The following is a 461373-nucleotide window of genomic DNA, read 5'->3' as shown; positions in this document are numbered from 1 at the left end:
GAGTAGGAGAGACGTACGGATTTTTTGTTGATAATGATTTGTAAGTGTTTGTTTCTAAATCTCCTGAAGCACCAATAAAAACGCTTGCAAAATCGTTTACAATAGGATAAGAGATTTCTAAATCAGGATACACAAAGAAATTTGTATCGTTATTCTCTAAATCTAAAGAGACATACGTTTTTGCTCCTATTTTTATAGCTAAATCTTGTACTTTAAAATTATACGTTGGGTGAATACCTGCAGTAGCAAAACTATGTTTTAACTCGGTTTGAGTTTCGTAGTTTTTTTCGAATTTAGTACCTAAATAACTTAATGTTGTGTTTATATATAAATCATTTAACTGACGGTGAAAATTATTTAAAGGAAATTTAAATTTCGCATTTGCATCAATTAAAAACTCATTACTACTTAATGCATCTGTAAAAAATGAAATACTACCATTTGCTTCATCAAGATAAGAATCATCAAATTTAATGGTCCCAAAAACCTTAAAGTAAGTATAGGCTTGTTCTTCTTCAATATTGCTAATAGTAGCGTTAGTAAAAGGTATGTTTGTTGGTAAACCATACCAATTGTGCTTGTTTCGTTCAGCGCTTATGCCTGTTTTCCAATTTAAATAACGTTCTTGTTGTGCATAAAATAAGTTTAAACTCATATCGTAATATGTACTACTAAGAGCTGTGTTTTCAACAGGGTCTGCAGATAGAAGAAATTTTAAATGCGCTCCGAATTCACTATCGTAACTTTCGTTTCTTCTAACATAAGCTTCCAAAAAAGGAGTTATTTTATTACCGAAACCAACAGATAAGTAATTAGGGTATAATAGTTCTCTTTTACCTAAATCTACTTTTTTCATCACACCACTTTTTGGAATAAAAGTAGAGGCAACAGGGACTGAAAATATTTTGTATTCTAATTCTTTTTTCTGTGTTTCTTTTGTGTGTTTTATAATAGGTTTTTGCTTTATTTTAAAAGCATCGGTAATTTTAGGAACGTATGATGTAACTACATTAACTACCTCTGTTTTTATAATAGTGTCTTTTGCTTTTTCTGTGGTTTTCTTTTCTTGTGCATTTGCAATTGATATTGCAAATAAAACAAATAAACCTAAGTGTTTCTTCATTGATATAATCATTGAACTCTTTTTTGTATTTAACAAATTTTAGTTTTGGGTAGTTACCGATTCGTTTGTTTTTGCTTCTTTATTTTTTATAGAACGAAGCTCGTTTGTAGCTTCTTCTGTAACATCTTTGTATTGCGTAAAGTTTTTAATAATGTTTTCTAAGATGTAGGTTGCTTGGTAAGCATCTTTTAAAGCATAATAATTTTTAGCCATTATTATGTAACTTTTAACTCCCCAGTATTTGTAAGAAGAATAGTTGGCTATTAAATTTTGCACTGCTTTGTTAGATGCTTCATAGTCTTTATTTTCATTTAAAAAGAATGCATTATAGTACAAGCTTTCAGCTTTTAGTTCGCCAGTAGCTTTTTTACTAACTTCATTAAAAAACTCTTCAGCGGTTAAAAAGTCATTGGTTTTAAAAGCGGAACGCGCATAGATTATTTTTGCATCTTCTGCGACGTTTGTGTCTATTTTATCGGTTCCTAAAACCTTTTCGGCATAGGTAATAGCGTTGGCATATTCTTTTTTATTATAATACCCTTTCATTAAATTACTTTGTGCAAATATTATATTCTGCGGATAATTAGCTACGGTTTCTAATTGCTTTAAAAGTTGTATTCCTTTATCCCAATTTTCTTCTTCTAAATAGATATTAGAAAGTTTGGCTAATGATTCTTCAGAAAATTCACTTTTATTTTGATCTACAACATAGGTGTAGTGTGGTACTGCATTTTTAAATTGCTTGTTGTTATTATACGATTGCGCTAAATAGAAATGAGATTTTAAAGCATGTAATCCGTTAGGGAAAGTTAAAAGATATTTATTGAATCCTTCAATGGCTTTTGCGGTATCGTTTTCTAAAAACTTGTTTTCTGCAGATTGATAAGTAGCATTGTCTAATTCTGCATCTGTAACATTTATAAATTTTACGTTTTTAACCCAAGCAGCATATTCATCTACTTTACCAATATCAATATATACATTTTTAACATTGGTAACAGCCTGTTTTGCTTCTTTAGAGTTAGGGTGCTTCGCAACAACTTCTTTATATTTTTCTAAAGCTTTTTTATTTTGATTGCTGTTATAGTACAACAATCCTTGACGTAACAGCACATTAGGAATATAGTTGCTATTAGAATGTTCAGATAATAAACGATTGTACGTTTTTTGAGCTTTTACAGCATTGTTTGTTGCAGTATAGGTTGTAGCTAACTGAAACAAAGCATCATCTTGTAATTGAGAACCTACGTAATCGTTAACAAGCGTTTGTAAGTCTTTTATTTTTGAGTCATTTTGCCCCATAAATCCATAACTCATCGCAGTTTGGTATTGGGCGTAATCTGCACCTACACCGCCTTCATTAATTACTTTTTTATAAGAGTTAATTGCTTTTAAGTAGTTTTTAGAAGCATAAAAAGAATCACCTAATCTATTTGAAGCATCATCATTTAAATTATTTTCATCTAATTTTATCGCTAAAAATTGTTGAAAATGTTTTGCAGCATTTTCATAGTTTTTTTGTTTAAAATAAGTGTAAGCAATATTATAATCTAATTTTTTTGTATCTTCTAAATCTTTATTTGTAATTAATAAAAAACTGGTTAAGGCTTTGTCATAATTACCTAATAAGTACTCTGTTTCAGCTAACCAAAAATTCCCTTTATTATTAACTACGGTGTTTGCAGAAAGGGTTGCTTTGTAAAAATAAGGTTTAGCAGCTGCTAATTTATTTTCATTAAATAATTGAATACCTCTATACAACGATACTTCATTTGCAATGTTGTCGTTTTCTACAGACTTTACACTACTTAAATAATCTAAAGCGCCTTGGTAGTCTTGTTGATGTAAATAAGAGGTAATTAATAATTCGTTTATTTCAGATGCATTTGGTGAGTTTGGGTATTTTGCTAAAAAACCTTTTAAAACATCCGGAACACTCTCATACGGGTTTCCTTGTTCGTAACTCAATTTTGCATAACTTAACGAAGCACTTTCAGTTATTTTAAGATCAAATTCCATTTCGCTTGCATTTTTAAATGCATTTAAAGCTGCTGGTTTTTTTTGCAATTCTAAATAACATTCACCTAAATGATAGTAAGCATTCTGAGCAACTTTATTGTTACCGCCAATAATTTTATTAAAATTACCAATAGCCTCTTCATAGTTTTTTTGCTGATAATAAGCGTAACCTAAATAATAATAATCGGTATTAGTCCACTTACCATTTTTACCTTCATAGGCTGTTAAGTAAGGAATTGCCTGATCGTATTTTTTAAGATTAAAATAGCTCTCACCAATTATTTTAGAAACCTGAGAAATTTCTTTTTCATCTTTTGATTCTTTTAAAAGGTTTTCTCCAATTTTCACAGATTTATCAAAACGCCCAGCTTTAAAACTAATATCTAAAATATAGTAATTTGCTTTTGCTTGGTAAGTAGCATCGTTTGCTAGCTGACTTAAATTATCTTCGGCTTCACCAAAATTTTCTTGTTTGTAAGCAATATATCCGAAGTAATAACGCGCATCGTTACCATAAATAGGGTTTCCAAGTAATGTTTGAAAACGAGATTTAGCATCTTTTAAATAATTAGATACCAATAAAGCATAACCCATTTTATAATTTAACTCATCTCTTTCTGGTTGACTTAATAACTTGTCATTTACTTTTTGATACCATTTTAACGCGTGTGCAGCTTTTCTGTTAGCAAAATAATAGTTACCCACATTTATAAAAGCCTTCTCTTTTTTGTTATTATAAGGGTGGTTTTCTACAAATTCTAATACTTTATCATCTGCATTGTCTTGTGTTAATTTTATAGCACACATTGCATCATAATAATCGGCATCAGCTTTTCGATTTTCATGTTGATTAGCATTTCTAGAAACTTCACTAAACAGTTCTTGCGCAGCGGCGTAGGCTTTGTTGTTGTAAAGTTTTATAGCTTTGTGGTAATCAGATGTAATTTCTGAATTAATAGCAGACTCTTGTGCCGTTATGGTTATTGAAAAAGCGATTAAAAATAGTGAAAAACAACTTTTTTTTAAACAAATAAATCTCATATATCTTAGTTCTCTAAAAGGTATAACGTACCTTTTCTGTTTTTGTTGGTAAACAATGCATCAAAAATAAGAAATGTTATAGAATTAAGTAATAAAATTTTAGATTTGTAAAAACGAATCGATATATGGAAAGACCTGTTTTACATCTTGAAAATGCTGATATTTATCAGCAAGACAACTTAGTATTATCAAAAATTAACTTCAGATTAAATAAAGGTGATTTTTATTACTTGATAGGAAAAACAGGAAGCGGAAAAAGTAGCTTGTTAAAAACCTTGTATGGCGATTTGCGTTTACAAAGAGGTTTGGGTGAAATTGTAGGTTTCGATTTAAAGAAAATGAAAGAAAATGATATTCCTTTTTTAAGAAGAAAATTAGGAATTGTTTTTCAGGATTTTAAACTTTTAAATGATAGAAACGTTTTTGAAAACTTAGAATTCGTTTTAAAAGCTACTGGATGGAAGGATAAAACCGAAATGAAAGATAAAATATACGAGGTTTTAGATAAAGTAGGAATGAAAGAAAAATACTACAAAAAAACATTCGAACTTTCTGGAGGTGAACAACAACGAGTTGCAATTGCAAGGGCATTGTTAAATGATCCTGAGTTAATTTTAGCAGATGAACCTACGGGTAATTTAGATCCTAAAACATCGCTTGAAGTAATGAATTTATTAAATGAAATTCATAAAAGCGGAAAAACCATATTAATGGCTACGCACGATTATCAGTTAATTGTAAAGTTTAAGCAAAAAACTCTTAAGTGTGAAGGCGGAGAGTTGTTTGAAGTACAACAACAACAACAACAATAACAACAAACAGTTTAGTTTTAAATAAAAAACCCACTTCACGAATGAAGTGGGAAAATTGCTATGAAAAACTATGAAAAAGAAACACTACTAAATGCTTCCTTATAATTAAAGACGCTATCTTTTAAAGAACCTTACACGTTTGTCATAAAATTTAAAATTTTTTTAAAATAAAACCCTGAGTAGTTAAACTACTCAGGGTTTATATATTAAAGAGCTTAAAATTATTTTACAAATTTAAAGCAGAATTGTTGTTTTTAACAGCTTCTGCAGATGCAGTTAAGTGTACTTTTTCAGCATCAGATAAATTAATCTCAACGATACTTTCAATTCCGTTTTTACCTAAAACAACAGGAACTCCGATACATAAATCAGACAAGCCATATTCACCATCTAATAAAGTAGAACAAGGGAATATTTTTTTAGTATCACAAGCAATAGCTTGTACCATACCTGAAACAGCAGCACCTGGTGCATACCAAGCAGAAGTACCTAATAAACCAGTTAATGTAGCACCACCAACTTTAGTATCTTGCATAACTTGCTCTAATCTTTCTTCTGATAAAAATTCAGAAACAGGAACAGAGTTACGAGTAGCTAAACGCGTTAAAGGAACCATTCCTTTGTCAGAGTGACCTCCAATAACCATTCCGTCAACATCAGATATAGGCGCACCTAAAGCTTCCGCTAAACGGTACTTAAAACGAGCAGAATCTAAAGCCCCACCCATACCTATAATTCTGTTTTTAGGTAATCCAGTGGCTTTGTGTACTAAATAAGTCATTGTATCCATTGGGTTAGAAACCACAATGATAATAGTGTTAGGAGATTGTTCTACTAAGCTAGCCGCTACCGACTTTACAATACCAGAATTGATACCTAATAATTCGTCACGAGACATACCAGGTTTACGAGCAATACCAGAAGTAATTACACAAACGTCAGACCCTGCAGTTTTACTATAATCTCCTGTAGTACCTGTTATTTTTGTGTCAAAACCATTTAAAGAAGCTGTTTGCATTAAATCCATTGCTTTACCTTCAGCAAAACCTTCTTTAATATCTACTAATACAACTTCTGATGCGAAATTTTTAATAGCAATGTACTCTGCACAACTTGCACCTACAGCACCTGCTCCTACAACTGTTACTTTCATTTTTTTATATTTTTAATTGTGATGAATTAATTTAAGTTGCACAAAAATAACGATTTGACTATGGATATAAAAACAAAACCCCATTGAAATTTCAATGGGGTTTTGTAGGTGCTTAGTTGAGATTATTTTTTAGACATCATTTTTGTGTATTCTAAAATATATTCACTAAAATATCTCCATTTAATATCTTTTAAAGGATACTTTTTAACAAACTCTTCGCAATCTCCAAAAAGCTTTTCGTATCTAACATCTAATTCTCTTTTATGCATCCAGTAAATAACACCGTCTTTCTTAATGTAATATGACTTAGCAAGACCTCCTGCAACATTAAATCCAGCAAAACCAAGCTTTGTTGTTTCTTTAGCAAAAGGATCTCCAAAAACTTCTAAATACTTACTAAACGTTGGGTTGATTAGCTGCATCATATATTCTCTTTTTTTCTTTTTATTTTTTAAAGAAACTTCTTGGTTTTTAAAATATATATATCCTTGGTTAATAATTTCGTTATCTAAATCTGTTCTTTCCCATTGTCTTACATCATAAATGTGTCTAAAAGATTTAGAAAATTTTTCTATACCTCCAGGAAATAAATACATTTCTTTTATTTGGTCAGAAACAAATTTTAACTTTTTCCCTGTTTGTTCGTCTTTAATTTTTATGTAATAAATCTGACCTTTTTTTCTGTCGACATCTTTTTTGTACCCTTCTATTCTTTTTCCATCTTTTAAAACAACAACTGAAAGCTTTTTGCCTGAATAACTATTATATACTTTGTCAAAAAGATCTTTCCCTTCTAATTTGTCAGAAGTTTCATTTTGAGCATTTGTAATGATGCTGCAAATCATAATTAATAATAGTAAAATTTTTCTCTTCATAATTTTTGTGTGTGAATTAATTTCTGGTTCGAAAGTATAAAAATAAAAAAGAATCTTATTTATAAAATAAGATTCTTTTTTTGATGTTTATTTTATGAATAAAGATTATCTAAAGCTAAAAGCGATACCCGCGTTTACAGAATTATATTCTTGCATGGTATAACTTCCAAATATTTTAAAGAAACCTAAGCTTAAGCGAGTTCCTATAGTTGCGTTAAAGCCACTAGTGCTTGTGCTTAGTGATAACGGGTTTCTTCCTAAGTCTTCACGTACTGTAACTGAAGGTATGGTTGAAGACTCATAGTTGGCAACAAAGCTATCACCTTTTAAATCTAAATCAGTACTTCCTCCGTTGTATCCAACTCCTCCATAAAAATTAATAATAGGAAAATTAATAGAAGCAATTGCTTGAACAGTATACGAGTTTAATTTAAATTGAGTAATACCATTTCTAACCTCTATATTACCATCTACATCACCTATTGTGTAATCTACATTCATATTAGTATATGCAGCTAACAAAGAAACATGTAAAGGCAATTTATCTAAAGGTCCAAACCAACTTGTAATTTCTTTTTTTAATCCAATACCAAATAAACTACCTTTTACATCATCAGAACCAACTTCAGGAACATAACGAACCATTGCCTCTAGTTTAAAGGGAAGTCCTAAACCAACTTGTATAGAAGGTGCAGGAACAGCACTAGCAGGTAGGTCTTCTTTTACACCGTTTGGCATTGTAAAATCAGCAGAAACTGTTTGTCCGTTTACCGTAGTCTCATATCTTAAATCAGCAGGTGTAATATCTTCACTTCCTGCAACAGTAGGAGATGAGCTAACCCCGTTTGTAACGGTTGTGTTACTTGATAGGTTTAATTTAGCAATGTTAAAAATTTCATCTTTTGAAGGAATAAAAGAAATGTTAGCTCCTATTGTTATATCGAAACCAAATTTTTTATGAACCTTAGCGGTATGGTACCAACCATTATTCATGCTGTAAATAAATCCTTTCATGGCAGGGTTTAAATAAGCGTTCGTTAATTTTGCAGCATCTTCTTTTGCTAAAAGAATTGATTCTAATTCTTGTGCTTTTACGTTTAAGGCTAAAGTTAAAAGAGTTACTATAGATAAAATTATTTTTTTCATTTTACTAAGTTATTAATTAGTTTGAAGCAAATGTATGAAAAAAGCTCAATCTTTTAAGATTGAGCTTTTTATAGTTTTATAATAAAAAAATGTTATACATCGATATTTGCATATTTCGCATTACGTTCGATAAAATCTCTACGTGGAGGTACTTCATCTCCCATAAGCATAGAGAAAACTCTGTCTGCTTCTGTTGGGCTGTCAATAACAACTTTACGTAAAGTTCTAAATTCTGGGTTCATGGTTGTGTCCCATAATTGGTCTGCATTCATTTCTCCAAGACCTTTATAACGCTGTACGTTTACAGAGCCTCCCATGTTTTTAGCAATAACATCACGTTGGTTATCATCCCAAGCATATTCTCTTTTTTGTCCTTTTTTTACTAAATATAAAGGAGGTGTTGCAATATAAATATAACCTTGCTCTACCATTTCTCTCATATATCTAAAAAAGAAGGTTAATATTAAGGTAGCAATATGCGAACCATCTACATCGGCATCACACATAATAACTACTTTATGATAACGAATTTTAGATAAGTTTAAAGCTCTTGGGTCTTCTTCTGTTCCGATAGAAACTCCTAAAGCCGTAAACATGTTTTTGATTTCTTCGTTTTCAAAAACTTTATGTTGCATTGCTTTTTCAACATTTAAAATCTTTCCACGTAGTGGCAAAATAGCTTGAAAATTACGATCTCTACCTTGTTTTGCTGTTCCACCTGCCGAATCTCCCTCAACTAAGAAAATTTCACATTGTGCTGGATCTGTTTCAGAACAATCTGATAATTTACCAGGCAAACCACCAATACTCATTACGGTTTTACGCTGCACCATTTCACGTGCTTTACGTGCTGCATGACGAGCATTGGCTGCTAAAATTACTTTCTGAACAATGATTTTTGCATCATTAGGATTTTCCTCTAAGTAGTCCGTTAACATTTCTGAAACTGCTTGAGAAACAGCAGCGGATACTTCTCTGTTACCTAATTTTGTTTTTGTTTGTCCTTCAAATTGTGGTTCTGCTACTTTTACAGAAACAATGGCTGTTAATCCTTCACGGAAATCATCACCAGCAATTTCAAATTTTACATTTTTAAGTAATCCAGATTCGTCAGCATACTTTTTTAAAGTGTGTGTTAAACCTCTTCTAAAACCAGATAAGTGTGTTCCTCCTTCGTGCGTATTAATATTGTTTACATAAGAATGTAAGTTTTCTGAATACGAAGTGTTGTAAACCATGGCAACTTCTACAGGGATACCATTTTTTTCACCTTCCATAGAAATAATCTTGGCAGTTAACTGCTCACGAGTAGAATCTAAATATTTAATAAATTCAGGTAAACCTTCATCAGAATGAAATACTTCTGAAATAAAATTACCTTCATCATCTGTTGTTCTCTTATCCGTTAAGGTAATTGTAATCCCTTTGTTTAAGAATGATAACTCGCGCATACGAGTTGCCAATGTTTCGTAATTAAAGTCTGTAGTTTGCTTAAAGATTGATTTGTCTGGTAAAAAAGTTACAATCGTACCTGTAAAATCAGTTTCGCCTATTGTTTTAACAGGGTATAAGGCTTTTCCTTTAGAGTACTCTTGTTGCCAAATTTTACCTTCTTTATGAACTGTAGCTGTTAAAAGGTCTGAAAGTGCGTTTACACAACTTACACCAACACCATGCAATCCACCAGAAACCTTATAAGAATCTTTATCGAATTTACCACCAGCACCAATTTTTGTCATTACAACTTGTAATGCAGAAACGCCTTCTTTTTTGTGAATTCCTACAGGAATACCACGACCGTTATCTTTGGTTGTAATAGAGTTGTCTTCATTAATTGTAACATCAATTTTATCACAATAACCTCCCATTGCTTCATCAATAGAGTTGTCTACAACTTCGTAAACTAAGTGGTGTAAACCACGAATACCAACATCTCCAATATACATTGAAGGACGCATTCTTACATGCTCCATTCCTTCAAGCGCTTGAATACTGTCAGCTGAATAATTATGTTTTTTTTCTTCGCTCATGATAAGTGAATTAATTAAGTTTTAATTTTAATAAACAGTCTTTAGAAAGGAAAGTTTAACCTAACAAACTTACGTTTTTTTAAGGTAAATTAAAAGGTTTTAAGCGTTTGATGATGATTTTTTATGAGTTTAAGGAAGGTTGAAAAAAAGGGCTTAAAATGACTGTAAAGTGCTTTAGTGTTAGTTTTTGTTTTTTTTAAGGTTGAATAAAAATATGTTTAAACAGAAAACCTCGCAAAAGCGAGGTTTTTGAATTGTGATTTTCATAAAAAAGATCTTTTAGCGCAAATTAATGGTCTTTTGAGCAACAGAAAGTCCTTCTAAAGAAATAATTACTTTGTGAATGCCTGGTGTTATATTTTTTCTGTCCACCTCTATAAATGAAACAACATCTAATGGTTCATTTTTATAATCTATAGTTAATTTACTGCTATATGTATTAGCTGTACCTTTAGCACTTTTAATAATAACGATATTATTTTTAGAGTCTAAAACTTTTATGGAAATTCGTTTTTTTCCTTTATTAGCTATTTCATTTTTTAAAACATGAAAACTAATTTTAAAAGCATCTATTTTATTTTTATTTGTCGTTGTTGTAAACTTACTATTATTTCTTTTTCTCATAGTAAGCACTTCAACAATATTTAGTTTTAATAATTTAGCTTTATCAACTTTAGTAGCTAAAGAATTAATTTTAGTTGACAGTTTTTTCGTTAAATGCGTTTTTTTTGCAAGTGCTTTTTTGTCTTTTTTTAAGTCGCTATCTAATTCATCTACCGAATCTTTTAGGTTGATGATTTTATTAATTTCTAAAATTACTCTTTTAGATAATTTCTTGTTTTTTGCGCTTAATTTTTTGTAGTTGGCGGTTGTTTTTTCTAGCTTTTGTTCTAACTCTTTTTTTCTTCAATGGATTTTTTAAGTCTAGAGCTTACCATTTTGTAATCGTAGTTTTTATTAAAAGCATAGGAAAAGGAGAGTGCTGTTGCTATAAATAATAATACAAGTAAAATTTTCTTTTTAATTTTTTGTGTACTCATTTTCTTTAGGGGGATTAGTTTTTAGAAAATATGCCTAAATATAAATAACTAACAATTATAAAAAAAATAAATAGTTGATTTTCATTTATTTATAGTGATGGTAAATACTTTTTAAACTAAGAAAGAAGGATGTTATACGTTAATAACGTAAAAACCTCGCTTTTTTGCGAGGTTTTTTTGCTTTGTAATAATAAATTATCACGATAATCTAATTACTAAATCTTCAGAGTTAACCATTACTCCAGATTTTAAAACGATTTGTTTTATAGTTGTATCTTCTGTAGCTGTAATTGTAGTTTCCATTTTCATAGCTTCAATAATAAATAAAGGCTGGTTTTTAACCACTTTTTCACCTCCTTTTACTAAAATAGCAGATAACATTCCTTGTAATGGAGCGCCTATTTCTTTTGAATTACTTTTATCAGCTTTAGCGTTAATGATCTTATTTACTTTTATAGCTTCATCTTTTATTTGCACTGCTCTTCCTTGACCATTCACTTTAAAATACACGGTAACCATTCCATCTTCATTTGGTCTTCCAATAGAATCTAGAGTAATTAATAAAGTTTTTCCTTTATCTAATTCAACAACAATTTCTTCGCCTCTTTCCATTCCGTAAAAGAAATTCTTGGTTGGTAGGTTTAATAAACTGTCGTATTTTAAATGTTTATTAAAAGCATCCGTAAATACTTTTGGGTATAATTTATAAGATATGAAATCTGTAAAATCTATAGGCCTGCTTAAGTCGTTTTCAAATATTTTTTTAAAGTCATTATATTCTTTGTCGATATCTAAAGGCTCAATATGAGCATTAGGTCTGTCTGTATATGGTTTTTGATCTTTTAAAATTAATTTCTGAAGATCTTTAGGAAATCCGCCAACTGGTTGTCCTAAATCTCCTTTAAAGAAACTAACTACCGATTGCGGAAAAGAAATTGTATCACCACGTTCTAAAACATCCTGAACCGTTAAGTTATTACTTACTAAATACTGTGCCATGTCACCAACTACTTTAGAGCTTGGTGTAACTTTTACAATATCACCAAAAAGGTGATTTACATCGCCATACATTTTGGTAATTTCATGAAAACGATCTTCTAATCCTAATGCTTGTGCTTGTGGTTTTAGATTTGAGTACTGACCACCTGGAATTTCATGTTTAAAAACTTCACCAGAACCTGATTTTAAACCAGATTCAAACGGATAATAATACTCTCTTACTGTTTCCCAATAGTTAGAATATTCATTTAAAGAATCAATACTTAAATTACTTTCTCTATCGTTAAACTTCATCATTTCTACAACCGAATTAAAATTAGGTTGTGATGTTAATCCCGATAATCCGCCAAGGGCGACATCCACCACATCAACTCCGGCTTCAATAGCTTTTAAATAAGTAGCTGATTGAATAGATGATGTGTCGTGTGTGTGTAAATGAATAGGGATATTTACTTCTTGCTTTAATGCTGAAACCAACTCGAAAGCTGCATACGGTTTTAATAAACCAGCCATATCTTTAATTGCTAAAATATGTGCACCAGCATTTTCGATGTCTTTGGCTAAAGTGGTATAGTATTTAAGATTGTATTTTGTATTCTTCGGATTTAAAATGTCGCCTGTATAACAGATTGATCCTTCGGCTAAACCATTTGTTTTATTACGAACATGTTCAATACATGGGGCTATAGATTTCATCCAATTTAAAGAATCGAAAATTCTAAAAATATCCACCCCTTTTTCCCAAGATTGTTGCACAAAATTTTCAATTAAATTGTCAGGATACGCCGTGTATCCAACTCCGTTAGAACCTCTAATTAACATTTGAAGCAATACGTTTGGCATCGATTTACGTAACAATTGTAAGCGTTCCCACGGATTTTCTTGTAAAAAACGCATACAAACATCAAAAGTTGCGCCTCCCCAAACCTCCATACTAAAAATACCTGGGTTGTTTTTTGCGTAACCTTCTGCTACTTTTAACATATCAAAAGTTCGCATTCTGGTAGCTAATAAACTTTGATGTGCATCTCGCATCGTGGTATCTGTAAAATGAACCTTCTTTTCATTTTTTAACCACTGAGAAAATTTCTCAGGACCCAGTTCTGTTAATAAATCTTTTGTTCCTTTAGGGAAGCTAGCATTTGCATCAAACTTAGGAACAATAGGTTTTACGAATGTTTTTGTTGGATCTATTTTTTTAACGTCTGGATTCCCATTTACAATAACATCTCCTAAATAAGTAACTAATTTCGTAGCCCTATTTCTTGGAGCTTTAAAAATAAATAAATCAGGTGTTTCTTTGATGAAATTAACAGTTACTTCTCCTTTTCTAAAGGTTTCATGTTTTAGAATGTTGTCAAGGAAAGGCATGTTTGTTTTTACACCTCTAATTCTAAATTCGGCTAAAGCTCTACGAACTTTTCTACAAGCACCATCTAAAGTTCTACTATTTGCTGTAACTTTTACAAGCATCGAATCGAAAAATGGCGAAATAACTGCGCCTTGATAAACACTACCAGCGTCTAAGCGAATTCCGAATCCAGACGCACTTCTGTAAGTGGTAATTTCGCCGTAATCTGGTTTAAAATTGTTCTGCGGATCTTCGGTTGTAATTCTACATTGCAGGGCATAGCCATTTACTTTTACGGCTTCTTGGTTTGGTATTTTTATTTGTTGATCTGCTAGTTTATATCCACCAGCAATAAATAGTTGAGTTTTTATTAAATCTATATTTGTTACCACTTCGGTAACCGTGTGTTCTACCTGAACTCTTGGATTTACTTCAATAAAATAGATGGCGTCATCATCGTCAACCAAAAATTCTACAGTACCAATATTATTATAATCAACAGCTTTACAAATATCGATAGCATATTTATAAAGCGCATCTTTTATTTCTTGTTTTAAATCAAATGACGGCGCAAATTCAATTACTTTTTGATAGCGACGTTGCACAGAGCAATCGCGTTCGAAAAGATGTACTGTGTTTCCGAAATTATCAGCAACAATTTGAATTTCTATGTGTTTCGGATTTTCTACAAATTTCTCCAAAAAAACGGTGTCATCTCCAAATGCATTTAGTGCTTCACGCTTACTTTCGTTAAAAGCTCTTTTTAATTCGTCGGCTTTCCTAATAACACGCATTCCTCTTCCGCCACCACCAGAAGCAGCTTTTAACATAATTGGATAGCCAATTATTTCAGCTTCACTTAAAGCAACATCAATATTTATTAAAGGCTTTTCGTTACTTCTTATTACGGGAATGTTATTTGCAACAGCAACCTCTTTTGCTGTAATTTTATCCCCTAAAGATTTTAATACAGACACTTTGGGTCCAATAAAAATAATACCATTATCCTCACACTTCTGAGCAAGATCTGCATTTTCAGATAAAAAGCCATAACCAGGATGCACTGCATCGGCACCACTTTCTAATGCAACTCTAATAATTTCATCAATATTTAAATACGGTTTTAGCGGCGCATTATTTTCTCCTATTTGATAAGACTCATCTGCTTTATATCTGTGTAATGAATATCTATCTTCAAAGGTGTAAACACCTACTGTTTTAACATTGATTTCTGTACAGGCTCTAAAAATTCTGATAGCAATTTCTCCTCTGTTTGCGACAAGTACTTTTTTTATTTTCATTCTTATTATGATGTGTTTAGAAAGCGGTTAACGAACGTTCGCTATAAATGTAATAAATGCTGATGAGATTATCAATTAATTTTTGAATTAGAATATTATAGTTTGTTAACTATCAACTTAAAAACTGATTTTAGTACGCGTCGTCATGTACACTCATTATTGCTCTTCCCGATGGTTCGTTCATGTTTTTAAAAGCCTCATCCCATTCTAATGCAATTTTTGTGCTACAAGCAACACTTGGCTCTTGCGGAACACTTAGTGCAGCGGTATCACTAGGAAAATGGGCTTCGAAAATAGTTCTGTAATAAAACTCCTCTTTGTTTTGTGGCGTTTGTATCGGGAACCTAAATTTAGCATTTGCCAGTTGCTCATCTGTAACTTCTTTATCTACTACTTCCTTTAAAGTATCAATCCAATCATAACCTACACCGTCAGAAAATTGTTCTTTTTGTCGCCAAGCAACGCTTTCTGGCAACATATTTTCAAATGCCTTTCTAATCACCCATTTTTCCATACGTTCTCCGTTAATCATTTTGTCTTTCGGATTGATACGCATAGCAACATCTATAAATTCTTTATCTAAAAACGGCACACGACCTTCAATACCCCAAGCCATTAAACTTTTGTTAGCTCGTAAGCAATCGTACATGTGTAATTTATCTAATTTACGAACCGTTTCTTCATGAAATTCTTGTGCATTTGGAGCTTTGTGAAAATATAAATAGCCTCCAAAAATTTCATCGGCTCCTTCTCCAGATAATACCATTTTAACGCCCATCGATTTAATAACTCTCGCCATTAAATACATTGGTGTAGAAGATCGAATAGTAGTTATGTCGTACGTTTCGATGTTATAAATTACATCTTTAATAGCGTCTAATCCTTCTTGAATAGTGAACTTTATTTCATGGTGTACTGTACCAATATGATCGGCAACTTTTTGAGCTGCCGCTAAATCTGGTGAGCCTTCTAATCCAACAGAAAAAGAGTGTAATTGAGGATACCAAGCTTCCGATTTATCATCTGATTCTATTCTTTTTTGCGAATACTTTTTTGCAATTGCTGATATTACAGAAGAATCTAATCCGCCTGAAAGTAAAACACCATAAGGCACATCACTCATTAATTGTCTGTGTACAGCAGCTTCTAAAGCTTCTTTAACTTCTGCAATACTAGTTTCGTTTTCTTTTACAGCTTCGTACTCTGACCAGTCTCTTTTGTACCATTGTACAAATTTTCCGTCTTTACTCGACATATAATGCCCTGGAGGAAATAATTCAATTTTAGTACAAACACCTTCTAAAGCTTTTAATTCAGAAGCAACATAAAAAGTTCCGTTTTGATCCCAGCCAATATATAAAGGAATAATCCCCATATGATCACGAGCAATAAAATACTCATCTTTTTCCATATCGTACAAAGCGAAGCCGAAAATTCCGTTTAAATCATCAATAAAATCAACACCCTTTTCTTTATATAATGCTAAAATTACTTCACAATCAGAAGCTGTTTGAAACTCATAAGAACCTGTAAGGTTTTTAGCTAATTCTCTGTGGTTATAGATTTCTCCGTTTGCGGCTAAAATTAACTTTTTATCAGCACTAAATAACGGTTGTTGTCCAGAAGCGGGGTCAACAATTGCCAAACGCTCATGTGTCATGATAACTTTAGCATCACTATAAATTCCGCTCCAATCTGGCCCACGATGTCTAATTTTTTTAGACATTTCTAATAGCTGAGGTCTTAAACTCTCAGGAGACTCTTTTAAATCAAACGCACATACAATTCCACACATAATTTTATATTTTTATTCCTCAGTTAAATTGAGGTTTTTAGTTCTTATTTATATTGCAAATCACGGTATTTTGTTTTTTTTTATAAATAGTTTTGTTTGAAATGATTACATATGTAATTTATTTGTGTTGTTTTTTTAATTTTAATTAATAATTTTAACTACTTTGTTTTTTTTTAGATATAAAAACAACTGAGAGTAATTTTTTGGTTGCAATTTCATTGTGTTTTGGTAGTTGTTTTTTATAGGTTATAAATATATAAAGCAAATAAGATTTTAATTGAATTAGATGTGGTTGTTTGATAATTAATTAACTTTACGTTCTATTAATAAAAAAAAGTTTTATGAAAAAGTTATTGGGTTGTTGTTTTTTTTTGTGTGTAATTTATAGTTGTGGTAAGTCAGAAGATCAACAAGAAGATGTTCTTTTAACGTCAAATATAGAAGTTTATGAAGAAGGTTTAATAGACGATAGCTTAGTGTTGGCTGTTGAAAACGGAGCAGATAAATCTTATTTATTAGACAAAGCAGGAAATAAAATTAAAACTTGGGATTTCGATTTGAAATTAGGTAATGATTTAGAAATTATGTCTGATGGGAAGTTGTTGGGTATGTTTAAGGTTGATGATCCTGCTTTTTCATTTGGAGGTGGCGGCGGAATCATTAGAATTCTAAATATTGACGGAAGTGTTGATTGGGAATATAAATATGCAACAGAAAATCATTTAGCACACCATGATGTCGAAATGTTACCAAACGGGAATATTATTTTTCTTGCTTGGGAAAGAATAACGAAATCAGAAGCTAAACTAAATGGCGTTGAAACAGAGGGAGATATATTTCCAGAGGTGTTGGTTGAGGTAAATCCAAATACAAACACTATAGTATGGGAATGGCATAGTTTTGATCATATAATACAAGATAAATTGCCTAGTAGTACATTGACATATGGTGTGTTAAGTGAGAATCCTCAGAATATTAATATTAACTATTATTCTATAGATAATGGTGATATTATGCACGCTAACGGAATAGATTATGATGCCGAAAAAGACGTAATTTATATTAGTGTTAATTATTATGGAGAAGTATGGGTTGTCGATCATAGTACAACATTACTTGAAGCAAAAACGAGTTTGGGAGGTAATTATGGCAAAGGAGGTGATTTGTTGTATCGTTTTGGTAATCCTAAAGCTTATAACAGTGTTTTTGGTGAACGCATGTTTTCTAGAAATCATTTTCCTAATTTTTTAGAAAAAAATATACCAGGAGCAGGCAATGTTTTGGTTTATATGAATGGAAATGATGTAGGTCAGTCTACTGTTTATGAATTAAAAATGCCTGAAGTTTTTGAATTAAAAACCGAAGAAAGTAATGAACCAAATGTGGTTTGGAGCTTTACTGATTCGGAGTTATTTTATGGTAAAATTTCTGGAGCAACAAGATTGAAAAATGGTAACACATTAATTTGCGAAGGAGATTATGGTTTTTGGGAAATAACTCCAGAGAAGGAAGTTGCATGGAAGTATAATGGAGGTAAGGTTTCTTTTTGGAGAGGTTATCCATATACTTGGGATTCTCCAGAAATCAAAAGTTTAAAATTAAAAAAATAATTTTGCAGAATCAAAAATCTGTCATACATTTGTGTTATAATGATGAAACAAAACAACATATGGTGGTGGAACTCTCTTAATAGTTAAGTGAGAAGATACCTATATGTATATATTATAAAGGAAAGGCTTATCTCACGATAAGCCTTTTTTGTTTTTTTAAACAATAAAATTAATGTCTCCTCGAGCGCAGTCGAGAGGTTATAGACAAGAAAAGAGATTAAATTGGTCTCGACTGCGCTCGACCTGACAAGTTAATATGGAAAAAATAAAATTTAACACAATAACAAAAAGTAAAATTTCTGATACAATAACACCTGTAGGTTTGTATTTGCGTTTTAGAGATAAATATGCTAACACTTTATTATTAGAGAGTTCAGATTACCATAGTAAAGAAGAAAGTTTTTCTTTTATAGCTATCGAACCAGTGGTTACAATGAAGGTTGAGGATCATAATTTTACTGTTTCTAAACAAGGAAAAACAATTTCAGAAAGTAAAATAGATAAGAACTTTTACAGCTTGTTTGATGATTTTTCAAAGTCGATCGCTTTAGATTGCCTCCCAGCACTAAAATCATTTAACGGTTTATACGGATATTCAACCTATGATAGCGTTCAATATTTCGAAAACATACAGTTAAATGTAAAAGATGCGCCGTCTAAGATACCTGTAATGCAATACAGTTTTTACCGATTCATTATAGCAATCAATCATTTTAATGATGAAATGACGTTGATTGAAAATATTGAAGAAGGAACAGAGTCGAGAATTTCAGAAATAGAAACTATTATAGAAGCGCAGGCTTTTAATACGCAAAAATTTGAAATTAGCGGAGAAGAAACCTCAAATTGTACCAATGATGATTTTAAAGAATATGTAGTAAAAGCAAAAGCACACTGTAAGCGTGGCGATGTTTTTCAGTTGGTATTATCACGCCAGTTTCAACAAAAATTTAAAGGAGATGAATTTAATGTGTATCGAGCATTACGTTCTATAAATCCGTCGCCATATTTATTTTATTTCGATTATGGTTCTTTTAAATTAATGGGATCTTCACCTGAAGCTCAAATTAAAATAAATGAAGGAAAAGCCATTATAAATCCAATTGCCGGAACTTTTAGGCGTACAGGAGATATGGCAGAAGACATAAAACTAGGTAAGCAATTATCCGAAGATAAAAAAGAAACTGCAGAACATGTAATGTTGGTAGATTTGGCAAGAAATGATTTGAGTAAACATGCCGACAATGTAAAAGTTGAGGTATTTAAAGAAGTGCAATATTTTAGCCATGTAATTCATTTAGTATCCACAGTAAAAGGTAGTATTAAAGGAAATCCGATAGAAATTGTAGGAGATACTTTTCCTGCCGGAACTTTAAGTGGAGCACCAAAATACAAAGCGATGCAGTTAATCGACAAATATGAAAATCAATCTCGCGGATTTTATGGTGGGGCAGTCGGAATCATCGGTTTAGATGGTTCGGTAAATCTTGCCATCGCAATTCGCTCTTTTGTAAGTAAAAATAACGTACTATATTATCAGGCAGGTGCAGGAATTGTAATTCATTCCGACGAAGAAAAAGAATTGCAAGAAGTAAATAATAAATTAGCAGCATTAAAAAAAGCGTTGACTTTAGCAGAAAACATTTAGGGCGTTCGAGCGGGCTTTTCACTATATCTTTTTATTTTAAAAAGAAAATAAAAAGGATGCCGTTTCAATCCCTAACGCAAAAATAAATTTTAAGTTTTTACAACGAAGTAATCTCTTAATTAATAAACAAACAGATTGCCACAGCAAAAGAATAAATTTGCTTCGCAATGACAACTAGAAAAAAATGAAAATATTAATACTAGATAATTACGATTCGTTTACCTATAATTTGGTACACATGGTAGAAGATATTACTGGTAATTTACCAGATGTATATCGTAACGATGAAATTTCTGTTGAAGAAATTGACCGCTATGATGCCATTATTTTATCTCCAGGACCAGGAATTCCTGATGAAGCAGGTATTTTAAAAGAGGTCATAAAACAATATGCAGGTAAAAAACCTATTTTTGGAGTTTGTTTAGGTTTACAAGCAATTACAGAAGTTTTTGGAGGAAGTATAGAGAACATGGGAGAGGTTTTTCATGGAGTTGCCACAGAAATGGAAGTTGTTAATAAAGAGGCTGTTATTTTTAAAGGAATTGCACAAAAATTTCAAGCGGCAAGATATCATTCTTGGATTGCTTCAAATGAAAACTTCCCATCAGAAATTAATATTACAGCTGTAGATGAAGATGGCGGAATTCAAGCAATTGAACACAGTGTATTTAATATGTCGGCAGTACAATTTCATCCTGAGTCAATCTTAACAGAAGTTGGTGAGCAGATTGTTAGAAATTTCTTAGAGAATATTAAAAAATAAAATGTCTCCTTGAGCGGAGTCGAGAGGTTACTATTTAAATCTCGACTCCGCTCGATCTGACAAAAAAAAATACTGAAAAATTAATTCAGCATATAATGAAACAAATATTAAACGATTTATATCAACATAAAAGATTAACAAAATTACAAGCAAAACAAGTTTTGATTGATATTGCTTCGGGCAAATTCAATGAAGCGCATTTGGCTTCTTTTATGACCGTTTTTATGATGCGCCCTATTTCGGTTGACGAGCTTTCGGGTTTTAGAAATGCGTTGATAGAATTAGCCATAAAAGTAGATTTTTCTGAGTATAACACCATTGATATTGTTGGTACAGGTGGCGACGGAAAAGATACTTTTAATATTTCTACCTTAACGTCTTTTATTGTTGCTGGTACCGGACAAAAAGTGGCAAAACATGGTAATTATTCGGTGTCATCTCAATCAGGTTCGTCTGATATGTTAGAGAGTTTCGGATATGAATTTACCAATGATGAAGCTGTTTTAAAATCACAATTAGAGCAAGCTAATATTTGTTTTTTACACGCACCAAAATTTCACCCGGCAATGAAAGCGGTAAGCGCAACTAGAAAAGCATTAGCGTTAAAAACATTTTTTAACATGTTAGGGCCTTTAGTAAATCCTAGTTCACCTAAAAATCAATTATTAGGAACTTTTAATTTAGAAGTTGCCCGTTTGTATAATTATATCTTGCAAGAAGAAGGTACAAATTACGGTATTGTTCACGCCTTAGATGGTTATGATGAAATATCTTTAACAAGCGGTTTTAAATTGTTTACCAAAAATGGAGAACAATTAATTAATCCAGAAGATATAGGGCAGAAAAGGATAGAACAATCAGCTATATTTGGAGGAGAATCTGTTGCTGATGCCGCAAAAATATTCAAAAGTATAATTGAAGGAAACGGTACCGAGGCACAAAATAGTGTGGTGTTAACAAATGCAGCATTTGCCTTAAAAATTGTTGATGACAAGAAGAGTTTTCAAGAAGCTTACGAAGAAGCAAAAGATTCTTTATTAGGATTAAAAGCATATCAAACATTAAATAAACTAGTAAATATATAATGTCTACTCGAGCGCAGTCGAGAGGTTTTAGATCTCGACTGCGCTCGACCAGACAAATTTAAAATAGAAATGACAATACTCGATAAAATAATAGCGTTTAAAAAAACAGAAATAGCCAAGATTAAAGCAGAAGTTCCTGTAAGTAAATTGGTTGAAAGTCCGAATTTTAAAAACGCACCGTTTTCATTAAAAAAAGAGCTATTAAAAGTAGGTTCAACAGGTATAATAGCTGAATTTAAACGTCAATCTCCTTCAAAAGGAATCATTAACGATAAAGCTACTATCTTAGAAGTTACGGAAGGTTATTTAGATGCAAATGTAGCAGCACAATCAATTTTAACAGATACTTCTTTTTTTGGAGGAACCATGGCCGATTTATTGGAGGCTAGAACGGTAAACCAGTTACGACCAATTTTAAGGAAAGATTTTATTGTTGACGGATTTCAAATTGTTGAGGCTAAAGCAATCGGTGCAGATGTTATCTTATTAATTGCAGCTTGTTTAACAAAGCAAGAACTTAAAAATTACGGTCAGTTAGCAAACGATATAGGTTTAGAGGTTTTGTATGAAGTTCATACACAAGAGGAATTAGATAAGATTAACGATTTAGATAATAAGATTATCGGAATTAATAATCGTAATTTAAAAACTTTCGAGGTAGATTTAGAACATTCTATAAAACTGGCTAGTCAAATACCAAATACAGCAATTAAGGTTTCTGAAAGCGGAATTTCTGATCCAAGAATTATAACTGGATTAAAAGAACATGGTTTTCAAGGTTTTTTAATTGGTGAAACTTTTATGAAAACCGATAATCCGGGATTAGCTTGTAAGGAGTTCATTGATCAAATACGATAACTATGAAACTGAAAGTTTGTGGAATGAAATACATAGAAAATATCCAACAAGTTGCAGAGTTGCAACCTGATTATTTAGGGTTTATTTTCTATGAGAAATCAAAAAGAAATTTTGAAGGTATCATTCCTGATTTGCCAAAAGAAATAAAAAAAGCAGGTGTTTTTGTAAATGAAATTCCAGAAATAGTAGTTTCATTAGTAGAAGAGTATGGTTTAAATATGGTGCAGCTTCATGGCGATGAATCACCAGATTATTTACAAAAGTTAACAGCAGTTTTTAAAGAAAGTATTGCAGAAAAACATCAAAAGGCAAAATACAAAATGCCTGAGCTGGTGAAAGTTTTTGGAATTAAAGATGCGTTTGATTTTGATACTTTATATCCATATTTAGAAATGGTTGATTATTTTTTGTTTGATACAAAAGGAAGAGAACGAGGAGGAAACGGAATTACTTTTAATTGGCAGGTTTTAGAGAATTATCCTTTTGAAAAACCATTCTTTTTAAGTGGCGGAATTGGACTAGAAGAAACATCAGAAATTAAAAAATTACAAGCAACAAACTTACCTATTTATGCTTTAGATGTAAATAGTAAGTTTGAAAGTGCACCCGGAATTAAGAAAGTAAAAGAATTAAAAAAATTTAAAAATAACGTTTTTGCAAACTCGCAATAACAGAATAACAGAAAATATGAAATCAAAATTTCACCCAGATAAGAATGGATATTTTGGACAATTTGGAGGAGCTTTTATTCCTGAGTTATTACACCCAAATGTAAAAGAATTAAAAGATAATTACATTCAAATAATAGAATCTAAAGAGTTTCAAGAAGAATATAAGTCTTTGTTAAAAGATTATGTTGGTAGACCAACACCATTATATTTAGCAGAACGTTTATCTGAAAAATACGGTGCACATATTTATTTGAAAAGAGAAGACTTATGTCACACAGGAGCGCACAAGGTAAATAATACCATTGGGCAAGTTCTAATTGCTAAGAAATTAGGTAAAACCAAAATCATTGCGGAAACTGGTGCAGGACAGCATGGTGTTGCAACAGCAACAGTTTGTGCATTAATGGGCTTAGATTGTACTGTTTTTATGGGTGAAAAAGATATTGTTAGACAAGCACCAAATGTAGCAAGAATGAAAATGTTAGGAGCAAAAGTTATAGCAGCGACTTCTGGTTCAAAAACATTAAAAGACGCTACAAATGAAGCGATAAGATATTGGATTCAAAATCCAGAAACGTTTTATTTAATTGGTTCTGTAGTTGGCCCGCATCCACATCCTGATATGGTTGCTCGCTTACAGGCGGTAATTTCTGAAGAGATGAAATGGCAATTAAAAGAAAAGACAGGGAAAGAAAATCCGGATACTATTATTGCTTGCGTTGGTGGAGGTAGCAATGCCGCTGGAGCTTTTTATCATTATCTTGATGACGAAGATGTTGAACTAATTGCTGTTGAAGCTGCTGGTTTGGGTGTTAACTCTGGTGAAAGTGCTGCAACTTCTCAATTAGGAGAAGTAGGTGTAATTCACGGAAGTAAAACTATTTTAATGCAAGATGAATATGGCCAAATTGTGGAGCCGTATTCAATTTCAGCAGGATTAGATTATCCCGGAGTTGGTCCTTTACATGCTTATTTACATGAATCAAAACGAGCGAAATTTATGAACGCAACTGATAAAGAAGCGTTGGATGCAGCTTATGAATTGACAAAAATAGAAGGTATTATTCCTGCTTTAGAAACAGCACATGCTTTGGCTGTTTTACCTAAAATGGATTTGAAAAAAGACCAAGTTGTAGTTATTAATTTATCTGGAAGAGGAGATAAAGATTTAGAAACATATATCAAGTATTTAGAAGATTAAATTTTAAAATCGTCGTTACGAGAAGGAATAACGAAGTAATCTTTTTAGGAGATTACTTCACTACGTTCGCAATGACAGAATGAAGTATAAAACATGAATTCAATAAAAAAAGTTTTTCAAAATCAAAGTCAAAATTTATTATCTATTTTCTTCACGGCAGGTTTTCCGAAGTTAGATGACACTGCAAAAATTGTTGCTGATTTAAGTAATAGTGGTGTAGATTTTATAGAAGTAGGTTTGCCTTATTCAGATCCTTTAGCAGATGGTCCGACGATACAAAATAGTAGTTCGGTTGCGTTAAGTAACGGAATGAACCTTGATGTAGTTTTTGAGCAGTTATTAGCCATAAAGGATACAAATAAAACGCCATTAGTTTTAATGGGATATTTGAATCAGATTATAAAATATGGTGAAGATAAGTTTTGTGAAAAAGTAAAAGAAACAGGAATTGATACTGTAATTATTCCGGATTTACCAATGATTGAATATGAAAATCATTATCAGGAATTGTTTAAGAAATACGGAATAACAAACGTATTTTTAATTACGCCAAATACATCAGAAGAAAGAATTCGTAAAATAGATTCGTTAACAGAAGCTTTTATTTACGTAGTAGCATCGGCTTCAATTACTGGCGCAAAAGGGGAGATTTCATCACAGCAAATCGATTATTTTAATCGAATTAATGCCATGAAATTGCAAAGTAAATTAATTGTTGGTTTTGGTATTTCTGATAAGAAAACATTTACAACGGCTTGTAAATATATGAATGGAGCAATTATTGGTTCGGCCTTTGTTAAAGAACTAGATGCAAATGGAATTGCAGGAGTTGGGAATTTTATAAAATCAATTAAAAAATAATATATCTTATAAATATAAACCGCCTATTGTTTTTAATAGGCGGTTTGTTATTTTACAAAGATGTTAATCTTTTGTTGTTAGTTAATAGCAACAACTTCAAGATCAAAAATAAGTTCTTTACCAGCTAAAGGGTGATTACCATCAATGATAACACTCTCTTCTTTAACTTCAGTAATAACTAAGTTGAATTCTTGTCCGTCAGGAGATTTAGAGACAAGTCCCATACCTACTTGAGGAGCCATATCTTGAGGAAGATCAGTTTTATTTACTTCCTGAATCAAACTTTCGTTAACATCACCATATGCTTCCTCTTTAGCAATTGTAATGGTTTTCTTTTCGTTTAATTTCATATCAATTAAACCTTTTTCAAAACCAGGTATTAATCGTCCTTCTCCTAAAGTAAATTCTATAGGCTCTTTTCCTTCAGAACTATCAAAAATTTGTCCGTCAGATAATTTACCTGTGTAGTTTACTTTAACTGTGTTGTTTTCTTTTACTTGACTCATACTAATGATTGTTTAATTTAAAAAAATACTCCTTTACATAATTCTTATGCTGTAAGTATTTTAATATCTTATACTAGTAACCACTAAAACCAAGCCAAAGCTGAAAAAGCAGCATTTTTTTTAGTTATAAAATATATTATCTATAATAAGAGAGAACTAAAATATTATTATTTGCCTTACTAAACGCTGTAAGTGTTGTTTTTAGGGTTATTAATTCGTTGTAACTTCAATAACACCATTTGCGCCTCTAACACCGTAAATAGCTGTGTCAGTTCCTTTCAATACTTTTATACGTTTTATGTCAGCGGGTGAGATGTTTGCAAAAATCTCTTGTGCTACTTGCATCTTGTTTACAACAAATAAAGGTATTGTAGATCCATTAATAGAATTAGATCCTCTAACCGTAATTGTTTTATTAATTACGGTTACACCAGGAACTTGCCCATTTATATAATCATAAATGTCTTTGTATTGAAATGAAGACATTGAGTTTTGGACGATTACATTTGATGGTTTTTGAATTGTAACATTAGCGCGTTGGCTTTTTATTATAATTCGATTGTATTTTTTTCCATCATAATTTATAGTATTGATTCCATGAAGAGGAGAAAAGGCCGTCATTTTTTTTATATTTTTTTTGCTTGTGCCTTTAAATATTCCTTTAGAATCTGTTTTAGAAGTTTGTTTTACATCATCAAAGAGGACAACAGCGTTTGGAATAGGGTTGTTATTACTATCTTTAACGACAATAAATACATTTTTTTCTTGTTGAGAAAACACTGTGTTAGATAAAGATAGTGTTAAAATTAAAAGGAGATTGATAGTTTTCATGATTGTTTTTTTTATAAAGATATGGATTAATTTCTTTTTTTTTTGAAAATACTGTTAAAAAGTCTTAAATTTTTCTGATAATAATACGAATACTTTAATTTCGTTTACATAAAAATAATCGGATGTCTAAAAAAAATCTATTTCTACTCGCAATGCTATTTAGTTTTGGTGTTGCAATTTCTCAAAATTCTTTAATTCGAAAACCTGCTATTAGTAATGATGGTTCAAAAATGGCATTTAGTTATTATGGAGATATTTGGGTGTACAACTTAAATAGTAAGCAATCAAAAAGATTAACAATTCATAAAGGATATGAAAGTAATCCCGTGTGGAATATTGATGATACCGAAATCGCATTTTCATCAAACAGAAAAGGAAACGACAACGTGTTTACAACATCTCTTAACGGTGGTGTGCCAAAACAACTAACGTATTATCCAACGACGAATATTCCTACAGATTGGACATCAAAAGATGCCATTGTATTTACAACAGGAAGAGTTTATCGCGGTCCAGAATGGGATAAACAAATGTATACCGTAAATGAAAACGGCGGAACACCAGAGCGATTATTAACAGCTTACGGTGAGTTAGCTTCAGTTTCTCCTAACGGAAAATTAATAGCGTTTACCAAGGGTGCTTGTCGTATTGCTCGTGAAGACTATTCGGGTTCTGCACAAAGAGATATTTGGATTTATAACACAGATACCAAAAAATACAATCAAATTACCACAAGTAACAAAAACGACCATTCTCCTAAATGGGATGCTGCCGGAAACTTATATTATATAGGCGCAAAAAGCGGACGATATAATGTATATAAACAAGCTATTTCATCAAACGGAACGGCTAATGGAAACGCAACCCAATTAACATCAGAGAAAAAAGATGGAGTTAGAGAGTTTTCAGTGAGTAGTAACGGAGCATTTATTTACTTAAGTGGTGTAAATTTATTTAAGGTTGAAGATGGTTTGGCACAAAAAATAACCTTAAACCTTTCTTCGGATAATCGTTTTGAAGAAGAGATAACAAAAACAGTTACAAACGGAATTAGTAGTTACGCAGTTTCACCTAACGGAAAAAGTATTGCACTTGAAATTAACGGTGAAATTTTTGTAAAAGAAAACAATAAAGAAAAGAAACGTTCTAATAACGTAAGTAAGCATTTATTTAGAGATCGTAATCCGCAATGGATAAATGATAAAACAGTTGTTTTTTCTTCGGATAGAGGCGGGATTTATCAATTATATAGCGCAGTTTCTACAGATACATTAGTTGGTTTACATCGTAGTTTAAAAACAAAGGTGACGAAATTAACGAATCATAAAGAAGATGTAATGGAGTCGTTAGTATCTCCTGACGGAAAAAAAATAGCCTATCAAGTAGGTCGTGGAATTTTAATGATTGCTGATTTAAAAGATGGAAAGATTATTAAGGCCAAAGAATATTCAAATTCTTGGGCAGCTGCCGAAGGTGTTTCTTGGAGTCCGGATAGTAAATACATTGCGTATTCTCAATAAGATTTAAATTTTGATAGCGAAATATTCATTCAGTCGATTGCTGATAAATCTAAAAAAATGAATGTTTCTATGCATCCCCGAAGTGATGCAAATCCGGTTTGGAGTGCTGATGGTAAAAAATTAGCATTTTTATCAAACAGAAGCGGAATGAACTATGATGTTTGGATGGTTTGGTTAGATAAAACGGATTGGGAGAAATCGAAAATTGATCACGAAGAAGGAAGTTATTATCCAGCGGAAAAAGAAAAAAAGACAGATAAGTCTGATAAAAAGGATAAGAAAAAGAAGAAAAAAACAGTTGTTATTACAATAGATCAAGATAAAATTTACGATCGTTTAGTACAAGTAACTTCTTTACAGGATAATGAATACAGTCCAATGTTTAGTGCCGACAGTAAATTTATTTATTTTTCAGCAACAGATCCTGCAAGTAAAAAAAGAAGCACTTATAAAGTAAAGTGGGATGGAAGCAAGCCAAAAGCGATTAAAAGTGTAAGCGGTGCAAGAGGAATATCAGAAAATAAAGGGAAAGTTTATTTTACTTCAAGAGGAAGTTTAAATCAGTTAGATACCAAATCAGATAAAGTAACGAAGTTACCACATGCTGCAACCTACACAACAAACAGCAAGAAAGAATACGAGCAGGTTTTTGAAGAAGGTATTAGAGTGTTAACAGCTGGCTTTTACGATCCAGAATTTCACGGCTATGATTGGAGTAGCTTAGTAAAAAGATACAGACCTTGGGTTTTATCAGCAACAACACATCAAGATTATACATATATGTATAATTTATTGTTGGGGCAGTTAAATGCGAGTCACATGGGATATAGAGGCTCAGCTCCTAAAACCATAAACGACAAAGTAGGTTTACTAGGTTTAGATGTAGTAAATACGAAAGGCGGCGTAAAAGTGAATTATATTTTGGAAAATACGGTTGCTGATAAATCGAAAAGTACTTTAAAAGTAGGTGATGTTATTACTGCTGTAAATGGAAATGAAATAGCTAAAAACACTAACTTTTATCAGCTATTGAAAAATACACAAGGTAACGAAGTGTTATTGAGCTTAAAGAACGGAAAAGATGTTGTGTTAAGACCGCAACGCTCTATTAGAAGTCAGCAATATGAAGCTTGGATAACGTCTCGTAAAAAATTAGTTGACGAATACTCAAACGGGCAATTAGGGTACATTCATATTCAGGGAATGAATATGCCAAGTTTCGAGCGTTTTGAACGTGAGTTAAAAGCAAGTGGATACGGAAAAAAAGGAATTGTAATTGATGTACGTTATAACGGTGGTGGTTGGACAACCGACCGATTAATGGCTGTTTTAAATGTAGATCAGCATGCGTATACGGTGCCAAGAGGCGCTGCTAAAAGTTTAAAGAATAATAAGAGATTCAATAAAAATTACCCTTTTAACGAACGTGCAATTTTGTCGGTAAATACAAAGCCAGTGGTTGCTTTGTGTAATGAAAATAGTTATTCGAATGCTGAGATTTTTTCACATGCATTTAAAAACTTAGGTTTAGGTAAATTAGTAGGACAACCGACATTCGGAGCCGTAGTTTCTACAGGATCTGCAAGATTACAAAACGGATCTATTCGTATGCCGTTTAGAGCTTGGTTTGTGAAGAAATCAGGAAAGAATATGGAGAATGAAGCACCTGCAGTTCCAGATTATTTAGTGAAAAATGCTCCGGGTTGGAAAGAAAGAGGAGAAGACGCTCAATTACAAAAAGCAGTTGAGGTTTTATTACAAGATTTAAAGTAACTGTTCGTTATCTATTATAAATAATGTTGAAATAGCACTAAAAACAAAATGAAGCATAGAAATTATTTTCTATGCTTTTTTTATGATTATTTTTGCAATATGATGCAGCTTACAGAAAAAGACTTACTTGTAAAATTAAAAGCAAACTTTGGTTACGATAGCTTTCGGTTACAGCAACAAGCAATTATCGAAAATGTTTTAAACAATAAAGACACTTTGGTAATTATGCCAACTGGTGGAGGAAAATCGATATGTTTTCAATTACCAGCATTGTTTTTTGAAGGTATAACCGTAGTTGTTTCTCCGTTAATAGCCTTGATGAAAGATCAGGTAGATAGTTTAAAAGCAAACGGTATCGCAGCTACTTATTATAACAGTAGTCAATCATCCGAAGAACAACAGCAGGTTTTTGATTCGGTTATAAATAAAACTGTAAAGCTGTTGTATGTTGCTCCAGAAAGTTTATCGTTGCTTCAAAATATTTTAAATCCAAATTACGTTAGTTGTATTGCGATTGATGAAGCGCACTGTATTTCTGCTTGGGGTCATGATTTTAGACCGTCGTATAAACAATTATCGTTCTTAAAAAAAACATTACCAAATGTTCCTATTGTGGCGTTAACCGCAACAGCGGATAAAGCGACACAAGAAGATATTTTAGAGCAATTAGCAGTTCCGCATGCCACCAAATATGTAAGTTCTTTTAACAGAGAAAACATCAGTTTAGAGGTGCGTCCTGCAAACGATAGAGTTCAGCAGATTATTAAATTCATCAATAAAAAACCGAATGAAGCTGGTATTGTGTATTGTTTAAGTAGAAAGGCTACGGAACAATTAGCAAGCAAATTAAAGCAGCAAAATATTAATGCGAAAGCATATCATGCAGGATTAAATTTTGAGGAACGCGCCAAGAATCAAGAAGATTTTATTAAAGACGAAGTTCAAATTATTTGTGCAACGGTTGCATTTGGAATGGGAATCGATAAATCGAATGTGCGTTGGGTAATTCACTATAACATGCCCAAAAATATCGAAGGATATTATCAAGAAATAGGTCGTGCTGGGCGTGACGGATTACCAGCACAAGCATTACTTTTTCATAGTTATGCGGATGTAATTCAGCTACGTCAGTTTATTGCAAATACAAGTAATAAAGAAGTTCAGGAAGCAAAGTTAGATAGAATGAAGCAGTTTGCAGAAGCAACTGTGTGTAGACGAAAAATATTGTTGAGTTATTTTGGAGAACTGATTGAGAAAAATTGTGGTAATTGTGATGTTTGTAAAAATCCGATACAGTTTTTCGATGGAACAATTATAGCGCAAAAAGCTCTTTCTGCTATTTATCGTCTGCAAGAAAAAGAAGCTATGGGAACGGTTATTGATGTTTTACGTGGCGCAAAAAATGCGGCGGTTTTAGATAAAAATTATCAAAATTTAAAAACATACGGAATAGGAAATGATATTTCTTGGCAACACTGGCAACATTATATTATTCAATTAATAAATCAAGGATATTGCCAGATAGCGTTTCACTTAAATAATACGTTACACTTAACAGATTTTTCTAAAAAAGTACTTTTTGATAAAGAAAAAATTCAACTAACAACTCCAGTTGAAATTAAATCTACTGAAAAAGCTATCAAAGCAAAAGGTAAAAAAACATCTAAATCAGTCGTAAAAGATACTTTATTTGAACGTTTACGTAAACTACGATACAGAATTGCTCAGGAAGAAAATATTGCTGCATATTTAGTTTTTAGTGATGCTACTTTACGTGAGTTAGAAAATGAGCGTCCGCAAACAGATAATGCCTTTTTAGCAATTAGTGGAGTAGGGCAGCGTAAATTAGAAGTGTATGGTGGTGAATTTATGGAAGAGATTAAAACTTTTGTAAAAGAGAAAAAGAAAGGAAAAAAAGATACAACACTCGAAACTTATAATTTATACAAAGAAGGTTTTTCGATTGATGAAATAGCAGATAAGCGAAACTTAAAAGCACAAACTATATTTTCGCATTTATCTAAATTGTATTTAGAAGGTAAAGATGTGAGTTTAGATGAATTTATTGATGCGGCAACTATTAAGCTAATAGCAAATGCTAAAAAAGTATTAAAAAACGAACCCACTTTAAAGCCTTATTTCGAGTTTTTAGGAGAGAAGGTTCCATACGAACAAATACGAATTGGATTGACGATTTTACAGAAGAAGCGATAAGTCTTTTTAGTTGTGTTTTGTGTAAAGTAATTGTGAATATATCATGCAATTAAATTGTATCGAGAACTAATGAATAACTTCTCGATACAAAATTATCTTCCATTTGCATTCCAACAATTTCACTCGAAGTGACGGGTGTTTATCAGTTGTTTTTTGCTATAAAATAGTTAGATTATTTTATGTCAGTTCGAGTAATTTTAATGTAGTAAAACGGAATTGAAATGTATCGAGAACTAGTAAGTACCTTCTCGATACAAAATTATTTTCCATTTGTATTCTAATAATTTCACTCGAAGAGACAGGTGTTTATCAGTTGGTTTTTGCTATAAATAGTTTGGGTTATATTATGTCAGTTCGAGTAATTTTAATGCCGTGAAACAGAATTGAAATGTATCGAGAACTATTCAACATCTTCTCGACACAAAAAATGTTTTATATTCTAATAACTATATACATAATACACTTTAACTATTGTTCGTTTTTTAAGTCTTGCATTTCTATAATAATAGCATCTAACTTCGAAATAAGGCTGGCGTATACTATTTTTGTCGAAATAGCATAAACAATTCTTCCTATAATTGAAACCACAAGAGCAACTAGTAATCCGACGCCTATAATTTTTAAGAATGAAGTATCCGAAGAAATAAATTTAGATAAAAAACTTTTTTCTTTAATAGTAAAAGCAAGTGCAAAAATTGACAAAACAGCTAGCGGTATTGCAAATACAAATAGCTTTTTAGTAGCTTTCATTATTACATTTATAATGTTTTTGTATTTTTTTAAATAAGTTAGGTTGTCAGATGTAACATCAATAGTTTTAAATTTTTTCAATAAATTTTTATTAAAAAAATAGAGACATACAATTAAGAAAGCACCGTAAAACCCAATAATTGCTTCTGAAAATAGTGTCATACCAACAGCAACTATTACAGCCATAGGAATTAATCCTTTGTTATCAATTTCGTAAGCTCTTTTAATTTTAGAGATGACCGATTTTGATTTCTGATTGTATAAATTATTTATTTTTGGGGCAATTAAAGCTTCTTCCTTAATGAAGGCTTCATTCCATATTTTTTCAATTGATTTTTCCATCTAATATTACTTTTAATTGTTTTTTAATTCTGTTAATACGAACGGCGATATTATTTGAGCTCGTTCCAATAATTTCTGCAATTTCTTTGTGCGGATTTTCTTCTAAATGCAATAAAATTACCGCTCTGTCGACTTCAGATAATTTTTTAATAGCATCGTACAACAAGTTTAAACTTTCGTTTTGAAAAGCAGTGTTTTTCTCAGATTCTTCAGTAAGAATTTCAATAGTATTGTGCTTGCGTTTGTTCTTTTTAGAAAGCGTTAAGCAAATGTTTAAGGTAATCCGATAAATCCAAGTACTCCATTTAGATTTTTCTTGAAAAGCATCTCTACTTTTCCAGATTTGTAAACAGGCTTCTTGATAAAAATCTTCAAAATCCTCTTGAGAGTCCGTATAAGCTCTACATATTTTAATTATAATACCTTTATGAGGTACAATAGATGTTGTGTAAAAATCGTTACTCAAAATTGTGTTTTATTAATTAGTATTCGCTTGATTAAAAGTATTACAAGATAATTGATTAAATTTAAATATTTTATTTTCAATAATTATTGAAAGTTTAATAATTAGTTATATATTTGCCGTATGAATTTAGATGACGCAAAATTAAAATACATTCATACTTGGGGAAGTTTAGCTACAAGTTGGGGAATTAATAAGACAATGGCGCAAGTACACGCCTTATTGTTAGTGTCAACCAAACCAATGTCGGCAGATGCTATTATGGAAACTCTAAAAATATCTAGAGGAAACGTAAATATGAATGTAAGAGCATTGATAGATTGGGGAATTGTAAGCAAAGAGTTTGTAATAGGAGAGCGCAAGGAATTTTTTGTTGCTGATAAAGATATTTGGGAGTTGTTTAAGCAAGTTACCAAAGAACGCAAGAAAAGAGAGATTGAACCTGTTTTAAAAGTTTTAGATGAGTTACAAAACGATGTAAATGATAATTCAGAAGAAGCAATGGAATTTAAAAAAGTAATGAAAGATTTGTCTACCGTAACAAATACAGTTAATATTATTCTTGATAAAACAATTAAAGCTGATGAGCATTGGTTATTATCAAACTTTACCAAAATGATAAAAAAGTAAAAAAATTTAAAATAAAACTTTCAAATATTTCTGAAACTATGAAAATAAGTATCTCAATAATGACATGGATTAATAGAGTTTTAATGATTCCGTTTTTAATGCTCTTAATTTTATCAATTATAGAAAAAGACCTACTCTCTTTAGCGGCTATTTTAGCCTTTGTGATAGGAGTTTTTCAGGTGTTTTCATTCATATTTACCTTATTTTATTCGGGTAGTATTAACAAGTTTGAACGGAAATTAATGTTTATATATGGTATAGCAGTTGTACTTTATTTTGGTGCTTGTTTTTTTGTTGGTGAATATAATGGCAATAAAAATCATATTGTTTATTACATATTATGCGCTATACCAGTAATCTTATCAATTCATTGGACTTCTATTTTAGAAATGATAAAAAAAGAAATATGAGTCAGTTTACATACATAATATACCTATTATTATCAAGTACAATTGTTCTTTGGGTAGGAGAGGCTTGTTATAAAAACGGACAAGTATATATTCTAAATTATTTTCCTGATAGAATCAATTTTGGAAACGGTATAAATAATCTTTTAAGAATAGCTTATTATTTATTAAACATTGGTTTAATCGTTTGGAGTTTAAATACAATGAATCATATAAATAGTCTAGAAGAAGTAATACTAGAAATAACAAAGAGGTTGAGTTATATGATTCTTATAATTGCCTCATTCCATTTTATTAATATTTATACAGTTTATTTAATTCACAAACACTTTAAAAATCAATAACTATGAACACTTCATTAGAATTAGTCGCCTACATTATTTATTTACCAATAGCAATAGGATTAACAACGTTTGTATCATATCACCTTTTTAAAAACAGTAAAATATTTATGCTAGATATTTTTCATCAAAAGGTAGAAATTGCAATGGCTACAAATAAACTTTTTAAAATTGGTTTTTATTTATTGAATGTTGGTTTTGCGCTACGTATTTTAGAAATATATAGTTTATCTAGTTATAAAGATTTGGTAGAAACTTTAAGTGCTAAAATAGGAGGGTTCTCTATTTATTTAGGAGTTGTAATGATCTTTTTTATCCTCTTCTTTTTAAAAGGAAGAAAAGCAAGTAAACAAGCTGCTTTAGAAATTGAAAATAAATAACAATTAAAATAGATTCTTTTAACAGAAAAAAATCAGCTCAAGTATTTGAGCTGATTTTTTATTTTAAATTTGAAATAATTAAATTATAATGCAGCAATAATATCTAAAGGCTCTGCTCTTAATTTATAATCTTCTGTAATAAAACTATAGGTTATTTTTTTGTCGGTTCCAATAATATAGGTCGCAGCAATAGGTAACTCATTCGAATCATTTCCTTGGCTTTCTAATAAATCTATTCCGAATTTCTTATACAAAGTAGCTAATTCTTCTGGTAACTTATAAGTTAAACCTAAAGATCTTGCTAGTTCGTTATTCTTACTTGTTAAAATTTCGAAATCTAATTCGTTTTTCTCTTTAATAGTAAGTGTATTATCTGGTGTTTCAGGTGTAATAGCAACTAATGTTGCATTTTTCTCTTTAATTTGAGGCACTATATCTTGTAATGCTTTTAAAGCAAGATTACAATAAGGACACCAACCACCTCTATAAAAAGTAAGCACCACTTGTCCTTTTTTTAGAAGTTCTTCAAGAGATGTTGATTCTCCCTTTGCATTCGGTAAAGAAAAATCAGGAAAATGGTCCCCTTTTTTTGTTGCATTTTTTATAATATCGGTATCTTCTAGTTTTTTAATACCAGCTTGCATGATGTTTTTTGCTTCTTCTGGCATGTTTTTCGCACTATTATCTGCGTGCTCTTTTAATTGATCTGTAAGGTTCATGAATTTATTTTTTAAGTTGGTCTGTTTTTTATAGGAAACATTACAAATTATAGGAGAAAAGGAACCTAAAAAAATCAATAAAAAAACCTCATAAATTAATATGAGGTTTTATAGTTATTTGTAAACATTGTTTGCTTACATGTTTCTTCTGTATTGTCCACCAACTTTAAATAAAGCTTCAGTAATTTGGCCTAAAGAACAGAATTTGGTAGCTTCCATTAACTTATCAAATAAGTTTTCATTCTGAACCGCAGCTTCTTGTAAAATTGCCAATTGTTCTTGCACTTTTCCGTCGTTCGCTTTGTTTAAAATGCTTTTTGTTTTTATTTGATATTGCTTTTCTTCTTCCGTTGCACGGATAACTTCTGCAGGTTGTACTGTTGGAGAACCTTTAGAGCTTAAGAAAGTATTTACACCAATAATTGGGAATTCTCCTGTGTGTTTCAATGTTTCATAATACAAGCTTTCTTCTTGTATTTTAGAACGCTGATACATCGTTTCCATCGCTCCTAAAACACCACCACGTTCGGTAATTCTATCAAATTCTAATAATACAGCTTCTTCAACTAAATCGGTTAACTCTTCAATAATAAAAGCACCTTGAATAGGATTTTCATTTTTAGTTAAACCTAATTCTTTGTTGATAATTAACTGAATTGCCATTGCTCTACGTACCGATTCTTCAGTAGGTGTTGTAATTGCTTCATCATACGCATTGGTGTGTAATGAATTACAGTTGTCGTTAATAGCATATAAAGCTTGTAATGTTGTACGGATATCGTTAAAATCAATTTCCTGCGCATGTAAAGAACGACCAGAAGTTTGAATATGATATTTTAACATTTGTGCTCTTGAATTAGCACCATATTTATGTTTCATGGCTTTTGCCCAAATTTTACGAGCAACACGACCAATTACCGAATATTCTGCATCGATTCCGTTAGAGAAAAAGAACGATAAATTTGGTCCGAATTTGTTGATGTCCATACCACGAGATAAGTAGTATTCAACATAGGTAAATCCGTTTGATAATGTTAACGCTAACTGTGTAATTGGGTTGGCACCAGCTTCGGCAATATGATACCCAGAAATTGATACTGAATAAAAATTACGAACTTGTTCTTTAATAAAATATTCTTGTACATCTCCCATTAAACGCAAGGCAAATTCTGTAGAAAAAATACAAGTATTTTGTGCTTGATCTTCTTTTAAAATATCAGCCTGTACGGTACCACGAACTTGCGCTAAGGTTGTTTTTTTAATTTCTGCATATACATCCGCAGGTAAAATCATATCACCTGTTAAACCTAAAAGCATTAATCCTAACCCGTCATTTCCTTCAGGTAATTTACCTTGATAAACAGGTCTTTCTAAATCTTTTGAATCGTAAATTTCTTTGAATTTCGCTTCAACTTGTTTTTCTAACTTGTTTTCTTTGATGTATTTCTCACAATTCTGATCGATAGCAGCATTCATGAAAAAACCTAACAACATTGGTGCAGGCCCATTAATTGTTAAACTTACAGATGTTAAAGCATGCGTTAGTTCGAAACCAGAAAATAATTTTTTGGCATCATCTAAGCAGCATATAGAAACTCCTGCGTTACCAATTTTACCATAAATATCAGGTCTTACTCCTGGGTCATTACCGTATAAAGTAACAGAATCGAAAGCAGTAGATAAACGCTTTGCAGGCATTCCTAAACTTACGTAATGAAAACGTCTGTTCGTACGTTCTGGACCTCCTTCACCAGCAAACATTCTTGTTGGATCTTCACCTGTTCTTTTAAACGGATACAATCCTGCGGTATATGGAAACTCTCCAGGAACGTTTTCTTGTAAATTCCAACGTAATAAATCTCCCCAAGCTTGGTATTTTGGTAAGGCTACTTTCGGAACTTGTGTATGTGATAAAGTTTCACTGTGTGTATCTATATTTATAACTTTATCTCTTACTTTAAAGCTATAAACAGGGTCTTTATATTTTTTTACTTTATCAGCCCAGTTTAAAATAATTTCCCAGTTATGAGGATCGAGATTTAATTTTACTTTGTCGAATTGAGCTATTAGTAATTTCAAGAACTCTTTGTCATCTCGAGCGGAGTCGAGAGACAGAATCGCATCAGCATCTAATCCAATTTTAGAAATGGCAACATTCGAATTTGTAATAGATTCGATAGTTTGATAAATACCATATAATTTCTGAGCAACGATAACTTGACTATCCACTTTTTTGTCATAAGCTCTATTACTTTCTGATATTTCAGATAAATAACGAACTCTACTTGGCGGAATTACAAATATCTTTTCAGACATTTCTTTGGTAATTTCCATCTTCGATTTTAAATCAACTCCAGTTTTTTCAATTAATTTATCCATAATACGTTTGTATAGCGTATTCATTCCTGGATCATTAAATTGAGAAGCAATGGTTCCGAAAACCGGCATGTCATCCATATGAACATCCCAAAGGTTGTTGTTACGCATGTATTGTTTCTTCACATCACGGATGGCATCTAAAGCACCACGTTTATCAAATTTGTTAAGAGCCACTAAATCAGCAAAATCAAGCATGTCGATTTTCTCCAACTGCGTTGCTGCTCCAAATTCTGGAGTCATTACATATAATGATGTATCAGAATGTTCTATAATTTCGGTATCCGATTGCCCGATACCAGAAGTTTCTAAAATAATTAAATCAAACTCAGCAGCTTTTAAAACTTGTACTGCTTCGTTTACATATTTAGATAATGCTAAATTAGATTGACGTGTTGCTAACGAGCGCATGTATACACGATCGTTATTAATTGCATTCATACGAATACGGTCTCCTAATAAAGCACCTCCTGTTTTTCTTTTTGATGGGTCAACAGAAATTAAACCAATTGTTTTTTCTGGAAAATCAATTAAAAATCGACGAACTAACTCATCAACTAAAGATGATTTTCCTGCTCCACCAGTTCCGGTAATTCCTAAAACCGGCGTTTTAGAATTTTTATTTTTTTCATGAATTGCGGCTAAAGTTTCTTTTGCTACTTCAGGGAAGTTTTCTGCCGAAGAAATAATACGTGCAATGCTTCCGATTTCTTTATTGGCTAAATGATCAATTTCATCATTTAAAACATCACCAATTGCAAAATCAGAAGTTTTAACTAAATCGTTAATCATTCCTTGTAAACCAAGTTCACGACCGTCATCAGGAGAATAGATACGAGTAATTCCATAATCCATTAATTCCTTAATTTCTTCAGGAAGAATTACACCACCACCACCACCAAAAATTCTGATGTGGCTAGCTCCTTTTTCTTTTAATAAATCATACATGTATTTAAAATACTCATTGTGTCCTCCTTGGTAAGATGTAATCGCAATAGCATTTGCATCTTCCTGAATTGCACAATTAACTACTTCTTCAACACTTCTATCATGCCCAAGATGAATTACTTCTACTCCTGTAGATTGAATAATTCGACGCATAATATTTATGGCAGCATCATGGCCATCAAATAATGCAGCAGCAGTTACAATTCGTACTTTATGTATAGGTTTATAGGGTGCTATTTGTTCCATTCGTAAATTTTATAAAAAATTGATGGGGCAATTTACGAATTTCTTAAAAGATATAAGAATTGTTTAAGGATTATAAATAGTTAAGAAAAGCCCAAAACTTTCTTTTTTCGATGTAGTATAAATTGTTTTCGTTTAAATAAGCTTCGCGTTCAAAGCTTAAATTTTTGTAGGCTTTTAATTTGTCTTTATATTTTAAAAATTTAATAAACCATTCTATAAAATAGAATAGAAAAAAGAAGATGATAAGAAGCTCTCGCTGTTGCTCTAAATGTATTTTTTCGTGATTTACAAGTTCAGCATTATGCTTTAAATCTTTTCTTTTTAAAAAGATAAAAGGATATAAGGTTACCCCAACAAACCCTTTAGGTACCATGCGTTTAGAAACGAGAATCATCAATAATTATGAGAAATTTATAGGTAAAAATACTCATTTATATCGTAACTATTTATGAAGTAATCTTATTTAGAAGTGATTTTAGAATCGGGTTCCTATTATTTTTGTCCCAAACTACCGATAAAGTGGTACGTTGCGGTATGTTTTTCAGTTCAATAAATTTTACCTTCATATCATACCCGTGTTGTAAGGATTTTGGAACAATTGATAAGCCAAAATTATTTTCTACTAGTTTGTAAATAGATGCAGCATGAATTGTATTGTGCGTAACAAGGGGAGTGAAATTACTGTCATCGAAAATTTGCATTACTTTTTCAAAATAAGACGGACTGTATGAGGCATCAAAGAGAATGAAAGATTCATTTTTTAATTGATACAATCCTTTAAAGTTATTTTTATTTACAGGATGATTTTTAGGTAAAACCAAGCAAAAAGATTCTTTTAAAAGAGGTTTTATTGCAAGTCCTCTTGGTACACGATCTAGCCTTACAAAACCTACATCAATATCGTTAGAAAGTAAACTGTCTATCTGTTTTTTATTGTCCATTTCCTTTAACCCGAACTGAACATTGGGGTATTCTTTTTTAAACTCAACTAATAAATTAGGAATAATATTTTGCATTGCAGAACCAACATAACCAAAGTTTAAATGCCCGTCTTTTCCGTCTTGTAATAGTTTAGCATTCTCAAAAATATGGTTGAGGTTTTTTAAACTCTGAGTAAGTTCGGTTTTGATATATATACCTGCTTCGGTTAATGCTACCTTTCGATTATGACGAACAAATAATTGAATTTCTAAATCCTCTTCCATTTGTTTTATCTGTCTACTCAAACCTGGTTGAGAAATAAAGAGTCTTTCAGCAGCTTTTCGAAAGTGTAAATCTTCAGCAACAGCTAAAAAATAACGGATATGTCTTAATTCAATTTGATTACTCATAGTTATTAAATGATGATTATTTAAGTCTTATTGGTTATCAAAAATAAAAATAACTTTGTTAAAAAGATAATAGAAACCGATGTTTAAATACGGAATAGATAAATTAACTGTAAATAAGGTAATTGCAATTGCAGAAGGTACTTTAAAAGCGGTGATTACGAGCGATGCAATTAAGGCAGTAAATGAATGCAGAAGAAAGGTAGAGGTAATGGCAAACTCTAATGTTGCTACTTATGGTATTAATACAGGTTTTGGTCCTTTATGTGATGTGCAAATTACGCCTGCAGAGACAAGTAAATTACAAGAAAACTTATTAATTACACATGCTGTTGGTGTAGGGAATCCTATTGATAAAAAATTATCTAAAATTATGATGATTTGTAAAGTGCATGCACTTTGTCAAGGTTTTTCGGGTGTACGATTAGAGTTAATAGAACGTATTATTTATTTTATAGAAAATGATTTATTGCCAATTGTGCCAGAACAAGGATCGGTTGGAGCATCGGGAGATCTAGCGCCGTTATCGCACTTGTTTTTACCATTGTTAGGTGAAGGAGAATTTTGGCAAGAAGGTGAAATCATTCCAGCAAAGGAAGTCTTGAAAAAGCACAATTTAGCACCGTTAACTTTAATGGCTAAAGAAGGTTTAGGATTAATTAACGGAACGCAATTTATTTTAGCCCATGCTATTTTAGGGTTGAATAAAATGGAGTATGTATTAGATTTAGCAGATGTTGCCGGAGCAATGACATTAGAAGGTTATTCAGGAAATGTGTCGCCATTTAAAGATGAGTTACATCAAATTCGTCCGTTTAAAGGGAATTTAAAAGTAGCAGAACGCATGCGTATGTTATTAAAAGATTCTGAAAATGCTGACGATAATAGTTTCCCAAGAGTGCAAGATCCATATTCAATACGGTGTATTCCACAGGTACATGGAGCGTCTAGAAACGCGTACGCGCATTTGTTTGAATTAGCCGAAATAGAAATGAATTCGGTTACCGATAACCCAATTGTATTAAGTGAAACAGAGGCAATATCTGGAGGTAATTTTCATGGTCAGCCATTAGCGATGGCATTAGATTATACCTCAATTGCAGCATCAGAGTTAGGAAATATAGCAGACAGGCGTTGTTATTTATTATTAGAAGGAAAACACGGTTTGCCAAGATTGTTAACAGCAGCAGGTGGTTTAAATTCAGGGTTTATGATTCCGCAATACACTACCGCAGCTTTGGTTACAGAAAATAAATCGTTATGTTTTCCGCCTTCGGCAGATAGCGTTCCAACTTCATTAGGACAAGAAGATCATGTTTCTATGGGAAGTATTTCAGGAAGGAAGTTCAATCAGATTTTAGGAAATATTGATAAAATTTTGGCAATTGAATTAATGTATGCTGCACAAGCGATGGATTTTAGAAGACCCAATACGTTTTCTTCAATAATAGAAGAAAACTTTAAAATAATTAGAAATAAAGTAGATAAATTAGAAGAAGATCGTGTACTTAAAGATGATATTAATGCATTGATAAGTATGGTTAAAAATCAAGAATTTACAGTTCGTTAAAAAAAGAAATTATGATGTCATTTAAAAAACAAATAAAACAAGGTATTCCAAGCGAGTTACCAGAAATGCCAGTTTATGATTCTTCAATAAACAGAGCGCCAAAACGTAAAGATATTTTAACGGTTGAAGAAAAAAAATTGGCATTAAGAAATGCTTTGCGATATTTTGATAAAAAACATCACGAAGTTTTATTACCTGAATTTGCTAAGGAATTAGAAGATTATGGTAGAATTTACATGTACCGTTTTCGTCCTACTTATAAAATGTATGCGAGAGATATTAAAGAGTATCCAGGGAAATGTACTCAGGCAAAAGCAATCATGTTAATGATTCAGAATAATTTAGATTATGCAGTAGCGCAACACCCACATGAACTGATTACGTATGGTGGTAATGGAGCTGTTTTTTCTAACTGGGCACAGTATTTATTAACCATGCAATATTTGTCTAAAATGACAGATAAACAAACGTTAACTATGTATTCAGGACATCCGATGGGATTATTTCCATCACATAAAGATGCGCCAAGGGTGGTGGTTACGAACGGAATGATGATTCCGAATTACTCGAAACCAGATGATTTAGAAAAATTCAATGCGTTAGGCGTTTCTCAATATGGGCAAATGACTGCTGGTAGTTACATGTATATTGGCCCACAAGGAATTGTACACGGAACAACAATAACCGTTTTAAACGGATTTAGAAAAATAAATAAAGAGCCAAAAGGAAACTTATTTGTTACTGCAGGTTTAGGTGGAATGAGTGGAGCACAACCAAAAGCTGGTAACATTGCTGGTTGCATTACGGTTTGTGCTGAGGTAAATCCAAAAATTACGCAATTACGCTTAGATCAAGGTTGGATTGATGAAAAAATTACTGATTTAGACACATTAGTTGCTAGAGTAAAATTGGCAAAAGAAAGTCAAGAAACAGTATCAATCGCCTATTTAGGTAATATTGTTGATGTTTGGGAAAAGTTTGATGAAGCAAATGTTCATGTAGATTTAGGTTCAGATCAAACATCATTACATAATCCTTGGGCAGGAGGTTATTATCCAGCAGAGATTTCATTTGATGATGCCAATGAAATGATGGCAAATGAGCCTGAGTTGTTTAAAGAAAAAGTGCAAGAAACATTACGTCGTCATGCAAAAGCGATTAATAAACATACAGCTAAGGGAACTTATTTCTTTGATTACGGAAACGCTTTTTTACTAGAAGCAAGTAGAGCAGGAGCAGATGTAATGGCAGAAAATCCAACAATTGGAAGAGAGTTTAAATATCCATCTTATGTACAAGATATTATGGGACCAATGTGTTTCGATTATGGCTTTGGTCCTTTTCGTTGGGTTTGTGCCTCTGGGAAATCGGAAGATTTAGCAAAAACGGATGCAATTGCATGTAAAGTTTTAGAAACGATAAAAAAGAATTCACCAGAAGAGATTCAGCAACAAATGGCTGATAATATTCAGTGGATTAAAGGAGCGCAAAAGAATAAATTAGTAGTGGGTTCGCAAGCACGTATTTTATATGCTGATGCTGAAGGACGCACAAAAATTGCCGAAGCTTTTAACAAGGCTATTAAAAAAGGTAAAATAGGAAATGTAGTGTTAGGGCGTGATCATCATGATGTTTCTGGTACCGATTCACCTTATAGAGAAACCTCTAACATTTATGATGGTTCTCGTTATACGGCAGACATGGCCATACAAAACGTAATTGGCGATAGTTTTAGAGGTGCTACTTGGGTTTCTATTCATAATGGAGGTGGAGTAGGTTGGGGTGAAGTTATTAATGGAGGATTTGGCATGCTTCTTGATGGTTCTAAGAGTGCATCAAGGCGCTTAAAATCAATGCTTTTCTGGGATGTTAATAACGGAATAGCAAGGAGAAGTTGGGCTAGGAATGAAGAAGCTGTTTTTGCTATAAAACGAGCAATGAAAGCCGAAAATGACTTGCAGGTTACCCTTCCTAATTTAGTAGATGATGCATTATTAGATAATTTATAAATCCTAAGAAAATGAAGATATCAAAATTACTTTTTTTGCCAATCATCGCTTTAATTATTACGTCATGTAGTTCTGTTAAAGTAACAACAGATTATGATACGAAAGTAGATTTTAATCAATACAAAACTTTTGCTTTTTATAAAAAAGGAATCGATAAAGCCGCTATTTCAGACTTAGATAAAAAACGAATCATGCGTGCTGTTGAATCAGAATTAATGGCAAAAGGAATGACAAAATCAGCCACTCCAGATATTTTAGTGAGTCTGTTTACAAAGTCGCGTGAAAAAATCAATATAAACGATAATATGTACGGCGGATTTTATTATCCATATTATTACGGTATGAATCGTATGAGTGTTTCTCAGTATACAGAAGGAACCTTATTTGTTGATTTATTAGATGCGAAAAAGAAAGAGCTAGTTTGGCAAGGTGTTGGTACGGGAGCGTTAAAGACGAGTAATGTTGAAAAAAGAGAAGCTCGCGTTAAAGAATTTGTGAATGAAATAATGGCTAAATATCCGCCAGAAAAAGGAAGAAAATAAATAATTTTTCCATAAAAAATAAAGAGATACATTAAATCAACAGTTAATAAATGCTGATTTAATGTATCTTTTTTTGATATTTGTACTATGAGAAATGAAATTTTAAGGGCAACTCCTGATGAGTATTATATTAACGAAGACGGATATAGGGTTTTTAAAGAAACCTATCACTTAAGGCGAGGTTACTGTTGTAAAAGTGGTTGTAAACATTGCCCATATAGTTATGATAAAAAAACAGATAGCTTTCAATAAAAAATTTAAATAATGTGACAATTACAAATTAATTGTTTCTAAAAGATAGATTAAATCAAACAAACATGAAAAAAATTATAGCATTAGCATTTGTTGTTTTACTTACAGGATGCGCAGAATTACAGAAAGTTGTAAACCAATTACCACAAAGCGGCGCATTGTCACAGCAACAAATAGGAAACGGTTTACGCCAGGCATTAGATAACGGAATCGAAAATCAGGTTTCTAAACTAACAGCAAAAGATGGTTTTTATAGAAACAAACTAGTAAAAATTCTTTTACCAAAAGAATTACAAGCGGTAGATAAAGGGTTGCGTAAGATTGGTTTAAGTAATTTAGCAGATGAAGGTTTAAAAGCAATTAACAGAACAGCAGAAGATGCCGTTAAAACAGCAACGCCAATTTTTGTAAACGCAGTTAAAGAAATAAGTTTTAATGATGCTAAAAACATCTTATTAGGTGAGCAAAATGCAGCAACAACTTATTTAAAAGGAAAAACAAATACAGCTTTATACAATCAATTTAATCCGGTCATTAAAAATTCTTTTGCAAAAGTAGGTGCAGATAAAATTTGGTCGAACTTAATTAATAAATACAATAGTATCCCTTTTGTTAAGAAAGTGAATCCAGATTTAACAGATTATGTTACAGGAGAAGCTTTAAAAGGTGTTTTTACGATGATAGCTGTCGAAGAAAAAGGTATTCGTGAAAAAGCAGGTTTGCGTAATACAGCTTTATTACGCCAAGTATTTGCATTGCAAGATTAGTAAGTTATTTATCTTAAAAAAATCTAGTAAAAAAAGCCTCACAAATTTGTGAGGCTTTTTTTTAGAACAGTAAAAATATTTTTTTTTAAAGTAGGTTGTTTTTATGTGGTTGTAATTCAAATATTTATGTATATTTATGAACAGCATAACCAAATTTAAAATGTCAAGAATTAATCAACTACAAACATATAGGAAGCACCTAGAAGAAAGGTATCGTAAATTGGTTGAAAGAGCGAATGATTATAAGTATGAAGACGAATGTAAAAGTGATCGATCGGCTTTTAAAGCAATGCAAGTGTTAGAGAAGTTAAATAGAGTTAAGTATTTAGATAAAGATTCATCAAGTTATATTGTGTAATTCTTTAAAATAATCAAAAGACTTTAATAATCTGCTGCCGTACCACGAAAACATTTCTCCGTCAACTAAAATAACTTTAGCGTTATTACAGTGCTTTTTTAGTTCTTCAATATGTTTTTCTTTAAACGGATATGGTTCCGATGAAAGGAATATTAAATCAGGTTCACCATTTTTAACAAGCTCCTGTAGATCTATTTCTGGGTAACGCTCCTTATTGGTGTAAATATTATGAAACTTATTTAGCTCTAAAAGGTGGTTGATAAAGGTATTATTTCCTGCAACCATCCAAGGTTTTCTCCAAATAAAATAAGCTACTTTTTTAGCTGTTTTAGTTTTGGTGAATAATTGAAAATCATTCAATTTATTGTCTAATTCTTTCGTTATTATATTTGCTTGAGTTTCACAAGAAAGAATTTCTCCGTATTGAAGTATAAGTTCTTTTGAATCATCAAGTGTAAAAATATCTGAAACATGTGTTGGTGCAATTTTCTCACAAGCTTCTACGATTTCTTTGGTGTTCTCTTCTTTATTACAAAGAATAATATCAGGCTTTAAGGCCTTAATTTTATTAATATTTATGGTTTTTGTGCCACCAACAACTGTTTTGTTTTTTCTTAAAGAAGCTGGGTGAATACAAAATTTTGTAACACCCACTATAAATTCATCTAAGCCTAAATCAACCAATAATTCAGTTTGACTAGGAACTAAAGAAATTATTCTTTTTGGAGTTTCTGGCAATTCAAAAACTCTATTTATTTGGTCTTTGAACTCCATATTTTTAGTTTAAGATAGCACTCATTTGTAACTGTAATTCTGCTGCTTTTTTAGCAGCTTCACTTGCAAATTTTTCGTTGTTAGATGCGTAAATAATTCCGCGAGATGAGTTTATTAACAAGCCAATATTTTTGCTCATTCCGTATTTACAAACATCCTGTAGATTTCCGCCTTGTGCGCCAACACCAGGAACTAGTAAAAAACTATCAGGAACAATTTTTCTAATTTCTTTAAAGTATTCGGCTTTGGTGGCACCCACAACATACATTAAGTTTTCTGAGTTTTTCCAGTTTTTTGATACCTTTAAAACTTCTTTATATAATTCATTATTATTAACGCTTAGCGTCTGAAAATCGAATGCGCCTTGGTTAGATGTTAGTGCCAACATAATGGTATGTTTATCTTTAAAAGCTAAAAAAGGCTCTACAGAATCTTTTCCCATATAAGGAGCCACTGTAACTGAATCGAATGCTAAATCTTCAAAAAAAGCTTTTGCATACATCGTTGAGGTATTGCCAATATCACCACGTTTTGCATCCGCAATGGTAAAAATTTCAGGGTGCTTTTTGTTTAAGTATTTTATTGTTTTTTCTAAAGATTTCCAACCTTTAATTCCGTAAGCTTCATAAAAAGCAGTGTTCGGTTTATAGGCAACGCACAAATGATGAGTTGCATCAATAATTGCTTTGTTAAATGCAAAAATAGGATCTTCTTCTTTTAATAAATGTGGTGGTATTTTGGTTAAATCGACATCTAGACCGATGCATAAAAACGATTTTTTTCTTTTAATTTCGTTAACTAATTGTTGTGTAGTCATGTGTTGTTGTAAAAGTTACACAAAAGTACACTTTTTTAACACTTTCTTTTATCTTTGTTATATATGTTTCAATATATAATTAATAAAATTTTCTACGGATTCTTAACTTTATTTGGAGTCGTTACAGTTATTTTCTTTTTGTTTAATGTGTTGCCAGGTGATCCGGCAAGAATGATGTTAGACCAGCGAGAAGATACTGAACAGCTACAGAATATACGACAAAAGTATGGTTTTGATAAACCGGTATTTACACAGTATTTGTATTATTTAAACGATGTTTCGCCGTTGTCGTTACATAGCAGTAACACTGACGATTATACTTTTTTATCCGAAGGGAAATATACTGCTCAAAAATTATTTACGATAGGTAAAGTGAATCTGGTGATTAAATATCCGTACTTAAGACAATCATTTCAAAAAAACGGAAAGAATGTATCCGAAGTAATTGCAGAAACATTACCAAATACCGCAGTTTTAGCAATTTTTGCAATTGTAATAGCGTTGCTGTTAGGAATCGTTTTAGGAATTTTATCAGCCTTATATAAAGATACTTTTTTCGACAGAATTATAGCAGTAATAAGTACATTAGGTATGAGTGTGCCGTCTTTTTTCTCGGCAATTTTATTTGCTTGGTTTTTCGGATTTGTATTGCATGAATACACGGGTTTAGAAATGACAGGTAGTTTGTATGAAGTTGATGATTTCGGAGAAAGAATGCGTATTCAGTGGAAAAACTTGTTGTTGCCAGCAATTGTATTAGGTATTCGTCCGTTAGCGGTAGTAATACAATTAATGCGTAACTCGTTGTTAGAAACGATGAATCAAGATTATATAAGAACCGCCAAAGCAAAAGGATTAACCATGTATCAGGTAATTCGTAAACACGCGTTAAAAAATTCGTTAAATCCAGTAGTAACTGCAATTTCTGGTTGGTTTGCATCGATGTTAGCAGGAGCCGTTTTTGTGGAGTATATTTTTAACTGGAATGGCTTAGGTAAAGAAATAGTAAACTCGCTAAACACGTTAGATTTACCTGTAATTATGGGAAGTGTGTTAGTCGTGGCAACATTATTTATTTTGATAAATATATTGGTTGATGTTATTTACAGTTGGTTAGATCCGCGAATTAAATTAAACTAAAATGAGAATATTTTTATTTTTGATAGCACTTTTAACGCTCAATAGTTGTGCTGTTTTTCAGCCTAAGTCTTTTAATAAAGAAGCTTTAGATGAAAAATTGGTAACAACAGAAAGAGATTCTATTACATTAAGAACAGTTTTGACAAACAATAAAGGAGCGAAACAATTTGTGCAAATTTTTGCAACGTATTGTCCGGTAAGTCAAGATAGTTTTGATAATGTTGCTGCGTTGCAAAAAGAAAATCCATCAATTAAATATGTTTTTTTGTCAGTAGATCATTCTTATTTCGACTGGAAAAGAGGACTTGAAAATTTGAGTATAAAAGGTCAGCATTATTACATTCCGAAGAAGGGAAAAGGGAAGTTAGGAGCTTTTTTAAACTTAAAAACAATTCCGAGGTTTATGATTATTGATGAAAAAGGAGATATTAAACTTTTTAAATCATCAAAAGTGTCTAATAAAATTAAAAATAAGATTAAATAGTATGAAAAAAAGTATCGTATTCGTTTTTATAACAATGCTGTTAGTAAGTTGTTCTGTTGAAAACCCTACGGAGTTTTCTGAAAAAGCACTAAATGATGTTTTTACTTCTATAAATAACGAAGAAGTAAAGTTTAAAGAAATTTTAGAAAAAAATAAAGGTAAAAAAATAGTGATTGATGTTTGGGCTTCTTGGTGTAAAGATTGCCTTGAAAATTTACCAGATGTTAAAAAACAGCAAGAAGAAAATAGTGAAGTTGCTTATTTATACCTGTCGTTAGATAGAGATTTAGATTCTTGGAAAGAAGGAGTTAAAAGGTTGAAGTTAAAAGGGCAACATTATTTTATGAAATCTGGTTGGGAAGGTAGTTTCGGGAAGTTTTTGGCGCTAAGTTGGATTCCTCGTTATTTAGTGATTGACGAAGAAGGAAAAATAGCAGTTTTTAACAAAACAAAGATCACGGATAGTGTAATTATTAAGGAATTAAAAAAATAACGTATTTTTAGCTGTTAAATTTCACCAAAATTTTAAATAAAATTATGAAAAAAATTATTTATGTATTCGTTTTTGCTTTACTTGCATCATGTAATGGGAAGAAACCAGCTGCTTTTTCACAAGATGTTTTAAATGAGAAGTTTTTAACCTTAGATGAGGAATCAATCACGTTTAAAGAGATTTTAGCAAAACATAAAGGAAAAAAAATAATGTTCGAGCTTTGCGCGTCATGGTGTGCTGAGTGTATTTCTGGAATACCAGATATTAAAAAATTAAAAGCAGAAAATCCAGATGTTGTTTTTGTATTCTTATCAATAGATAAAACAGTCGAGCAATGGAAAAAAGGAAAAGAACGATTTTTTAATATAGAAGGTGATCATTACTTTTTACCAGCAGCGCTTAAAGGCGGTTATGCAAAAGGTTTAGGGATAAAAGATGTACCAAGTTATATGGTTGTAAATGAAAAAGGAATTACAGCTTTGGGGCATGTAGCAGAATCTATCGATCCGAGGATGAAAGCGGCATTAAGTAAATAATAAAAACATAAATTATATAGTAATTTTGAGAAAAAAAATAGTTGCAGGTAACTGGAAAATGAATAATAACCTTGATGAAACTAAAACGTTAATCAAGCAGATAAAAAAAGGAGTAAAAAAGCAAATAGGTGATGATACGCGAGTAATCATTGCACCTAGTTTTGTGAATTTGAATACCGCAATTAAAAGAACTAAAAAATCTGAAATTGAAGTAGCAGCACAAAACATGCATCAATCTAAAAATGGTGCTTATACAGGAGAAGTTTCTGCAGATATGTTAACTTCTTTAGGATTAAATTTAGTGATTCTTGGTCATTCTGAACGCAGAGAGTATTTTGGAGAAACAAATGAGCTTCTTGCTGAAAAAGTAACCACAGCGTTAGAAAATAATTTAGAAACAATTTTTTGTTTTGGAGAGGTTTTAGAAGATCGAAAATCAGAAAATCACTTTAAAGTTGTTGATAATCAGTTAAAAGAAGGATTGTTTCATTTAAAAAAACGCGATTTTTCTAAAATCATATTAGCTTATGAACCAGTTTGGGCAATAGGAACTGGAGAAACAGCATCGCCAGAGCAAGTACAAGAAATGCACGCTTTTATAAGAACAACTATAGCGAATGACTATGGAGGTGAAGTGGCTGAAAAAATTTCAATTTTATATGGTGGTAGTGTAAAGCCAGCAAATGCAAAAGAAATTTTTTCTAAACCAGATGTTGACGGAGGATTAATTGGAGGAGCAGCTTTAAAAGCTGATGATTTTGTAGCTATAATTAAATCAATTTAATGGATAATATTTATATAGAGTATATTTTTGAAGTATCACCTAAAGAACCAGCAACAGAAATTTTAATAGCTGAATTAGGTGAAGTTGGTTTTGAAAGTTTTGTAGAGAATGAAAACGGAGTTACCGCATACATTCAGAAAAACGATTGGAAAGAAAATTTATTAGAAAACGTTTTTATTTTGAAATCAGACGCATTTTCAATCAATTTTAAACACAACGAAATCGCACAAACAAATTGGAATGCCGAGTGGGAGAAAAATTTTAATCAAATTCAGGTTGACGACTTGGTAAGCATTAGAGCACCATTTCATGAAAACCCTAATTTAAAGTACGATATCGTTATAGAGCCAAAAATGAGTTTTGGTACAGGTCATCATGAAACAACACATATGATGGTACAACATTTAATTAATTTAGATGTAACCAACAAAAAAGTGTTAGATATGGGCTGTGGAACCGGAATTTTAGCAATTTTTGCTGAAATGAAAGGTGCTAATCCAATAGATGCTATAGACATTGATGCTTGGTGTTACGAGAATTCGTTAGAGAATGTTCAGAGAAACGGATGTGAAAATATTACCGTTTATGAAGGAGATTCTTCTCTCTTAACAAATAAAAAGTACGACATTATTATTGCAAATATTAATCGTAATATTTTGCTGAGTGATATGGAAATATATGCAAGTTGCTTAAATAAAAACGGCGTTTTATTGTTAAGTGGATTCTATAAAGAAGATATTTCTATTATAGATGCCGAGGTTTCTAAGCACGGTTTAACATTAAATAAAACAATTAACAGAAATAATTGGGTAGCTTTGCAGTATCAAAAATAGCGTAGATGAGTACAATAGAAAAAATACAAGAAGAGCTAGATGTCTTAATTCAGGAAACAAAAAAGCACGAAATTATTTTACATAATGATGATGTAAATACTTTCGATCATGTAATTGATAGTTTAGTAGATGTATGTGATCATACTTTAGAACAAGCAGAACAATGCTCTTTTTTAGTTCATTACAAAGGTAAATGTGCCGTAAAAACAGGCGAATATAAAGAGCTAGAGGCTATGTGTTCTAAATTATTACAATTAGGTTTATCTGTAGAGATCGTTTAGTATGGAAAATGTTTTTAGATACTATGAATTTTCTGATTTTATAAAAGACGAATCGGAAGCTTTTTCAGGAAATGAAATATGTTTTACGATATTAAATGAAGAACATTTTTTGATTTTCGAAAAAAATAAAGAAACCTATAACTTATATGTTTCTAAGTATAAATCAAAAAAAGAAGTTGGTTTAAAACCACCTGAAATATTAGAATTATTGATAAGTGATTACGATAAATCATTGCCTGAACATCGAATAATTTTAAGAAAATATGTAGATTAAAAAACCTCAAAAAAAACTTTTTTGAGGTTTTTTTGTTTTTGATGTGACTTTTAAAAAAAAGAGGTGTCTTAATTAATAACAGTATGTATAAAACAACTTTAATACGCTATAAGTATGGTGTTGAATTACATAAATTAAGAGTAGGGTAATTCCCTGTAAAGGTTTAAAAATAGTAGGAATTAGTTTTTTTATAAGTTGGTTTGATTAAAAAGTCTTAAACATTAGTTTAAGACTTTTTTTTAAACGTTAAAAAAAGCATAAAATTTTGTTTTTTTTTGTTATATTTGTTAGTGAATTACAGGTTGTTTTAAAAAAAAAAGGTTAGAGAGTGCTAAAATAAGTATTTATTTATTTTAGTTTTTTAAACCAAAAAGTATTATTTATCGTATATATTATAGTGCAATGCAAAGCACTGTTAGAGGTTATTATAATTTAAATTGCGTTTTTATGAAAAAAAATTACATTTATTCTTCGAAGAATGTAGTGCCTATGTTTTTTGTTTTTTTATTCGCTACTATATTTTCTTATGGTAGCCCTATAGATCCTATTAAAGTTACAAACGCTAATTGGTGGGAAGGGTATTTCGATAGGTTAATACCAAACACACCATCAGTAAATATTTCTTTAAGAAGTAATTCTTCGGCAATGTTTGCTGCACCTACTATAGATTTAAATAGTAATACTTCTGGTAATAATCACGATTTTCAAGTTCAGCCAGTGTATTTTTCTATTTACGGAACAAGTGTTTCTCCTATTGTAACATCAGATGGAAATGAAATTACTTCTGCGACTATAAGTTTAAGTGGAGTAGTTGATGAATTTGAATTGATATATATAAATAACGCAGAATTTACCGACGGGGCTGCAGGAGCCCCATATGAGTATAGATTTACTACCCCAAATGAAACACATACCCATACATATAGTGGTGTTCAATTAACATTAACGAGAACAAATAGTTCTTTTTCTGTCGTTAGATCTGGCGGAGGAAATATACCTAATAGTGTTTTTTTAGAATTATTAAATGATTTTAACTACGGGAATGATAATGATGGAGTAAATAATTCACCTGTATACACGGATGGTATAAGAACCATGGATGTTACGGTGACGGATACATCAGGTGATACAGCTAGTGCTCAAACAATAATCAGGGTATTTACAACATTGCCAACAGTTATAGATGATACAAGCTCGGTAGCCGCTAATAATACAGGTACTATTTCAGGTAATGTATTAACCAATGATTCAACAACGAATGCGCCATTACTAGTAGATGATATTAATTTATATCAATCTTCTGTAAGTGTTGCTTATACAACCCTTTATGGTACTATAACAATAGAGCCTGATGGTAGTTATGTATATGATGTTGATGAAACAAATACCACGGTTACTGGTTTAAAAGATACGGAAACAATACAAGATATTTTTTCATATACAGCAATTGATAATTTAGGGATTACAGATACAGGTATTCTTTCTATAGATATTAATGGAGTTACAGAGCCGCCAGTAGCTGAAGATAATTTTGATACTATTACCGTAGATGTTAACAATACAATTAACGGAAACGTTATTACAGATGATGGTCCTGATGGGGCAGATGCTATTGATAGAGGATTATCACAGTTAATTTGGGAAGATGAATTTATCGATGGTGAAATAGTTACTGGAAAATCTAAGACTATTAATGCTACAGATTTAGATTTTACAACAGAAGATATTAGTAGTATTGGTACAACAGATGATCAAAAGGTATTCACTACTGCTCAAAACGGTGGCCATACTGGGTATTTGTATTTCAATATAGATCCAGCAACAAATATACCTGGTGCAACTACAGATTTGGTTATCGATTTTGATAAACCAGTATTTAACTTGGGTTTTTTATTAGTAGATATTGATTATTCACAAGGAGATACCTGGCAAGATCAAATAACAATAGAAGGAACAACAGCCGCAGGTGCTGTTATCTCTTCTTTTAATTATATAACAACAGAAGATGTTATTGCTACAGGGAACCCTACTTTTTACGGAACAGGGTCAGCACCAACAACAGAAGCTACAGGAAATATAAATGTTTTCTTTACAGAACCAATAGAAAAATTAAGACTAAGTTATGGGTATGGACCAGCTGTAACAGCAGTTAATCCAGGATTTCAAATAGCAGGTGTTTCAGATATATATTGGCAAGATGAGGCATCTGTTTCTGTAATTACTTTAGAAGGTAATTTAGTTCCGCCAGGAGGCTTGGTTTATGCAGGAACCTATGGTACAATAACAATAAACCCTAATGGTACATATACGTACGTTTTAGATACAGGTAATCCTGCGGTTAGTAGTTTATTAGTAGGACAAACATTAACAGAAACGTTTAATTACTTAATATCAGATACATTTACATCAGATGATGCTAACTTGATTATAACAATTAATGGTAGTGCTTGTACAGTTTCTGCAGCTTCTAGTACAGAAACAGTATGTATAAACACAATTTTAACAAATATTACTCATAGTACAGCAGGTGCTACAGGTATTTCTAATAACGGTGTTTCGGGAGCAAATGGTTTACCAGCAGGAGTAAGTGCTTCATGGGCTTCCGATGAAATAACTATTAGCGGTACACCAACTGCATCAGGAACTTTTAACTATAGTATTGAGTTAACAGGTGGTTGTAATCCTGCGGTCAACGCCATAGGAACGATAACGGTAACACCAAACAATACAGCAGCCGCGGCAAGTACAACGCCAACGTTATGTATTGATACAGCATTAACAGATATTACGATTGCAACTAGTGGAGCTACAGGTATCGGAGCAGCAACAGATTTACCAGCAGGAGTAACCGCTTCTTGGTCATCAGATGTTATTACAATTACAGGAACTCCAACAGCATCAGGAATATTTAACTATAGCATTCCATTAACAGGAGGCTGTGGAACAGTAAACGCTACAGGAACGATAACGGTAACACCAAACAATACAGCAGCCGCGGCAAGTACAACGCCAACGTTATGTATTGATACAGCATTAACAGATATTACGATTGCAACTAGTGGAGCTACAGGTATCGGAGCAGCAACAGATTTACCAGCAGGAGTAACCGCTTCTTGGTCATCAGATGTTATTACAATAACAGGAACTCCAACAGCATCAGGAATATTTAACTATAGCATTCCATTAACAGGAGGCTGTGGAACAGTAAACGCTACAGGAACGATAACGGTAACACCAAACAATACAGCAGCCGCGGCAAGTACAACGCCAACGTTATGTATTGATACAGCATTAACAGATATTACGATTGCAACTAGTGGAGCTACAGGTATCGGAGCAGCAACAGATTTACCAGCAGGAGTAACCGCTTCTTGGTCATCAGATGTTATTACAATTACAGGAACTCCAACAGCATCAGGAATATTTAACTATAGTATTCCATTAACAGGAGGCTGTGGAACAGTAAACGCTACAGGAACGATAACGGTAACACCAAACAATACAGCAGCCGCGGCAAGTACAACGCCAACGTTATGTATTGATACAGCATTAACAGATATTACGATTGCAACTAGTGGAGCTACAGGTATCGGAGCAGCAACAGATTTACCAGCAGGAGTAACCGCTTCTTGGTCATCAGATGTTATTACAATTACAGGAACTCCAACAGCATCAGGAATATTTAACTATAGTATTCCATTAACAGGAGGCTGTGGAACAGTAAACGCTACAGGAACGATAACGGTAACACCAAACAATACAGCAGCCGCGGCAAGTACAGCGCCAACGTTATGTATTGATACAGCATTAACAGATATTACGATTGCAACTAGTGGAGCTACAGGTATCGGAGCAGCAACAGATTTACCAGCAGGAGTAACCGCTTCTTGGTCATCAGATGTTATTACAATAACAGGAACTCCAACAGCATCAGGAATATTTAACTATAGCATTCCATTAACAGGAGGCTGTGGAACAGTAAACGCTACAGGAACGATAACGGTAACATCAAACAATACAGCAGCCGCGGCAAGTACAACGCCAACGTTATGTATTGATACAGCATTAACAGATATTACGATTGCAACTAGTGGAGCTACAGGTATCGGAGCAGCAACAGATTTACCAGCAGGAGTAACCGCTTCTTGGTCATCAGATGTTATTACAATAACAGGAACTCCAACAGCATCAGGAATATTTAACTATAGCATTCCATTAACAGGAGGCTGTGGAACAGTAAACGCTACAGGAACGATAACGGTAACACCAAACAATACAGCAGCCGCGGCAAGTACAACGCCAACGTTATGTATTGATACAGCATTAACAGATATTACGATTGCAACTAGTGGAGCTACAGGTATCGGAGCAGCAACAGATTTACCAGCAGGAGTAACCGCTTCTTGGTCATCAGATGTTATTACAATTACAGGAACTCCAACAGCATCAGGAATATTTAACTATAGTATTCCATTAACAGGAGGCTGTGGAACAGTAAACGCTACAGGAACGATAACGGTAACACCAAACAATACAGCAGCCGCGGCAAGTACAGCGCCAACGTTATGTATTGATACAGCATTAACAGATATTACGATTGCAACTAGTGGAGCTACAGGTATCGGAGCAGCAACAGATTTACCAGCAGGAGTAACCGCTTCTTGGTCATCAGATGTTATTACAATAACAGGAACTCCAACAGCATCAGGAATATTTAACTATAGCATTCCATTAACAGGAGGCTGTGGAACAGTAAACGCTACAGGAACGATAACGGTAACACCAAACAATACAGCAGCCGCGGCAAGTACAACGCCAACGTTATGTATTGATACAGCATTAACAGATATTACGATTGCAACTAGTGGAGCTACAGGTATCGGAGCAGCAACAGATTTACCAGCAGGAGTAACCGCTTCTTGGTCATCAGATGTTATTACAATAACAGGAACTCCAACAGCATCAGGAATATTTAACTATAGCATTCCATTAACAGGAGGCTGTGGAACAGTAAACGCTACAGGAACGATAACGGTAACACCAAACAATACAGCAGCCGCGGCAAGTACAACGCCAACGTTATGTATTGATACAGCATTAACAGATATTACGATTGCAACTAGTGGAGCTACAGGTATCGGAGCAGCAACAGATTTACCAGCAGGAGTAACCGCTTCTTGGTCATCAGATGTTATTACAATAACAGGAACTCCAACAGCATCAGGAATATTTAACTATAGTATTCCATTAACAGGAGGCTGTGGAACAGTAAACGCTACAGGAACGATAACGGTAACACCAAACAATACAGCAGCCGCGGCAAGTACAGCGCCAACGTTATGTATTGATACAGCATTAACAGATATTACGATTGCAACTAGTGGAGCTACAGGTATCGGAGCAGCAACAGATTTACCAGCAGGAGTAACCGCTTCTTGGTCATCAGATGTTATTACAATAACAGGAACTCCAACAGCATCAGGAATATTTAACTATAGTATTCCATTAACAGGAGGCTGTGGAACAGTAAACGCTACAGGAACGATAACGGTAACACCAAACAATACAGCAGCCGCGGCAAGTACAGCGCCAACGTTATGTATTGATACAGCATTAACAGATATTACGATTGCAACTAGTGGAGCTACAGGTATCGGAGCAGCAACAGATTTACCAGCAGGAGTAACCGCTTCTTGGTCATCAGATGTTATTACAATAACAGGAACTCCAACAGCATCAGGAATATTTAACTATAGCATTCCATTAACAGGAGGCTGTGGAACAGTAAACGCTACAGGAACGATAACGGTAACACCAAACAATACAGCAGCCGCGGCAAGTACAACGCCAACGTTATGTATTGATACAGCATTAACAGATATTACGATTGCAACTAGTGGAGCTACAGGTATCGGAGCAGCAACAGATTTACCAGCAGGAGTAACCGCTTCTTGGTCATCAGATGTTATTACAATAACAGGAACTCCAACAGCATCAGGAATATTTAACTATAGCATTCCATTAACAGGAGGCTGTGGAACAGTAAACGCTACAGGAACGATAACGGTAACACCAAACAATACAGCAGCCGCGGCAAGTACAGCGCCAACGTTATGTATTGATACAGCATTAACAGATATTACGATTGCAACTAGTGGAGCTACAGGTATCGGAGCAGCAACAGATTTACCAGCAGGAGTAACCGCTTCTTGGTCATCAGATGTTATTACAATAACAGGAACTCCAACAGCATCAGGAATATTTAACTATAGCATTCCATTAACAGGAGGCTGTGGAACAGTAAACGCTACAGGAACGATAACGGTAACACCAAACAATACAGCAGCCGCGGCAAGTACAACGCCAACGTTATGTATTGATACAGCATTAACAGATATTACGATTGCAACTAGTGGAGCTACAGGTATCGGAGCAGCAACAGATTTACCAGCAGGAGTAACCGCTTCTTGGTCATCAGATGTTATTACAATAACAGGAACTCCAACAGCATCAGGAATATTTAACTATAGCATTCCATTAACAGGAGGCTGTGGAACAGTAAACGCTACAGGAACGATAACGGTAACACCAAACAATACAGCAGCCGCGGCAAGTACAACGCCAACGTTATGTATTGATACAGCATTAACAGATATTACGATTGCAACTAGTGGAGCTACAGGTATCGGAGCAGCAACAGATTTACCAGCAGGAGTAACCGCTTCTTGGTCATCAGATGTTATTACAATAACAGGAACTCCAACAGCATCAGGAATATTTAACTATAGTATTCCATTAACAGGAGGCTGTGGAACAGTAAACGCTACAGGAACGATAACGGTAACACCAAACAATACAGCAGCCGCGGCAAGTACAGCGCCAACGTTATGTATTGATACAGCATTAACAGATATTACGATTGCAACTAGTGGAGCTACAGGTATCGGAGCAGCAACAGATTTACCAGCAGGAGTAACCGCTTCTTGGTCATCAGATGTTATTACAATAACAGGAACTCCAACAGCATCAGGAATATTTAACTATAGTATTCCATTAACAGGAGGCTGTGGAACAGTAAACGCTACAGGAACGATAACGGTAACACCAAACAATACAGCAGCCGCGGCAAGTACAGCGCCAACGTTATGTATTGATACAGCATTAACAGATATTACGATTGCAACTAGTGGAGCTACAGGTATCGGAGCAGCAACAGATTTACCAGCAGGAGTAACCGCTTCTTGGTCATCAGATGTTATTACAATAACAGGAACTCCAACAGCATCAGGAATATTTAACTATAGCATTCCATTAACAGGAGGCTGTGGAACAGTAAACGCTACAGGAACGATAACGGTAACACCAAACAATACAGCAGCCGCGGCAAGTACAACGCCAACGTTATGTATTGATACAGCATTAACAGATATTACGATTGCAACTAGTGGAGCTACAGGTATCGGAGCAGCAACAGATTTACCAGCAGGAGTAACCGCTTCTTGGTCATCAGATGTTATTACAATAACAGGAACTCCAACAGCATCAGGAATATTTAACTATAGTATTCCATTAACAGGAGGCTGTGGAACAGTAAACGCTACAGGAACGATAACGGTAACACCAAACAATACAGCAGCCGCGGCAAGTACAACGCCAACGTTATGTATTGATACAGCATTAACAGATATTACGATTGCAACTAGTGGAGCTACAGGTATCGGAGCAGCAACAGATTTACCAGCAGGAGTAACCGCTTCTTGGTCATCAGATGTTATTACAATTACAGGAACTCCAACAGCATCAGGAATATTTAACTATAGTATTCCATTAACAGGAGGCTGTGGAACAGTAAACGCTACAGGAACGATAACGGTAACACCAAACAATACAGCAGCCGCGGCAAGTACAACGCCAACGTTATGTATTGATACAGCATTAACAGATATTACGATTGCAACTAGTGGAGCTACAGGTATCGGAGCAGCAACAGATTTACCAGCAGGAGTAACCGCTTCTTGGTCATCAGATGTTATTACAATTACAGGAACTCCAACAGCATCAGGAATATTTAACTATAGTATTCCATTAACAGGAGGCTGTGGAACAGTAAACGCTACAGGAACGATAACGGTAACACCAAACAATACAGCAGCCGCGGCAAGTACAGCGCCAACGTTATGTATTGATACAGCATTAACAGATATTACGATTGCAACTAGTGGAGCTACAGGTATCGGAGCAGCAACAGATTTACCAGCAGGAGTAACCGCTTCTTGGTCATCAGATGTTATTACAATAACAGGAACTCCAACAGCATCAGGAATATTTAACTATAGCATTCCATTAACAGGAGGCTGTGGAACAGTAAACGCTACAGGAACGATAACGGTAACACCAAACAATACAGCAGCCGCGGCAAGTACAACGCCAACGTTATGTATTGATACAGCATTAACAGATATTACGATTGCAACTAGTGGAGCTACAGGTATCGGAGCAGCAACAGATTTACCAGCAGGAGTAACCGCTTCTTGGTCATCAGATGTTATTACAATTGCAGGAACTCCAACAGCATCAGGAATATTTAACTATAGTATTCCATTAACAGGAGGCTGTGGAACAGTAAACGCTACAGGAACGATAACGGTAAATGCCTTAGACGATGCAAGTTTTAATTATAACGCAGCATCTTATTGTCAGACTGGAGTAGACCCAACACCAACTATTGGAGGATTAGCTGGTGGAACATTTACTAGCTCACCAGCAGGCTTAAATATAAAGCCCGGTAATGGTGGTATTGATTTAGATGTATCAACACCGGGTACATATACAGTGACTTATACCACATCAGGAGCTTGTCCTAATAGTTCGGACGTATCAGTAACTATTAATGATTTAGAACATTCTAGTTTTAATTATAGCACAGGAGCATATTGCGCAGATGCAACAGATCCAACACCTACAATAACGGGAGATACTGGAGGTAATTTTACAAGTACAGTAGGACTTATAATTAATGCTTCTTCAGGAGTAATTGATGTTAGTGCATCAACACCAGGAGCATATACCGTAACATATATTACAACAGGTCCTTGTCCCGATAGTTCAGATGTATCAGTAACAATTAATTCTGTTCCAAATGCTCCTGGTATAACAGGAGATAATCTTCTTTGTAATGGGGAAATGACTACTTTATCAACAACAGCGATTGGGACTATCGTTTGGAGTTCTGACACTCCTGGAGTCGCTTCAATTAACACTAGTACAGGAGAAGTTACTGCTGTTTCTGCAGGTACAACGAATATTACTTACACAGTAACAGACGGAAACGGTTGTTCTACTGAATCTTCATCATTTACAATTACAGTTAGTTGTATCGATGCGGTAGTAGATGATTTCACAGCAACCCCAGTAGATGGAGCAGCAGGAGGAACCTCAGGCGATGTCACCGCAAACGATACTTTAAACGGAGTAGCAGTTGTAGATTCAGAAATCAATATCACCTTAGATAACGATGACGGATCAGGAATCACAATAGATGGCAACGGAAACGTTGTTGTACCAGCAGGTACAGATTCAGGAAACTATACATTAACGTATACTATTTGTGAGATAGCAGTACCAAGTAACTGTGATACAACCACTGTAGATGTAATTGTAAACGGAACAATCGATGCGGTAGTAGATGATTTCACAGCAACCCCAGTAGATGGAGCAGCAGGAGGAACCTCAGGCGATGTCACCGCAAACGATACTTTAAACGGAGTAGCAGTTGTAGATTCAGAAATCAATATCACCTTAGATAACGATGACGGATCAGGAATCACAATAGATGGCAACGGAAACGTTGTTGTACCAGCAGGTACAGATTCAGGAAACTACACATTAACGTATACTATTTGTGAGATAGCAGTACCAAGTAACTGTGATACAACCACTGTAGATGTAATTGTAAACGGAACAATCGATGCGGTAGTAGATGATTTCACAGCAACCCCAGTAGATGGAGCAGCAGGAGGAACCTCAGGCGATGTCACCGCAAACGATACTTTAAACGGAGTAGCAGTTGTAGATTCAGAAATCAATATCACCTTAGATAACGATGACGGATCAGGAATCACAATAGATGGCAACGGAAACGTTGTTGTACCAGCAGGTACAGATTCAGGAAACTACACATTAACGTATACTATTTGTGAGATAGCAGTACCAAGTAACTGTGATACAACCACTGTAGATGTAATTGTAAACGGAACAATCGATGCGGTAGTAGATGATTTCACAGCAACCCCAGTAGATGGAGCAGCAGGAGGAACCTCAGGCGATGTCACCGCAAACGATACTTTAAACGGAGTAGCAGTTGTAGATTCAGAAATCAATATCACCTTAGATAACGATGACGGATCAGGAATCACAATAGATGGCAACGGAAACGTTGTTGTACCAGCAGGTACAGATTCAGGAAACTATACATTAACGTATACTATTTGTGAGATAGCAGTACCAAGTAACTGTGATACAACCACTGTAGATGTAATTGTAAACGGAACAATCGATGCGGTAGTAGATGATTTCACAGCAACCCCAGTAGATGGAGCAGCAGGAGGAACCTCAGGCGATGTCACCGCAAACGATACTTTAAACGGAGTAGCAGTTGTAGATTCAGAAATCAATATCACCTTAGATAACGATGACGGATCAGGAATCACAATAGATGGCAACGGAAACGTTGTTGTACCAGCAGGTACAGATTCAGGAAACTACACATTAACGTATACTATTTGTGAGATAGCAGTACCAAGTAACTGTGATACAACCACTGTAGATGTAATTGTAAACGGAACAATCGATGCGGTAGTAGATGATTTCACAGCAACCCCAGTAGATGGAGCAGCAGGAGGAACCTCAGGCGATGTCACCGCAAACGATACTTTAAACGGAGTAGCAGTTGTAGATTCAGAAATCAATATCACCTTAGATAACGATGACGGATCAGGAATCACAATAGATGGCAACGGAAACGTTGTTGTACCAGCAGGTACAGATTCAGGAAACTACACATTAACGTATACTATTTGTGAGATAGCAGTACCAAGTAACTGTGATACAACCACTGTAGATGTAATTGTAAACGGAACAATCGATGCGGTAGTAGATGATTTCACAGCAACCCCAGTAGATGGAGCAGCAGGAGGAACCTCAGGCGATGTCACCGCAAACGATACTTTAAACGGAGTAGCAGTTGTAGATTCAGAAATCAATATCACCTTAGATAACGATGACGGATCAGGAATCACAATAGATGGCAACGGAAACGTTGTTGTACCAGCAGGTACAGATTCAGGAAACTACACATTAACGTATACTATTTGTGAGATAGCAGTACCAAGTAACTGTGATACAACCACTGTAGATGTAATTGTAAACGGAACAATCGATGCGGTAGTAGATGATTTCACAGCAACCCCAGTAGATGGAGCAGCAGGAGGAACCTCAGGCGATGTCACCGCAAACGATACTTTAAACGGAGTAGCAGTTGTAGATTCAGAAATCAATATCACCTTAGATAACGATGACGGATCAGGAATCACAATAGATGGCAACGGAAACGTTGTTGTACCAGCAGGTACAGATTCAGGAAACTACACATTAACGTATACTATTTGTGAGATAGCAGTACCAAGTAACTGTGATACAACCACTGTAGATGTAATTGTAAACGGAACAATCGATGCGGTAGTAGATGATTTCACAGCAACCCCAGTAGATGGAGCAGCAGGAGGAACCTCAGGCGATGTCACCGCAAACGATACTTTAAACGGAGTAGCAGTTGTAGATTCAGAAATCAATATCACCTTAGATAACGATGACGGATCAGGAATCACAATAGATGGCAACGGAAACGTTGTTGTACCAGCAGGTACAGATTCAGGAAACTACACATTAACGTATACTATTTGTGAGATAGCAGTACCAAGTAACTGTGATACAACCACTGTAGATGTAATTGTAAACGGAACAATCGATGCGGTAGTAGATGATTTCACAGCAACCCCAGTAGATGGAGCAGCAGGAGGAACCTCAGGCGATGTCACCGCAAACGATACTTTAAACGGAGTAGCAGTTGTAGATTCAGAAATCAATATCACCTTAGATAACGATGACGGATCAGGAATCACAATAGATGGCAACGGAAACGTTGTTGTACCAGCAGGTACAGATTCAGGAAACTACACATTAACGTATACTATTTGTGAGATAGCAGTACCAAGTAACTGTGATACAACCACTGTAGATGTAATTGTAAACGGAACAATCGATGCGGTAGTAGATGATTTCACAGCAACCCCAGTAGATGGAGCAGCAGGAGGAACCTCAGGCGATGTCACCGCAAACGATACTTTAAACGGAGTAGCAGTTGTAGATTCAGAAATCAATATCACCTTAGATAACGATGACGGATCAGGAATCACAATAGATGGCAACGGAAACGTTGTTGTACCAGCAGGTACAGATTCAGGAAACTACACATTAACGTATACTATTTGTGAGATAGCAGTACCAAGTAACTGTGATACAACCACTGTAGATGTAATTGTAAACGGAACAATCGATGCGGTAGTAGATGATTTCACAGCAACCCCAGTAGATGGAGCAGCAGGAGGAACCTCAGGCGATGTCACCGCAAACGATACTTTAAACGGAGTAGCAGTTGTAGATTCAGAAATCAATATCACCTTAGATAACGATGACGGATCAGGAATCACAATAGATGGCAACGGAAACGTTGTTGTACCAGCAGGTACAGATTCAGGAAACTACACATTAACGTATACTATTTGTGAGATAGCAGTACCAAGTAACTGTGATACAACCACTGTAGATGTAATTGTAAACGGAACAATCGATGCGGTAGTAGATGATTTCACAGCAACCCCAGTAGATGGAGCAGCAGGAGGAACCTCAGGCGATGTCACCGCAAACGATACTTTAAACGGAGTAGCAGTTGTAGATTCAGAAATCAATATCACCTTAGATAACGATGACGGATCAGGAATCACAATAGATGGCAACGGAAACGTTGTTGTACCAGCAGGTACAGATTCAGGAAACTATACATTAACGTATACTATTTGTGAGATAGCAGTACCAAGTAACTGTGATACAACCACTGTAGATGTAATTGTGTTTTTAGACACTGATGGAGATGGAATTGTAGATGCAGATGATATAGATGATGACAACGATGGTATTCCAGATATAGCAGAAGGAAACGGCGATACAGACGGTGACGGAATTCCAGATAGTTTAGACTTAGACTCAGATAATGACGGGATTTTAGATGTTAATGAAGGTGGAAATGGAGACTTAGATACAAACGGAGACGGTGTAATCGATGCAAATGATGGGGCATCTGGAGCTGATTCAGATGGCGATGGTCAAGCAGACGCATCAGTAGATGCAGATGAAGAACCAGATACCGATGGAGATGGCGTACCAGATTATCAAGATTTAGATTCAGATAATGACGGAATCAACGATGTTATAGAAGATGATAATATCGATGCAAATAACGATGGAATTGCAGACGGAATAGATGCCGATGGCGATGGAATTGTAGACAGTGCAGATGCAGACGATGCTAACTTCGGAGAAGGAAACGGCGGAGAGCCAGATAATACGGACAGCGATGGCGATGGCGTACCAGACTATCAAGATTTAGATAGTGACGACGACGGAATCAATGATGTTGTAGAAGGCGGAAACGAAGAATCAGATGCTAATGGCGATGGAATCGTTGATGGAGCAGATACAGACGGCGACGGAATCTTAGACGAAGTAGATGAAGATGACGGAAACTTTGGAGATGCAGGAAATACAGATGTAAACGATACTGATCCAACTGATCCAACCGATGGCGGAAACGGAACAGTAGGCGATAGCGGAACCGATGCTGATGGCGATGGAATTGCAGATAGTGTAGATGGTGATGACGCGAACTTCGGAGATGCAATCGACACCGACGGTGATGGAATTGTAGATGCAGATGATGTAGATGATGACAACGATGGTATTCCAGATACAGCAGAAGGAAACGGCGATACAGACGGGGACGGAATTCCAGATAGTTTAGACTTAGACTCAGATAATGACGGGATTTTAGATGTTAATGAGGGAGGAAATGGAGATTTAGATACAAACGGAGACGGTGTAATCGATGCAAACGATGGCGCATCAGGAGCCGATACAAATGGCGATGGTCAAGCAGACGCATCAGTAGATGCAGATGAAGAACCAGATACCGATGGAGATGGCGTACCAGATTATCAAGATTTAGATTCAGATAATGACGGAATCAACGATGTTATAGAAGATGATAATATCGATGCAAATAACGATGGAATTGCAGACGGAATAGATGCCGATGGCGATGGAATTGTAGACAGTGCAGATGCAGACGATGCTAACTTCGGAGAAGGTAATGGAGGAGAACCTGATAATACCGACAGTGATGGCGATGGCGTACCAGACTATCAAGATTTAGATAGTGACGACGACGGAATCAATGATGTTGTAGAAGGCGGAAACGAAGAATCAGATGCTAATGGCGATGGAATCGTTGATGGAGCAGATACAGATGGCGACGGAATCTTAGACGAAGTAGATGAAGATGACGGAAACTTTGGAGACGCAGGAAATACAGATGTAAACGATACCGATCCAACTGATCCAACCGATGGCGGAAACGGAACAGTAGGTGATAGTGGAACCGATGCCGATGGCGATGGAATTGCAGATAGTGTAGATGGTGATGATGGTGTTTTTGGAGATGTAGAAGCATGTATAAAAATATTTAATGAATTTACACCTAATGGTGATGGAAATAATGATGTTTTTGTAATCGATTGTATAGAGAATTACCCTAACAATAGCTTAGAGATTTATAACAGATGGGGAAACACTGTTTATAAAGCTTCAGGTTACAATAATACTGATGTTTCATTCAAAGGAATATCTAACGGTAGGGTGACAATAAATGAAGAAGGTAAGTTACCTGTTGGAACTTATTTTTATGTGTTAGATCTTGGAGATGGTTCTGAACCTACATCTGGATGGTTATATATAAATAGATAAAATAATTAAATCATAAAATGAAATACTTTAAGTATGAATAGAATAAATTTTCATATAAAAATAACATTACTATTGTTATTAAGTTTATCAGGAGTTGTTTACTCACAGCAAGATCCGCAGTATACTCAATATATGTATAATACAATGAGTGTTAACCCTGCTTATGTAGGCTCTAGGGGGCATACAACAATAACTGCACTAGGTAGAACTCAGTGGGTTGGTTTAGATGGTGCGCCAGATACCCAAACATTAAGTTATGACACTCCTTTGGGATATAGTGGAGTAGGATTAGGGGTTAATTTAACAAATGACAGAATTGGGCCTTCAAATGAAATTTATTTAGATGCTAATGTTTCGTATACAATACGTACAGGTGATGAAGGAAATTTAGCATTTGGATTAAAGTTAGGGGCTAGACATTTAAGTATTGACTGGAGTAAAGGGCTTTCACAAAATCCAGATGCTCTTTTGTCTGATAATGTTAGTGAGTTTTTACCAACTATTGGAGCAGGTGTATATTTTCATAAACCAAAATGGTATGTTGGTTTAGCGGTTCCTAATTTATTAAGAACAGACCATTATGATGATACAGTAAATGGAGGAGATGTAGCTGAAGAACGTTTACATTTCTTTTTAATAACAGGTTATGTTTTTGATATAAATGAGGATTTAAAATTCAAACCAGCGGCCTTGGCAAAAATTGTAAAAGGAGCTCCTTTGTCTATAGATGTTTCTGCAAATTTCCTATTTCAAGAAAAGTTTACTGCAGGATTAGCATGGAGGTGGGATGATTCGTTAAGTGCTTTATTAGGTTTCCAAGCAAGTAGAAGTATGTATATAGGATTTGCATATGATTTAACGACTTCTAATTATAGTAATTATAATTCAGGGACTTATGAATTAATGCTACGTTACGAGATTTTTAAACAACAAACAATGAAGTCGCCAAGATTCTTCTAAATATAATAACAGATGAAAAAAACAATACTATTAGTATTCTTAATTACCAGCGTTGTTAGTTTTGGACAACGAAAATATGCAGCAGACAGATACTTTAAAGAGTTTGCTTATAAAAAATCTGCAGAGCTTTATGAAGTTTTGTATCAAAAAGGAGATACATCACAAGTAGTTGTAAGTAGGTTAGCTGATTCATATTATTATAATGCAGAGTTTGTGAAGGCAGAGGTGTGGTATGAAGAATTAATGCAGAATTTTGAAAATAAAGAAACAACAAAACACTTTTTTAGATATGCACAGGTATTAAAAAGTAACGGTAAAGTTTCTGAATCAGATAAATGGCTTCAAAAAATAAAAAAAATTGAAGCAACAGATAGTAGACCAATTGCATTAGATGAAAATCAAGATTATTTTGTAGAATACACGAATAAAGAAAAGATTTATATAAATGTTCATAATGTAGCTACAAACACAAAATATTCAGATTTCGGTGGTTTTATATTTGATAACAAATTATATTATGCCTCAACTAAACCTTTAAATATTAAAAAAGATGTTAAGTTATATGAATGGAATAATCAACCTTTCTTAAACATATATAGCTCTGAATTAAAAGATATAGATGCTGATAAAATCCTTGATATTTCTGAAGCAAAAAGGTTAAAAGAATTATCAACAAGTTATCACGAGTCAAACACTATTATCACTAAAAACGGTAAAACAATGTATTTTACTAGAGATAATTTTGACGGTGAAGAGCTAAAAGGAGATGATAATCGTACAACTCATTTAAAAATTTATAAAGCAACTAATGTTGATGGTGAATGGTCAAAAGTAAGAGAACTACCTTTTAATACAGATAATTATTCATACGGACATCCAGCATTAAGTCCTGATGAAAAGACATTATATTTTGTTTCTGATATGCCAAATGGATTTGGAGAAACAGATATTTATAAAGTAGCTATATTAGAAGATGATAAATACGGAGAACCTATCAATTTAGGAAAACAAATTAATACAGAAAGTAGAGAGATGTTTCCTTTTGTAGGTATTGATAATACTCTTTATTTTGCCTCAGATGGTCATATAGGGCTAGGAGCTTTAGATGTTTTTGAATCGAAAATAAAAAACAGTAAATTTTCAAGACCAATAAACTTAGGGGCACCCGTAAATGGCCCTTTAGATGATTTTTCTTTTGTAATAAATAATCAAAGAAGTAAAGGTTTTTTCTCGTCAAATAGAAAAGGTGGTAAAGGAGATGATGATATTTATAGCTTTTTAATTTATGACTGTAAAGAAGATATAGAAGGTGTTGTTACTAATTCTCGTACAGGTAATCCAATGTTTAATGTAGAGGTTAGATTGATTGATTCAGAAGGCAACCCTATTTCAAAACAGATAACAAAAGAAGATGGAAGGTATGTTTTTAAAAGAATAGATTGTGAGAATAATTTTACAGTAGTAGCTTCTAAAGTAGATTTTAAAGATACACAAAAACAAGTGCAAACAGTAGATGTAAATAATAAGTTAATTAATGTAAATTTAACACTGGAGTCTCTTATTGTAGAGGATCAAATAGTAATTAAACCTATTTATTTTGATTTTGACTTATCTAATATTAGAGAAGATGCAGAATATGAATTGGAGCATATAGTATCTGTGATGAAAAATCACCCCGAAATGGTTATAAAAATAGAATCACATACCGATAGTAGAGGAACTAAAGAGTATAATAAGCGTTTATCAACTAGTAGAGCTATTTCTACGAGAGATTATATTGTTTCTAGAGGTATTGCATCAAACAGAATTAAAAGTGCTTTAGGATTTGGAGAAAGTCAATTATTAAACGACTGTGATGATGCAAATCAAAGTAAATGTAGTAAAGAGGAGCATCAAAAAAATAGACGTTCTTATTTTTATATTTTAGATGGAGGAAAAAACGTAAAGGTCAATAATTAATGTGCTTTACATAGTCATAAAAAAACCTCGAAGTTATCTTCGAGGTTTTTTTATGACTGTATTTTACGCTATTTATTAAAAGCAAAAAAACCACATAAATTAATATGTGGTTTTTTTTGTGACCTCGGCTGGATTCAAACCAGCAACCTCTTGAGCCGTAATCAAGTGCGCTATTCAGTTGCGCCACGAGGCCGTTTTGCGGGTGCAAATATACAGATGTTTTTTAATTAAAAAAGCAAAAAAACATTTTTTTTTGCTTTTTATTTTTTAAAATTAATTAACCTCTTGCTTAAAATTATCTATTATTTCCTGAGCATGCTCAGAATCAGATTTGTAGATGAATAATTCACAAGAATCTCCAGTTGATCCAAAACCAGCTAATCTACCAGATTCTTTACTGTCTTTAATTAAAGTTGCTATGTTAGCTTCGTCAAGTAAAAAAGCTAGTCTGTTTGTTAAAATAGTGGTTCCTGTATATACTTTTATATGCTCTTTCATAATTATAAGTTTTTTAGTCTAGTGAGTTTATTGTTACAAAAGCACGCCATCCAATAATTGCTAATTGAAATTTAGTAGCTTTAGAAATGTCTAACTCTTTTTGTGTAAAAGAGGGTAGTATCATTTTATTTAACTTTGCTAAAAATTTAAAAAATTGTTTTTTCATTATAAGTTTGATTCTATATCAAAAATACTGAAAAATAATTTGTTAAACTGAGTGAAGTGAAAAAGGATTACTCCACTCAATTTAATAAATATGATGTTTACTTTTTACTTTCCATCATTTTCTTGGCGAGATCTGCTCCAATTAGCGATTGTAACAAGTTTCCGTCATTCCCGTTCTTACTCCCTTCAATATATGTAGATGGTAGCTGTAAATCTTTTATTTGGCCTGCTACTCCAACTGCTGTTTTGTATTCCCACTCAGCCTTTTCTTGCGGAGTTAAACCAGCGCTAACTAGTTTAGAATTTTCGTAATACATTGCATCAGCAGCAACTTTTTTACTTTTTGCTTTAAACTGTTCAACTTCGTATTGTTTTTTTCTTTGATTAAGTTAAAACCAGCAACTTTTGCTTCGGTTTCAGCTTCAATGGTTTGCTGAATTTGAATTTTCTCTAAACGAGCTCTTTCTTTTGCTTTTTCAGACTCTCCTTTTGCAACTTCTTTTTTAGCTCTATAATATTCGCGCTCTGCTTGTTGTTTTTCAAGTTGTGTTTGTGCAACTTCATTTTTTTGTAAATCTAAGCGTTCGTCAAAAGAAGCTTCCCAATCGATACCCGTTACTTGTGCTTGGTATATTTTTAAACCATATTGTTTTAAGGTATTAGAGTTGTCTCTAACAATATTACCATTGTCATTTCTTTTTATTCTGAACTTTTTTTGCTTACTAGATTTACCAACCTTTATTTTTCTGATGGTAGTGGTGTCACCTACAATTTCATTCATGTTTTCAGCTTCATAATATTGCTCTACTTGATACATTCCGTTTTCTAATTGATCTCTAAAATACCTGTCAAAATCAGATGCTTGACCAGAAATGTAATCTTGTGCATCCATTAGCTTACATGTATTTTTAATCGCTGCGTCAATATTCGGTAAAACTCTTCCGTATATTAATTTAGATTCACTCCTGTTTCTGTCGGCCATATTTAAAAATACTTCCTCGTCGTTAATGTTAACTCCTACAATTACAGAAGTGCTTATCTCCGCTTTAATAGCATCACTGAATTCCCATTTCTGAGCTTTTCGGTTATAAATTCCTTGATCACTTTTAGGTAATTCACTTTCATCATCAACAATAATATCTTTTATTGATGTTTCGTATGAAAGCGGAATAATTCTACCCCACCATTTAAGTTTTAAACCCTGTGTGGTAATCATTTTATCACCACCAGAAACAAATTGTACGGCATAGGCTGTACCGGCATCTGCGTAAAAAAACATTCCTGTAATAATACTCATAAGAGCACCAAGTATGGTTAGCTGAATGCTTCTTTGTAGGGTGAACCAGTTTAGTATTTTACTGTTTTTAAAAATTGAATTTAATACAATGGTAATTAACCCTGTAATAATTAATAATACTCCGATAAATGTTAGCATAATATATAGTTTGGTTTTAAAAGTTGATTAGTATAATAGTGTTATAATAGTTGCAATTTTTACTGCAATAGTAATTATTTTAGTAGTAATAGTTATCATGAATTTTAATGTTTTTAATAGGTTAATACTGATTGATTCCGGAATTGTTTTATCAATATATATCAAAGAGAATCATACTTCCAAAAACTTAAGTATAAATTAATCTGTTTGTGTTTTATTATTAATAAAAAAAAATACATTGTGTTTTAATATGAAACTAAAATTACTTGTTTTTTGTTTTATTTATTAATTTTTTAGGTTGTTTTGTGTTTTAATATGTAATAAACTAAAGAAGTTTTTTAAATGAATACTTAAAACTAAAGCAAAAAGTGTTTAAATAGCAGCTTTTTTTAGTTGTTTGATTATTGAAAACTAAATAAAAAGTGTTGTTTTAAAAATTAGGTGAAGGTATTTTTTGATGTATTTGAAGGTTGTAATTTTTGAAATCAAAGCAGTATCTTCGCAAAAAATAATAATATTACATGAGTGTTGTATATATAATAATAGGATTGATTTTGTTGGTTTTTGGAGGGGAGTTTTTAGTTCGTTCTTCTGTGGGATTATCTTTTAAATTGAATATCTCTAAAATGGTAATTGGTATGACGGTGGTTTCTTTTGCAACTTCAGCACCAGAACTATTAGTTAGTTTGCAGGCAGCTTTAGATGGTTCTCCGGCAATTGCCATAAACAATGTTATTGGATCTAATATTGCTAATATCGGAATGGTTTTAGGTATAACAGCGTTAATTGGTCCTATTGCAATAAGTAAAGATTTTTATAAAATAAATTGGCCAGTGATGATGTTGTTTTCTCTAGCTCTTTGGGGAATGTTGAGCTATAACAATGATTTAAATGCTATTGAAGGTGGTGTTTTATTGATTGGTTTAGCGTTGTTTTTAGTTTATTTAATAAAAAATGCAAAATCAGATCAAAGCAGTGAAGAGGTAGATGATGCACTGGCGGCGGTAAGTTATTTTAAAATAATCATTTGGTTGTTAATCGGTGGATTGGCATTGTATTTTGGTTCTGAGTTATTGGTAGATGGCGCAAAAACATTGGCAAGAAATCAAGGAATTAGTGAAGGGGTAATATCTGTAACGATGATTGCTATCGGAACTAGTGTTCCGGAATTAGCAGCTTCAGTAATAGCGGCAATAAGAGGTGAAAAGGCAATATCATTAGGGAACTTGTTAGGGTCTAATATTTTTAATATTGCTTCTGTATTGGGTTTAACTTCTATGATAACAACTATAAAAGTAACCGAGCCACAAATATTAAGTAAAGATATATTCTGGATGTTAGGTTTCGCTTTTGTTTTATTACCGATGGCTTATTTTTATAAAAAAAATGAAATAGGAAGAATCAAAGGTTTTGTGCTGCTAATAGGATATGTTTCTTTTATCTATTTAGCTTTTAAATAGAATTATAAAGCTGTTTTTTATTTTTGATAAAACTTTATCAATTGAGTGAGTAAAATTTATTACTTAACCTTTAGTTTAGAATAGTTTTCGATGTGGTTCTTTATCAGAAATTATTCAAATTAGAATACATAACAGATACTGTTTAATTATATAAAACAGAAAAGCCTTTAAATTAATTTAAAGGCTTTTTAGTTGTTGTTAGTGTGTGTTGTTATGGAAATTATTTATTTGAATTGTTCGCTTACTGGTTTTACTGTTTTAATAATTCTCGCTGCAATTTTATAAGGATCACCGTTAGAAGCAGGTCTTCTGTCTTCTAGCCATCCTTTCCAGCCTTTTTCTACCGTAATTATTGGTATACGTATTGATGCTCCTCTATCTGAAACACCAAAACTAAAGTCTGTTATAGAAGCTGTTTCGTGTAAACCTGTTAAACGTTCGTCATTGTAAGCTCCGTAAACAGCAATGTGTTCTTTAGTTACAGGTCTAAATGCTTCACAAATAGTTTCATATATTTCTTGAGAACCACAAGTTCTTAATACTTCATTAGAAAAATTGGCATGCATTCCAGAACCATTCCAGTCTCCTTTTACAGGTTTAGGGTGGTATTCTATGTAGTAACCATATTTTTCTGTTAATCTATCTAGTAAATATCTAGAGATCCAAATTTCATCACCCGCTTTTTTTGCTCCTTGTGCGAATAATTGGTATTCCCATTGTCCTGAAGCAACCTCTTGGTTAATTCCTTCAAAATTTAAACCTGCTTCAATACATAAATCAGCATGTTCTTCAACGAAATCTCTACCATGTGTATTTTTTCCGCCTACAGAACAATAATACATTCCTTGTGGTCCTGGGTAACCGCCTATAGGAAACCCTAAAGGTAGTTGAGTTGCGGTATCCATAATAAAATACTCTTGCTCAAATCCAAACCAAAAATCATTATCATTATCATCAATAGTAGCTCTTCCGTTAGTTTCGTGCGGCGTACCATCTGCATTCATAACTTCTGTCATAACTAAATAACCGTTAACTCTTGCAGGATCTGGATAAATTGCCACAGGAACCAGTAAGCAATCTGATGCTCCACCAGAAGCTTGTTTTGTAGAAGATCCATCAAAAGACCAATTTCCTATCTCTTCAATTGTTCCTTGAAAATTATCGTGTTCTTCAACTTTTGTTTTGCTTCTTAGGTTTTGTGTTGGTTTATAACCGTCTAACCAAATGTACTCTAACTTAATTTTTGCCATGATAATATCGGAATGTGTTTATAATCAAATTCAATGCAAAAATGAATATTTTATATTTAATATTAAAATTTACGGGGGTAAAACTTTAAAAATTAACTTTAATTTAATTTTGACCCTATTTTTTAGGGGGTATTATTTAAAATAGATTATATTTTGTATTTTTGATATCGAATTTTACACCATATATAATGTCAACTTTAAGATTTAGCGCTTTAAAAGAAACTTTACATAGAAAACCAGTTTTTATAGAAGAAAAAGGACGTCGCTCTGAATTGTTCGGGAAAAATGTTTTTAATGAGCAAGCCATGCGTCAGTATATGACTAGAGATGCTTATAAGAGTGTTAAGGACGCAATTGAATTTGGAAGTAAAATAGATAGAAAAGTTGCCGATCAAATAGCGGTCAGTATGAAAGATTGGGCGTTGTCTAAAGGAGCAACACATTATACACATTGGTTTCAGCCGTTAACGGGTGCTACAGCTGAAAAGCACGATGCTTTTTTTGACACCATTGAAGGAGGTGGTGCAATGGAGCGTTTTGATGGAGAGCAATTAGTGCAGCAAGAACCAGACGCGTCTAGTTTTCCGCATGGCGGAATTAGAAATACATTTGAGGCCCGTGGTTATACAGCTTGGGACCCAACATCGCCCGCATTTATATATGGTACAACATTATGTATTCCAACTGTTTTTGTAGCGTATACAGGTGAAGCTTTAGATAATAAAGCTCCCTTGCTTAGGGCTTTACAGGCTGTGGATATAGCTGCAACGGCGGTTTGTAAGTATTTCGATAAAAATGTATCTAAAGTAAATGCTACTTTGGGCTGGGAGCAAGAATATTTTTTAATAGATACAGCTTTAATGTCTGCGCGTCCTGATTTAATGATGACAGGTAGAACTTTGTTAGGACATTCACCTGCAAAAGGACAACAATTAGATGATCATTATTTCGGGTCTATTCCTGATAGAGTGATGAGTTTTATGCGTGATTTGGAGCAGGAATGTATGTTGTTAGGAATCCCTGTAAAAACACGCCATAATGAAGTTGCTCCGAACCAATTTGAATTAGCACCAATTTTCGAAGAAGCAAATTTAGCAGTAGATCATAATTCGTTATTAATGGATGTGATGGAAAAAGTATCGCAACGTCATCAATTTAAAGTACTATTTCACGAAAAACCATTTAAAGGAATTAATGGTTCGGGTAAGCATAATAATTGGTCTTTGGCAACAAATACCGGAATTAATTTATTGAGTCCTGGTAAAACACCAATGAAAAATTTACAATTTTTAACCTTTTTTGTAAACACTATAAAAGCAGTTCATGATTACGAAGAATTAATAAGGGCTTCAATTGCAAGTGCGAGTAATGATCATCGATTAGGGGCAAATGAAGCTCCGCCAGCAATTATATCTGTATTTATAGGTTCGCAATTGTCTGAAGTTTTAGATGAGTTAGAAAATGTTACAAAAGGAAAGCTGTCACCACAAGAAAAAACAGACTTGAAGTTAAATATCGTAGGTAAAATTCCTGAAATATTATTAGATAATACAGATAGAAATAGAACATCTCCTTTTGCTTTCACTGGAAATAAATTCGAACTACGAGCTGTTGGTTCTTGGTCTAATTGTGCTGGGCCAATGACAGTTTTAAATACGATTATAGCGAAACAGTTAAAAGAATTTAAAATAGAGGTTGATGACTTGATAGATACTAAAAAGTTGAAAAAAGATGAGGCTGTTTTTAATGTGCTGCGAGAGTATATTAAAGCTTCAAAGAAAATTAGGTTTGAAGGTGATGGTTATGGTGAAGCATGGGAAAAAGAAGCTTTAAGAAGAGGTTTAAGTAATAATAAAACGACTCCTCAAGCTTTGAAAGCTAAAGCTTCTAAAAAAGCAATAGCACTTTTTATAGAAATGAATGTGATGAATAAAGTAGAGGTAGCTGCTCGTCACGAAATTGAATTAGAAGAATATGCTAAGCGCATTCAAATAGAAAGTAGGGTTTTAGGAGATATTGCAAGAAACCATGTAATTCCTACTGCAATTCAATATCAAAATACATTGATAGAAAATGTAAAAGGGTTAAAGGAAATTTTCGGAAAAGGGTTTGAGCAATATGCTAAAGAACAGATTGATTTAATTAAAACAATATCGATTCATATAGCGGAAATTAACTCGAAAATTGAAAAAATGACCGAAGAACGCAAAAAATCAAACAAACTCATTGGTCAAGAAAATGCAGATAGTTATTGCGATAAAGTAAAACCTTTTTTTGCTGAGATTCGTTATCATTGCGATAAGCTAGAGCTTATGGTTGATGATAATTTATGGCCTTTAACAAAGTATAGAGAATTGTTATTTACGAAGTAAGAAAAACTCTTTTTTTACAAAAGGAATTCCTTTGCACAACAAGGGTGTTTTCACCCTTTTTTTAATTTTATAGAAAGTAGAAAAGAAAGCTACGCCCTTTATTTTACTTGTTTTTATTGCTTTTTTATAAAAAAAAAACTACTGTTTATTAGTTAGTTACCCTTTGTAATAGAAGTGAATCTATGATCAGAAAATAAGTATAGATAAGCTATTAAAACATTAGAATAATTATGCTATATCAAAATGATCATAAATGTCTGTAGCTCCAAGGCCTACAGTGAAAAAAATATTTTTGTTTCTAAGAGCAATTTTCATCAATTTTTTTATACCATTAAGGCCATCAGAATCAATCTCTTTAATTTTGTCGATGTTTATAATTGTTTTTTTATTTCTTGAAATATAGTTTTCAAAATGAGTAATAAAAGATTTAATCGTCGAACAATTAATTTACCTTTTAAGTGAGAAATTCCTTTTTTATTTGAGATTTGTAAAGCCATGATTATGTGTTTTAATTGTTAGTGTTTTGTAAATATCTGGTTTAAATAAACTTGTATGTGTTTCTTTAGCTTAACTACATTTTTATGTAGGTAAGTGGTAGAAGTTAATTGATAATTAAAAACTTGTAGATATGTTTCTGGTTTGTTTAGTTGTAAGGATATACAAGGAATTTATATTCATTTGGTTTGTTTGATATATTAGTGTAATAGTCTTTATCAACAGTTGTTTTAAGTTTAAGTATTGGGAATTTAAGAATGTATTTATTACCTAATACTTTAATAAGTCTTACTAATGTCGGTTTAGATTTCATAATTATGTTATTTATTCTGCAATGTAGTTTGTGACATTAATAATTATAATTTTTTTAGATAAACACAAATAAACTTTAGATGAAATGGGAAAAACTAAGGGTTAATTAAAGTAGGAAAACATAAAATAAGAAACAGCTAAATATATGCCTTAAATAAAAATTAATAGAATTTTAACTGCAGAATGAGAGATATAAAAAAGCGAACCTAAGTTCGCTTAGTTTTAGATACAGTAACCAGATGCATAATGGTATTGACAGCTAGTAGCATAGGTTTCTCCAAAAGATGAATTGTTTTGAGCCAGATTAGAAGTAGTCCAACAATGTAAGCTTATGTTATAACATCTTTGTAGGCTGCCAGGACGATTACTTCCATTAATTTTTTTGTTCTGATTTATTTAGAATAGCACCAAATTTTAATTTTTTTTCAACATAATGTAAGTCTTAAGTTGTTAAATTTAGTTAGAGAAGAAAAAATCGTAATAAAAATAAAGCGAAATTATAAATATTAAATTATAAAAACAGTAGATTTTCTGACGCTTTAAAGCTGAAAGAAGATCATAGACGTAATTGTACTAAGTAAAAATATTTTTATAAAGATTATTTATTTAAGTTATAAAAAATATGATAATTATATCCGCTATTTATAAATAAAAAAATAAAAGTCCCTTCGATAAATTTAAACTTAATAATACTCTAAAAGTTATGTATAGATTATATGGCTCTAACTAGGTAATTTCCCTGTAATATATGCTACTATTGCATTATTAACTGTTCCCTTGGTAGCGTTTACAACATATCCACTAAATGTGATAACGTATACATTTAAATTTTTATCTTCAATTAATTTAAAGTATCCAGATCCATTTGTAATTGTTCCTACTGATATATGTTTATTTAAATCTTTAGATGTAAATTTATAGACAGTTTCACCATTAGTAATAGTTACGGTGATTGTGTTTTCGCTTATTCTTTTTTCTGCTGAAAAGACTAATGTTGCCTGAGGTACAGTTGTATTGGTTTTACTAATAGATAAACTTAATGGATAAATTGATAGTTGTTTCATATTTATATAATTTAAAATGACCTACTCTATTTAAATTAGGTTTTTCGGATTCCACCTTTAATAAAAAAAAAGGATAATAGCTATTCAATTAAGCATTATATTTTTCTAATTACGTTATAAAATTGAGGAATTAGTGACTGTAATTTTGAGAGAATTTAATAAGGTTCAGGTTTTTAGGTACAAGTGTAGTAATACCTATCATTAAATAATAAATAGTTGAATGAAATTTACCACAAGATCTTCAAATTGAAGCTCATTTTTATTGTCAAAAATTTTAGAAAACGAATATTAAAATAATTGTAGGTATTCCAGTCAACCAAAGAATGAAAAGGCGTTTTATGCACAGTTGTCTGGAGTACTTAAATTAGAACTAAAATATGATTAAAAACAGTAATAAAAGAGATATGAAATTAAAAACAAACACAACAAAAGATTTAGGAAGATATCCTATAAATGTTTATAGACTTAACAGAATATCAAAATAATTGTAGTAAAAAGGAAAAGAAGCATTCCATCAAAGTAATGCTTCTTTTTAAATCAAATAACCAACTAAACTATATAAACGAAAAATCAAATTTTAAACTATGCATTAAATATAATTTAAGAAGATGGTTGAATTTTTAAAAATTAGATAAATGGTATTTAAGTGTCGATAAAAAAACAAAGAATAAGGATAAGCAAACAGTGGGTACTTCAGTCAACAAAGTAGAATTAAAACTGTAGAAACTATTATAAACAATATAACAGTTAGATAAGTATTAGAAGAATATTTTGAAGAAGAATTTCCAAAATGTAAAAAACTAAATGGAGACGATTATGTATTTGAATTCAATAACTTACTTCAGCTAAATTGCGTAAAGTATATTTAACAACAAGATATAAGGTAACTAAGTACTTTAATAAAGATCACATAAATGTTATTGAAGTATTTTCTTTAATTGTCGTAATTTTAAAATAAATTTAGAGTAACAATTGAAGGGGCTACAATCATAGTAAGACGAATAAAAAGTGTAGAATCATCTATTAGTCACAGAATACTTTTATTCAAATTAGATATTTATGGTAGGTTTATTTTTGCTAAAACCGCAAATAACCTTCTAAACTTAAAAAAAGATGAACCCGATAGTTTTAGAAAAGGAGAGAGAAAATATGGGGCAATGCATTTTACTCTTAGGTCTTTATTGGTTCATTTCAGAGGTTGCTTTAAAATACATTTAGAAAAAAAAACATTTTCTTTTATCATAACCGAATAATAGAGTTGAATTAACACAACAAACTGTAGGTTTTATAAGAAGAAAAACTCTTCGTAAAAGGGCTTGACTATGTTAGAAGTGCTAGTTTTTTAATTTGGATGGTACTAGAAGTAAGTAAATGTTTTTAGAAATAAAAAAGAAAATGAATCATTACTGATTCCCTTTAATACTCAAATATAAAGTCCCCCGAATTTATATAGAATTAAACATTAGATGAAAAGGTTAATAAAACTTACAAACTATAATAACTGTAGTTTATGGGGAACGAAAATTTATTAGCAGATATTAGAAACAAACTTTCTCCTACAAGCAACATAATAGCATTGGCACAGGAATTAATTAACGTCCCTAATAGAAAAAATAGGGAATAAATAATTAGCTATATGAAAGAAGGGGTTGCCACAAGCTAAAGGAAGTATTGAGCACGTAAGAGAATTTAAACTGTAGGTTTTCAGAACCTTTAAAAATAAAAAGTTCATTGACATAATTGTGGTAAGTGAAAAGAATATACTTATATCTTAAAAGAGAAAAAAACTTCAAAAATTTAAATAATATGTTTTTGTAATTGGCGTTATATTGTTTACAAGTACTTATGTTTTTACAAGACCATTTATTTTAAAAAATTTTAATTTTAGTGAAACAGGACAGATTGGAGATACAATTGGAGGAATAACAGCGTCAATAATAAATTTAATAGGAGCAGTATTAGTTTACATTTCTTTTAAAGAACAAATAAAAGCTAATGAAACATAATCCAGATTACTTGAGAATGAAATTGACAATCAAAAATATGATAGAAATTTTCAAATAGCACTTGATCTATTTAAATCCCTTAAAGAGGATTACAGAGAAATAAAGAAAGGTAAAATACAGGTAAAACAGCATTAATAGATTTTGTTAATGTAATATTTGAATACAAAGATTCGGAAGATTTTAAAGATAATAATTTTAATAAATCTCCCAATTTATTCTCAATGGAAATTTTTAATAGTAGAGTTTGACATAATTTATTCTCACCTTGAGCAATCAAAATTTAGAAAAGTTGAATACATTAATAAAAAACTATTATAAAATTCAACTTGAACCTCAAACTAATTTTATAAAGAAAATATTAGAAAAGTATGATTATGATTTAGAATTGATAAAAATAATTAATAATATAATTAAGGATTAACTAAAAAGCTATTACATACAAAATATTACTTAGCACAAAGCAACTCCCACAAGGTGTTGTTTTTTTATATCCAAGACTTGAGTAAATGAGTATTAATAAACCTGTAGGTTTTAAAACAAAAAAAGCTCCTGCGGGAGGAGCCATAAAAACAAAACTGGGGATTAATATTTTAAGGGGAAAATCAATGACTTATAAATTTTAATTTAATTATTTTTTTCAAAATTTAGAGGTAATTGTTAAAAAGGGATAAAATAACTTTTACACTATTGAGACACGGTTATTTATAATAAGTCACAAATAAAGAGGAAAAGAAAAGAAGCCGTCCTTTCTGATAAATCCCATTCAAGATAATTAATTCAAACTTAAACTATGCCATAAAGATAATTTAGTAAGAGAGGCTAGTTTTTGAATGTGAGATAAATAGTATTAAAGTATTGATTAAAAAAATTAAAAAGTAAGGATAAATAAACTGTAGTAAAATAATTTTAAATAAAGGTTTTAAGTATCAAATTATGATTCAAAGTATAGAGTGCAACAGTTCATATAGTATCAAAATTTAAAAAAATAGATTTTAATTGGTTTTCGAAATTCATATTCCGTCTAATTGGTATCGTATTTTAGTTTATCAAAAAACAACTTTCATAAAAGAGGAATTTACAAGAGAGCATCTATGGGAGTTGTTGAAAAAAATAACTATATAACAATTAAAAGAAAGTATTAAATAACAGTAGATTTTAAATAAAAAAATGACCCCTGGGGAGGAGTCATAAAAACAAAAAGGGGAAATAAATTTTATTGTCAAATAACCCTTCAAAAGAAAATTTAACTATAAAACGAAAATCAAATTTTAAACTACACAATAAAGATAATTTAAGGAGATTACTAATTTTTAAAAATTAGATTATTGGTGTTTAAGTATCGATGAAAAGAAAAATAGTATAGGTAAACAAACTTTAGATAAGAAGAATAAAAAAAGAAACCTTTACATCTCCTTTTAATATTCAAAGTATAAAGTCACCTGAATTTATATAAATTGATCAGGTTTTTAGACTAAATAGCTTGAAATTAAAAAACAAACTGTAGTTTGGTAAACTAAATTGATAATGATAATTAATATAAAGTTAATAAAGGCGCTTATGAATGAGTTAACAATGCTTCATTCATATTTCAAATAGGTAAGATGAACAAGGTTCAGGTTATTTAAACTAATCTAGGTGGTTTTTATCAGTTTAAAAGTAGAGTGATATATTTGTTTTCTTTATTTAAAAATGTAAATTTATGATGTGACATCACTTTATATTCCATGATTTTTTTAGAATACGCGTCTGTTATTAAGGCAAAATAACTTGGGTTTTTGTTTTTTTCTGATAAGAATCTTAAACTCTTTATTGGTAAAATCTATCATCATATCAAATATAATTACTTTCATACCATCTCTGACGGCTAAATATTTAGCTCTGTTCTTTTTGCTTCTCTAACAACCTAACTTATTATTCTAATTCTAAAAGATGCTGTGCTGGTGTTTGGAATATGCATTTGTGAATTGTAAAATTGATAATCAAAATCACCGTATTTTTTTAATCAAGTTCTAACTTTAGAGTTTACTTGAATACCACACTTATTTAATGCTTTGGTTTTAGTTAGTAGACCTTATTCAGACTTTTGTAGAATCTTTAGATTTAAACTATAAATCCTTTTTGGTAGGCTTTCTGTAGTTTGATTCCATTTTATAATGTTGAGTATAACAATATATCAGGATGGGACAGTAAATCAATAAAAAAAGCGAACGTTAAAAAACGTTCGCTTTTTTTATTGATTTAAAATATAGATAAACTAAATTTGCAGTAACAACAACACAACACATGGGTAACGAAGTATCTAAACGCTACGCACAGCGCGGAGTATCAGCATCTAAAGAAGATGTGCACAATGCAATTAAAAATATAGACAAAGGCTTGTTTCCAAAAGCTTTCTGTAAAATTGTTCCAGATTATTTAACAAATGATGATGATTATTGTTTAATTATGCATGCAGATGGTGCAGGAACAAAATCATCTTTGGCATATATGTATTGGAAAGAAACAGGAGACATTTCTGTTTGGAAAGGAATTGCACAAGATGCACTAATTATGAATATTGATGATTTATTATGTGTAGGCGCTACAGATAATATTATGTTATCATCAACTATTGGACGTAATAAAAGTAAAATTCCTGGAGAAGTTTTATCAGCAATTATTAATGGTACAGAAGAATTAATCGAAGATCTAAAAGGTTTCGGAGTAACTATTCATTCAACCGGAGGTGAAACTGCAGATGTTGGTGATTTGGTTCGTACAATTATTGTAGATTCTACTGTAACAGCACGTATGAAACGTACCGATGTTATTGATAATGCAAATATTAAAGCCGGAGATGTAATTGTTGGTTTAGAATCGTTTGGACAAGCAACTTACGAAACTGAATATAATGGAGGAATGGGATCTAACGGATTAACATCTGCCCGTCATGATGTTTTTGACAACTATTTAGCTGCTAAATATCCTGAGAGTTATGATGCAGCAGTTCCTGCAGATCTCGTGTATTCTGGTAACGCAAAATTAACTGATGAAGTAGAGGATTCGCCTATAGATGCAGGTAAATTGGTATTGTCGCCAACAAGAACGTATGCGCCAATTATTAAAGAAATTTTATCAAAATTTAATACAGATACTGTTCACGGAATGATTCATTGTTCTGGAGGCGCTCAAACTAAAATTTTGCATTTTGTTGATGAATTACATATTATAAAAGATAATATGTTTCCAATTCCGCCTTTATTTAAATTGATACAAGAACAATCTAAAACAGATTGGAAAGAAATGTATCAGGTATTTAATTGCGGGCATAGAATGGAATTATATGTATCACCAGAGGTAGCTGAAGATATTATTGCTATTTCTAAAAGCTATAATGTAAATGCGCAGATTGTTGGTAGAGTGGAAGCCTCTGAAACTAAAAAACTGACTATAAATAGTGAGTTTGGAACTTTTGAATATTAAACTAAAAAGTATTTCATATTTAAAAACCTCAGTTATTATGCTGAGGTTTTTTGTTTTAATTTAAAACAGAAGTATGTAGTTTTATTTCATTAAGTGTTTTCCATACTTTATGATTAAACTCTTTAGGCGAGAACTTAAATAGAATAACTGTTTTTTTTTCTTTTTTGCAATAATTGCTTTCTATTAAAACATTTAGAGTAATTAACTTATTGGTAGCAAAACGATCAAAAGTATTAATATATCCTTTGAAAAAAGTAGTTGATTTGACCTTTTTTATACTAGTTATTTTAGCAGACGCATACTTTTTATCAGCTGTAGCATTCATATCAACTTTATTTAAGCTATTAAAATATTTTACTAAATCGAGTGTTAGTTCTTCTTCGGTAATTTTTCTATTTACATTAATATTCCAAGCATATGTGTATGACCAAAAAAACGTGTGCTCTGGCTTTATCCAACCTTTAGGAGGGAATCTTATATCGCCTACACCAATATAATTCATATGTCTTGCGGGAAAACGAAGAACTTCTTGTCCCCAGGTAGAATCTAGTGCAATCAAATTAAATTCATCCTTTTGAGAAAATATAGTTGTAATGCTAAATAGTAGAGTAATAAGTGTAATAATTTTATTATTCATAGTATTAGTTTTTTTATTGAATATGATAACTGTTATAATGTATCGTATGTCTAAATTAACAACCAAATAATTCTACACTCATTTTACCATTTACTTGTTTTATGATAAATGATATTTTTTCTAAAGTACATCGTGGTTCAATAGTAAATTGAATGTATCCTTTTATTTGAAAGTTTTTAGTTGAGTTTAGTTTTATTTTCTGACGATATGTGGTGTTTTTTCTAACCCAATTAACTGTGCCGTTCGTAAACGGATGCTCATCATATTCTTCAACAGAAAGCGGTTTTTCAATAAGCTTACCTAATAAACTAAATTTATCAGTAGTGTTAAAAACTACTTTAAACTTTCCTTTAAATTCACGTTTAGCATTCGGAGATATAAAATGAGCATTATCAAATAATTCCATTGAGATTGATAAGTCATATTCATTATTTTGTAATTTTTTTGAAGCTAATTTTAATTTGTAAGGCTCAGAATTTTTTCTTTTTTGGCTATCAAAATAGTTTAAAGGAGTTTGTGTAGTTGTATATTGAGTTGCTACATTGTTGGCGACTATTAAATTTACTGGATTAACACTTTGTTTTTTACAGCTTATTGTAAGAATTAGACAACAACATATTATTGTATTTTTCATTTTATAGAGATTTAAAAATTACTATTGAATAGAAATTCACTATTATATTAAGAACATGATAAAAGTAAGGTTAGCAATTGCTAAGAGTGTCAAAAAAATGTAAAAGAAGTGTGAATGGTTGTAAAAAGTCATAAAAATGTATGTTATTTACCAGGATTATGAACAAGAACAAAATTTATATATATTGCGGCTTTGCTTTTTTTCTCCTTTTAGGATGGTTTTTTTCTACTACAAATAGTAGTAAAGATTTTACAGAAAGAGTAAAGGTTTCTTTGCGAGATGTAGGTAATCAATTATTGCTTTCTGATAAAGATTCAACATCTTTAGTTTTACCAATTATCGAATTAGAAAATAATAAGTATGAATTGTCTTTTCAAAAGAAGTTTTCTTTTGAGCCAGACAATTTAGTTACTTTTATAAATACTAGTTTTAGTAAAGTAAAATTACCAAATGATTATAGGGTAGAAGTATTGCGATGTTTAAATAGTGAAGTAAGTTATAGTTATCAAAACAGCGCTTTAAAAAAGAGTACAATAATACCTTGCAGAGAACGTGTTTTACCTAAAGGATGTTATGTTATTCAGGTAGTGTTTTTTGCGTATGAAATTTCTTTTTGGCATAGTAATTTCTTTTTAATTGGATTACTTCTTTTGGTAATCGTTTTTATAATTCATATACTATTTTCTGGAAAAAAGGAAGTTGTTAATACAAGCGAAAATATTAAAGAGTATACTAAAATAGGAAGCTTTCAGTTTTACCCAACACAAAATAAATTGGTAAAAAAAGCAACAGAAATAAGTCTTTCTAAAAAAGAATGTGAAATTCTTGCAATCTTTGTGGCAAGCCCAAATCAAATTATAAAACGAGAAGATCTTACTAAAAAAGTATGGGAAGATAACGGTGTTTTTGTGGGTAGAAGCTTAGATACGTATATATCTAAATTACGAAAAAAATTAAAAGAAGACAGTTCTATTAAATTAACCAATGTGCATGGTGTTGGTTATAAGTTAGAGGTTTTTTAGTTTTATTTTAAACATTTTAGCAGCAGAGGTATAACCACCTTCGGTGCCATCTACAAAATGAGAGTGTTTTGTTTTTCTATCTAATACATAGCATGACATAACAGAAGCATGGGTTATATGAATACCATATATAATTTTTTTATCTCTTTCTAGTTCGTCTAAATACTTTATAAAAGGTTTAATTTTGTCTTCATCAGCAATAAAAATAGTGTTTATCATACCGTCTAACATAAAAGTATGTGATAATTGACCAATTTGCTTTAAATATTGTTTCCCATCATCAGAAAGGTTCAAGTAAAATTTACCTATAAGAGTAGAAGTCCATTTTTTTAATAAATAGGCTAAACTTTTATCAGCTAAACTAATTTTCATTTCTTTCCATATTTTAGAAATATTAAAGTTTAACTTTAAATTAGTCGCCACTATAGGTTGTCTGTCTTTAAAAGAACCAAAACTTAAATCCATTTTAGCAAGCACGTTTCTGTAAACTTCTCTTTGATTAATTTCAGTTATAGAATCTAGTAGTAAACAGATAACCTTTTGTTTGTTTTGATTCGGTTTTATTTGTTTCCATCTACACTCCATGCCTTCTAAATTTAAAAGGTTTTCATTAAAACTGATAGCATTTTTTTCTTCGAAAGTTTTTTTAATATATTCTTCAGCTTTCTTTAAACTGTTTCCTAGTACAACCGGAATAGTTAGTTGATTTGTTAGTTGATGTTTTGCAATCTTTAAATTATGTTTTTCAGAAGTTAGTTTATTAACAGAAATATGACCAACCCTAAGTGTTAGGTTCGTATTTCTTTTAATATGAAGGCTATAGTTTTCTAAGATGATTAAAATAGGTTTTAAGATAGTTTTAGGTATAATAAAAGTAGCTCCGTCGCCGCCAAAAAAATAAGGTATTTCAATATTTTTTTTCTCTTTTCTAATGGTATTTAAAACAGAGATAATTGCTCCGGTAGCCGTTAAGTTTACCTGGTGGTGCTTTCCTTCGTTAACAGCTTTTGTAGAATTTTCAATATCAACCACTACCACATACCAGGTTTTTGGTATGTCAGAAAAACACGATTCATCAGTTAGAAGGTTAACAAGAGTATCTTCATATTTTTTTAAATTATTGTAGTATTTGATGTTTTCTGCCATTAGTACATATTATAGCTTTGTTTATATATTATTTTAGTATATTTTTTAAAAAAAAGAGATTATAAAAGGTGAATTTTATTTAAAGGTAGCTATTTTCTTATTGTTTGTTAAAAACAAAATCTACAGAAAATTCCTCATTAGATATTTTACATTTTAATTGCTGATTGTCTAAAAAATAGTAAATCTTTTTAGGAAACTCATTCTCTTTATTTTCACAGACAAAAGAAGTGTCAGTTTGTTGGGTAAACTTAAATAAAGTAGGTTTTTCGTTTACACCTTCAACTTTTAAATGTAAAGTGTCCTTAATAGTTACGATGCTCATTATTTCTTTAAAAATAGTATCCGATTCTTTTAAAGTAAAGCCAATCGCTGTTAAATCTTTGTTCCAAAAATCGAAGGTGCTTTTGCCCGGTTTTTCATTTACACGTTCCCATTTACCAACGAGCCAATTAGGTTGTGGTTTTTGTGCTTTTTTACAAGAAAATAATGCAATAGCAAAGAGTAAAAGGAAGTAGTTTTTCATAAATTTAGATTTTTATAAGGCGTTTATATAGTTGTATTGAATTAATTCTTCGGGAGATTTTAATAATCTACTCCAACCATCTTTTAGTAAATACAGGGTGTCGGAAATATCTAAAATATCTTTATATAAATGATCGGTAATAATAATTATTTTATGCTGTTTTTCAATCTCTAGTACTTCTTTTAGTTTTTTAATATAAAGCGGTGCTAAATGAGAAAAAGGTTCATCAAATAGTACAATTTTTGCATCAGATTTTAGAATGATGTACGTTTCTATCAATCTTTTTTCTCCTCCAGAAAACTTAGAGAAACGATGCTGTTTCTGAGATTCAAAAAGAGGGAAATCAGTTAAGAAATCAGTAAAAGAAGCATTGAAAAATTTAAAACCTTCTTGCAAAGAAATAGTATTAGGTATGATATGAAACTGTGGTAAATATTTAACAATCCCTTTTTTGTAAAGTGGCGTTAAAATAGGTTTGCTATCTATTCTAAGTAGTTTGCTTTTTGGTAGCAGTTCGCCAAAGATAATTCTTAATAAAGATGTTTTTCCGGATCCGTTGCTTCCTAAAATACCTGTAATTTTTCCTTTTTTGGCATTAAAGTAAATGGCTTTTAAAATTTCGGTAGCGCCAAAATTTAGTTCAATATTATCAATTTCTAAACAATCCATTTCATGCAAATGTTTAGTGTTATGGTAATAATAAGGTTGATGAAAAAAACGAAAGCATATAATTTAAGTTCAGTAATACCCATATTGTAATAAAAATATAGTTTTTCTTTTTTTCGATCATTAATAAAATTCTGATAAAACCAAACTAATAAAGAAGCTATAAATAAGGTAAGTACAGCCAATGGCATCATTTTGAACTTAAGTACCACAAAAAGAGTAAGCGCTAAGGGAAGGAAAAACTTAGTTTTATAAAAAAGAAAATAAAGCTGCAATGTTTTCATTATTGATGAATCAGTTTTAAATCAAATATAGTTAATTGAATTTTAAAAATAATTCCGATAAAAAACGTAAATTCGCAAACCAGAAAAGTTAGAAGATGTTAGATAAAATTAGAATTATAAAACAACGTTATGATGAGGTTTCGGATTTAATTATCCAACCAGATATTATAATGGATCAAAAGCGTTACGCTAAATTAAGCAAAGAATATAAAGATTTAGGTAAGGTTGTAGAAAAAGGTAATGAATATAAAAGTCTAACTGATTCAATTGAAGAGGCTAAGGAAATTATTGCAGATGGAAGTGATGCAGAAATGACTGAGATGGCTAAAATGGAAATGGATGAGGCAAAGAAGCGTATTCCGGTTTTAGAAGATGAAATTAAATTCATGTTAATACCTAAAGATCCAGAAGATGCCAAAAATGCCGTTGTAGAATTGAGAGCTGGTGCAGGTGGTGATGAAGCCAGTATTTTTGCTGGTGAATTATTTAGAATGTATACTAAATACTGTGAAGGTAGAGGGTGGAAAGTAAGTACAGTAGATTATTCTGAAGGAACTAACGGAGGATTTAAAGAAATTCAGTTTGAAGTTTCTGGAGATGATGTTTACGGAACGTTAAAGTTTGAAGCAGGTGTACACCGTGTGCAACGTGTGCCGCAAACAGAAACTCAGGGTCGCGTGCATACGTCGGCAGCTACTTGTATGGTTTTTCCTGAAGCAGAAGAGTTTGATGTAGAGATAAACCCAAAAGAAGTAAGAATCGATTTTTTCTGTTCTTCAGGTCCAGGAGGTCAGTCGGTAAACACAACTTATTCGGCAGTACGATTAACGCACATTCCTACTGGTTTAGTAGCGCAATGTCAAGATCAGAAATCGCAGCATAAAAATAAAGAAAAGGCTTTTAAAGTATTACGTTCTCGTTTATACGAAATGGAATTGGCTAAGAAAAATGCCGAGGATGCTTTAAAAAGAGGTACGATGGTTACTTCTGGAGATAGATCTGCTAAGATTAGAACGTATAACTTTCCACAAGGTCGTATGACAGACCACAGAATCGGATTGACATTATATGATTTATCGAATATTATAAATGGAGATATCCAAAAAATTATTGATGAGTTAATGATGGCAGAAAATACCTCTAAACTAAAAGAGTTAGGAGAATCTATTTAAGCATTTTCTGTTTAATACTATAAAGAATAAAAAAAGCAACCAAATTGGTTGCTTTTTTAGTATTGTAAAAAAAAGATATTTAATAGGTACTACTCAAATTCTTCGTCGAAATTAATCTCATCAAAAGAATCTTCATCGTCAGCATAATCTTCCATTGTTTGCTCTAGTTTAGAGCTGATTTTGACTAAATATAAAGTGTCGTCTGTTTTAACCTCTACAGCTTTAATAGTCTCGTTTTTGGCATTTTTAAACGAAATAATATCACTGTGATCGTATCCGTTAGGATATTCTTCAATTAACAAATCTAAAATACTAGCTGTTAGTTTTTCGTAGCTTACAATAACTCTTTTCATCCTTTTACATTTTTAATAGATAGGCAAAAATTAACGGAGCAACAATAGTAGCATCACTTTCTATAATAAACTTAGGCGTATCAATATCTAATTTACCCCAAGTAATTTTTTCATTTGGTACCGCACCAGAGTATGAACCATAACTTGTTGTAGAATCAGAAATCTGACAGAAATAACTCCAAAATGGTGTTTCTGGTTTTTCCATATCTTGGTACAGCATTGGCACAACACAAATTGGGAAATCACCAGCAATACCACCACCTATTTGGAAAAATCCAATTCCGTTTTCAGAATTATTTGTATACCAATCGGCAAGGAAAGTCATGTATTCTATACCCGATTTTACTGTACTTGCTTTTAACTCACCTTTTAAAACATAAGAAGCAAAAATATTCCCCATGGTAGAATCTTCCCAACCAGGACAAATAATTGGCAAGTTTTTTTCTGCAGCAGCATACATCCAAGAATCTTTAATGTCTATTTCGTAATATTCTTCTAAAACGCCAGATAACAATAATTTGTACATATATTCATGTGGCAAATAACGTTCACCTTTTGCTTCTGCATCTTTCCATATTTTTACAATATGCTCTTGAATTCTTCTAAAAGCTTCTTCTTCAGGGATACAAGTATCGGTAACACGGTTTAACCCTTTTTCTAATAAATCCCACTCATCTTGTGGCGTTAAATCGCGGTAGTTAGGTATGCGCTTGTAATGAGAATGTGCTACTAAATTCATTACATCCTCCTCTAAATTAGCACCGGTACACGAAATAATATGTACTTTATCTTGACGAATCATTTCTGCAAAAATCTTACCTAATTCAGCCGTGCTCATTGCACCCGCTAAAGAAACTAACATTTTAGAACCTTTTTCTAATTGTGTTTCGTACCCTTTGGCAGCATCTACTAAAGATGCTGCGTTAAAGTGTAAAAAGTATTTTTCTATAAAATTTGATATTGGTTTGTTCATTTTTATTTTTTTGTTCTCGATACGATTTTTCAGAAATTTTGTATCGAGATGTTTTTTATATTTTAAATTATTTTTTAGTAAGTTTTCTTACTTCAAATATATCTGTTCTTCTATCTTTTAAATTTCGTACGCTACCAAATTGATTTAAATCCTTTAGTAAATCTAAATCTACATCAGCAATTAAAATCATTTCAGTATTTGTGGTTGCTTCTGCTTTTATTCCGTTTGCAGGAAAAGAAAAATCGCAGGGTGTAAAAACCATAGATTGTGCGTACTGAATATCCATATTATTTACTTTTGGTAAATTACCAACACTACCTGCAATGGCAACATAACATTCGTTTTCTATTGCTCTGGCTTGCGCACAATGACGTACTCTTGAATATCCGTTTTGAGTATCTGTTAAAAACGGAACAAACAAAATATCCATTCCTTCTTCTGCTAAAATTCTACTTAATTCAGGAAACTCAGAATCATAACAAATTAAAACACCAATTTTACCACAATCTGTATCAAAAGTTTTTAGCTCATTTCCGCCTTGCATTCCCCAAACTTTAGCTTCATCTGGTGTAACATGTAATTTTTCATAGCGATCTGTAGAGCCATCTCTTTTGCATATATAACCAGCATTGTATAACAGTTCATCTTTAATTTCTGGCATACTACCAGTAATAATATTAATGTTATACGTAATTGCCAATTCAGAGAATTTCTGAACAATTTGCGGTGTATATTTAGCTAACTCTCTAATTGCTTCCGATTCTGGCAAGTGATTATTGTCAGCCATTAAAGGCGCATTAAAAAACTCGGGGAATAATGCAAAATCAGATCTGTAAGCAGAAACTGCGTCTACAAAATATTCTGCTTGCTGCATTAATTCTTCCAAATCTTTATACAAGCGCATTTGCCACTGAATTAATCCTAAACGAACAACCTTTTTCTTTGTTGCTGCTTTTTTAGATTTTTTTTCATAGTAAATATTATCCCATTCTAATAAAACGGCAAATTCACCCGAATTTTCATCGCCTTCTAAATATCCTTTTAAAATTTTTGAAGGATGAAAGTCATTCGAAATTTGAAAGTTTAAAACAGGATCTTGAATTTCTTTACGTTTTACGCTTTCTATATATTCTTTTGGTGATAAAGTTGCCGCGTATTTATGATAATTCGGAATTCTACCTCCAAACGCAATTCCTCTTAAATTTTGTTTTTCAGCCAATTCTTTTCTATAATCATAAAGTCTTCTGCCTAAACGCAAACCTCTATATTCCGATTTTATAAAAACATCTATTCCGTATAATACATCACCATTTTCATTATGAGTGTCAAATGTATAATTGCCAGTAATATCTTCGTAGGTATGCTGGTCATCGAAACTATCATAATCTAATTTGATAGAAAGTGCACAGCCTGCCAAATCTCCGTTTATTTTTATAACAACTTGCCCTTCAGGAAATTTGTTGATTAACGATTTAATTTGATCTTCTTTCCAATAAGAATCCGGCATACTTGAGTATGCCTGGATCATGGCTTCTTTTAACTGTTTATAATCAGTTAATGTTAAGTAATGAAGCTCAATATTTTCGATATTTTTTAACATCTTACAGAATTAAAAATCGTCATTATCATTGTCTTTAAACTTAGAAACAGTAGCACGATTCTCTTTTTTGTTGTCAATATCTTCCTCATCATCTGTATCGTTAGAAAATTTATAGCTTAACATTTTATAGTAAAGTTTAGCTGCTAAAAAGTCTGATGATTTTTCAGACGGATTAGGGCATAACTCAACAATATCAAAACCAACAACGTTTTTGGTTGTAAAAACTTTCTTTAAAAACTCTAATGTTTCATAGTAAAATAAACCACCCGGTTCTGGTGTTCCGGTTGATGGTAATAAAGAAGGATCGAAAGCATCTAAATCGAATGTGATAAAAACGTTATCTGTTAATTGATCAACAACATCGTCCATCCAATCTTCATTTACAGCCATATCGTGTGCAAAAAACACTTTGTCTTCATTTATTTCCTTTCGCTCAGAAACATCCATGCTTCTAATACCAACCTGAACTAAATTAGTATTCTGATTTGCTTCATAAACAGCACAAGCGTGGTTACAAGAAGAACCTTCGTATTCTTTTCTTAAATCGGCATGCGCATCAATATGTAAAACAGTTAAGTTGTTAAAACATTCATCAAAAGCTCTTATCGTTCCGATAGAAATAGAATGTTCACCACCAAAAAGGGTTACAAATTTTTTCTTATTGATAAACTTTTTAGTTGCTGCATGAACTGCTTCTACCATTGCTTCTGGCGATGATTTTTCTGTTACAGCATCCGCTAAATAAATACCTTGTTTATAAACTTCGGTATTTGTTTCGATATCATACAGCTCCATGTTTTCTGAAGCTTCTAAAAATGCATCAGGACCTTTATCAGCTCCTTTTTGCCAAGTACTAGTTCCGTCATAAGGAACTGGAATTAATACGATTTGTGCATTTTCTAGTTTTGCGTATTGATCTGGAATTCCTGCGTAATTTTTATTTTTCATTATACTATATTGTTAGTAACCAAGAATTGATAAGAATTCTTCGCTTTTTTGTTGGTCTTTAAATAATTTGGTAACAATGTTTCCTTCTTCGTTTTTTGATATCAGAACATGTTTTGGTGCTGGTATTAAGCAGTGTTGTAAGCCGCCAAAACCACCAATTGTTTCTTGGTAAGCTCCGGTATTAAAGAAACCAACATACAGCGGATTCTCTTTTTCATATATCGGTAAATAAATACCATTAACATGTTGCTCTGAGTTGTAATAGTCATCACTATCACAAGTTAAACCACCTAATAAAACACGTTCATATCTATGATTCCATTTATTAACAGGAAGCATAATAAAGCGTTTGTTAATAGCCCAAGAATCTGGTAATGTTGTAATGAAAGATGAGTTAATCATGTTCCATTTTTCACGATCGTTTTGCTTTTTTTGATACAATACTTCGTATACAGCACCGCCAGCTTCACCAACAGTAAAACTACCAAATTCAGTAAAAATATTAGGAACTTCTACTTCAGCTTCGTCACAAGCAGCTTTAATTTGATTGATAATTTCATCAACCATATATTCATAGTCATAATCAAAGGCTAATGAGTTTTTAATAGGGAAACCACCACCAATATTTAGGCTATTTAAAGTAGGACATACCTTTTTTAATTTTATATATACCGTTAAACATTTTAGTAATTCGTTCCAATAGTAAGCGTTATCTCTTATACCTGTGTTGATAAAAAAGTGAAGCATTTTTAGCTCTACTTGTGGGTTTTTAGCAATTTCACGCTCGTAAAAAGAAACAATATTTTTGTAACCAATGCCTAAACGGCTGGTGTAAAACTCGAATTTAGGTTCTTCTTCAGAAGCAATTCTAATACCAACTTTAAACTTACTTTTAGTTTCGTTTAATAAAAGATCTAGCTCCTCATAATTATCTATAATGGGAATACAGTTTTTATGCCCGCCATCAATTAAACTTACAATGTTAGTAATATATTTATCGCGTTTAAAACCATTACAAAGTACATAAGCATCGTTACTTAGCTTGCCAGATTTTTTAAGCGCCCTTACAATATCAATATCAAAAGCAGATGATGTTTCAATATGAATATCATTCTTTAAAGCTTCATCTAACACATATTTAAAGTGTGAGCTTTTAGTACAGTAGCTGTAGTTGTAGCTACCGTTATATTGGTGTTTTTTTATTGCTTTTGCAAACCAACTTTTAGCATTGTTAATGTTTTCGGATATTTTAGGTAAATAGGTAAACTTTAACGGCGCACCGTATTGTTTAACCAGCTCCATCATATCTATATCATGAAAAAATAAATTGTTTTTTTCTGTACGAAATTCCGCTTGTGGAAAATCGAAAGTTTGTGCTATTAAATCTTTATATTTAGTATTCATTTTGTTTTTTAATGTAACCCTGTAAATGTTGTGTACAGAGAAGTTGTTTAAAAAATAGATATAACGAAATCGTATATCTTTTTTAAAATAATGCGTAACAAATTATAGGCTATATTTTATAGCAGATTTGTTAAAAACTAAAATGTATATGAATATATCAGACTCTTAGAGCCAAACAGTCACCGCACTGATTGTCGAAATTCAGTGGTAAAGAGTAGTTATTTGAAAAAGAAGAAACCTTAATTTTTTCGCTGTGTTTCCAAAACACCAAACAGCTTTTTATCTTCTCATAAAAGTTGTTTACGAAATAAGTAGAACGATACATTAAACCTATCTAATAAGATGCAGTAAATGTAAACTATTTTTTAAAACAACAAATTTTTTTTTATTTTTTTTCGAAAAAAAATATACAAGAAGTATTTCTAGTTGCCTTAAAAATAAAAAACCCTGTAAACACAATGCTTACAGGGTTTTGTTGTGGAGACGCCGGGAATCGAACCCGGGTCCAAACAAGCAGCTCAAATGCTTTCTACATACTTATTTCTTTCTTAATTTTCGACTTATAACTGATTAAGAACAATCTGTTAAAAGCTTATCTTCTTTAGCTTCAAAAACCTGTCGAAGCAGCAAGTTTTCTATATTTACTTTTACGATATCCAAAAGTGAAGCGCCGTAAATCAAGGCTATCCGTGGACATAAAGCTTGCACACCTTGTGTGCCTAGGCCAATCCTACTATGATTCGGATTAAGCAGCTAAAGCGTAGTTATTCTCGCCGTTTAAAAAGTTGAAAAAAAGTTTAACGAGTGTATCTCTTCGCTCCTCGGTATGCTTACATTATCACTGGCCTCGCTGTCAAAACCAGTCGTCCCCATTATGTCAAATAATTAGTCAAAAACTATACCAATTATTTGGGCGTTCGGGCGGGCTTTTCGCAGTCGCTCTTTTCAAGGAGCTTCAACAAATGCTTCAATCCCTAACGCGGTCGGCAAAGATAATAAAAACAAGGTTGTACAAACCTATAAAAAAGAGTAAATTCGCAGGGCTTCAAAAAAATAAAATATAAGTATGAAATTTGCAATCATAAAAGAACGTAAAAACCCACCAGATAGGCGTGTCGTATTTTCACCACAAAAATTAAAAGAATTTAAACAACAATTTCCACAAGCTGAAATAGTTGTAGAAAGTTCTGATATTAGAATTTTCACAGATGAAGACTATCAGAAAGCTGGTTTTGAAGTGGTAAAAGACGTTTCAGATTGCGATGTTTTATTAGGAGTAAAAGAAGTTCCTGTAGAGAGCTTAATTCCTAATAAAAAATATTTTTATTTTAGTCATACCATCAAAAAACAACCATATAACCGTAAGTTGTTAAAAGAAATGTTGGCAAAAAACATTGAAATGTTTGACCATGAAACAATTGTTAAAGAAAACGGAGCGCGTTTAATCGGTTTTGGTCGTTACGCAGGTTTAGTTGGTGCTTATAACGGATTTAGAGCAATTGGTTTACGAGAAAATACGTTTACCTTACCTAAAGTAGAAACATTGGCAGATTTAAACGCTGTAAAAGATGCGTTAGATAAAATTAAACTTCCGAATTTTAAAATATTATTAACAGGAACAGGTAAAGTTGCATACGGAGCTAAAGAAATTTTAGATTATTTAGGTATAAAGCAAGTTTCTGATGCCTTGTATTTGACATCAACATTTACAGAACCGGTATATTGCATGGCAGATGTTATGGAATATGCAAAGCGTAAAGATGGTAAGGTAGGGGATAAGGCAGCTTTTTATAAAGATCCTACAGGTTATGAAAGTAATTTTATGCCATACGCAAAGGAAACAGATTTCTTTATTGCTGGTCATTTTTACGGAAACGAAGCACCTTATTTATATACAAGAGAAGATGCTAAATCAGCAGAATTTAAGATAAAATATGTGGCAGACATTTCGTGTGATGTTGATGGCCCAGTTGCATCGACAATAAAAGCATCTACAATTGCCGATCCCATTTATGGTTATGATCCGCAAACAGAAAAAGAAGTCGATTTTAAAAGTGCTGAAGCAATAACGGTAATGGCGGTAGATAATTTACCTTGTGAATTACCTAAAGATGCCAGTGAAGGTTTTGGTGAGATGTTTTTAAAACATGTTATTCCGTCGTTTTTTAATAATGATAAAGAGGGCGTTTTAGCAAGAGCAAAAATGACAACTAGCAAAGGGGAATTAGCAGCGAGATATTCGTATTTACAAGACTACGTAGACGGAAAAGAATAACTAAAAACCCCCTGCTTAACGGGGGTTTTAGTTTGTATAAAATTACGAGTAATAAAGGGGTTAATGACTTTCTTTTTAAAAATACTCATTTTTACATCTAACACTTTTAAAAAACATGATTTTAAGTTATACATATTTTGGAGTGTCTATTTTAGGAATTTTCCTATTTTTTTATCTATTAAAAAAACTTTTCAATTGGTTTCAATCTAAGTTAGATAAGTTAGATCGAAATTTCTTTTTTAGAAAAATCGAATTAGTTAATTTCTTTAAGTTTATAACACCAAGAAGAGAAAAACATATCTTAAAATTTGTAACAAAAACCTTAAGATATGCAATAAGTATTTTGTTTTTAATCTTTTATTTACCGCTTGTTTTTAGTTTTATACCAGAAACAGAAGCGTATGCAAAAAAAGCTTTTGAGTATTTATTAAAGCCAGTATACTTTATAGTTGAAGGTTTTTTAGATTTTATACCTGGCTTGTTCTTTATAATTGTAATTTTTTATGGTACCAAATACCTATTAAAGTTTTTAAAGTACTTAACGAGTGAGTTGGAGCGTGAGGCTGTAAAATTAGATGGTTTTCATGCAGATTGGGCCAAGCCAACTTTTAATTTATTAAGAGTGGTTATAATTGCTTTTGCTGTAATAATTTGTTGGCCATACATACCAGGTTCTCAGTCTGATGGCTTTAAAGGTGTTTCTATCTTTTTTGGAGTCTTATTCTCTTTGGGCTCAACAGCAGCAATATCTAATATCGTTGCCGGTATTGTAATTACTTATATGCGCCCTTTTAAAGTTGGTGATCGTGTAGAAATAGGAACTACTATTGGTGATGTTACCGAAAGAAGTTTATTGGTTACAAGAGTTAAAACAATTAAAAATATTGATGTTACCATTCCTAATTCATCAATTTTAGGGAATCATATCATCAATTTTAGTAAAAATGCCACAGAAGATGTTGGGGTGATTTTGCACACTTCTGTAACGATTGGTTACGATGTGCCTAGTGGAGAGGTAATAAAGGCTTTAGTTGAAGGAGCAAAAAATACTCCGATGGTTTTAGATAAACCTGTGCCTTTTGTGCTAGTGAAAAGTTTAGATGATTTTTATATCAATTACGAAATTAATTGTCATACTAAAAATCCAGAAAAAGCTGCTGTAATATATTCTCATTTACATGAAAGTATTAAAAATGAGTTACACAAAGCAGGTATCGAAATACTATCTCCGTATTACAATGCTGTTAGAGATGGAAATGTGTTAACTGTTCCGCCAGAAAATGTGCCCAAAGGATATGTAAAACCAGGTTTTAAGATTGATAATTAATTTTTTATCAATATAATTTTTAATACTATTAAATGATACCAGACCAACAATTTTTAATAGATACCGCCAAAATGCGAATGCCATTTGGTAAATATAAAGGAGTTTATTTAGTAGATATTCCTGAGTATTATATAGTGTGGTACAAAAACAAAGGTTTCCCTGACGGTAAGTTGGGTAAAATGATGGGATTGGTTTATGAGCTACAACTAAATGGTTTAGAAGATATTCTTAAGAAGATAAAAGCAAATTTTTAAAATTTAATTATTTTAGAAGATGAAACCAGCAGAAGAGTATATTCTAAAACAAGAAGAATCATTAAGGTCAATTTTGTTATACCTTCAGGTTTTAATAGAAGCGAATTTTAGTGAAGCAGAATTGTTGTATAAATGGAAACTTCCGTTTTATTATTTAAATAATAAGCCTTTGTGTTATTTTAATGCAACTAAAAAAGGATTTGTTGATGTTGGATTTTATGCTAAAACAAATCTTAAAAAATACAATGAATTTTTAGTGTCAGAGAAAAGAAAAGCAGTAAAATCTCTTCGGTATTACCGAGTAGAAGATATTAATGAAGAAATATTAGTTTGTGTTTTATTAGAGGCTTATAATATAAGGTTATTGTAATTTATTTTAACAGGTACTCTAGCACGACTTCTTTATCAATAATTAAATAAATCTCTTTACTGTTAGCGGGAGGTATAATACTAATAGTTGCTGTGTTTTTATTAAAGGTAACTTTAGGTTTTTTAGTATATTTAGAATTTCTAAATCCACAATAAATAGATTGATTGGATTTTACATTTTTAAGCGTAAGACTAACAGGTTTATTAGGTTTTCGGTATACAATGCCAGATGTTGGTGTAACTACTTCATAGTCGTTTTTAAGAAAGTAAGAAGAATATATCGGTTGATTAAAATACTCTTTTAAGCTCATTCGTTTTACACGTAATTGCCATAGTACACCTTCAGGAAAGTGAGTGAAGAAATATTTTTCTTTCGGTATGTTGTAGTAATAATTATTAAAGTTGCGTTGCCATTTTCCGTAAGTCACCGATCCTGCTGCCCAAGTAGCATCAATATACATCCATTTGTTATTTAGCTTTACAGCATTCCAAGCGTGATTTGTACGATTGTTTATTTTGCCGATATCGCTAGAGGAGTTTCTTACATGGCCTTTTATTACTTCATTTTCAATATTTAAAAGAGAACAAATTTTGCTAAATGTTTGTGCATAACCTTCACAAACAGCACTCCTACTAGAAAGTGTCTTAGTTACAATAGCTTCTTTTATAGCTTTAATTTTGGCTTGTTTTTCATTTTCCGTTCTATATCTAAAGCCAATTTTTTTTTGACTAGGATTATAAAACTCTTCTAAATCATACCTAATATTAAAAGCTAGCCACGAAAATACAGCTCTCACTTTTTCTTGATCAGAATTAAAATCAGCAGTAATTTTATTCGCTAATTTATCTGCTGTAATTAATTTAGGATACGTTTTTATTTTTTCATCAATAGAAGTGAAATCTTGAGCATATAATGACGAAAACGTTAAGAAAAAAAGAAAATAAAGTTGTTTCATAGATGTAGTTATAACAACTTTATTTATCAAAGATTGTGCCTATAAATTATTTGCTTTAAAGGTAAAAAAACTAAAAAATTAAATTGGCTATATTTAGCCTTTCAAATTAAATAACAAATAGAATTAAATAATCAGATGAGAAAAATAATATATATGTCTTCAGTGGTAACATTATCTATGTTATCATGTAAAACAGTACAAAATGATAGTAAAAAATCAACAGCTACCAAATCAGTAGTTTCATCAAAAACTGAAAAAAGTGTAATTAATATTGATTCATCTCTTGTTAAAAAACATTTATATACATTGGCTTCTGATGAAATGGCAGGTAGAAAACCTGGTACAGAAGGTATTGAAAAAGCAGCAAAATATATTGAAAATGAATTCGAAAAAATCGGATTGAAAAAATACAATTCACTACCAACTTTTCGTCAGAACTTTGAATATAAGGGGATTAAAATGTTCAATGTAATTGGCGTTTTAGAAGGTAAGAGTAAAAAAGACGAATATGTGGTAGTTTCTGCACATTACGATCATTTAGGTACAAAAAAAACAGGAGAAGGAGATTTAATTTTTAACGGAGCAAATGACGATGCATCTGGTGTGACGGGAGTTTTAGCGTTAGCAAAATATTTTAAAAATAAAGGACAAAACGAAAGAACAATCATTTTTGTTGCTTTTACAGCAGAAGAAATGGGTTTAATAGGTTCTACACATTTTGGTAAAGGGATTGATGCGAGTAAATTTGTTGCAGGAATTAATTTAGAAATGATAGGGAAAACGCCAAGTTTTGGACCAAACACAGCTTGGTTAACAGGTTTTGAACGCTCTGATTTTGGTAAAATTATTCAGAAAAACTTAGTGGGTACAGGATACCAATTATTTCCGGATCCATATAAAAAATTCAATTTATTTTTTAGATCAGATAATGCTTCTTTAGCTCGTTTAGGAGTGCCTTCACATACGTTCTCTACTACGCCAATTGATGTAGATAAAGATTATCATAAAGTTTCAGATGAAGCAGAAACTTTAAATATGACGGTAATTACACAAACGATACAGGCAGTAGCAAAAGGAACAGAAAGTATTATAAATGGTAAAGACACCCCTACAAGAGTAGTCCTTGAAAAGTAATTTTCAACCAAGTAAAACAAGAAAAGAGCCTTTATAAAGGCTCTTTTCTTGTTTTACGAAAAATTTAAAAATTATTAAAATCTTTCTTTTGTATCTTGATGTTGTGATTTATGTTAAAATATTATTAAAATTTTACTATATTCGCAATTGTTTAATCTAAACCCTTCAAAGTAAGATGAAAAAAAGAATATTAAGTTTGGCTATTGTTTTAGCAATGTTTTCTTGTTCTAGTAACGAAACATTAGAGATGCAAGAAGAGCAAAATGAACTGCTTTCAAAAAAAGAAATTAATTCAATTATTAATACCTCACTGCAAACTACTGGCGATTTTAATTGGACAACACAAAGCGCTCATACAATTTGGAGTGCTGTAAAACATGGAGAGAATATTTTAACCATTGGTTATGGAAACTCTAAAAATCAATTTGCAAGAACTACTGAGACAAGTAATATTAAAAATGATTTAATTCAACTTGTTCATAGCCTAGAAAAAACATCTGCAAAAGGAGTTAGTGAATTACATGTTGATGAGATTATTAATGTTATTGACATAAGAGTTACAAATAAAGAAACGATAGCAACATTATTAAAAGATAGTAGGGTGCGTTATATAGAGCCTGGAGGATATAATTTTTTAGATTCAGATAATCAAGCTCGATCAGAAGGCGGTTCAGGTTGTGGTTATGGAAGTACTACATTAAGTACAAATGATTACCGTACAGTATCGCCAGGAGCAAGAGTGCCTTGGTCTTTTGATGCACATAATATTCCTGCTGCATGGAACTATAGTACAGGTGCAGGAGTAACGGTTGCTATTATCGATTCAGGTTTGTCGCCTCAACAAAAATGGATGAATCAATATTTTAATGATGGAGATTCTTCAGGAAGAACTGTTCAGAAGTATGGAACATTTGTAGATTCTTGGTGGGCATGGTCTAATAGTTACGATGGTGTTAACGATAAATGTGGGCATGGAACTAAAATGGCAGCTGTAGCAACAGCACCAAGAAATAATGATAATTTACCAGTAGGTGTAGCATACAACTCTAATTTAGTAACATATAGAGCTGTAGAGAATGTTATTATTAATGATTATCATGAAAAAAGAGGAGTTGTAGAAGCATTAACAGCTTTAGCTAATAGAAGTGATGTAAAAGTAATTTCAATGTCTATAGGATCTCCTTTTAATATCGGTAATGTCTCTGATGCAATTAAATATGCACATAGTAAAGGGAAAATGATTTTAGCAGCAGGTGGTACTTCAACTTCATTTACAACTTGGTATGGTGTTATTTTTCCGGCAAGTATGTCAGAAACAGTTGCTGTTACTGGAGTTAAAGAAGGTGAGTATGATAAGTGTGATGTTTGTCATACAGGTTCTAAAATCGATTTTACTATTCAAATGCAAAGAACTAACGGTACAGATAATAAAATTCCGGTATTAAGTTATTATGACGGACAGGCTAATTACATCGGTGGTTCATCTGTTGCGACAGCAACAACAGCAGGAATTGCATCTTTAGTATGGTCTAAAAATCCATCTTGGTCTCGTGAACAAGTATTACAAAAAATGAAAGAAGCAGCAGATTTTTATCCAAATAAACACTCAGAATACGGATATGGGAATATTGATGCGCTAAAAGCTGTTCAATAAAAAAATCAACTAACTTACCTAAGAAAAACCTCGAATATTCGAGGTTTTTTGTATTTTTATAAAAACTGGATTATAGAAATTATAATATTATGAGACCATTAAAATATCTTTTTTTAATCTTTATCGTTGGATGTTCTTCTACCAATGTAGTATATGATTATGATAGTAAAACTGATTTTAAAGCATATAAAACATTTAATTTTTTTGAAGATGCAGGTGAAGGCTTAAATGAATTAGATGTTAAGAGAATTACGAACGAATTAACCAGCGGATTACAACAAAAAGGAATGAAATTATCTGAAGATCCAGATATGTACATAAACATCTTATCAAAAGAAAGTAAGAAAATTGATAGAAGTACCATTGGTATTGGTATGGGAGGTGGACGAAATGTAGGTTTTGGGATTTCTGGAGGAATACCTATTGGAAGCAAAAAAATAAATCAAAGGTTAATTATTGATTTTGTAAAGAGCGAAAACGATGAATTATTGTGGCAAGGAATATCAAACGGAGCAATAAAAGAACGAACAACGCCAGAGGAAAGGTTGATACATTATAAAAAGATAATTGAAAAAATATTGATGAATTATCCGCCTAAGAAATAGTATTGTAAATAGAAAAACCTCCAATTAAGGAGGTTTTTTTATGTCAAAAAAGTTGATTAAAATTGGTAACGAAGACCTAATCCGAAATCAGACTGAAAACCGTCGTAAAAATCACTAAAACCTACTTCTGGTCTAAAATCTAAAGAAATCATTAAAGGAATATCAAAGTTATATTCAATACCAATAACACCAGCTCCGAAAATAGCACTATTACTATTAGCAGAAGCAATTCCACCTCCAAAACCAGCATACCAATTAAATTGGTCTTCTAAAGCCCATACCCATTGGTATAACCCTGTAGCTTTAAAAGCATCTCCTTTTCTTAGGCCTAAATCAATTTCTAATCTATTATTGCTCCCTAAAGCTCTTTGGTATGAAATTTCACCTCCAAAACCATTATTTCCTCCAAAACGAACACCAATAGCATTTTTAGAAATGTCTTGAGCATTTGCAGAAAAAACGCCTATAAATAATATGGCGATAATAAAAAATGTTTTTTTCATAATTTTAAGTTTTAATTATTGTTAAAAGTAGTTTATTATAAATTGGAAGCAAAGTTACTTAATAACTAATCGTTTTCCTTTTGAATAACTACTAAATTCAGGCGCATACATACTTTGTATTGTTGTAATTCCGTTACTAAAATTCCCTGAGTTATTTACTCGTACATCATATTCGAAAATATAAACCCCTTTAGGTAAACGATCAAAAAAGAAATTTGTTGCAGCATCTTTTGTTGCTTCATAATACCCTAAGCCGTCTTGCCATTTGTATTGCGAAATCACATTTATTGGTTCTACACCAGAAGCTCTCATATCTTTCATATGGATAAATTCCATGTCTCTGTCGGAGCGAAGCTCAATTCTTACGGTAATTAAATCACCAACTTTTAAATCCGTTGTATCAGTAATCTCAACAAGTTCTTTACCTGCATCAGTATTTATCTTTTTAAATAGTTTTTTCTTTAATTTTAACGGAGTTTCAGCTGATGTAATTTTATCTAAATCTTCAAAATATTGCCAATACAATCCTCCCCAAGCAATACCGTTTCCTTTTTTAGAAATCGTTACTTCTGCCATAGTTGGTTTTATATCATTTTCATTCCATGAGGTTTTAAAATAACCTGTTTCAGCTTCAATTTTTACGTTTTTTAGCTTTGCAGGGTCAATTTTTTGATTTCCTATTTTAATAGCAACCATATCAGTAATTGAAAGCCAATCACTTCCTTGTAATAACAAGGCGTAAACAGCTTCTGTGGTTGCTTTGGTTGTTTGCCAACGATTGGTTTGCTTGTTTTTTAATAACCATATTTTTAGGTTATCAATTGTTTTGGTGTCATTTTCAATTTCAGAAAAAGCTTCAATTAATAAAGCTTGTGTTTCAATAGGAGCTTCGTGATTATAATATCCTGCAATGTTCGTTTTCCAGTACATACCTAATTCATCAGAAGTAATACTATTTTCTTTTAAAGATTCGATAATTTTAGATGAAACAGTTTTATTCCCTTCTCTAAATTGAATTAGAGCAATCTGACCTTTTGCATATAAATTATAGGTATTCCAATAAGTAGCAGTTTGATTTTTATAATATTTGATTGCGCTTTTAGTGGTGTTTGATAAAGCAATTTCAGGATAAAAACTACGCATGTATAAATACTGAATCGTAAAATAACTTAAATGATTTTTCTTTAGATATTCTTCATATTTAACAACGCCTTTTGTTTCTTTTATCTTATTAGCTTGCTTTAATAAATTTGTGTATTGTGCTACAATTTTTTCATCTAAAAAACGAATTGCTTTTTGAAGCATATCGGTTGTTGAAGTATCAAAATTATGTACGCCTAATTTTTTTAAATGACCAAATCCACTAACAACGTGTTGCGTTATATATGTATTGGCATAATCACTTCCTTTAAACCAAGGGAAACCTCCAGTATTCAATTGCATGTTTTTTAGTTTATGGATGCTTTTTTGCTGCTCGTTTTTCATTTTATTTAAATCGAACAATAGGGCAATACGCTTTTTTTGTTCGGTTTCAGATTGCGCATCTCGTAACCAAGGAGTTTCTTGAATAATCAGCGATTTTAATTGCTGATTTTTTTCTAAGTTACTTACTAAAGCATCCGAAGTTTTCCATTGTTTAAAAACTTCTTTAATTCTTGGGTTTGAATTAGCAATATGACTCGCCAATGTATTTGCATAATAACGCGCAAAAGTTTGTTCGCTACATTCATACGGATACTCCATTAAATATGGCAACGCTTGTACAGCATACCAAGTCGGATTAGATGTTACTTCTAACGTTAGTTTGTGGTGTTTTAAGCTTGTAGAGGTATTGTTTTTTAGTTTATCTAACGTAAATGTTTTTGTTTGATTAGAGCGTACCCACATTGGCAGTGTTTCAGTTACCAACATTCGATTAGATAAAACTGGTAAAACATTTTGTTCTCCGTCAGAAAAATCACCGGCTTTGGCTATAATTTTATATTGAACGCCTTGTACAGTATTTGGAATAGCCAAATTCCAAGAAACATTTGTATTTCCGTTTGTATCAACTTTAAAAGATTGATTTTTTGTTGCGTTTTCTAACAGATTAATCTCTTTACCTGTAATCGCATCCGTTAAAATTAATTGAGATATCCCTTGCAGGTTTTTATTTGACAGATTCGAAATTTTAGCACTCAACGTTATTTTGTCACCTTCTCTTAAAAATCGTGGAGCATTTGGTATAACCATTAACTCTTTTTGAGTAACCGTTGTTAATGTTTTTGTAGCCGATTGCGCTTTTTTAGTATGTGCTAATAATTGTAATTTCCATTTAGTTAACGCTTCGGGAGTTGTAAAACAAAAGGTAATATCTCCGTTTTTATCGGTTGTTAAATGCGGATAAAAGAAAGCTGTTTCTTGTAAGTTTTTACGAACTTGAATTCCTTTTAAGGCTATTTTTTCTTGGTTTTTTTGAATGTTTTCAGATGAGCTTACTTCTGATTCATCAGCTTCATTACTTTCAATATTGACTCCAGATACTTTTCCAGAAAGAGCCATACGAGCTGTTCCTGTAAATGCTTTTTTTGTACTCGTTCCATACCCCATAACAACAACTTCATCTAGAACACTATCATTAATCATCCATATATTTATAGATGAAAAATCACCAATAACTTTTTCAATAGTTTGCATACCAACAAAACTGAAAACTAAAACATCTCCTTTTTTAGCTTTGATTGTAAAATCGCCATCAAAATCTGTTTCAGTACCTTCTGTACTTCCTTTTATTATAATAGTTACGCCAGGTAAAGGACCAGACTCATCAGAGATAATACCTTTTATTGTTCCTGAGTATTTTCCCGAAGTTTTAATTTTATCTCTTTGGTTTAATTTTTTCAGGTATCTTTCATTTGTCCAACTATGATTATTTAAACTAAACCCAAACCAGTTAAATTTATCATATTGTTGAGGTTGATAACGGTTATTCGAATAACTACGGTTATAAATTCTAAAACTATTATTACCAAAACTTTGGCGAGCGTTTGCAGTATTTCCGTATGAATAATAATTGGAGGTTGTTATTGGGTTAAATTGCCAATTATGAGGTTTAAACTCATCTAAAGAAGCATCGTACATACTTGCTAAAACTTCGGCAGTTACTTTATTTTTTTGATCATTTTTAATGATGAAACTCCATTTTTCAGAAGTACCTGGTTTTAGTTTATTTCTAAAAGTAGTGGTTTCAATAGTAATAAGTTCTTCTTTTTTAGGAGCCGAAATAGTAATAACTCCGCTGCCAAAAGAATTATAGTTTACAAAGTAGTATTTAATTGCAAAGCCGCCAATATCTTCTTTATTTACAGGGATTTCAATTGATTTTACGTTATTATTTAAATGGACTAATTGAGTGTTTACAATTTTGTGATTTTTTTCAACCTGAACAATTACTGTAATATCTTTTGACGCAGAAGCAAGTTCTAAACAAACCATATCGTTTACCGAATAATTAGTTTTATCAGTGCTAATAAAAAATAAATTATTATCAGCAATTTTTTTCTCACGAGCACTAGTAACAGTAAAATTAACTTTGTCGGTTACTTGCTGTTTAAATTTATCTTGCGTAGTTAAAACGGCAATATATTTACCTGAAGTCCAACTTTTGATGTTTTTAAAAATAAGCTCTTTCGATTTTTTAGTGTCAAACTCTTTTTCAAAAACCAATTTCCCTTTCTTCCAAGAAGTTTCATTTTGTTCTTCTTTAGTATAAGCATCATGCGGAAATAATTTTCTAAACTCATCTTCTGGAATATCTTGATAATCGGGAGTATTCCAAGGTCTTTTTCGTAACGGATTTTTAGGAGCTTGTAACTTGTAAATTTTTACAGTTCCGTTAGCAGCGGCAAACTCGTTGTTTAAGTTTTCGGTGTTAACTTTTATTGTATGCTGTTTATCTTCTTTATCAATAATCGGATTGATATGTAAAGAAGCCGTTAATGCATGATAACCTACTTTTACGATTGTGGTAGCACTTCGGGTTTCTCCATTAATATCGGTAACATCAGCCGTAATTTCATAATTAAAAATTGGTAAATCTATTTTAGAAACATTCTCGTCTGGAAGTGCTTTAAATTTGATAGAAAAATTACCTGCTGCATCGGTGGTACTTTCTCCGTGTGTAATTTCTTGTGCTTCAGACGATGAATTTGGTCTGCGCCAATACCACCAATTAGGATATTGTACTTTTCTATGAACACGATACACTACTTTAGCATCAGTAATATTTGCTCCAGAAAAAGCTTTTGCAAATCCGTTTACGGTAACACTATTATTTAGTTTAAAAGTTTCGATAACTGGTTTAAAATCGGTTTCAAATTTTGGTAGCTTGTATTCTTCAACTGAGATTGAATGGTATCTACTATTAAGATAATAATTTTCATATTTACTTTCATCGGTTTTGTCACTTCCGTCAATTTCAAAAGAGTATTCACCAGTTAAACCGTTATTAGGTAATACTATTTCGCCAGATGTTGAGCCAAATTCATTTAATTTTAATTCAAGTTTTTTTACTTGTTGTCCGTTTACATCATTTAAATTGATTTCAATATATTCATTGGTAAAAGGTGTCTGTTTTTTTCCTTCCTTCTGAATGAAAATAGCTTTAAAATACACGGTTTGTCCAGGCCTGTAAATACTTCTGTCGGTAAAAATAAATGGAGTTATTTGTATTTCTTCATTTTCGCCAATAGTGTTTTTGTCATAATATTTATAAAAGTTACGATTCCCAAAAACAGCCGAATCATCTTTGTACTTAACAGTAATAGTTACGTTTAAGTGCTTGTAAGGAGTTGTAAAAGAAGTAAATCCATCTTTATCTGTAATTATTTTTTTATCAATAGTAACACTATTTCTGTAGTCTGATTTGTAGTTTTTTAAGTGAACAGAAGCATTTTTAATCGGTTTACCAGTATTTCTATCAACTACTTGGTACGTTTTTATATTATTATCTGTGCTTTCAATTAAAGCCAAATTACTTACCTGAATATTGGCAGTAGCAAACAAATTAGTTACATTTATAATCTTGTTTTCATGGGAAACGATTAAATAATTTCCTTGCGAAAGTTTAGGGACGATAATCTCGGTTGTGTGCGATAAATAATCAGCTTCGTTTCTTAACTTAGTATTCCAAGATGTTGCTATTGTTAGCTTTTTTATAAAATTTATGCGTTCCTCTTCCTTATAAATATTATTTAGTTTTTCAATTTGAGTTCTACTTATTTTATAAACTGAAAAATATAATTTATCAATATTATTGTAGGTTATTAATAAACGAGAAGCAGTATTTATTGGGCTGAATTTTTCTGATAAAATTGAAAGCGCTTTTGTTTTTATTTGCTGCTTTAAAGCTTCACATTTTTTAGCGCCAATACTTTTAGGAAACTGCGTAATTACACGATTACAAATGGTAAGTGCTTCTTTGTTTTTAAAACGAAAATTTTCATTTTTGGTGGCTTTGTAATTGCTTGCTTGTTGTTTGTAAATTTCAGCAATTTTGTAACTATACAATCCAGCTATTTCTTGTTTTTTATAGTTGTTTTCAGTTGATTTTAATGTTTTTAAAAACAGTTCTTGCTTATCATTAAAAGTAGCATGTTGATTCACAAAATTTAAGCGTTCTAAATCTACCGTAGCTAAAGCTTTTAAATTGTTGTTTTTTAAATGAAAACTTATGAGTTCTTGATAAATTTTCAACGCATTTAATTGAAGTGAAACAGTATCTTTTGAAGTTAAGTTGATAGTAGAAAAACTGACTATATCACTTATCAATTTAGGATTATCAATTTTAAATTGATACGCAGGTTTTGTAATATTTGTTTCAGAAGTTTTATAAAATTTTAGCGCATTATGTGCTAAGAAATCGAACAATGTAGGGCGGTATTCTTTTGAGTCTTTAGCGATATGTAAAATATCACTAAATTCAGAAATATCCGTTTGTTGTAATAACAATCCGTTTGCTAATGATTTCTGATAAAAATTGTGAATTTCTGCGAATAAAGTATCTAAATCCCAAGTTCTAAAATCGTTTTCATCAATTTTTTCGGATCTTTTGGTGCGTTGATAAAACTTCCACCTATTTTGATTAAAATATTGCCAATACAAATTAGCTAAAACATTTTCTAAAACGTTTTTTGTAGGGAAACTACTTTTATCAATATGTTTTTTAAATTGATTGATGATTTTTAATTGTGCATCTTCTTCTAAAGTTAACGAAAACTTACTTTTATAAAATAATGCTTTAATAATTTGTGGCGAATTCTTAGCGACTTCCGCTTTAGCGTAAATAATATTTACAATTTTTAAGGCAGATTTTGGTAGGTTGTCTTTTTCAAATTGCTCAACTTCATCCCAAAGGTTTTTATAATTTTCTTGGGCATGTATAACAGATGAAAATAAAATTAGTAGTAAAATAGATGTCAATTTTTTCATAGCGGAATTCGTTTATAAGATCAAAACACTTAAATTATCTTAAATATAACAACCAAAACTTTGTGAAATTAGTATTTGAATGCGTGAACATAACTTTTCAATGAGTTTCGATTTAAAGATACTTAAATTTTAACAGGGTTTTGTATTTTTGCTTTATACTAGAGATACCTAAAACATGAAAATTCATTTTATAGCCATCGGTGGAAGTGCAATGCACAATTTAGCAATTGCTTTACACCAAAAAGGATACCAAATTACAGGAAGCGACGATACAATTCACGATCCTTCTAAATCTCGTTTAGCAAAACGTGGATTATTACCAGAAAAATTTGGTTGGTTTCCAGGAAAAATCAATACCGATTTAGATGCTATAATTTTAGGAATGCATGCCAAGAAAGATAATGTTGAGTTGTTGAAAGCCCAAGAGTTAGGTGTTAAAATATATTCATATCCAGAATTTTTATACGAGCAATCTAAAGATAAAACACGTGTAGTAATTGGTGGTTCTCACGGAAAAACTACCATTACTTCAATGATTTTACATGTGTTGAATTATCATGAAAGAGAAGTTGATTACATGGTAGGAGCACAGTTAGATGGTTTTGATACGATGGTGCATTTAACTGAAAAAAATGAATTTATTGTTTTAGAAGGAGATGAGTATTTAAGTTCTCCGATAGATATGCGTCCTAAATTTCATTTATACAAGCCAAATATAGCGTTGTTAACAGGAATTGCTTGGGATCATATTAATGTATTTCCTACGTTTGATAATTATGTAGCGCAGTTTAAGATATTTACAGATTCGCTTACCAATGGCGGAATAATGGTATACAATGAAGAGGATACTATTTTAAAAGAGGTTGTAGAGAATTCGAACCATCCGATAAAAAAATATCCATACAAAACACCTACTTATTTTATAGATAACGGTATTACCTATTTAGATACTCCGGATGGAGATTTGCCTTTAGAAATTTTTGGTGATCATAATTTACAAAACTTAGCAGGAGCAAAGTGGATTTGTCAGCACATGGGTGTTGATGAAGATGATTTTTATGAAGCGATTGCTAGTTTTAAAGGAGCAAGTAAGCGATTAGAGAAAATTGCAGAAAATAAATCAACCGTAATTTTTAAAGATTTTGCGCATAGTCCTAGTAAAGTAGCAGCAACTACTACAGCAGTAAAAAAGCAATATTCAGAAAGAACAGTATTGGCGTGTTTAGAATTGCATACATACTCTAGTTTAAATGCTGAGTTTTTAGCAGAGTATAAAGGTGCTTTAGATAAAGCAGACAAAGCAGTAGTGTTTTATTCACCACACGCAGTAAAAATTAAGCAACTAGAAGAGGTTACAGAACAACAAATTGCAGGTGCTTTTAAACGTGATGATTTAATTATATATACGAATCCTGCTGAGTTTAAAGAGTACTTATTTAATCAGAATTTAGAAAATACTGCTTTATTACTAATGAGTTCTGGTAATTATGGAGGATTGGATTTTGATGAAGTTAAGAGGTTGGTTTAGAAACCTAACTTTCTCTTATACCAGTTGTAATCTGTTATTTTAGAGATGACAAATGTATAATAAGATCTACTAGAAAATGCTTTCATTAATATTGTAAACCTTTGTTTTACAGAAATAACTTGTTGAATTATTAAGGTATTTAGTCGTGTTTTAAAACCATTGTCTAAACTTATTAGAGTTTTTTTAGTAAATAACTGACTTTCTTTATTGGAAGTGAATTCAATATTTTTCGGAATAGATATTATTGAGCTATATAACTCTAAGCCTGAAATTAATTCTTTATTTAAATTTATATCTCCAATATTAGTTTTTGATTCTAATTTATTTCCTAGTAGAAAAATATCGTAAGCAGCTCTTAAATTTATTGTTTTTAATTGATAATTAAAGTCATTAATAAACTTAGAAAAAACTGTTAATTTAATCTGGTTTTTAAAAGATAAAAAAGATATATTATTAGTTCTTATTAGTGAGTTCTTTACAGTATTATAATTAAAAAATGCTGATTTTTCTTTACGGAGCATTTCTTTATGAACTTCAATTGCAGCAATTTTTTTTGGATGTGTTATTCTAGGTAAATGCCTATGGTCATTAAAAAGCTCTGAAACTTTATCTCTGTAACCATTTTTTTGAAGAATATTGAAAGCAGACATACATTTTTTTTCATCTATCAAAAAATCAATATCACCAACCATGCGTTCAGCAATGTCTTCATATAAACCTTCTAATAAATTACCGGTTCCTTTTAAGAAAATGGGAGTTATGTTCTTAGAAAGTAACAATTCATTTATTTCCTTTGCTTGTTGTATAATTTGTTGATTTCGTTCTCTATTTAAGTTTGTAATATGTTTCATATACGCAACTAAATCAGTTGGTAATAGATGTAAAAAATCAGCACGTTTTAAATTACAATACAATGCAGGAAACACATAATGAGAAGTACTTAATTTAACCACATCATCCCAATCGATATTTCCTGTTTTTAATAATTGCTCAACTAATTCACGATTGTGTTTTTCATGTGTAATTGTAAGGCATTTACCAACGAATAATAATGTTTCTTTATAAGTCATCATTAAAAATTTTAGTGACTGTATTTATCATTTTTGTATTATCAGAATAAGTAAGTTGGTAGCAAGGAATTTTTAGAAACCAATCTAAAAAAATACTTGCATTTTCTATTTTAGGTGAAAGCCATGAATCGGGTACTAATTGCTCTAAAGCATTTAGGTTAGAAATTTTAGAAATAGCTAAATCACTATCTTTTTTATATTTAATAAAAACCAATGCTTTACAAGGTAAGTTTTGCTTGTAATCATTGTTGTTAGGTACAATGTAGCGAACAATTTTATTCAATCTTTTAAAATGATATTCAGCAGAATTTTCTAGCTCAGGATATATTGGTAATAGTGTTTGTAAACTATTTTTTTTAATAGAAATTGCAGAAGGAAAACTATATATATGTTTATTTTTAGCAGCAACAGGAACAAAATCATCTGCTAAGCAAGTAAAACCGTTTGCTTGTAACAACGCTAAAGAAGTACTTTTTCCGTTGCCGGAATCGCCTAAAAAAAGCATTGAAGACGTACCATTACTAATTGCAGATGCATGAAAAACACCAAGCCATTCATCTTCTATTTTTTGATGCATGTGTTCTACTATTTTCATGGAAAATTTTCCCTGAAAAAAGTGAACATCTTTTAATAGCCAAGTTTCTATAACTTCATTATTTATAGAGAAAGAAATATGCTGGTCGTTACTATACACATGAAATGAATCTATTTTACCTTCAGGTTTACTAGTTTCTAAGTGTGCAAATTTTGGATGTACTAAAAATCGTTCATATTCGGTAGAATAGTGAACATGAATAATAACATCATTAATTTTATAATAAGATTGGTATTGAAATAGTTGAGGTTTTTTAACTAAATAATTATTGGGTTTTTCTTTTGACGGTGAAGTTAATAGTCTAGAAATATCATCTATAATAACAGATAGTTTATGGTTTGTGGTGCTGTTTTTATCAGATAAAGCAGTTATGATTTCTTCTTTAGTAACTTGATTGTTTAAAAGAGAAATAATCTCAGCAACAATAGGTTGTACTATTAAGTATTGGTTGCTGTTTTGAAGCCATAAGATAGTTTTGTTTTCTAGTGTTCGCTGTAAAATCATAGGTGATAAAAATAATAAAACCCCGAAACAATCGAGGTTTTATTGTTAAAAATAAAAAAGATGTTAAAAGTCATTTCCTGGAGCTCCAGGGCTTTGCGCTTGTGCTTTTTGAGGACTTAAAATAAGATAAGTTCCTAAAGCAGTTAAAGCTGCATACTTACCATAACCACCTATTTTTTTTAGAGCCTCTTTTCTAGAGATGTCTGTACTTTTATTTTGAATTTGTTTTTTCATGATAGTATTTTGTATTACTCTAAAATAATTTTCTTGCTAATTTTCCCTAAACTAGATCTTAATTCAACGATATAAACACCTACAGCTGTTTTAGGTAATTGAATTACGTGAGAACCTGTTGATTTAAGTTCAGTACTAATTACTTTTTTACCTAAAATTGAATATACATTTACAGAAGTTTTATCGGTTTGTAAACCAGCAACAGTTAAGGTATTGTTAGTAGATCTATAAATACTTACATTTTGTAACTCTTGTGTAGTAGGTATATTCTCTAATTTTTTAGAAGTAGTATGAATATAAAACTGTCCAGTTGATTTACTAGTGTTCTTTACAGTTATTTTATAATTACCCTGAGAAAGATTTGTAAAAGTATTTGCAATTCTATCTTCTAAATATACATCCATTCCTTCAGGAAGGTTTTTAGAGCTAACAGAAAATGTTAATTCCTTTCCAGCTTCAGTAGTTAACCCAATAGGTATTACCATTGTTTCTAAATTAGTATTTGGTAAGGTTTGAATAGCTAGTTTTTTACCTTTATTGTTTTCTAACAACTCAGTATATATAGTAAAATCTTCTTTTACACCACTAAATATTTTAGAATCATAGCCGTTATCAAAACCAGTAGTCTTGTTAGCTACGTAAAATACTTTAGTTGATTTTTTACTTGCATCATTTTCTACAAATAGCTCAAAAGAAGTTTTTGGAGTTTGTCTCATAAAAGTATCAGTATTTTGATGACTTCTATTACTTGTGCTATATAAAACAGTATTATTAGTACTGGCCTCAACAAAGAACCCTTGCGCAGGTGCAATTTCTATAGGACTAACAGCATTATATGTTACATATTGCGTTCCATCCCATAACCAAATTGTTTCCTCTGTAAGAACAGTTGTATTTGTGGTAGTAAAGGCAGCTGAATTTATATATGAAGTATAAGGATTACCTAATAAGTTAAAGTTATCTCTAGTTCCTTGATTAACAGGAAAGCTAACATTAGATGTGTTTATACTACCTGTGATAGATACATCACCAGGTACAGTTAATTTCATAGAGATTCCAACTCCTGAAGGAATAGCTCCTGTAGAAGCAGCAGTAGAATATATCCAACTTGGTCCGGTATTATTTAAGTATCCTCCAAGACCAATATTACTTCCTGTTCCGTTCGCAAAAGTATGGCTTGCAATAACGTCTTGTTGCGTTTCACCATTAACCGGTGCCGCAACTAAATACCAGTTAGTAGTAGGTAAGTTTCTTTTATAAGTAACAGGCCCTGTAACAGTGCTGTTTGGCTTAAAAGTAGCTCCTGAATTAATAGTTAATGAATTAAATGTTACCGCAACATTGGCTGTAGGGTAATTATTTAAACCACTAGGAATAATAATATCTGCATTTGTAGATGGTACTGTATTCGTATTCCAGTTTAATGCCGTAGCCCAATCGTTGCTTGTACTTCCTGTCCAAGTAACATTACTTGAGGTAATTGTTACAGAAACGTTAGAGCTATTAGGACAAGACCCAGTAGTTGTATATGTTATTGTATACGTATTGGCTGTAGAAGCTGAAACATCAATAGTACCAGTTGCAGCATTTATACTTAAACCAGCAGTAGAACTAAAAGTACCGCCACCTAAGCCTGTTATTGTTGGTGTTGGATCTGAATCGTTAGTAGTATAGTTTCCTGCTCCATAACTAAAACTTGCATCATCTATAGCATTAACGGTAATACTTGTTGTTTTTGTTGCTGAGCATAAACCAGGAGTTTCATAGCGTACCATATAGGTGTTAGGGGTGCTTGCCGAAAGATCAATTGTTCCTGTATTAGAATTAATACTTAAGCCAGCAGCTGATGAAAACGTACCTCCTGATACACCTGTAATAGTAGGTGTTGGGTCTGCCTCATCAGCACAATATGCAGAAGCGTTATAACTAAATGAAGCATCTTCTCTTGTTGTCGTTGTAATGGTTACTGTTCCACATGTACTAGGAGTAACACAACCTCCCTCTCCTCTAATATAATAGGTTGTTGTTCCGACAGGTGGTGTTACTATAGCTGAACTAGAAGTAGTTGTGGCAACAAGTGTACCACCACAAGAACCTGTATACACATGCCATTGTATAGCATCATTTAATGTACCTGATATTGAAATTAAAGCAGAATTTCCATCACAAATTATACCAGGAGCATAAGTTACTGATGGGATAGTTGGAGCTGTACACGTGCTAACTAAAACATTTGTAGTTGCCCCAACACTATTTAAGGTAGTGTTAGCATTAGCGTTTCCTGAATCAGCTAAAGTACCACCATTGGTAGCTAAAGTACCAATAGCAATACCATCTGTATCTAAATCACCACTTTGCACGGTATATCTAAATAATAAAGTACTAGACCCGCTACCACTTATATACGCTGCTTGATTTACAGTAGCGCCAATAGTAATTGCTATCTGAGGAGTACCACCTGTAGTAACAGCGGTTATATTTTCATTAAAGTTAACAGTGAAATCTAAATTTTGTCCAAGTGCATAAGTACCATTAGCAGGTACAGCTACACTACTAACTATAGGGCTTACTGCACTTGAAATTACAGTAGTTGCAGTATCAGTATCAGTATCAGTGCCGTCATTTATAACTACTGTGAATGTTGTAGTTTCTGAGGTACTTGTTCTGTTATCTGTTGGATCATAAGATAAAACTCTTAATTTAGCTTGTAAATCTGCAGGAGTAGTACTTGCAATAGCGTAAGGACCAGTACCAGTTAATCCTGTACCAGATAACACACCTTTTGCATTATCATCTAAAGTAATAGTTGCTGAAAGATTATCTCCATCGGCATCAGTTGTTGTTATAGCAGAAAAAGGTAATATTGTAGCATTATCATTTACTACTTGACCTGCTGATGTACCAGCGACTAATGGAGCAGTGTTTGATACTGCGGCTGTTATAATAATAGTATCTAATGACCATCCTCCAATAAAAGGAGAAGAAGGTGTTAATACTAATTCATCAATATCTAAGAAAGATCCTGTTGTTGGGTTTGTTAAATCAACATTAATTAGAGTATTGTGTCCTACATTAATAAGCTTTGTACCTACTTCTATCCCATTTTTTTTTCCTGATGCGGTAAATGATAAAGTTGAAGCTCCAGAATTATATTCGTATGCAAAATCAAAACTTGTAATGCCTATTTCTCCACCTGAATCGGTAGATAAAGTGGATGAATTTGTTGTTCCTGAAGAATCACCTCCAAAAAACAAAGAAGCCTCAGCTCCTCCAGCTGTAGAATTTGTTCCTGCTCCATTTCCTGATAAAGCAAAAGCAATAATTCTTGAATTTGAAGAAGTCATAGATACATCAAATCCGTTTAATAAAGGATTTGTACTTTGATCAGCACTTGGATTTAGTGCATTAACTATAACTGTAGTTGAGGTACCAAATTCCATTGTGCTTGGAGTCTGTGCATATAATTGCATTGATAAAGTAAAAAGTGGAATTAATAAAAGTTTTAAGTAATATTGTTTCATTTTTTATTATGTATTTGGTTAAGTATTTTAAATATAGTTAGAAAATATTTCTTAACATGAAGATTTTCAGCCTATTTAATAGGAGGTACTAATTAAGACTCTAATGAAATTCCATTAGAGTCTTAGTTAATATGGTAAAGTAATTTAATTTCTAGAAGGAAATATTCCTTGTAAAGCTATTATATAATTTACTGCTATATATGGTTGTCTGTTATCAAAGGCTTGGTTCCCACCGTTATTTAAAATAGTTAAACCAGCATTACCACTAATGGGTTGTCCGTTTACAATATTTCCCGCACTAGGAGGGCCAAAAGATTTCACTTTTGTAGCACTTAAACCATTACCATATTCTGCAGCAGCAGGTACATCTCCAGCTTGAGGTGTTTCGTTTACAGCATTTTCAGTGCTCAATAAAATGTGCTGATTGCCACTAGTAGTGTTAGTTGTTAAGTGGTTGTGAGATGGCATTTGTGCTACAGTTAGTGTTCTGGTTTCAGCACCTCCCCTTTGCCCCCATCTATAAGTAGATAACCCTGGTCCGCTTCTAGGTCCAAAAGGAACTCTACCACGTAAATCTGGTAAAGCAAAAGTTGATCTTCCATCTCCACCATAAGTAGTTCCTAACAACGAAAACAATGCCTGGTTTTGAGAGATAGATAATAATTGTCCATCACAAAAAGCCCATCCTCTAGGAGCAAAGTTCCCAGCAAATATTTTAACTTCACCTAGCATTGCTTCTTGCGCTTTACTTGTTGTAGTTGAAAGTAAGTAAATAAACAATAGCCCTAGAAATTTAATTTTTAGTTTCATAATCTGTAAAATTTAGTTTATTAATATTTTTTTCTCTAAAGACATTGATGTTAATCTCTTTACTATTAAAGTAAAAAAGAATATGTTGTGTACGTGTCTTCTGTACTCAAATTTAGGAATAGAGGTAATAGAAATAGTAAAAAATTCCTTAAGCGTATAAATTATAGGCATAAAGAATAATATAAAAGGTATAGGAAAAACGTTTTATTTAAAGAAAACATTTTACAAAGAAAAAAACTAATAAGCGTAATTAACTTTTACGCCAGAAGAATGGGGTTAATAATATTAATACAGTAAAAAGCTCTAAACGACCAATTAACATTAGGAAAGAGCAGAACCATTTTGCTCCGATAGATAAATGATTAAAATTATCAACGGGGCTTACAGTTCCTATTGCAGGTCCGATATTACCCAAAGACGATGCACATGCACCTAAGGCTGAATAAAAATCTAAACCAAAAAAAGTTAATACTACTGTACCTGATATAAAAATAAGCATGTATACAACAAAGAACGAAAGTATGTTAAATACAATGGTTTGTTTTACGGCTTTACCATCATAACGAACGGGAATAATAGCATTAGGATGTAATGATTTTTTAAATTCTAAAAAGCTGTTTTTAAGCATTACAATATGGCGAACAATTTTTACACCACCAGAAGTAGACCCTGCTGATCCTCCCAAGAAGAATAAAGAGAAGAACATTGCTGTTACAAAAAAGCTCCACATTGTAAAATCGGCAGTTACAAATCCGGTTGTAGTTACAACTGAAATTACAGAAAATAACGCATGTCTAACAGCACTTTCTACCTTTCCGAAAACCATTGGGTGATCGATAGAAGTTTGTAAAGCCGGATCTTGATAAAAAATAATCATAACCGCAATAATTGCAGATATGGTTAATGTACCAAATAAATAATATTTAAATTCTTCACTCTGAATTACTTTCCTGAATTTTCCTTTTAAAGCAAAATAAGTTAGTACAAAATTAGTACCTGCTACAAACATGAAAAATATAATAATATATTGAATTAAAGGAGAACCATTCCAATGAGCAACACTTGCGTTTTTAGTTGAGAATCCACCAGTACTAACCGTTGCCATAGCATGGTTAATGGCATCAAACCAATTCATACCTGCTACTTTTAAAAGTAAGAGTTCAACAATAGTAAGTAGTACATAAATTTGCCATAATCGTTTAGCAGTGTCTGTAATACGTGGGTGTAATTTATCTGCCGACGGTCCTGGAGCTTCCGCCATAAATAATTGCATTCCTCCAATACCTAATAAAGGCAATATTGCAATGGTTAGTACAATAATTCCCATACCACCAATCCAATGTGTTGCACTACGCCAAAAAAGAATTCCTTTAGGCATAGATTCTATATCTGTTAAGATAGATGAACCGGTTGTTGAATAACCAGATATTGTTTCAAAGAAAGCATTTGTAATACTAGGAATACTACCAGATAATAAATAAGGTAGCATACCTGTAATAGACAGCGTAAGCCATCCGAAGGTAACTATAAGATACCCTTCTTTTTTTTGAATTTTTTTATTATCAGGCTTGTTAAAAAAATAGAGAATTGAGCCAATCGCAATAGTAATAACACCCGCATTTAAAATTCCCCATTTACAATTTTCATCATAATAAAAGCTAAAAGGTAATGAAAGCCACATGAATAAACCGTTAAGAATAGCGGTTACACCTAAAAAACGATAAATTAATTTTAGATTAAGGTTTTCCATTATTTAAATAAATCTTCTACAACTGATATTGCCTCTGGTAAACAAAAAACGATAGCTTTATCTCCTCCTTTTAATTGAAAATCTCCAAAAGACATATGAGGTTTACCATCTCTAATTACACCTCCAAAAACTGCTTCTCTCGGAAAACGTAAATCTTTAATAGGCTTTTCTGTTACTTTAGCATTTGATGGTACTTCAAACTCAAAAACTTCGGCATCAATATTATGTAAATTAGCTAAAGCTAATATATCTCCTTTACGGATGTGACGAAAAATGCTACTAGCAGCAATTAATTTTTTATTAATAAGCGTATCTATACCTATAGTTTGCGATATGTTTATATAATCCATATTTTCAACTAAAGCGACTGTTTTTTTAACACCTTTAGATTTTGCAACTAAACAAGACATAATATTGGTTTCAGAGTCACCAGTAACGGCAACAAAAGCATCCATTTCTCGAATATTTTCACCTTCTAAAAGTTCTATATTTCTACCGTCACCATGAACAACTAACGTATCCATTAAATCTTCAGCAAGGCTTAATGCCTTTTCTCTTTTACGTTCTATTAATTTTACTTTAAAATTATCTTTACAAAGACTTCTTGCTGTTTTTCTACCAATACTACTACCGCCAAGAATCATAACATTTTTAATGTTAACATGTTCTTTTCCAATAATAGGATATAGTTTAGATATACTATAATTTGGTACTGAAAAATAAACTTGATCGTTCATTTTATAGGTAGTATCACCACGAGGAATAATAGTTTGTGCTATTCCTTCTCGCTTTATTGCAATGGTAATAAAATCGACTAAACTAAATTTTTCTTTAGCTTCCCTAACGGTTAGATCTAATATTTTTGATTTATAACCAAGGGCAGTTCCCATAATATTAAAGACACCATTTTCAAAGGCAACAGTATCATTAAAGGAGGATTGATTTAAAAGTAATTTTATTTCTTCAGCAGCTAAAGCTTCTGGAGAAATCATGAAATCTACTCCAAAATCTTTAAAATTGATACTATCATTTTTTAAAAACTCGGGGTTGTTTATTCTTGCAATTGTCTTTTTTACACCTAATGCTTTACCTATTACAGATATGGCGAAGTTGGTGTTTTGACTCTCGGTAACAGCCAATAATAAATCAGCAGAACCAATACCAATTTCTTTTAATAACTTAATAGAAGTTGCATCTCCTTTTTTGGTAATTACATCTAAATGATTATTGATATAATTCAGCTTTTCGCCGTCAAAATCAATCACAAAAGTATCTTGAGATTCGTAAGAAAGGAGTTTAGCCAAGTGAAAACCTACGCTTCCTGCTCCGGCTATTATAATTTTCATATGTAAGTTTGAAAAATGATAGAATGCAAAGATACTGTGCTTCTTTTGGTTGTGCAAAAAATGAATTATATTTATCTATAATTCTGATACTGTAATAGATGAAAAAGATATCAATTAAATCTTGGGCTTTAGATGATAGGCCTCGTGAAAAATTAATGCTAAAAGGTAAATCTGTTTTATCGGATGCAGAGTTGGTTGCTATTTTAATAGGCTCGGGTAATAGAGAAGAAAGTGCTGTTGCATTGTCTCAAAAAATATTAGCATCCGTAAATCATGATTTAAACACTTTAGCAAAATTATCTATTGAAGAATTAATGGAATTTAAAGGAATAGGGGAGGCAAAGGCAATTTCAATAATAACAGCCTTAGAGTTCGGGAAAAGAAGACAGTTTAAAGAAAGTAATACGGTTTCAAAAATAAAAAGCTCATTAGACGTCGCTACCATATTACAACCGTTTTTAGGAGATTTAGAACATGAAGAGTTTTGGGTGTTGTATTTAAATAATTCAAATAAAATATTAGCAAAACATCAATTAAGTAAAGGAGGTTTTACGGCAACTTTGGTAGATGTACGATTGTTATATCAAAAGGCATTAAAGTTATCAGCAGTAGGTATTATTGTATCTCATAATCATCCGTCAGGAAAATTAAGCCCTAGTAAATCAGATATTGAACTTACCAATAAAATTAAAGAAGCTGGAGCTACTTTAGATATAAAACTCTTAGACCATTTAATAATTACTGAAAAAACGTATTTTAGCTTTGCAGACGAAGGTATACTATAGTAGTTTGCACATATCTTTAATACTATGATACTTATTTATACTCATAAAATTACGCCTCGTGTTCGGTATGTTTTTAAGCATATTTTTACACGCATACTGCAAATTCCTATCGATTTTACAGGTAAAGTAGAAGAGTTTGTTGCGTATAATGGACCTAAGTTTTCGTATACAAACGTAGCTTTAGGAAAAGAGTTTTTTGTAAAAAGTAACGAATTATTGTTTCAGCAAGGAGTGAAAGATTTTGAAGTGATTTTTAAAAAATGGGATGATATTCCTTGCTTTTTTCCAACAGACGAACAATCAGAAATACCTTTTGATATTTTTGCTGCAAGCTTTTATTTGGTATCTAGATATGAAGAGTATTTACCACAAGTAAAAGATGAACATGGACGATTTACGGCAAAAAATAGTATTGCTTTTAAACATGGTTTTTTAGAAAAGCCAGTAGTTGATATTTGGGCATATAAATTTTTAGAAACTTTAAAAGTTAAGTTCCCCGATTATGAGCATTCTGTAAGAAAATATCAATACATCTCTACAGTTGATGTAGACAATGCTTTTGCATACAAGTATAAAAGTTTTGTTAGAACTGTAGGTGGGTTTTTAAAAGATGCATCACATTTAAAAATATTTACAATTTGGGATAGGTTAGCAGTTTTGTTTAATATAAAAAGAGATCCTTTTAATACTTTTAAATCAATAATAGAGTTAAAAAAAATATATGAAGTAAGAACTATTTTTTTCTTCCTAATAGGTGATTATACTACTTTTGATACCAATGTATCAGCATCAAAAAGAAAGTTTAAGCTCTTAATAAAAGACACGGTAGATTATGCTCGGGTAGGTTTACACCCATCATATTACACTATGAATAATAGTGATATGTTAAAGAAAGAAAAAGAACGGTTAGAAAACATTATAAATATGCCAATACGCCGTTCACGACAGCATTATTTACGATTATCTTTGCCTGAAACATATCAGAATTTAATCGATTTAGAGATAGAGGAAGATTATTCGATGGGATATGCAAGTCATACTGGTTTTAGGGCAGGAACCTGTACTCCTTTTTATTTTTACGATTTAGAATTTGAAATTCAAACACCTTTAAAAGTATTTCCGTTTGCTTTAATTGATACAACTTTAAATGATTACCTGAAGCTGACACCGAAACAGTCATTAGGTAAAATTAGAGATCTTAAAAACGAAGTAAAAGCTGTAAACGGACTTTTTATTACCGTTTTTCATAATGAAAGTTTAGGTAATTATCAACGATGGAAAGGTTGGAGGCGGGTATATAGTTCGATGCTTAAAATAGTTAGAAATTAATTAAAACCCTTTTTGGGCACTATATTAGTATGAATATAAAACATATTTTTTTTGATTTAGATCACACACTTTGGGATTTTGATAAAAATTCAAAATTAACCTTTAAACAAATTATTGAAGAGCAGGGTGTAAAATTGAACGTAGATGAATTTTTAAACATTTATTTACCTATTAATTTAAAATACTGGAAGCTATATAGAGATGAAAAAGTATCTAAATCAACTTTAAGATATGGTAGGTTAAAAGAAACTTTTGATGCTTTAAACTATAAAATATCAGACGATTTAATTAGTATCATTTCTGAAGATTATATTAAATACTTACCTAATTATAATCATTTGTTTGAAGGAACTGTGGAGGTTTTAGAGTATTTAAAACAAAAATATGAATTGCATATCATTACGAATGGTTTTGAAGAGGTTCAAAATTTAAAGATGCAAAAAGCAGGAATAGATACATATTTTAAAGAAGTTATTACTTCGGAAAGTGTGGGTGTTAAGAAACCAAACCCTAAAGTATTTGAGTTTGCCTTAATGAAAGCAGAAACAATAGCAAAAGAAGCTATAATGATAGGAGATAGTTATGAAGCAGATATTTTAGGTGCTTTAAATTGTGGTATGTTAGCGATTCATTTTACAAATGAAACTACACCTAAAAAAGGAGTGATAAATATTCAATCATTAATACAATTAAAACAATATTTATAAAATAATTTTTATATAATTTATAATAAACATGAATAAATTACTTTTTATTTTTTTGATGCTATCAGCATCAATCTTTGCTCAAAAAAACATTAACAATTATAAGTATGTAATTGTGCCTAAGAAATTTGATTTTGTTAAAAAAGAGGATCAATATCAAACAAGTTCATTAACTAAATTTTTGTTTAATAACGCAAATTTTAATGCGTTATCTTCAGAAGAAGAATTCCCATTAGGTTTAGCTAATGATAGATGTTTAGGGCTAGTAGCTTTTGTTAAAGATGATTCACGTTTATTCACTACTAAAATTGTGATAGAGTTAAAGGATTGTTTTAACAATATTATTTTTTCATCTAAAGAAGGGAGAAGTAAACAGAAAGATTATAAGAAAGCTTATCACGAATCTATACGTGATGCTTTTAAATCTATTGAAGCTTTAAACTATAGTTATACACCTCTTAAAGTAGAAAAGGCATCTTCGCCTATAGCGGTTTCAAAGATTAAAGTTATAGAACCTAAAATAGATGTAAAAAATAATATTAAAGAAACAAAAGCAACAAGTTTATATGCGCAATCAACCCCTAAAGGATTTCAATTGGTAAATACAAAACCAGAAGTTATTTTTCAAATATTAAAAACAAATGCTAAAGATGTTTTTATACTGAAGGATAAAAACGGAATTTTATACAAATATAATGGTATTTGGATTGCAGAATATTATAAAGAAAGTATAAAAGTTATTGAGAAATACGAAGTTAAATTTTAATTTCTATTTAAAATAATATTAAAAAAGAGCACTATTTTAGCGCTCTTTTTTAATAATTATATTTATCCTTCCAGCGTTGTTTTAATAATTCTCTAAATTGATTTTCTCTAGCATTATTACCAGGCTCATATAGTTTCGTGTTCTTAATCTCATCAGGTAAAAATTCTTGATTCACAAAGTTACCAGCATAATTATGTGAATATTGGTACTCTTTACCATAATCTAAATCTTTCATTAGTTTTGTAGGAGCATTTCTTAAGTGCAACGGAATTGATAAATCTCCTGTTGTTCTTACTAAGTTCTGAGCTTCGCCAATTGCCATATAAGAAGCATTACTTTTTGCAGAATTAGCTAAGTAAATAGCGCATTGACTTAATATAATCCTAGATTCAGGATAACCAATTACAGACACAGCCTGGAATGTATTATTGGCCATAATAAAGGCAGTAGGGTTTGCATTACCAATATCTTCTGAAGCAGCAATAAGAAGCCTACGGGCAATAAATTTCACATCTTCGCCACCTTCAATCATTCTAGCCAACCAATACACAGCACCGTTAGGATCGCTACCTCTTATCGATTTTATAAAAGCCGAAACAATATCGTAATGTTGGTCACCAGTTTTATCATAACGAACAGTATTTTTCTGAATTTTAGATAACACTAATTCATTTGTAATTTCAATCTCATCATCAGCGGCTACTAATAATTCAAAAATATTTAATAATTTACGAGCATCTCCTCCTGATACTTGCAATAAGGCATCGGTTTCTTTTAAAGTTATCTTTTTTTGTGATATAAGATCGTCTTCTTTCATAGCTCTGTTCAAAAGAGCTATTAAATCATTTTTATCAAAAGAATTTAAAATATATACTTGGCAGCGAGAGAGTAGGGCAGGTATCACTTCAAAACTAGGGTTTTCAGTTGTTGCGCCGACTAAAGTAACCCATCCTTTTTCTACGGCGGCTAAGAGTGAATCTTGCTGAGATTTACTAAAACGATGAATTTCATCAATAAATAGAATAGGATTTTTTTGTGTAAACAATCCACCACTTTTTTTAGCTTTTTCAATGACTTCTCTAACATCTTTCACGCCCGAACTTATTGCACTTAAGGTGTAAAAAGGACGGCCAGATTCATTGGCAATAATATTTGCTAATGTTGTTTTTCCGATACCAGGAGGTCCCCAAAGAATTAAAGAAGGAATGATGCCTTGTTTAATATGATTTGTTAAAATTCCGCTTTCGCCAACCAGGTGTTGTTGACTAATATAATCTGATAATTTTTGTGGACGTATTCTTTCTGCCAAAGGTTCATTCATGATGTAAAAATATAAAAGATTTATGACAGATGTTCCGAAATTGTTGTTTGGATTTATTTTTGTTATTTTCATACTGATGAAAACAGATACTCAATTAAAATTTTCTAACAACGTTTTTCTTATTCCGGTTATTTTTGTTTTCCTAATATGGTTTATTTATTGGGTAGAAATTACTTTCGGATTAAATTTTAATAAATATGGGGTAGCACCCAGAAAATTTTATGGTTTAAGAGGTGTTTTAGCATCTCCATTTATACATAGTGATACGAGTCACCTTTTTAATAACTCGGTGCCTTTATTTGTGCTTTCTAGTTGTCTTTTTTATTTTTATAATAAGGTAGCACTAAAAGTTTTAACTTTAGGAGCTTTATTAACAGGTCTTTTAACATGGATTATAGCCTCTAGTTCCTACCATATTGGCGCGAGTGGTATTGTATATTTATTGTTCAGTTTTATTTTTTTTAGCGGAATAATAAGAAAACACTATCGATTGGTAGCTGTTTCGTTAATTATAATTTTTCTCTACGGAAGTATGATTTGGTATGTATTACCAATTAAAGAAGGTATGTCTTGGGAAGGACATCTTTCTGGATTAATATCTGGCCTTATTTTAGCTGTTTTTTATAGAAATATAGGTATAGTAAAAGAGAAATATCAGTTTTCTAAAACTGATTTTGACGATTTGTTTGATGAAGAAGGTAATTATATGCCACCTGAAATTAACGAAGAGGTTGAATTAACTAAATTATCAGAAATACATTATAAGTATTTTTATAAAGAAGAATAAAAAAAACCTGCTATACAGCAGGTTTTTTATTTATATTATTGTCGTTGTCTTAGTGTTTCATATAGAAATACACCACAGGCAACTGAAACATTTAAAGATTCAATTTCACCAAGTAAAGGCAATTTGGCTTTGTAATCTACCATTTTTAAAACAGAAGAACTTACACCTTTGTGCTCAGAACCCATTATAATTGCCATTGGTTGATTTAAATCAACATCAAAAACAGAATCTTCTGTTTTTTCGCTAGCAGCAACCATTTTTATATCTGCCGCTTGTAATTGAAACATAGCATCTTTAATATGATCTACTTTACAGATAGGTATTTTAAAAGCTGCACCAGCTGATGTTTTTATAGTTTCAGCATTTACAGGAGCACTACCACTTTTTTGAATGATAATTCCGTTAACACCAGTACATTCAGCAGTTCTAATAATAGCACCAAAATTACGTACATCAGATACCTGATCTAACAGCAAGAATAAAGGCATTTTATCAGACTCTAAAGTAGTTTCAATTAATGTTTCTAAATCATTAAAATCTACTGGAGAAATTTTAGCAACAGCTCCTTGATGATTGCTGTGCTTAGACAATCTATCAAGTTTTTCTATAGGAACAACACTAGTTGATACTCTGTTTTTTCGTAATAACTTATCTAATTCAAAAAATAACTCGCCTCTAAGTCCTTTTTGTAGATATACTTTGTTAATTGATGCATCACTTTCAATAGCCTCAATAATTGCTCTAATACCAAAAATAGTAGTGTTTTCTTCCATGCTGCAAATGTAGTTGAATTTATTGTAAAAAAAAACCACCTCGTTAGAGGTGGTTCTTTCGCTTAAATATTTAAAATATTATAAAGTAAAAGCTATAGCTGCAGAACTTGTAAAACTATCTTGCGCTATTGTTGCGATAGTAGCCCCGTTGGCTTTAACGCTGTAACCATGACCTCCATCACCATAAGAATCATATACTTCTAGTGTATAATCTCCTTCAGGTAAACACCCAGCAGCAACAGAAATACCGTCTTCTAAATCAGCATATGCACCATAACCGAATGGAGTAGCACTTGCTATTACAGTTGCTCCTGTAGCATCTAAAATTCTCCAAGCAATTTCTTCAGGATAACCATCATCAAAAGTAATATCCATTGCAAGTTTTACAGTTCCTGCACCACAAAGTCTAGAAACATTGTAAGTAGCAACTTGACCAACTGCGTATTCATCTGAAGTTAATCTTAACATGATAGTTTGGTCTGTATCTAACCAAGTCCCATCAGTTATAGAAATTGAAATCATCCCTTTATTAGATCCTCCTGGAACTGTCACAGTAGAAGGTATAGAATAAAACCCTGCATCAGCAGTACTAGCTTCCAATACTTCTATATTAAACGTTTTATCGCTAGAAGATTTATTTGTAGTGTAGAAATAAAATTCTTGAGAAGCTTCTGTCCCTTCAGATACGTCAAAAGAAACATCAGTTTTTCCAAAAGAGATATATTTTAAATCAGATGTTTCAATTTGTTCTTCACAACTAGTAAAGGTTAAAAAAGAGATAGAAAGTAAAAATAAAAATAAATATTTTTTCATAATTATTGGTTTTCAAAAAATATAATTATAGAAAGCTTTCTGTAATTATAGAAAGCTTTCTAAATATATATTATTAGTTAATAAAAGGGTTATTTTGAACTTCTGAACGTGGAATAGGATAAGTTAATCTTTCATCTGTATGAGGAATAGATAATCCAGAAAGAAAAACATGATTAGTACCTCTAGTCATCATTTGCTTATTCCTTTTCATAGATAAATAACTCTTTCCTTCACCCCATAATTCTTTTCTTGTTTCTAAAATAACTTCATCTAATAATGCACTACCAGCTAATGCATCAACATAAGCATAATCAGCAGCATTAGTATATCTTTTTGATAATAATTGCTTTAAAGTACTTTTAGCATCACCATCCATACCTTCTTTAGCTGACATCTCAGCAGATAATAAATACATTTCAGCAACTCTCATGAATACATAATCATCTTCAATGTTCCTTTGTCCACCAATAACTCTAGCACCATTATAAAACTTGTTTCTAGGTTGTAAGTCGTTAGTAGGATCAAATTGAGTTTTTCTAATGTCGTTAGCATCTATAGAAGCATATAAAACATCATCCATTCCTTTTTTATCACCAGCCCATTGGTAACTGTATGTAAATACATCCATTTGACCCCACCATGAAACTAAATCTAAACCGTTAGCTAAAGTAACATCAAATCCCCAGATCCATCCTGGTGTACCAACGTTATTAAAACCTCCAGTAACTTCACTAGCATCCATAAGAGGATAACCTGCAATTACTTCATTAGCTAAGTTTTTAGCTTTAATGTTTGAAGCGCTATCGCCTTTAGCAGCATAAGTATATGCTAGTAATCCTTTTGCGACATCGGCATTTACAGCAGATTTTGAAGTTCTTGAAAAACCATCTAAAAGAGTAATAGCAGATGAAAGATCGCTAATAATTTGATCGAACACCTCACTCATTGGAGCTTGAGGTTCCACGTCTTTTACCTCTGTATATAAAGGTAATATAGCTTCAGAAGCATTATACTCTGCTTGATACAATTGAGATAAGTAAAAATATGCGTAAGCTCTTAAAGCTTTTGCTTGACCTAAAGAGTGTCTTGCAGATTCAGAGTCAGGAATTGCTGTATTACCTCCAAGAGAAGCAATGATTAAATTACTAGACTTAATAACTCTATAATAATATCTCCAAGGAATATAGTTATCATTGTTAGAGAAATCTAAGGTAGATTGTAAGTTAGCAAAATCACCATATCTATTATAGTTGTTTGCTGTTAAAGCTAAATCACCAGATAAAAAATCTGTGTATATATCATATCCTTTTTGACCAAAATCACTATGGTCAGTAGTACCTCCAGTAAAAGCATTTACCATCATAGAGTAAACACCATTAAGTGTAGATTCTAAAATTACAGGATTTAATGCACCAGAAGCACCTGCATCATCAACATTTATAAATTGAGTAGGGCTTTTGTCTAAGAGCTCATCACCACAACTAAATAATGTTGTAATTACAGTAAGAGCAAATACTGTTTTGATTAAATTACGTTTCATTTTTTAAATTTTTTAAATTAAATTTTTATACGAACACCTAATGTGAATGTAGATAATGGGTTGTATCTGTATCTTGCAGAAGATCCTACTAATGAAGTAGATGGGTTGTATCCTTCTCTAGCGCTTAATAAGAAAAGATTATCACCAGCTAACCATATGTTAACTCCAGAAACACCAGTGTTGTTTAGGAAGTTAGACGGTATAGTATAACCAATCCTTACATTATTTAATGCTAAATAATCAGATTTTGTTAAAAAACGAGTAGATTGACTAGTAACTCTGATATTTTGGTTACTATATAATCTTGGTACATTTGTTACATCTCCTGGGTTTTGCCATCTATCTCTGATGTCTATATGGTAGTTGTTACCACCTGCTTGATCATTACCCATAACGCTTGCGTAGTTACCATCATAACCATAACCACCTAAACTATAAGCGAATTGAGAGCTAATGTCAAAATCATGAATTTTAGCAGATAATCTAAATGCTCCTCTTACAGTAGGAATAGCAGATTTACCAACAAATTTATTTGAAGCTTCAGTATAGTCACTCGTAAGAGCTTGTTCTATTGTAGCGTCAGGGTTTAGTACTTTATATTCATATAGTTCTAAAATTTCTTCTCCAGAGTCAAACGCCCCGTTACTATTGGTATCTACATAGTTTGTTTCCCATAAAGGATTACCGTTAGAAGCATCTACACCTGCCCATACTGGCATGTAGTAATCAAATCTACTTCTTCCTTCAGTCCTACCAAAGTTACCGTCTATATCAATTATTTTATTTCTTCCTGCTGGTGTATCAAAAGGCATTTGAGTTATTTCATTTTCTAACATTTCACCATTAACAGATAAATCTAATTTAAAATTCTCTTTATTTATAATGTGACCAGTTAAATCAAATTCAAAACCTCTGTTTACAATTGATCCATCATTTTTAGTTAAAATAGCATCACCTGCTGAGATTGGAATACGAACATCAAAAAGTAAATCATCAGTATCTTTAATGTAGTAATCTAAAGAACCATCAATAATGTTATTAAATAGTCTAAATTCAGTACCTACTTGGTACATATTACTAGATTCCCATGTTAATTCTGGGTTTTCAATAGCTCCAAGAATTAAAGAAATATTACCATCTAAATTATCAATGTTATAATTGTTTTGTCCAGAATAGAAACCAGCACCACCTTGATCACCAGTTATACCGTAACTAGCTTTTAATTTTAAATAGTTTACAAAACTAGCATTACTCATGAAGTTTTCTTTACTCATAATCCATGATGCACCTGCAGACCAGAATGTACCCCATTTGTTTTTAGCAAAACGAGAAGAACCATCACGTCTAATAGTACCTGATAAGAAGTATTTATCATTATAACTATAATTTACTTGTGTAAAATAACTTTCTAAACCTGTCTCTTCAGTATATCCTTCTGGATTAGAACCCACGTTAACATAGTTAGTTGGGTTGTCTAAACCGTTAACTAAATTAACTACAGTGTTTTTACTTATAAAAGTACGATCTCTCTTCCATTCATTACTTTCATGTGCTAATAAAGCAGTTATGTTATGGTTTCCAAAACTTTTACTGTAGTTAAACATTTGTAAAAAGTTTTGTGTTAAAGCTTGACGTTGTTCTTTAAATAAACTACCACCTTGTCCTGCAGCAGAACCATAGAAAGGGTTGTTGATACTATCGTCAATAAAGCTATAATAGTTAGCTCCATATTTAGCAGTGAAAGATAAATCTTCTGTTAGGTTAAATTTAAAAGAGAAATTACCATTTATAGAATGACGCTTATTTTGACTTAAATCATAGTTAGCGTCAGCAATAGCATTTGTTAAACCTCCAAAACCTCTATTCTGACCATAATCATATTGATTACCTCCATAAAAAGGATCTTTAACGATAGCCCCATTAGCATCACGTAAAAATAAAGGATAAATAGAAGGTATATTATCTGTAAACCAAAAAATTGATCCAGAATCTTCAGATTGTCCGTTAGCAGTTTGCACTGCATAAGAGTAGTCCATATTAGCGTTAGCTTCGATCCATTTAGCAGGCTTATGCGTTACATTTAATCTTGTGCTGTAACGTTGAAAATCAGAATTCACCAAATATCCAACATCATCTAAATAACCAAATGAAGAGAAATATGTAGTTGAATCATTACCGCCACTCATACTTACGTTAGCTTCAGTTCTTATAGAAGATTGAAACCCATAATCTGACCAGTCTTCTGGAGTATATTTACGAGTAACACCAGGTCTAACTTTACCAGTAGTAGGGTCAATAAGTTCACTTACACTATTAACATTCCACATATTGTAGTCAGGGCTAATTCCAGCTCCTGAGAATAAATTAGCATTTGCATAAGCAGCCGGATCAGAACTTCCTAAGAAGTCTCCTGTGTTTCTTAATGATTCCCAAGAAAGTCCAATAAATTCATCTTGAGATTTTACAACTTCATACGCAGGTAATAACCTCATGTTAACACCTGTTTTAATATCAACAGAGATATTAGAAACTCCGTTTCTACCTTTTTTAGTTGTTATAACAATAACACCATTAGCACCTCTAGAACCATATATAGAAGTTGCAGTTGCATCTTTTAAAATAGTAGTTGATTCAATATCAGCAGGGTTAATATTACTTATACTGTTTACATAAGGTACACCATCAACAACATATAAAGGAGCACTACTACCATTAATAGTACCAAAACCTCTAATTCTAATTGTAGCAGCACTACCTGGTTGACCAGAACCGTTAACAACGGTAACACCTGCAACTTCACCTGCCAAAGCTTGTGAAACGTTAGATACAGATTTAGCTTCTAAGTATTCACTCTTAACAACTTTTGCTGTACCTGTAAACGCTTGTTTTGTAGAAGTACCGTAACCTGTAACAACAACTTCTTCTAGTAAATTGTCAGTTTCTAAAATTACATTAATAGTACTATTAGTACCAACAGATTTCTCTGCAGGTTTCATACCCACGAAAGTGTAAACTAATACATCTCCAACATTTGCTTTAATAGTATAATTACCATCAAAATCTGTTTCAGTACCTATTGTTGTACCTTTTTTAATTACTGTAACCCCAGGTAAAGGACCCGATTCATCAGAAACGGTACCTGAAATTGTTTTGTCTTGTGCAAAGGATATTTGCACAACCAACGCTAGCAAAAGCGTTAAAATTCCATTAAACTTTGTTCTCATTGTATAATTATTTGAATTAATTAGCTGCTAAAGTCCTAATTTTATCTTAAATAAACAATTTTTTAACACAATATGTTTGTTTTATTGGTAGTTGCAGGTGTTTTTTTTGAGATATTTTTGTTCTTATAGATAAAAAAACACCCAGTCCTTAATGAACTGGGTGCAATTATTGTAAAGAGATAATAGATGTATTTAGTTTACGTCCCACCAAAGTTTGGTGAATAAACCATCTGGGCCTTGAGCAGCGACAGCAGCATCATAATTAGCTTTATTCTGAGATACTTCTGCAGTAGGATAACCATGTCTTACAGGTATAGAAGTACCGTTTAAAGGATTAACTGCAGGTGATAAATTAGGGAAATCTAATCTTCTCCATTCAGCCCAAGCTTCATAAGGTTGGTAAAATAATGCTAACCATTTTTGTTCAGCTATCTGATTCATCGCTGAAGCAGCATTGTATGCAACATCTGCTTCTAATAAATAAGCATCTGCATCGGCAGAATCTACAGACCATTGCACCATAGATGCTTTTACAGCGTCTTCATAAAATGTTTGAGCACTTCCTGGAATCCAACCTAATAAAGCTGCTTCAGCTTTGTTAAATGAGATTTGAGAATAAGTAAACATTGGTAAATCTCTTTCACTATTCTTAATTAGATCATCGTTCATAAAAGATACATCAGCATTAGGAATAGTACCTGACTGAGACCATCCGTAAAGTAAACCAACAAAGGTTCCTGTAGATGCAGCTGGTTCACCAAATTTAGGTAAACGAGGATCGTTTAAACCTAACATTCTATCAACAAGAACATCACTTAAACATTCATCTGTTCTTCCTAAATCAATATAATCATCCTGGTAAGGATTGTCATATGCATCATTAGCAATAGAAGGGAACATAATATCTTCAGAATTAGATGATATAGCACCTGCCATAGCTTCGTTGAACTTTGTTGCAGCATAACCACCTGCAGCAGGATATACTTTTGCTAAACGAATAGCCATATTCATTTTTAAAGTGTTTCCAAATTTAGTCCATTTAGCCATGTCTCCACCAAATAAAATATCTCCTTGTGGTGCATCACCTGAATCCATTTGAGCTAACGCTTCATCTATTTTATTAAATAAATCCTTGTAAATATCCTCTTGTGAATCATATTTAGACTTTGAAGAAGATCTTCCTCCAAATGCATCGCTATAAGGTAGCATACCCCAACGGTCTGTTGCCCATTGAAAATAATAAGACCACATTAACTTAGCTACAGCTATTTGGTTGTTGTTAGAACCATACACTGCTGCTGCAACTTTTGTGCTTTCATTAGTGTTTAAATCTATTATTTGTAACAAGTTAGGAAATACTTTGTTGTAAAAATTTACAGTACCATCTACTCCTGCACCACTACCCACAACATTCCAGTTATAGTTTATAGTTTGGTATCTCGACTCTTCAGTGTACTGCGTTTGTGATAAATGCTGTACATATAAAGAAGGAGTTGCAGTTGAACTTAAACTTACAGTTCCTACTATTTTTGATTGTGCTCCTGTTAAAAGTGACGATGGAATCGCTACTACAGGATTATTTTTGTCTACACCTGTGTCACCAAAGTCGTAACTTTCACAACCTACTAATAAAACAGAGGCAGCTACAGTAGCTAACAAGCTTTTGAATTTTTTATTCATTTTCTTAATATTTTTAATTAAAATTTAACTTTTACGTTTATTCCGAAAGAACGGCTACTTGGTAACTGACCACCTTCTTCCCAACGTAATCCACCAGCAGAAGTGTTTTCTAGCTCAGAAGGATCCACTCCGTCTACGCTTGAATATATCAACCAAAGGTTATTAGCAAAAGCATTTAAAGAAATACTTTCGATAAATGAATCTTCAAATATCGTAGAAGGTAAATCATACCCTAAAGATACTTGTCTTAGCTTAACGTAAGATGCGTCATATAACCACTTTTCATGTAAAGCGAATAAACTACCGTAATAGGTTTGAGGTTCAACATAATAAGAAGCAGGTTGGCCAGTTGTAGAATCAACTCCGCTAACTAACACACCACCTGTGTTTGCGTTTGCTGAATCACCAAATATTACATTGTCATTAGTTGCGGAAGGATCTGCATCAGTTGGTGCAGGAACATTCGTTCCGCTAATGGCATCTCTTACTGGGTTACCAGCGGCGTTGTTACCTACAGTTGGTGCTAATAAACCAGAGTAGTTACCAAACATTTGAGTTACAGAGAAGAATTTACCACCACTTTGGAAATCAACATTAGCACTTAATGTAAAGTTTTTGTATTTAATTCTGTTAGATAAACCACCAGTAAAATCAGGAAGTAAGTTACCTAAATATTGGTTTTGTTCAAACTGAATTTCACCTTGATTATTTAATACCTGGTTACCAGCATCATCTCTAATTATTTTTCTACCATAGATAGCTCCATATTCTTCACCTACTCTAGATTCAATATTAATACCTCTCCAAGTAGTGTCTAAAATTTCATTTTCAATAGCTTCACCTGTATCAGGATCTACATATAACTCATCAGTAGTTTTTTCTAATGTAGCAAAGTTAACACCAATGTTCCATTCAAAATTTTCATTCCTAACAGGTGTTGCATTTAAAGCAATCTCAAGACCTTTACTAGTAAATTTACCAGAGTTTACAGCAGCTCCAAAATAACCAGATGCTGGAGATAGTGGCACATCAATAGCTAAGTTTTTGTCTTTTCTATTAAAGTAAGTAAAATCTACACCAAATCTATTTCTAAAAAATTGTAATTCAGTACCAACTTCAAATTCTGTTCTCACACCACCTTCAATAAAAGGATTAGCTTGATTTGAGTTGTTGTAGAAAGGAACAACACCATTATTGTTAGAACCTAACGTGTAAGTTTGTGTTGTACTTCCAAATCTTGGGAAATCAGGTGCTTCAGCATAACCAAGTCTTAATTTACCAAAAGAAAAAGCTTCTGATTCAATTAATTTGCTAAACAAGAAACTTCCAGAAACACCATAAGTTATTACTCTGTTATTTTCATTATCAGCATTAGAGTTCCAGTCACCTCTTATAGAACCGTCTAAATATAACATGTCTTTAAAACCTAAAGATGCTGTAGCAAATAAACCATTGTTTCTTGCTTGAGAATTGAAAGCAGTATAAGTTGGCCTATCTTTTGAAGATGCAATTGTAAAAATACCAGGTATTGTTAACCCACCAACAGATGTAGCAGTTGTTCTTCTTTCTTTATCAGTTCTAAGCTCAGTACCTAACGTTGCAGTTAAATCTAAATCTTCAGTTAAGTCTTTTTGATATGTTGCTGCAGCAAAAAATTCGAAAGACGTTAAAGTGTTTTCTTGTTCAGTAAATTCAGTTTGGTTTAAACCACCAAATCCAACTCTAGCATCACTTTTAAAAGTGTTAACAGTTCTTCTTAACTCTACATTTAAGTTTATGTCATCATTAACTTCATAATTTAAACCAAAGTTACCAAAAGTAGCATCTTTTACTTGGTTTTTAGTATTGTTCTCTACCTCGAAAAATGGAGAATCCCAATATAATGGACGAGGATCAGCATTACTTCTTAGGTTCCAAGAATACCATTGATCATTTTGGAAGTCATTTTTTCTTATTCTATCCATGTCTAATTGTCTTTGCCACCATTGGTTAAAACCAGAAGCAAGACCATTATAACCACCTGTAGGGTTGTTTACTGTAGTTCTATTTTGATAGTTAATATTAGTGTAAACATTTAATCTTTCACTAACATCAAAGTTAGCTTGAACACTAACTTGGTTAAGTTGTCTTTCAGAATTTGGTATAACTCCTTCAATATCAACATTTCTTACAGAAGCTTTTACATTATAACCATCTCCTCCTTTAGAAAAAGCAAGGTTGGTATTTCTTGTAACACCTGTGTTAAAGAAATCTTTAATGTTATTAGCGTTAGGAGACCATGCTCTTAACTCTCCAAATTCAGCACTATTAGGAATCCAGCTATCCCAGTGTCTAACTAATCTTCCATCTAATTTAGGGCCCCAAGAAGCATCTGCTGCATAATTAGGAATGTTTTGACCATTTAAGGTAGAGAACTCTTGAGAGTAACCTCCACCGTATTCATTCTGGTATTCAGGTAAAACATAAACGTTAGAAACCTGTATAGATTGATCTAAAACAATAGATGTTTTTCCGTTTTTAGCTTTTTTAGATGTAATTACAACTACACCATTTTTACCAATAGGACCATAAAGAGCTGTTGCAGCACTACCTTTTAATACACTTAAGTTTTCAATATCGTCCGTGTTAATATCAGATGAGCTAGAAACTTTTACTCCGTCTACCACGTATAATAAATCTGACTCACCTCTTAATCTTACTAAGGCGTTACCAAAACCAGTACTAGGAGCACCAAGTATTTGAACACCTGCAACTCTACCAGCGATAGAATTGTTAAGGTCAACCTCTCTTGTTTGAGTAAGTTGTTCTGCCTCTACAGTTTGTTGAGCAAAACCTAAACTTTTCTTTTCTCTTTTAATACCTAGGGCAGTAACAACAATCTCGTCAAGTACGTTGTTGTTTATCATTAATACATTAAGTTGATTAGAACTTCCAACTGTTTTTTCAGCAGTTTTCATTCCAACAAAACTAAAAACAAGTACTTCGCCTGTTTTAGCACTGATAGAATAATTACCATTGAAGTCTGATTCTACACCAACAGTAGTTCCTTTTTTAATTACGTTAACTCCAGGCAGAGGACCTGTTTCGTCAGAAACAACACCTGAAATTGTTCTTTCTTGCGCGAATGTTACTTGAACAAGTAGCGCTAAAAAGAAAGTTAAAATCCCATTAAATTTCGTTTTCATTTTATAATTGTTTGAATTAATTGTTCAAAAATCTTAAATAATTCTTAATTAAACAACATAAAAGTTAATTATTTCTTAATAAAACACATAAATTATTGTGTTCGTTGTAAGTGTGTTGGGTGTAGGGTATACTGAAGGTTTTTAATTTTTGCTTCTACTTGTAAGAATTTTTATTTTTTGCAGGGGGATCTGTTTTTTAAAAATAACTCATTGATATTTGAATAATTAGAAAATAATTGTACATTTGCACACTCTTTTAAAGAGAGTAATTTTTAGTACAAATTAAAAACAAGTAATAATAGTATGCCAACTATTCAACAATTAGTTCGTAAAGGAAGAACCAAAATAACTAAGAAGAGTAAATCGGCTGCTTTACAAGCTTGTCCTCAGAGACGTGGAGTTTGTACGCGTGTGTATACCACTACACCTAAGAAACCTAACTCAGCAATGAGAAAGGTAGCAAGGGTAAGATTAACAAATGGTAACGAAATTAACGCGTATATTCCAGGAGAAGGGCACAACTTGCAAGAGCACTCGATAGTATTAGTTAGAGGTGGAAGGGTAAAAGATTTGCCAGGAGTTAAGTATCACGTAGTACGTGGTGCATTAGATACTGCAGGAGTTGAGGGTAGAACCCAACGTAGATCTAAGTACGGTGCAAAACGCCCAAAGAAGTAAAAACAATCAATTAACTTTTTTAATGTAAAGACATGAGAAAAAGAAAAGCGAAAAAAAGGGTTCTTTTACCAGATCCAAGGTTTAACGACCAATTAGTAACACGTTTTGTAAACAACTTAATGTGGGATGGTAAAAAATCTGTAGCTTTTAAAGTATTTTACGATGCAATGGATATCGTAAACGAAAAAAAGACTGACGAAGAAAAATCAGCCTTAGAAATTTGGAAAGATGGTTTGTCAAATGTAATGCCACATGTAGAGGTTCGTTCTCGTCGTGTAGGTGGAGCAACATTCCAAATTCCAATGCAAATTCGCCCAGACCGTAAAGTGTCTATGGCTATTAAATGGATGATAACATATACGCGAAAGCGTAATGAGAAAACAATGGCACAGCGTTTAGCTGCTGAAATTTTAGCTGCGGCTAAGGAAGAAGGTGCTGCTGTTAAGAAGCGTACAGACACTCATAAGATGGCTGAAGCTAACAAAGCATTCTCACACTTTAGATTCTAAGAAATGGCTAGAGATTTAAAATTTACTAGAAACATTGGTATTGCTGCGCACATTGATGCTGGTAAAACCACTACGACAGAACGTGTATTATATTATACAGGTGTTAGTCATAAAATAGGTGAGGTGCATGATGGTGCCGCAACTATGGACTGGATGGAGCAAGAACAGGAAAGAGGTATTACAATTACTTCTGCTGCTACTACTTGTGAATGGAAATTCCCATTAAACAATGGTGAATCTACAGATGAAACAAAAGGATATCACTTTAATATTATTGATACTCCAGGTCACGTTGATTTTACAGTTGAAGTAAATCGTTCATTAAGAGTACTTGATGGATTAGTTTTCTTATTTAGTGCAGTTGATGGTGTTGAGCCTCAGTCTGAAACTAACTGGAGACTTGCTGATAACTATAAAGTGCCACGTATCGGTTTTGTTAACAAAATGGATCGTCAAGGATCTAACTTTATGGCAGTATGTCAGCAAGTTAAGGATATGTTAAAGTCAAACGCAGTGCCAATTGTTATGAACATTGGTGATGAAGATGAGTTTAAAGGTATTGTAGATTTAGTGAAGAACCGTGCTATTGTATGGCATGATGCTACACAAGGAGCTACATTTGATGTTATTGATATTCCAGAAGATTTAAAAGAAGAAGCTGCTGAATTAAGAGGTAAACTTATTGAAGAGGTTGCTGCTTATGATGAAAATCTTTTAGAGAAATTCATGGAAGATGAAGACTCTATTACTGAAGAAGAAGTGCATGCTGCGCTTCGTGCTGCAGTTATGGATATGTCTATCATTCCTATGATTTGTGGATCAGCGTTTAAAAATAAAGGAGTACAGTTCTTATTAGATGCTGTTTGTCGTTATTTACCTTCTCCAATGGATAAGGAAGCAATCGTTGGTACTAACCCAGATAATGGTGAAGAGATTTCTCGTAAGCCAGATGTAAAGGAGCCTTTCGCTGCTTTAGCATTTAAAATTGCTACTGATCCTTTCGTAGGACGTTTAGCATTCTTTAGAACATATTCTGGTCGTTTAGATGCAGGTTCTTATGTTTTAAACAACCGTTCAGGAAAAAAAGAACGTATCTCTCGTATCTACCAAATGCATGCTAACAAGCAAAACGCTATTCCTTTCATTGAGGCAGGAGATATCGGTGCAGCAGTAGGTTTTAAATCAATTAAAACAGGAGATACTTTGTCGGATGAAAAACATCCTATTGTTTTAGAATCTATGGACTTCCCAGATCCAGTAATTGGTATTGCGGTTGAGCCTAAAACTAAAGCAGATGTAGATAAATTAGGAATGTCTTTAGCAAAATTAGCAGAAGAGGATCCTACATTTACAGTAAGAACAGATGAAGCTTCAGGGCAAACTATTATCTCAGGAATGGGAGAGTTACACTTAGATATTATTGTTGATCGTTTAAAACGTGAATTCAAAGTAGAGGTGAACGAAGGTCAGCCACAGGTAGAATACAAAGAAGCAATTACAGCTGCAGCTGAACACAGAGAGGTTTTTAAGAAACAATCTGGTGGACGTGGTAAATTTGCTGATATAGCATTTACGATGGAGCCTGCTGATGAAGGTGTTCAAGGTTTAGTGTTCGAATCTGTAATTAAAGGAGGTAACGTTCCTAAAGAATTTGTTCCTTCTGTAGAGAAAGGTTTCAAAGAAGCTATGAAGAACGGTCCTTTAGCTGGATATGAAATGGATTCAATGAAAGTAACTTTAAGAGATGGATCTTTCCACCCTGTGGATTCTGACGCATTATCTTTCGAGTTAGCTGCAAAAATGGGTTATAAAGCTGCTGCTAAAGCTGCCAAAGCCAGAATTATGGAGCCATTAATGAAAGTTGAAGTATTAACTCCTGAAGAAAACATGGGAGATATTGTAGGAGATTTAAACAGAAGAAGAGGTCAGGTTAACGATATGAGTGATCGTGCTGGATCTAAAGTTGTAAAAGCATTAGTTCCATTATCTGAAATGTTCGGATATGTAACAGCTTTAAGAACAATGTCTTCTGGTAGAGCTACTTCTACTATGGAATTTTCTCACTACGCAGAAACTCCTTCTAATGTTTCAGAAGATGTTATTGCAAAATCTAAAGGTTAATAAGATATTAAGATGAGCCAAAAAATTAGAATTAAATTAAAATCTTACGATTACAACTTAGTAGATAAATCTGCTGAAAAAATCGTAAAGACAGTAAAGTCAACAGGAGCTGTAGTAAACGGTCCTATTCCTTTACCAACAAATAAAAAGATTTTTACAGTATTACGTTCACCACACGTAAACAAAAAATCTAGAGAACAATTTCAATTATCTGCTTACAAAAGATTATTAGACATTTATAGTTCTTCTTCGAAAACTATTGATGCTTTAATGAAACTTGAGTTACCAAGTGGAGTTGAAGTTGAGATTAAAGTATAAGTAATTAACTAACTTTCGGTTTAATTTTTTTAAACCGAAAGTTTTTTATACTTTTGCGCACCGGAATTAACGTTTCGTGGTGTAAAAATGCTGATTTGTTCAGTGTTTAACATGTCCTGAGGGTTTCGCGAAGGAAAAATGGTAAAAACAAATTCAGAGTGAAGATGTTTTTCGCTCTTTTTTTTGTGTGAAATTTAAAAGGAAAAAACTGAAACATTTGTTTCAAAAAATTTTTATTAATAGACGCGCTGGATAAATAAAATCTATCGTCTTAAAATTAACAAATATGTCTGGGTTAATAGGTAGAAAAGTAGGTATGACCAGCTTATTCGATGAGAACGGGAAAAACATTCCTTGTACTGTAATCGAAGCAGGGCCATGCGTGGTTACCCAAGTCAGAACCGAAGAGGTAGACGGCTATAGTGCGTTACAACTTGGTTTCGATGACAAAAAAGCAAAAAGCTCTAATAAAGCTTTAGATGGACACTTTAAAAAAGCTGGTACATCTGCTAAGAAAAAAGTCATTGAATTTCAAGGATTTGACGGAGAGTATAAATTAGGTGATTCAATTACTGTTGAGCACTTTGCTGAAGGAGAATTCGTAGATGTTTCTGGAGTTTCTAAAGGTAAAGGTTTTCAAGGTGTTGTTAAACGTCATGGGTTTGCCGGTGTTGGTCAAGCAACTCACGGTCAGCATAACCGTTTAAGGGCTCCTGGTTCGATTGGTGCTGCATCATATCCTGCAAGAGTATTCAAAGGAATGCGCATGGCAGGTCGTATGGGTGGAGACAAAGTAAAAGTTCAAAATTTAAAAGTATTAAAAGTGGTTGCTGATAAGAATCTTATCGTAGTTAAAGGAGCAATTCCTGGTCACAAGAATACTTTTGTAACTATCGAAAAATAATGAAAGTAGCAGTTTTAGATATTACAGGAAAAGATACCGGTAGAAAAGTTGAACTTTCTAACGAGGTATTTGGTATTGAACCAAACGATCACGCAATTTATTTAGATGTAAAGCAGTACTTGGCGAATCAAAGACAAGGAACTCACAAGTCTAAAGAAAGAGCAGAAATCGCTGGTAGTACAAGAAAGATTAAAAAGCAAAAAGGAACAGGTACCGCACGTGCTGGTTCAATCAAATCTGGAGTTTTCAGAGGGGGTGGACGTATGTTTGGACCAAGACCTAGAAACTACTCTTTTAAATTGAATAAAAACTTAAAGCGTTTAGCACGTAAGTCTGCTTTAAGTATTCAAGCAAAAGAAAGCAATTTAGTTGTTGTTGAAGATTTCAATTTTGAAACTCCAAAAACTAAAGAGTTTATCAATGTTTTAAAAGCTTTAGAGTTAGACTCTAAAAAATCTTTATTTGTATTAGGAGAAGAAAGTAACAATGTTTACTTATCATCTCGTAACATAAAAGGATCTAAAGTAGTAAACGCTACAGGAGTTAATACTTACAGTGTTTTAAACGCTAACAAAGTAGTTATTTCTGAAAGCTCTTTAGAAGGAATTCAAATTAACTTAAGTAAATAGGGAAAGATATGAGTATTTTAATTAAACCTATTATTACGGAAAAAGCAACTAAAGATAGCGAAGTATTTAATCGTTATGCATTTGTTGTGAATAGTAAGGCTAATAAATTGGAAATCAAAGGAGCTGTTGAGGCAACTTATGGTGTAGCAATTAAGTCTGTTAAGACCATGAACTACCCTATTCAAAGAAATACTAAGCACACAAAAAAAGGTTTAGTAACAGGGATAACTAGTGGATACAAGAAGGCAATCGTTCAGTTAGCTGAAGGAGAAACTATTGATTTTTATAACAATCTTTAAGAAAAGACAGAATGTCAGTTAGAAAATTAAAACCAATAACACCAGGTCAGCGTTTTAGAGTTGTAAATGGGTTCGACACCATAACAACTGATAAGCCGGAGAAAAGTTTACTTGCTCCGAAAAAACGATCTGGAGGTCGAAACAACCAGGGTAGAATGACAACACGTAATATCGGTGGTGGTCATAAACAAAAATACCGTATTATTGATTTCAAAAGAAACAAACAAGGTATCCCTGCAACAGTAAAAACTATAGAGTACGATCCAAATCGTACGGCATTTATTGCTTTACTTAGTTATGCTGATGGTGAAAAGCGTTATGTAATTGCACAAAACGGTTTAAAAGTAGGTCAGGTAATCGTTTCAGGTAAAGGATTAGCTCCAGAAGTGGGGAATGGTTTATACTTAAGCGAAATTCCTTTAGGAACAACTATTTCTTGTATTGAGTTACATCCAGGTCAAGGAGCTGTTATGGCTCGTTCTGCTGGTTCATTTGCTCAGTTAATGGCAAGAGATGGTAAATACGCTACAGTTAAGTTACCTTCAGGTGAAACAAGATTAATCTTGTTAACTTGTATGGCAACTATCGGAGTTGTATCTAATTCAGATCATCAATTACTAGTTTCTGGTAAAGCAGGTAGATCTAGATGGTTAGGTAAACGTCCAAGAACAAATGCTGTTCGTATGAATCCAGTTGATCACCCAATGGGTGGTGGTGAAGGACGTTCTTCAGGAGGACATCCAAGATCAAGAAACGGTATTCCAGCTAAAGGGTTTAAGACTAGATCTAAAACTAAAGCTAGTAATAAGTATATTTTAGAACGTAGAAAGAAATAAACCATGGCAAGATCATTAAAAAAAGGACCTTTCGTTCACTATAAGTTAGAGAAAAAAGTGTTAACTAACGTTGAAACTGAGAGTAAGTCAGTTATCAAAACTTGGTCAAGAGCAAGTATGATTACTCCAGATTTCGTTGGTCAAACAATTGCTGTTCATAACGGACGTCAGTTTGTACCAGTTTACGTTACTGAAAACATGGTAGGTCATAAATTAGGCGAATTTTCACCAACACGTTCTTTTAGAGGACACGCTGGTGCAAAAAATAAAGGTAAAAAATAGTAGGAAATTATGGGAAGTCGTAAACATAACATGGCAACACAGTTAAAAGAAGCAAGAAAGTCTAAAGCTTTCGCTAAAATAACTAATTGTCCTACATCACCAAGAAAAATGCGTTTGGTAGCAGATTTAGTAAGAGGAGTAGAGGTTGAAAAAGCTTTGCAAATCTTAAAGTTTAGTCCAAAAGAAGCATCAAGAAACTTAGAGAAATTGTTAATGTCTGCAATAGCAAACTGGCAAGCTAAGAATGAAGATGCTAGTATCGAAGATGCTGGGTTATTCGTTAAGTCTATTTTTGTAGATAGCGCAGGTATGTTAAAGAGATTAAGACCAGCTCCACAAGGGCGTGCACACAGAATTCGTAAGCGTTCTAATCACGTTACTTTAGAGCTAGGAGCTAAAAATAAAAGTAATTAATCAAAGTAGAAATGGGACAAAAAACAAATCCAATAGGAAATCGTTTAGGAATTATCAGAGGATGGGAATCTAACTGGTATGGTGGAAATGACTACGGAGATAAATTAGCTGAAGACTATAAAATAAGAGAGTATATTAATGCTCGTTTATTTAAAGCAAGTGTATCAAGAGTAATTATTGAGCGTACGCTTAAACTTGTAACCGTTACTATCACTACTGCACGTCCAGGTATCATTATTGGTAAAGGAGGTCAAGAGGTAGACAAGTTAAAAGAAGAGCTTAAGAAAATTACAGGAAAAGAAGTTCAAATTAATATTTTTGAGATTAAGCGTCCAGAATTAGATGCTACATTAGTAGCGGCTAGTATTGCTCGTCAAATTGAAAATAGAATTTCTTACAAGCGTGCTACAAAAATGGCTATTACTGCAGCAATGAGAATGAATTCAGAGGGGATTAAAGTCCAAATTTCTGGTCGTTTAAATGGAGCAGAAATGGCACGTTCTGAGCATTATAAAGAAGGAAGAATTCCTCTTTCTACTTTTAGAGCAGACATTGATTATGCACTTGTTGAGGCACATACACAATACGGAAGATTAGGTATTAAGGTATGGATCATGAAAGGTGAGGTTTATGGAAAACGTGAATTATCTCCATTAGTAGGATTATCTAAGCAAAAAGGTGGTGCTAATAAAGGTGGTGGAAACAAACGTCAACAACCTCGCAGAAGAAAATAATTTTTAAAATTAGAAATTAAAAATGTTACAGCCAAAAAGAGTAAAATACCGTAAGGTACAGAAGGCGAAAGGAAATATGAAAGGTAACTCTGGTAGAGGTGCTCAACTTTCTAACGGAATGTTTGGTATCAAATCATTAGATCAGAATTTACTTACCTCTCGCCAAATAGAGGCAGCTCGTATTGCGGCAACTCGTCACATGAAGAGAGAAGGACAGCTTTGGATTAAGATATTTCCAGACAAGCCTATTACCAAGAAACCATTAGAAGTACGTATGGGTAAAGGTAAAGGTGCTCCTGACCATTTTGTGTCAGTAATTAAACCAGGTAGAATTTTGTTTGAAATTGGTGGTGTACCAATGGATGTTGCAAAAGAAGCTTTACGTTTAGCTGCACAAAAACTTCCAGTAAAAACGAAGTTTGTTATTGCAAGAGATTTTGATTTTAACGCTTAATTCTATATACTATGAAACAATCAGCAATTAAAGAATTAACCACAACTGACTTACAAGGAAGGTTTGTGACGTTAAAGAAAAATTATACGGATCTTAAGATGGCTCACGCCATAACTCCATTGGAAAACCCAATGCAGATTAAAAGCTTAAGAAAAACTGTAGCAAGAATTGCTACGGAGTTAACTAAAAGAGAATTACAATAATTCTAGTCAGTTTTAAAGATGGAAAAAAGAAATCTTAGAAAAGAGAGAATAGGTGTAGTATCTAGTAGCAAAATGGAGAAATCTATTGTTGTTAATGAGGTAAAAAGAACTAAGCACCCAATGTACGGTAAATTCGTATTAAAAACGAAAAAGTATGTTGCACATGACGAGAATAACGACTGCAACGAAGGAGATACAGTTAGGATAATGGAAACACGTCCTATGAGTAAATCTAAACGTTGGAGATTAGTAGAAATCTTAGAAAGAGCTAAATAATATGTTACAGACAGAATCAAGATTAAGAGTCGCAGATAACACTGGAGCAAAAGAAGTTTTAGTGATAAGAGTTTTAGGAGGAACAAGAAAGCGTTATGCTAGCGTTGGAGATAAAATTGTAGTAACTGTAAAGTCTACATCTCCAAACGGAAGTGTAAAAAAAGGTCAAGTATCTCGCGCAGTTGTTGTTCGTACTAAAAAAGAAATTAGACGTAAAGACGGATCATACATCAGATTTGATGATAATGCTTGTGTACTTTTAAATCCTACAGAGGAAATGAGAGGAACTCGTGTATTTGGTCCTGTAGCCCGTGAATTACGTGATAAGCAATTTATGAAGATAGTATCATTAGCACCTGAAGTGCTTTAAATCGACATTAAGATGAAAAAGTTCAAAATCAAATCAGGAGATACTGTAAAAGTATTAGCAGGAGATCACAAAGGATCGGAAGGTAAAGTTTTACAAATCTTTAAGGATAAAGATAGAGTATTAGTTGAAGGTGTTAACATGGTGTCTAAGCACACTAAGCCATCTGCAGCTAATCCTCAGGGAGGAATTGTAAAAAAGGAAGCTTCTTTACATATATCAAACTTAGCATTAATCGAAAACGGTGAAGCTGTAAAAGTTGGATATAAAGTAGAAGGAGATAAGAAAGTTAGATTTTCAAAAAAATCAGATAAAGCAATATAACAATGAGTTACGTACCAAGATTAAAAGAGGAGTACAAGAGCAGAGTTATAAAAGCTCTTACTGAAGAATTCGGTTATAGTAATGTAATGCAAGTACCTAAATTACAAAAGATTGTTGTAAATAAAGGTGTTGGGGCAGCTATAGCAGATAAGAAATTAATAGAATACGCTATTGACGAGTTAACTACAATTACAGGTCAAAAAGCAGTTTCAACCATCTCTAAGAAAGATGTTGCAAACTTCAAATTACGTAAGGGAATGCCAATTGGTGCAAAAGTTACGTTAAGAGGAGTTAAAATGTACGAATTTTTAGACAGATTAGTTACTGCTTCTTTACCACGTGTAAGAGATTTTAACGGAATCAAAGCTAATGGTTTTGATGGTAGAGGTAATTATAATTTAGGAATTACTGAACAAATCATCTACCCTGAAATTAATATTGATCAAGTAAAAAAGATTAGTGGAATGGATATTACTTTTGTAACATCTGCTAACACTGATAAAGAAGCTAAATCATTATTAACAGAATTAGGTTTACCATTTAAAAAGAACTAAGACATGGCTAAAGAATCAATGAAAGCGCGTGAGCGCAAAAGAGCTAAAGTGGTAGCAAAGTATGCAGAGAAGAGAAAAGCTTTAAAAGAAGCTGGAGACTACGAAGCATTACAAAAGTTACCAAAGAATGCATCACCAGTTAGAATGCACAATCGTTGTAAATTAACAGGTCGTCCTAAAGGATATATGCGTCAGTTCGGAGTTTCACGTGTTACTTTTCGTGAAATGGCTAACCAAGGATTAATTCCAGGTGTTAAAAAAGCAAGCTGGTAAACAGCACTTTTTATTAAAGTTTAAAAAAGCGTATCACATTTTTGTGGTATGCTTTTTTGTTTATAAAACAGTACAATTTTGTGTTTTTTGATGGCTGATATATTTAATTTTTTCACCAATAAATTAAGACTCAAAATGATAAGGTATTAAATGCTTGATTTTTAAAAAGTTTATGTATATTTGCACACTGTTTTTACAGGGTATGTTGTGTCTTGTAGGTAAATACTGTGTAACAGTATAATGCTTATGATATTTTATCCGAAAAGCAAAAAATAAATATTAACTGGTTTCAGGTTCGTTGGTAGTTGATTTTCATACTGGAAATAACTATAAATGAAAACCAAAACCGAAATTTAATTAATTATGTATACAGATCCAATCGCGGATTTTCTTACTCGTGTTAGAAATGCTATCGCAGCAAATCACCGAGTAGTCGAGATTCCTGCTTCAAAATTGAAGAAGGAAATGACGAAAATTTTGTTCGATCAAGGTTATGTTTTAAGCTACCAGTTCAATGACGATAAAGTTCAGGGAACAATCAAGATAGCTTTAAAGTATGATCGTGAAACGAAAGAATCAGTAATCAGAAAAATTCAAAGAATTTCAACACCAGGTTTACGTAAATACGTTGGTTCGAAAGAGATGCCAAGAGTATTAAACGGTTTAGGTATTGCTATTGTTTCTACATCTAGAGGTGTAATGACAAACAAAAAAGCAAAACTTGAAAACGTTGGTGGAGAAGTATTATGTTACGTTTATTAATCACTTTGTACAATGAGTAGAATAGGAAAAAATCCAATCGCATTACCACAAGGTGTTGAAGTTAAAGTAGACGGAAATGTGGTTACAGTAAAAGGTAAATTAGGAGAATTAACTCAAGAGTTAAAATCTGAAATTACTGCAGAAATTGAAGATGGTGTTTTAACAGTTAAAAGAACATCAGATAGTAAAGACCATAGAGCAGCACACGGTTTATATCGTGCTTTAATCAATAACATGATTGAAGGTGTTTCTAATGGTTATACTAAGGAATTAGAGTTAGTAGGTGTAGGTTATAGAGCATCTAACCAAGGGCAAAAATTAGATTTAGCTTTAGGTTTTTCTCATAACATTGTTTTAAACTTAGCTCCTGAAGTAAAGGTTGAAACAGTATCTGATAAAGGTAAAAACCCAATCATTAAATTATCTTCATTTGATAAGCAATTAGTTGGTCAAGTAGCAGCTAAAATTCGTTCTTTCCGTGCTCCAGAGCCGTATAAAGGAAAAGGAATTAAGTTTGTAGGAGAAGTATTAAGAAGAAAAGCAGGTAAATCTGCATAATAAATAAGAGATATTATTATGGCATTATCAAAGCTTGAAAGAAGACAACGAATTAAGTATAGAATTAGAAAAGTTGTTACAGGAACTACTGCTAAACCTAGGTTATCAGTTTTTAGAAGTAACAAAGAAATCTATGCTCAATTAATTGATGACGTTGCTGGTGTAACATTAGCATCTGCATCATCAAGAGATAAAGAAATTACATCTGGTTCTAAATCAGAAGCTGCAAGTGCAGTAGGTAAAGCAATTGCTGAAAAGGCTGCTGCAAAAGGTTTTGAAACTATTTCTTTTGATAGGAATGGATTTTTATACCACGGTAGAATTAAGGTGTTAGCAGAAGCTGCTAGAGAAGCTGGTTTAAAATTTTAAGAAATTATATTATGTTAGGATATAAAAACGTAGAAAGAGTAAAACCAAGCGGATTAGAGCTTGTAGATAAATTAGTAGGTGTACAACGTGTAACCAAAGTAACAAAAGGTGGTAGAGCATTTGGTTTCTCTGCAATCGTAGTAGTTGGAGATGGTAACGGAGTTGTAGGTCATGGATTAGGAAAGTCTAAAGATGTTGCTTCAGCAATTGCAAAAGCAATTGAAGATGCAAAGAAAAGTTTAGTGCGTATTCCTCTTTTAGACGGAACTTTACCTCACGAACAAAAAGGTAAATTTGGTGGAGCAAAAGTATTCATCAAGCCAGCCTCACATGGTACGGGAGTTATAGCCGGTGGTGCAGTACGTTCAGTATTGGAATCTGTTGGTATTAAAGACGTATTATCTAAGTCTCAAGGATCATCAAACCCTCACAACGTAGTAAAGGCAACTTTTGATGCTTTATTACAATTACGTAGCGCGGCAACAATTGCTAAGCAAAGAGGAATTTCTTTAGAGAAAGTTTTTAACGGTTAAAATTTAAGACGATGAGTAAAATTAAAGTTACACAAGTAAGAAGTAAAATCGGTCGCCTTAAAAGTCAAAAATTAACCTTAGCGGCTTTAGGTTTACGTAAGATGAATCATACTGTAGAACACAATGCAACAGCATCAATTTTAGGTATGGTAAAAACAGTTTCACACTTAGTTTCTGTAGAAGAAATTAAATAAGACAATATAAGATGAGTTTACACAACTTAAAACCTGCAGCAGGATCTACTAAGAGCGGAAAAAGAATCGCTCGTGGTGAAGGATCTGGACATGGAGGTACCTCTACAAGAGGTCATAATGGTCAGAAGTCTCGTTCTGGTTATTCTCGTAAAATAGGATTTGAAGGAGGACAAATGCCTCTTCAAAGACGTGTACCTAAATTTGGTTTCACAAACATTAATCGTAAAGAGTATGTTGGTGTTAATTTAGATAAATTACAAGGATTAGTAGAGAACGGAAAAATTACAGATACAGTTACTTTAGAGGTTTTAGTAGAAAACCGTTTAGCTCGTAAAAACGATTTAGTAAAAATACTAGGTGGTGGTGAGTTAAAGGCTAAATTAAACATAACTGTACATAAATTTACTGCAACAGCAAAAGCGGCTATTGAAGCTGCAGGAGGTGAAGTAGTTACATTATAAGAAAATTGTAAATGATGAATTTTATAAATACGTTAAAAGACATTTGGAAGATAGAAGAGTTAAAAGAGAAATTACTTTTAACTTTAGGTTTAATCGCTGTTTACCGTTTTATGGCAGCAGTTCCATTACCAGGAATTGACCCGACACAGTTATCAGCTTTACAAGACAGTACTTCTAGTGGACTTTTAGGTTTATTAAACGCATTTACAGGAGGGGCATTTGCAAGAGCGTCAGTAATGGCACTAGGTATAATGCCTTATATTTCTGCATCGATTGTAGTACAGTTAATGGGTATCGCGGTACCTTATTTACAGAAGTTACAAAAAGATGGAGAAAGTGGACGTAAGAAGATTACACAAATAACAAGATGGCTAACAATTGCTATTACATTGTTTCAAGCACCAACCTATATTGGTATTATTCAAAACCAAATGGGATTAGGACCTGAAGCATTTTTAGTAACAGGAGCTACATTTTGGGTATCATCAATAATCCTATTATCTGCAGGAACAATTTTTGCAATGTGGTTAGGAGAGCGTATTACAGACAAAGGAGTTGGTAATGGAATTTCATTATTAATTACTGTAGGTATTATCGCTAACTTTCCAGCTGCATTTATTCAAGAATTAGTTTCTAAACAAACAGCAGGAGCAGGAGGTATTATGATGATTCTAATCGAATTAATAGTTTGGTTTGTAGTAATTTTGTTAACCGTTTTATTAGTTACAGCAGTACGTAAAGTAGCAGTTCAATACGCACGTCGTACAGCCGTTACAGACATTAAAGATGTTGACGGTGCTCGCCAGTACATTCCATTAAAATTGAATGCATCTGGTGTAATGCCAATTATTTTTGCACAAGCTATTATGTTTTTACCAGTAGCATTAGGTCAGAAATTTCCAGCATTAAACAGTTTAACTGATAACTTCGGATGGCAGTATAACCTTATATTTGCTCTTTTGATAATCATTTTTAGTTATTTTTATACGGCGATTACGATCCCTACAAACAAAATGGCGGAAGATTTAAAAAGAAGTAATGGTTTTGTTCCAGGTTATAAGCCAGGAGAAGAAACTGCAGATTATTTAGACTCTGTGTTATCGAAGATAACATTTCCAGGTTCTTTATTTTTAGCAGCTTTATCTATATTACCAGCAATTATTGTAAAGTTTGGAGTTACTCAAAACTGGGCAATGTTTTTTGGAGGTACATCTTTAATCATTATGGTTGGTGTAGCAATAGATACCATACAGCAAATTAACTCGTATTTATTAAATAGTCGTTATGACGGTTTAATGAAATCAGGTAACAGTAACAGAAAATCATTAAAATAATATGGCTAAGCAATCAGCAATTCAGCAAGACGGAACAATAACAGAAGCATTATCTAATGCAATGTTTCGTGTAGAATTAGAGAACGGCCATGTTGTAACGGCACACATTTCTGGTAAAATGCGTATGCATTATATCAAATTATTACCTGGAGACAAGGTGAAATTAGAAATGAGTCCGTATGATTTATCAAAGGCAAGAATTACTTACAGATACTAAAAACACACACTGATGAAAGTAAGAGCATCATTAAAGAAAAGAAGCGCCGAGTGCAAGATTGTACGTAGAAAGGGCAGATTATATGTAATTAACAAAAAGAATCCTAGATTTAAACAAAGACAAGGGTAATGGCAAGAATAGCAGGTATTGATATTCCAAAGAATAAAAGAGGTGTTATCGCTTTAACTTACATCTTTGGTATAGGAAACAGCAGATCTAAAGAAATTTTAGCAACTGCAAAGGTAGACGAAAGTATCAAGGTTCAAGATTGGACTGATGATCAAATTGCAGCGATTCGTGAGCAAGCAGGAACATTTACTATTGAAGGTGAATTACGTTCAGAAGTTCAGTTAAGCATCAAACGTTTAATGGACATTGGATGTCAAAGAGGTATTCGTCACAGATTAGGTCTTCCTTTAAGAGGTCAAAGAACTAAGAATAACTCTCGTACTAGAAAAGGTAAGAGAAAAACTGTAGCTAACAAGAAAAAATAAGTTAGATAAGTAATAAAGATCTAATAGTAGTTGTAAAACTATAAGGTTAGAAAACTAAATTACTAAAACTATAATAATCATGGCAAAGTCTAAAATAACAAAAAAACGTAAAGTTGTAATAGAATCAGTAGGTGAAGCTCACGTTACTGCATCATTCAACAACATTATTATTTCTTTAACAAACAAAAAAGGTGACGTTATTTCTTGGTCATCTGCAGGTAAAATGGGTTTCAGAGGTTCTAAAAAGAACACTCCGTATGCAGCTCAATTAGCAGCAGAAGATTGTGCTAACGTGGCAAAAGAAGCAGGTTTACGTAAAGTAAAGGTGTATGTTAAAGGACCTGGTAACGGTAGAGAATCTGCAATCAGATCTATCCACAATGCTGGAATCGAAGTAACTGAAATTATTGATGTTACACCTATTCCTCATAACGGATGTCGTCCACCAAAAAGAAGAAGAGTATAAGTTGAATTAATTTTCAGCTTATATTTTTATTTTGTGTACTTTTGTGCGCGCAAAAAATAAAATATTTTAACTAAAGTAGGAATCAGGTTATCGAAGGATTAAGCCTTAATTCATAACCCCTGCTAAAACAATAAGAAATGGCAAGATATACAGGACCAAAAACTAAAATTGCTCGTAAGTTTGGCGAGGCAATTTTCGGAGATGATAAAAACTTCGAAAAGAGAAATTACCCTCCAGGGCAGCATGGAAATGCAAGAAGAAGAGGTAAGAAATCTGAATATGCAACTCAGTTAATGGAGAAGCAAAAAGCGAAATACATGTATGGTATTTTAGAACGTCAATTCCGTAACTTATTCAAAAGCGCTCAGGCTGCTGGAGGTGTTACTGGTGAGGTTTTATTACAATTATGTGAATCTCGTTTAGACAATGTAGTATACAGATTAGGTGTTTCTAACTCTCGTAGTGGAGCACGTCAATTAGTATCTCACCGTCATATTACTGTAAATGGAGAAATAGTAAATATTCCTTCTTATAGTGTACAAGCAGGTGATGTTGTTGCAGTAAGAGAAAAATCTAAATCATTAATAGCTATTGAAGATGCTTTGGCATCAAACAGTAACGTTTATGAATGGTTAAGCTGGAACTCTGATTTAAAATCTGGAACTTTTATTAAAGCACCAGAGAGATTACAAATTCCTGAAAACATTAAGGAACAGTTAATCGTAGAATTATATTCTAAATAATAAATTATTCATATTGGTATTTAGCCAAAGGGTTTATGTGTACATCTTCGAACTAATAAACCGCGCAACTAAATAACAATTAAAAAGAAGATACAATGGCAATTTTAAATTTTCAGAAACCAGATAAAGTAATAATGGTTGAATCTACTGATTTTACAGGTAGATTTGAATTCAGACCTCTTGAACCAGGTTTTGGATTAACAATTGGTAACGCTTTAAGAAGAGTATTATTATCTTCATTAGAAGGGTTTGCAATAACATCATTACGTGTTGACGGTGTAGATCATGAGTTTTCAACAATTCAAGGAGTTGTAGAAGATGTAACAGAAATCATCTTAAACTTAAAACAAGTTCGTTTTAAGAAACAAATTGAAGAAACTGATAGAGAAACAGTATCTATATCAGTATCAGGTCAAGAACAATTGACTGCAGGAGATTTACAGAAATTTACCTCAGGTTTTCAAGTATTAAATCCAGATTTAGTAATTTGTAACTTGGATAAATCAGTAAGTTTTAATGCTGAAATCACTATCGAAAAGGGTAGAGGTTTCGTACCAGCAGAAGAAAATAAAAGAGCAGGTGCACCTTTAGGAACAATTTTTACAGATTCTATTTACACTCCTATAAAGAATGTAAAGTATGCTGTTGAAAATTTTCGTGTAGAACAAAAGACCGATTATGAAAAATTAGTTTTTGATATCGATACAGATGGTTCTATCAACCCAAAAGATGCCTTAACTGAAGCAGCTAAAATTTTAATCCACCACTTTATGTTATTCTCTGATGAGCGTATCACTTTAGAGGCAGATGAAATTGCTCAGACTGAAACATATGATGAGGAATCATTACACATGCGTCAGTTATTAAAGACGAAATTAGTTGATATGGATTTATCAGTTCGTGCTTTAAACTGTTTAAAAGCTGCGGAAGTTGATACTTTAGGAGATTTAGTATCATTCAACAAAAGCGATTTAATGAAATTTAGAAACTTTGGTAAGAAATCATTAACTGAATTAGATGAGTTAGTGGCAAACAAAAACCTTAATTTCGGAATGGACTTAAGCAAATACAAATTAGATAGAGATTAACCTTTCATATTTTGCTCCCCAAAATGGGTTGTAGCAAGATGAAAGCCAAAACCAAATGTCATGAGACACGGAAAGAAATTTAATCATTTAGGAAGACAAACAGCGCATAGAAAGGCGATGTTAGCAAATATGGGTTGTTCTTTAATAGAGCACAAACGTATAAACACTACAGTTGCTAAGGCGAAAGCTTTTCGTACGTTTATCGAACCTATAATTACTAAGTCTAAAACAGATACTACTCATAATCGTCGTACAGTATTTAGCTATTTACGTAGTAAAGATGCAGTAACGGAATTATTTAAGGAAATTTCTGTGAAAATAGCTGACAGACCAGGAGGTTATGTTCGTATTATCAAATTAGGAAACCGTCAGGGAGATAATGCTCCTATGGCAATGGTAGAATTAGTTGATTACAACGAATTATACAACCCGAAAGGAAACAAAGCTAAGAAGAACACTCGTCGTAGCCGTCGTGGTGGAGCAAAAACTACTGATGCAGCAGTTGAAACTCAAACTTCACAAGAAGAAGAATAAAAATGAAAATTTTTATAATTTATATCAAAGGGATAAACATTTAATGTTTATCCCTTTTTTTATATATTTTTGCAAAACAAACTACACAACACACTAAATGAAATATCAACAACGTAAAAAAGCATTAGTTCTTTTAGCAGACGGGACCATTTTCTACGGTAAGTCTATTGGAATAGAGGGAACATCAACAGGAGAAATTTGTTTTAACACTGGTATGACTGGTTATCAGGAAATTTTTACAGATCCTTCTTATTATGGGCAACTTATGGTAACAACCAACGCCCATATTGGTAATTATGGAGTAAATAATAAGGAAGTAGAATCTGAGGGTATAAAAATAGCAGGCTTAATTTGTCGTAATTTTAGTTTTACACACTCTCGTGTAGATTCTGATGGAAATTTATTTGACTGGTTTAAAGAACATAATTTAGTTGCTATTTCTGATGTAGATACGCGTGCTTTGGTTGCTTATATTAGAGATAACGGAGCAATGAATGCTATTATTTCTACGGAAGTTGATAATATTGATGCTCTTAAAAAACAATTAGCAGCGACTCCAAATATGGAAGGCTTAGAATTAGCATCTAAAGTATCAACTAAAGAACCTTATTTTATAGGGGATGAAAATGCACCAATTAAAGTATCTGCCTTAGATATCGGTATCAAAAAGAATATTTTAAGAAACTTAGTAAAAAGAGGAGCCTATATAAAAGTATATCCTTACAATGCTACTTTCGAACAGATGAGCGATTTTAATCCTGATGGCTATTTTATTTCTAACGGACCTGGAGATCCTGAGCCGTTAGTGGATGCACAAAACACCGCAAAAGAAATCATTAAAAGAAATTTACCATTATTTGGTATTTGTTTAGGACACCAAGTTATTGCATTGGCAAACGGAATTTCTACATACAAAATGCACAATGGTCATAGAGGAATAAACCATCCTGTTAAGAATTTAATTACAGGTAAAGGGGAAATTACTTCTCAGAACCATGGATTTGCTATTAATCGTAAAGAAACAGAAGAGCATGGAGATGTTGAGATCTCTCATGTACACTTAAACGACCATACGGTAGCAGGAATTAGAATGAAATCTAAAAATGTATTTTCTGTTCAGTACCATCCAGAAGCAAGTCCTGGGCCACATGATGCAGAATATTTATTTGATGAGTTTATAGAAAACATCAAAAAAGCAAAAGTTGAAGCGTAATTAATTATTGATTAATATACCAAAATCAACCACAATTAGTAAATTAGCAACTATATAAATTAGTATTCCCGTGAATTGAAAAGTCACGGGTTTCTGTATTAAAAATAAAGAACTATGAGTATTATAATCAACATTCATGCACGTCAAATTTTCGATTCAAGAGGTAATCCAACTGTAGAGGTAGATGTAACTACAGAAAATGGAGTTATGGGAAGAGCAGCAGTTCCTTCAGGAGCTTCTACTGGTGAGCATGAAGCTGTAGAATTACGCGATGGCGGTAAAGATTATATGGGTAAAGGAGTTTTAAACGCGGTTAAAAACGTAAACACTTTAATAGCACAAGAATTATTAGGTGTTTCTGTTTTTGAACAAAATATGATTGATCAAATAATGATTGATTTAGACGGTACATCAAACAAATCTGTTTTAGGAGCTAACGCTATTTTAGGTGTTTCTTTAGCCGCAGCAAAAGCAGCAGCTAACGAGCTAGGTTTACCTTTGTATAGATATGTTGGTGGAGTATCAGCAAATACGTTACCAGTTCCGATGATGAACATTATCAACGGAGGTTCGCATTCTGATGCACCAATTGCATTCCAAGAATTTATGGTAATGCCGGTAAAAGCTAAAAATTTTACTGAAGCAATGCAAATTGGGTCTGAAATTTTCCATAACCTTAAAAAAGTTTTACACGACCGTAATTTATCAACAGCTGTTGGAGATGAAGGAGGTTTTGCTCCAACTTTAAATGGTACTGAAGATGCCATTGAAACAATTGCATTAGCGACTAAAAATGCAGGTTATAAGTTCGGAGAAGAAGTAATGATTGCTTTAGATTGTGCTGCTGCTGAATTTTTTGTTGATGGTAAATACGATTACACAAAGTTTGAAGGCGCAAAAGGAAAAGTACGTTCTAGTAAAGAACAAGCTGATTATTTAGCGGAGTTAGCAGCTAAATATCCAATTATTTCTATTGAAGACGGTATGGATGAAAATGACTGGGAAGGTTGGAGGTATTTAACTGAAATTTGCGGTGATAAAGTACAATTAGTAGGTGATGATTTATTTGTAACCAATGTAGAGCGTTTATCAAGAGGAATTGAAAACGGAATAGCAAATTCAATTTTAATTAAAGTAAACCAAATAGGAACGTTAACTGAAACTATTGCAGCGGTTAATATGGCACACAATGCAGGTTATACATCTGTTATGAGCCATAGATCTGGTGAAACAGAAGATTATACAATTGCCGATTTAGCAGTAGCTTTAAACTGTGGCCAAATAAAAACAGGTTCGGCTTCTCGTTCAGATCGTATGGCAAAATACAATCAATTATTGCGTATTGAAGAGCAATTAGATGGTGTTGCTTATTATCCGCAAGAAAAAGCGTTTAAAATAAAGTAATTTAAAATTTACGATTTAAATAAATATAAAAACCTTGTTATTTAGATAACAAGGTTTTTGATTTTAGAGAAAGCACAAAAATAATCCTATGAAAAAGATACTAGCCTTACTAATAGTTATAACCTTTACATCATGTCACTCTACAAAGTACACACATTCAGGAAATGTAAATTCACGTTTAGATTTCAAAAAAGGTAAATGGTTGTTGTATACTATTGATGCTCCAAAAAGTATAAAAGAAAGCTTAACGAATATAGCGACCGAAAAGTTTACTGAGTTATTAGGAAATCGTTTTTCTGATTCGTTTACAACTAGAGGTATATTATTGCCAAGCAATATAAATAACGATCTAAGTAAAGCTGATTTAAAAGATATTAAAAACGGAACCGGTTCTGATTTTTTTATAAAGATTAATGCAACTGTTATTTCTGATGAAGTTGGTGTTTTAGGACAAGGAAATATAATGTCTTCATCTGAAAACAGAGGGGAGGTAACAGTAACTATTTACGATTTAAATTTACTTGAAGAAATGTATTCTCAATCAGTTGTAGGTAATGTCTTTGTTCCAGAAAACTATGATAATTTGGCTTTAACAAAAAGTGCAGGGAGTATAATTATAAAAGGATTGGAAAGAATCATGAAAAACATTCATAAAAATCAGATTAAAAACTAAATGAGCCAATTTTTAGATAGGTTTTTAGTTTGAATTATAACTTAATTATCAGAGCGTCATTCTGAATTTATTTCAGAATTACATTTTTTTAGTTATCAGTTTTTTATAGTGTTAATTTAAAGCGTATTTAAGTTTGTGTAAAACAATTTTTAATTAAATTTATATACTATAAAAACCTTATAAAAGTATGTTTATGAAGTTTTGTTTTTTTAAGTGATTTATAATAAACTATTTCTATTTTCTGATATTAAAAATCTATCAAAACCTATTTTTAAAATACTACAAAAAATGGTATCTTCGCAACTCAGTTCAATCATAAAATTCAAGATATAAATGGCAGATATAGCAAAACTACAAATTGGTGATAAGACGTATGAGTTCCCTATAATAGAAGGAACAGAAAAAGAAAAAGCGATTGACATTAAAACGTTAAGAGGTGCAACCGAAGGTGTTATTACTATAGATCCAGGATATAAGAATACAGGTTCTTGTCAAAGTGCTATTACATTTTTAAATGGAGAGGAAGGAGTTTTAAGATATAGAGGATATGCTATTGAAGAATTAGCTGAAAAAGCAGATTTTTTAGAAGTAGCTTATTTATTGATTTTTGGAGAATTACCATCTAAAGATAAGTTAGAAAAGTTTCATAACGATATTAGAGAAAAAGCAATTGTAGATGAAGATATTAAAAAAATCATCGAAGCTTTTCCTAAGAATGCCCATCCAATGGGAGTTTTATCATCATTAACAAGTGCATTAATAGCATTTAATCCATCTTCAGTAAATGTTGATTCGGAAGAAGAAATGTACAATGCAATCGTTAAGATTTTAGCAAAGTTCCCAGTATTAGTTGCTTGGGCAATGCGTAAAAAACAAGGATTACCATTAAACTATGGATCTAAAAAATTAGGATATGTAGAGAATATTATGAAAATGATGTTTGAGCAGCCTAATGAAGAATATACCATAAACCCAATTATAAAAAATGCACTAGATAAATTGTTAATCTTACATGCTGATCACGAACAAAATTGTTCTACATCAACAGTAAGAATTGTAGGTTCGTCTCATGCAGGTTTATTTGCATCTCTTTCTGCAGGAATTTCTGCACTATGGGGACCATTACATGGTGGTGCAAATCAAGCAGTATTAGAAATGCTTGAAGCGATTAAAGAAGATGGTGGTGATACTAAAAAGTACATGGCAAAGGCAAAAGATAAAAACGATCCTTTCCGTTTAATGGGATTCGGACACCGTGTTTATAAAAACTTTGATCCAAGAGCAACGATTATTAAAGTAGCAGCTGATGAAGTATTAGCAGATTTAGGAATTAACGATCCTATTTTAGAAATAGCTAAAGGGTTAGAGCAAGAAGCATTAAACGATCCTTATTTTGTAGATAGAAAATTATATCCAAATGTAGATTTCTATTCTGGTATTATATATCGTGCAATGGGAATTCCTGTAGAGATGTTTACAGTAATGTTTGCATTAGGTCGTTTACCAGGTTGGATTGCGCAATGGAAAGAAATGAGAGAAAATAAAGAACCAATTGGTCGTCCTCGTCAAATTTATGTAGGTGAAAACCTTAGGAGTTTTGTAGACGTAAATAAAAGATAAATCAACAAAAAATGCCATTTAATATTTAGATGGCATTTTTTTATTAAATATAATTGATGATGAAAGAAATAAAAATTATCAAAAACAGATCAGACATTGGTGCAGGAACACGTGGATCTGATATGGGAATTGATGCTATTGAAATTGCAGCTATTAATCAAAACAATGATTTTTTTAATCGTTTTGAATCTGAAGATGTAATTACAGAAAATGAATCTGTTTACAACAAAAAAAACAATTCGTTTGGTAAGCAAATAAGTAGTGTTTTTAATCAATGTAAAAGATTAAGTAACCATGTAAAAGTAAATTTACAAGAAGGTAAATTTCCGATAGTTCTTTCAGGAGATCATTCGTCTGCTTTAGGAACTATAAGTGGAGTTAAGGCAGCGAACCCTAATAAAAAAGTTGGCGTAGTTTGGATTGATGCTCACGGAGATTTACATACACCTTACACTTCTCCATCAGGAAATATTCACGGAATGCCATTAGGAGCAGCAATTTCAGATGATAACTTAGATTGTCAGATTAACGATGTAAGTAGAGAAACTGCCGACTTGTGGGATAGAATGAAAAATATCGGAATGCCAGGTCAAAAAGTTTTACCTGAGGATATTGTGTTTTTCGGAGTTAGAGATACTGAAGAGCCAGAAGAAAAACAAATGGCAAAATATGGTATTAAAAACTATATGGTGGCCGAAGTTCGCTATCGCGGATTAGAAATTTGTGTAAACGAAGCGTTGGAAAAATTAACTGATTGTGACATTATTTATGTGTCTTTTGATGTTGATTCGATGGACTGTGATATGATTTCTTATGGTACAGGTACACCAGTTCCAAAAGGATTTGATGATAAAGAAATCGTTGAAATTATAAATGGATTATTAGCAAGTAAAAAAGTAGCTTGTGTAGAATTTGTAGAAGTAAACCCGTTGTTAGATTTAAAAGGAAATAAAATGGCAGAAACGGCATTTAAAGTACTTGAAGAAGTAACGAAAGAAATACAGAAGTTATAAATAGATAATTTATAAGTATAATATAAGCATTCAACTATTCTATTCGGTTGAATGCTTTTTTGTTTTTTATGAATTTAATATACGTTTTCTAAAAAATAATAATACATTTGTTTTGTAAACTTTAGGAGTAGCTATTAAATTAGTTTGAGAAACATCCTTAGAACCTGATTTGGTTAATACCAGCGTAGGAAAAAGTTATGTTCGATACCATATCGAAATACTACCATTTGGTTTACAGTAATATTTTATAAATATGATTACTATAAAAGTAAACCAAGAAAACCACCAGTTTTTAGAAACCTTAACATTACAAGAACTCGTTGAATATTTAAAAATTCAAACGAATGGTATTGCTATTGCTATAAATAGTACTGTGATAAAAAGAGCTGATTGGTCTTTAAAGTTGCTTCAAAATAATGATGATATTTTAATAATAAAATCTACCCAAGGAGGATGATTTTGTTTTAAAACCTAACGTATTAATTATCTTATGAAGAATAAAGACACTGCACCAAAGCAAAACGGAATTACAAGAAATCCGTTTCCGAATTCGCAAAAAATTTATGTAAACGGTAAAATTCACCCGCAAATTAAAGTTGCCATGCGTGAAATTACTTTAAGCGATACGGTTGATTCTATGACGAAAAAGAAAACACCAAACGAATCTGTAACTGTTTACGATACTTCTGGGCCTTATACCGATCCTAATAAAGAAATAGATGTACATAATGGTATTGAAAGAATTCGTGAACAATGGATTAAAGATCGTGGAGATGTAGAGCAATTAACATCTTTTTCTTCGGATTATTGTAATGAGCGTTTAAACGACGCTAGTTTAGATCATATGCGTTTTAAGTTAGTAAAAAAACCATTACGTGCTAAAAAAGGGCAAAATGTAACACAATTGCATTATGCTAAAAAAGGAATGATTACGCCAGAAATGGAATACATCGCTATTCGTGAAAATCAACGAATAGATGAAATGACAGAGATTAGAAAGCAACATAAAGGCGAACATTTTGGTGCTAATATTCCTGATAAAATTACACCAGAATTTGTAAGATCAGAAGTAGCGAGAGGTAGAGCTATTATTCCGTCAAACATAAATCACCCAGAAGCAGAACCTATGATTTTAGGTAGAAATTTCTTAGTAAAAATAAACGCTAACATTGGTAATTCAGCTGTTACATCATCTATTGAAGAGGAAGTAGAAAAAGCAGTTTGGGCATGTCGTTGGGGAGCAGATAATATTATGGATTTATCTACCGGAGAAAATATTCATGAAACACGTGAGTGGATTGTTCGTAACTCGCCAGTTCCAGTGGGTACTGTGCCAATTTATCAAGCATTAGAAAAAGTAAACGGAGTTGCAGAAGATTTAACATGGGAGATTTTCCGTGATACTTTAATTGAACAAGCAGAACAAGGTGTAGATTATTTTACCATTCACGCCGGAGTTTTATTGCGTTACGTGCCAATGACGGCAAAACGTGTTACAGGTATCGTTTCTCGTGGAGGATCAATTATGGCAAAATGGTGTTTAGCGCATCATAAAGAAAGCTTTTTATATACGCATTTCGAAGATATTTGCGAGATTTTAAAACAATACGATGTTGCTTTTTCTTTAGGAGACGGATTACGACCGGGTTCAGTTGCTGATGCAAATGACGAAGCACAATTTGCTGAACTAGAAACGTTGGGAGAGTTAACGCAGATCGCTCGCAAGCATGAAGTACAATGTTTTATTGAAGGACCAGGGCACGTGCCAATGCACATGATAAAAGAAAATATGGAGAAGCAAATAGAACTTTGCGACGAAGCTCCTTTTTATACATTAGGCCCTTTAACTACCGATATTGCGCCAGGTTACGACCATATTACTTCAGGTATCGGAGCGGCAATGATTGGCTGGTATGGTTGCGCAATGTTGTGTTACGTAACGCCAAAAGAACATTTAGGATTGCCAAATAAAGAAGATGTAAGAGTGGGAGTTGTGACCTATAAATTGGCTGCACATGCTGCCGATTTAGCAAAAGGACACCCAGGTTCTCAGCACAGAGATAATGCGTTGAGTATGGCGCGTTTCGAGTTTCGTTGGGAAGATCAGTTTAATTTAGGCTTAGATCCAGAGCGTGCTCGCGAGTATCACGATGAAACTTTACCTGCAGCAGGAGCAAAAATTGCACATTTTTGTTCTATGTGTGGTCCAAAATTCTGTTCTATGAAAATTTCACAAGAAGTTCGCGATTTTGCAGCCGTAAATGATATTGTAGATAATGAAGTGATTGCAAAAGGAATGGAAGAAAAATCGAAAGAGTTTAAAGAAAAAGGTTCAGAAGTGTATTTATAAAATAAAAGTAAGAAGAAGAGGAAGGAAATGAAGAAGAAGGAGGAGGTTCCTACGCCTTGAAAAAAGGCGTAGTCGGGCTTTCCGTTATATCTTTTGCAAGTTCTCGATATAAATTTATTTCGTTTTACTACATTAATTCACACGAACAAAAAGCAAAAGGATACCACTGCAATCCCTAACCCGAAAAATAGTAACCGTAATAACAAGGAGTAAACGATAAGGTAAATCTGCTATTTCAAGATTAAATTAGGTTATTTTTACACCAAATTAATAGCGACTAAATTAAACGAATATGATTGTACTTATAGCTCCAGAAAAAGATGTAGCAAACGAAATTGAAATACTACATCAATTATTTGAAGCAGGTTTAGAATACTATCATTTAAGAAAACCGTTTAAAGATTTAGAAGCGCATGTTTCATATTTAAATAAAATTGATGAAAAATATCATAATAAGATAATCGTACATTATTTTCATGAATTAACTAATGAATTTAATTTAAAAGGAATCCATTTTCAAGAACAAAAAAGACGAGATGCTTTAGAAAACGGAAACAGGTATTTTATAGGATTAAATATGTTAGGAAAAACAATGAGTAGTTCTTTTCACGAACCTAAAGATATAGAAGTTTGTGATATTGAATTCGATTATCATTTATTGAGTCCAGTTTTTTCATCCATTTCTAAAAAAGGATATGAAGGAAGAGGTTTTAATGTAAATAATATCGATAAATCAATCGTAGGAATGGGCGGAATTAATAAAGAAACCATTGCACAAACTATCGAGTTAGGTTTTAAAGGAATTGGTGTTTTAGGTGGCGTATGGAATGCAGAAAATCCTGTTGAAAGTTTTAGAGAGATAAAGCGTCATTACCAGAAGGAAACGACGATGTAATCTATTAGAGTAATAATAGATTGCTTCATTTCATTCGCAATGACGAATAAAAAGTTCTTATGAAGAACACATAATAAAGTAATTTTATTGATTTGTCAGTTCGAGCTCAGTCGAGAACTAAATTTCAGAACGAGAGTTTAGAACGACGATGTAACCTTTTAGAGTAATAATAGATTGCTTCATTTCATTCGCAATGACGAATAAAAGGTTGTTATGAAGAAGACATAATAAAGTAATTTTATTGATTTTTCAGTTCGAGCGCAGTCGAGAACTAAATGTCAGTACGAGAGTTTAGAACGACGATGTAATCTATTAGAGTAATAATAGATTGCTTCATTTCATTTGCAATGACGAATAAAAGGTTATGATGAAGAACATACAAAGAAGTGATTTTATTCGTTTGTTAGTTCGAGCTCAGTCGAGAACTATATGTCAGTTCGAGTGTTTTTATGAAGTGATAACGAAATAAAAAAGTATCGAGAACATTTTTATATTAACTATTGTTATCAGAAACAAATCAAAATAAATAGCATATTGAGTAAAAAAAACTACATACTAACCATTGCAGGTTTAGATCCATCAAGTGGCGCAGGCATCACTTCAGATATTAAAACATTTGAAGCACATGGTTTATACGGATTATCAGTATGTACAGCCGTAACTATTCAAAATGACATTGATTTTAAAAGTTGTGTTTGGATTGAAAAAGAAGTTATTCTTTCGCAAATAACAACGCTTTTTGAACGATTTTCAATATCCGTAGTAAAAATAGGAATTATAGAATCTTGGGAAGTTTTATTAGAAGTAATTCAAACTTTAAAACAATTAAATCCGAAGATAAAAATAGTTTTAGATCCGGTTTTAAAAGCTAGCGCAGGATTTAATTTTCATACAAATCAAAATTTAGAAATTTTAGAAAAAACATTAAATTTCTGTGACTTTGTAACACCTAATTACGAGGAGATAAAAGCACTTTTTCCGAATAAAAATATCGAAGAAACAATTGATTTTATATCCGAAAAAACAAATATCTATTTAAAAGGCGGACACAGAAAAGATAAAAAAGGATGGGATGAAGTGTATTATAGTAAAATTGTAAAACTAAATATTCCGCCTATTGCAAATACTGTTTTCGAAAAACACGGAAGTGGTTGTGTTTTATCATCCGCATTAGCGGCTAACTTAGCGTTAGAATTTTCTGCAGAAGATGCCAGTAAAAACACAAAAAAATATACAGAACAATTTTTAAACTCGAACGATTCCTTGTTAGGAACGCATAAATATAAATAAAATGATAAGTAAATTACAGTATATAACACAAGGAGAAACACCTCAAGATCATTTAGATAATATTCAAAAAGCATGTGCTTCGGGAGTAGAGTGGGTACAGTTGCGATTAAAAAAGGTAGATCCTAAAACGTTGTTAGAAACAGCCAAAAAAGCGAGAGAAATTACAAGTCATTTTCAAACAAGATTAATTATAAACGATCATTATAAAGTAGCCAAGGAAGTAAATGCAGATGGTGTTCATTTAGGTGCTTCAGATGCTTGTCCTTTAAAGGTTCGTGAATATTTGGGTAAATTTTATAGTATTGGCGGAACAGCAAATACGTTAGAAGATTGTAAAAAATTAATTGAAAAAAAAGTAGATTATATAGGTTTAGGGCCTTTTCGTTTTACAGAAACTAAGAAGAATTTAAGTCCGGTTTTAGGAATAGAAGGTTACAAAAAAATACTAACAGCACTACATACTGAAACGCCAATAATTGCTATTGGTGGTATTACTTTAGATGATGTTGCAGCAATTGTACATTCAGGTATTTATGGCGTTGCAACGTCTGGAGCAATTACCAATGATTTTACAAGTATTCCTGTTTTTCATAAAATTTTAAGTGCACCAAGTACACAAGAGCAAGTGTATAAAATGGACGATAAGTAGTTTAAATAGAAAGAATGAATAACATATTAAAAATAGCAGATAAAGAATTTAACTCAAGATTATTCACAGGAACAGGAAAGTTTAGTTCTTCCGAATTAATGAGTGCTTCTTTATTAGCATCCGAAAGCGAATTAATTACCGTTGCTTTAAAAAGAGTAGATGTTAAAGATGAAAATGATGATATTTTAACACATTTAAACCATGCACATATTAATTTATTACCGAATACATCTGGAGTAAGAACAGCAAAAGAAGCGGTATTTGCGGCAGAATTATCTAGAGAAGCATTAGGTACGAATTGGGTAAAACTTGAAATTCACCCAGATCCACGATATTTATTACCAGATGCTATTGAAACTTTAAAAGCAGCAGAAGAATTAGTTAAACTAGGTTTTGTGGTAATGCCTTATATTCATGCTGATCCTGTTTTATGCAAGCGTTTAGAAGATGTAGGAACACAATGTGTAATGCCATTAGGCGCACCAATAGGAAGTAATAAAGGATTACGAACTCAAGATTTTTTAGAAATTATTATCGAACAATCTAATGTTCCTGTAATTGTAGATGCTGGTATTGGTGCACCATCGCATGCTGCCTATGCAATGGAATTAGGTGCGGATGCGGTTTTAGTAAATACTGCAATAGCTGTTTCTAAAAAACCAGTAGCAATGGCAAGAGCATTTAAAATGGCAGTTGAAGCGGGGAGAATGGCGTATGAAGCAAAACTAGCACCTGTTCAAAAACAAGCCGCAGCAAGTAGCCCATTAACATCGTTTTTAAATTAATGTAATTACGAGGAGGCACGACGAAGTAATCGTTTACAATAGTATCCAGATTGCTCCATTCTATTTTATTTCATTCGCAATGACGATAACAGCATTAAAAAATTAAATTATGAGTAATTTTAAAGAACTTTTTGATACTTATAATTGGGAAGATACTTTAAAAAGTATTTTCAATAAAACAGCGGTTGAGGTTGAGAGTGCTTTAATTAAAGATAAAATCGATTTAGAAGATTTTAAAGCGTTAATATCTCCTGCTGCGCGACCGTATATCGAGCAATTAGCTCAGAAAAGTAGTTTGCTTACTAAAAAACGATTTGGCAATACTATACAAATGTATGCGCCCATGTATTTGAGTAACGAATGTCAGAATATTTGTACGTATTGCGGCTTTAGCATGACCAACAAAATACCCAGACGAACGTTAACAGATTCAGAGATTTTAAAAGAAGTGGCTTTCTTAAAAGAAAAAGGCTACGATCATATATTATTAGTTACCGGAGAAGCGAATAAAACAGTTGGTGTTAATTATATTAAAAATGCAATTGAATTAATTCGTTCTCAGTTTTCAAATATTACGATTGAAGTACAACCTTTAGATCAGGATGAATACGAATCGTTAATTGAAGCAGGATTGTATGCTGTATTAGTTTATCAAGAAACGTATCATAGAGATGAGTATAAGAAACATCATCCGAAGGGAAAAAAATCTAATTTTAATTATCGTTTAGATACACCAGACAGATTAGGAAAAGCAGGGATTCATAAAATAGGTTTAGGTGCTTTATTCGGATTAGAAGATTGGCGTGCCGATAGTTTTTTTACAGCCTTGCATTTAAAATATTTACAAAAAACGTATTGGAAAACGAAGTACTCTATTTCTTTTCCAAGGTTACGACCACATTCTGGCGGATTAGAGCCAAAAGTAGAGATGACTGATACAGATTTGGTGCAGTTAATTTGTGCTTTTCGTTTACTTGATGAAGATGTAGAACTGTCGATGTCTACCAGAGAAAGTGAAATTTTTAGAAATAATATTGTTAATTTAGGAGCTACATCAATCAGCGCAGAATCTAAAACGAATCCCGGAGGTTATACCGTAGAGCCACAATCGTTAGAACAGTTTGAAATTTCTGATGAACGAAGCACAGCGGAAGTGGTAAAAATGTTAAAAGATAAAGGTTTAGAAGTCGTTTGGAAAGATTGGGCACATTTTGAGTCAATAGAAAAATAATGAATTTAACCAACGAAGAACAAAAACAATATAATCGTCATCTTATTTTAGATAAAATAGGAGAAACAGGTCAATTAAAATTAAAGCAAGCAAAAGTTTTGGTGATTGGTGCTGGCGGATTGGGTTGCCCTGTATTACAGTATTTAACAGCAGCAGGTGTTGGAACAATCGGAATTATAGATGACGATATTATTGATCAAAGTAATTTGCAGCGTCAAATTTTATATACCATTGATGATATTGGCTTGTCGAAGGCTGAAACAGCTGCAAAGCGATTATCTAGGTTAAATCCGTTTGTAAACTTTAAAGTATATAAAGAAAAATTAACCAACAAAAATGCCATTTCATTGTTTGAAAAATATGATGTTATTGTAGATGGAAGTGATAATTTTTCTACCCGTTATTTAACAAACGATGCCGCTGTAATTACCAAAAAACCATTGGTGTACGGCGCTATTTTTAAGTTTGAAGGGCAGGTTAGTGTATTTAATTATCAAGGAAGTGCTACGTATAGATGTTTATATCCGACACCACCAAAACCAGATGAGTCTCCAAACTGTTCTGAAATTGGAGTTTTAGGTGTTTTACCAGGGATTATTGGTAGTTTGCAAGCGAATGAAACTATTAAGATAATTTGCGAAATAGGAGAGGTTTTAGCCAATAAATTATTGATGTATGATACGTTGACTATGCGTCAAATGATTTTGAAATTTCAGAAATCAACCAATATAGCGGTTACAGCATTAGAAAAAGATTATGATTTTTTCTGCGGAATAAAAGCAGTTAAGAATGAAATTACTTTTGAGGAACTTCAAAAGAATTTACCGAAATATAATTTATTAGATGTGCGTGAAAATTGGGAGCGCGAACAACATCATATAAACGGACAGCATATTCCTTTAGGACAATTACAAAATCGATTTAAAGAGTTAAATATTGAAAAACCTTTAGTTGTGTATTGTAAATCAGGAATACGAAGTAAAAAAGCAATAACCTTTTTAGAAGAGGAATTTGATGAGGTTATTTTTATCAACCTAAAAAACGGAGTTAAATAAAAGAAATACAGATTCATAATTCAAAAAAGTATAAAAACAAAAAACTCACCAATTTGGTGAGTTTTTTATACTAAAATATGTTTTTTACTTTGTTGTTTCTCCTTTATCAACAATTACACGATTCTCGCGATTTGCAAGTTCCCATGCTGTATGAAAAACCAAACGAGTTCTGTTTTCTAACATCTCGTAGTTAATCTTATCAGGAGTATCTGTTGGCTGGTGGTAATCATCATGTGTACCGTTAAAATAGAAAATAACAGGAATGTTATTCTTAGCAAAATTATAATGGTCTGAACGATAGTAGTAACGATTCGGATCTTTTTCGTCGTTATATTTATAGTCTAAAGCTACATTTGTGTATTTATTATTCATTGCTTCAGAAATGTCATGTAACTCAGTACTTAACTTATCAGCACCAATTAAATATACATAATTAGGATTTCCTTTATGACGGTCATCAACTCTACCAATCATATCAATATTTAAATTAGTAACGGTATTCGCTAAAGGGAAAATAGGATTTTCAGTATAATACTTAGAACCTAATAAACCTTTTTCTTCACCTGTAACATGTAAAAATAAAATAGAACGTTTTGGTTTTTTACCTTCGTTATAAGCTTGTTTAAAAGCTTCAGCAATTTCTAAAATGGCAACTGTACCTGAACCGTCATCATCTGCACCATTATAAATTTTTCCGTTTTTAACACCTTCATGATCTAAATGTGCAGAAATTACTAAAATCTCTTCTGGTTTTTCTGTTCCTTTAATAAAAGCAACAACATTTTCAGAATCATTTAATTTCATTCCTCTACGATTATTACTTAAGTAAGCAGAAGGAACTTTTTGAAAATAGTTATCATTTTCTAAAGGAGATACAATTCCTTCGCTTTTATAAAAGTCTCTTAAATAGTTAACAGCTTTTTTCTGACCAGGCTCACCAGTATTACGCCCTTCAAATTCATCAGAAGCATATATAAATAAATGTTTTCCTAAATCTTTAGCTGTAATAGTTTTTGCATATTTCGCTGCATAATCTATAGTAGTGTCATTAGTTTCGGTGCTAGCGGTATCTTTACTTGCTCCACAAGCTACAAATGCAAAAGCACTTGCTAAATAAAGTAGTTTTTTCATTAATATTTAATTAAGATTTTGGTTTGATTAGTATCTAAAAGTAACGAAATGTTACAGAAATTCAAATTTAATTTTTCTTTATGACGAATTGTTCTAATGTTTTGTTAAAACTTATCAATTCTTTAGGAAATAATTGCTCAAAAGCGTTTTGATTGATTAACTCTTTAGATGTTCCGCTGTAAATTTTATTTTCAGAAAGTAAAATAAACTCATCAGCTAACTGAATAGCAAGGTTTACTTCGTGAGTAGAAATAACAATAGTTTTTCCTGTTTTTTCGACTAACTGTTTTAAGAGTGAGAATATTTTAATGGTATGATGAATATCTAGATGAGCAGTTGGTTCATCTAAAATAATGATGTCAGTATCTTGAGCCAATGCACGAGCGATAAGAACACGTTGTAGTTGCCCATCACTTAGTTCATAAAAACGTTTATCTTTTAAATGCTCAATAGCTGTTTGTTCAATTGCCCAAAGAATTTTTTTGAGATCTTTGGCTGATAATTTATCTATCCAATTTGTGTATGGCTGACGTCCTAAGGCGATTAATTCGAAAACGGTTAGTTGACTTTGAGGTAAGCGCTCTGTTAAAACCAAGCTTAAAGAAGTAGCTAGTTCGTGATGCGAATAATCAAGAATGTTTTTTTTGTTAATTTCTATACTTCCGCTTAACGGCATTTGAACTTTAGAAAGTGTGCGCAGTAAAGTAGATTTTCCAATTCCGTTTTTACCTAACAAAGCTACAAACTTTCCTTTCTCTACAGAAAAATTAATGTCAGAAGCAATTACAGTTTGTTGCTTTTTTGTTTTATAACCTATTGCCAGGTTTTCAATATTAAGAACGATATGTTTTTTAGAATCAGTCAAATTTATACATATATTTTCTTTTTTCGTACCAACAACCAAATAACTACAGGAGCACCAAATAAAGAGGTGATTGCGTTTATAGGTAAAGTAAACTCGCTTGTAGGTAGCTGAGCAATAGCATCGCAAATTAGTAACACTATTGCTCCTAAAAGAGCTGTTGCGGGTAAAAGTGTTTTATGGTTAGAAGTAGAAAAAATCATTTTAGAAATATGAGGAACTGCTAAGCCTATAAAAGCAATTGGACCCGAAAAAGCAGTAATAACACCGGTTAATAAACTGGTGATTAATAAAATAATATTTCTACTTTTTTTAATATTGATACCTAAGCTTTTTGCGTAATTTTCACCTAGCAAAAAACTATTTAAAGGTTTTATAATACTAAATGTGCCTAAAATACCAATGCTATAAATAATTCCGAAAACAGTAAGTTCTGTCCAAGTTAAATTACCTAAGCTACCAAAACTCCAAAACATGTATTGTTGAATTTGTTCGGCTTCACTAAAGTAAGATAAAACACTTATTACTGATGATGTTAATGAGCCAAACATTAAACCTATAATTAATATAGACATCGTGTTTCTAACTTTGTTAGCTGCGATAATTACAGCAAATAAGACAAAGAAAGAACCTAAACTAGCAGCGATTGCTAACGCCCAATTAGAAAAAGCAATTGAAACAAAAATACCGCCAAATAAGCCAGAGCCCAAAATAAGTAAAGCTACGCCTAAACTTGCACCCGAAGAAATACCTAAAACAAAAGGGCCAGCCAATGGGTTTCGGAATAAGGTTTGCATTAGTAATCCGCAGATTGACAAACCAGAACCAACCATAATCGCTGTAACAGCTTTAGGTAGTCGGAAATTTAAAATAATGGTTTGCCAACTGTCTTTAGAGGCAACACCACCAATTAATGCGTTAAAAATATCATCAATAGGAATTGATACGGATCCTAAACTAATATTTAATAATAAGAAAAAAACCAGCATAACTGATAAGAAAATAAAATATTTTGTGTGTTTTTTAGAAGACGTCAATTAGTTGATTGATTTTAAAAATTCAACTAATTTTCTAATGGCTAATCCACGGTGACTAATAGTGTTTTTTTCTTCAGAACTCATCTCTGCAAATGATTGCTTAAATCCTTCAGGTTGAAAAATAGGATCATATCCAAATCCTTTTTCCCCATGTTTTTTAGTTAAGATGTTTCCTTTACAAACGCCATTAAATAAAAACTGTTTGCCGTTTAAATTTAAACATATTGAGGTTCTAAATTGTGCTGTTCTATTTTCTTTTCCGTTTAACTCAGTTAGCATTTTTTGCATATTGTTTTCTGAATTACTTGGTTCACCTGCATAACGAGCAGAATATACACCTGGGGCTCCGTTTAAGCTTTCAACTTCTAGACCAGTATCATCAGCAAAACAATTAAAGTTAAATTTACTGGTAATATGATCTGCTTTTATTTTTGCATTACCATCTAAAGTGGTTGCAGTTTCTTCAATGTCATCAAAACATTGAATATCGTTTAAAGATAATAGCTCAATATTTTTAGGAAGCATTTTTTTAACTTCCGCTAGTTTGTTTAGATTATTTGTGGCAAAAACAAGTTTCATTAATCAATTTTTAATGTAAACAAATGTATTGTTTTTTATCATCTTTGTAATTAATATTTTTATTTTTATCAAAATAACAAATCTCTGTAGGTGTTGTTAATAAAGGAACGTCGTGTAAATGTCGGGTTAAAATCAATTAAAATGTTTCATAAAAAAGAAAAGCTAAAGTAAGATTGTATGGAAAATAAAAATTTACTTATTATGAAACAGCCAGCATTAGGAAAGAAAATTTCTGAATTAAGAAAACAAAAAGGTTTAACTCAAGAAGAGCTAGTAGAAAAATGTAATATCAATGTGCGTACGATTCAAAGAATAGAAGCCGGAGAAACCTCTCCGAGAAGTTTTACTATTAAAACAATTTTAGAGGCGTTAGAAGCAGATTTTGATATAAGTAGTTTTACAAATGATATAGAAATTAACGAGTATGACAGAAAGGTGTTAAACACAGCTTGGATTTTTGGAATTATATATCTTGTGTTTGGTTTTATTGAAACAACTATAGACCTGTATAGTTATATTGAAGGCGAAATTTATACTGGTGTAGTAACATATACAAGTATTAAAATAATTTCATCAATAACATTTGTAATATTTTTTAGGGGGTTTTTAAAAATAGCAAAATTATATTCATATAAGTTATTAGAAATTATTGTTTACATTTTTATGTTAGCATACGTTTTAGCAGAGTTGTATGATATTTTTTTAATATATTTTTCTGATGGATTAATAGTTACAATAACTGTTGTTGAGTTGTTAGTTTTTGGAATAATTCAAATAATATTTGGAGCTAGCTTACTGAAGTTAAAAACTAAATTAGGTACTTTAATTCAGGTTAATGGAGTTTTAGAGATAATACTAGGTGTTTGTTTGGTTACATTATTTTTAGCGGGTGTGGGCGCTTTTTTACTAATACCAACAACCATTTTAGAGATAATTGTTATTTATAGATTGGTAAAAAAATAATAAATTAAGTATAATAAAAAAGCCGAAATTTAGATGTTTCTAAATTTCGGCTTTTTTAAAGGAATAATTAAGAGTTCTTAACCTTTTAATTTATTTAGCTCTAATTTCTTAGCATTAATTTCTTCTTGTATTTTAATTAAACGATCTTTAATTTTAACTATAATAGCTTCTTTACGAGAAATACTCTCATTAGAAGTAGATGGGTCTTTTTTAGCTTTTTCTAATTTAGCATTCATTCTAGCTAAACCTTCTTTTCCGCTTGTTAAAATTTCTTCATTAATACTAATATCATCTTCAAAATCACTAATTAAAGTACTTTTTTCTTTAACGATAGATTTTTCTTCAGCCTTAATTTGGTTGTCTAATTGTTTTAATTTTTCAGCCTCTAAACGTAACGATTCTTGTTGTTTTAAATAAGCAATTTCTTTTGCTTTACGATCATTTTCTAACTTTAAACGAGCGTCTTCTAATTGTTTTTTACGTAAAGCTAATTCGCTTACTGTGTTGTTTACACTGTTATTTACAACGGTTTTTTCAGTAACTACCTTAGCTACTTTCGGAGAGCTCTTTCTAGTTTTTCTTTCTAGTTTTCTTTCAATAGCAGCTAAATCATCTTTTTGCATGTCGATTTGAGCATTTAACCTAGTTAATCTACTTTGCATGCTTGAAACAATCTTTTCTTTTCTTTTAATTTCTTCTTTAGTAGTGTTTTTACCTTTCTTGAAGTCTTCTAAATTAGCAGTTACACGTTTTAAAGCTCTAACACCACTAACTAAAACTTCTTCGTTAGCGTCAATTTGATCTTTTTTGTCTTCTACTTGTGATTTTAATAATTTAATTTCGTTTTGAGCATTTACTTGTTGTAAACTAACGAAAAAGATGAAAAAAACAGCGGTTAATAAAAATTTTAATGTTTTCATTTTGATTTATTTATTGTAATATTTAATACACTTTTTTGGGGCGACAAAACTACAAAAATTTAAATAAAAAAATAGTTGTTTTTTTAAGAACTTTATGGGCCCGAAAAAGTAGCTTAATTACTCATGATGGTAAGGTTCATTCTTAAGAATCGTAAAGCCTCTGTAAATCTGTTTAACATTAGGTTAATAATTCATTTTAGATAGTGTAATTAATATCAAGAGATGTAATTAAAATGTAAATTGCAAAAAAATGACATAAAAGCATTGTTATGTATGATTTGTCGTGTAAATGTCGGGTTAAATTCAATAAAAATAATTAGTGTAAATTAAAATAGAAGTTAACATTGTATGATAGATAAAAATATTTATATTATGAAGCAACCTGAATTAGGAAAGTATATTTTTCAATTAAGAAAAGAAAAAAGATTAACACAAGAAGAGTTAGTAGAACAATGTAATATTAATGTAAGAACAATTCAGCGAATTGAAGCAGGAGAAGTAAATCCTAGAAGTTATACGGTTAAAATTATTTTAGAAGTTTTAGGTGAGGATTTAAAAGAAATAGAAAAAAAGAATCCTTCTAAAAAAAAACAAAATGAATGGACTAATGATGAATTAAAGATATTAAAGCATAGCAGAGTTTTTGCAATTCTTTACTTAGTTATTACTCTAATAGGATTAATTCTTGAAACGTATTTTGTAGCTAACCATGTAAAGCAAGGGAAGATATTTTTTTTAAGAATACTTTATGCAATCCCATTTTTTATAATATTAATTTACTTTTTGAAAGGGTACCAAATAATAGCAAAAAAATTAAATAATAGTTTTTTAATTATCGCGGTTAAAGTTTATATCGTTACAAGCATTGTTATGCTTATAATCACCTTTTTTACAACGTCACCTGGGTTGTTAAATAGTTTAGATATTGTTTTAAGTGTTTTGTTAATGTTAGTTTTTGGAGCAGGAGAATTAACTATGGGGTTAGGTGTTTTAAAGTTAAAAGAAAATTTAGGCTCATTAGCTCAAATTACGGGTATTGTAAAAATTGTAAACGGATGTATGTTGGTAACAATCATACTATCTCCAATTTCTTTGTTTATAATAATTCCTTTATTAACTCTTGATATAATATTTTTATTTAATACATATAACAAAATTGAAAAATCAATTACTCATGATGATAGGGTTCATTCTTAAGAATAGTAAAGCCACGATAAACTTGTTCCACAATAAATAAACGTATCATTTGATGCGAGAAGGTCATTTTAGATAAAGATAACTTCCCGTTTGCTTTTTTGTATACCGCATCCGAAAATCCGTAAGGCCCACCAATTACTAAAACTAATTGTTTAATACCTGAATTCATCTTTTTTTGTAAATATTGAGAGAATTCAATAGATGTAAAATGTTTTCCTTTATCATCTAATAAAACAAGTTGATCGGTGTTTTGAAGTTTAGCCAAAATTAATTCACCTTCTTTTTCTTTTTGTTGAGATTCACTAAGATTCTTAACATTTTTAATGTCAGGTATAACCTCTAATTCAAACTTAACATAATGTTTTAATCTGTTTTGATAATTATCAATCAACTGAATCAAATTTTTATCATCAGTTTTACCAATGGCTATTAGTTTTATTTTCATGCTGTAAAATTATGAATTATGCACTACGAATTAGTATTTTTACGTCAGAATTATTGAAAACATGATATCAAAAGAACAATTTAATAAAGAACTAGATTTAATTATTGTTAATGCTATTCGCGAAGATATTGGCGATGGAGATCATACATCACTTTCTTGTATTCCTTCGGACGCTACTGGTAAAGCAAAATTATTGGTTAAAGATGACGGAATTATAGCTGGAGTAGAATTTGCCAAAATGGTTTTTAATTATGTTGATGCTGATTTGCAAATAGAAACATTAATTAACGACGGAGATGAAGTAAAATACGGGGATGTTGTTTTTTATGTGTCAGGAAAATCACAATCTATTTTAATGGCAGAACGTTTGGTGTTAAATGCAATGCAACGTATGAGTGCCATTGCAACGAAAACGAAGTTTTTTGCTAATTTATTAGAAGGAACAAAAACAAAAGTTTTAGACACTCGTAAAACAACGCCAGGTATTCGTGCTATAGAAAAATGGGCAGTTAAAATTGGTGGTGGAGAAAATCACAGATTTGCATTGTATGATATGGTAATGATAAAAGACAATCATATCGATTTTGCAGGCGGAATTACACCAGCAATTACTAAAACAAAAAAATATTTAGCAGAGAAAGGTTTAGATATTAAAATTATAGTAGAAGCGCGTAGTTTAGAAGAAATTAAAGAGATTTTATCGAACGAAGGAGTGTATCGTATTTTAATAGATAATTTTAATTATGAAGATACTCGTAAAGCGGTTGCCTTAATAGGTAATACTTGCTTAACAGAATCTTCTGGCGGAATTAATGAAGAAACAATTCGTGAGTATGCTGAGTGTGGTGTAGATTTTATATCATCAGGCGCCTTAACACATTCGGTTTATAATTTAGATTTAAGTTTAAAAGCAGTTGATTAATTTAATTTTATCAAAATGAAAAAACATATAATTATACTAGCAACCTTAGTATTGGCAATTTCATGTAATACTAAAGAAGCTAAAAAAGAAACAAAAACGAATATGGCTGTAGAAAATCCGTTATTAGTTAAAAGCACATTAGATTATGGTGCGCCAGATTTTACGAAGATAAAAAATGAACATTTTATGCCAGCTATTTTAGAAGGTATGAAATTGCAAAATGAAACAATTAAAGAAATTGTTGAAAATACAGAGACAGCAACTTTTAAAAATACTATTTTAAGTTTAGAAGAAAGTAGTAAAACTTTAGATGGAGTTACCGCTGTTTTTTATGGATTAGCAGGAGCTAATACAAACGATACAATTAAAGAGATTCAGAAAGAGTTAGCGCCAAAATTTTCTAAACACAATGATGATATTTTACTAAATACCGCATTATTTGCTAAAATTAAAACTGTTTATAATAATGTAGATAGTTTACAATTAGATGCTGAATCTAAACATTTGGTAAAAGAATATTATAAGAATTTTTCTAAAGCAGGAGCTGATTTATCAGAAGATAAAAAAGAGAAGTTAAAAGAAATTAACTCAGAAATAGCAAGCTTGGCAAATGATTTTGGTAAAAAATTATTAGATGCAAGTAAAAAAGGAGGTGTTGTTATTACTGATAAAGAAAAGTTAAAAGGATTTTCTGAAGAAAAAATTAAGTCGTTAAATAAAGACGGTAAATATGAAATTCAGTTAATTAATACAAGTCAACAACCATCATTACAAACTTTAGAAAACAGAGAAGTTCGTAAAGAGTTGTTCGAAAAATCTATTCATAGATCAGATGCTGGTGAATACGATACAAGTGAGTTGGTTAAAAAAATGGTTGCTTTACGAGCAAACAAAGCGCAGATTTTAGGTTTTAAAAACTATGCAAGTTGGAGTTTACAGGGAACAATGGCAGGAACACCAGACGAGGTTTTTAAAATGTTTAGCGGATTAATTCCGGGTGCTTTAGATAAAGTTGCTTCAGAAACTAAAGAAATTCAGGCTGAAATTAAAAAAGAAGGAAACGATTTTAAATTAGCGGCTTACGATTGGAATCATTACGCTGAAAAAGTGCGTAAATCTAAATATAATCTTAATGAAGAGGAGGTAAAGCCTTATTTTGAAGTAACAAATGTATTAGAGAAAGGTGTTTTTTATGCAGCTACTAAGTTATACGGAATTACATTTAAAAAACGCACCGATATTCCGGTTTACCATCCAGATGTTGTGGTGTATGAGTTGTTTGAAGAAGATGGATCTAAGTTAGGATTATATTATGGAGATTTCTTTGCGAGAGATAGTAAACGTGGTGGCGCTTGGATGAGTGCTTTCGTAAAACAATCTAAGTTACGCAATCAAAAACCAGTAATATATAATGTATGTAATTCGCCAAAGCCAGCAGCAGGTGAACCGGCTTTAATTAGTTTTGGTGAAGTTGAAACTATGTTTCATGAATTCGGACATGCATTACACGGTTTATTCGGTAATCAACAATATGCATCAATTTCAGGAACAAGTACAGCGAGAGATTTTGTTGAGTTCCCATCTCAGTTTAACGAAAACTGGTCAACACATCCAGAAGTATTAAATAATTATGCGGTGCATTATAAAACAGGAGAAGTAATACCTGCTGATTTATTAAAGAAAATTAAAGATGCCGGAACTTTTAATCAAGGATATTCGATGATAGAAAACTTATGTTCTTCTAGTTTAGATATGAATTGGCATACTGTTTCTGCTGATGAAAAGATAGAGGATGTTGCTAATTTTGAAGAAGATGCCTTAAAAAAGATGAAATTAAAAATAGCAGAAGTTCCGCCAAGATATCGTTCTACATATTTTGCACATGTTTTTAGCGGTGGCTACGCAGCTGGTTATTATTCGTATTTATGGACAGAGATGTTAAGTCACGATGCTTATGATTGGTTTAAGGATAACGGATTGTTAACGCGTGAAAACGGACAGAAATTCCGCGAGCAAGTTTTATCAAAAGGAAACACGATGGATTACGCTAAAATGTATAATACTTTTGCAGGAAGAGATCCAAAAGCGGCTCCAATGTTACAGGCTAGAGGGTTACAATAGTTTGGTTGTCACATCGAGTAAATCTTAGGTAATGAATGATTTTTTGCAGAGATTTTTACTCAGTGTTAAAAAAAAAATGATACTTACAATTGTGAGGTTGTCACATCGAGTAAATTAAGAGGAACGAATAAATTTGTATCGAGATGTTTTAGTGCTCATAAACACCCTAAGGTTATTTTAAAATGAACGATTACTTCGATAGCGAAACATTTACAAAAATTGATTTTAACGAAACAAAAATCAAAAAGGGGGAATACGATAATTGTACGTTCGAGAACTGTAGTTTCGAAAACGTACATGCGTCAAATATCCAATTTGTAGAATGTGAATTTATCGATTGTAATTTTAGTAATACCATTGTAACAAATAGCGCTTTTAAGGAAGCGTCTTTTGTAAAATGTAAAATGATTGGTGTAAAATTTAATGAATGTGATTCGTTTTTATTGCAGTTTAGTTTTAAAGACTGTCAATTAAATTTCTCATCATTTTATAAGTTAAAAATACCAAACACAAAATTTGTAAATTGTAATTTGCAAGAGGTTGATTTTACAGAAACAGATCTTACAAATTCATTTTTTGATACGTGCGATTTAAAAAGTGCCATATTTGATCGCTCAATATTAGAAAAGGTAGATTTTAAAACCGCCTTTAATTTTAGTATTGATCCTGATAATAATAAGCTTAAAAAAGCAAAGTTTTCAAAAGAGAATGTTATAGGATTGTTACAAAAACATAATATTGTTATTGAATAGTTTTAGTGAGAACTTGATTCAGGTTAAGACTACTCTTTATTTTTTAATGTGCTTTTGAGGTAAACCGAGAGAGACATATTAACTATTAAAGTAAATAATGCATGCTTTTACCAAAGTTTAAAGCGGAATAGTAATTAATAAAAGAACTTTAAAATCTTCGAAACTTAATAAATGACAAAACAAATAGAAGATAATTTAGAAAAAGTACCAGTATTAAACTTGTTAGTAGTTTTTGGAAAAAAATTAAAATACCAGGGTTAGAAGGAATGTCTTTATATGACTTGCTAGAAATGTATGTTATTGGTATTGTAAAAGGTGCTTTAACTACTAGAGCTGGTGGTATTGCTTTTAGTTTTTTTATGGCAATTTTTCCTTTTATGCTATTTATCTTGTCGTTAATACCTTACATACCTATTGATGGGTTTCAGGACAATCTCTTTTGGTTAATTCAAGAAATGCTGCCTCCAGAAACCTTTGAGGCTGTAGATTTGGTATTAAAAGATATTATTAACAACCAGTATGGTGGTTTATTATCATTTGGATTCTTAGCGTCAATTTTTTTAATGACAAACGGAGTAAATGCCATTTTTGGCGGATTCGAATATTCATACCATGTAACAGAATTTAGAAGTGTTTTTGTAGCCTATATTGTATCGCTAGGTGTTTCGTTATTGATGTCTTTTTTCTTGATAATAACGGTAGTTGCTATTATTTTTTACCAACTAGCATTGTCTAGAATCAATGAAATAGGATGGTTAGAAACTAGTGATTTAGATTTTTTTTATTGGGGTAGAGGTTTATTATTCTTAATAATGATTTTTACAATTGTTTCGTTACTCTTTCGTTTCGGAACCAAACAAGGAAGGGAAGTGAGGTTCTTTTCGCCAGGAGCAATTTTAACCACAGTGTTATCTTTATTTTCTTTTTATTTATTCGGAATTTATGTGGTAAAATTCGCAACATATAACCAACTTTATGGTTCTATTGGTACATTGTTAATCTTAATGTTGTTTGTGTGGTTAAACGCAATTATACTGCTTTTAGGGTTTGAATTAAACGCAGCTATTTATCGATTAAAACGCGTAAATAAAACTTTATAATTCGCCTATAAATTCAGATATTTGTCAACTAAGTTAGATTAAGTATTTTACTCTTGTGAAAACTTACTTTTAAATAACAGAATACAAACGTTTAAAAATTACAGATTTTAAGTTTTGAGAAAAACTCACGATTTATAATCCACAATTCATAATTAACTATGAAACCATCAATCCCAAAGGGAACCAGAGATTTTTCATCAAGTGAAGTAGCAAAAAGAAATTACATATTTAATACGATCAAACACGCGTTTGAGAATTTCGGATTCCAGCCTATCGAAACACCAAGTTTCGAAAACTCATCAACCTTAATGGGAAAGTATGGAGAAGAAGGAGATCGTTTAATTTTTAAGATTTTAAATTCTGGAGATTATTTAAAAAAAGTAGACGAAGCTTTATTAACAGAAAAAAACAGTCTTAAAACGACTTCAAAAATATCTGAAAAAGCTTTGCGTTACGACTTAACAGTGCCGTTTGCACGTTACGTGGTACAGCACCAAAACGATATTACGTTTCCTTTTAAAAGATACCAAATTCAACCAGTTTGGAGAGCAGATCGTCCGCAAAAAGGACGTTTCAGAGAGTTTTATCAATGTGATGCGGATGTAGTAGGAAGTAAATCATTATTGCAAGAAGTAGAATTTGTACAGTTATATGATACTGTTTTTAGTAAGTTAGGTTTAAACGGTGCGACTATAAAAATCAATAACCGAAAAATATTATCTGGTATTGCTGAGGTAATTGGCGCAAAAGATAAATTAATCGATTTTACGGTTGCTTTAGATAAGTTAGATAAAATTGGTAAAGAAGGAGTTGTAAAAGAAATGCTTGAAAAAGGAATTCCTGAAGATGCTATTGTAAAAGTAGATCCGTTATTTAATTTTTCAGGAACTAATCAAGATAAGTTAGCGTCTTTGCAAGAAATGTTACAAGCTTCAGATGAAGGATTGGCAGGTGTACAAGAATTACGTACTGTTGTAGAGATGATAGAAGAAATAGGGTTGGCGTCTGCTTCGTTAACGTTAGATGTAACTTTAGCTCGCGGATTAAATTATTACACAGGTGCCATTTATGAAGTAGCACCACCAGAAGGTGTAAAAATGGGGTCTATCGGTGGCGGAGGTCGTTATGACGATTTAACAGGAATCTTCGGATTAAAGGATGTAAGTGGCGTAGGTATTTCTTTCGGGTTAGACAGAATTTACTTGGTAATGGAAGAATTAAATTTATTTGAAGAGGTTGAGTTGCCAAAACCAAGAGTGTTATTTTTAAATTTTGATGAAGCAGAAAATCTATCGAAGATAAAAGCTATTAAGAAATTAAGAGCGCATAACATAAAATCAGAGTTGTACCCTGATACCGCGACAAGCAATAAACAAGAGAAAAAACAATGGAAATACGTTGGTAGTAGAGACATACAATATGTGGTAACTACTATTAAAAACGATATGTTTGTTTTAAAAGATATGGTAAACGGAGAGCAAACTACTTGTTCTTTAGATGAATTGATAAGTAAAGTACAGTAAATTAACAACTAATTTGTAAATTTGCGCCCTAATAATTGAAAGAAATGTTTGAAGTGAGTAGCAACAAAATGAATGACGAGAGAATAGAAGAGATAGGAGAGAATCACATAAGTACATCGGCAGAATCACCAATACGTGCGGATGCTTTTGATATTTCTGATGAAGAAAAAATAGAAAAAATTCAAGAAAGTGTTAAAGATATTTTAATCACTTTAGGAATGGATTTAACAGACGATAGTATGCAAGGTACACCAAAGCGTGTAGCAAAAGCATTTGTAAATGAAATATTTATGGGCTTAAATCCTGCAAATATGCCAAAAGCATCTACGTTTGATAATAATTACAATTACGGTGAAATGTTGGTAGAAAAGAATATCGTTGTATATTCTACCTGCGAGCATCATTTACTACCAATAATTGGTCGCGCACATGTTGCTTATATTTCTGATGGAAAAGTAATTGGACTATCTAAAATGAATCGTATTGTAGAGTATTTCTCAAAACGACCACAAGTACAAGAGCGTTTAACAATGCAAATAGTTCAGGCAATGCAAGAAGCTTTAGGAACACAAGATGTAGCTTGTATTATTGATGCAAAACATTTATGTGTTAACTCTAGAGGTATAAAAGATATAGAAAGTAGTACTGTTACGGCCGAATTTGGCGGTAAATTTAAAAATAAAGAAACAAAACGTGAGTTTTTAGATTACGTTAAAATGGATACAAAATTCGATTAATTTTATTATTATTTTAATCAAAAAGCAAAAAAACCTTAACTATTTAGTTAAGGTTTTTTTATTGCTTAACAATTTTATTACACTAAAATAGCATTATCAAAAAGTTTTCTTAATATTCAAAAGTTTACAAATAGTAAAAAAATAACGTGATTTGCGTCATGTAATTTAATTATTGTAAAACTAAACAAATGAATAATTTTAAAATTTTATTGAATACGATACTAATTCTCTTTATTAGTAATGCTGTTTTTTCACAAGAAACTGTTATTACAGGGATTATAACTGATGGTAATTTTCCGTTACCAGGAGCAAGTATTTCAGTAGCAGGAACAACAAAAGGTGTATACACTGATTTTGATGGAAATTTTGTGATAAATAAAGTTGAACAAGGAAATGTAGTATTAGAGATCTCTTATATCGGTTTTCAAACAAAAATAGTAGATGTTTCTATTGTTGGTAGTGCTAGTAAAAATATAGGAGTAATTGCATTGTTACCTTCTTCGAATGCATTAGAAGAAGTTGTAATTAATGGAGGATCAAGAAGAAATAGTGAAGCGAAAGCTTTAAGTATTCAAAAAAGATCAATGAGTATAATGAATGTGATTGCTTCTGATGGTATTGGTAAATTACCCGATCGTAATGCAGCGGAAACAGTACAACGTATTCAAGGATTATCTATTGAAAGAGATCAAGGTGAAGGACGTTTTGTATCCGTAAGGGGATTGCCTCCGTTTTGGACATCGACTACCATTAACGGAAATAGAATCCCAACTGCAGAAGAAGAAACGACTTCACGTGCAACAGCTTTTGATTTTTTTCCATCAGAATTAATTTCATACGTACAAGCAGCAAAAGCATACACGCCTGATATGGAATCAGACGGAATCGGTGGTGGTGTAAATTTTATTACACAAACAGCACCAAGCAAACAACTTTTAAATGTAAATATAGGTGGTGGTTTTAATGAAAAATCTGGTAACCCAATTTACAATGCTTCTTTAACCATTGGTAACAAAAGTAAAGACGGTAAATTCGGGTATATCGTAAACGGTTCGTATTGGAATAGAAGTTGGGGTACTGATAATTTTGAAGCACGTAGAAAAGGAGACGAAGGTGTTTTTAGAATGGAATTAAGAGATTATAACGGTGTAAGAGTTACCATGGGATTAAACGCTGCGATGGAATATAATTTTACACCTGCTCATAAAATTTATTTTAGAGGAGTTTATGGAACATTATCGGATATTGAAGAGCATTATAAACATAGAATTCGTTTTGATAAATTCGATTCAGGAACAAGTACCACAAGAGTAGAGTTACAAAATATACATAACGAATTAATTACAGAGCTTTTTGGAAAAGAAATAGGAGGAAGACATCTTACTGAAAATGGAAAATTCGATTGGAGTATTGCTTCTTATGCTAATGAATTTAAATATGGGAATACTCCGACAGCACAAGATAAAAGCTATTTTGTTGTAAAGTTTAAACAAGATGGTATTGGTGTTAATGCAGATTATTTAGATAACAGACCAAAAATAAGTGGCGGAGCTGGAGATGATAGAGCTTATTGGAAAGCAGATGGCGGAAAATTAGATTATAATGATACCGATGCTTTATTTGGTTTTTTTAGCGATGATAAATTTAAGATGGATGCAACACAAATGAAATTCTCAGATTTAGAATTATATAAAATATCAATAAAAGAAAGAGATAATATAGTAGCCTCATTAAACTATGAACATACGATTAATGATAACTTAAAAATTAAAGTAGGAACAAAATATAGAGATAAAGATCGTAGAGCAACTTTTGAAGATTTATACTACGGATGGAATGGTGCAGGAGAAACTCCAACGTTATCAGATTATTCTCAATATGTTATTCAGCAACCAGGTCGTGCAGATTATTTAAATGAAATGGGATCTAATATTCAATCAACTTTTGGGCCTGTTTTATCTACCGAAGGAATGAATCATTTTTGGACATCAAACAAAGAAAATTTAAGTGTTTTAGAAGATGATTCATCAGCTTTACAATATAATAGTGGATTAGGAAGAAATTTTGATGTTGATGAAACTCATTTATCATTTTACGGTATGGGAACTTTAAAAGCTTCTGAAAAGTGGACTATTTTAGGAGGATTAAGAGCTACGAAAACCGAAACAAAAGTATCAGGATATGTTGTTGAAAATGATGTTTTAACAAAGTCGATAAAAAATAAAAATTATTGGGCAGTATTACCAATGTTACACGTTAAGTATTCTCCTAAAAGAGATTTAAATATCCGTTTTGCCGCAACAAGAAGTTTTTCAAGACCTAATTTTGGAGACATTTCTCCATCAGGAACTTTTATATCTTTTGATAACGAATTTAAAGGAGGTAATCCTGATTTAAATCCAACGTTTTCATGGAATTTTGATTTATTAGGAGAATATTATTTCCAAAATGTAGGTGTTGTAAACGCAGGTGTTTTTTATAAATCGATTACAGATATTATTTATAATGATACCTATCAAGGAACTTACAACGGTAAAGAAGGTGTTGAATTCAGTACCCCTGTAAACGGAGGAGCAACATCATGGATTGGTGGTGTAGAGTTAGGAATTAACAGACGTTTTGATTTCTTACCAGGATTTTTTAAATATTTTGGAACACAATTAAACGCTACGTTTATGGATTCTGAAATGACAAAAGCAAGTGGTAGAAAAGTAGCGATGGCTTATCAAGCGGGAAGTTTGTTTAATGCACAATTATTTTTTGAAAAAGGCGGATTTAATACAAGGATAGCTTTTAATCATAAAGGAAAATATGCCATTGCTTACGGAGAAAGAGATATTGATGATGTGTATTACGGAAAATATAATACGTTAGATTTTTCAGCATCTTATCAAATAGGGAAAAAATGGACAATCTATACTGATTTCAATAATATTTTAAATAATCCCCTGATTTATCATTACGGTAAAAGCCAAGACCGCCCAAAACAAGTAGAATATTACGGAGTTAAAGGAAACATTGGTATTAAATTTAGTCTTTAAGTATTTTGAATTAAACGCGGAAGTAGGCTCTCGAGAAATTGAGAGCTAATTTCTGTCAAAAAAAGAACTCATGCGTTTACGTTTTTTATTACAAGCTTCTATTGCTGCATTTGGTACTTATTTTTGTATGTACGCTTTTAGAAAGCCTTTTACTGTAGCCACATTTGAAAACTTAGCTTTTTGGGGCATAGATTATAAAATTTTATTAATAGTAGCTCAAGTGGTTGGCTATACGTTATCAAAATTTGTAGGTATAAAAGTAATTTCAGAAATGAAATCGCATACAAGAATGCTTTATTTGGTTGGTTTTATTTTTTCAGCAGAATTAGCGTTGTTGGGTTTTGCAGTTACTCCAGCACCTTATAATATTCTCTTTTTATTTTTAAACGGATTACCCTTAGGAATGATTTGGGGAATTGTATTTTCTTATCTAGAAGGAAGAAAAGCTACCGAATTATTAGGAGTAATCTTATCCTCTAGTTTTATAGTTTCCTCAGGAGCTGTTAAAACAATAGGTAAAATGGTATTAGATAAGTTTCATTTTGATGAATATTGGATGCCCTTTATTACAGGACTATTTTTTATACTTCCATTATTGTTTTTTGCGTGGTTGTTAGAGAAATTACCACCGCCAACGACAGAAGATAAACTATTAAGAGCCGTAAGAAAGCCTTTAAATAAACAAGAAAGAAAGCTGTTATTTAAAAAATACGCACTGCCTTTAACTTTAATAGTATTTTTCTTTATGCTATTAACATCAATTAGAGATTTTAGAGACAATTTTGCTAGAGAAATATGGGATTCTTTAGGGTATACAGATGCCTCTATTTATAGTATTTCTGAAATACCAATAGCTATTATTGTATTAGTTGTTTTAGGGATGATAGGTAGTATTACTAAAAATTATAAAGCTTTTATGTATTACCATTATGTGTTGATTATTGGATGTATTTCAATTTTGGTATCAACATATTTATATCAACAACAAGTTATTACGCCATTGGTTTGGATGGTAGTTTCAGGAATAGGATTATACAGTTGTTACGTACCTTTTAACGGAATTTTCTTTGATAGAATGATTGCGACTTTTAAAATTAACGGAAACGTAGGTTTCTTAATTTACATAGCCGATGCCTTCGGATATTTAGGAAGTATTTTGATTCTTCTTTATAAGAATTTTGGAAAAGGAGATATCTCTTGGCTTTCATTTTTTACACAAGCATTATATTTTTTAGCATTTATAGGATTAGTAATAACAATTTATAGTTTTCAGTTTTTTAAGAATAAGTACAAAAAACCAGTACAATTAAAAGAATTAGTATATGAACAATAAGTATGATTTAATCGTTGTTGGAGGTGGAGTTTTAGGAACTTTTCACGCTTATCACGCAGCAAAAAAAGGATTATCAGTAGCTATTTTAGAAAGAGATAACAAACCACAAGGAGCTACGGTTCGCAATTTCGGACAAGTAGTGCCTTCAGGAATGAATCAAAAATGGCAAAATTATGGAAGAGAAAGCTTGTCTATTTATAAAGAAATTCAAAGTCAGTTTGATGTAACAGTTCGTCAAAATGGTACAGTTTATTTAGCTTCTAATAATGAAGAAGTTCAGTTAATTGAAGAATTGCATCAAATTAATAAAAACAATAATTATACTTCAAATTTATTAACAAAAGCACAATGTTTAGATAAATACGCAGGGTTACGTACTGATTATTGTAAAGCAGGATTGTTTTTTCCAGAGGAGGTAACCGTAGAACCAAAAACGATGATTCATCGTTTACATTCTTTTCTATCCGCAGAAAAAAATATTGATATTCATTACAACACAAGTGTAATTAATACAGCAGAAATAAATAATGAAGTAGTGGTAACATCTTCAATCGATGCGGTATTTAAAGCATCAAAAGTTATTATTTGTAACGGAGTTGATTTTAAAACTTTATATCCATCAATATATAATAATAGTGATTTAGTGGTTTCTAAGTTGCAAATGATGCAAACCAAACCTCAAAAAAATTTCACTTTAGATGGTTCTATTTTAACAGGTTCTACAATCCGAAGGTACGAGGCTTTTGAAGAATGTGCTTCATGGAATGAGATAAAAGGAAAAGAAGATCCTAATAGTTTTCAGAAAAAATATGGTGTTCATATTTTATTTAAACAAGCTACGGATGGTTCGATAATTTTGGGTGATTCGCATGAATATGCCACTGCAAAAAATAGCGATGATTTGGGTTTTGACTTAAATGAAGATATTGACAATTATATGATTACAGAAGCTAAAAAAATAATAGAGCTACCAACTTATGATATTCAGTATAAATGGGCAGGTTTTTACAGTCAATGTAAAGAAAAAGATGTTTTTGAATATGCCGTAAGTGATAATGTTCATGTTGTAACGGGTATCGGTGGAAAAGGAATGACGGGAAGTGCAGGGTTTTCAAAAGAAAATATCAATAAAATATTTAATAAATAATGATGATGAGCGAAACAAAGAGAGAAATAGAAATGGTTGTTTTTGATATGGCAGGAACAACAGTAGATGAGCAAAACGTAGTTTATAAAACATTACATAAAGCAATACAAAATTTTAATGTTGAAGTTTCTTTAGAAACTGTTTTAGAATATGGTGCAGGAAAAGAAAAGCACAAAGCAATTAAAGATGTTTTAACACATTTAAAGTCTGATAAATTAAAAGAATCTCAAATTATTTTCGAAAATTTTAAAAGTTTATTAGATACAGCTTATATTAATTTAGCAGTAAAACCTATTAAAGGGGTTGAAAATGTTTTGTTAGATTTGCGTGCCGATGGTATAAAAGTAGTTCTAAATACTGGCTATGATAGAAAAACAGCGACTTTATTATTAGATAAGTTACAGTGGAATGAAAAAACACATTATGACGCTTTAATTACAGCAAGTGATGTTGTAAAAGGACGTCCGCATCCAGATATGATATTTCAAGCAATGGACTTATTAAATGTAACAGATGCATCAAAAGTTTTAAAAGCAGGTGATTCTGCTATTGATATTGAAGAAGGAAAAAATGCAGGCTGCGGAATTACTGTGGGTGTTTTGTCTGGTGCACAAACAAAAACACAATTAGAAAAACCACAACCAACCTATATTTTAGAATCGTTGGTAAATCTAAAAGATGTTTTATAAGAAATTTAACCAGCATCAATAAAAAAATACAGCACAAGCATTGTGCAATCTTGTGCTGTATGATTAAATGGTACGTGAGGTATTTTTCCATTAAAATACAACGAATCCCCTTTATTTACAATAATTTTATCTTCGCCAATATAATAAGTACAACTACCGCTAATAATATACTTAAATTCCCAAGCATCAGTAACTACTTTTTCTCTTTTTGAATTAGGACTTATGTTTAAGATAACAGCTTCAAAACCTATAGCAGATAAACTTTTATTAAATATATGATGGTACGTGAAACCTTCAGCATCTACTTCCTTCTCTATTAATTGTTGTTCTTCTTTTGATATATGAATATATTTTTTGGTTTGAGCATTTTCTATATCCTTAAAAAAATTACTTGGATCAATTTTTAAAGCCGCTATTAGTTCTAATAAAACAGGTAATGAAGGCATTGTTCTACCATTCTCTATTCTAGAAATTAAGCCATTAGATACGCCTGCATTTGAAGCAACTTCGCTAATAGTTAATTTCTGTTTTTTTCTGATAATTTTGATTCGCTTACCAATTCCTATTAAAAAATTATTCATCCATAAATAAGTTTAACAATATAAAAATATACAAAATGTATGGTTTCTTTTGAGTTTTGAAAATAAATAAATAAAAATTTTTTTTTAAAGCTGATATTAATATTTTTGGTGTTAAATTTGCGGCTTTAATAAACTTAGCTAGCACTTAAGTTAGCGACACATAATTTTTTATAATGAATAAAGGTATCGTAAAATTCTTCAACGAATCAAAAGGATTCGGATTTATCACAGAAGAAGGAAACAACAAAGAGCATTTTGTACATGTATCAGGATTAATTGACGAAGTTCGTGAAAACGACGAAGTTGAATTCGAATTACAAGATGGAAGAAAAGGATTAAACGCTGTAAACGTAAGAGTATTATAATATATATTATTACCAGAGTAAACTTTTTAATAAAAAGCCTATCAATTATTGATAGGTTTTTTTGTGTTAAAAAATGTTTTAAACTTTTATAGTAATGCGTGTTTGTTACATGAAATTTTCAAGAATTATTTTTTTAATTGTAATAAAATCAATTATTTAGGTGTATTTAAAATATTTGGCATTACATTTGCAATACAATAAACGTTGTTAGCACTTAAGCAAACAACAAATTAATTTTTTATTATGAGTAAAGGTACCGTAAAATTCTTCAACGAATCAAAAGGATTTGGATTTATCACAGAAGAAGGATCAAACAAAGAACATTTTGTACATGTTTCTGGATTAATCGATGAAATTCGTGAAAACGACGAAGTTGAATTTGAATTACAAGAAGGAAAAAAAGGATTAAACGCTGTAGACGTAAGAGTATTATAATATATATTATTACCAGAGTAAACTTTTTAAAGAAAGTCTATCAATTAATTGATAGGCTTTTTTATTTTTAATATTTATTTTTAAGATAATTGTAATAAAATCAATTATTTAGGTGTATTTAAAAAAAATGGCATTATCTTTGCAAAACAATAAACGTTGTTAGCACTTAAGTTAACGACAAATTAATTTTTTATTATGAATAAAGGTACCGTAAAATTCTTCAACGAATCAAAAGGATTTGGATTTATCACAGAAGAAGGAAACAACAAAGAGCATTTTGTACATGTTTCAGGATTAATCGATGAAATTCGTGAAAACGATGAGGTTGAGTTTGACTTACAAGATGGAAAAAAAGGATTAAACGCTGTAAATGTAAGAGTATTATAATATATATTATTACCAGAGTAAACTTTTTAAAGAAAGCCTATCAATTAATTGATAGGCTTTTTTATTTTAATGAAAAATATTTTAAATGAAAGACGGTAGAAATAGAAATCACATTCGTATTGGTATAGAGGTTGAGGTTGTTCAAAAAAGTCATCAAAGATCGGGCGAGTTAACGATAGGTATTGTAAGTAGAATTTTAACAAACTCAGCTAATCATCCTCATGGAATTAAAGTGCAATTAGAATCTGGAATTGTAGGAAGGGTAAAAAACATAAAAGAAGATTAGATACTCTAATCTTCTTTGCTTTGTTTCAACCTCTTTATTCCGTCTATTAAAAACCAACTTGCAAATAAAACTCTTACAAGTAAGAATATATACTTATTTTCGGTTCTGAAACTTAAAAGGACCCGATAACTTTCTTGATCTTTAAAAAACTGAGAGAAAGTGACTATTAAAATAAATAGCCCAATTACAATATATATAAAAGGAAGTACTTTTTTCATTTGTTAGTTGGGAATTTTAATTTCGTATAGTTTACGACTTTTATTATTTAGTTTATTTTCTCTTAACCAAGAGTTGTGTAGTTTAAGATCTTTATAGGTGGTACCGTACTTTTTAGCAAATAAAGCTATGTTTGTAATAGCGGTGTCTACTTTAACTGTGTATGCAGATGGTAAAGTATATAAATCTTCTTTATCAAATTCAAAACCATATTTCTCAGGATTCGAAATTATTTCTTTTAACGCTAAGATTCTAAATACATAACGTTCTGTTTCATCAGGTAATAAAACGTCGTAGTAGCTAGTTACACCTTGAGTTTCCAATCTTCTTCCTACACCATAATTACCAGCATTGTATGCAGCAGCAGCAAGTGTCCAAGAATTAAAACGGCTATATGCTTTCTTTAAGTATTCAGCAGCTACTTCAGTCGATTTTTCTATATTATAGCGTTCATCTACATTATCGTTAATCTCTAAACCGTACTCACGACCAGTACTTTTCATAAAATGCCACATTCCGGCAGCGCCTACAGAAGAAGTTTCATCAATAAATGCACTTTCGGCCAAAGCTAAAAATTTAAAATCATCAGGTAAACCATGTTTAGCTAATAAAGGTTCTAGAATTGGAAAGTATTTGTTGGCACGTTTTATTAATAGTAATCCGTTTGATTGCCAATAAGTGTTTACAAGTAACTCACGATCCATACGTTCTTTAATGTCTGCTTTTTCTAAAGGCACACGTTCACCAGCTAACTCCATGTTTTTAGGGAGTTTTACAGCTTTAATTTGATAGCTTTCTGCTACATTCTTAATGACAGGTTCGTTAGATTGGCTTATTGTATTTGTAAATAAAATAGCAACAAACACAACTGTTAGTATTGATAAAAAACGCACGGATTTATTCATTTTCTTTTAATTTTTTTATTAGAACTTATTACCATCTTTAATCCATCAAAAAGCATTCCTTTTCTAAGATTTTAGAAATAGTTTTTGCTTTATTTAAAATCATAATATGAGTCCCTTTTTCTATTTTGATATAATTTTTTATATGTTTTGCAGTAAAAACTTCATCATCATTGCCATGTATGTGAATTATATTTTTCAATGGTTCTTTTTGTTGCCAATACAACACGTTGTATATAGACCATTGTAAATATTTTTTATCTCTTATCGATAAATATACTTTATACAATTCCGCTCTTTTTTTTAAATAATCGTTAAAGAAATAATGTTCGTAACTTTCGATATTCGCTATTATTTTTGAAGGGAAAAGTTTATATGCTCCTGTTATTTGCGCTAATTTTAAACGCATAGGAAGTTCTTTATTACTTTTGATACTAGAAATAATAATTACTTTTTTACAAGGAATAATTTTACTCATTTCTTGTACCATTATTCCTCCAAAAGAAACACCAACCAATATCGGGTTTTCGTGTTTAATAATTTCGCACATTCGTGCAGCATACTCTTCAATGCTTTCATTTATTGATGTAGGCAATAACCAGTCTATAAAATGAAGCTGAGCGTTTTTTCTAGGCAAAGAAATATGCTCAAATATTTTAGTGTTTGCAGCTAAACCCGGCACAAAATACACATGAGTTTTTACCATTATTCAATAAGGTTCTTATCCAGTAAAAGTTCTTCAATATACTCGTGAATATTAATTAATTCATCAGGAATATCTTTCCACAAACGAATTTTTATTTGTTTGTTATTATGTGTTATAAATGTGCTTGGTAAATCAGATATGTTTGTGTTGTCGTAAACAGTTTTAAACGAATTAAAACCATTTGTAGTAAACATATCATTAAGTTTTTTAAAATCTTTATCAGAAAGTTTAAAGGTATGAATTCCTTTTTCAAGCACATATTCGATTCCGTTAAAGGTAACATTACCTTTTTTATCAATAGTAACATTGTAAACGGCACAATCTCCAAAACAAGGCGTTTTTCGAATATTTACAAGATTGTTCTCTTTAATTGGTTCGCTTTCTAGTTTTTTAGTTTTATCAATTGTTTTTTCTACGATTATTTCTTTCTCGATAGGTTTAGAATCTTTTTTTAATTCCTTTTTAGGAACGCTACAAGTTATAATAGTTAAAGCGAAAAGTAATACTAGTGCGAATTTCATAATTTTTATTTTAAAGTAGATAAAAAACTATTCACAATTTAAGCAATAACTTCGTTTTTAACAAAGTTAAAACGAACTAAACCATCCTCGTCAATTTCGGTTAAGGAAACAGTATGTAGTGTGTTTACCAACTCCGGATTCCAAGGTGTTTTTACTTTTACATAATTCTGTGTAAAACCGTGAATATAGCCTTCTTTATTTTCACTTTCAAAAAGCACCGTTAATGTATTTCCGATTTGAGTTTCATAAAAAGCCCTACGTTTTTTAACAGATAAGCCACGTAACATTTTACTTCGTTTTGCACGTACATTTTTGGCAACTACGCCATCCATATTAACAGCTTCTGTATTTGGTCTTTCAGAATAGGTAAATACATGTAAATACGAAATATCCATTTCGTTTAAATAGTTGTAGGTTTCTAAAAATAATTCATCTGTTTCTCCAGGAAAACCAACAATAACATCTACACCAATACAAGCGTTTGGCATTACTTCTTTTATTCTAGTAACTCTATTTGTATAGGTTTGCGTTAAATAACGACGCTTCATTTTTTTTAACAATTCATCAGAACCAGATTGCAACGGAATGTGAAAATGCGGAACAAAATTGTTAGATTTAGAAACAAAATCAATCGTTTCATCTTTTAATAAATTTGGTTCGATAGACGATATTCGCAAACGGTGAATACCATCAACTTTATCTAATTCTTTAACCAATTCTAAGAAAGTATGTTCGTGTTTTTTGTTACCAAACTCACCTTTACCGTAATCACCAATATTTACACCTGTTAAAACGATCTCTTTAATTCCTCTTTCTGATATTTCTTTGGCATTTTTTAAAACGTTCTCTAAAGTATCAGATCTAGAAATGCCTCGTGCTAACGGAATTGTACAATACGTACATTTATAATCACAACCATCTTGTACTTTTAAAAAAGCACGGGTACGATCGCCAATAGAATAGGCGCCAACATAAGAATCGGCTTCTTCAATTTCGCACGAATGTACTTCGCCAATATCATTTTTAGTTAAATCATTGATGTAACTAGTAACGTTAAATTTTTCGGTAGCACCTAAAACTAAATCTACCCCATTAACATTGGCTAATTCTTCAGGTTTTAATTGCGCATAGCAACCTACACCAATTATAAAAGCATCCTCGTTTTGTTTTAAAGCTGACTTTACAATCGATTTAAAACGTTTATCAGCATTATCAGTAACCGAACATGTATTAATTACATATATAGCTGCTTTTTCATCAAACTCAACACGTTCAAAACCTTCAGAAGTAAAATTTCTAGCAATTGTTGAAGTTTCAGAAAAATTTAATTTACATCCTAAAGTGTAAAAAGCTACTTTTTTATCTACGTTCATTCTTTTAATATCCTTAATAAAAAACAAAAGGCTTGTGTAAGTCTTTAATTTTTTAGAAGTTCGTATGGTGTATTTTTATAAATCTGTTTTATACAGTATTTATCAACTGCAAAATTACAATTTATTCATGATTTTTGAAACCGAAAGATTACGCATTAGAAAACTTCTTTTAACTGACTTAAAACCTTTTTTTAAGTTAGAAAGTAATCCCGAAGTTTTACAATATGCAACAGGTGATATTAAAACAATTGTTGCGTGTGAAATAGAGCTTAAAGATTTGATGAATAGGTATGATAAGCCTAAAAATGATTTTTGGATTTATGCGATAGAACGAAAAGTTGATAAGAAGTTTATAGGAACTGTTGCTTTGGTAAAAGACAATGTAGATGATGAAATAGGATATCGATTTATTCAAGAATATTGGGGTAAAGGATATGCAACTGAAATTTGCAAAGGACTAATTTCTTATTGTAGATTTGTAGGAATGAAAAAAATTGTAGGTTATGTAGTTGATGAGAATATAGCTTCAGCTAAAATATTAAAACGATTTAATTTTACCGAAGTAAAAAAGTTTATAAGTGAAGATATTGGCTTGCCAGAAACAAAATACGAATTAATTTTATGATTGAAGATTCATTAACTCCGCCATATTACGCGGTTATTTTTACAACTATATTGTCTGATGGTCAAGAAGGATATGAAGACATGAACAACAGAATGGAAGAGTTAGCAAAAAAACAAGAAGGTTATTTAGGAATTGAGTCAGCCCGCTCGGAAGTTGGAATTACAGTTTCATATTGGCGAAGTTTAGAGGCAATTACACAATGGAAAAATAATTTATTACACATAGAAGCTCGAGAAAAAGGAAGAGAAAAATGGTACACAAAATACCAACTCCGAATTTGTAAAGTAGAGCGTGAATATGGGTTTGAAAAATAAGAGTAATTAAATGTACGCAACAATATCTAAGGTTTTAAGTACTTTTTTAAAACAAAGTACTATTTTTAAATACGGATTTAATATTTCACCAATGTATCGTAGATCTACAGGTAAAATTATTGAAGTATCTGACGATTTGTATAATGTAAAAGTTAAAATTCCTATTAGTTATAAAAACAAAAACTATGTAGGATCTATTTTCGGAGGAAGTTTATTTTCGGCAACAGACCCTGTTTTTATGATTCAGCTAATGAATATTCTAGGCAACGATTATGTAGTTTGGGATAAAAGTGCCAATATTAAGTTTAAAAGACCTGCAAAATCAAATTCGTATGCTGATTTTATTTTTTCTGAAGAGGAGGTTCAGCAAATAAAAGAACGACTAAAAGATGCGCAAGAAATAGATTTACAAAAAGATATTAAAATAACAAATAAAGATGCTTCAACGATATATGCTGAAGTTTCTAAAATCATATACATTGCAGATAAATCATATTATAAAAATAAAAGGAAGAACAAGTAAGTTTTTTGTTTTAGTACTTCTTTTTATCGGTTTTTATTCTTGTGCTAAAGAGACTAGTTCTTTTTCTGAAACTCAGGTTTTTCGTTATAATGAACATTCGAATATTACTTCGCTGGATCCTGCTTTTGCAAAAGATCAACGAAATATTTGGGCGGTAAATCAGTTATTTAATGGTTTGGTGCAGTTAGATGATAGTTTACATGTACAACCCGACATCGCTAAAAATTGGACGCTTTCTGAAGACGGAAAAAAATATAAGTTCAACCTACGAAAAGATGTGAATTTTCATAAACACTCATTGTTCGGAAAAGATTCAACGAGAAATGTTACTGCCAATGATTTTGAATATTCATTTAGTAGGTTATTAGATAAAAATGTTGCCTCTCCAGGAGGTTGGGTTTTACAAAACGTAGCAAATTTTAAGGCTGAAAACGATTCGCTTTTTACAATCAATTTAAAACAGCCATTTCCACCTTTTTTAGGGTTGTTGGCTATGAAATATTGTTCGGTAGTTCCGAAAGAAGCGGTAACTTATTTTGGCAACTCTTTTAGAGCAAATCCGATTGGTACAGGTCCTTTTAAATTTAAATTATGGGTAGAAAACACAAAATTAGTATTACGTAAAAACAAGATGTTTTATGAAAAAGATATAACAGGGAATTCATTGCCTTATTTAGAAGCTGTTGCAATTACTTTTTTACCTGATAAGCAGAGTGAATTTTTACAATTTATACAAGGAAATCTCGACTTTATGAAAAGTCTTGACGCTTCTTATAAAGATGATATTTTAAATACAGACGGAACTTTAAAAGAGAAATATGTAAGTGAGATTAAGATGGAAACAGGCGCATATTTGAACACTGAATATTTAGGGATTTATTTAGATGGTGAAAATGAAGAACCAACAAAATCAAAATTAATAAGGCAAGCTATAAATTATGGATTTGATCGTGTAAAAATGATTAAATTCTTGCGAAACGGAATTGGTACACCTGCCACAAGTGGATTTATACCAAAAGGATTGCCGTCGTTTAATAACCAAAAAGGATATTCTTATCAGCCAGAAAAAGCGGCTGCGTTGGTTTCTGAATACATAAAGGTGACAGGAAATATAAATCCAGAAATTACGATTACTACGAATGGTAATTATTTAGACTTATGTGAATTTATTCAGCGTGAATTACAAAATATAGGCTTGCAAACTAAAGTAGATGTAATTCCGCCTTCAACCTTACGACAAGGAAAGTCAAGTGGAAAACTACCTGTTTTTAGAGCAAGTTGGATTGCTGATTATCCAGACGCAGAAAACTACGTATCGTTATTTTATAGTAAAAATTTTACGCCCAACGGACCAAATTACACGCATTTTAAGAATGAGAAATTTGATAATTTGTATGAGAAATCAATAAAGGAAATCGATGTTAAAAAGCGTTACAAATTGTATCAACAAATGGATAGTATTATTATAGAAGAAGCTCCGATTGTTCCGTTATATTATGATGAAGTAATTCGTTTTAGTCAAAAAAATATTCAAGGATTGGGTATAAATCCGGTTGATTTACTAAATTTAAAAAGAGTACGTAAAGAGTAAAATCAGTTATAAAATGAAAAGACACCGTTTATATAATCTAAACGGTGTCTTTTTTTCTATAAATCTTCGATTAAGAAACCAACGATTTTATTTTGTTTTTTATAGTCTGTTTAATGTCTTTTGGGTAAGAGCGTTTTCCATGAAAAACGTCTGCCATTGCTTCGCTAAAACGTTGCCCATATTTTTTTAATAAAAGATTACGGATCGTTTTTTGCTCATAAAACCACTTAGAAAGCCATAAACCAGTATTAAGTTCTGGTAGTAGTTTTTCACTTATTTTAGCAAGGTATAATTCCTCTGCAAGTTTCTCATTTAAGTTGCTTTCACTTATTGCTTCAGCAGCTAATTTACCGCTATAAATAGCATTTGAAATACCTTCAGCAGTAACAGGATCTGCAAAACCAGCAGCATCTCCAATTAAAAACACGTTGTTTTTCACAAATCCATCAGTTCTTGGTGCCACAGGAATTTGGAATCCGTGTTGAGATTCATTAATTACATTAGTAATACCAAGTGTTTCCATATACTCTTGGTAAAATTTCTTTAAATTTATTTTTGTTCTTCTTGCAGATGCAACTCCTATTGATAAATGATTTTTCTTAGGGAAACTCCACGCGTAACCGTAAGGTATAGCATCAATATCAAAACGAACTTCGTCTTTTAAGCGATTAAAATCGTCGTCAGAAACCTCTACTTCATATTCTAAAGCGGGTATTAATTTTCGAGTATCTTCTTTCCATCCAGCCATTTTTGCGGTAGGACTTAAAGCACCGTCTGCAGCAATTATAAATTTAGCAGAAAGTTCTCCTTGAGATGTTTCTAAAGTGATTTTATCATCAGAAAAATGTAATTTATTTAACTTATGATTCTCTAATAAAGTAACACCAAGCTCCTTCGCTTTTTCTACGATTAAATGATCGAAAGAATCTCTCATAATCATAGTAACTGTAGGGTCTTCTCTTTGTGTTTTAAAATGTAGTTTTTCACCTAAATATATATCGATCGTGTTAAATTCACGCTCAACAACAGAAGAGATATCAAAAGGTAAATCTTTACGGCCTCTAAAAACAAATCCACCACCACAAGTTTTATAGCGAGGTAATGTTTCTTTCTCTATTATAACAGTTGAAATTCCTTTTTTAGCTAAATGAAAAGCAGTTGAAGCCCCAGAAGGACCACTACCAATAATAGCTACATCAAAATGTTGCATAAGTTGTTTTTTTAAAACGCAATATACGTATTACTTCCAATTTATAAGAAGTGTTAGGAAAGGGTTTTTTAATAGTTGAAAACGAATTATTTGCTATTGGAAAAAAAGCATTTTTAGATTTAATATATTTGTTAGCTTATTAAACAACATAACAAATGAAAAAAGCTTTTTTACTACTATTGATAATGGTATCAATCTCTGTAACTGCACAACAAAAATTAGATTTATCGTATTACCTACCTAATGATGTTTCTTATGCTAAAAATATACCAACACCAAAATCGGTTATAGGTCATGAAGTAGGAGAGTGGCATGTAACACACGATAAGTTGGTAGAATATATGAAAGCTTTGGCAAAGGCTTCTGAAAGAGTTTTTATTGAAGATAGAGGGCAAACCTATGAAGGAAGACCTTTATTATTATTAACAATTACTTCGCCTAAAAATCATGAAAATTTAGAGCAAATTAGAAAGCAACACATAAAAGCGACTGATGATGCTTCGGTAAATGTTTCGAGTCAACCTATAGTGGTTTATCAGGGTTTTTCTATTCATGGAAATGAACCTAGTGGAACAAACTCTGCATTAGCATCGGCTTATTATTTAGCAGCTGCAGAAGGAGCTAAAATTGATGAGTTATTAGAGAATACAATTATATTGTTCGATCCATCTTTGAATCCTGATGGTTTACAGCGTTTTGCATATTGGGTAAATACAAACAAGGCGGACAATATAAACCCTGACCCTAATGATAGAGAATATCATGAAGTTTGGCCTGGCGGAAGAACAAATCACTATTGGTTTGATATGAACCGTGATTGGTTGCCAGTTCAGTTACCTGAAAGTGCTGCAAGAATAGCTTCTTTTCATAAATGGTTACCAAATATTTTAACCGATCATCATGAAATGGGAACCAACTCGAGTTTCTTTTTTCAACCGGGAATTCCGAGTAGAACAAATCCGTTAACGCCGCAGATGAACCAGGATTTAACCAAAGAAATTGCAACCTACCATGCAAAGGCTTTTGATAAAATAGGATCAACGTATTATAGTGAAGAAAGTTTTGATGATTTTTACTACGGAAAAGGCTCAACATTCCCAGATATTAACGGAAGTATCGGTATTTTGTTCGAGCAAGGAAGTTCTCGTGGACATGCACAAGAAAGTGAAAACGGAGTGTTAACTTTTCCGTTTACAATTCGCAATCAATTTACAGCTACTTTATCAACTTTAGAAGCAGCTAAAAATATGCGTGTAAAAATCTTAAAATATCAACAAAGTTTTTATGAGAAATCTCGACATTCAGGAGATAATAAAGCGATTGTTTTTGGAGATGAAAAAGATGCTGTAAAAACCTATCATTTAGCAGCAGTTTTAAAAAAGCATCAAATAAAAATACACGAATTAAAAACTGATTTTACATCAAAAGGAAAAAATTTTAAAAAAGGGTATAGTTATGTTGTACCAATGAATCAGAAGAATAACCGATTGGTAAAAGCAATGTTTGATGTACGAACTACTTTTAAAGATAGTTTATTTTACGATGTTTCTGCATGGACATTCAATCATGCCTTTGGAGTAGATTTTGCTGATAATATTTCTTTATCAAAAGCAGGGGAAGAGATTGTTGATTTAAAGAAAAAAGAAGGAACAATTAAAAATAAAAGTAGTGTTGGGTATTTGTTTTCTTGGAATGAATATGAAACTCCGAAAGCTTTAAATACGATTTTAGAAAAAGGATTGCGTGCAAAAGTGGCTATGAAGCAGTTTAAAAATAATGGAGAATCGTTTGATTATGGAACTATTTTTATTCCAGCTCAAAATCAGAAATTAAACAACTCAGAATTATATGAGTTTTTAAATAAAATTGCGGTTAAGAATCATATTAACCTAAAAGGTGTTGCTACGGGGTTAAATGAGGGAATTGATTTAGGGAGTAGGAACTTCAGAGTAATAAAACCACAAAAAATAGCGATGTTAGTTGGTAGCGGGATGACGAGTTATGATGCTGGTGAAATTTGGCATTTATTAGATCAGCGTTTTGAAATGAAATTAACCAAGTTAGATGTTTCGTATGCTTCAAGAATAAACTTAGATAAGTATACAACGATTGTTGTGCCTAATAGTTATTCGGTTGATAAAAGATTAGAAGACAAGTTAAAAGTTTGGGTACGAAACGGTGGTGTTCTAATAGGATATAGAAATGCAGTTAATTGGTTGTCTAATAAAAAATTCATCGATTTAAAATTTAATAAAACAAAGATAGATACAGTTGAAAATATATCGTTTGAAAATAAATCGTTACAATCAGGTGCACAAGTAATCGGTGGTGCAATTTTTGAAGCAAAAACAGATCGTTCGCATCCTGTAAATTTCGGATACAAGAGTGATAAAATCGCTTTATTTAGAAATACACGTCAGTTTATTCAGGCAGACAAAAAGAGTTATAATAATCCGATACAATATACCGACAGCCCTTTATTGAGTGGTTATGTCTCTAAAGAAAACTTGAATGTATTAAAAAACACGGTTCCGTTTAAAGTTAATAGATTAGGGTCTGGTAAGGTTATTGTTTTTACAGACAATACAAACTTTAGAGCTTTTTGGTTTGGAACAAACAAATTGTTAATGAACGCTATTTTCTTCGGGAAATTAATGTAGATTTTAACAGGTTCTAAAAAAAAGTCTCCTTTATAATTTATAAAGGAGACTTTTTTATGAAGTAGAATTACTTAATATATTAAAGAGAAATGCGATTTAACCTGTTGCTTTATTCCATAATCATTAGTGTAAGTTAATATAAACCAATAGTCGTTTTTAGGCATTCTTATACCGTTATAAAAACCATCCCAGCCTTTAGATCCTTTTGTTAATGTAAATAATGGTTTACCAAACCTGTTAGCTATTTGAACTGTTGGGTTTGTTAGATATTCTATTCCTATGATTTGCCATGTATCGTTAGATCCATCGTTGTTAGGAGTAAAGAATCTTGGGTAATCAATAATAGTTTTACTGATACTTGTTTCACCACAACCGTTCTCATCTAAAACATAAAAAGTATTAAAACCAGCAGGAACATTTTCAAAAACTGGGCTTTCTTGAAAAGGCTCATCATTAAGTCTGTATATGTAATTTCCGCTACCAAGGGCATTTATAGTTATTGTGTGATTGTTAGCAAATAATTCTGAATTTAAAAATAAATCTAATTTATCTGGTTCTCCAGAAGGGATAACTTCAGCTTCTTCGGTAATAGAGCATCCTGTAGTTATTGTAGTTGCTTTTACTTTATATGTCCCTGCTGTATTAATAAAAATGTTAGGTGTTGTTTCAGGTAATAAAACATCATTTAAATACCATTGAAAAGTATATAAACTATCATCTAGGTTTGTGTCAATTTCGGGCGTTATAAAGTTGTCATCTGTAGTTTTACATAAAAAAAGATCTTCTATTTCAAAATTAGCAGGAGTATTTATAAGTATTATAAAAGGTTCTATCTCATAACAACCTGTTGTATTGTTTTTAATTTTAGCAAATAAAGAATAAGTAGGTATACCAGTAGTGTTATAATTGTTTTTATCAAGATCTATACTATTATTTGCATTATCTATAGAAGAATGATAAGATACTGAAAATTCAGAAGAGCTTAAAACACCTAATGCAATATTGTCAACTACGCTAAGTTGAATATTGGTTATAAAGTCAAAATTAATATCACAAAAAGACTGATCGGGTATGTTTGTTGTAGTAAAAGGAGTTGTACCATTTAAAACAATAATATCACTTGGAGTTCTAGAGCAACTTGAAGAGATATATTCTAAACTAAAATCTGAAAAAGTACCATTTGAAAGGTTATTTAGTGCTATTTCACCAGCACTATTAGGTGCGTAAATTGTTTCAGGAGCAGCTGTTCCGTTTACTTTGTAGTTAATTACTGTTTGCTCACCATCTGTTAGTCCAGAAATAATAATAGTACCATCATCTCCATTACAGTTTGTAGGGTTTACGCTGCTAAATACGGGGTTTAAGGGTGTTGGAGGGCTTAATGTGTGAGTTGAACTAAGTTGTGTAACGCAACTCTTATAAGTAATTTTAAAGTCAGAATAATCGCCTTCTATTAAATTAATAATCTCAATTTCACCTAAACTATTTGTAGTAAAGGTTGCATCAGGGATTAATATTCCATTTTTAATATAGCTAATAATGTAATTTTCATTAGCATTTAAATCGGTTAAAATTATACTTCCATCGTTTCCATCACATTTCGTAGGGTTTTTAGTTAAAAATGTAGGATTTAACGGAGCAGGTGGATTTAGGGAGTAGGTTGTGTCTAATTTAGAAGTACAGGTTGTGTCTCCTATTTTAAAGTCAGAATAATCACCCACTATTAAGTTAGCTATTTCAATATTTCCTAAATTATCAGTTGTATATGTTTTTTCTGGAATTGGAGTTCCGTTTTGACTATAGCTAATTGTATAATCTTCATTAGCGTTTAAACCAGATAAAAGTAAACTCCCATCATTTCCGTTACATTCTGTGGGATTAGATGTAGATATGTTTACAATTATAGGAACAAATGTTTTATCTACTTCTTTTAAGAAATAGTAGTAAACAAAATTTTTAGTTTCTTTTGGAGCAATATTTCCTATATTAAAAGAGATAGACATGGCAATGTCATCGAAAGTTGTTGCCCCAATAGTATTTGTTACAGTTGTACCATTCCAAATATTACTAGCACTCCTGTTAGAAAAGCCACCAAAACTAACTTTAGCTCTTTTATCATTTGCATAAAAACTAACAGCAGATCCGTCAGTATCTTCAACACCACCAACAGCATCTTGAGTTGCCATAACAAGTGCTATATCATCACTGGCACTAGGTTGACTTAATATTTCTAAATTAGTCGCGTAAACAGAAGAAAGAGAAACATTATTGTCAGGATCTACATTGTGCATAAAAAAAACATTCTTTTTTATGTCATTTGATGTATTACTGATTGAAGTGATCATTTGAATAAACGTTCCGTTTTCAGTAACACTGTAAGATCTTTTTATTTGCAAACCATCTACAGAACCTTCCCATATAATTTGTGCTAAACTTTCGAAGCAGTCAGATTCTATTTTTTTACTACTAACTATTCCTCCCATAACACCATCAAAGAAGGAAACATTATTGTTATTGTGATTTATACCATCTATTTCAATAGAAAAACCTTCTTCTGCTTCACCAGGGGTAAAGAAGTCGCCATCATAATCTACCCAATTATCTTTCTTAGGATTTGCTATAAAACCAAATAATAAATTACTAAATTCTCTGTTTTCATGAAATGATGTAGGTTTGTTATTCTTTTTAGTACCAAAAACACCTTTTTCATTAATACCTATTTCAACATAATTACCTTTAACCCAACCTTGGTTTTCGATTAAATGGGCTTCTAATTGAGCAAATAAATTTAAAGAAGATAAAAGAAGTAAAGTGTAAATTAACTTTAGGGGTGATAAATTTTTCAAAGCTTTTTTTTACAAATATAAACTGTTGAATAATCACAGACAATGCTTAATTAGAAATATTTTGTATTATAATATTTGTAACAATTTTTAAGAACAGTAGTCTTTATTATATATTAAATTAACTAAAAATTAAAATGAGTTTATTAAGAGTTTTATTGGCTGTTTTTTTTCCGCCATTAGCAGTAATAGGAAAAGGCTGTGGTTCAATTATAATAGTATTTCTACTAACTTTATGCGGTTGGGTACCAGGTGTTATTGCAGCACTTATAATATTAAATAATCCAAAATAAATAAAAATGTGACTTTTTGTGAAATTATGTTTTTAACTAATTAGAAAACAAATTTATAACAATATGATTTACATTTTTATTATACTACTTACTGTCATTTTTTATAATTATATAATTAAATCAAATAATAGAAAAATGAGTAAGATATACTGTAAGGTTAAGAATAAAAAAAATAGTTAAATAAATACATATATCTACCTCTTCTGTGTTATAGTTCTATATCCTATTTAAATTAAAAAAAGCGCTCTATGAGCGCTTTTTTTAATTTAAAACTTCTTCTATAATTTTACCTGTTGAACCGTTGGGAAATTCAATTTGTAATAGGTTAGAGATTGTAGGAGCAATATCTATAATTTCATATTTCTTTTTAGAAGCACCTTGTTTAATTCCGTTACCATAAAAAATAATAGGTATGTGAGTATCATAAGAATATCCTGAACCATGTGAGGTTCCACCATCTTTGTAATAAGTACTTAGTGTAGACGGATTAGGAATTAATAAAATATCTCCCGAAAATTTTTGATTATAACCGTTTTGTAATGAGTTTAAAATTCCAGAAGTAAAAGAAGTAGTTTGTAAAGTTCTTGCAGTTACTGATTTATATATCCCTTTGTAATTAATTACTTGATCAGTAATTCTCTGAACTACTTCATTAGCGTTAAGCTTTAATTCTTCAATTTTTTCTTTATCTAAGAAAATTTGAAAGTTAGAAATATTTTCTACTAATTCATCAGACTTAAAATATTTCAAAGTAATATTGTTTACATACTCTTTAAATTTTTTGTAGCTAAAATAGTTGGCAGGAATTTTAACCGATTTTAAAAACTTAGGAACTTGAACAGCTGCGTGATCTGCAGTTAAAAATAAGGTGTAATTACCTTCGCCAACTTGTGTATCTAAAAACTGAAAAAAGTTAGCCAAGTCTTTATCTAAACGTAAATAAGTATCTTCAACTTCTTTGGATGCAACACCAAATTGATGACCAACATAATCAGTAGAAGAGTAACTAACGGCTAAAAAATCAGTGTAATCCGATTTGCCTAAATTCTCTCCTATGATAGCTGCTTTTGCAAAATCGGTAGTCAAAGAGTTTCCAGCAGGAATTGCTTTTATAATACTATAATTATTGTTTTTATCTTTTAATTTTGGAATATCGTGAGGGAAAACTGGTTTTTCTTCTCCTTTAAAAGACATTTCAAAGTTATTATCGTCAGCAATACTTTCCGTATAAGTATTAATATCATAAAGAGTTTCCCAGGGTTGTGCTAGGTAATTATCAACAATTTTAGAGTTATTAAACTTTCGCACCCAATTAGGTAATTTATTTAGGTAGTATGACGAAGTTATCCAATCGCCTTTGCTACCTCCATCAAACCAATAGGCAGTATTAGCTGTATGACCAGCGGGTAAAATAGCAGAACGATCTTTAATTGCAATACCAATAGTTTTTCCGTTCATGTTTTGTGCCAATCTTAATTGATCTGTAACGGTAGTAGTAAGCATTCTTTGAGGTGATTTTTCACCACCATTACCATCATTTCCAACAGTTTTGTAATTGCTGTCATCAACACAATAAATAGTTTCTTTTAAGTATTTATCATACCAATTGTTACTAATTATGGCGTGATTTACAGGGGTAGTACCTGTGTAAATTGATGCATGCCCAACAGCCGTATAAGTAGGTATGTAGTTATAGTGAGCGTTTTCGAGTGAAAAACCACCATTTAATAAACGATTAAAGCCATCTTTACCATATTTACTAGCAAAACGAGTAAGATAATCATAGCGCATCTGATCGATAACAATACCTATAACTAGTTTCGGTTTTTTAGGGTCCTTTTTTTTAATAGGGGTAAAACTATATAAACCAAACAAGGCAATGGCAGCTAAAGTTATTAATTTTTTCATTTTGATTTTTAAAAATTATAAAATCAAAGGTAAGTAAATGCGTACTAAAATAGATAATAAAGCAAAGAGTTAATGGTTTTTTAATACTTTAGCAAAAAGAAAAATAGATTAGTTTAATGAACTACATTGAGCATATAGGTAAGTATTTTGGAATGCTAAAACAAGTATTTACAAAACCACAGAGAGCACGTGTTTTTAGAGAAGCTTTGTTTAGAGAGATAGATGAATTAGGTCTTAAATCTTTAGGTATTATTGCTTTTATATCTTTTTTTATTGGTGGAGTAATAGCATTGCAGACAGCTTTAAATTTAGAAAGTCCGTTTATACCAAGGTCTTTAATAGGTTTCGCAGCCAAAAGATCTATCATATTAGAATTTGCTCCTACGTTTTGTTCTATTATTTTGGCAGGGAAAGTAGGTTCATATATTACTTCAAGTATCGGAGCAATGCGTGTTACCGAACAAATTGATGCCTTAGAAGTAATGGGGATTAATTCATTAAATTATTTAGTATTGCCTAAAATAATAGCTACGGTATTCTTTTACCCTTTTTTAATAGTTCTTGGAATGTTCTTAGGAATTTTCGGAGGATGGTTAGCAGGTGTGCTATCAGGATTGTTTTCTGGAGTAGATTATATAGCAGGTGTACAGATGGATTTCAATCCGTTTTTACTAACCTATGCAATTATAAAAACATTAATTTTTGCCTTTTTAATAGCTACTGTGCCCTCTTATCATGGGTATTATGTAAAAGGTGGTTCGTTAGAAGTGGGTAAGGCAAGTACGCAATCTGTTGTTTGGACAACCGTTCTTATTGTTATCGCTAATTATTTATTAACTCAAATGTTGCTAACCTAATGATTGAAGTAAATAACTTACATAAAGGGTTTAATGGTGTTGAAATTTTAAAAGGAATTTCAACTTCATTTTCTCCAGGAGAAACAAGTTTAATTATAGGACAAAGTGGTTCTGGTAAAACTGTTTTTTTAAAATCATTAATTGGGCTTCACATTCCTGAAAAAGGAAGTATCGTATATGATGGTCGCGTAAATAATGAAATGTCTATAGAAGATAAAAGAGACTTTAGAAAAGAGCTAGGAATGGTTTTTCAAGGAAGTGCACTGTTTGATTCACAAACTGTAGAGGAAAATGTAATGTTTCCTTTAAAAATGTTTACAAAGCAGCCAGAAAGCGAAATGCTAGATAGAGTTAACTTTGTTTTAAAACGAGTGAACTTAGAGAATTCAAATAAAAAATTTCCAGCAGAACTATCAGGAGGAATGCAAAAACGTGTTGCAATAGCACGTGCTATTGTAATGAAACCTAAATATTTGTTTTGTGACGAACCAAATTCAGGTTTAGATCCGCAAACATCAATTGTAATCGATAATTTAATTCAAGAAATTACAGACGAGTATAAAATAACAACGATTATTAATACGCATGATATGAATTCTGTGATGGAAATAGGAGATAAAATTGTTTTTCTTAAAGATGGAATAAAAGCATGGGAAGGCTCTCATAAGGAGATTTTTAAAACGGATAATAAAGCAGTAGTAGATTTTGTATATTCATCTAATCTGTTCAAAAAAGTACGTCAAGCATATTTATCAGAAAAATAATTTTAGTGTTAAATTATTGTAAAACAAAGAACTAAAATAAATATTGATAAATCGGTTATTTTTTTGATAAAAAGGTTTTGTAGAAGTAAAAAAGGACTGTATATTTGCACCCGCTAAGGAGAAAAATAAATGACCTGGTAGCTCAGTTGGTAGAGCATCTCCCTTTTAAGGAGAGGGTCCTGGGTTCGAGCCCCAGCCCGGTCACAAAAAGCTTTTCTTATTTAAGAAAAGCTTTTATTTTTTTCTAAAGCTTTGGGGAGATACCAAAGCGGCCAACTGGGACGGACTGTAACTCCGTTGTCTTACGACTTCGCAGGTTCGAATCCTGCTCTCCCCACAAAAACCTCAATCTATTTAGATTGAGGTTTTTTATTGTTCGTATTTTGTTTACTTACAGGTGTTTATCAAGTTTTTATTCAGTGTTATGTCAAAAAAAGGCCATTTACACATAATCGAATACCATTTATACATTAGTTGTTTAGCAGAGTATTGTTTCTATGTATATTTATAGTATAATACACAAGGGTTTATTATTGATGAATTGGGGGATTAATCAATAATAGCATAAAACAAAAAAGCATTACTAAAATTTTAGTAATGCTTTTTTGTTTTATGCCGTATTTGGATGATGTAGAAATAAGTTTTAAAGTCGTAGCTTAATCATATGCAAACTTAAAAATTGTTTTTTTATAAAATATTATTTCATCTAATATTCAGATAATCAGTCTTGTTTAATTTTTAGTTTTATTTAAGTAGTTTTTTTTGATAAAAAAGTTTGTAGATGTGAAAAAGGAGTGTATATTTGCACCCGCTAAGGAGAAAAATAAATGACCTGGTAGCTCAGTTGGTAGAGCATCTCCCTTTTAAGGAGAGGGTCCTGGGTTCGAGCCCCAGCCCGGTCACAAAAAGCTTTTCTTAAATAAGAAAAGCTTTTATTTTTTTCTAAAGCTTTGGGGAGATACCAAAGCGGCCAACTGGGACGGACTGTAACTCCGTTGTCTTACGACTTCGCAGGTTCGAATCCTGCTCTCCCCACAAAAACCTCAATCTTTTTAGATTGAGGTTTTTTACCTTTAAAATGTATTTTGTTTATCTTTTTTAATTTTTAATTAAACAATATTGTATTTTTGTTAAATCTTAACGATTCCAATTATGAAAAAGCTAGTACTATTTATTTTGTTATTACAGGTATTTGTATCCGCAGGTCAAGGCCAAGGAGTAATTACAGGTAAAGTAATTGACGAAAAAACAAGAGAAGTAATTCCTTTTGTAAACGTATTAATTTATGGAACATCCATTGGAATGGCATCTGATGAGGAAGGTAATTTTAAAATATCTAACGTTCCTTTAGGTTACAATAAATTACAGGTTTCTTTTATTGGCTACGAAACATTAATATCAGACGAGTATTTGGTTACGAATGATAATGCACCCTTTATTATTATCAAATTAAAAGAAAGTAGTACTAACTTAAAGGAGGTAGAAGTTAAGGCTAGCTTGTTTAAAAAATCAATAGAAAGTCCGTTATCATTACAATCTTTGGGGGTTGCTGAGATAGAGAAAAATCCAGGGGGAAATAGAGATGTTTTAAAAGTGATTCAATCATTTCCAGGAGTAGCTTCAAATCCAGGTTTTAGAAATGATATTATAATAAGAGGAGGAGCAACATCAGAAAATAAGTTTTATTTAGATGGAATTGAAGTTCCGGTAATAAATCATTTTCAAACACAAGGAGCTACCGGCGGACCAGTAGGAATCATAAATGCTGATTTAATTCGTAAGGTTGATTTTTATTCAAGTGCTTTTCCTGCAAATAGAGGTAATACATTAAGTTCGGTAATAGAATTTACACAAAAGAAAGGAAACCTTACAGCTCTTAATACAAGAGCAACTTTAGGAACTTCGGATGCTGGTATAACTTTAGATGGTCCTATAGGAGATAAAACTACCTTTATGCTCTCTGTGCGTCAATCTTATCTTCAGTTATTATTTAAGTTAATTAAATTGCCTTTTTTACCAACTTATAATGATTTTCAGTTAAATGTTAATTCGCAATTATCTAAAAATAGTGAGTTATCTATAGTGGCGTTAGGAGCCATTGACGATTTTGAATTAAATACATCAGTTAATGATGGTGAAACAGATGAAGAAACAATAAAAAGTAATAAGGTATTTTTAAATACGGTGCCTGTAAATAGTCAGTGGAACTATACAGTAGGAGCGAGTTATAAGTATTTTGCAGATGATGTTACTCATTTATTTGTTTTAAGCAGAAATGAGCTTAAAAATAAGGCTGTGAAGTATTTTATGAATGAGGAAACACCACAGAACTTATTATTAGATTATGATTCTAAAGAAATAGAAACTAAATTTAGGTACGAGAGTAATTTTAGTACTAAAAATAATTATAAAGTTAATATAGGTGCCAATTTAGAAAAAGCGACTTACATTAACAATACCTATAGAAAAGTAGCTAATTCAGATGGTGTTTTTGAGGATATATTTAATTCAGAAATTGATTTTATAAAGTATGGTGTGTTTGGTCAGGTTTCTAAAGAATATTTAAATAATAAACTAGGAGTTTCTTTTGGATTTAGATTAGATGGAGTTGATTATAATAGTGAAATGAAAAATCTTTTAAATCAATTTTCACCAAGACTTTCTTTAAGTTATAGCTTTAATGATAAGTTGTCTTTAAATTCATCACTAGGTCGTTATTATCAATTACCATCTTATACTGTTTTAGGTTTTAAAAATAATGTTGGTGAGTTTGCGAATAAAAAAGGTTTGAAATATATACAATCAGATCACTTTGTAAGCGGATTAGCATATAGGCCAAACACGAGTTCTAAAATTACTTTAGAAGGTTTTTATAAAGCGTATAGTAAGTATCCTTTTTCAGTAAGAAATCAAATAAGTTTGGCAAATTTAGGAGCAGATTTTGGTGTAGTAGGTAATGAAGAAGTTGTTTCTAATTCTAAAGGAAGAGCATACGGATTTGAAGTGCTTGCGCAAAAAAAATCATATAATGGTTTGTACGGAATAGCATCTTACACCTTTGTAAGAAGTGAATTTAAAAATACACTAGGTAATTATATTCCGTCTACTTGGGATAATAAACATCTGGTAACGATAACTGCAGGTAAAAAATTAAAAAGAAACTGGGAAATAGGTTCTAAGTTCAGATTAGTTGGAGGTAGGCCTTATACACCTTACGATAGGGATGCTTCTTCATTAAAAGAAAATTACGATGTTGTAAACAGTGGTATTTTAGATTACACAAAGTTAAATGGTCAACGTTTTGATAGTTACACACAGTTAGATGTTCGGGTAGATAAAACATGGTTCTTAAAAAAAGCTGCTATTAATTTATATGTTGATATTCAGAATATTTATGCAAGTAGCTCAAATCAGCAACCGTATTTATTGCCAATAGAAGATGAAAACGGTAGGGTTTCAGATCCTAGTGATAATTCGAGGTATGTGTTAGAAGAAATTGAAAACACCTCAGGAAGAGCTTTGCCAAGAATAGGCGTAATTGTAGATTTTTAGCAGGTTGAAATTTTTAAAGTCATTATAAAAACTGTAAATTGCTCTATTAATAAAATTCAAACATGAAAAATTTATTTATAGGAGCCGCTTTTACCGTTTTAAGTATCGGTGCTATTACAGCTCAAGAATATGAGTTTAAAACCATAAAAGATATCGAAAACACGCAAGTAAAAAGCCAAGGAAATACTGGTACTTGTTGGAGTTTTTCTACAACATCATTTTTAGAATCTGAAATTATACGGTTAACAGGTAAAAACATCGATTTATCAGAAATGTATACCGTTCGTAATACGTATTCAGATAAAGCTAGTAATTATTTATATCGTCAAGGAAAAGCGCAGTTTAGTGAAGGTGGTTTAGGTCATGATGTTATTAATTCTGTAGCGAGATACGGATTGGTTCCAGAGCAAGTTTTTTCGGGATTAGATATGGGGCAACAAACTCATAATCACGCTGAGGTTGTAGCTGTTTTAAAATCGATGTTAGATGCGTATATTAAAAATCCGGCTAAAGAATTAAGTCCGAAATGGAAAAAAGCAACAGAAAGTGTTTTAGATGTTTATTTAGGCGAGAATAAAGAAAAGTTCGAGTTTGAAGGTAAAGAATATACGCCCAAAAGTTTTGCAGAGTATGTAAAAATAAATCCGTCAAACTACGTAACAATTACTTCTTTTAAACATGCTAAAATGTATGATGATTTTGTTTTAAATATTCCTGATAATTTTTCAAACGGATCATTCTATAATGTTTCTTTAGATGAATTGGTTGCTGTTACAGAAAATGCTTTAGAAAAAGGCTTTACGATTGAACTAGATTGTGATGTTTCAGAAAAAACATTTTCATCAAAAAACGGAGTAGCGTTTATACCTGCAAGTGTTTTAGATAGTGAGAAGGGATTAAAAGAAATTATTAAAGAAAAAAATATAACGCCAAGTTTTCGTCAATCAGAATTCGAAAACTTTAATACTACTGATGATCACCTAATGCACATTGTAGGCTTGGTTAAAGATCAGCAAGGGAATAGGTATTTTAAAGTGAAAAATTCTTGGGGAACAAAGCAAGGAAACAACGGATATGTATACATGTCTATTCCTTATTTTAAATTAAAAACTATTTCTGTTTTAGTTCATAAAGATGGTCTGTTAAACGATTTAAAAAAGAAGTTAAATATCAATTAAATGATGATGTAAATGCATCGTTAAAAAGCTCAAAGAAACATCTTTGAGCTTTTTTTATTTTTATAAAATAAATAAGGAATTTTGTATCTTTCGCAAGTTATAAAACAACATAAATGGAAGAAAAACTAAATCAAGATGAAAGTGTAGAGCAATCTAAACAAGCTATTCAAGAAGATGCGAAAGGTTTGTGGGAGAGTTCTAAAAAATTTATTGTTGAGTTATTAGATTTTCGTGAAGACACCGATCAAGAAGCAACAATTGAAGCCATAAAAGTTGATATTCCGTTTAAAGGAGCAACAGCTTGGATTTTAATATGTTCGATATTTGTGGCTTCTATAGGTTTAAATGCAAACTCTACAGCAGTTGTAATTGGAGCCATGTTAATATCGCCTTTAATGGGGCCAATTTTAGGAATAGGAATGTCTATTGCTATAAACGATATTGATACGTTAAAGAAGTCATTGGTCAACTTAGCAACGATGATTGGGTTGAGTTTATTAACAGCATTTTTCTTTTTCTTTCTATTTCCATTAAAAGAAGATACGTCTGAGTTATTAGGTAGAGTAAAACCAGATATTAGAGATGTATTAATCGCCTTTTTTGGAGGTTTGGCTTTAATTATAGCACGTACAAAAAAAGGAACAATAGCTTCTGTTATTTTTGGTGTTGCAATTGCAACAGCCCTAATGCCGCCTTTATGTACAGCTGGTTATGGTTTGGCAATTGGTAATTTCGATTACTTTTTTGGTGCTATGTATTTATTTATTATTAACACCATATTTATAGCATTAGCAACATTTTTAGTTTTAAAATTATTAGGGTTTACAATGATTCGTTATGTAAATTCAGTAAAAAGAAAACGAATTGCACGTTTAGCATCTGTTGTAGCTTTTTTAGTTATGGTGCCTGCGGTATTTACATTTATTAGTGTTTATAAAGAAAGCGTTATAAATGCAAGTTATAAGAAGTTTTTAAAAGAGAAAATAGAGTCTAATAAAGATTTATGGTTGCAAAGAGAAAAAATTCATAGAGATACTAAAAAAGTAAACTTGTTCTTTAACGGAGATGTAACTGATGCTACAGAAACCTTTTTAAGAAATGAATTAAAAACCTATGCAAAGTTAGATACTTACGAGCTTATAATAAATGAAAATAAAGCACGTAGTGTAGATAGGGTAGTAGATGCTTATGATAGAGCAATTACAGATTTAGATTTAAAAGACAATATAATAAAAGGATTACAGCGTGAAATTGAAGATCTGAAAAGTACAATTTCAACCTTGAATACTAATATTGAACAAAACGCTTTAGATAGAGATAAAAATAGTGTACCATTTAGCAAAGTGGCAAAAGAAGCTAAAATTAGATTTAATGATATTAAAGAAATCAGTTTTTCTAAAAAATTATCTTCTAAAGATTTTATAAAGGTTGATACAATTCCTGAGTTATCAGTAATATGGAATCCTAAACTGGCAGATTCGATTGTAAAAAAGAACGAAAATGAACTTAAAACATGGTTGCAAAAAGAACTTAAATTAAAGATTACTATAGTGAAGTAAAAGCAATCTATTTCAAACAAAAAAACCGAGCATTTGCTCGGTTTTTTTGTTTTTATTAAAAGAAATATCTATAATTTATTAAGGTATAAGCTTTTTATAATTCCATCAGAAAGTCCGATTTTAGGAACAAATATTTTTCTAGCTCCACTCCATTTCATTGCAGAAAGATAAATTTTTGTAGCCGGAACAATAACATCTGCTCTATCAGGATTTAAACTCAATTCAGAAATACGTTCTTTATAGCTCATATTCTTTAAAAACTGATATTGAGCATTCAGATATATGTAAGAGATTGGTTTGCCAATATCTCTACCCGACATTTTAAATATTTTATTAATGTTTCCGCCAGAACCTATTAAAGAAATACGTTTGTATATTTTAGTATTGCCTTCAATCCATTCTTGTACCTCTTTAAAAATAGCTTTGTTTTCTGTTTTTTTATTATTGATTAATCGTACGGTACCTATTTTAAAAGATTTCGATTTAATAATTCTTCCTTTAGAAAACAAGGTGAATTCTGTACTACCACCACCAACATCAACATAAAGATACGTTAGGTCTGATTCTATTAATTGATTTAAATCGGTTGCAAATATAATAGCAGCTTCTTTTTTACCATCAATAACATCAATTTCTATATTGGTTTTCTTAAAAATGGTATTTACAACTTCCGTTCCGTTTTTAGCTTCTCTCATTGCTGAGGTAGCACAGGCTTTGTATCTTTCAACACCATGAACTTTCATCAGTAATTTAAAAGCCTCCATAGCATCAATCATTCTGTTGGTGTTTTCTTCAGAAATAACACCGGTAACAAAAGAGTCTGTTCCTAAACGAATAGGAACACGAACTAATGAAGATTTTTTAAATTGAGGTTCTTTATTTTTTTCTTCAATAACATTTGCTATTAAAAGTCTTACAGCATTCGAACCTATATCTATCGCACCGTATTTTTTAATTTTCAAACTATATAGATTTATCGATGGTTTTTAGGAAATTCTACTAAACATGTACTTCCTTTTTTTATGTTTTTCCAATGTTTTTCATCAAACTGAATACCAATTACACCGCAAGTAGATACGTGAGCAATAGGTTTATCGCCAAATTTATTTACAAAACTATTAATACCATGGTCATGGCTAAATATAATAGCACTGTCAAAACTATCATCTAAAGCTTTTACAGTTTTTACTAAGTACCCATCGCTAAAACTATATAACTGACGTTTTATTTTAAGGTTTGCAAGCGGGTATTTAAAGTTTTCGCAAAAAATAACAGCAGTATGTAAAGCCCTGTTTGCACTACTAGATACAAATACATCGGGTCTTTTTATTTCTTCTGATAGGTATTTCGATAAAAGATGCGCGTCGTTTATACCGCGTTCTTTTAAGGGTCTATCAATATCTTCTATACTTTCGTACTTCCATGAAGATTTTGCGTGGCGAACAATATAAAGTGTTTTCATTTAATTTTTTATAGCTGTGTAAATATAAAACTAAGGAGCTAAACGTTCAAGTTTCCAAGAGAAATCTTTTTGCAAGGTATATCTTATACGATCATGCATTCTGTTAGGGCGTCCTTGCCAAAACTCAATAGATATTGGTTTAACCATAAAACCGCCCCAATGTGGTGGTCTTACAATTTCTTTACCATTAAATTTTTCTGTTATTTTTTTTAGTTGCTCATCAAGTTCGTTACGAGAATTAACAACATCACTTTGGTTAGATGCCCAAGCGCCTAACTTGCTTCCATCAGGTCTTGATTCAAAATAACCATCCGATAAGTTTTCTGATAACTTTTCAGCTTTTCCTTTTATAATTATCTGCTGTTCTAAACCAGCCCAAAAAAACGAAAGGCATACATTATTGTTATTCAAAATAGCTTTTCCTTTTTCAGAATTATAATTGGTGTAAAAAATAAAACCTTCCCAAGTGTACTTTTTTAACAATACAATTCTGCTTTTAGGAAAACCATCTAAGCCTATTGATGCAATGCTCATTGCGTTAGCTTCATCTACCATTTCAGATTCGTCGGCAGTAAAAAACCAATCTCTAAATAATTCAATTGGATTTTCTGGGCAGTTTTCTTTTAAAAGTTCTTGTTTTTCGTAAGATTTTCTATGGTTGCTTAAATCGTGTGACATTGTGATTTTTTAGACTATGTAAAAATACAGTTTTAATGAGTTTTACAGTGCTTTATAGTCTTAAATTTTACGAACCCATATAAATAAAAGAACCTATTTTTAAGAGGATACTATTTAATTTCTGATAAATGAACAATTGGTCATTAAATTTATACAGTTGAGTGTGTCTTTTTATGTTAAGTTTTAAAAAGAAAGCAATTTTGTACTATCAAATAACAAAAACAATGAAACAATTATTATTTATTTTATGCTTATTAATTCAGGGTTATGTGGTTGCACAAACAATTATTTCAGGAAATGTAACAGATAACAAAGGAAATCCGATTGAAGGAGCAAATGTATATTTAGACGGAACATATGATGGCACATCAACAGATAATAACGGAATTTTTTCTTTTTCAACATCAGAAGTAGGAACAAGAACATTAATAGTTTCTTTTATCTCTTTCGAAACATTTTCGAAATTAGCAGATGTAAAAGAGTTTAATAAGTTAAAAATTAAATTACGTGAAGATGTAAATACTTTAGATGCTGTAACTATAAACGCTGGAACTTTTGAAGCAGGAGACAATGCAAAAGTAACTGCTTTAAAACCGTTAGATATTGTAACAACGGCAAGTGCATTGGGCGATTTTGTTGGCGCTTTACAAACCTTACCAGGAACATCAACTGTTGATGAAGATGGGCGACTTTTTGTTCGGGGTGGTGATGCCGAAGAAACGCAAATTTTTGTAGACGGAATTAGAGTTTTTAAACCGTACTCGCCATCAGCAAATAATATTCCTTCTCGTGGTCGATTTTCTCCATTTTTATTTAAAGGAATCACTTTTTCTACCGGAGGTTATTCTGCAGAATACGGACAAGCATTATCGAGTGTATTGTTATTAAATACAACGGATGAAGTTGTTGAAGAAAAAACAGATTTATCTTTTATGACAGTTGGTTTAGGGGTTGGTAATACACAGGTTTTTGGCAAAAATTCATTAAGTGTTAATGCATCGTATATTAATTTAGCACCGTATCAATCGGCTTTTCAAGACAGAAATACGTGGCATAAACCAGTGCAATCGTTTAGTGGTGAGGCAGTATATCGTTTTAAGTTTAAAAACGAATCGCTATTAAAAGTGTACGGAGCGTTTAGTTATACTGATTTCGATTTAACCCAAGAAGATATAAATTATGAAGAAGGTGTGCGCTTCGGGTTAACAAACAGAAACTTATATTTTAATAGCTCTTATAAAAATAGTTTTGGTGATGAATGGAAAATTGCCACAGGTGTAAGTTTTACAAATGATCAGGCTATTATTAAAGTTGTTGATGATGAAATTACTGATGAAGAAAACTCAGCACATTTTAAAGTAGCGATGAAAAAACGTTTTTCGAATCGATTTAAATTAAATTTCGGAGCGGAGTATTTTGTTACCAATTTTAAAGAAAATTATAAGAACGTAACGAACGAAGCTTATAAATACGGATTTGATAATAATATTTTAGGAACTTATGCAGAGGCTGATATATTTTTCTCTAAAAAATTAGCATCAAAAATAGGTATTCGTGGCGATTATTCTGAGTTGTTAAACGAGTTTACCTTTTCGCCAAGAGCATCTATTGCTTATAAATCAGGAAAAAACGCACAGTTTTCTTTTGCGTACGGACGCTTTTTTCAGAACCCTAAAAATGATTATTTAAAATTTAATACTGATTTTAATGCAGAAAACACGTCGCATTTTATAGCGAATTATCAATATGTAAAAAACAAACAGATTTTTAGAGTAGAAGGCTATTATAAAAAATACCAAGATTTAGTAAAATATGATACAGATTCTTTTTTACCAACCACTAATTATTCGAATTTAGGAAATGGTTATGCTAAAGGAATTGATGTTTTTTGGAGAGATAATAAAAGTGTAAAAAATACTGATTATTGGATTTCATATTCGTTTTTAGATACCGAAAGAAATTATAAAAACTATCCAACAACGGCTACACCAAATTTTGCATCGGCACATAATTTATCAGTAGTAGGAAAACACTTTATTAAAGATTTAAAAAGTCAGGTAGGCTTTAGTTACAATTTTGCTTCTGGTAGAAATTACACGAATCCGAATAAAACAGGATTTTTGAATAACAAAACTAAAAATTATAATTCGGTAAGTGTAAATTGGGCGTATTTAATTAGTCAGCAAAAAATATTGTATTTCTCAGTAAACAACGTTTTAGGGCATCAGAATGTATTTGGTTATAATTATAAAAATACGCCAAATATGAACGGTGTTTTTGATAGGCAAGCAATTGTGCCTAATGCAGATCGGTTTTTCTTTGTTGGTTTCTTTTGGACAATCAGCGATAATAAGAAAGATAATCAATTAGATAATTTGTAATTAAAAGAAAGTAAGAAAAAACATTACAGTTCAGTCGTGAAAACGAACAACTGAGTAACATGTTTTGGCGAGCTCTGTTTAAATAAAAGATATTTGAAGTATAATACATAAATAATGAGAACGATGAAAATTACCATGACAGTTTTATTACTATTTGTTTTTCAGTTTGTAAATGCGCAATTTGAAGATAAATTTTATTATCCTAAAAAAGAATGGAAAGAAATTAAAACACCTTTTTCAGAAGATTTTATTTCAGTAGAAAAAGATACAATTCACACCGCTTTTTTTCAGCCAAAAACACCTCCGAAGGCAACAATTTTATTTTTTCATGGAGCCGGAGGAAATATATCAACTTATATGTACATGATTAAACCTATGATAGCTAATGGATACCAAGTGTATGCGGTTGACTTTAGAGGTTATGGTAAATCAACAGGAAAGTCAACACATAAAAACGTACAGGAAGATGTAATTATTGTCTTTAATAAAATGAAAGAAAATAAAGACATGAAAGGCACAAAATTAATTGTATTAGGAGCGTCTTTAGGTTGCCAAATTGCTACAAACTTTACTAAAAATCATCAAGAAGAGGTTGATGCTTTAATTTTAGATGGCGGTTTTTCATCCTTTGCAGATGTAGCTAAATTGTATGCGCCAAAACCAGCACATACATATATAGAAAGTGTTTTAGGAGAAGTATATCCATCTAAAGAAGAGATCAAAGCAATTAAAAACTTGCCTAAATTAATAATACATGGTAAAGTAGATAAAACGATTCCGATAAGTCATGCACAGATTGTTTTTAAAAATGCACAAGAACCTAAAACTTTTTTTACATCAGAAAAAGGACACTTAGAAGCTTTTAGCCAGGAAACAAAAAAAATATTTAAAGAAATTGATAAACTTTTAACGGTTGAGTAATAAAATACAACAATTCGGCGCTATTCTTGATAAAAATAGAAAGAAAGTCAAGATATTTGGATCATCAATAAAAAACCAAAACAATGAAAAAAATAATTTTAGCAGCAATTTTTATTTTAAGTGGAGTTTTAAGTGCTCTAGCTCAAGAAACACAAACCGTTACTGTAGAATTTAACGGAATGAAATCAGACAAAGGAGATTTATATATCGCTTTATATAATTCTGAAGATTCTTTTTTAAAGAAACCTTTAAAAGGTACAATTGCAAAAGTTATTGATAAAAAAGCAACAGTAGTATTCAAGGATATAGCAATAGGAACTTACGCAATTTCTGCTTTTCATGATGCAAATAATAATAAAAAAATGGATACTAATTTTTTCGGAATTCCAAAAGAACCAATAGGTATTTCTAATGATGCAACAGGTTTTATGGGACCGCCAAAATATAAAAATGCAAAATTTAAAGTATTAAAAAACATAAAATTATCAATTAAGATAAACTAAAAAAACATGAAAAAGATAATCACATTACTAGTATTACTAATAGCTATAAACTTATCAGCGCAAAGTAAATATGAAAAAGGTATGACCAAAGGGTTTGAACTTTGGCAGTCAAATAAAACAACAGAAGCTAGTCAGTTATTTGAGCGTATTTCTAAAGCAGAAAAAGAAAACTGGTTGCCTCCGTTTTACGCAGCAACGATTGAAATTGTTGGAAGTTTTGGCGTAAAAGACGAAGCTGTTTTAAAAGCGAAACTTAACAAGGCACAAGAATTTTTAGATACAGCAACAGCTGTTTCACCAAATAACCCAGAAATTTTAATAACACAAGCATTGTTAAATACGGCTTACATGGCTTTTGACGGACAGAAATACGGAATGTCAATGTCTATGAAAAACGGAGCGTTATATTCAAAAGCATTTAAATTAGCACCTAACAACCCAAGAGTTATATTAAGTAAGGCACAAGCAGATATGGGAGCTGCTAATTTTTTCGGACAATCTACAGCACCTTTTTGTAAAGATATTAAAAGAGCTATTGAATTAGGCAAGACAGAAAAAATAACAGAAAAGTTTTATCCTAAATTTATGTTAGATAGGGCAGAAGAAGTATTAAAACAATGTCAGAAAAAATAATAGCTAGCTAAAGAGGCAATTGCTTATTTTTGTAAAACAACACAAACTAAACACAATGGCTTTAAAAGCAGTTTTATTCGATATGGATGGTGTAATTGTAGACACCGAACCATTACATAAACAAGCATATTTTTTAATGTTTGCTAAAGTAGGAATCGAAGTTTCTCAAGAATTATATAATGCTTACACAGGGCAATCAACCATAGATATTTGTAAAGATTTAGTTAGCAAGTTTAACTTATCGATGGCAGCTACCGAATTAGTTGCTTACAAAAGAGCTTTTTTTAAAGAGCTCTTTTTTTCTGATAAAAATGATTTGCAATTATTAGAAGGTGTTTTAGATTTAATTAAAGATTATTACGCAAACGGAATAACACTCGTTTTAGCATCGTCTGCCTCTATGGTGACGATTGATAATGTTTTTAATAAATTTGATTTAAATCAATATTTTAAAGGAAAGATTAGTGGTGCAGATTTAAAGGCATCAAAACCGCATCCAGAAATTTTTTTAAAAGCAGCTGAAATTGCAGGTTTTAAGAAAGAAGAATGTTTGGTTATAGAAGATTCTACAAACGGAATAAAAGCTGCTTATGATGGCGGAATTTATTGTGTAGCGTATAAAAGTGAGCATTCTAAAGCGCAAGATTACACATTAGCACAGAAAATAATCTCTAATTACAACGAAATTAAATATAATTTAGTAAAAAACATCGTTTAGTTTTTATCAATTATTACTACATAAAATAATTGGTTTAATAATTTTTAGGTATATAATTATGTTATTTACAATAATAGTAGCTTATAATTATTAGTGTAATAATTTGCAGGTAAGTGTTTTATTTTTAAATATTTAGCTTTACAATAATCTTAACAAAGAGTATTTGTTGGTGGTTGTTTGTTTTTGTAAATTTGCACCATGGTACAGAAAAATACTGAACAACAAAATTCACGAGTATTAACTTTTAATTATCTGGTTTTTAGAAATCAATCAGATAAATTCATACCTCCTGCTTCTTAGTTTACAAGCCAAGTCTTGTAACAATTTTTTTCTGTTAAGAACAGTCGGCCTTTAATTAGGCTATCGCTACATACTTTAAAAATATTGCAATATTACCTATTCAACTTATTAAGTTAAGTAAGAATAGGTGTAAAAGCACTTTGTTACTTTTCTATATGTTTATGGCTATTAATTAGCTATAACAGCATGATTCCTTTATAAAAATAATACTAATTAAAAACAATTATATGAAACTGATATACATCAAAAGAAAAACTATTCAAGAAAAAAGATACAGTATACCTATGGGTGAGCTAACAACAAAAGTAACATACATTAAAAAATATTTACTTGGGTTGCCTCTTAAAACTGTACATAAATATAGAGAAACGTATTATGGAGAAGTAAAAGATTGTGAAGACTGTATGTTATTCGTATAGTACATTTATAAATTAACAATCTAACTTATTCAAAAAATATAAAAACACATGAAAGTACTTGTAATTGGTGCAGGAAATATGGGGTTAACCTATGCAGAAGGAATGTCTAAATCTAAACTTCTTAAGAAAAAGAATATTATGGTTTTAGATAAATCTGAAGAAAAACTTAAAGAGCTTCATAAAATAGCACATTTTGATACTTTTGAGAAACTAGAAGATTGTGTTCCTAAGGCAGATATTATTTTTATCGCTGTAAAACCACACCACGCAATAAATGTGTTTAATACTATAAAGCCACTTGTGCAAAACGAGCAAATAATAGTATCTATAATGGCAGGTGTTACTATAGAGTCTATTGAGGAGTTAACAGGCTTAAAAAAGATTGTTAGAGCAATGCCAAATTTACCAGCACAAATAGGTAAAGGTTTAACCTCTTTTGTGGTTTCTGATGAGGTATCTAGAATAGAAATGCTAACGGTAGAAAGTTTATTGGCTACTACAGGTAAATCTATTCAGGTTTCTAGTGAGAAATTAATTGATGCTTCTACGGGAATTTCAGGAAGTGGACCTGCCTATGTTTTTTACTTTATGCAAAGCATGATGGAAGCAGCATTAAAAATGGGTTTCTCGAAAAAAGATTCTACAGTATTAGTTACTCAAACTTTTGCAGGAGCTATCGAACTTTTTAATCAGTCGAATATTTCACCTAATTCTTGGATGGAAAAAGTAGCTTCAAAAGGTGGTACAACGCGTGCAGCGTTAGATTCTATGGAAGATAATAATGTGAATGAGTTGATAAAAGAAGCAGCTTTTGCAGCATTTAGTAGAGCGGTAGAATTAGGAGAAGAGCATTAAAAATAGTGTAATGCATTTTTTTAAAATTATTTATTTTGGTTTTTTAGCTGAATAATTTGAGCAGCGATACTAATGGCAATTTCTTCTGGAGTTTCACTTTTTATTGATAAACCAATAGGAGCAGAAACAGCATCTAGCTCTTTTTGTGAGTGTTTTTCGTTTCGTAAAACCTCCCACATTGTTTTTAATTTTGCCTTACTGCCTAAAACACCAATAAATTTATAATCGTTTTTAAGTAGTTTACTTAATACCAATTTATCATCGGTGTATTTGTTGGTCATAATAGCTACATAACTTGTTTTTCCTTCAGGAATATAGTTGTTGATATCATTATAATCAACAACTAATTTTTTATGTGCGAAATTATTATTTTCGAGCGTGTTGAGGTTTTCTCTATTGTCAAAAACAACTACATAAAACCCAAGTTTTACAAACGTTTCTGAAACAGCTACTCCAACATGACCTCCGCCAACAATATATAAAGTTTCTTTATAACCTATATATTCATTATAATACCAATCAGAATTTGAGTTAATTTGATAATTAAATTGATTTTCTTGTTGTTTTTTTGAAAAACAGAATGAGTTAGGCGTTAAATTTAATGTTCCGTTTTGTCCTGTTTGAATACAGCTTAAAATATCTTCAATTACAGTTGTATGCTTAAAATCTAAACAATGAAAAGCAACGGTTTGTTCACCAGAACAGATCATTCCAGATCCGTTTTCGATACTACCTTTATGAATTTGTTTTTTTATAAATATTGGTGATTCTTTATTTTTTAAAAAATTTTGAACCTCTTCAACCAAAGTAAACTCCATTACACCACCGCCAATAGATCCAAAAATAAATCCATCTTGTGCAACTAACATTTTAAAACCTTTTTCTTCCAGGAGAACTCCCGAAGTTCTCAATAACTGTTAAGACATATACTTTTTGATTGTCTTTTATTTTAGCTAATATGTATTTCCAGAATCCCATTGATTGTTATTACTGTCATAGCGAATAAGTATGATGAAGTTATCCTTTAAAGAAGACTACAACATCTTATTCTTAATGATTAGTTAATTAAAAATTGTTTCACTTAAAGCGTAATAAATAGCCATTAAAGCAGAGAAAATTGCACTTGCTATAAAACGCCAATTTAAATGTATTTTATTTTGGATGATAAAATTAACAGTAAATGATATTGGAATATTTACCGTAAAAGATAACAGTGCAATCATTAATAAATCTTTGTTTATTTCATCGTAATTTCCTGAAAATAATTTAATAAAAGCTAAGTGCCTAAAAACCCAAATCGGATTAAAATAGGCGATAGCTAAACCTGTTCTTGCTATCGTTTTTTTTAAGCCTTTAAGAGAACTTGTTTTATTATCAATCCAAATAAAAAAATTAGGAATTTCAAAAGCATATATTGTTGCCCCGATCAACATCATTCCGAGTAATCGATATATAGAAAAATCGTTTAATAAAAGTGCCGCAATCGTATCTCCAGTGCTATAAATAATAGCGCCTTTTAATATGTTTTGTTTGGTGTATTGTAGTTTGATTGATTTTTTATTTTTAGAGTTTATAGGTAAAAGAATCTATAAATATTAAATAACTGTTATTGGTTTTCGTACAAGCCCATTAATACTTTTTCTGGCGTAAAAGGCGAGTGAAATTTTAATTTATAATTAGGATTAAATTCTTTAACAGCTTCCTGAATTGCAAAATAAGCACCAATTCCGTACATTAAAGGAGGTTCGCCTACCGCTTTCGATTTTTGTATGGCCATATCATTTCCTGCTGTTTTAACAGGAACTGTTTCTACTATTTTAGGCGTAGAAAAAATATCTGGAACTTTATACGTAGATAATGCATTCGATAATAAACGCCCGTCAGAATTGTAGGCAATTTCCTCCATAGTCATCCATCCAATTCCTTGCGCTAAAGCTCCTTCAACTTGACCGATATCAATTCCCAAATTCATAGATTTACCAAAATCGTGCACAATTTTTACGGCATCAATTTCATAAGTTCCTCTCAAACAATCTACCGTTGTAGTAGTAATTGCTGTTCCGTATACATGATACGCAAACGGATGCCCTTTTTCTTTAGATTTATCAAAATGAATAATAGGTGTAGCGTAATGAGCGTTTTCAGTTAAAGCAACACGTTGCACCATGGCTTGACTAATTACATCTTCCCATGAAATAGTAGATTTTTTACCATCAATAAAAACAAAATCCTCTTGAAAAGAAATGTTTTTTTCTTCGGATGAAGTTAATGTAGCAGCAACTTCAGTTAATCTTTCAATTAATGTATTACAAGCCATTTCAACTGCTTTTCCGTTTAAATCTGCAGTAGAGCTCGCTGCAGAAGGCGAAGTATTTGCAACACGAGTTGTATTGGTAGTTTCTAGCTTTAATTTAGCAGCTGAAACGCCTAAAACAGTTTGTGCAACTTGCAGCATTTTAGTGTTTACACTTTGTCCCATTTCTACAGCTCCTGTAGAAATTCCCACACTACCGTCTTGATAAATATGAATCAATGCACGCGCATGATTCATTTGTGTGTTTGTAAATGAAATACCAAAAGTAATTGGCATTAACGATATTCCTTTTTTGAATCTATTATTTTCTTTATTAAAAGAAGTTTTTTCAGTTTCTAATTGTTCTAAATCAAAAGTATCTTTAGCAGTAAACCAGGTGTTTTTAGCCTCTACTTGTGTTGCAATTTGTCCGTATGAAAACTCATCATTTTCAGCTAACAAATTAACTTCTTGTATTTGTTTTTTATTGATGCCTATTTTATCTGCTGCATCGGCAATGGCACTTTCTATAACAAACATTCCTTGTGGCCCGCCAAAACCACGAAAAGCAGTGTTGGGTGGTAAATTAGTTTTACAACTAAATACAGTAGTGCTTACATTCGGAATAAAATAACTGTTAGTGGCATGAAATAAAGTTCGTTCTGCAATTGCTGGAGATAAATCGGCAGCAGCACCAGAATTTTGTAAAAACTCAACTTCAAAAGCTTTAATTTTTAAATCTTTTGTCAATCCTATTTTATAGAAAGAAGAATATGGATGGCGCTTACCAGTCATACGTAGATCGTCATGACGATTCAACATATATTTTACTGGGCGATTTAAATGTTGCACAGCAACAGCTGTCATAACTGCCCAAGGAGTTGCTTGATCTTCTTTACCCCCAAAACCACCACCTAAGCGAATAACATCTACTTCAATTTTATGCATCGGAATTCCCAATACTTTAGCAGCTGTTTTTTGTACTTGCGTTGGTCCTTGGGTAGAAGAAGTTAGCTTTATGTTTCCGTTTTCTAACGGAACAGCGTAGCAACCTTGTGTTTCTAAATATAAATGTTCTTGTCCGTTAGAGAATGTTTCACCTTCAAAAACATATTCACATTCAGAAAAAGACTTAGATGAATCACCAAGCTTAAAAGAGCGAGGTGCGTTGATAAAACTATTTTTTTCTTTGGCTTCCTTTGCTGTGGTAATTACAGGAAGCTCTTCAATATCAATGGTAATTAAAGCTCTTGCTTTTTTAGCAATCGCAGTTGTTTTTGCTACAATAAAAGCAATTGGTTGTCCCCAAAAATGTACTTCATCTTCTGCCCATAAGGGCTCATCAGGAATAATTCCTCCGATTTGATTTTCTCCTAAAACATCTTTGTAGGTAAATATTTTTACGACGCCATCTAAAGCTTCTGCTTTAGAATAATCTACCGATTTTATTTTCCCATGCGCTTTTGGCGAATCAAAACATAGGCCTATTAAAGCATCTTGGCGCAGCATTAAATCATCTACAAATAACGATTCTCCTCGAACATGTGTATAACTATCTATGTTTTTCATTAGGCAATTAGTTTTTTTAGTTCGATTAGATTCGGAAATAATTCGATAAAATGGGCAAAGAATAATTGTTTAGCTAATAAACGTTTGTATGCTGATGTTCCTCTTACATCACTAATTGGTGATATTTCTGATTGAAGTATTTCTTGTGCTGCTATTATAGTATCAGCATTCATCTTTTTTCCGATTAAATAATCATTCGTTTTGTATAGGTATTTCGGAATAGCAGCAACGCCACCTACTGAAAAATGAGCTCCTATAATAGTACTCTTTTCTATTGATATTCTACCAGCTGCATTAACACTCGCAATATCTAAATGGGTACGTTTGCTTACTTTTTCAAAATTAAAAGCTTCATTTTTTTGAAGAACTTTAAAGGAAATAGCCTTTAAGACTTCATTTTCTTTTAAATCGTATTTTTTGTAATCTTGATGAAATTCTTGAAATAAAATATGACGTTCTGATTCGTCTTCTTTAATGATTGTTAAAGTGGCATTTAAGGCTAAAAAGAAAATAGACATATCGCCAATTGGAGAAGCATTAACGAAATTACCGCCAATGGTTCCCATATTTCTAATTTGTTCCGATGAAATTAATTTCATAAACTGCTTTAACTTCGGAAAAAACGTTTGTAGTTTTTTATTTTCTGCAATTTCAGTAACCGTTGTATTCGCACCTAAAGTGCAAATTCCTTCAGAAAAAGAAATACCAGATAATGTTTTTTTATCTGCGAGTAAATAAATCTGTTCGTCAGCCATTTTATCCGCATAGCGAACATATAAATCGGTTCCGTTAGCAACTTTTATTCCTTTTGTTTGTTCAGAAGATTTTGCCCCTATTTTTTTTAATTGATCAGGAATCGTTTCAAAGTAATTAGGAATAAAACCTTCTTTAATCAACCAATCTATTTGATGATTGTCGTCTTTATTAGCTAACTTTTCTTCAACTTCTAAACCTGCTTTTTCTATAGATTTATAACCAGTGCATCTACAAATATTACCACTAATGGCATCATTACAAGTAGTGTTATTATTGTTGCTTAAAGCAAAACCAGTCATGGAAACTACAAAACCAGGCGTGCAAAATCCGCATTGAGTAGCGTAATTACTAGTCATCGCTTCTTGAACGGTATTTAGGCTCTTAGGCAAGTTAATTCCTTCTATAGTAACAATGTGTTTACCATTTGCGTTCCCTAAAGGAGAAATACAAGAAGTAATACTCTTGTAGTTTACATTATCGCTTTCTACTGTGCCAATTAAAACAGTACAAGCTCCGCAATCGCCTTCGCGACAACCGATTTTTGTACCTTTTAACTGTTGATGATCTCTAATGAAATCGAGTAGCGTAATACCTGAATTAACAGGTGTTTTAATAATCTGATTGTTAAGTATAAATTGTATCATATGCAAAGGGCAAGATACGAAATAGTATGAAGTGTTTGGTTAGTATTTATAGTTTTAAAAAAAGAACTATAGGGTTCTTAAAATTACCAATGTAAACGTGTCATAATAGGGTAGTGGTCTGATAATTTAATATCACTATATGTTTTGTAGTAATTTATAGTTGCTTTGTTGTCAGTAAAAATAAAATCTATACGCATAGGGTAGATATATCTAAAAGATTTACCTAAGCCAATACCAGCATCTAAAAAAGCATCTTTTTTGTTTTTAGATAATTTGTTGTAAACCCAAGAATATGCTGTGTTGTTAAAATCGCCACACACAATTTTTTTTCCTTTCCATAAGGTTTCATGTTGTAAGATAAGTTCAGCTTGACTTACTTGTTTTTTAAAACCGTTAGATAAACGTTTAAATAAGCGTTCGGAATCTTTCTCTCCGAAATTTACTTTCTCCGGATTTATCTTTAAGGATTCTAAGTGTACATTATAAACGCGAATTGTGTCTTTATTTTTTAAAATATCAGTAAAAATAGTATTGTTAGCACTGTTTTTAAAGTTTAAAGAGCCTGAGTTTATAATCGGGTATCTCGAGTAAATAGCTAGTCCGAATTTATTAGCTTTCGACTTGGTTTTAATGTATTTATAAGGAAGGTTTATGTCTAATGATTTAGATCTGTAAAACTCTTGCATTACAAGAACATCGGGATCTTCATTATCAATAAAATCATAAATCTTTTGTTCGGTAGTGCTATCTTCTAAATGTTTATAATGATTGAATAATCGAACATTATAACTCATCACTTTTAAATCGTTATTTAATATGAGTTCTTTATTAGAAAATTTTATTAAAGGCGGAGAAATGAAATAGCCAACAGCTAATATAAGTAGCGATAATAAAGCGTTTTTATGTAGTTTAAGTAACCAGTATATAAAAAAAGCAATATTTAAAATAACTAATAAAGGAACAAATAAACTAAAAATGGCAAGAGCAGGGATTGTTTTTGGAGATAGAAAAGGTAACACGTAAGAGAGCAACAAAACAGCTGCAAAAACTGAATTGATAAAGAACATCAACTTATTGACAAGTGAATATTTTTTCATTTGATTATTTACCTTGTTTAAATAAAAAGTCTTTCTCACTTTTTGTTAAAGTATCATAACCTGATTTACTTATTTTATCTAGAATATTATCTATTTCAGCTTGGTTTTCTGATTTTTTGTAGTTGTTTTTTGATGGTTTTTTTCCAGATTTATAAACTGTCTTTAAAGGTTTTTCCTTTCTCTCAAAAAACTTTTTTAGCGGTTTTAAAATCTCTAACTCTTTATTGCTGGCTCTTACAACATATAAAAATCCAAATATAGCACCGCCAATATGTGCAATATGGCCGCCAGCATTACCGGCAGGTATTTGTATAATATCAATAGCTACCCAAATACAAGCTAAAGTCCATAATTTTACAAAACCAATTAAAGGAAATTTTAATTCATAATTAGGTATATAGGTTGCAATACCTATAAAAATTGCTGAAATTCCTGCTGATGCTCCAAGTAAAACACTAATATTAGCTTCTTTTAGTAATACAGGAAAAATAGCATAACTAATTAAAAACAAGATTCCGCCAAATAAGGTTCCTAGAAGGTAAAAGTTTAGTAATTGTTTAGAGGTGAAATATTGTTTAAAAAGATGGCCTATATAAAATAAAGCTACTAAATTTAATAGTATATGAAGAAAACTAGTATGTAAAAAACCGTAGGTAATAATTGTCCACGGTTTGTATAAAAACTCATCAAAGTTGGCAGGTAAAGAAAACCATTCAACCAATAAGTTGTTATTAGATTGAAATAAAAATCCAAAGGTATTGGTAATAAAAACCAATAAAAAAACAGCAAGGTTTACGTAGATAAGTTGCTCTACAATACCTGCATTTTTAAAACGATATTTTAAGTTATCTAAAGTATTCATCAATTTTCTTTTTCTTTCAAGGAATCTAATATACTACATTAATGAGTTTTGAACTGATTTTTTTTCCAATACCAAGCAATAATAAAACCAATAATAGCACCTCCAATATGTGCAAAATGTGCAATATTACCAATTGAGTACTTCGTAACACCAAAAAATAAATCACTAGCAATCATTACCGGAATAAAGTATTTTGCTGCAATTGGCACTGGGAAAAAGATCAATGCTAGTTTTGCATTCGGAAATGTTAATCCGAAGGCAACTAATATACCATAAACAGCACCAGAAGCACCAACGGCAGGCGTGTGGTACAAGCTGTAAAATTCGCTCATTGTTCTGTTAGAAAGCGTTATTATATTTTCATTGTACTGCCCTGTAGTTAAAATGTTTTGTATTTCGGAAGGAGAAACACCTAATGCTGCTATTTGCTCGTAAATACCATTAAATTGGTAGTAATTTACAAGTGTATATATCAACCCCGCACCGATACCTGCAGAGAAGTAAAAAAATATAAATTTATTTCTACCCCACATCTGTTCTAAAGGAGTACCAAAAGCCCATAACGCATACATGTTAAAAAGTAAATGCATTGTTCCGCCATGCATAAAAGTATGCGTAACGTATTGCCAAACACCAAAATGCTCGTTTTGTGGATAATGTAAAGCAAATATATTTGTTAAGTCTAAATTTAAAAATTGCGGCGCAAAATACATAATCACGTTAATGATTATTAAATGTTTTATAGCGTCAGTTAATTTTCCCATGTTTTTATTTTATTTATTAAAAATGGTGTCAATTTCGTTTAAAGTCAATGTTTTAAACGTTGGTTTACCAAGAGGCGATGCATTTGGTTCTTTACAAGAAAATAGATCGTCCACTAAGTTTTCTTGTTCCTTAGTAGATAGTACTGTTCCTGTTTTTATAGCCAATGATTTTGCAAAAGATTTTGCCATGACATCAAAATGGCTAAAACTAGTATCAGGCACTTCTAGCTTAATATCGTCTAATAATTGTTCTAAAATTAAAGTGATTTGACTTTCACTTATTGATGTTGGCATTCCGCCAATAACAACACTTTCTTTCGTAAATTCATCAAACATAAAACCAGCACTTTCTAAATCCGATTTTATCGTATATATCATTTCAATATCCGCTTTAGAAAAAGAAATATTTACAGGAAATAACAATTGCTGACTACTAGCTTCTTTTAGGGTGATATTCTCTAAAAATTCTTCGTATAAAATACGTTGATGTGCTAGTGATTGATTGATTAAAACAACACCAGATTTTATAGAACTTAATAAATATTTTTTTTGAATCTGAAAAGTTTTACCAGTTTCAGTTTCTTGATGACTTTCAAAAAGTTGTTCTTGTTTTACCGCTTCTAACGGTTCTGTATTTGTATATAAAGCTTCCCAGTTACTGGTGTCTTTTTTGAAGTTAGATTGATAACTTACCGATTTAGAACTCTGTGAGTCGTTTGAGTTATTTGATTTTGATTCGTAACTAGTTTCTGTTTTAAACGGATTAAATGTAGGATCTACACTAATCGGAGGAACAGAGGATGAGGTTCTTTTGTTTTTACTGTAATCGTATGGAGTATCAAGCGTAGCATCTCTGTTAAAATCTAAGACCGGTGCAACATTGTATTGCCCCAAACTGTGTTTTACAGTAGCACGTAAAATAGCATATAATGCTTTTTCATTATCAAACTTAATCTCAGTTTTTGTTGGATGTATATTTATATCGATACTATTTGGCGGCACTTCTAAATATAAAAAATAAGACGGATGTGAACCGTGTTCTAGTAAACCTTCAAAAGCATTAGAAACGGCATGATTTAAGTACGAACTTTTTATAAATCGGTTATTTACAAAAAAGTATTGTTCACCTCTTTTCTTTTTAGCAAACTCAGGCTTCGCAGTAAATCCGTTTATAGTAATAATATCGGTTTGCTCAGAAATAGGAACTAATTTCTCGTTCATTTTTGCGCCAAAAATAGCCACAATTCGTTTGCGTAAATTACTTTTCTTTAAATGATAAACCTCTGTATTATTGTGATGTAATAAAAATGCAATGCCAGGATGTGCTAGTGCAACTCTTTGAAATTCATCTACAATATGACGGGTTTCAATAGTGTCTGATTTTAAGAAATTTCTTCTTGCTGGGATGTTGTAAAACAAGTTTTTAACCGCAATACTTGTACCTTTAGAAGTTGAAACAGGTTCTTGAGAAACAATTTTACTTCCTTCTATTTTTATTTGAGAACCTAATTCTTCCTCTTCTTGTTTTGTTTTTAGCTCAACATGCGCAATCGCAGCGATAGAAGCCAGTGCTTCACCACGAAAACCTTTGGTGTTTAGGTTAAATAAATCTTGGGCATCTTTAATTTTCGAAGTAGCATGACGCTCGAAACTTAAACGTGCGTCGGTAGCACTCATTCCTTTACCATCGTCGATTACTTGAATTAAAGTTTTACCGGCATCTTTTATTAAAAGTTTTATAGAACTAGCACCTGCATCAATCGAATTCTCTACCAATTCTTTAACTACAGAAGCGGGTCTTTGTACTACTTCACCTGCTGCAATTTGATTTGCTACATGATCAGGAAGCAATTGTATAATATCTGACATTAGTTGTTTTTAGATAAAAATATAGAAAGATCAAATTCGATAAAAAATAAAAATAATAGCAGTAAAATAGCAATTATAATTAAGATTGTTGGGTTGAATCCGCCATTTTCAGAGTTTTTAAATTCATTAATTGCAGCAGTAAATTTTCCTTTTAAATTTTTTGATTTACCAACAGTCGTGCGGTATTTATCAAATTTATGTTTTACTTGATACGGATTTCCTTCTCCTTTGTAATAGGTAGGCTTGTAATCGAACTTTTTATTTTCTCTTTTAATAAATCCCATAAAATGCTGTTGTTTTGAATACTATAGTGTAACAAAAATCACACCAAATTAAGACGAAATTCAAAGTTACTGAATTATGAATAAGTGGTCAAAAATTATGACTAAATTAAAGTTAAAAAAAGAACCAAAATGATAAACATCTTGGTTCTTTATATTTTAATTGTATTTTTTGTGATCTTTAAAATCCTAAAGAACCTTTAGGTCTTTCTAAGTTTTTAATAGCAGCCATTTTTACAGCAGCTACGGCACATTCAATACCTTTGTTACCTAATTCTCCTCCAGAGCGATCTAAAGATTGTTGTTTTGTGTTATCTGTTAAGACACAGAAAATAACAGGAACATCGTATTTAATGTTTAAATCTACAATTCCTTGTGTTACTCCTTCACAAACAAAATCGAAGTGCTTTGTTTCTCCCTGAATTACGTTTCCAATTGCAATAACAGCATCTACTTTTTGAGATTCTATCATTTTTTTACAACCGTAAACTAATTCGAAGCTTCCAGGTACCTCCCAAGAAATAATATTCTCTTCTGTTGCACCGCAATCTAAAAGTGTTTCGATAGCACCTTTTTGTAAGTTGCCAGTAATTTCAGGATTCCATTCTGAAACAACAATCCCAAATCGAAAAGATTTCGCATTTGGGATTGAAGCTTTATCGTAATATGATAAATTTGTTGTTGCCATTATTGAGCATATTTTGCGCTATTGATATATTTTTCAATATCTCTACCTTGATCAGTAGTAGCGTATTTTTCTTTAATGCTTGTGTATAATTTTTCAGCAGTACCATATTCCTTTAAGTCCATAGCAATTTGAGCTGCTTTGAATAAAAATAAAGGAGATGTAAAGTCATTGTCTTTTTTGTTGGCAGCTTTTTGATAATAAGCTAAAGCATCTTCTGGTTGGTTAATATCAGCAAAAGCATCACCGATAGCACCTAAAGCAGTTGGGCCTAATAATTCATCATCAGAATTAAAATCACTTAAATATTCTATTGCTTTTTCGTATTTTTTCATTTTTAAGTAAGAAATACCAGCATAATAGTTTGCTAAGTTCCCTGCTTTAGTTCCGCTAAAATCAGCAGCTATATCAGTAAAACCATATTTCCCGTCACCACCAGTTAATCCTAAATTATATAAAGAATCAGCTGCAACTCCTGCAGATATTGTAGCCTTTGCAAAGAAAGTTCTTGGGTAAGCTAATTCGTTAGAAGCTTCTTTTTCGTTAGGTTCTGCAACAAACTTAGTGTATGCTAAATATCCTAAAATTAAAGCAGCAACTGTTACCAACCCGTAAAATAAAGGCTTGCTGTTTTTCTCAATCCATTGTTCAGATTTGTTGGCTGTATCGTCTAAAGTATTAAATACTTCGGCGGTAGTACTTTGAGATTCATCAAAGTTTTCTACTTCTTCCTGTGCAAACTTTTCTTTTTTAGGTTTATAACCTCTTTTCTTGTATGTAGCCATAATTGCTTAAAAATTAGTGGCGACAAAAGTATGTTTTTAAATTGGATTTTAAAAATCGGTTATTCGTAAAAAAAATGATAATTTGCGCTTTCTTTTTCGAAATAATTCTCATTCATGTATTTGCAGAAAATATCACTAGTAAATTTTAAGAATATAGAAACGCAAACCTTTGATTTTCAGAAGAAAATAAATTGTTTTGTAGGTGATAACGGAATTGGTAAAACCAATGTCTTAGATGCTATTTACTATTTATCTTTTGCAAAAAGTTATTTTAATTCGGTCGCTGGACAGAATATTCGTCATGGTCAAGATTTTTTTATGATCGAAGGAGATTACTTATTAGGCGACAGAAATGAGAAAATTTTGTGTTCTTTAAAAAGAGGTCAGAAAAAAATGCTAAAAAGAAACGGAAAGGCTTATGAAAAGTTTTCTGAGCACATCGGTCAGTTACCCTTGGTAATTATTTCACCTGCGGATAGAGATTTAATTGTAGAAGGAAGTGAAACTCGTAGAAAATTTATAGACGGCGTTATTTCTCAGCAAGATAAAAGCTATTTACAAGGGTTAATTTCGTATAATAAGATAATAAGTCAGCGTAACGCTTTGTTAAAGTATTTTGCAGCAAATAGAATTTTTGATGCATTAAATTTAAAAGTGTACGATGAACAATTAGTTGAATACGGAACCGTTATTTATGAGAAGAGAAAAGCTTTTTTAGAGGAGTTTGTGCCTATTTTTAATGAAAAGCATCAAATTATATCGGGCGCTAAAGAAGAAGTGAATTTGCGTTATAAAAGTCAGTTACACGATTCTTCCTTGACAGATTTGTTTGCGCAAAGCTTAGAGAAAGATAGGTTGTTACAATACACGTCGTCAGGAATTCATAAAGACGATTTAAATTTTGAAATAGGAGAATATCCGATTAAAAAATTCGGGTCTCAAGGACAACAAAAATCATATTTAATAGCTTTAAAGTTAGCGCAGTTCGAGTTTATAAAAAAACAATCTAATGTAACTCCGATTTTATTATTAGATGATATTTTTGATAAATTAGATGAAAATCGTGTTGCACAAATAGTAGATTTGGTAAATAATGATGCTTTTGGACAAATTTTTATTACCGACACGCATTTTGATCGTACCGAAAGTGTTATAAAAAAGAGTAATCAAGAATATCAGATTTTTAAATTATAAAGTAATTACAGGAAAGAATGTTAAAGTAATTAATTAAAGGTTACTTTATTTTGTTCACAATTACATATTATCATAATTAATTATGGCAAAAAGAGAAAATGATAGTCTTTCAATGAAAGATTTGTTAGGTAGTTTTATAAAAGAAGGAAACTTAAATAAAGGTTTTCAGAAAATACATATAGACGAGGCTTGGGGTAAAATGATGGGGCCAGGAGTGGTGTCATATACAAACGAAGTTAAATTGCAAAACGGAACTTTAATAGTTAGTTTAACTTCGTCAGCGTTAAGAGAGCAATTAAGTTACGGAAAAGATAAAATAATAACTATGATTAACGAAGAAATGGGCGAAACATTGGTGAAGAAATTAATGTTGGTGTAGTTTTTTGTCTAAAATAAAAAGCATAAAAAACTCGTTACGATTTAGTAACGAGTTTTTTTATATTTTAAGAAGTGTGTTCTTAGAACATCTCTCTACCAGAAAAATGGAAAGCACCTTCAATAGCAGCGTTTTCATCAGAATCAGATCCGTGAACAGCGTTTTCACCAATAGAAGTAGCAAACATTTTACGAATAGTTCCTTCAGCAGCATCTGCAGGATTTGTAGCACCGATTAAAGTTCTAAAATCTTCAACAGCGTTGTCTTTTTCTAAAACAGCAGCGATAATTGGTCCGCGAGTCATAAATTCAACTAATTCACCAAAGAAAGGGCGTTCGTTATGCACAGCATAAAAAGCTTCAGCATCACGCTTAGTCATTTGCGTTTTTTTCATTGCTACGATTCTAAAACCTGCAGCATTAATTTTGTCTAATATTGCACCAGTATGTCCGTTTTCAACACCATCTGGTTTAATCATTGTAAAAGTTCTATTTGTTGCCATCTGTATTTGTTTTAATAGTTGTACGTGTGAACGTCACACAAAATCGGCGCGAAATTACACAATTTTTTTAATTTAATTGTATATTCGCCACTTATGATTTTAAAACACTTTACAGAACTCAAAGAATTTTTATCGCAACCTAAAAATATTGTGATAATAGGTCATAGGAATCCCGATGGTGATGCCGTTGGCTCTACTTTAGGATTAAAACATTATTTAGATAAAAAAGGACATACCGCTCAGGTGGTTATGCCTAATGAATATCCAGATTTTTTACATTGGATTCCTGGGTCGGATACCGTTTATCGTTTTGATCGTCAGAACAAGCAAAGTGTTCGGTCTTTAAATAATTCAGAAATTGTATTCCTTTTAGATTTTAATGCATTGCACAGAGTAGGAGGCGATATGCAGAATACTTTAGAGCAATACAAGAATGATTTTGCATTGATAGATCATCATCAACAACCAGACGATTTTGAGTATATGTATTCAGATACTACTATGTCATCTACCTGTCAAATGGTATATAACTTCATTGAAATGATGGGAGATGTTGCTTTGATTGATGAAAATATAGCAACTTGTTTATATACAGGTATTATGACCGATACAGGTTCTTTCCGTTTTAGATCAACCACAAGTACAACGCACCGTATTATTGCCGATTTAATTGATAAGGGAGCTAAGAATGATGAGATTCATAGCAATGTACACGATGCAAATTCATACAGCCGTTTGTTACTGTTAGGGCAAGCTTTAAGTAATATGAAGTTGTTGCCAGAGTATAAAACAGCTTTTATAACTTTATCCGAAGAAGAAAAGAAAAAGTTTAATTACGAAAAAGGAGATACAGAAGGTGTTGTAAATTATGCACTTTCTTTAAAAGGAATTGTATTTGCAGCTATTTTTATAGAGGATAAAGAACAAGGAATAATTAAAATGTCACTTCGTAGTAAAGGTAAGTTTTCTGTAAATCAGTTTGCTAGAAATCATTTTTCAGGTGGTGGGCATGACAATGCAGCTGGAGGTAAAAGTTTAGAGTCGATGGAAGATACGATTGCAACATTTACAGCGTTATTACCTAACTATCAAAAAGAATTAGAAGCATCTTATGAAGTTTAATATAGTTTTTTTCTTACTAGTTGTTTTAAGTATAAGTTCTTGTAAAGAGCCTGAAGCAAGAAGGCCAAAAAAACAAGGAACCGTTAACTTTTATAAAGAGGTTATTGCTAAAAATAAAAAACTAAATGCTTTAGAGAAAGAGCGATTAGAAAACTTTATTTCTAAAGATACAATTCATAAATATATAGCTTCAGAAAGCGGGTTTTGGTATACATACATTGTTAAAGATACTTTGAATACCGTAAAACCTAAATCAGAAGATTTTGTTTTATTGAGTTATGAAGTTTCTGATGTACAAGGAAATGTTATTTATCAGAAGAAAGAAAGAAATTATAAAGTAGATAAAGAAGATTTTATTCCGGCATTACAAGACGGAATAAAGTTGATGAAAAAGGGAGAAACAATTACATTTGTAATTCCGTCTTACCGAGCTTTCGGAGTTGTAGGAGATGGAAATAAGATTGTTGTAAATCAACCAATAAAAAGTACAGTAACATTAATCGAAATTAAATAACAAATAAATAAAAATGAAATTAACTAAAATTTTAGCAGCAGCAGTTGTAACCTTATCAATCGTATCATGTGGTAATAGCCAATTTGAAACAAAAAAATCATTAGCAACAGAAATAGATTCTGTAAGTTATAGTTTAGGTTTAGATATGGCGAATAAGATTAAAACAAATTTTGATGATATAGATCAAGGTTTATTCGTTCAGGGATTTAAAAACGGAATGGATTCTACCAATTTATTAGTTGAGTCTAAAGATATAAATAATGTTTTAAGAGCGTTTTTTCAGAAAAGACAAGAAGAAAAAATGAAGGAGCAACAAGCGCTTCAATCTAAAAAAGCAGAAGCTGAATTTGGAGATCATAAAAAAGCAGGTGAAGATTTCTTAGCTGAAAATAAAACAAAAGACGGTGTAAAAACAACAGCTAGTGGTTTGCAGTACATTGTTTTAAAAGAAGGAAATGGAGATGCACCAACTGCAACTTCACGTGTAAAAGTTCATTATCACGGTACATTAACAGACGGAACTGTTTTTGATAGCTCTGTAGATAGAGGTGAGCCAACAGAATTTGGAGTAAACCAAGTTATTAAAGGTTGGACAGAAGGTTTACAATTGATGAAGTCTGGAGCAAAGTATAAATTTTTTATTCCTCAAGATTTAGCTTACGGAGCGCAACAAAGAGGTGCTGCAATAAAGCCTTTTTCTGCTTTAGTGTTTGATGTAGAGTTACTTGAGGTTAAGTAATAGCAATATAAAAGACTAAAAAGCAATTAGGTTAGTACTTGTTACTAACCTAATTGATTGTTTATAAGAGAATCTTAAAATAATAATAAATGAAGTTTTATAAAGTTTTAATAGCAGTAATGGTATTGTTTTCAGCTTGTAAATCTGTTAAATATCCAGATTTAGAAAACGGATTGTATGCAGATTTACAAACTAATAGAGGGGATATTTTAATAAAGCTATACGAACAAGAAATGCCAATGACGGTTGCTAATTTTGTTTCTTTAGCTGAGGGAAATAATCCTAAAATGACAGACTCTTTAAAAGGGAAGCCTTATTATGATAAAACAAAATTTCATAGAGTTATTAAAGATTTTATGGTTCAGGGAGGAGATATTACTGGTACAGGTGCTGGTAATGCTGGTTATAAGTTTGGAGACGAGTTTCCTATGGATGAAAACGGACAATTAATTTACAAACATGATTCGCCAGGTGTATTGTCGATGGCAAATTCAGGAAAAGCAACAAATTCCAGTCAGTTTTTTATAACACATAAAGAAACACCTTGGTTAGATGGTTTACATTCAATTTTCGGTAAGGTGCTTTTTGGTCAAAATATTGTTGATGTAATTAAGAAAAATGATTACATCAATCATGTAGCGATAATCAGAGTTGGTAAAGAAGCTAAAAAGTTTAAAGCAGCTGTTGTTTTCGAGCATGAATTAACCAATGTAGCAAAGCGAGAAGCTGAGCGTAAGAAAGCTGTAGAGGCTGCGAAACGTAAGTTTCAAGAAGAAAAAGGTATTAACGATGCTGTTGAAACAGACTCAGGCTTAAAAATATTAAAACTACAAAAAGGAAACGGTAAAAAGGTTAACCCTGCATTACCAACTACGGTGCATTATACGTTATATTTAGCAGATGGGAAAAAAATAGACTCTAGTTTAGATAAAAAACCATTCACTTTTACAATCAACAATACAGAAAAACCATTAATAGCAGGTTGGAAAGAAGGGGTAAAAACAATGAGAGAAGGAGATAAATCAACATTTTTTATTCCTTATTATTTAGGGTATGGTGAAGCTGGTTTAGGTCCAATCATAGGTAAAGCTGATTTAATTTTTGAAATAGAAGTATTAAAAGTAGGTAAATAGTTTTGATAGAAAACATTATACAAAAAGACAAGCAACTCCTTATTTATTTAAATAATTTAGGAAGTGAGCAATGGGATGGACTTTGGTTAGCGATAACGAATCAGTTTAACTGGATTCCTTTATTCGTTTTTATGCTTTTTTTGATATTTAAGCATTATGGATGGAAAAAAGGATTGTTTACCATGGTATTTATAGCAGCCTTAATTACTTTTTCAGATCAAATTACAAACGTTATAAGAGGGGTTTTTGAAAGGTTAAGGCCAAATAATGATCCTGCTATAAAAGATTTGCTAAGAACGTTAATAAGACCGCAGAGTTTTAGTTTTGCTTCTGGTCATGCAACAACATCTACAGTAGTTGCTGTTTTTTTAATTATGCTTTTAAAAAATCATGTACGTTATATTAGATTCCTACTTCTTTTTCCGTTAGTTTTTGCCTATAGTAGATTGTATTTAGGTGTTCATTTTCCTATTGATATTTTATGTGGCTTTATAAACGGAACCGTAATAGGTTTTTCAGGATATTTTTTATATATGAAATTATCCAGAATAATATTTAGCTAGAATACCTAAGAAACATAAAAAAAACGATCCATTTTATATAAAATGGATCGTTTTTTTGTTGAAGATAGTTATGTTTTTTCATTTTAAGGCATCACAGGCTGTTTTGTTATACTTTTTATTATTTGTAAGAAACACTTTTTAGTTTTATTAGAAGCTAGCCGAGGTTTATAAGTTGTAAAGAAAATTAATAAAAGGATATGTAATTAATTTTAATAGTGCTTATTAAAGGTTAGTTGCTTTTTTAGAACGAATTTTAGGCTATGCTTTTAAGGTTGTTTTTTTTATATAATAATTTAATAAGTCTGTATGTAATTGTACTGAAGGTTATGGTAGTTACTTTTCCCATTAATCTTTATAAAGTAGTAATTCATCTATTGATTAAAGCTATTAAACTAATAGTGATGCTAAGTTTTTTGTAGATGGTTATATATTTGTAACAGATAAGTTAATTGTTTTTTTAATTAGAGTAGTATTTTGGTGGTATTTGAGGGGATTTGAATTCACCATGTTTGTAAAAGGTTCATTTTTAAAAGGCTGAACCTTTTTGTTGCTATATAAAATAACATCTTTTATGAAGTGTAACTCTTTGTTTTTTAGCTTTATGAAGCTAAGTATATACTCTAGGGGTTACTACTTATTGTGAATTTTCATTAGAGTTTTTATTTGATTAATTGTATATGAGGTTTTTTGCTATCGATAAATGGGTGTTAGCAATAACAATACGTTACTCATCTAAATGATTCCGTCCTGAAATAAATAACTAACATCGCTAAAAAGGATACTGATAATGACCTTTACGTTAATGTTGATAGACGTTTAATTAAAATAAGGATTCAACCATTTTGCAATACATAGTTTAATTTTAGTCGCTTACCTATAGTTATTATTCATTCATCGAAAATATCAGAAAGTGCTTTGTAGGTGTGTTAATTTTGTTTGATATGTGATTATGTAAGGTCATAGAATAAAAAGATTACAGATGTTAAATTGTATTATTATTGATGATGAATTAACGGCGATATCCATAATTGAGAAAATATGCGAGCCGGTTAAAAATTTAAAGATTGTAGGAACTTTTCAAAACCCTTTAAATGCTTTAAAATATCTTAATAATAATGTTGTTAACCTTGTTTTTTTAGATTTACAAATGCCGGTATTTTCTGGTATTGATTTTCTTGAGGTTTTAAAGCAACAACCGGTAGTTATTATCACTTCCTCAGATAAAAAAATGATTGCTAAAGCTTCTGAATTTAAATTAGTAGCAAATCTTTTCACAAAACCATTACAACCATCTAATATTTTATCCGCATTAAGCAATATAATAAGTCAATTTAAAAAGGAGGCATCAACAATAGTTAAGAGCTGTACAGATGTAGTAGATTCATTCTGTATTATAGATGAATCTCAATTGTTATTAACCATTAATGAAAAACCTACAAAACTAAAAATTGAAGATATTTATTATATTCAAGAGGAAAAATCAAAATTAATTATCGTAGCTAAACAAGCAAGTTATGAATTATCCTTAAATCTAGAAAATGTATTATCTAAATTAGAAAATAATAGTTTTATACGTATTCATAAAAAAATTATTGTTAATCTAGCTGAAATTATCGAAATTAAGCGCGGTACTGTTTGTCTTAAAGAACAAGTCCTTCCTATAGGGGCTAGTTATAAAAAAGTATTATTATCTCATCTTAACGTGTTGTAAATAATATGCAACATTTTAAAAAGAGTCGAATTCCTTTTAGCTTAAAGCATCAACAACATATCTTTAACTTAGTTATACATGCCTTATAGTTTTTTTGAGCATTAAGTTTATGTTGTTGTTTCAGTATTACAATGTAAGTTAAGACTTGTCAAACATTCATAAATACCGCAAATTAATTTATAGAAATAATTATAAGAAGTAAATATGCGTAAAATAGACGTTTATGTTATAAATGTGTTAATTTTATTTTATAGATAGTTATGTATAGGTGAATGTTGTCGCCATAAATAATAAGTTGCTCACTTATATAAAAGTTTACTTAATCGAGATAGCAAGAAATAAGGCTTTAAGATATAGTTTTTTTATAATGTAATTCAAAATAAAACATTATGAAAACGGTATAAACCAACTTGTTTTTTTGTGTTCAGTCTTGTATTTACTTTTTGAGTGGAAGAAAATATAGATGCAAAGAAAGTATTAGTGAATGTAGTTTATGGTTTCTCATGAGCACTACCTTGTAGTAAATACATGAATAATTAATGGAGTGTTACATAATGTAATACTCCGTTAATCGACACAAAACAACTGTTCGGCTACATAAAAGATCCAGCTAAAGATGTTTAAACATGTTAAAAACTGATACATTGTATATTTGTTGTGTTATCAAAGTATAGTTATTTATAACAGTCGTATTATGTATGCTAAGTAGCATTTCAGTTTACTTCTATAAAAGATGAATAGTGTATATCGAGATTCAAAAAATGTACAGAAATTAAAAATAATCCTTCATAAGTTATTTGATTTTTATCCCCCCCAATTTCCCCTTTGTATAAAAAAACCACTTGATTAAGTCTAGTGGTTTTTTCGTTTTAAGGCATCACAGGATGTTTTGTTATACTTTTTATTATTTGTAAGAAACACTTTTTAGTTTTATTAGAAGATAGCCGTGGTTTATAAGTTGTAAAGAAAATTAATAAAAGGATATGTAATTAATTTAATAGCGCTTATTAAAGGTTAGTTGCTTTTTGTTTTTAAGTTTTACGAAGCTAAGTAAATGTTCTTAGGGGTGTTGTTTTTGTAAATTTCTGTCATAGTGTATTGGTTTAATTAATTGATTGTTAGTGTGTTGTTTTTTTGTTTCGACGGTAATTGTGTGTCGGTCAACGGGTGTTAGCAATAACAATACGTTACTCATCTATACAAACGTTTAGCTAATCGAAATATTATAAAACAAGGTTCATGCCTGTTGTAATTTTATAATGTAATCAAAACCAGTACATTATGAAGACGCTACAAGCCATCGTATTTTTTTTAGTATTCAGTTTAATATTTGCTTCTTGTTCTGAAGAAAACATAGATACAGATCTTTATGATACTATATCTTTAATAGTGCCAGAAAACAAGGTAATAGAAATTGAAATTTTAGCGTTGATTAATCAGTATAGAGTTGATAAAGGATTAAGTAGCTTAGGTCAAATGAATGTGATAAAAGCACAAGCTTACACACATACCGATTATATGATAACGCAAGCAGTCCCATCACATGATAATTTTTTTAAAAGAAGCGAATATTTAAAAAAACATTCAGTAGTAAAAAGAGTTTCAGAGAATGTAGCTTATGGCTTTTCAAGTGCAAAAAACTTGGTAAATGCTTTGGTAAAAAGTGAAGATCATAAAAAAAATATGGAAGGAGATTATACACACTTCCAGATATCAGCAGAGCAAAACGAAAATGGTAAGTGGTATTTTACAAACATGTTTATCAAAAAATAATTAGTATAATTTGGTGAAGTTTTCAATATGAAAAAACAATAATTTAATAAGGGTAATTGTAAATAATAAAACTGGAGAGGAGTATAAAATGGATTGTTTTTTTAGAAAACAGTTATGTCTGCCTAGATTTTAAAGAAAAGGAGTTTTTATAAATCGAAAAAAGCTTACAAAGTAAGCTTTTTATTTAATCCCCTAAAAAAAGCCGAAGCGTTAGCTTCGGCTTTGCGGAGAAAGAGGGATTCGAACCCCCGGTCCTGTTACAGACAACGGTTTTCAAGACCGCCGCATTCGACCACTCTGCCATTTCTCCTGACATGCTAATCAAGTATTCCCTGATTGCGGGTGCAAATATAGAACCTTTTTTTAGTTCTAAAAAAATATAATGAACTTTTTTTTAATGTTTTTTAGATAAAAAGTGAGTTGTGTCTGCAATTGTTTTGTTATCAGGTAGTTTGCTTTTTTGTGAAAAGAATTTTTTTTTTATAAAAATATCATTGAGGCACATTTATTTTTAAAAACGGGATATTTAAATAGATTAGAAAGCGAAAACCATTTAATTTTAATATCGTTTTTAAGATAATTATAGTTTAAAAGCGATAGTTTTTCATTTCAAATAAATTATTTTTGTTTTAAAATAGATAAAGCATGTTTAATTCATTTGGGAATATTTTAAAACTAACCACTTTTGGTGAATCACACGGAATTGCAATAGGAGGAGTTATAGATGGTTTTCCGGCAGGGATGGAGGTAGACTTAAATGCCGTTCAAAAAGAATTAGATCGGCGTAAGCCAGGACAATCTAAAATTGTAACCCAGCGTAAAGAACCAGATACTGTCGAGTTCCTATCTGGTATTTTTGAAGGTAAAACAACTGGGGCATCTATTGGTTTTCAAATAAAAAATACCAATCAAAAAAGTAAAGATTATAATCATAATACAAACGTATATCGCCCTTCGCATGCAGATTATACCTATGATAAAAAATATGGAATAAGAGATTATAGGGGTGGTGGTCGTACATCCGCACGAGAAACTGCTAATTGGGTAGTTGCTGGTGCTTTGGCAAAACAATTAATTAAGCATATTAATATAAATGCGTTTACTTCATCTGTTGGCGATGTTTTTATGATGAAACCTTATCAGGATTTAGATTTTACGAAAACAGAAAGTAATGCTGTTCGTTGTCCTGATGAAGCTTCTGCAGAAAAAATGATTACTAAGATTAAAGAAATAAAAAAAGCAGGCGATACTATTGGTGGTACAATTACTTGCGTAGCTCAAAATATGCCTATTGGTTTAGGGGAGCCTATTTTTCATAAATTACATGCAGAGCTAGGTAAAGCAATGTTATCTATTAACGCTGTAAAAGGCTTTGAATTCGGAAGCGGGTTTTGTGGCGCTAAAATGCAAGGTTCTAAGCATAATGATATTTTTAATGAAGATGGTACTACACAATCAAATTTATCAGGAGGAATTCAAGGAGGTGTTTCAAACGGAATGGATATTTATTTTCGAGTAGCTTTTAAGCCAGTTGCTACTATTATGCAAAATCAACAAACGATTAATTCACAAAATGAATTAACAGAAATACAAGGTAAAGGTCGGCATGACCCTTGTGTGGTTCCTAGAGCTGTACCTATTGTAGAGGCGTTAACAGCTTTAGTATTGGCAGATTTTTGGTTGATGAATAAGACTCGAAAAGTTTAAATAAATATACAAGATAAATAGATGCTAATTTATTTTCGTTGTAAATGGTTTTTTAAGAGTTTTTATTGAAGATAAAAAAGAAAAACATAAATTCGTTATGGGTGTGTGTGCTCAATAATTGTGGCATTATATTGTTCTTTTGTAGTTGAAATTCAATTTCATATTTAAGATTATCAGCTAAATAACGCTTTAATATAGTTATAGAAGTAAAATTAAAAGAGAAGGATAGGATGTTGTACGGTTTTTCTTATCAGTAGGTAAAAAGAGTTTGCAAACACTCTTGTTGCTTTTACTAAAAGGATAAAGAACTATTATAGAATTAACTACATCAAAAATCAGAAGGTAAATCTAGATAAGTATTTGTAGGTATGGAGTATTTTGTAATACAAAAAAAAGTAAGATTATCAACTCTAAGAAGCAATCAGACCCTAATTTCAAATCAGGTTATTTAGGTAATAATTTGGGTTAGACATATTATCCGAAGAAAGTATGAAAACAATTAATACTTTTAAGAGTAAGAACCCGAAGTATTCTGCATTAAATGTAAATGATGTTTTAACTTGTTTTATAGCGTTTCAAAACAGAATTATTAATACTACTTAAGTTTGCTAAGAAAGTCGATTTAACAGCTGTAAAAACAGCGATAAGATTGCTTGTTTTAAAGTTTAAACATTGAAATTATTTTCAATTTATAGTTTACTATAGCGAACCACATGTAGTACAAGCGAAAAAAAGTATTAAAATAAAAAAGCTCGCAAATTGCGAGCTTTTTTTATAGAATATTATTGAAAAACTATGCTAACATTGCAACAGGGTTTTCAATAAATGTTTTTAATGTTTGTAAAAACTGAGCACCAACTGCACCGTCAACCGTTCTGTGGTCGCAAGCTAAAGTTAATTTCATCGTGTTACCGACCACAATAGCACCGTCTTTAACAACAGGTTTTTGTACAATGGCTCCAACAGATAAAATTGCTGAGTTAGGTTGATTTATAATAGAAGTAAAGCTTTCGATACCAAACATTCCTAAGTTAGAAACCGTAAAAGTACTTCCTTGCATTTCTGCAGGAGTAATTTTTTTATGTCTTGCTTTACCTGCTAAATCACGAACCGAAGATCCTATTTGAGTTAAGCTTAAAGCATCTGTGTGTTTTACAACAGGTACTACTAAACCTTCATCAACAGCTACTGCAACGCCAATGTGAATATGACTGTGAAATAACGTATTGTTATCTGTCCAGCTAGTGTTTACATTCGGATGTTTTTTTAATGCCATAGCACACGCTTTTACAATCATATCGTTAAATGATACTTTGGTATCAGGAATCGAATTAATTGTTTTACGAGAAGCCATTGCGTTGTCCATATCTACTTCAATATTTAAGTAGAAATGAGGTGCAGAGAATTTAGAATTTCCTAATGCTTTAGCTATTGCTTTACGCATTTGAGAATTTTTAACTTCTGATGTATTTTCTTCTCCTGCCACAGTAAAGTTTGTTACTGCAGATGGAGTAGAGGTGTTAGTATTCGTTTTAGTTGTGGCAGCTGGAGTTTCAGTTTTAGCAGATGGAGTGTAATTTTCTACATCTTTTTTAACGATACGTCCGTTTTCTCCAGAACCTTTAACATCGGCTAAATTAATTCCTTTATCTGTTGCTATTTTTTTAGCTAATGGAGAAGCAAATATTCTACCTCCAGAAGGAGTTGTTGCAGTTTCAGGAACTACATTTTTTTCCTCTTTTTGATCCGCTTTTTTGCTCTCTTCTTTAGGAGAAGCAGTTGCATTTCCTGATTTTTGAGAAGCTAATACAGCATCAATATCTGTTCCTTCCTTACCAATAATAGCAAGTAAAGTATCTACAGGGGCAGCTTCACCTTCCTGAACACCGATGTGTAATAAAACACCTTCGTTAAAAGATTCAAACTCCATTGTAGCTTTATCAGTTTCAATTTCAGCTAAAATATCACCCTCTTCAACTTTGTCTCCAACGCTTTTTAACCAAGAAGCTACAGTACCTTCTTCCATGGTATCACTTAGTCGAGGCATGTTAATAACAATTGCACCTTCAGGAGTTGCTGTTGTTTCATTCTCGCCAGCGTTATTTTCGTTGTCGCTTTCCTCTTCTTGCTTAGGAGTTTCTTCCTTTTCTTCTTTATCGGCAGTATTTTCGTTTAATAAAGAAGTAATGTCTTCACCTTCTTCACCAATAATAGCCAATAAACTATCAACAGGAGCGCCTTCACCTTCTTGAACACCAATGTGTAATAAAACACCTTCGTGAAAAGATTCAAACTCCATTGTAGCTTTGTCGGTTTCAATTTCGGCTAAAATATCGCCTTCTTCAACTTTGTCTCCAACGTTTTTTAACCAAGAAGCTACCACTCCTTCTTCCATCGTGTCGCTTAAGCGAGGCATGTTTATAATTGTAGCCATGGTTTACTTAGATTTTATAAATGGATAATCTTCTTGTTCGTATACCATATCGTGTAATTGGTTTATTTCAGGATATGGAGATTCATCAGCAAACTTTTCACATTCTTTTACTGATTCTTTTACTTCTTTTTTAATAGCTTCTATTTCTTCATCAGAAGCATATTTGTTTTCTTTAATGATCTCTAATACTTGCGAAATAGGGTCAATTTTCTTGTACTCTTCAACCTCGTCTTTTGTACGGTATTGTTGCGCATCAGACATTGAGTGACCTCTATATCGGTATGTTTTCATTTCTAAGAAAGTTGGTCCTTCACCACGACGAGCTCTTTGTACAGCTTCATCAACAGCTTCGGCAACTTTAATAGGGTTCATTCCGTCAACCGGTCCACAAGGCATTTCGTATCCTAAACCTAATTTCCAGATATCAGTGTGGTTAGCAGTTCTTTCAACAGAAGTTCCCATTGCGTAACCATTGTTTTCAACGATGAAAATTACTGGTAACTTCCAGTTCATAGCCATGTTAAAAGTTTCATGCAATGATCCCTGACGTGCAGCTCCATCACCAAAGTAACAAAGAGTTACGGCATCATTACCTTTGTATTTGTCTCCAAAAGCTAATCCTGCTCCTAACGGAATTTGACCACCAACAATTCCGTGACCACCGTAAAAACCAAATTCTTTTGAAAAAATGTGCATAGAACCACCCATACCTTTAGAGGTACCTGTAGCTTTACCATATAATTCTGCCATTACACGTTTAGGATCTTCACCCATACCAATTGGTTGTACGTGGTTACGGTATGCAGTAATCATTTTATCTTTAGTTAAATCCATTGCATGTAATGAACCAGCTAAAACAGCCTCTTGACCGTTATATAAGTGTAAAAAACCTCTTACTTTCTGTTGAATGTAAACAGCTGCTAACTTATCTTCAAACTTTCTCCAAAATAGCATGTCTCTATACCAATTGATATAGGTTTCTTTGGTTATTTTATTCATTATATATTAGTTGTTTATTTAAAGTTTGTTTGTTTTGCGTATTTTAAAACGTAACTACAAAAGTAAGTAGTTTTTGGTAATTTTAAAAAAGTTCTTGTTAAAAGTTATAGCAAGGTTTTTTTGTGCTAAAATCTTTGAACTCTAATCTTTTTGCTTTGCTATAATAATTGATGCTTTTGCACCTGTAGCCAAATTCCATTGATTAGATGAAATAAGCATACCTGCATCATTAAAAATTTTAAACCCAGCGGTGTTAGGGCCTGAACTTCCTTGATTTAAAGCTATGATTTCAATCGTATTTATACCTTCATCTAAAGGGATGTTAAAAGATTGGTAGTTTTGTTTAAGCGTTAAATTACTAACTACCGGAATATTATTTACAAGGATCATTACCTGATCTCCGTCTGGATACTGAAAATCCCTGCAAATAATATTTACATTTTTAGATTTTGTACTAAAACTCCCTAAATCTTGATCGATAACAGGGTAGTTGTACATTCCGTTTATTTTTTGGAAAGATTTTAGGTATTGCTGCTCTGCTATTTTAGCTTTGGTTAAAATACCTTTATTCTCTATATCTCTTTCAGCTTGTTTCTTTTTAAGATCCTTTTGTTGTTTAGTATGTGCCGTTTTAAAACCATCATTATTTTTAAAATCTAACGATGTTGGTTTTTTAACTTCTTTAGATGTGGCAGGTATATTGCCAAAAGAAGAAGAGTTATTATTTTTTTTATTGCCAAAAGAACCATCAAGTTGCGCAAAATTATATGAGCTTATACTTAACGTAATAATAAATAAAAAGAAGTGCAGTTTTTTTGTCATTTCAAATAAATATAGGCAAATATAATGCCCATTTTTTTTCTTTGTCTAAACAAAGCGTTAAAACTTACTTATTATGTAAGTTGTTTTGGTAGAGGTAATTACTTTGGAAATATGTTTAACAGTTGTTTCTTAATGAATAGGAAACTTAAAATAAGTTGTAGGAAAAGGTTCATTTCTTAAAGTAAAATGCCACCATTCTTTAGAATAAGGTCTAAAATTATATTTACGCATTATAGTTTGTAGTAATTGTCTGTTTTTTTGTTGTTGTTTGGTTAATTTAGGATATAAAATATGTGAAGAGATTCCGAAAAAATCATAAGGACTTCCCATATCTAACTCCTTATTTGTTTTTAAATCGATAATAGTTAAATCGACTGTGCTACCTCGAGAATGACCAGATTTTGAGGATATATATCCTTTTTTAAATAACTGCCTTTTCTTAACATTCGGATAGTATTGCTGCTTCATTACTGTGTCATTCATAACACGCGCCCATTTCACAAAATGATTTACGGCAGTTTGGGGTCGATAAGCATCAAAAACTTTCAGGCTCAATTCTTTTTTTAGTAACTCGCCTTGTACTTTACTTAATGCTTTGGCTGCTTTTGTAGTGATAATAAGTGTGTTTTCTTGATACCCATTAATCGCAGTACCTACAAAATTATTATCAGAGCAATATCTAAGTTCTTTTTTTATAGAAGGAACTATTTCTTGTAAATAAGAAAACCCTTTTGGTAGCTGCTGAGATTGAACAAATAACGAGAATAATAATATTAAAACAGTGTATTTCATATCGTAAAAATAAGGAAATGGTTTTTAAATACGGATTGTATGGAATATGTGTTATTTATATTGTTTAATTAATTAATAGTGTTTATTAACATATGTTTACTGTGAAAAGTGTAGTTATTTGTTATTTTTGGTAAATATTATGTTTTTCATGTGTATTAGTAAATAACCTATAATTCCCCAATTATATGATACCAATTAGCGATGTTCAAATTATTGAAAAAGAACAAATTAAATTTTTAAATTTTTCGAAAGCAGAAGTTTTAGGAAAGAAAAATGATCAACTTAACCGTTTTATAGATTTAAAGAGAGCTTTGGCTCTTGGTAATCTAGAAAAAGGAAAAGTAAGAATTACCTTTGTAGATGATACTGGTTTAAAAATGGTAGAAACTACTATATGGGGACTGACAGAGAAGTCGGTCATCTTAAAAAAATCAACAATTATTCCGCTTCAAAGAATTTTAGGAGTAGCGTAAACAACAAAAACCCACACTTTATAAAGTGTGGGTTTTTGTTGTTTTAAAGATTAAATAAAAAAGCCAAAGCAATTAAGCTTTGGCTTAGTAAACTAATAAAACCAAGTATTAGTGTCATTGGAGTTAGCTATAACAAATGAACTAATGTTTTTAGTGTGAACTATATTTTAATGTAGGCTAATAACTTTTGTTATTTTCCATTGTTTGTTTTCTTGTTTCCAAATAACAATAAATTTACTAGGAACTGATTTTTCGTTAGGTTCTTGATTATTATAAAACTTATGATAGCCAATTTGAATTGCGCCGTAATTTTTTATCGGATATACTTCAATACTTCCTTTTATTAAAGTTCGGTTTACTTTGCCACATATGTTTTTCTCTAAGGCTTTTAAAAGATCACTTTTAGAAGTTGATAAACCTCCTTTGTCATGAAAAAACTCTAAATCATCATCATACAACTTTGCTTGGGTTTTCATGTCACAAGTATTGTAAGCGGTAAAATAAATGCTATCCATTTTTACAATTTTATTATGTAAATTAATATCCACAGCTTTGTAATTCGGAATTTCATCTACTTGTGCATTTGTTATCAAAGAGAATAATAAGGCATACAAAAGTGTGACGAATTTTAAGAAAAAATTACCTTTAAAGAAAAAATCGAAAATAGCTCCCATAGTTTTTGTTTTTGATTACCAAGTTTTAAAGGCTAAACCTCTGTGTTCTTGATTATAAGTTCGTCTAAAACCTTTAGAAATATCATTTAAAGTATTGCTAGAGATTGTTAATTCGCCTCTATAACCATCATTGCAATTTATTCTTAGCGTAACTTTATCTATTTGGTTACTGTTATTATATTTAGAATCCACAATATTAATGTCAATATTTTTTTTATTTTTAAACCATGTAACTAGCTTTTCTAACTCTTTTTTAGTGGTTTTTTTACTGATAATAAATTCAGCTTTTAAATCGTTAATAGTACTGTCGAATAAAAAACTTACATCTTCGTCGTTGTCAGAATTCCTGTTATTATCTTGATTGTTGTTCGTTGTATCATCATCACAATCGGTACATTCAAAACCTTTTGTTGTCATTTTAAAATGATGATTAGCCATATCGCGGTCATAAATATCTTTCGTGTTTTTAACATCATTTAAGAACCTGCGAGAAGATCCTTCAAAATATACTGTTGTTCCTTCTGGTATGAAAATGGTAGCTTTTACCTCTTCATCTTTCCAGATGTTTTTGTATTCGCTTAAAAAGAAAGCATCAAAAACAATGGTGTTATTTGCTGATTTAAAATTGTACTGAATCGCTTTAGCATTATCATTTGCCTTATTACGTTTTCTACCTTCTGATGTTTTTTTAATTTCGATATAAGCATTACCAGTTTCACTTTTACGAACATCAATATTTATATCGTTAGAGTATTTTAACTCAGTATTATTAACCGAAACTCCAATCGCATTATTTCTGTTGCGTAAATTATGGTTGTAGTGTATGTTGTCATCATTAACTACTCTAATTTTAAGCGGTTCGTTTATAGCATAACTAATACTGTGTTTGCTAATATTTGCGCCATTATAAGCATGTGTTGTTGCAAACTCTATACCTGAAAAACCGATTGCCAATAAAGATACTAACCAAATTCCTGATAAGGTTAAGATAGCACCGGTACTTAGTTTTTTAATATTTGGTGATAATATTCGTAACCCTAAAATGAATAATAAGATAAACGGAATTCCGATTAAAACAAATAATGAAATAGACAGTAACCACCTAGGTAAAGTCGATTCGTAAAAGAAAGGCGGATAATGCACAAATTCACTATCAACATTTAAAAACTCTAAACTTCCTATAGAAAATACACCTAGCAGTAAAGAAACAATAGTTATACCAGCAATAAATATTAATAGTACTCCTATAAATTTACCAAACACTTTAAAAAGTGTTAGTAAAATTTTACCCATAGTGTCTATAAAATCCTGAAAACCAGATTTTGTTTGCGCACGCATTTTTTCGTAATCTGCGCTCGATATTTTTTCTGAAATACCAGTTGCACCATCTTTTATTTTTGTTGAAAAAGACTCAAACTCGTCACGAATTTTTTTTTCAATATTGTCAATATTTACAGCTTCACCTTCCATTTGTAACTTCTCTGAAGTTGTTTTTGCTTCGGGTAATAAAATCCAAAGGATTATGTAGGCTAACGGAGAGAAACCAGAGGCTACTAAAACAATAAAAGCAATACGAATCCAAATAACATCCAGGTTAAAATAATGTGCAATACCAGAGCAAACACCTCCTAAAAATTTATCATCACCATCTCTAAATAATTTTTTAGATGATAGGTTAGTTGATCTTGAGTTGTATGAAGAGTTCTCGTTGTAGTTGTCTTCAGTTTCAGCGTAATCTTCGGGTTGCCCCATAATAGCGATAACCTCTTCAATATCGTTTTCGTTTATTACTTGGCGAGCATCTGTAATTCTTTCAGATAAAAGTTCGCTAATACGAGCTTCAATATCTGATATTATTTCGTTTTTTCCCTGCGGGTCATCGCTTAAAGAACGCCCAATGGCCTCTAAATAGCGCTTTAATTTCTGATAAGCAATTTCATCTATATGAAAGAAGAATCCACCTAAGTTTATATTTATTGTCTTATTCATCGTTAGTTGATTTTGTACTTGTTACTAGGTTTACTGCGTTTACTAAATTACCCCATGTTTTGTTTAGTTCTTTTAAAAACATGCCACCGTTTTCGGTTAAAACATAGTATTTTCTTGGCGGACCTGAGGTTGATTCTTCCCATCTATACGTTAATAATCCAGCGTTTTTTAAACGAGTTAATAGCGGATAAATAGTTCCTTCAACCACAATCATTTCAGCACTTTTTAATGTCGAAAGTATTTCAGAAGTGTATGCGTCATCATTTTGTAAAATTGATAAAATGCAATACTCTAAAACTCCTTTACGCATTTGTGCTTTTGTGTTTTCTATCTTCATATAATGCGGTTTATGAGGTTATTTTATAAAATTAATTGTAAAAGGGTATGTGTAATTTTCTCCTTTATTTGCTTTCATGGCAGCGATAATTATTAAAGCTATTTTAATAAGTGAAACAACACTTACTAATGAGGCGATTCCAATAAAGCCAAATAAGCCATTGTAAGAATGATGCCCACCAAAATCAATATCTATTCCATTAAAAATATCTAAAAAACTTCCAAAAAAGAAAGAGAAAAACGAAGCACTTAATATAAAGATGTACAAACCAAAACTGATATTAAAGTTTACGGCTCCTTTACCATGATTGTCTAAAAACTTACTTTTATCCTTTAACGTTTGCCATAATATTAGTGGAGTTATAATACTTCCTAAAGGGAATAAGTATCCCGCAAAAGCGGATATGTGTATTAAGAAAGCGTTGGTGTTTTCGTTATTTTTTTGCATGATTAGATAATTTATATAATACTGTACTATGCAAATATATATCTTTAAAAAGGTATTATGCAATACATAGTACTGTAATTAACATTTATTTAACATTCACTATGTTTTAGGAAGTATTAAAAAAAAGCTCTAAATTGCCCATAAATACTGATAAAATGAAGTTTACACCTCGAAAAATTAACTTTTTCACCTTATTTAAATTACCATCAGCTTATATCTGCGGAATTAAAGTAAAATCTATTTCTGATGAAAAATCATTAGTTACCGTAAAGCATCGCTGGATTAATCAGAATCCTTTTAAGAGTATGTTTTGGGCAGTACAAGGAATGTCTGCAGAATTAGCTACAGGTATTTTGGTTATGCAAGCTATTGATAAATCTAACAGAAAAGTATCGATGTTGGTAACAAACATGAATGCTACTTTTACTAAAAAAGCAACAGGCAGAATTGTATTTGAGTGTAATGATGGTTTGGCTATTAAAGCGGCAATACAAAAATCAGTAGAAACAGGCGAGGGGCAAACAGTTTTGGTAACTTCAGAAGGTATAAATAAAGACGGAGTTTCAGTATCAAAATTTCAATTCGAGTGGAGTTTGAAAGTGAAAACGTAACCGTAACCGTAACAAAAAATAATTATGAACGTCTAATTTATTAAATACTAAAACCAAAAAAGATGAACGCACACGAAATAGATTATCGTATTTTCGGAGAAGAAATGCAGTATGTAGAAATTGAATTAGATCCACAAGAAGGGGTTGTTGCCGAAAGTGGAAGCTTTATGATGATGGAGGCTGATGTGAAAATGAGTACTATTTTTGGTGATGGTTCTAATCAAGAAACAGGTCTGTTAGGTAAGATATTTTCAGCAGGTAAAAGAATTCTTACTGGTGAGAGTTTATTTATGACCGTTTATACTAACGAAGGAAGTGGCAAAAAACAAGTTTCGTTTGCTTCACCATATCCAGGTAAAATTATACCAATCGATTTATCAGAATTTGATGGTAAGTTTATTTGTCAGAAAGATGCTTTTTTATGTGCAGCGAAAGGAGTATCTATCGGAATTGAGTTTTCTAAACGATTAGGAAGAGGGTTGTTTGGAGGAGAAGGTTTTATAATGGAGAAACTAGAAGGAGATGGAATGGCTTTTGTGCATGCTGGAGGCACAATGGCAAAAAAAGTATTGCAAGTAGGTGAAATTTTAAAGGTAGATACGGGTTGTATTATTGGTTTTACAAAAGATGTGGATTATGATATTGAGTTTGTAGGAGGAATAAAAAATACGGTGTTTGGTGGCGAAGGTTTGTTTTTTGCGAAACTTCAAGGTCCTGGTACGGTTTATATTCAGTCTTTACCATTTAGCAGATTAGCTGGTAGAGTTTTAGCAATGGCGCCACAAAATGGTAAAGGAGATAAAGGAGAAGGAAGTGTTTTAGGTGGTTTAGGAAATATTTTAGACGGTGATAATAGATTTTAAACGTATATAATCAGCATAAAAAACACCGCCAATTGGCGGTTTTTTTGTTTTAAAATATAATTATATTATATTTTTAATTCATCAAAGATATTAATTAGCCTTTCCCCTTGAGATGGTACAGGCGCATTAGGGTTTACAATATTACCATCAGGATCTATAATGATGAATTTAGGCAATCCTTTTATTAAAAACTTCTGAGCCCATTCTAAATCTGCTAATTCTTTTCCGCTAAATAGTTGTATTCCTGTCATTTCACGATCAACAATAGTTTGTTTCCACTTGTCATAATCATCATTAGCATCAACACTAATACTTACAAACTCTATGTTTTTTCCGTGGTATTCTTCTTTTAGTTTCTTTAATAAAGGGATTTCTCTTTTACAGTAAGCACACCAAGTAGCCCAAACATCAATATATAAATATTTTCCTTTACCTAATAAATCATCTAAAGACGTGTTTCCTCCATTATAATTTTTAAAATCTTTAAATTTAGGAGCTGGTTGCCCTTTAGCGGTAGTTTTTAAAATGTTATAGGTATTAGATATTTCTTTTTTATGATTTTTATTGGTAGAATATGCCATGAATTTATCACGAAATTCTTTTAAATTATCAGTGTAAGTTATACCATCTTTAGCGTTTTTGTATAATAAATCATTTTTTGCAATGGTGTCATTTACTTCAGTTTGTACGGTTTCTAAATACGTTAAATAGTAATCTTCTCCTTCTTTATTTTTTTCTTGAGATATTTTCTTTATCTGGACTCCTAACATTTTACGGTAAGAATATGAATTTACATAATCATCACCACTACTGTAATTAAAGTCTTTTAAAGGGTCAGGAAAATCTTCTGATACTTTAAAATCGGCATTGCCAGTTAAGGCTCCATAATAACCTTCATAATTACTTAAGTTTCTTAAGTATTCATAATGGATATTCTTTACTTCACTCTTTAAGAATTCGGTAGGTAAATTGTTAGCAATAGATAACTCCGTTAAAGCATCTTTATATTCGTCTATTTTTTCTAAAAAAACATCTTCTTCTAAGGCGAAAAACTTATTAGGATTAGCTATATGCTCATTCCAAGCTTTCTTTTTAAGAAGGAAATAGTTTTGGATATCCGCACTGGTTCCTTTAAACTTTGCTTTAAGAATTTTTTTGTAGTCAGTAGATAATTTTACATCAACAGTATCAGTGAGATATAGATTAATAGGCTTTTTATTAAGCATTAATGTGTAATAACCATCTCTGTCAATCTTTACAGTGTCAGAAAAAGAACCTGTTTTTTTATCGAATTTTATTTTTTTAGTAAAATTAAAGCCTTCTAAAGTAATATTTCTTTTTTTGAAGTTCTCTATGTTACCAGATAAAATAAGGTAGTCTTTTACTGGTTTTTCTTTTTTACATGAAAAAAAAGCAACACATGCAATACATAATAGGATTAGTTTTTTCATTTCTTCTCAATTTTAAGGGAAATTACTTTTTTTTATTCGGTTCTCAAAATTGCAATTTAATTAATAAATTTTGAAGCATAAAAAAACCGCCAATTGGCGGTTTTTTTATGCTGATTATATTATTTTATATTTTTAATTCATTAAAAATATTAATTAATTCTTCTCCTCCAGAAGGTGCAGGAGCGTTAGGGTTTACAATATTTCCATTAGGATCTATAATGATAAACTTAGGTAATCCTTTAATTAAGAATTTTTGAGCCCATTCTAATTCAGATTGTTTTTTTCCACTAAATAATTGTATTCCTGTCATTTCACGATCTACAATTGTTTGTTTCCATTTTTCATGTTGGTTTTTATCATCAACACTAATACTTACAAACTCAATATTTTTTCCGTGGTATTCTTCTTCTAATTTCTTTAATAAAGGAATTTCTCTTTTACAAAAACCACACCAAGTAGCCCAAACATCAATATATAAGTACTTTCCTTTGCCTAACAAATCATCTAAAGAAGTCGTTCCACCAGCATAGTTTTCAAAATCTTTAAATTTAGGAGCTGGTTGCCCTTTAGCTGTAGATTTTAGCGTATTGTAACTAATTGAAATTTCTTTTTTATTCTCTTTGTTTGTAGAGTAAGCCATGAATTTATCATGAAATTCTTTTAAGTTTGTCGTAAAAGTAATACTACTTTTCGCACTTTCATATAATAGATCATTCTTTGCTAAAGTATCATTAACTTCTGTTTGAACAGTTTCTAAATATGTTAAATAATAATCCTCTCCTTCTTTATTTTTCTCTTTAGTTAAAGCCTCAATTTGAGTTTCTAACATTTTACGATAAGAATAAGAATTTACATAGTCATCACCACTACTGTAATTAAAGTCTTTTAATGGGTCAGGGAAATCTTCTGAAACTTTAAAATCTTTATCTCCTGTTAAAGTTGCGTAAAAAACTTCATAATTACTTAAGTTTCTTAAGTACTCATAATCAATGTTTTTAACTTCACTCTTTAAGAATTCGGTAGGTAAATTATTAGCGATAGACAGCTCTGTTAAGGCATCTTTATATTCATCCATTTTTTCTAAGAAAGCTTCTTCCTCTAAAGAGAATAACTTGTTAGCGTTTATTAAAATTTCAGAAAATTTTTTCTTTTTTTGAACAAAATAGCTGTTGATGTTTGCATTGGTCCCTTTAAAGCTGATTTTGTCTGCTTTTTTGTAATCAAGTTTAATTGCTGTATCTACAGTATCATTAAGGTATAAATTAATAGGTTTTTTATTAACAATTAAAGTATAATAACCGTCTCTATTAATTTTTAAAGTATCAGAAAAAGAACCTGTTTTTTTATCGAATTTTATTTTCTTGCTAAAACGAAAACTTTCCAAAGTAATATCTCTTTTTTTGAAGTTCTCTATATTACCAGATAGAATAAGGTAATCTTTTACTGGTTTTTCTTTTTTACATGAAATAATGGTAACTCCTATAAGTGCTAAAAGTACTAGTCTTTTCATTGTTTAATATTTTTGTTAATAAGGGATTTAGGGGCCGAAGTTACTTTTTTTAGAATTTTTATCAAAGAATTTAACAAAATATTTACTATTTTTTGGGTCTTTAGTGAAAAATTACTTATAAGTATCTTGTGTTTTTTGAAAAAATAAAACTCCCAAACACAGTGTTTAGGAGTTTTGTATGTTTTACTCGCCTATTTCAGTGCGAGATTCTGTAGGTTTTTCTCCTTTTTCTATTTTGATGATTAACTTGTTGTCTTTTTCATCTAAATCCATAAAAATAGTATCACCTTCATCTAGTTTAGAGTTTACAATCTCTTCAGCTAAAGCATCTTCAATGTATTTCTGAATTGCTCTTTTTAAAGGTCTTGCACCATACTTTTTATCGAATCCTTTATCTGCTATATAGTCTTTAGCTTTTTCGCTTAACATTAATTTATAGCCTAAATCAGCAATACGCGTTAAAAGTTTTTCTAATTCGATGTCGATAATTTTATGAATATCTTCTCGTTCTAACGAGTTAAAAATGATAACATCATCAATACGATTTAAAAATTCGGGAGCAAATGATTTTTTTAAAGCTCCTTCTATAATGCTTTTTACATGTGCATCTTCTTGATCTTTTTTAGAAGCAGTACCAAATCCAACACCAGCGCCAAATTCTTTTACTTTACGAGCTCCTATATTAGAAGTCATAATAATAATAGTGTTTCTAAAATCGATTTTTCTACCCAGACTATCCGTAATATGTCCGTCGTCTAAAACTTGTAAAAGCATGTTAAAAACATCTGGATGTGCTTTTTCAATTTCATCTAAAAGTATTACAGAATATGGTTTTCTTCTAACTTTTTCTGTTAACTGTCCGCCTTCTTCATAACCTACATATCCTGGAGGTGCACCAATTAAACGAGAAATAGCAAATTTTTCCATATACTCACTCATATCAATTCTAATTAAAGAATCGCTAGAGTCAAATAATTCACGAGCCAGTACTTTTGCTAATTGAGTTTTTCCAACTCCAGTAGATCCTAAGAAAATAAAAGAACCAATTGGTTTATTGGGGTCTTTTAAACCTACACGATTACGCTGTATGGCTTTTACTACTTTGGTTACAGCATCATCTTGACCTATAACTTTTCCTTTAATCATGTTAGGTAAATCGGCTAAACGATGACTTTCTGCTTCGGCAACTCTGTTAACAGGTATTCCTGTCATCATAGAAACAACTTCGGCAACATTATCTTCGGTAACAATTTCTCTATTTAGTTTAGCGTCTTCTTCCCATTGGTTTTGAGCAGATTCTAGCGCTGTTTCAATATTTTTTTCGTCGTCACGTAGCTTTGCTGCTTCTTCGTATTTCTGGCCGCTTACAGCTTTTGTTTTTTGTTCGCGAATTTGTTCTAGTTTAGCTTCTAGTTCTAATATTTGTTGCGGAACAACAATATTGGTTATATGTATTCTAGATCCTGCTTCATCTAAAGCATCGATAGCTTTATCTGGTAAAAAGCGATCTGTCATGTAGCGATTCGTTAATTTTACACAAGCGTCAATAGCTTCATCAGTATATGATACTTGGTGATGAGTTTCGTACTTAGCTTTAATGTTATGTAAAATTTGTACTGTTTCTTCAACCGTTGTAGGTTCTACAATTACTTTCTGAAAACGACGCTCTAAAGCACCATCTTTTTCGATGTTAGTTCTAAATTCGTCTAAAGTAGTGGCACCAATACATTGAATTTCTCCACGGGCCAAAGCTGGTTTAAGCATGTTAGAGGCATCTAAAGAGCCTGTAGCACCACCTGCGCCAACAATAGTGTGAATTTCGTCGATAAATAAAATAATGTCGTCATTCTTCTCTAATTCGTTCATTAGGGCTTTCATGCGTTCCTCAAACTGACCTCTATATTTTGTTCCGGCAACTAAGCTGGCTAAATCTAAAGAAACAATCCTTTTATCGAATAAAATACGAGATACTTTGCGTTCTACAATTCTTAACGCTAAACCCTCTGCTATGGCAGATTTACCAACACCAGGCTCTCCAATTAACATTGGATTGTTCTTTTTACGTCGACTTAAAATCTGAGAAACACGTTCAATTTCTTTTATTCGACCAACAACTGGGTCTAATTTGCCAGTGGTTGCTAATAATGTTAAATCGCGCCCGAAATTATCTAAAACAGGAGTTTTAGATTTTTTAGCTTGTTTTCCTTTAGGTGTTTGTTGCCCGAAAGGATTTGATTTTTCATTACTAAATTCATCTTCAGAAGGTGTTTCGGCAGTAGGAGAAGAAAAAGTATCTTCTACATGGAGTTCCTTGTAAAGCGCTTTTGCTTCTTCGTAGCCTACATCATATTTTTGAAGTAGTTTAGTAGTTGGGTCATTTTCGTTACGTAAAATACATAACAACAAATGAGCAGTGTCTATAGAGTTACTTTGATATAATTTAGCTTCTAAAAACGTTGTTTTTATTGCTTTTTCAGCTTGTCTTGTAAGGTGCAAACTCTTTTTTTCGATGTTTGCTATTGATGGGGTGGTTGGGTTTAATTTCTCTAATTTATTGCGCATTAAATCCAAATCTACATCGTAAGTAGTTAGTATTTCAATGGCTTTACCGTCTCCTTTCCTAATCAAACCTAATAACAGGTGTTCTGTTCCAATAAAATCATGCCCTAGTCTTAAGGCTTCTTCTTTACTGAAAGTAATTACATCTCTAACTTGTGGTGAAAAATTATCGTCCATAAATTTAATTTGTATAAATGTAAAGTTAGTAAGTTTTTTTCTTAAAAATTACAAAAAAGATGCCAATAGTTTTAAGCAGACATAATGGCAAGATCAATATATGAAAATAAATGTTTAAAAAATGTTAAAATTGTTGATAAGTATGGTTAAAACAGTAAGTTTATTTTTTGTGTAAAAGCAGCCATTATAGTATCTTGCAATGTTTTAAGAGGTACAGCTAATTTTAGTGTATTTTAGGAGTGAGTTTTATCAAGTGTAAAATTCACTTTTTTAACGAAATTGAGAATTAATATTTTAAAAAAATATATATGGCAGATGGCGAAAAGTTGATCCCTATCAACATTGAAGAGCAAATGAAATCAGCGTATATCGATTATTCGATGTCGGTTATCGTATCAAGAGCATTACCAGATGTAAGAGATGGTTTAAAACCAGTTCACAGAAGAGTTTTATATGGTATGCATGAGCTAGGGATTAAAGCAACAGGATCATATAAGAAATCAGCAAGAATTGTAGGGGAAGTACTGGGTAAGTATCACCCACATGGTGATACCTCTGTATATGATTCTATGGTTCGTATGGCACAGAGTTGGAGTGTACGTTATATGATGGTTGATGGGCAGGGTAACTTTGGTTCTGTTGATGGAGATTCTCCAGCAGCAATGCGTTATACTGAGGTTAGAATGCAGAAGATATCAGAAGATATGTTAGCTGATATTGAAAAAGAAACTGTTGATCATCGTTTAAACTTTGATGATACTTTGCAAGAACCAACGGTTTTACCAACACGTATTCCAAACTTATTAGTAAACGGAGCGTCTGGTATTGCAGTAGGTATGGCAACAAATATGGCACCGCACAACTTAACAGAAGTTGTAAACGGTACGATTGCTTATATCGAAAATAGAGATATCGAGATTGATGAGTTAATGCAGCACATTAAAGCACCAGATTTTCCTACGGGAGGAACTATTTATGGTTATGATGGTGTAAGAGATGCTTTTCATACAGGTAGAGGTCGTATTGTAATGCGTGCCAAAGCTACTATTGAAGAGGTAAAAGGAAGAGAATGTATTATTGTTACTGAAATTCCTTATCAGGTTAACAAAGCAGAAATGATTAAAAAAACTGCGGAGTTAGTAAATGATAAAAAATTAGAAGGAATTGCCAATATACGCGATGAGTCGGATAGAAATGGAATGCGTATTGTATATATCTTAAAGCGTGATGCAATACCTAATATTGTATTAAATAAGTTATATAAATATACACAATTACAAACATCGTTTAGTGTAAATAATATTGCTTTAGTAAAAGGACGTCCAGAACAATTAAACTTAAAAGAATTAATTCATTATTTTGTAGAGCATAGACATGAAGTTGTTGTTCGTAGAACAGAATTTGAGTTAAAGAAAGCAGAAGCAAGAGCACATATTTTAGAAGGGTTAATTATTGCTTCGGATAATATTGATGAAGTAATTAAAATTATTCGTGCTTCTAAAAATGGAGATGAAGCTAGAGAAAGTTTAATTGAACGTTTTGAATTGACAGAAATTCAGGCCAAAGCAATTGTAGAAATGCGTTTGCGTCAATTAACAGGTCTAGAACAAGATAAGTTACGTGCAGAGTTTGACGAAATTATGTTAACAATTACGGACTTAAAAGATATTTTAGCAAACGAACCAAGACGTTACCAAATAATTACAGATGAGTTAACGCTTATTAGAGATAAGTATGGTGATGAGCGTCGTTCTGAGATTCACTATGCTGGTGGAGATATGCGTATCGAAGATATGATTCCTGATTCTAAAGTTGTAGTAACTATTTCTCATGCAGGTTATGTGAAACGTACCAATCTTGATGAATATAAAGTGCAGAATAGAGGAGGACGTGGGCAAAAAGGAGCAACAACTCGTAACGAAGATTTCTTAGAACATTTATTTGTAGGAACCAATCATCAGTATATGATGTTCTTTACTCAAAAAGGAAAAGTGTTCTGGATGCGAGTTTATGAAATTCCAGAAGGAGGAAAGAATACCAAAGGTAGAGCAATGCAAAACCTAATAAACATCGAACAAGATGATAAGGTAAAAGCATTCTTAGTTACTGAAGATTTAAAAGATGAAGAGTATATTAATAATCACTTTGTGATTATGGCTACTAAAAAAGGGCAAGTTAAAAAGACGCCTTTAGAGCAATATTCTCGTCCAAGAACTAATGGTATAAATGCAATTACAATTAAAGAAGGCGATGAACTATTAGAGGCTAAATTAACAACTGGTGATAGCCAAGTGATGTTAGCTTTAAAGTCAGGTAAGTCTATTCGTTTTGAAGAAGCAAAAACCCGCCCAATGGGAAGAACTGCATCTGGAGTTAGAGGTATTACATTACAACACGATAAGGATGAAGTTGTAGGTATGATTGCAGTAAATGACATGGATAGTAATATTCTAGTTGTTTCTGAAAAAGGATACGGAAAAAGATCTAAACTAGAAGATTATCGAGTTACAAACCGTGGAGGAAAAGGAGTTAAAACTTTAAATATATCAGAAAAAACAGGTGAATTAGTTGCAATTAAAAATGTAGATGATTCAAATGATTTAATGATTATTAATAAGTCTGGACTTACAATTCGTATGGCTGTTGAAGATTTACGTGTTATGGGACGTGCAACGCAAGGTGTTCGTTTAATTAACATAAAAGATACCGATAGTATTGCTGCCGTTGCAAAAGTTATGCGTGAAGAAGACGATGATGAAAATGAAGAAGAAGAAAATGGCACGGAAATTGAAAATGAAGATATAACAAACGAAGATCAAGAACAACAATAAATAAAACAGTAATTAAAATGAAAAAACAAATTTTAACCTTTTCTTTAGGATTGATGACATTAGGATTAATGGCTCAAAAATCTGAATTAAAAGCAGCTGAGAAAGCTATAAAAAAACAAGATTATTCAACAGCAATTTCTATTCTTAACTCAGTTGAAGAACTAGTAATGGCAGAAGGAGAAGATAAATATAAATCTAAATTTTATTTCTTAAAAGGTAAAGCTTTAGCGGCAAAAAAAGATTATAAAAATTCTGCAGAAGCTTTTCAAATATTATTAGCAATGGAGGATAATAAGTATTCTGAACAAGCTAAACCATTATTAAATCAATTAGTTCAGGAAGTATCTAACAAGGCTGTAGATTTATACAATAATAAAAAGGATTACAAAAACGCAGCCGAAAACTTTTACTTAACATATATGTTAAGTCCAACAGATACTTCTTTTGTGTATAATGCAGCTATATCAGCAACACAAGCAAAAGATTATGATACAGCAATTAAGTATTATAAAGAACTTAGAAAAGTTGGTTATACAGGTGTTGAAACTCAATATGTAGCAACAAATAAATTAACAGGTAAAGTAGAAAATTTAGGTTCTAAACAGCAAAGAGATTTAATGGTTAAATCTAAAAAGTATATTAAGCCTAGTATAAAATCTTCTGAATCTAAAACAGCTATAATTGTTAAGAATATTGCTTTACTATTAAAAGAGCAAGGGAAAACTGATGAGGCTATTGAGGCTTTAGCAGAGGCAAGAAAAGCAAACCCAAAGGATTTAAATTTATTACTGAATGAAGCTGATATGTATAGTAAGCTTAAAAGAATGGATAAGTTTGGAGAGTTAATGAGTGAAGCAATTGCTTTAGATCCAGAAAACCCTACATTATACTATAATTTAGGAGTAGTTAACTTTAATGAAGGAAAAGTTGATGATGCTAAAAAATATTATAGAAAGGCAGTTGAATTAAAGCCGGACTATGCTGATGCTTATATGAATTTAGCAGTTGCTGTTTTAAATAAGGATAAGAAAATTGTAGAGGAGATGAATAAAAATTTATCAAACTTTAAAAAGTACGATGAGTTAGCTTTACAACAAAAAGAAGTTTATAAAGAAGCGTTACCTTACTTAGAAAAGGCAGATTCTTTAAATAGAAATATTGATACTGTAAAGACTCTTATGAACTTATACGAGGTTTTAGAAAATGAAGCGAAAGCAACAGAATATAGAGACTTATATAAGTCAATGAAATAAGATTATATCAGAAGCATAAAAAAACCGAAACTTAAAAGTTTCGGTTTTTTTTGTACTTGTATTTTAAGAAGGGCCTAAATAAAACGTTTAATAACCCTTAATTTATGAGTGTGTTTATTGGTGTCTATATTATAAATACCGCTATGATCTAACTTGTCAATTCGTACTTTACCATGCGCATGAATAATATTATAATCATTCATAATAATACCAACATGGGTAATATTGCCATCTTCATTATCGAAAAAGGCTAAATCACCAGGTTCACTTTCTTCAATAAAACTTAAGACTTCACCTTGTTTAGCTTGCTCTTTGGCATCACGAAATAAATTGTAGCCACACAATTTATATACTGTTTGTGTAAAGCCAGAGCAATCAATACCAAAAGGCGATTTCCCGCCCCATAAATATGGCACATTTAAAAATAGAAAAGCAGTATCGATAATAACAGATTTAGCTAGTTTCGTATTACATACTTTCCCTTCGTAAGAATATAAAGTTTTATTAATATTGATATTCTTGTCTTTGTAAAACGGAAGTCTAGCTCCCATAGGGATTGTAGTTAAATTATGATTGTTATCAGTAATAAAATCAATTAATTCACCTGCATAGCTTTTGTTTTCTTCGGATAAAGAATTATAAACATCCTCTGTAATTTCTTCATATTGCTTATTGTCAATAAAACCTTCGTAGTTATCGAAAGCTAAACGAATTTTACTCCATTTTTTAGATTTTTCTAAAACCATAAAATGCTCGCCAAAAACTACTTGATTTACCATTTCTGATGGGTCAGCAGGTTCAAGACGAAGAGGTACAATACTTAAATTACAAATTCCGAAAGACATTGACTAGTTAATTAAAGATTAAACTCTTTCGATTACCATTGCGCTAGCACCTCCACCACCGTTACAAATACCGGCAGCACCTATTTTAGCATTATTCTGTTTTAAGATAGACGTTAAAGCGATAACAATTCTAGCTCCAGAAACTCCTAATGGATGTCCTAAAGAAACAGCTCCACCATTTACATTTACTTTATCAGCAGATAAACCTAAAATTTTCATGTTAGCTAAACCTACAACAGAAAACGCTTCGTTTAATTCAAAGTAATCTACATCATCAATTGCAACTCCAGCTTTCGCTAATGCCTTTGGCAATGCTTTAGCAGGTGCAGTGGTAAACCATTTAGGTTCGTGAGCAGCATCTGCATATCCTTTTATTTTAGCTAAAGGAGTTAAGTTTAATTCAGCAGCTTTTTCAGCAGACATTAAAATTAAAGCAGCTCCACCATCATTAATTGTTGATGCATTTGCAGCAGTAACAGTTCCGTCTTTAGTAAAAGCAGCGCGTAAAGCAGGAATTTTCTCCATTTTCACATTTTTATATTCTTCATCTTCAGAAAAGACAACAGGTTCGCCACGACGTTGAGGTATTTCTACCGGTACAATTTCATCAGCATATTTTCCTTCACTCCATGCTTTAGAAGAACGTTTGTAAGATTCGATAGCAAAAGCATCTTGCTCTTCTCTAGAGAAACTATATTCAGTTGCACATTCATCAGCACAAACTCCCATCGCTACTTGTTCATAAGCATCAATTAAACCGTCTTTTTGTAAACCATCTTCCATTTTAATAGGACCGAATTTAGAACCAGTTCTTGCATGTTGATAATGAGGAATCATACTCATGTTTTCCATACCACCAGCAACAACAACATTAGCATCACCTAAAGCAATTGCTTGCGCAGCTAACATGATAGATTTCATACCAGAAGAACAAACTTTATTTACAGTAGTACAAGGTACAGTGTTAGGAATTCCTGCAAAAATTGCAGCTTGACGAGCTGGTGCTTGACCAATTCCGGCAGAAACCACATTTCCCATAAAAACTTCATCGACCATTTCTGGCTTTAAGTTAATTTTCTCTAAAGCTCCTTTTATTGCTACAGCACCTAACTTAGGTGCAGGTATAGTTGATAAACTGCCTAAAAAACTACCGATTGGTGTTCTAGCAACTGATACAATAACTACTTCTTTCATATATTTGAATGTATTGTGTTAAGATTTGTTTTGCGAAAATAACCATTTTATAACCAATACTCAAATAATAGAGAAAGGTTATATTTACATTTTTAAACATATAAAATGAACGATTTCATTAATAAGTTATATAAGAATAATGCTATTATTTATAAAGTATTATTATTTTTAATTACAGTTGTATCAATTGTATACCTCTTCCCTAAAGAAGGACAATTTAAATATGATTATCCGCAAGGAAAACCTTGGCAGTATGATAATTTTTATGCGCCATTTGATTTTGCTATTCAAAAAACTGCAAAAGAAATTGATGCGGAAACACGCGAAATCAGGTCTAATATTAAAAAATATTTTGTTTATAATGAAGAGGTAGAAACACGAGTTTTAAATTCTTTTGAAGCTAAATTAGCTCTTTTCGATTCTTTATCAGTTAAAGATTTAAGTGCTTTAAAAAAGGAAGGAGAACTTGTTATTAAGAAAATATATCATTACGGTTTTTTAGATGATGCGAGTGTAACAAGAGGAAACCCAGGAGAACTTATAATTTTACGTAAAGGAAATTCGATAGATGATATTTCTTTTTCTATGTTATTACAATCAAAAGATGTGCTTAAGTTTATTTCAAAAAACACCAATAAGCTTGATGTAAGTAAACAAAACATACTTTTAAACCTTTTATCAGAAAGTCTTAGACCAAATGTTATTTATGACACTAAATATAGTAGTAAAGAGTTAAATGAAGCTTTAAGAAATATATCACATGTTAAAGGAAAAGTTTCTAAAGGAGAGTTGATAATATTAAAAGGCGATGTTGTTGTTGGAAGAAAATTCAATATTTTAAAATCATATGAAACTGCTTCAAGTTCGCAACTTTGGACAAAATCTAATTATTATTGGATTGTTTTTGGATATACAATTTTAGTAGCCTTAGCACTGTTAATGCTATTACTTTTTTTACAGAAATATAGGTTCGAAATTTTTAACGACAACAATAAAGTAACCTTTATTTTCTTTAATGTTTTTTTAATGATTTTTGTGCAAACATTGGTTGTTAAATACAATTCTGAATACCTTTATGTTGTACCGTTAAGTATTTTACCAATAGTTTTAAAAGCTTTTTTTGATGCTAGACTTGGATTATTCACACATGTGCTAACGGTTCTTTTGTTAGGATTTATTGTGCCTAATAGTTTCGAGTTTATCTATTTACATATTATTGCAGGTATTGTAACAATATTAACAGTTTCTGAGCTGTATAAAAGAGCAAGTTTATTTATGTCGATAGGACAAATTACTCTAATTTATATGGTTACTTATTTTGCTTTCTCAATATTAAAAGAAGGAAATGCAGATAAAATAAATTGGTTGTATTTCGGATTGTTTGCAGCAAACGGATTATTATCCTTCTTGGCAGTATTCTTTATTTACTTTTACGAGAAGTTGTTTGGTTTGGTTTCTGATGTTACTTTGTTAGAATTGTCTAATACAAATTCTAAATTATTAAGAGACTTAAATGAAAAAGCGCCAGGAACCTTTCAGCACTCAATGCAAGTGGCAAATTTAGCAGAAGCTGCAGCAAACGAGATAGGTGCTAATTCAATGCTTGTAAGAACAGGAGCACTGTATCATGATATTGGTAAAATGGCAAACCCAATGTATTTTACAGAAAACCAATCTACAGGTGTAAACCCTCACAACGAATTATTACCAAAAGATTGTGCCCGAATAATTCTAGACCATGTTATAAAGGGAATAGAAATAGCAAAGAAAAACAAACTGCCAGACAGAATAATAGATTTTATTAGAACACACCACGGAACGAGTGTTACTTATTACTTTTATAAGCAAGAATTAAAGAACACTATAGAAGGAGAGGAAGTAGATATTAAAAAGTTCCAATACCAAGGCCCAATTCCTTTTTCTAAAGAAACAGCTATTTTAATGATGTGTGATGCAGCTGAGGCAGCTTCTAAAAGTTTAAAAAACCCAACAGCACAATCAATAGATAATTTAATAGATAAGATCATTGATAAGCAAAAAAACGACAATCAGTTCACAAATTCGGATATTACCTTTAGAGAAATAGAAAAAATAAAAAAAATTATTAAGAATAAGTTGATGAGTATCTATCACTTACGAGTTGAGTACCCTGATTAGTGTAATTTTTTTTAAAAAATACTTGTGAAAGCACTTAAGTGGTTGTATATTTGCACTCGCAATTTAAAACTCTTATTTATTAAGTAGTTTAAAGTTCGAGGAGAGGTGCCAGAGTGGTAATGGAGCAGATTGCTAATCTGTCGACGGGTGACTGTCGCCAGGGTTCGAGTCCCTGTCTCTCCGCAATTAAATTGCACTCGGGGTGTAGCGTAGCCCGGTCATCGCGCCTCGTTTGGGACGAGGAGGTCGCAGGTTCGAATCCTGCCACCCCGACACTGTTTTCGTAGAAACATAAAAACTACGGGCTCTTAGCTCAGCTGGATAGAGCACCTCCCTTCTAAGGAGGCGGTCGGAGGTTCGAATCCTCCAGGGCTCACTTAAAGCTTCACTAGAAATAGTGAGGCTTTTTTGTTGTTATTAGGTTTATGATAGTTTAGAATAATATACCATTTCTTGTGATTAGACTATGATTATATGGATCAACATATAATAAAAAAAAGAGAGGTTTTTAAAACCTCTCTTTTATAAAATGATCAACCCTTATTTAATATTATTTTAGTTATTACTTAGGTTAGCATATTCTTCTTCAGAGATTTTTCCTGAATGAATATCGTTTAACTCTTTTATTTTAGTTAACATGAATTCATGTAATCCTTGATCTATTTTTTTAGGCTTTTCAATATTGCTAGATTTTAATTTACCAGGTAAAATATAGCTGTTATAGTAGTAGAAAAAGTTATAATCAAGATTAGCATTAGATAAAGTACCGTTATTAGCGAGTAACCATCCTAACCTTACAGAAGAACGTCTTTGCGCTGCAGTTCCATGAGATGAACCGTTAGAGCCAGCAATAGATTGAGAAAAATTATATGCAGGAATAACATCAGACCAATTAGATGTATAGCTTCTTCTTAAAAAATATCCAGCAAAACCATCTGCCTCTAACTCTGTATTAGAAGCGCCTCTTACTGAAGGGTACCCTTGCCTGAATTGTATTTGATGCGCTACTTCATGAGCAACAATATATGCTACGGCAGATCTTCCGTAGTTTAATGCGCCACTCAGCATTTCTTCACCCCAAATAATATAATTGTTAGGAGGTCCGTAAGAAAGTGCATTAAATGTACCGCTTCCTGCTGCAAAATAAAGAGGAACATTTGATATTCCAAACAGATTTGAAGCGTTATTGTTTTGTTGTTTTAAAAAATTTGTTTCACTTGTGTTTACAAGTGTGTTTGACCAATAAGAATTTGGTCCAAATTGAGATACTGTTGCGCAGTTGTGCGCTGTGTTATGATTACCTAATTCATTAGGTAGGACACCAGTTTCTGGAGAGTTAGCATTTAAAGCTATGTCTTTTTCTATTTCTTGTTTGTCGCAACTTTGTAACGAAACTAGAATAGCTAACGTCATTAATTTGATAATTTGTTTCATTTGTTTGAAGGATTTGAAGGTTGATCAAATTAAAAACGGAAGTAATTGTGTATTATTGTTTATTTGTGTAAATAGTTAAAAAACAACAAGAAGTGTAATTTATTAATGTAGTAGTTATTTTTTTATGTGATATTAAGTTTTTATTTTGTAAATATGCTAAATAAGTGTAATATTTAAGAGGTGTTTAGCTAGTTTTTTATGCTAGAGTCAATTCATTTAAATTATACCTTTTTAGATATATGATTAGCTATCTGTTATGTTTGTAGTCAGAGGTTTTAAATCTTTTTTTAATATTTGATTGTTATATAAGTTTTAATAAAAGGCACACTTTTCGGGTACCCTATATTAAATTGAAAAGTGATATTAAAAAAAAGGGAATAAAAAAACTCTAACTAGCGAGTAGTTAGAGTTTTTTATGGAAAAGAAAAAAATTATTTTTTACGATACCAATATGAAGTTCTACCAAAGGCAGCAAACCCAAGATAACCACGTACTTTTAATTTATTACTAGAGTCTAACTGAATGTAGCATTTGTATTCTTTTCCGTTTTTAGGATCTAGTATTTTTCCACCGCTCCATTCATCACCATCTTTTTCTAAACCAGTTAAAATATTCATTCCTAAAATAGGAGTGTCTTTACGTTTACCGCTACATTCTGTACATAAAACATCTTGTCTGTTTTTGTCTGTGATTTCTATAATTTTAGCAAAAGCTTTGCCGCCTTTTTCATAAACTTCAATTACAGAATCTACCTTATTGGTTTCTTCATCACGGTTTTCCCATTTACCAAAAATAGTTTGAGCACTTATAGAAGAGCTAATAATTAATAAAAAAATTAAAATAGTGTTTTTCATTTTTATTGTGTTTTTAATATAGTATTTAGTTTTCAAAAATTGTTCCATTTAATCGTATTGAGCATCAAAATTGTTGTTCCATTTTCCTTGAACCCTTAATACTTGTTCTATAACATCGCGAGCACAGCCATTTCCACCAGTTTTATCGGAAATATATTTAGATACTTGCTGAATTTCTCTTGCAGCATCATTAGGGCAACATGGCATTCCAACCAGTTTCATAACCGCATAATCAGGAATATCATCACCCATGTATAACACGTTTTCTGATTTTAAATTGTACTTTTCTATAAGTTCGTTAAACTGTTTAATTTTATCATGCGCGCCTAAATAAATATCAGTAATGCCTAAGTTGGCTAATCGAGTACGAACTCCTTCATTTTTTCCTCCAGAAATAATACAAACCTTAAAACCTGCTTTTACAGCTGCTTTTAAAGCGTATCCGTCTTTAATATTCATTTGGCGCACTAATTGTCCGTCAGGAAAAACGGTTACGATTCCGTTTGTTAAAACGCCGTCCACGTCAAAAATTAAAGTATCTATTTGAGGTAATATTTCTTTATAACTTTTTTCCATTTTTTTGGATTGAATTTGTAATAAGTTGATACATTTCTTGTTGTTCTTTATTGAGTAACTCTAAATGATTCTGAATCGTTTTTTGATCGTTTCTCTTCGCAGGTCCAGTTTGAGCTTCTTCTGGATTTAAGGAGATAATTTTCCTTGCTGTTTCCTGAATTAAAGGTTGTAAAATTTCAAAAGGAACTTGATGTTCTTTGCAAATATCTTCACCAATTTTGTAAAAGTGATTTGTAAAGTTATTTACAAAAACAGCAGCTACATGTATTGTTTTACGTTGCACGGAATTAATAGAATATATTTTTTTTCCGATAGTCTTGGCAATTGTTTTTAGCGTAGTTAAATCTTCTTCGTTTTCAGCCTCTAGGCAAAACGGAATTTCACTAAAATCAACAGCCTTGTCTTTAGAAAAACTTTGCAAGAGGTAAAAAACACCTTTTCTACCTTTGTTTTTTAGCGAGTCTAATGAAGCACTTCCAGAGGTGTGAACAATTAGGCTATCTTTTTTATTAATTTTTGATGAAACTTCAGTTATAGCATCATCAGAAACAGCAATGATATAAACATCGGCATCTTTTAATAAACCTAAGTTATCTGTTACGCTAACTTCTTGCTTTAAAAACGCAATTTGCTCAATATTTCTGGCATACACTTGCACTAAAGAAACTTCTTTAGTTTTATTAAAAGCACTCGCTAAGTGTGTTGCTACATTTCCGCCTCCAATAATGGCAATTCTAATCATAAGTACGAAGATATCGATATTTTATTTCAAAACGAAAATGGATTTAGTAAATTAGCTGCTAAATTTCGTAAAGATGAAAAAAAACAGTGAACTAGGTATAAATACTATATGTACGCATGTAGGAGAAATAAAAGACGAGCAATTTAATGGAGCCATTTCGCCTATATTCATGTCTACATCTTATGAATTTGATGCGGTAGATGTAAAAAGATATCCACGTTCATTTAATACGCCTAATCAAGAGTATTTATGTAAGAAGATAGCAGCTCTAGAGAAAACAGAAGGAGCTTTAATTTTTGGATCAGGAATGGCAGCAATAAGCACAACAATGCTTGCTTTTTTACAAAAAAGGAGATCATATTATATTGCAAGAAACATTATATGGAGGTACATATAATTTTGTTGTTGAAGAGTTTGATAAATTCGGAATTGAATATTCTTTTACGAAAAGTTTAAATATTGAGGATTTTAAAAAAGAGATAAAGCCAAATACAAAGGTTATTTTTATTGAGACTCCATCAAACCCATTATTAAAAATTGTTGATATAAAAGCAGTGGCTAATTTGGTTAAGGAAAATAAGCTTATAACAATGATTGATAATACATTTGCATCGCCAATAAACCAAACACCTGCTGATTTTGGTATTGATATTATGCTGCATTCGGCAACCAAATATATGGGAGGACATTCTGATATTTTAGCAGGAGCCGTAGCTGCATCAGATAAGCATATTGATAGAATTTGGAATCTTGCCAAAAACTTAGGAGGAAGTTTAAGTGATTTTACGGTGTGGATGTTAGAACGTAGTTTAAAAACGTTAAATTTAAGGGTAAAGCATCAAAGTGAAAATGCTTTAAAAATGGCGACTTATTTAGAGAGTAATAAGCAAGTATCAAAAGTATATTATCCGGGTTTAAAATCTCATGAAAATCATGAGCTAGCAGTTTCTCAAATGAAATACTACGGAGGGATGCTTTCTTTTGAGTTAAATGAAAGTTTAAACGCGATGGATTTTATGAATAGATTACAATTAATAAAGCCATCAATGAGTTTAGCGGGTATTGAAAGCACGATGTTAAGTCCTTCTGAAACTTCTCACTCTTTATTATCATCCGAAGAAAGAGCAAATCAAGGAATAAAGGATGGTTTAATTCGTTTTTCAGTAGGTATAGAAGAAACAGAAGATTTAATAGAAGATATAGAGCAAGCTTTAAAATAATAAAATAGATGAAATTAAATATATTGGCGTTCGGAGCGCATCCAGATGATGTTGAATTAGGTTGTGGCGCTACGATTGCGAAAGAAATATCATTAGGTAAAAAAGTAGGTATTGTAGATTTAACTAGGGGAGAACTTGGTACAAGAGGTTCTGCTGATATTAGAGATAGGGAAGCTGCAAATTCTGCTGAGATTCTAGGAGTTTCCGTTCGTGAAAATTTAGGCTTTGCTGATGGTTTTTTTATCAATGATAAAGAGCGTCAATTGGCTATTGTAAAAATGATTCGTAAGTACAAGCCAGACATTGTATTGTGCAATGCAATTGATGATAGGCATATTGATCATCCGAAAGGAAGTAAAGTTGTTTCTGATGCTTGTTTTTTAAGTGGTTTGATGAAGATTGAAACTGAGTTAGATGGTGAGCTACAAGAAAAATGGCGACCGAAACAAGTATATCATTACATACAATGGAAAAATATTGAGCCAGATTTTGTAGTTGATGTAACTGGATTTATGGATAAAAAAGAAGCTTCAGTTTTAGCATACAGTTCTCAGTTCTTTGATCCGACAAGTAATGAACCAGAAACGCCAATAACAAGTAAGAATTTTACAGATAGTATAAATTATAGAGCAAAAGATTTAGGAAGATTAATAGGTGTAGATTATGCAGAAGGTTTTACCTCAGAGCGTTACGTTGCTGTTGAAAATTTAAGTAAATTAATTTAAAAAAAAGTTTTGCAGAAGTTAGAAACTGTTGTATATTTGCACCCGCAAGTTACATGGTGGTTGTAGCTCAGTTGGTTAGAGTATCGGTTTGTGGTACCGAGGGTCGCGGGTTCGAATCCCGTCTTCCACCCAAAAAGTCTTCTCATTTGAGAAGACTTTTTTAATTTAAAGCAAAAAAAAACTTCTCAATTATTTTTGAGAAGTTTTTCTGATTTTTAACCATTCGTCGTATTTGTCTTTGTGCTTAAAGCGTTTGTGAGACCATAAATAGCACTCTGGTTGTTTATTTATATTTCTTTCTGTTATTTCTAAAAACTTATCTGTTATTTCAAAATTATCAAAACTTTTAGGGTTGTCTGTTATTAGTTCAAATTCAGTTTCAAAATATCCTCGTTTAATCTTTGTGGTATTCATGTTAACAACTGTTAAGTCGTATTTTTTAGCTAAGATTTCAGCGCCAGTATGTACAGGTACTTTTTTATTTAAAAAATGAGACCAATATCTTGTTTTACGTACTTTAGGTGATTGATCACTTAGTAAAATATAAAGAGTTTGTATTTTTTTTGCTTCTCTGCTACTAATGGTTTTATTAAATTCAATTGTAGGAACTCCTTCGAAACCAAATTTGGTTCTTGAAGTTTTTATCTTTTTTTCAAAATATGGATTTTGTATTTTCGTATAGGCTCCGTAACAATTAATATCTAAGAATTTAGGCATTGCAAAAGCCCATTCCCAATTTGCTTGATGAGCGCCAACTAGAGCAATACTTTTTCCTTGTTTTGTTAATTCGTTTATCAATTCAGGGTTTTTGTATTTGTATCTTTTTAGTATTTCTTTTTCACTAATAGTAAAAGATTTAATGCTTTCAAAAATTAAATCAACAAAGTGTCTAGAGAATTTTCTTGATAATTTATTTATCTCTTTTCTTTTTTTATTAGGAAAAGCTGTGTTTAAATTACCTATAATAGTTTTTTTTCTATAACCAAGAATATGGTATAATACAAAAAAGAAAAAGTCTGAAAATAAATATAAAATTCCCATAGGTAATCTTGATAGTAACCATATAAAAGGGTAGGTAATGGCAAATGTAAAAAACTTCATATTGTAAATTTAAAAATGCAAATATCGCATTAAATTATTAATCATTTGCTTTATTAACTTTTGATTATTTTTGTGGTAATAAATATAAAATATGAGTCAAATTATTTTAATACTAATAGTCGCAAACGTTTTAATTTCTTATAAAGGTTTTAATGATCTTGTTTTTTTTGATAAATACAAGTTTCAAGTGCAGAAGATACTAAGCGGCGATAAATTACGAATGTTAACATCGGGTTTTTTGCATGTAGATTGGATGCATTTAGGGTTTAACATGTATGCTTTGTATCTTTTTGGAAAAGTAGTGGTTGTTAATTTCGGAACTCCTTATTTCTTGCTGATTTACGTTGGTAGTTTGGTTGCAGGAAGTCTATATTCATTATATCAACATAAAGAAGAATTATATTATAGTGCTGTTGGTGCTTCGGGAGCTGTATCTGGTGTTATTTTTTCATCAATAATGCTCTATCCAGATATGGAATTAATCATGTTACCAATTCCTATTCCTTTGCCAGGTTATATTTTTGGTATTGGGTATTTACTGTATTCAATCTACGGAATGAAAAACCAAGTAGGTAACGTTGGGCATTCTGCACATTTAGGTGGTGCAATAGGAGGTTATGTGTTAACAATATTGTTAAAGCCGAGTGTTGTGGGGAATAATACTTTAATGATCGGAATTATCGGAGCGATTATAGTGGGGTTGTTGTTATTTGGAGATAAATTAAAGAGGTAAAATAAAAAAGCCGAAACATTTGTTTCGGCTTTTTGAGCGAAAGACCAGGTTCGAACTGGCGACATTCAGCTTGGAAGGCTGACGCTCTACCAACTGAGCTACTTTCGCATTGGTAAATAAAGATTTTAGAGTCTATCTTTTAAAGACTTTGAGCGAAAGACCAGGTTCGAACTGGCGACATTCAGCTTGGAAGGCTGACGCTCTACCAACTGAGCTACTTTCGCATTGGTAAATAAAGATTTTAGAGTCTCTCTTTTAAAGACTTTGAGCGAAAGACCAGGTTCGAACTGGCGACATTCAGCTTGGAAGGCTGACGCTCTACCAACTGAGCTACTTTCGCATTGGTAAAGATTATTGCAATTACTTGCTGTGCTATTAAATAAAAATAAGTTCTATTGTAAAGCGGTTGCAAATATAAAATAGTTTCTAGAACTTACAATGGTTTTTTACATAAAATTAATAAAAATTTTGATCTTCTCTCATAACTTTCACGAAATGAAAACCATAGATCTCAAATCTTTCATTATAATAAAATTTATGTGACTTCCTATTGCCTGTATAAGTGCTTAATTCGGCTGCTTCACATCCTTTAGCTTTTGTATATTCGTAAATTCATTCAAAAAATAGCTTTCCTAAATTTATACCGCGGTATTTTTTATCAATAATAACATGATCTGGTTCTACACTTTTTCCCAGGTAATGACGCATACTATACCAAAGGCCAGAAATACCAATTAATAAATTATCATCAAAAATATTAACACACTCGTATGTGTTATAAGTAGCCATTTCTAATACACGTTCTTTTAAAAGATTAGTAGAAGTAGTTGTATTTATCTTTTTTATCAATAGATTTAAAGCTGATATTCATTAATAGTTTAAAATTTTATAGAATATTAATAAGAGTTTCGTTTCTTGTAATTATATGGTAACTTACTTCTTGTAATTACAAAGTTCGTTAATAGTTGTGTATTTAAAATTAAAATCATGAAATTTAAAAAAGTAATAGCAGTAAGTTTATTAGGTGTATTTAGTTTAGGTGTTTTTTCTCAAAAAAAAGAAGTGAAAATTTCTTCTGAAAAAATAACAGAAAATATTTATATGTTGCAAGGTCAAGGTGGAAATATCGGAATTTTTGTAGGAAAAGAAGGTGTTTTTATGATTGATGATCAGTTTGCTCCCTTAACAGATAAAATTACCAGTAAAATCAAAGAAATTACAGATAAACCAATAAAATATTTGGTTAATACACATTGGCATGGAGATCATACAGGAGGAAATGAAAATCTAAAAAAAGAAGGTGTTTTAATATTTTCGCAGGAAAATGTTAGAAAAAGAATGAGTATGGATCAGGTTATAAAAGGGAAAAACAAAAAAGCAGCACCAAAAGAAGCATTACCTGTAATAACCTTTTCTAAAGATATGATGTTTCATATAGATGATGAAGATATTTTAGTTTCTCATGTTCATAACGCACATACCGACGGAGATTCTCATGTGTATTTTTTAAATAGTAATGTAATACATATGGGAGATACTTATTTTCAAGGAAAATTTCCTTTTATAGATATAGAAACGGGTGGAAGTATTGATGGTTATATAGCGTCTATAGGCAAGGTTTTGATGCTTGCAGATGATAAAACAAAAATTATTCCTGGACATAGAAGTATTTCTAATAAGAAAGAGTTACAAATTTATAAAAGCATGTTGGTAACTTTAAGAAGCCGTGTGCAAGAAGCTTTAAATGAAGGAAAGTCGTTTGATGAAGTATCTAAAGATAGTAATATTACCAAAGAGTATAAGGATGAATATGGAGCATGGTTTATATCTGCTAAAAAATTTCGAGAAACTATATATAAGAGTTTAAAGGATAAGAAATGATTAATATTAAAGAAATTAAAGCAGAAGATACCTACGAGATAAGATTATCTGTTTTACGAAAAGAAATTGATTTACCGTATAAATTTAAAGAAGACTTTGATGAAAGTACTTTTCATTTGGGCGCCTATCATAATAATGAGTTAGTAGGAGTTGCAAGTTTTATTAAAAATAAAATGGAGGGTTTTGAAGAGGATCAATACCAATTAAGAGGAATGGCTACAGTCTTAAAAGTGAGAGGTAAAGGTTATGGTAAAAAGATAATTAATGAATCAAAGAATATTTTAGGTCAAAAAAACACACATATTTTATGGTGTAATGCTCGTAAAGAGGCAGTTTCTTTTTATGAAGAGTTAACTTTTAATATAGTAGGAGCAGTATTTAATGTTGATAAAGTAGGTGAGCATTTTAAAATGTTTACTAAAATTTAGGTAAAAAAAAACTCAAACCGTTAAGTTTGAGTTTAGTAGCGAAGAGCAGATTTGAACTGCCGACCTCAGGGTTATGAATCCTGCGCTCTAACCAACTGAGCTACCTCGCCTAATGCGGGTGCAAATATACAAGATATTTGGTTTTAAGCAACAAAAAATGAAATTTTTTTTTAAAAAATAAAGATATATATTGCCACCTCAAGAAAAAAAAAATGAGTAAAGTAAAGTTCGAATTAGAATTCCCGATACATGCATCACCAAGTATGTTATATAATAGTTTAGCAACTCCCTCAGGATTAGAGGAGTGGTTTGCTGATAGAGTTAATTCTCGAGGAAAATTAATCACTTTTATGTGGGATGATTCTGAAGAAGAAGCAAAAATATTAGCTAAAAAGAATAATGAACGCATTAAATTTAAATGGGAAGAAAGTGAAGATGATGAAAGTTATTTTGAATTTAGAATAGAAGTAGATCCTTTAACTAAAGATGTAGTGGTAATTGTTACCGACTTTGCAGATGATGAAGATGCTGTAGAAGAAGCAAAAATGTTATGGGAAAGCCAAATAGAAAGTCTAAAAAACAGTATAGGAGCTTAATCTTTTATAGTAGCTATTAAAAACTCGACATTTTGTCGAGTTTTTTTATGGCTACTAATTACCTAAGCTGTAAATTTGCAATCAAATTTTTTGAGAGATGCTAAATTTTAACGGGAAAATAATATCAAATAAAGAATTACAATTATCTAACAATAATAGAGCCTTTAAATATGGTGACGCTATTTTTGAAACGGTAAGAGTACTTAATGCTAAAGTTGTTTTTTTCGAGGATCATTATTTTAGGTTAATGGCATCTATGAGAATGCTACGTATGAAAATACCGATGGAGTTTACGTTAGAATTCTTGCAAGAAGAAATTTTAAAAACTACAAAAGAACTTCCAAAGGCAGATAACTATAGAGTTAGATTAACTGTTTACCGAAAGGATGGAGGATTGTATAAACCTGAGTCAAACGAAATTGATTACTTAATAGAGGCATCTGAGTTTACTTATATAGAAAAATCTAGTTATAAAGTAGATTTGTTTAAGGATTTTTATAACTATTCAGGGTTGTTATCAACTATAAAAACTTCTAATAGGATGTTAAATACATTGTCTGCTGTTTTTGCAGATGAAAATGATTTAGACAATTGTATATTATTAAATGAAAGAAAAGGGGTTGTTGAAGCAACGAATGGAAATATTTTTATAATAAAAGATAACATAATAAAAACTCCGGCCTTAACAGAAGGATGTATAAAGGGAATTGTTAGAAAGAAAGTAATTGAAATTCTAGAGAAAAACTCAGAATACATTATTGAAGAAACTACCATTTCTCCGTTCGAATTACAAAAAGCAGATGAGGTTTTTATAACCAATGCAATTATAGGTATTCAAACGGTAACTAATTATCGTAAGAAAGAGTTTACCTCAAATATCACTAATAAAATTAAAAGTAGTTTAAAATTAGTAACAATAACAGGTTAATTCATTTGAATATCACTTGGTGCATTTGCCCAAATTTTATACTTACCGCCTTTTTGCAGCAGCTTTTCTTTCCACAGGTTTTTGTCGTTTGTGGTTAAAATATTTGTGTAATCATTTTCGGAAATAAACCAAGAATCAGTGTTTAATTCATCTTCTAGTTGATTTGTTTCCCAACCAGAATATCCTAAAAAGAAACGTATATCAGTTGATTTTAATTTATTACTTGTTAAAAGTTCCTTTAAAAGCTCAAAATTACCTCCCCAATAAATACCATTTGCAACTTCAATACTATTAGGTATTAAATTTGGTACTTTGTGTATAAAGTATAAATTATCTTCCTCTACCGGACCTCCTTGGTATATTGTGAAATCACAATCTATTTCGGGCACTAAATCACTTAGTACGTAATTTAAAGGTCTGTTTAATATAAAGCCAACAGAGCTTTTTGACGTGTGTTCTGTTAATAAGATAATAGTTCTCTTAAAAGAACAATCATTTAAAATAGTAGGCTCTGCAATTAACAACCTGCCTTTTTCGAGTTTAAGTGCAACCATATACTTAATTATTTACATCACTAAAATAGGTAAAATTTTAATAAAAATTTAACATAGTTGTTAAAATATATAGTAAATAGTAAAAAAAGTTTATATTTTTTCTAAAATATGAATAACTTCATTTCGTTTTCGAACAGAAACAGGTATTGTAATTTTGTTTTTTAAGACCAAATATCCTCCGTCAGATTTAATGAACTCTTTGATATACTGTATGTTAATTAAGTGACTTTGGTGTACTCTAATAAATTCAAATTCTTTTAACATGTCTGCAAAGTACTTGAGTGTTTTACCAACTAAAATTTTTTGATTATCGATTAAAAAGAACTCTGTATAGTTATTATCGGACTTGCAACGTACAATATCATCTAAGTTTACCACAATAATTTTATCAGAAGTGCTTAAAGAAATCTTTTTTGGGCGCAAATTAGGTTGCTTTATAGATTCTTGTAAAACAGTTAATTGTTCCTTATCTGGTTTAATTTGAGTTTTAGCTTTATCAATGGCATTAGATAAATCTTCATTCGTATATGGTTTTAATATATAATCGATGGCAGCGAACTTAAAAGCTTTAATAGCGTACTCATCACTTGCGGTAACAAAAATTATTTTTGATGATAAATTAGGGTGAATTTCAAGAACATCAAAACCAGTGCCGTCACCAAGCATAATATCTAAAAATAAAATATCGGGTTGTTTTTTTCTTAATAATATGGATGCTTCTACAACACTTTTTGCGGTACCGATTATTTCTATTTCTTTGTAGTTATTTAAAATGTCGTTTTGTAACATTTTTAAAGCAGATGGCATATCATCAACAACAATAGCAGTTAATTTACTCATGTTAAAAATCAGTTTTTAAAGGAATTCTAAAAGATACTTTTGTTCCGGTTATCTTATTTTTATGGATGATTTCATCAATATTAAATAGGCTTTTTTTAGACAAGGCTCTAATACGTTCTTCAGTGATTTTAATAGCAACTGAATTATGAGAATTTGCGTTAGTGTCTTTTTTTAATTGATGAATTCCGATACCGTTATCAATAATAGTACATACTAAAAACTGATTCTTAATAGAGAAATCAATCGTGATTTTACCTTCTGATGTTGTTTTAAAAGCATGTTTAATACTATTTTCGACAAAAGGCTGAATTAGCATCGGCGGAATTAATATTTCTTCAGGATCTAGTTTTAAATCGGTAATAATTTCATATTTAAAAGTATTTGAACTCATTTGCTGCTCTAACTCTATATAGTTTTTAAGAACTGATATTTCTTCAGTTAAACTAATTTCTTCTTGTCTAGAATTATGTAGAATTCCACGTAACAACGTTGCAAATTTACTTATTGTTGTATTGAGTTCTGCAGATTTTCTGGTAGTGCCTAAAGCTTTAATTCCGTTTAAAACATTAAAAATAAAATGCGGATTCATTTGTAACTGCAGTGCTTTTTGCTCTAGCGACAATAAATGATTTTCTAACTGTAGTTTTTTAACTTTAGCTTTGTTTTTAGCTTTAATTTTTCGAATATAAAATAAAGTTACCACTGTTAATAAAAAGAATATTAAAGTGATGCTTGCCCATATAAACCATTTTTTTTGATAAATAGGTGTATCAATAAAAAATTGAAAATGTATTGGCTTGCTTATTTTTTTAGCACTTTTTGATTGTACCGAAAAAGTATAGTTTCCGTAGTTTAAATACGGAAAGTCAACGGTATTTTTAGAAGTCCAATTACTAAATTCATTATTTAATTTATAGCGGTATAAAACATCTTTCGGATTGTTAATGTTAACCGTTTTATAAGTAAATGAAATATGGTTTTTAGTAGGTTTTAATTGTAATGTTTTTTTATAGTTGTTAACATCAATGCTGTCTAATGATTTGTAAACCACTTCAATATTTTGAAAGGTAATTACAGGGTTTTTTTCTGTAACATTCTTTCCTTTTAACTTGTAAATACCTTTGTTTTTTGTGGCAATCCAAATATTTTTTTGCTGATCCTGAAAAACAGTATTTATTTTATTTGTTGTAAATGTATTGTATTTGTTGATGTTTTTTTCAAAGTTAAAATTCTCATTAAGTATTTCAATTCCGTCATTTTCAGAAATAATCCAAAATTGATTGTTAATAAATTTAATATCAATTATGTTCATTAAAGAGCTAGTAATTGTCTTAACCTTGTCGTTATTAATTAATTTAATGCCGTTGTTATAAGTAGCTGCAATTGTCTTTTTTTTATGAAAAATAATAGAAGTGTAATTACCTAAGTCTATTCTTTTTAAAAGAGTAGGATTAATTAAATTATCTAGTTTCCACAATGCTTTGTTGGTTGCAATCCAATAAAAAGAACCATCAAACTTTAAATCGTTTATTTTATTTAAATCAATCTGAAAATTGGTTCGAATATTAGAAAGGAAATCCTCACGAACTCTTAATATGCCTTTATCTGTACCTAAAAAAGTACCAATATTAGTAGTTAGTATACAGTTGATTTTTTTTTCATCAAAAGAACTAAATATATTATTATTTCTAATACTTAATCCGTTATTACTACCAATATAAAGAGTGTTTTTCGTAGTAGTAACAACTGTTGATTTATCAGTTAGTAATCCGTCTTTTTTGCTAAAGTTTATAAACTCATATCCGTCAAAACGAGAGATTCCTTTATTAGAAGTAAACCATAAATAACCAATTTCATCTTGTGTAATATCAGTAATAGTTAAACTAGGTAACCCATCATTTAAATTATAATTTTTTAGCGTATTTAACTGTGCAACTGTATTTGTAACAGTTAATGAAAAGATAAAAATAAATACATATTTAAGTAACTTCATAATAACAAACTTAACTAATTTAAACGTCATCGCGATAAAGTATAAGAAGTAATCTTTTTAAGATAAATACTGCTACTTTATTAGCGATGACGTTCCCCAAATATTAAATTATTTCATAGCGTATAAGCGCTTATTATTCGTGTCGGGTTTAATGTGTTCTAAGTCGCCAAAAGGTTTTGTAAGTGGCTTTAATACACACAGCACAGATGTTTTTCCTTTAATAAGTAACTTGCTATCTTTTATTTTATAGGTCCATCTAAATTTTTCAACAGGAATATTTAGTTTATTCATCTTTTTCATTAAATCTTCATCATTGGCAATAAAATCCATTAACTCTTCTTGCATTACAAAAGTTGGAATTTCTTCATCTGAGTGTAAATAATCAACTTCTAAACTTACAGGCACACTAAATTGTTTTGTATATGGCTCGCCTATGTAACGCTCTCTTTCGTTTGTTAAAGCAGCAAACCAATCTATGTCTCTTTCCTTCGGATATTTTTTAGCAATTTCTTTAGATAAATCTACTTTTCCTGGTGAATTTGCTGTCGGATAAAATACGTAATATGGTGCTGCTAAATAGTGATTCGTAAACTCGCCTCCGAATATATTAAAGTAAGGTGAAGCTACAACTTGCGGAACTTCATCCGTAGAAAAAGCTTGTTTTAAACTATTTAAAAGTGCTTCATTTTTACCTAAGCCGTTTGAATGAAATACAATTTTAGTGTTTATGTTAATTCCTTTTTTTAGTGTTGGTAAATTACCTTTAGAAATACTTTTTTGTAAAGATTCTGTTGTAATTTTTTCTCCGTTTACAACCGTTTCAAGATGCATTCCTTTAAATGGGGTACTGTAGTTAACAATATGAATATCGCCGTACGGATTTTCAGTAGCGTTTTTATTCATCCACGTAATAATTTCTTCTAAAGAATATTCCTCATTTATGACACGGTATTTTTTATCTTTAAAATAAGCTCTAGCGCTATCATAAAATTTACTATCGCTTTTGTCATATCCAGCAATAAATACAATTGGTTTTCTTGAATTTAAATTAATCTTGTTTACCGTTTCTTCTTTTTTAGCAATGTTTCCCAGTTCTTGAGTGTTGCTTTTTCTTGTTTTATCACAGCTTGTAAATGTTCCGATTAGTAGTAGTAATCCCATTACTATTCCTACTTTTAAAATGTGTTGTTTCATAGGTATTGTTTTTAAGGTTATTATTTTATTATTGTTGTAATATGATCGTCACGTTCTTCTCTAAATTAAAATTTGTAGATAATTTATTTAAAATGTTTGGCAGGTTTCTGTCACTAATCCATTGACCATTTTTTTGCTTCTCAACAGAAGCTATTAATCCGTTGTTGTTTATCTGTAATTTTAAGCTGTTATATTTGCTTAAATACATTTTTAATACTGATGAGTAATTGTTGTTTGACCACATAATATTTGTTTTATATGTTCAAAAGTAGGAAGGAAGTAAGGAGTAATTTTAAGCTAATTAGAATTCGTAGTAGATAAATTAGAATTCGTTGAAAAAGGAAGTGTTCTAAAAATAACTTCTTATCTAAATGAGTAAATAAGAAGTTATTTTAATAACAATCTGTTTTAATTTGATTTGCTTTTTGAAAAGTACTTAACGGAGTGTTTAATTGATGCAAAGAAATTTTTTCTAAAACTTTTATAACACCATTCATCATACTAATAGAACCGCAAATCATAATGGTTCCGTTGTTTTTTAATGTGGATGCAATTAAGGCTTGCTCTTTTAAAATAAGATCTTGCACATACGCTTTATCTTGTGCTTGCGAGTAAGTAATATGAATATTTTCTTCATTTAAATTTGTTAAAAAAGGCGCATACATTTTTAAAGATTCTTTAGTTCTTGCTCCCCAAAATAAATGAGTTTTTAATGGATTATGTAACATTCCTAAGAAAGGAGCAATTCCTGTTCCGTTAGCTATTAAAATGGTGCTTTTAGATTTTTTAGAAAAATGAAATGCTTTGTTTTTTTCAATTCTAGCAAGTAAAGTATTTGCTGTTTTAAGATTGAAAAGTAAATTTGAACAAACACCTAATTCGTGTTTTTTTATACTTAATAAAATATCATTGTCAATTTTCCCTACAGAATATAAGCGTTTAACGTTATCGTTTTTTGGAGTGATCGCTAGTAAATCACCCGATGAAAAGCGCATTTTTTTAAGAGGTCTTAAACGGATTAAAAAAGAAGCATCTGTATTTAATTCAGTAGTATTTATTACCGAAAAAGCTTGCTGTTTTTTAGGTTTAGCTAGTTTTTGTTTTAGTTGTAAGTCGATATTTGTTTTTTGACTCCATTGTATCCCCCAGGTTTTAAAATCATTAAAATTTTGATTGTTAATTTTATAAAGAGGTAAAGTAGGAGAGAAGTGCTTTTTCTTTTTAAATACGTTATCAATTTCAATAGCAAACTTGCAATATTCAGGATATGCTAATGAGCCAAAACCAACTACAGCATAATTTATGGAGTTTTGCTGTTTAATTTTTTCTGCTAATGTTAAAAAGTTACCCGCATTTGAAGGAGGTTGCCCTTCGCCATAAGTTGCCGTCAAAACAATTAATTGGGTAGCTTTATTATAAGATGTGTAGTTGTTTAAATGGTCTATAAAAACAGTTTTTTTATCAGTAATTAAAGCGTTGTATAAAGAAGATGCAATACTAAAAGTACTGCCTGTTTCTGAGCCAACTAATATAATAATTTCTGAATTTTCTTTTTTAAACTTGTTCTTAGGTAATGAACTTTTACGTTTTCTTTCTAACGTCATGGCGAAACCAGAATAGATAAAAAATAAAATAGCAAGACAGGATAAAAGTAAAATTATTGCCCAAATAATAGTACCACGACCGGTATGTAAAAACAAACTCCAATCTGATAAAATATAAACCCACGACAAGTTTTTATCGCTAATTATTTCACCAGAATATTGATGAACAATCAGCTCTTTGGTTTTTAATTTTAAGAAAAAATAATCTTCGGCATCGTCAGAAAAAGGAAATTCAATACTTTTAACTTCATTTAATTGAATGTCTTTAAAGATAGAGAACTCCTCAGCGGAAATTTTTTTATCCAAAGAAATCTCTGAAAAATCAAAAGTATGGTTAATGTTGTTTTCTGGTAAAAGAGAAAATTTTTCTAGAGATAAGTATACAGCGGTTACTGTAATTATTACTATAGGAATTAAGGTAAATCGACCAATAATTACATGATAATATTGATTAAAACCTTCCTTAACAACTTTAGTGAAGAAACGTATAATTCCGCCTTGCCTTTTAATGATAAGAATGCTTCCTGTAATAGTAATTAGCAATAGGAGGAAAGAGAAAAATCCAACTAAAAAACGACCGGTAGATTTTAAAAATAATGAACGATGTAAATTGGTTGTCCATTTAAAAATAGATGATTTAGAAACAACACTACTTATTTTTTTACCTGTAATAGGATTAATGTAAAACGTTTCATTTTTTCCGTTTTTGGTAATTACGGCAGCGGTAACAAAATTATGTTCATTAACATCTATAGTTATTACCTCTTTGTATTCTTTTTTTAAAGAAGAAATTGTTTGAGAAAGGGAAACGTTATCAGTAGTTATTGCATAAGGTTTTAATTGATTCGAAATAGGTTCGAAACTTAAAATTATACCGGTTACAGCAGCAATAAGTATAAAAATAGATGAAGATATAGCCAGTGTTAAATGGCTATACCTCCATACATAAGTAGTTAATTTCATTAAATATTATTTTACTAATTATTGGGGAATCATGCGGATGTAACGTATAAACCCTTTTCCTTCAACCTTGGTTTTTACGTTTTCTGTAGTAAGTTCGAATTCAACATCATCTTTATAGTATTCTTGATCCTCAACGGCAGATTCAAATCTAATTTTATAACCTTTATTTAATTTACTTTCCGGAATTTTAAGAATACTAATAGTTCTATTACCTCCACTAACTGTAGCTCCTGTTATCGCATCTATATCAGCTCTTTTTGTACCTTGAAACTTCCACCATTCTGTTATATCAGAATACCAATCTTCATCATCACCTTGTACATATAGCGTTTTTTCATATTCGCCATCTGGGTTTAATAAAGAAACTGTAATATAAGCACCTTCGCCTGTATAATTTTTTAATTGAATCATACATTTATAAGTAGCATCATCAGAAGTAGTAAAAGCCATCGCTCCGAAAGCCAAGAATAAAATTATAAGTGTTTTTTTCATGTTATTTATGTTTAATTACTTGAGTTTATTTTAAAAAACTGATATCGGTATTTTTTAGATTTTCATTTTCTTTAGCTAAATCATATAAAGTTTCATCAAAATCTGTTTTTACATTTTTATCTGCTCCTTTGCTAAGTAAATGTTTTATGATTTTATGATCTTTAGCAATTAAAACAGCTTCTTGCAATGCTGATAATCCTTTTTTGTTTTTAGCATTGATATCAATTTTATAATCAGCTATAAAATTTAGCATAGCAATACTTTGTTTTCTAACAGCAAGGTGAAATAAAGTATTTTCGTCTTTTTGTATCTCTTCAATATTTAAACCTTTAGTTTTTAAAAGTGTTAGTTTTTGTTGAAATTCTTCCGTCTTCTTAGCGTTAAAGGTTTTAAATAAATAATAGTTTAAATAATTTCCTTTAGCATCAAAAATACTTGTTTTTGCTCCTTTTTTTAATAAAAATTTAACAACCTCTAAATTGTTGCTCAAGCTGTTTGTAAGGGCAGATTTTCCTTCTTTATTAGTGTGGTTAATGTTTTTAGTTTTTGAAGCTAATAACTTAATGACCTCTAAAGAGTTCCTTCTAGCTGCATTTATTAAAGGAGTATTTCCATTAACATCAACTTTATTAATAGCTATTCCTTTTGATATGAAATAATTAAAAGTTGCGATGTCTTTATTTCCATAAGCTAAATTATGAATAGGGTTTTTACCTTCGTTATTAGTTATGTTAGGGTTGATGCCTAAGTTTTCTAAATATTTAAAAAAAGCTAAAGAATTGTAACCACTTCTAGAACCTCTTGAAGCTAACAAAAATGCATTTCCACCATTTTTATTTAGGTTTTTATATGGGATTTCTTTTTTTAATAATAATTGAGCTATTTTTTTATTACCATTTTTAGCAGCATAATTAAACGCTCCGTTACCATCATTATCTAAACTATTAAGAGACAATCCTTTTGCAGTAAAATAATCAACCAAGGCGAAATCTTTTAAATTAGGAATTACTAGTAACAACGCATTAGCACCATTTTCGTTTACATCATTTTTAATATCGATACCGTTTTTAATAAGTACATCGTATATTTTTGTGTTGGTTTGTCCTGCTGCCGCAGCAAAAGTTAACGGTGAAAAATTATGAGAATCTTTTAAATCTAGTCGAGCTTTATTATCAATAAGATGTTTAACTAATTCTAAATTTCCTTTATAAGCAGCCCAAAACACGTAGGTTCTTTTATCATGTGTTAGCTTATTTACACCATTATCTTTTTGTTTAAGCAGGTGTTTTATAGTAGTATTTGGTGCTTCAGCTAAAATAGCATTGGTAACAGCATCAAAACCATTAGATGTTAATGCGCTAGGGTTGTTGTTTTCTTTTATTTTTTGATCAATAATAGCAACAGTTGGTTTTGTTTTCCAGAAAGCACGATCAAAAAAAACGTTTTTTGTTTGTGCTTGTAGTATACTTGTAATGAAAACAAGTAAAAATGTAAATTGTAAATTTTTCATGTGTTTTATTTATTTTTTAACGAAAGATTCAATCGTTTTATCTATTTGTTGTTGCTCGGTTATTTGGTCTGAAAATAAGTGTTTGTATAATGGTTTGTTCTGTACTTTTTTCTCTAGAGAAAGATTGGTGTTTCTTCCATAAACTTCATCCCATTTATTTCTAACTAATTGCCATTTGTTGGTGTTTTTTTCCACCAATCTTGCGATGCTTTACATCTAGTATCAGCAACTTTAACATAAGTGTTGTAGCCTTTTTCATGTGCTAATACAATATCTTTTTCACCTGCTTTTCTAATTATTTTCTTGTTATCTTGATCATGTACCCAACCATAGCTTGTAATTTCATGACGATTTCCTCTTTCAGTTACATTATAGTCGCTTCGTTTTGTGTATTCTCTACGAGGTAAAGGCGCATCTGTTGTGTTTTCCCAATAACTTTTTCCATCTATATGTACCCAAGTTCCTGAGCCTTCGTAACGAGGACTATCATCTACTTGATATACTTTTTGGGTCCATTGTTTTTTTACATCAGCTTTTTTTTTGTTTTCATACAGCCAATTATTATCACCATTAAACATATAAAAATCTTGATTTTGATATGTCCAATCTTGTCGCCAATGTTTTACAATATGAGGGCTAGCAGGATTACCTACTTGTAGTAAATGCTGAATAGAAATATCATTTTTACCATCTTTAATTAATTCGGCCCACTCTAAACCTTTTGCAATTTTTGTTTTTGATGGTTTGTATAAAGAATCTTTACTGTTGTTAAAAGTTTCAGCAAAATTAAAAGTAACCTCAAAACAACCACACATTTTTTTAATAGCCGCTATGTCTTTTTTCTTTTTACTCTGAGCATTTATTGTAAGAGTAGATAGTAGTATAAAACTACCTAAAATTAGTTTTTTCATTTTTATGTTTTTTATGAGTTATAATTTTTTGACAAAAATATAACTTTTATTTAGATTGATTAAGAATAAGAATATATATTTGCCGAAAATTATTAAGAATGTTTCTAGATAGTAAATTTACAGGATTCCTTTTACTAATATCTTTAGTTGCTTTTGGTCAAGAACAAAAGCAAGACTCTATTGATTCTGTTATATTAGATGAGGTTGTAGTTACGGGGCAATACAACCCTCAATCTATAAAGAAATCGGTTTATAATGTAACAGTAATTAAGAGAGAACAGATAGATAAACAAGCGGCTAACAATTTAGCGGACTTGCTTAACTTTAATTTAAATCTAACAATTATACCTAGCTCTCAAACAGGAAAATCAACAATTTCTTTTTTTGGATTAGATTCTCAATACTTTAATATTCTTATAGATAATGTTCCTTTAGTTAGTGATAACGGATTGGGAAATAATATTGATTTAACACAAGTAAATTTAGATGATGTTGATCGTATAGAAATTGTAGAAGGTGCAATGGGAGTAGAGTATGGTGCCAATGCTGTCTCTGGAGTAATTAACATAATTACAAAAAAATCAATAAATGGTAAATGGAATATTAAAGCGTCTTTACAAGAAGAAACAGTTAGTAATGAGTATGCTTTGTTTGATGAAGGAAGGCATATACAAGCAGTTAATATTTCTCATAATTTCAATGAAAATTGGTTTGTAAGAACAGGTTTTAACCGTAATCAGTTTGCCGGATTCTATAATAATAAACAGGGGCGAGATTATTATAAAAACGACAAATTACGAGGATACGATTGGTTACCAAAAACACAAGTAAGTACAAATGTCTTGTTAAATTATAGAATAGAAAATTTTAAACTATTGTATAAATTCGAGTATTTTAATGAACTTATAAACTACTATGATGCAGCTGTAAGAGCGAATATAGATACAGGATCACAAACTAGTAATCCGTCAGCAACCGATAGAGTTTTTACTTCTAATAGGTTTGTAAATAATTTAAATATAAGCGGTAAATTAAATTCAGGTGCTAATTATAATGTTTCATTGTCCTACCAAACTCAAAAGCGCTATTTAAACGAGTTTAATTATTATATACTAGGCGGAGAGAAAACAAATGAAAGGGATGAATTACAACAATCAAGTAAAGTTTTCTTTTCTAAAGGAACAATAAACAATATTATAAAAAATGATTTTTATAATTTTCAATTAGGCTATGAAACACGTTTTATAAGTGGTTTTGATACGCAAGCATCAGGTGATGTAACACAACAAGATAAAGAAAAAAAGCAAAATAATTATGCTGTATTTGGTTCGTCTGAAATAAATGTTTCTGATAATTTTATGCTACGACCAGGTATGCGATATGAATATAGTTCATTGTTTAATTCTAAACTACTTACTTCTTTAAGTGTAAGGTATTTAATGAAAAAAGGTTTTGAGTTACGAGGTAATGTAGGAACGTCTTATAGAACACCCAATTTTGAAGAGCTCTACTATTATTTTGTAGATTCTAATCATGACGTTAGAGGTAACGAAAATTTAAAACCAGAAAATGGGTATTCAGCTTCTGTAAATTTTAAAAAACATAGTTGGTTTAAAAACAAATCTTTATTAAATACTATAAAGTTAAGCTACATTAATGTAAGAGATAAAATAGATTTAGCAATTGTAAATAGTTGGCCTTTAAAATATCAATATATAAATATTGATGCATACAAACTGTGGGGAATTACAACTGAAAATAGTATTAAAACGGATAACTGGGCTTTTAATTTAGGAGGTACAGTGCAAGGTATTTCTAGAGTTGCGAATAACGAAGAAAATGCTAAAAATGACTACTTGTATTCTTTTCAATTAAATACAAGTGCTACTTATCAAATTAAAAAATGGAAAACAGCTATTACAGTATTGTTAAAGCACAACGGTAAGCAACAAAATTACGTTGCATCAGGAACAGATGTTGATGGTAATTCTATATTTTCAAAATCAGCCACAAGTGCTTATCAGTGGTTAGATGCTTCAGTAAAAAAATCTTTTTTTAATAACAAAATACAAACAACATTAGGAGCAAGAAACTTATTTGATGTTACTAACGTAAACATTAGTAATTCAAACTCAGGAGCTGTGCATTCATCAAATAATAACTCACTTTTATTGGGTTACGGAAGATCATACTATTTAAAACTATTATATAACCTCAATTTTTAAAATTAATAATCATGATAAACAAGTTTTTAACATTCATTTTAATCGCCACTGTATTTTTATTAGGAAGCTGTAGTAGCGAAAGCGATTTACCATTAGAACCAATTAAAGTAGTAATTAAAGGAGCAACGATTACTCCAGAAGTTGGAGGATCAAACGAACAAAATCAAGTGTATTTAGATTTAAGTACAAAAACAACTACGGTTGTAAAAAGAGATTCTTGGGATTTAGGTTTTTATTCTGGCAACGATTTTAGAGTTGTAATAAATGGGTCTCTATATATGGCAGTAGCCGAATTATCAACAACTGATATAGACGCTATAACTTCAACATCTACAGAAGTAGTAGATTTACAACCAAAAGTAGCAGTTGGTACTTTTAGTTCTGAAAATACAGTATATGTAGATGCACCAGATGGCGATATTACTAAAACAGCAATTGCTGAGGTTTCTAATATAGAAGCAAATAATAAAGTGTATTTAGTGAATTTAGGATACGAAGTCGGAACGGGAACAGCAACAACGGGTAGTGTTAATATTTCGGGTGATTTAAGAGGATGGAAAAAAATTAGAGTGTTAAATAATAATAATGATTACGTGCTTCAATTTGCAGATTTAGATGCTACAACCCATCAAGAGATTGTTATATCTAAAGATAGTAAGTATAATTTTAACTTTTTTAGTTTTAATACTGAAGGAATAGTAAATGTAGAACCTGAAAAAACAGATTGGGATTTAAACTTCTCTGTTTTTACAAATGAAATTCCAGGTTTTGGTTCTTATGGCTATTCAGATTTTGTTGTAAATAATACAAAGTCAGAAGCAAGAGTTTATAAGGTCGATGTAAACGTAGATGCTTTTACATATGATGATTTTGTATTAACAGATGTTGTTTTTGGTAATTTCACAAACGACCAACGTAGTATTGGTAGTAGCTGGAGAAATGGAGGAGGACCAGGAAGCTTACCTTCTTTAAAAGAAAATGTATTTTATATAATAAATGATACCGCAGGTAATTTATATAAGTTACAATTTTTAGCATTAACAAATGAAGTAGGTGAACGTGGTTATCCGAAGTTTGTTTATAGTTTATTAGAGTAAAAAAAGTGCTTACATTTTATGTAAACAATACGATATTTCAATAATTATTGAATTTTGTTAGTTTTTGTTACAGTTGAAACTGCTTAGCTTGAAAAAGTTAGGCAGTTTCTTATAGTAACATTTTATAATTTTAACTTCTCTGCTAAATAACTAGCGGTATAAGATGCTTTATTTTTAACTAACTCTTCAGGCGTTCCAGTAAAAATTAAATTCCCGCCATTTTTACCACCTTCTAAACCAAGATCTATAATATAATCGGCACATTTAATTAACTCGATATTATGTTCAATAACAATTATCGAATGTCCTTTTTCGATTAAAGCATTAAACGATGCTAATAGTTTTTTAATGTCATGAAAATGCAATCCAGTTGTAGGTTCATCAAAAATAAATAAAGCTTTGTCCTTAGTATTTCCTTTTATTAAAAACGAGGCTAATTTTATACGTTGCGCTTCTCCACCAGATAAGGTTGAAGACGATTGCCCTAATTGCACATACCCTAAACCAACATCTTGCAAAGGTTTTAATTTTTTAGCAATTTTAGGTTGCTCGTGTTCCGAGAAAAAAGCAACAGCATCATCAATAGTTGAATTTAAAATGTCATCAATAGATTTCCCTCCAAAAGTAACTTCTAACACTTCTTTTTTAAAGCGTTTTCCGTTACAGGTATCGCACTGCAAATGCACGTCGGCCATAAATTGCATTTCAATCGTAACTTCACCTTCACCTTTACAAACCTCGCAACGACCACCTTCTACATTAAAAGAAAAATGTTTAGGTTGGTAATTTCTTATGTTAGATAGTTTTTGATCTGATAACAATTTACGAATGTCATCGTAAGCTTTAATATAAGTAACAGGGTTTGATCTTGAAGAACGCCCAATCGGATTTTGATCGATAAATTCGATATGTTTTATCGTATCAAAACTTCCTGTTATGTTGGTGTATTGGCCAACTTTATCTCCATATCCGTTTAGCTTTTTCTGCATTGCAGGATATAAAATTTTCTTAACCAACGTACTTTTTCCACTACCTGAAACTCCTGTAATTACCGTTAAGTTGTTTAAAGGAAAAGAAACATCTACATTTTTTAAGTTGTTTTCTCGTGCACCAATAATATTAATGGTGTTTTTTGATGTTCTGCGAGAAGTTGGAATATCAATTTTTAATTCTTCGGATAAATATTTAGCAGTCAATGAGTCAGATTTCATAATAGCATCAAAAGTACCTTCGGCAACTACGTGTCCGCCATAAGTACCTGCTTCTGGGCCGATATCAATAATATAATCAGCTTCTTTCATAATATCTTCATCATGTTCAACCACAATAACGGTATTCCCTAAATCACGCAAATCTTTAAGAACCTCAATTAGTCTTTCTGTATCTTTTGGATGCAAACCAATACTTGGCTCATCTAAAATATACATAGATCCTACGAGCGAACTACCTAAAGAAGTGGCTAAATTTATACGTTGACTTTCACCACCAGAAAGCGTGTTAGAGGTGCGATTTAAGGTTAGGTATTTTAAACCAACATCAGTTAAAAAAAGCAAACGATTGTTAATTTCGGTAAGCAATCTTTTTGCAATGTTTTTATCGTTTTCATTTAAGTTTATGTTCTTAAAAAAAACAGCCAATTCATCTAAAGGAAGTGTAACTAAATCAGAAATTATTTTATCGTGTACTTTTACGTAGTTGGCTTCTTTACGTAATCTTTTACCGTTACAATCGGTACAGGTTGTTTTTCCGCGATAGCGAGAAAGCATTACTCTGTTTTGAATTTTATAGCTTTTTTCTTCTAGTTTTTTAAATAAATCATGTATTCCTTCAAACTTATTTGTCCCGTTCCAAATAAGCTCTTTTTGTGCTTCAGAAATTTCAAACCAAGGTTTATGAATAGGAATATCAAATGTTTCGGCGTTAATAATTAACTCATCCTTGTATATTCTGTAAGCATCAGTTTTAAAAGGAAAAATAGCATCTTCAAAGATTGATAATCCTGTATTCGGAATCACTAAATCTTCGTCAATACCAATTACGCTTCCGTAACCTTCACAAGTAGGGCAGGCTCCGTATGGGTTGTTAAAACTAAATAAATGAGTGTTCGGTTCTAAAAAAGTAATACCGTCTAACTCAAATTTATTACTAAATTCAGTAACAACGTTCGTATTTAGGTTTTCTATTAAACAGAACCCCTTTCCTTCAAAAAAAGCAGTTTGAATAGCATCACCTAAACGATTGTAAAAATCTTCTTCGTGTTTTAAAACAATTCGATCAACCACTAAAAATAATGCTTCATTATTATAATCTTCAATAGGAAAATCATCAATTCTTAAAACAGTATCATTATATTTTAATCGCGCGTAACCTTGTTGCGTTAATACTTGTAAAACAGTTTTTAAATCTCTGTTTTCATTAATGGTAATTGGCGCAAGTAATAAAAGTTTAGTGCGCTCTTCGAAATTTTTAACGAAAGTAAGCACATCAGAAACGGTATGCTTTTTTACTTCATTACCAGATATTGGCGAAATAGTTTTACCAATACGCGCGTATAATAGTTTTATATAATCGTAAATTTCTGTTGAGGTACCTACAGTTGATCTTGGATTTGTTGAATTTACCTTTTGTTCGATTGCAATTGCCGGAGCAATCCCTTTTATATAATCTACTTTAGGTTTGTGTAATTTCCCTAAAAACTGACGTGCGTATGAAGATAAACTTTCTACATAACGACGCTGTCCTTCGGCATACAAAGTATCAAAAGCTAAAGAAGATTTTCCAGAACCAGAGAGGCCTGTTATTACAACTAATTTATTTCGAGGAATAACAACATCAATATTTTTTAAATTGTGCAGTTTTGCCCCTTTTATAATAATGTTTTCCTTAGGATTAACGGTAGAAATATCTGTTTTCATCTATAAAAAAATAATGTATAAAAATACCATTTTTGTAAATGAATGAAGAAGATAATTTGTTCTTTTTTTTAAAATAACTTATAAAATTAATTTAATACTTGTATTTGTTAATAAAAATAACAATATTTGTAACTAGTTACTAATCAATAAATAAAAAGCCTATAGCTCAATAATTACTTTTTAAAGATATACCCTTAACGAAAGAATGTCTAACGACGTTCTTAAAAAAGTAATTATGATACATAAAGATGTTGTAAGCGATAGCGCTTTAGTAAGAGACTACATTAATGGAAAAGAGTTAGCAATAGAGTTGCTAATTAAACGCCACCAGCAAAGATTATATAGTTTTATATATAGCAAAGTACAGAATAGAGATACTACAGAAGATATTTTTCAAGACACTTTTATTAAGGTGATAAAAACACTTAAAAAAGGACGTTATAACGAAGAAGGTAAGTTTTTGCCTTGGGTTATGAGAATTTCTCATAATTTAATTATCGATTTTTTCAGAAAAAATAATAGAATGCCTACTTTTAATAATACAGAAGATTTTGATATTTTTTCGGTACTAACTGATGGTGCTTTAAATGCTGAAAATAAAATTATAAAAGAACAAATTTTATCTGACGTTAGAGATTTAGTAGAAGAATTGCCAGAAGAGCAAAAAGAAGTTTTAAAAATGCGTATTTATAACGATATGAGTTTTAATGAGATTTCTGAGAATACAGGGGTGAGCATTAATACGGCTTTAGGGAGAATGAGATATGCATTAATTAATTTAAGGAAAATAATAGAGAAAAATAAAATAATTTTAGTAAATTAGACAATATTAGTAAAAATGCGTCGTTAAATACTTGATAACAAAATATATAAAGGGAATATATGATGCAAACTTACTCACAGAGATCTTCGGATTTCATTATGAAACCTAAACAAGAAACAATTCAATTTTTGATTAATTTTTCTAAATCTTTACAAGTAGTTAAAACCAAATCAAACTATCTCATTGAATTGAATTTGAATTAAGAGAGGAAAAGCTTCAACACTAGTTGAAGCTTTTTTATGCGCGTTTTTTATAATATTTATCTAAAACAGTTTTTCTCCCTATTGTTTTTGTAATAATATCATTTTCTAAATCCCAACCACGAGCAGGAGAATATTCACGTCCGTACCAGATTATTTGCAAGTGAAGATCATTCCAAATTTCTTTAGGAAATAAACGTTTTGCATCTTTTTCTGTTTGAGCTACATTTTTACCGTTCGTTAAATTCCAACGATACAATAATCTATGAATATGAGTATCTATTGGAAAAGCAGGAACACCGAAAGCTTGACTCATTACTACTCCAGCAGTTTTATGGCCTACAGCAGGTAATTCTTCTAAAAACTCAAAACTCTCAGGAACTTCTCCGTTATGTTTTTCGATTAATATTTTAGATAAACCATAAATTCCCTTCGATTTCATAGGTGACAATCCGCAAGGCCTAATGATTTCTTTAATTTCTTCTACAGTCATTTTTACCATATCGTAAGGATTATCTGCTTTAGCGAATAAAAGAGGTGTAATTTTATTTACACGAACATCAGTGCATTGCGCAGACAATAAAACGGCAATAAGTAAGGTGTATGGATCTTTATGATCTAAAGGAACTGGTATTTCTGGATACAATTTCTCTAATGTATCTATCACAAATTGAACTTTGTTTGCCTTGGTCATTTTCTTTATCTTTATATCGACAAAAATACAAATTATGACAACATTAAAAATAGGAGATAAAGCACCAAATTTCGAATCTGTTGATGAAAAAGGAAATACAGTAAAACTTACAGATTACAAAGGTAAAAAGTTAGTTTTATTTTTTTATCCCAAAGCAAGCACACCAGGTTGTACAAATGAAGCGTGTGATTTGAGAGATAATTATCAGGCTTTTTTAGCAAAAGGTTACGAAGTTTTAGGAGCAAGTGCAGATTCTGCTAAACGACAACAAAACTGGATAAACAAACATGAGTTGCCTTTTCCATTATTGGCAGATGAATCTAAAGAGGTAATTAATGCTTTTGGTATTTGGGGTCCAAAAAAGTTTATGGGAAAAGAATATGATGGAATTCACAGAACGACTTTTGTAATTGATGAAAACGGAATTATTGAAGATATAATAAGTAAAGTAAAAACAAAAGAACACGCTAAACAGATTTTAGGATAACAAAAAACCGAGCTTAAAGCTCGGTTTTTTTATTTTTGTTCAGCGGATAATTCAGCTTGTAACTCTTTACTTGTTTTAGAGCTGTTGTCATGACTCCAACCTGGAGGCATAAAAACATATTTAAGTCGAGTGCCTAGTGGTAAATGTTTTTTTCTACTAAAGAAGTCTTTAAAAATCTCTTTCCATTCATGAAAAATTATATTGATAGGACCTTTGTCTTCTAAAGGAGAAGTTAATCCGTAACGTAGTTTTTCGTAAGTTACTTCATCTTCTTCAGCTTGAAATGTTCCGAACATACGATCCCAAATAATTAAAACCATTCCCATGTTTTTATCTAAGTATTTGGTGTTCGAAGCATGATGCACTCTATGATGCGACGGAGTTACAAAGAAAAATCCCCACAAGCCTAATTTACTTTTTATGAAATTTGTGTGGCATAAAGTACCGTAAATTTGATTCAATGCGTAAGCAAACATAATATGTAAAGGTTCAACCCCTAAAAAAGCTAAAGGTAAAAAGAACATATAACGAAATAAAGGCTGTAATACTGGTGAACGAAAGCCTGTTGAAATATTATAATATTCAGAGTTATGATGTGTTACATGAACCGCCCAAAAAAACCTTGAATGATGATCTACATAATGATGTATGTAATATAAAAAGTCTTGACCAATAAAAGCAAATAACCAATAAGCTACGCCTAAATATTCCCAATCTACAATTCGGTAATAATAGCAAATTCCCATTACTCCAAAAGAGATTACTTTCATTAACAGATCTAGACTAAAGTTAATTAGTGCAAAATAAACATTCGTAGAAGTGTCTTTAAAATTATAATTTTTCTTTTTCGATCTATAACTAAAATATATTTCAATTAAAATTATTGAAATAAAAAATGGTGTGCTCCAAAAATATAGAACATCTTGATTTAATAAATCCATGTTGACTCTTTAGAATACAAAAATATTCCTTTTTACTTAAAAATAATAATTAAATTTTACAAACGATTTTCTATCCACTTTTTAAAACTATAAAAGTTTTGTGGCGCAACTCCATGTCCTACAGGATATTCTGAATATTCGCTTTGTAATTTATTGTCTGATAAAATTTGTGGCGCTTTTCGAGCCCAATCAATAGGTAGTACCTGATCAACAGTTCCGTGAGAAATATAATAATCTGTAGTAATCGTACTTCTTATTTCTTTAGGTAGTAATTCTTCGTTAATATAACCACTTAAAGCAATTACATGTTGCACTTTATTAGGGTAATTAAAACTTAGTGCGTAGCTTAAAATAGCTCCTTGGCTAAAACCTAAAAGAAATGTTTTATCAGGATTTGTGTTGTATTTGTTTTTTATTTCATCAATAAATAAAGCAATTTCATCTACTGATTCTTTTGCTTGCACTAAGTCAGAAAACTTTCCGTTAACAGCATCAAAATTAATAGCATACCAAGCATAAGCTCCCATACCCATACTGTGTGGTGCCTGCGCACTAACAATTAATAAGTTATCAGGTAATTCTTCTGCAAACGAAAATAAATCTTGCTCGTTACTACCGTACCCATGTAGTAAAATTAATAAAGGCGGATTTGTAGTTGTGTTCTTAGGTTCTCTTAGGATGTAATGTAAACTCATATTATGAATTTAAGATTAATTGATTATTATTGTAAATACCGTATACTTTTCCTTTTAATTCTTTATCTAAAAAAATACTGTTTTTTGATGTTGAAATGATGTTTTCTTCAGAAAATGTATAAGATCCATCAGGATTAAAAATTGATAGATTTGCTTTCTCATTTTCTTTGATAACTGATCTTTCAATTCCAAAACGTTCTTTTGGGTTGTTAGATAAACAGTTTACAATAGTTTCTAAATCTAATACTGAATTTAAAACGCCAAAAGCACTTTCTAAACCGATGGTTCCGTCTTTAGCCGCAGAAAATTCTACTTTTTTATGCTCAATATCTATCGGGTTATGATCTGAAGTAATCATATCAATCGTTCCATCTTTTAAACCTTTTATTAATGCTTTTGTATCGTTTAACGCTCTTAGTGGTGGATTTACCTTTTTATTACCATCAAAATCATGTAATTCATCATCAGTTAAAAATAAATTATGAACAGCTACGCTACACGTTACATCTAAACCTTTCTTTTTAGCGTCTTTAATTAGTTGAACCGATTTTTTAGTTGAAATTGTAGGAATATGTAGTTTTCCACCGGTATATTCTAATAAAAATAAATCACGAGAAATTTGAAGTTCTTCTGCTAAAGCAGGAATCCCCTTTAAACCTAAAAGCGTACTGTTTTTACCTTCATTAACAACGCCTTCACCAGCAATCGAATTGTTTTTAGGAAAACTCATTGCCAAGCCATTAAAATTCTGAGTGTATAATAAAGCTACTTTTAATAAATTATCGTTAGCAATAGGTTTATTATAATCTCCAAAAGCAATAGCACCAGATTGTTGCATGTCGTACAATTCTGCCATTTCAACACCTTTGCTTTGTTGCGTTAACGTACCAATAGGATATAGGTTCGTAGCAAATCCGTTTGCTTTATTAATTAAAAATTCCACAGCAGATTTATTGTCAATTACCGGGTTTGTATTCGGGTTTACGGCAACAGCTGTAAAACCGCTTTTAGCGGCTACTAATAAACCATGTTTAACTGTTTCGCGCTCTTCATAACCAGGTTCACCAAAAGAAACACTCGTATCAAACCAACCTGTAGAAACATGAAGGTTATCAAGTTTTAAAACTTGATATTCTTTTTTAGAAGTAATCGTATCGTTAATCTTGGTAATAATACCATCAGTAATTAAAATGTCTTTAGTTTGTTGGTGATAAGGACTAGAGGCATCAATAATTGTAGCCGATTTTAGCAGCGTTGTCATGGTTTAAAGAATTTTAAGATCAAAATTTCTATAAGCAAAGATACAATGGCTAAGGCTAAAAACCATTTCCAAAGCCATTGAATTTTATTTTCACTATTAATATTGTTTAAGGTATTTTTAACCGAATTAGCTGTGGTTTTTGAGTTTAAGTTTTCTGAGTCTAAGAAATTTAATAAGCTTTCTTTCTTCGGATAATTAAAAGCACTATTCTTTAAAATACTAGCTTCTTGTTTTATTTGATAAAACCCGGCAACTAAAGGTTGATCTGTAGTTGTAATTTTTACACTGTTTTGAAGTGTTTGCTGCAGCGGTATAAAGGAAGTTTGGTTATTAGAAATAGTTACTATTTCATCTTTACCTAATTGTTTGTTAATATCAATAACCGAGGGCTCACCAATCGTATAATATAATTTAGAAAGTTGTAAACTGTATTTACCAATATTATAAAAAACTGGCACTACCAAAGGCGAATTTATAAAATTACTATTCTCTTTACTAAGCGGAGCCGCTACCCAATAAATAGCCGAATTTGTTAAGTTTACTTGTTGTATAAAGCCTTGTTTGTTTTCGAAAGAAACAACAGTACTCGCGTTTAATAGTTGCGTATTATAAGCGGTTTTTACAAACGGATATTGAAAATTTTGAACAATTTTTTCAAACACATTTTTTAAAATCGGATGTTTGTAATTTATAGTTGTAATTTTTAAACTATCAGTTTTTTTAGAGAGTAGTTTTCCTATTTTAAGTTTGTTAAATAAACTGCTGTAAGACGAAATGGTTAAATCTCTAGAAGGTATTACAACCAAATTTCCACCATTTTTAGTGAATTCAATTAAACTAGCAATAAGATTTTCTGGAATATTATCAATTTCATTTAAAACAATTAAATGCTGTTTCTGAATTAAATTGTACTTCAGATTTTTAATAGTAGAAGATGTAAAGTCAAATGCTTCTTTTGTATAAATTCGGTTTAAAAAACCAGCAGGTTCGCCAATATTTAAAACAGCAGTTTTAGTGTTGGAGTTTATGGCGAAATAAAAGGAATTATCAAAAGTATAAGTGTCTTTAAAATTTAGTTCAATTTTCCCAGAAAAATCAGTTGTTTTTAAGATTGAAAAAACCACTTTTTGGGTTTTATTTTCTTCAATAGAAAAAAGTTGTTTATTGATTAACTTCTCTTTATTGTAAATAGCAATTGGTACATTTTTTTTAAAGATACCTTGATTTTTAACAAGAATATTTACTTGAAAATTTGTTGTACCGTTGTCACTTATAAAAACACTATCTATTGATAAATTACTTTTTTGCTGCGGATTTAATTTTACAAAAGAGGTATTCTTTGGAGAACTTAATAAGTCTTCTTTTTTTACGTTCTGAAAATCAGAAATAATAATGTTTTCAGAAAGTATATTTGTTTTGTTTTCGGTCGATATTTTTAATAAAACATCTTTTAATTCCGTTTTTTTAGCGGTATTTTTTACTTTTAACAAAATATCTTTTAAATCAGAAGCTGTTTTATTTTTATGAAATTCATCGTTTGTAATTAAAGAGTAAGTTGCTTTTTCTGATATGTTTTCTAGAATTTCTTGGCTAGCTACTTGTAATAAGTTCCCTTTTTCGCCATCGGTATTTGTACTTAAAGAATTATCTAAATAAATTAAGAAATGTTGTTGTTGATCGCTTTTATGATTGCTAAAATAAGGTTGTGCAAAAGCGATGATTAAGGCCGAAAATAATAGTAAGCGCGTAGCTAAAATCAACCATTTTTTTATGCGAGAACTTTTACGAGTTTGTAGTGCTAATTTTTTTAAAAAGGCAACGTTGGTAAACGGAACTTTAACAAATCGCTGTAATTGAAATAGGTGAACTATAATAGGAATTAGTAAAAGTACTAAGAAGTATAAAATTTCAGGATGTTTAAACTGCATAGTTCATTTTTTGCTCACTAAGTGAGATTTTAAGTGATTTAGCTTTCGTTAAAATGTTTTTACAAGTTAACTTATTAACTGTAAAAATAGCCAAATTGATGATTTAAAAAAGAATGTAGTTAAAAATCTGTTAGAAAAGTGTTTTGTTTTCGACAAGATGTCAAATTTCACTATTTTTGAACTATGACTACAAAAGAGAGTGATTGTAAAAGCCCAGCGAAAATTGAATATAAAAATCACTGGAATACTGCATACACAAAAAACACAACCGAGAAGTTAGGTTGGTTTGAAGAAAAGGCAGCACAAACAATGTCTTTAATTTCTAAATCAGGATTAAAAAAAACCGCAACTATTTTAAATGTAGGTGTTGGTTCTTCGGTTTTAATAGACGAATTATTGGCTGATGGTTACACGAATTTAATAGCAAGCGATTTATCTGAAAAAGCACTAACTACTTTAAAAGACCGCTTAGCTGAAGAAGCAGTGAAAGTAACTTTTATTGCGGATGATTTAATACAGCCTGAAAAGTTAAATAAGCTAAGTAATATTGATTTATGGAATGATAGAGCGGTATTGCATTTCTTTTTAAAAGAAGAAGAAAAAGCAGCTTATTTTAATTTGTTAAAGCAAGTTGTAGTTAAAGACGGATTCGTAATTATTGCAGTTTTTGCTTTAGATGGCGCAGAAAAATGTTGCGGCTTAGAGTTGCAGAGATACAATAGCGAAATGTTGCAAGAGCGTTTAGGAAATCAGTTTAAGTTAATCACAGAATTTAATCACATATTTGTAAATCCGTATGGTGGAAAAAGACCTTATATTTACACATTGTTTCAAAGAATAAATAAGTAAATGAAAGTTACACATATTCCTTTTAAAAAGACCGGTTTTTTCTCTAAAACAATGATTGATTATTTAGAGAAATCAGAAAAACTACAACCATTTTATAAAAACTTTCCATCATTAGAAAGTTTTAAAAATCAGATAGAAAGCAAAAATTTTTCAACAGCAGCAAGAAAAACCTTAGTTACTGTTTTAAAAAAACAATATGCTACGATAAAAACATCAGAAGCAACAAAGCAAAATATTGATGATTTATTATTAGAGAATACTTTCACGGTAACTACTGGGCATCAGTTAAATTTGTTTACGGGACCCTTATATTTTCTATATAAAATATTTTCAACTGTTAATTTGTGTGAAGAACTAAGAGCTAATTATCCGCAACAAAACTTTGTGCCAATTTATTGGATGGCAACAGAAGATCATGATTTTGAAGAAATAAACTACTTCAATTTCAAAGGGAAAAAAGTACAATGGAACTCTAACCAAACAGGAGGTGTAGGACGTTTTTCTACAGAGGGATTAGAAGATGTTTTAGAGGTGTTTTCGAACCACTTAGGAACTTCAAAAAATGCACAATATTTAATCAACCTTTTTAAAGAAGGATATATAAAACACAATAATTTAGCTGATGCAACAAGATACATAGCGAATGAATTGTTTAGTGAATATGGATTGGTAATTCTTGATGCCGATAACCGCGAATTAAAGCAAGAGTTTATTCGGTTTATTGAGCGCGAATTAAAAGAAGAGATTTCACACCAAAAAGTAACCGAAACTATAAAGCGTTTGGGTGAAGAGTATAAGATTCAGGTAAACCCAAGAGAAATTAATTTATTTTATTTAACAGATGAAATTCGTGAACGTATTGTTTTTGAAGATGATGTGTATAAAGTAAATAACACTAGTATTTATTGGACGTTAGACGCGTTGTTAAAAGAAGTTCATGATTTTCCAGAAAGATTTTCACCAAATGTAATTATGCGTCCGTTATTTCAAGAAGTAGTACTGCCAAACTTATGTTATATCGGTGGAGGAGGAGAGTTGGCTTATTGGATGCAGTTAAAAGATTACTTTGATGAAGTTAAAGTATCTTTTCCTATTTTATTGTTGCGTAATTCAGTGCAGATAATTTCTGAAAAGCAAGCTAAGAAATTAGCAAAACTAGATATTTCATTAGAAGAATCTTTTCAAGATCAAAACAGCTTACTAAAAGATAAAGTATTAGAAACCTCAGAAGAAAAAGTTGATTTTACGAGTCAAAAAGAATTTTTACAGCAACAGTTTGTCGATTTAAGAGAATTGGCTAAAAAAACAGATGTATCATTTGTAGGTGCTGTAAATGCTCAAGAAAAAAAGCAATTAAAAGGTTTAGATAATTTAGAAAAACGTTGGTTAAGAGCAGAAAAGCGAAGACAAAAAGATTTGGTAGATAGAATTGTATTATTGCAAAACGAAATATTACCAAACCAAAGTTTAGAAGAGCGACAACGAAATTTTTCTGAGTATTATTTAGAGTACGGAGATACTTTAATTAAAGCGTTAAAAGAAGGTTTACAGCCATTGCAATTAGAATTTACAGTAATAGAGATTTAAATTAAAATCCTTGGTTTTTATATTTTTGATAACTTTTTTCGTTTAGTTTATAGGAAATGAAATAAGCAAAAGTAAAATAGATAACCATGTTGATAAAAAAGAACAGTGGGAATTCATAAAAGAATTTTTCAGAAAAACCAACTTCCCAAAAAATAAATATAAACGAAAAAGGAAGTGCAAAACTAAGGGCTCTTTTAAAGGCAAATAGTGATTTGTTATTTCTTTTAGTTTTCCAGTTTTTTACAAACAAAGAAGTTTTCTTTTTATAATACGCATTTGAATTCGGTTTCATAAACAAAAATTAATGAAAGACAAAGAAAGTAAATTACATAAAAATAACAAGCATAAAAACGGATATGATTTTACATTGCTAAAAGAAAAGTATCCGAAAATAGAAGGGTTTGTTATCGAAAAATTTGATAAAGAAACAATCGATTTTTCTGATCCAATAGCAGTAAAAGAATTTAACAAGGCATTATTAGTAGCGCATTATAATATAAAAGATTGGAATTTTTCTGATGAAAATTTATGTCCGCCAATTCCTGGTAGAGTAGATTATATTCATCATTTAGCGGATTTAATTGGTGGGGTTAAAGACGTAAAAGTATTGGATGTTGGAACCGGTGCAAGTTGTATTTATCCGCTTTTAGGAACTGTAGAGTATGACTGGAATTTTGTAGCTACAGATATCGATTTAGATTCGTTAGATTATGCACAAGATATTATTGACGACAATGATTTAAGTGATAAAATTGAATTACGTCAACAGTTTAATGAAGCACATATTTTAAAAGATATTATAGAGGAAGGAGATTCTTTTTCGGCAACGATGTGTAATCCTCCGTTTTATAAATCGGCAGAAGAAGCAAGAGGAGCAAACCGAAGAAAATCTAGAAACTTAGGTAATAACACGGTTCGTAATTTTGCAGGAAATTCAAATGAACTTTGGTATGTTGGTGGCGAAAAAGCATTTTTACACACCTATTTATATGAAAGCTCATTACAGCCTACAGCAAGTAAGTGGTTTACTAGTTTAGTGTCTAAAAAAGAGAATGTAAAAAGTTTAGAAGATTCTGCTAAAAAACTAAAAGTAGCTGAATTTAAGGTGATACCGATGAGCCAGGGAAATAAAGTTACACGTATTGTGTGTTGGCGATTTTAAATATATTTATAACAATAAAAACAGCGTCTTAAAAGTAATTTTAAGACGCTGTTTTAGTTAATTTAAAATCGAAATGTAAAATGAATCAAATTTATGTTGATGAAATAATCACTAAATATAAAAAAGTAGTTACTTTCTAATCTTCTTTAACAAAATCGGGCCATCTTTTTAAGTATTTGATAAATGTTTTGCTTACACCTTCTTTTAAAAGATGTTCTTCTGAAACAGGTGTTGAAACAGGTGTAAAATTAGAATCATTCATCACTAACCTCGGAAAATTGTGATGTAATATAGCTGAGGTTCCTATTGATACAAAATCTACACCAGCATCTAATATTTTTTGAACATCAACAGCTTTGCTAATTTTACCAGCAACTGTCCATTTAACATCTTTAAAATCTAAACTTTTAAAGTGATTTAATAAGCTATTTTCTTGATATTTTTCATCATTAGGCATTTTAAAACAATCCCATAAAGAGATGTCTAAAAAATTAATGTTTCCTGCATCAATTAATTGTTGGCAAACAATTTTCACCTCACCAATATCCATTCCAAACCTTTCAGGCGATAAACGAACACCGACTAAAAATTCTTTTCCGCATTGTTCTCTAATGCCGTCTACAATTTCAAAAATTATTCGAGCTCTGTTTTCTAGCGAACCACCATATTCATCTGTTCTATGATTTATTTCTGAGCTTAAAAATTGTGTTAAAATATAACCATGTGCGCCATGAACTTCAACACCATCATAACCGCATTCTTTAGAACGAACAGCTGCAGTAATAAAATCATCTCTTAATTGTTTTACTTCTGTAAGTGTAAGGCCTCTTGCATTTGTTTTTTCATTATCAGAAGAAGAAACAGGTTTTTCGTTTATCAATTCATGTGGCGTACGCATTCCTGCATGATGTAATTGAATAACAGCTAAACTTCCTTTTTCTTTAATGCTTTGGGTTAGTTTTTTATGCCCGTCATTTAAGTCGTCGCTAAAAACACCTAATTGTCCAGGAAAACCTTTACCTATTTCTTGCACGTGAGAAGCACACGTCATCACTAAACCAAATTCACCTTCAGCCCTCATTTTTAACCAATTTAATTCATCATCAGAAAGCTGACCGTTTTCATGACTTTGTCGGTTGGTTAAAGGAGCTAACATGAATCGATTGTTCATTATTGAGCCGTTAGAGAATTTTATTGTTGCGTTTGCTTTAATCATAAGGTGTTATTAAAATTTTGATTTCAAATTTAAATAGAAAATTAAGATGTTTAAAATTAAATACGTCTTTGTTTCTACTCTCTTAATTAATTTTTATTTGATGGCTGATTAATTAATTCAGTTAAAACTTGTTTAAGTGAGTTTACAGGTTGTGCTCCTGTAATCGCACTTTTTTTGTTAAACACAAAAGTAGGAACAGAGTTTACACCTAAGTTTTTCCAATAGTTTTGTTTATTTCTTACTTCGTAACGCGCATTTTCATCATCTAATTTAGCCATGGCTTCATTAGCATTTAAACCAACATCTAATAAGGCTTCTTTTAATACAGCATTATTAGAAACATCTTTTTGATCACTAAAAAAAGCAGTTGTTAATCGCATTTTTAATTCGGTTTGTTTTCCAAAACCTTTAGCATATTCTAATAAAACATGCGCATTAAATGTATTTACCATTCTCATGTCATCAAAATAATTGAATTTAAAACCTAATTCTGCACCAATTTCTGTCATTTGTTGTTTAGACTCATTTTGTTGTGCTACGGGCGAACCATATTTTTCAGTAAGATGCTCAATAACATTTTGCCCTTCTGCAGGCATATTAGGATTTAGTTCAAACGGTTGCCATTCAATATCAATTTGATCTTCGATACCAAGTTCTTTAATCGCTTTTTCTAATCGCTTATAACCAATGGTGCACCAAGGACACACCACGTCTGATACGATATCTATTTTTAGTTTTTCTTTCATAATTATTTTATTTCGATTTTATTAATTATACCATTATGTAAATATAGAAATCTAAAGTATTAATCGAGTTCTCTTTTTGTAAGTCTTAAGAAACAACATCGTTCTTAGACCATGCATATTTTTTAAAAGGTGCATCTACAGGTGTATTTGCAATACGGTTTGTATAGTTACTTATTACTTTTTGAGATAAACCTAAAATAACTTCTAAAACTTGTTTTTCTTCATAACCAGCAGCATAAAAAGTGTTTAGATCATCTTGTGTTACGTTACCGCGATTACGTGTAACCTTTAACGTAAACTCATGTAATGCCTGTAGTTTTTCTGTAGGCATAGACGTTCCGTTTCTTAAAGCATCTGAAATGGCAGAGTCTACTTTCATTGCTGCGGCAATTGCTGTGTGGGCAGGTACGCAATAATGACATTCGTGTTCTACATTTATAGTTTGCCAAACCACAGTTAACTCATCATTGTTAAAAGATGATTCTGTAAATAATTGGTGTAATGTTTGGTAAGCTTCAAGTAACTGTGGAGAACTTGCTAAAACGCCATGTAATCCAGGAATCATTCCGTAAGATTTATTAGATGCTTCTAATAGGTTTTTACTTTCTTTTGGAGCTGTTTCTATGTTGTGAATGTTTAATGTTGTCATAATTATATATTTGAGTTTATGTTTATTATTATTGAATTTGCCCTTATCTAAACAATCGTTTAGTTAATAGCTAAAAAAAATGATTATAAGTTTTTGAAAGTCATTTCAATATAATCTTCTATTTCTTTTTTACTATTTACTCTTGATGCTGCCGCTAAACCATGTTTTGCTAATAATAAATAATTAGCTTGCTTTAATATAGTTTCGTCGCACTTATCAGAATTTATTTTTAACTTTAGAATGAATAAATCTTTTAAATCAGACATAAAAGAATTCATTTGATCATTAATTATTTCATCTTCTTTGTTCAAAAATTCGTTATAAGTATTTGTAACCAAACAGCCATTTTGATTACCAGCGTCACTACAAATTTTTATTGAATTATAGAAAAAGTCTTTAATATCTTCAATTCCATTGTTCGATTTTTTTAAATCTTCGAAAATCAAGTTTATTTTTTTCTTGTAATTCTTTAAACTTTCTAAAAACAAACCATGTTTATTTCCGAAGCTAGCATATATAGAGAACTTATTAATGCCCATTTCTTTTTCAAGCATTTGCATAGATGTCGTTTCATAGCCATTCCTCCAGAATAGATTCATTGCTTTTTCTACGACTATATCTTCATTATATTCTTTTTTCCTAGCCATTATTTCTAATTACTTTACAAAACTAAACAATCGGTTAGTAATAAAGAAATGTTTTCACTTATTATTGTGTTAAAGTAATATGTGTTCGATTGTTTAACTAAAAGTGTTTAATATTATGTAGCCTTTATTCAGGGCTGCATTTTATTATTGCCAACGGTTTTGTGTATGATTTCGTTGCGTGTTTAAGGAACTAAATTAGCAAATACAAACCGAATAGAAAATCCGCGAGGATTTTCGCAAGTAGGCGAGAACCAGCCATTAATTATACACGTCTTAAGTTAGCAATTTAATAAAAAGGTTAAATTTAAGAGATATAAATCAGAAAGAATAAAAGAGAGAATTAAGGTTAATATATACGGTGAAGCATTGACTTCGACAACATTGATAATCCTCTCTCTTTTCTACTAAAAATCACGTTCAGTTCTGTGAGACCTAGATCTCGATTTCAAGTTGTTGTGAGTCAAGTAGCTTATTCTTTCATAAAACAGTTCTTATGAATAAATATAAGGAAATTTTTGGAGTTGACATAAGTAAAGATGTATTTGATGTTCATGGAAGTAAAAGTGGCCATGATCAATTTAAAAATGATGCCTCTGGTTTTAAGATCTTTCTAAAAAACCTTCCTAAAGAATCATTAGTTATAATGGAAGCTACGGGTTATTATCATTATCGGCTAGCTCAGTTTTTATTTAAACAAGGTATTTTAGTTTCGGTAGTGAATCCTTTATCGGTAAAGCGTTTCATTCAGATGAAATTATCTAAAGTAAAAACAGATAAAAGCGATGCTAAAGCCATTTGTGAATATGGTCAAATAAATGAGGTTCCTTTATATACGGCTCTTACAGATGTACAAAGTGAATGCTTACAATTGTTTCGTTTAATGGATAGTTTTATCAAGAAACGCAGAGCAACCAAGAATAAAATACATGGAGAAGAAGTTTTAGGCATTCCTTCAAAATGGGTTTATCGTTCTTTGAAAAGAGACAAAAAACATTTAGATAAAGAGTTAAAAGGAATTGAAGAAAGGTTGTTATCTTTAGTAAAACAAGAGCAGCAGTTTCAGTTAACCTTATTAACCAGTATTCCAGGGATCGGACTTAAGACCGCCTTATTTATGCTTATAATTACCGATGGTTTTACCAGGTTTGAAAACTCAAATCAACTCTGTAGTTACGTTGGTATAACACCTACAATACGAGAGTCAGGTAGTAGTGTAAGAGGTCGAAGTAGGATAAGTAAAGTGGGTAATAGAAAGTTACGGAATCTTTTGTTTTTATGTTCCTTTAATGCATGTAAACATAATAAAGCGTGTAAAGAAATTTATGAGCGTATTGTAAACAAAGGAAAGAGTAAAAAATTAGCATTAATAGCTGTTTCAAATAAGTTAATAAGACAAAGTTTTGCGATTGCAAAATCGGGTTTACCTTATGATGAAAAGTATGTTTCGGTATTAGCTAAATAAGTAGTTATTATACAGGAAATAAAAACTCAAAATACCAACTAATAGCATTTTGAGTCTAGAATAATATTGTGTAAATTTAATGAAGAAAAGGTTTGTTTTTTACCTCAGTTCTTTGTTGGCAATCTGGCATTATTTTGTTCTCTTAATTTTCGGTGGATTTTGTCGAGTGTCAAACACATCATTTATTTCAATCCAATTTTTGTCGGTATTTACCCAATAAATAATTTTGTAATTCTTAAAAATTAAATATCTAAAATGTTGTTTTCTTCCTTTTAATAATTCCTCAGTTTGCCCAATTTCTGGTTGAGTTTTTAATTTTAGAGTTTCATTGTAAATTCCGTCAACTATTTTTTTAGCAACTTGAAAATTTGCTTTTCTGTTATAATATTTGAAGATTTTAGCGAGTTCTTTTTCGGAAAATTCAGTCCAATATATTTTTAACTCCATTGTTCCATTTTGGCTTTTAATTCACTAGCCTCAATTAGTTTTCCGTTTTCTGAATCGTTCATTGATTTGTCAATTCTCAAATTAAATTCCTCAATAGACATTGGTTTAAAATCAATATTTTCAGGATTGCTCTTTCCTTTTCTCAATATGTTTTCAAGTTTAGAAATAACTTCCTCACTTTGAATTTTAAGAAATTCTTGCATAAACTCTATTTTTCTTGATTGAATATCCATCTGTTATAACTTTTTTCAAATATACAAAATTTTCAAATTCAGAATGATTTTTTGTTTTCAGCACGTTTTTTTTTGCTTGTTGCCAACGTTGCGTGTATGTTTAGTGCGGAAATAGAAAGTCAGCAGACTTTCAGTTTAGCACGAGGCAAAACATTTTGTTTGCCTTTATCTTTTTTGTTCGAAAGTCAAATCAAAATGATTTGACGGACTTGGTAAAAATACACAAAACTTTGAATTAAACACTAACCCCCGCATTAACTATACACATCTTAAGTTAGCAATTTAATAAAAAGGTTAAATTTAAGGGATATAAATCAGAAAGAATAAAAGAGAGAATTAAGGTTAATATATACGGTGAAGCATTGACTTCGACAACATTGATAATCCTCTCTCTTTTCTACTAACAATCACGTTCAGTTCTGTGAGACCTAGATCTCGATTTCAAGTTGTTGTGAGTCAAGTAGCTTATTCTTTCATAAAACAGTTCTTATGAATAAATATAAGGAAATTTTTGGAGTTGACATAAGTAAAGATGTATTTGATGTTCATGGAAGTAAAAGTGGCCATGATCAATTTAAAAATGATGCCTCTGGTTTTAAGATCTTTCTAAAAAACCTTCCTAAAGAATCATTAGTTATAATGGAAGCTACGGGTTATTATCATTATCGGCTAGCTCAGTTTTTATTTAAACAAGGTATTTTAGTTTCGGTAGTGAATCCTTTATCGGTAAAGCGTTTCATTCAGATGAAATTATCTAAAGTAAAAACAGATAAAAGCGATGCTAAAGCCATTTGTGAATATGGTCAAATAAATGAGGTTCCTTTATATACGGCTCTTACAGATGTACAAAGTGAATGCTTACAATTGTTTCGTTTAATGGATAGTTTTATCAAGAAACGCAGAGCAACCAAGAATAAAATACATGGAGAAGAAGTTTTAGGCATTCCTTCAAAATGGGTTTATCGTTCTTTGAAAAGAGACAAAAAACATTTAGATAAAGAGTTAAAAGGAATTGAAGAAAGGTTGTTATCTTTAGTAAAACAAGAGCAGCAGTTTCAGTTAACCTTATTAACCAGTATTCCAGGGATCGGACTTAAGACCGCCTTATTTATGCTTATAATTACCGATGGTTTTACCAGGTTTGAAAACTCAAATCAACTCTGTAGTTACGTTGGTATAACACCTACAATACGAGAGTCAGGTAGTAGTGTAAGAGGTCGAAGTAGGATAAGTAAAGTGGGTAATAGAAAGTTACGGAATCTTTTGTTTTTATGTTCCTTTAATGCATGTAAACATAATAAAGCGTGTAAAGAAATTTATGAGCGTATTGTAAACAAAGGAAAGAGTAAAAAATTAGCATTAATAGCTGTTTCAAATAAGTTAATAAGACAAAGTTTTGCGATTGCAAAATCGGGTTTACCTTATGATGAAAAGTATGTTTCGGTATTAGCTAAATAAGTAGTTATTATACAGGAAATAAAAACTCAAAATACCAACTAATAGCATTTTGAGTCTAGAATAATATTGTGTAAATTTAATGAAGAAAAGGTTTGTTTTTTACCTCAGTTCTTTGTTGTAAGCAGTTTTTTATTGTATTGCATAAATATCACCAGTATTTAATTCACCATCAATGAATTCTGGAACAATTTTAAATTTTAATTGTCCAGTAACTCGTATTGCATTATCTCTAATACTTTCAAAAATATGAACTAAATCTTCTTCACTGTATTCAACGTTTACAACTAATTCTTTACCATAAGTATTGTAACTATACGTTCCTGGATAAAAACCTAATATTAATGTTGGATTCATTCCAGAATCTTGAAATAAGCTCGTTAAAGACCATCTAATACCTTCTGCTCTTTTAGCGTCTGCATAGGCTTCAATTGACGCTATATTTGTTTTTGTATGAGCTAATTTAAGTTCTTTTTCTTCAGTTAAATTCTCCTTTGATTCTAATTCGTTCTCCATTGTTTTGTAAAGCTCATACATCATATAGTTTTGCTTTTCGGTGAACATATTTGTGTCTATTATCATTTGTTTTTGAGTTAATTAAAAATTATTATTAAAATACAGAAGATATTTTTATTCAATCATTTTTACGACTTGTTCAAAGCTATCGCTTAATTGATTGTATATTTCTTCAACAATTGTTTTATTCAAGACTTTCTTTAATGTCAAATCGACAACTTTTCCTTTTAAAAGTTGAAACCAATTTTTCTTTCCAAGATTAAAATGATTTTTTAAATCTTCTATTTCCTCAAAGATAATTTGTTGTCCAAAACCTTGTTTATCAAGTTTAGCGATAATATCATTCAGTTTGTTATGTAATTCTGATTCTTCTGCAACACTAAATTTATCATTTGATTTTGGTTCATAAGTAAAAAAACGATTAATATCATCAACTTCTTGGTCGACTGCAAACACAGCAATATCTCTTGCTTCGTCATATCCACAACCATTACAAGATTTCATATGTTCTTCTTTGTCTTTTATGGCTAATTCTCGAATAATTTTCAGAAAATCTAACTTGTCTCTGTCTCGATTGAAATTGTAAGTTTTTGATGTCAAAGATGATTTAATGTTCTCTAAATCTGCATAAATTCCAGAATTTAGAAAACCATATTCATAAAATTCTTCAGCTTCTTTTTCTATAATATTCATTCAATTAGTTTCGTTTTGTATTATACTGAAATAGGTTGACTCTTTTTTAGTTAAAATTCTCCGTTCTTAAATCGTTAGTTCATGTAAATTTACTTTATTTTTTCGATACGACTTGTATTTGATATTAGGATTTAAATGTACTTCTGCAGGTTTTCTTAATTCCAGGCTAAAATGCGTTCTTAAATTGTTATAAATATATACTGCTTGCTCCGTCATTTTTTGAGCTAGTTCTGTGTTTTTAATCGTTTGTTTTAATCCATATTCGTATTTCAACGTTCTATTAATTCGTTCTGCTACAGCATTTTCATAAGGGTCGTATTGCTCAGTCATACTCATTGTAATGTTATTGTTTTCGGCGAATTCTGTGTATTTGGGATTGCAATATTGAAAACCTCTGTCTGAATGATGAATAAGCTTTTGATTGGGGTATTTTCTGTTTTTAATGGCCATAGCGAGTGCATCGGTGCAAAGTGATGTTCTCATGTGGTTATCTAGTTTGTAGCCCATAATCTGTTTAGAATAAGCATCTGTAACAATAGCTAAATAATTATGACCGTATTGTGTTTTAATGTAAGTGATATCGCTTACCCATAGTTGTTCTGGTCGAGTAGGAATGTGGTCTTTTACTAGGTTCTTATATTTTTTGTACATATGGTTTGAGTTTGTCGTTTTGATGTAATTTTTAGTTTTGGGAATCAAAAGATTATTTAGTCTGAGGAAGCGATAGAACTTGTCTCTTCCGATCTTAATATTAGCCTTATTAAAATCAGCTTTAAGTTCTGCATGTAGCTTAATTCCACCAGTTTTAGAGCTTACTTTTTTCCGGTAGTCCTTAACCATTTTAATTAGTTCTTGATGCTCTATTTGTTGTTTTTGTTGGGTTTTGAGTCTTTTGTAAAAGGCTTGTTTAGATATCCCAAAACATCCATAGAGCCATTTTCTTTTATACGCTGTTTTTTCTTTTGCTCTATCTCTTTTGCTAATGTTTTGGGCAATGACTTTTTTGACATATCGACTCCTGTAATAAGTTCCATATCAGCGATAATGTCTTGTTGGAAGTCTTTTTGAAACTCAAGTTCTTCAATCTTTTCCTTTAACTTTTTAATTTCATCGTTTTTACTCATACCTGTATTTTGTTGTACTAAGGTACTGTATTTTCTTAACCAATAGGTAATGGTTGTTCGAGGGATATCGTATTTTTTTGAAGCTTGGTTATTGGATAGTTGTCCGCTAAGGATTTGGTCAACGACTAAAAGTTTGGTTTCTAAAGTGGCTTTTTGGTAGCTTTTTTTTCGCCAGTGTTCATTTTGTGTTTTCATAAGTGACTGTAATTAATTGCTTAATTTTTAGTCAACCTATTTCAGGAAAGTTCAGGTTTTTAATGTGTGCTAACGTGTTTGTATAAGATTAGTTGCGATTTTGTGTGCGAGGATTTTCCGCTGGAAAATCAGACGTTACAAAAGCGCAACAACCTTTGTTTAAGCCTAAAGTAAGCAATTAATTTTATACGGTGTTGGCAATAGTATTTTTCACTATTATTTCCTTCAATTTTTGAGTATCAGATTCTGCAATTCCCTTTAAATCAAATGTCATTATTTTTCCACTGACTTTAGTTATTGTTAGTTTTTTTTCATTGAAATCAGTCGTTTTAATATTGTCGAAACTCAACGATTTTCCAATAAAAGAATTAATTCTAATAACAGCTCCTTTATTGTTCCATTGAATGTAGTTTTTGAACCAAAACATTCTACTGAAATATATTGCTTGAAGTAAAAAACCGGCACCACTTATTTTCTTATTTACTTTAGGGTTTTCAAATGGAATAAATTCAAATATTCCAACGAGTAAAAATATAATTGATAAAATTAAAATTGTGATTAAAAACCAATTTTTATTCAGATTATCGAAGTGTATTTTTTTCATTTTCCGACAATTGATTTAATCAATTTATAACAATATAAAATTCCAATTAAAAACATAACTCCGCAAATCCAATATTCCGATTTTGAGTAATAATTTATTCCTCCAATTATTCCAAATATAGTCCATAATAAGTTTGTAACAATTTCGGTTTTATTCGTTTTATTCATTTTTTTGACTTCGATTTTATATTATTGGCAACGGCTTTGTGCATGATTTCGTTAAGGAAAAGAGCGCAGCGCTTTTCCGAATTTGAACGAAAGATAATAAAAGTGCGAGGAAATTCCGCAAGGAAGTTCCACCTTAATGAATTATGCACCTTGTTGGGTTTTCGTTTTATGGTTTTTCCGTTCTATTTTCATTTTCAGTTATTATTTCCGCAAAGATTCTAATTCCGCAATTATGATTTCCACGTGTTGGTATCCAATTCAATTTTCAAAACTTTTCAAAGCTCTCAAAGTTTGTAATTTTATTTCAAAACTCTCCAGCTTTTAGATTTTTATTTAACGAAACAATTCTAAACTAGAATTTTTCTATTTGTAAAAAATTGACATAAAAAACTAAATTGTTCAAGCTACTTTTTTTGAATTGTAATTAAATTCCAAAATAGCTTTTCTGTAAATTTTTCCACCATTGTAAAAATTCACTTTAAAAGCTAAAAATGTTCAATTTTAACGGTTTCCGCTAATGAAACCCAACGGTTTTTTGTATAGAAAGTTGCTTTTTAAGAGCTCGGCGAATTTTCCGCAGGAAAATTGGACTTAATTAAAAAGCACTGCCTATTTAGTTTAGCTAAAATAAAGCAATTTTTATATACAAGTTGTTAGTAAATGCGTTTTTTTCGACAAGTAATTCTGTTTTATGATTTCCGATATTTTCAAAATTCAACGTTTGAGTAAATAATTCCGCATAGATTTTCAGCTCCGCAAAATTGCTAAATTCCGCAAGAGTGATTTTTTGCGTTCAGTTCTGTTGTTGCTAACGCTTAAAATTCCGTTTGAGTAAGAATTCCGTAAAGTTGCTCTAAACTTGGGAATGTTATTTTTCTAGTGTTGACAGAAAAGGTAATTGTAAACTAGAATTATTCCACAATAAGTTTCATGATTTTAATACAGAATTGTTTCCGTCTGAGTGATTTCTAAAGTTTTTACTAACGGTTTTGTGCTTATGGTTTGTTGCGTAAATTTAGCGAAAAAATAATAAATAAAACACAGACATTTACGCTTGCGAGGTTTTTCCGCAGGAAAAACTGTTTAGCAATAAATTATGCACATTGTTGCAAGTTGTGGTTTTCCGGTATTTTCAAAATTCAGCGTTTGAGTAAACAATTCCGCAAAGATTTTCAATTCCGCAAAGTTGCTAAATTCCGTTAGAGTGATTTTCTACGTTCAGTTCTGTTGTTGTCAATCTTTATAAATTCCGATTGAGTAAAAATTCCCTAAAATTGCTCTAAACTTGGGATTGTTATTTTTCCAGTGTTGACAGAAAAATGTAACTTAAATTAGTATTATTCTACAATAAATTTCTTGTTTTTTAATTCAGAATTGTTTCCGTCTGAGTGATTTCCGCCATTACTTGCAACGTGTTTGTATAAGGAAAGTTGCGGTTTTGTCAGAGAGGAATTTCCAACGGAAATTCAGAAGTTGGCAAAAATGCAACTGACTTTGGTCAAGCACTAATTTAGCAATTTTTTTTATACGGTGTTGGCAATAGTTATTTCTTTTTTAAATTTCTGAATTTCATTATAATCCTCAATTTTCAATATATTCAACAATTCCAAGCAGCTTATAATTCCATTTTTGTGATAATTCGTTAAAACGTCTTTGTAATATTTAAGTTGTTCAGATTTTGTCTGTAAAAAATTGTATTCAATTTTATTTCCGTTTTTCAAAGTCAAAATAAAACTATTATTCAAACCATTTGATAAATGAGGTGTAAAATCCAAAAGGTAATTTGTGAAATCCCCTTTAATGTCAAATGTTGAGAAAAATTCCAGCTTCTGTATTTCTCCAAGGTCGTAATCTTTGTTTTCTATATTTATGTGATTCTCATAAAAAGATATTCTTCCACAGTATTTTCCAATTTCTCTTTCATATCTAAAAAAAGTACTAATTAAAAGACCGATTGTATAAATAGTTCCAAGAATAAGAATTCCAGTTTCAAAGCCTTTAAAATTATAGCCGAAAGAATGTTTTAAATAATAAATTAGGAAAATCAAAGCAGTCCAAGAAATAGCAACAATATTTTCCGGCGAAATATAAATTCCTTTTTTTCTCTAAATAAAGTTAGTTTTCTTGGATTCATTGTATTATACTGAAATAGGTTGACTCTTTTTTAGTTAAAATTCTCCGTTCTTAAATCGTTAGTTCATGTAAATTTACTTTATTTTTTCGATACGACTTGTATTTGATATTAGGATTTAAATGTACTTCTGCAGGTTTTCTTAATTCCAGGCTAAAATGCGTTCTTAAATTGTTATAAATATATACTGCTTGCTCCGTCATTTTTTGAGCTAGTTCTGTGTTTTTAATCGTTTGTTTTAATCCATATTCGTATTTCAACGTTCTATTAATTCGTTCTGCTACAGCATTTTCATAAGGGTCGTATTGCTCAGTCATACTCATTGTAATGTTATTGTTTTCGGCGAATTCTGTGTATTTGGGATTGCAATATTGAAAACCTCTGTCTGAATGATGAATAAGCTTTTGATTGGGGTATTTTCTGTTTTTAATGGCCATAGCGAGTGCATCGGTGCAAAGTGATGTTCTCATGTGGTTATCTAGTTTGTAGCCCATAATCTGTTTAGAATAAGCATCTGTAACAATAGCTAAATAATTATGACCGTATTGTGTTTTAATGTAAGTGATATCGCTTACCCATAGTTGTTCTGGTCGAGTAGGAATGTGGTCTTTTACTAGGTTCTTATATTTTTTGTACATATGGTTTGAGTTTGTCGTTTTGATGTAATTTTTAGTTTTGGGAATCAAAAGATTATTTAGTCTGAGGAAGCGATAGAACTTGTCTCTTCCGATCTTAATATTAGCCTTATTAAAATCAGCTTTAAGTTCTGCATGTAGCTTAATTCCACCAGTTTTAGAGCTTACTTTTTTCCGGTAGTCCTTAACCATTTTAATTAGTTCTTGATGCTCTATTTGTTGTTTTTGTTGGGTTTTGAGTCTTTTGTAAAAGGCTTGTTTAGATATCCCAAAACATCCATAGAGCCATTTTCTTTTATACGCTGTTTTTTCTTTTGCTCTATCTCTTTTGCTAATGTTTTGGGCAATGACTTTTTTGACATATCGACTCCTGTAATAAGTTCCATATCAGCGATAATGTCTTGTTGGAAGTCTTTTTGAAACTCAAGTTCTTCAATCTTTTCCTTTAACTTTTTAATTTCATCGTTTTTACTCATACCTGTATTTTGTTGTACTAAGGTACTGTATTTTCTTAACCAATAGGTAATGGTTGTTCGAGGGATATCGTATTTTTTTGAAGCTTGGTTATTGGATAGTTGTCCGCTAAGGATTTGGTCAACGACTAAAAGTTTGGTTTCTAAAGTGGCTTTTTGGTAGCTTTTTTTTCGCCAGTGTTCATTTTGTGTTTTCATAAGTGACTGTAATTAATTGCTTAATTTTTAGTCAACCTATTTCAGGAAAGTTCACATTTTTAATTATTGCCAACGTTGATGTGTATGGAACGTAGCGTGTAAAAAGGTAATATATTTAAGGCTAAAACAGAGCTAAATTTTTAATTTTGTTTTTAACTTGTCAAACGTAAAAGCCAAATTAAAAATTTGGCGGACTCGGCAAACAAGCAAAAACCTCTGGGAAAGCCTAATTTAGCTATGTTTTATACACGGTGTTGTGAGCAGGCTTTTCCGCTCTTTTTGTTGTCGTTGTGGATTCGAACCACTTCTCTTGCACGCATTTTAGTTGAAATTCAATTAAAATGCTTGCAAGCGTCTTAACCATTAGACCAAACGACAATTTTATTTAGACCTTTCTAATACAAAAAAATGAGTCGCTAAATGCTCGTCAATTTTCAAAGAGAAATGGCGTAAAAATCTAATTAAATCCATTACTTTTTCAAAACCAATTGTGTTTGAATTTCCGTGACCAATTGAATTTCTCAAATCACGCATTATATCAAAAGTTTCTTTCAAGTCCTTGTCAATAATGTCTGGATGTTGATTTACTTTTTCGGACATATCGAAACCTAAACCATATTCCAAAATCTCTGGAATCATAACACTTTTAAATCCTTTTCCAATTACACTTTCTATGAAGTATTTTAATCCATAAGTAGCAAGAAGTTCACTTGGATAACGATATGATGGTTCTTGGTCTAAAATCTCAATATGTTTTTGATAACGTTGCCAATTTTTGCGTTTTAATGGTTCGTTTAGTTTTCTTTTACTTTCTAAAACTGTTGCATTTTGATTCTGCAACAAACTCTGATGTCTATTTTTTACAGTTTCAATAAATTCATCTTTTCCTCCGTGAAATTGGATTAACTCCTCTACAACATCTCTAAAATAAGATTCGAAAAAACTGAATGCACTCAACAAAGTGTATTTTGATAAATTCTCTTTGTATTTACCTGAAAGTGATTCAAGTCTACCTATATCTGCTGTTTCTTTAAAGTAATCTGGTTTAGCAAGATTTTCGTAATTCGTTACTTTTTCTTTAAATCCCTTTATCGACTTTTTTAAATTCGGAACTGCGTAACATACTAAAACTGTAAAGTCAAGAATGCGTTGCTGTTCCTTTTTTAGATTCTTAAAAGATTCGGTATGTCCAATCATAGTTCGGTGGTTTCTTCAGCTTGCTCACAACGGTCTTGTATATGGCTCGAAGCGTGCAAATTAGCAAATAATTTTCGGTTAGGCACGAGCCGAATTTTTTAATTTTTCTTATTATCTTTTCTCAATAAGCCAAATTAAAAAATTTGGCGGACTAGCAAATATGCCTTAACTTCGATTAATCAACTGACTAGCTATGAGCTATATACGTTGTTGTGGTGCGTTTTTTCTACGCTGACATTGGTTTCACGTTTATTTGTCCACCAATAGCTTTTAGCACTTTCATTATTGTTCCGAATTGTGGTTTTGCTCCGTCAGATAAAGCTTTGTAAAGACTCGGTCTGCTCATTCCAGTTTTTTCCGCAATTTTAGTCATTCCGATTGCCTTTGCAATATGTCCAATTGCTACAATCAAATCAGAACTTTCTCCATCTTCGAGAATTGTATTCAGATATTCAGCAATCATTTCTTCGCTATCCAAATAGTCCGCAATATCAAATTTTGTAGTTGCCATATCAATCATTTTTTATTCTGTTCCATATTTGTTTCGCTTTCTCGATGTCCTTTTGTTGACTTGATTTATCTCCGCCAATTAAAAGAATAACGATTTTGCTATCTTTTTCTTTGAAATACACTCTATAGCCTTTTGCATAATTAATACGCATTTCGCTAATACCGTCTCCAACAGGTTTAGAATCTCCAAAATGTTCATCAGTTTCGAGTTTCTGAATTCGGAATAGTATTTTAGATTTTGCTCGAATATCTTTGAGTTTTCTAATCCACTTATCAAATTCAGTTGTCTTTTCGGTAATAATCATTTAGGCTGTATCCATTTAGATACAAATATAATCTAAATTTTGGATTAGGTAAAGAAATTTTCGGAATTCTGAAAGTTCGTCTTAAATGCACCACAACGGCTTTGTGCATGATTTCGTTAAGGAAAAGAGCGCAGCGCTTTTCCGAATTTGAACGAAAGATAATAAAAGTGCGAGGAAATTCCGCAAGGAAGTTCCACCTTAATGAATTATGCACCTTGTTGGGTTTTCGTTTTATGGTTTTTCCGTTCTATTTTCATTTTCAGTTATTATTTCCGCAAAGATTCTAATTCCGCAGTTTTGATTTCCACGTTTTGGTATTCAACTCAATTTTCAAAACTTCTCAAAACTCTCAAAATTTGTAATTTGATTTCAAAACTCTCCAGTTTTAGATTTTTATTTAACGAAACAATTCTAAACTAGAATTTTTCTATTTGTAAAAAATAGACTTAAAAAACTAAATTGTTCAAGCTACTTTTTTTGAGTTGTAATTAAATTCCAAAATAGCTTTTCTGTAAATTTTTCCAACATTGTAAAAATTCACTTTAAAAGCTAAAAATGTTCAATTTTAACGGTTTCCGCTAATGAAACCCAACGAGTTTGTGTATGGTTTCGTTACGGAAAATAGCGCAGCAATTTTCCGAACTTAAACCAAAGATAGTAAAAGTGCGAGGATTTTCTGCAAGAAAATCCCCCGTAATGAACTATACACGTTGTTGGCGTTTCGTAGTTTACGTTTCTGCTTTTTTCGTGTTCTATTTTTAAGTAGCTAAAATTCTCAAGTATTTTTTTCTTTTTATGCAATATTCAGATTCCGAGTAAATTCTCACGATTTCAATTCCGCAATGTTGCTAAAGCTCATTTTTTAATTCCCGAAAAATTCTCTCTCTCTTTCTTTTCACAACGATTTTTCGCTTATTAGATTCTACAAGATTTTTCTATAATTATAAAAAAGTTCTTAAAAACTAAATTATTCTCTTTTTAGCGCAACGATTCCATATTTATTTTGAAACTAGACGAGATTTTTCTCGATTTAGTATTTCTGGAGTTTAGGAAATAAATTCTCATAAAAGCGCAAATATTATTCAATTTTTTTAAGTTTCAATAAATTACATTTTTCTTAATTTTCTCTAAAAAATAGAATTATTTTTCAATAAAAATATTTTCTGAAAATTTCGATTTCTATGAGCGCCAACGGTTTTTTGTATAGAAAGTTGCTTTGTAAGTGCGCGGCGAATTTTCCGCAGGAAAATTGGACTTAATTAAAAAGCACAAACTATTTAGTTTAGCTAAAATAAAGCAATTTTTATATACAAGTTGTTAGTAAATGCGTTTTTTTCGACAAGTAATTCCATTTTAGTTTTTCAATATTTTCAAAATTCAGAGTTTGAGTAAACAATTCCGCAAAGGTTTTCAACTCCGCAAAGTTGCTAAATTCCGCTAGAGTGATTTTTTGCGTTCAGTTCTGTTGTTGTCAATGTTTAGAATTCCGTTTGAGTAAGAATTCCGTAAAGTTGCTCTTAACTTTTGTTTGTTATTTTTCCAATGTTATGAAAAGAAAATTATTGAATAATAAATTTAAGATTTTTAACTCAAATTAGTTCCGCCTGAGTGATTTTCAAAGTTTTTGCTAACGTGTTTGTGTATGGTTAGTGGCGTGTTTAAGCAACTAAGTTAGTAAATAAAAACCGAATAGAAAATCCGCGAGGATTTTCGTAAGTAGGCGAGAACTAGCCATTAATTATACACGGTGTTGTGGTGTCGTTTTTTTTATTTTTATTGTCCAATTAGTTGTGTTTAATTCCATTGTTTCATTTCTTTCGTAATTGGCAATTTCAGTACATTCAAATTCCAGAATATTTCCATTCCAACCTTTAAATTCTATCATATCCATTTCAAAGGGACTTTTGATAATTTGCATATCATAAAGTGAATTTTCCAATTTATAAATGTCGCTATATTCTGAAAAGATAAAAGTTCCATTTGGCGTTACGTCCAAGTTTCCATAATCAACTTGTTTTTCCGATTCGATAATATTCAATTCGTTTGAATCCAAACGAAATGCACAGTCAGAAGTCAAAACAACAATTTCATTTTTTGGTTTAGATACTTTTACGTCTTTTGGAAATCCGCGAAACTGTCCGACTTTTTCAATTCCGCTTTCGTCCGTAAACTTTATCCAAGTCCAAGATTGGGAATTCCACACGTTTTCTACGTCATAAATTCGTTCTTCAAATTCGCCAGAGTAAGGTTGATTTATTATTTCAGCTTTCACTTATTTTCTTTTTTCCTCAATGTTTTTCTTAAATGCACCACAACGTGTTTATATATGGTTTGTTGCGTGGTTTAAGCAACTAATTTAGTAAATAATTACAGACCAAGAAAATCCGCGAGGATTTTCGTAAGTAAGCAATTAGCCAGCAATAAATTATATATGTTGTTGGCAACAGGCTTTCTTTTTTTCGTTCCGATTTTTATTTTATTCGTTCATTTCAATTATTAATTTTTCTCCGTAGTTCAGGTTTTTAAAGAAACTCAATTGTCTTTCAAATATATATCCGTTTTGCGTGAATTCCATAGTTTGATTTTCGGTCTCGATTTTTAATTTCATTTCTTCTATTGAATATTCTCCTAGCACAATTCTAAAATATCTCGCAATTAATTTAGAAACTCCTAATTTCAACATAATCCACATTGGTGATAAAGTCAGAGGTTCAACGCTTTCTTTTCCACGTATTAATTTTATGTATTCGATTTCCGATTCTTTTATTGTCAACGCACTTGTTTTATTAGACAAGTTTGACCTTAAAAGAATTCCTTCTGAATATTTTTCAAAACTACATTTAGAGTTTTCTTTTATAAATTCCGTCGAATTATTTTTTGCTTTAAAAGACTTTAGATAAAATGATGAACTTCCAATTGCTTTCGGTTTTTTCCAATCGATTTTTGTCGGTTTTCCAATATTTTTCTCGATTGTTTTTGAGTTCATTTTTTTTCGTTGAGTTCGTTTGTATTATACTGAAATAGGTTGACTCTTTTTTAGTTAAAATTCTCCGTTCTTAAATCGTTAGTTCATGTAAATTTACTTTATTTTTTCGATACGACTTGTATTTGATATTAGGATTTAAATGTACTTCTGCAGGTTTTCTTAATTCCAGGCTAAAATGCGTTCTTAAATTGTTATAAATATATACTGCTTGCTCCGTCATTTTTTGAGCTAGTTCTGTGTTTTTAATCGTTTGTTTTAATCCATATTCGTATTTCAACGTTCTATTAATTCGTTCTGCTACAGCATTTTCATAAGGGTCGTATTGCTCAGTCATACTCATTGTAATGTTATTGTTTTCGGCGAATTCTGTGTATTTGGGATTGCAATATTGAAAACCTCTGTCTGAATGATGAATAAGCTTTTGATTGGGGTATTTTCTGTTTTTAATGGCCATAGCGAGTGCATCGGTGCAAAGTGATGTTCTCATGTGGTTATCTAGTTTGTAGCCCATAATCTGTTTAGAATAAGCATCTGTAACAATAGCTAAATAATTATGACCGTATTGTGTTTTAATGTAAGTGATATCGCTTACCCATAGTTGTTCTGGTCGAGTAGGAATGTGGTCTTTTACTAGGTTCTTATATTTTTTGTACATATGGTTTGAGTTTGTCGTTTTGATGTAATTTTTAGTTTTGGGAATCAAAAGATTATTTAGTCTGAGGAAGCGATAGAACTTGTCTCTTCCGATCTTAATATTAGCCTTATTAAAATCAGCTTTAAGTTCTGCATGTAGCTTAATTCCACCAGTTTTAGAGCTTACTTTTTTCCGGTAGTCCTTAACCATTTTAATTAGTTCTTGATGCTCTATTTGTTGTTTTTGTTGGGTTTTGAGTCTTTTGTAAAAGGCTTGTTTAGATATCCCAAAACATCCATAGAGCCATTTTCTTTTATACGCTGTTTTTTCTTTTGCTCTATCTCTTTTGCTAATGTTTTGGGCAATGACTTTTTTGACATATCGACTCCTGTAATAAGTTCCATATCAGCGATAATGTCTTGTTGGAAGTCTTTTTGAAACTCAAGTTCTTCAATCTTTTCCTTTAACTTTTTAATTTCATCGTTTTTACTCATACCTGTATTTTGTTGTACTAAGGTACTGTATTTTCTTAACCAATAGGTAATGGTTGTTCGAGGGATATCGTATTTTTTTGAAGCTTGGTTATTGGATAGTTGTCCGCTAAGGATTTGGTCAACGACTAAAAGTTTGGTTTCTAAAGTGGCTTTTTGGTAGCTTTTTTTTCGCCAGTGTTCATTTTGTGTTTTCATAAGTGACTGTAATTAATTGCTTAATTTTTAGTCAACCTATTTCAGGAAAGTTCATTGTTTAAATTGGTGCTAACGGTCTTGTATATGGCTCGTAGCGTGTAAATTAGCGATTATTTTCGGATTAAGCACAAGCCAGATTTTTAAATTTTACTATTTATCTTTTTTGTTGGAAATCGTCAAATTTAAAAATTTGGCGACTGTCCAAATATGCCTTAGCATCGATTAAGCAACTAATTAGCTATGAGCTATATACGTTGTTACCTTTTAGTGCTTTTTAGATTCTAATTATTTTTTTTAATTCCGTAAACTTGCTAAAATTCCGATAGAGTGAGCTTTCTTTTTTTCAAAGTTTGATTAAATAATTCTACAGCCGTTTAAAATTCCGTTTGATTGATCTATCTTTTTTTTAGAGTTTGAGTAAACAATTCCGCAACTGGCTAAATTCCGTTAGAGTAAGTTTTAAAGTAATCTTTTTTTGATTCCGTAAACAAGCTAAAAAATCTGCATGTTATTTCTTTTAGGAATTGAGTGATATTTTTTTAAAATACTAATGAAATGATAGACGTTTCTAGCTACCTTTTTAATTTCCGCAAACTAGCTTAAGCATTAAAGGTAACGTGTTTGTGTATGATTAGTGGCGTGTTCCAGCACCTAATTTAGCAAATAAAAACCTAATAGAAAATCCGCGAGGATTTTCGTAAGTAGGCGAGGACTAGCCATTAATTATACACGGTGTTAGGGCAAGTTTTTTATTTTCTATGGAACAAATAATCTAATTCAATTTCAATTCGTGGTTTTTCAAATTGTTTGTCAGTTAATGGCGAAAACAGAATTTTAAAAGGTAATCTCAAATCCTTAAAAGTCTTGAAATATGCAATATAATTTTCTCTCTCAACATAATCTCCTCTGTCAATCGATGAACCGTGAATTAAAAGAGTTGCTGTAATATTCTCAATTTCTCCATCTGAATTTTTTAAGACGACAATATTTTCTAAATACTTATCAATCGGTTTATTATTTTTAGTCTCAACTTTATATTTTGAGTATAAACTATCCTTTTCGATTAAAATTGCTTTGTCAGTAGATTTGAAAAACGGCAAAGAAACTACATCTCCAATTCTATTCATTTTTCCAATATAGGATTTGATATCCTCATCTGTATTTAACCTTGGATATTCATTTTGAATTTCTCCATTTTGGTCATAAGTTCTTACATACGTTTTTTTAATTCTTTCGATTTTGAAATATTGGTCGATTTTTTCTTGATAATCGAAAAATGAGTTTTTAAATTCTTCTGTGTTATTTGCTATCCATTCAGTTTCTATTTCTCCAAATAAGTCAAAACCTATTAAAGTCATTACATTATTCTGGATTGTGGAATAAGGAATTTTTAATCTAAATCTACCAAAGAGGTTTTTGCCTAATTTTCCATCGTTATCTTTCAGTAGTTCCATATTCTCGAATAGTGTTCCATAAAAACTGAACTTATCGATTGTTTTATCAATAATTTTTGAATAGTCTGATAACCTATAAAAATTAGTATTCTTTTTATGATTTACTATATCTAATAAATAGACATTATTTCTCGTTAAATTTTTCGGGTAAATGTCTTTCGATGAATTTCCTCTTAAAACATAATGTTTAACAATTTTCTTTTTTTGAATTAATTGAAAATCATAAATGACATTGTTAAGTAAATATGTATTCCAAATTTCTCCTTGTTTTAGAGAGTCAAGGTTTTTGAATTCAGGATTTTCTGAAACTAAATTTTCGTAAGGGTCAAAAAATATAACTTTAAGTTCATAATTCTCAAACTCAAGTTTTTCAATTGTTTTAGATTTCTGCGCAAATGAAGTATTTAGTCCGAATATTAAGAAGGTAATTAAAAGGACAAATTTTTCTTTCATAGTTCAATTTTGGGTTTTTTGGCAAATTTGCCCTAACGGCTTTGTGCATGATTTCGTTAAGGAAAAGAGCGCAGCGCTTTTCCGAATTTGAACGAAAGATAATAAAAGTGCGAGGAAATTCCGCAAGGAAGTTCCACCTTAATGAATTATGTACCTTGTTGGGTTTTCGTTTTATGGTTTTTCCGTTCTATTTTCATTTTCAGTTATTATTTTCGTAAAGATTCTAATTCCGCAATTATGATTTCCACGTGTTGGTATCCAATTCAATTTTCAAAACTTTTCAAAGCTCTCAAAGTTTGTAATTTTATTTCAAAACTCTCCAGCTTTTAGATTTTTATTTAACGAAACAATTCTAAACTAGAATTTTTCTATTTGTAAAAAATTGACATAAAAAACTAAATTGTTCAAGCTACTTTTTTTGAGTTGTAATTAAATTCCAAAATAGCTTTTCTGTAAATTTTTCCACCATTGTAAAAATTCACTTTAAAAGCTAAAAATGTTCAATTTTAACGGTTTCCGCTAATGAAACCCAACGTTTTTGTATAAGATTAGTTGCGTGTTTTAAGCACTAAAGTTAGTAAATAAATCACAGATAGAAAGTCCGCGAGGACTTTCGTAAATTGGCTAAAATTAGCAATTAATTTTATACGGTGTTACCCAACGTTTTTCTTATTTTCAGTTCTATAATTCTATTTTCAATTACAGTTAAATCATTAATAAATTCAACTTGACCTGTACATTTTATTTCAGCCGAAAGTAATATTTTTTCTCCATCTTTATCAATCAATAATAGTCCTTCATCGTGTTTGATTTCAGTTAGCTCATCTATAATTTCTTCTCTCGATAATATTAAAATTTCCGAAATTATAAATTCAGAGAAACTAATACTTGAATTTAGTCCTTTTTGTAAACTTTGTTCCCAAATACTCTCAAAATCACCTTCAAATTTTTCTTGTTCCGCAATATTTATTTCCAAATTATAGTAATCTAAAAGAGTTTCCTCATCTTCATTCCATTCAGAACGAAATTCAAAATTTTTCGATTGTTCAATATCAATTTCGTTTTTCCAAAAAAATGGAATTTGAAAATAAACTGCTGTATAAGTTTTCTCTCTCAAATTAGCTCCAAGAAAAGGACTTCTAATAAACCAAATTCGTTTATTAAGTAATTGACTTAATTTTAATAAATCCTCGTCTTTTATGTATTTTCCTAATGTTTTCAAGGTTGTGTTCAAATGTTGGGTAACGGCTTTGTGCATGGTTTTGTTAAGGAAAAGAGTGCAGCGCTTTTCCGAATTTGAACGAAAGATAATAAAAGTGCGAGGAAATTCCGCAAGGAAGTTCCACCTTAATGAATTATGCACCTTGTTGGGTTTTCGTTTTATGGTTTTTCCGTTCTATTTTCATTTTCAGTTATTATTTCCGCAAAGATTCTAATTCCGCTGTTTTGATTTCCACGTTTAGGTATTCAACTCAATTTTCAAAACTTCTCAAAACTCTAAAAGTTTGTAATTTGATTTCAAAACTCTCCAGTTTTAGATTTTTATTTAACGAAACAATTCTAAACGGGAATTTTTCTATTTGTAAAAAATAGACTTAAAAAACTAAATTGTTCAAGCTACTTTTTTTGAGTTGTAATTAAATTCCAAAATAGCTTTTCTGTAAATTTTTCCAACATTGTAAAAATTCACTTTAAAAGCTAAAAATGTTCAATTTTAACGGTTTCCGCTAATGAAACCCAACGGTTTTGTGCTTATGGTTTGTTGCGTAAATTTAGCGAAAAAATAATAAATAAAACACAGACATTTACGCTTGCGAGGTTTTTCCGCAGGAAAAACTGTTTAGCAATAAATTATGCACATTGTTGCAAATTGTAGTTTTTATTTCGATTTATAGTTCCGTTTTATGTTTTTTTATATTTTCAAAATTCAGCGTTTCAGTAAACAATTCCGCAAAGATTTTCAATTCCGTAAAGTTGCTAAATTCCGTTAGAGTGATTTTTTGCGTTCAGTTCTGTTGTAGCTAACGCTTAAAATTCCGTTTGAGTAAGAATTCCGTAAAGTTGCTCTAAACTTGGGAATGTTATTTTTCCAGTGTTGACAGAAAAAACGTAATTTAAATTAGAATTATTCCACAATAAATTTGATGATTTTAATTCAGAATTGTTTCCGTCTGAGTAATTTCCGCTATTATTTGCAACGGTTTTGTATAATATTAGTTGCGGTTTTGTGTGCGAGGATTTTGCGGAGGAAAATCAGATGTAACAAAATTGCAACGACTTTCGGTAAAGCACTAATTTAAGCAATTAATTTTATACGTTGTTAGCTTTTAGTGCTTTTGTCCGCTTAAATTCCATTCTGATTTTCTTTTTTTTGTCAGTTTTCAATTCCGCAAACTTGCTGAATTTCCGCAATATTTTCAATTCCGATTGAGTAAGCAATTCCATAACTTGCTAAATTCCGTTTGAGTTATATTCCGACTTCCGCACACGAGCTAAAAAGTAAGATGTAATTTAAATTATGAGTGAGATTTCAGAGTTCTGTTTTTCCAATAATTATAATATAGTTTTCCTGTGGTCATAGTTGAACCAATCATTAAAAAATAGATCATTACATAATTTTTTTGAAAAAAACTTTCAGTAAATAAATCGGTAATACTTAAAGTCAATAAAGTAATACCAATAAACCATAATAATCCGAATATAATTATATGTTTCTTTGTCGGGTTTGTTATAAAACTATTTTTTTTATCTTTCATTTCTTTTTTTAGTTCTGATTTTTTTTCGGCATTAAAGCTAACGGTTGGTGTAAGAATAGTAAGGGATTAAATATGTACTTGTTTTCGATTTTAGCATTTAGCCAAATTTATAATTTTACCGTTAATTTTCTTTTCATTCAACCGTCAAATTTTAAATTTGGCGGACTTTGTTAAAATGCACCAAGTTTGGGTTTGGCACTTAACCCTTATTATTTTTATACGTTGTTGTGCTTTCGTGCTTTATTTCTTTTTATTTATAATTACTTCTCTGTAAATAGCAATAGGGCTAATTGCTATTTTGGGATAGTTTGGTACAAAGAAAAACTTTTCAAATGCTTCAAATGAATCGAAAACATTCCTAAAAGCTTTATCAAAATGACTCTCAGCAGATAATTCTGTTTCGCTAGTTCCGATATATTCGTCACTTGGATGAACTCTAGTGTCTTCCTTTCTAGGGCATGATGTGATGATTCCGATTACAGTTAGCTTAACATTAGGTCTAGAACCATAAGTGTATATCGTATTTTCAAAATTCCCTTCTAGCATATATTCAGATTTTAAGTTGCAAAGAATTTGAAAATCACCAAAATCATCTAAAGGAAGTAATCTGAAATTTAATCTGTTAGGTGAAAATGTATCTAAGAATGTTTTTACTTTACTAATCCAATCTTCGTCAAATAGATGCACATCTGATTCAGATTTTAAAAGTTCATCAACTTTATTTTCTATAGCTCTAACTTTGTTCAGTTCTTTAGACCTATTATTTCTGTCTTTATTTTGATAAGCAACTTTTTTTGCAGCTTCTAACTGTTCTTTTAAAGCTATTAATTCAGGGTTTTCTAATAATACCGAACCAAATATTAATCTTTGAATCTCATTAAAATTAGTAAATATTCGTTTAAATCTTTCAAAGTCTTCAAAACTTCCCCAACCTGTTGCTTTGACATAACTTAATTTTGGGATTTCATCCATAAAATCATTAAAGGAACTTTCCCATTTATCAAATGAAGAATTAATAGAGGTCAGTAAACCATTCTCATTTAAGTCGTTTTCAATTGAATTTAGCATTTCATGATAAACGCTTATTCTTTCTGTTTTAATAGTTTTTTCTTTCGATTTCTCCCCAATATTTCCCTTAATAATCTTAACATCAAATCCGATTCCAGCGCTTTCTTCATTTTCATCCTCTACAGCTCTTGAGATTTCATTTAGTAAACCACCATTTAGTTGACTAATTAATGATTTAGCTTTATTAATGTCAAAATAGATTAAGTCTTTGATTGATTTCATTTAATGATAAATATTATTGTTTTGTTGATGTTTTCGCATGAAGCACAACGTGGATGTATAAAGTTTTGTTGCGTTGATTAAGCGTAAAGTTAATGAATTTTACTGAATTAAAAGTGTGCGAGAATTTTCCAAAATAAGCTAAAAACAGCAATAAAATTTATACGGTGTTGTGTGTAGTTTTTAGTCATACATTATATTTTGTTCAATCAAATACCAATTATTTTTTAATTCGATTGGTTTTTGAGAATAATCTATAAATTGTGCATAATTCAAAAGTTTCGTTTCTCTATTTAGTATTTTTATTAAATAGTATTTATCATCACTATCTATGAAATTGTCTGAACTATTATTTTCACATTGAAATTTATATATTATTCCTGTGCTTTGATAATATATAATATCACAAAGTTCAGATTTTCTTATTGCTTGGTTCAGAATAGGAAATTTATTAATTTTTTTCTTTAGTTCAGGAAAGGAAATTTCATTCCCATTTTTTAAATTTTTCAGAATAAAGTTGTTTACTTCTTCAAATCCATTTAAGTAGCTTTTAATTCTCAAAATTTCAAAATTAATGAATGGAATAGCTGAAATGAATAGAATAACTATAATCACAGATAAATATTTTAAGTTTTTAGTTTTATTCAAGTTTTACTATTTTAAGTTTTGATTTTCAATTGCGTTTTACTAATATTCAAGTCTAACTAAAAACACCCTTTTTATTCTTTCTTTAAAAAAAAAATGATTAATTTAAATCCCTTTAATTTTTAAAAACATTTTTTTTAGATGTTCAGCTTATAATTTGAATCCTCCAAAATTTGTATATTTTTATAATACGGTTTGGTAATTACACACAACGTGTTTGTGTATGAGTTGTTGCGTTGATTAAGCGACTAATTTAGTAAATACAAAACCAACTAGAAAATCCGCGAGGATTTTCGTAAGTAGAGTAGAACTAGCAATTAATTATACACGGTGTTACCCAACGTTTTTTATTCCGATTTTATATTTTTCGGCTGTTTCTTTGTCAAAAAATATTGTTATATGGTCTTGCATTTGCATCATTGTATTATCTCTAAATTCAAATGCTGAAATCCATATTTCTTTTCCATTCTCAAATTCAATTCGCACATCTTGTGGATAATATTTCCGTTTTTTGTCATTAATTAAACTCCAATATGACCAAAAACTTTCAATTCCGATTATTTTTTTTCCGCACAATTCCGACCAGTTTTGATTGTCTTTTACATTATGTTTTTTAGCACCATTTTCATTGCTAAATTCAGTCGAAATATTTCCCTTTCTGAACTTAACATCATATTGAGTAAATTCATTTCCCCAAATAAAATAATAAGCGTTTTTGTCCGACGTTATTATTTCAATTCCGTAATCCAATGAGTGAAATTCAGTTTCATTCCACAAAGGTTCTCCGTAATCAATTTCGTAATAATTCACGTCAAAAATTGTCTTTCCAATTAATTCCTTAATCGGCTTTTCGTAATTGATAATTTCTATTTCGAGCGGTTTTTTCAAATGTTGGGTAACGTGTTTGTATATCGTTTGTTGCGTGATTTAGAACCTAATTTAGCAAATAAAAACCGAATAGAAAATCCGCGAGGATTTTCGTAAGTAGGCTAGAACTAGCAATAAATTATATACAGTGTTGTAACAAGTTTATTCCGTTATTAATTTACAAATTAGTTTTCCAGAGTTTTTATTTTGAGTAATTATAGTATAATAACTATTAATATTCAATTTTATGGTTTCAGTTTTTTCTTTTGTTTTGATTTTTTCAAAGAGTAAATTCAAATTATAATTTTGTTTTCTTTTTTCTATTAAATGGTTGTCCCAACTATTCATATTTGAAGTTGAAACAAAACAAATTAATTCAAAACTTTTTTCCGAATGTTTTTTTTTCGGTATTTGTTCAATTTCTAACTTTGTATTTATGTTAAAGTTAAATTTAACTTTTGTATTAGTTCTTTTAAATCTCTTTTTTAAGTTCTTTGCTAAATTCATATAGAAATTAGCTTGACAACCAACAATATTAAAAACAAATAAAATTGATTCTGGATTTTTATATTCAGTTTTAAAACTGTTTTCAATTATTTGTACTCCAGGTTTAAACTTGATTTTATTCTGACCTAAGGAAAAGTTTATTGAAATTATGCTAAATAAAAATATTAATATTCCTTTTTTCATTTTTTTGTATTATACTGAAATAGGTTGACTCTTTTTTAGTTAAAATTCTCCGTTCTTAAATCGTTAGTTCATGTAAATTTACTTTATTTTTTCGATACGACTTGTATTTGATATTAGGATTTAAATGTACTTCTGCAGGTTTTCTTAATTCCAGGCTAAAATGCGTTCTTAAATTGTTATAAATATATACTGCTTGCTCCGTCATTTTTTGAGCTAGTTCTGTGTTTTTAATCGTTTGTTTTAATCCATATTCGTATTTCAACGTTCTATTAATTCGTTCTGCTACAGCATTTTCATAAGGGTCGTATTGCTCAGTCATACTCATTGTAATGTTATTGTTTTCGGCGAATTCTGTGTATTTGGGATTGCAATATTGAAAACCTCTGTCTGAATGATGAATAAGCTTTTGATTGGGGTATTTTCTGTTTTTAATGGCCATAGCGAGTGCATCGGTGCAAAGTGATGTTCTCATGTGGTTATCTAGTTTGTAGCCCATAATCTGTTTAGAATAAGCATCTGTAACAATAGCTAAATAATTATGACCGTATTGTGTTTTAATGTAAGTGATATCGCTTACCCATAGTTGTTCTGGTCGAGTAGGAATGTGGTCTTTTACTAGGTTCTTATATTTTTTGTACATATGGTTTGAGTTTGTCGTTTTGATGTAATTTTTAGTTTTGGGAATCAAAAGATTATTTAGTCTGAGGAAGCGATAGAACTTGTCTCTTCCGATCTTAATATTAGCCTTATTAAAATCAGCTTTAAGTTCTGCATGTAGCTTAATTCCACCAGTTTTAGAGCTTACTTTTTTCCGGTAGTCCTTAACCATTTTAATTAGTTCTTGATGCTCTATTTGTTGTTTTTGTTGGGTTTTGAGTCTTTTGTAAAAGGCTTGTTTAGATATCCCAAAACATCCATAGAGCCATTTTCTTTTATACGCTGTTTTTTCTTTTGCTCTATCTCTTTTGCTAATGTTTTGGGCAATGACTTTTTTGACATATCGACTCCTGTAATAAGTTCCATATCAGCGATAATGTCTTGTTGGAAGTCTTTTTGAAACTCAAGTTCTTCAATCTTTTCCTTTAACTTTTTAATTTCATCGTTTTTACTCATACCTGTATTTTGTTGTACTAAGGTACTGTATTTTCTTAACCAATAGGTAATGGTTGTTCGAGGGATATCGTATTTTTTTGAAGCTTGGTTATTGGATAGTTGTCCGCTAAGGATTTGGTCAACGACTAAAAGTTTGGTTTCTAAAGTGGCTTTTTGGTAGCTTTTTTTTCGCCAGTGTTCATTTTGTGTTTTCATAAGTGACTGTAATTAATTGCTTAATTTTTAGTCAACCTATTTCAGGAAAGTTCATTTTTTTAATTTGTTACAACGTTTTTGTGTATGAAAAGTAGCAGAATAAATTACTTCAATTTTCAATTTTAAAAACAAAAATAGCAGAAAAGAGCTAACTGAAAATTTGGGACTTAACTGCTATTTTTTATACACGGTGTTGTGGTTTGTATTTTTATTGGTTTGTTTTCTTTAACAACATTTCTTTTGGAATTGTAAATCCTTTAGGTTTATCTTTATTTGAAAAAGTGTAAAATAACGTCCACTTAGCAGTGTTGTTTTCTAAAATCTCAAAATTTACGTTAGCTAATTTTTTGTATTTAAAGTCATTTATCATAAACTCTATTTTTCCTTTTTCATACATTTCAAAAGTACCATTAGTTTTACTTAAAAATGCATTCGGATTTTCAAAATTACAATTTTCAAAACAATAAAGACCATTAAGTACATCCATGTATATATCACTACCTTTTAAAAATACTTTCTCTTTGAAAATTTTTAGCTTAAATTTTTTACCACCAACATTACCCTCCCAAATTCCAATAAACTTCTTTATAATAGAATGATCTGTTTTGTAATATGTTCCTTTTTGTATTTTGGCCTTTGTCATTCCTTTTTTTAAGGTTATTTCTTGTGCTGAAATACAGCTAAAATTCAAAAGTATTATTAGTATTAAAATTATATGTTTCATTTTTTAAGTTTTTATTATTTACAATTAACATTTTTTATATCAGCATTTTGAGTTTCAATTTTTTGCCATTTACTATAATCAGAATTACCTTTTAATAAACTTAATCCTGAATTTTCTAGTGCTTTAAGCATTGCGACCTCTCTAGCTTTTATTTCATTATACCCATAAAGAGGTCCAGAATAAAGGTCATAGTGTCTAGAATAATAATGAGAAAAACTAGTAAAAGTAGTATCAGTTAAATTATCCCGTCCAAAACTTTTAAATTTTGTAATATCATTAATTATTATTGTATAAGAGGTTTCATGATATGCTATAATTGTTGATAAAAATGTATTAGAATTATTTATAAATCCTTTGATATAAAAATCATATATGGCTTTAATGTCATTTGTTGAAAAAATAGGTCTTCCTAGAGGAGGAATATGTGTATGTATAAAACCGTCAAAAGGACCAATAACATTTAAATCAATATGATTTTCTCCAGGATTACCTTCAACAAGGTCATAAGGCTTACCATCATGATTGATTAGAAATCCTGATTCATAGTCTTTAGAAGTATTAGCTTTTAATTCTTTAAGTTTTTCTTTAAATTTGGAGTTTGTTTCTAGTTTTTTTACTCTGTCACATGGATTGTCATCATTTTGATTGTCATCATCATTTTGGTCATTGTTATTATTAGAAGAACTTCCACCACCATAACTCCAACTATTACAACCAACTTCACAACCACTATTTGAATTTTCACCACCTCCAGTATCATATAAATCTGCAATAGTTAAATAATTAACATTAGAACTAGATACTACTATTTCATTTAATAGTTGGTCATTGCAAATACAATACTTGTCCTCAGAATCATGCCCACATTCTTTTCTACATTCAGCATCACCATCAGGTGAACTTCTAAAACTTTTATTAGAATATTTAGATTTATTATATGCTCTAATGATACTACCATTATATATTTTAAAAGCTTTATTAAAATTTCCATTTAGGTCTGAAATTAAAATTTGCCCGCTAAAATGTTCAGTTCTAAGATTTAAATGTGGGTTGATATTAATAACTACACTTTTTATAGAATCTTTAATTTTAAGTAATGCTATTCTAGAATAAAACTCATCAAACTTTGTCTTTACGGGAAGTAATGTTAATTTAGCTTCTGTATTTGTTATATTTTCTTGCTTAAGGTTTTGAGTTGATATTGAATTAATGAAAGATTCACTTTCTCTTGCTTTGTAACTAGAATATTTTTTATTCTCAATAAAACTTAAAGCTTCATTAATTTCTACAGTAGAAAAAGTTTGATTTTCTGTTGGGATAGAGAGGTCTTCATTTTGACAATTCCAAAGTAATAAAGAAATTCCAAAAAGAAGAATTCCGAGTTTGATAAAGTTGATTTTTTTGTTTTTCATACACTGTAAATTTAAGATTAATATTTCGTTTTTGTAAATAAGCTGTAATTTTATAAATACTCAATTACATTTGTAGGTGAGCGAAATATGAACCACAACGGCTTTGTGCATGGTTTTGTTAAGGAAAAGAGTGCAGCGCTTTTCCGAATTTGAACGAAAGATAATAAAAGTGCGAGGAAATTCCGCAAGGAAGTTCCACCTTAATGAATTATGCACCTTGTTGGGTTTTCGTTTTATGGTTTTTCCGTTCTATTTTCATTTTCAGTTATTATTTCCGCAAAGATTCTAATTCCGCTGTTTTGATTTCCACGTTTAGGTATTCAACTCAATTTTCAAAACTTCTCAAAACTCTAAAAGTTTGTAATTTGATTTCAAAACTCTCCAGTTTTAGATTTTTATTTAACGAAACAATTCTAAACGGGAATTTTTCTATTTGTAAAAAATAGACTTAAAAAACTAAATTGTTCAAGCTACTTTTTTTGAGTTGTAATTAAATTCCAAAATAGCTTTTCTGTAAATTTTTCCAACATTGTAAAAATTCACTTTAAAAGCTAAAAATGTTCAATTTTAACGGTTTCCGCTAATGAAACCCAACGGTTTTTTGTATAGAAAGTTGCTTTTTAAGAGCTCGGCGAATTTTCCGCAGGAAAATTGGACTTAATTAAAAAGCATTGCCTATTTAGTTTAGCTAAAATAAAGCAATTTTTATATACAAGTTGTTAGTAAATGCGTTTTTTTCGACAAGTAATTCTGTTTTATGATTTCCGATATTTTCAAAATTCAACGTTTGAGTAAACAATTCCGCATAGATTTTCAGCTCCGCAAAATTGCTAAATTCCGCAAGAGTGATTTTTTGCGTTCAGTTCTGTTGTTGCTAACGCTTAAAATTCCGTTTGAGTAAGAATTCCGTAAAGTTGCTCTAAACTTGGGAATGTTATTTTTCAAGTGTTGACAGAAAAGGTAATTGTAAACTAGAATTATTCCACAATAAGTTTCATGATTTTAATACAGAATTGTTTCCGTCTGAGTGATTTCTAAAGTTTTTACTAACGTGTTTGTATATGGTTTGTTGCGTGGTTTAAGCAACTAATTTAGTAAATAATTACGAACAAAGAAAGTCCGAGAGGACTTTCGTAAGTAGGCGAGAAGCCAGCAATAAATTATATACGGTGTTGTAAACAGTACTTTTAATTCAGCCATTCTTTTGATATTCCGAAAATTTTATCAAAATCATTTCCATCTTTACTAATAATTTGATTTCCATTAACATAATTATAGATTAGATTAAGTTTTTCAAAATCAAATTTGTTTTCTGCAAATGGATTTTCAAAAAGCCAATAATTAGCATTTGGAATATTTGATGGAAATACTTTCGTGACCACAATTCCGCTAACATTAGTTAATTTTGCTTTTCCTGAATTATAAAATATTCCATCTCTTTCTCTGGTCATTTTTCCGTCCCTATTTTCAGGATTTGTAGAGAAAGTATATTTTAAAGAACCCCAAATTACATTTTCAATGTCTATTTTTCCTGATGTTTTTTTTCCTAAAGCATTTATACAAATTAGATATGGAATTTCGAATTTCCCATAACGTTTAGCTTTTTTGAGAATAGATTGTCGAATGGAATTTTCTCCACCTCCCCAAAAAGTTTCGATAGGAAACATACCAATAGGATTTTTACTGATTTTATCTTTTTGAGATTCAATTAAAGGCATTGGTTGAACTCGAATTTTTAAATCTTTATTTTCAAAGTCAATATTAGGACATCCATCAAAACCAAATTTTTCCATTCTTTCAGTAATTTCCTTTGGCTCAAGTTTACTAACTTCTAATTCAATTTTGGAAATTAATTCTTTTACTCTAGGTTGCTTTTGAGTTTTAAAACTTAACTCTTCAATTCTCAATAAAAATCCTTTTATTCTTACTTTACTTAATTTGTCATAGAATTCATTTTGACGTTTTTCAAAAGCCATTTCTGTTTCTGTTTTATCAAAACAAATTTTGGCTTCTACATACGCTTGAAAGTCATCTTTAGATATTAAAAAATCTGGTCTTTTGTTAGTGTCTTTAAGTTGAGGGTGAATTTCAATATTGAAGCCTAATTTATTAAATAGTTCAAATAGAAAAAGTTCGTAGAAGGCTGAGTCTAAATCCTTTTTAAAACGATTTTTCAGTTCTAATTTCTCTAATTCAGGATATTCTGAAAACCATTTTTCTAGAGTTTCTCTAATGATTTGAATATCCTTGCGATTGCTTTTATGATAGTAATTAAATGAATTTTCATTATTACTAGAAGGACCAACTATAATTTCTGTTGTTTTATCAAAAAGCTTAATCAATTTCGTGAGTTTTTGGGTATTGTTTACAACGTGTTTGTATAAGATTAGTTGCGTGGTTTAAGCACTAAAGTTAGCAAATAAATCACAGATAGAAAGTCCGAGAGGACTTTCGTAAGTAGGCTAGAACTAGCAATTAATTTTATACGTTGTTGTGTGTAGGCTTTTTTCATTTCCAAAATTTCCATTTAGGTTTCTTTCTTATTGGTTTTTCTTGTAATTCAAGCCTATTTTTCATTTCCAAATTTGGATTTTTTTCTAATATTTCTCTAAAACTTCCGCCTGTAATTTCTTTAGTCTTAATGTTTAATGAAAACTCGCTCCATTCTTTTAATGAGTTTGTTGGATCAAAAGACATTCCACTTAAAATTCCGTTTTCAAAAGTTAAATCTTTAAATCCGTCCCACGAAATTCGTTCACTTGTCCATAATTCTCCGTTTGAATTGTCCAACATTTGAACTCCAACTTGGTCAATACAAATTAGACTTCCATTTTCAGCTTGAAATACATCAGTTATTACAAGTCCAAAAGTCAAAAGAGGTTTTTCAGAATTTGGATTAATTACATAGCCAATTCCGCCAGCCAAAACAACAATAATATTTTTCTCTGGAAAATCAAATATTCTATTCAGTTCTGTCCAACCTGGCTGAAAATTAGCAACCCAATCTGTTTCGTTATTTTTATAAAATTTAACTACAAATCCTTCTTTATAAAAAGATTCTCCGTTTTGTGTTACAGGAATATACATTGGTCCGTAAGCAGGGAGAGAATTTAATATTTCATATCTGATTTTTGTTTCCAATTTTCCTTTTTTTAGCTTACACACAACGGTTTTTTGTATAGAAAGTTGCTTTGTAAGAGCTCGGCGAATTTTCCGCAGGAAAATTGGACTTAATTAAAAAGCACAAACTATTTAGTTTAGCTAAAATAAAGCAATTTTTATATACAAGTTGTTAGTAAATGCGTTTTTTTCGACAAGTAATTCTGTTTTATGATTTCCGATATTTTCAAAATTCAACGTTTGAGTAAATAATTCCGCATAGATTTTCAGCTCTGCAAAATTGCTAAATTCCGCAAGAGTGATTTTTTGCGTTCAGTTCTGTTGTTGCTAACGCTTAAAATTCCGTTTGAGTAAGAATTCCGTAAAGTTGCTCTAAACTTGGGAATGTTATTTTTCTAGTGTTGACAGAAAAGGTAATTGTAAACTAGAATTATTCCACAATAAGTTTCATGATTTTAATACAGAATTGTTTCCGTCTGAGTGATTTCTAAAGTTTTTACTAACGGCTTTGTGCTTATAGTTTGTTGCGTAAATTTAGCGAAAAAATAATAAATAAAGCACAGACTTTTACGCTTGCGAGGTTTTTCCGCAGGAAAAACTGTTTAGCAATAAATTATGCACATTGTTGCCCACAGTAGTTTTTTTCGGTTAATAATTCCATTTTTTGCTTTCTAACATTTTCAAAATTCAGGGTTTGAGTAAACAATTCCGCAAAGATTTTCAAGTCCGCAAAATTGCTAAATTCCGCAAGAGTGATTTTCTACGTTCAGTTCTGTTGTTGTCAACGTTTAAAATTCCGCTTGAGTAAGAATTCCGTAAAGTTGCTCTAAACTTGGGATTGTTATTTTTCCAGTGTTGACAGAAAAACGTAATTTAAATTAAAATTATTCCACAATTAATTTCTTGCTTTTTAACTCAGAATTGTTTCCGTCTGAGTGATTTCCGCTATTGTGGGCAACGGCTTTGTGCTTATAGTTTGTTGCGTAAATTTAGCGAAAAAATAATAGATAAAACACAGACTTTTACGCTTGCGAGGTTTTTCCGCAGGAAAAACTGTAACCGCAATAAATTATGCACATTGTTGCAAGTTGTGATTTTCGGTTAATAATTCCATTTTTTGCTTTCTAATATTTTCAAAATTCAGCGTTTGAGTAAATAATTCCGCAAAGATTTTCAACTCCGCAAAGTTGCTAAATTCCGCAAGAGTAATTTTCTGCGTTCAGCTCCGTTTTTAGACAATGTTTAAAATTGCGTTTGAGTAAGAATTCCGTAAAACTGCTCTAAACTTGTGATTGTTATTTTTCCAGTGTTGACAGAAAAACGTAATTTAAATTATAATTATTCCACAATTAATTTTTTGCTTTTCAACTCAGAATTTTTTCCGTCTGAGTAATTTTCCGCCATTACTTGCAACTCGTTATATAGAGAAATAACTTCCTCTTTTTTAATATATAGTTCCCGATAAAAGGAACTTTTGTTCTTGTTTATCAGCTCTTAAAAAATGCATTTCATAGCAATAAAATGTTTTTTTAAGAGCTACTAATATATAAAAATAATTGGCATTATTTTTCTTAAACCTTTCTAGAGTTTAAAAACTGATCTGATTCTGAAGTGTTTTTTTGTAGGCTCAATAATATAGTGTCTAGCGGACTCTTTATTTCTAATAAATCCTTTTTAGCTACGTGTGTATAAATCATCGTCGTTTCTGGCTTTGCATGGCCTAATAATTCCTGAATATGACGTAAACCAATACCGTTTTCTAATAAATGTGTAGCATAACTGTGCCTTAATGTATGCGGAGTAACATGTTTTTTTATGTTGGCAAGTCGGGTAGAGGTGTGCAAGAATTTTCGAATGCTACTTTCAGAATATTTTGTTCCGGTTGGGCTTTCAACAAAAAAACGTTTCGGCACATAAGTGCTAATATAGTTTTGTAATAAAGGTAAAAAACTGTCTGCTAAAATTACATACCGGTCTTTTCTTCCTTTTCCGTTTTGTACAAATAATTGTCTTCTAGTAACATCAATATGTCTTAACTCGAGTTTGGTTAATTCTCCAATTCGTAATCCGGCAGAATATAACATTGCCAAAATAGCACGGTGTTTTAAGTTTTTGGTAACTTGTAATAAGGTTACAACTTCTTGTTGTGATAAAACGGAAGGTAATTTCCTCGAGGTTTTAGGTCTTTCTAAAGTAAGTGACTCAATATTACATTTAGGATAATAAACAACAAACAATTTTAAAGCACTTATAAATTGTCGCTGCGAGCTTATACTGTAGTTCCTGGTAATAAAAATGGCTTCAATAAATAGCTCAACATTCTTATTGGTGAGTGATTCGATTGGTGCAGGCTGACTAAAATCAATAAAATCAGCAATAAAAGTAAAATACGTAAGCACCGTGCTTTCACTGTAACGTTTACCTCGCAAATATTTCACATAATTCCGAATAATTTCTTTGTTCGCGCTTGTAAGTTTACGTTCGGTTTTTACACCTCTGTGATATAGTTTTTTAGTAACCGATTCATCTACTTTAATATCAGCAATATCACTTAAAAGATGTTGTATGTCAGAAAATGTTTTATCAGTAAAAGGGCTAACCCATCCTTGTAGAGTTTTACTCCAAGTAAATTTTTTTAAACTCCTAATATGGTTAATTATAACATCATCATATTTAAAAGTTAGTAATAAAACTACTTTTTTTCTATGCAATGTTTTTTTTACAGAAATTACTTTTTTTGGTGTTGATTCAGTTTTCATATACTACCAAATATACAAAATGATTGATAATATATGTAGTTAATTTTAGTTAAGTTGTTTTAAATCAGTAGTTTGTTTTTTTGTTGGATGGTTTCAAGAATATTAAAACTGCATTCCTATTTTTAAGTTTAAAACTCTACCTGTCATGTAATTCGGAATTCCGTATTGTTGTTTGCTGTAGGCGTCACGAACCCAGGTATTGGTTATCGAATTTCTGATATCAAATAAATTAAAAAGTTCTAAACCAGCAGTTAGTTCTTTAAAATTACGCAAAAAACCAGTCGGTCTTTTTTTGTTGGCGTCTGTAAATACGTAGGATATTCCTACATCAGCACGTTTGTAATCATTTAATCTATTTTGATATTGATATACATCTGAATAAGCAGGAGCGCCACCCGGAAGCCCTGTATTATAAACAATATTTAAATAGGCTTTTAAATCAGGTATATTAGGCACATAATCCTGAAATAAAACACCGAATTTTAAGCGCTGATCAGTTGGTCTTGCAATATATCCTTGATTGTTGATGTTTTCTTCGGTTTTTAAGTAACCAAAACTTACCCAACTATCGTTACCAGGTACAAATTCTCCGTTTAAACGAATATCTAATCCGTAGGCATAAGCATCAGTTACATTATCCGCTCTATAACGAATACGAACATTGTCTACCGAATACGAATTTACATCAGATAAATCTTTATAATACAACTCGGTTGTTAGTTTAAAAGGACGTTGCCACATGGTAAAACTGTACTCATTACCTGCAACTAAATGAATTGATTTTTGGGCTTTTACCTTCGGATTAATTTGACCGTCATAACCTCTTAACTCTTTATAAAACGGAGGCTGAGAATACCAACCACCAGAGATTCGAAACAACATATCTTTATCCCAATCTGGTTTGATAGCAAACTGAGCTCTTGGACTAAATATAATTTGATTTTCAGCGCTTTCGTTAGCGGTTTTTACACTCCAATTATGAGCGCGTACACCAACATTCATCCATATTTGATGATTTTTCCAATTACTTTTTCTGCTGAATTGTAAAAAACCCGAAACACGATTAATATCTACATCATTATTTGCTCTAACAGTATTAAATGGTTCGATGGGTCCTGCAAAAGGTTCGTAAGGTTGATTGTTACCAGTAAGGTTTGGCGGACGTACGGTGAAACCTAAAGAATCTATCATTTCCCATTCACGTATGCGATCTTTTATATTTTCTGTTTGATATTTTACGCCTGTTTTCCATTCGTTTTTACCATCTTTTAAAGTGGCTTTAAGTTGAATATTACTTATTAAGGCATCTAAATCGTTGCGGGCATGGTTAATTTGCGACCCGATTCCTTGTGAAAAAGCGACCTCTCCAAAATTTTCAGATCCAATATTACTATCCACTTCTCCTAAATTATAAGAAGCGGCAATATCAAAATATTCTTCTTCTTGCGTATTAAAAGAAGAAATGGTTCCTGTAATTTTTAAGTTATCATTTACTTGATAATCGGTAGAAAAAGCACCAAAAAGTGTTTTAAATTGATCTTTTTCTTGCCCTTGATAAAAAACAATTAATTCTAACGGATTTACCAACGTACCAAAACGTGTTTTTCTTGTTAATGGTTCGTAATTATAATTATTTAAAGAAAAGTTACTTAAAAAATTGAAAGTAACTTTATCGGTTGCTTTGTAGGTTAAAAAAGATTGTACGTCGGTAAAAGTTGGTTTAAAATTTACATCTACTTGCTTACTGTTAACAAACAAACTGTTATCGCGATAACGAACACCAACAATGGCACTTAACTTATTATTTAAAAAAGCATGTTCTATCGTAAAACTTCCGCCTAATAAACTAACATCTAGTTGCGCACCAAATTCCGTTGGTTTGCGATACGTGATGTCTAAAACAGAAGAAAGTTTGTCGCCGTATTTTGCTTGAAATCCGCCTGCGGAAAAATTAATATTTTGCACCATTTGCGGATTGATAAAGCTAAGGCCTTCTTGTTGCCCCGAACGTATTAAAAACGGACGATATACTTCTATGCCGTTTACATATACTAAGTTTTCATCAAAATTACCACCACGAACATTATATTGAGTACTTAATTCGTTATTATTGCTAACACCTGGCAGGGTCATTAAAATATTTTCTACACCTGCGTTGGCACCTAAAATTTTCTTAACTTTTTTTGTGTCGATTTTTGTAACTCCTTGTGCTTCCTTTTTTAGGTTTTTAAGACTAACCTCTTCTAATTGTTCTGTTTTAAAAGTAAGAGAAGGAGAGAAGTTAAATGTTTTTTTACCTCTTGAAGTAAATTTTTTTGTAACCGTTTTGTAGGAAACGTGACTAAATGTTACGGCAACCGTTTTACGCATGGGTATGGTAAAAGTATAATCTCCGTTGGCGTTGGTTGTAGTTCCTCCAGATAGGTATGTAATGGCCACACCTTCTATAGGAATGTTAAATTTATTAGTTATGGTACCTTTTACAATTGCTGTTTTTTGAGCAAAAATTAATGAAGGGAATAGCAGTAAAAAAAGTAGTTTTTTCAAGGGTTTTATAGTTTATTTTTTGAAGAATGTTGCGGTAACAGTCTTTATATTTCCAACATTGTCAGAAACTACAAGTTTAAAAAGATGTTTGCTACCAACCAACTTTTTATCTGTAAAATCGTACGTAAGAATTCCTTTTTTATGGTTGTATTCCATTAATACCCAGCTACCATCTATGGTTGCACGGTAATTTTTTATACCAGAATCGCTGTCTTTAATTTTTACTTTTAAAGTTTTATTTTTTGATATCCACTGTTTGTCATTAAAATTGTACAACTTAATGGTGGGCTTTTCAGTATCATAAAGCAATGTGTAATCTCCTAAAATTTTCGTGGTAGTATATATTTTATTGATATTTTTTCTTGTAGAAACATACCTGGGGTATTTAGTGTTTGTAACATTGGCAATATATACTTGCTGTTTTTGTTGCTCGTTTAAAAAAGAGGTTTCGAAAGTTAATGTGTAGCGCTTGTCTATTGGTTTTGTTTTGTTATGAATTTTAGCAATACCGTCCTTAAAAGAAAAATAGATAAAACAATCTTCGTAAAAAGTGTTTTTAGGAAAAGCAACGGTTACATTGTTAAGCGTAAATTTTTGAAAGTTTTTAGCAACAATTTTATAATTTGTAGTGTCTTTTTGTTGATATACTAAATTACTTTCTACACCTCTTACAGGTATTTTAACAGAGGCAGTATTGTTTTTAAAATCTTTAGCAATGATTTCAACATTATAGCTTGCGTTTTTTTCAACAAGTATTTTACCATTGTTTATTAAGTTTTCATATAAACTTAATTTGTTGGCATCTACCTTATGTGTTTTTTGCACTTTACTTCTGTACGTTTTGTAGTGTTTATAATCAATTAATAAATTGATGTATTTGCTTTCAGAAAAAGAAAAAGTTTCAACATCGTGATAATAAACTCTGCTACCATTTACTTTCATCTCTAAACTGTAAATTCCGTTTTTGTTTAAAGCGCCATTTAATCTATCAAAAACACTAATTCCGAAACCAATAATTCCGCTAGCAGTAATACTTTCGCTGATAAAATTATTTTTACTGATTTTTTTAAATGATAAGACCGATTTTAAACTAGAGTTGTTAATTCGTGACTGTTCGTTTAAAGGATAAGCCATTATTTTTTTAATACTAGGCGACGTATCATCAGTTACAGTTATTCCGAAATGTAAAGGGTTTATAATACGCTCTGTTTTAGTATCTCTAATTTCATAATGCAAATGTGGTCCGCCAGAGCCACCAGTGTCACCACTATAACCAATAATTTGACCTTTGCTAACAGGAAATTGATCTTGCTTCGGAAATATGTTACCCGTTTGATAACTCTTTTTCTTGTACTGAATTCCTTTAACGTATTTCTGAATAACAGGTTTAAAATTTTTAAGGTGCGCGTATACAGTTGTATATCCGTTAGGGTGTTTAAGGTATATTGCTTTACCAAAACCATATTGCGATACTTTTATGCGAGAAACATATCCGTTTGCGGCTGCGTAAATTGGTAAACCTTCTTTACCTTGAGTTTTAATGTCGATACCCGAATGAAAGTGGTTACTTCTTAATTCACCAAAAGTACCTGATAAAACAATCGGTATTTTTAAAGGAGAAGTAAAGTAATTTTTAGGGTATTGCTTTTGTGCATTAACTGTATAATAGAATACTAAAAAAATAATAGAAAAATAAAATTTCAAGATATAGCGGTTTTAAAACAAAAATACTAAAAATAAGCTAAAACACTTAGATGTCTTATAATCAGTAGTGTTGTTAAAAAAACATTAAAATAGTTGTTATTTAAGTTCTATATTGATAACTTTGTAAGTATAGTTTTATTCTCACAAATAAATGAGTAACCCTTTAGAAGCAATTCATTTACTGGAAGATAAGTTAAAAAATCTACTTTCGAGGTATGAATTTTTAAAAGAAGAAAACCAAGTATTGCTTCAAAATAATGCAGAGTTACAAATTTTATTACAAGAAAAACAGCAAGAATTAAATAAAGAGCAAGAAGAATATAAATTGCTAAAAATTGCTAAAACTATAGAAGGCAGTAACGAAAATACAAGAGAAACAAAACTCAAAATAAATACATTAGTTCGAGAGATTGATAAATGCATTACTCTTTTGAATTCATAAAAAGTTCTTTACATGGCAAAGATTAAAGTTAATGTAGTAATTGCAGGAAGAACGTACCCGTTGAGTGTAGAAAACACAGATGAAGAACAAGGGATGCGTAGTGCAGCAAAAAACATTAACGATTTAATTGCTAAGTTTGAACAAAGTTATGCAGTATCAGATAAACAAGATGTATTGGCAATGTGCGCATTGCAATTTGCATCGAAATCAGAAATAGTATCTTTAACCAATACTAAAGAAAATACTGAAGTAATAAATAAAATAAATGATTTAGCTAACTTGTTAGATAAGCATTTGTAACGTTCTTTAAAATACATTATTAATATACTGCCTACATTAGTACATTGTTTGTTAAACTCAACACTATTTATTTAGAAAGGATGAGTCTTGGTTCGTAAAGCAAGCCGATTTTAGATCGGATCCTTGATAAGCCAGTTAGTCCTAAACCTGTTTTTTCGGAGTTTATAAAACCCATATTAATGTAGGCTTTTTTTATACAATCAAATTAAAATTATGGATGGAATATTATTTCCTGTATTAGCAGGAATTATAGGTATAGCAATAGGTTTTGTAATCGCTAAGGTATTAGAAAAATCGGCCGCTAATAAATTAATACAAGAAACAAAAAAGCAAGCGAGAAATATTGTAAAAGAGGCCAAAGTAGAGGCTGATGCAATAAAAAAAGATAAAATATTACAAGCCAAAGAAAAGTTTATAGAGCTAAAATCAGAGCATGAAAAGGTAATATTTTCTAGAGAAAAAAAGATGTCTGATGTTGAGAAGAGAATTAGAGATAAAGAAAGTCAAGTTTCTTCTGAATTAGATAAAAATAAAAAATTAAACAAATCTGTAGAGAAGAAAGAAGCAGACTTTGATTATAAATTAGATTTTTTAGATAAAAAAGAATCTGATTTAGAGAAACAACACAAACGTCAGGTAGATATGTTAGAGCAAATTTCTGGCTTATCAGCAGAAGATGCGAAAACAGAGTTAGTTTCATCTTTAAAAGATGAAGCAAAAGCAGATGCAATGTCGTTTGTACAAAACGCTGTTGAAGAAGCTAAAATGACAGCGCAACAAGATGCTCGTAAAATTGTATTAAATACAATACAAAGAGTAGGAGTAGAGCAAGCTGTAGAAAACTGTGTATCTGTTTTTAATTTAGAATCAGACGATGTTAAAGGTAGAATTATTGGTCGTGAAGGACGTAATATTCGTGCTTTAGAAGCCGCTACCGGAGTAGAAATTATTGTAGATGACACACCTGAAGCAATTATTTTATCTTGTTTTGATCCTGTTCGTAGAGAAATTGCTCGTTTATCAATGCATAAATTAGTAACAGACGGAAGAATTCACCCAGCAAGAATTGAGGAGGTTGTTAAGAAAACAGAAAAACAAATTAGTCAAGAAATTATAGAAGTTGGTAAACGTACTGTTATCGATTTAGGAATTCATGGTTTACATCCTGAATTAATAAAAATAGTTGGACGTATGAAATACCGTTCTTCTTATGGTCAGAATTTATTACAACACTCGCGTGAAGTAGCAAATCTTTGTGGTATTATGGCATCAGAAATGGGCTTAAATGCTAAAGCAGCTAAACGTGCAGGTTTATTACATGATATTGGTAAAGTGCCAGAAACAGAAAGTGAATTACCGCATGCTTTATTAGGAATGCAATGGGCAGAGAAGTTTGGTGAAAAACCAGATGTTTGTAATGCCATTGGAGCTCACCACGACGAGATAGAAATGAAGAGTTTATTATCACCTATCGTTCAGGTTTGTGATGCTATTTCAGGAGCAAGACCAGGCGCACGTCGTCAGGTATTAGATTCTTATATTCAACGTTTAAAAGATTTAGAAGATATCGCCTTCGGATTTAGTGGTGTGCAAAAAGCATATGCTATACAGGCAGGTCGTGAATTAAGAGTAATGGTAGAAAGTGCTAAGGTAAATGATACTAAAGCAGCTGAATTATCATTTAATATTTCACAAAAAATACAGAATGATATGACGTATCCAGGGCAAGTAAAAGTTACTGTGATTCGTGAAACAAGAGCTGTTAATGTTGCTAAATAATGGCAATAAATACTATTAAAAAATCCTCATCATAATTGATGAGGATTTTTTGTTTTTATCTATTCCTTTTAGACCTTCCTTTTTGCTCAGGAGTTGTTCTCTTTTTGTGATATTTTTTTGAATAATTTTTATTTTTACGCCTCTTTATAAGCTTACCTCTTTTTCCGGTTTTTGCATTAGGAACGGCTCTGTAATAAAAGAATTTTTTATCTTCTCTATACTTTCTGTAATTCTTTCTAAAGTCTCTTTTGTAAAAATACGCATCGTTATAATTAAATATGCTACCAATGTTAATATCAATATCTATACCTCCGTTGCTGTAATATACATCATCATTATAATGATTATTATACCTTACGTTTCCATAAAAACGAGGATTGTTCCAACGATCATACTTAATATTTAAATTTCCAACTTTTGATAGTTTTCCATATCTATAATCAATATAAATACTACCAATTCGTTTTACATTTCCTCTAGAATCATAATTGATAAAAGCATTACCAACTCTTCTTACTTTTCCGCTACGATCTCGCTCTATACGTACACCATTATATCTTGTGTTATTATAGTGTGTGTCAAAATCAAAATCTCCATTTAAAAATACGTGAAACTGTATATCTCTTTCGATAAAGGTAACTGCGTCGTTATAACGATTTACAGATTCAACTTTATTTGTTGATGTATTTATGTTTTCAGCACTCACTGATGCTAATGACATAATTGCTAATATTAAAAGTATCCCTTTTTTCATAATTAATAAATTTAGGGTTTCGCTTACTCTATTTGCTTTTCGGCTTCCGCATTTGATTGATATTTTTCAAAGAACGTGCCAAAAATATATTTTCCTATTTGTAATTAAGTATTAGGATTTGTTTTTTTAACGGTATGGTGTTGTTTTTCAGTGTGTTATGTGATAGTTGTGAAATACTTTATTTTAGACTTAAAAAAGTCTATATTTATAGATATTACTATTAAACCCCTAGTGAAAAATGATTGAAGCTATTGATAAAAATCTGCAAAGAGGAATAAAATTATTAAATGCTATTTCTGATGAGCAATACAGTAATAAATCAATTGCTCCATACTATTCGAGTATTGGTGCTAATATGCGGCACGTTTTAGATGTTTTTGCTTGTCTTTTTAACGGATTAGAAGATAATATTGTTGATTTTTCAGATAGAGAAAGAAATCAGTTAGCAGAAGAACAAACTAAATTCGGAATTGAATATTTTAACGATGTACTTAGGCAATTACATACTTTAGAAATTACAGATTATGATATTATTATAGCTGTTACAGATGATTTAGGAACAGGTAAAATTACGGCAAATTATACTTTAGCAAGTGCATTAATACAAGCACATACCCACGCGGTACATCATTTTGCTAGTATAGGTTTTATAATAAGTCAATTAGAAATAGAGTTGCCTGATGCAGATTTTGGATACAATCCAACAACACCAAAAAAAGCATTTATAGAGTAATAGTTTTACCTATGAATATACACCCAACCTCTCTGTATTTTAGATAGACTATCATCACCAAACCTTAAACGATAAAAATAAGTACCTACTGGTAAATCATTATTGGCTTTTATAGTTGCTCTACCAAAAGACTTTCCGTTCCAGTTATTCTTGTAATTCGTTTTTTTGTATACAATATTACCCCATCTATTGTATACTTCAAGTGTATTTTTCTTGTACTGATCTAAACTTTCAAATACTAAAGTTTCGTTTGTGGTATCTCCGTTAGGTGTAAATATAATGTTTACATTGTCTAGGTTACCATCAGAAAAGTTAGAACCTATTGTAATTACATCGTAATTATCGGGTATAAAATTATTAGAGGTTACCTGCCCTTTAGTAACACTACCTGATACAGCGATACGACCAAGATCTACCCATTTATTTATTACACTACTCCAGCCAACAACACGTAAATTTTCGATGTTTTCTGTCATGCCAGGTATGTTACTAAAAACATCCCAAGTTAATGTTATAGTAGTTTCAGTAGCTCCGTCTAGGTCCCAAAATTCATTTGTATTTATATTTTCAATGAATACTTGCTTCTGATCTGTTAAAAAAGAAGTACTAAATGTTATGGGAGCGTTAGGATCTTCATAAAAATAGGCTCCTTTAAATGTAGTATTCTGATTTTGTTCTGGTAAAATCATAGGCCTTATTCGATTATCATCTCCTATAGGAAATGTAAACTCATTTAAGCCTTCAACTTGAGAATAGCCATCAACATACCTATCATCATCTTCACCAGCATAAAAATTGTGGTTTATAAAATTTAAAGAAACAGATAAATCGTTTTTATCCGTTAATATTTTACCGTTTATAAAACTTAATTCATTAGTAACTCCCATAGAAATTTGAAGCTCTAAATCATTATAGGTATTTATATCAACATCATAAAAAACAGGCATGTTATTTCCCGTAACAACTCTAGTAATGTCATCACTGTAAAAACCAGTGAGTCCTTTGTTGTTATTAAAAGTTCCGTTGTTTATTAAATCGGTATGAAAACCTATTTTAGCATTGTTATGCAATTGTATATCGCCAAAGTTTTGAAACGCAGCTTGAGCTGAGCATAGCATACTTATGCTCACTAAAAATAGGAGTATGATATGTTTTCTCTGTTTTATCATTTAATAACTAAAACAATATTAAATAATACTGATGTTGAAATAATTGGTATTGAAGAGTTTATTGTCATAACCCCATTAGTATCTATGGTTACTGAACTGATAAGACCTGCACTATTATCATATGATGTCACATAATAATATAATTCATCGCTATTATACGCGTGGATCTGACTGGGGGCTCCTGAACTAACTACTTCTGGAGTACTAAATTGATCTAAATATTCTGAATAAATATTTACAGTAGTAGTTGATGTAAGTGGTTGAATATTTATTTCAATCGGTGGTAAATAAAATGTCTTAGCCGCTTTGATTGGTGTTATTTGAATCCAAGCGCCGTCGTTATATATAAAAATATCTTTATGGTTACCAGATGCAACAGAATATATAAAAACATCAGCCTCTACAGCTGTATAATCTACAGGAAATGCAAAAGTAGCAGGTGTTCTTGCGGTTACATTTGTAGATTCTGTTACGGTGTTAGGTGTATTCGTATTATCAATCCAATCAGTACCAGTAGCTGTTGATGATAGTATTTGGCCAGCCGTTCCTGCATTGTTATTAATATCTAATAAAGTACCATCTAATTCTAAGTTTTCTTTAATCGTAACTTTTGTTACGTTAGAGGTCTCTTCAATGTTTATAGCTTCAATTCCGCCTACAGCAAAACTTATGTCGTCTTGAAAGGGGCTATACATTCCTGTGTCAGTGTCGTCATTAAAACGATAAGCAGGTTCTCCTACATTACCATCTGAGTTTAACATTCCAGCGGATCTAATTGCACCTGAAACTTGAAGTTTATTTGTTGGTGTATTTGTTCCGATTCCAAATCGATTATTAGTATTGTTAAAAAAAAACTGAGAATTATTTTCAGTTGGTGTGCCATCGGTATTTGCAAAAAAAACGGAACCTGTGGCACCTGTATGGGTATTATCAATAGTTATTGATCTCCATTCTGTATTATCTCCATCCCAAATTTCTATTAAAGTAGGGTTGGGATATGTATCAAAATATATATCACCGGTAACCGCGTCAGTATCTGCCGGTTTTGTACCCGTAAAAACACGTGTATTCTTTATATTACTGATGGTTCCTTTATTGTCAATAACCTTAACTTCTTGTGCGAAAGATGAAGAAACAAAACAGAATAATAAGATAAAAAATGAGAATATATGTTTTAAATTTTGAGACATTTATACGATGTATATTAAAATAATTATTAGTTCATTGGTAGGAAGTTATAATAGAAAAGTTGGTTGGTGTTTATAACCAACTTTTCTTTATTTAACTTTAAGATAATTTTCGGTAAAAAATTAATTATTTATAATATTGAACTTCTATAATGTCACCTGCATATACAGCCCAAGCACCACCTACACTACCAGTAGGGTCAAGTGTAACTGTACTAGCAGCTACTGTGTAATCTACACCTGCAATTAATTTAGCCCCATTTCTATAAACCCACACTTTACTGTATTCAGGTAAAGGGATTTGAGCCCCAGTCATTGTTGGTGTGGCAGTTACTGCAGAAACATCATATGTAAGTTGGTTATTAGCAGCAGTAAAATATGTTTGACCACTGGTAATAAGATCGGTAACCAGTAGTTTTTTCATTTCTCCTGTAGCTTCGTCTCTCACAACTAAGGTATATCCAGTTGCATCATATGCCGTAGCAGCCGCGTCAGCTGATGCATCAGCAGTACCAGTAATAGCAAATGTCTGACCATTAGTATCAATAATAGTACTTTCAGTTAAAGTACCTCCAAGTTGCCAAGTTGTAACAATACCTCCATCTGGAGCGTTATCAGTAAACATTGTAATACCGTTATTTGAAGTAAGAAATTTTTTTGTTCCTTTGTTATCAATAACTCTAACATGCCCTCCTTGAGCATCAGCTATAGCTTCATTTCCTTTTCCAAGAGAAGTAGTTGCACCTCCTGCAGTTTGTGCATTTACTGCACCAAAGCTTATAAAAGCGATTGCAGCTAGAGCTAATTTAAAATTGTTTGTAATTTTAGTCATAATTAATTATTTTAAAGTTAATAATTTGGTTTAGTTAATAATATTGTATGATTCTTATTTGATCACCTAGGTAACAAGTAGCCCCAGGTTCAATTTGTATGGTATTTGTATTTATGACAGTGAAGTCAATACGAACACCATTTCGGTATACATTCACTTTTTTAGCATCTTCAATAGTTAAAGGTGGGCTGAACTGTACTTGTCCATCAAAGGCAGTAATTTCAGAAACTTCTTCATTAAATAATCGTGAAGAAGGCACTTTTCTTAAAGTACCATTTGCTCGATTAACTGTAATTACTTCATCTTCATTTAAGTTTCCGTCTTTTAAACCTGTTATGGCTAGGGTGTTTATAGTATTGGTTTCTATAGTTGTAGGTTTAATTAGTACACCACCTAATTGTACAGTATTGCTACTATCTATAAATAATCCGTTATTTGCCATTAGTGTGAAGTATGAATTTACCCAGTTAGCACCATCAAAGGCATATATATAACCTTTAGTATTATCTACGTATACATCACCAGCAATTGGGTTTACAGCTGATGCTGCATTCGGAGGTCCCGAGCCTCTCCTAGGGTTGTTGTCTATCGAGATCCAATTTGAGCCGTCCCAAATACTTGTTAAGTTATTCTCTGAGTCGTTAATCCAAAAATCACCAATGTTATTGTCTGTTGGTGGAGTAGTGTTTGTGGTAACTTTTATATTAGAGTTACACAGATTTTTCCAAATTAATCCATCAAATAAAAACACGCAGTTTGCATTGGTATTAAATACCAATGCTCCTCTAAGTGGAGACATAGCATTCATTTGTACCTCTGACATTCGACTTATAACTAACGCTTTATTAGTACTTTCTAATTCTAAAATAGAATATGAGTCAATCAAAGATGGATTATCACCTACTTTTACCTGGCCATAAATAGTGATATTAATTAAAAGGAAAAAGAGTAAAAATAGTTTTGTCTTCATATAATTACTTAGGTGGTTAGCTACACAATAATAATGATAATTTGAAGAAAATAAAATTTTATTTTTTTAAAAAAAATAATATAAGAGGTTGTCTTGTAGTGTTTTGTGTTATTTTTTTAGGGTTTTTGGGTGTTTTTTATTTTTAAAATATATTTTTTAAGTGCTAACATTTCATAAGTAAAAAGTATAGAGTTCTTATAAGGAGTGTTAAATTTTTTATTATTTACGGTTGCTATTTCATAAATGCTTTTCCAATGATCTCTTATACATTTAAGAGCTTTAAAATAGGTGTAATTTTCAGAATCGTAAATATGTGTAGGTTCTGCTAGTATTCCGTTTATTTCAATAATTTTAAAATCATCACCATTTTCTAGAGCAGAAAAAGAGTTGTATTTTAAATCGATACGGCCATAATACCAACCAGGAATAGCGATGCTTAGTTTATCGAAAGTTTTTATTAATTTCTCATTAATTAAGTGATTTCCGTTTAAAAAATGCGTTCCTTTAGAGTGGTTTCCTATAGCAGTTAGTTTTACTACCTCTTCTTTTTTAGGAATTTCAGCTAGCTTTTCTTGATGAATTTCGCTGAATAACTCTATATATAACCTAGCTCTATCATCATTTAAAATTAGTTCTTTTAATGATGATTTTCCATCGCCTGTAACCGCTAAAAAACGCTTTAGAGTTAAAGAAGTAATATGGCCTTGATTATTTTGCGGATTACGGTGATAAAAAACACCACATTCATTTTCGAAATCAAGAAATTCTTGAATAATGATATTGATTTTATACTTGTTTAAGTATTCTTTCAATTCAGCTTCAGAATATATTTTCTTTACTAATAAACCTCTAAAACCAATGTCTGGTTTTGCTATTAAAGGGAATTGAATTTGTTGCTCTTTTATTTTAATTAAAACAGTATTGAATTCGCTATTAGGTTTTACTAATATCGATTTAGGTCTGTACCTTTCAGGAATCAACATGGTAGTTTCGTACTTGCTCTCGGTACCATTTCCTGAGCTTTTTATGGCAGGATTTACAGCACTAAAAAAGGCAAGGTGTTTAGCTTTAAAAGCTAAATAAAAAGCATACGGTAAATTAGGAACATAAAACATAGCCGTTGGCCAGTGTTCCCATTTTGTAAGTCTCTCTATAGTAGTATTTTTTCTCAAGTTATTTTTGAAATAAATAGTCTAAAAACGCTTTTATTGTTTTAAATCCGAAGTATACAGTAAATAAAATTAAAAAAGTACCTAAAGTTAATAATACATAAGCAATATAAGTTTCAGGCGCTTCGGTGTAAATTCTAAAAGCTTTAAAACCGAAACTTAATACAATAGGAGACAGTATTAATAGCCCTAATAGAAAAACAAATTTTCTTACAACAGTATCAAATGTTTTTGTCTTATTCATTCGGATAGTTTTTAATTACAGTACGTACGTTTCCGTATTTTTTTAATAGTTTACTAGCTGTTTCTTGGCTGATATTTAATTCGGATACTAGCATTTTTTCTCCTCTATCTACCAATTTTTTGTTTGATAACTGCATGTCAACCATTTTATTACCTTTTACTTTGCCTAGTTGAATCATAGTAGCGGTAGATAACATGTTTAATACTAATTTTTGAGCAGTACCAGCTTTCATACGTGAGCTTCCGGTTACAAATTCCGGGCCAACAACAACTTCTACCGGAAATTGTGCTGTTAAAGCTAACGGACTGCCTTCGTTGCAAGTAATACATCCTGTAATAATGTTGTTTTTATTGCATTCTTCTATAGCTGTAATTACATACGGAGTCGTACCCGAGGCAGCAATACCAACAACTACATCTTTATTTGATATGTTATGTTCTTGTAAATCTATCCAGCCTTGGTTTGTTGAGTCTTCGGCATTTTCTACAGCTTTTCTTATGGCAATATCTCCACCAGCAATAAGCCCGATAACCAATTCATGAGGAACTCCAAAAGTAGGAGGACACTCGCTAGCATCTAAAATTCCCAAACGACCACTTGTACCAGCGCCAATGTAAAACAATCTGCCGTCTTCTTTTAATTTGATAACAATTTGTTTTGTCAATTCTTCTATTTGAGGCAATGCCTTTTGAACAGCTAAAGGAACTGCTTTGTCTTCGGTATTTATGTTTGATAATAATTCAGAAATACTCATTTTTTCTAATTGATTGTATTTCGAAGATTGTTCTGTAGTTTTAGTAAAGCTCATAAATCAAATTTAATGAATTTTATATTTTGTATCATAAAAAAAGCAGGTGATTTATCACCTGCTTTTATAATATATTACTTTAAAAATTAAATACTTTGTAAAATAGTATTTAAAGTAGTACTTGGTTTCATAATTGCATCAGCTAAATTATCAGTTGGTTCATAATAACCACCAATTAAAGCCTCTTTTCCTTGCACAGAATTTAATTCAGAAACAATAGTTGTTTCGCTTGCTGCCATTTTATCTGCAATAGGAGCAAACTGCGCTTTTAAATCAGCATCTTTAGTTTGAGAAGCTAACGCCTGTGCCCAATACATTGCTAAGTAAAAATGAGAACCTCTATTATCTAACTCACCAGTTCTTCTAGAAGGACCTTTTTTGTTATCTAACAACTTATCAGTAGCATCATCTAAAGTTTCAGCTAATACTTTGGCTTTGCTATTACTATTCGTTTCACCTAAATGCTCTAAAGAAACAGCTAAAGCTAAAAACTCACCTAAAGAATCCCAACGTAAATGGTTTTCGTTTACTAATTGTTCAACGTGTTTCGGAGCAGAACCTCCAGCACCAGTTTCAAATAAGCCACCACCATTCATTAAAGGAACGATTGATAACATTTTAGCTGAAGTACCTAATTCTAAAATAGGAAATAAATCAGTTAAATAATCACGTAATACATTTCCGGTTACAGAAATGGTTTCTTCACCTTGTTTAACTCTTTCTAAAGTAAAAGTAGTTGCTTCTGGAATAGACATAACAAAAATATCTAACCCGTTAGTATCGTGATTTCCTAAGTATTTTTCTACTTTTTTAATGATTTCAGCATCATGCGCTCTGTTTTCGTCTAACCAAAAAACAGCAGGTGCTTTAGTTGCTCTAGCTCTAGTAACAGCTAATTTTACCCAGTCTTCAATTGGAGCGTCTTTTGTTTGACACATTCTCCAGATATCACCTTGTTCTACTTCGTGAGAAATTAAGGTGGTTCCGTTTGCGTCAATTACATCCACTGTTCCGTTTGATGTGATTTCGAAAGTTTTATCATGTGATCCGTATTCTTCAGCTTTTTGAGCCATTAAACCAACATTAGGAACCGTTCCCATTGTGGTAGGGTCGAAAGCACCATTTTCTTTACAGAAATCTATAGTGGCTTGGTATAATGAAGCGTAAGAACTATCAGGAATTACAGCTTTTGTATCTTGTTGCTTACCAGCTTTGTTCCACATTTGTCCTGAAGTACGAATCATGGCTGGCATAGAAGCATCAATAATTACATCCGAAGGAACATGTAAGTTCGTGATTCCTTTATCAGAATCAACCATTGCAACATCAGGATTATTGGTGTATATAGTTTCTATATCTGCTAAAATTGCTGCTTTTTTATCTGCAGATAACTCTTCTAGGTTACTTAATAAGTTACCGAATCCGTTATTTACATCAACTCCTATTTCTTCGAAAATAGCGTTGTGTTTAGCGAATAAATCTTTAAAGAAAATACGAACTGCATGTCCAAAAATGATAGGGTCAGAAACCTTCATCATTGTTGCTTTCATATGTAATGAAAATAACAATCCTTTTTCTTTTGTATCTGCAATTTGCTCTGATAAGAAGGCTAATAAAGCTTTTTTATTCATTACAGATCCGTCTATAACTTCACCATCTAATAAAGAAACTTTTTCTTTTAAAGTATTTTTTGTTCCGTCAGTATCAGTATGTACAATTTTTACATCTGTAGCATTGGTTATGGTAACTGATTTTTCGGTATGTGCAAAATCTCCACTAGTCATTGTTGAAACATGTGTTTCTGAACTAGAGCTCCAAGCTCCCATTGAATGTGGATTCTTTTTTGCGTAATTTTTTACTGCTTTTGGTGCTCTACGATCTGAATTTCCTTCACGTAAAACAGGGTTTACAGCAGATCCTTTAATTTTATTATAACGTGCTAAAATTGCTTTTTCTTCATCAGAATTAGCTTCTTCAGGAAAATCTGGTAAAGCATATCCTAAAGCTTGTAATTCTTTTATAGCAGCTTTTAATTGAGGTACAGAAGCAGAGATATTAGGTAATTTAATAATATTAGCTTCTGGCTTCTTTGCTAAGTCTCCTAAAAAAGCCAAAGCATCTTCTACTTGTTGCTCTTTTGTAAGAAAATCAGAGAAATTAGCAAGAATACGTCCTGCAAGAGAAATATCCTTTGTTTCTATTTCTATGTTAGATGATTTTGTAAAAGCTTTTACAATAGGTAAAAACGAACGTGTAGCTAATGCTGGAGCTTCATCCGTTTTAGTGTACATGATTTTAGCAGTCTTGCTCATATATTAGTTGTTTTAAGGTGGTATTATTTAAAATACACACAGTAATCATTAATTTTATTTTTGAAGTATTGCAAATTTAAGAATTACCGATGAGTTTTTACATGGTAAAACGTTATTAATTAAGGTGTTTTATTATGAATTTGATAAATAATGGAAGGCTTGGTAGCTTATTTTTATTAAATGTAAAAGCCATATTAAACAATTTCTTGTAATAATATGGCTTTTTTAAAATAGTAATCGTATTGATATGTGTTACTGTCCTTATCAAATAGAACAATGTTCTATGCTTCTCTTTATGAAAAGACTACTTTCCTATTTTAACTGAAACATATCTTTAAGGTTATATTTAAACTTCTCTTACTTGTTATCAATTATATCTAATAAATAATTGTAAATAATAAAACAACTTGTATTATATTCAAATTAGATAAGCGAATTAAAAGTGTTTAAAAATAATATACAAAAAGAACATTTCTTTTTGTGAGTTTATAGTAATGTTACTTATTAGAGTATGAGCTAATAATAAGATATTTATATAAACTCTTTTGTAAATATAAATAATTATTTCTTGTTTTAATAACGTTTAACGATTTAGATATCAACACGATATAAACTGTGGTTGTTAACAATTGTGAATAAAAAAAGCGTTGTGAAAATCACAACGCTTTTTTATAAGTCGATTTAAGAAGTAAATCTTAACCTCTTCTTTCTTTAATTCTTGCTTTCTTACCAGTAAGACCTCTAAAGTAAAAGATACGTGCTCTACGTACAACACCTTTTTTGTTTACTTCAATTTTCTGAATAGCAGGTAAGTTTACAGGGAAGATACGTTCAACTCCTACAGTACCAGACATTTTTCTGATTGTAAAAGTTTCAGAAGCACCAACACCTCTTTTTTGTATAACAACTCCTCTAAAGAACTGTGTACGTACTTTTTCGCCTTCTCTAATTTCGTAAAACACTGTAATTGTGTCTCCTGCAGAGAATTGTGGTAATTCGTTTCTTGTTACAAATTCGTCTTGAACAAACTTTACTAAATCCATTGTAATGATATTTATATGATTTTATAAAACAACGTTCACGATATTTTCGTCAGAGGTTAATTTATGGCTGCGAAATTAATCAAAATATTATAAAATATGCACTTTTTGTTTCATAATATTCATCACTTTATAAAACCATTTTATAATTAATTGTTTTTTGGACTAAAAAGATAGAGTTTTTTCTTTTTATTACTGTCTATTAAACTGTAATTTAGGTTGCTATCTATGGTTGTTTTTTTAGAATTCTTTTTTGATATTATTAAATAAAACGGATTTTCACTTTTTAAAACACGTTCAAGTTCTTCTGATTTTATAGATTTTACTTTTCCTTTAGAATAAAACTGACTAGAGTAACTTTTTGTTTTGTGATGATAAATCTGAATACCTTTTTTGCAAGAATCCTGAATAAAATATTTATCAGAATTTGCATAGGTTTCCATATTGTTATTCATCAAACCAAATCCATAAACGAAAATAGTAGCAATTGGTACGATTAAACTAATGGTTATTATCGTAGTTTTTTGTTTGATGTCTTTCCAAAAATGAACAGCTAAAAGAGCAATCGGAATTAATACAGGTAATATATATGGGTGAATTAAACTTTTAGAGACAGTAAAGAATAAAGGTGTCCATACTAACCAAGCACTTAAAAATAATATCCATTTGTTAGAAAAGAACGATGTTCTGTTTTTCCATAATTTTCCAATGATTACTTGAATCCATGGTAGGGCAAATAATAAAAGAAAAATCCAAATCATTCCTAAAGGTTGTTGTTTTGGAAATCCATATTTATCACCAGACCAACTACTATCAAAAAATCGACTAAAGTGTTCACCAACGATAAAATAGTCGATAAATCCTGGTGTCTTTTGTTCAGCTAAATAATACCACGGAATTGCAATTATTCCTATTATTAAAACTCCTAAAAGAATAGGGAATGTTTTAAATACCTTTTTAAACGATTTTGAAATTAGCGTCCACATAAAAATAGGAGGCAGGGTTAAAATAAAAATAATAGGTCCTTTAGCTAATAATCCCAATCCGAAACCAACAAAAATTAAATATTTCCAAATAGGTTTTTCTGGGTGATGCATGGCTTCCCAAAAAGAAAGCATTACTAAGGCAACACTAAAAGCTAACGATGTATCAGTTGATACAACTCCGGCATGAATCAAAAACTCTGGAATGGTTAGCGCGATAAATCCTGGTAAAAAAAACGGAAGTTTTTCTCTTTTAGCATATTTACCAATCAAGAATATCATTAAAATACTTAATAATAAGTAAGGTAATCTTGCGGTAAACTCCGAAACTCCCAAAATATCAAAACTTAAAGCCGATAACCAAGTAGAAAGTGGTGGTTTTGCCCAAAACGGAACTCCGTAATCTATTTGTGGCGTTATGTAGTCGTTTGTTTCTGCCATTATTCTGGCAATCTCTGCATACCGAGCTTCTGTTTTGTCCATCAAAGGAACTACAGCGTTTAAAAAACCTCTCCATAATATTAAGAGAAGAACAGCTATTGAAAAAAAGTTTTTCTTATTGATTAGTTTACGCATTTATTTAAGATTTGTATCGTTTTTTTATAGAAAGTAAATCAAACCAAAGTTTAAAGAAATAAGTCATTTTTACCCGACTATCGTCAGCATCAATCCAAGATTTTAAAGGGATTTCTCTAGCGATATCTTTCATGTTTTCTTTTTTGAAAATGAAAATTAAACGATGAAAAATTTCTACATCAAACAGCCATTTTGAAATAAAATCTTCTTTAAAAATTTTAGAAGCGATTTCTTTGTTGAAAATTTTACATCCGCATTGCGTATCATAAACCTTTAAATCTAATTGTTTAGATATTAAAGTGGCTATAAAACGGCCAATAAAAAAACGATGTTGTTTACGTTGAATATTTGTATCTATTTTTGAAATCCTAGATCCGAAGGCAAACTGAACTGTTGTGTTTATTGCTTTACTTATACTATGGCATTCCTCTAAAGTAGTTGCTAAATCAGCATCTAAATAAGCAATTTTCAAAAAAGAATTATTGGCTTCACAGAAATTAAAACCAGCTTTAACAGCTCCTGCTTTTCCTACGTTTTTATCTAAAGAAAGTAATTTTACATTTTTAGGATAAATAGTTGCTAAACTTTCTATAACGTCATCCGTCTTATCCGAAGAACCATCGTTTACAAAAAACAACAGCACATCAGAAGTTGTATCTAAAAACTGTTTAAACTGATTTACAGGTAATCGATTTTCCTCATTATAACAAGGAATAACAATAATTAAATCGTGATGTAGTTTTTGATTAGTCATCTAATAAATCGGGTCTTATATTCTTAGTATGTTGATATGCTTTTTCATTTCTCCATTCATCAATTTTTGGGAAATTTCCCGACAATAATACTTCAGGAACTTTCATTCCGTCATATTCCGCAGGTCTTGTATAAACTGGCGGAGATAATAAATCATCTTGAAAAGAATCGGTTAAAGCAGATTGCTCATCACCTAAAACACCCGGAATTAAACGAACAACAGCATCACATAAAATTGCTGCGGCCAATTCACCACCTGTTAAAACATAGTCACCAATAGAAATTTCTTTGGTAATAAATCGGTCTCTAACACGTTGATCTACTCCTTTATAATGACCTGTTAAAATGATAATGTTTTCTTTTAAAGAAAGTGTGTTTGCGATAGATTGATTTAATGTTTTCGCATCAGGCGTCATATAAATAATCTCATCATACGTTCTTTCTGATTGTAATTTAGAAATACAATTATCAATTGGTTCAATCATTAAAACCATGCCAGCACCACCACCAAATTGAGTGTCGTCTAGTTTTTTGTAAGAACCGATTCCGTAATCACGTAAATTGTGAAAATGGATTTCAGCTAAACCTTTATCAATGGCACGTTTCATCATAGAATGTTCAAACGGGCTTTTTAGTAAATCTGGTGCTAGGGTAATAATATCTATTCGCATAACGGCAAAGATATATTTTTTAAAGGATACTTAAGATGGAAATATTTTTTTGAATTTCTTCGGAAGCTCTTTTGTTACATTAATAATTTCTTTCGTAAACGGATGCTCAAATTTTAAAGTAGATGCGTGTAAATACAATCCTTTTCCGTTTAAAATTAATCCGTCTATAAAATGTTCTTTGTCACCTAATATCGGATTACTAATAGCTAATAAATGTTTTCTTAATTGATGTTTTCTGCCTGTTTTTGGTGTTAATTCAACTAAGTTTAAAATATTAAAACGCTCAGAAATAACGGTTTTTAAAACTTGATATGAAGTAAAAGCGTTTTTTGCATCAACAGGGAAGTTAATTTCTCCTTTTTCTTCCATCTTACCAATGCTTATGGCATGATATGTTTTTTGAATTTCCTTATTTTCAAATAACTGATTCAAAGCAATAATACTCGAGCTTGTTTTTCCGATTAACAATAATCCGCTTGTTGGGTAATCTAATCGATGTACGGGTCTTGGTTGCACAGCATCAAAAAGGGTGCTCTTTGTTATGTTTTGCAGTAAAGCATTATCTATCGTTGCAAATGAGTTTCCGCTAACTAAAATCCCCGAAGGTTTATAAATTACCGCTAAATAATCATCTTCAAAAAGAATATCTAAGTCAAACTCAAATTGTTTAAACATAGTATCGTTTCCTTTTTTATATAATTCGATAAGTTCATTACCATTTATAAATAGGGCAGTAGTGGCAATTTTACAATCTACTAAAATCAATTCTTTTTTAAGTGCTTTTTTTAAACCAGATTTAGTCGGAATCGTTTTAAAAATACCAACTCCGTATTCTTGTAAGCGAATCGATTTTTCTAACTTCGGAACCTTATGTGTTTCTGATACGGTCATTTATTTAGCAAACAATTGCGACATGTCTTTAAAAGCTTTAAATTCTAAAGCATTATTTTCTGGATCATTAAAAAACATCGTTGCTTGTTCTCCAACCAATCCTTCAAAGCGAATAGTAGGAGCTATAATAAATGTAGTGTTATTCGTTTTTAATCTTTCAGAAAGTGCGATCCAATCATTCCATTTTAAAACAACACCAAAATGCGGAACAGGAACATCGTGCCCATCAACAGGATTTGTAATTGAATTTGTTGGTTGATAACCTTCCTTTTGGTGGATAACTAATTGATGTCCGAAGAAATTAAAATCTATCCAATGATCCGAACTTCTACCTTCTTCGCATTGTAAAATATCTCTATAAAAAATTCTGCTTTTTTCTAGGTTCTGAACAGGAATTGCTAAATGAAATGGTTGTATTTGCATTAGTTTTAAAGTTGATGTTTCTCGACTGCGCTCGAAATGACATTCATTAATTTTTCATTTTTACTAACTACTAACTACTAATTAAAATCCATCAGCTTTATCATCACCTCTAGGATCGGCACCACCTTCTAAATTCCCATCAGGTAATACTAAAATACCGGCTACTTTACCAATAACAGGACTGTCTTTTTCATTTAAAAGATATCCTAATTCTTGTAAATCTTGTTTAACAGTAGCATCGAATTTATTAGGTTCCATCATAATAACATCTGGAAACCATTGATGATGAAATCGAGGTTGATTAACGGCTTCTTGCATACCCATTTTAAATTCGTGCACATTTAAAATAGTTTGTAATACCGAAGTTATAATTGTAGATCCGCCAGGCGTACCAACAACCATCCATAGTTTTCCGTTTTTTTCAACAATAGTTGGTGTCATTGAGCTTAACATACGTTTTTCTGGAGCAATTTCATTTGCTTTTGCGCCAATTAATCCAAACATATTTGGTTCACCAGGCTTGCTACTAAAATCATCCATTTCATTATTTAAAAAGAAACCTAAATCGGCACAATATAATTTAGAGCCATAAGCGCCATTAATTGTAGTGGTTACGGAAACTGCATTCCCGAATTTATCAATAATAGAATAATGCGTTGTTTCGTCGCTTTCAATCATTTCAACGTTACCATGAGAAACATCTTTGGATAAAGTAGCTTTATCAAAAGAAAAATCCTTCATCCGGTATTTGGTATATCTTTTACTGATTAAAGTGTCTAGTAAAATATTTACAAAATCAGGATCGCCTAAAAAGAAACTCCTATCTGCATAAGCACGTCTTTCTGCTTCTGTAATAACTTGAATCGTTTTTGTGGTGTTATGACCAAATTTATCTAATTCATAAGGTTCAATCGCATTCATTATTTGCGCTAAACAAACACCGCCGCTAGATGGGGGCGACATAGAAATTACACGCAAGTCATCATATTTAAAGGTAACTGGAGTTCGCCATTTAGCTTCGTATTTCGCCAAATCTTCTCCAGTCATAATTCCGCCATTAGCTTGCATAAATTTCACCAAACGTTTAGCTGTTTCACCTTTGTAAAACTCATCCCTACCGTTTTCTAAAATACGTTGTAAAGTTGCTGCTAGCGCAGGATATTTAATAGTGTCGTTCTTTTTCCAATGTTTATTAAAAAGAATCGTGTCTTTATTTGCTTTTAAAAATGATGGTTGGTGTTTTTTTATGCGATTTTCTTGTTTTTGTGTAACGATAACACCTTTTTTAGCCAAAGCAATAACCGGTGCTAAAATATCCGTAATAGGTAAAGTTCCAAATTTTTTATGAGCAGCGAAAACTCCGGCAACTGTACCAGGTATTCCAACAGCCATTGCGCCAAGTGTGCTTTTGTTTTTAACAACATTACCAAGACTGTCTAAAAACATGTTTTTAGCCGCCGCGAGTGGTGCTTTTTCACGATAATCTAACGCGCCAATTTCTCCTGTGTTTTTACGATATACCATAAATCCGCCACCGCCAATATTACCAGCATACGGATATGCTACCGCTAATGCTAATTCTGTAGCAGCCATTGCATCGAAAGCGTTTCCGCCTTTTTTAAGAATGTCAACACCTATTTTAGAAGCTTCTTCTCTGGCAGAAACCACCATTGCTTTGGTTGTAATTAATCCTGTGATTTTTTCTTTTGGAGTCGCTTTTTTACAACTTGCTAGAATAATTGAAAAGAAAATAAGTAAGAATATATTTTTCATGAATTTAAGTTGTAAGGTTGATTTTTGAATTACAATATTCTCGTAATTCTTTAAAGAATAAGGTAAAGTCTTCTTCAAATAATTGATAGTGGATTAATAAATCTTCAGAGGCTAAATTCATTTGAGAGATTCCTTTAGTTCGTTTGTTCATACCGTTTAAAACTTCTTGAATTCCTTTTGCAAATTGATAATTATATAACCAATCATACTTAGTTAAATATGGAAGGATTTCTTTTGTTTTTTCGGGAAGAATATCAAAATTATCTTCTAAAAGTTTATAAACAGACTTTACGTAAACACCCAAAGGAATTTCAGAATAAGTACTCCAGTTTTTAGCTAAAAAGTGATCGAAAAAAATATCGATAATTACGCCGTCATAATGTCGATAACGTTCATGTAATCGTCTTTTACTTTTTCTAACAATATGGTGGGCGTCTGTAAAAGTATCTATTTGACGATGTAAAAGAATTCCTTTTCTTATTTCTTCTTTATAATGTGAAAATTTATTTCCTTTAATATGATCAGCAATAAAATTACCAATCATTAAGTCTGTATTATTCCCAGATAAATATAAATGTGCTAAAAAATTCATTTGATAAAAGTAAACAAAAAACCACAACTTGTAAGTTGTGGTTTTAGTATTTATTTTAATATAACTATTAATTCTTACTAGGAATATTCTTTAAAACCTCTAATAAAAATTTCCAATATTTTTGAGTAGATGAAATCTGTGCGCGTTCATCAGGTGAGTGTGGTCCTCTAATGTTTGGCCCAAAAGAAACCATATCCATTTCAGGGTAATTCTGACCTAAAAGACCGCATTCTAAACCAGCATGACAAGCCGCTACATTTGGTTTTTCGTGATGTAAATCTTCATATAGTTTTGCAACCATTTTTAAGATTTCAGAATCTAAATTCGGTAACCAACCAGGGTAGCTTCCAGAAAATTCAACATCAAAACCTGCTAATTCGAAAGCTGAACGTAACGAATTTGCTAAGTCCCATTTATTGCTATCAGAAGAAGAACGTGTTAAACATCCTATTTTAATTTTTCCTTCTTTTACTATAACTCTAGCGATATTGTTAGAAGTTTCAACTAATCCTTCAATATCCGGACTCATACGATACACACCGTTTAAAGCAGTATATATTGATTTTATCAACCCTTCTTGAACACCTAAATCCATTACTTTTTTAGGAGTTTCTACAGTTTTTAATTCAATTGATAAATTTGGTTCAAGTAAAGAAAATTCAGCTTTAATACTGTTAATTAATTCTTGAATTTCGAATAAGAATGGCTCTTTAGAAACAGTATCTATAACTACGGTAGAAAAGCTTTCGCGAGGTATTGCATTGCGCAAGCTACCACCATTTATTTCAGCAACACGTAATCCGAAGTTTGTAAAACCATCAAATAATAAACGATTCATTATTTTATTGGCATTTCCTAAGCCTTTATGGATATCCATTCCAGAATGTCCTCCGTTTAAACCTGTAATAGAGATTTCAAAAGCAGTGGTGTTATCAGGAGTAGTTTCTTCATTGTATGTTCTAGTAGCAGTAACATCTACGCCACCAGCACATCCCATGCTAATTTCATCATCATCTTCTGTATCTAGATTTAATAAAATTTCACCTTCTAAAATTCCGCCTTCTAATCCCATTGCACCAGTCATACCAGTTTCTTCATCAATAGTAAATAAGGCTTCAACCGCAGGGTGAGCAATATCAGTAGATTCTAAAATAGCCATAATCGACGCTACTCCCAAACCATTATCGGCACCTAAGGTAGTTCCGTCTGCCTTTACCCAATCACCATCAATAAACATTTTAATTCCTTCTGTATCAAAATCGAAAACAGTATCAGAATTTTTTTGATGTACCATATCTAGGTGGCTTTGCATCACAATCATTTTACGATTTTCCATTCCAGAAGAAGCTGGTTTGCGAATAATTACGTTACCAACCTTATCAACCATCGTCTCAAGATTAAGGCTTTTACCAAAATCAACCATAAATTGAATAACTCTTTCTTCTTTTTTTGATGGACGAGGTACTGCGTTTAAAAGCGCAAAATTCTTCCAAATTGCTTTAGGTTCTAAGTTTTTTATATCTGAATTCATTGTAAAATGTTTGTTTAAATTTAAACTACAAAGATACTTTTTTAAAGTGAGATATGTTAGTGTGCTGTGTTTGAAAAATTGTAAATTTGCAGTATGGATTTTTCATCAAAATTATTAGAAAGGGCGGTAGATGAAGTGAGTAGGTTACCAGGTATTGGTAAACGAACTGCACTTCGTTTGGTATTGCATTTATTAAAACAACCTACAGAGAATACAAAGTATTTAACAGGGGCTTTAACTGATTTACGAACTGATGTGAAATCATGTAATAAATGTCATAATATTTCTGATACTGTTTTGTGTGAAATTTGTAATAACCCGAACAGAAATGCCAAAATAGTTTGTGTTGTTGAAGATATTCGTGATGTTATGGCGATTGAAAATACTGCTCAATTTAGAGGCGTATACCATGTGTTGGGAGGAAAAATTTCTCCTATAGAAGGAATTGGGCCACAAAACTTACAAATAGATTCTTTAGTAAATAAAGTAAAAGATGGGGAGATTAAAGAATTAATTTTTGCTTTAAGCTCTACTATGGAAGGTGATACAACGAACTTTTATATTTACAAGCAAATTGAAAAATGCAATATACAAACCTCTACAATTGCACGAGGAATTTCGGTTGGTGATGAATTAGAGTATGCCGATGAAGTTACGTTGGGTAGAAGTATTGTAAATCGTATTCCTTTTGAGCAATCTATAAAAGGATAAAAAAAAGGTTGTCTTTTTAGACAACCTTTTTTTTAAAACTCTAATTCTTCATCCTTTTCAATCAATTCTTTTTCGAATTTATCCCAAGATTTTTTTGCTCTTACTTTTTTGTAAAAACGAATTCCAATCATTAATAAAATCCCAAAAAGAACAATACCTACAACTCCCCAAATCCAATTAATAGCACTTTTTAACACCACTAAAAATACTACGGCAAATAAAATCACGGTTGGCGCTTCGTTAAATATTCTCAGTTTTGTAGGTGAATAGTTAATTTTATCACGTTGTAATTCTTTATATATTTTGTGGCAAAATCCGTGGTAAAAATATAACGCTAAAACAAATGCTAGCTTTACATGCATCCAAGGCATTTGTAAATAAGCAGGGTTTTTATAAAGCATCCAAAAAGCAAAAAAACTAGCTAAAACTAAAGAAGGCCATGTAATGATATACCACAAGCGTTTTGTCATTAATTTGTACTGAGTTTGCAAAATAGTTTTAGCAGGTTCGTCTTTTTCTTCGGCTTCTACATGGTAAATAAATAAGCGACCTATATAAAATAAGCCAGCAAACCAAGTAACTACAAAAATAATATGTAATGCTTTTACGTATAAAAAATCCATTTTTTTAAAGTTTATGTCTCTAAGAGTGCATTCGAGAAGTTTTTAGGTCTCGACTGCGCTCGACCAGACAATTTATATTTTTATGAACTACGAGTTAAAATTTATTAATCCATCCAGCTAAAACATCTGTCCACTCATCATTATCATTAATACAAGGTACGGTGTAAAATTCTTCTCCACCTGCTTCTAAAAACTCATGTTTTCCTTCCATGGCAATTTCTTCTAATGTTTCTAGGCAGTCAGAAACAAAAGCAGGAGTAACAATGGCTAATTTTTTAACTCCGTCTTTTTCGGCTTTATTTACAATTGTTCTGTCGGTGTAAGGCTGTAACCAAGGATCAACACCTAAGCGAGATTGAAATGAGGTAGAAACCGTATTTTCATCTAAACCTAATTCAGTAATAACATTTTTTGTGGTTTGATAACATTGGTGTCTGTAGCAAAATTCATGTGCTTTAGATTTTTTTTCGCAACAACTATAGTTACCGGGTTCAGGATTACAATGAGATTGTGTTACATCTGATTTGCGAATATGACGTTCTGGAACTCCGTGGTAAGAGAATAATAAGTGGTCGTAATCCTTATCAGCTAAATAATCCTTAATACTGCTGGATAAAGCTTTAATATATTCAGGTTTATTGTAAAACGCAGGAACATCTGTTATTTTCATTTCAGGAAAGAACTCTTTGCGAATTTCTTCAGCTAAAACCACAATAGTTTCGGTAGTTGCCATCGCAAACTGCGGATATAAAGGAATTAACATAACTTCTGTAACGCCTTTATCGTGTAGTTCTTGCAATCCTTTTTTTATGGTCATTGTACCATAACGCATTGCTAAGGCAACAGGAAGCTCCGTTTTTTGTTGCACCTTTTTTTGTAGTCGTTCAGAAAGAACAATTAAAGGCGAACCTTCTTTCCACCATATTTTTTTATAAGCAGCGGCAGATTTTTTAGGCCTCGTGTTTAAAATAATTCCTTTTACTAAAAACGAACGAAACCAATAAGGAACATCAATAACGCGTTCATCCATTAAAAACTCTCCTAAATATTTTTTAACATCCTTAGGATCTGTGCTCTCTGGTGATCCTAGGTTTACTAATAAAGCTCCTTTCATTTCTATTTATCTATTAAGATGTTATTGTTTAACTGGTTTGTTGTTTCATATAAAGCAATACTTAAACTGTGTATTACATTCATAGATGAATTGCGGCCGTACATTGGTATTGCAACAGTTGCGTCTAACAAATCTGTATTTTCAATTCCATTTCTTTCGCTACCCAAAAGTAAAACTATTTTTTCTGTTGAGGTGAAATCAAAATCCTGAATATTTATACTGTTATCAGTAATTTCAATACCAATAATAGTATTTCCTTCTTTTTTTAATTGATTTATCAACAAGTTGAAGTTACTGTAAGTAGCGTGTTCAACCTGATTTATGGTGTTTCTAGCAGTACGAGATACATTTCTGTTCTTTATAGAAGGGGAACTGTCGTGTAAAAATATTTTTTGCACACCAAAACTTTCAGAAATGCGAAAGCACATACCAATATTTTCGGGAGTTCTTATAGCGTCACAAACAATAGTTATAGGGTATTGTTGTTGCTTGTTTTCGATGTCGTAATGTGTAAGTTGTTTCATTTAGTTATTTTGTAAGCTCATTACGTATTGTTTTGGTGTGGTACCAAACTTCTTTTTAAAGGCTGCAATAAAATGACTAGATGTACTGTAGCCAACTTGTAAGCCAACTTCATTTACATTGTATTGGTTGCTTTCTAAAAGCTTACGAGCATGTTCCATTTTATAATCAAACAAAAAGCTGTAAACAGTATCGCCATATATTTGTTTAAAACCTTCTTTTAACTTCTTTAAGTTTAAACCTACTTCGTTTGCTAATTCTTGTAGGGTTGGTGGTTCGCTCATTCTTGAGATAATAATGTCTTTAGCTTGTCTGATTTTTAATATTTCACGATCATCAACTAAAAACGGACAGTATTCATTTTCTGTATTTTCGCCAGTATCAAAATGAAGACTCAGTAGTTCGTATGTTTTCCCTTTAATATAAAGGTCTTTCATTGAACTATGATTTTGTGCTGTTAAAATTTGCTGCAAAGCCATTAAGGTGTTTGAGCTTATTGCTGTATTATCGTAATATTTTTTATTCTTGTTGTCATCACTTAAAAAAGGAATGTAACTAGCTTCTTTAGAGAATAGCGCATGAAATTTTTCGATAGTGATTAAAACAGATACCAAAGATGTTTTTGGTAAAATCTCTAAGTTTATTGGTAGGTTTTGCTGCGGATTGTATAAAAATATAGCGTGTTTATCTAATACGTTAAAAGTATAGCTGTTTTCATTAAAATGGAACTTGCAATTTCCTTTTACACAATAATGTAGCTGTATATAAGAGTTATCGATATCTCTTTTATAAACTTCTGTTTTGTTAGAATTATTTTGAAATTTTAAGACAAAAAAACCTTTTTCTAACAATACTTCTCTAAACGTACTTTCTGCGATGTTTTTTGACATAGATCAAAATAGATTTAAAAATAATTTATTTAGAATGACTCTAAATTGAAACACTACCAATAGCTGGTTTCATTGCAAAAATACACTTTATCTGTGTTTTAGAGATGTTTTTAGTTTAAAAAACTGATAACGACATTAAAAGTTCTTTCAGCGACATTTTTTTATATTTAATCTTTATATTTTTGACCCACCTTATTGAAGAAGACTGAATGACAGCGGATACACATAATAAGAATTTATATAACATAGGCGTTAGTTACAAAAAGGCTGATGCTACTATTAGAGGAAAGTTTAGTATTTCTAAGGAAAATCAAATACAACTTTTAGAAGACGCAAAGCAGAGTGGTGTTGATGGTATTTTTGTGTTATCAACCTGTAATAGAACTGAAATTACTGGTTTTGCAGAACACCCTTTTCAATTAATTAGTATGCTTTGTAAATATTCAAACGGAGCTGTTGAAGAGTTTGCAGAAGTGTCTAATGTATATAAAAACAACGAAGCAATTACGCACCTTTTTAGGATGGGTACTGGTTTGGATAGCCAAATTTTAGGGGATTACGAAATTGTAGGTCAATTGCGTCAAGCTTTTAAACTAGCGAAAGAGGTTGGAACGACCAATGCATATTTCGAGCGTTTGTTAAATCATGTAATGCAGGCAAGTAAGCGTGTAAAGAATGAAACGAAGTTAAGTTCAGGGACCACATCGGTTTCTTATGCCGCAGTGCAATACATTATTAAAAATTCACCAAATTACAATTCGAAAAATATTTTAGTTTTCGGGTTGGGAAAAATGGGGAAACATACTTGCAAGAATTTAGCTGAATATACTCAAAATAAAACAGTAAGCTTAATTAACAGAACCGAAGAAAAAGCGGAGGAGTTTGTAAAAGAACATCCATCTATTAAAAAAGTTAAATATAATAATTTAACGAAAGAAGTAGCAAATACAGATGTTTTAATCGTTTCTACAGGCGCTTCTGAAGCGACCATCAAAAGAGAACATATTTTAACGACCAAAGAATTGCTGATTTTAGATTTATCGATGCCAGCAAATGTTTCGAAAGAAGTAGCAGAATTAGAAAACGTTACATTGATAAATGTTGATGAGTTATCTAAAATTACAGATGAAACATTAGCAATTCGTCAGCAAGAAATACCTACAGCCGAAGCGATTATAGAAACTCATAAAGAGGAATTTGGTGAATGGCTACATCACAGAAAATTTACACCAGCTATTACAGCGTTAAAAGAATCGTTAAAAACAATTCAACAAGACGAAATAGCTTTTCATAAGAAAAAAATAAAAGACTTTGATGAATCTCAGGCAGAAGTAATTACTTCTAGGTTTATTCAAAAAATAACTACACAATTTGTAAAGCACTTAAAAGCAGAAGAAACCTCTGTAAGTAATAGTATAGAGGTAATGGCTAAAGTGTTTGGTGCAAATTTAGAAACTATCCATGCAGAAGACAATTAGAATAGGTACACGTGATAGCCAATTGGCTATGTGGCAAGCAAACAAAGTTCGTAAAGAACTAGAAGAATTAGAGTATAAATGTGAAATAGTGCCGATTAAATCTGCTGGAGATCTTGTTTTAGACAAGCCTTTGTATGAATTAGGAATCACAGGAATTTTTACTAAAAATTTAGATATCGCAATGTTAAATGGCGATATTGATGTTGCAGTACATTCTTTAAAAGATGTTCCAACAGTTTTACCTGAAGGAATTATTCAAGCAGCTGTTTTAAAGCGTGCCAATTACAATGATATTTTAGTTTTAAAAGACAACGAAGAGTTTTTTGGGCAACCTAACGGTGTAATAGCAACGGGTAGTTTACGAAGAAAAGCACAATGGTTAAATCGTTACCCAACACACGAAGTTGTTGGTTTACGAGGAAACGTAAATACGCGTTTAGAAAAGTTAGAAAATAACGAATGGGACGGTGCAATTTTTGCAGCAGCCGGTTTAGAGAGGTTAGGAAAAAGACCAGAAGGAGCAATTAATCTTTCTTGGATGATTCCTGCGCCAGCACAAGGAGCTATTATGATTACAGCTTTAGAAAATGATGATTTTTCTAGAGATGCTTGTGAGCAATTAAACCATTACGAATCGCAAGTTTGTGTGGGTATAGAACGCGAATTCTTAAATTTATTAGAAGGCGGATGTACAGCACCAATAGGAGCGATTGCTTATGTTGATCCTAAAACAGAAGAAATAAACTTTAAAGGTTTATTATTAAGTAAGGACGGTAAAAAGAAAATATCAGTAACAAAAAATGCAAAAGTAGGACGTCATCGTTTTTTAGCAAAAGATTGTGCCGATTATGTAATTAATCGAGGTGGAAAAGAATTAATGGCAGATGATGTTGAGGTAGAAAAAGAGTTTTCTATCTACTCAACTAAGAAGCTATCAGAAATTCAAAAAGACTTATTGCCAGCATCTGTTAGTATTACAGATAGTGATTTTATTAAAATTCGTTTTAACAGAATTGCACCTAAGGTAATTAAGAATGAGATTGAAAATGTAATTATTACGAGTCAAAACGGCGTAGAGGCAATCGCAAACTCTTTTACTGCGGATGAGTTAAAATTCAAGAATATTTACTGTGTTGGGCGAAGAACAAAAAAGTTAATCGAACAAAAAATAGGAAAAGTAGTAAAATCTGAAAGAAATGCTGTTAAGTTAGCAGCTTATTTAGCTAACGAAATAAAAGGACAAGAAGTAACTTATTTTTGTAGTGATTTGCGTTTAGATACTTTACCAAATGCTTTAAAAGTAAACGAAATTACGGTAAACGAAGTAGAGGCCTACAAAACAATGTACAGTCCGTCTAAAGTTGATGAGAAAGTAAACGGAGTGTTGTTTTACAGTCCATCAGGGGTTGAAAGCTATATGCAAGAAAACGTTGCTGGTAAAGTAGCTTTTTGTATTGGCGAAAGCACCGCAAAAGAAGCAAGAAAACATTTTGATGATGTACAAGTAGCTAATTTACCAACGGTAGAAAGTGTGGTAGAATTAGTGAACTTACATTTTGTTAAGAAATAATAAAAGTCACCTCGAGCATTACTTTCTGCAAAATGTATGTTACAGAAAGTAATGAGTGCGGCTCATAAGAGAGGGTTTTATAATGAGGTCTCGACTGCGCTCGACCTAACAAGTGACAAATTATGTTTAGAACACGTAGGTTAAGAAAAACAGAAGGCATCAGAAGATTGGTAAAGGAAACAAAACTATCTGTAGACGATTTTGTTTATCCTTTATTTATAGAAGAAGGAACGGGAATTGAAAAAGAAATAGTTTCAATGCCTGGCATTAAACGTTTTTCTTTAGATACAATTTCTAAAGAATTAGATGAGGTTGTAGCATTAAATATCCCCGCTGTTTTATTATTCGGAATTCCATCTGAAAAAGATGATGAAGGAACAGAAACATGGAACGATAACGGAATTATGCAACAAGCAATCCGTTTTATTAAAAAGAACTATCCAGATTTATACGTAATCACAGATGTTTGTTTTTGCGAGTATACTTCACATGGTCATTGCGGAATTATTCACGACAACGATGTAGATAATGATGCAACGTTGGTAAATTTAGCAAAACAAGTTATTTCTCATGCAAAAGCAGGAGTAGATATGGTTGCACCGTCAGGAATGATGGACGGAACGATAGATATGGTTCGCCAATCATTAGATAATACAGGTTATGTAAACTTGCCAATTATGGCGTATTCAGTAAAATATGCCTCAGCTTTTTACGGGCCGTTTAGAGATGCAGCAGATTCTGCGCCTACTTTTGGTGATAGAAGAACCTATCAAATGGATCCTTCTAATAGAGATGAAGGAATGCGTGAAGCTACTTTTGATGATCAAGAAGGAGCAGATATTTTAATGGTAAAACCAGCATTATCGTATTTAGATATCATTAGAGATTTAAAAAATAATTTCGACCGACCAATTGCATGTTATAATGTAAGTGGAGAATACGCAATGGTTAAAGCCGGAGCTGAAAAAGGTTGGATTGATGGAGAAAAAGTAATGATGGAAAGTTTACTGTCTATGAAAAGAGCAGGAGCTGATATTATTATTACCTATTTTGCAAAAGAAGCAGCAAGAGTATTGTTGAGAAAAAAGTAACACGTACTGTCACATCGAGTGAATTTGTGAAGCATAAACAAATTTGTATCGAGATGATTAATTAATAAGTTCTCGATACATTTTTATTTCGCAAAAGCTACATAAAAATACTCGAACTGACATTGAAAATAATATAAGATGGAATTTAAAAAATCACAAAAATTATATAAAAAAGGATTGGTGCATCTTGTTGGAGCAGTAAACTCTCCTGTAAGAGCATTTTCTTCAGTAGGAGGGAATCCGTTGTTTATCAAAAAGGCAAAAGGAAGCAAAATTACAGATGTAGATGGTAATACGTTTGTAGATTTAGTATTGTCTTACGGACCAATGATTTTAGGTCACCGTCATAAAAAAGTTCAGAAAGCAATAGACAAAGCTTTAAAGAATGGTTATACTTTTGGTGCATCAACAGAAAACGAAATTAAATTAGCAAAAATTGTTTGTGATGCTTTTCCAGGAATGGATAAAGTTCGTTTTGTTAATTCAGGAACAGAAGCCGTTTTAAGCGGAATCCGTTTGGCAAGAGCATTTACAGGAAAAGATAAAATTATAAAATTTGCAGGTTGTTATCATGGGCATCAAGATGCTTTATTGGTAGCAGCAGGTTCTGGTTTAGCAACCTTAAGTTTACCAGGCTCTAAAGGAGTTCCTGAAGGGGCAGTTAGAAATACATTAATAGCAAAATATAACGATTTAGAAAGTGTAAAAGCACATTTTGAAGAACACGACGATATTGCCGGGGTTATTTTAGAGCCAATTGCTGGTAATATGGGAGTTGTAATTCCACAAAATGATTTCTTAAAAGAGTTAAAAACATATTTAGAGTCTAAAGGAGCATTATTAATTGTTGATGAGGTAATGACAGGTTTTCGTTCTAAATTTGGTGGCGCACAAGAATTATTAGGTGTAGAAGCAGATATTACCTGTTTAGGTAAAGTTGTTGGTGGTGGTTTTCCGGTGGGAGCTTACGGAGCGCGAAATGAAATCATGCAAGAAGTAGCACCTTTAGGAGGGATGTATCAAGCAGGAACTTTAAGTGGAAATCCGATTGCTATGGCAGGAGGAATTGCTACTTTAACAGAGTTAAAGAAACAAAATCCGTATGAGAAATTTAATGAGATTGCTCAAATTATTGAAGTATTCTTATTAGAAAAAGCGAAGAAACACGGTGTAGAAATTACGGTTAATAGATTTGGTTCTATGATTAATCCATTTTTTACGAATGTTACCGTAACTAATTTTGATGAAGCACAAACTTCGGATACTAAAAAGTTTGCTACTTTCTTTTGGGAAATGATGCATAACGGTGTTTTCTTACCTCCATCTCAATTTGAAGCCTGGTTTTTATCATCAGCTTTAACAGAAAAAGATATTCAAAAGATTGCTAAGGCAATTGATAAAGGAATGGAAGCGGTATCTAAAATGTAAAACAGCAATTTATGAAAATTATTCTTACCATTTTTTTTAGTTTTTTAATGAGTTCATGTCCTAGTAATAATAACCAAGAAACGGCTGCAATGATTTCTATATATCAAGGCAGTTTAAAAGGTGATGGATCTGAAGGATTTGCAAAACAAAATATTGTAATTAACTCTTCAGCAGAATGGCAAGATTTTTTAGCTAAAACAACTGTTGATAATCAATTTAAAGATGCTATTGATTTTTCAAAAAAAACAGTTTTAGTTGCTATCGATAGCAAGAGAAATACAGGAGGATTTTCGATAGAGGTATCAGAAATAATAAAAAAGGAAGGTAAGTTTCAAGTTACAATTTCGTCTGAAGGACCAAAGCCAACAGATATGGTAACAATGTCGCTTACACAACCAATACATATTGTTAAAATTAATAAAACAAGCAAAGAAATAGTCTTTGTAACGAAATAGTATGATTAAAAACGACTTATTTTTAAGAGCATTAAAAGGTGAAACTGTAGATCGTCCGCCAGTATGGATGATGCGTCAAGCAGGAAGATATTTGCCAGAATTTCAAGTAATAAAAAAGAAATACGATTTCTTTACCCGTTGTAGAACTCCAGAATTAGCATCTGAAATCACTGTTCAGCCAATTCGTAGATACGGAATGGACGCAGCTATTTTGTTTTCAGATATTTTGGTGATTCCACAGGCAATGAATATAGAGGTACAAATGAAACCTGATTTTGGACCTTATTTACCAAATCCGATTAGAGATCAAAAAGGATTAGATACTGTAGTTGTTCCTGATGTTCATCAAGAATTAGGTTATGTAATGGAAGCTATAAAAGCAACTAAAGAAAAGTTGAATGATGAGGTTCCTTTAATAGGTTTTGCAGGGTCTCCATGGACAATTTTATGTTATGTGGTACAGGGTCAGGGATCTAAAAATTTCGACAAAGCAAAAGAATTTTGTTTTACAAAACCAGTTTTGGCACACCAATTGCTTCAGAAGATAACAGATACCACAATTGCTTATTTAAAAGCAAAAGTAGAAGCAGGTGTAAATGCTGTTCAGGTTTTTGATTCTTGGGGAGGAATGTTGTCTCCAACAGATTATCAAGAATTTTCATGGCAATACATTCAACAAATTATTGATGCATTAAAAGATGAAGCACCAGTAATCGCTTTCGGAAAAGGTTGTTGGTTTGCTTTAGATAAAATGGCAAAATCAGGAGCTTCTGCTTTAGGTGTAGATTGGACGTGTTCAGCAAGAAATGCACGTTATTTATCAGGAGGAAATATAACCTTACAAGGTAATTTTGACCCTTCTAGATTATTGTCTCCACCGGCTGAAATAAAAAAAATGGTACACCAAATGATAAATGAGTTTGGTAAAGATAAATATATTGTTAACTTAGGGCACGGAATTTTACCTAACATTCCGCTTGACAATGCGAAAGCATTTGTAGATGCGGTAAAAGAATATAAGGTTTAAGACTTAATCCCCTTAAAATATTGAAAATGAGAAAATTATTACTGTTATTAACCCTTTTATTAGTTACGAAAAGTTTTTCGCAAAAGAAAATATATTATAAAGATATTGTAGACGATTGTATCTCAATAGCCAGCAATGATGCAGCTATGTTAGACGATATTGTGTATAACTGCATAAAAGATAAATATATTTCTAATTATGATTTTACATCAATAACTGGAGAAACTATTAGTACAGATAAAATAGATACGCCTATTGTTTTATTAGCCGCAGCCACTTGGTGCGCTCCGTGTTGGGGAGAAATTCCTGCATTAAATAAAATGGTAGAAAAGTATGACGGTAAAGTAAAATTTATAATGTTATTTTGGGATTTAGAAGCTGGTGTAGAAAGAATGGCTAAGAAGTTAGATAAAAGAATATTCTTAGTGCCATCTAAAGAAAAAAATGGGAATAGATCTTCGATAAGAACAGCTGGTTTTATCCATAAATTAGATTATCCATCTGCATATTTAATTACGAGTAGTAAGAAAATTTTAAACTTTAAGAGAGGTGCAGTATCACCAACAAAAGAAATGGGTTGGGATGAAGTAAATGCAATAAACGAAAAAGAATTAGATGCCTTTATTAGTCCGGTAATCGAATAATATTTACAATAAATTATAAAAAACCTCTTTCCTAACAGAAAGAGGTTTTTTACTTTAGTAAAAAAATAAAAATGATAAAGGGTATTTTAAAAGGAATACAAGCATACTTTGGTGCGTTTCAAATAATATCAAAATTAAAATTGTGGAAATATTTTACAATTCCAATATTAATTAGTGTTTTAACGGCTGTTTTAATTGGTTTATCAGCCTATGCTTTATCAGATAACATAGGTTATTATATTGCCGGAATTTGGAAATGGGAGTTTGGAAAGCAAGCCTTTGAAATGCTTAGTACTTTTTTTAGCGGACTGTTAATCGTTGTAATTGGTTTACTCTTATATAAACATATTGTAATGGCATTATCGGCACCATTTATGAGTCCGGTTTCAGAAAAAATAGAACATTATTTAACAGGAGAATCGCATCAACATAGAAAAACTTCTTTTCAAGAACAATTGATAAGAGGTATTCGAATAAACCTAAGAAATCTTTTAAGAGAACTGTTTTTTACGATTCCCATTTTGCTAGTTAGTTTTATACCTGTTATAGGTTTCTTCTCAGCAATTTTGTTGTTTATTATGCAAGCATATTATGCCGGTTTTGGTAATATGGATTATACCTTAGAGCGTCATTTTAAATATAAGGATAGTATCAATTTTGTAAAGAAAAATAAAGGTACAGCAATAGGAAACGGAATTATATTTATGCTGTTTTTATTAGTACCTGTTATTGGAGTTATACTGGTATTGCCATTATCGGTAACAGCAGCAACAACGGAAACTATTAAGAATATTCAACTAAAAAAAGCAATAGAATAAGTATTTTTGCTTCTCAAGAATTAAACAAATGAAAGATCAGTTTTACGCATATATTCAACAATTACAAGATACAATTACGGCTAAATTAGAAGCAGTAGATGGAGGAGCAAAGTTTAAAGAAGATAACTGGAAACGTACAGAAGGCGGTGGAGGAAGAACTCGTGTAATAGAAAATGGAAACATTTTTGAAAAAGGAGGCGTAAATATTTCTAAAGTTTTTGGAGAGTTACCAGAAGCTTTACGTAAACAATTTGGTGTTGAGAGCGGTGATTTTTTTGCCTGTGGTTTAAGTTTAGTATTGCACCCTAAAAATCCGTTTGTACCAACGGTACACGCAAATTGGCGTTATTTTGAAATGTATGATGGCGATGGAAATATAGTTACCCAATGGTTTGGTGGAGGACAAGATTTAACACCTTATTATTTGTTTGATGAAGATGCGATACATTTTCATTCGGTTTGTAAAGATGCTTGCGATAAACATAGCGCAGCATTTCATCCGAAGTTTAAAGAAACGTGTGATAATTATTTTTGGAATGCTCATAGAAATGAAGCTCGTGGAATTGGTGGTTTGTTTTTTGATTATTTAAAGCAAACGGAAGAGTTTTCAATGCAAGACCGTTACAACTTTGTAACAGAGGTAGGTAATAGTTTCTTAAACTCATATGTACCTATTGTTGAAAAAAGAAAAGATATAACATATAATAAAGAACAAAAAGATTGGCAAGAAGTTAGAAGAGGACGCTATGTTGAGTTTAATTTAGTGCATGATAGAGGTACTTTATTTGGATTAAAAACAAACGGTCGTATCGAAAGTATTTTAATGAGTTTACCACCTGTAGTTCAATGGGTTTATAATCAAGAACCAGAAAAAGGGAGTGAAGAAGCTAAATTATTAGAGGTTTTAGCAAAACCTAAAAATTGGGTTTAAATAACTTAAAGGTCAGGGTTATTTCCAAATTATATTTTTCCTTGTAATTTCATTGTGTATGTTATGAACATGAAATAATCTTGCTCTTAAAAGATGTTTTCGTCCACGAATACTTCTCGTGTAAATAAGTTTAGACTTACCAAGTTGATGATTCCAATGTTTTTGAAATAGTAACGCTTGTTCTTTTCTTTTGCTTAAAATATCAGGAACAGGATAAAAATTTTGAGTGTTTAATTTTTTACGAAACCAATTGGTTTTAATTATTAAATATTTGGGATTGTCAATAGGTTGTAACAGCTCTTCTAAGGTCTTAATAAATAAATTGCTTTCGTATCTATTAGCACCATTAATAGTACAAGTAACATCGCCCATAGAGAGTAAATCTACAACGATGTTAATTTCTTTTTTTGGAGTGGTTATTTCTTCTAATTCATATAAAGAGTTTAAAATAGCATAAGCCACTTTACGTATTTTTTTATGAACAAGGCCATAGTGAAAATACATTTTAAAGGTTTTATACAATTTATAACCAAACGATAAACCTAGGGTAGTTAGTAAAGAATATAAAAAATAGTAAAAACCTTTATACGCTATTAAATTAAAGTTCTTGAAGATAAATTGAGGAAAAAATAATGCGAGACTAATTAAAAGTTCAAGAATTGAATACTTAACAAAATCGTTTAAATAGGTTTTTTTTTGTTTTAAAAAAGATTGATCTTTTTTATGATACAGTTTTATTTCGTGAGCAACTTCTTTTTTAAAACGGACAGTATTTTTCCATTTTTCTGATATTAAAGTCCTGTTTTTAGAAATAGTTTTAGCGTTATCATTTAGTCTGTTTATGTTTTCATCAAGAATAACATTGGGTAAACCCAAACGGTCAATTCCGTTAGAAATAATATTTTCATCATTGTTTGAAATACCTATAAAAGCATCAAAACGTTTTTTAAGTACCTCTAAATCTTTTCCGCCATAAATATCAGAAGTATCAATACATGCCAAATGCCATATAATTCCTGTTTTATTAGGTTCGTTATTATCGATTCTGATAGCTCTACCACGCATTTGATTAGAAGTAACGAAAGAACCTACTACAGAAGCTAAAATTAAACTATTAATAGCGGGTGCATCCCATCCCTCACCTAATAAAGATTTAGTCCCCACTAAAATTTTAATATGACCTAATTGAAATAATTTTGTAATAGTTGCTACTAACGTGTTTTTAGAAGATGATTTTGATTGTATAATTACAAACTCCGTATCAGAGCTTAAAGGAGTTTGTGTGTAGTTTGTTATCGAATCGATTAAATCTAATTTAGCAATACAACTACAGTGAATAATTATCAAACTACCAGACAATACAGCCAAGTTTTGTTTATTTTTTGTACTTATTCTTATATGATGAAAAATTGGTATGACACCTAATTTTTCAATACTTTTCACTTCGGTAGCAGTAATATCAAGATATTCTTTTCTGATATAATCAGATAATACAACACAGCGTAGTTGCTCTTTTAAATTGATTTGTTCCTGTTTTACAATAGCAACGATACTCTTTAATTTACTAGGGCTATTGCTAAGTGATTTATATAAAAAAGTATTTCCAATTAAATTAACTTTTTTATTACTGTATAGAGATAGTTTTCTTAGTTTTTTCTCTAAAGAATTAATGTAAGTTTCATGCACAATTAATTCGTTTCTATCGATAACAAGAATATGCTGAAATAGAATTTCAATCCATTTATGTGTTATTTTAGGGAACTCAACAAACTCATCTTTTTCAAAACCTAATATTGATAATTTTTCTCTTGAAATAACGATACCAGCTTCATTTAAAAAAATAAGTATTGCAGAAAAAAAAGCAGAAAACTTATAAATTTCGTTTATGTTTTCTTCGGTTTTGGTATAAAACCGATGCTGCTTTATAAAGTTAATAAACTCTTTATTTTTTAGTAGATTAGTAATAAAATGAGCTGTTTTCAATCTAAAATCAACAATAGTATTAATCTCTTTACTTTCGGGTTTAGAAAAGTAAATGATATCTTGGTGTGGACATAAATTATTTTCTCTTACTAAATCTGGTACCAGAATTTCATCGTCAATTTCACCACATAAATTAAAATATTTTTGAATTTCAGAAACCTCACTATCGTATGGTGGCGTTGCGGTAAGCGCAATTATTGTTTGTAAATGTTGCTGTTTTAATTCATACAAACATTTCCACCATTCACTTTTTAAATGATGTGCTTCGTCTAGCAATAATACCTCAATATTGTTTTTGGTGAAGAATAAAAAGTAATCTTCTTTATTGTCAAATGTTTTGTAAAAAGAATATAAACCTTGGTAAGTAGAGAAGGTAATATCAGCAGGTTTTTTTATATCAAAAGAGAATTCTTTAAAATCACAATCTTCCGTAAAAAACTCTTGCAATCTATTTTCCCATTGATTACGAATTGTTAAAGTTGGTGCTAATACGATCGTTTTTTTACCTATTCTTTTTAAAATTTCAATACCTAAAATAGTTTTTCCAGAACCAGGCGGAGCAACAATATGAAAATGATTATCTTCTATGTGCTTAGAAAAATTAGATAGTATTTTATCTTGGTAAGGACGCCAAGTATGTAAAAAGCTAAGTTGTTTAATTGATGCAGACAAAAAGAGATATTGTTGTTTATAATTAAATTATTGATGCAAGTAAAAGTAATAAATTAGTACTTAAAACAACTTTTTAATACTATTTCTATTCTTTTATTAATTAATTGTAAAAGGTATTATTAATTTTAAATAAGTCATTTTTAATTGACAAATCGATAATTATATAAGAGACTTATTGTTTTTAAAAACGGAATACTTTGTTAAATCGACTTTTTATTGTGAATAGTTTAAAGTAATTGTTTTTTTTGTAAATATTTTAATGCTAAAAACTCAATAAAATGCTAGCTTTTTAGTAACTTCGCAAGCGTTAAAAAACTTATACTATGGCTAGATACGAATTGAAGTTACCTAAAATGGGTGAAAGTGTTGCAGAAGCAACGATAACTTCTTGGGTTAAAGAAATTGGAGAGACTATTGAGATTGATGAAACTGTTGTTGAAGTAGCGACAGACAAAGTAGATAGTGAGGTACCTAGTGAAGTTGAAGGAACCTTAGTAGAAATATTATTTGGTAAGGATGATGTTATTCAAGTAGGGCAAACTATTGCCATTATTGAAACAGAAGGTGGTGATACCCCTTCAAACGATGCACCAAAAAAAGCAGAAGTAAAAGAAGCTGTGGTAGCAGTTGAGAAAACAGTGGAAGATGCTAAGGAAGAAGTTTCTGGAGCTATTGATACTTCATCTAGTGATCGTTTTTATTCTCCTTTAGTAAAAAATATAGCAAAAACAGAAGGGATTTCTTTCTCTGAATTAGAAACTATAAAAGGAACAGGAAAAGAAGGAAGAGTTACTAAAACAGATATTTTATCTTATTTAGAAAATAGAGGTAATCAACCTAAAGATGTTGTTTCTCCTGCTAAAGCTGAAAAGCCTAAAGCAAAAGCGCAAGCAGCACCAGTTACTTTAAGCGGTCAAGACGAAGTTATCGAAATGACACGTATGGGTAAATTAGTTGCCAAACATATGGTAGATTCTGTTCAAACATCTGCACATGTGCAGTCGTTTATAGAAATAGATGTTACCAATATTGTTACTTGGAGAAATAAAGTAAAGAACGCATATCAACAAAGAGAAGGAGAGAAGTTAACCTTTACGCCAATCTTTATGCAAGCCGTTGCTCAAACAATTAAAAAACATCCGATGATTAATATTGCTGTTGATGGCGATAAGATTATTAAAAGAGGAAATGTTAATTTAGGTATGGCAGCAGCTTTACCTGATGGTAATTTAATTGTACCGGTAATTAAAAATGCAGATCAGTTAAGTTTAGTAGGAATGACTAAACAAGTAAATGATTTAGCAGGTCGTGCTCGTGGAAATAAATTAAAACCAGACGATATTCAAGGAGGTACTTACACTGTTACAAATGTAGGTAGTTTTGGAAGTATTACAGGAACACCAATTATAAATCAACCCCAAGTAGCTATTTTAGCTTTAGGAGCAATTGTAAAGAAACCAGCTGTTATTGAAACTCCAGACGGTGACTTTATAGGAATTCGTCAAAGAATGATTGTTGCTCATTCTTACGATCATAGAGTTGTAAATGGAGCTTTAGGTGGAATGTTTATTAAAACATTAAAAGAAATATTAGAATCTTGGGATGTAAATCAAGATTTTTAAATAACAACATAGTATAGTAAACAAAGGCTTAGGAAATTTTTCTAAGCCTTTTTTGTTTTTGTGTATATTCGCTAATAGAATAATTAAAAAATAAAATTTAAAAGATGAAAAATTTATTAGTTGTATTGTTATTAGGTATAACAATGGTAAGTGTAGGTCAAGAGAAAGTATTACTTCGTTTAAACTATGAAAAAGGCGATGTTTATGAAATGAAAATGGAAATAGCTCAAAAAATGGGTGCAGGTTTAATGACTATGAATACAGAAATGACAATGCATCAAGAAATTAAAGCAGTTTCTGATAACACTTACGAAAGTGATATGAAAATTACTAATATGGTAATGAATGTTGCACAAGGAGGTCAATTTATGTCATATGACTCTAGTAAAAAAGAGGAAGAATTAAGTCCTACAGATGAAGTTATGAAGGCTCAAATGGCACCAATGATGAAGGTGTTAATTACAACGAAAGGAGATAACTTAGGTAAGGTTATCGAAACAAAAATTGAACCTAATGTTCCTGGAGCAAATAATTTAACACAACAATCTAGTAATGTAGTTTACCCTGAAAAAGAAGTTTCAGTTGGTGATACTTGGTCTATGAATAAAGATGCAAACGGAATGAAATTGAATTTCGTTTATAAAGTAAATTCAATTACTGCTAAAAATGTACTGTTAGATATTTCTGGTAATGTAGAAGGAGTTGGAACAGGTAATATTACAGGAACCATGAATATTGATAAAAAAACAGGTGTGGCTTTAACATCTAAAATAGAAATGTTAATGAAAGTTCAAGGACAGGATTTAACAACAAATATGAATATGACTATTACTAAAAAGTAAATACTATTTTCTTCTAAAAAAAGCTCAGACAGTACTGTCTGGGCTTTTTATTTTTTATGAAAAAGCCACCAATTCATTTCGCGAGTTAATTTATAACCTAACTTTTCATATAGGCTTATAGCGGTGTTTCCTTTTGTGGTATGTAAAATAGGATGTTTGTTTGCTTTTAATATTTCTTTAGTAACATGAGTAGTTAGTTGTTTAGCAAAACCTCTACCAGTATAATCAGGATGTGTAACTACAGCGCTTACTTCAATAAAATCGTTGGTTTGCATTCTTTGTCCGGCTATTGAAACGAGTTTGTTGTCTTTAAAAACACCAAAGTACTTACCCATTTCAAAAGTTCTTTTTTTAAAGTAGCCTGGCATAACTAACCAAACTAAATCATAAACTTCATTGATGTGTTTAGATGTAAGAGGTATAATTTTCTCCGTAATTGCCATCTCAATTAAATCTTGCAACACCATTTGACAACCCGCTATTTTTTTATCAAAAGAAACAATATTAGTATCGTAAACAGGAATTTCATTTTCTGTAACCAAGAAAAAAGTGTCAGTAAGTTTAGCATATTCATTTATAGCAGCAGTTATTTTTAAGTGATCGGTAAAAGCCCCAAAAGGGCAAATTTCAGGATCGTAAAATTGTACGCCATCATATTTAATGGCTATGTTTTTATGAGTTTCATTTAAAGAATACCAAACCGGATTTTTTAGTTTATCATTCATTATGATAAATGTTTTTTAAAGCTGATTTTAAATCAGTAAAAATAAAAGAATAAATAGCAGATGTTTTTACAGAAGATACTCTGCTGCCTTTTAATAATATAGAAGACATTTCCCCTAATACTATTTTTAAAACAAATGATGGAGCATTAAGAGGAAATATAGGTTTAGCAATAGTTTTTGATAATTTTTTAGTAAAACTTTTATTCGTTTCATGTTCAGGAGCCGCAGCATTATATATTCCTATAAAACGAACATCCTCAACCGATTTTACATACATGTTACATAAATCATCAATATGAATCCAAGGCATGTATTGCTTGCCAGTACCTAAAGCAGCTAAAAACAAAGGCGTATTTATTTTGGGTAAAGCACCACCTAACTTAGTAAGTACAATACCAGTTCTTAAAATAGTAACCGAAGTGTTTAGTTGTTTAAATTGATGAGCGGCATTTTCCCATTCGACACAAACTTTAGAAATAAAATCATTCTCAGGAGCATCGTCTTCCGTAAATATTTTGTTAGAAGTAACAGCGCCATAATAACCAATTCCTGAAGCAGAAATAAAACCTTTTAAATCAATTTTTAAATCTTTTATTTTTTTAAAAAGCAAGTTAGCAGATTGTACACGGCTATTAATAAGTTCTTTTTTGCGTTTAGCGGTCCATCTTTTATCAGCAATACCAGCTCCTGCTAAATGAATAATATGTGTAACGTCTTTAAAAGCATTATCATCAATATATTCTTTAGAGATGTCCCATTTAAATTCATTTTTTAAAGTCGGACTTCGGGTAAGTACAACAACACTATGGTTTTTTTCTTCTAGTTTTTTTTGAAGTTGTTTTCCAACTAATCCTGTTCCACCAGTGATAAGAATCTTACTCATTTTATTTTGTTTTTAATTTTAAAACTGTATCAGCAAAATAATATATTTCTTTTTCTACGGTTTTATATTCTTCAGTGAAAAATTTAGAAGCAATAGAATGATTTTTTGCTTCCGGAATTGCCACTTGATATTTGTTTTTGTCAGTAGTAGAGATTTGATTATACATTTCTTTCATACGTTTTACAGAAACGGTTTTGTCTTGCTCTTCTTCATTTTTATAGTAATACGCCATAAACAGCGGTTGTTTTATTTTTTCAAAAACGTTCTGTTTCATTGTAGTTCCTATTAATAGTTTCAGCTGAATAATAGCTTCAATTCTATATTTTGCATACCAATATTTTTCAGCGCCATTTGGTGGTTGCCAAGTTTGATAATTATCACCCATTACTAATTTTAAAATTTGTTTTCCCCAAGGCTTTGTAACTAAATTAGAGTTGGTGTCATAAACATCAATATTAGGAGAGGATAATATTAGTGCTGCAATTTCTGGGTTTTCAGAAGCTAAAAACAAACCAGCAGTAGCACCAGTACTCACACATATTAATATTACTTTTTCACCTAATTGTTTACCAATAGCAATTGCTTTTTTTGCTGATTCTAAATATCCTTCAGCAGTAAAATTCAATAGAGGCTCTTTGTCTTTTAAACCGTGCTTAAATAAACGAGGAGCATATAAATTAGCTCCATATCGTTTTGCAAAATTGGTGTAAATAATTTCAGTTTCTGCAGGGCTTGCAGAAAATCCGTGGAGATATACTACTGAATATTCTGTTTTCTTCGGAATGCTATCTGCCCAAATTAACCGAGAATGATTACCTAATCTAATACTTGCGTTATCATTCTCAACGTAAACAGCATTTTGTATTTCTAACAAACTCATTTTGTTAATAGGTAATTGAGTTGTTAAGGTTGGTTTTTCGGCTTTAGGACCAATAGCATACAGCATAAGAAATAGAACTAGAAGAACTCCTAAATATTTAAGTATTTTTTTTGTCATTTTTTTAAAATCAACCAAATTTTATACCGTAAAATACAAAATATATAATAGCTATTTGTTATTCATATAAAAAAATAATGTGTGCTTATGTGTTGTATTTATAGAGCTTTATTTTAAAAAAAAACAATAATAAATAAAACCGTAAGAGAGATTTTCTCGTAAGTAAGAGTGAATGAATAATTAACTAATAAATTTATAATCATGAAGAAAATAAAATTAATTATCGGAGCAGGAGCTTTTGCTTTAATAGGATTGATACTTTTTGCAGCAGATCATATTGAAGCTCCAGATGTAAAAGGAGGTTCAAGTGATATTACAGATTTTTATGCATTCCAAGCAGAAGACACAGATAATTTAGTCTTTGTGGCAAATATTCAAGGTTTATTAAGTCCAACAGCAACAAGTGCGGCTAAGTTTGATGAGAATGTTTTAATTGAATTTAATATTGATACTGATTTAGATTATATAGAAGATTTAGTAATTCAAGCAATTCCAAGAAATGGAAAAATGTATTTCTTTGGTCCTTATGAACCATCGTCAACAGGTTTAAATAGTTCATTACCACAAGATGGTTCTGAATATGGTGTGTCAATAACACCGTACGGTTCTAGCCCAATGATAGGTGTTAAAGGAGCAATGAAGTTTTTCGCAGGACCTAGAGATGATCCTTTTTTTATGGATTTTGCTAAATATGGTGAAATTATTGGAGGTACAGCAGATGGATTTGATAACCCAGGTTCTGATACTTTTAAAGGAACAAATGTGTTGTCTGTTGTTGTAGAAGTACCTAAATCGATGATTGGAGGATCAGGTAATATTAATACTTGGGTAGAAACTAAAGCTAAGCAATAATCATTAATTAAATTTTAAATTCTACAATTATGAAACTTAAAAATATAAAAAACATAGTAATTTCAATTCTATCAATCTTTATTTTAACAAAGCCTACGAGAATTAAGCTTAAGCCTATAAGAATAGTAACAATATTAATGTTATCGTTTTTAACGCTAACAAGTTGTAGTGATGATGAAGATAATATGGATTATGATACTCCAATTAGCTTTATAGGAACTTATGTACAGAAAGATCAAATGGGCCGCCCAGCAATTAACACTGTATTTGTAGATAGTGATAAAAAAGACATGTTTAATGTAACAATACCTTCTAATCAGGGAGCTGCATTTGCAACAATGTTTGAAACAAATTTAAAAGCTTTAAGTCCTGCTTATTTTAATGAAGGAGATGAAAACGCATTAGGTTTTGATGCAGCAGCATTTGCAGGTGTATTAGCAACAGATGTTTTAACAGTGTCTTTAGATGGTAAAACAACATTTTATGACGGGCCAAATGTATTAACAGGTAGAGCTTTAGCTGATGATGTAATTACGGTAGAACTAATTTTAATCTTCGGAGGTGAAACTGGTTTAACAATGTCTGAGAATCCAACTTTATCAGACGATAATGTAAGTGCTAATGATAAAGAGTTTTTAACGTCTTTCCCTTACTTAGCTAGCCCTTGGTAATAATATTAAAATTAATGAATTCCCCTTAATGAAAATTGGTTGCTGATTAATTGGCAGCCAGTTTTTTTAAAATTGATATTTAATCCTTCTTGATTATGAAAACATTAAAAACAATTCTTTCGTTCGCTATTTTAAGCATATTAGTAAGTTGCTCAACTTCTAAAGAAGTAAACATAGCAAAAGAGTTAGATTATAATATTTTTTTAAATAATACAATAAACGTATCTGATTTTTTAGCCCAAAAAGAACTTGATTTTTGGCAAAATAAATTAAACAATCAACCTTCCCAATACCCTTATTTAACAAAGATTGCAAGTGCGAACACAATGCTTTTTTCATCAAAAGGTAATATCTTTTACCTAATAGAAGCAGAAAATAAATTGCTTCAAATAAACATAAAAACTAATTTTAGTAACTCATCGAGTTTACGAGCATTAGCAAGAAATTACATATCACAACATAGATTTAAAGAGTCGTTAGAATTATTAAAAAAAGCAGCAATAAATGGTGATAATTTAAATAGCACTAATAAAATGCTTTTCGATGTTTACTTAGAACTCGGTGATACAGAAAAAGCATCTAAATATTTGTCTGAAATTGAAGATTATTCAGATTTTGATTATTTAATAAGAGTTTCTAAATGGCATGATCATCAGGGAGATTTAACTTCTGCAATTCGTTTTATGGAAAAAGGAATGAAAAAAGCCGAAGAAGCTAATGATAAAGCTCTTAAAATATGGAGTTATACGAATTTAGCTGATTTTTATGGTCATAATGGTCAAATAAAAGAATCTTACAATTTATATTTAAAGAGTTTAGCGTTAGATAATAACAACGCGTATGCGAAAAAAGGTATTGCTTGGATTGTGTTTTCGCATGATAGAAACCCCAAAGAAGCATTGCGAATTTTAGATATTATAAGTGATAAACATTTTTCGCCAGATTACTTTTTATTAAAGTCTGAAATAGCAGAGTTTCAAAATGACTCTATATCTAAAAAGAATAATATAGATCTTTATTTATCAAGTATAAAAAATGCCCAATATGGTGTAATGTATAATCAACATTTAGCGAAATTATATCTTGAAGAATTTAATGATTCTGAAAAAGCATTCCCTTATATAAAAAAAGAAATAAATAGTAGGCCAACTCCGCAATCGTATGATTTATTAGCTTGGTATTACTATAAAAACAAAGAGTATAAAAAGGCATTACAAATTGTAAATGATAGTGTATTAGGAAAAACTTTCGAACCATCAGTTCAGTACCATATTGCAGAAATATATAAAGCAAATGGTATAGAAGAAAAAGCAAAAAAAATAAGAAAAGAACTTTTGGAAAGTTCTTTTGAATTAGGACCTTTGATGGAGAAGAAAATTTTAAATATCTAATAAAAAATCTATCATTTTGAAAACTAAACTACTATTATTTGTAACTTTTTTAAGTTGCTTTAACATGTTCTCACAAGAGTTTATTGGCAAAGTAATGAATAAAAAAAACAAACATTTAGAGAACGTATACGTCTATAATGTTACTAGTAATAGCCATACGCATACCGAATTAAATGGAAAATTTGTGATTGATAAAGCTAAAGATGGAGATTTTGTAGAGTTTCGTCTTTTAGGATACGAAAAAAAAATAATACAATTAACCAAAAAAGACTTTAACAAAGCAAATGTCATAACCTTATCGATGAAGAGTTTTATGTTAGATGAAATGACATTGTCGAGTAAGCAAGACCCTTTGCAAAATTTTGTTAGAATAGATTTAGATAAGAAACCAGTAAGTTCTTCACAACAAATTTTACAAAAAGTACCAGGCCTTTTTATAGGCCAGCATGCTGGAGGAGGAAAGGCAGAGCAAATATTTTTAAGAGGTTTTGATATTGATCATGGTACCGATTTAGCATTATCTGTAGACGGAATACCAGTAAATATGGTTTCTCATGCGCACGGACAAGGATATAGCGATTTACATTTTTTAATTCCGGAAACAATAGAAAAAATAAACTTTGGTAAAGGACCATATCATGCTAGTAAAGGTGATTTTAATACTGCCGGTTATGTAGATTTTAAAACAAAGTCGTATTTAGATGAAAGTCAAATAGAAGTAGGAATAGGGCAGTTTAATACCTTTAGAACATTAGGAATGTTTAACCTTTTAGATAAGAACAGTACAGATAACGCTTATGTAGCGATAGAGTATTTGTCAACTGATGGTTTTGTAGAATCTCCTCAGAATTTTAGCAGAATCAATCTTTTTTCTAAATACAAAACGTTTTTAAAAGATAATAGCAGTTTGTCATTATCAGCATCGCACTTTACAAGTAAATGGGATGCATCGGGTCAAATTCCGGTAAGAGAAGTTGCTAATGGAAATATTACTCGATTTGGAAGTATCGATGATACTGAAGGAGGAACAACTTCTAGAACAAATATTAATTTAGAACATTCTAAAGTTTTAAAAAACGATGTAAATGTTATTTCTAACGTTTTCTATTCAAACTATAATTTTAACCTATTTTCTAACTTTACTTTTTTCTTAGATGATCCTATAAACGGTGATCAAATTAAACAAACAGAAAATAGAGATATTTATGGATTTAATACACAGTTTAAAAAGAAAACAAAGCTTTCTAACACACCTGTAACTGTAACTTTCGGAACAGGTTTAAGAGCAGATATAATTAATAATTTAGAGCTGTCACACACCTTACAAAGAAAACAAGTTTTAGATGAAATTCAGTTAGGAGCAGTGCATCAAACAAATTATTATTCTTTTTTAAATAGTGAATTTGAATTAGGTAAGTTTACAATAGCACCTGCTTTGCGTTTAGATTATTTAAATTTTTCATACAATGATTATTTGTTAGATGAATATAAAACATTTTCAAAATCAAAAGTAATTGTAAATCCTAAAGTAAGTATAACGTATACTCCCAATGCTAAAACTCAGTGGTTTTTAAAATCAGGAATTGGGTTTCATACAAATGATACTAGGGTAGTAGCTAAACAACCAAATAGAAAAACATTACCAAGAGCATACGGTTTAGATATAGGAAATGTATGGAAACCTACATCAAAAGTAGCAATAAACACCGCCTTATGGTTTTTATTATCTGAAGATGAATTGGTGTATGTTGGTGATGCGGGTATTATAGAACCTTCAGGAAAAACAGAACGTTTTGGATTAGACTTAGGGTTTAGATACCAAATAAACGAATGGTTGTATTTAAATAGTGATGCTACATTGACTAATGCAAAAAGCTTAGGAACACCATCAGGTGAAGATAATATACCATTGGCACCTATAGTTACTGTAACAGGAGGATTATCAGTAAATAATTTTAATAATTTTTCAGGAGGTATCGATTATAGATATTTAGGAGATAGACCTGCAAATGAAGATAATTCGATTGTAGCAGAAGGTTATTTTGTTACCGATGCAAATATTAGTTATAAGATGAATGATATAACGCTTGGTTTGGCTATCGATAATTTATTTGATGTAAACTGGAATGAGACACAGTTTGCAACAGAATCTAGATTACAGAACGAACCTAATTCAGTAGAAGAAATTCATTTTACACCTGGGACACCTTTTTCGGTAAAGGCATCAATAAGATATTCATTTTAAAGCATATAGTTGTTCGGGGGGACAATTATTAGCTGTTATCATTTTTTTTAGAAGGATTAGTGATAACAAAACATAGCCGCTTTAAGCGGCTATGTTCATTTTATGAAGTATATAACTAGTGTATTGTTTTAACAATTATTAATCTTTTAAGTAGCCCACAAACATCTTAAGTTCATAGCCTATATTAGTAAATAAAGGTTTTTAGACTATAATAAAACGATGTAATACTAGAAGAAATCAACAGAATACTAAAAGGAAAGATAGTCGTTGTGTAATTAAATACAATTAAGTGAAGGCAAATATGGAGTTATATACATTACTGTCTCTATAATTAAGCTATATAAGCAGGGTATTATTTTAATGCACATAAGTTTGTTGTAAATAAATATAGCCGCTTTTAAGCGGCTATATTTATGATGTATGTAAAGATTAATTAGACAGCTCCTAGCGTATATAATTGCTCTAAATTAGGAGATATACTACCACCTGCAGGTTCTAATGTAATACCAAATGCTTGAGATTCATTAGGATTGCTTATTGTAAACACTTTGTTTTTACTAGCTGTAAAATTATCTATAGTTCCTAAACTAGTAGGAGATAAAGGATCAAGTTTTAAAGACCATACTTGATATACTTTTCCTTTAGGAGGATCTGGTAATCCTTGTACATCTAAGTAAATGTTTTTTGTGTTTTTGTTCCAGTAAACCTTTGCATATGCTTCAGGAAGTACTTTTTGCCCTTGTAAAGGCACAGTAACAATATCTTTATCTCTTATTACTTTTAATAAGCTTTCGTTTTGCGCTAAATACGTATTCGATTTTTCTAATTGAATTTCAAACTGATCCTTTGCTTGATTAATTGTATCTAACTCGGCCTGTAAATTATTGTTTTTATTTATTGACAAAAGTAAAGTACTACCAATAATTAAAGTTGCTGCCCAACCAGCATAAGTAAGCCAATTATTTTTCGAAGTATTTAGCGGAATAACTTTGGTTGTGCGCTCTTTTTCTTGTAACATTTTAATTAAAATGTCTTTAAAAGAGTTCTTACTTTCTTTCGGAGCAACATGGGCTGTAAGAGAAGAAATTGATTTTTCTATTTCTCTTACTTCCTTTAAAATTTCTGGGTGCTCCATTATTAATTTATAAACTTGCTCATTTTCTTTTTCAGAAAGTGCGCCAGCAATATAAAGTTCTAGTGTACCAGATTCTATGTGTTTTTTTGCTTCCATTATTTAAGCATTATTCTTAATTCATTAATACAATTTCTGTTTCTCGTTTTAACGGTTCCTAAAGGCATGTCTAAGCTCTCTGAAACTTCTTTTTGCGTAAAACCTTTAAAATAAAGTAATTCAATTACCTTAACACAAGTGTCTTTTAACTTGTTAACAAAGTTTTTAATACCAATGGTATCAGTTCTTGAGTCTAAACTATCGTAAGTCTCTAATATATCTACGAAAATTTGAGCGTCAAGGTTTTTAGAACTGTTCTTAAAATTTTTAGATCGCGTTTTATCAATCGCGGCATTACGAGCAATATTGATAATCCATGTAAAGAAACGTCCTTTTTTTTGTGAATAAGAATCTACATTATTCCAAGCTTTAATAAAAACATCTTGTGTTACTTCTTCAGCAATTTCTCTATCTCTTACAATATTAAAAATAACACCTTCTACACTTTTATTATACATTTGATGCAGTTTTTCAAAAGCCTTTACATCCTTTTCTTTAAATTTTATAACAAGTTCTTCTAATTGCATTTTGTTGTTTTTTTAAGAGTTTTCTAAGGTACTTAAATTTAATTATTATCTATAACTTATTTAATAACGATATAGTTTTTTAAATATTATCGCATAATTTTATTAGGAAAAACAACAACGCTTTCATGCCCGTTTTGTCCTACAGATGCTACACCGAAGAAGAAGTTATCAATTACAATTCCGTCTAAAGTAAATTCAGTAGTCTCTACATATCTAGCATTATCCCAAGTAGGAGACGTGGTGTCTCTCCAATAAATTTTATAACCTTTAGCACCCTTAACTTTATTCCATTTTAATTTTGCAGAAGCTTCTACTATTCCGCCTATAGCAACTTCCTTCGGGCTAGGTGGAGCCAACGCTAAATTAGCCATTGTAATTGCGTTTACTGAGGTTAGTTTTTTTGCGTAACCAAAGTTTACATGTTTAAAAGTATCGCCATATTCTATGCCTTTTTCAATTCTTATATCTTGGTGTTGTTGTGTGTAGTTTTCATGAGCTTCCATAATTCTAATTCCTGCAAAACCTAAATCATTAAAAGGCCTGTGATGCCCGCCACGACCAAAACGATCTAATCTATAAATCATCATCGGATTCATTTCGGGCATATAGGTTTTTGTTGTTTTATGAATATATCTAGCTAATTGACGCGAAATACCATCAACCTCACCACCATAAAAACGACGCATTTTTCGTTGTCTTTCGGTTTCATTAGCAGGTACTGGTTCAGAAAAAATTCTAAAACTACGATTGTCAATTACGCCATCCACACCGGTAATATTACCAATCATATCATTATTTAAAACACCAATAATATCCCAACCTTGCTTTTTAGCATATTTAGCCAATCCTGCACCACCAAAAAGGCCTTGTTCTTCACCAGAAAGACCAACATACACAATACTACTTTCAAATTGATATTTACTTAAAACTCTAGCAGCTTCAATTGTACCGGCCATACCAGATGCGTTGTCGTTTGCACCAGGAGCATCGGTTGTAAAATCCATTGTATTACTTGCACGCGAATCAATATCACCGCTCATAATAACATATCTGTTAGGATATTTGGTTCCTTTTTGTATCGCTACAACATTTACAATCCAAGCATCATGAGGAACTCTTCTGTTGCCTTCTTTGGTAACGAAATCTTTCTGATACATTGTGTTTATGCAATTGTTACAATCGGTAGATATTTTATCGAATTCAGATTTTATCCAACGTCTTGCTGCGCCAATACCACGCGTGTTAGAAATGGTATCAGAAAAAGTATTTCTTGTACCAAACTCTGTAAGCGTTTTTATGTCCGCTTTAATTCTATCCGAAGAAATAGTATTTATAATATCGTAAATTTTAGCATCTGTTTGTGCTATTAGTGTTGAGGTAATTATAAAAAATAATAATGTTAGTTTTTTCATTTCAAATAAAAATTTAGGTTACTAAATTACAAAAACAAAAAAGAGAATGAAACATTGTTTCACTCTCTTTAAACATTATAAGATATTATATAGGTTTACTCGTTATCTAATTTTTTAGTAATGTTAAAGCCTGCAAATAAACCTACACCTGCCATAAGAAAAATCATTGCAGGGTAAACAGCGTCTTCATTAATAGATGTGTATGTATCGATTATTAATCCGAAGAAAATACCTAAGCCAATACCCATTAATAATAAGGCTAAGTTTAAAACGATGATTCTACCTGTTAATGTTGATTTTTTTCGTTCTCCTTGCATAAATATTTTGGCATCCACACCTTTTTCTATTAAAGCCAAGCGTTCTTTATTACGTGTTGAATAGAATAAATAAAAGATTCCGAATATTATTGCGAATAAGAACATAAATACAACTGCTACTTCCATATTTTTAATTTTAAATGATTATTTTTAATGTGTTTGCAAGTATGACCGTGTTATTAAAAAAAAGGTTACAGAAAAAATAAAAAACTTTTTTTAAAATTTATGTAACCTTTTAAAAGAATGCACTGTCAAAGAATAAAATGACTACTAACAACGACCAAACATATATTGATAAAGTATTAAAGGGTGATGCCAATGCATTTTCTACCTTAGTAGAGAGGTATAAAAATATGGTGTTTACTTTGGCTTTAAAAATGGTAAAGAATAGGGAAGAGGCTGAAGAGATTTCTCAGGATACGTTTATTAAAGCTTATAAAAATTTAAATAAGTTTAAAGGAGATTCAAAATTTTCTACCTGGCTTTATAAAATTGGTTACCGAACTTCTTTAGATAATTTAAAGAAGAATAAGGGTAAATATAATATTGACACGATAGACGAAATTACCATTAATAAAATCAAATCTACAGAAGGTATTTTAGAGAGCATTGAACGAAAAGAACGAGCAGAGGTAATAAATACTTGTATGCTAAGTTTACCTGAAGATGAAAGAGCTATTTTATGGATGTTTTATTTTGATGAATTAAGTTTAAAAGAAATTATTGAAGTAACAGATTTTTCGGAAGCAAACGTAAAAGTAAAATTACACAGAGCTAGAAAAAGTTTATTAAATATAGTAGAAAAGAAAGTAGAACCCGAATTAATTAATCATTATGGGAGAAAATAAAGACATAAAAAATCTTGATGCTTTTACTAAAAAGTACATCAAAGAAATAGAAATAGAGCGTCCGTCTGTAAATTTTACAACTAATTTGATGGATACAATATTGCAAAAAGAAAACATAGAGGTTTATAAATCTAAACCTTTAATTTCAACTAAAATATGGATTGTTCTTGTAGGTGTTTTAACGGCAAGTATTTTATATGTATCAAGGGGAAGCTCATTAAAATCGATTAAAATGCCTGAAATTAATTTAGGTTTTTTATCAGAAGTACAGATGCCAAACTTATTTGAAGGTCTTACCGTTTCTAATACAATGTTATATGCTTGTTTCTTTTTTACGATAATGTTTTTTGGACAAGTTTATATGCTTAAAAATTATTTTACCAAAGAATTGTAATTAGCATAAAAAATCCGCTTTGAGTTTTTCAAAGCGGATTTTTTATGATTTATTTTAATGTGCTAAAAACTACTTACTTTTAGCAATCCAAGTGTTAATTTTACTTTCTAATAAAGCTAAAGGAATACAGCCTGTTTCTAAAACCTGATTATGAAATTCTTTAATATCAAATGAAGGTCCTAACTTTTTTTAGCTTTGGCACGTAACTCGCGTATTTTTAACTGTCCGATTTTGTAGGACAATGCTTGCCCCGGGTTAGCCATATAACGCTCAATTTCAGATATAATACTTGCTTCGCCCTCAGCTTCATTATCTAATGAATATTGAATCGCTTTTTCACGACTCCAACCTTTTGCGTGCATTCCTGTATCAACAACCAAACGAATGGCTCTGTGCATTTCCATTCCTAACATTCCGAAATATTGATAAGGATCGGTGTATAAACCTAACTCTTTTCCTAAGTTTTCAGTATATAAAGCCCAACCTTCTCCATAAGCGCTATACCATAATGTTTTTCTAAAATCTGGTAAATCTTTATTTTCTTGTGTTAACGAAATTTGATAATGATGCCCCGGAATCGCTTCATGTAAAAATAATGCTTCATCAGAAAATACATTGTATTTTGTAGCATCCGGAATCGGTGTATAAAAAACACCAGGACGTGTTCCGTCTAAAGAACCTGGGTTATATTCTGCACTCGCAGAAGCTTCTCTAAATTTTTCGGTTTGTTTTACGATAAAGGCTGTTTTAGGCTTATTACCAAATAGTTTATCTAATTGCGGTTTCATTTTATTATGAATCGCATTAAAATTAGCAATAATTTGCTTTGGTGTGTTATAAGGCATTAAGGCTTTGTTTTCACGAACATCGTTAAAAAAATCCTTTAAAGTTCCTTTAAAACCAACTTGTTTTTTTACTTTTTCCATTTCAGATAAAATCCTTGCAACTTCAGTTAAACCTAAGTTATGAATTTCATCAGCGGTCATTTTTGTAGTTGTATAGTTTTTTATAGCATGTTGATAGTAAGCAATTCCGTTTGGTATTTCAGAAATTCCGCTACTTGCTCTACCTGCTTCTAAATAATCTGTAGCTAAAAAAGTATGCATTTTTTTAAAAACAGGAATCAATTTGTTTTCAAGAGTATTTATATATGCTTTTTTTAACATTTTTTTATCCGCTTCAGAAAATTTTGGTGGAAAATTTTTAATTGGTGTATAAAATAAATGCGCTTCAATTTTAGTTTCTGCTAATGATTTAAACTGCGGAATCACTTTTTTAATCAATGATTTAGGTAAAACATAACCCTCTTTAATTCCTTGTTGCATATTTTTTATAGCAGTTTGCAACCACTCATGAAAACCATTTAGCCTACTTAGCCAGTTCTCGTAATCTTTGGCTGTATCAAAAGGTTGTGCGCTGCTACCACTACCTAATTGCCCCATCGTTAAATTGATAGTCCACATTTGATTAATAGGCATTAAAGCATCATTTTTAAAACTATTTTGAGCTAAGGCCATGTCGCAATCCCAATCTAAAACAGCTTTACTCATTTGCTGACTTTTAGTTAAAGAATTGTCTTTAAAACTTACTAGTTTAGATTTGTATTTTTGATAAAAAACAGTGGTTTTTGTTTGGTGATTTTTAGATAAGGTATTCGGAAATTGATCATTAAACCGATTATTACCAGCAAAAGTAGCATCGATTGGTTTTAATTCTAGTTTTCCTTCATTGTACTCTTTTAATAAGGTATTAAAAGCGCTGTTTTCTTTAACAGGGATTGTAACTGAGTCTTTTTTATTTTGTTTACAAGAAGCAAGTAAAGTAGTAACAATTAAGATTGTTAAAAGAACCTTTTTCATAAATAGTTGTTTTTTTTGATTGTGAACAAATATACTTAATAAAAAAAGTTAGCAAAATAACATATGTTTATGAGAGTTGTTATAAATAAATTGGCTGGAGTTTAAAACTGTAAATACATAATATGATTCGGGTTTGAGTGTGTTGCAGATATTTGAAAATTAGTTTTTCCTATTATTTTAAATCCTACTTTTTCATAAAACTGAATTGCTTTTTTGTTTTCTACCCAAACGTTTAACCAAATTCCTGTTTGATTATTTTCCTTGCATAAGGCTACATTAAAATCAAATAATTTTTTACCGAGTCCTAAACCATAAAATTCCTCAAGTAAATACAGCCTACTCATATAAGTGATGTTTTTAGCAACAACATCTTTACAGGTTTTATTGAAGATTATTTTAGAATAGCCTGCAGTTTTGTTTTCATATTCTAACAAATAATATTCATTTTCTGCAGTCTCTAGTTCTTTTATAAAATCACTTTCTTTAAAGTTGTTAGCTACATAAGCATCCATATCTTTAGGCGGAGCAGAATGACCATGTGCAGTTAAAAAAGAAGGAACACTAATTTTAGAAAAAAGTTTTGCTTGTGTGCTGTTTGCTTTTGTTATTTTAATGATTTCTATTTTTTAAATTATATTATTGCTGTTGTTCTTCTAACATATCTAAATAAACATCTTCAACATGTTCACGAGCCCAGCGAGTTTTTCTTAAAAAACCTAAACTCGATTTCATGGTAGGATCGTGTTTAAAACAACGAATATTTACACGTTCAGCCAAATATTCCCAACCATAATGATCAACTAAACGTTCTAGAAGTTGCGCAAGTTTAACACCATGTAACGGATTGTTGAGTTGCTCTTCAGTAGCCTGTCTTCTGTTTTGCCTGTTAGGATTTTCTATATTTAATTGCTCGTTAGTTTTTGGCTTAAAATGGGTATTTGTAAGCTCTTCAGATTGTGTTGCTTTATTAATTGGATTGCTTTCTGTATCCATCACTGTTGTTTTATCTTAATACTGAACTACAAAAATAGAAACTTGTATTAGTAATTAAACTAGTTTAGTAGAATTTTTAAGAAGATTTACAAAAAAAACCTCTTTGAGTATACAAAGAGGCTGTTATGTTCTCGATACATTTTATTTTTAGCAAAAGCTTCAAAATAAAATACTCGACTGATATTAAGAGTATATGTAACTATAAATTTTACTTAATTAATTCGTAAGAACGCTTAATAAAGTTGGTTAAATCTTCACCATGTAAAAGGTTTTGAGATAACTTAGCTAAATCGAAAGCTTGCGTAATTAATCCTTTTTTCTTGTCTTCATCTGCATTTAAGATTTCAGAAACTAATGGGTGATTTGTATTTACAACTAAGTTATACATTTCAGGTAAATTACCCATTCCCATCATTCCACCTCCACCACCAGAAGCTTGCATTTCTTTCATACGACGCATAAACTCTGGTACAGTGATTAAGAAAGGAGAAGAAGAGGAATCCATAGATTCTAATTGAACAGTATATGTTTGAGATGCAATTACACCTTCAATAACTGGTTTTAACGTTTCTTTTTCTTCATCAGTTAATTTAGAGATAACAGCTTCGTCTTTTTTGATTAAATTATCAATAAAATCAGAATCTACCCTTGTAAACTGAACTTTAGATTCACCTGAAGTTTCTAGTTTTTGCATTAAGTGAGATACAATAGGAGAGTCTAAAACCACTACCTCATATCCTTTTGCAGTTGCATCCTGAATATAACTGTGTTGTGCTTCTTTATTTGAAGTGTATAAGATTATGTGATTACCATCTTTGTCAGTTTGAGCATCTTTTGTCTTCTCAATTAATTCATCAAAAGTGAAAAAAGTATCTGCAACTGTTGGGTATAAAGCAAATTTCTTAGCTTTATCAAAGAATTTATCTTCTGATAACATTCCGTATTCGATAATTACTTTAATATCGTTCCATTTTTGCTCAAAATCAGCACGATCTTTTTTATATAAAGAAGCTAATTTATCACCTACTTTTTTAGTAATGTAACCAGAAATTTTCTTCACTGCTCCGTCTGCTTGTAGGCCAGAGCGAGAAACGTTTAATGGAATATCTGGTGAGTCAATAACACCTTTTAACATTTGTAAAAAGTCTGGTACAATTCCTTCAACATTATCCGTTACATACACTTGGTTTTGATACAATTGGATTTTATCCTTTTGCATATCTAAGTTCTGTGTTAACTTAGGGAAGAATAAAATTCCTGTTAAGTTAAACGGGTAATCAACATTTAAGTGAATATGAAATAAAGACTCTTCAAATTGCATTGGATACAATTCTCTATAGAAGTTTGTATAATCTTCATCATTTAAATCTGCAGGAGCTTTCGTCCAAGCAGGGTTTGTATTATTGATGATGTTGTCAACCTCAATTTGTTTGTGAGGCTCAGTAGTTTCTTTACCTTCAGCATCGGTTGTTGTTTGTGGAGTAAAATCAGGATCGTTAACTTGTTTCGTTCCAAATTTAATTGGCACTTGGTTAAAACGATTGTATTTGTTAAGTAAACCACCAATTTTAGCCTCTTCTAAAAATTCTAAAGAATCTTCAGCAACATGTAAAATAATTTCAGTTCCTCTATCAGTTTTATCGTGAGCTTCTAAAGTAAATTCAGGAGAGCCATCACATGTCCAATGAGCAGCAGGGGCATCTTTAAATGATTTAGTAATTAACTCAACTTTTTCAGCAACCATAAAAGCAGAGTAAAAACCTAAACCAAAGTGTCCAATTACACCAGTTTCGTTTTTACCATCTTCATATTTATTTAAAAATTCTTCAGCTCCAGAAAAGGCAATTTGATTGATGTATTTTTCTACTTCATCAGCAGTCATACCTATACCTTGATCTTTAATCGTAATGGTTTTTGCTTCTTTATCAATACTTATTTCGATTTTAGCATCACCTAATTCGGTTTTTGCCTCACCGATTGCAATTAAATGCTTTAATTTAGTTGTTGCATCTGTTCCGTTAGATATTAACTCACGTAAAAAGATTTCGTGATCAGAATACAAGAATTTTTTAATCAGTGGAAATATATTTTCTACCGACACATTAATACTTCCTTTGCTCATAATTATATATTTTGTTTGATTTGTGTCTCATCGAGCGCAGTCGAGGTGTTCTCGATACTTATTTAATTTTCTTTTAAAAATCTGATAAAAAATTAAATACACTCGAACCAACAGTTCGTTTTCTATAGAGTAGTAGTCAAAAAAAATACCAAAATAAGTTTTGTGACAATATGGCATTTTTGTGCTAATAATGACTATCTTTTAAGGTAGTTTTATATCAAAGTAAAAATTACTATTTTTACAAGCTACAAATAAACAAACAACAAAAAGAATAACATAGCATATGTATAATTCAAAAATAACAGGATTAGGTTATTATGTGCCAGATAATGTGGTTACTAATAATGACTTAAAAGAGTTTATGGATACTTCGGATGAATGGATCCAGGAAAGAACAGGTATTAAAGAGCGTCGTTGGATAGACCCAAAAACAGGAGATACGACTGCTGTTATGGGAGCAAAAGCTTCTAGAATTGCAATTGAAAGAGCTGGGTTGACTAAAGATGACATCGATTTTATCATTTTTGCAACTTTAAGTCCTGATATGTATTTTCCTGGTGGGGGAGTACAAATACAAAATATGTTAGATATGCCAACTATTGGTGCGTTAGATGTGCGTAACCAATGTTCTGGTTTTATTTATGCAATGTCTGTTGCCGATCAGTTTATAAAAACAGGAATGTATAAAAACATTCTTGTAATTGGTGCAGAGAATCATTCAGGAGGTTTAGAAAAATCTACAAGAGGTAGAGGAGTTACTGTAATTTTTGGTGATGGAGCCGGAGCAGCAGTAATGTCTAGAAGTGAAGAGGAAGGAAAAGGAATTTTATCTTCTCACTTACATTCTGAAGGTAAACATGCAGAAGAATTAGCATTAATGGGACCTTCTACTAGTAGATGGGTACCTGAAATAATGGAAGCAAATGACCCTGAAGATGTTTCTTACTATCCGCACATGAATGGTCAATTTGTATTTAAACATGCTGTAGGTCGTTTTTCTGAAGCTATTATAGAAGGTTTAGAAGCAAATGGGTTAAAGAAAGAAGATATTGATATGTTAATTCCGCATCAAGCAAACTTACGTATCGCTCAGTTCATTCAAAAGAAGTTTCAATTGAGTGACGATAAAGTACATAACAATATTATGAAGTATGGTAATACTACCGCTGCTTCTGTAATTATTGCTTTAACTGAGGCTTGGGAGAAAGGAAAGATTAAAGAAAATGATTTAGTTGTATTGGCTGCCTTTGGTAGTGGATTTACTTGGGGATCGGTAGTGATCCGTTGGTAATATTAACTAATTATTGATAACAAAAAAACCGAAGCTAGTAGCTTTGGTTTTTTTGTTATTTAAATATTATTTTGCTTTTATGAGCTTCGATTATTTTACCCGAAATAACGCTTGGTTTTGGTAAACTACTTTGAAATTCGGTAAATAAATTGTATTATTATATAATAAAGATAAGTAATAGTAGTTTTTTTGTATTTCAATCATATAAACGTCTTAACAGACATATAATTCCTTATTTTTTTCCTCGCCTTAAAATTAATTTAAACTAATCTTCAACATTTATGAAACAACATACATTAGTTATCGGAGCTTCTTTAAATCCTACGAGATATTCAAATATTGCTATTAAAAGATTGGCTGATAAAGGAATAAAAACATCAGCAATTGGTTTAAGAAGTGGCAGTGTAATCGGTGTTGCTGTAGAAACAGAAAAAGTACCATTTAAAGCGATAGACACTGTTACATTATATTTAAATTCAGAAAGGCAGAAAGAATATTATGAATATATAGTATCTCTAAAACCACGTAGAGTTATTTTTAATCCAGGTACTGAGAATACTGAGTTTTATAAACTTTTAAAAGAAAACGAAATCAAATCGGAAGTAGCTTGTACGCTGGTTTTATTATCAACCAATCAGTATTAATTTAAAATTGAAACAGGAGCCGTATTTGTAGAATATAACTTACCAGCTTCGGCTAATTCTACATTTTTAAAAATGGTTTGCGCCTCTTTTTTAAAGTCTTCTATGTTTTGGTATCTACTAGAATAATGGCCAACAATCAACTTAGTAGCATTTGCTTGATTGGCTATAGAAGCAGCTTGCTCTGCAGTAGAATGCTTGGTTCTTTCGCACAGATCTTCTCTGTTTTTTAAAAATGTAGCTTCATGATATAGTAAATCAACATTTTTAATAATAGGAACTATGTTTGGTTTGTAAACAGTATCACTACAAAAAGCAAAGCTTTTGGATTTAGGAGGATTTAACGTTAATTCTGAATTTGGAATGATTTTACCCGTAGATAACACAAAATCTTTTCCTGCCTTAATATTATGATAATCACAAGTGTCTATTTCCTTGTACTCCTCTATTTTACCTATGTGTAATTTTCTTGGTTTTTCTTTTTCTCGGAACAAAAATCCGTTAGTATAAACTCTGTGATCTAAAGGAATAGTGTGTACAGAAACCTTATCATCTTCAAAAATTAATTCACTTTCATTAGATACCAATTCGTGAAAATGAATATGATATTTTGTCCAAGATTTAGATAGCTTTAACTGAAGCGTAGTAACTTCTTTGATTCCTTTTGGACCATAAATATGCAGGTCTTTCTCTCGGTTTAAAATACCAAAAGTAGAAATAAGGCCTATAAGGCCGAAAAAATGATCACCGTGTAAGTGAGATATAAAAATATGATTGATTTTAGAAAAACCAACTTTATATTTTCGCATTTGTCTTTGTGTACCTTCACCACAATCGATTAAAAAATGACGATTGTTAATTTCTAAATATTGGGATGTAGGGTGTGCATTTACTCTAGGAGTAGCAGAATGACAACCTAAAATAGTTAAATTTAAACTCATTTATTTAATTACAAAGCGTTTAGAAATTACTTCTTTGTTACTTTGAATTGCATATATGTACATACCTGATTTTAAATCATTACGTTGAAAGGGAATAGAATTACGCCCGTTACGAACTTTAATTTCTTTCGAATACACAGTTTTACCTAGTACATTTCTAATAGTTAAAATTACAGTTTGATTTACTTTAGAATTAACAAAAATAGTAGTGTTGTTAATAAAAGGATTTGGAGAAGCAACTAATTTATCTATAGATTTTTGCTGAGAAAAACTAGATAATGTCACTAATAAGAATAGAAAGAGTACTTTTTTTACCATATGTATTCATTTAGGGGGCAATAAATATAAGGTTAAAAACCTAAATCGCGTTGTATATTTTCCATTTCAATAACATCTTCGGCTTCAATTAATGTAGGCACAATGTTAAATGTTTCTGGATAATCATCAATATTTACATCCTTTAGTACTATTACAAAAGATGTACCATTTTTTTGATGTTCATCAGCGAATACCAAAAATAGCAAAATATTTTCTCTAGTAATGCTAAAATTATGCGAAATTTGAATAATAAGGTGTTTTTCCCCGTATTTAATATGTTCTTTTTTAAACTCAGAGAAGAATTCTAAAAAAGTGTTCTCGTCAGAATTAATTAAAATATAATTAATTTTATCTTCTATTTTCATTCTTATCTTTTTATTTGTTGCGCTAATAAATATATAACGGCCATACGCACTGCAACTCCGTTTTCTACTTGATTTAATATAATAGATTGGTTACTATCGGCAACATCACTTGTTAATTCTACACCACGATTTATAGGTCCTGGATGCATAATTACAATTTCTTTATTAAGGCTGTTTAGTATTTCTTTATTGATACCAAAAAGTTGTGTGTACTCTCTTGTTGATGGAAAATATTTAATATCCATTCGTTCATGTTGTACGCGTAAAACATTGGCTACATCACACCATTCTAGGGCTTTTTTTAAGTTTGTTTCAACCTCAACACCTAAGCTAGAAATATATTTAGGAATTAAAGTAGTTGGTCCACAAACTTTAACCTTAGCGCCTTGTAATTGCAATGCAAATATATTAGAAAGTGCTACTCGCGAGTGTAAAACATCACCAACGATTACGATTTTTTTACCTTTTAGATTACTGTTTAAAGCTTCTCGCATAGAAAAACTATCTAACAATGCTTGTGTTGGATGTTCGTGAGTTCCGTCACCGGCGTTAATAATTTTAGCATCTACATGCCTCGATAAAAAAATACCAGCACCAACACTTGCATGACGCATTACAACAATATCAACTTTCATGGCTAATATATTGTTAACAGTATCTATTAGAGTTTCTCCTTTTTTTACAGATGATTGCGCTGCAGAAAAGTTAATTACATCGGCTGATAAACGTTTTTCAGCTAATTCGAAAGATAATTTTGTACGTGTACTATTTTCAAAAAATAAATTAGCAATTGTAATATCTCGAAGAGAAGGAACTTTTTTAATGGGTCTATTTATAACTTCTTTAAAATGAGAAGCAGTTTCAAAAATAAGCTCTAAATCAGTTTTGTTTAGGTATTTTATACCTAATAAATTTTCAACACTTAACTGCTTCATCTTAGTTTGTTTTTATAATCATAACTAATCATCAAGCTTAGTAGGCTTGGTTTCTAGATATATTGTATCTTTTTTGTGAGTCTCTTGCCAATTAACAACAACTTTTTCTTCATTAATAGCATCTACTTGTCTACCTCTATAATTAGGTTGAATTGGTAAATGGCGACTAAAACGACGATCTATTAACACTAGCAATTCAATATTCTCTGGCCTTCCGTATGATTGAATAGCTGTTAAAGCACTTCGTACACTTCTACCAGAATATAATACATCATCAATAATAACTACTTTTTTATCTTCAATTAAAAAATCAATTTGAGTAGAGGTTGCTTCTAATGGCGCATTTCTTCTACGAAAATCATCACGATAAAAAGTAATATCTAACAAACCTAGTTTAAGGTCTTTAATATTGTATTCTTCGGTTAATAATTTTGTTAATCGTTTTGCTAAAAAAGTACCTCTAGGTTGTAGACCTATCAAAACGGTATTAGAAAAGTCGTTGTGGTTTTCGATTAACTGACAGGCTAATCGATGCAGAATAATTTCAATTTCTTTTGAAGTAAGTAGTGTTTTCCTGCTCATGTTTTGCTATCAAATTGGTATGATAGTTCATTGTTCAAAAATAAAGTAAAAAAAACAGCGAACAAAATTAAACTTGATGAAACATAAAACTATATGAATAAAATTATCTTTACATTTGCCAACTTTTACAATAGCCGAAAATATTATGATGAAATACCTTAAGAATAAGAAACTTAACATTAAAGACGATACCTTAGCAGGTATAACAGTTTCTTTAGCAATGATACCAGAAGTAGTAGCTTTTGCATTTGTTGCCCAAATTAGTCCAATAGTAGCATTATTTGGTGCATTTGTGGTAGGAATAATCTCTGCCATTTTTGGTGGTAGACCAGGACTTATTTCTGGGGCAGCAGGAGCTGTAGCAGTTATTTTTGTAACGATGATACAAGAAGGACATGCAAAAGGTCTTTTATTTGATAATCCTGTAGAAAATATGGGATACTTTTATTTGCTAGCAGCTGTGGTTTTAATGGGAGTCATACAGGTACTAGCAGGAGTTTTTAAACTTGGTAAATTTGTACGTTTAATTCCGCATTCTGTAATGATGGGATTTGTAAACGGATTGGCAATTGTTATTTTTATGGCGCAATTGGGAATGTTTACTGAAAATAAAAAAGATTTTTTCGGACAAAATATGCGTAAAACCGAATCGAAAGAGTTGGTTTATAATGTAACAGATAATCAAGTTAAGGATTTAAATTCCGATACTATTTTATTTACTATTGATGGAAATTCAGTAAAAAATAATAATACAAACGAACAAGCTTTTTTCATTTCAGAAGGTCAGGTTTTTGATACCAAAACAAAAAAAGTTGTTTTTAATGTATCAGAAGAAGGGTTTTATTCGGTAAAAGATAGCGGAGTTGTAAAATCAACCATGCAAGGAGAAAAACTTTATACAATGATTGGGCTCGTTTTATTAACGATGCTTATTGTATGGGGATTACCAAAACTAACAACTAAAATACCAGCAGCATTAACGGCTATTTTAATTGTTACATTAATATCAATCTTTAGTGGTTTAAGTTCTATTAATGTTGGTGATTTTATTAGAGATGGTGGTGGCGCCGGTTTAAATGGTATTGATGAAATATCAAAAAAATTAAATTTATTAGAACTTTGGAGTAACCTTCCTTTTAATTTAGATACGCTTAAATTTATAGCACCTTATGCCTTTTTAGCAGCATCTGTTGGTTTGATAGAAACTTTAATGACTATGAACTTAGTAGATGAGTTAACAGATAGTAGAGGTAACGGAAATAAAGAATGTGTTGCACAAGGAGCAGGAAATATTGTAAGTGGTGTATTTGGTGGAACTGGAGGTTGTGGTATGATTGGTCAAACAGTTATTAATATCAACGCTGGTGGTAGAGGAAGATTATCAGGAGTAATGATGTCATTAACCTTATTAACCTTTATTTTATTTGCTGATAAATATATAGAGCAAGTGCCAATTGCAGCTTTAGTAGGAGTAATGTTTATGATGGTTATTGAAACTTTCGCATGGTCTAGCTTTAGAATTATGAAAAAAATTCCGGTTTCAGATGCATTTGTATTGGTAATCGTATCTGCAGTTACGGTATTTTTCGATTTAGCAATAGCTGTTTTTGTAGGGGTAATTATATCAGCTTTATCTTTTGCCTGGACAAGTGCTAAGAAAATTAGAGCTAGAAAAAGAATGAAAGCAGACGGAACAAAAGTGTACGAAATATGGGGACCTTTATTCTTTGGAAGTATTACAGCTTTTAACGGTAAATTTGATATTAAAAATGATCCTGAGAAAATAGAAATTGACTTTGTTGAATCTAGAGTTTCAGATCATTCGGCAATTGAAGCTATTTTTGGTTTGGTTGAAAAGTATCAAGCGGCAGGTAAAAAAGTTACTTTAAAACATTTAAGTGAAGATTGTAAGATATTGCTTTATAAAGCGAGCCCTATTTTTACAGGAGTTATAGAAGAAGGTGTTGAGGATCCTCGTTATCATTTAGCGGCGAATCCAGAAGATTTTCCGAAACCTTTATCAGAATATAAATTCTAAATAAAAAATCCCGCAATTGCGGGATTTTTTTGAACTAGTTTTTATTTATCGGGCTAATAATATCAACATCACTAAAAGCAATAGCACCTCTTATTACACCATCTATAGTGCTTTTTAAAGCTTCTATTAATTGCATTTTAAGTTGTGATTTATGATAAATTAAACTTACTTCCCTTGCAGGAGGAGGTGTTTCAAATTCTCTTAAATGTAGCTTGTCCTTATCATTTAAGTCAAGTGTATTTAAGTATGGTAATAAGGTCATTCCTAAACCATCTTTAGATAGTTTTATAAGCGTATCGAAACTTCCGCTTTCTAACTGAAAATGGTGCGCTGTATTTTTCTTATTAGCTCTACATAAATTGATAATACTATTTTTAAAACAATGACCATCTTCTAGTAATAAAATATCATCAAGCTCTAAATCTTCAACTTTTATCTTTTTTTGATCATATAATCTGTGTTCATTAGGTATTAAGCCTACAAAAGGTTCGTAGTATAAAACACGCTCTTTTATAGCTTCATTTTCTAGTGGAGTTGCGGCCAAAGCAGCATCGATATAACCATCGGTTAATTTTCTAACAATTTCTTCAGTAGTTAATTCTTCTATAATTAACTGAACCTTCGGATAGCTTTTACTAAATGTCTTTAAAAACATTGGTAATAGAGTTGGCATAACCGTTGGTATAATACCAAGTTTAAATTCACCACCTACAAATCCTTTTTGTTGATGAACAATATCTACAATACGATTGCTTTCATCAACAATAACCTTAGCTTGTTCAATAATTTTTTTACCAACCTCGGTTAACTCGATAGGTTTTTTAGAGCGGTTAAATATTTTAGCATCTAACTCGTCTTCTAGCTTTTGTATTTGCATACTTAAGGTAGGTTGCGTAACAAAACAATGCTCGGAAGCTACTGTAAAATTTTTATATTCAGCTACAGCCAGCGTATATTTTAACTGTGTGATTGTCATTGTATCAAATTTTTTGATAAAGATATTAAAACTATCAATAACAGTTATAGTTTTTGGGATTTATTTATGTCTAATTTTGAGGTATAGAAATAAGAACAATTAAAAATATAAATACAATGAACACAACTGTTTTAGGATTAGATAAGAACAAATCGATAGCTTTAGTAAAGGAATTAAATACTTTATTAGCGAATTTTCAAATATATTATCAAAATGTAAGAGGATTACATTGGAATATTAAAGGGAAAAACTTCTTTGAGTTACATGTTAAGTTCGAGGAGTTTTATACAGACTCTCAATTAAAGGTAGATTTAATTGCTGAAAGAATTTTAACATTACAAGGAACACCGTTGCATACATTTGATGATTATATAAAAGCAGCAAAAGTACCAGTAGGGAAAAATATAAGTAAAGATGTTGATGCAGTAGAATTAGTAGTTGAATCTTTAGCTGAATTATTAAAAATAGAAAGAGAAATTTTAGTGTTATCAGACAATGCAGATGATGAAGGAACAAATTCTATGATGAGTGACTTTATTGCTGAGCAAGAAAAAACAATATGGATGTTAAATGCTTGGTTAGGATAAGCCTAGTTAATTTAAGAATAAAAAGGTGCGCTAATTTAGCGCACCTTTTTATTTAGAATAATTCTATTTGTTTAAGTTCTCTTAATAAAATTTACATTTTAATGATGTGTTATTAAAATAGCATTGATATAAGTTTTACAAACGCGCCTTTAATTTGAGGAATTAAAAAAACTAAAAAATATTAAAATGAAAAATCTAAAATTAAGCGTATTAACATTATTAATTGCCTTTATTGGTTTAACTACATTTACTGCATGTCAGGATGGTGTTGACGGAGCAAACGGTATAGATGGAGTTGATGGGAGTAATGGAGCAGATGGTAATAATGGTAGTGATGCAACCGCTTCCTTAAATACTTCTAAAACTCCTAATTTTTTAAAAGTAAGAGGTGAGTTTGTAGGCTTAAAAATAACACCAATATTATCATCAGAAGATGTGATACCAAACTCGCCTGATTTTGTTTATGGATCTATGGCAGATGGTGCTGGATTATTGCCAGAATCAGATGGAACATTTACTTTAATTAATAATATAGAAGCAGATTATGCCATTGCTAGAATTAAACTAAATGAAAATTTAAAACCATTATCAGGAGAGTATATTTTAAATGCAAGTGCAACCGGAGAAACAGCGCAATGTTCTGGTTCTATGATTTCTCCAGAAGAGCATGGTTTTGGACCTTTGTATTTATCAGGTGGTGAATGGGGTGGAGCATCAAAAGGTGTTTTTGTAACAGATCCTTATAAGTCACCTACAGATGCAAGTGCAGGGAATATGTTACCAGCATTTGGGCAATGGTCTACAGAGAATGCTGTTGTAATTGGTAAAGATGCTTATTCAGATAAAACAGTTGCTTTTATTGGAGATGATAATTCGGATAATAATGTGCCATCGGGTCAATTAGGAATGTATGTCGGTGATAGAGGAGATTTAAATGGAGGTAAATTATATGGTTTAAAGGTAACATCTCCAGGTGTTACTTATGAAGTAGATATGGCCGAAGGAACGGAATATGATGTAGAGTTTGTAGAACTTGAAGAAAAAGAAATTAATGCCTTAGATACAGAATGTAAAACAAAAGGTGTTATGGGATTCTCTAGATTAGAAGATATTGATTGGAGAAGAGGTTCTGCAGCAAATAATAGAGAGATTTATTTTGCCGTAACCGGTCGTAATAAACCAGGTTTAGTAGGTAAAGGTTCTATTTTAGGTCGTGTTTATAAAGTGGTTTTAAATGATACAGATCCAACAGGAAACGCAAAAATTACCTGTGTGTTAGATGGAGATATTGTAGGAGGAAAAGCTGACGGATTTCACTCGCCTGATAATATTTTAGTTACCGAAAACTATGCTTATATTCAAGAAGATCCTAACGGATACGCATCTGTAAATCCAAATATTATAGGATATTCTAAATTATACCAATACAATTTAACAACCGGAGCTATAAAAACCGTGTTAGAGTGTGATCAAGAAAGAGCAGCTTCTTTAGGATACGGAACAACTTCAAGAAATTGGGAAATTACTGGAATGATTGATGTAACTGATATTGTAAATAATGGTAAGAACTCATTTTTAGTAATGACTCAAAATCATGGTTGGGAGCCTGCAGATGGAACATCATTCACAGATCCAAAAGCAAACCCTAATTTAGAAAATAGAAAAGAAGGTTCTGTTTTACATTTAATTACAGGTTTAGAAAGATAAAAAATGAAAGACTTCTTAAGTCAAGCTAAGACATACCTTTGTGTATGTCTTTTGCTTGTAATAGTATCGTGCAATCAAAAAACAGAGAAATACAAATCTGTTACGGTAATTTCTAGCAGTGTAAATAAATTATACCTAAACCAGCTATCTAATGCTATTAACAATTTAGATAGTATGAAAGCTAAATCAATTAAAGCGCAGCAAAAATATTATGTGCTAGCAAGAAAGCATTTTAAATTACTAGAGCCAATTTTAGCTTTTTCTGATAAGGATAACTATAAATCATTAAATGCACCAAATATAATTAGTGTTAAGGGAGAGACGAGTAATGATACAAGAGTTATAAAGCCGATAGGCTTTCAGGTTATAGAAGAGTCTCTTTATGATGAAAATATTGATCAAGCGGTTTTAAAAAGAGCTATACGCGTTACAAGCAACCGATTAAAATTAATAAGAAAAAATAGTATTCTTAAATTAAAAGACCATCATATTATATGGCTGTTAAGAGATCAAATTACCCGTGTAGCTGCAACGGGTATTACAGGTTTCGATTCGCCAGTTTTAAATCAATCCCTATTAGAAAGTTCATATACTTATGAAACAGTATTGAAAATTATTAAACTTAATGAGGGGAGGTTTAAATCAAAAGAATTATTAGTAAAGTTTGAAGAATCAATTATAAATGCTCAAAAATTTTTAAAACATGATTTTGATAGTTTTGATAGATTTAATTTTATAAAAAAGCACACGAATCTTCAATTAAAAATATTGGTTGAAATTCAAAAAGATTGGGATGTTAAGTTTCCTTTTGAAATGGCGTTATCTAATACGATGGAAACCTTATTTTCAGAAGAAGCATTAAATGTTAATTATTTTTCAGACCATTTAAGTGATACCACTCAATTGGCAAAAAAGATAATTTTAGGAAAGCAGTTATTTAACGATACATCGCTTTCTAAAGATTATAACATGGCTTGTGCAACTTGTCATGTTAAAGATTTAGCTTTTACAGATGGTAGAAGAGTATTTGATAAAAATCAAACAAGAAATACACCAACAGTAGCTTATTCAGCATATCAGAAAGGTTTTTTTATGGATGCCAGATCAGGAAGCTTAGAGGGGCAAGTTGTTGGAGTTGTAGAGAATCATAATGAGTTTAATATGTCGATGGATTCTGTTGTACAACGTGTGTTAAAAAATGAAAACTATAAAAAGTTAATAGCAAATTTATATGATAATAAACGAGTGAATTTTAATATTCGACATGCAATTGCTTCGTATATAAGAACTTTAAACACATTTAATTCTAAATTTGATAGAAATATTCGCGGAGAAGAAGAAACCTTAACAGTAGATGAACAAAAAGGCTTTAATTTGTTTGCAGGAAAGGCAATGTGTGCAACGTGTCATTTCGCACCTGTTTTTAACGGAACTGTTCCACCAAATTATAACGATACAGAATTAGAGTTTATTGGAGTTCCGATATCTGCAGATACTATAAATGGTGAAATTTCATCAGACTTAGGACGCTATAATCTATATAAAACACCAGAGCGTAAACATTTTTTTAAAACACCTACTATTAGAAATATAGTAAAAACAGCACCTTATATGCATAACGGTGTTTATGTAACTTTAGAGGAAGTGATGGATTTCTATAATAAAGGAGGCGGAGCAGGTTTGGGTATTCATAATGAATATCAGACCTTACCTTTTGATAATTTAAGTTTATCAGAAAAAGAAATAACTCAAGTTATCGATTTTATGAAAACACTTACCGATGAGTAATTGCTTAAAACAAATATTTTATTAAAATACGAATACTAACAAAGGCAATCAAAATAGCGGTTGCCTTTTTTAATTGAATCGGGCTAAAGAATATATGGCTCATTCTACTACCAATTTGCCCACCAAAAAACACTGTTACTAATAAAATAGAAGTTAAATTCCAATCAATTATAAAATTAGGGTTTATGTATTGACCAAACAAACCTGCAATAGAATTTACCAAAATAAAAACACTTGATGTAGCCGCTATTTTTTTTGGAACCTCCCAGTTTTTAAGGTGAAGAAAAGGAGCTAAAAAAATACCGCCACCTATTCCTACCATTCCAGAAATAAAACCAATAACACCACCATAAATAGCATTTTGGCTGCTGTTTATTTTGTTTTTTTGAACACTTAATGTGGTTTTTTTAGAAAACCACATGGTAATTGCAGCAATTAATAGCGTAATACCTAAAAGAATAAAAAAGATAGTTTGGTTTATTTTTAAAATTCCGCCTAAAAAAGCTAAGGGAACACTAAATAAAACCAGGGGAATTATTTTGTGCCAGTCAAGTAGTTTTTCTTTATGAAACAATAATACGTTACTAAAAACAACAACAATATTACATATTAATGCTGTTGATCTTATTTGTGTATAAGCAATACCGGTTAAAGCTAATACCGCTAAATAACTAGAGCCACCACCAAAACCAACAGAAGAGTATAGCATAGCGATAACAAAAAAAAGCAATATTATAAGCCAGTTTAAAGTAAAAGTATCAATTAAGAAATTCAATATTTTTAGTAAATTAATCCCTCAAAGATATTTTAAATTGTTGAGGTGTTAAAAGTTCATTCTTCTTAAAAAGGCGATTAAAATAACTTACATTGTTAAAGCCTGTTTTGTAGGCAATATCACAAATATTTTCATTAGGATTATTCTTAATTAACTTTTTCGCAAATTTAATTTTTTCAGAATTTATATAATCTACAGGTGTAATGCCTAAAGTACTTTTAAATTTCTTAAAAAAATGTGATTTACTCATACATGCTTTTTCAGATACTTCATCTAAAGTTAAGTTATTGTTGGTTAAGTTTTCTTTTATGTATTTTACAGCATAACCTATACGTGTATCATTAAATAGATCGTCAACATTATTTAAAATAAGTTTTCGAGCTTTGCTTTGTAGTAAACGAATAATTAATTCTTGAATCATTAAATCTAACAGTATATCCTTAGATTTTGTGTTTTTAATAAATGTATTAGTTAGCCTGTTTACTAATATATTTAGTTCATTATTATTGTTTAGATGAGATGTCTTTTTTTTAAAATCCCATTTGTCGTTTTCTCTTTCAATAACGGTATCTTCATTAAAATTATAAACAACCTCATTTATTTTATTTTGATCAATAACTAGGCCTAAGCATGACGTAGGATTATCTAAAGAAGCATCAGGAAAATCAATATTCATACTATTGTTTTCGGGTATAACTAAAGATTCACCAGGAACAAAAGAAAAAGGATTAGTTTTATCAAAATGCATAGTTTTTTTTCCTGTTAACATACTGGCAATAACAGTAGAGTCGAAATTTAAGAATACATTTTTAGTAGCTTCAAAGGTTTCAAATATATTTAATTCAGCATATTCAGAAGAGTAAATTGTTCTGTTTTCAATAAGTGTGGAGAGTTTCCTTTCTTTAAAATATTGGTGGTCTAAAGATATCATAGTTTTTGTTTTTCGAAGTGTAATATAGTACAATTATTTAAGATAATAGTTCAATTATTTTTATTTTTTTAACTGTAAATTTGATTATTGTTAAGAATTATTAAGCCTTAATTTTTTCACTGTTATAAAGAAAAAGAGTTCCCCCAGAAACTCTCTTTTTATTTAATTGCAATCAAAAAGAGAAAGAAAACTAGCATCTTAAAAAGTGCTAGTTTTTTTATTAGAACAAAGCAAGCTGTTGATTAAGTGTTTTTACGTAATTTAATAAAACCTTTTTTTAAACTGATAGCTTAGTTTTTAAGTAGTTCTTAGGTCAGTTAAAAAGATAATATTTATATAAAAGTTTAGTTTTTTGATGTTATCACCCCTTAAAAGAGAACAGTATTTTTTTGCTAAAAAATTGTTATTTTAAGTATAAATTATGTTTTTTTTTAATTGAAAAAAAAAGTATAAAATTTAAATTTGTTGTTTGTAATAAATACTTATGGAACAACCGGTCTCAATAGAAGAAAAATTAAAAGAAAGGGTTAAGGAATTAACTTGTTTGTATAACGTTAGCTCCTTAATAAGAAAAAGTAATTTTTCTGATACAGAAAACCTTCTAAGAGGAATTGCACTTAATCTAAAAGAATCTATCCGTTATCCTGACGCTGCTTTTGTAGAAATTCAAACGAATAAAAGCAGTATTGTAGAAGGAAAGCAAAACCAAGATGCTATTTTTATCGTTTCAGCAATAAAAGTATTCAGTGAAATTTTTGGGTCTATAAAAGTGGGGTACTCAAAGGTGAAGTTTTCTCAAAATGCTTTTTTAGAAGAAGAAGAGTTTTTACTTAATAAAATAGCTTCTGAAATAGGAGTTTTTTTTGAGCGTAAACAAATTAAAGAAAAAGAGATTCTTGCTAATAGACAAATAGAACGCATAGATAGGTTATCTATTTTAGGAGAAATTACCGCAGGAATAGCACATGAGTTAAACACACCTTTAGCTAATATTTTAGGTTTTACAGAGTTGCTAAAAGAGCGATATAAAACTGATGAGGTTGGAACAAAAGATTTACAAAAAGTAATAAATAGTGCTATTTATTCTAGAGAAGTTGTAAAGAAATTAATGTTTTTTTCTTGTGAGATGCCTCAGCAGATGGAGGTTATAAACTGTGTACCAATTATAAAGGAAGCTATTGGTTTGTTGAATCCAAATTTTATAAAAAAGAATATTAAAAGTGAATTATTTTTCAATAAAGAAAATATTCAGTTAAAAGCTGATAAAATTCAACTAACTCAAGTAGTTTTTAATTTAGTAATCAATGCAATTTATTTCTCGCCTGTTAACGGAAAAATTAAAATTTCTGTCGAAGAAAATAAAGAAAATATACAATTAAGTATATCAGATGAGGGAGTTGGAATTCCATTAAATTCAGCAGCAAATATTTTTAATCCTTTTTTTACAACAAAACCTATAGGGGAAGGTTCTGGTTTAGGATTAAGTGTTGTTCACGGAATTGTAAAAAGTCATAAAGGAGCTATAAAGCACCTACCTAACTTACCTAAAGGAACTATTTTTGTAATTAATTTTCCTAAAAAATAACAAATGCTACATAAAGAAAACATCTTGATTGTTGATGATGATATTCATATTTTAGAACTTATCCAACGTCATTTACAATCATTAAATTATCACGCCTACAAGGCGGTCTCAGTAAAAGAAGCATTGCAAATTTTAAAAGACCAGTCGATCGACTTGTTAATTACCGATTTACAAATGCCTGGAGTTGATGGCTTAGAATTGATAAAATACGTTTCAGAACATTTTCCTGAAATGCCTAAATTAGTAGTAACAGGTTTTCCATCAATTGATGGTGCATTAGAAGTTATGAAATCTGGCGCAGCAGATTATATTACGAAACCATTTACAAAAGAAGAATTAAAAACAGCGGTACTAAAGTCTTTAGAGCATGCTCCAGTAAAGATAAAACAGGTTAAAGTAACTAAAGAGCCAAAAGAAAACGCTTACGGAGAGTTAATAGGAAGTTCTCCTGCAATGCAAAAAGTTACAGATGTAATTGAACGACTTAAAAATAATAAAGCAACAGTTTTTGTTTCAGGAGAAAGTGGTACAGGTAAAGAGCTTGTGGCACGTTCTATACATTATATGGGTAAATTTTCTAAAGCACCTTTTGTAGCAGTAAACTGTGGTGCAATTCCAGAAAATTTGTTAGAGTCAGAGTTGTTTGGTTATGTAAAAGGCGCTTTTACAGGAGCAGATTCAAATAGAGCAGGTTTTTTTCAGGCAGCAAACAAAGGAACGTTGTTTTTAGATGAAATAGGAAATGCTTCCTTGGCTACACAATTACGTTTGTTAAGGGTATTACAAGAAAAAGAAATAGTAAGAGTAGGTTCTCAGAAAACAGAAAAAATAGATGTTAGAGTAATTGCAGCAACTAATATCGATTTACAAGAACTAATTAAAAAAGGAAAGTTTAGAGAAGATTTATATTACCGATTAACGGTAGTACAAATAGAGGTGCCTAAATTATCTGAACGAATTTCAGATATTCCTTTATTAGTAGAGAAGTTTCTTTTTAAATATGGAATAGAATACAAAGATCGATTTATAAAAATAAGTCTAGATGCTATAGAAATATTACAAAGGTATCATTGGCCAGGTAATATTAGAGAGTTAGAAAATGTAATTCAGCGTGCTGTAATTATGTGCGATAAATCAGTAGAAATAGTACATCTTCCAGATTATGTAAAATATCAAATAGACTTTCCTAAAAACCAAGAATTAATATCTTTAAAAGAACTTGAAAAAAATTATATCATTAAGGTTTTAGCCGCTACAAATAATAATAAAACTAAAGCGGCAGAGATTCTTAAAATAGATAGAAAAACACTTCGGGAAAAACTAAAATAAATATCGAGTAAAAAAGTATCAAGCGGGTAATTATCACCCGTTTTTTGTTTTTGTGGAAATAGAGTTTTAAAGTTTAAGTATTTGTTATATAGTGTTTTGAGTTTTTATTTTGTTTGATGGTGTTTTTTTGGTACACCTGTTGCCAATATAGTAACATATTCAAATATTATGATTTATGAACGCTTATAAAAGAAGTTTGTGTAGTACTTGTATTCATGTTAATTCTTGTAGTTTAATATCAAATAACGCTTTTATTTGGTCTTGTAGTGAGTTTGATCAAGAAGAAGCATCAAAAGGAAACATTGTTACTCTAACTGCTAAAGATTTTGATGAAATCGGCAGTAAAAAAGAATTAGAACTTATTTAATTAACAAAATGACTTTAACAAAAGAATTAAAACAGCAAAAGGAACCAAAGCAAGGAATGTTGCATAATGTTATGAAGCAGTTTGATGCTGCATCTGACTTGGTAAACTTAAACCCGAATATTAAAAAAATATTAGGGATCACCAATAACGAGTTAATTATTCATTTTCCCGTTCGTATGGATAACGGTAAGGTAGAAATTTTTAAAGGATATCGAGTGCAACATAACAATGCATTGGGGCCCTATAAAGGTGGATTAAGATATCATCCAACAATAGATATTGATGCTGTAAAAGCATTGGCAATGTGGATGACATGGAAAACTTCATTAACAGGTTTGCCTTATGGTGGTGCAAAAGGAGGGATTCAAATGGATCCTAAAAAATATTCTCAGTCAGAGTTAGAACGTATTACAAGGCGTTTTACGTATGCTTTGGGAGATAATATTGGTCCGGAGCATGATATTCCAGCTCCTGATGTAAATACCAATTCGCAAACTATGGCTTGGATTGCAGATACGTATATGTCTACAAAAGCACCAGCAGAAAGATCAAAAAATCAACATGTTGTTACCGGAAAACCAATTGGTTCGGGAGGCCTAGAAGGAAGGGATAGAGCAACAGGTTATGGAGTTTTCTTAAATATAAAATTTTGGGCAGAACAAAGAAGTTTAGATCTTACAGATAAAAAGTTTATCGTTCAAGGTTTTGGAAATGTAGGTTACTGGGCAGCGCATTTTCTAGAAAAAGAAGGAGCCATAATGGTTGGAGTTCAGGATGCTTTTGGTGCGATTACAAATTCAGACGGAATTAAAGTAAAAGCCTTATTTGAGTACACAAAGTTTAATAACGGAAGTGTTGTTGGATTTTTAAATACCGCAGAAGTAAATACTGAAGATTTTTTTGGTTTGGATTGTGATATTTGTATTCCAGCAGCTTTAGGTAATCAAATAACTAAAGATAATGCATCAAGAATAAAAGCTTTTTTAATTGCTGAAGGAGCAAATGGTCCTACAACTGTCGAAGCAGAAAAAATATTGTTAGAAAAGGGAGTAGAAATTATTCCAGATATTTTATGTAATTCTGGTGGTGTAATAGCAAGTTATTTTGAATGGTTACAGAACAGAAATGGTGAGTTATGGGAGCTAGATGAAATTATGGCGAGACTTGATAAAAAAATGAGAGAAGTTTTTATTAGAGTTTTAAATATGTCAGCAAGTAAAAAGCTAGATATGAGGTCTGCAGCATATGTAATAGCAATAGAGCGTATAGAAAGAGCTTATGTACAAAGAGGTATTTTTCCATAGAAAGGGCTTTGTGAAAGATTAGAATTTAGTGATTTAAATTAGGAATAATAAGATTATGGAATTAAATACTTATACAGATTACAATACCGAAACAGAGGTTATTCAGAGAAGAAGTTTTAGAGAGTTAGATATGTGGATTTCTCATGTAAGTTATTTAGCAAATGAGTGCGATAACTTAGCTAAAATAGCGTCTAATTTAATTAAAAAAAGAGATTTAAGAGATGAATTATTATTAATGCTTTTAGAAAACTCAAAGATTTTAACTCAACTATATAATGCTAGGAATGAAACTGAAAAACTTAATGAGTGTGATGACGTTGCATGTGAGTTGTTTTATTTAAATGAGCATGAAACTACAAGGTCATTATATTTAAAACATATTAAAAATTATAGGAAGGTTAAACAGCAAGTTTTATATAATCTCTTAACAGTATAACTTAATAAGTTTATTTATAGTAGAATAATGTAGAGTTTTTAACTAAAAACACCGTATAGCAATTGTCTATTATGGTGTTTTTTTTGATAAAATAACTATACCGTAAAGAATTTAATAAGGTAAAATTTAGCGTCGTATCTTGCACAAAATTGTACACAATGAAATAAGTAATTAAAAAATGATATTATTTCATTAATTCAGCAAGTTCAGCAAAAGATTATAACGTATTATGAGTATTGTAAATATTAGAACATATCTAGAGAAATCACTTATAATTAATGATAGTGACTGGGATTTTTTTACATCTAAATTAAAATCGAGGAGTGTAAAAAAACGTACAAGACTTTTAGAGTTAGGTGCCATAGAAAAACATATATCTTTTCTAGATAAAGGAATAGTTAGGTTTTTTATTCCAAATGATGATAAAGAAAAAGAAACAACTTTTGGTTTTTGTTTTAACAATGAGTTTGTAAGCGCTTATGATTCTTTTTTAACACAATCGCCTTCATTATATGAGCTAGAAACACTTACAGATGTAGAAATGTGGAGCATGTCTTATGAAGATTTGCAAGCGGTTTATAAAGAAACAAGTATAGGAAACACATTAGGGCGCCTATCTTCTGAACGTTTATTTTTAATAAAATCTAAAAGAGAGCAATCTTTATTAAACGAAACAGCAGAAGAACGTTACCTTAATTTATTTGATGAACGCCCAAAGCTAATTAAAGAAATTCCACTAAAATATATTGCCTCATATATAGGTGTTACAGCCCAGGCTTTAAGCCGAATTAGAAGGCGAATTACTTAACTTAAGTTCATTTTTTTTACCACACTAAAATCAGTTCTTTGTAGGCTAAATATACAAGAATGACAATAGTAATTTTCATAATAATTTTATGGTATTCAGGTTTATTTTTTCAAACCTTCTTTTTACATAGATATTCAGCACATCAAACCTTTAAAATGTCGAATTTTGGAGAAAAAGTTTGTTTCTTTTTAACTTGGTTAACACAAGGCTCTAATTACTTAAGTGCTTATGGTTACGGGGTAATGCACCGAATGCATCATGCGTATGCTGATACAGAAAAAGACCCACATTCACCTAAATATGATGAAAATCTGTTTAAAATGATGTGGCGTACTAAAAACATCTATCAAGATATCAATAATCAAAGAGTCGCAATTGAAGCAAAATTCACTAAAAATGTACCACAATGGAAAAGCTTTGACAACTTCGCAAGTTCAAAAATTTCTAGATTAACTTGGGGTGCTTTATATGTTGCATTCTTTATGTTTTTTGCAACAGCTTGGTGGCAATGGTTGCTTTTGCCAGTAGCTTTTTTTATGGCGCCAATACACGGCGTAATTATTAACTGGTTTGCACACATTTATGGGTATGTAAATTTTAAAGTAAGCGACACTTCTAAAAACTTATTACCATTCGATTTTTTAATGATGGGAGAAGGGTATCATAACAATCACCATGCTAATGGTGGTCGTGCTAATTTCGGTGGTGTAAGATGGCACGAAATTGATGTAACTTATTGTATTATGGTGGTTTTAGATAAGGTAAAATTAATCAAGCTTAAATAAAGAGTACTTTTAAATTGTGTTTTGTAATTGTGTCATATTTACTATCTATGGCATATGTTTTGACGATAAATAGTATCTTCAATAAAAAAATATGCAGCAATATACATCATCAAAAGAAAACAAAAAGAAACCTAAAGTATCAATAGGAAAAGCATTTAAAACGATTATTTGGCCCCGTAAAAACTTGGTTTTAATAGGTTTGGTTTTAATTGTAATAAGTAGGTTGGCAAGCTTGGTAGCTCCGTTAAAAATTAAATCATTGTTAGATGATATAATTCCTAATAAAGATTACAATGCACTTTATAGTTTATTATTTGTTGTTGGAACAGCGATTTTAATACAAGCGGTAACGTCATTTTTACTAACACGTATTTTAAGTGTACAAGCACAATATTTAATTTCAGAATTGCGTGCAAAAGTGCAAAAGAAAGTATTGTCTTTACCAATTAGTTTTTTTGATAATACAAAATCGGGCGCATTAGTTTCTCGAATTATGAGTGATGTTGAAGGTGTGCGTAATTTAATAGGAACAGGATTGGTGCAATTAGTAGGAGGAACAATAACAGCTGTAATTTCTTTAATTTTATTGATAAACATAAGTTGGTCAATGACATTGTTTGTGTTGATTCCTGTAGTTGTTTTCGGATTAGTTGCTTTAAAAGCTTTTAAGTATATCAGACCCATATTTAGAAATCGAGGTGTAATTAATGCTGAGGTAAAAGGGCGTTTAACAGAAACGTTGGCTGGTGTAAGAGTTATAAAAGCATTCAACGCAGAGCAACAAGAAAACGAATCTTTTGAAAAAGGGGTAGCTCTTTTATTTCAAAACGTAAAAAAGAGTTTAACTGCAACGGCAATAATGACAAGTTCATCAACTTTCTTATTAGGAATTGCGTCTACAGGAATAATGGGAATTGGTGGTTACAAAATTATGGTTGGAGAATTAACCGTGGGTGATTTCTTATCATTTACATTTTTATTAGGTTTAATGATTGCACCTATTGTACAAATGAGTAATATCGGAAGTCAATTAACTGAAGCTTTAGCAGGTTTAGATAGAACCGAAGAGTTGATGAACATGGAAGCTGAAGAAGATAATGAAGAAAGAGTTATTGAGTTAGATAATGTTGAAGGAGCGTTAGTTTTTGATGATGTTTCTTTTTCTTATGAAGAAGGTAAGCAAGTACTAAACAATATCAGTTTTCAGGTGCCTAAAGGAACAGTAACCGCTTTGGTTGGGAGTTCTGGGTCAGGAAAATCGACCATTGCAGGATTGTCAGCAACTTTTTTAAATCCGAAATCAGGAACAGTAACGATTGACAATCATGACATGTCAAAAGTTAAATTAAATAGTTACCGAAAACATTTAGGAGTTGTTTTACAAGATGAGTTTTTGTTTGAAGGAACTATTAGAGAAAATATTTTATTTCCAAGGCCAGATGCAACGGAGCAAGAATTACAAAATGCAGTAAAAGCAGCGTATGTAAATGAATTCACCGATCGTTTTGATGATGGATTAAATACATTAATAGGTGAAAGAGGTGTAAAGCTTTCTGGTGGGCAACGTCAACGTTTGGCAATTGCAAGAGCTATTTTAGCAAATCCGAAAATTATTATTTTAGATGAAGCAACTTCTAGCTTAGATACCGAAAGTGAAGCGTTGATTCAAAAAAGTTTATCAGAATTAATAAAAGAAAGAACAACTATTGTAATTGCGCATAGATTAAGCACGATTAAACAAGCAGATCAAATATTAGTGATTGAAGCTGGTTCGATAGTAGAACGAGGCACACATGATGAGTTGATAAAGAAACAAGGAAGATATTTTGAGTTGTACACTTATCAATCAAAAATTTAAAAGCCATTAATAATAAACTAATAAAATAAAAACATCCGAATTCGGATGCTTTTTTATTTTATAAATTCATAGAAGTTGTGTAAGTTTACTGTTCTTACTCGACTGTATTTTATAGTAATAAAACATCCATAAAAAAATGAGAAAAGTAGTCTTATTAATAGTAATTGCAGTAGTTTCTATTGCTTGTAAAAATGAAGCAAAAAAGGAAGTTGTACAAAAAGAAACAATTTCAGAAAAATACCCAAAAGCTTTGGCAGCTGTTTTTGATAAACATGGAGGTATTGATAATTGGCAAAAAATGAAAACATTGTCGTATACTTTAAAAAATGAAGAGCATACTACGGATTTACATTCACGAAAAACAGTTATAAATGCTAAAGAGTATTCATTAGGCTTTGATGGTAAAGATGTTTGGGTTTCAGATACTTCGGTTTATAAGAAAGATGCTAAGTTTTATTATAACTTATATTTCTATTTTTATACAATGCCTTTTGTTTTGGCAGATGACGGAATTGTGTATTCAGAAACAAAACCATTAGAGTTTGAAGGAAAAAAATATCCAGGGTTTAAAATTTCATACAATGAAAATGTAGGTTCATCGCCAGATGATAATTATTTTATTTATTATGATGAAACTACCAATGAAATGAGTTGGTTAGCTTATACGGTTACGTATCATAGTAAAAAAGTATCAAATAAAAAGAGTATTATTAGATATAACGATTGGCAAAACGTTAACGGGTTTTTATTACCTAAGTCTTTAACTTGGTATAAGAAACACGAAAATGGTAATCCTACTGAGCCAGCAAGAGAACCTACCAAATTTGTATTACCTTTATTAAGTGAAGCATCATTTGATGCTGACTTTTATGTAAAACCAACAAAATAAATGGATTCACAAAAATATACTTGGAAAAAAGAATACACTGCAGTATTAATAGCAAACGTAGTCTATATCGCAATATTTTATATTATTACAAACTTATATACTAACTAAGAATATGCAGGTAATCGATTGGATTGTACTTTCGTTAACATTATCGTTTATTGTTTTTTACGGAGTTTGGAAAACTAGAGGGAGAAAAAACGCTGAAGATTATATTAAAGGAGGAAGTGATAGTAAATGGTGGACGATTGGTTTGTCGGTAATGGCAACACAAGCAAGTGCCATCACGTTTTTATCTACGCCAGGACAGGCATTTCATAGCGGAATGGGGTTTGTACAATTTTACTTCGGATTGCCAATTGCTATGGTTATTATCTGTTTGGTATTTATTCCTATTTATCATCGATTAAAAGTATATACAGCATACGAGTATTTAGAAGGTCGTTTTGATAGAAAAACAAGAACTTTAACCGCTATACTATTTTTAATACAAAGAGGACTAGCAGCAGGAATTACCATTTTTGCGCCTGCTATTATTTTGTCAGCCGTATTAGGATGGGATTTAATTACATTAAATATAATTATTGGTTTTTTGGTAATTATTTATACTGTTTCTGGCGGAACAAAAGCCGTAAGTGTTACTCAGAAACAACAAATGGCAGTAATTTTTGCAGGAATGTTTATTGCGTTTTATTTGATATTACAATATTTACCTGACGGAATTACCTTTACAAAAGCGTTAGAAATTGCAGGAGCATCTGATAAAATGAAAGTTATAGATTTCTCGTGGGATTTAAACAATCGTTATACTGTATGGACAGGTATTTTAGGAGGGACTTTCTTAATGCTTTCTTATTTCGGAACCGATCAGAGTCAAGTACAACGATATTTATCAGGAAAATCTGTTCGAGAGAGTCAATTAGGATTAATTTTTAACGGATTATTAAAAGTGCCAATGCAGTTTTTTATCTTATTGGTTGGGGTAATGGTATTTGTTTTTTATCAATTTAATACATCTCCTTTAAATTTTAATCCGAAAGCCAGTGAAGTTGTTGAAAACTCTCAATATGCCTCAGAATACAAGGTTTTAGGAGAGAAACATATCCAGATAGAAAATCAAAAGAAAGCTTTAATTTTTGAAGGTTTAACGGATGCGAATAAAAAACAATTACAAGCGTTAAACGAGCAAGATAAATCAATAAAAAAGCAAGCTAAAGCAATAATTACAAAAGCAGATGCTTTAGTAGAAACGAATGATAAAGATTATGTTTTTATTCATTTTATTTTACACAATTTACCAAAAGGTTTAATCGGCTTATTGTTAGCGGTAATTTTATCGGCAGCAATGTCATCAACAGCATCTGAGTTAAATGCGTTGGCATCAACCACTGTTATCGATTTATATAAAAGAAATCAAAAGAAGGATAGGAGTGAAGAGCATTATGTAAAAATGACCAAATGGTTTACTTTAGGATGGGGGCTTTTAGCAATTTCCGTTGCTTGTGTCGCCAATTTATTCGACAACCTTATTCAGTTAGTTAATATTATCGGTTCTATTTTCTACGGAAATGTATTAGGAATATTCTTGTTAGCATTCTTCTTTAAGTTTGTAAAATCGAACGCGGTTTTTATTGCTGCTATTATCACTCAGTTAATTATTATTTATGTTTGGAAAGCAGATTGGTTACCTTTCTTATGGTTGAATGCTTTGGGTTGCGGATTGGTAATTTTAATAGCTTCTTTATTACAACCATTTTTAAATAAGAAATAAGAATGATTTCAACTAGAACAGCCACTTTAAAAGATTTGCCTATTCTTTTAGAGTTTGAACAAGCGCTTATTAATTTCGAAAGACCTTTTGACATTACTTTAAAAGACGAAAAAATATCATATTATGATATTAAAGCAATGATTTTGTCTGATGAAGTAGAAGTTATTGTAGCTGTAGATGAAGGAAATGTTGTAGGCTCTGGTTATGCCAGAATACAATTGGCAAAACCATATTTAAAACATCAAAACTTGGGGTATTTAGGTTTTATGTATGTTGAAAATTCTCATAGAGGTAAAGGAATTAATAAACTAGTTATTGATGCTTTGCATACTTGGGTAATATCTAAAAACACATTTGAAGTTCGATTAGATGTATATGCTGATAATCCTGGAGCTATTAAAGCTTATGAGAAAGCAGGATTTAAAAAGCACTTAATTAATATGAGAAGAGGTTTAAAGTAATACCATTACTCTTTTTCATTAAAGTGTTTAGCAATATAGGCACCCATACTAAAACAAGCTTGCAATAAATAACCTCCTGTAGGCGCGTTCCAATCTAACATTTCACCGATACAGTAACTATTTTTGAGTTTCTTGAGCTCGAAATTTTCGTTGACTTCGCTTAAAGCAATTCCGCCAGTAGTTGAAATAGCTTCATTTAAAGGAGCAGCAGCTTCAATAATAAGAGGTAAGTTTTTTACTTTTTCTGCAATACTGTTTTTGTTGATGTATTCTTCTTTTGTTAAAGTAGTTTTTAAAAGAGCAATTTGAGGTGCACTTAACTTCAATATTTTTTTAAGAATATTGGTAGTTCTTAAATGAGAGCCCTTTATTTTTTTTACAACCTCAGTAAAAGTAAGCATCGGTTTTAAATCTAAATAAATAACAGGTTTTTTGTTAGCAGTTAGTTGCGATTGTATTTGCGTACTCAATGCATAAATAGCATTTCCTTCTAATCCGAATTTTGTAATAACCAATTCTCCTTTTTGTTTTTTATCTAAACAAGAAAGTGCAATGTTTTTTAAAGGTTGTCCTTCATTTTTAGATATAAAATCACTTTTCCAATTAATATAATAAGCACAATTAGCAGGCAAGAAAGGAAGTGTATTTATATCTTTCTCCTTAAAATTATCTATCCAATTACCTTCTGATCCAGTAATTTTCCAACTAGCGCCACCTAATGAAAAAATAGTATAATCAGGGGTGATAATTTTGTTGTCATTAAAAATCAACTCACTTTTATCATTCCAACCTTTCCATTCATAATTGTATACAAATTGTATATTTTTATCGCTTAAAAACTGTTTGATGTTGGTAAGAACTGTAATAGGTTTAATTCCTTTTTCAGGATATATACGATTACTACTTCCTACAAAAGTTGGAATAGCAATAGATAATAACCAGTTACGTAAATCATCATTAGTGAAATTTAATAAAGCATTTTTAAGAAATGAAGTAGGTGTGTAGCGTGCAATCATTTTATCAATAGATTCTCCGTGGCTAAGGTTAAATCCACCATCACCAGCAACTAAGAATTTTCGTCCTAACGATTTCTTTTTTTCGTAAATGGTAACATCAAATTTGTTAGTATCTAAAAAAGCTGCAGCAAATAACGCAGAAGGACCACCGCCAATAATGGCTATTGATTTTTTCATAGCACAAAGTTAGTATTTGTTTTTTAGGATAATAAAAAAAAAGGGTATAAAACAAATAAAGTCTGCAACCTAAGTTGCAGACTTTATTTTATATAAACGTTTTTACTTTAAATGAATTACATTTTTGCTAAAAACTCTTTATTCATTTTAATATAATCAGCGTTACCTGCTTTTTCAGCACCAGCTAAAGATGCTTTTGCAGCTTTAACAGCTCCTTTTTTATCACCAGCTTTCGCTAAAATTAAAGATTGCTGACGTAAATACCAAAAACGAGGCTTGTCCTTAGTCATGTCTACAGCCTTGTTAATCCAAGTTGCCGCCTTTTTAATGTCTTTATCACTTTGTAAATAATATACAGCAGCAGAATAAAAATCACCAGCTTTTGGGCCCTGCATAGTAGCAGCAATACTTGCTTCTACAGCTTTATCAGTAGGCGTGTTAAATTTTACACCAACATACACATTTTCCCATAACATTCCTAAAACAGCTGAGTCGTTTTTAAGGTCGTCAATAGTAATTGTAAAAGTTTCTATTTTCATAGGCATCATATCAGCCTTTACAGTGGTAGATAAAGCTACCTTATTAGCATCCCATTTCTGTGGAGTTCCCCAGTTTGTTGCATCCGTATAAAAAATTACTTCCCAAGCATCTTTTCCTGGTTTTGTATATAAAGCATATGTTCCTTTCTTTAATTCTTTTCCGTCGATAGTAACATCAGTACTAAAAGTAACTTTCGTGTTTTCGTTAGCTCCAGTTCTCCATACTTTGTCAAAAGGAACTAAGTTTCCGAAAATTGCTCTATCTCTCATTCCTGGTCTAGAATATTCAACTGTTACATCAGATAAACCAACAGCTTGTTCTAATTTAGAAGTAGGACTTGGAGCAGGTGTTTTTATTTGTGCATTTGTAGTTAACGTAAGTGCAGCTACAAATAGGCTTAAAACTATTTTTTTCATGATAATTGATTGTTTTAAATTTAGATGTTAAAATTACAAGGAATAATTCAGTTAAATGTTAATGAAAACTTAAAATAAACATCATTTTTTTAGTTGATATTTGCAATATGAAAAAATATATTTCAGAATTAATAGGAACTTTTGCCTTAGTTTTTTGTGGTACAGGTGCCATGACAGTGAGTGAAATAACTGGTGGAACCGATTTAACACATACAGGTGTTGCAATTACCTGGGGTTTAATTGTAATGGCAATGATTTATGCTTTCGGAGAAATATCAGGAGCACATTTTAACCCTGCAGTAACAATTGCCTTTGCGTATGCTAAAAAATTTTCATGGAAAGAAGTTCCGAAATATATTATTGCCCAATTATTAGGTGCAATATTGGCAAGTTGTATTTTATGGGTTTTGTTTCCTGCAAGTGAATATTACGGAGCTACGATTCCGTCGTTTGAACCGTGGCGTGCATTTATTTTAGAATTACTGCTAACCTTCTTTTTAATGCTAACAATTATTAATGTTTCTAGCGGAAGTAAAGAAGTAGGCGTAATGGCAGGAATTGCTATTGGAGCTGTGGTTTTATTAGAAGCAATGTTTGCTGGGCCAATGACAAAAGCATCTATGAATCCTGCACGTTCTATTGCGCCAGCTTTGATTTCTGGGCATTTAGAACATTTGTGGTTGTATATATTGGCACCAATTTTAGGGGCTTTGTTAGCGGTGGTTTCTTGTAAATTAGTTAAAGATGATAATTGTTGCGATGATGAATGTTAGTATTTTAGGTTGCGGTTGGTTAGGAAAACCATTGGCTACATATTTAATAAGTAAAGAATTTATAATAAAAGGATCTACAACTTCGGTAGAAAAACTTCAGGATTTTAAAAACCTTGGAATTAACCCTTTTTTAGTTGATATTGATAAAGTTAACGAAGAGACTATTCAACCATTTTTGACTTCTGAAATATTAATCGTAGCAATTCCTTCAAAAAATGTATTAGGCTTTAAAAACCTGATTAGAGAAATAGAAAAATCAACTATTAAAAAAGTGATTTTTATAAGTTCAACTTCGGTATATCCTAGTTTGAATAAAGAAATGACAGAAGAAGATGTAACAATAAATTCTCCCTTAGTTGAAATAGAAAATGCTTTTGGTGAAAATAGTTGTTTTGGTACAACAATTGTTCGTTTTGCAGGCTTGTTTGGATATGAGCGACAACCAGGAAATTGGTTTCAAAATAAGAAAATACCACACCCAAAAGGTTTTGTAAATATGATACATCAAGATGATTGCGTAGAAATTATCTATCAAATTATACAACAAGATGTTTTTGGAGAAGTTTTTAATGCTTGCTCAAATCACCATCCAACACGAAAAGAATATTATTTAAACGCAAGGAAAGTATTGAAAAAAGAACCTCCAGTTTTTGATGATTCTTCTCCTTTAAAATATAAAATTATAAATGCTGATAAAGTACAAAAGCAATTGAGGTACACTTTTATTCACGATAATTTGTTAGTTGATTAATAGCATATTGTTTTATGCCGAGTCATGTTCATTTAATATTTAGAGCAAAAGAAGAAAACCCATCAGGATTGATACGAGATTTTAAAGGGTTTACAGCAAGAAAGTTAATTAAAACAATAGAAGAGAATCTACAAGAGAGCAGAAAAGAATGGCTGTTATGGATGATGGAAAGAGGGGGAAGTAAAAAAAGTAATGTTAAAAAGCGCCAGTTTTGGCAATAACATAATAAGCTTATAGAATTGTGGAGTGAAAAAGTAATACAACAAAAGATAGCTTATATACATAACAATCCTGTAGAAAGTGGATTTGTAACAAATCCTATAGATTGGAAATATAGTAGTGCAAGGAACTATCAAGAAGACCAAACTATTTTAGAAATAGATATATGACAATGAGAGATACATATAGTTTGTATAATAGCACAAGCGAGACGCTTGCGCCAGCGGGGGGATTTTCTAGCATCAAAAGATGGGTTTGAATATTACAGAATGATAGAAGGAAGCAAAGAATATTTTGCTAAACTAAAAGACAAGGAAGGGGTACTTGTTATTGTAGATAAAGGTACAGGTATAACAATTGGTGCTATTACTAATATAATAAAGGATGTTTCTTCAGAATTATTTAAAGAAGAAAACAACATGAATAAAAATTAAATAACATGAAGAACAGTTTATTAATTATATATACTATTATTTTAATAACTACTACAGTTTTTAATAGCGGTTATTTTCTGGATTTAAAAGATTATTGTGTATTTCGAGCAAGTAATTTATCATCAATGTATATTTTATTAATAGTTTTATTTGGTTTATTTTTTCTAATGAGAAAATTTTTTGAAAAGAAAGGATACAATGGGTTAACTTTAATTTATACTTTACCGGTAATATTATTTATACTTTTTTTAAAATTTTCTTTTTTAAAAAGAGATAAATTATTATTGAATAGTAAGGTTATTATTGATAGAGCTATTATAGTAGAAAAAAGTAATTCAAAATTTTCTTGGCATGCAATCTCTAGATTTAAGATAAATAAAAGTAAGGATAGTATAAGTAAATACTTTAAAATAAATGGAAGTTTATTAAAGAAGAAAAAGATAGGAGATACAATTTTGGTAAAATATGTATTAGAATGTCCTAATATTGCTACAGATTATAATTTTTCACCTACTCAAGAAGAAATAAAGTATTATAAAGGAGGGAGAGTTGTATATCCTGTAAAAAAGTAATTATAATTGATGAAAACCTCCCCGCTAGCGCGAGCATACTCCTCGTGTCATTAAAGAAAAGAAGGGATAGTGGAAAAATATAATAGTGAGTGTGAACGTCTCGCTCGCCCCGCTAGCGAGAGCATCTTACTCGTGACCGGCATAGTAAGAGATAAGAATATTAAGAGTATGGTTTTTAATATTTAGAAAAAAAATATAAAGTAAGTACGAGCGAGACGCTCGCACTAGCAAAAAAGGAAGCCAAAGAAGAAGTGAAAAATGAGTAGAAGATATAAATTTGTTATCTACTTAAGAATACTTCCGCTTCCTTAAATAATTGAAACCAAAACCAAACAACGCAAGTAGTAGTAACGGAACTCCAATATTTATAAATTGCCAAAAGCTTTTTTCATTGTATGCTTTCTGTTTATCTAATAAATTAATGGTTACTGTTTTATTGCGAAGGTTAATTAACCCAGAATCATCTAGTAGATAATCGATAGTATTAATTAAAAACTCCTTGTTTCCGAATTGTTCACCTGTCCATTTATCTAAAGCTAAATCATGTGGTTTCCCTTTTAAAATCTGATTTTTAGCAAGGTCTCCATCCGAAATAATTACCATTTTATTAGCTTTACTTTCTTCTTTAAAAAGTGGTGTATTAAATGGTTTCGTTCTGTTTTTGTAGGCAGAATTAAAAGTACCTTCTAATAAGACCGCTAAAAGTTGCGGTCCACTATTAAATTCGTTTTCTATAGGTTGCTTTGCAATACTTTGTAACTCAACAAAATTAGGCGTTCCTATTTTTTTTGTAAGTACAGAAGTTACTAATAAAGGTGTTTTTTTTAAGTTTCCTTTTAAAGTGTCTATTTGCGTAGCAAAACGAAAACGAACAGGAGTAAGGTTTTTCGTAATCGGATGCTTCGGGTTTCCGTTTACCAACGGATGATAAAACCAGTTTAAATGCTGAAATTGTGCTTGGTTTCCTACATTACCAGTAGCTAACGGAATTTTAGCGGAATACAAATCTTGAATTAACTTGTTATTTACACGAACTTGGTAGCTAAACAGTAAATCGGTTAAGTTTAAATCACGAGGAAAAGCTAACATTTTTCCGTTGTTATATAAACTATCAGTATCTGCATAATTTTGATCAATCATCCAAAGAGATTTCCCTCCGTTTGTAATAAATTGATCTAAAGTGAATTTTTCTTCTTCTGTAAAACGTTCCGTAGGTTTGGCTATAATTGCCAAATCGTATTTTGCTAAGTCGGTTAGTGTTTTCTGCGAATTCGTTGCTACGTTATTTAATGAAAACTTTGCTAAACGGTATTTTTTACCGAGTTCGGTTAGTAAACTGTATAATTGAATATCTTCTAATTGACCATTACCAGCAATTACAGCTATTTTGGGTTTTGTTGTTTTGGTGATGTTATGAATTGCGTTCGCAAAAGAATATTCTAATTTTTTAATAGCGTTTTGCAATTGATTTTCTTGTGTTTTTGCCAATGAGTTTGGTAATAAAGAAACCAACTCCGTTTTTTTACCAACACTAATTTCTGCCCAAGGAAAAATAATAGCCTCTGATAAATCACCGTCTTCTTCAACAGTTAATTGACTTGGCATCATTCCTTTTTTTATCAAACGTTCCCGAATTGTTTTCGGATTGATAAAACGAAAGCGAACATTAGAATTAATTGCTTTTAGCTCTTCTAAAAACTGACGTGTTTCTGTTTGTAAACGCTTAAATTCTGCAGGAAAATCGCCTTCTAAATACACGTTTATTAAAATAGTGTCGTCTAGCTTGTCGAGCAACTTATAGGTAACATCAGAAATTGTATATCGTTTATCTTGTGTTAAATCGAATCGCTTATAAACAGCATTAGAAAGGTAGTTTATCAAGATTAAACCGATAAATGCAAAAGCAATATGTTGTAGCTTCTTATTCATTTTTTTAATTGTTGTTTGGTGATGAATAAAAAGAAAATAGTAACGCTTAAAAAGTAAATAACATCGCGCGTATCAACCACACCGCGACTAATACTTTTAAAGTGTTCGTTAATTCCGAATTGTTGTATCGAGTTACCTAAAGTGTCGCTTACAGCATCAAATCCGTAGAATAAAATAAAAGTGATAAATATACTTAATATAAAAGCGACAATCTGATTTTTAGAGAGTGTAGACGTAAATAAACCAACTGCCGTATAAGTGGCAGCTAAAAAAAGTAATCCTAAATACGAACCAATTGTACTACCAATATCTAAATTACCAATAGGGTTTCCTAGCAAATAAACGGTATATACATACGTTAAAGTAGGTAGCAACGCAATGCATACTAAAAGTAAAGAAGCTGCGAATTTACCAAGTACAATTTGCCAATCGGTTACAGGTTTGGTTTTTAAAATTTCGATGGTTCCGCTATTTAGTTCATCAGCAAAACTTTTCATGGTAATTGCCGGAATTAAAAATAAAAATAACCACGGCGCTAAATAAAAGAAAGAACTTAAATCGGCAAAACCAGCATTTAAAATATTGAAATTGTCTTTAAAAACCCATAAAAACAATCCGTTTACGAGTAAAAAAACTCCGATAACTAAATAAGCTATTGGTGATGCAAAAAATGAGTTAAATTCTTTTTTTAGTATGGCGTACATTATTCTTGGTTTATATCGAGGCGAAAAATAGTATTGTCGTCAAATAAATCCTCATCATCTAAAATAAACTGATGTTTTTCTAATAACGTTGTTGATGCAGTATTATTTTGATGTGTAAAAGCTTCAATGGTGTTTAGTTCTAAAACCGATTTACCATATTCTAAAACAGTAGCCATGGCTTCACTCATAAAACCTTCATTTTGAAAATCGGGATTTAATTCATAGCCAATTTCTGCATAATTATTTTCGGCATTGATATTATGATAAACAATGGTACCAATTATTTGGTTGCTTTCTTGATGCTGAATTGCCCAAAAAATTCGATTTCCTTTTTCAAATTCATCCAAACAAGTTTGAATAAAAGAATCAGCATCATTTAAGTTTTTAGGCGTATCTCTAACAATTAACTTGTTAATTTCTTTGTTAGAACGCAGTTTAAAAATAGTTCGTTTATCGTTAAAAGATAATTGACGTAATGTTAATCTTTCTGTAGATAACTCAGGGAAAATAGTAGGGTAGTTCATTATGGTAGGCTTACGGTTTTGTCAACACTCCACGCTAATGGTTTGTCGTTAAATAATACTTTTGTTTGTGCCCAAACTCCTTTAAATAAATCAGAGTTTCGGTAGTTTTCTAGGTCTTGTTCGGTTTCCCAATAGCTGTAAGTAAAAAAGATATCAGAATTTGTTTTGTCTCTATACAATTCTAATAAACGGCAACCAGGAGAGTTTCTAATAAACTCTTTTTTGGTGTTAAAATTAGCTAAGAATTCTTCAATTTTATCTGAATGAAAACTCATTTTTACAATTCGTACAAACATATTTTTAATTTATTGTGGTAAAATCAGGTGTTTCAATTGTTTCAAACTCAATAGTAATAGTATCTCTATAACCTAAACCTAATAAAGAAGAAGCACCACCAACGGTGTTTAGATTGCTTCTGTAAATTGCAATTTCTAAAAAACCTGCCGAATTAAAAATAGCAAGCTTTTCTCCGTCATAGCGTCTTTTATCCTCAGGAACGGTATAGTCTACAATTTCATTATATCGATTGTAAATTTTATTAAAAAAAGATCGTTTTGCAGAGACTTTAAAATCTCGACCTTTTCCTATAGTATTAAATAGTTTTTTGTGGATGTTTGTAATTACATTTCCGTAGTTATCTATATAAATAACACCACCAATAATAACAGTTTGTGCCTGATTTACTTTTGGCTGTATCTCGATAATTTTCTTATAAGAAGTTATTTCCTTACCGATAACATTTAAGCTACCGCCACGAGCAATATGCGAAGCTACTTGCACAAAAACATCTAAAACAGGAAAGCTAGTTTCTATATGATTATGAATATTAATTTCTACAATCTTGGTAGGGTTAATTTCTGATGTAATCATTGATATTAAACCGTTATCCGGACAAATAAAATAATGATTGTCTAATTCTATAGCAATGTGTTTGTTATCTACGCTTAATTCAGAATCTACTCCAACAATATGTATTGTTTTCTCGGGGAAACTCTTGTAAGTGTTTTTTAAAATATAAGCAGTTTCGGTAATGTTAAATGGCGTAATATGATGTGTAATATCAACAATTTTAGCCTCAGGTAACTCACTATAAATTGCTCCTTTTACAGCACCAACAAAGTGATCTTTTATTCCGAAATCGGTGGTCAATGTAATTAGAGACATTAATATAAATACTTGTTAATTAGTGGGTTGAAAAAATAGGCTAAAATTTATAGCAAAACTACATAAATCAATAAAAATAATCATTATTTTTAAAGTGAATAAATTAAAACTTTTATCAATTGAACGAACGTATCATTGAAATAACAGAAATCGACCCAAATGAATTTTTTGGAGCTCAAAATAGTACGATAACAGAGTTGAAAAAGTATTTTCCGAAAGTTAAAATTGTAGCTAGAGGAAATAAGCTTAAGATTTATGGTGAACCCGAAATTTTAGATGAGTTAGAAAAACGGATATTGATGCTAATGAAATACTTTAATAAGTATAATAAGTTAGATGAAAACAGTATCGAGCGTGTTTTAACATCAACCGGAAAAGAAGAAGAAATTCGAAAGTCAGGAAAAACAGAAGGTGTTTTAGTGCATGGTGTTAGTGGTAAATTGATAAAAGCACAAACAACAAATCAGCGAAAAATGGTTGATTTGATGGGAAAAAACGACATGCTATTTGCTGTTGGACCTGCAGGTACAGGGAAAACATATACAGCAGTAGCATTAGCGGTAAAAGCATTAAAAGAAAAAGAAGTTCGCCGAATAATTTTAACAAGGCCTGCGGTAGAATCTGGCGAAAATTTAGGTTTTCTTCCGGGTGATTTAAAAGAAAAACTAGATCCGTATATGCAACCTTTATACGATGCTTTGCGTGATATGATTCCGCATGAGAAATTAGAATCGCACTTAGAAAAAGGAATTATACAAATTGCTCCTTTGGCATTTATGCGTGGTCGTACGTTAGATAATGCTTTTGTTATTTTAGATGAAGCACAGAATACAACGCATAACCAAATGAAAATGTTTTTAACAAGAATGGGAATGCATGCAAAATTTATTATTACTGGAGATCCTGGCCAAATAGATTTACCTCGTAAACAAATTTCTGGATTAAAAGAATCGTTATTGGCTTTAAAAGATATTAAAGGAATTGCGATGGTGTATTTAGATGATAAAGATGTAGTGCGTCACCGATTAATTAAAAGCATTATTAAAGCGTATAAAAGTATAGAAACTGAATAATATGAAAAAGAAAGTAATAGCGTTATTAGGGCTTTTGATATGCATTACTGGAGCAACTATTTATTTTTTAGAGTATAATAACAATCCTATTCTTCCTTCTTTCTTAAAAGGAACAAGTTTGTTTATTATGCTTTTAGGATCATCAGTTGCTTTTTTTTATTCTCTTTTTGATAAAAAAATAAAACAATAATTATTATCATCAATAATTCATCAAATTAATAAAACGATTAAAATCATCAATAAAATGAAAAATAAATTGCCTTTGTTTTTTCTGAATATAATCTCTCTTTTAATACTTTTTTCATGTTCACCAAAGACAGATAATAACAATGTAAATGAAAATATAGAAAAAAACATAACACTTTTCTTTGTAAATGACCAGCATGCCCGACTAGACAATTTTGCTAAAATTAAATATATAATTGATAAGGAAAAAGAAAATAATAGTGTCGTCGTTGCGTGTAGTGGCGATATGTTTTCTGGAAGCCCAGTGGTTGATAATTATACAGACAATCAAGGATACCCGATGATTGATGTTATGAATAGAGTAGGATTTGATATTTCAGTTTTAGGAAATCACGAATTCGACTACGGTGAAGAAACGTTGAAAGACAGAATTGATCAATCTAATTTTAAATGGGTGTGCGCAAATGTTGATATGTTAGAGACCAATGTGCCGCAACCAAACGAATATTATACGGTTTTAAAAGATGGTTTAAAAATTACGTTTTTAGGTTTGGTAGAAACAAACGGAAAAGACAATGGTACAATTCCGTCTACACATCCATGGAAAGTTCAAAACTTTGCTTTTCAAAGACCAGAAACTGTTGTAAGCAAATATAAAGATGTTAAAAAATCTGAAGATTCAGATCTTTTTATCGCATTAACTCATTTAGGGCACTCTACAAATAAAGGATTAGGAGATGTACAGTTGGCAGAACAATATCCGTATTTCGATTTAATTGTTGGCGGGCATTCTCATCAAGAAATTAATACTATTGAAAACGGAATTCCAATTTTTCAATCAGGATCTTATTTAAAGAACTTAGGGGAAATTGAAATATCAGTAAAAAATAAAACAATTACTAATATTAAATATACACTTATCAATCTTGATGAAGTAACAGAATATGATCAGAATTTAAAAGATATTATTGACGGTTATAATGATTTACCAGAACTAAAAGAAGTAGTTGGTGAGTCATTAATATATCACGAGAAACATAAAGTAGGTTGTTTTTATGCGGATGCGCTTAAAAGTGCGATGAATGTAGATGTTTCTTTTCAAAATTCAGGAGGAGTTAGAAGCTTTTTAGATAAAGGCGATATTACCAAGGAAGAGATATATACCATAGAGCCTTTTAATAACGGAACCGTAAAATACGATATGAGTGTTCAGCAAATAAAAGACTTTTTAATAGGTTCAGCATCTGGTTTTTATTATTCAGGAATTACTATTGAACAAGTAGGAAATAAAGTTGAAATTAAAGATGCGACCGGTAATTTAATGAACGATAATACGATACTTTCGGTAGGTTTAAACGATTACATTCCTGCTGTTCACGATGAATATTTTCCTGAAGAAAATAAAGTACAAGATCTTTCGGCAGCAGAATCAATAATGTCTTATTTACAAAACACCAATTCAGAGGTTAATTATGCTAGTTGTGCTAATTACTTTAAATACACTATTTAGTTTTTTTACAAAAGCTGATTTAGGTAATTAAAAAGAGGTGTTAAATAAAAAAGAAGAATAAATAACATATTTTTGTAGTCAACAACACAACAAACAAAAAATGAATACAATTAACGAAACCAATTTTCAGTTTCCAAAACAAAAGTCGGTTTATAAAGGAAAAGTACGAGAAGTTTATAATATAAATGACGAGTTATTAGTGATGATAGCTTCAGATAGATTATCAGCTTTCGATGTAGTTTTACCACGTCAAATACCTTTTAAAGGTCAGATTTTAAATCAGATTGCCACCAAAATGATGAATGATACAGCAGCTGTTGTTCCGAATTGGTTGCATGCAAACCCTGATGAAAACGTAGCAATTGGCTATTTATGCGAGCCTTTTAAGGTAGAAATGGTAATTCGTGGCTACATGTCTGGTCATGCAGCGCGTGAATATAAAGCAGGTAAAAGAGTTTTATGTGGCGTAGCAATGGCAGAAGGAATGAAAGAAAACGACAAGTTTGCTGTTCCTATAATTACACCATCTACCAAGGCTGATAATGGTGACCATGATGAAGATATTACACGTGAAGAAATTTTAGCTAAGAATGTAGTTTCTGAAGAAGATTACATCGTTTTAGAAAAATATACAAGAGCATTGTTTCAAAAAGGAACTGAAATTGCAGCTTCTCGAGGATTGATTTTAGTAGATACTAAATATGAATTCGGAAAAACAAAAGAAGGTGAAATTGTATTGATTGATGAAATTCATACGCCAGATTCTTCTCGTTATTTTTATGCTGAAGGATATCAGGAAAGGCAAGATAAAGGTGAAGCTCAAAAGCAATTATCAAAAGAATTTGTACGTCAGTGGTTAATTGAAAATGATTTTCAAGGAAAAGACGGACAACAAATTCCTGAAATGTCTGACGAAAAAGTTATCGAGATTTCAAATAGATATATCGAATTATACGAACAAATTACAGGAGAGAAATTTGTAAAAGCAAATACAACAAACGTATTAGATCGTATAGAAAAAAATGTAGTTAATTTTTTAAATGAATAGTAACAAAATAAGTATTCGTCCGGTTTTAAATTTATCCTCTGAAATTCCTGTAGAAGATTTTCAGAATAAAACAATACGGCCAATTTTAAAGTTACAGCACGAGCTGCTTTTACAATTTTTTGTTTTCTTTTGTAAGAATCAAAAAGTAGATATTTTAAATGTCGAAAAAGAGAAATTTAATAAAGCGGTGAACAATATCACCAAAAAAAATATAAATTTAAAAAATCAGTTTTTAGGTTTAATTATAGGTCAGTTTACCGTTGGTGAATTTGCCTTTTATAAAGAAAACAATACTGATATTAATAAAAGAATTTTAACGATGATTGGGCAACGAATTAAAGATAGCCAATTAGAAATTAAAGATTTTAAAACAAACAACAATGATAATAGAACCAAGAACTAGAGGGTTTATTTGTTTAACATCTCACCCAATAGGATGCGAGCAAAACATAAAAGATCAAATAGCATACGTACAATCGAAAGGTAAAATAGAAGGCGCTAAAAAAGTATTAGTAATAGGTGCATCAACAGGTTTCGGATTGGCATCAAGAATTTCAAGTGCCTTTGGTTCTGGTGCGGCAACAATCGGAGTTTTCTTTGATAAGCCAGCGACGGAAGGAAGACCTGGGTCGCCAGGTTTTTACAATACTGCAGCTTTCGAACAAGAAGCGAAAAAGGCAGGTTTGTATGCCAAAAGTATTAACGGAGATGCTTTTTCTAACGAAATAAAAGAGCAAGTTGTAAATTTAATCAAAGAGGATTTAGGTCAAATTGATTTAGTAATTTATAGTTTAGCATCACCAGTAAGAACACATCCAACATCAGGAAAACGCTTTAAATCTGTTTTGAAACCAATCGGAGAAGTTTTTACGAATAAAACAGTTGATTTTCATACAGGAAAAGTATCAGAAATATCTATAAACCCTGCCGAAGGTGAAGATGTTGAAAATACAGTAACGGTAATGGGAGGTGAAGATTGGAAAATGTGGATAGACGCTTTACAATCTGAGAACTTATTATCAGAAGGTGCTACAACAGTTGCTTATTCTTACATTGGCCCAGAAGTAACAAAACCAGTATACAGAAACGGAACAATTGGTGCAGCAAAAGACGATTTAGAAGCAACAGCTTTTAAAATTACAGATGATTTAAAATCATTAAACGGAAAAGCATACGTTTCTGTAAATAAAGCATTAGTAACGCAAGCTAGTTCTGCAATTCCGGTAATTCCTTTATATATTTCTTTATTATTTAAAGTGATGAAGGCAAAAGGAATTCATGAAGGATGTATCGAGCAAATTCAACGTTTGTATAGCGAACGTTTATTTGGTGGTGATTTAAATTTAGATGCTAAAGGAAGAATTAGAGTTGATGACTGGGAAATGCGTGAAGACGTGCAAGCAGAAATTGCAGAATTGTGGGAAAAAGCAACTACAGAAAATCTAGCCGAAATAGGAGATTTAGAAGGATATAGTAAAGAATTCTTTAAGTTATTCGGATTTAAAGTTGACGGAGTAGATTATGATGTTGATGTGAATGAATTAGTTAATATTCCGAGTATCCAATAAGTCGATAAAAAAATAAATTGAAAACCTCATAGATATTAAGTCTATGAGGTTTTTTAGTTATATTTAATTTTTAAATTATATTATGGAAACAGCTACAGTAAAAGCATTAAAAGATGAATTAAAACATAAAAATTCTAACGAATTGTTAGAGCTGTGTTTAAAATTAGCGCGTTTCAAAAAAGAAAATAAAGAATTACTTACTTACCTGTTATTTGAGTCTCATGATGAAGAAAGGTATATTTTAGGTGTAAAAAATGAAATAGATGTATTATTTGTAGGTATTAATACAAAAAGTTATTTTTTTATCAGAAAAAGCGCCCGAAAAATATTAACAATTACTAAAAAATACATTCGTTTTTCAAAGAAAAAAGAAACAGAAGTCGAATTACTCTTGTATTTCTGTGTAAAACTTAAAAACTTTAAGCCTTCTATAAAAAGTAGTCCGCGTTTACAAAATATATTAACGACGCAAATAAAGTTGATAGAGAAACTAATAACAACACTGCACGAAGATTTACAATATGATTTTCGTTTAGAGTTAGATAAGTTATAGCGTTGTAAAAAATATTTTTCATAAAATATATTAAAGCTACGATAGGAGTTTAAATAGGGTAATTCTTGTTTTAAAATGTACAAAAGTAAAATGTTTTTTTTATTTCTATAAAAAAAGCTAAATTTAAAACAAATTACAATGAACTAAACCACATGAGTAACTATCATATAAAGCATTTAGAAGAGTACTTTCAAGTATATAAAAAATCAGTCGCTTCTCCAGAGAAATTTTGGGGAGAAATTGCAGAAGAACATTTTCTTTGGAGAAAAAAATGGGATAATGTACTAAGCTGGGATTTTAAGAAACCAGAGGTAAAGTGGTTTGAAGGAGCTAAATTAAATATTACAGAAAACTGTTTAGATCGTCATTTGTTAACAAGAGGCGATAAAACAGCGATCCTATTTGAGCCAAATGATATAAATGAAGAAGCACAGCATATAACATACAGAGATTTACATCAAAAAGTATGTAAAATGGCAAATGTGTTAAAAGATAAAGGAGTTAAGAAAGGAGACAGAGTTTGTATTTATCTGCCTATGATTCCAGAATTAGTATACTCCGTTTTAGCATGTGCACGGATAGGAGCAATACATTCAGTAGTTTTTGCTGGGTTTTCATCAACGGCTCTAGCAACAAGAATAAATGATTGTGATTGTAAAATTGTAATAACAAGTGATGGCTCTTTTAGAGGAAGTAAAACAATAGATTTAAAAGGAATAGTAGATGAAGCATTAGAGAGTTGCTTAGGTGTTGAAGCTGTTTTAGTCGTTAAAAGAATCCAATCTCATATTACAATGAAAACGGATAGAGATTTTTGGTTAGCACCTCTTCTAGAAGAAGCATCGGCAGTATGTGAACCTGAAATTATGGATGCTGAAGATCCGTTATTTATATTGTATACTTCAGGTTCAACAGGAACACCAAAAGGAATGCTACATACTACAGCGGGCTATATGGTGTATTCGGCATATACTTTTAAAAATGTATTTAATTATACAGAGAACGATGTGTATTGGTGTAGTGCAGATGTTGGTTGGATAACAGGTCATAGTTACATAATATATGGACCCTTAGCAAATGGCGCTACTTCAGTATTATTTGAAGGTGTACCAAGTTATCCAGATTATAGTCGTTTTTGGCAAACAGTAGAGAAACATAAAGTTACACAGTTTTATACAGCGCCAACAGCCATAAGAGCATTAGCTAAAGAAGGTATTGGTTATGTAGAAAATTACGATTTATCATCATTAAAAGTTTTAGGAACGGTAGGAGAACCAATAAATGAAGAAGCTTGGCACTGGTATGATGATAATATCGGTAAAAATCAAGCACCTATAGTAGACACTTACTTTCAAACAGAAAATGGTGGAATTATGTTAACGCCAATTCCTTATGTAACACCTACAAAACCAACATATGCAACATTGCCATTTATAGGTATTCAGCCAGGTTTAATGGATGAAGAAGGTAAAGAGATAGAAGGGAATCAAGTAAGCGGACGTTTATGTATTAAATTCCCATGGCCTTCGATTGCCAGAACTATTTGGGGAAACCATAAAAGATATAAAGAAACTTATTTTTCTGCATATGAGAATAAATATTTTACAGGAGACGGAGCTTTAAGAGATGAAGTAGGTTATTACAGAATTACTGGAAGAGTAGATGATGTAATTATTGTTTCAGGACATAATCTAGGAACTGCACCTATTGAAGATGCGATTAATGAACATCCTGCTGTGGCAGAATCAGCAATCGTAGGATTTCCTCATGATATAAAAGGAAACGCATTGTGTGGTTACGTAATTTTAAAAGAAACAGGCGAGTCTAGAAATCAAGATAATTTAAGGAAAGAAATAAATCAAATTATAACAGAACAAGTAGGTGCGATTGCTAAATTAGATAAAATACAATTTACCAAAGGATTACCAAAAACAAGATCAGGAAAAATAATGAGACGTATTTTGCGAAAAATAGCAAATAAAGATATTGATAATTTAGGGGATATAAGCACATTGTTAAATCCAGAAGTTGTAGCAGATATTATTAAGCAATCTTAAAAGAAAGCTTTTTTTATGAAAATAAGTAATTTATTGTACCTTACAGATAATAAAAAAACAATCAATATGCCAAATTATACTTTAAAAATTAACGGAAAATCACGCTCTTTTTCAGCGGAAGATGATACACCTTTATTATGGGTTTTACGAGATGAGTTAGATATGGTTGGTACCAAATTTGGTTGTGGAATTGCACAATGTGGTGCCTGTACAGTGCATGTAGACGGAACAGCAATGAGAAGTTGCCAGTTAAAAATGTCTATGTTAGATAAAGAAGAAATTACAACAATTGAAGGTTTATCAGAAAATGCAGATCACCCGTTACAAGAAGCTTGGAAAGAAGTTGATGTTCCGCAATGCGGATATTGCCAGGCAGGTCAAATAATGACAGCAGCTTCATTTTTAAAGGACAACCCAACGCCATCAACAGAAGAAATTCGGGAAGCTATGCATGGTAATTTATGTAGATGTGCATCCTATAATAGAATTGAAAAAGCAGTAGCAATTGCAGCTAAAAAAATGTCTTAAAAATTGAACTATGAGCACACAAGAAAATAAATTCACGTTTAGTAGAAGAAATTTTTTAAGAACATCAGCATTAGCAAGTGGCGGAATTATAATTGGTTTTAATCTTTTTACGGCATGTAAACCAAATGTAGCTCCATCAATAGATATAGAAAACTTAAACTATAACGATTTTAACGCGTTTATTAAAATTTCAGAAGAGGGTTATGTAACTATTTATTCTCCAAATCCCGAAATAGGGCAGGGAGTAAAAACATCAATGCCAATGATTATCGCAGAAGAGTTAGATATCGATTGGGATAAAGTACACGTAGCACAAGCTCCTTTAGATACTAAAAATTATAAACGTCAGTTAGCAGGAGGAAGTCAGTCAATACGTTTTGGTTGGGATGCTTTAAGACAAACAGGAGCTACTACAAAACAAATGTTAGTAAATGCAGCTGCCGTAAAATGGGGAGTGGATGCAACAACATGTAAAGCATCAAAAGGTCTTATTACAAATGCAAAAGGAGAAACTTTAGGGTATGGAGATGTTGTAAAAGAAGCAGCTGTTTTAGAAGTACCTGAAAATGTAACTTTAAAAAAACCTTCTGAATTTACCATCATAGGAAAGAGTGCAACTAATGTAGATTTAGAAAAAATAGTAACAGGTAAACCTTTGTTTGGCTTAGATTATAAAGCTCCCGGAATGGTATACGCAACAGTATTAAGACCGCCGGCATTTGGCCAATTATTAGCTTCTTTTGATGCATCCGAAGCAAAAAAAGTAAAAGGTGTAATAGACGTTATAACTATTGGAGATAAAGTTAGAAGTTTTTTAGATTCAGGTAAATCTAATTGGACTTTTAAAATGTCTGAAACAGATAAAGTAGTAGTCGTTGCAGAAAATACTTGGGCAGCTATTAAAGGAAAAAAAGCCATAAAAGCTGTCTGGAAAACGAATAATAAAGAATTAGAAAATACAGAAGCTCATGATAAAACGCTAAATGATATTTTAGATGCTAAAGATTTTGATGTACGTCGTGAAGATGGAGATATTGAAAAAGCATTTGCAGCAGCAGATAAAATAGTTGAAAGAACGTATCACTCACCTTTTTTACCTCATAATTGTTTAGAACCAATGAATTTTTTCGCCAATGTTACTTCAGAAAAAGTTGATTTAATTGGTCCAGTACAAACTCCAGAGTTTGCAGCGATGGTGGTTGCAGAAATGTTAGGTAGAGATTTAGCCGATGTTCAAGTGCATATGACTAGAATGGGTGGCGGATTTGGTCGTCGTTTATACGGTGATTTTGTATACGAGGCAGCCGAAATTTCTAATACAATTAAAAAACCAGTAAAAGTTATATCTACCAGAGAAGATGATATGACTACAGGTGTTTATCGACCAGCAATAAAATACCGAATTGCAGCATCAATAAAAGACAATAAAATTACAGGATATCATTTAAAAGAAGCAGGAGTAAATAGTAATATGTACGGATTAATTCCGCACTTTTTCCCTGCGGGATGTATTCCAAACTATAAAGTTTCTACGAAGAATTATCAAAGTGATATTACTACAGGAGCTTGGAGGGCGCCGTACACTAATTTTTTAGCCTTTGCTGAGCAATCATTTTTTGATGAATTAGCAACGGAGTTAAACATCGATGCTGTGCAATTGCGAATCGATTTATTACAAAAAGTAAAAGAAACACAAGATAAAAAAATAGAATATTCCGGTAAACGAATGGAAGATACTATCAAGCTAGCAGCAGAGAAAGGTGGTTGGGGAAAAGCGAAAGAAGGTGTTTTTCAAGGTTTTTCTGCATACTATAGTCATAATACTCATGTAGCTGAAGTTGCCGAGGTTATCTTAAAAAATGGTTTACCTGTAGTTACAAAAGTAGTTGCAGCGGTAGATTGCGGAATTGTAGTAAACCCTACAGGGGCAATAAATCAGGTACAAGGTGGTGTAATTGACGGAATCGGACATGCAATGTATGGTGATTTAACTTTTGATAACGGAAAACCATCCAACAAAAATTTTGATACCTATCGATTAATAAGAATGAATGAAACACCTAAGGTAGATGTACATTTTGTTGAAAACCAACTATCACCAACAGGTTTAGGAGAACCAGGTTTACCACCAGCTGGTGGTGCTGTTGCAAATGCAATTTATAAAGCATTAGGACAAAGATTATATAAACAACCTTTTATCAAAGAATTAGATCAATCTATAAAAGGATAAGTTAATAGTTTCATATAAAAAGATGTCATATTAGTAAGGCATCTTTTTTATTGATGATTAATGAAGAAAACATCAATTTTGAAAATCTGTTAAAAAGCATTAATTTCGCCACATATAAAATTACAAAAGTAATAATGATAAAAGATTTATTTGAAAGAATTAAAGAAGATAAAGGGCCTTTAGGAAAATGGGCAGATAAAGCAGAAGGGTATTTTGTGTTTCCTAAGTTAGAAGGACCAATTTCAAACAGAATGTCTTTTAATGGTAAGAAAGTAATTACTTGGAGTATCAATGATTATTTAGGATTAGCAAATCACCCAGAAGTTTTAAAAGTAGATGGAGAATCAGCTTCAACTGATGGATTAGCATACCCAATGGGAGCTCGTATGATGTCTGGTCATACAAAATATCACGAACAATTAGAGCAAGAATGTGCTGAGTTTGTTGATAAAGAAGCAGCATATTTGGTAAACTTCGGTTATCAAGGAATGGTTTCTGCTATCGATGCTTTGGTAAATAAAGATGATATTATTGTATATGACATGGATACACATGCATGTATTATTGACGGAGTTCGTTTACATTCAGGTAAGCGTTTTGTTTACCGTCATAACGATATCGAAAGTTGTGAGAAAAACTTAAAAAGAGCTACAAGAATGGCTGAAAAAACTGGTGGAGGAATTCTATTAGTTTCAGAAGGTGTTTTTGGTATGCGTGGTGAGCAAGGTCGTTTAAAAGAGATTGTAGCTTTAAAAGAAAAATATAACTTCAGAATTTTAGTCGACGATGCTCATGGTTTCGGTACGCTAGGTGAAGGAGGTAGAGGTACTGGTTTTGAGCAAGGTGTTCAAGATGGTATCGATGTATATTTCGCAACGTTTGCAAAATCTATGGCTGGTATTGGAGCCTTTTTCGCAGGTGATAAAGATGTAGTTCAGTATTTGCAGTACAACATGAGATCTCAAATGTTTGCAAAGTCATTACCAATGCCAATGGTAAAAGGAGCATTGAAGCGTTTAGATATGATTCGTACAATGCCTGAGTTAAAAGAGAATTTATGGAAAATAACAAACTCTTTACAATCTGGTTTACGTACTGCTGGTTTCGATTTAGGAACAACACAAACATGCATTACACCAGTGTTTTTAAAAGGAGAAATTCCAGAAGCAATGGCAATGGTACAGGATTTACGTGAAAATCACGGTGTATTTTGTTCAATTGTAGTGTATCCAGTAATTCCTAAAGGGTTAATTATTTTAAGATTAATTCCAACAGCAAGACATACACAACAAGATGTAGATGAAACAATTGTTGCGTTTACAGGAATAAGAGAAAAATTAGAAAACGGAACTTATAAAAAAGTTGCAGAAGCTATAATGGCTGAGTAATAAATTAAAGGTTAAAACAAAAAAACTCATGAAAATTTCATGAGTTTTTTTGTTTTAAAAAAGAAAGGAATACATTTGGAATCCTTTTTGATAATTATAAATGATGAAAAAGTTTTTATACATATATATAATGCTATTTGTTGCTGTTACGATGGGACAAATAAAGGATACGCTTCCAAATTTCAATAACGAATATTTTTTAATAAAAGAAGGTGATAGTTTAATGATTACATTAAGCGAAGTTGCTATTTTGCCAAAGCATAAGTATAATGAGAAATCAGATGTACGTTATTATTATTGGTTTCGGCGTAAAGTTTTTAAAGCTTATCCGTATGCTGTATTAGCAGTAAAAAAAATAGATAGTGTTGATGCTCATTTAACACAAATAAAATCAAAAAGAAAAAAAAGACAATTTGTAAAAAAAACTCAAAAATATTTAGAAGAGGAATTAACAAAGCCTTTAAAAAAATTAACGAGAACAGAAGGGAGAATATTATTAAAGTTAATACACCGTCAATCTGGCAAGACAGCATTTAATAATGTAAAAGAATTACGAAACGGTTGGAAAGCTTTTTGGTATAATGCAACAGCCAATATGTTTAAGTTGTCATTAAAATCAGAATATCTACCAGAAAAAGAGAATGAAGATTTTTTAATAGAAGATGTCTTGCAGCGTGCTTTTATCGAAGAAAAATTAGAATATCAAGAACCAAAATTAAAAAAAGACTATTTATCTATAGTATCAAAAGGTAGAGGAGCTGTAAATGTAGAATTCTATAAAATAATGTTTGCAAAGCAGCAGAAAAAGCGTGCTAGAAAAAATAAAAGCAATAAAAAATAATTAAAGAGGTTTGTTATGAAGCTTAAAAAGTTTTATGGCGTGTCAATTTCTATAAAATTGTCGGGCTTTCACTACTCGCTTTTTTACCAAAAAAGGTAAAAAGAGCTCAAACAAGTCGTTCAATCCCTCACGCGAAAATCAAATCAATAGTACACTTCTAAAATATGGGATTAATATTAGAGTTAAGTGTTTAAGAAACAGGGCTAAAAAAAAACTTTAAAAGAAAGATAAAAAAGGTAGTTGTTATGTTGAAAAAGGAATCTATATTTGCACCCGCTGAGGGAAAAACGAGTGCTACAGAGCATGAGTGAGATGCTTTAAAAGTTCCTAAAAAATACTGGTTAAGATAGTTTTAATAAAGTGTAAAAAATAAGTTAAATATTACTTGTTTAGTACAGATTAAAGAGAGTATCTTTGCAGTCCGATTTAGGGTAAATAGTTCATTAAAATGTTGCGAAAATAACTTAAAAAAAAGCTTCAAAAAGTTTTGTCAGTTTTAGAAAAGTTTATAGATTTGCAACCGCTTTAAGAAAGCGATACGATCAGAGAAATTTTGGAATGATTTAGTAATAAAAATCAGTTAGTTCGAATCTAGCGTTTCTACAAAATTAGGATTTACAGCGAGTGTTTTACAGCATGAGTGCGATACCCTAAAAGTTCATTGAAAATATTGAAATTGACAGCGTAAACAAAGAGTAGAATAACCACGTTCTAATTCGTTAGAACAAATTCTTTTGAAACTTATTCATTAATATTATTTAAAATATACAATGAAGAGTTTGATCCTGGCTCAGGATGAACGCTAGCGGC

Annotated in this window: 415 protein-coding genes, 14 tRNA genes, 1 rRNA gene, 2 other RNA genes, 7 pseudogenes and 1 riboswitch (2 of these 440 running past the window's edge); of the genes and pseudogenes, 229 read left to right on the top strand and 210 right to left on the bottom strand. The window is 31.2% G+C overall.

The genetic code is table 11. The features are described 5' to 3' along the window. A protein-coding gene (locus RRF68_RS06465; protein WP_315943845.1) for a hypothetical protein crosses the window boundary here: on the bottom strand, positions 1 to 1123 show its 5' portion. Its footprint begins 659 nt before the window's first position; 1123 of the gene's 1782 nt are visible here — the first part of the coding sequence; it begins with the start codon at positions 1121 to 1123; the stop codon falls past the left edge of the window. Positions 1124 to 1162: 39 nt separating this feature from the next. Beyond that, positions 1163 to 4183 (bottom strand): tetratricopeptide repeat protein, encoded by a 3021-nt coding sequence (locus tag RRF68_RS06460; protein ID WP_315943844.1) that lies wholly within the window; start codon positions 4181 to 4183, stop codon positions 1163 to 1165. A 125-nt stretch (positions 4184 to 4308) separates the two neighbouring features. Here RRF68_RS06460 and RRF68_RS06455 point away from each other — a divergent pair. Further along, positions 4309 to 4827 (top strand): annotated as a pseudogene (locus RRF68_RS06455) (cell division ATP-binding protein FtsE); the annotation flags it as partial. 394 nt (positions 4828 to 5221) lie between these two features. Here RRF68_RS06455 and mdh read toward each other — a convergent pair. From mdh to asnB, 7 genes are all read right to left on the bottom strand, one after another. Continuing rightward, complete coding sequence (mdh, locus tag RRF68_RS06450) at positions 5222 to 6148, bottom strand: malate dehydrogenase (RefSeq protein WP_315943842.1); 927 nt, start codon at positions 6146 to 6148, stop codon at positions 5222 to 5224. 122 nt (positions 6149 to 6270) lie between these two features. Beyond that, positions 6271 to 7023, bottom strand: a complete 753-nt coding sequence (locus RRF68_RS06445) for a hypothetical protein (RefSeq protein ID WP_315943841.1) — start codon at positions 7021 to 7023, stop codon at positions 6271 to 6273. A gap of 105 nt (positions 7024 to 7128) precedes the next feature. Further along, positions 7129 to 8169, bottom strand: a complete 1041-nt coding sequence (locus tag RRF68_RS06440) for a DUF6588 family protein (RefSeq protein WP_315943840.1) — start codon at positions 8167 to 8169, stop codon at positions 7129 to 7131. Positions 8170 to 8261: 92 nt separating this feature from the next. Next, positions 8262 to 10199: a DNA topoisomerase (ATP-hydrolyzing) subunit B gene (gyrB, locus tag RRF68_RS06435; protein WP_218771313.1), complete on the bottom strand. Its 1938-nt coding sequence runs from the start codon at positions 10197 to 10199 to the stop codon at positions 8262 to 8264. Between the two features lie 279 nt (positions 10200 to 10478). Beyond that, positions 10479 to 10823: a hypothetical protein gene (locus tag RRF68_RS06430; RefSeq protein WP_315943839.1), complete on the bottom strand. Its 345-nt coding sequence runs from the start codon at positions 10821 to 10823 to the stop codon at positions 10479 to 10481. A gap of 614 nt (positions 10824 to 11437) precedes the next feature. Beyond that, positions 11438 to 14890: a pyruvate carboxylase gene (locus tag RRF68_RS06425; protein WP_315943838.1), complete on the bottom strand. Its 3453-nt coding sequence runs from the start codon at positions 14888 to 14890 to the stop codon at positions 11438 to 11440. Positions 14891 to 15020: 130 nt separating this feature from the next. Then, complete coding sequence (asnB, locus tag RRF68_RS06420; protein ID WP_315943837.1) at positions 15021 to 16685, bottom strand: asparagine synthase B; 1665 nt, start codon at positions 16683 to 16685, stop codon at positions 15021 to 15023. A 341-nt stretch (positions 16686 to 17026) separates the two neighbouring features. Here asnB and RRF68_RS06415 point away from each other — a divergent pair, with 341 nt between their 5' ends. From RRF68_RS06415 to trpA, 8 genes are all read left to right on the top strand, one after another. Continuing rightward, on the top strand, positions 17027 to 18295 hold the full coding sequence (locus tag RRF68_RS06415) for an aryl-sulfate sulfotransferase (RefSeq protein WP_315943836.1): 1269 nt from the start codon (positions 17027 to 17029) through the stop codon (positions 18293 to 18295). Between the two features lie 256 nt (positions 18296 to 18551). Next, positions 18552 to 19943 carry an anthranilate synthase component I family protein gene (locus RRF68_RS06410; RefSeq protein ID WP_315943835.1) on the top strand — a complete coding sequence of 464 codons (1392 nt, stop codon included), beginning with the start codon at positions 18552 to 18554 and terminating at the stop codon, positions 19941 to 19943. Positions 19944 to 20127: 184 nt separating this feature from the next. Further along, positions 20128 to 20706: an aminodeoxychorismate/anthranilate synthase component II gene (locus tag RRF68_RS06405; protein WP_315943834.1), complete on the top strand. Its 579-nt coding sequence runs from the start codon at positions 20128 to 20130 to the stop codon at positions 20704 to 20706. Positions 20707 to 20801: 95 nt separating this feature from the next. Continuing rightward, a complete protein-coding gene (trpD, locus tag RRF68_RS06400; RefSeq protein ID WP_315943833.1) occupies positions 20802 to 21791 on the top strand; it encodes an anthranilate phosphoribosyltransferase in 990 nt (329 codons plus the stop codon). Positions 21792 to 21860: 69 nt separating this feature from the next. Beyond that, a complete protein-coding gene (gene trpC / locus RRF68_RS06395) occupies positions 21861 to 22649 on the top strand; it encodes an indole-3-glycerol phosphate synthase TrpC (RefSeq protein WP_275316451.1) in 789 nt (262 codons plus the stop codon). A gap of 2 nt (positions 22650 to 22651) precedes the next feature. Further along, entirely contained in the window at positions 22652 to 23320 is a 669-nt protein-coding gene (locus tag RRF68_RS06390; protein WP_275316450.1) for a phosphoribosylanthranilate isomerase, read from the top strand. A 16-nt stretch (positions 23321 to 23336) separates the two neighbouring features. Continuing rightward, on the top strand, positions 23337 to 24521 hold the full coding sequence (gene trpB, locus RRF68_RS06385; protein WP_275316449.1) for a tryptophan synthase subunit beta: 1185 nt from the start codon (positions 23337 to 23339) through the stop codon (positions 24519 to 24521). Between the two features lie 93 nt (positions 24522 to 24614). Next, entirely contained in the window at positions 24615 to 25382 is a 768-nt protein-coding gene (gene trpA / locus RRF68_RS06380; protein ID WP_315945351.1) for a tryptophan synthase subunit alpha, read from the top strand. Between the two features lie 77 nt (positions 25383 to 25459). Here the strand turns inward: trpA and RRF68_RS06375 are convergent, their stop codons facing one another. Further along, a complete protein-coding gene (locus RRF68_RS06375; RefSeq protein ID WP_218771301.1) occupies positions 25460 to 25888 on the bottom strand; it encodes a peptidylprolyl isomerase in 429 nt (142 codons plus the stop codon). A 210-nt stretch (positions 25889 to 26098) separates the two neighbouring features. Then, a complete protein-coding gene (locus RRF68_RS06370; protein ID WP_218771300.1) occupies positions 26099 to 26719 on the bottom strand; it encodes a TonB-dependent receptor plug domain-containing protein in 621 nt (206 codons plus the stop codon). Between the two features lie 122 nt (positions 26720 to 26841). Here RRF68_RS06370 and RRF68_RS06365 point away from each other — a divergent pair, with 122 nt between their 5' ends. The 3 genes from RRF68_RS06365 (at position 26842) to recQ (ending at position 32226) form a co-directional block, all read left to right on the top strand. Next, the gene (locus tag RRF68_RS06365) at positions 26842 to 28239 is read left to right on the top strand and encodes a hypothetical protein (RefSeq protein WP_315945350.1); all 1398 of its coding nucleotides are present in this window, start codon (positions 26842 to 26844) and stop codon (positions 28237 to 28239) included. A 57-nt stretch (positions 28240 to 28296) separates the two neighbouring features. Further along, positions 28297 to 30012 carry a S41 family peptidase gene (locus RRF68_RS06360; protein WP_315945349.1) on the top strand — a complete coding sequence of 572 codons (1716 nt, stop codon included), beginning with the start codon at positions 28297 to 28299 and terminating at the stop codon, positions 30010 to 30012. A gap of 99 nt (positions 30013 to 30111) precedes the next feature. After that, positions 30112 to 32226, top strand: coding sequence for a DNA helicase RecQ (gene recQ / locus RRF68_RS06355; RefSeq protein WP_410016839.1), 2115 nt, complete (start codon positions 30112 to 30114; stop codon positions 32224 to 32226). Between the two features lie 468 nt (positions 32227 to 32694). Here recQ and RRF68_RS06350 read toward each other — a convergent pair whose 3' ends face one another. Then, on the bottom strand, positions 32695 to 33318 hold the full coding sequence (locus RRF68_RS06350; protein WP_315945348.1) for a hypothetical protein: 624 nt from the start codon (positions 33316 to 33318) through the stop codon (positions 32695 to 32697). Beyond that, the gene (locus RRF68_RS06345) at positions 33302 to 33784 is read right to left on the bottom strand and encodes a sigma-70 family RNA polymerase sigma factor (RefSeq protein WP_315945347.1); all 483 of its coding nucleotides are present in this window, start codon (positions 33782 to 33784) and stop codon (positions 33302 to 33304) included. The genes RRF68_RS06350 and RRF68_RS06345 overlap by 17 nt, the downstream gene beginning before the upstream one ends. Positions 33785 to 33904: 120 nt before the next feature. Here RRF68_RS06345 and RRF68_RS06340 point away from each other — a divergent pair, with 120 nt between their 5' ends. The 4 genes from RRF68_RS06340 to RRF68_RS06325 are packed head-to-tail and all read left to right on the top strand — an operon-like array spanning position 33905 to position 35539. Further along, positions 33905 to 34411, top strand: coding sequence for a transcriptional regulator (locus RRF68_RS06340; protein WP_315945346.1), 507 nt, complete (start codon positions 33905 to 33907; stop codon positions 34409 to 34411). Positions 34412 to 34449: 38 nt separating this feature from the next. Beyond that, on the top strand, positions 34450 to 34821 hold the full coding sequence (locus RRF68_RS06335) for a hypothetical protein (protein WP_315945345.1): 372 nt from the start codon (positions 34450 to 34452) through the stop codon (positions 34819 to 34821). Further along, complete coding sequence (locus RRF68_RS06330) at positions 34818 to 35162, top strand: hypothetical protein (RefSeq protein WP_315945344.1); 345 nt, start codon at positions 34818 to 34820, stop codon at positions 35160 to 35162. Before RRF68_RS06335 ends, RRF68_RS06330 begins: the two co-directional genes overlap by 4 nt. A 2-nt stretch (positions 35163 to 35164) precedes the next feature. Further along, entirely contained in the window at positions 35165 to 35539 is a 375-nt protein-coding gene (locus RRF68_RS06325) for a hypothetical protein (protein ID WP_218771293.1), read from the top strand. Between the two features lie 83 nt (positions 35540 to 35622). Here the strand turns inward: RRF68_RS06325 and RRF68_RS06320 are convergent, their stop codons facing one another. The 3 genes from RRF68_RS06320 to RRF68_RS06310 form a co-directional block, all read right to left on the bottom strand. Beyond that, positions 35623 to 36258, bottom strand: coding sequence for a peroxiredoxin-like family protein (locus tag RRF68_RS06320; RefSeq protein ID WP_315945343.1), 636 nt, complete (start codon positions 36256 to 36258; stop codon positions 35623 to 35625). Between the two features lie 135 nt (positions 36259 to 36393). After that, entirely contained in the window at positions 36394 to 39828 is a 3435-nt protein-coding gene (locus RRF68_RS06315) for a methylmalonyl-CoA mutase family protein (RefSeq protein ID WP_315945342.1), read from the bottom strand. Positions 39829 to 40274: 446 nt separating this feature from the next. Further along, the gene (locus RRF68_RS06310; RefSeq protein ID WP_315945341.1) at positions 40275 to 41159 is read right to left on the bottom strand and encodes a LysR family transcriptional regulator; all 885 of its coding nucleotides are present in this window, start codon (positions 41157 to 41159) and stop codon (positions 40275 to 40277) included. 79 nt (positions 41160 to 41238) lie between these two features. Here RRF68_RS06310 and hutH point away from each other — a divergent pair, with 79 nt between their 5' ends. The 6 genes from hutH (at position 41239) to RRF68_RS06280 (ending at position 46654) form a co-directional block, all read left to right on the top strand. Next, positions 41239 to 42726 (top strand): histidine ammonia-lyase, encoded by a 1488-nt coding sequence (gene hutH, locus RRF68_RS06305; RefSeq protein WP_275316432.1) that lies wholly within the window; start codon positions 41239 to 41241, stop codon positions 42724 to 42726. Between the two features lie 14 nt (positions 42727 to 42740). Beyond that, the gene (locus RRF68_RS06300; RefSeq protein ID WP_315945364.1) at positions 42741 to 44735 is read left to right on the top strand and encodes a urocanate hydratase; all 1995 of its coding nucleotides are present in this window, start codon (positions 42741 to 42743) and stop codon (positions 44733 to 44735) included. Between the two features lie 11 nt (positions 44736 to 44746). Then, complete coding sequence (locus tag RRF68_RS06295; RefSeq protein WP_218771287.1) at positions 44747 to 45277, top strand: DUF4136 domain-containing protein; 531 nt, start codon at positions 44747 to 44749, stop codon at positions 45275 to 45277. An 87-nt stretch (positions 45278 to 45364) separates the two neighbouring features. Further along, on the top strand, positions 45365 to 45529 hold the full coding sequence (locus tag RRF68_RS06290) for a DUF5522 domain-containing protein (protein WP_218771286.1): 165 nt from the start codon (positions 45365 to 45367) through the stop codon (positions 45527 to 45529). Between the two features lie 65 nt (positions 45530 to 45594). Beyond that, on the top strand, positions 45595 to 46296 hold the full coding sequence (locus RRF68_RS06285) for a DUF4197 domain-containing protein (protein ID WP_315945340.1): 702 nt from the start codon (positions 45595 to 45597) through the stop codon (positions 46294 to 46296). Positions 46297 to 46456: 160 nt separating this feature from the next. Continuing rightward, positions 46457 to 46654, top strand: a complete 198-nt coding sequence (locus tag RRF68_RS06280) for a Lacal_2735 family protein (protein ID WP_275316430.1) — start codon at positions 46457 to 46459, stop codon at positions 46652 to 46654. Here the strand turns inward: RRF68_RS06280 and RRF68_RS06275 are convergent. Together RRF68_RS06275 and pyrF are read right to left on the bottom strand one after the other, a co-directional pair. After that, positions 46637 to 47428: a helical backbone metal receptor gene (locus RRF68_RS06275; RefSeq protein WP_315945339.1), complete on the bottom strand. Its 792-nt coding sequence runs from the start codon at positions 47426 to 47428 to the stop codon at positions 46637 to 46639. The genes RRF68_RS06280 and RRF68_RS06275 overlap by 18 nt on opposite strands. A gap of 4 nt (positions 47429 to 47432) precedes the next feature. Then, positions 47433 to 48245, bottom strand: a complete 813-nt coding sequence (pyrF, locus tag RRF68_RS06270) for an orotidine-5'-phosphate decarboxylase (RefSeq protein WP_218771282.1) — start codon at positions 48243 to 48245, stop codon at positions 47433 to 47435. Positions 48246 to 48308: 63 nt separating this feature from the next. Between pyrF and RRF68_RS06265 the strand changes: the two genes are divergently transcribed. The 11 genes from RRF68_RS06265 to RRF68_RS06215 all read left to right on the top strand — a co-directional run bounded on the left by RRF68_RS06265 (position 48309) and on the right by RRF68_RS06215 (position 71124). Next, positions 48309 to 49385 carry an ABC transporter permease gene (locus RRF68_RS06265; protein ID WP_315945338.1) on the top strand — a complete coding sequence of 359 codons (1077 nt, stop codon included), beginning with the start codon at positions 48309 to 48311 and terminating at the stop codon, positions 49383 to 49385. Between the two features lies 1 nt (position 49386). Continuing rightward, on the top strand, positions 49387 to 49869 hold the full coding sequence (locus RRF68_RS06260; RefSeq protein WP_315945337.1) for a TlpA family protein disulfide reductase: 483 nt from the start codon (positions 49387 to 49389) through the stop codon (positions 49867 to 49869). A 1-nt stretch (position 49870) separates the two neighbouring features. Beyond that, positions 49871 to 50362 carry a TlpA family protein disulfide reductase gene (locus RRF68_RS06255; RefSeq protein ID WP_315945336.1) on the top strand — a complete coding sequence of 164 codons (492 nt, stop codon included), beginning with the start codon at positions 49871 to 49873 and terminating at the stop codon, positions 50360 to 50362. A gap of 44 nt (positions 50363 to 50406) precedes the next feature. Then, entirely contained in the window at positions 50407 to 50898 is a 492-nt protein-coding gene (locus tag RRF68_RS06250) for a TlpA family protein disulfide reductase (RefSeq protein ID WP_315945335.1), read from the top strand. A 25-nt stretch (positions 50899 to 50923) separates the two neighbouring features. Next, positions 50924 to 51682, top strand: a complete 759-nt coding sequence (gene tpiA, locus RRF68_RS06245) for a triose-phosphate isomerase (protein ID WP_315945334.1) — start codon at positions 50924 to 50926, stop codon at positions 51680 to 51682. Further along, the gene (gene prmA, locus RRF68_RS06240; RefSeq protein ID WP_315945333.1) at positions 51682 to 52515 is read left to right on the top strand and encodes a 50S ribosomal protein L11 methyltransferase; all 834 of its coding nucleotides are present in this window, start codon (positions 51682 to 51684) and stop codon (positions 52513 to 52515) included. Before tpiA ends, prmA begins: the two co-directional genes overlap by 1 nt. 5 nt (positions 52516 to 52520) lie before the next feature. Next, positions 52521 to 52796: an ATP-dependent Clp protease adaptor ClpS gene (locus RRF68_RS06235; protein WP_218771276.1), complete on the top strand. Its 276-nt coding sequence runs from the start codon at positions 52521 to 52523 to the stop codon at positions 52794 to 52796. Position 52797: 1 nt separating this feature from the next. Further along, positions 52798 to 53070 (top strand): hypothetical protein, encoded by a 273-nt coding sequence (locus tag RRF68_RS06230; RefSeq protein ID WP_315945332.1) that lies wholly within the window; start codon positions 52798 to 52800, stop codon positions 53068 to 53070. Positions 53071 to 53517: 447 nt separating this feature from the next. After that, positions 53518 to 68205, top strand: coding sequence for a gliding motility-associated C-terminal domain-containing protein (locus RRF68_RS06225; RefSeq protein WP_315945331.1), 14688 nt, complete (start codon positions 53518 to 53520; stop codon positions 68203 to 68205). Positions 68206 to 68238: 33 nt separating this feature from the next. Further along, a complete protein-coding gene (locus RRF68_RS06220; protein WP_315945330.1) occupies positions 68239 to 69165 on the top strand; it encodes a type IX secretion system membrane protein PorP/SprF in 927 nt (308 codons plus the stop codon). Between the two features lie 12 nt (positions 69166 to 69177). After that, complete coding sequence (locus RRF68_RS06215; RefSeq protein WP_315945329.1) at positions 69178 to 71124, top strand: OmpA family protein; 1947 nt, start codon at positions 69178 to 69180, stop codon at positions 71122 to 71124. A gap of 119 nt (positions 71125 to 71243) precedes the next feature. Here RRF68_RS06215 and RRF68_RS06210 read toward each other — a convergent pair. From RRF68_RS06210 to RRF68_RS06190, 5 genes are all read right to left on the bottom strand, one after another. Beyond that, positions 71244 to 71317, bottom strand: a tRNA-Arg gene (locus tag RRF68_RS06210). Positions 71318 to 71397: 80 nt separating this feature from the next. Further along, on the bottom strand, positions 71398 to 71622 hold the full coding sequence (locus RRF68_RS06205; RefSeq protein ID WP_218771272.1) for a putative signal transducing protein: 225 nt from the start codon (positions 71620 to 71622) through the stop codon (positions 71398 to 71400). Between the two features lie 13 nt (positions 71623 to 71635). Next, positions 71636 to 71788: an SsrA-binding protein gene (locus tag RRF68_RS06200; RefSeq protein ID WP_218771271.1), complete on the bottom strand. Its 153-nt coding sequence runs from the start codon at positions 71786 to 71788 to the stop codon at positions 71636 to 71638. Positions 71789 to 71885: 97 nt separating this feature from the next. Then, the gene (locus RRF68_RS06195) at positions 71886 to 72104 is read right to left on the bottom strand and encodes a hypothetical protein (RefSeq protein WP_315945328.1); all 219 of its coding nucleotides are present in this window, start codon (positions 72102 to 72104) and stop codon (positions 71886 to 71888) included. Beyond that, on the bottom strand, positions 72080 to 73222 hold the full coding sequence (locus RRF68_RS06190; RefSeq protein WP_315945327.1) for an SPFH domain-containing protein: 1143 nt from the start codon (positions 73220 to 73222) through the stop codon (positions 72080 to 72082). Before RRF68_RS06190 ends, RRF68_RS06195 begins: the two co-directional genes overlap by 25 nt. A 521-nt stretch (positions 73223 to 73743) precedes the next feature. Between RRF68_RS06190 and RRF68_RS06185 the strand changes: the two genes are divergently transcribed. Next, the gene (locus tag RRF68_RS06185) at positions 73744 to 74682 is read left to right on the top strand and encodes a calcium/sodium antiporter (RefSeq protein ID WP_218771269.1); all 939 of its coding nucleotides are present in this window, start codon (positions 73744 to 73746) and stop codon (positions 74680 to 74682) included. A gap of 224 nt (positions 74683 to 74906) precedes the next feature. Here the strand turns inward: RRF68_RS06185 and RRF68_RS06180 are convergent, their stop codons facing one another. After that, complete coding sequence (locus RRF68_RS06180) at positions 74907 to 75932, bottom strand: glutamine synthetase beta-grasp domain-containing protein (protein ID WP_315945326.1); 1026 nt, start codon at positions 75930 to 75932, stop codon at positions 74907 to 74909. A 188-nt stretch (positions 75933 to 76120) separates the two neighbouring features. Between RRF68_RS06180 and RRF68_RS06175 the strand changes: the two genes are divergently transcribed. Beyond that, positions 76121 to 78304, top strand: coding sequence for a glutamine synthetase III (locus RRF68_RS06175; RefSeq protein WP_315945325.1), 2184 nt, complete (start codon positions 76121 to 76123; stop codon positions 78302 to 78304). 643 nt (positions 78305 to 78947) lie between these two features. Here the strand turns inward: RRF68_RS06175 and RRF68_RS06170 are convergent. Both RRF68_RS06170 and RRF68_RS06165 read right to left on the bottom strand, forming a co-directional pair. Continuing rightward, on the bottom strand, positions 78948 to 79112 hold the full coding sequence (locus RRF68_RS06170) for a hypothetical protein (protein ID WP_315945324.1): 165 nt from the start codon (positions 79110 to 79112) through the stop codon (positions 78948 to 78950). A 721-nt stretch (positions 79113 to 79833) separates the two neighbouring features. After that, the gene (locus tag RRF68_RS06165; RefSeq protein ID WP_315945323.1) at positions 79834 to 80175 is read right to left on the bottom strand and encodes a hypothetical protein; all 342 of its coding nucleotides are present in this window, start codon (positions 80173 to 80175) and stop codon (positions 79834 to 79836) included. Between the two features lie 1829 nt (positions 80176 to 82004). Here RRF68_RS06165 and RRF68_RS06160 point away from each other — a divergent pair. Then, positions 82005 to 82181 carry a hypothetical protein gene (locus tag RRF68_RS06160; protein ID WP_315945322.1) on the top strand — a complete coding sequence of 59 codons (177 nt, stop codon included), beginning with the start codon at positions 82005 to 82007 and terminating at the stop codon, positions 82179 to 82181. A 2283-nt stretch (positions 82182 to 84464) separates the two neighbouring features. Beyond that, on the top strand, positions 84465 to 85643 hold the full coding sequence (locus RRF68_RS06155) for an AIR synthase related protein (protein ID WP_315945321.1): 1179 nt from the start codon (positions 84465 to 84467) through the stop codon (positions 85641 to 85643). A gap of 55 nt (positions 85644 to 85698) precedes the next feature. Here RRF68_RS06155 and RRF68_RS06150 read toward each other — a convergent pair whose 3' ends face one another. Continuing rightward, positions 85699 to 86280, bottom strand: coding sequence for a hypothetical protein (locus RRF68_RS06150; RefSeq protein WP_315945320.1), 582 nt, complete (start codon positions 86278 to 86280; stop codon positions 85699 to 85701). A gap of 55 nt (positions 86281 to 86335) precedes the next feature. Beyond that, the gene (locus RRF68_RS06145) at positions 86336 to 86914 is read right to left on the bottom strand and encodes a hypothetical protein (RefSeq protein ID WP_275315160.1); all 579 of its coding nucleotides are present in this window, start codon (positions 86912 to 86914) and stop codon (positions 86336 to 86338) included. A gap of 158 nt (positions 86915 to 87072) precedes the next feature. On the opposite strand from RRF68_RS06145, the gene RRF68_RS06140 reads away from it, so the two are divergent. Beyond that, positions 87073 to 87936, top strand: a complete 864-nt coding sequence (locus RRF68_RS06140; protein ID WP_255554351.1) for a winged helix-turn-helix domain-containing protein — start codon at positions 87073 to 87075, stop codon at positions 87934 to 87936. Here RRF68_RS06140 and RRF68_RS06135 read toward each other — a convergent pair. The 3 genes from RRF68_RS06135 to RRF68_RS06125 all read right to left on the bottom strand — a co-directional run bounded on the left by RRF68_RS06135 (position 87922) and on the right by RRF68_RS06125 (position 90274). Further along, positions 87922 to 89082 (bottom strand): DUF3095 family protein, encoded by a 1161-nt coding sequence (locus tag RRF68_RS06135; protein ID WP_315945319.1) that lies wholly within the window; start codon positions 89080 to 89082, stop codon positions 87922 to 87924. The two genes, RRF68_RS06140 and RRF68_RS06135, sit on opposite strands and share 15 nt — an antisense overlap. Before the next feature lie 97 nt (positions 89083 to 89179). Beyond that, entirely contained in the window at positions 89180 to 89605 is a 426-nt protein-coding gene (locus tag RRF68_RS06130) for a hypothetical protein (protein ID WP_315945318.1), read from the bottom strand. 12 nt (positions 89606 to 89617) lie between these two features. Next, positions 89618 to 90274, bottom strand: a complete 657-nt coding sequence (locus RRF68_RS06125) for an ATP-binding cassette domain-containing protein (RefSeq protein ID WP_315945317.1) — start codon at positions 90272 to 90274, stop codon at positions 89618 to 89620. A 376-nt stretch (positions 90275 to 90650) separates the two neighbouring features. Here RRF68_RS06125 and prfA point away from each other — a divergent pair, with 376 nt between their 5' ends. Beyond that, a complete protein-coding gene (gene prfA / locus RRF68_RS06120) occupies positions 90651 to 91727 on the top strand; it encodes a peptide chain release factor 1 (RefSeq protein WP_218771254.1) in 1077 nt (358 codons plus the stop codon). 89 nt (positions 91728 to 91816) lie between these two features. Here prfA and RRF68_RS06115 read toward each other — a convergent pair whose 3' ends face one another. From RRF68_RS06115 to ssrA, 6 genes are all read right to left on the bottom strand, one after another. Next, positions 91817 to 92080: a hypothetical protein gene (locus tag RRF68_RS06115; RefSeq protein ID WP_315945316.1), complete on the bottom strand. Its 264-nt coding sequence runs from the start codon at positions 92078 to 92080 to the stop codon at positions 91817 to 91819. A gap of 4 nt (positions 92081 to 92084) precedes the next feature. Then, on the bottom strand, positions 92085 to 93053 hold the full coding sequence (locus tag RRF68_RS06110; RefSeq protein WP_218771252.1) for a deoxyhypusine synthase family protein: 969 nt from the start codon (positions 93051 to 93053) through the stop codon (positions 92085 to 92087). A 67-nt stretch (positions 93054 to 93120) separates the two neighbouring features. Continuing rightward, positions 93121 to 94653, bottom strand: a complete 1533-nt coding sequence (locus RRF68_RS06105) for a carbon-nitrogen hydrolase family protein (RefSeq protein ID WP_315945315.1) — start codon at positions 94651 to 94653, stop codon at positions 93121 to 93123. Between the two features lie 9 nt (positions 94654 to 94662). Then, a complete protein-coding gene (speB, locus tag RRF68_RS06100) occupies positions 94663 to 95601 on the bottom strand; it encodes an agmatinase (RefSeq protein ID WP_218771250.1) in 939 nt (312 codons plus the stop codon). A gap of 12 nt (positions 95602 to 95613) precedes the next feature. Then, complete coding sequence (locus RRF68_RS06095; protein ID WP_315945314.1) at positions 95614 to 97005, bottom strand: arginine decarboxylase; 1392 nt, start codon at positions 97003 to 97005, stop codon at positions 95614 to 95616. Positions 97006 to 97480: 475 nt separating this feature from the next. Further along, positions 97481 to 97876: a transfer-messenger RNA gene (gene ssrA, locus RRF68_RS06090) on the bottom strand. Between the two features lie 195 nt (positions 97877 to 98071). Here ssrA and RRF68_RS06085 point away from each other — a divergent pair. The 4 genes from RRF68_RS06085 (at position 98072) to RRF68_RS06070 (ending at position 101231) form a co-directional block, all read left to right on the top strand. Continuing rightward, on the top strand, positions 98072 to 99280 hold the full coding sequence (locus RRF68_RS06085; protein WP_315945313.1) for an NAD(P)-dependent oxidoreductase: 1209 nt from the start codon (positions 98072 to 98074) through the stop codon (positions 99278 to 99280). Between the two features lie 115 nt (positions 99281 to 99395). Further along, positions 99396 to 100607, top strand: coding sequence for a mechanosensitive ion channel family protein (locus RRF68_RS06080; protein WP_315945312.1), 1212 nt, complete (start codon positions 99396 to 99398; stop codon positions 100605 to 100607). Positions 100608 to 100639: 32 nt separating this feature from the next. Continuing rightward, on the top strand, positions 100640 to 100861 hold the full coding sequence (locus RRF68_RS06075) for a DUF3820 family protein (protein WP_218771223.1): 222 nt from the start codon (positions 100640 to 100642) through the stop codon (positions 100859 to 100861). Between the two features lie 19 nt (positions 100862 to 100880). Further along, complete coding sequence (locus RRF68_RS06070) at positions 100881 to 101231, top strand: DUF1801 domain-containing protein (protein WP_315945311.1); 351 nt, start codon at positions 100881 to 100883, stop codon at positions 101229 to 101231. Between the two features lies 1 nt (position 101232). Here the strand turns inward: RRF68_RS06070 and RRF68_RS06065 are convergent, their stop codons facing one another. Next, positions 101233 to 102186 carry a transglutaminase domain-containing protein gene (locus tag RRF68_RS06065; RefSeq protein ID WP_315945310.1) on the bottom strand — a complete coding sequence of 318 codons (954 nt, stop codon included), beginning with the start codon at positions 102184 to 102186 and terminating at the stop codon, positions 101233 to 101235. A gap of 135 nt (positions 102187 to 102321) precedes the next feature. On the opposite strand from RRF68_RS06065, the gene RRF68_RS06060 reads away from it, so the two are divergent. From RRF68_RS06060 to RRF68_RS06050, 3 genes are all read left to right on the top strand, one after another. Next, a complete protein-coding gene (locus RRF68_RS06060; protein ID WP_315945309.1) occupies positions 102322 to 103320 on the top strand; it encodes a M20/M25/M40 family metallo-hydrolase in 999 nt (332 codons plus the stop codon). A 175-nt stretch (positions 103321 to 103495) separates the two neighbouring features. Continuing rightward, positions 103496 to 104974: a S8/S53 family peptidase gene (locus RRF68_RS06055; protein ID WP_315945308.1), complete on the top strand. Its 1479-nt coding sequence runs from the start codon at positions 103496 to 103498 to the stop codon at positions 104972 to 104974. An 89-nt stretch (positions 104975 to 105063) separates the two neighbouring features. Further along, positions 105064 to 105579: a DUF4136 domain-containing protein gene (locus tag RRF68_RS06050; RefSeq protein WP_315945307.1), complete on the top strand. Its 516-nt coding sequence runs from the start codon at positions 105064 to 105066 to the stop codon at positions 105577 to 105579. A 56-nt stretch (positions 105580 to 105635) separates the two neighbouring features. Here the strand turns inward: RRF68_RS06050 and RRF68_RS06045 are convergent, their stop codons facing one another. Both RRF68_RS06045 and RRF68_RS06040 read right to left on the bottom strand, forming a co-directional pair. Further along, positions 105636 to 106082, bottom strand: a complete 447-nt coding sequence (locus RRF68_RS06045; RefSeq protein WP_315945306.1) for a hypothetical protein — start codon at positions 106080 to 106082, stop codon at positions 105636 to 105638. Between the two features lie 54 nt (positions 106083 to 106136). Further along, positions 106137 to 112550: an alpha-2-macroglobulin family protein gene (locus RRF68_RS06040; RefSeq protein WP_315945305.1), complete on the bottom strand. Its 6414-nt coding sequence runs from the start codon at positions 112548 to 112550 to the stop codon at positions 106137 to 106139. 175 nt (positions 112551 to 112725) lie between these two features. Between RRF68_RS06040 and murC the strand changes: the two genes are divergently transcribed. Continuing rightward, positions 112726 to 114078, top strand: coding sequence for a UDP-N-acetylmuramate--L-alanine ligase (murC, locus tag RRF68_RS06035; RefSeq protein WP_315945304.1), 1353 nt, complete (start codon positions 112726 to 112728; stop codon positions 114076 to 114078). Here the strand turns inward: murC and RRF68_RS06030 are convergent. The 7 genes from RRF68_RS06030 to trkA all read right to left on the bottom strand — a co-directional run bounded on the left by RRF68_RS06030 (position 114075) and on the right by trkA (position 123908). After that, on the bottom strand, positions 114075 to 115148 hold the full coding sequence (locus tag RRF68_RS06030; RefSeq protein ID WP_315945303.1) for a nucleotidyltransferase family protein: 1074 nt from the start codon (positions 115146 to 115148) through the stop codon (positions 114075 to 114077). The two genes, murC and RRF68_RS06030, sit on opposite strands and share 4 nt — an antisense overlap. Beyond that, positions 115138 to 116247, bottom strand: a complete 1110-nt coding sequence (locus RRF68_RS06025; protein ID WP_315945302.1) for a hypothetical protein — start codon at positions 116245 to 116247, stop codon at positions 115138 to 115140. The genes RRF68_RS06030 and RRF68_RS06025 overlap by 11 nt, the downstream gene beginning before the upstream one ends. 63 nt (positions 116248 to 116310) lie before the next feature. Beyond that, positions 116311 to 116481, bottom strand: a complete 171-nt coding sequence (locus tag RRF68_RS06020; RefSeq protein ID WP_315945301.1) for a hypothetical protein — start codon at positions 116479 to 116481, stop codon at positions 116311 to 116313. 14 nt (positions 116482 to 116495) lie between these two features. Then, a complete protein-coding gene (locus RRF68_RS06015; protein WP_315945300.1) occupies positions 116496 to 120002 on the bottom strand; it encodes a T9SS type A sorting domain-containing protein in 3507 nt (1168 codons plus the stop codon). 144 nt (positions 120003 to 120146) lie between these two features. Beyond that, the gene (locus tag RRF68_RS06010; protein WP_410016842.1) at positions 120147 to 120734 is read right to left on the bottom strand and encodes a phage tail protein; all 588 of its coding nucleotides are present in this window, start codon (positions 120732 to 120734) and stop codon (positions 120147 to 120149) included. Positions 120735 to 121062: 328 nt separating this feature from the next. Then, entirely contained in the window at positions 121063 to 122562 is a 1500-nt protein-coding gene (locus RRF68_RS06005; protein WP_315945298.1) for a TrkH family potassium uptake protein, read from the bottom strand. After that, positions 122562 to 123908, bottom strand: a complete 1347-nt coding sequence (gene trkA / locus RRF68_RS06000; protein WP_218771208.1) for a Trk system potassium transporter TrkA — start codon at positions 123906 to 123908, stop codon at positions 122562 to 122564. Before trkA ends, RRF68_RS06005 begins: the two co-directional genes overlap by 1 nt. Before the next feature lie 98 nt (positions 123909 to 124006). Here trkA and radC point away from each other — a divergent pair, with 98 nt between their 5' ends. Genes radC through RRF68_RS05980 form a run of 4 tightly spaced genes read left to right on the top strand, consistent with a single transcriptional unit; the run spans position 124007 to position 127492 of the window. Further along, on the top strand, positions 124007 to 124693 hold the full coding sequence (radC, locus tag RRF68_RS05995) for a RadC family protein (protein ID WP_315945297.1): 687 nt from the start codon (positions 124007 to 124009) through the stop codon (positions 124691 to 124693). Positions 124694 to 124717: 24 nt separating this feature from the next. Continuing rightward, entirely contained in the window at positions 124718 to 126022 is a 1305-nt protein-coding gene (locus RRF68_RS05990; protein WP_315945296.1) for a polysaccharide deacetylase family protein, read from the top strand. A gap of 29 nt (positions 126023 to 126051) precedes the next feature. Continuing rightward, positions 126052 to 126729, top strand: a complete 678-nt coding sequence (locus RRF68_RS05985) for a YjjG family noncanonical pyrimidine nucleotidase (RefSeq protein WP_315945295.1) — start codon at positions 126052 to 126054, stop codon at positions 126727 to 126729. Between the two features lie 28 nt (positions 126730 to 126757). Beyond that, positions 126758 to 127492, top strand: a complete 735-nt coding sequence (locus RRF68_RS05980; RefSeq protein ID WP_315945294.1) for a hypothetical protein — start codon at positions 126758 to 126760, stop codon at positions 127490 to 127492. Between the two features lie 49 nt (positions 127493 to 127541). On the opposite strand, the gene RRF68_RS05975 is transcribed toward RRF68_RS05980, so the two are convergent. Next, positions 127542 to 128813, bottom strand: a complete 1272-nt coding sequence (locus RRF68_RS05975) for a replication-associated recombination protein A (protein ID WP_315945363.1) — start codon at positions 128811 to 128813, stop codon at positions 127542 to 127544. A gap of 76 nt (positions 128814 to 128889) precedes the next feature. On the opposite strand from RRF68_RS05975, the gene RRF68_RS05970 reads away from it, so the two are divergent. After that, positions 128890 to 129600 carry a rhomboid family intramembrane serine protease gene (locus RRF68_RS05970; protein WP_315945293.1) on the top strand — a complete coding sequence of 237 codons (711 nt, stop codon included), beginning with the start codon at positions 128890 to 128892 and terminating at the stop codon, positions 129598 to 129600. Between the two features lie 35 nt (positions 129601 to 129635). On the opposite strand, the gene rlmB is transcribed toward RRF68_RS05970, so the two are convergent. The 6 genes from rlmB to RRF68_RS05940 all read right to left on the bottom strand — a co-directional run bounded on the left by rlmB (position 129636) and on the right by RRF68_RS05940 (position 140815). After that, on the bottom strand, positions 129636 to 130373 hold the full coding sequence (gene rlmB / locus RRF68_RS05965; protein WP_315945292.1) for a 23S rRNA (guanosine(2251)-2'-O)-methyltransferase RlmB: 738 nt from the start codon (positions 130371 to 130373) through the stop codon (positions 129636 to 129638). 78 nt (positions 130374 to 130451) lie between these two features. Further along, the gene (locus RRF68_RS05960) at positions 130452 to 131186 is read right to left on the bottom strand and encodes a hypothetical protein (RefSeq protein ID WP_218771201.1); all 735 of its coding nucleotides are present in this window, start codon (positions 131184 to 131186) and stop codon (positions 130452 to 130454) included. Between the two features lie 73 nt (positions 131187 to 131259). Further along, on the bottom strand, positions 131260 to 132726 hold the full coding sequence (locus RRF68_RS05955; protein WP_315945291.1) for a RagB/SusD family nutrient uptake outer membrane protein: 1467 nt from the start codon (positions 132724 to 132726) through the stop codon (positions 131260 to 131262). Between the two features lie 17 nt (positions 132727 to 132743). Beyond that, on the bottom strand, positions 132744 to 135950 hold the full coding sequence (locus RRF68_RS05950; protein WP_218771199.1) for a SusC/RagA family TonB-linked outer membrane protein: 3207 nt from the start codon (positions 135948 to 135950) through the stop codon (positions 132744 to 132746). Positions 135951 to 136142: 192 nt separating this feature from the next. After that, positions 136143 to 137630 (bottom strand): SusD/RagB family nutrient-binding outer membrane lipoprotein, encoded by a 1488-nt coding sequence (locus RRF68_RS05945; protein ID WP_315945290.1) that lies wholly within the window; start codon positions 137628 to 137630, stop codon positions 136143 to 136145. Between the two features lie 17 nt (positions 137631 to 137647). After that, complete coding sequence (locus tag RRF68_RS05940; RefSeq protein ID WP_315945289.1) at positions 137648 to 140815, bottom strand: SusC/RagA family TonB-linked outer membrane protein; 3168 nt, start codon at positions 140813 to 140815, stop codon at positions 137648 to 137650. 303 nt (positions 140816 to 141118) lie between these two features. Here RRF68_RS05940 and rpsL point away from each other — a divergent pair, with 303 nt between their 5' ends. The 45 genes from rpsL to moeB all read left to right on the top strand — a co-directional run bounded on the left by rpsL (position 141119) and on the right by moeB (position 172921). Next, positions 141119 to 141493 (top strand): 30S ribosomal protein S12, encoded by a 375-nt coding sequence (rpsL, locus tag RRF68_RS05935; protein WP_028887479.1) that lies wholly within the window; start codon positions 141119 to 141121, stop codon positions 141491 to 141493. A gap of 32 nt (positions 141494 to 141525) precedes the next feature. Continuing rightward, complete coding sequence (gene rpsG / locus RRF68_RS05930; protein WP_218771196.1) at positions 141526 to 142002, top strand: 30S ribosomal protein S7; 477 nt, start codon at positions 141526 to 141528, stop codon at positions 142000 to 142002. 3 nt (positions 142003 to 142005) lie between these two features. After that, positions 142006 to 144123: an elongation factor G gene (gene fusA / locus RRF68_RS05925; RefSeq protein WP_275315193.1), complete on the top strand. Its 2118-nt coding sequence runs from the start codon at positions 142006 to 142008 to the stop codon at positions 144121 to 144123. A 12-nt stretch (positions 144124 to 144135) separates the two neighbouring features. Next, a complete protein-coding gene (rpsJ, locus tag RRF68_RS05920) occupies positions 144136 to 144441 on the top strand; it encodes a 30S ribosomal protein S10 (protein WP_024740605.1) in 306 nt (101 codons plus the stop codon). Between the two features lie 286 nt (positions 144442 to 144727). Further along, positions 144728 to 145345, top strand: a complete 618-nt coding sequence (gene rplC, locus RRF68_RS05915; RefSeq protein ID WP_218771194.1) for a 50S ribosomal protein L3 — start codon at positions 144728 to 144730, stop codon at positions 145343 to 145345. Further along, the gene (rplD, locus tag RRF68_RS05910) at positions 145345 to 145974 is read left to right on the top strand and encodes a 50S ribosomal protein L4 (RefSeq protein WP_275315194.1); all 630 of its coding nucleotides are present in this window, start codon (positions 145345 to 145347) and stop codon (positions 145972 to 145974) included. Before rplC ends, rplD begins: the two co-directional genes overlap by 1 nt. An 8-nt stretch (positions 145975 to 145982) precedes the next feature. Further along, the gene (gene rplW, locus RRF68_RS05905; RefSeq protein WP_218771192.1) at positions 145983 to 146273 is read left to right on the top strand and encodes a 50S ribosomal protein L23; all 291 of its coding nucleotides are present in this window, start codon (positions 145983 to 145985) and stop codon (positions 146271 to 146273) included. An 11-nt stretch (positions 146274 to 146284) separates the two neighbouring features. Continuing rightward, positions 146285 to 147109 (top strand): 50S ribosomal protein L2, encoded by an 825-nt coding sequence (rplB, locus tag RRF68_RS05900; RefSeq protein ID WP_218771191.1) that lies wholly within the window; start codon positions 146285 to 146287, stop codon positions 147107 to 147109. Positions 147110 to 147112: 3 nt separating this feature from the next. Then, positions 147113 to 147391, top strand: coding sequence for a 30S ribosomal protein S19 (rpsS, locus tag RRF68_RS05895; RefSeq protein WP_028887472.1), 279 nt, complete (start codon positions 147113 to 147115; stop codon positions 147389 to 147391). Between the two features lie 9 nt (positions 147392 to 147400). Then, entirely contained in the window at positions 147401 to 147805 is a 405-nt protein-coding gene (gene rplV / locus RRF68_RS05890) for a 50S ribosomal protein L22 (RefSeq protein ID WP_218771190.1), read from the top strand. An 11-nt stretch (positions 147806 to 147816) separates the two neighbouring features. Next, positions 147817 to 148539: a 30S ribosomal protein S3 gene (rpsC, locus tag RRF68_RS05885; protein ID WP_218771189.1), complete on the top strand. Its 723-nt coding sequence runs from the start codon at positions 147817 to 147819 to the stop codon at positions 148537 to 148539. 22 nt (positions 148540 to 148561) lie between these two features. Further along, complete coding sequence (gene rplP / locus RRF68_RS05880) at positions 148562 to 148993, top strand: 50S ribosomal protein L16 (protein WP_218771188.1); 432 nt, start codon at positions 148562 to 148564, stop codon at positions 148991 to 148993. Between the two features lie 11 nt (positions 148994 to 149004). Continuing rightward, the gene (gene rpmC / locus RRF68_RS05875; protein WP_218771187.1) at positions 149005 to 149196 is read left to right on the top strand and encodes a 50S ribosomal protein L29; all 192 of its coding nucleotides are present in this window, start codon (positions 149005 to 149007) and stop codon (positions 149194 to 149196) included. Between the two features lie 18 nt (positions 149197 to 149214). Next, the gene (gene rpsQ, locus RRF68_RS05870) at positions 149215 to 149472 is read left to right on the top strand and encodes a 30S ribosomal protein S17 (RefSeq protein WP_068703444.1); all 258 of its coding nucleotides are present in this window, start codon (positions 149215 to 149217) and stop codon (positions 149470 to 149472) included. A 1-nt stretch (position 149473) separates the two neighbouring features. After that, on the top strand, positions 149474 to 149842 hold the full coding sequence (gene rplN, locus RRF68_RS05865) for a 50S ribosomal protein L14 (protein ID WP_218771186.1): 369 nt from the start codon (positions 149474 to 149476) through the stop codon (positions 149840 to 149842). A 12-nt stretch (positions 149843 to 149854) separates the two neighbouring features. After that, the gene (gene rplX / locus RRF68_RS05860; RefSeq protein WP_218771185.1) at positions 149855 to 150163 is read left to right on the top strand and encodes a 50S ribosomal protein L24; all 309 of its coding nucleotides are present in this window, start codon (positions 149855 to 149857) and stop codon (positions 150161 to 150163) included. A 2-nt stretch (positions 150164 to 150165) separates the two neighbouring features. Then, positions 150166 to 150717 (top strand): 50S ribosomal protein L5, encoded by a 552-nt coding sequence (rplE, locus tag RRF68_RS05855; RefSeq protein WP_058885425.1) that lies wholly within the window; start codon positions 150166 to 150168, stop codon positions 150715 to 150717. A 3-nt stretch (positions 150718 to 150720) separates the two neighbouring features. Beyond that, entirely contained in the window at positions 150721 to 150990 is a 270-nt protein-coding gene (rpsN, locus tag RRF68_RS05850) for a 30S ribosomal protein S14 (protein WP_218771184.1), read from the top strand. Between the two features lie 363 nt (positions 150991 to 151353). Continuing rightward, positions 151354 to 151752, top strand: coding sequence for a 30S ribosomal protein S8 (gene rpsH, locus RRF68_RS05845; RefSeq protein WP_218771183.1), 399 nt, complete (start codon positions 151354 to 151356; stop codon positions 151750 to 151752). Between the two features lie 12 nt (positions 151753 to 151764). After that, positions 151765 to 152310, top strand: coding sequence for a 50S ribosomal protein L6 (gene rplF / locus RRF68_RS05840; RefSeq protein WP_315945288.1), 546 nt, complete (start codon positions 151765 to 151767; stop codon positions 152308 to 152310). Positions 152311 to 152328: 18 nt separating this feature from the next. Then, on the top strand, positions 152329 to 152679 hold the full coding sequence (gene rplR, locus RRF68_RS05835; protein WP_275315197.1) for a 50S ribosomal protein L18: 351 nt from the start codon (positions 152329 to 152331) through the stop codon (positions 152677 to 152679). A gap of 8 nt (positions 152680 to 152687) precedes the next feature. After that, positions 152688 to 153212 (top strand): 30S ribosomal protein S5, encoded by a 525-nt coding sequence (rpsE, locus tag RRF68_RS05830; RefSeq protein WP_275315300.1) that lies wholly within the window; start codon positions 152688 to 152690, stop codon positions 153210 to 153212. 11 nt (positions 153213 to 153223) lie between these two features. Beyond that, positions 153224 to 153406 (top strand): 50S ribosomal protein L30, encoded by a 183-nt coding sequence (rpmD, locus tag RRF68_RS05825; RefSeq protein WP_218771179.1) that lies wholly within the window; start codon positions 153224 to 153226, stop codon positions 153404 to 153406. Positions 153407 to 153417: 11 nt separating this feature from the next. Further along, positions 153418 to 153867, top strand: a complete 450-nt coding sequence (gene rplO / locus RRF68_RS05820; protein WP_218771178.1) for a 50S ribosomal protein L15 — start codon at positions 153418 to 153420, stop codon at positions 153865 to 153867. Between the two features lie 14 nt (positions 153868 to 153881). After that, a complete protein-coding gene (gene secY / locus RRF68_RS05815; protein WP_218773491.1) occupies positions 153882 to 155201 on the top strand; it encodes a preprotein translocase subunit SecY in 1320 nt (439 codons plus the stop codon). A 1-nt stretch (position 155202) separates the two neighbouring features. Next, on the top strand, positions 155203 to 155418 hold the full coding sequence (gene infA, locus RRF68_RS05810) for a translation initiation factor IF-1 (protein WP_104808455.1): 216 nt from the start codon (positions 155203 to 155205) through the stop codon (positions 155416 to 155418). A 12-nt stretch (positions 155419 to 155430) separates the two neighbouring features. Beyond that, positions 155431 to 155547, top strand: a complete 117-nt coding sequence (gene ykgO, locus RRF68_RS05805) for a type B 50S ribosomal protein L36 (RefSeq protein WP_073316873.1) — start codon at positions 155431 to 155433, stop codon at positions 155545 to 155547. Further along, positions 155547 to 155912 (top strand): 30S ribosomal protein S13, encoded by a 366-nt coding sequence (gene rpsM / locus RRF68_RS05800; RefSeq protein ID WP_218771177.1) that lies wholly within the window; start codon positions 155547 to 155549, stop codon positions 155910 to 155912. Before ykgO ends, rpsM begins: the two co-directional genes overlap by 1 nt. A 79-nt stretch (positions 155913 to 155991) precedes the next feature. After that, positions 155992 to 156378, top strand: a complete 387-nt coding sequence (rpsK, locus tag RRF68_RS05795) for a 30S ribosomal protein S11 (RefSeq protein ID WP_028887452.1) — start codon at positions 155992 to 155994, stop codon at positions 156376 to 156378. A 137-nt stretch (positions 156379 to 156515) separates the two neighbouring features. Beyond that, positions 156516 to 157121, top strand: a complete 606-nt coding sequence (gene rpsD, locus RRF68_RS05790) for a 30S ribosomal protein S4 (protein ID WP_218771176.1) — start codon at positions 156516 to 156518, stop codon at positions 157119 to 157121. A gap of 95 nt (positions 157122 to 157216) precedes the next feature. Further along, positions 157217 to 158209, top strand: coding sequence for a DNA-directed RNA polymerase subunit alpha (locus tag RRF68_RS05785; protein WP_218771175.1), 993 nt, complete (start codon positions 157217 to 157219; stop codon positions 158207 to 158209). Between the two features lie 60 nt (positions 158210 to 158269). Next, positions 158270 to 158743, top strand: a complete 474-nt coding sequence (rplQ, locus tag RRF68_RS05780; RefSeq protein WP_218771174.1) for a 50S ribosomal protein L17 — start codon at positions 158270 to 158272, stop codon at positions 158741 to 158743. A 97-nt stretch (positions 158744 to 158840) separates the two neighbouring features. Then, the gene (gene carA / locus RRF68_RS05775) at positions 158841 to 159956 is read left to right on the top strand and encodes a glutamine-hydrolyzing carbamoyl-phosphate synthase small subunit (RefSeq protein ID WP_315945287.1); all 1116 of its coding nucleotides are present in this window, start codon (positions 158841 to 158843) and stop codon (positions 159954 to 159956) included. Between the two features lie 114 nt (positions 159957 to 160070). Then, entirely contained in the window at positions 160071 to 161360 is a 1290-nt protein-coding gene (gene eno, locus RRF68_RS05770; protein ID WP_218771172.1) for a phosphopyruvate hydratase, read from the top strand. 88 nt (positions 161361 to 161448) lie between these two features. Further along, on the top strand, positions 161449 to 162033 hold the full coding sequence (locus RRF68_RS05765; RefSeq protein ID WP_315945286.1) for a hypothetical protein: 585 nt from the start codon (positions 161449 to 161451) through the stop codon (positions 162031 to 162033). Between the two features lie 333 nt (positions 162034 to 162366). Next, entirely contained in the window at positions 162367 to 163653 is a 1287-nt protein-coding gene (locus tag RRF68_RS05760) for a citrate synthase (RefSeq protein ID WP_315945285.1), read from the top strand. Positions 163654 to 163709: 56 nt separating this feature from the next. After that, on the top strand, positions 163710 to 164666 hold the full coding sequence (locus RRF68_RS05755; protein ID WP_315945284.1) for an arginase: 957 nt from the start codon (positions 163710 to 163712) through the stop codon (positions 164664 to 164666). A gap of 113 nt (positions 164667 to 164779) precedes the next feature. Beyond that, a riboswitch (TPP riboswitch) is annotated at positions 164780 to 164874 on the top strand. 45 nt (positions 164875 to 164919) lie between these two features. Further along, the gene (gene thiS / locus RRF68_RS05750; RefSeq protein ID WP_218771167.1) at positions 164920 to 165123 is read left to right on the top strand and encodes a sulfur carrier protein ThiS; all 204 of its coding nucleotides are present in this window, start codon (positions 164920 to 164922) and stop codon (positions 165121 to 165123) included. A gap of 33 nt (positions 165124 to 165156) precedes the next feature. Beyond that, positions 165157 to 167016, top strand: coding sequence for a phosphomethylpyrimidine synthase ThiC (gene thiC / locus RRF68_RS05745; protein ID WP_315945283.1), 1860 nt, complete (start codon positions 165157 to 165159; stop codon positions 167014 to 167016). 292 nt (positions 167017 to 167308) lie between these two features. Continuing rightward, on the top strand, positions 167309 to 167911 hold the full coding sequence (locus tag RRF68_RS05740) for a thiamine phosphate synthase (protein ID WP_315945282.1): 603 nt from the start codon (positions 167309 to 167311) through the stop codon (positions 167909 to 167911). Between the two features lie 534 nt (positions 167912 to 168445). Next, positions 168446 to 169201, top strand: coding sequence for a hydroxymethylpyrimidine/phosphomethylpyrimidine kinase (locus RRF68_RS05735; RefSeq protein WP_315945281.1), 756 nt, complete (start codon positions 168446 to 168448; stop codon positions 169199 to 169201). Between the two features lies 1 nt (position 169202). Beyond that, on the top strand, positions 169203 to 169850 hold the full coding sequence (gene thiE / locus RRF68_RS05730; protein ID WP_315945280.1) for a thiamine phosphate synthase: 648 nt from the start codon (positions 169203 to 169205) through the stop codon (positions 169848 to 169850). Positions 169851 to 169864: 14 nt separating this feature from the next. Next, complete coding sequence (locus RRF68_RS05725; protein WP_315945279.1) at positions 169865 to 170635, top strand: thiazole synthase; 771 nt, start codon at positions 169865 to 169867, stop codon at positions 170633 to 170635. Between the two features lie 109 nt (positions 170636 to 170744). Next, positions 170745 to 171866, top strand: a complete 1122-nt coding sequence (thiH, locus tag RRF68_RS05720; protein ID WP_315945278.1) for a 2-iminoacetate synthase ThiH — start codon at positions 170745 to 170747, stop codon at positions 171864 to 171866. Further along, positions 171866 to 172921: a molybdopterin-synthase adenylyltransferase MoeB gene (gene moeB / locus RRF68_RS05715; RefSeq protein ID WP_315945277.1), complete on the top strand. Its 1056-nt coding sequence runs from the start codon at positions 171866 to 171868 to the stop codon at positions 172919 to 172921. The genes thiH and moeB overlap by 1 nt, the downstream gene beginning before the upstream one ends. A gap of 84 nt (positions 172922 to 173005) precedes the next feature. Here moeB and RRF68_RS05710 read toward each other — a convergent pair whose 3' ends face one another. The 4 genes from RRF68_RS05710 to RRF68_RS05695 all read right to left on the bottom strand — a co-directional run bounded on the left by RRF68_RS05710 (position 173006) and on the right by RRF68_RS05695 (position 176530). Further along, a complete protein-coding gene (locus RRF68_RS05710; protein WP_218771160.1) occupies positions 173006 to 174052 on the bottom strand; it encodes a M28 family metallopeptidase in 1047 nt (348 codons plus the stop codon). 67 nt (positions 174053 to 174119) lie between these two features. After that, positions 174120 to 174917: an ABC transporter ATP-binding protein gene (locus tag RRF68_RS05705; RefSeq protein WP_315945276.1), complete on the bottom strand. Its 798-nt coding sequence runs from the start codon at positions 174915 to 174917 to the stop codon at positions 174120 to 174122. A 2-nt stretch (positions 174918 to 174919) separates the two neighbouring features. Further along, the gene (locus tag RRF68_RS05700; RefSeq protein ID WP_410016838.1) at positions 174920 to 175951 is read right to left on the bottom strand and encodes a FecCD family ABC transporter permease; all 1032 of its coding nucleotides are present in this window, start codon (positions 175949 to 175951) and stop codon (positions 174920 to 174922) included. Further along, positions 175952 to 176530 carry a non-canonical purine NTP diphosphatase gene (locus RRF68_RS05695; RefSeq protein WP_315945275.1) on the bottom strand — a complete coding sequence of 193 codons (579 nt, stop codon included), beginning with the start codon at positions 176528 to 176530 and terminating at the stop codon, positions 175952 to 175954. Between the two features lie 201 nt (positions 176531 to 176731). On the opposite strand from RRF68_RS05695, the gene RRF68_RS05690 reads away from it, so the two are divergent. Then, a complete protein-coding gene (locus RRF68_RS05690; RefSeq protein WP_275315208.1) occupies positions 176732 to 177493 on the top strand; it encodes a helix-turn-helix domain-containing protein in 762 nt (253 codons plus the stop codon). Positions 177494 to 177570: 77 nt separating this feature from the next. Here the strand turns inward: RRF68_RS05690 and RRF68_RS05685 are convergent, their stop codons facing one another. After that, the gene (locus RRF68_RS05685) at positions 177571 to 178413 is read right to left on the bottom strand and encodes a hypothetical protein (RefSeq protein WP_315945274.1); all 843 of its coding nucleotides are present in this window, start codon (positions 178411 to 178413) and stop codon (positions 177571 to 177573) included. A gap of 372 nt (positions 178414 to 178785) precedes the next feature. On the opposite strand from RRF68_RS05685, the gene RRF68_RS05680 reads away from it, so the two are divergent. Further along, complete coding sequence (locus tag RRF68_RS05680) at positions 178786 to 179610, top strand: helix-turn-helix transcriptional regulator (RefSeq protein WP_315945273.1); 825 nt, start codon at positions 178786 to 178788, stop codon at positions 179608 to 179610. Here RRF68_RS05680 and rlmH read toward each other — a convergent pair. Then, positions 179582 to 180055 (bottom strand): 23S rRNA (pseudouridine(1915)-N(3))-methyltransferase RlmH, encoded by a 474-nt coding sequence (rlmH, locus tag RRF68_RS05675; RefSeq protein WP_218771155.1) that lies wholly within the window; start codon positions 180053 to 180055, stop codon positions 179582 to 179584. The genes RRF68_RS05680 and rlmH overlap by 29 nt on opposite strands. 61 nt (positions 180056 to 180116) lie before the next feature. On the opposite strand from rlmH, the gene nadC reads away from it, so the two are divergent. The 10 genes from nadC (at position 180117) to RRF68_RS05625 (ending at position 193420) form a co-directional block, all read left to right on the top strand. Further along, the gene (gene nadC / locus RRF68_RS05670) at positions 180117 to 180977 is read left to right on the top strand and encodes a carboxylating nicotinate-nucleotide diphosphorylase (protein ID WP_218771154.1); all 861 of its coding nucleotides are present in this window, start codon (positions 180117 to 180119) and stop codon (positions 180975 to 180977) included. A gap of 15 nt (positions 180978 to 180992) precedes the next feature. Then, positions 180993 to 183098 carry a M3 family metallopeptidase gene (locus tag RRF68_RS05665; protein ID WP_315945272.1) on the top strand — a complete coding sequence of 702 codons (2106 nt, stop codon included), beginning with the start codon at positions 180993 to 180995 and terminating at the stop codon, positions 183096 to 183098. Between the two features lie 182 nt (positions 183099 to 183280). After that, positions 183281 to 183850: a pentapeptide repeat-containing protein gene (locus RRF68_RS05660; protein ID WP_218771152.1), complete on the top strand. Its 570-nt coding sequence runs from the start codon at positions 183281 to 183283 to the stop codon at positions 183848 to 183850. Positions 183851 to 184116: 266 nt separating this feature from the next. Beyond that, the gene (locus RRF68_RS05655) at positions 184117 to 184950 is read left to right on the top strand and encodes a YihY/virulence factor BrkB family protein (RefSeq protein ID WP_315945271.1); all 834 of its coding nucleotides are present in this window, start codon (positions 184117 to 184119) and stop codon (positions 184948 to 184950) included. 158 nt (positions 184951 to 185108) lie between these two features. After that, positions 185109 to 186473 carry a histidine--tRNA ligase gene (hisS, locus tag RRF68_RS05650; protein WP_315945270.1) on the top strand — a complete coding sequence of 455 codons (1365 nt, stop codon included), beginning with the start codon at positions 185109 to 185111 and terminating at the stop codon, positions 186471 to 186473. 68 nt (positions 186474 to 186541) lie between these two features. Beyond that, positions 186542 to 187210, top strand: a complete 669-nt coding sequence (gene folE, locus RRF68_RS05645; RefSeq protein WP_255554347.1) for a GTP cyclohydrolase I FolE — start codon at positions 186542 to 186544, stop codon at positions 187208 to 187210. A gap of 188 nt (positions 187211 to 187398) precedes the next feature. Further along, positions 187399 to 190251, top strand: coding sequence for a TonB-dependent receptor (locus tag RRF68_RS05640; protein WP_315945269.1), 2853 nt, complete (start codon positions 187399 to 187401; stop codon positions 190249 to 190251). Between the two features lie 70 nt (positions 190252 to 190321). Further along, complete coding sequence (locus tag RRF68_RS05635; RefSeq protein ID WP_315945268.1) at positions 190322 to 191584, top strand: DUF5690 family protein; 1263 nt, start codon at positions 190322 to 190324, stop codon at positions 191582 to 191584. Then, a complete protein-coding gene (locus tag RRF68_RS05630) occupies positions 191574 to 192731 on the top strand; it encodes a TIGR03364 family FAD-dependent oxidoreductase (RefSeq protein WP_315945267.1) in 1158 nt (385 codons plus the stop codon). The genes RRF68_RS05635 and RRF68_RS05630 overlap by 11 nt, the downstream gene beginning before the upstream one ends. 5 nt (positions 192732 to 192736) lie before the next feature. Beyond that, a complete protein-coding gene (locus tag RRF68_RS05625; protein WP_315945266.1) occupies positions 192737 to 193420 on the top strand; it encodes a phosphonatase-like hydrolase in 684 nt (227 codons plus the stop codon). A 5-nt stretch (positions 193421 to 193425) separates the two neighbouring features. Here RRF68_RS05625 and RRF68_RS05620 read toward each other — a convergent pair whose 3' ends face one another. Continuing rightward, the gene (locus RRF68_RS05620) at positions 193426 to 194001 is read right to left on the bottom strand and encodes an XRE family transcriptional regulator (protein ID WP_315945265.1); all 576 of its coding nucleotides are present in this window, start codon (positions 193999 to 194001) and stop codon (positions 193426 to 193428) included. Positions 194002 to 194174: 173 nt separating this feature from the next. Here RRF68_RS05620 and RRF68_RS05615 point away from each other — a divergent pair, with 173 nt between their 5' ends. The 4 genes from RRF68_RS05615 to RRF68_RS05600 all read left to right on the top strand — a co-directional run bounded on the left by RRF68_RS05615 (position 194175) and on the right by RRF68_RS05600 (position 195474). Next, entirely contained in the window at positions 194175 to 194366 is a 192-nt protein-coding gene (locus RRF68_RS05615) for a cold-shock protein (RefSeq protein WP_218771143.1), read from the top strand. A 243-nt stretch (positions 194367 to 194609) separates the two neighbouring features. After that, complete coding sequence (locus RRF68_RS05610) at positions 194610 to 194801, top strand: cold-shock protein (protein ID WP_218771142.1); 192 nt, start codon at positions 194610 to 194612, stop codon at positions 194799 to 194801. Between the two features lie 195 nt (positions 194802 to 194996). Then, the gene (locus tag RRF68_RS05605) at positions 194997 to 195188 is read left to right on the top strand and encodes a cold-shock protein (RefSeq protein WP_218771141.1); all 192 of its coding nucleotides are present in this window, start codon (positions 194997 to 194999) and stop codon (positions 195186 to 195188) included. A gap of 85 nt (positions 195189 to 195273) precedes the next feature. Further along, complete coding sequence (locus tag RRF68_RS05600; RefSeq protein WP_218771140.1) at positions 195274 to 195474, top strand: YwbE family protein; 201 nt, start codon at positions 195274 to 195276, stop codon at positions 195472 to 195474. A 5-nt stretch (positions 195475 to 195479) separates the two neighbouring features. On the opposite strand, the gene RRF68_RS05595 is transcribed toward RRF68_RS05600, so the two are convergent. The 5 genes from RRF68_RS05595 to mtaB are packed head-to-tail and all read right to left on the bottom strand — an operon-like array spanning position 195480 to position 199192. Then, positions 195480 to 195692 carry a hypothetical protein gene (locus tag RRF68_RS05595; RefSeq protein ID WP_315945264.1) on the bottom strand — a complete coding sequence of 71 codons (213 nt, stop codon included), beginning with the start codon at positions 195690 to 195692 and terminating at the stop codon, positions 195480 to 195482. Between the two features lie 3 nt (positions 195693 to 195695). Beyond that, positions 195696 to 196595, bottom strand: coding sequence for a lytic transglycosylase domain-containing protein (locus tag RRF68_RS05590; protein ID WP_315945263.1), 900 nt, complete (start codon positions 196593 to 196595; stop codon positions 195696 to 195698). 37 nt (positions 196596 to 196632) lie between these two features. Further along, positions 196633 to 197298, bottom strand: coding sequence for an alpha/beta hydrolase (locus RRF68_RS05585; RefSeq protein WP_315945262.1), 666 nt, complete (start codon positions 197296 to 197298; stop codon positions 196633 to 196635). Next, positions 197298 to 197819 carry a DUF6438 domain-containing protein gene (locus RRF68_RS05580; protein WP_315945261.1) on the bottom strand — a complete coding sequence of 174 codons (522 nt, stop codon included), beginning with the start codon at positions 197817 to 197819 and terminating at the stop codon, positions 197298 to 197300. Before RRF68_RS05580 ends, RRF68_RS05585 begins: the two co-directional genes overlap by 1 nt. Before the next feature lie 38 nt (positions 197820 to 197857). Beyond that, positions 197858 to 199192, bottom strand: a complete 1335-nt coding sequence (mtaB, locus tag RRF68_RS05575) for a tRNA (N(6)-L-threonylcarbamoyladenosine(37)-C(2))-methylthiotransferase MtaB (protein ID WP_315945260.1) — start codon at positions 199190 to 199192, stop codon at positions 197858 to 197860. Positions 199193 to 199319: 127 nt separating this feature from the next. Here mtaB and RRF68_RS05570 point away from each other — a divergent pair, with 127 nt between their 5' ends. From RRF68_RS05570 to RRF68_RS05555, 4 genes are read left to right on the top strand one after another with little or no spacing between them, the layout of a single operon-like run. Continuing rightward, positions 199320 to 199817 (top strand): GNAT family N-acetyltransferase, encoded by a 498-nt coding sequence (locus tag RRF68_RS05570; RefSeq protein WP_315945259.1) that lies wholly within the window; start codon positions 199320 to 199322, stop codon positions 199815 to 199817. Further along, positions 199814 to 200131: an antibiotic biosynthesis monooxygenase gene (locus RRF68_RS05565; RefSeq protein WP_315945258.1), complete on the top strand. Its 318-nt coding sequence runs from the start codon at positions 199814 to 199816 to the stop codon at positions 200129 to 200131. Before RRF68_RS05570 ends, RRF68_RS05565 begins: the two co-directional genes overlap by 4 nt. Before the next feature lie 10 nt (positions 200132 to 200141). After that, positions 200142 to 200654, top strand: a complete 513-nt coding sequence (locus RRF68_RS05560; protein ID WP_315945257.1) for a DUF4442 domain-containing protein — start codon at positions 200142 to 200144, stop codon at positions 200652 to 200654. After that, positions 200617 to 202245: an ABC transporter substrate-binding protein gene (locus RRF68_RS05555; protein ID WP_370624097.1), complete on the top strand. Its 1629-nt coding sequence runs from the start codon at positions 200617 to 200619 to the stop codon at positions 202243 to 202245. Before RRF68_RS05560 ends, RRF68_RS05555 begins: the two co-directional genes overlap by 38 nt. A gap of 70 nt (positions 202246 to 202315) precedes the next feature. Here the strand turns inward: RRF68_RS05555 and RRF68_RS05550 are convergent, their stop codons facing one another. Beyond that, positions 202316 to 203455 (bottom strand): geranylgeranyl reductase family protein, encoded by a 1140-nt coding sequence (locus tag RRF68_RS05550; RefSeq protein ID WP_218771131.1) that lies wholly within the window; start codon positions 203453 to 203455, stop codon positions 202316 to 202318. 155 nt (positions 203456 to 203610) lie between these two features. Between RRF68_RS05550 and RRF68_RS05545 the strand changes: the two genes are divergently transcribed. Beyond that, a complete protein-coding gene (locus RRF68_RS05545) occupies positions 203611 to 206115 on the top strand; it encodes a M14 family metallopeptidase (protein WP_315945256.1) in 2505 nt (834 codons plus the stop codon). Between the two features lie 71 nt (positions 206116 to 206186). Here the strand turns inward: RRF68_RS05545 and RRF68_RS05540 are convergent, their stop codons facing one another. Beyond that, complete coding sequence (locus RRF68_RS05540) at positions 206187 to 208961, bottom strand: T9SS type B sorting domain-containing protein (RefSeq protein ID WP_218771129.1); 2775 nt, start codon at positions 208959 to 208961, stop codon at positions 206187 to 206189. A 134-nt stretch (positions 208962 to 209095) separates the two neighbouring features. Here RRF68_RS05540 and RRF68_RS05535 point away from each other — a divergent pair, with 134 nt between their 5' ends. Further along, the gene (locus tag RRF68_RS05535) at positions 209096 to 209251 is read left to right on the top strand and encodes a YqaE/Pmp3 family membrane protein (RefSeq protein WP_218771128.1); all 156 of its coding nucleotides are present in this window, start codon (positions 209096 to 209098) and stop codon (positions 209249 to 209251) included. Positions 209252 to 209512: 261 nt separating this feature from the next. Here the strand turns inward: RRF68_RS05535 and pafA are convergent, their stop codons facing one another. Next, positions 209513 to 211159, bottom strand: coding sequence for an alkaline phosphatase PafA (gene pafA / locus RRF68_RS05530; protein WP_218771127.1), 1647 nt, complete (start codon positions 211157 to 211159; stop codon positions 209513 to 209515). 116 nt (positions 211160 to 211275) lie between these two features. Between pafA and RRF68_RS05525 the strand changes: the two genes are divergently transcribed. From RRF68_RS05525 to RRF68_RS05485, 9 genes are all read left to right on the top strand, one after another. Next, on the top strand, positions 211276 to 212016 hold the full coding sequence (locus RRF68_RS05525; protein ID WP_218771126.1) for an MlaE family ABC transporter permease: 741 nt from the start codon (positions 211276 to 211278) through the stop codon (positions 212014 to 212016). Then, positions 212016 to 212780: an ABC transporter ATP-binding protein gene (locus RRF68_RS05520; RefSeq protein ID WP_218771125.1), complete on the top strand. Its 765-nt coding sequence runs from the start codon at positions 212016 to 212018 to the stop codon at positions 212778 to 212780. Before RRF68_RS05525 ends, RRF68_RS05520 begins: the two co-directional genes overlap by 1 nt. Before the next feature lie 131 nt (positions 212781 to 212911). After that, positions 212912 to 212984, top strand: a tRNA-Lys gene (locus tag RRF68_RS05515). Positions 212985 to 213034: 50 nt separating this feature from the next. Continuing rightward, positions 213035 to 213117: transfer RNA gene (locus tag RRF68_RS05510), tRNA-Tyr, on the top strand. A 492-nt stretch (positions 213118 to 213609) separates the two neighbouring features. Continuing rightward, positions 213610 to 213682 (top strand) — tRNA-Lys (locus RRF68_RS05505). Positions 213683 to 213732: 50 nt separating this feature from the next. Next, positions 213733 to 213815 (top strand) — tRNA-Tyr (locus tag RRF68_RS05500). 117 nt (positions 213816 to 213932) lie between these two features. Beyond that, positions 213933 to 216332, top strand: coding sequence for a TonB-dependent receptor (locus RRF68_RS05495; protein ID WP_315945255.1), 2400 nt, complete (start codon positions 213933 to 213935; stop codon positions 216330 to 216332). Between the two features lie 62 nt (positions 216333 to 216394). Next, positions 216395 to 217510, top strand: a complete 1116-nt coding sequence (locus RRF68_RS05490; protein ID WP_315945254.1) for a C1 family peptidase — start codon at positions 216395 to 216397, stop codon at positions 217508 to 217510. Positions 217511 to 217623: 113 nt separating this feature from the next. Next, a complete protein-coding gene (locus tag RRF68_RS05485; RefSeq protein ID WP_218771122.1) occupies positions 217624 to 219069 on the top strand; it encodes a DUF389 domain-containing protein in 1446 nt (481 codons plus the stop codon). 68 nt (positions 219070 to 219137) lie between these two features. Here the strand turns inward: RRF68_RS05485 and RRF68_RS05480 are convergent, their stop codons facing one another. The 3 genes from RRF68_RS05480 to pdxH are packed head-to-tail and all read right to left on the bottom strand — an operon-like array spanning position 219138 to position 221209. Then, on the bottom strand, positions 219138 to 220031 hold the full coding sequence (locus RRF68_RS05480; RefSeq protein WP_218771121.1) for a Ppx/GppA phosphatase family protein: 894 nt from the start codon (positions 220029 to 220031) through the stop codon (positions 219138 to 219140). An 11-nt stretch (positions 220032 to 220042) separates the two neighbouring features. Further along, positions 220043 to 220531, bottom strand: coding sequence for a SixA phosphatase family protein (locus RRF68_RS05475; protein WP_218771120.1), 489 nt, complete (start codon positions 220529 to 220531; stop codon positions 220043 to 220045). Between the two features lie 30 nt (positions 220532 to 220561). After that, a complete protein-coding gene (gene pdxH, locus RRF68_RS05470; protein WP_218771119.1) occupies positions 220562 to 221209 on the bottom strand; it encodes a pyridoxamine 5'-phosphate oxidase in 648 nt (215 codons plus the stop codon). Between the two features lie 224 nt (positions 221210 to 221433). Here pdxH and RRF68_RS05465 point away from each other — a divergent pair, with 224 nt between their 5' ends. From RRF68_RS05465 to proC, 7 genes are all read left to right on the top strand, one after another. Beyond that, positions 221434 to 223590, top strand: coding sequence for a TonB-dependent receptor (locus tag RRF68_RS05465; protein WP_315945253.1), 2157 nt, complete (start codon positions 221434 to 221436; stop codon positions 223588 to 223590). Between the two features lie 123 nt (positions 223591 to 223713). After that, positions 223714 to 224511 (top strand): alpha/beta hydrolase, encoded by a 798-nt coding sequence (locus RRF68_RS05460; protein ID WP_315945252.1) that lies wholly within the window; start codon positions 223714 to 223716, stop codon positions 224509 to 224511. Positions 224512 to 224594: 83 nt separating this feature from the next. Beyond that, the gene (locus tag RRF68_RS05455; RefSeq protein ID WP_315945251.1) at positions 224595 to 225014 is read left to right on the top strand and encodes a DUF2141 domain-containing protein; all 420 of its coding nucleotides are present in this window, start codon (positions 224595 to 224597) and stop codon (positions 225012 to 225014) included. Positions 225015 to 225020: 6 nt separating this feature from the next. Further along, positions 225021 to 225647 carry a hypothetical protein gene (locus tag RRF68_RS05450; protein WP_315945250.1) on the top strand — a complete coding sequence of 209 codons (627 nt, stop codon included), beginning with the start codon at positions 225021 to 225023 and terminating at the stop codon, positions 225645 to 225647. Between the two features lie 55 nt (positions 225648 to 225702). Then, positions 225703 to 226365 (top strand): HAD family phosphatase, encoded by a 663-nt coding sequence (locus RRF68_RS05445; protein ID WP_315945249.1) that lies wholly within the window; start codon positions 225703 to 225705, stop codon positions 226363 to 226365. Positions 226366 to 226892: 527 nt separating this feature from the next. Further along, positions 226893 to 227084, top strand: a complete 192-nt coding sequence (locus tag RRF68_RS05440; protein WP_218771113.1) for a hypothetical protein — start codon at positions 226893 to 226895, stop codon at positions 227082 to 227084. A gap of 48 nt (positions 227085 to 227132) precedes the next feature. Beyond that, positions 227133 to 227939 carry a pyrroline-5-carboxylate reductase gene (gene proC / locus RRF68_RS05435; protein ID WP_315945248.1) on the top strand — a complete coding sequence of 269 codons (807 nt, stop codon included), beginning with the start codon at positions 227133 to 227135 and terminating at the stop codon, positions 227937 to 227939. Between the two features lie 26 nt (positions 227940 to 227965). On the opposite strand, the gene RRF68_RS05430 is transcribed toward proC, so the two are convergent. The 11 genes from RRF68_RS05430 to RRF68_RS05380 all read right to left on the bottom strand — a co-directional run bounded on the left by RRF68_RS05430 (position 227966) and on the right by RRF68_RS05380 (position 239544). Next, a complete protein-coding gene (locus RRF68_RS05430; RefSeq protein ID WP_315945247.1) occupies positions 227966 to 228808 on the bottom strand; it encodes an XdhC/CoxI family protein in 843 nt (280 codons plus the stop codon). A 192-nt stretch (positions 228809 to 229000) separates the two neighbouring features. After that, positions 229001 to 229375, bottom strand: coding sequence for a hypothetical protein (locus RRF68_RS05425; protein ID WP_275315237.1), 375 nt, complete (start codon positions 229373 to 229375; stop codon positions 229001 to 229003). A gap of 170 nt (positions 229376 to 229545) precedes the next feature. Next, positions 229546 to 231801, bottom strand: coding sequence for a xanthine dehydrogenase molybdopterin binding subunit (locus RRF68_RS05420; protein WP_315945246.1), 2256 nt, complete (start codon positions 231799 to 231801; stop codon positions 229546 to 229548). Next, a complete protein-coding gene (locus RRF68_RS05415) occupies positions 231801 to 233201 on the bottom strand; it encodes an FAD binding domain-containing protein (RefSeq protein ID WP_315945245.1) in 1401 nt (466 codons plus the stop codon). Before RRF68_RS05415 ends, RRF68_RS05420 begins: the two co-directional genes overlap by 1 nt. Before the next feature lie 83 nt (positions 233202 to 233284). Then, positions 233285 to 234298 (bottom strand): endonuclease/exonuclease/phosphatase family protein, encoded by a 1014-nt coding sequence (locus RRF68_RS05410; protein WP_315945244.1) that lies wholly within the window; start codon positions 234296 to 234298, stop codon positions 233285 to 233287. Between the two features lie 4 nt (positions 234299 to 234302). Then, the gene (locus RRF68_RS05405) at positions 234303 to 235160 is read right to left on the bottom strand and encodes a rhomboid family intramembrane serine protease (RefSeq protein ID WP_315945243.1); all 858 of its coding nucleotides are present in this window, start codon (positions 235158 to 235160) and stop codon (positions 234303 to 234305) included. Positions 235161 to 235198: 38 nt separating this feature from the next. Further along, complete coding sequence (locus tag RRF68_RS05400; protein ID WP_275315241.1) at positions 235199 to 235924, bottom strand: rhomboid family intramembrane serine protease; 726 nt, start codon at positions 235922 to 235924, stop codon at positions 235199 to 235201. A gap of 9 nt (positions 235925 to 235933) precedes the next feature. Further along, positions 235934 to 237793, bottom strand: a complete 1860-nt coding sequence (mutL, locus tag RRF68_RS05395; RefSeq protein WP_315945242.1) for a DNA mismatch repair endonuclease MutL — start codon at positions 237791 to 237793, stop codon at positions 235934 to 235936. Further along, a complete protein-coding gene (locus tag RRF68_RS05390) occupies positions 237793 to 238077 on the bottom strand; it encodes a riboflavin synthase subunit beta (protein WP_218771103.1) in 285 nt (94 codons plus the stop codon). The genes mutL and RRF68_RS05390 overlap by 1 nt, the downstream gene beginning before the upstream one ends. 178 nt (positions 238078 to 238255) lie before the next feature. Continuing rightward, positions 238256 to 238762 (bottom strand): 6,7-dimethyl-8-ribityllumazine synthase, encoded by a 507-nt coding sequence (gene ribH / locus RRF68_RS05385; RefSeq protein WP_218771102.1) that lies wholly within the window; start codon positions 238760 to 238762, stop codon positions 238256 to 238258. Then, positions 238762 to 239544: a tetratricopeptide repeat protein gene (locus RRF68_RS05380; RefSeq protein WP_315945241.1), complete on the bottom strand. Its 783-nt coding sequence runs from the start codon at positions 239542 to 239544 to the stop codon at positions 238762 to 238764. Before RRF68_RS05380 ends, ribH begins: the two co-directional genes overlap by 1 nt. 114 nt (positions 239545 to 239658) lie before the next feature. Here RRF68_RS05380 and recF point away from each other — a divergent pair, with 114 nt between their 5' ends. Together recF and RRF68_RS05370 are read left to right on the top strand one after the other, a co-directional pair. Then, positions 239659 to 240738 (top strand): DNA replication/repair protein RecF, encoded by a 1080-nt coding sequence (gene recF / locus RRF68_RS05375; protein ID WP_315945240.1) that lies wholly within the window; start codon positions 239659 to 239661, stop codon positions 240736 to 240738. Between the two features lie 82 nt (positions 240739 to 240820). Then, positions 240821 to 241117, top strand: coding sequence for a DUF721 domain-containing protein (locus RRF68_RS05370; RefSeq protein ID WP_275315245.1), 297 nt, complete (start codon positions 240821 to 240823; stop codon positions 241115 to 241117). Positions 241118 to 241196: 79 nt separating this feature from the next. Here the strand turns inward: RRF68_RS05370 and RRF68_RS05365 are convergent, their stop codons facing one another. After that, positions 241197 to 241616: a nucleoside-diphosphate kinase gene (locus RRF68_RS05365; RefSeq protein ID WP_218771098.1), complete on the bottom strand. Its 420-nt coding sequence runs from the start codon at positions 241614 to 241616 to the stop codon at positions 241197 to 241199. Between the two features lie 93 nt (positions 241617 to 241709). Here RRF68_RS05365 and RRF68_RS05360 point away from each other — a divergent pair, with 93 nt between their 5' ends. The 7 genes from RRF68_RS05360 to RRF68_RS05330 all read left to right on the top strand — a co-directional run bounded on the left by RRF68_RS05360 (position 241710) and on the right by RRF68_RS05330 (position 249171). Then, positions 241710 to 242738, top strand: coding sequence for a DHH family phosphoesterase (locus RRF68_RS05360; protein ID WP_218771097.1), 1029 nt, complete (start codon positions 241710 to 241712; stop codon positions 242736 to 242738). Then, the gene (gene gldI / locus RRF68_RS05355) at positions 242728 to 243252 is read left to right on the top strand and encodes a gliding motility-associated peptidyl-prolyl isomerase GldI (RefSeq protein ID WP_315945239.1); all 525 of its coding nucleotides are present in this window, start codon (positions 242728 to 242730) and stop codon (positions 243250 to 243252) included. The genes RRF68_RS05360 and gldI overlap by 11 nt, the downstream gene beginning before the upstream one ends. Positions 243253 to 243265: 13 nt before the next feature. Then, on the top strand, positions 243266 to 243991 hold the full coding sequence (locus tag RRF68_RS05350; protein ID WP_315945238.1) for an FKBP-type peptidyl-prolyl cis-trans isomerase: 726 nt from the start codon (positions 243266 to 243268) through the stop codon (positions 243989 to 243991). Positions 243992 to 244080: 89 nt separating this feature from the next. After that, a complete protein-coding gene (locus RRF68_RS05345) occupies positions 244081 to 245124 on the top strand; it encodes a peptidylprolyl isomerase (protein ID WP_315945237.1) in 1044 nt (347 codons plus the stop codon). Between the two features lie 2 nt (positions 245125 to 245126). After that, positions 245127 to 245687 (top strand): phosphatase PAP2 family protein, encoded by a 561-nt coding sequence (locus tag RRF68_RS05340; protein WP_315945236.1) that lies wholly within the window; start codon positions 245127 to 245129, stop codon positions 245685 to 245687. A gap of 979 nt (positions 245688 to 246666) precedes the next feature. After that, positions 246667 to 247398 carry a LytTR family DNA-binding domain-containing protein gene (locus RRF68_RS05335; RefSeq protein WP_315945235.1) on the top strand — a complete coding sequence of 244 codons (732 nt, stop codon included), beginning with the start codon at positions 246667 to 246669 and terminating at the stop codon, positions 247396 to 247398. Positions 247399 to 248679: 1281 nt separating this feature from the next. Then, a complete protein-coding gene (locus RRF68_RS05330) occupies positions 248680 to 249171 on the top strand; it encodes a CAP domain-containing protein (protein WP_315945234.1) in 492 nt (163 codons plus the stop codon). Between the two features lie 225 nt (positions 249172 to 249396). Here RRF68_RS05330 and RRF68_RS05325 read toward each other — a convergent pair. Then, positions 249397 to 249481: transfer RNA gene (locus RRF68_RS05325), tRNA-Ser, on the bottom strand. Positions 249482 to 249816: 335 nt separating this feature from the next. Here RRF68_RS05325 and aroC point away from each other — a divergent pair. Next, positions 249817 to 250878, top strand: coding sequence for a chorismate synthase (gene aroC, locus RRF68_RS05320; RefSeq protein ID WP_218771093.1), 1062 nt, complete (start codon positions 249817 to 249819; stop codon positions 250876 to 250878). A gap of 793 nt (positions 250879 to 251671) precedes the next feature. Here aroC and RRF68_RS05315 read toward each other — a convergent pair. The 4 genes from RRF68_RS05315 to RRF68_RS05300 form a co-directional block, all read right to left on the bottom strand. Beyond that, positions 251672 to 253312 carry a pyruvate dehydrogenase complex dihydrolipoamide acetyltransferase gene (locus RRF68_RS05315; RefSeq protein WP_315945233.1) on the bottom strand — a complete coding sequence of 547 codons (1641 nt, stop codon included), beginning with the start codon at positions 253310 to 253312 and terminating at the stop codon, positions 251672 to 251674. A 3-nt stretch (positions 253313 to 253315) separates the two neighbouring features. Further along, positions 253316 to 254311: a pyruvate dehydrogenase (acetyl-transferring) E1 component subunit alpha gene (pdhA, locus tag RRF68_RS05310; RefSeq protein WP_315945232.1), complete on the bottom strand. Its 996-nt coding sequence runs from the start codon at positions 254309 to 254311 to the stop codon at positions 253316 to 253318. A 141-nt stretch (positions 254312 to 254452) separates the two neighbouring features. Next, a complete protein-coding gene (locus tag RRF68_RS05305; RefSeq protein ID WP_315945231.1) occupies positions 254453 to 255133 on the bottom strand; it encodes a hypothetical protein in 681 nt (226 codons plus the stop codon). Positions 255134 to 255262: 129 nt separating this feature from the next. Beyond that, positions 255263 to 255925 carry a M15 family metallopeptidase gene (locus tag RRF68_RS05300; RefSeq protein WP_315945230.1) on the bottom strand — a complete coding sequence of 221 codons (663 nt, stop codon included), beginning with the start codon at positions 255923 to 255925 and terminating at the stop codon, positions 255263 to 255265. Between the two features lie 185 nt (positions 255926 to 256110). Here RRF68_RS05300 and RRF68_RS05295 point away from each other — a divergent pair, with 185 nt between their 5' ends. Beyond that, on the top strand, positions 256111 to 256398 hold the full coding sequence (locus tag RRF68_RS05295) for a hypothetical protein (protein ID WP_218771088.1): 288 nt from the start codon (positions 256111 to 256113) through the stop codon (positions 256396 to 256398). Positions 256399 to 256565: 167 nt separating this feature from the next. Here the strand turns inward: RRF68_RS05295 and RRF68_RS05290 are convergent, their stop codons facing one another. Genes RRF68_RS05290 through RRF68_RS05275 form a run of 4 tightly spaced genes read right to left on the bottom strand, consistent with a single transcriptional unit; the run spans position 256566 to position 259845 of the window. Then, positions 256566 to 257072 (bottom strand): nuclear transport factor 2 family protein, encoded by a 507-nt coding sequence (locus tag RRF68_RS05290; protein ID WP_315945229.1) that lies wholly within the window; start codon positions 257070 to 257072, stop codon positions 256566 to 256568. 15 nt (positions 257073 to 257087) lie between these two features. Continuing rightward, complete coding sequence (locus tag RRF68_RS05285) at positions 257088 to 259061, bottom strand: PspC domain-containing protein (RefSeq protein ID WP_315945228.1); 1974 nt, start codon at positions 259059 to 259061, stop codon at positions 257088 to 257090. Beyond that, complete coding sequence (locus tag RRF68_RS05280; protein ID WP_218771084.1) at positions 259054 to 259398, bottom strand: PadR family transcriptional regulator; 345 nt, start codon at positions 259396 to 259398, stop codon at positions 259054 to 259056. Before RRF68_RS05280 ends, RRF68_RS05285 begins: the two co-directional genes overlap by 8 nt. A gap of 18 nt (positions 259399 to 259416) precedes the next feature. Further along, complete coding sequence (locus RRF68_RS05275) at positions 259417 to 259845, bottom strand: DUF4870 domain-containing protein (protein WP_315945227.1); 429 nt, start codon at positions 259843 to 259845, stop codon at positions 259417 to 259419. Positions 259846 to 260000: 155 nt separating this feature from the next. Here RRF68_RS05275 and RRF68_RS05270 point away from each other — a divergent pair, with 155 nt between their 5' ends. Together RRF68_RS05270 and RRF68_RS05265 are read left to right on the top strand one after the other, a co-directional pair. After that, on the top strand, positions 260001 to 260456 hold the full coding sequence (locus RRF68_RS05270; RefSeq protein ID WP_315945226.1) for a DUF4442 domain-containing protein: 456 nt from the start codon (positions 260001 to 260003) through the stop codon (positions 260454 to 260456). A 62-nt stretch (positions 260457 to 260518) separates the two neighbouring features. After that, entirely contained in the window at positions 260519 to 261319 is an 801-nt protein-coding gene (locus RRF68_RS05265) for a TIGR00266 family protein (protein ID WP_315945225.1), read from the top strand. A gap of 65 nt (positions 261320 to 261384) precedes the next feature. On the opposite strand, the gene RRF68_RS05260 is transcribed toward RRF68_RS05265, so the two are convergent. The 4 genes and pseudogenes from RRF68_RS05260 to RRF68_RS12800 form a co-directional block, all read right to left on the bottom strand. Further along, positions 261385 to 262770, bottom strand: coding sequence for a TlpA disulfide reductase family protein (locus tag RRF68_RS05260; RefSeq protein WP_315945224.1), 1386 nt, complete (start codon positions 262768 to 262770; stop codon positions 261385 to 261387). A gap of 124 nt (positions 262771 to 262894) precedes the next feature. Then, on the bottom strand, positions 262895 to 264280 hold the full coding sequence (locus RRF68_RS05255) for a TlpA family protein disulfide reductase (protein ID WP_218771078.1): 1386 nt from the start codon (positions 264278 to 264280) through the stop codon (positions 262895 to 262897). Between the two features lie 183 nt (positions 264281 to 264463). After that, a pseudogene (locus RRF68_RS05250) lies at positions 264464 to 266560 on the bottom strand (ATP-dependent Clp protease ATP-binding subunit); the annotation flags it as partial. 321 nt (positions 266561 to 266881) lie between these two features. Then, a pseudogene (locus RRF68_RS12800) lies at positions 266882 to 267016 on the bottom strand (Clp protease N-terminal domain-containing protein); the annotation flags it as partial. A 308-nt stretch (positions 267017 to 267324) separates the two neighbouring features. On the opposite strand from RRF68_RS12800, the gene gyrA reads away from it, so the two are divergent. Then, complete coding sequence (gene gyrA / locus RRF68_RS05245; RefSeq protein WP_315945222.1) at positions 267325 to 269847, top strand: DNA gyrase subunit A; 2523 nt, start codon at positions 267325 to 267327, stop codon at positions 269845 to 269847. Positions 269848 to 269864: 17 nt separating this feature from the next. Then, complete coding sequence (locus tag RRF68_RS05240; protein WP_315945221.1) at positions 269865 to 271100, top strand: tetratricopeptide repeat protein; 1236 nt, start codon at positions 269865 to 269867, stop codon at positions 271098 to 271100. 74 nt (positions 271101 to 271174) lie between these two features. On the opposite strand, the gene RRF68_RS05235 is transcribed toward RRF68_RS05240, so the two are convergent. After that, positions 271175 to 271945 (bottom strand): C40 family peptidase, encoded by a 771-nt coding sequence (locus RRF68_RS05235; protein WP_275315289.1) that lies wholly within the window; start codon positions 271943 to 271945, stop codon positions 271175 to 271177. An 18-nt stretch (positions 271946 to 271963) separates the two neighbouring features. Then, positions 271964 to 273139, bottom strand: a complete 1176-nt coding sequence (locus RRF68_RS05230; RefSeq protein ID WP_315945220.1) for an acetyl-CoA C-acyltransferase — start codon at positions 273137 to 273139, stop codon at positions 271964 to 271966. A gap of 105 nt (positions 273140 to 273244) precedes the next feature. Between RRF68_RS05230 and RRF68_RS05225 the strand changes: the two genes are divergently transcribed. The 4 genes from RRF68_RS05225 (at position 273245) to RRF68_RS05210 (ending at position 275672) form a co-directional block, all read left to right on the top strand. Beyond that, complete coding sequence (locus tag RRF68_RS05225; RefSeq protein ID WP_315945219.1) at positions 273245 to 275296, top strand: HDIG domain-containing metalloprotein; 2052 nt, start codon at positions 273245 to 273247, stop codon at positions 275294 to 275296. 99 nt (positions 275297 to 275395) lie between these two features. Next, a tRNA-Ser gene (locus RRF68_RS05220) sits at positions 275396 to 275479 on the top strand. Positions 275480 to 275494: 15 nt separating this feature from the next. Then, positions 275495 to 275569 (top strand) — tRNA-Pro (locus tag RRF68_RS05215). Between the two features lie 29 nt (positions 275570 to 275598). Beyond that, positions 275599 to 275672 (top strand) — tRNA-Arg (locus RRF68_RS05210). A gap of 179 nt (positions 275673 to 275851) precedes the next feature. Here RRF68_RS05210 and RRF68_RS05205 read toward each other — a convergent pair. The 4 genes from RRF68_RS05205 to RRF68_RS05190 form a co-directional block, all read right to left on the bottom strand. Further along, the gene (locus tag RRF68_RS05205) at positions 275852 to 276730 is read right to left on the bottom strand and encodes a metalloprotease (RefSeq protein WP_218773437.1); all 879 of its coding nucleotides are present in this window, start codon (positions 276728 to 276730) and stop codon (positions 275852 to 275854) included. 431 nt (positions 276731 to 277161) lie between these two features. Continuing rightward, positions 277162 to 277584, bottom strand: coding sequence for a DUF2147 domain-containing protein (locus RRF68_RS05200; protein ID WP_218773436.1), 423 nt, complete (start codon positions 277582 to 277584; stop codon positions 277162 to 277164). A gap of 48 nt (positions 277585 to 277632) precedes the next feature. Continuing rightward, the gene (locus tag RRF68_RS05195; RefSeq protein ID WP_218773435.1) at positions 277633 to 278160 is read right to left on the bottom strand and encodes a KdsC family phosphatase; all 528 of its coding nucleotides are present in this window, start codon (positions 278158 to 278160) and stop codon (positions 277633 to 277635) included. Next, entirely contained in the window at positions 278144 to 278902 is a 759-nt protein-coding gene (locus RRF68_RS05190) for a Rossmann-like and DUF2520 domain-containing protein (RefSeq protein ID WP_218773434.1), read from the bottom strand. Before RRF68_RS05190 ends, RRF68_RS05195 begins: the two co-directional genes overlap by 17 nt. Positions 278903 to 278975: 73 nt before the next feature. Here RRF68_RS05190 and RRF68_RS05185 point away from each other — a divergent pair. The 3 genes and pseudogenes from RRF68_RS05185 (at position 278976) to RRF68_RS05175 (ending at position 280978) form a co-directional block, all read left to right on the top strand. Next, a pseudogene (locus tag RRF68_RS05185) lies at positions 278976 to 280122 on the top strand (trans-sulfuration enzyme family protein). Between the two features lie 8 nt (positions 280123 to 280130). Then, entirely contained in the window at positions 280131 to 280847 is a 717-nt protein-coding gene (gene bshB1 / locus RRF68_RS05180) for a bacillithiol biosynthesis deacetylase BshB1 (RefSeq protein WP_218773432.1), read from the top strand. Positions 280848 to 280902: 55 nt separating this feature from the next. Beyond that, a tRNA-His gene (locus RRF68_RS05175) sits at positions 280903 to 280978 on the top strand. 58 nt (positions 280979 to 281036) lie between these two features. Here the strand turns inward: RRF68_RS05175 and RRF68_RS05170 are convergent. Next, on the bottom strand, positions 281037 to 281948 hold the full coding sequence (locus RRF68_RS05170; RefSeq protein WP_218773431.1) for a lysophospholipid acyltransferase family protein: 912 nt from the start codon (positions 281946 to 281948) through the stop codon (positions 281037 to 281039). A gap of 91 nt (positions 281949 to 282039) precedes the next feature. Here RRF68_RS05170 and RRF68_RS05165 point away from each other — a divergent pair, with 91 nt between their 5' ends. After that, positions 282040 to 282681: a rhomboid family intramembrane serine protease gene (locus RRF68_RS05165; protein ID WP_315945218.1), complete on the top strand. Its 642-nt coding sequence runs from the start codon at positions 282040 to 282042 to the stop codon at positions 282679 to 282681. Positions 282682 to 282716: 35 nt separating this feature from the next. On the opposite strand, the gene RRF68_RS05160 is transcribed toward RRF68_RS05165, so the two are convergent. The 4 genes from RRF68_RS05160 to RRF68_RS05145 all read right to left on the bottom strand — a co-directional run bounded on the left by RRF68_RS05160 (position 282717) and on the right by RRF68_RS05145 (position 283530). Further along, positions 282717 to 282789, bottom strand: a tRNA-Gly gene (locus tag RRF68_RS05160). A gap of 43 nt (positions 282790 to 282832) precedes the next feature. Continuing rightward, positions 282833 to 282905 (bottom strand) — tRNA-Gly (locus tag RRF68_RS05155). A 43-nt stretch (positions 282906 to 282948) separates the two neighbouring features. Continuing rightward, positions 282949 to 283021 (bottom strand) — tRNA-Gly (locus RRF68_RS05150). Positions 283022 to 283293: 272 nt separating this feature from the next. Further along, on the bottom strand, positions 283294 to 283530 hold the full coding sequence (locus RRF68_RS05145) for a hypothetical protein (protein ID WP_315945217.1): 237 nt from the start codon (positions 283528 to 283530) through the stop codon (positions 283294 to 283296). Between the two features lie 138 nt (positions 283531 to 283668). On the opposite strand from RRF68_RS05145, the gene RRF68_RS05140 reads away from it, so the two are divergent. Together RRF68_RS05140 and RRF68_RS05135 are read left to right on the top strand one after the other, a co-directional pair. Then, complete coding sequence (locus RRF68_RS05140) at positions 283669 to 284562, top strand: MBL fold metallo-hydrolase (RefSeq protein ID WP_315945216.1); 894 nt, start codon at positions 283669 to 283671, stop codon at positions 284560 to 284562. Then, positions 284559 to 284990, top strand: coding sequence for a GNAT family N-acetyltransferase (locus tag RRF68_RS05135; RefSeq protein ID WP_315945215.1), 432 nt, complete (start codon positions 284559 to 284561; stop codon positions 284988 to 284990). The genes RRF68_RS05140 and RRF68_RS05135 overlap by 4 nt, the downstream gene beginning before the upstream one ends. 36 nt (positions 284991 to 285026) lie before the next feature. On the opposite strand, the gene RRF68_RS05130 is transcribed toward RRF68_RS05135, so the two are convergent. After that, positions 285027 to 285100: transfer RNA gene (locus RRF68_RS05130), tRNA-Met, on the bottom strand. Positions 285101 to 285202: 102 nt separating this feature from the next. On the opposite strand from RRF68_RS05130, the gene RRF68_RS05125 reads away from it, so the two are divergent. After that, positions 285203 to 285586 carry an START-like domain-containing protein gene (locus RRF68_RS05125; RefSeq protein WP_218773427.1) on the top strand — a complete coding sequence of 128 codons (384 nt, stop codon included), beginning with the start codon at positions 285203 to 285205 and terminating at the stop codon, positions 285584 to 285586. A gap of 97 nt (positions 285587 to 285683) precedes the next feature. Next, positions 285684 to 286514 carry an aminotransferase class IV gene (locus RRF68_RS05120; RefSeq protein WP_218773426.1) on the top strand — a complete coding sequence of 277 codons (831 nt, stop codon included), beginning with the start codon at positions 285684 to 285686 and terminating at the stop codon, positions 286512 to 286514. On the opposite strand, the gene RRF68_RS05115 is transcribed toward RRF68_RS05120, so the two are convergent. From RRF68_RS05115 to RRF68_RS05075, 9 genes and pseudogenes are all read right to left on the bottom strand, one after another. Beyond that, positions 286511 to 287068, bottom strand: coding sequence for a YqgE/AlgH family protein (locus RRF68_RS05115; RefSeq protein WP_315945214.1), 558 nt, complete (start codon positions 287066 to 287068; stop codon positions 286511 to 286513). The genes RRF68_RS05120 and RRF68_RS05115 overlap by 4 nt on opposite strands. A 90-nt stretch (positions 287069 to 287158) precedes the next feature. Next, the gene (locus RRF68_RS05110; protein ID WP_315945213.1) at positions 287159 to 287908 is read right to left on the bottom strand and encodes a LytTR family DNA-binding domain-containing protein; all 750 of its coding nucleotides are present in this window, start codon (positions 287906 to 287908) and stop codon (positions 287159 to 287161) included. A 1-nt stretch (position 287909) separates the two neighbouring features. Further along, a complete protein-coding gene (locus RRF68_RS05105) occupies positions 287910 to 289901 on the bottom strand; it encodes a histidine kinase (protein WP_315945212.1) in 1992 nt (663 codons plus the stop codon). Between the two features lie 108 nt (positions 289902 to 290009). Next, positions 290010 to 291095, bottom strand: a complete 1086-nt coding sequence (locus tag RRF68_RS05100) for a hypothetical protein (RefSeq protein ID WP_315945211.1) — start codon at positions 291093 to 291095, stop codon at positions 290010 to 290012. A gap of 28 nt (positions 291096 to 291123) precedes the next feature. After that, positions 291124 to 291339 carry a hypothetical protein gene (locus RRF68_RS05095; RefSeq protein ID WP_218773421.1) on the bottom strand — a complete coding sequence of 72 codons (216 nt, stop codon included), beginning with the start codon at positions 291337 to 291339 and terminating at the stop codon, positions 291124 to 291126. Between the two features lie 148 nt (positions 291340 to 291487). Continuing rightward, positions 291488 to 293662: a PepSY domain-containing protein gene (locus RRF68_RS05090; protein WP_315945210.1), complete on the bottom strand. Its 2175-nt coding sequence runs from the start codon at positions 293660 to 293662 to the stop codon at positions 291488 to 291490. A gap of 18 nt (positions 293663 to 293680) precedes the next feature. Beyond that, entirely contained in the window at positions 293681 to 294112 is a 432-nt protein-coding gene (locus RRF68_RS05085) for a DUF2271 domain-containing protein (RefSeq protein ID WP_255554386.1), read from the bottom strand. Between the two features lie 67 nt (positions 294113 to 294179). Further along, complete coding sequence (locus tag RRF68_RS05080; protein WP_315945209.1) at positions 294180 to 295664, bottom strand: ankyrin repeat domain-containing protein; 1485 nt, start codon at positions 295662 to 295664, stop codon at positions 294180 to 294182. A gap of 9 nt (positions 295665 to 295673) precedes the next feature. After that, positions 295674 to 296575: pseudogene (locus RRF68_RS05075) on the bottom strand (DUF6607 family protein). A 98-nt stretch (positions 296576 to 296673) separates the two neighbouring features. Between RRF68_RS05075 and RRF68_RS05070 the strand changes: the two are divergent. Next, the gene (locus RRF68_RS05070; protein WP_315945208.1) at positions 296674 to 298800 is read left to right on the top strand and encodes a TonB-dependent receptor plug domain-containing protein; all 2127 of its coding nucleotides are present in this window, start codon (positions 296674 to 296676) and stop codon (positions 298798 to 298800) included. 11 nt (positions 298801 to 298811) lie between these two features. Continuing rightward, on the top strand, positions 298812 to 299897 hold the full coding sequence (locus RRF68_RS05065; protein WP_315945207.1) for an HmuY family protein: 1086 nt from the start codon (positions 298812 to 298814) through the stop codon (positions 299895 to 299897). A 122-nt stretch (positions 299898 to 300019) separates the two neighbouring features. Here the strand turns inward: RRF68_RS05065 and uvrA are convergent, their stop codons facing one another. After that, positions 300020 to 302812, bottom strand: coding sequence for an excinuclease ABC subunit UvrA (gene uvrA / locus RRF68_RS05060; RefSeq protein ID WP_315945206.1), 2793 nt, complete (start codon positions 302810 to 302812; stop codon positions 300020 to 300022). A 235-nt stretch (positions 302813 to 303047) separates the two neighbouring features. Between uvrA and RRF68_RS05055 the strand changes: the two genes are divergently transcribed. Then, positions 303048 to 303635 (top strand): RNA polymerase sigma factor, encoded by a 588-nt coding sequence (locus RRF68_RS05055; RefSeq protein ID WP_315945205.1) that lies wholly within the window; start codon positions 303048 to 303050, stop codon positions 303633 to 303635. Positions 303636 to 303872: 237 nt separating this feature from the next. Here RRF68_RS05055 and nth read toward each other — a convergent pair whose 3' ends face one another. Next, on the bottom strand, positions 303873 to 304529 hold the full coding sequence (gene nth, locus RRF68_RS05050) for an endonuclease III (protein WP_315945204.1): 657 nt from the start codon (positions 304527 to 304529) through the stop codon (positions 303873 to 303875). A 34-nt stretch (positions 304530 to 304563) separates the two neighbouring features. Here nth and bcp point away from each other — a divergent pair, with 34 nt between their 5' ends. After that, on the top strand, positions 304564 to 305016 hold the full coding sequence (gene bcp, locus RRF68_RS05045; protein ID WP_315945203.1) for a thioredoxin-dependent thiol peroxidase: 453 nt from the start codon (positions 304564 to 304566) through the stop codon (positions 305014 to 305016). Between the two features lie 29 nt (positions 305017 to 305045). On the opposite strand, the gene RRF68_RS05040 is transcribed toward bcp, so the two are convergent. From RRF68_RS05040 to RRF68_RS05025, 4 genes are read right to left on the bottom strand one after another with little or no spacing between them, the layout of a single operon-like run. Further along, the gene (locus RRF68_RS05040; RefSeq protein WP_315945202.1) at positions 305046 to 305957 is read right to left on the bottom strand and encodes a sterol desaturase family protein; all 912 of its coding nucleotides are present in this window, start codon (positions 305955 to 305957) and stop codon (positions 305046 to 305048) included. A gap of 56 nt (positions 305958 to 306013) precedes the next feature. After that, on the bottom strand, positions 306014 to 306652 hold the full coding sequence (locus RRF68_RS05035) for an alpha/beta hydrolase (protein ID WP_275316738.1): 639 nt from the start codon (positions 306650 to 306652) through the stop codon (positions 306014 to 306016). Between the two features lies 1 nt (position 306653). After that, positions 306654 to 307913: a dihydroorotase gene (locus RRF68_RS05030; RefSeq protein WP_315945201.1), complete on the bottom strand. Its 1260-nt coding sequence runs from the start codon at positions 307911 to 307913 to the stop codon at positions 306654 to 306656. After that, a complete protein-coding gene (locus RRF68_RS05025) occupies positions 307910 to 309841 on the bottom strand; it encodes a BatA domain-containing protein (protein ID WP_315945200.1) in 1932 nt (643 codons plus the stop codon). Before RRF68_RS05025 ends, RRF68_RS05030 begins: the two co-directional genes overlap by 4 nt. Before the next feature lie 183 nt (positions 309842 to 310024). On the opposite strand from RRF68_RS05025, the gene RRF68_RS05020 reads away from it, so the two are divergent. The 3 genes from RRF68_RS05020 (at position 310025) to rlmF (ending at position 313439) form a co-directional block, all read left to right on the top strand. Continuing rightward, positions 310025 to 310690 carry a class I SAM-dependent methyltransferase gene (locus RRF68_RS05020; protein WP_315945199.1) on the top strand — a complete coding sequence of 222 codons (666 nt, stop codon included), beginning with the start codon at positions 310025 to 310027 and terminating at the stop codon, positions 310688 to 310690. After that, positions 310691 to 312277, top strand: a complete 1587-nt coding sequence (bshC, locus tag RRF68_RS05015; protein ID WP_315945198.1) for a bacillithiol biosynthesis cysteine-adding enzyme BshC — start codon at positions 310691 to 310693, stop codon at positions 312275 to 312277. A 304-nt stretch (positions 312278 to 312581) separates the two neighbouring features. Further along, positions 312582 to 313439 (top strand): 23S rRNA (adenine(1618)-N(6))-methyltransferase RlmF, encoded by an 858-nt coding sequence (rlmF, locus tag RRF68_RS05010; protein WP_315945197.1) that lies wholly within the window; start codon positions 312582 to 312584, stop codon positions 313437 to 313439. 136 nt (positions 313440 to 313575) lie between these two features. Here the strand turns inward: rlmF and RRF68_RS05005 are convergent, their stop codons facing one another. The 4 genes from RRF68_RS05005 to RRF68_RS04990 form a co-directional block, all read right to left on the bottom strand. Continuing rightward, complete coding sequence (locus tag RRF68_RS05005; protein ID WP_315945196.1) at positions 313576 to 314655, bottom strand: NADH:flavin oxidoreductase; 1080 nt, start codon at positions 314653 to 314655, stop codon at positions 313576 to 313578. 86 nt (positions 314656 to 314741) lie between these two features. Continuing rightward, on the bottom strand, positions 314742 to 315401 hold the full coding sequence (locus RRF68_RS05000; protein ID WP_315945195.1) for a DsbA family oxidoreductase: 660 nt from the start codon (positions 315399 to 315401) through the stop codon (positions 314742 to 314744). A gap of 85 nt (positions 315402 to 315486) precedes the next feature. Continuing rightward, positions 315487 to 316050 (bottom strand): carboxymuconolactone decarboxylase family protein, encoded by a 564-nt coding sequence (locus RRF68_RS04995; protein ID WP_315945194.1) that lies wholly within the window; start codon positions 316048 to 316050, stop codon positions 315487 to 315489. Between the two features lie 83 nt (positions 316051 to 316133). After that, positions 316134 to 316697 carry a TetR/AcrR family transcriptional regulator gene (locus tag RRF68_RS04990; protein ID WP_218773401.1) on the bottom strand — a complete coding sequence of 188 codons (564 nt, stop codon included), beginning with the start codon at positions 316695 to 316697 and terminating at the stop codon, positions 316134 to 316136. Between the two features lie 493 nt (positions 316698 to 317190). Here RRF68_RS04990 and RRF68_RS04985 point away from each other — a divergent pair, with 493 nt between their 5' ends. Next, on the top strand, positions 317191 to 318159 hold the full coding sequence (locus tag RRF68_RS04985; protein ID WP_315945191.1) for an IS110 family transposase: 969 nt from the start codon (positions 317191 to 317193) through the stop codon (positions 318157 to 318159). A 129-nt stretch (positions 318160 to 318288) separates the two neighbouring features. On the opposite strand, the gene RRF68_RS04980 is transcribed toward RRF68_RS04985, so the two are convergent. Continuing rightward, on the bottom strand, positions 318289 to 318606 hold the full coding sequence (locus RRF68_RS04980) for a type II toxin-antitoxin system RelE/ParE family toxin (RefSeq protein ID WP_315945193.1): 318 nt from the start codon (positions 318604 to 318606) through the stop codon (positions 318289 to 318291). Beyond that, a complete protein-coding gene (locus RRF68_RS04975) occupies positions 318597 to 318839 on the bottom strand; it encodes a hypothetical protein (RefSeq protein ID WP_315945192.1) in 243 nt (80 codons plus the stop codon). Before RRF68_RS04975 ends, RRF68_RS04980 begins: the two co-directional genes overlap by 10 nt. A 489-nt stretch (positions 318840 to 319328) precedes the next feature. Between RRF68_RS04975 and RRF68_RS04970 the strand changes: the two genes are divergently transcribed. Next, positions 319329 to 320297 (top strand): IS110 family transposase, encoded by a 969-nt coding sequence (locus RRF68_RS04970; RefSeq protein ID WP_315945191.1) that lies wholly within the window; start codon positions 319329 to 319331, stop codon positions 320295 to 320297. A gap of 129 nt (positions 320298 to 320426) precedes the next feature. Here RRF68_RS04970 and RRF68_RS04965 read toward each other — a convergent pair whose 3' ends face one another. The 31 genes from RRF68_RS04965 to RRF68_RS04815 form a co-directional block, all read right to left on the bottom strand. After that, positions 320427 to 320876 (bottom strand): hypothetical protein, encoded by a 450-nt coding sequence (locus RRF68_RS04965; RefSeq protein ID WP_315945190.1) that lies wholly within the window; start codon positions 320874 to 320876, stop codon positions 320427 to 320429. A gap of 48 nt (positions 320877 to 320924) precedes the next feature. Next, positions 320925 to 321503, bottom strand: a complete 579-nt coding sequence (locus tag RRF68_RS04960; RefSeq protein WP_315945189.1) for a hypothetical protein — start codon at positions 321501 to 321503, stop codon at positions 320925 to 320927. Between the two features lie 66 nt (positions 321504 to 321569). Next, entirely contained in the window at positions 321570 to 322418 is an 849-nt protein-coding gene (locus RRF68_RS04955; RefSeq protein WP_315945361.1) for an IS3 family transposase, read from the bottom strand. After that, positions 322364 to 322822 (bottom strand): helix-turn-helix domain-containing protein, encoded by a 459-nt coding sequence (locus RRF68_RS04950; RefSeq protein ID WP_315944587.1) that lies wholly within the window; start codon positions 322820 to 322822, stop codon positions 322364 to 322366. Before RRF68_RS04950 ends, RRF68_RS04955 begins: the two co-directional genes overlap by 55 nt. Before the next feature lie 184 nt (positions 322823 to 323006). Beyond that, positions 323007 to 323426, bottom strand: coding sequence for a hypothetical protein (locus tag RRF68_RS04945; RefSeq protein WP_315945188.1), 420 nt, complete (start codon positions 323424 to 323426; stop codon positions 323007 to 323009). Between the two features lie 1690 nt (positions 323427 to 325116). Then, positions 325117 to 325641: a hypothetical protein gene (locus RRF68_RS04940; protein WP_315945187.1), complete on the bottom strand. Its 525-nt coding sequence runs from the start codon at positions 325639 to 325641 to the stop codon at positions 325117 to 325119. Between the two features lie 136 nt (positions 325642 to 325777). Beyond that, entirely contained in the window at positions 325778 to 326626 is an 849-nt protein-coding gene (locus tag RRF68_RS04935) for an IS3 family transposase (protein ID WP_315945361.1), read from the bottom strand. Continuing rightward, positions 326572 to 327030 (bottom strand): helix-turn-helix domain-containing protein, encoded by a 459-nt coding sequence (locus tag RRF68_RS04930; RefSeq protein ID WP_315944587.1) that lies wholly within the window; start codon positions 327028 to 327030, stop codon positions 326572 to 326574. The genes RRF68_RS04935 and RRF68_RS04930 overlap by 55 nt, the downstream gene beginning before the upstream one ends. Before the next feature lie 381 nt (positions 327031 to 327411). Further along, a complete protein-coding gene (locus tag RRF68_RS04925; protein ID WP_315945186.1) occupies positions 327412 to 328227 on the bottom strand; it encodes a HEPN domain-containing protein in 816 nt (271 codons plus the stop codon). 226 nt (positions 328228 to 328453) lie between these two features. Next, a complete protein-coding gene (locus RRF68_RS04920; RefSeq protein ID WP_315945185.1) occupies positions 328454 to 328738 on the bottom strand; it encodes an addiction module antidote protein in 285 nt (94 codons plus the stop codon). Between the two features lies 1 nt (position 328739). Then, positions 328740 to 329042: a type II toxin-antitoxin system RelE/ParE family toxin gene (locus RRF68_RS04915; RefSeq protein WP_315945184.1), complete on the bottom strand. Its 303-nt coding sequence runs from the start codon at positions 329040 to 329042 to the stop codon at positions 328740 to 328742. Positions 329043 to 330780: 1738 nt separating this feature from the next. Beyond that, positions 330781 to 331314 carry a hypothetical protein gene (locus RRF68_RS04910; RefSeq protein WP_218773385.1) on the bottom strand — a complete coding sequence of 178 codons (534 nt, stop codon included), beginning with the start codon at positions 331312 to 331314 and terminating at the stop codon, positions 330781 to 330783. 204 nt (positions 331315 to 331518) lie between these two features. Beyond that, positions 331519 to 332028, bottom strand: coding sequence for a hypothetical protein (locus RRF68_RS04905; RefSeq protein WP_315945183.1), 510 nt, complete (start codon positions 332026 to 332028; stop codon positions 331519 to 331521). Positions 332029 to 332098: 70 nt separating this feature from the next. Next, positions 332099 to 332947: an IS3 family transposase gene (locus RRF68_RS04900; RefSeq protein WP_315945361.1), complete on the bottom strand. Its 849-nt coding sequence runs from the start codon at positions 332945 to 332947 to the stop codon at positions 332099 to 332101. Further along, complete coding sequence (locus RRF68_RS04895; RefSeq protein ID WP_315944587.1) at positions 332893 to 333351, bottom strand: helix-turn-helix domain-containing protein; 459 nt, start codon at positions 333349 to 333351, stop codon at positions 332893 to 332895. Before RRF68_RS04895 ends, RRF68_RS04900 begins: the two co-directional genes overlap by 55 nt. 749 nt (positions 333352 to 334100) lie before the next feature. After that, positions 334101 to 335258, bottom strand: a complete 1158-nt coding sequence (locus RRF68_RS04890) for a hypothetical protein (protein WP_315945182.1) — start codon at positions 335256 to 335258, stop codon at positions 334101 to 334103. A gap of 643 nt (positions 335259 to 335901) precedes the next feature. Next, positions 335902 to 336480, bottom strand: coding sequence for a hypothetical protein (locus RRF68_RS04885; protein WP_315945181.1), 579 nt, complete (start codon positions 336478 to 336480; stop codon positions 335902 to 335904). A 1294-nt stretch (positions 336481 to 337774) separates the two neighbouring features. Further along, positions 337775 to 338014, bottom strand: a complete 240-nt coding sequence (locus RRF68_RS04880; RefSeq protein ID WP_315945180.1) for a hypothetical protein — start codon at positions 338012 to 338014, stop codon at positions 337775 to 337777. 240 nt (positions 338015 to 338254) lie between these two features. Beyond that, positions 338255 to 339304 carry a hypothetical protein gene (locus RRF68_RS04875; protein WP_315945179.1) on the bottom strand — a complete coding sequence of 350 codons (1050 nt, stop codon included), beginning with the start codon at positions 339302 to 339304 and terminating at the stop codon, positions 338255 to 338257. A gap of 180 nt (positions 339305 to 339484) precedes the next feature. Beyond that, positions 339485 to 339949 carry a hypothetical protein gene (locus RRF68_RS04870; protein ID WP_315945178.1) on the bottom strand — a complete coding sequence of 155 codons (465 nt, stop codon included), beginning with the start codon at positions 339947 to 339949 and terminating at the stop codon, positions 339485 to 339487. A 330-nt stretch (positions 339950 to 340279) separates the two neighbouring features. Next, on the bottom strand, positions 340280 to 340834 hold the full coding sequence (locus tag RRF68_RS04865; RefSeq protein WP_315945177.1) for a hypothetical protein: 555 nt from the start codon (positions 340832 to 340834) through the stop codon (positions 340280 to 340282). Positions 340835 to 340975: 141 nt separating this feature from the next. Beyond that, a complete protein-coding gene (locus RRF68_RS04860; protein WP_315945176.1) occupies positions 340976 to 341503 on the bottom strand; it encodes a hypothetical protein in 528 nt (175 codons plus the stop codon). A 55-nt stretch (positions 341504 to 341558) separates the two neighbouring features. Next, a complete protein-coding gene (locus RRF68_RS04855; protein WP_315945361.1) occupies positions 341559 to 342407 on the bottom strand; it encodes an IS3 family transposase in 849 nt (282 codons plus the stop codon). Next, positions 342353 to 342811 carry a helix-turn-helix domain-containing protein gene (locus RRF68_RS04850; protein WP_315944587.1) on the bottom strand — a complete coding sequence of 153 codons (459 nt, stop codon included), beginning with the start codon at positions 342809 to 342811 and terminating at the stop codon, positions 342353 to 342355. The genes RRF68_RS04855 and RRF68_RS04850 overlap by 55 nt, the downstream gene beginning before the upstream one ends. A gap of 208 nt (positions 342812 to 343019) precedes the next feature. Continuing rightward, on the bottom strand, positions 343020 to 343535 hold the full coding sequence (locus RRF68_RS04845) for a DUF6705 family protein (RefSeq protein ID WP_141677682.1): 516 nt from the start codon (positions 343533 to 343535) through the stop codon (positions 343020 to 343022). A gap of 14 nt (positions 343536 to 343549) precedes the next feature. After that, positions 343550 to 344947 carry a hypothetical protein gene (locus tag RRF68_RS04840; RefSeq protein ID WP_315945175.1) on the bottom strand — a complete coding sequence of 466 codons (1398 nt, stop codon included), beginning with the start codon at positions 344945 to 344947 and terminating at the stop codon, positions 343550 to 343552. A 1187-nt stretch (positions 344948 to 346134) separates the two neighbouring features. After that, entirely contained in the window at positions 346135 to 347289 is a 1155-nt protein-coding gene (locus RRF68_RS04835) for a hypothetical protein (protein WP_054851014.1), read from the bottom strand. A gap of 166 nt (positions 347290 to 347455) precedes the next feature. Continuing rightward, entirely contained in the window at positions 347456 to 348088 is a 633-nt protein-coding gene (locus RRF68_RS04830) for a hypothetical protein (RefSeq protein WP_315945174.1), read from the bottom strand. A gap of 1550 nt (positions 348089 to 349638) precedes the next feature. Beyond that, on the bottom strand, positions 349639 to 350826 hold the full coding sequence (locus tag RRF68_RS04825; RefSeq protein WP_218773344.1) for a tyrosine-type recombinase/integrase: 1188 nt from the start codon (positions 350824 to 350826) through the stop codon (positions 349639 to 349641). Positions 350827 to 350928: 102 nt separating this feature from the next. Continuing rightward, entirely contained in the window at positions 350929 to 353373 is a 2445-nt protein-coding gene (locus tag RRF68_RS04820) for a TonB-dependent receptor plug domain-containing protein (RefSeq protein ID WP_315945173.1), read from the bottom strand. A gap of 12 nt (positions 353374 to 353385) precedes the next feature. Further along, a complete protein-coding gene (locus RRF68_RS04815; RefSeq protein WP_315945172.1) occupies positions 353386 to 355077 on the bottom strand; it encodes a M23 family metallopeptidase in 1692 nt (563 codons plus the stop codon). A gap of 151 nt (positions 355078 to 355228) precedes the next feature. Here RRF68_RS04815 and RRF68_RS04810 point away from each other — a divergent pair, with 151 nt between their 5' ends. From RRF68_RS04810 to rny, 4 genes are all read left to right on the top strand, one after another. Continuing rightward, entirely contained in the window at positions 355229 to 355519 is a 291-nt protein-coding gene (locus RRF68_RS04810) for a hypothetical protein (RefSeq protein ID WP_218773342.1), read from the top strand. A 12-nt stretch (positions 355520 to 355531) separates the two neighbouring features. Then, positions 355532 to 355819, top strand: coding sequence for a cell division protein ZapA (locus RRF68_RS04805; protein WP_218773341.1), 288 nt, complete (start codon positions 355532 to 355534; stop codon positions 355817 to 355819). Between the two features lie 55 nt (positions 355820 to 355874). Continuing rightward, a non-coding RNA gene (gene ssrS / locus RRF68_RS04800) (6S RNA) lies at positions 355875 to 355983 on the top strand. 49 nt (positions 355984 to 356032) lie between these two features. Further along, positions 356033 to 357598: a ribonuclease Y gene (rny, locus tag RRF68_RS04795; protein ID WP_218773340.1), complete on the top strand. Its 1566-nt coding sequence runs from the start codon at positions 356033 to 356035 to the stop codon at positions 357596 to 357598. A gap of 55 nt (positions 357599 to 357653) precedes the next feature. Here rny and RRF68_RS04790 read toward each other — a convergent pair whose 3' ends face one another. Next, on the bottom strand, positions 357654 to 358352 hold the full coding sequence (locus RRF68_RS04790) for a hypothetical protein (RefSeq protein WP_218773339.1): 699 nt from the start codon (positions 358350 to 358352) through the stop codon (positions 357654 to 357656). A 238-nt stretch (positions 358353 to 358590) separates the two neighbouring features. Between RRF68_RS04790 and RRF68_RS04785 the strand changes: the two genes are divergently transcribed. Next, a complete protein-coding gene (locus tag RRF68_RS04785) occupies positions 358591 to 359085 on the top strand; it encodes a DinB family protein (RefSeq protein WP_218773338.1) in 495 nt (164 codons plus the stop codon). 5 nt (positions 359086 to 359090) lie between these two features. Here the strand turns inward: RRF68_RS04785 and RRF68_RS04780 are convergent, their stop codons facing one another. From RRF68_RS04780 to RRF68_RS04700, 17 genes are all read right to left on the bottom strand, one after another. Beyond that, complete coding sequence (locus RRF68_RS04780; protein WP_218773337.1) at positions 359091 to 360203, bottom strand: gliding motility-associated C-terminal domain-containing protein; 1113 nt, start codon at positions 360201 to 360203, stop codon at positions 359091 to 359093. Between the two features lie 47 nt (positions 360204 to 360250). Then, positions 360251 to 361444 (bottom strand): hypothetical protein, encoded by a 1194-nt coding sequence (locus tag RRF68_RS04775; RefSeq protein ID WP_218773336.1) that lies wholly within the window; start codon positions 361442 to 361444, stop codon positions 360251 to 360253. A 124-nt stretch (positions 361445 to 361568) separates the two neighbouring features. Next, positions 361569 to 362273: a hypothetical protein gene (locus tag RRF68_RS04770; protein WP_218773335.1), complete on the bottom strand. Its 705-nt coding sequence runs from the start codon at positions 362271 to 362273 to the stop codon at positions 361569 to 361571. Positions 362274 to 362307: 34 nt separating this feature from the next. Then, positions 362308 to 363243: a hypothetical protein gene (locus tag RRF68_RS04765; protein ID WP_218773334.1), complete on the bottom strand. Its 936-nt coding sequence runs from the start codon at positions 363241 to 363243 to the stop codon at positions 362308 to 362310. Positions 363244 to 363359: 116 nt separating this feature from the next. Then, positions 363360 to 364415: a D-alanine--D-alanine ligase gene (locus RRF68_RS04760; RefSeq protein ID WP_218773333.1), complete on the bottom strand. Its 1056-nt coding sequence runs from the start codon at positions 364413 to 364415 to the stop codon at positions 363360 to 363362. A 1-nt stretch (position 364416) separates the two neighbouring features. Further along, positions 364417 to 364656: a DUF6095 family protein gene (locus RRF68_RS04755; RefSeq protein WP_218773332.1), complete on the bottom strand. Its 240-nt coding sequence runs from the start codon at positions 364654 to 364656 to the stop codon at positions 364417 to 364419. After that, positions 364649 to 365464: an N-acetylmuramic acid 6-phosphate etherase gene (gene murQ, locus RRF68_RS04750; protein WP_315945171.1), complete on the bottom strand. Its 816-nt coding sequence runs from the start codon at positions 365462 to 365464 to the stop codon at positions 364649 to 364651. Before murQ ends, RRF68_RS04755 begins: the two co-directional genes overlap by 8 nt. An 86-nt stretch (positions 365465 to 365550) precedes the next feature. Beyond that, entirely contained in the window at positions 365551 to 367776 is a 2226-nt protein-coding gene (locus tag RRF68_RS04745) for an NADP-dependent isocitrate dehydrogenase (protein ID WP_315945170.1), read from the bottom strand. Between the two features lie 695 nt (positions 367777 to 368471). After that, positions 368472 to 368819, bottom strand: a complete 348-nt coding sequence (gene rplS, locus RRF68_RS04740; protein WP_218773329.1) for a 50S ribosomal protein L19 — start codon at positions 368817 to 368819, stop codon at positions 368472 to 368474. A 146-nt stretch (positions 368820 to 368965) separates the two neighbouring features. After that, positions 368966 to 370375: an ArnT family glycosyltransferase gene (locus RRF68_RS04735; RefSeq protein ID WP_218773328.1), complete on the bottom strand. Its 1410-nt coding sequence runs from the start codon at positions 370373 to 370375 to the stop codon at positions 368966 to 368968. A 4-nt stretch (positions 370376 to 370379) separates the two neighbouring features. After that, complete coding sequence (locus tag RRF68_RS04730) at positions 370380 to 371129, bottom strand: glycosyltransferase (RefSeq protein ID WP_218773327.1); 750 nt, start codon at positions 371127 to 371129, stop codon at positions 370380 to 370382. Then, a complete protein-coding gene (trmD, locus tag RRF68_RS04725) occupies positions 371122 to 371799 on the bottom strand; it encodes a tRNA (guanosine(37)-N1)-methyltransferase TrmD (protein WP_218773326.1) in 678 nt (225 codons plus the stop codon). The genes RRF68_RS04730 and trmD overlap by 8 nt, the downstream gene beginning before the upstream one ends. Before the next feature lie 30 nt (positions 371800 to 371829). Continuing rightward, complete coding sequence (locus RRF68_RS04720) at positions 371830 to 372690, bottom strand: RluA family pseudouridine synthase (protein ID WP_218773325.1); 861 nt, start codon at positions 372688 to 372690, stop codon at positions 371830 to 371832. Then, entirely contained in the window at positions 372691 to 373113 is a 423-nt protein-coding gene (locus tag RRF68_RS04715) for a VOC family protein (protein ID WP_218773324.1), read from the bottom strand. 81 nt (positions 373114 to 373194) lie between these two features. After that, the gene (ggt, locus tag RRF68_RS04710; RefSeq protein WP_218773323.1) at positions 373195 to 374886 is read right to left on the bottom strand and encodes a gamma-glutamyltransferase; all 1692 of its coding nucleotides are present in this window, start codon (positions 374884 to 374886) and stop codon (positions 373195 to 373197) included. 4 nt (positions 374887 to 374890) lie between these two features. Continuing rightward, complete coding sequence (locus RRF68_RS04705; RefSeq protein ID WP_218773322.1) at positions 374891 to 375478, bottom strand: ACP phosphodiesterase; 588 nt, start codon at positions 375476 to 375478, stop codon at positions 374891 to 374893. A gap of 67 nt (positions 375479 to 375545) precedes the next feature. After that, complete coding sequence (locus RRF68_RS04700; RefSeq protein WP_315945169.1) at positions 375546 to 377009, bottom strand: aminoacyl-histidine dipeptidase; 1464 nt, start codon at positions 377007 to 377009, stop codon at positions 375546 to 375548. Positions 377010 to 377102: 93 nt separating this feature from the next. Between RRF68_RS04700 and recR the strand changes: the two genes are divergently transcribed. Then, positions 377103 to 377720, top strand: coding sequence for a recombination mediator RecR (recR, locus tag RRF68_RS04695; RefSeq protein ID WP_315945168.1), 618 nt, complete (start codon positions 377103 to 377105; stop codon positions 377718 to 377720). Between the two features lie 32 nt (positions 377721 to 377752). On the opposite strand, the gene RRF68_RS04690 is transcribed toward recR, so the two are convergent. From RRF68_RS04690 to RRF68_RS04675, 4 genes are all read right to left on the bottom strand, one after another. Next, positions 377753 to 378343, bottom strand: a complete 591-nt coding sequence (locus RRF68_RS04690) for a CopD family protein (RefSeq protein ID WP_218773319.1) — start codon at positions 378341 to 378343, stop codon at positions 377753 to 377755. A 94-nt stretch (positions 378344 to 378437) separates the two neighbouring features. Next, positions 378438 to 379457 (bottom strand): ferrochelatase, encoded by a 1020-nt coding sequence (hemH, locus tag RRF68_RS04685; protein ID WP_315945167.1) that lies wholly within the window; start codon positions 379455 to 379457, stop codon positions 378438 to 378440. Positions 379458 to 379459: 2 nt separating this feature from the next. After that, positions 379460 to 379981 carry a TrmH family RNA methyltransferase gene (locus RRF68_RS04680; protein ID WP_218773317.1) on the bottom strand — a complete coding sequence of 174 codons (522 nt, stop codon included), beginning with the start codon at positions 379979 to 379981 and terminating at the stop codon, positions 379460 to 379462. Further along, the gene (locus tag RRF68_RS04675; RefSeq protein WP_218773316.1) at positions 379982 to 380869 is read right to left on the bottom strand and encodes a helix-turn-helix domain-containing protein; all 888 of its coding nucleotides are present in this window, start codon (positions 380867 to 380869) and stop codon (positions 379982 to 379984) included. Positions 380870 to 381078: 209 nt separating this feature from the next. Between RRF68_RS04675 and hemA the strand changes: the two genes are divergently transcribed. The 9 genes from hemA to hemF all read left to right on the top strand — a co-directional run bounded on the left by hemA (position 381079) and on the right by hemF (position 390311). Beyond that, positions 381079 to 382347 carry a glutamyl-tRNA reductase gene (hemA, locus tag RRF68_RS04670; protein ID WP_315945166.1) on the top strand — a complete coding sequence of 423 codons (1269 nt, stop codon included), beginning with the start codon at positions 381079 to 381081 and terminating at the stop codon, positions 382345 to 382347. After that, positions 382331 to 383917 (top strand): hydroxymethylbilane synthase, encoded by a 1587-nt coding sequence (hemC, locus tag RRF68_RS04665; protein WP_218773314.1) that lies wholly within the window; start codon positions 382331 to 382333, stop codon positions 383915 to 383917. Before hemA ends, hemC begins: the two co-directional genes overlap by 17 nt. Positions 383918 to 384039: 122 nt before the next feature. After that, positions 384040 to 385008, top strand: coding sequence for a porphobilinogen synthase (hemB, locus tag RRF68_RS04660; RefSeq protein WP_315945165.1), 969 nt, complete (start codon positions 384040 to 384042; stop codon positions 385006 to 385008). 138 nt (positions 385009 to 385146) lie between these two features. Next, positions 385147 to 386436: a glutamate-1-semialdehyde 2,1-aminomutase gene (hemL, locus tag RRF68_RS04655; RefSeq protein ID WP_275316329.1), complete on the top strand. Its 1290-nt coding sequence runs from the start codon at positions 385147 to 385149 to the stop codon at positions 386434 to 386436. 11 nt (positions 386437 to 386447) lie between these two features. Beyond that, positions 386448 to 386891, top strand: coding sequence for a protease complex subunit PrcB family protein (locus tag RRF68_RS04650; protein ID WP_315945164.1), 444 nt, complete (start codon positions 386448 to 386450; stop codon positions 386889 to 386891). 1 nt (position 386892) lies between these two features. After that, the gene (gene hemE / locus RRF68_RS04645) at positions 386893 to 387918 is read left to right on the top strand and encodes a uroporphyrinogen decarboxylase (RefSeq protein WP_275316332.1); all 1026 of its coding nucleotides are present in this window, start codon (positions 386893 to 386895) and stop codon (positions 387916 to 387918) included. A 26-nt stretch (positions 387919 to 387944) separates the two neighbouring features. Further along, entirely contained in the window at positions 387945 to 388562 is a 618-nt protein-coding gene (locus RRF68_RS04640; RefSeq protein ID WP_218773309.1) for a TlpA family protein disulfide reductase, read from the top strand. 71 nt (positions 388563 to 388633) lie between these two features. Then, positions 388634 to 389380 carry an EI24 domain-containing protein gene (locus RRF68_RS04635; RefSeq protein WP_315945163.1) on the top strand — a complete coding sequence of 249 codons (747 nt, stop codon included), beginning with the start codon at positions 388634 to 388636 and terminating at the stop codon, positions 389378 to 389380. 28 nt (positions 389381 to 389408) lie between these two features. Beyond that, entirely contained in the window at positions 389409 to 390311 is a 903-nt protein-coding gene (gene hemF, locus RRF68_RS04630; protein WP_315945162.1) for an oxygen-dependent coproporphyrinogen oxidase, read from the top strand. Between the two features lie 18 nt (positions 390312 to 390329). On the opposite strand, the gene RRF68_RS04625 is transcribed toward hemF, so the two are convergent. Beyond that, positions 390330 to 392966 (bottom strand): DEAD/DEAH box helicase family protein, encoded by a 2637-nt coding sequence (locus RRF68_RS04625; RefSeq protein ID WP_315945161.1) that lies wholly within the window; start codon positions 392964 to 392966, stop codon positions 390330 to 390332. A gap of 323 nt (positions 392967 to 393289) precedes the next feature. On the opposite strand from RRF68_RS04625, the gene RRF68_RS04620 reads away from it, so the two are divergent. After that, a complete protein-coding gene (locus RRF68_RS04620) occupies positions 393290 to 394588 on the top strand; it encodes a dihydrolipoamide acetyltransferase family protein (protein WP_315945160.1) in 1299 nt (432 codons plus the stop codon). Between the two features lie 104 nt (positions 394589 to 394692). Next, positions 394693 to 395430 (top strand): DUF6263 family protein, encoded by a 738-nt coding sequence (locus RRF68_RS04615; RefSeq protein ID WP_315945159.1) that lies wholly within the window; start codon positions 394693 to 394695, stop codon positions 395428 to 395430. A gap of 47 nt (positions 395431 to 395477) precedes the next feature. Here the strand turns inward: RRF68_RS04615 and RRF68_RS04610 are convergent, their stop codons facing one another. Genes RRF68_RS04610 through RRF68_RS04600 form a run of 3 tightly spaced genes read right to left on the bottom strand, consistent with a single transcriptional unit; the run spans position 395478 to position 398035 of the window. Further along, complete coding sequence (locus tag RRF68_RS04610; protein ID WP_315945158.1) at positions 395478 to 396155, bottom strand: GNAT family N-acetyltransferase; 678 nt, start codon at positions 396153 to 396155, stop codon at positions 395478 to 395480. Next, complete coding sequence (locus RRF68_RS04605) at positions 396148 to 397038, bottom strand: TIGR01777 family oxidoreductase (RefSeq protein WP_315945157.1); 891 nt, start codon at positions 397036 to 397038, stop codon at positions 396148 to 396150. The genes RRF68_RS04610 and RRF68_RS04605 overlap by 8 nt, the downstream gene beginning before the upstream one ends. A 1-nt stretch (position 397039) precedes the next feature. Next, positions 397040 to 398035 carry an alpha/beta hydrolase gene (locus RRF68_RS04600; RefSeq protein ID WP_315945156.1) on the bottom strand — a complete coding sequence of 332 codons (996 nt, stop codon included), beginning with the start codon at positions 398033 to 398035 and terminating at the stop codon, positions 397040 to 397042. Between the two features lie 201 nt (positions 398036 to 398236). On the opposite strand from RRF68_RS04600, the gene RRF68_RS04595 reads away from it, so the two are divergent. The 4 genes from RRF68_RS04595 (at position 398237) to RRF68_RS04580 (ending at position 403194) form a co-directional block, all read left to right on the top strand. Beyond that, a complete protein-coding gene (locus tag RRF68_RS04595) occupies positions 398237 to 398887 on the top strand; it encodes a DUF4331 family protein (RefSeq protein WP_315945155.1) in 651 nt (216 codons plus the stop codon). Positions 398888 to 399024: 137 nt separating this feature from the next. After that, positions 399025 to 399558, top strand: a complete 534-nt coding sequence (locus tag RRF68_RS04590) for a DUF4331 family protein (protein ID WP_410016841.1) — start codon at positions 399025 to 399027, stop codon at positions 399556 to 399558. Between the two features lie 95 nt (positions 399559 to 399653). Beyond that, positions 399654 to 400949 (top strand): cell surface protein, encoded by a 1296-nt coding sequence (locus RRF68_RS04585; RefSeq protein ID WP_315945154.1) that lies wholly within the window; start codon positions 399654 to 399656, stop codon positions 400947 to 400949. A 16-nt stretch (positions 400950 to 400965) separates the two neighbouring features. Continuing rightward, positions 400966 to 403194, top strand: a complete 2229-nt coding sequence (locus RRF68_RS04580) for a TonB-dependent receptor (protein WP_315945153.1) — start codon at positions 400966 to 400968, stop codon at positions 403192 to 403194. A 433-nt stretch (positions 403195 to 403627) separates the two neighbouring features. Here RRF68_RS04580 and RRF68_RS04575 read toward each other — a convergent pair whose 3' ends face one another. The 4 genes from RRF68_RS04575 to RRF68_RS04560 form a co-directional block, all read right to left on the bottom strand. Next, complete coding sequence (locus RRF68_RS04575; RefSeq protein WP_315945152.1) at positions 403628 to 404425, bottom strand: anti-sigma factor; 798 nt, start codon at positions 404423 to 404425, stop codon at positions 403628 to 403630. Then, positions 404425 to 404952 carry an RNA polymerase sigma factor gene (locus tag RRF68_RS04570; protein ID WP_218773296.1) on the bottom strand — a complete coding sequence of 176 codons (528 nt, stop codon included), beginning with the start codon at positions 404950 to 404952 and terminating at the stop codon, positions 404425 to 404427. Before RRF68_RS04570 ends, RRF68_RS04575 begins: the two co-directional genes overlap by 1 nt. Positions 404953 to 405038: 86 nt before the next feature. Beyond that, entirely contained in the window at positions 405039 to 406364 is a 1326-nt protein-coding gene (locus tag RRF68_RS04565) for a M28 family metallopeptidase (RefSeq protein WP_315945151.1), read from the bottom strand. A gap of 95 nt (positions 406365 to 406459) precedes the next feature. Next, on the bottom strand, positions 406460 to 406807 hold the full coding sequence (locus tag RRF68_RS04560) for a DUF6249 domain-containing protein (protein WP_218773294.1): 348 nt from the start codon (positions 406805 to 406807) through the stop codon (positions 406460 to 406462). Between the two features lie 137 nt (positions 406808 to 406944). Between RRF68_RS04560 and RRF68_RS04555 the strand changes: the two genes are divergently transcribed. After that, on the top strand, positions 406945 to 407529 hold the full coding sequence (locus RRF68_RS04555) for an RNA polymerase sigma factor (protein WP_315945150.1): 585 nt from the start codon (positions 406945 to 406947) through the stop codon (positions 407527 to 407529). After that, the gene (locus RRF68_RS04550; RefSeq protein ID WP_275316359.1) at positions 407516 to 407923 is read left to right on the top strand and encodes a hypothetical protein; all 408 of its coding nucleotides are present in this window, start codon (positions 407516 to 407518) and stop codon (positions 407921 to 407923) included. The genes RRF68_RS04555 and RRF68_RS04550 overlap by 14 nt, the downstream gene beginning before the upstream one ends. A gap of 69 nt (positions 407924 to 407992) precedes the next feature. Here the strand turns inward: RRF68_RS04550 and RRF68_RS04545 are convergent. The 4 genes and pseudogenes from RRF68_RS04545 to htpG all read right to left on the bottom strand — a co-directional run bounded on the left by RRF68_RS04545 (position 407993) and on the right by htpG (position 412897). After that, positions 407993 to 409782: pseudogene (locus tag RRF68_RS04545) on the bottom strand (DUF885 domain-containing protein). Between the two features lie 101 nt (positions 409783 to 409883). Further along, positions 409884 to 410294: a GNAT family N-acetyltransferase gene (locus RRF68_RS04540; protein ID WP_315945149.1), complete on the bottom strand. Its 411-nt coding sequence runs from the start codon at positions 410292 to 410294 to the stop codon at positions 409884 to 409886. 124 nt (positions 410295 to 410418) lie between these two features. Further along, positions 410419 to 410682, bottom strand: a complete 264-nt coding sequence (locus RRF68_RS04535) for a VF530 family DNA-binding protein (protein ID WP_410016840.1) — start codon at positions 410680 to 410682, stop codon at positions 410419 to 410421. A gap of 301 nt (positions 410683 to 410983) precedes the next feature. After that, positions 410984 to 412897, bottom strand: coding sequence for a molecular chaperone HtpG (gene htpG, locus RRF68_RS04530; protein WP_315945147.1), 1914 nt, complete (start codon positions 412895 to 412897; stop codon positions 410984 to 410986). Positions 412898 to 413180: 283 nt separating this feature from the next. Between htpG and RRF68_RS04525 the strand changes: the two genes are divergently transcribed. Continuing rightward, positions 413181 to 414188, top strand: coding sequence for a 3-oxoacyl-ACP synthase III family protein (locus tag RRF68_RS04525; protein ID WP_218773289.1), 1008 nt, complete (start codon positions 413181 to 413183; stop codon positions 414186 to 414188). A 281-nt stretch (positions 414189 to 414469) separates the two neighbouring features. Further along, positions 414470 to 414832 carry a CoA-binding protein gene (locus RRF68_RS04520; RefSeq protein ID WP_218773288.1) on the top strand — a complete coding sequence of 121 codons (363 nt, stop codon included), beginning with the start codon at positions 414470 to 414472 and terminating at the stop codon, positions 414830 to 414832. Here RRF68_RS04520 and RRF68_RS04515 read toward each other — a convergent pair. Genes RRF68_RS04515 through pyrR form a run of 5 tightly spaced genes read right to left on the bottom strand, consistent with a single transcriptional unit; the run spans position 414829 to position 417970 of the window. After that, the gene (locus RRF68_RS04515) at positions 414829 to 415770 is read right to left on the bottom strand and encodes a ribonuclease Z (RefSeq protein WP_275316367.1); all 942 of its coding nucleotides are present in this window, start codon (positions 415768 to 415770) and stop codon (positions 414829 to 414831) included. The genes RRF68_RS04520 and RRF68_RS04515 overlap by 4 nt on opposite strands. After that, positions 415771 to 416088, bottom strand: a complete 318-nt coding sequence (locus RRF68_RS04510) for a T9SS type A sorting domain-containing protein (protein ID WP_218773286.1) — start codon at positions 416086 to 416088, stop codon at positions 415771 to 415773. Positions 416089 to 416120: 32 nt separating this feature from the next. After that, positions 416121 to 416453, bottom strand: a complete 333-nt coding sequence (locus tag RRF68_RS04505; protein WP_218773285.1) for a hypothetical protein — start codon at positions 416451 to 416453, stop codon at positions 416121 to 416123. 2 nt (positions 416454 to 416455) lie between these two features. Continuing rightward, positions 416456 to 417388, bottom strand: a complete 933-nt coding sequence (locus RRF68_RS04500; protein WP_315945146.1) for an aspartate carbamoyltransferase catalytic subunit — start codon at positions 417386 to 417388, stop codon at positions 416456 to 416458. Positions 417389 to 417412: 24 nt separating this feature from the next. Further along, positions 417413 to 417970, bottom strand: a complete 558-nt coding sequence (pyrR, locus tag RRF68_RS04495) for a bifunctional pyr operon transcriptional regulator/uracil phosphoribosyltransferase PyrR (protein WP_218773283.1) — start codon at positions 417968 to 417970, stop codon at positions 417413 to 417415. Between the two features lie 145 nt (positions 417971 to 418115). On the opposite strand from pyrR, the gene RRF68_RS04490 reads away from it, so the two are divergent. Beyond that, positions 418116 to 420008 carry a SulP family inorganic anion transporter gene (locus RRF68_RS04490; protein WP_218773282.1) on the top strand — a complete coding sequence of 631 codons (1893 nt, stop codon included), beginning with the start codon at positions 418116 to 418118 and terminating at the stop codon, positions 420006 to 420008. Between the two features lie 34 nt (positions 420009 to 420042). Here RRF68_RS04490 and RRF68_RS04485 read toward each other — a convergent pair whose 3' ends face one another. Further along, positions 420043 to 420984, bottom strand: coding sequence for a LysR family transcriptional regulator (locus RRF68_RS04485; RefSeq protein ID WP_315945145.1), 942 nt, complete (start codon positions 420982 to 420984; stop codon positions 420043 to 420045). A gap of 116 nt (positions 420985 to 421100) precedes the next feature. On the opposite strand from RRF68_RS04485, the gene RRF68_RS04480 reads away from it, so the two are divergent. From RRF68_RS04480 to RRF68_RS04470, 3 genes are all read left to right on the top strand, one after another. Then, a complete protein-coding gene (locus tag RRF68_RS04480; protein ID WP_315945144.1) occupies positions 421101 to 421571 on the top strand; it encodes a Dps family protein in 471 nt (156 codons plus the stop codon). A 186-nt stretch (positions 421572 to 421757) separates the two neighbouring features. Continuing rightward, on the top strand, positions 421758 to 423278 hold the full coding sequence (locus RRF68_RS04475; protein ID WP_315945143.1) for a phosphatase: 1521 nt from the start codon (positions 421758 to 421760) through the stop codon (positions 423276 to 423278). Positions 423279 to 423452: 174 nt separating this feature from the next. After that, complete coding sequence (locus RRF68_RS04470) at positions 423453 to 425066, top strand: cytochrome-c peroxidase (protein ID WP_315945142.1); 1614 nt, start codon at positions 423453 to 423455, stop codon at positions 425064 to 425066. A gap of 4 nt (positions 425067 to 425070) precedes the next feature. Here RRF68_RS04470 and RRF68_RS04465 read toward each other — a convergent pair whose 3' ends face one another. Continuing rightward, on the bottom strand, positions 425071 to 425841 hold the full coding sequence (locus tag RRF68_RS04465) for a sulfite exporter TauE/SafE family protein (protein ID WP_315945141.1): 771 nt from the start codon (positions 425839 to 425841) through the stop codon (positions 425071 to 425073). Positions 425842 to 425854: 13 nt separating this feature from the next. Beyond that, entirely contained in the window at positions 425855 to 426772 is a 918-nt protein-coding gene (locus RRF68_RS04460) for an AraC family transcriptional regulator N-terminal domain-containing protein (protein ID WP_315945140.1), read from the bottom strand. Positions 426773 to 427256: 484 nt separating this feature from the next. Between RRF68_RS04460 and RRF68_RS04455 the strand changes: the two genes are divergently transcribed. From RRF68_RS04455 to RRF68_RS04405, 11 genes are all read left to right on the top strand, one after another. Then, positions 427257 to 428357 (top strand): HAMP domain-containing sensor histidine kinase, encoded by a 1101-nt coding sequence (locus tag RRF68_RS04455; RefSeq protein ID WP_315945139.1) that lies wholly within the window; start codon positions 427257 to 427259, stop codon positions 428355 to 428357. Positions 428358 to 428360: 3 nt separating this feature from the next. Then, entirely contained in the window at positions 428361 to 429686 is a 1326-nt protein-coding gene (locus RRF68_RS04450; RefSeq protein WP_315945138.1) for a sigma-54 dependent transcriptional regulator, read from the top strand. A gap of 175 nt (positions 429687 to 429861) precedes the next feature. Next, on the top strand, positions 429862 to 430053 hold the full coding sequence (locus RRF68_RS04445; RefSeq protein WP_315945137.1) for a hypothetical protein: 192 nt from the start codon (positions 429862 to 429864) through the stop codon (positions 430051 to 430053). 8 nt (positions 430054 to 430061) lie between these two features. Further along, on the top strand, positions 430062 to 431357 hold the full coding sequence (locus tag RRF68_RS04440) for a Glu/Leu/Phe/Val dehydrogenase (RefSeq protein WP_315945136.1): 1296 nt from the start codon (positions 430062 to 430064) through the stop codon (positions 431355 to 431357). Between the two features lie 55 nt (positions 431358 to 431412). Then, complete coding sequence (locus tag RRF68_RS04435; protein ID WP_218773273.1) at positions 431413 to 431793, top strand: hypothetical protein; 381 nt, start codon at positions 431413 to 431415, stop codon at positions 431791 to 431793. Positions 431794 to 432028: 235 nt separating this feature from the next. After that, positions 432029 to 432601, top strand: a complete 573-nt coding sequence (locus RRF68_RS04430; RefSeq protein ID WP_315945359.1) for a Crp/Fnr family transcriptional regulator — start codon at positions 432029 to 432031, stop codon at positions 432599 to 432601. A 59-nt stretch (positions 432602 to 432660) separates the two neighbouring features. After that, a complete protein-coding gene (locus RRF68_RS04425; protein WP_218773272.1) occupies positions 432661 to 433386 on the top strand; it encodes an acyl-CoA desaturase in 726 nt (241 codons plus the stop codon). 91 nt (positions 433387 to 433477) lie between these two features. Beyond that, positions 433478 to 435244 (top strand): ABC transporter ATP-binding protein, encoded by a 1767-nt coding sequence (locus tag RRF68_RS04420; protein WP_218773271.1) that lies wholly within the window; start codon positions 433478 to 433480, stop codon positions 435242 to 435244. A 136-nt stretch (positions 435245 to 435380) separates the two neighbouring features. Then, on the top strand, positions 435381 to 436133 hold the full coding sequence (locus RRF68_RS04415; protein WP_315945135.1) for a DUF6503 family protein: 753 nt from the start codon (positions 435381 to 435383) through the stop codon (positions 436131 to 436133). A gap of 112 nt (positions 436134 to 436245) precedes the next feature. Next, on the top strand, positions 436246 to 437901 hold the full coding sequence (locus RRF68_RS04410) for a sodium:solute symporter (protein ID WP_315945134.1): 1656 nt from the start codon (positions 436246 to 436248) through the stop codon (positions 437899 to 437901). 2 nt (positions 437902 to 437903) lie between these two features. Next, complete coding sequence (locus RRF68_RS04405) at positions 437904 to 438362, top strand: GNAT family N-acetyltransferase (protein ID WP_315945133.1); 459 nt, start codon at positions 437904 to 437906, stop codon at positions 438360 to 438362. Between the two features lie 5 nt (positions 438363 to 438367). On the opposite strand, the gene RRF68_RS04400 is transcribed toward RRF68_RS04405, so the two are convergent. After that, positions 438368 to 439555: an NAD(P)-dependent oxidoreductase gene (locus RRF68_RS04400; RefSeq protein ID WP_315945132.1), complete on the bottom strand. Its 1188-nt coding sequence runs from the start codon at positions 439553 to 439555 to the stop codon at positions 438368 to 438370. Between the two features lie 116 nt (positions 439556 to 439671). After that, positions 439672 to 440511, bottom strand: coding sequence for a DUF2911 domain-containing protein (locus RRF68_RS04395; protein WP_315945131.1), 840 nt, complete (start codon positions 440509 to 440511; stop codon positions 439672 to 439674). Between the two features lie 107 nt (positions 440512 to 440618). On the opposite strand from RRF68_RS04395, the gene RRF68_RS04390 reads away from it, so the two are divergent. The 5 genes and pseudogenes from RRF68_RS04390 to RRF68_RS04370 all read left to right on the top strand — a co-directional run bounded on the left by RRF68_RS04390 (position 440619) and on the right by RRF68_RS04370 (position 443260). After that, positions 440619 to 441284: an MIP family channel protein gene (locus RRF68_RS04390; protein ID WP_315945130.1), complete on the top strand. Its 666-nt coding sequence runs from the start codon at positions 440619 to 440621 to the stop codon at positions 441282 to 441284. After that, positions 441256 to 442035: an NAD-dependent epimerase/dehydratase family protein gene (locus tag RRF68_RS04385; RefSeq protein ID WP_315945129.1), complete on the top strand. Its 780-nt coding sequence runs from the start codon at positions 441256 to 441258 to the stop codon at positions 442033 to 442035. The genes RRF68_RS04390 and RRF68_RS04385 overlap by 29 nt, the downstream gene beginning before the upstream one ends. Further along, a pseudogene (locus RRF68_RS04380) lies at positions 442032 to 442424 on the top strand (transposase); the annotation flags it as partial. The gene RRF68_RS04385 and the pseudogene RRF68_RS04380, both read left to right, overlap by 4 nt. A gap of 99 nt (positions 442425 to 442523) precedes the next feature. Continuing rightward, complete coding sequence (locus RRF68_RS04375) at positions 442524 to 442688, top strand: hypothetical protein (protein ID WP_315945128.1); 165 nt, start codon at positions 442524 to 442526, stop codon at positions 442686 to 442688. A 5-nt stretch (positions 442689 to 442693) separates the two neighbouring features. Next, the gene (locus RRF68_RS04370) at positions 442694 to 443260 is read left to right on the top strand and encodes a hypothetical protein (protein WP_315945127.1); all 567 of its coding nucleotides are present in this window, start codon (positions 442694 to 442696) and stop codon (positions 443258 to 443260) included. A gap of 288 nt (positions 443261 to 443548) precedes the next feature. Here RRF68_RS04370 and gldG read toward each other — a convergent pair whose 3' ends face one another. From gldG to RRF68_RS04345, 5 genes are read right to left on the bottom strand one after another with little or no spacing between them, the layout of a single operon-like run. After that, positions 443549 to 445189 (bottom strand): gliding motility-associated ABC transporter substrate-binding protein GldG, encoded by a 1641-nt coding sequence (gldG, locus tag RRF68_RS04365; RefSeq protein WP_315945126.1) that lies wholly within the window; start codon positions 445187 to 445189, stop codon positions 443549 to 443551. Continuing rightward, positions 445186 to 445893, bottom strand: a complete 708-nt coding sequence (gldF, locus tag RRF68_RS04360) for a gliding motility-associated ABC transporter permease subunit GldF (protein WP_315945125.1) — start codon at positions 445891 to 445893, stop codon at positions 445186 to 445188. Before gldF ends, gldG begins: the two co-directional genes overlap by 4 nt. Beyond that, positions 445893 to 446417, bottom strand: a complete 525-nt coding sequence (locus RRF68_RS04355) for a GNAT family N-acetyltransferase (protein ID WP_218773262.1) — start codon at positions 446415 to 446417, stop codon at positions 445893 to 445895. The genes gldF and RRF68_RS04355 overlap by 1 nt, the downstream gene beginning before the upstream one ends. After that, a complete protein-coding gene (locus tag RRF68_RS04350; protein WP_275316402.1) occupies positions 446417 to 446713 on the bottom strand; it encodes a putative quinol monooxygenase in 297 nt (98 codons plus the stop codon). Before RRF68_RS04350 ends, RRF68_RS04355 begins: the two co-directional genes overlap by 1 nt. Positions 446714 to 446717: 4 nt before the next feature. Beyond that, a complete protein-coding gene (locus RRF68_RS04345) occupies positions 446718 to 447581 on the bottom strand; it encodes an S-adenosyl-l-methionine hydroxide adenosyltransferase family protein (protein WP_275316403.1) in 864 nt (287 codons plus the stop codon). 119 nt (positions 447582 to 447700) lie between these two features. Here RRF68_RS04345 and RRF68_RS04340 point away from each other — a divergent pair, with 119 nt between their 5' ends. From RRF68_RS04340 to RRF68_RS04280, 13 genes are all read left to right on the top strand, one after another. Continuing rightward, entirely contained in the window at positions 447701 to 448654 is a 954-nt protein-coding gene (locus RRF68_RS04340) for a PhoH family protein (protein ID WP_315945124.1), read from the top strand. Position 448655: 1 nt separating this feature from the next. Then, positions 448656 to 448844, top strand: a complete 189-nt coding sequence (locus RRF68_RS04335; protein ID WP_315945123.1) for a hypothetical protein — start codon at positions 448656 to 448658, stop codon at positions 448842 to 448844. Positions 448845 to 448898: 54 nt separating this feature from the next. Further along, positions 448899 to 450350, top strand: a complete 1452-nt coding sequence (locus RRF68_RS04330; protein WP_315945122.1) for a bifunctional UDP-sugar hydrolase/5'-nucleotidase — start codon at positions 448899 to 448901, stop codon at positions 450348 to 450350. A gap of 100 nt (positions 450351 to 450450) precedes the next feature. Next, positions 450451 to 451398 (top strand): phosphoribosylaminoimidazolesuccinocarboxamide synthase, encoded by a 948-nt coding sequence (locus tag RRF68_RS04325; protein ID WP_315945121.1) that lies wholly within the window; start codon positions 450451 to 450453, stop codon positions 451396 to 451398. Further along, on the top strand, positions 451391 to 451801 hold the full coding sequence (locus tag RRF68_RS04320; RefSeq protein WP_315945120.1) for a glyoxalase: 411 nt from the start codon (positions 451391 to 451393) through the stop codon (positions 451799 to 451801). Before RRF68_RS04325 ends, RRF68_RS04320 begins: the two co-directional genes overlap by 8 nt. Then, complete coding sequence (gene fabV, locus RRF68_RS04315) at positions 451779 to 452966, top strand: enoyl-ACP reductase FabV (RefSeq protein ID WP_315945119.1); 1188 nt, start codon at positions 451779 to 451781, stop codon at positions 452964 to 452966. Before RRF68_RS04320 ends, fabV begins: the two co-directional genes overlap by 23 nt. 82 nt (positions 452967 to 453048) lie before the next feature. Beyond that, the gene (locus RRF68_RS04310; RefSeq protein WP_315945118.1) at positions 453049 to 453519 is read left to right on the top strand and encodes a hypothetical protein; all 471 of its coding nucleotides are present in this window, start codon (positions 453049 to 453051) and stop codon (positions 453517 to 453519) included. A 107-nt stretch (positions 453520 to 453626) separates the two neighbouring features. Continuing rightward, complete coding sequence (gene acs, locus RRF68_RS04305) at positions 453627 to 455576, top strand: acetate--CoA ligase (RefSeq protein WP_315945358.1); 1950 nt, start codon at positions 453627 to 453629, stop codon at positions 455574 to 455576. Between the two features lie 66 nt (positions 455577 to 455642). Continuing rightward, positions 455643 to 456104, top strand: coding sequence for a (2Fe-2S)-binding protein (locus tag RRF68_RS04300; RefSeq protein WP_315945357.1), 462 nt, complete (start codon positions 455643 to 455645; stop codon positions 456102 to 456104). 10 nt (positions 456105 to 456114) lie between these two features. Beyond that, positions 456115 to 458334: a xanthine dehydrogenase family protein molybdopterin-binding subunit gene (locus tag RRF68_RS04295; RefSeq protein ID WP_315945117.1), complete on the top strand. Its 2220-nt coding sequence runs from the start codon at positions 456115 to 456117 to the stop codon at positions 458332 to 458334. 137 nt (positions 458335 to 458471) lie between these two features. After that, on the top strand, positions 458472 to 459722 hold the full coding sequence (locus tag RRF68_RS04290; protein ID WP_315945356.1) for an aminotransferase class I/II-fold pyridoxal phosphate-dependent enzyme: 1251 nt from the start codon (positions 458472 to 458474) through the stop codon (positions 459720 to 459722). Positions 459723 to 459825: 103 nt separating this feature from the next. Beyond that, positions 459826 to 460563: a DUF4294 domain-containing protein gene (locus RRF68_RS04285; RefSeq protein WP_315945116.1), complete on the top strand. Its 738-nt coding sequence runs from the start codon at positions 459826 to 459828 to the stop codon at positions 460561 to 460563. A 767-nt stretch (positions 460564 to 461330) separates the two neighbouring features. After that, positions 461331 to 461373 (top strand): 16S ribosomal RNA (locus RRF68_RS04280); it runs 1475 nt beyond the window's last position.

Source organism: Tenacibaculum sp. HL-MS23 (assembly GCF_032463465.1).
Lineage (GTDB): Bacteria > Bacteroidota > Bacteroidia > Flavobacteriales > Flavobacteriaceae > Polaribacter > Polaribacter bernardetii.
Note: the sequence above shows the minus strand (reverse complement) of the source record. Positions and strands in the feature narration are given on the sequence as shown.

Coding starts and splice junctions, on each gene's coding strand:
- RRF68_RS05535 (WP_218771128.1), top strand. CDS start 209,096: ATGAGTTTATTAAGAGTTTTATTGGCTGTTTTTTTTCCGCCATTAGCA.
- rplP (WP_218771188.1), top strand. CDS start 148,562: ATGTTACAGCCAAAAAGAGTAAAATACCGTAAGGTACAGAAGGCGAAA.
- murQ (WP_315945171.1), bottom strand. CDS start 365,464: ATGAGCTTTACTAAAACTACAGAACAATCTTCGAAATACAATCAATTA.
- RRF68_RS05660 (WP_218771152.1), top strand. CDS start 183,281: ATGAACGATTACTTCGATAGCGAAACATTTACAAAAATTGATTTTAAC.
- RRF68_RS04575 (WP_315945152.1), bottom strand. CDS start 404,425: ATGGAAGCAAAAAAACACATAGAATCTGGTACACTAGAACTTTATATT.
- nadC (WP_218771154.1), top strand. CDS start 180,117: ATGATATCAAAAGAACAATTTAATAAAGAACTAGATTTAATTATTGTT.
- RRF68_RS04325 (WP_315945121.1), top strand. CDS start 450,451: ATGAATACAATTAACGAAACCAATTTTCAGTTTCCAAAACAAAAGTCG.
- RRF68_RS05625 (WP_315945266.1), top strand. CDS start 192,737: ATGAGCGAAACAAAGAGAGAAATAGAAATGGTTGTTTTTGATATGGCA.
- rplW (WP_218771192.1), top strand. CDS start 145,983: ATGAGTATTTTAATTAAACCTATTATTACGGAAAAAGCAACTAAAGAT.
- RRF68_RS05990 (WP_315945296.1), top strand. CDS start 124,718: ATGATACTTATTTATACTCATAAAATTACGCCTCGTGTTCGGTATGTT.
- RRF68_RS05165 (WP_315945218.1), top strand. CDS start 282,040: ATGAGTCAAATTATTTTAATACTAATAGTCGCAAACGTTTTAATTTCT.
- asnB (WP_315943837.1), bottom strand. CDS start 16,685: ATGTGTGGAATTGTATGTGCGTTTGATTTAAAAGAGTCTCCTGAGAGT.
- rlmF (WP_315945197.1), top strand. CDS start 312,582: ATGAAAGACAAAGAAAGTAAATTACATAAAAATAACAAGCATAAAAAC.
- RRF68_RS05065 (WP_315945207.1), top strand. CDS start 298,812: ATGATAAACAAGTTTTTAACATTCATTTTAATCGCCACTGTATTTTTA.
- RRF68_RS04320 (WP_315945120.1), top strand. CDS start 451,391: ATGAATAGTAACAAAATAAGTATTCGTCCGGTTTTAAATTTATCCTCT.
- RRF68_RS04460 (WP_315945140.1), bottom strand. CDS start 426,772: ATGATATCTTTAGACCACCAATATTTTAAAGAAAGGAAACTCTCCACA.
- RRF68_RS04975 (WP_315945192.1), bottom strand. CDS start 318,839: ATGGATATTCAATCAAGAAAAATAGAGTTTATGCAAGAATTTCTTAAA.
- RRF68_RS04850 (WP_315944587.1), bottom strand. CDS start 342,811: ATGAAAACACAAAATGAACACTGGCGAAAAAAAAGCTACCAAAAAGCC.
- gyrB (WP_218771313.1), bottom strand. CDS start 10,199: ATGAGCGAAGAAAAAAAACATAATTATTCAGCTGACAGTATTCAAGCG.
- radC (WP_315945297.1), top strand. CDS start 124,007: ATGAAAAAGATATCAATTAAATCTTGGGCTTTAGATGATAGGCCTCGT.
- RRF68_RS05630 (WP_315945267.1), top strand. CDS start 191,574: ATGAACAATAAGTATGATTTAATCGTTGTTGGAGGTGGAGTTTTAGGA.
- RRF68_RS04485 (WP_315945145.1), bottom strand. CDS start 420,984: ATGACAATCACACAGTTAAAATATACGCTGGCTGTAGCTGAATATAAA.
- RRF68_RS05365 (WP_218771098.1), bottom strand. CDS start 241,616: ATGGCAACAAATAGAACTTTTACAATGATTAAACCAGATGGTGTTGAA.
- trpA (WP_315945351.1), top strand. CDS start 24,615: ATGAATTCAATAAAAAAAGTTTTTCAAAATCAAAGTCAAAATTTATTA.
- trpC (WP_275316451.1), top strand. CDS start 21,861: ATGACAATACTCGATAAAATAATAGCGTTTAAAAAAACAGAAATAGCC.
- RRF68_RS04475 (WP_315945143.1), top strand. CDS start 421,758: ATGAAAAATCTAAAATTAAGCGTATTAACATTATTAATTGCCTTTATT.
- RRF68_RS05300 (WP_315945230.1), bottom strand. CDS start 255,925: ATGAAATACACTGTTTTAATATTATTATTCTCGTTATTTGTTCAATCT.
- RRF68_RS04350 (WP_275316402.1), bottom strand. CDS start 446,713: ATGTTTGTACGAATTGTAAAAATGAGTTTTCATTCAGATAAAATTGAA.
- rpsH (WP_218771183.1), top strand. CDS start 151,354: ATGTATACAGATCCAATCGCGGATTTTCTTACTCGTGTTAGAAATGCT.
- aroC (WP_218771093.1), top strand. CDS start 249,817: ATGTTTAATTCATTTGGGAATATTTTAAAACTAACCACTTTTGGTGAA.
- gldF (WP_315945125.1), bottom strand. CDS start 445,893: ATGTACGCCATACTAAAAAAAGAATTTAACTCATTTTTTGCATCACCA.
- RRF68_RS06170 (WP_315945324.1), bottom strand. CDS start 79,112: ATGAAATCTAAACCGACATTAGTAAGACTTATTAAAGTATTAGGTAAT.
- RRF68_RS06205 (WP_218771272.1), bottom strand. CDS start 71,622: ATGAAAGAGCATATAAAAGTATATACAGGAACCACTATTTTAACAAAC.
- RRF68_RS04805 (WP_218773341.1), top strand. CDS start 355,532: ATGGCAAAGATTAAAGTTAATGTAGTAATTGCAGGAAGAACGTACCCG.
- RRF68_RS04675 (WP_218773316.1), bottom strand. CDS start 380,869: ATGTCAAAAAACATCGCAGAAAGTACGTTTAGAGAAGTATTGTTAGAA.
- rlmH (WP_218771155.1), bottom strand. CDS start 180,055: ATGAAAATAAAACTAATAGCCATTGGTAAAACTGATGATAAAAATTTG.
- RRF68_RS05495 (WP_315945255.1), top strand. CDS start 213,933: ATGAAAAAGCTAGTACTATTTATTTTGTTATTACAGGTATTTGTATCC.
- RRF68_RS06030 (WP_315945303.1), bottom strand. CDS start 115,148: ATGACTTATAAAGAAACATTATTATTCGTTGGTAAATGCCTTACAATT.
- RRF68_RS05440 (WP_218771113.1), top strand. CDS start 226,893: ATGAAACTGATATACATCAAAAGAAAAACTATTCAAGAAAAAAGATAC.
- RRF68_RS06150 (WP_315945320.1), bottom strand. CDS start 86,280: ATGAATAATAAAATTATTACACTTATTACTCTACTATTTAGCATTACA.
- RRF68_RS06065 (WP_315945310.1), bottom strand. CDS start 102,186: ATGAAACAACTTTATTTTCTTTTTTTCTTAACGTTTTCGTCATTATAT.
- RRF68_RS05560 (WP_315945257.1), top strand. CDS start 200,142: ATGTACGCAACAATATCTAAGGTTTTAAGTACTTTTTTAAAACAAAGT.
- RRF68_RS05350 (WP_315945238.1), top strand. CDS start 243,266: ATGAAATTAACTAAAATTTTAGCAGCAGCAGTTGTAACCTTATCAATC.
- eno (WP_218771172.1), top strand. CDS start 160,071: ATGAGTATTATAATCAACATTCATGCACGTCAAATTTTCGATTCAAGA.
- RRF68_RS05520 (WP_218771125.1), top strand. CDS start 212,016: ATGATTGAAGTAAATAACTTACATAAAGGGTTTAATGGTGTTGAAATT.
- RRF68_RS05390 (WP_218771103.1), bottom strand. CDS start 238,077: ATGGGATTTATTAAAAGAGAAAATAAAAAGTTCGATTACAAGCCTACC.
- RRF68_RS04680 (WP_218773317.1), bottom strand. CDS start 379,981: ATGAAACAACTTACACATTACGACATCGAAAACAAGCAACAACAATAC.
- uvrA (WP_315945206.1), bottom strand. CDS start 302,812: ATGAAAACAGATATTTCTACCGTTAATCCTAAGGAAAACATTATTATA.
- RRF68_RS04500 (WP_315945146.1), bottom strand. CDS start 417,388: ATGAAGCAGTTAAGTGTTGAAAATTTATTAGGTATAAAATACCTAAAC.
- hemA (WP_315945166.1), top strand. CDS start 381,079: ATGACAGCGGATACACATAATAAGAATTTATATAACATAGGCGTTAGT.
- RRF68_RS04650 (WP_315945164.1), top strand. CDS start 386,448: ATGAAAATTATTCTTACCATTTTTTTTAGTTTTTTAATGAGTTCATGT.
- hemC (WP_218773314.1), top strand. CDS start 382,331: ATGCAGAAGACAATTAGAATAGGTACACGTGATAGCCAATTGGCTATG.
- RRF68_RS05425 (WP_275315237.1), bottom strand. CDS start 229,375: ATGATGTTGATCGGGGCAACAATATATGCTTTTGAAATTCCTAATTTT.
- bshC (WP_315945198.1), top strand. CDS start 310,691: ATGAAAGTTACACATATTCCTTTTAAAAAGACCGGTTTTTTCTCTAAA.
- RRF68_RS05605 (WP_218771141.1), top strand. CDS start 194,997: ATGAATAAAGGTACCGTAAAATTCTTCAACGAATCAAAAGGATTTGGA.
- RRF68_RS06200 (WP_218771271.1), bottom strand. CDS start 71,788: ATGAAAAAACAATTTTTTAAATTTTTAGCAAAGTTAAATAAAATGATA.
- RRF68_RS05565 (WP_315945258.1), top strand. CDS start 199,814: ATGATTGAAGATTCATTAACTCCGCCATATTACGCGGTTATTTTTACA.
- RRF68_RS06165 (WP_315945323.1), bottom strand. CDS start 80,175: ATGAAACAACTATCAATTTATCCATTAAGTTTATCTATTAGTAAAACC.
- RRF68_RS06175 (WP_315945325.1), top strand. CDS start 76,121: ATGTCAACTTTAAGATTTAGCGCTTTAAAAGAAACTTTACATAGAAAA.
- RRF68_RS04310 (WP_315945118.1), top strand. CDS start 453,049: ATGGAAACAGCTACAGTAAAAGCATTAAAAGATGAATTAAAACATAAA.
- mdh (WP_315943842.1), bottom strand. CDS start 6,148: ATGAAAGTAACAGTTGTAGGAGCAGGTGCTGTAGGTGCAAGTTGTGCA.
- RRF68_RS06265 (WP_315945338.1), top strand. CDS start 48,309: ATGTTTCAATATATAATTAATAAAATTTTCTACGGATTCTTAACTTTA.
- RRF68_RS04950 (WP_315944587.1), bottom strand. CDS start 322,822: ATGAAAACACAAAATGAACACTGGCGAAAAAAAAGCTACCAAAAAGCC.
- thiE (WP_315945280.1), top strand. CDS start 169,203: ATGATAAGTAAATTACAGTATATAACACAAGGAGAAACACCTCAAGAT.
- mutL (WP_315945242.1), bottom strand. CDS start 237,793: ATGTCAGATATTATACAATTGCTTCCTGATCATGTAGCAAATCAAATT.
- RRF68_RS05710 (WP_218771160.1), bottom strand. CDS start 174,052: ATGAAAAAACTACTTTATTTAGCAAGTGCTTTTGCATTTGTAGCTTGT.
- RRF68_RS04640 (WP_218773309.1), top strand. CDS start 387,945: ATGAGAAAATTATTACTGTTATTAACCCTTTTATTAGTTACGAAAAGT.
- RRF68_RS04600 (WP_315945156.1), bottom strand. CDS start 398,035: ATGACAAAAAAAATACTTAAATATTTAGGAGTTCTTCTAGTTCTATTT.
- RRF68_RS06460 (WP_315943844.1), bottom strand. CDS start 4,183: ATGAGATTTATTTGTTTAAAAAAAAGTTGTTTTTCACTATTTTTAATC.
- RRF68_RS04620 (WP_315945160.1), top strand. CDS start 393,290: ATGGCTAGATACGAATTGAAGTTACCTAAAATGGGTGAAAGTGTTGCA.
- bshB1 (WP_218773432.1), top strand. CDS start 280,131: ATGAAATTAAATATATTGGCGTTCGGAGCGCATCCAGATGATGTTGAA.
- rplE (WP_058885425.1), top strand. CDS start 150,166: ATGAGTTACGTACCAAGATTAAAAGAGGAGTACAAGAGCAGAGTTATA.
- RRF68_RS04295 (WP_315945117.1), top strand. CDS start 456,115: ATGAGCACACAAGAAAATAAATTCACGTTTAGTAGAAGAAATTTTTTA.
- rplD (WP_275315194.1), top strand. CDS start 145,345: ATGAAAGTAGCAGTTTTAGATATTACAGGAAAAGATACCGGTAGAAAA.
- RRF68_RS05195 (WP_218773435.1), bottom strand. CDS start 278,160: ATGGAAAAAAGTTATAAAGAAATATTACCTCAAATAGATACTTTAATT.
- RRF68_RS04985 (WP_315945191.1), top strand. CDS start 317,191: ATGAATAAATATAAGGAAATTTTTGGAGTTGACATAAGTAAAGATGTA.
- rplV (WP_218771190.1), top strand. CDS start 147,401: ATGGGAAGTCGTAAACATAACATGGCAACACAGTTAAAAGAAGCAAGA.
- RRF68_RS05115 (WP_315945214.1), bottom strand. CDS start 287,068: ATGGTTGCACTTAAACTCGAAAAAGGCAGGTTGTTAATTGCAGAGCCT.
- RRF68_RS05120 (WP_218773426.1), top strand. CDS start 285,684: ATGCTAAATTTTAACGGGAAAATAATATCAAATAAAGAATTACAATTA.
- rpsG (WP_218771196.1), top strand. CDS start 141,526: ATGAGAAAAAGAAAAGCGAAAAAAAGGGTTCTTTTACCAGATCCAAGG.
- mtaB (WP_315945260.1), bottom strand. CDS start 199,192: ATGAACGTAGATAAAAAAGTAGCTTTTTACACTTTAGGATGTAAATTA.
- RRF68_RS05430 (WP_315945247.1), bottom strand. CDS start 228,808: ATGTTAGTTGCACAAGATGGATTTATTTTTGGATCTATTGGCGGTGGT.
- rpsN (WP_218771184.1), top strand. CDS start 150,721: ATGGCTAAAGAATCAATGAAAGCGCGTGAGCGCAAAAGAGCTAAAGTG.
- RRF68_RS04780 (WP_218773337.1), bottom strand. CDS start 360,203: ATGCTATGCTCAGCTCAAGCTGCGTTTCAAAACTTTGGCGATATACAA.
- RRF68_RS05740 (WP_315945282.1), top strand. CDS start 167,309: ATGATTGTACTTATAGCTCCAGAAAAAGATGTAGCAAACGAAATTGAA.
- RRF68_RS05000 (WP_315945195.1), bottom strand. CDS start 315,401: ATGAAAGAAAAACTAAAAATAGATATCGTATCAGACGTGGTGTGTCCT.
- RRF68_RS05620 (WP_315945265.1), bottom strand. CDS start 194,001: ATGAATAATTTTTTAATAGGAATTGGTAAGCGAATCAAAATTATCAGA.
- RRF68_RS06130 (WP_315945318.1), bottom strand. CDS start 89,605: ATGAAAAACTACTTCCTTTTACTCTTTGCTATTGCATTATTTTCTTGT.
- RRF68_RS06140 (WP_255554351.1), top strand. CDS start 87,073: ATGAACAAGAACAAAATTTATATATATTGCGGCTTTGCTTTTTTTCTC.
- rplX (WP_218771185.1), top strand. CDS start 149,855: ATGAAAAAGTTCAAAATCAAATCAGGAGATACTGTAAAAGTATTAGCA.
- RRF68_RS05275 (WP_315945227.1), bottom strand. CDS start 259,845: ATGCAAAAAAATAACGAAAACACCAACGCTTTCTTAATACACATATCC.
- RRF68_RS05415 (WP_315945245.1), bottom strand. CDS start 233,201: ATGATACAATTTATACTTAACAATCAGATTATTAAAACACCTGTTAAT.
- RRF68_RS05020 (WP_315945199.1), top strand. CDS start 310,025: ATGACTACAAAAGAGAGTGATTGTAAAAGCCCAGCGAAAATTGAATAT.
- RRF68_RS06220 (WP_315945330.1), top strand. CDS start 68,239: ATGAATAGAATAAATTTTCATATAAAAATAACATTACTATTGTTATTA.
- RRF68_RS04480 (WP_315945144.1), top strand. CDS start 421,101: ATGAACACAACTGTTTTAGGATTAGATAAGAACAAATCGATAGCTTTA.
- RRF68_RS05380 (WP_315945241.1), bottom strand. CDS start 239,544: ATGGCTACATACAAGAAAAGAGGTTATAAACCTAAAAAAGAAAAGTTT.
- rpsK (WP_028887452.1), top strand. CDS start 155,992: ATGGCAAAGTCTAAAATAACAAAAAAACGTAAAGTTGTAATAGAATCA.
- RRF68_RS06235 (WP_218771276.1), top strand. CDS start 52,521: ATGAGTACAATAGAAAAAATACAAGAAGAGCTAGATGTCTTAATTCAG.
- RRF68_RS04330 (WP_315945122.1), top strand. CDS start 448,899: ATGAAAAATAAATTGCCTTTGTTTTTTCTGAATATAATCTCTCTTTTA.
- RRF68_RS06015 (WP_315945300.1), bottom strand. CDS start 120,002: ATGAAACAATATTACTTAAAACTTTTATTAATTCCACTTTTTACTTTA.
- trmD (WP_218773326.1), bottom strand. CDS start 371,799: ATGCGAATAGATATTATTACCCTAGCACCAGATTTACTAAAAAGCCCG.
- folE (WP_255554347.1), top strand. CDS start 186,542: ATGAATGACGAGAGAATAGAAGAGATAGGAGAGAATCACATAAGTACA.
- thiH (WP_315945278.1), top strand. CDS start 170,745: ATGAGTAATTTTAAAGAACTTTTTGATACTTATAATTGGGAAGATACT.
- RRF68_RS05225 (WP_315945219.1), top strand. CDS start 273,245: ATGAACGATTTCATTAATAAGTTATATAAGAATAATGCTATTATTTAT.
- RRF68_RS04335 (WP_315945123.1), top strand. CDS start 448,656: ATGAAAAAGAAAGTAATAGCGTTATTAGGGCTTTTGATATGCATTACT.
- RRF68_RS04880 (WP_315945180.1), bottom strand. CDS start 338,014: ATGAAAGATAAAAAAAATAGTTTTATAACAAACCCGACAAAGAAACAT.
- fabV (WP_315945119.1), top strand. CDS start 451,779: ATGATAATAGAACCAAGAACTAGAGGGTTTATTTGTTTAACATCTCAC.
- rplO (WP_218771178.1), top strand. CDS start 153,418: ATGAGTTTACACAACTTAAAACCTGCAGCAGGATCTACTAAGAGCGGA.
- RRF68_RS05760 (WP_315945285.1), top strand. CDS start 162,367: ATGGCAGATATAGCAAAACTACAAATTGGTGATAAGACGTATGAGTTC.
- thiC (WP_315945283.1), top strand. CDS start 165,157: ATGAAGAATAAAGACACTGCACCAAAGCAAAACGGAATTACAAGAAAT.
- RRF68_RS05655 (WP_315945271.1), top strand. CDS start 184,117: ATGTCTTTATATGACTTGCTAGAAATGTATGTTATTGGTATTGTAAAA.
- rpmC (WP_218771187.1), top strand. CDS start 149,005: ATGAAACAATCAGCAATTAAAGAATTAACCACAACTGACTTACAAGGA.
- RRF68_RS05955 (WP_315945291.1), bottom strand. CDS start 132,726: ATGAAACGTAATTTAATCAAAACAGTATTTGCTCTTACTGTAATTACA.
- RRF68_RS06335 (WP_315945345.1), top strand. CDS start 34,450: ATGAAAATAAGTATCTCAATAATGACATGGATTAATAGAGTTTTAATG.
- RRF68_RS04840 (WP_315945175.1), bottom strand. CDS start 344,947: ATGAAAAACAAAAAAATCAACTTTATCAAACTCGGAATTCTTCTTTTT.
- RRF68_RS05140 (WP_315945216.1), top strand. CDS start 283,669: ATGAAATTTAAAAAAGTAATAGCAGTAAGTTTATTAGGTGTATTTAGT.
- RRF68_RS05665 (WP_315945272.1), top strand. CDS start 180,993: ATGAAAAAACATATAATTATACTAGCAACCTTAGTATTGGCAATTTCA.
- RRF68_RS05080 (WP_315945209.1), bottom strand. CDS start 295,664: ATGAAAAATTTACAATTTACATTTTTACTTGTTTTCATTACAAGTATA.
- rpsC (WP_218771189.1), top strand. CDS start 147,817: ATGGGACAAAAAACAAATCCAATAGGAAATCGTTTAGGAATTATCAGA.
- infA (WP_104808455.1), top strand. CDS start 155,203: ATGGCTAAGCAATCAGCAATTCAGCAAGACGGAACAATAACAGAAGCA.
- RRF68_RS05170 (WP_218773431.1), bottom strand. CDS start 281,948: ATGAAGTTTTTTACATTTGCCATTACCTACCCTTTTATATGGTTACTA.
- RRF68_RS05685 (WP_315945274.1), bottom strand. CDS start 178,413: ATGAAAACATTAAAATTTTTATTAACCGCTGTTTTTTTCATCTTTTTC.
- RRF68_RS04395 (WP_315945131.1), bottom strand. CDS start 440,511: ATGAAAAAAATAGTTTTAAGCCTATTTGTAGCTGCACTTACGTTAACT.
- RRF68_RS04595 (WP_315945155.1), top strand. CDS start 398,237: ATGAAGAAAATAAAATTAATTATCGGAGCAGGAGCTTTTGCTTTAATA.
- rpsM (WP_218771177.1), top strand. CDS start 155,547: ATGGCAAGAATAGCAGGTATTGATATTCCAAAGAATAAAAGAGGTGTT.
- RRF68_RS04715 (WP_218773324.1), bottom strand. CDS start 373,113: ATGCAAATACAACCATTTCATTTAGCAATTCCTGTTCAGAACCTAGAA.
- RRF68_RS04560 (WP_218773294.1), bottom strand. CDS start 406,807: ATGGAAGTAGCAGTTGTATTTATGTTCTTATTCGCAATAATATTCGGA.
- nth (WP_315945204.1), bottom strand. CDS start 304,529: ATGACCAAGGCAAACAAAGTTCAATTTGTGATAGATACATTAGAGAAA.
- RRF68_RS06075 (WP_218771223.1), top strand. CDS start 100,640: ATGATACCAGACCAACAATTTTTAATAGATACCGCCAAAATGCGAATG.
- secY (WP_218773491.1), top strand. CDS start 153,882: ATGAATTTTATAAATACGTTAAAAGACATTTGGAAGATAGAAGAGTTA.
- RRF68_RS06125 (WP_315945317.1), bottom strand. CDS start 90,274: ATGGATTGTTTAGAAATTGATAATATTGAACTAAATTTTGGCGCTACC.
- ykgO (WP_073316873.1), top strand. CDS start 155,431: ATGAAAGTAAGAGCATCATTAAAGAAAAGAAGCGCCGAGTGCAAGATT.
- RRF68_RS06320 (WP_315945343.1), bottom strand. CDS start 36,258: ATGAACCTTACAGATCAATTAAAAGAGCACGCAGATAATAGTGCGAAA.
- RRF68_RS04400 (WP_315945132.1), bottom strand. CDS start 439,555: ATGAAAAAATCAATAGCCATTATTGGCGGTGGTCCTTCTGCGTTATTT.
- RRF68_RS04745 (WP_315945170.1), bottom strand. CDS start 367,776: ATGAGCAAGACTGCTAAAATCATGTACACTAAAACGGATGAAGCTCCA.
- RRF68_RS05945 (WP_315945290.1), bottom strand. CDS start 137,630: ATGAATAAAAAATTCAAAAGCTTGTTAGCTACTGTAGCTGCCTCTGTT.
- RRF68_RS06045 (WP_315945306.1), bottom strand. CDS start 106,082: ATGAAAAAAACATTTTTTATTATCGCCATATTATTTATAGGCGTTTTT.
- RRF68_RS06430 (WP_315943839.1), bottom strand. CDS start 10,823: ATGAGAAAAAGAAATAATAGTAAGTTTACAACAACGACAAATAAAAAT.
- RRF68_RS05070 (WP_315945208.1), top strand. CDS start 296,674: ATGTTTCTAGATAGTAAATTTACAGGATTCCTTTTACTAATATCTTTA.
- RRF68_RS04890 (WP_315945182.1), bottom strand. CDS start 335,258: ATGAAAGAAAAATTTGTCCTTTTAATTACCTTCTTAATATTCGGACTA.
- trpB (WP_275316449.1), top strand. CDS start 23,337: ATGAAATCAAAATTTCACCCAGATAAGAATGGATATTTTGGACAATTT.
- RRF68_RS05460 (WP_315945252.1), top strand. CDS start 223,714: ATGAAAATTACCATGACAGTTTTATTACTATTTGTTTTTCAGTTTGTA.
- RRF68_RS05960 (WP_218771201.1), bottom strand. CDS start 131,186: ATGAAAAAATATTTATTTTTATTTTTACTTTCTATCTCTTTTTTAACC.
- gldI (WP_315945239.1), top strand. CDS start 242,728: ATGAAGTTTAATATAGTTTTTTTCTTACTAGTTGTTTTAAGTATAAGT.
- RRF68_RS05420 (WP_315945246.1), bottom strand. CDS start 231,801: ATGAAAAACATAGATAGTTATACACATGTTCGAGGAGAATCGTTATTT.
- gyrA (WP_315945222.1), top strand. CDS start 267,325: ATGGCAGATGGCGAAAAGTTGATCCCTATCAACATTGAAGAGCAAATG.
- RRF68_RS05035 (WP_275316738.1), bottom strand. CDS start 306,652: ATGAGTTTACATTACATCCTAAGAGAACCTAAGAACACAACTACAAAT.
- RRF68_RS05570 (WP_315945259.1), top strand. CDS start 199,320: ATGATTTTTGAAACCGAAAGATTACGCATTAGAAAACTTCTTTTAACT.
- RRF68_RS05580 (WP_315945261.1), bottom strand. CDS start 197,819: ATGAAATTCGCACTAGTATTACTTTTCGCTTTAACTATTATAACTTGT.
- trpD (WP_315943833.1), top strand. CDS start 20,802: ATGAAACAAATATTAAACGATTTATATCAACATAAAAGATTAACAAAA.
- RRF68_RS05690 (WP_275315208.1), top strand. CDS start 176,732: ATGAAACAGCCAGCATTAGGAAAGAAAATTTCTGAATTAAGAAAACAA.
- trkA (WP_218771208.1), bottom strand. CDS start 123,908: ATGAAAATTATAATAGCCGGAGCAGGAAGCGTAGGTTTTCACTTGGCT.
- RRF68_RS05490 (WP_315945254.1), top strand. CDS start 216,395: ATGAAAAATTTATTTATAGGAGCCGCTTTTACCGTTTTAAGTATCGGT.
- RRF68_RS06005 (WP_315945298.1), bottom strand. CDS start 122,562: ATGGAAAACCTTAATCTAAAATTAATTTATCGTTTTTTAGGTGTAACC.
- RRF68_RS06095 (WP_315945314.1), bottom strand. CDS start 97,005: ATGAATACTAAATATAAAGATTTAATAGCACAAACTTTCGATTTTCCA.
- RRF68_RS05305 (WP_315945231.1), bottom strand. CDS start 255,133: ATGACAAAAAAACTGCACTTCTTTTTATTTATTATTACGTTAAGTATA.
- gldG (WP_315945126.1), bottom strand. CDS start 445,189: ATGAATAAGAAGCTACAACATATTGCTTTTGCATTTATCGGTTTAATC.
- RRF68_RS05280 (WP_218771084.1), bottom strand. CDS start 259,398: ATGAAGATAGAAAACACAAAAGCACAAATGCGTAAAGGAGTTTTAGAG.
- pdxH (WP_218771119.1), bottom strand. CDS start 221,209: ATGTCACACGATTTAAGCAACCATAGAAAATCTTACGAAAAACAAGAA.
- RRF68_RS04410 (WP_315945134.1), top strand. CDS start 436,246: ATGCAGGTAATCGATTGGATTGTACTTTCGTTAACATTATCGTTTATT.
- RRF68_RS04775 (WP_218773336.1), bottom strand. CDS start 361,444: ATGTCTCAAAATTTAAAACATATATTCTCATTTTTTATCTTATTATTC.
- RRF68_RS04355 (WP_218773262.1), bottom strand. CDS start 446,417: ATGAACTACCCTACTATTTTCCCTGAGTTATCTACAGAAAGATTAACA.
- RRF68_RS05030 (WP_315945201.1), bottom strand. CDS start 307,913: ATGACAACGCTGCTAAAATCGGCTACAATTATTGATGCCTCTAGTCCT.
- RRF68_RS04405 (WP_315945133.1), top strand. CDS start 437,904: ATGATTTCAACTAGAACAGCCACTTTAAAAGATTTGCCTATTCTTTTA.
- RRF68_RS06440 (WP_315943840.1), bottom strand. CDS start 8,169: ATGAAAAAAATAATTTTATCTATAGTAACTCTTTTAACTTTAGCCTTA.
- RRF68_RS06370 (WP_218771300.1), bottom strand. CDS start 26,719: ATGAAAACTATCAATCTCCTTTTAATTTTAACACTATCTTTATCTAAC.
- RRF68_RS05450 (WP_315945250.1), top strand. CDS start 225,021: ATGAAAAAGATAATCACATTACTAGTATTACTAATAGCTATAAACTTA.
- rplB (WP_218771191.1), top strand. CDS start 146,285: ATGTCAGTTAGAAAATTAAAACCAATAACACCAGGTCAGCGTTTTAGA.
- RRF68_RS04920 (WP_315945185.1), bottom strand. CDS start 328,738: ATGGCAACTACAAAATTTGATATTGCGGACTATTTGGATAGCGAAGAA.
- RRF68_RS06250 (WP_315945335.1), top strand. CDS start 50,407: ATGAAAAAAATTATTTATGTATTCGTTTTTGCTTTACTTGCATCATGT.
- RRF68_RS04490 (WP_218773282.1), top strand. CDS start 418,116: ATGATGAAATACCTTAAGAATAAGAAACTTAACATTAAAGACGATACC.
- RRF68_RS04285 (WP_315945116.1), top strand. CDS start 459,826: ATGAAAAAGTTTTTATACATATATATAATGCTATTTGTTGCTGTTACG.
- RRF68_RS05455 (WP_315945251.1), top strand. CDS start 224,595: ATGAAAAAAATAATTTTAGCAGCAATTTTTATTTTAAGTGGAGTTTTA.
- RRF68_RS06325 (WP_218771293.1), top strand. CDS start 35,165: ATGAACACTTCATTAGAATTAGTCGCCTACATTATTTATTTACCAATA.
- RRF68_RS04555 (WP_315945150.1), top strand. CDS start 406,945: ATGACTACTAACAACGACCAAACATATATTGATAAAGTATTAAAGGGT.
- RRF68_RS05265 (WP_315945225.1), top strand. CDS start 260,519: ATGAACGCACACGAAATAGATTATCGTATTTTCGGAGAAGAAATGCAG.
- RRF68_RS05755 (WP_315945284.1), top strand. CDS start 163,710: ATGATGAAAGAAATAAAAATTATCAAAAACAGATCAGACATTGGTGCA.
- RRF68_RS05550 (WP_218771131.1), bottom strand. CDS start 203,455: ATGCAACATTTTGATGTAGCTATTATTGGTAGTGGTCCTTCTGGGGCT.
- hisS (WP_315945270.1), top strand. CDS start 185,109: ATGAAACCATCAATCCCAAAGGGAACCAGAGATTTTTCATCAAGTGAA.
- rplS (WP_218773329.1), bottom strand. CDS start 368,819: ATGGATTTAGTAAAGTTTGTTCAAGACGAATTTGTAACAAGAAACGAA.
- RRF68_RS05400 (WP_275315241.1), bottom strand. CDS start 235,924: ATGGGAAAATTAACTGACGCTATAAAACATTTAATAATCATTAACGTG.
- RRF68_RS06135 (WP_315945319.1), bottom strand. CDS start 89,082: ATGGCAGAAAACATCAAATACTACAATAATTTAAAAAAATATGAAGAT.
- RRF68_RS04785 (WP_218773338.1), top strand. CDS start 358,591: ATGATTGAAGCTATTGATAAAAATCTGCAAAGAGGAATAAAATTATTA.
- RRF68_RS06110 (WP_218771252.1), bottom strand. CDS start 93,053: ATGAACAAACCAATATCAAATTTTATAGAAAAATACTTTTTACACTTT.
- moeB (WP_315945277.1), top strand. CDS start 171,866: ATGAATTTAACCAACGAAGAACAAAAACAATATAATCGTCATCTTATT.
- RRF68_RS04605 (WP_315945157.1), bottom strand. CDS start 397,038: ATGAGTAAGATTCTTATCACTGGTGGAACAGGATTAGTTGGAAAACAA.
- pafA (WP_218771127.1), bottom strand. CDS start 211,159: ATGAAAAAATTAATAACTTTAGCTGCCATTGCCTTGTTTGGTTTATAT.
- rplR (WP_275315197.1), top strand. CDS start 152,329: ATGGCATTATCAAAGCTTGAAAGAAGACAACGAATTAAGTATAGAATT.
- RRF68_RS05315 (WP_315945233.1), bottom strand. CDS start 253,312: ATGGCTACAATTATAAACATGCCTCGCTTAAGCGACACGATGGAAGAA.
- pdhA (WP_315945232.1), bottom strand. CDS start 254,311: ATGAATAAAATAACCAAAGAAACCTATATCAATTGGTATAGAGACATG.
- RRF68_RS04790 (WP_218773339.1), bottom strand. CDS start 358,352: ATGAAAAAAGGGATACTTTTAATATTAGCAATTATGTCATTAGCATCA.
- RRF68_RS04730 (WP_218773327.1), bottom strand. CDS start 371,129: ATGACTAATCAAAAACTACATCACGATTTAATTATTGTTATTCCTTGT.
- RRF68_RS04505 (WP_218773285.1), bottom strand. CDS start 416,453: ATGAAAATAGAAGATAAAATTAATTATATTTTAATTAATTCTGACGAG.
- RRF68_RS05085 (WP_255554386.1), bottom strand. CDS start 294,112: ATGGCTTTTACTACTTCTGATGATGCTACTTATAAATGTATGATTCAA.
- RRF68_RS04590 (WP_410016841.1), top strand. CDS start 399,025: ATGTTATCGTTTTTAACGCTAACAAGTTGTAGTGATGATGAAGATAAT.
- rplC (WP_218771194.1), top strand. CDS start 144,728: ATGTCTGGGTTAATAGGTAGAAAAGTAGGTATGACCAGCTTATTCGAT.
- RRF68_RS05240 (WP_315945221.1), top strand. CDS start 269,865: ATGAAAAAACAAATTTTAACCTTTTCTTTAGGATTGATGACATTAGGA.
- RRF68_RS04965 (WP_315945190.1), bottom strand. CDS start 320,876: ATGATAATAGACACAAATATGTTCACCGAAAAGCAAAACTATATGATG.
- RRF68_RS05590 (WP_315945263.1), bottom strand. CDS start 196,595: ATGAATAAATCCGTGCGTTTTTTATCAATACTAACAGTTGTGTTTGTT.
- RRF68_RS06295 (WP_218771287.1), top strand. CDS start 44,747: ATGAAGATATCAAAATTACTTTTTTTGCCAATCATCGCTTTAATTATT.
- RRF68_RS05235 (WP_275315289.1), bottom strand. CDS start 271,945: ATGTCTTTCGGAATTTGTAATTTAAGTATTGTACCTCTTCGTCTTGAA.
- RRF68_RS04515 (WP_275316367.1), bottom strand. CDS start 415,770: ATGAGTTTAAATTTAACTATTTTAGGTTGTCATTCTGCTACTCCTAGA.
- RRF68_RS04700 (WP_315945169.1), bottom strand. CDS start 377,009: ATGAATTCAGATATAAAAAACTTAGAACCTAAAGCAATTTGGAAGAAT.
- RRF68_RS06280 (WP_275316430.1), top strand. CDS start 46,457: ATGTCAAGAATTAATCAACTACAAACATATAGGAAGCACCTAGAAGAA.
- RRF68_RS04375 (WP_315945128.1), top strand. CDS start 442,524: ATGATAGAAGGAAGCAAAGAATATTTTGCTAAACTAAAAGACAAGGAA.
- RRF68_RS04845 (WP_141677682.1), bottom strand. CDS start 343,535: ATGAAACATATAATTTTAATACTAATAATACTTTTGAATTTTAGCTGT.
- RRF68_RS05725 (WP_315945279.1), top strand. CDS start 169,865: ATGAATAACATATTAAAAATAGCAGATAAAGAATTTAACTCAAGATTA.
- RRF68_RS06310 (WP_315945341.1), bottom strand. CDS start 41,159: ATGAGTAATCAAATTGAATTAAGACATATCCGTTATTTTTTAGCTGTT.
- RRF68_RS05190 (WP_218773434.1), bottom strand. CDS start 278,902: ATGATTAGAATTGCCATTATTGGAGGCGGAAATGTAGCAACACACTTA.
- RRF68_RS06145 (WP_275315160.1), bottom strand. CDS start 86,914: ATGAAAAATACAATAATATGTTGTTGTCTAATTCTTACAATAAGCTGT.
- RRF68_RS04520 (WP_218773288.1), top strand. CDS start 414,470: ATGAAACAACATACATTAGTTATCGGAGCTTCTTTAAATCCTACGAGA.
- RRF68_RS05330 (WP_315945234.1), top strand. CDS start 248,680: ATGAAGACGCTACAAGCCATCGTATTTTTTTTAGTATTCAGTTTAATA.
- RRF68_RS04970 (WP_315945191.1), top strand. CDS start 319,329: ATGAATAAATATAAGGAAATTTTTGGAGTTGACATAAGTAAAGATGTA.
- RRF68_RS05765 (WP_315945286.1), top strand. CDS start 161,449: ATGAAAAAGATACTAGCCTTACTAATAGTTATAACCTTTACATCATGT.
- RRF68_RS06410 (WP_315943835.1), top strand. CDS start 18,552: ATGGAAAAAATAAAATTTAACACAATAACAAAAAGTAAAATTTCTGAT.
- RRF68_RS05410 (WP_315945244.1), bottom strand. CDS start 234,298: ATGAAAAAATATTCACTTGTCAATAAGTTGATGTTCTTTATCAATTCA.
- RRF68_RS06180 (WP_315945326.1), bottom strand. CDS start 75,932: ATGGCAAAAATTAAGTTAGAGTACATTTGGTTAGACGGTTATAAACCA.
- RRF68_RS05125 (WP_218773427.1), top strand. CDS start 285,203: ATGAGTAAAGTAAAGTTCGAATTAGAATTCCCGATACATGCATCACCA.
- RRF68_RS04875 (WP_315945179.1), bottom strand. CDS start 339,304: ATGAAATCAATCAAAGACTTAATCTATTTTGACATTAATAAAGCTAAA.
- RRF68_RS04425 (WP_218773272.1), top strand. CDS start 432,661: ATGACAATAGTAATTTTCATAATAATTTTATGGTATTCAGGTTTATTT.
- RRF68_RS05370 (WP_275315245.1), top strand. CDS start 240,821: ATGGCAAAAAGAGAAAATGATAGTCTTTCAATGAAAGATTTGTTAGGT.
- RRF68_RS05090 (WP_315945210.1), bottom strand. CDS start 293,662: ATGAAATTAACTACTTATGTATGGAGGTATAGCCATTTAACACTGGCT.
- RRF68_RS05285 (WP_315945228.1), bottom strand. CDS start 259,061: ATGAATAAGACAATAAATATAAACTTAGGTGGATTCTTCTTTCATATA.
- bcp (WP_315945203.1), top strand. CDS start 304,564: ATGACAACATTAAAAATAGGAGATAAAGCACCAAATTTCGAATCTGTT.
- RRF68_RS06195 (WP_315945328.1), bottom strand. CDS start 72,104: ATGTATTACGAAAATTCTAAACTAGTTAGCGCTGGTTTAACTCCGCAA.
- RRF68_RS05295 (WP_218771088.1), top strand. CDS start 256,111: ATGATACCAATTAGCGATGTTCAAATTATTGAAAAAGAACAAATTAAA.
- RRF68_RS05110 (WP_315945213.1), bottom strand. CDS start 287,908: ATGAGTAAATTAACTGCTATTGTTGTTGATGATATGCCATCTGCTTTA.
- hemH (WP_315945167.1), bottom strand. CDS start 379,457: ATGAAAGGAGCTTTATTAGTAAACCTAGGATCACCAGAGAGCACAGAT.
- recQ (WP_410016839.1), top strand. CDS start 30,112: ATGATGCAGCTTACAGAAAAAGACTTACTTGTAAAATTAAAAGCAAAC.
- RRF68_RS05095 (WP_218773421.1), bottom strand. CDS start 291,339: ATGTGGTCAAACAACAATTACTCATCAGTATTAAAAATGTATTTAAGC.
- RRF68_RS04415 (WP_315945135.1), top strand. CDS start 435,381: ATGAGAAAAGTAGTCTTATTAATAGTAATTGCAGTAGTTTCTATTGCT.
- RRF68_RS04690 (WP_218773319.1), bottom strand. CDS start 378,343: ATGGATTTTTTATACGTAAAAGCATTACATATTATTTTTGTAGTTACT.
- rlmB (WP_315945292.1), bottom strand. CDS start 130,373: ATGGAAGAAAACACTACTATTTTTGGTATTAGAGCAATTATTGAGGCT.
- RRF68_RS04735 (WP_218773328.1), bottom strand. CDS start 370,375: ATGCGTAAACTAATCAATAAGAAAAACTTTTTTTCAATAGCTGTTCTT.
- RRF68_RS06405 (WP_315943834.1), top strand. CDS start 20,128: ATGAAAATATTAATACTAGATAATTACGATTCGTTTACCTATAATTTG.
- RRF68_RS04470 (WP_315945142.1), top strand. CDS start 423,453: ATGAAAGCTAAATCAATTAAAGCGCAGCAAAAATATTATGTGCTAGCA.
- RRF68_RS06215 (WP_315945329.1), top strand. CDS start 69,178: ATGAAAAAAACAATACTATTAGTATTCTTAATTACCAGCGTTGTTAGT.
- RRF68_RS06025 (WP_315945302.1), bottom strand. CDS start 116,247: ATGATTTTACAGCGAACACTAGAAAACAAAACTATCTTATGGCTTCAA.
- RRF68_RS04420 (WP_218773271.1), top strand. CDS start 433,478: ATGCAGCAATATACATCATCAAAAGAAAACAAAAAGAAACCTAAAGTA.
- RRF68_RS04635 (WP_315945163.1), top strand. CDS start 388,634: ATGATAAAGGGTATTTTAAAAGGAATACAAGCATACTTTGGTGCGTTT.
- speB (WP_218771250.1), bottom strand. CDS start 95,601: ATGAAAAATAAAAATTACGCAGGAATTCCAGATCAATACGCAAAACTA.
- RRF68_RS05525 (WP_218771126.1), top strand. CDS start 211,276: ATGAACTACATTGAGCATATAGGTAAGTATTTTGGAATGCTAAAACAA.
- RRF68_RS05485 (WP_218771122.1), top strand. CDS start 217,624: ATGGAAGAAAAACTAAATCAAGATGAAAGTGTAGAGCAATCTAAACAA.
- RRF68_RS05465 (WP_315945253.1), top strand. CDS start 221,434: ATGAAACAATTATTATTTATTTTATGCTTATTAATTCAGGGTTATGTG.
- RRF68_RS04930 (WP_315944587.1), bottom strand. CDS start 327,030: ATGAAAACACAAAATGAACACTGGCGAAAAAAAAGCTACCAAAAAGCC.
- RRF68_RS05545 (WP_315945256.1), top strand. CDS start 203,611: ATGAAAAAAGCTTTTTTACTACTATTGATAATGGTATCAATCTCTGTA.
- RRF68_RS05055 (WP_315945205.1), top strand. CDS start 303,048: ATGATACATAAAGATGTTGTAAGCGATAGCGCTTTAGTAAGAGACTAC.
- fusA (WP_275315193.1), top strand. CDS start 142,006: ATGGCTAGAGATTTAAAATTTACTAGAAACATTGGTATTGCTGCGCAC.
- RRF68_RS06010 (WP_410016842.1), bottom strand. CDS start 120,734: ATGCTAGGTGAAGTTAAAATATTTGCTGGGAACTTTGCTCCTAGAGGA.
- RRF68_RS05200 (WP_218773436.1), bottom strand. CDS start 277,584: ATGAAAAACACTATTTTAATTTTTTTATTAATTATTAGCTCTTCTATA.
- RRF68_RS04825 (WP_218773344.1), bottom strand. CDS start 350,826: ATGAAAACTGAATCAACACCAAAAAAAGTAATTTCTGTAAAAAAAACA.
- RRF68_RS04610 (WP_315945158.1), bottom strand. CDS start 396,155: ATGAATGATAAACTAAAAAATCCGGTTTGGTATTCTTTAAATGAAACT.
- RRF68_RS06365 (WP_315945350.1), top strand. CDS start 26,842: ATGTCTAAAAAAAATCTATTTCTACTCGCAATGCTATTTAGTTTTGGT.
- RRF68_RS05205 (WP_218773437.1), bottom strand. CDS start 276,730: ATGAAACAAATTATCAAATTAATGACGTTAGCTATTCTAGTTTCGTTA.
- pyrF (WP_218771282.1), bottom strand. CDS start 48,245: ATGACTACACAACAATTAGTTAACGAAATTAAAAGAAAAAAATCGTTT.
- RRF68_RS05005 (WP_315945196.1), bottom strand. CDS start 314,655: ATGATTAAAGCAAACGCAACAATAAAATTCTCTAACGGCTCAATAATG.
- RRF68_RS05105 (WP_315945212.1), bottom strand. CDS start 289,901: ATGAAGTTACTTAAATATGTATTTATTTTTATCTTTTCATTAACTGTT.
- RRF68_RS06390 (WP_275316450.1), top strand. CDS start 22,652: ATGAAACTGAAAGTTTGTGGAATGAAATACATAGAAAATATCCAACAA.
- rpsL (WP_028887479.1), top strand. CDS start 141,119: ATGCCAACTATTCAACAATTAGTTCGTAAAGGAAGAACCAAAATAACT.
- RRF68_RS04440 (WP_315945136.1), top strand. CDS start 430,062: ATGACTTTAACAAAAGAATTAAAACAGCAAAAGGAACCAAAGCAAGGA.
- RRF68_RS04765 (WP_218773334.1), bottom strand. CDS start 363,243: ATGAAGACAAAACTATTTTTACTCTTTTTCCTTTTAATTAATATCACT.
- RRF68_RS06230 (WP_315945332.1), top strand. CDS start 52,798: ATGGAAAATGTTTTTAGATACTATGAATTTTCTGATTTTATAAAAGAC.
- RRF68_RS05475 (WP_218771120.1), bottom strand. CDS start 220,531: ATGAAAACACTTTATATTGTTCGCCACGCAAAATCTTCATGGAAGTAC.
- RRF68_RS04960 (WP_315945189.1), bottom strand. CDS start 321,503: ATGAATATTATAGAAAAAGAAGCTGAAGAATTTTATGAATATGGTTTT.
- RRF68_RS05680 (WP_315945273.1), top strand. CDS start 178,786: ATGAAGCAACCTGAATTAGGAAAGTATATTTTTCAATTAAGAAAAGAA.
- RRF68_RS06055 (WP_315945308.1), top strand. CDS start 103,496: ATGAAAAAAAGAATATTAAGTTTGGCTATTGTTTTAGCAATGTTTTCT.
- RRF68_RS05290 (WP_315945229.1), bottom strand. CDS start 257,072: ATGGGAGCTATTTTCGATTTTTTCTTTAAAGGTAATTTTTTCTTAAAA.
- RRF68_RS05345 (WP_315945237.1), top strand. CDS start 244,081: ATGAAGTTTTATAAAGTTTTAATAGCAGTAATGGTATTGTTTTCAGCT.
- RRF68_RS04510 (WP_218773286.1), bottom strand. CDS start 416,088: ATGGTAAAAAAAGTACTCTTTCTATTCTTATTAGTGACATTATCTAGT.
- RRF68_RS05135 (WP_315945215.1), top strand. CDS start 284,559: ATGATTAATATTAAAGAAATTAAAGCAGAAGATACCTACGAGATAAGA.
- RRF68_RS05970 (WP_315945293.1), top strand. CDS start 128,890: ATGAAAACAGATACTCAATTAAAATTTTCTAACAACGTTTTTCTTATT.
- RRF68_RS04345 (WP_275316403.1), bottom strand. CDS start 447,581: ATGTCTCTAATTACATTGACCACCGATTTCGGAATAAAAGATCACTTT.
- RRF68_RS04585 (WP_315945154.1), top strand. CDS start 399,654: ATGAAAACATTAAAAACAATTCTTTCGTTCGCTATTTTAAGCATATTA.
- RRF68_RS04455 (WP_315945139.1), top strand. CDS start 427,257: ATGGAACAACCGGTCTCAATAGAAGAAAAATTAAAAGAAAGGGTTAAG.
- RRF68_RS04615 (WP_315945159.1), top strand. CDS start 394,693: ATGAAAAATTTATTAGTTGTATTGTTATTAGGTATAACAATGGTAAGT.
- RRF68_RS04390 (WP_315945130.1), top strand. CDS start 440,619: ATGAAAAAATATATTTCAGAATTAATAGGAACTTTTGCCTTAGTTTTT.
- RRF68_RS05040 (WP_315945202.1), bottom strand. CDS start 305,957: ATGGATTTATTAAATCAAGATGTTCTATATTTTTGGAGCACACCATTT.
- RRF68_RS04810 (WP_218773342.1), top strand. CDS start 355,229: ATGAGTAACCCTTTAGAAGCAATTCATTTACTGGAAGATAAGTTAAAA.
- RRF68_RS06350 (WP_315945348.1), bottom strand. CDS start 33,318: ATGGAAAAATCAATTGAAAAAATATGGAATGAAGCCTTCATTAAGGAA.
- RRF68_RS06040 (WP_315945305.1), bottom strand. CDS start 112,550: ATGAAAAAATTGACATCTATTTTACTACTAATTTTATTTTCATCTGTT.
- RRF68_RS04445 (WP_315945137.1), top strand. CDS start 429,862: ATGAACGCTTATAAAAGAAGTTTGTGTAGTACTTGTATTCATGTTAAT.
- rplF (WP_315945288.1), top strand. CDS start 151,765: ATGAGTAGAATAGGAAAAAATCCAATCGCATTACCACAAGGTGTTGAA.
- hemL (WP_275316329.1), top strand. CDS start 385,147: ATGGAATTTAAAAAATCACAAAAATTATATAAAAAAGGATTGGTGCAT.
- RRF68_RS05270 (WP_315945226.1), top strand. CDS start 260,001: ATGAAGTTTACACCTCGAAAAATTAACTTTTTCACCTTATTTAAATTA.
- hemE (WP_275316332.1), top strand. CDS start 386,893: ATGATTAAAAACGACTTATTTTTAAGAGCATTAAAAGGTGAAACTGTA.
- RRF68_RS06290 (WP_218771286.1), top strand. CDS start 45,365: ATGAGAAATGAAATTTTAAGGGCAACTCCTGATGAGTATTATATTAAC.
- RRF68_RS04990 (WP_218773401.1), bottom strand. CDS start 316,697: ATGGCTAGGAAAAAAGAATATAATGAAGATATAGTCGTAGAAAAAGCA.
- RRF68_RS06050 (WP_315945307.1), top strand. CDS start 105,064: ATGAGACCATTAAAATATCTTTTTTTAATCTTTATCGTTGGATGTTCT.
- RRF68_RS05785 (WP_218771175.1), top strand. CDS start 157,217: ATGGCAATTTTAAATTTTCAGAAACCAGATAAAGTAATAATGGTTGAA.
- RRF68_RS05445 (WP_315945249.1), top strand. CDS start 225,703: ATGGCTTTAAAAGCAGTTTTATTCGATATGGATGGTGTAATTGTAGAC.
- RRF68_RS06190 (WP_315945327.1), bottom strand. CDS start 73,222: ATGCTAACATTTATCGGAGTATTATTAATTATTACAGGGTTAATTACC.
- prmA (WP_315945333.1), top strand. CDS start 51,682: ATGGATAATATTTATATAGAGTATATTTTTGAAGTATCACCTAAAGAA.
- RRF68_RS04720 (WP_218773325.1), bottom strand. CDS start 372,690: ATGACCGTATCAGAAACACATAAGGTTCCGAAGTTAGAAAAATCGATT.
- RRF68_RS06340 (WP_315945346.1), top strand. CDS start 33,905: ATGAATTTAGATGACGCAAAATTAAAATACATTCATACTTGGGGAAGT.
- thiS (WP_218771167.1), top strand. CDS start 164,920: ATGATTACTATAAAAGTAAACCAAGAAAACCACCAGTTTTTAGAAACC.
- rny (WP_218773340.1), top strand. CDS start 356,033: ATGGATGGAATATTATTTCCTGTATTAGCAGGAATTATAGGTATAGCA.
- RRF68_RS05610 (WP_218771142.1), top strand. CDS start 194,610: ATGAGTAAAGGTACCGTAAAATTCTTCAACGAATCAAAAGGATTTGGA.
- prfA (WP_218771254.1), top strand. CDS start 90,651: ATGTTAGATAAAATTAGAATTATAAAACAACGTTATGATGAGGTTTCG.
- rpsJ (WP_024740605.1), top strand. CDS start 144,136: ATGAGCCAAAAAATTAGAATTAAATTAAAATCTTACGATTACAACTTA.
- RRF68_RS06155 (WP_315945321.1), top strand. CDS start 84,465: ATGGGTAACGAAGTATCTAAACGCTACGCACAGCGCGGAGTATCAGCA.
- RRF68_RS04895 (WP_315944587.1), bottom strand. CDS start 333,351: ATGAAAACACAAAATGAACACTGGCGAAAAAAAAGCTACCAAAAAGCC.
- RRF68_RS05025 (WP_315945200.1), bottom strand. CDS start 309,841: ATGCAGTTTAAACATCCTGAAATTTTATACTTCTTAGTACTTTTACTA.
- RRF68_RS04385 (WP_315945129.1), top strand. CDS start 441,256: ATGATAATTGTTGCGATGATGAATGTTAGTATTTTAGGTTGCGGTTGG.
- carA (WP_315945287.1), top strand. CDS start 158,841: ATGAAATATCAACAACGTAAAAAAGCATTAGTTCTTTTAGCAGACGGG.
- RRF68_RS04565 (WP_315945151.1), bottom strand. CDS start 406,364: ATGAAAAAACTAACATTATTATTTTTTATAATTACCTCAACACTAATA.
- RRF68_RS06185 (WP_218771269.1), top strand. CDS start 73,744: ATGAGTGTTGTATATATAATAATAGGATTGATTTTGTTGGTTTTTGGA.
- RRF68_RS06060 (WP_315945309.1), top strand. CDS start 102,322: ATGAGAAAAATAATATATATGTCTTCAGTGGTAACATTATCTATGTTA.
- proC (WP_315945248.1), top strand. CDS start 227,133: ATGAAAGTACTTGTAATTGGTGCAGGAAATATGGGGTTAACCTATGCA.
- RRF68_RS06285 (WP_315945340.1), top strand. CDS start 45,595: ATGAAAAAAATTATAGCATTAGCATTTGTTGTTTTACTTACAGGATGC.
- RRF68_RS05260 (WP_315945224.1), bottom strand. CDS start 262,770: ATGAAAAAACTAATCCTATTATGTATTGCATGTGTTGCTTTTTTTTCA.
- RRF68_RS05255 (WP_218771078.1), bottom strand. CDS start 264,280: ATGAAAAGACTAGTACTTTTAGCACTTATAGGAGTTACCATTATTTCA.
- RRF68_RS06360 (WP_315945349.1), top strand. CDS start 28,297: ATGAATGTTTCTATGCATCCCCGAAGTGATGCAAATCCGGTTTGGAGT.
- RRF68_RS06315 (WP_315945342.1), bottom strand. CDS start 39,828: ATGGAACAAATAGCACCCTATAAACCTATACATAAAGTACGAATTGTA.
- rpsD (WP_218771176.1), top strand. CDS start 156,516: ATGGCAAGATATACAGGACCAAAAACTAAAATTGCTCGTAAGTTTGGC.
- RRF68_RS06275 (WP_315945339.1), bottom strand. CDS start 47,428: ATGGAGTTCAAAGACCAAATAAATAGAGTTTTTGAATTGCCAGAAACT.
- RRF68_RS05405 (WP_315945243.1), bottom strand. CDS start 235,160: ATGAATACTTTAGATAACTTAAAATATCGTTTTAAAAATGCAGGTATT.
- RRF68_RS06445 (WP_315943841.1), bottom strand. CDS start 7,023: ATGAAGAGAAAAATTTTACTATTATTAATTATGATTTGCAGCATCATT.
- RRF68_RS05980 (WP_315945294.1), top strand. CDS start 126,758: ATGAATAAATTACTTTTTATTTTTTTGATGCTATCAGCATCAATCTTT.
- RRF68_RS06375 (WP_218771301.1), bottom strand. CDS start 25,888: ATGAGTCAAGTAAAAGAAAACAACACAGTTAAAGTAAACTACACAGGT.
- RRF68_RS04925 (WP_315945186.1), bottom strand. CDS start 328,227: ATGATTGGACATACCGAATCTTTTAAGAATCTAAAAAAGGAACAGCAA.
- RRF68_RS06085 (WP_315945313.1), top strand. CDS start 98,072: ATGAAATTTGCAATCATAAAAGAACGTAAAAACCCACCAGATAGGCGT.
- RRF68_RS05695 (WP_315945275.1), bottom strand. CDS start 176,530: ATGAAACTTGTTTTTGCCACAAATAATCTAAACAAACTAGCGGAAGTT.
- RRF68_RS04550 (WP_275316359.1), top strand. CDS start 407,516: ATGGGAGAAAATAAAGACATAAAAAATCTTGATGCTTTTACTAAAAAG.
- RRF68_RS05360 (WP_218771097.1), top strand. CDS start 241,710: ATGATTTTAAAACACTTTACAGAACTCAAAGAATTTTTATCGCAACCT.
- RRF68_RS05600 (WP_218771140.1), top strand. CDS start 195,274: ATGAAAGACGGTAGAAATAGAAATCACATTCGTATTGGTATAGAGGTT.
- RRF68_RS05985 (WP_315945295.1), top strand. CDS start 126,052: ATGAATATAAAACATATTTTTTTTGATTTAGATCACACACTTTGGGAT.
- RRF68_RS05335 (WP_315945235.1), top strand. CDS start 246,667: ATGTTAAATTGTATTATTATTGATGATGAATTAACGGCGATATCCATA.
- RRF68_RS04540 (WP_315945149.1), bottom strand. CDS start 410,294: ATGGATGCTTATGTAGCTAACAACTTTAAAGAAAGTGATTTTATAAAA.
- RRF68_RS04905 (WP_315945183.1), bottom strand. CDS start 332,028: ATGAACTCAAAAACAATCGAGAAAAATATTGGAAAACCGACAAAAATC.
- RRF68_RS04705 (WP_218773322.1), bottom strand. CDS start 375,478: ATGAATTTTTTAGCACATTTATATTTATCTGGGAATAATACAGACTTA.
- RRF68_RS06425 (WP_315943838.1), bottom strand. CDS start 14,890: ATGAAAATAAAAAAAGTACTTGTCGCAAACAGAGGAGAAATTGCTATC.
- RRF68_RS06020 (WP_315945301.1), bottom strand. CDS start 116,481: ATGAAAAAACAAATTCAAAATAAAAGTACAGACATCTCTAGAAAAGAG.
- rpmD (WP_218771179.1), top strand. CDS start 153,224: ATGAGTAAAATTAAAGTTACACAAGTAAGAAGTAAAATCGGTCGCCTT.
- ggt (WP_218773323.1), bottom strand. CDS start 374,886: ATGAAAAATATATTCTTACTTATTTTCTTTTCAATTATTCTAGCAAGT.
- RRF68_RS04915 (WP_315945184.1), bottom strand. CDS start 329,042: ATGATTATTACCGAAAAGACAACTGAATTTGATAAGTGGATTAGAAAA.
- RRF68_RS05950 (WP_218771199.1), bottom strand. CDS start 135,950: ATGAGAACAAAGTTTAATGGAATTTTAACGCTTTTGCTAGCGTTGGTT.
- RRF68_RS04980 (WP_315945193.1), bottom strand. CDS start 318,606: ATGGAGTTAAAAATATATTGGACTGAATTTTCCGAAAAAGAACTCGCT.
- ribH (WP_218771102.1), bottom strand. CDS start 238,762: ATGGCAACAACAAATTTATCATATTACGATAAAGCTTCAATCCCAAAT.
- RRF68_RS05585 (WP_315945262.1), bottom strand. CDS start 197,298: ATGGTAAAAACTCATGTGTATTTTGTGCCGGGTTTAGCTGCAAACACT.
- RRF68_RS04300 (WP_315945357.1), top strand. CDS start 455,643: ATGCCAAATTATACTTTAAAAATTAACGGAAAATCACGCTCTTTTTCA.
- RRF68_RS05100 (WP_315945211.1), bottom strand. CDS start 291,095: ATGAAACAACACATTTTAAAAGTAGGAATAGTAATGGGATTACTACTA.
- RRF68_RS05635 (WP_315945268.1), top strand. CDS start 190,322: ATGCGTTTACGTTTTTTATTACAAGCTTCTATTGCTGCATTTGGTACT.
- RRF68_RS05230 (WP_315945220.1), bottom strand. CDS start 273,139: ATGAAAGAAGTAGTTATTGTATCAGTTGCTAGAACACCAATCGGTAGT.
- RRF68_RS06080 (WP_315945312.1), top strand. CDS start 99,396: ATGATTTTAAGTTATACATATTTTGGAGTGTCTATTTTAGGAATTTTC.
- RRF68_RS04860 (WP_315945176.1), bottom strand. CDS start 341,503: ATGAAAAAAGGAATATTAATATTTTTATTTAGCATAATTTCAATAAAC.
- htpG (WP_315945147.1), bottom strand. CDS start 412,897: ATGAGCAAAGGAAGTATTAATGTGTCGGTAGAAAATATATTTCCACTG.
- RRF68_RS04770 (WP_218773335.1), bottom strand. CDS start 362,273: ATGACTAAAATTACAAACAATTTTAAATTAGCTCTAGCTGCAATCGCT.
- rplQ (WP_218771174.1), top strand. CDS start 158,270: ATGAGACACGGAAAGAAATTTAATCATTTAGGAAGACAAACAGCGCAT.
- RRF68_RS06260 (WP_315945337.1), top strand. CDS start 49,387: ATGAGAATATTTTTATTTTTGATAGCACTTTTAACGCTCAATAGTTGT.
- RRF68_RS06255 (WP_315945336.1), top strand. CDS start 49,871: ATGAAAAAAAGTATCGTATTCGTTTTTATAACAATGCTGTTAGTAAGT.
- RRF68_RS06070 (WP_315945311.1), top strand. CDS start 100,881: ATGAAACCAGCAGAAGAGTATATTCTAAAACAAGAAGAATCATTAAGG.
- hemF (WP_315945162.1), top strand. CDS start 389,409: ATGAAAGATCAGTTTTACGCATATATTCAACAATTACAAGATACAATT.
- recR (WP_315945168.1), top strand. CDS start 377,103: ATGGATTTTTCATCAAAATTATTAGAAAGGGCGGTAGATGAAGTGAGT.
- RRF68_RS05595 (WP_315945264.1), bottom strand. CDS start 195,692: ATGAAAAAAGTACTTCCTTTTATATATATTGTAATTGGGCTATTTATT.
- rpsS (WP_028887472.1), top strand. CDS start 147,113: ATGGCAAGATCATTAAAAAAAGGACCTTTCGTTCACTATAAGTTAGAG.
- RRF68_RS04525 (WP_218773289.1), top strand. CDS start 413,181: ATGTATAATTCAAAAATAACAGGATTAGGTTATTATGTGCCAGATAAT.
- RRF68_RS05975 (WP_315945363.1), bottom strand. CDS start 128,813: ATGAATGAACCTTTGGCAGAAAGAATACGTCCACAAAAATTATCAGAT.
- RRF68_RS04370 (WP_315945127.1), top strand. CDS start 442,694: ATGAAGAACAGTTTATTAATTATATATACTATTATTTTAATAACTACT.
- RRF68_RS04995 (WP_315945194.1), bottom strand. CDS start 316,050: ATGACAACATTAAACATTCACAACATAGAAACAGCTCCAAAAGAAAGT.
- RRF68_RS06330 (WP_315945344.1), top strand. CDS start 34,818: ATGAGTCAGTTTACATACATAATATACCTATTATTATCAAGTACAATT.
- RRF68_RS05640 (WP_315945269.1), top strand. CDS start 187,399: ATGAATAATTTTAAAATTTTATTGAATACGATACTAATTCTCTTTATT.
- RRF68_RS04570 (WP_218773296.1), bottom strand. CDS start 404,952: ATGCAATTAGAAGAACTTGTTATAAAATTTAAAGAAAAGGATGTAAAG.
- RRF68_RS05940 (WP_315945289.1), bottom strand. CDS start 140,815: ATGAAAACGAAATTTAATGGGATTTTAACTTTCTTTTTAGCGCTACTT.
- murC (WP_315945304.1), top strand. CDS start 112,726: ATGAAAATTCATTTTATAGCCATCGGTGGAAGTGCAATGCACAATTTA.
- rplN (WP_218771186.1), top strand. CDS start 149,474: ATGTTACAGACAGAATCAAGATTAAGAGTCGCAGATAACACTGGAGCA.
- RRF68_RS06105 (WP_315945315.1), bottom strand. CDS start 94,653: ATGTTAAAAAATATCGAAAATATTGAGCTTCATTACTTAACATTAACT.
- RRF68_RS06415 (WP_315943836.1), top strand. CDS start 17,027: ATGAAAAAGTTATTGGGTTGTTGTTTTTTTTTGTGTGTAATTTATAGT.
- RRF68_RS06115 (WP_315945316.1), bottom strand. CDS start 92,080: ATGAAAAGAGTTATTGTAAGCTACGAAAAACTAACAGCTAGTATTTTA.
- hutH (WP_275316432.1), top strand. CDS start 41,239: ATGTTTAAATACGGAATAGATAAATTAACTGTAAATAAGGTAATTGCA.
- RRF68_RS04945 (WP_315945188.1), bottom strand. CDS start 323,426: ATGAAAAAAATACACTTCGATAATCTGAATAAAAATTGGTTTTTAATC.
- RRF68_RS04755 (WP_218773332.1), bottom strand. CDS start 364,656: ATGAATAAGACAAAAACATTTGATACTGTTGTAAGAAAATTTGTTTTT.
- RRF68_RS04435 (WP_218773273.1), top strand. CDS start 431,413: ATGGAATTAAATACTTATACAGATTACAATACCGAAACAGAGGTTATT.
- recF (WP_315945240.1), top strand. CDS start 239,659: ATGTATTTGCAGAAAATATCACTAGTAAATTTTAAGAATATAGAAACG.
- hemB (WP_315945165.1), top strand. CDS start 384,040: ATGTTTAGAACACGTAGGTTAAGAAAAACAGAAGGCATCAGAAGATTG.
- RRF68_RS06300 (WP_315945364.1), top strand. CDS start 42,741: ATGTCATTTAAAAAACAAATAAAACAAGGTATTCCAAGCGAGTTACCA.
- RRF68_RS05615 (WP_218771143.1), top strand. CDS start 194,175: ATGAATAAAGGTATCGTAAAATTCTTCAACGAATCAAAAGGATTCGGA.
- RRF68_RS04450 (WP_315945138.1), top strand. CDS start 428,361: ATGCTACATAAAGAAAACATCTTGATTGTTGATGATGATATTCATATT.
- RRF68_RS06225 (WP_315945331.1), top strand. CDS start 53,518: ATGAAAAAAAATTACATTTATTCTTCGAAGAATGTAGTGCCTATGTTT.
- pyrR (WP_218773283.1), bottom strand. CDS start 417,970: ATGAGCAGGAAAACACTACTTACTTCAAAAGAAATTGAAATTATTCTG.
- rpsQ (WP_068703444.1), top strand. CDS start 149,215: ATGGAAAAAAGAAATCTTAGAAAAGAGAGAATAGGTGTAGTATCTAGT.